This window comes from Halobacteriovorax sp. CON-3 (assembly GCF_043196995.1).
Lineage (GTDB): Bacteria > Bdellovibrionota > Bacteriovoracia > Bacteriovoracales > Bacteriovoracaceae > Halobacteriovorax_A.
The window spans coordinates 1606422-2067794 of the sequence record NZ_JBEBNA010000001.1; the positions used below are offsets into that span (position 1 = coordinate 1606422).

At 36.1% G+C, this 461373-nt stretch carries 456 protein-coding genes, 13 tRNA genes, 2 other RNA genes and 1 pseudogene (2 of these 472 running past the window's edge); 189 read left to right on the forward strand and 283 right to left on the reverse strand.

Annotated features, from left to right (window positions below):
* Positions 1–1078: the 3' portion of a pyridoxal-phosphate dependent enzyme gene (locus tag ABMA72_RS07530; RefSeq protein ID WP_021265745.1), read on the forward strand. The gene continues 305 nt to the left of window position 1, outside the view; only the last 1078 of its 1383 coding nucleotides appear in the window; the start codon falls outside the window, past its left edge; its stop codon occupies positions 1076–1078.
* Positions 1078–2244, forward strand: coding sequence for a trans-sulfuration enzyme family protein (locus tag ABMA72_RS07535; RefSeq protein ID WP_392857592.1), 1167 nt, complete (start codon positions 1078–1080; stop codon positions 2242–2244). Before ABMA72_RS07530 ends, ABMA72_RS07535 begins: the two co-directional genes overlap by 1 nt.
* On the opposite strand, the gene ABMA72_RS07540 is transcribed toward ABMA72_RS07535, so the two are convergent.
* Together ABMA72_RS07540 and ABMA72_RS07545 are read right to left on the reverse strand one after the other, a co-directional pair.
* Positions 2241–2903, reverse strand: coding sequence for a hypothetical protein (locus ABMA72_RS07540; protein WP_392857595.1), 663 nt, complete (start codon positions 2901–2903; stop codon positions 2241–2243). The genes ABMA72_RS07535 and ABMA72_RS07540 overlap by 4 nt on opposite strands.
* A complete protein-coding gene (locus ABMA72_RS07545; RefSeq protein ID WP_392857596.1) occupies positions 2884–3954 on the reverse strand; it encodes a hypothetical protein in 1071 nt (356 codons plus the stop codon). Before ABMA72_RS07545 ends, ABMA72_RS07540 begins: the two co-directional genes overlap by 20 nt.
* 186 nt (positions 3955–4140) lie before the next feature.
* Between ABMA72_RS07545 and ABMA72_RS07550 the strand changes: the two genes are divergently transcribed.
* Positions 4141–4953, forward strand: coding sequence for an HD-GYP domain-containing protein (locus tag ABMA72_RS07550; protein ID WP_392857599.1), 813 nt, complete (start codon positions 4141–4143; stop codon positions 4951–4953).
* On the opposite strand, the gene ABMA72_RS07555 is transcribed toward ABMA72_RS07550, so the two are convergent.
* From ABMA72_RS07555 to ABMA72_RS07570, 4 genes are all read right to left on the reverse strand, one after another.
* A complete protein-coding gene (locus tag ABMA72_RS07555; RefSeq protein ID WP_392857601.1) occupies positions 4950–6377 on the reverse strand; it encodes a hypothetical protein in 1428 nt (475 codons plus the stop codon). The genes ABMA72_RS07550 and ABMA72_RS07555 overlap by 4 nt on opposite strands.
* 93 nt (positions 6378–6470) lie before the next feature.
* Positions 6471–7361 (reverse strand): hypothetical protein, encoded by an 891-nt coding sequence (locus ABMA72_RS07560; protein WP_392857602.1) that lies wholly within the window; start codon positions 7359–7361, stop codon positions 6471–6473.
* Positions 7358–8185 carry a DUF455 family protein gene (locus ABMA72_RS07565; RefSeq protein WP_392857603.1) on the reverse strand — a complete coding sequence of 276 codons (828 nt, stop codon included), beginning with the start codon at positions 8183–8185 and terminating at the stop codon, positions 7358–7360. The genes ABMA72_RS07560 and ABMA72_RS07565 overlap by 4 nt, the downstream gene beginning before the upstream one ends.
* 5 nt (positions 8186–8190) lie before the next feature.
* Complete coding sequence (locus tag ABMA72_RS07570) at positions 8191–10854, reverse strand: helicase-related protein (RefSeq protein ID WP_392857605.1); 2664 nt, start codon at positions 10852–10854, stop codon at positions 8191–8193.
* A 106-nt stretch (positions 10855–10960) separates the two neighbouring features.
* Between ABMA72_RS07570 and ABMA72_RS07575 the strand changes: the two genes are divergently transcribed.
* From ABMA72_RS07575 to ABMA72_RS07585, 3 genes are read left to right on the forward strand one after another with little or no spacing between them, the layout of a single operon-like run.
* Positions 10961–11947 (forward strand): NAD(P)H-dependent flavin oxidoreductase, encoded by a 987-nt coding sequence (locus ABMA72_RS07575; protein ID WP_392857608.1) that lies wholly within the window; start codon positions 10961–10963, stop codon positions 11945–11947.
* Positions 11948–11949: 2 nt separating this feature from the next.
* The gene (locus ABMA72_RS07580; RefSeq protein ID WP_392857610.1) at positions 11950–13197 is read left to right on the forward strand and encodes an MFS transporter; all 1248 of its coding nucleotides are present in this window, start codon (positions 11950–11952) and stop codon (positions 13195–13197) included.
* Positions 13198–13218: 21 nt separating this feature from the next.
* Positions 13219–14280, forward strand: coding sequence for a saccharopine dehydrogenase (locus ABMA72_RS07585; RefSeq protein WP_393056679.1), 1062 nt, complete (start codon positions 13219–13221; stop codon positions 14278–14280).
* 555 nt (positions 14281–14835) lie between these two features.
* Here ABMA72_RS07585 and ABMA72_RS07590 read toward each other — a convergent pair.
* From ABMA72_RS07590 to ABMA72_RS07605, 4 genes are all read right to left on the reverse strand, one after another.
* Positions 14836–16869, reverse strand: a complete 2034-nt coding sequence (locus ABMA72_RS07590) for a M3 family metallopeptidase (protein ID WP_393056681.1) — start codon at positions 16867–16869, stop codon at positions 14836–14838.
* Between the two features lie 31 nt (positions 16870–16900).
* Positions 16901–18118 carry an Npt1/Npt2 family nucleotide transporter gene (locus tag ABMA72_RS07595; RefSeq protein ID WP_392857616.1) on the reverse strand — a complete coding sequence of 406 codons (1218 nt, stop codon included), beginning with the start codon at positions 18116–18118 and terminating at the stop codon, positions 16901–16903.
* Positions 18118–18573 carry a hypothetical protein gene (locus tag ABMA72_RS07600; RefSeq protein ID WP_393056683.1) on the reverse strand — a complete coding sequence of 152 codons (456 nt, stop codon included), beginning with the start codon at positions 18571–18573 and terminating at the stop codon, positions 18118–18120. The genes ABMA72_RS07595 and ABMA72_RS07600 overlap by 1 nt, the downstream gene beginning before the upstream one ends.
* Before the next feature lie 94 nt (positions 18574–18667).
* Positions 18668–19240, reverse strand: coding sequence for a metal-dependent transcriptional regulator (locus tag ABMA72_RS07605; protein WP_392857620.1), 573 nt, complete (start codon positions 19238–19240; stop codon positions 18668–18670).
* A 303-nt stretch (positions 19241–19543) separates the two neighbouring features.
* On the opposite strand from ABMA72_RS07605, the gene ABMA72_RS07610 reads away from it, so the two are divergent.
* Positions 19544–21223: a hypothetical protein gene (locus ABMA72_RS07610; RefSeq protein WP_393056685.1), complete on the forward strand. Its 1680-nt coding sequence runs from the start codon at positions 19544–19546 to the stop codon at positions 21221–21223.
* Between the two features lie 18 nt (positions 21224–21241).
* Positions 21242–21628, forward strand: coding sequence for a thiol-disulfide oxidoreductase DCC family protein (locus ABMA72_RS07615; RefSeq protein ID WP_392857624.1), 387 nt, complete (start codon positions 21242–21244; stop codon positions 21626–21628).
* Here the strand turns inward: ABMA72_RS07615 and ABMA72_RS07620 are convergent, their stop codons facing one another.
* Genes ABMA72_RS07620 through ahcY form a run of 3 tightly spaced genes read right to left on the reverse strand, consistent with a single transcriptional unit; the run spans position 21629 to position 24104 of the window.
* Entirely contained in the window at positions 21629–22309 is a 681-nt protein-coding gene (locus ABMA72_RS07620; protein ID WP_392857626.1) for a hypothetical protein, read from the reverse strand. It lies immediately after the preceding gene.
* 4 nt (positions 22310–22313) lie between these two features.
* Positions 22314–22754, reverse strand: a complete 441-nt coding sequence (gene rpiB / locus ABMA72_RS07625) for a ribose 5-phosphate isomerase B (protein ID WP_392857629.1) — start codon at positions 22752–22754, stop codon at positions 22314–22316.
* A gap of 54 nt (positions 22755–22808) precedes the next feature.
* Positions 22809–24104, reverse strand: coding sequence for an adenosylhomocysteinase (ahcY, locus tag ABMA72_RS07630; protein ID WP_392857631.1), 1296 nt, complete (start codon positions 24102–24104; stop codon positions 22809–22811).
* Positions 24105–24289: 185 nt separating this feature from the next.
* Here ahcY and ABMA72_RS07635 point away from each other — a divergent pair, with 185 nt between their 5' ends.
* Complete coding sequence (locus ABMA72_RS07635) at positions 24290–25525, forward strand: class I SAM-dependent RNA methyltransferase (protein ID WP_393056686.1); 1236 nt, start codon at positions 24290–24292, stop codon at positions 25523–25525.
* A 234-nt stretch (positions 25526–25759) separates the two neighbouring features.
* Here the strand turns inward: ABMA72_RS07635 and ABMA72_RS07640 are convergent, their stop codons facing one another.
* The 4 genes from ABMA72_RS07640 to ABMA72_RS07655 all read right to left on the reverse strand — a co-directional run bounded on the left by ABMA72_RS07640 (position 25760) and on the right by ABMA72_RS07655 (position 34658).
* Positions 25760–30976, reverse strand: coding sequence for a hypothetical protein (locus tag ABMA72_RS07640; protein ID WP_393056688.1), 5217 nt, complete (start codon positions 30974–30976; stop codon positions 25760–25762).
* A gap of 184 nt (positions 30977–31160) precedes the next feature.
* Complete coding sequence (locus ABMA72_RS07645) at positions 31161–31973, reverse strand: hypothetical protein (protein WP_392857635.1); 813 nt, start codon at positions 31971–31973, stop codon at positions 31161–31163.
* 30 nt (positions 31974–32003) lie between these two features.
* Complete coding sequence (locus tag ABMA72_RS07650; RefSeq protein ID WP_393056690.1) at positions 32004–33728, reverse strand: acyl-CoA dehydrogenase; 1725 nt, start codon at positions 33726–33728, stop codon at positions 32004–32006.
* A gap of 168 nt (positions 33729–33896) precedes the next feature.
* Complete coding sequence (locus ABMA72_RS07655; RefSeq protein WP_393056692.1) at positions 33897–34658, reverse strand: hypothetical protein; 762 nt, start codon at positions 34656–34658, stop codon at positions 33897–33899.
* Positions 34659–34860: 202 nt separating this feature from the next.
* Between ABMA72_RS07655 and gpmI the strand changes: the two genes are divergently transcribed.
* From gpmI to ABMA72_RS07670, 3 genes are read left to right on the forward strand one after another with little or no spacing between them, the layout of a single operon-like run.
* Complete coding sequence (gpmI, locus tag ABMA72_RS07660; protein ID WP_393056694.1) at positions 34861–36384, forward strand: 2,3-bisphosphoglycerate-independent phosphoglycerate mutase; 1524 nt, start codon at positions 34861–34863, stop codon at positions 36382–36384.
* Between the two features lie 38 nt (positions 36385–36422).
* On the forward strand, positions 36423–37400 hold the full coding sequence (gene pfkA / locus ABMA72_RS07665; RefSeq protein WP_392858016.1) for a 6-phosphofructokinase: 978 nt from the start codon (positions 36423–36425) through the stop codon (positions 37398–37400).
* Between the two features lie 16 nt (positions 37401–37416).
* Complete coding sequence (locus ABMA72_RS07670) at positions 37417–38988, forward strand: ArnT family glycosyltransferase (RefSeq protein ID WP_393056696.1); 1572 nt, start codon at positions 37417–37419, stop codon at positions 38986–38988.
* Here ABMA72_RS07670 and ABMA72_RS07675 read toward each other — a convergent pair.
* The 11 genes from ABMA72_RS07675 to ABMA72_RS07725 all read right to left on the reverse strand — a co-directional run bounded on the left by ABMA72_RS07675 (position 38970) and on the right by ABMA72_RS07725 (position 48401).
* Complete coding sequence (locus ABMA72_RS07675; RefSeq protein WP_393056698.1) at positions 38970–39722, reverse strand: alpha/beta fold hydrolase; 753 nt, start codon at positions 39720–39722, stop codon at positions 38970–38972. The two genes, ABMA72_RS07670 and ABMA72_RS07675, sit on opposite strands and share 19 nt — an antisense overlap.
* 3 nt (positions 39723–39725) lie before the next feature.
* The gene (locus ABMA72_RS07680; protein ID WP_393056700.1) at positions 39726–40682 is read right to left on the reverse strand and encodes a DUF2817 domain-containing protein; all 957 of its coding nucleotides are present in this window, start codon (positions 40680–40682) and stop codon (positions 39726–39728) included.
* Position 40683: 1 nt separating this feature from the next.
* On the reverse strand, positions 40684–41364 hold the full coding sequence (locus ABMA72_RS07685) for a hypothetical protein (protein WP_392857647.1): 681 nt from the start codon (positions 41362–41364) through the stop codon (positions 40684–40686).
* Between the two features lie 74 nt (positions 41365–41438).
* Entirely contained in the window at positions 41439–42710 is a 1272-nt protein-coding gene (locus ABMA72_RS07690) for a Y-family DNA polymerase (protein ID WP_392857649.1), read from the reverse strand.
* Between the two features lie 7 nt (positions 42711–42717).
* Positions 42718–43113, reverse strand: coding sequence for a LexA family protein (locus ABMA72_RS07695; protein WP_392857652.1), 396 nt, complete (start codon positions 43111–43113; stop codon positions 42718–42720).
* Between the two features lie 78 nt (positions 43114–43191).
* The gene (locus ABMA72_RS07700; protein ID WP_392857653.1) at positions 43192–43707 is read right to left on the reverse strand and encodes a hypothetical protein; all 516 of its coding nucleotides are present in this window, start codon (positions 43705–43707) and stop codon (positions 43192–43194) included.
* A gap of 47 nt (positions 43708–43754) precedes the next feature.
* A complete protein-coding gene (locus ABMA72_RS07705; protein ID WP_392857656.1) occupies positions 43755–44240 on the reverse strand; it encodes a hypothetical protein in 486 nt (161 codons plus the stop codon).
* 53 nt (positions 44241–44293) lie between these two features.
* On the reverse strand, positions 44294–45556 hold the full coding sequence (locus tag ABMA72_RS07710; RefSeq protein WP_392857658.1) for a Glu/Leu/Phe/Val dehydrogenase: 1263 nt from the start codon (positions 45554–45556) through the stop codon (positions 44294–44296).
* A 113-nt stretch (positions 45557–45669) separates the two neighbouring features.
* A complete protein-coding gene (locus tag ABMA72_RS07715; RefSeq protein ID WP_392857660.1) occupies positions 45670–46488 on the reverse strand; it encodes a hypothetical protein in 819 nt (272 codons plus the stop codon).
* Positions 46489–46638: 150 nt separating this feature from the next.
* The gene (locus tag ABMA72_RS07720; protein ID WP_392857661.1) at positions 46639–47520 is read right to left on the reverse strand and encodes a ParB/RepB/Spo0J family partition protein; all 882 of its coding nucleotides are present in this window, start codon (positions 47518–47520) and stop codon (positions 46639–46641) included.
* Positions 47521–47627: 107 nt separating this feature from the next.
* On the reverse strand, positions 47628–48401 hold the full coding sequence (locus tag ABMA72_RS07725) for a ParA family protein (RefSeq protein ID WP_392857663.1): 774 nt from the start codon (positions 48399–48401) through the stop codon (positions 47628–47630).
* A 209-nt stretch (positions 48402–48610) separates the two neighbouring features.
* Between ABMA72_RS07725 and ABMA72_RS07730 the strand changes: the two genes are divergently transcribed.
* The 4 genes from ABMA72_RS07730 to ABMA72_RS07745 are packed head-to-tail and all read left to right on the forward strand — an operon-like array spanning position 48611 to position 52329.
* Positions 48611–48928: a rhodanese-like domain-containing protein gene (locus ABMA72_RS07730; RefSeq protein ID WP_392857665.1), complete on the forward strand. Its 318-nt coding sequence runs from the start codon at positions 48611–48613 to the stop codon at positions 48926–48928.
* A gap of 28 nt (positions 48929–48956) precedes the next feature.
* Positions 48957–50063: a quinolinate synthase NadA gene (nadA, locus tag ABMA72_RS07735; protein WP_021265979.1), complete on the forward strand. Its 1107-nt coding sequence runs from the start codon at positions 48957–48959 to the stop codon at positions 50061–50063.
* Between the two features lie 37 nt (positions 50064–50100).
* Entirely contained in the window at positions 50101–51249 is a 1149-nt protein-coding gene (locus ABMA72_RS07740) for a cysteine desulfurase family protein (protein WP_392857668.1), read from the forward strand.
* A gap of 51 nt (positions 51250–51300) precedes the next feature.
* Positions 51301–52329: a hypothetical protein gene (locus ABMA72_RS07745; RefSeq protein ID WP_393056702.1), complete on the forward strand. Its 1029-nt coding sequence runs from the start codon at positions 51301–51303 to the stop codon at positions 52327–52329.
* Here the strand turns inward: ABMA72_RS07745 and ABMA72_RS07750 are convergent.
* Entirely contained in the window at positions 52324–53115 is a 792-nt protein-coding gene (locus ABMA72_RS07750) for a hypothetical protein (protein ID WP_392857673.1), read from the reverse strand. The genes ABMA72_RS07745 and ABMA72_RS07750 overlap by 6 nt on opposite strands.
* Positions 53115–54284 (reverse strand): hypothetical protein, encoded by a 1170-nt coding sequence (locus ABMA72_RS07755; protein WP_393056704.1) that lies wholly within the window; start codon positions 54282–54284, stop codon positions 53115–53117. Before ABMA72_RS07755 ends, ABMA72_RS07750 begins: the two co-directional genes overlap by 1 nt.
* Before the next feature lie 81 nt (positions 54285–54365).
* Here ABMA72_RS07755 and ABMA72_RS07760 point away from each other — a divergent pair, with 81 nt between their 5' ends.
* Both ABMA72_RS07760 and ABMA72_RS07765 read left to right on the forward strand, forming a co-directional pair.
* The gene (locus ABMA72_RS07760) at positions 54366–56564 is read left to right on the forward strand and encodes a hypothetical protein (RefSeq protein WP_392857676.1); all 2199 of its coding nucleotides are present in this window, start codon (positions 54366–54368) and stop codon (positions 56562–56564) included.
* 83 nt (positions 56565–56647) lie between these two features.
* Positions 56648–57733, forward strand: a complete 1086-nt coding sequence (locus ABMA72_RS07765; protein WP_392857679.1) for an RluA family pseudouridine synthase — start codon at positions 56648–56650, stop codon at positions 57731–57733.
* Here the strand turns inward: ABMA72_RS07765 and ABMA72_RS07770 are convergent.
* On the reverse strand, positions 57696–58424 hold the full coding sequence (locus tag ABMA72_RS07770) for an HAD family hydrolase (RefSeq protein WP_392857681.1): 729 nt from the start codon (positions 58422–58424) through the stop codon (positions 57696–57698). The two genes, ABMA72_RS07765 and ABMA72_RS07770, sit on opposite strands and share 38 nt — an antisense overlap.
* A gap of 70 nt (positions 58425–58494) precedes the next feature.
* A complete protein-coding gene (locus tag ABMA72_RS07775) occupies positions 58495–59097 on the reverse strand; it encodes a hypothetical protein (protein WP_021266294.1) in 603 nt (200 codons plus the stop codon).
* Positions 59098–59259: 162 nt separating this feature from the next.
* On the opposite strand from ABMA72_RS07775, the gene ABMA72_RS07780 reads away from it, so the two are divergent.
* Positions 59260–59335, forward strand: a tRNA-His gene (locus ABMA72_RS07780).
* 154 nt (positions 59336–59489) lie between these two features.
* Here the strand turns inward: ABMA72_RS07780 and ABMA72_RS07785 are convergent.
* Both ABMA72_RS07785 and ABMA72_RS07790 read right to left on the reverse strand, forming a co-directional pair.
* Positions 59490–61070, reverse strand: coding sequence for a hypothetical protein (locus ABMA72_RS07785; RefSeq protein WP_393056706.1), 1581 nt, complete (start codon positions 61068–61070; stop codon positions 59490–59492).
* Entirely contained in the window at positions 61063–61809 is a 747-nt protein-coding gene (locus ABMA72_RS07790) for a TIGR02147 family protein (protein ID WP_393056708.1), read from the reverse strand. The genes ABMA72_RS07785 and ABMA72_RS07790 overlap by 8 nt, the downstream gene beginning before the upstream one ends.
* A 333-nt stretch (positions 61810–62142) precedes the next feature.
* Here ABMA72_RS07790 and ABMA72_RS07795 point away from each other — a divergent pair, with 333 nt between their 5' ends.
* The gene (locus ABMA72_RS07795; RefSeq protein WP_393056710.1) at positions 62143–62673 is read left to right on the forward strand and encodes a hypothetical protein; all 531 of its coding nucleotides are present in this window, start codon (positions 62143–62145) and stop codon (positions 62671–62673) included.
* A 564-nt stretch (positions 62674–63237) separates the two neighbouring features.
* Positions 63238–63456, forward strand: a complete 219-nt coding sequence (locus ABMA72_RS07800) for a tyrosine-type recombinase/integrase (protein ID WP_393057080.1) — start codon at positions 63238–63240, stop codon at positions 63454–63456.
* A 21-nt stretch (positions 63457–63477) separates the two neighbouring features.
* On the opposite strand, the gene ABMA72_RS07805 is transcribed toward ABMA72_RS07800, so the two are convergent.
* Together ABMA72_RS07805 and ABMA72_RS07810 are read right to left on the reverse strand one after the other, a co-directional pair.
* A complete protein-coding gene (locus tag ABMA72_RS07805) occupies positions 63478–63990 on the reverse strand; it encodes an ImmA/IrrE family metallo-endopeptidase (protein ID WP_393056712.1) in 513 nt (170 codons plus the stop codon).
* On the reverse strand, positions 63980–64327 hold the full coding sequence (locus ABMA72_RS07810) for a helix-turn-helix domain-containing protein (protein WP_393056714.1): 348 nt from the start codon (positions 64325–64327) through the stop codon (positions 63980–63982). The genes ABMA72_RS07805 and ABMA72_RS07810 overlap by 11 nt, the downstream gene beginning before the upstream one ends.
* Before the next feature lie 641 nt (positions 64328–64968).
* Between ABMA72_RS07810 and ABMA72_RS07815 the strand changes: the two genes are divergently transcribed.
* The 3 genes from ABMA72_RS07815 to ABMA72_RS07825 all read left to right on the forward strand — a co-directional run bounded on the left by ABMA72_RS07815 (position 64969) and on the right by ABMA72_RS07825 (position 67533).
* Entirely contained in the window at positions 64969–65943 is a 975-nt protein-coding gene (locus ABMA72_RS07815) for a hypothetical protein (RefSeq protein ID WP_393056716.1), read from the forward strand.
* A gap of 277 nt (positions 65944–66220) precedes the next feature.
* Complete coding sequence (locus ABMA72_RS07820; protein WP_393056718.1) at positions 66221–66385, forward strand: hypothetical protein; 165 nt, start codon at positions 66221–66223, stop codon at positions 66383–66385.
* Between the two features lie 656 nt (positions 66386–67041).
* On the forward strand, positions 67042–67533 hold the full coding sequence (locus ABMA72_RS07825; protein ID WP_393056720.1) for a hypothetical protein: 492 nt from the start codon (positions 67042–67044) through the stop codon (positions 67531–67533).
* A 225-nt stretch (positions 67534–67758) separates the two neighbouring features.
* On the opposite strand, the gene ABMA72_RS07830 is transcribed toward ABMA72_RS07825, so the two are convergent.
* Positions 67759–68508 carry a hypothetical protein gene (locus ABMA72_RS07830; RefSeq protein WP_393056722.1) on the reverse strand — a complete coding sequence of 250 codons (750 nt, stop codon included), beginning with the start codon at positions 68506–68508 and terminating at the stop codon, positions 67759–67761.
* 324 nt (positions 68509–68832) lie between these two features.
* Here ABMA72_RS07830 and ABMA72_RS07835 point away from each other — a divergent pair, with 324 nt between their 5' ends.
* Positions 68833–69252 carry a hypothetical protein gene (locus ABMA72_RS07835; protein WP_393056724.1) on the forward strand — a complete coding sequence of 140 codons (420 nt, stop codon included), beginning with the start codon at positions 68833–68835 and terminating at the stop codon, positions 69250–69252.
* A gap of 68 nt (positions 69253–69320) precedes the next feature.
* Here ABMA72_RS07835 and ABMA72_RS07840 read toward each other — a convergent pair whose 3' ends face one another.
* Positions 69321–71303: a methyl-accepting chemotaxis protein gene (locus tag ABMA72_RS07840; protein ID WP_393056726.1), complete on the reverse strand. Its 1983-nt coding sequence runs from the start codon at positions 71301–71303 to the stop codon at positions 69321–69323.
* 275 nt (positions 71304–71578) lie between these two features.
* On the opposite strand from ABMA72_RS07840, the gene ABMA72_RS07845 reads away from it, so the two are divergent.
* Together ABMA72_RS07845 and ABMA72_RS07850 are read left to right on the forward strand one after the other, a co-directional pair.
* The gene (locus ABMA72_RS07845; RefSeq protein ID WP_392857697.1) at positions 71579–72139 is read left to right on the forward strand and encodes a hypothetical protein; all 561 of its coding nucleotides are present in this window, start codon (positions 71579–71581) and stop codon (positions 72137–72139) included.
* Between the two features lie 19 nt (positions 72140–72158).
* Positions 72159–73730 (forward strand): flotillin family protein, encoded by a 1572-nt coding sequence (locus tag ABMA72_RS07850; RefSeq protein ID WP_392857700.1) that lies wholly within the window; start codon positions 72159–72161, stop codon positions 73728–73730.
* Between the two features lie 58 nt (positions 73731–73788).
* On the opposite strand, the gene ABMA72_RS07855 is transcribed toward ABMA72_RS07850, so the two are convergent.
* The 3 genes from ABMA72_RS07855 to ABMA72_RS07865 all read right to left on the reverse strand — a co-directional run bounded on the left by ABMA72_RS07855 (position 73789) and on the right by ABMA72_RS07865 (position 77674).
* On the reverse strand, positions 73789–74721 hold the full coding sequence (locus tag ABMA72_RS07855) for a hypothetical protein (protein ID WP_393056728.1): 933 nt from the start codon (positions 74719–74721) through the stop codon (positions 73789–73791).
* A gap of 205 nt (positions 74722–74926) precedes the next feature.
* Entirely contained in the window at positions 74927–76276 is a 1350-nt protein-coding gene (locus ABMA72_RS07860) for a hypothetical protein (RefSeq protein ID WP_392857716.1), read from the reverse strand.
* Between the two features lie 3 nt (positions 76277–76279).
* A complete protein-coding gene (locus tag ABMA72_RS07865) occupies positions 76280–77674 on the reverse strand; it encodes a hypothetical protein (protein WP_393056730.1) in 1395 nt (464 codons plus the stop codon).
* Positions 77675–77806: 132 nt separating this feature from the next.
* On the opposite strand from ABMA72_RS07865, the gene ABMA72_RS07870 reads away from it, so the two are divergent.
* The 3 genes from ABMA72_RS07870 to ABMA72_RS07880 all read left to right on the forward strand — a co-directional run bounded on the left by ABMA72_RS07870 (position 77807) and on the right by ABMA72_RS07880 (position 79430).
* The gene (locus ABMA72_RS07870; RefSeq protein WP_103218809.1) at positions 77807–78181 is read left to right on the forward strand and encodes a VOC family protein; all 375 of its coding nucleotides are present in this window, start codon (positions 77807–77809) and stop codon (positions 78179–78181) included.
* A 243-nt stretch (positions 78182–78424) separates the two neighbouring features.
* Positions 78425–79177 carry a hypothetical protein gene (locus ABMA72_RS07875; protein WP_393056732.1) on the forward strand — a complete coding sequence of 251 codons (753 nt, stop codon included), beginning with the start codon at positions 78425–78427 and terminating at the stop codon, positions 79175–79177.
* A gap of 10 nt (positions 79178–79187) precedes the next feature.
* Positions 79188–79430 carry a DUF6868 family protein gene (locus ABMA72_RS07880; RefSeq protein ID WP_103218807.1) on the forward strand — a complete coding sequence of 81 codons (243 nt, stop codon included), beginning with the start codon at positions 79188–79190 and terminating at the stop codon, positions 79428–79430.
* A 5-nt stretch (positions 79431–79435) separates the two neighbouring features.
* Here the strand turns inward: ABMA72_RS07880 and ABMA72_RS07885 are convergent, their stop codons facing one another.
* From ABMA72_RS07885 to ABMA72_RS07915, 7 genes are all read right to left on the reverse strand, one after another.
* Entirely contained in the window at positions 79436–80179 is a 744-nt protein-coding gene (locus ABMA72_RS07885) for a hypothetical protein (protein ID WP_392857727.1), read from the reverse strand.
* A 44-nt stretch (positions 80180–80223) separates the two neighbouring features.
* Positions 80224–81141 (reverse strand): spore coat protein U domain-containing protein, encoded by a 918-nt coding sequence (locus ABMA72_RS07890; protein WP_103218805.1) that lies wholly within the window; start codon positions 81139–81141, stop codon positions 80224–80226.
* Position 81142: 1 nt separating this feature from the next.
* Positions 81143–83557 (reverse strand): fimbria/pilus outer membrane usher protein, encoded by a 2415-nt coding sequence (locus ABMA72_RS07895; protein ID WP_392857729.1) that lies wholly within the window; start codon positions 83555–83557, stop codon positions 81143–81145.
* Entirely contained in the window at positions 83547–84236 is a 690-nt protein-coding gene (locus ABMA72_RS07900) for a fimbria/pilus periplasmic chaperone (RefSeq protein WP_103218803.1), read from the reverse strand. Before ABMA72_RS07900 ends, ABMA72_RS07895 begins: the two co-directional genes overlap by 11 nt.
* A 59-nt stretch (positions 84237–84295) precedes the next feature.
* Entirely contained in the window at positions 84296–84535 is a 240-nt protein-coding gene (locus tag ABMA72_RS07905) for a hypothetical protein (RefSeq protein WP_392857733.1), read from the reverse strand.
* A gap of 39 nt (positions 84536–84574) precedes the next feature.
* Positions 84575–85045 carry a fimbrial protein gene (locus ABMA72_RS07910; protein ID WP_103218801.1) on the reverse strand — a complete coding sequence of 157 codons (471 nt, stop codon included), beginning with the start codon at positions 85043–85045 and terminating at the stop codon, positions 84575–84577.
* 241 nt (positions 85046–85286) lie between these two features.
* The gene (locus ABMA72_RS07915; protein WP_103218800.1) at positions 85287–85484 is read right to left on the reverse strand and encodes a DUF1232 domain-containing protein; all 198 of its coding nucleotides are present in this window, start codon (positions 85482–85484) and stop codon (positions 85287–85289) included.
* A gap of 176 nt (positions 85485–85660) precedes the next feature.
* Between ABMA72_RS07915 and ABMA72_RS07920 the strand changes: the two genes are divergently transcribed.
* The 3 genes from ABMA72_RS07920 (at position 85661) to ABMA72_RS07930 (ending at position 88584) form a co-directional block, all read left to right on the forward strand.
* Positions 85661–87250: a cache domain-containing protein gene (locus ABMA72_RS07920; protein ID WP_393056734.1), complete on the forward strand. Its 1590-nt coding sequence runs from the start codon at positions 85661–85663 to the stop codon at positions 87248–87250.
* A gap of 346 nt (positions 87251–87596) precedes the next feature.
* Positions 87597–87941: a hypothetical protein gene (locus ABMA72_RS07925; protein ID WP_103218798.1), complete on the forward strand. Its 345-nt coding sequence runs from the start codon at positions 87597–87599 to the stop codon at positions 87939–87941.
* Between the two features lie 73 nt (positions 87942–88014).
* Positions 88015–88584, forward strand: a complete 570-nt coding sequence (locus ABMA72_RS07930; protein WP_393056736.1) for a hypothetical protein — start codon at positions 88015–88017, stop codon at positions 88582–88584.
* Here ABMA72_RS07930 and ABMA72_RS07935 read toward each other — a convergent pair.
* Positions 88566–89171, reverse strand: coding sequence for a hypothetical protein (locus tag ABMA72_RS07935; protein ID WP_393056738.1), 606 nt, complete (start codon positions 89169–89171; stop codon positions 88566–88568). The genes ABMA72_RS07930 and ABMA72_RS07935 overlap by 19 nt on opposite strands.
* Entirely contained in the window at positions 89161–89955 is a 795-nt protein-coding gene (locus tag ABMA72_RS07940; protein WP_393056740.1) for a transglycosylase domain-containing protein, read from the reverse strand. Before ABMA72_RS07940 ends, ABMA72_RS07935 begins: the two co-directional genes overlap by 11 nt.
* Positions 89956–90160: 205 nt before the next feature.
* On the opposite strand from ABMA72_RS07940, the gene ABMA72_RS07945 reads away from it, so the two are divergent.
* The gene (locus ABMA72_RS07945; protein ID WP_393056742.1) at positions 90161–91003 is read left to right on the forward strand and encodes a hypothetical protein; all 843 of its coding nucleotides are present in this window, start codon (positions 90161–90163) and stop codon (positions 91001–91003) included.
* Between the two features lie 16 nt (positions 91004–91019).
* On the opposite strand, the gene ABMA72_RS07950 is transcribed toward ABMA72_RS07945, so the two are convergent.
* From ABMA72_RS07950 to dapF, 4 genes are read right to left on the reverse strand one after another with little or no spacing between them, the layout of a single operon-like run.
* Positions 91020–91550, reverse strand: coding sequence for a TIGR00730 family Rossman fold protein (locus tag ABMA72_RS07950; RefSeq protein ID WP_393056743.1), 531 nt, complete (start codon positions 91548–91550; stop codon positions 91020–91022).
* Between the two features lies 1 nt (position 91551).
* Positions 91552–92337, reverse strand: coding sequence for a TlyA family RNA methyltransferase (locus ABMA72_RS07955; RefSeq protein WP_393056745.1), 786 nt, complete (start codon positions 92335–92337; stop codon positions 91552–91554).
* Positions 92337–92726 carry a hypothetical protein gene (locus ABMA72_RS07960; protein ID WP_392857753.1) on the reverse strand — a complete coding sequence of 130 codons (390 nt, stop codon included), beginning with the start codon at positions 92724–92726 and terminating at the stop codon, positions 92337–92339. Before ABMA72_RS07960 ends, ABMA72_RS07955 begins: the two co-directional genes overlap by 1 nt.
* Complete coding sequence (dapF, locus tag ABMA72_RS07965) at positions 92719–93507, reverse strand: diaminopimelate epimerase (RefSeq protein ID WP_392857755.1); 789 nt, start codon at positions 93505–93507, stop codon at positions 92719–92721. Before dapF ends, ABMA72_RS07960 begins: the two co-directional genes overlap by 8 nt.
* 133 nt (positions 93508–93640) lie before the next feature.
* Here dapF and ABMA72_RS07970 point away from each other — a divergent pair.
* Positions 93641–93717, forward strand: a tRNA-Ile gene (locus ABMA72_RS07970).
* Positions 93718–94101: 384 nt separating this feature from the next.
* On the opposite strand, the gene ABMA72_RS07975 is transcribed toward ABMA72_RS07970, so the two are convergent.
* Entirely contained in the window at positions 94102–94701 is a 600-nt protein-coding gene (locus ABMA72_RS07975) for a GNAT family N-acetyltransferase (protein ID WP_392857757.1), read from the reverse strand.
* Positions 94702–95119: 418 nt separating this feature from the next.
* Between ABMA72_RS07975 and ABMA72_RS07980 the strand changes: the two genes are divergently transcribed.
* Complete coding sequence (locus ABMA72_RS07980) at positions 95120–95587, forward strand: GNAT family N-acetyltransferase (RefSeq protein ID WP_393056747.1); 468 nt, start codon at positions 95120–95122, stop codon at positions 95585–95587.
* 237 nt (positions 95588–95824) lie between these two features.
* Here the strand turns inward: ABMA72_RS07980 and ABMA72_RS07985 are convergent, their stop codons facing one another.
* Positions 95825–96484 (reverse strand): FMN-dependent NADH-azoreductase, encoded by a 660-nt coding sequence (locus ABMA72_RS07985; RefSeq protein WP_392857761.1) that lies wholly within the window; start codon positions 96482–96484, stop codon positions 95825–95827.
* A gap of 96 nt (positions 96485–96580) precedes the next feature.
* Between ABMA72_RS07985 and ABMA72_RS07990 the strand changes: the two genes are divergently transcribed.
* Complete coding sequence (locus ABMA72_RS07990) at positions 96581–97408, forward strand: LysR family transcriptional regulator (protein WP_393056748.1); 828 nt, start codon at positions 96581–96583, stop codon at positions 97406–97408.
* Positions 97409–97507: 99 nt separating this feature from the next.
* Here ABMA72_RS07990 and ABMA72_RS07995 read toward each other — a convergent pair whose 3' ends face one another.
* The 5 genes from ABMA72_RS07995 to ABMA72_RS08015 all read right to left on the reverse strand — a co-directional run bounded on the left by ABMA72_RS07995 (position 97508) and on the right by ABMA72_RS08015 (position 100321).
* Positions 97508–97783 carry a DUF4242 domain-containing protein gene (locus ABMA72_RS07995; protein ID WP_393056750.1) on the reverse strand — a complete coding sequence of 92 codons (276 nt, stop codon included), beginning with the start codon at positions 97781–97783 and terminating at the stop codon, positions 97508–97510.
* A 124-nt stretch (positions 97784–97907) separates the two neighbouring features.
* Positions 97908–98336: a hypothetical protein gene (locus ABMA72_RS08000; RefSeq protein ID WP_393056752.1), complete on the reverse strand. Its 429-nt coding sequence runs from the start codon at positions 98334–98336 to the stop codon at positions 97908–97910.
* Between the two features lie 34 nt (positions 98337–98370).
* Entirely contained in the window at positions 98371–99168 is a 798-nt protein-coding gene (locus tag ABMA72_RS08005; RefSeq protein ID WP_393056753.1) for a hypothetical protein, read from the reverse strand.
* 48 nt (positions 99169–99216) lie between these two features.
* Positions 99217–99582, reverse strand: coding sequence for a cupin domain-containing protein (locus ABMA72_RS08010; RefSeq protein WP_392857772.1), 366 nt, complete (start codon positions 99580–99582; stop codon positions 99217–99219).
* 40 nt (positions 99583–99622) lie between these two features.
* Complete coding sequence (locus tag ABMA72_RS08015; protein ID WP_393056755.1) at positions 99623–100321, reverse strand: type II CAAX prenyl endopeptidase Rce1 family protein; 699 nt, start codon at positions 100319–100321, stop codon at positions 99623–99625.
* A gap of 342 nt (positions 100322–100663) precedes the next feature.
* Between ABMA72_RS08015 and ABMA72_RS08020 the strand changes: the two genes are divergently transcribed.
* Positions 100664–101521: a trypsin-like peptidase domain-containing protein gene (locus ABMA72_RS08020; RefSeq protein ID WP_393056757.1), complete on the forward strand. Its 858-nt coding sequence runs from the start codon at positions 100664–100666 to the stop codon at positions 101519–101521.
* On the opposite strand, the gene ABMA72_RS08025 is transcribed toward ABMA72_RS08020, so the two are convergent.
* Positions 101518–101802: a hypothetical protein gene (locus ABMA72_RS08025; RefSeq protein ID WP_392857778.1), complete on the reverse strand. Its 285-nt coding sequence runs from the start codon at positions 101800–101802 to the stop codon at positions 101518–101520. The genes ABMA72_RS08020 and ABMA72_RS08025 overlap by 4 nt on opposite strands.
* A 175-nt stretch (positions 101803–101977) precedes the next feature.
* Between ABMA72_RS08025 and ABMA72_RS08030 the strand changes: the two genes are divergently transcribed.
* The gene (locus ABMA72_RS08030) at positions 101978–103570 is read left to right on the forward strand and encodes a GMC oxidoreductase (RefSeq protein WP_393056759.1); all 1593 of its coding nucleotides are present in this window, start codon (positions 101978–101980) and stop codon (positions 103568–103570) included.
* A 25-nt stretch (positions 103571–103595) separates the two neighbouring features.
* Here ABMA72_RS08030 and ABMA72_RS08035 read toward each other — a convergent pair whose 3' ends face one another.
* Positions 103596–105140, reverse strand: coding sequence for a GNAT family N-acetyltransferase (locus tag ABMA72_RS08035; RefSeq protein ID WP_392857782.1), 1545 nt, complete (start codon positions 105138–105140; stop codon positions 103596–103598).
* 124 nt (positions 105141–105264) lie between these two features.
* Here ABMA72_RS08035 and ABMA72_RS08040 point away from each other — a divergent pair, with 124 nt between their 5' ends.
* A complete protein-coding gene (locus ABMA72_RS08040) occupies positions 105265–105867 on the forward strand; it encodes a radical SAM protein (RefSeq protein WP_392857783.1) in 603 nt (200 codons plus the stop codon).
* Here the strand turns inward: ABMA72_RS08040 and ABMA72_RS08045 are convergent.
* Both ABMA72_RS08045 and ABMA72_RS08050 read right to left on the reverse strand, forming a co-directional pair.
* A complete protein-coding gene (locus tag ABMA72_RS08045) occupies positions 105864–107060 on the reverse strand; it encodes a nucleotide sugar dehydrogenase (RefSeq protein WP_393056761.1) in 1197 nt (398 codons plus the stop codon). The two genes, ABMA72_RS08040 and ABMA72_RS08045, sit on opposite strands and share 4 nt — an antisense overlap.
* 4 nt (positions 107061–107064) lie before the next feature.
* Complete coding sequence (locus tag ABMA72_RS08050) at positions 107065–108645, reverse strand: tail fiber domain-containing protein (RefSeq protein ID WP_392857785.1); 1581 nt, start codon at positions 108643–108645, stop codon at positions 107065–107067.
* 117 nt (positions 108646–108762) lie between these two features.
* Between ABMA72_RS08050 and ABMA72_RS08055 the strand changes: the two genes are divergently transcribed.
* The 4 genes from ABMA72_RS08055 to ABMA72_RS08070 are packed head-to-tail and all read left to right on the forward strand — an operon-like array spanning position 108763 to position 111841.
* Positions 108763–109719, forward strand: coding sequence for an NAD-dependent epimerase/dehydratase family protein (locus tag ABMA72_RS08055; RefSeq protein ID WP_392857786.1), 957 nt, complete (start codon positions 108763–108765; stop codon positions 109717–109719).
* Positions 109712–110281: a polysaccharide deacetylase family protein gene (locus tag ABMA72_RS08060; protein ID WP_392857788.1), complete on the forward strand. Its 570-nt coding sequence runs from the start codon at positions 109712–109714 to the stop codon at positions 110279–110281. The genes ABMA72_RS08055 and ABMA72_RS08060 overlap by 8 nt, the downstream gene beginning before the upstream one ends.
* Positions 110271–111182 carry a radical SAM protein gene (locus tag ABMA72_RS08065; protein WP_392857791.1) on the forward strand — a complete coding sequence of 304 codons (912 nt, stop codon included), beginning with the start codon at positions 110271–110273 and terminating at the stop codon, positions 111180–111182. Before ABMA72_RS08060 ends, ABMA72_RS08065 begins: the two co-directional genes overlap by 11 nt.
* Positions 111179–111841: a PIG-L deacetylase family protein gene (locus tag ABMA72_RS08070; protein WP_392857793.1), complete on the forward strand. Its 663-nt coding sequence runs from the start codon at positions 111179–111181 to the stop codon at positions 111839–111841. Before ABMA72_RS08065 ends, ABMA72_RS08070 begins: the two co-directional genes overlap by 4 nt.
* Here ABMA72_RS08070 and ABMA72_RS08075 read toward each other — a convergent pair.
* The 17 genes from ABMA72_RS08075 to ABMA72_RS08155 form a co-directional block, all read right to left on the reverse strand.
* Entirely contained in the window at positions 111834–112907 is a 1074-nt protein-coding gene (locus ABMA72_RS08075) for a DegT/DnrJ/EryC1/StrS family aminotransferase (RefSeq protein ID WP_392857794.1), read from the reverse strand. The genes ABMA72_RS08070 and ABMA72_RS08075 overlap by 8 nt on opposite strands.
* Positions 112907–113584, reverse strand: coding sequence for a hypothetical protein (locus tag ABMA72_RS08080; RefSeq protein WP_392857797.1), 678 nt, complete (start codon positions 113582–113584; stop codon positions 112907–112909). The genes ABMA72_RS08075 and ABMA72_RS08080 overlap by 1 nt, the downstream gene beginning before the upstream one ends.
* The gene (locus ABMA72_RS08085) at positions 113584–114423 is read right to left on the reverse strand and encodes a hypothetical protein (RefSeq protein ID WP_392857799.1); all 840 of its coding nucleotides are present in this window, start codon (positions 114421–114423) and stop codon (positions 113584–113586) included. The genes ABMA72_RS08080 and ABMA72_RS08085 overlap by 1 nt, the downstream gene beginning before the upstream one ends.
* Positions 114424–114428: 5 nt before the next feature.
* Entirely contained in the window at positions 114429–115523 is a 1095-nt protein-coding gene (locus tag ABMA72_RS08090; RefSeq protein ID WP_393056763.1) for a hypothetical protein, read from the reverse strand.
* On the reverse strand, positions 115520–116425 hold the full coding sequence (locus ABMA72_RS08095) for a radical SAM protein (protein ID WP_393056765.1): 906 nt from the start codon (positions 116423–116425) through the stop codon (positions 115520–115522). The genes ABMA72_RS08090 and ABMA72_RS08095 overlap by 4 nt, the downstream gene beginning before the upstream one ends.
* Positions 116425–117354 carry a radical SAM protein gene (locus ABMA72_RS08100; protein WP_392857806.1) on the reverse strand — a complete coding sequence of 310 codons (930 nt, stop codon included), beginning with the start codon at positions 117352–117354 and terminating at the stop codon, positions 116425–116427. Before ABMA72_RS08100 ends, ABMA72_RS08095 begins: the two co-directional genes overlap by 1 nt.
* Positions 117344–118282, reverse strand: a complete 939-nt coding sequence (locus ABMA72_RS08105; RefSeq protein WP_393056766.1) for a radical SAM protein — start codon at positions 118280–118282, stop codon at positions 117344–117346. The genes ABMA72_RS08100 and ABMA72_RS08105 overlap by 11 nt, the downstream gene beginning before the upstream one ends.
* On the reverse strand, positions 118282–119223 hold the full coding sequence (locus ABMA72_RS08110) for a radical SAM protein (protein ID WP_393056768.1): 942 nt from the start codon (positions 119221–119223) through the stop codon (positions 118282–118284). Before ABMA72_RS08110 ends, ABMA72_RS08105 begins: the two co-directional genes overlap by 1 nt.
* A 7-nt stretch (positions 119224–119230) precedes the next feature.
* Positions 119231–120262, reverse strand: a complete 1032-nt coding sequence (locus ABMA72_RS08115) for a radical SAM protein (protein WP_393056769.1) — start codon at positions 120260–120262, stop codon at positions 119231–119233.
* The gene (locus ABMA72_RS08120) at positions 120252–121172 is read right to left on the reverse strand and encodes a hypothetical protein (RefSeq protein ID WP_393056771.1); all 921 of its coding nucleotides are present in this window, start codon (positions 121170–121172) and stop codon (positions 120252–120254) included. Before ABMA72_RS08120 ends, ABMA72_RS08115 begins: the two co-directional genes overlap by 11 nt.
* A gap of 1 nt (position 121173) precedes the next feature.
* The gene (locus ABMA72_RS08125; RefSeq protein ID WP_393056772.1) at positions 121174–121863 is read right to left on the reverse strand and encodes a hypothetical protein; all 690 of its coding nucleotides are present in this window, start codon (positions 121861–121863) and stop codon (positions 121174–121176) included.
* A 97-nt stretch (positions 121864–121960) separates the two neighbouring features.
* Positions 121961–122569 carry a hypothetical protein gene (locus ABMA72_RS08130; protein WP_393056774.1) on the reverse strand — a complete coding sequence of 203 codons (609 nt, stop codon included), beginning with the start codon at positions 122567–122569 and terminating at the stop codon, positions 121961–121963.
* A 19-nt stretch (positions 122570–122588) separates the two neighbouring features.
* Positions 122589–123140 (reverse strand): hypothetical protein, encoded by a 552-nt coding sequence (locus ABMA72_RS08135; RefSeq protein WP_392857819.1) that lies wholly within the window; start codon positions 123138–123140, stop codon positions 122589–122591.
* Positions 123130–124353 carry a radical SAM protein gene (locus ABMA72_RS08140; protein ID WP_392857822.1) on the reverse strand — a complete coding sequence of 408 codons (1224 nt, stop codon included), beginning with the start codon at positions 124351–124353 and terminating at the stop codon, positions 123130–123132. The genes ABMA72_RS08135 and ABMA72_RS08140 overlap by 11 nt, the downstream gene beginning before the upstream one ends.
* On the reverse strand, positions 124353–124568 hold the full coding sequence (locus tag ABMA72_RS08145; RefSeq protein WP_392857824.1) for a hypothetical protein: 216 nt from the start codon (positions 124566–124568) through the stop codon (positions 124353–124355). The genes ABMA72_RS08140 and ABMA72_RS08145 overlap by 1 nt, the downstream gene beginning before the upstream one ends.
* Entirely contained in the window at positions 124558–125562 is a 1005-nt protein-coding gene (locus tag ABMA72_RS08150; RefSeq protein ID WP_392857826.1) for a radical SAM protein, read from the reverse strand. The genes ABMA72_RS08145 and ABMA72_RS08150 overlap by 11 nt, the downstream gene beginning before the upstream one ends.
* A gap of 13 nt (positions 125563–125575) precedes the next feature.
* Complete coding sequence (locus ABMA72_RS08155) at positions 125576–126100, reverse strand: hypothetical protein (RefSeq protein WP_392857827.1); 525 nt, start codon at positions 126098–126100, stop codon at positions 125576–125578.
* Between the two features lie 57 nt (positions 126101–126157).
* On the opposite strand from ABMA72_RS08155, the gene ABMA72_RS08160 reads away from it, so the two are divergent.
* Positions 126158–126532: a hypothetical protein gene (locus tag ABMA72_RS08160; RefSeq protein ID WP_392857829.1), complete on the forward strand. Its 375-nt coding sequence runs from the start codon at positions 126158–126160 to the stop codon at positions 126530–126532.
* Here ABMA72_RS08160 and ABMA72_RS08165 read toward each other — a convergent pair.
* The 3 genes from ABMA72_RS08165 to aroC all read right to left on the reverse strand — a co-directional run bounded on the left by ABMA72_RS08165 (position 126483) and on the right by aroC (position 130555).
* Positions 126483–127247 (reverse strand): hypothetical protein, encoded by a 765-nt coding sequence (locus ABMA72_RS08165; RefSeq protein WP_393056776.1) that lies wholly within the window; start codon positions 127245–127247, stop codon positions 126483–126485. The genes ABMA72_RS08160 and ABMA72_RS08165 overlap by 50 nt on opposite strands.
* A gap of 127 nt (positions 127248–127374) precedes the next feature.
* Positions 127375–129561 (reverse strand): hypothetical protein, encoded by a 2187-nt coding sequence (locus ABMA72_RS08170; RefSeq protein WP_393056778.1) that lies wholly within the window; start codon positions 129559–129561, stop codon positions 127375–127377.
* Position 129562: 1 nt separating this feature from the next.
* On the reverse strand, positions 129563–130555 hold the full coding sequence (aroC, locus tag ABMA72_RS08175; RefSeq protein WP_392857835.1) for a chorismate synthase: 993 nt from the start codon (positions 130553–130555) through the stop codon (positions 129563–129565).
* Between the two features lie 83 nt (positions 130556–130638).
* Between aroC and ABMA72_RS08180 the strand changes: the two genes are divergently transcribed.
* Positions 130639–131352 (forward strand): zinc ribbon domain-containing protein, encoded by a 714-nt coding sequence (locus ABMA72_RS08180; RefSeq protein WP_393056780.1) that lies wholly within the window; start codon positions 130639–130641, stop codon positions 131350–131352.
* A 4-nt stretch (positions 131353–131356) separates the two neighbouring features.
* Here the strand turns inward: ABMA72_RS08180 and ABMA72_RS08185 are convergent, their stop codons facing one another.
* On the reverse strand, positions 131357–132745 hold the full coding sequence (locus tag ABMA72_RS08185; protein ID WP_392857838.1) for a TolC family protein: 1389 nt from the start codon (positions 132743–132745) through the stop codon (positions 131357–131359).
* A gap of 134 nt (positions 132746–132879) precedes the next feature.
* Here ABMA72_RS08185 and rnpB point away from each other — a divergent pair.
* An RNA gene (gene rnpB / locus ABMA72_RS08190) (RNase P RNA component class A) lies at positions 132880–133242 on the forward strand.
* A gap of 59 nt (positions 133243–133301) precedes the next feature.
* Entirely contained in the window at positions 133302–135320 is a 2019-nt protein-coding gene (locus ABMA72_RS08195) for a S9 family peptidase (protein ID WP_392857839.1), read from the forward strand.
* Positions 135321–135323: 3 nt separating this feature from the next.
* On the opposite strand, the gene ABMA72_RS08200 is transcribed toward ABMA72_RS08195, so the two are convergent.
* From ABMA72_RS08200 to ABMA72_RS08215, 4 genes are read right to left on the reverse strand one after another with little or no spacing between them, the layout of a single operon-like run.
* On the reverse strand, positions 135324–135752 hold the full coding sequence (locus ABMA72_RS08200; protein WP_392857841.1) for a hypothetical protein: 429 nt from the start codon (positions 135750–135752) through the stop codon (positions 135324–135326).
* Complete coding sequence (locus ABMA72_RS08205; protein WP_393056782.1) at positions 135752–136777, reverse strand: hypothetical protein; 1026 nt, start codon at positions 136775–136777, stop codon at positions 135752–135754. Before ABMA72_RS08205 ends, ABMA72_RS08200 begins: the two co-directional genes overlap by 1 nt.
* A gap of 21 nt (positions 136778–136798) precedes the next feature.
* The gene (locus ABMA72_RS08210) at positions 136799–137569 is read right to left on the reverse strand and encodes a hypothetical protein (RefSeq protein ID WP_392857845.1); all 771 of its coding nucleotides are present in this window, start codon (positions 137567–137569) and stop codon (positions 136799–136801) included.
* Positions 137569–138195, reverse strand: coding sequence for a helix-turn-helix domain-containing protein (locus ABMA72_RS08215; RefSeq protein WP_392857848.1), 627 nt, complete (start codon positions 138193–138195; stop codon positions 137569–137571). The genes ABMA72_RS08210 and ABMA72_RS08215 overlap by 1 nt, the downstream gene beginning before the upstream one ends.
* Positions 138196–138416: 221 nt before the next feature.
* On the opposite strand from ABMA72_RS08215, the gene ABMA72_RS08220 reads away from it, so the two are divergent.
* Positions 138417–138944 carry a pentapeptide repeat-containing protein gene (locus tag ABMA72_RS08220; protein WP_392857850.1) on the forward strand — a complete coding sequence of 176 codons (528 nt, stop codon included), beginning with the start codon at positions 138417–138419 and terminating at the stop codon, positions 138942–138944.
* A 186-nt stretch (positions 138945–139130) separates the two neighbouring features.
* On the opposite strand, the gene nadB is transcribed toward ABMA72_RS08220, so the two are convergent.
* Positions 139131–140696 carry an L-aspartate oxidase gene (gene nadB / locus ABMA72_RS08225; protein WP_393056784.1) on the reverse strand — a complete coding sequence of 522 codons (1566 nt, stop codon included), beginning with the start codon at positions 140694–140696 and terminating at the stop codon, positions 139131–139133.
* Positions 140697–140700: 4 nt separating this feature from the next.
* On the reverse strand, positions 140701–141549 hold the full coding sequence (nadC, locus tag ABMA72_RS08230) for a carboxylating nicotinate-nucleotide diphosphorylase (RefSeq protein WP_393056786.1): 849 nt from the start codon (positions 141547–141549) through the stop codon (positions 140701–140703).
* 42 nt (positions 141550–141591) lie between these two features.
* On the opposite strand from nadC, the gene ABMA72_RS08235 reads away from it, so the two are divergent.
* Complete coding sequence (locus tag ABMA72_RS08235; RefSeq protein ID WP_393056788.1) at positions 141592–142620, forward strand: ComEC/Rec2 family competence protein; 1029 nt, start codon at positions 141592–141594, stop codon at positions 142618–142620.
* On the opposite strand, the gene ung is transcribed toward ABMA72_RS08235, so the two are convergent.
* From ung to ABMA72_RS08260, 5 genes are all read right to left on the reverse strand, one after another.
* Entirely contained in the window at positions 142555–143226 is a 672-nt protein-coding gene (gene ung, locus ABMA72_RS08240; protein WP_393056790.1) for a uracil-DNA glycosylase, read from the reverse strand. The genes ABMA72_RS08235 and ung overlap by 66 nt on opposite strands.
* Before the next feature lie 17 nt (positions 143227–143243).
* Positions 143244–145421, reverse strand: coding sequence for a thiamine pyrophosphate-dependent enzyme (locus ABMA72_RS08245; RefSeq protein WP_392857857.1), 2178 nt, complete (start codon positions 145419–145421; stop codon positions 143244–143246).
* A 116-nt stretch (positions 145422–145537) separates the two neighbouring features.
* On the reverse strand, positions 145538–146629 hold the full coding sequence (locus ABMA72_RS08250; protein WP_392857860.1) for a hypothetical protein: 1092 nt from the start codon (positions 146627–146629) through the stop codon (positions 145538–145540).
* A gap of 70 nt (positions 146630–146699) precedes the next feature.
* On the reverse strand, positions 146700–147950 hold the full coding sequence (locus ABMA72_RS08255) for an alkaline phosphatase (protein ID WP_393056791.1): 1251 nt from the start codon (positions 147948–147950) through the stop codon (positions 146700–146702).
* A 106-nt stretch (positions 147951–148056) separates the two neighbouring features.
* Complete coding sequence (locus ABMA72_RS08260; RefSeq protein ID WP_021265862.1) at positions 148057–149163, reverse strand: Glu/Leu/Phe/Val dehydrogenase dimerization domain-containing protein; 1107 nt, start codon at positions 149161–149163, stop codon at positions 148057–148059.
* 117 nt (positions 149164–149280) lie between these two features.
* Between ABMA72_RS08260 and ABMA72_RS08265 the strand changes: the two genes are divergently transcribed.
* Complete coding sequence (locus ABMA72_RS08265; RefSeq protein WP_393056793.1) at positions 149281–149589, forward strand: 2Fe-2S iron-sulfur cluster-binding protein; 309 nt, start codon at positions 149281–149283, stop codon at positions 149587–149589.
* Here ABMA72_RS08265 and ABMA72_RS08270 read toward each other — a convergent pair.
* From ABMA72_RS08270 to ABMA72_RS08295, 6 genes are all read right to left on the reverse strand, one after another.
* Positions 149567–150403: a hypothetical protein gene (locus tag ABMA72_RS08270; protein ID WP_392857865.1), complete on the reverse strand. Its 837-nt coding sequence runs from the start codon at positions 150401–150403 to the stop codon at positions 149567–149569. The two genes, ABMA72_RS08265 and ABMA72_RS08270, sit on opposite strands and share 23 nt — an antisense overlap.
* Before the next feature lie 86 nt (positions 150404–150489).
* Complete coding sequence (locus ABMA72_RS08275; RefSeq protein WP_393056795.1) at positions 150490–151491, reverse strand: NAD(P)/FAD-dependent oxidoreductase; 1002 nt, start codon at positions 151489–151491, stop codon at positions 150490–150492.
* Positions 151492–151592: 101 nt separating this feature from the next.
* Positions 151593–152939, reverse strand: coding sequence for a hemolysin family protein (locus ABMA72_RS08280; RefSeq protein WP_021266350.1), 1347 nt, complete (start codon positions 152937–152939; stop codon positions 151593–151595).
* A 208-nt stretch (positions 152940–153147) separates the two neighbouring features.
* Entirely contained in the window at positions 153148–153627 is a 480-nt protein-coding gene (locus ABMA72_RS08285; protein WP_392857871.1) for a hypothetical protein, read from the reverse strand.
* Entirely contained in the window at positions 153624–154400 is a 777-nt protein-coding gene (locus tag ABMA72_RS08290; protein WP_392857873.1) for a hypothetical protein, read from the reverse strand. The genes ABMA72_RS08285 and ABMA72_RS08290 overlap by 4 nt, the downstream gene beginning before the upstream one ends.
* Positions 154393–154806: an NUDIX domain-containing protein gene (locus ABMA72_RS08295; protein WP_392857876.1), complete on the reverse strand. Its 414-nt coding sequence runs from the start codon at positions 154804–154806 to the stop codon at positions 154393–154395. The genes ABMA72_RS08290 and ABMA72_RS08295 overlap by 8 nt, the downstream gene beginning before the upstream one ends.
* 81 nt (positions 154807–154887) lie before the next feature.
* Between ABMA72_RS08295 and ABMA72_RS08300 the strand changes: the two genes are divergently transcribed.
* Entirely contained in the window at positions 154888–155889 is a 1002-nt protein-coding gene (locus ABMA72_RS08300) for a tRNA dihydrouridine synthase (RefSeq protein ID WP_393056797.1), read from the forward strand.
* Here the strand turns inward: ABMA72_RS08300 and ABMA72_RS08305 are convergent.
* The 5 genes from ABMA72_RS08305 to ftsY form a co-directional block, all read right to left on the reverse strand.
* A complete protein-coding gene (locus ABMA72_RS08305; RefSeq protein WP_392857879.1) occupies positions 155807–156271 on the reverse strand; it encodes a hypothetical protein in 465 nt (154 codons plus the stop codon). The two genes, ABMA72_RS08300 and ABMA72_RS08305, sit on opposite strands and share 83 nt — an antisense overlap.
* A 72-nt stretch (positions 156272–156343) precedes the next feature.
* On the reverse strand, positions 156344–157897 hold the full coding sequence (gene rny, locus ABMA72_RS08310) for a ribonuclease Y (RefSeq protein WP_392858018.1): 1554 nt from the start codon (positions 157895–157897) through the stop codon (positions 156344–156346).
* 18 nt (positions 157898–157915) lie between these two features.
* Positions 157916–158518, reverse strand: coding sequence for a 5-formyltetrahydrofolate cyclo-ligase (locus ABMA72_RS08315; protein WP_393056799.1), 603 nt, complete (start codon positions 158516–158518; stop codon positions 157916–157918).
* Positions 158490–158795, reverse strand: coding sequence for a cell division protein ZapA (zapA, locus tag ABMA72_RS08320; protein WP_392857883.1), 306 nt, complete (start codon positions 158793–158795; stop codon positions 158490–158492). The genes ABMA72_RS08315 and zapA overlap by 29 nt, the downstream gene beginning before the upstream one ends.
* A 42-nt stretch (positions 158796–158837) precedes the next feature.
* A complete protein-coding gene (gene ftsY / locus ABMA72_RS08325) occupies positions 158838–160073 on the reverse strand; it encodes a signal recognition particle-docking protein FtsY (RefSeq protein WP_393056801.1) in 1236 nt (411 codons plus the stop codon).
* A gap of 82 nt (positions 160074–160155) precedes the next feature.
* On the opposite strand from ftsY, the gene epmA reads away from it, so the two are divergent.
* Complete coding sequence (epmA, locus tag ABMA72_RS08330) at positions 160156–161118, forward strand: EF-P lysine aminoacylase EpmA (protein WP_393056803.1); 963 nt, start codon at positions 160156–160158, stop codon at positions 161116–161118.
* Here epmA and ABMA72_RS08335 read toward each other — a convergent pair whose 3' ends face one another.
* Complete coding sequence (locus ABMA72_RS08335; protein WP_393056805.1) at positions 161119–161895, reverse strand: hypothetical protein; 777 nt, start codon at positions 161893–161895, stop codon at positions 161119–161121.
* Between the two features lie 206 nt (positions 161896–162101).
* Here ABMA72_RS08335 and ABMA72_RS08340 point away from each other — a divergent pair, with 206 nt between their 5' ends.
* Complete coding sequence (locus ABMA72_RS08340) at positions 162102–165893, forward strand: putative Ig domain-containing protein (protein WP_392857888.1); 3792 nt, start codon at positions 162102–162104, stop codon at positions 165891–165893.
* Between the two features lie 5 nt (positions 165894–165898).
* On the opposite strand, the gene rimO is transcribed toward ABMA72_RS08340, so the two are convergent.
* Positions 165899–167284, reverse strand: coding sequence for a 30S ribosomal protein S12 methylthiotransferase RimO (rimO, locus tag ABMA72_RS08345; RefSeq protein WP_392857890.1), 1386 nt, complete (start codon positions 167282–167284; stop codon positions 165899–165901).
* Positions 167285–167427: 143 nt separating this feature from the next.
* Between rimO and ABMA72_RS08350 the strand changes: the two genes are divergently transcribed.
* Entirely contained in the window at positions 167428–169386 is a 1959-nt protein-coding gene (locus ABMA72_RS08350; protein WP_393056807.1) for a transglycosylase SLT domain-containing protein, read from the forward strand.
* Here the strand turns inward: ABMA72_RS08350 and ABMA72_RS08355 are convergent.
* Both ABMA72_RS08355 and smc read right to left on the reverse strand, forming a co-directional pair.
* Positions 169367–169957, reverse strand: coding sequence for an outer membrane lipoprotein carrier protein LolA (locus ABMA72_RS08355; protein ID WP_393056809.1), 591 nt, complete (start codon positions 169955–169957; stop codon positions 169367–169369). The genes ABMA72_RS08350 and ABMA72_RS08355 overlap by 20 nt on opposite strands.
* Positions 169957–173640, reverse strand: coding sequence for a chromosome segregation protein SMC (smc, locus tag ABMA72_RS08360; protein ID WP_392857897.1), 3684 nt, complete (start codon positions 173638–173640; stop codon positions 169957–169959). Before smc ends, ABMA72_RS08355 begins: the two co-directional genes overlap by 1 nt.
* Positions 173641–173869: 229 nt before the next feature.
* Here smc and ABMA72_RS08365 point away from each other — a divergent pair, with 229 nt between their 5' ends.
* Positions 173870–175003, forward strand: a complete 1134-nt coding sequence (locus tag ABMA72_RS08365) for an HD-GYP domain-containing protein (protein ID WP_392857898.1) — start codon at positions 173870–173872, stop codon at positions 175001–175003.
* A gap of 26 nt (positions 175004–175029) precedes the next feature.
* Here the strand turns inward: ABMA72_RS08365 and ABMA72_RS08370 are convergent, their stop codons facing one another.
* Positions 175030–175623, reverse strand: a complete 594-nt coding sequence (locus ABMA72_RS08370) for a LysE family translocator (protein WP_392857899.1) — start codon at positions 175621–175623, stop codon at positions 175030–175032.
* Between the two features lie 74 nt (positions 175624–175697).
* Between ABMA72_RS08370 and ABMA72_RS08375 the strand changes: the two genes are divergently transcribed.
* The gene (locus tag ABMA72_RS08375) at positions 175698–176150 is read left to right on the forward strand and encodes an Lrp/AsnC family transcriptional regulator (protein ID WP_392857901.1); all 453 of its coding nucleotides are present in this window, start codon (positions 175698–175700) and stop codon (positions 176148–176150) included.
* A 16-nt stretch (positions 176151–176166) separates the two neighbouring features.
* On the opposite strand, the gene ABMA72_RS08380 is transcribed toward ABMA72_RS08375, so the two are convergent.
* From ABMA72_RS08380 to rph, 3 genes are all read right to left on the reverse strand, one after another.
* Positions 176167–176243, reverse strand: a tRNA-Pro gene (locus tag ABMA72_RS08380).
* 70 nt (positions 176244–176313) lie between these two features.
* On the reverse strand, positions 176314–176889 hold the full coding sequence (rdgB, locus tag ABMA72_RS08385; RefSeq protein WP_392857903.1) for an RdgB/HAM1 family non-canonical purine NTP pyrophosphatase: 576 nt from the start codon (positions 176887–176889) through the stop codon (positions 176314–176316).
* Entirely contained in the window at positions 176889–177596 is a 708-nt protein-coding gene (gene rph / locus ABMA72_RS08390; RefSeq protein ID WP_392857904.1) for a ribonuclease PH, read from the reverse strand. Before rph ends, rdgB begins: the two co-directional genes overlap by 1 nt.
* Positions 177597–177640: 44 nt before the next feature.
* On the opposite strand from rph, the gene ABMA72_RS08395 reads away from it, so the two are divergent.
* The gene (locus ABMA72_RS08395; protein ID WP_392857906.1) at positions 177641–178309 is read left to right on the forward strand and encodes a biotin--[acetyl-CoA-carboxylase] ligase; all 669 of its coding nucleotides are present in this window, start codon (positions 177641–177643) and stop codon (positions 178307–178309) included.
* Here the strand turns inward: ABMA72_RS08395 and ABMA72_RS08400 are convergent, their stop codons facing one another.
* From ABMA72_RS08400 to ABMA72_RS08490, 19 genes are all read right to left on the reverse strand, one after another.
* On the reverse strand, positions 178310–179623 hold the full coding sequence (locus tag ABMA72_RS08400) for a response regulator (protein WP_393056810.1): 1314 nt from the start codon (positions 179621–179623) through the stop codon (positions 178310–178312).
* Between the two features lie 73 nt (positions 179624–179696).
* Complete coding sequence (locus ABMA72_RS08405; protein WP_392857910.1) at positions 179697–180440, reverse strand: PP2C family protein-serine/threonine phosphatase; 744 nt, start codon at positions 180438–180440, stop codon at positions 179697–179699.
* Positions 180437–182692, reverse strand: coding sequence for an FHA domain-containing protein (locus ABMA72_RS08410; protein ID WP_392857913.1), 2256 nt, complete (start codon positions 182690–182692; stop codon positions 180437–180439). Before ABMA72_RS08410 ends, ABMA72_RS08405 begins: the two co-directional genes overlap by 4 nt.
* Positions 182673–183671 (reverse strand): FHA domain-containing protein, encoded by a 999-nt coding sequence (locus tag ABMA72_RS08415; RefSeq protein WP_392857916.1) that lies wholly within the window; start codon positions 183669–183671, stop codon positions 182673–182675. Before ABMA72_RS08415 ends, ABMA72_RS08410 begins: the two co-directional genes overlap by 20 nt.
* 6 nt (positions 183672–183677) lie before the next feature.
* The gene (locus ABMA72_RS08420) at positions 183678–185249 is read right to left on the reverse strand and encodes an FHA domain-containing protein (RefSeq protein ID WP_392857918.1); all 1572 of its coding nucleotides are present in this window, start codon (positions 185247–185249) and stop codon (positions 183678–183680) included.
* Positions 185237–185575 (reverse strand): DUF192 domain-containing protein, encoded by a 339-nt coding sequence (locus ABMA72_RS08425; RefSeq protein ID WP_392857920.1) that lies wholly within the window; start codon positions 185573–185575, stop codon positions 185237–185239. Before ABMA72_RS08425 ends, ABMA72_RS08420 begins: the two co-directional genes overlap by 13 nt.
* On the reverse strand, positions 185575–186759 hold the full coding sequence (locus ABMA72_RS08430) for a type II secretion system F family protein (RefSeq protein ID WP_392857922.1): 1185 nt from the start codon (positions 186757–186759) through the stop codon (positions 185575–185577). Before ABMA72_RS08430 ends, ABMA72_RS08425 begins: the two co-directional genes overlap by 1 nt.
* Before the next feature lie 97 nt (positions 186760–186856).
* Positions 186857–187918, reverse strand: a complete 1062-nt coding sequence (gene nagZ / locus ABMA72_RS08435; protein ID WP_392857923.1) for a beta-N-acetylhexosaminidase — start codon at positions 187916–187918, stop codon at positions 186857–186859.
* Positions 187919–188746, reverse strand: a complete 828-nt coding sequence (locus tag ABMA72_RS08440; protein ID WP_392857925.1) for an ABC transporter permease — start codon at positions 188744–188746, stop codon at positions 187919–187921.
* Complete coding sequence (locus ABMA72_RS08445; RefSeq protein ID WP_392857928.1) at positions 188746–189642, reverse strand: ABC transporter permease; 897 nt, start codon at positions 189640–189642, stop codon at positions 188746–188748. Before ABMA72_RS08445 ends, ABMA72_RS08440 begins: the two co-directional genes overlap by 1 nt.
* Complete coding sequence (locus ABMA72_RS08450; RefSeq protein ID WP_393056812.1) at positions 189639–190394, reverse strand: hypothetical protein; 756 nt, start codon at positions 190392–190394, stop codon at positions 189639–189641. Before ABMA72_RS08450 ends, ABMA72_RS08445 begins: the two co-directional genes overlap by 4 nt.
* Before the next feature lie 3 nt (positions 190395–190397).
* Positions 190398–191189 (reverse strand): hypothetical protein, encoded by a 792-nt coding sequence (locus tag ABMA72_RS08455; RefSeq protein ID WP_392857932.1) that lies wholly within the window; start codon positions 191187–191189, stop codon positions 190398–190400.
* Positions 191190–191208: 19 nt separating this feature from the next.
* Positions 191209–192249: a rod shape-determining protein gene (locus ABMA72_RS08460; RefSeq protein WP_392857934.1), complete on the reverse strand. Its 1041-nt coding sequence runs from the start codon at positions 192247–192249 to the stop codon at positions 191209–191211.
* Positions 192250–192270: 21 nt separating this feature from the next.
* Entirely contained in the window at positions 192271–193317 is a 1047-nt protein-coding gene (locus ABMA72_RS08465; RefSeq protein ID WP_393056814.1) for an AMP nucleosidase, read from the reverse strand.
* A 318-nt stretch (positions 193318–193635) separates the two neighbouring features.
* Positions 193636–195639 (reverse strand): ABC transporter substrate-binding protein, encoded by a 2004-nt coding sequence (locus ABMA72_RS08470; protein ID WP_393056815.1) that lies wholly within the window; start codon positions 195637–195639, stop codon positions 193636–193638.
* 126 nt (positions 195640–195765) lie between these two features.
* Positions 195766–196908: a molecular chaperone DnaJ gene (dnaJ, locus tag ABMA72_RS08475; RefSeq protein ID WP_392857939.1), complete on the reverse strand. Its 1143-nt coding sequence runs from the start codon at positions 196906–196908 to the stop codon at positions 195766–195768.
* Between the two features lie 63 nt (positions 196909–196971).
* Positions 196972–198888: a molecular chaperone DnaK gene (gene dnaK, locus ABMA72_RS08480; protein WP_392857940.1), complete on the reverse strand. Its 1917-nt coding sequence runs from the start codon at positions 198886–198888 to the stop codon at positions 196972–196974.
* Positions 198889–198907: 19 nt separating this feature from the next.
* Entirely contained in the window at positions 198908–199465 is a 558-nt protein-coding gene (gene grpE / locus ABMA72_RS08485; protein WP_392857942.1) for a nucleotide exchange factor GrpE, read from the reverse strand.
* Between the two features lie 107 nt (positions 199466–199572).
* Positions 199573–200673: a coproporphyrinogen-III oxidase family protein gene (locus ABMA72_RS08490; RefSeq protein WP_393056816.1), complete on the reverse strand. Its 1101-nt coding sequence runs from the start codon at positions 200671–200673 to the stop codon at positions 199573–199575.
* A 60-nt stretch (positions 200674–200733) separates the two neighbouring features.
* On the opposite strand from ABMA72_RS08490, the gene ABMA72_RS08495 reads away from it, so the two are divergent.
* Positions 200734–203319: a M16 family metallopeptidase gene (locus ABMA72_RS08495; RefSeq protein ID WP_392857946.1), complete on the forward strand. Its 2586-nt coding sequence runs from the start codon at positions 200734–200736 to the stop codon at positions 203317–203319.
* On the opposite strand, the gene ABMA72_RS08500 is transcribed toward ABMA72_RS08495, so the two are convergent.
* The gene (locus tag ABMA72_RS08500; protein ID WP_393056818.1) at positions 203303–203833 is read right to left on the reverse strand and encodes a hypothetical protein; all 531 of its coding nucleotides are present in this window, start codon (positions 203831–203833) and stop codon (positions 203303–203305) included. The genes ABMA72_RS08495 and ABMA72_RS08500 overlap by 17 nt on opposite strands.
* A 91-nt stretch (positions 203834–203924) precedes the next feature.
* Here ABMA72_RS08500 and ABMA72_RS08505 point away from each other — a divergent pair, with 91 nt between their 5' ends.
* The 3 genes from ABMA72_RS08505 to meaB are packed head-to-tail and all read left to right on the forward strand — an operon-like array spanning position 203925 to position 207655.
* Positions 203925–204572 carry an HAD family hydrolase gene (locus ABMA72_RS08505; RefSeq protein ID WP_392857949.1) on the forward strand — a complete coding sequence of 216 codons (648 nt, stop codon included), beginning with the start codon at positions 203925–203927 and terminating at the stop codon, positions 204570–204572.
* Positions 204573–206696, forward strand: coding sequence for a methylmalonyl-CoA mutase (gene scpA, locus ABMA72_RS08510; protein WP_392857952.1), 2124 nt, complete (start codon positions 204573–204575; stop codon positions 206694–206696). It abuts the gene before it with no gap.
* Entirely contained in the window at positions 206696–207655 is a 960-nt protein-coding gene (meaB, locus tag ABMA72_RS08515) for a methylmalonyl Co-A mutase-associated GTPase MeaB (RefSeq protein WP_393056820.1), read from the forward strand. The genes scpA and meaB overlap by 1 nt, the downstream gene beginning before the upstream one ends.
* On the opposite strand, the gene ABMA72_RS08520 is transcribed toward meaB, so the two are convergent.
* The 52 genes from ABMA72_RS08520 to ABMA72_RS08775 all read right to left on the reverse strand — a co-directional run bounded on the left by ABMA72_RS08520 (position 207641) and on the right by ABMA72_RS08775 (position 248738).
* Positions 207641–207943 (reverse strand): hypothetical protein, encoded by a 303-nt coding sequence (locus ABMA72_RS08520; protein ID WP_393056822.1) that lies wholly within the window; start codon positions 207941–207943, stop codon positions 207641–207643. The two genes, meaB and ABMA72_RS08520, sit on opposite strands and share 15 nt — an antisense overlap.
* Before the next feature lie 8 nt (positions 207944–207951).
* On the reverse strand, positions 207952–209391 hold the full coding sequence (locus ABMA72_RS08525) for a hypothetical protein (protein WP_393056824.1): 1440 nt from the start codon (positions 209389–209391) through the stop codon (positions 207952–207954).
* A 104-nt stretch (positions 209392–209495) separates the two neighbouring features.
* On the reverse strand, positions 209496–210122 hold the full coding sequence (locus ABMA72_RS08530; protein WP_392857959.1) for an L-threonylcarbamoyladenylate synthase: 627 nt from the start codon (positions 210120–210122) through the stop codon (positions 209496–209498).
* Between the two features lie 3 nt (positions 210123–210125).
* Entirely contained in the window at positions 210126–211067 is a 942-nt protein-coding gene (gene hflC / locus ABMA72_RS08535) for a protease modulator HflC (protein ID WP_392857962.1), read from the reverse strand.
* Positions 211064–212056 (reverse strand): FtsH protease activity modulator HflK, encoded by a 993-nt coding sequence (gene hflK / locus ABMA72_RS08540; RefSeq protein ID WP_393056826.1) that lies wholly within the window; start codon positions 212054–212056, stop codon positions 211064–211066. Before hflK ends, hflC begins: the two co-directional genes overlap by 4 nt.
* A 21-nt stretch (positions 212057–212077) precedes the next feature.
* Positions 212078–212584, reverse strand: a complete 507-nt coding sequence (locus ABMA72_RS08545) for an acetyl-CoA carboxylase biotin carboxyl carrier protein subunit (protein ID WP_392857963.1) — start codon at positions 212582–212584, stop codon at positions 212078–212080.
* Between the two features lies 1 nt (position 212585).
* On the reverse strand, positions 212586–214037 hold the full coding sequence (locus tag ABMA72_RS08550; RefSeq protein WP_392857966.1) for an acetyl/propionyl/methylcrotonyl-CoA carboxylase subunit alpha: 1452 nt from the start codon (positions 214035–214037) through the stop codon (positions 212586–212588).
* Positions 214034–215608: an acyl-CoA carboxylase subunit beta gene (locus ABMA72_RS08555; RefSeq protein WP_392857967.1), complete on the reverse strand. Its 1575-nt coding sequence runs from the start codon at positions 215606–215608 to the stop codon at positions 214034–214036. Before ABMA72_RS08555 ends, ABMA72_RS08550 begins: the two co-directional genes overlap by 4 nt.
* A gap of 197 nt (positions 215609–215805) precedes the next feature.
* The gene (locus ABMA72_RS08560; protein ID WP_392857968.1) at positions 215806–217377 is read right to left on the reverse strand and encodes a sigma-54 interaction domain-containing protein; all 1572 of its coding nucleotides are present in this window, start codon (positions 217375–217377) and stop codon (positions 215806–215808) included.
* A gap of 138 nt (positions 217378–217515) precedes the next feature.
* Complete coding sequence (locus tag ABMA72_RS08565; protein WP_392857969.1) at positions 217516–218073, reverse strand: TlpA family protein disulfide reductase; 558 nt, start codon at positions 218071–218073, stop codon at positions 217516–217518.
* A gap of 82 nt (positions 218074–218155) precedes the next feature.
* Positions 218156–218512, reverse strand: a complete 357-nt coding sequence (gene rplQ, locus ABMA72_RS08570; protein WP_021266273.1) for a 50S ribosomal protein L17 — start codon at positions 218510–218512, stop codon at positions 218156–218158.
* Positions 218513–218538: 26 nt separating this feature from the next.
* Complete coding sequence (locus ABMA72_RS08575; RefSeq protein WP_392857971.1) at positions 218539–219549, reverse strand: DNA-directed RNA polymerase subunit alpha; 1011 nt, start codon at positions 219547–219549, stop codon at positions 218539–218541.
* Positions 219550–219578: 29 nt separating this feature from the next.
* Positions 219579–219965, reverse strand: a complete 387-nt coding sequence (gene rpsK / locus ABMA72_RS08580) for a 30S ribosomal protein S11 (protein ID WP_021266246.1) — start codon at positions 219963–219965, stop codon at positions 219579–219581.
* A 16-nt stretch (positions 219966–219981) separates the two neighbouring features.
* A complete protein-coding gene (gene rpsM / locus ABMA72_RS08585; RefSeq protein ID WP_021265934.1) occupies positions 219982–220365 on the reverse strand; it encodes a 30S ribosomal protein S13 in 384 nt (127 codons plus the stop codon).
* A gap of 21 nt (positions 220366–220386) precedes the next feature.
* Complete coding sequence (gene rpmJ / locus ABMA72_RS08590; protein WP_021266475.1) at positions 220387–220500, reverse strand: 50S ribosomal protein L36; 114 nt, start codon at positions 220498–220500, stop codon at positions 220387–220389.
* A gap of 21 nt (positions 220501–220521) precedes the next feature.
* On the reverse strand, positions 220522–220746 hold the full coding sequence (gene infA, locus ABMA72_RS08595) for a translation initiation factor IF-1 (RefSeq protein WP_021266177.1): 225 nt from the start codon (positions 220744–220746) through the stop codon (positions 220522–220524).
* A 73-nt stretch (positions 220747–220819) separates the two neighbouring features.
* On the reverse strand, positions 220820–221455 hold the full coding sequence (locus ABMA72_RS08600; RefSeq protein WP_392857976.1) for an adenylate kinase: 636 nt from the start codon (positions 221453–221455) through the stop codon (positions 220820–220822).
* A 3-nt stretch (positions 221456–221458) separates the two neighbouring features.
* Positions 221459–222772, reverse strand: a complete 1314-nt coding sequence (gene secY, locus ABMA72_RS08605) for a preprotein translocase subunit SecY (protein WP_392857978.1) — start codon at positions 222770–222772, stop codon at positions 221459–221461.
* Positions 222773–222788: 16 nt separating this feature from the next.
* Positions 222789–223244 (reverse strand): 50S ribosomal protein L15, encoded by a 456-nt coding sequence (rplO, locus tag ABMA72_RS08610; RefSeq protein WP_392857980.1) that lies wholly within the window; start codon positions 223242–223244, stop codon positions 222789–222791.
* 27 nt (positions 223245–223271) lie between these two features.
* Complete coding sequence (rpmD, locus tag ABMA72_RS08615) at positions 223272–223454, reverse strand: 50S ribosomal protein L30 (protein WP_393056828.1); 183 nt, start codon at positions 223452–223454, stop codon at positions 223272–223274.
* An 11-nt stretch (positions 223455–223465) separates the two neighbouring features.
* The gene (gene rpsE / locus ABMA72_RS08620) at positions 223466–223954 is read right to left on the reverse strand and encodes a 30S ribosomal protein S5 (protein ID WP_040313879.1); all 489 of its coding nucleotides are present in this window, start codon (positions 223952–223954) and stop codon (positions 223466–223468) included.
* A 111-nt stretch (positions 223955–224065) separates the two neighbouring features.
* Positions 224066–224443: a 50S ribosomal protein L18 gene (gene rplR, locus ABMA72_RS08625; protein ID WP_392857982.1), complete on the reverse strand. Its 378-nt coding sequence runs from the start codon at positions 224441–224443 to the stop codon at positions 224066–224068.
* A gap of 54 nt (positions 224444–224497) precedes the next feature.
* Positions 224498–225034, reverse strand: coding sequence for a 50S ribosomal protein L6 (gene rplF / locus ABMA72_RS08630; RefSeq protein ID WP_392857984.1), 537 nt, complete (start codon positions 225032–225034; stop codon positions 224498–224500).
* Between the two features lie 13 nt (positions 225035–225047).
* Positions 225048–225428, reverse strand: a complete 381-nt coding sequence (gene rpsH / locus ABMA72_RS08635; protein WP_040313878.1) for a 30S ribosomal protein S8 — start codon at positions 225426–225428, stop codon at positions 225048–225050.
* A gap of 22 nt (positions 225429–225450) precedes the next feature.
* Positions 225451–225756: a 30S ribosomal protein S14 gene (gene rpsN, locus ABMA72_RS08640; protein WP_021266310.1), complete on the reverse strand. Its 306-nt coding sequence runs from the start codon at positions 225754–225756 to the stop codon at positions 225451–225453.
* A gap of 14 nt (positions 225757–225770) precedes the next feature.
* Entirely contained in the window at positions 225771–226310 is a 540-nt protein-coding gene (gene rplE, locus ABMA72_RS08645; protein ID WP_392857986.1) for a 50S ribosomal protein L5, read from the reverse strand.
* Between the two features lie 14 nt (positions 226311–226324).
* Positions 226325–226636 carry a 50S ribosomal protein L24 gene (rplX, locus tag ABMA72_RS08650; protein WP_021265798.1) on the reverse strand — a complete coding sequence of 104 codons (312 nt, stop codon included), beginning with the start codon at positions 226634–226636 and terminating at the stop codon, positions 226325–226327.
* Positions 226637–226658: 22 nt separating this feature from the next.
* Entirely contained in the window at positions 226659–227027 is a 369-nt protein-coding gene (gene rplN / locus ABMA72_RS08655; protein WP_021265914.1) for a 50S ribosomal protein L14, read from the reverse strand.
* A gap of 30 nt (positions 227028–227057) precedes the next feature.
* Positions 227058–227306: a 30S ribosomal protein S17 gene (gene rpsQ, locus ABMA72_RS08660; protein ID WP_021266428.1), complete on the reverse strand. Its 249-nt coding sequence runs from the start codon at positions 227304–227306 to the stop codon at positions 227058–227060.
* A 2-nt stretch (positions 227307–227308) separates the two neighbouring features.
* Positions 227309–227506 (reverse strand): 50S ribosomal protein L29, encoded by a 198-nt coding sequence (rpmC, locus tag ABMA72_RS08665; protein WP_021266478.1) that lies wholly within the window; start codon positions 227504–227506, stop codon positions 227309–227311.
* 17 nt (positions 227507–227523) lie between these two features.
* Positions 227524–227943, reverse strand: coding sequence for a 50S ribosomal protein L16 (gene rplP / locus ABMA72_RS08670; protein ID WP_021266311.1), 420 nt, complete (start codon positions 227941–227943; stop codon positions 227524–227526).
* Between the two features lie 39 nt (positions 227944–227982).
* Entirely contained in the window at positions 227983–228612 is a 630-nt protein-coding gene (rpsC, locus tag ABMA72_RS08675; RefSeq protein WP_021265986.1) for a 30S ribosomal protein S3, read from the reverse strand.
* A gap of 8 nt (positions 228613–228620) precedes the next feature.
* Positions 228621–228956: a 50S ribosomal protein L22 gene (gene rplV, locus ABMA72_RS08680; protein WP_021266204.1), complete on the reverse strand. Its 336-nt coding sequence runs from the start codon at positions 228954–228956 to the stop codon at positions 228621–228623.
* A gap of 31 nt (positions 228957–228987) precedes the next feature.
* On the reverse strand, positions 228988–229272 hold the full coding sequence (gene rpsS / locus ABMA72_RS08685) for a 30S ribosomal protein S19 (RefSeq protein WP_021266332.1): 285 nt from the start codon (positions 229270–229272) through the stop codon (positions 228988–228990).
* A 12-nt stretch (positions 229273–229284) separates the two neighbouring features.
* A complete protein-coding gene (gene rplB, locus ABMA72_RS08690; RefSeq protein ID WP_392857994.1) occupies positions 229285–230109 on the reverse strand; it encodes a 50S ribosomal protein L2 in 825 nt (274 codons plus the stop codon).
* A 19-nt stretch (positions 230110–230128) separates the two neighbouring features.
* Positions 230129–230419: a 50S ribosomal protein L23 gene (gene rplW / locus ABMA72_RS08695; RefSeq protein WP_392857995.1), complete on the reverse strand. Its 291-nt coding sequence runs from the start codon at positions 230417–230419 to the stop codon at positions 230129–230131.
* 3 nt (positions 230420–230422) lie between these two features.
* The gene (gene rplD / locus ABMA72_RS08700; RefSeq protein ID WP_392857997.1) at positions 230423–231040 is read right to left on the reverse strand and encodes a 50S ribosomal protein L4; all 618 of its coding nucleotides are present in this window, start codon (positions 231038–231040) and stop codon (positions 230423–230425) included.
* 22 nt (positions 231041–231062) lie between these two features.
* Entirely contained in the window at positions 231063–231737 is a 675-nt protein-coding gene (gene rplC, locus ABMA72_RS08705) for a 50S ribosomal protein L3 (protein WP_392858000.1), read from the reverse strand.
* A gap of 72 nt (positions 231738–231809) precedes the next feature.
* On the reverse strand, positions 231810–232118 hold the full coding sequence (rpsJ, locus tag ABMA72_RS08710; RefSeq protein ID WP_021265868.1) for a 30S ribosomal protein S10: 309 nt from the start codon (positions 232116–232118) through the stop codon (positions 231810–231812).
* 167 nt (positions 232119–232285) lie between these two features.
* Positions 232286–233476, reverse strand: coding sequence for an elongation factor Tu (gene tuf, locus ABMA72_RS08715; protein WP_392909660.1), 1191 nt, complete (start codon positions 233474–233476; stop codon positions 232286–232288).
* A 54-nt stretch (positions 233477–233530) separates the two neighbouring features.
* Positions 233531–235606 carry an elongation factor G gene (gene fusA, locus ABMA72_RS08720; RefSeq protein WP_392861565.1) on the reverse strand — a complete coding sequence of 692 codons (2076 nt, stop codon included), beginning with the start codon at positions 235604–235606 and terminating at the stop codon, positions 233531–233533.
* A gap of 162 nt (positions 235607–235768) precedes the next feature.
* Positions 235769–236239: a 30S ribosomal protein S7 gene (gene rpsG, locus ABMA72_RS08725; RefSeq protein ID WP_021266544.1), complete on the reverse strand. Its 471-nt coding sequence runs from the start codon at positions 236237–236239 to the stop codon at positions 235769–235771.
* 91 nt (positions 236240–236330) lie between these two features.
* Positions 236331–236705, reverse strand: a complete 375-nt coding sequence (gene rpsL / locus ABMA72_RS08730; RefSeq protein WP_021266546.1) for a 30S ribosomal protein S12 — start codon at positions 236703–236705, stop codon at positions 236331–236333.
* A gap of 108 nt (positions 236706–236813) precedes the next feature.
* The gene (gene rpoC, locus ABMA72_RS08735; RefSeq protein ID WP_392861563.1) at positions 236814–240932 is read right to left on the reverse strand and encodes a DNA-directed RNA polymerase subunit beta'; all 4119 of its coding nucleotides are present in this window, start codon (positions 240930–240932) and stop codon (positions 236814–236816) included.
* Between the two features lie 46 nt (positions 240933–240978).
* Positions 240979–245106 (reverse strand): DNA-directed RNA polymerase subunit beta, encoded by a 4128-nt coding sequence (gene rpoB / locus ABMA72_RS08740; protein WP_392861561.1) that lies wholly within the window; start codon positions 245104–245106, stop codon positions 240979–240981.
* Positions 245107–245268: 162 nt separating this feature from the next.
* Entirely contained in the window at positions 245269–245637 is a 369-nt protein-coding gene (rplL, locus tag ABMA72_RS08745) for a 50S ribosomal protein L7/L12 (protein WP_021266534.1), read from the reverse strand.
* A 50-nt stretch (positions 245638–245687) separates the two neighbouring features.
* Positions 245688–246218: a 50S ribosomal protein L10 gene (rplJ, locus tag ABMA72_RS08750; protein WP_021266540.1), complete on the reverse strand. Its 531-nt coding sequence runs from the start codon at positions 246216–246218 to the stop codon at positions 245688–245690.
* 95 nt (positions 246219–246313) lie between these two features.
* Positions 246314–247021, reverse strand: coding sequence for a 50S ribosomal protein L1 (gene rplA / locus ABMA72_RS08755; RefSeq protein ID WP_021266545.1), 708 nt, complete (start codon positions 247019–247021; stop codon positions 246314–246316).
* 11 nt (positions 247022–247032) lie between these two features.
* Positions 247033–247458, reverse strand: a complete 426-nt coding sequence (rplK, locus tag ABMA72_RS08760; protein ID WP_021266533.1) for a 50S ribosomal protein L11 — start codon at positions 247456–247458, stop codon at positions 247033–247035.
* A gap of 37 nt (positions 247459–247495) precedes the next feature.
* Positions 247496–248110, reverse strand: a complete 615-nt coding sequence (gene nusG / locus ABMA72_RS08765) for a transcription termination/antitermination protein NusG (RefSeq protein ID WP_393056830.1) — start codon at positions 248108–248110, stop codon at positions 247496–247498.
* A 33-nt stretch (positions 248111–248143) separates the two neighbouring features.
* Entirely contained in the window at positions 248144–248530 is a 387-nt protein-coding gene (secE, locus tag ABMA72_RS08770; protein ID WP_392861557.1) for a preprotein translocase subunit SecE, read from the reverse strand.
* Positions 248531–248661: 131 nt separating this feature from the next.
* Positions 248662–248738: transfer RNA gene (locus tag ABMA72_RS08775), tRNA-Trp, on the reverse strand.
* 150 nt (positions 248739–248888) lie between these two features.
* Between ABMA72_RS08775 and ABMA72_RS08780 the strand changes: the two genes are divergently transcribed.
* The gene (locus tag ABMA72_RS08780; protein WP_392861556.1) at positions 248889–249419 is read left to right on the forward strand and encodes a M35 family metallo-endopeptidase; all 531 of its coding nucleotides are present in this window, start codon (positions 248889–248891) and stop codon (positions 249417–249419) included.
* Positions 249420–249495: 76 nt separating this feature from the next.
* On the opposite strand, the gene tuf (ABMA72_RS08785) is transcribed toward ABMA72_RS08780, so the two are convergent.
* The 8 genes from tuf (ABMA72_RS08785) to lpxC all read right to left on the reverse strand — a co-directional run bounded on the left by tuf (ABMA72_RS08785) (position 249496) and on the right by lpxC (position 254957).
* A complete protein-coding gene (gene tuf / locus ABMA72_RS08785; protein ID WP_392909660.1) occupies positions 249496–250686 on the reverse strand; it encodes an elongation factor Tu in 1191 nt (396 codons plus the stop codon).
* Between the two features lie 248 nt (positions 250687–250934).
* Positions 250935–251009 (reverse strand) — tRNA-Thr (locus ABMA72_RS08790).
* 79 nt (positions 251010–251088) lie between these two features.
* Positions 251089–251164 (reverse strand) — tRNA-Gly (locus ABMA72_RS08795).
* A gap of 57 nt (positions 251165–251221) precedes the next feature.
* Positions 251222–251307, reverse strand: a tRNA-Tyr gene (locus tag ABMA72_RS08800).
* A gap of 17 nt (positions 251308–251324) precedes the next feature.
* Positions 251325–251401, reverse strand: a tRNA-Thr gene (locus tag ABMA72_RS08805).
* A 65-nt stretch (positions 251402–251466) separates the two neighbouring features.
* Positions 251467–252228, reverse strand: a complete 762-nt coding sequence (locus tag ABMA72_RS08810) for a TrmH family RNA methyltransferase (RefSeq protein WP_392861551.1) — start codon at positions 252226–252228, stop codon at positions 251467–251469.
* Positions 252228–253946 (reverse strand): proline--tRNA ligase, encoded by a 1719-nt coding sequence (locus ABMA72_RS08815; RefSeq protein ID WP_393056832.1) that lies wholly within the window; start codon positions 253944–253946, stop codon positions 252228–252230. The genes ABMA72_RS08810 and ABMA72_RS08815 overlap by 1 nt, the downstream gene beginning before the upstream one ends.
* A 93-nt stretch (positions 253947–254039) precedes the next feature.
* Complete coding sequence (lpxC, locus tag ABMA72_RS08820) at positions 254040–254957, reverse strand: UDP-3-O-acyl-N-acetylglucosamine deacetylase (protein WP_392861549.1); 918 nt, start codon at positions 254955–254957, stop codon at positions 254040–254042.
* Between the two features lie 225 nt (positions 254958–255182).
* Here lpxC and ABMA72_RS08825 point away from each other — a divergent pair, with 225 nt between their 5' ends.
* Positions 255183–255605: a hotdog fold thioesterase gene (locus ABMA72_RS08825; protein WP_392861548.1), complete on the forward strand. Its 423-nt coding sequence runs from the start codon at positions 255183–255185 to the stop codon at positions 255603–255605.
* A gap of 3 nt (positions 255606–255608) precedes the next feature.
* Here the strand turns inward: ABMA72_RS08825 and ABMA72_RS08830 are convergent, their stop codons facing one another.
* The 6 genes from ABMA72_RS08830 to ABMA72_RS08855 are packed head-to-tail and all read right to left on the reverse strand — an operon-like array spanning position 255609 to position 259970.
* Complete coding sequence (locus tag ABMA72_RS08830) at positions 255609–256832, reverse strand: amidohydrolase family protein (RefSeq protein ID WP_392861546.1); 1224 nt, start codon at positions 256830–256832, stop codon at positions 255609–255611.
* Positions 256832–257581, reverse strand: coding sequence for a hypothetical protein (locus ABMA72_RS08835; RefSeq protein ID WP_392861544.1), 750 nt, complete (start codon positions 257579–257581; stop codon positions 256832–256834). The genes ABMA72_RS08830 and ABMA72_RS08835 overlap by 1 nt, the downstream gene beginning before the upstream one ends.
* Positions 257571–258563 carry a Holliday junction branch migration DNA helicase RuvB gene (gene ruvB, locus ABMA72_RS08840; RefSeq protein WP_392861542.1) on the reverse strand — a complete coding sequence of 331 codons (993 nt, stop codon included), beginning with the start codon at positions 258561–258563 and terminating at the stop codon, positions 257571–257573. The genes ABMA72_RS08835 and ruvB overlap by 11 nt, the downstream gene beginning before the upstream one ends.
* Positions 258564–259217: a Holliday junction branch migration protein RuvA gene (ruvA, locus tag ABMA72_RS08845; RefSeq protein ID WP_392861541.1), complete on the reverse strand. Its 654-nt coding sequence runs from the start codon at positions 259215–259217 to the stop codon at positions 258564–258566.
* 5 nt (positions 259218–259222) lie between these two features.
* Complete coding sequence (ruvC, locus tag ABMA72_RS08850; protein ID WP_392861539.1) at positions 259223–259768, reverse strand: crossover junction endodeoxyribonuclease RuvC; 546 nt, start codon at positions 259766–259768, stop codon at positions 259223–259225.
* Between the two features lie 28 nt (positions 259769–259796).
* Positions 259797–259970, reverse strand: a complete 174-nt coding sequence (locus ABMA72_RS08855; RefSeq protein WP_021267658.1) for a hypothetical protein — start codon at positions 259968–259970, stop codon at positions 259797–259799.
* A 63-nt stretch (positions 259971–260033) separates the two neighbouring features.
* On the opposite strand from ABMA72_RS08855, the gene ABMA72_RS08860 reads away from it, so the two are divergent.
* The 4 genes from ABMA72_RS08860 (at position 260034) to ABMA72_RS08875 (ending at position 262844) form a co-directional block, all read left to right on the forward strand.
* Complete coding sequence (locus tag ABMA72_RS08860; protein WP_392861537.1) at positions 260034–260897, forward strand: bifunctional 5,10-methylenetetrahydrofolate dehydrogenase/5,10-methenyltetrahydrofolate cyclohydrolase; 864 nt, start codon at positions 260034–260036, stop codon at positions 260895–260897.
* A gap of 15 nt (positions 260898–260912) precedes the next feature.
* Positions 260913–261983, forward strand: a complete 1071-nt coding sequence (gene gcvT, locus ABMA72_RS08865; protein ID WP_392861535.1) for a glycine cleavage system aminomethyltransferase GcvT — start codon at positions 260913–260915, stop codon at positions 261981–261983.
* Positions 261983–262363 (forward strand): glycine cleavage system protein GcvH, encoded by a 381-nt coding sequence (gene gcvH, locus ABMA72_RS08870; RefSeq protein ID WP_392861533.1) that lies wholly within the window; start codon positions 261983–261985, stop codon positions 262361–262363. The genes gcvT and gcvH overlap by 1 nt, the downstream gene beginning before the upstream one ends.
* Positions 262364–262550: 187 nt before the next feature.
* Entirely contained in the window at positions 262551–262844 is a 294-nt protein-coding gene (locus ABMA72_RS08875; protein ID WP_021267699.1) for a hypothetical protein, read from the forward strand.
* A gap of 3 nt (positions 262845–262847) precedes the next feature.
* Here the strand turns inward: ABMA72_RS08875 and ABMA72_RS08880 are convergent, their stop codons facing one another.
* The 4 genes from ABMA72_RS08880 to xseB all read right to left on the reverse strand — a co-directional run bounded on the left by ABMA72_RS08880 (position 262848) and on the right by xseB (position 267530).
* Entirely contained in the window at positions 262848–263738 is an 891-nt protein-coding gene (locus ABMA72_RS08880) for an energy transducer TonB (RefSeq protein ID WP_392861531.1), read from the reverse strand.
* 72 nt (positions 263739–263810) lie between these two features.
* Positions 263811–266552, reverse strand: a complete 2742-nt coding sequence (locus ABMA72_RS08885) for a penicillin-binding protein 1A (protein WP_392861529.1) — start codon at positions 266550–266552, stop codon at positions 263811–263813.
* The gene (locus tag ABMA72_RS08890) at positions 266549–267283 is read right to left on the reverse strand and encodes a hypothetical protein (RefSeq protein WP_393056834.1); all 735 of its coding nucleotides are present in this window, start codon (positions 267281–267283) and stop codon (positions 266549–266551) included. Before ABMA72_RS08890 ends, ABMA72_RS08885 begins: the two co-directional genes overlap by 4 nt.
* Before the next feature lie 37 nt (positions 267284–267320).
* Complete coding sequence (xseB, locus tag ABMA72_RS08895) at positions 267321–267530, reverse strand: exodeoxyribonuclease VII small subunit (RefSeq protein WP_199177562.1); 210 nt, start codon at positions 267528–267530, stop codon at positions 267321–267323.
* A gap of 182 nt (positions 267531–267712) precedes the next feature.
* Here xseB and flgF point away from each other — a divergent pair, with 182 nt between their 5' ends.
* The 12 genes from flgF (at position 267713) to fliW (ending at position 276903) form a co-directional block, all read left to right on the forward strand.
* Positions 267713–268498 carry a flagellar basal-body rod protein FlgF gene (flgF, locus tag ABMA72_RS08900; RefSeq protein WP_392861526.1) on the forward strand — a complete coding sequence of 262 codons (786 nt, stop codon included), beginning with the start codon at positions 267713–267715 and terminating at the stop codon, positions 268496–268498.
* A gap of 6 nt (positions 268499–268504) precedes the next feature.
* Positions 268505–269350: a flagellar basal-body rod protein FlgG gene (flgG, locus tag ABMA72_RS08905; protein ID WP_392861524.1), complete on the forward strand. Its 846-nt coding sequence runs from the start codon at positions 268505–268507 to the stop codon at positions 269348–269350.
* 17 nt (positions 269351–269367) lie between these two features.
* Positions 269368–270210, forward strand: a complete 843-nt coding sequence (gene flgA, locus ABMA72_RS08910; protein ID WP_392861522.1) for a flagellar basal body P-ring formation chaperone FlgA — start codon at positions 269368–269370, stop codon at positions 270208–270210.
* The gene (locus ABMA72_RS08915; protein ID WP_392861520.1) at positions 270207–270980 is read left to right on the forward strand and encodes a flagellar basal body L-ring protein FlgH; all 774 of its coding nucleotides are present in this window, start codon (positions 270207–270209) and stop codon (positions 270978–270980) included. Before flgA ends, ABMA72_RS08915 begins: the two co-directional genes overlap by 4 nt.
* Before the next feature lie 3 nt (positions 270981–270983).
* Positions 270984–271988 (forward strand): flagellar basal body P-ring protein FlgI, encoded by a 1005-nt coding sequence (locus ABMA72_RS08920; protein ID WP_392861519.1) that lies wholly within the window; start codon positions 270984–270986, stop codon positions 271986–271988.
* A 129-nt stretch (positions 271989–272117) separates the two neighbouring features.
* Complete coding sequence (locus ABMA72_RS08925; RefSeq protein WP_392861517.1) at positions 272118–272561, forward strand: hypothetical protein; 444 nt, start codon at positions 272118–272120, stop codon at positions 272559–272561.
* Positions 272554–272886 (forward strand): flagellar biosynthesis anti-sigma factor FlgM, encoded by a 333-nt coding sequence (flgM, locus tag ABMA72_RS08930; protein WP_392861516.1) that lies wholly within the window; start codon positions 272554–272556, stop codon positions 272884–272886. Before ABMA72_RS08925 ends, flgM begins: the two co-directional genes overlap by 8 nt.
* The gene (locus ABMA72_RS08935) at positions 272886–273389 is read left to right on the forward strand and encodes a flagellar protein FlgN (protein WP_392861515.1); all 504 of its coding nucleotides are present in this window, start codon (positions 272886–272888) and stop codon (positions 273387–273389) included. Before flgM ends, ABMA72_RS08935 begins: the two co-directional genes overlap by 1 nt.
* A gap of 11 nt (positions 273390–273400) precedes the next feature.
* The gene (gene flgK, locus ABMA72_RS08940; protein WP_392861514.1) at positions 273401–274867 is read left to right on the forward strand and encodes a flagellar hook-associated protein FlgK; all 1467 of its coding nucleotides are present in this window, start codon (positions 273401–273403) and stop codon (positions 274865–274867) included.
* Positions 274868–274883: 16 nt separating this feature from the next.
* The gene (flgL, locus tag ABMA72_RS08945) at positions 274884–275921 is read left to right on the forward strand and encodes a flagellar hook-associated protein FlgL (RefSeq protein ID WP_392861512.1); all 1038 of its coding nucleotides are present in this window, start codon (positions 274884–274886) and stop codon (positions 275919–275921) included.
* A 116-nt stretch (positions 275922–276037) separates the two neighbouring features.
* Positions 276038–276271, forward strand: coding sequence for a carbon storage regulator CsrA (gene csrA, locus ABMA72_RS08950; RefSeq protein ID WP_021267493.1), 234 nt, complete (start codon positions 276038–276040; stop codon positions 276269–276271).
* A 77-nt stretch (positions 276272–276348) separates the two neighbouring features.
* Positions 276349–276903, forward strand: coding sequence for a flagellar assembly protein FliW (fliW, locus tag ABMA72_RS08955; protein WP_392861510.1), 555 nt, complete (start codon positions 276349–276351; stop codon positions 276901–276903).
* Between the two features lie 77 nt (positions 276904–276980).
* Here the strand turns inward: fliW and ABMA72_RS08960 are convergent, their stop codons facing one another.
* The 5 genes from ABMA72_RS08960 to ABMA72_RS08980 are packed head-to-tail and all read right to left on the reverse strand — an operon-like array spanning position 276981 to position 280794.
* The gene (locus tag ABMA72_RS08960) at positions 276981–277712 is read right to left on the reverse strand and encodes a lipopolysaccharide assembly protein LapB (RefSeq protein ID WP_103218681.1); all 732 of its coding nucleotides are present in this window, start codon (positions 277710–277712) and stop codon (positions 276981–276983) included.
* 12 nt (positions 277713–277724) lie between these two features.
* Positions 277725–278462 carry an outer membrane protein assembly factor BamD gene (gene bamD, locus ABMA72_RS08965; RefSeq protein ID WP_392861508.1) on the reverse strand — a complete coding sequence of 246 codons (738 nt, stop codon included), beginning with the start codon at positions 278460–278462 and terminating at the stop codon, positions 277725–277727.
* Positions 278463–278513: 51 nt separating this feature from the next.
* Positions 278514–279545, reverse strand: coding sequence for an AI-2E family transporter (locus ABMA72_RS08970; RefSeq protein ID WP_392861507.1), 1032 nt, complete (start codon positions 279543–279545; stop codon positions 278514–278516).
* A complete protein-coding gene (locus tag ABMA72_RS08975; RefSeq protein ID WP_392861505.1) occupies positions 279538–280137 on the reverse strand; it encodes a cyclic nucleotide-binding domain-containing protein in 600 nt (199 codons plus the stop codon). Before ABMA72_RS08975 ends, ABMA72_RS08970 begins: the two co-directional genes overlap by 8 nt.
* 9 nt (positions 280138–280146) lie before the next feature.
* Positions 280147–280794, reverse strand: coding sequence for a tetratricopeptide repeat protein (locus tag ABMA72_RS08980; RefSeq protein WP_392861504.1), 648 nt, complete (start codon positions 280792–280794; stop codon positions 280147–280149).
* A gap of 72 nt (positions 280795–280866) precedes the next feature.
* Between ABMA72_RS08980 and ABMA72_RS08985 the strand changes: the two genes are divergently transcribed.
* The 3 genes from ABMA72_RS08985 to ABMA72_RS08995 are packed head-to-tail and all read left to right on the forward strand — an operon-like array spanning position 280867 to position 284776.
* Positions 280867–282234, forward strand: coding sequence for an aminotransferase class III-fold pyridoxal phosphate-dependent enzyme (locus ABMA72_RS08985; RefSeq protein WP_393056836.1), 1368 nt, complete (start codon positions 280867–280869; stop codon positions 282232–282234).
* 19 nt (positions 282235–282253) lie between these two features.
* Entirely contained in the window at positions 282254–283255 is a 1002-nt protein-coding gene (locus ABMA72_RS08990; RefSeq protein WP_392861501.1) for an arginine N-succinyltransferase, read from the forward strand.
* 9 nt (positions 283256–283264) lie between these two features.
* Positions 283265–284776, forward strand: a complete 1512-nt coding sequence (locus ABMA72_RS08995) for an aldehyde dehydrogenase family protein (protein WP_392909620.1) — start codon at positions 283265–283267, stop codon at positions 284774–284776.
* Here the strand turns inward: ABMA72_RS08995 and ABMA72_RS09000 are convergent.
* The gene (locus ABMA72_RS09000; RefSeq protein ID WP_393056838.1) at positions 284773–285291 is read right to left on the reverse strand and encodes a hypothetical protein; all 519 of its coding nucleotides are present in this window, start codon (positions 285289–285291) and stop codon (positions 284773–284775) included. The genes ABMA72_RS08995 and ABMA72_RS09000 overlap by 4 nt on opposite strands.
* Positions 285292–285470: 179 nt before the next feature.
* Here ABMA72_RS09000 and ABMA72_RS09005 point away from each other — a divergent pair.
* Positions 285471–285545: transfer RNA gene (locus ABMA72_RS09005), tRNA-Asn, on the forward strand.
* A 120-nt stretch (positions 285546–285665) separates the two neighbouring features.
* Positions 285666–286970 carry an aKG-HExxH-type peptide beta-hydroxylase gene (locus tag ABMA72_RS09010; protein ID WP_393056840.1) on the forward strand — a complete coding sequence of 435 codons (1305 nt, stop codon included), beginning with the start codon at positions 285666–285668 and terminating at the stop codon, positions 286968–286970.
* Here ABMA72_RS09010 and ABMA72_RS09015 read toward each other — a convergent pair whose 3' ends face one another.
* Positions 286971–288494, reverse strand: coding sequence for a CDC27 family protein (locus tag ABMA72_RS09015; RefSeq protein ID WP_392861497.1), 1524 nt, complete (start codon positions 288492–288494; stop codon positions 286971–286973).
* A 153-nt stretch (positions 288495–288647) separates the two neighbouring features.
* On the opposite strand from ABMA72_RS09015, the gene ABMA72_RS09020 reads away from it, so the two are divergent.
* Entirely contained in the window at positions 288648–289097 is a 450-nt protein-coding gene (locus tag ABMA72_RS09020; RefSeq protein ID WP_393056842.1) for an FHA domain-containing protein, read from the forward strand.
* Here the strand turns inward: ABMA72_RS09020 and ABMA72_RS09025 are convergent.
* Positions 289094–289429 (reverse strand): iron-sulfur cluster assembly accessory protein, encoded by a 336-nt coding sequence (locus ABMA72_RS09025; RefSeq protein ID WP_021267694.1) that lies wholly within the window; start codon positions 289427–289429, stop codon positions 289094–289096. The genes ABMA72_RS09020 and ABMA72_RS09025 overlap by 4 nt on opposite strands.
* Before the next feature lie 87 nt (positions 289430–289516).
* Between ABMA72_RS09025 and ABMA72_RS09030 the strand changes: the two genes are divergently transcribed.
* On the forward strand, positions 289517–290071 hold the full coding sequence (locus tag ABMA72_RS09030) for an FHA domain-containing protein (RefSeq protein WP_392861493.1): 555 nt from the start codon (positions 289517–289519) through the stop codon (positions 290069–290071).
* A 7-nt stretch (positions 290072–290078) separates the two neighbouring features.
* On the opposite strand, the gene ABMA72_RS09035 is transcribed toward ABMA72_RS09030, so the two are convergent.
* A complete protein-coding gene (locus ABMA72_RS09035; protein ID WP_392861491.1) occupies positions 290079–290633 on the reverse strand; it encodes a cob(I)yrinic acid a,c-diamide adenosyltransferase in 555 nt (184 codons plus the stop codon).
* Complete coding sequence (icmF, locus tag ABMA72_RS09040; protein ID WP_393056844.1) at positions 290633–293782, reverse strand: fused isobutyryl-CoA mutase/GTPase IcmF; 3150 nt, start codon at positions 293780–293782, stop codon at positions 290633–290635. The genes ABMA72_RS09035 and icmF overlap by 1 nt, the downstream gene beginning before the upstream one ends.
* 171 nt (positions 293783–293953) lie before the next feature.
* On the opposite strand from icmF, the gene ABMA72_RS09045 reads away from it, so the two are divergent.
* Positions 293954–294394, forward strand: coding sequence for a 4Fe-4S dicluster domain-containing protein (locus ABMA72_RS09045; RefSeq protein ID WP_021267740.1), 441 nt, complete (start codon positions 293954–293956; stop codon positions 294392–294394).
* 2 nt (positions 294395–294396) lie between these two features.
* On the opposite strand, the gene lspA is transcribed toward ABMA72_RS09045, so the two are convergent.
* The 4 genes from lspA to ABMA72_RS09065 are packed head-to-tail and all read right to left on the reverse strand — an operon-like array spanning position 294397 to position 299040.
* Entirely contained in the window at positions 294397–294897 is a 501-nt protein-coding gene (lspA, locus tag ABMA72_RS09050; protein ID WP_392861487.1) for a signal peptidase II, read from the reverse strand.
* Complete coding sequence (locus ABMA72_RS09055) at positions 294894–296396, reverse strand: sigma-54-dependent transcriptional regulator (RefSeq protein WP_392861486.1); 1503 nt, start codon at positions 296394–296396, stop codon at positions 294894–294896. Before ABMA72_RS09055 ends, lspA begins: the two co-directional genes overlap by 4 nt.
* A gap of 11 nt (positions 296397–296407) precedes the next feature.
* Entirely contained in the window at positions 296408–298285 is a 1878-nt protein-coding gene (locus ABMA72_RS09060) for an ATP-binding protein (protein ID WP_392861484.1), read from the reverse strand.
* A complete protein-coding gene (locus ABMA72_RS09065) occupies positions 298282–299040 on the reverse strand; it encodes a hypothetical protein (protein WP_393056846.1) in 759 nt (252 codons plus the stop codon). The genes ABMA72_RS09060 and ABMA72_RS09065 overlap by 4 nt, the downstream gene beginning before the upstream one ends.
* Positions 299041–299248: 208 nt before the next feature.
* On the opposite strand from ABMA72_RS09065, the gene ABMA72_RS09070 reads away from it, so the two are divergent.
* On the forward strand, positions 299249–300082 hold the full coding sequence (locus ABMA72_RS09070) for a TIM barrel protein (protein ID WP_392861480.1): 834 nt from the start codon (positions 299249–299251) through the stop codon (positions 300080–300082).
* An 11-nt stretch (positions 300083–300093) separates the two neighbouring features.
* Here ABMA72_RS09070 and ABMA72_RS09075 read toward each other — a convergent pair whose 3' ends face one another.
* The 3 genes from ABMA72_RS09075 to ABMA72_RS09085 are packed head-to-tail and all read right to left on the reverse strand — an operon-like array spanning position 300094 to position 301582.
* Positions 300094–300438: a hypothetical protein gene (locus tag ABMA72_RS09075; RefSeq protein WP_393056848.1), complete on the reverse strand. Its 345-nt coding sequence runs from the start codon at positions 300436–300438 to the stop codon at positions 300094–300096.
* 31 nt (positions 300439–300469) lie between these two features.
* Positions 300470–300907 (reverse strand): hypothetical protein, encoded by a 438-nt coding sequence (locus ABMA72_RS09080; protein WP_392861477.1) that lies wholly within the window; start codon positions 300905–300907, stop codon positions 300470–300472.
* Between the two features lie 18 nt (positions 300908–300925).
* Complete coding sequence (locus ABMA72_RS09085) at positions 300926–301582, reverse strand: hypothetical protein (protein ID WP_392861476.1); 657 nt, start codon at positions 301580–301582, stop codon at positions 300926–300928.
* An 86-nt stretch (positions 301583–301668) separates the two neighbouring features.
* Here ABMA72_RS09085 and ABMA72_RS09090 point away from each other — a divergent pair, with 86 nt between their 5' ends.
* On the forward strand, positions 301669–301857 hold the full coding sequence (locus tag ABMA72_RS09090; protein WP_084710518.1) for a DUF362 domain-containing protein: 189 nt from the start codon (positions 301669–301671) through the stop codon (positions 301855–301857).
* On the opposite strand, the gene ABMA72_RS09095 is transcribed toward ABMA72_RS09090, so the two are convergent.
* The 4 genes from ABMA72_RS09095 to ABMA72_RS09110 form a co-directional block, all read right to left on the reverse strand.
* A complete protein-coding gene (locus tag ABMA72_RS09095) occupies positions 301845–302672 on the reverse strand; it encodes an NDP-sugar synthase (protein ID WP_393056850.1) in 828 nt (275 codons plus the stop codon). The genes ABMA72_RS09090 and ABMA72_RS09095 overlap by 13 nt on opposite strands.
* Complete coding sequence (locus ABMA72_RS09100) at positions 302665–303606, reverse strand: phosphotransferase (protein WP_393056852.1); 942 nt, start codon at positions 303604–303606, stop codon at positions 302665–302667. The genes ABMA72_RS09095 and ABMA72_RS09100 overlap by 8 nt, the downstream gene beginning before the upstream one ends.
* A 12-nt stretch (positions 303607–303618) precedes the next feature.
* Positions 303619–304374: a hypothetical protein gene (locus ABMA72_RS09105; RefSeq protein WP_393056854.1), complete on the reverse strand. Its 756-nt coding sequence runs from the start codon at positions 304372–304374 to the stop codon at positions 303619–303621.
* 67 nt (positions 304375–304441) lie between these two features.
* Entirely contained in the window at positions 304442–305104 is a 663-nt protein-coding gene (locus tag ABMA72_RS09110) for a LysM peptidoglycan-binding domain-containing protein (protein ID WP_393056856.1), read from the reverse strand.
* A gap of 120 nt (positions 305105–305224) precedes the next feature.
* On the opposite strand from ABMA72_RS09110, the gene ABMA72_RS09115 reads away from it, so the two are divergent.
* The 6 genes from ABMA72_RS09115 to ABMA72_RS09140 all read left to right on the forward strand — a co-directional run bounded on the left by ABMA72_RS09115 (position 305225) and on the right by ABMA72_RS09140 (position 309842).
* Positions 305225–306172: a hypothetical protein gene (locus ABMA72_RS09115; RefSeq protein ID WP_393056858.1), complete on the forward strand. Its 948-nt coding sequence runs from the start codon at positions 305225–305227 to the stop codon at positions 306170–306172.
* A complete protein-coding gene (locus ABMA72_RS09120) occupies positions 306162–306362 on the forward strand; it encodes a hypothetical protein (protein ID WP_393056859.1) in 201 nt (66 codons plus the stop codon). Before ABMA72_RS09115 ends, ABMA72_RS09120 begins: the two co-directional genes overlap by 11 nt.
* Positions 306362–306829, forward strand: coding sequence for a 2-amino-4-hydroxy-6-hydroxymethyldihydropteridine diphosphokinase (folK, locus tag ABMA72_RS09125; RefSeq protein WP_393056861.1), 468 nt, complete (start codon positions 306362–306364; stop codon positions 306827–306829). The genes ABMA72_RS09120 and folK overlap by 1 nt, the downstream gene beginning before the upstream one ends.
* A 111-nt stretch (positions 306830–306940) precedes the next feature.
* Positions 306941–308083 carry an acyl-CoA dehydrogenase family protein gene (locus ABMA72_RS09130; RefSeq protein ID WP_393057082.1) on the forward strand — a complete coding sequence of 381 codons (1143 nt, stop codon included), beginning with the start codon at positions 306941–306943 and terminating at the stop codon, positions 308081–308083.
* Between the two features lie 2 nt (positions 308084–308085).
* A complete protein-coding gene (locus ABMA72_RS09135; RefSeq protein ID WP_392861464.1) occupies positions 308086–308874 on the forward strand; it encodes an electron transfer flavoprotein subunit beta/FixA family protein in 789 nt (262 codons plus the stop codon).
* A 14-nt stretch (positions 308875–308888) separates the two neighbouring features.
* The gene (locus ABMA72_RS09140; RefSeq protein WP_392861463.1) at positions 308889–309842 is read left to right on the forward strand and encodes an electron transfer flavoprotein subunit alpha/FixB family protein; all 954 of its coding nucleotides are present in this window, start codon (positions 308889–308891) and stop codon (positions 309840–309842) included.
* Between the two features lie 75 nt (positions 309843–309917).
* On the opposite strand, the gene ABMA72_RS09145 is transcribed toward ABMA72_RS09140, so the two are convergent.
* The 4 genes from ABMA72_RS09145 to ABMA72_RS09160 all read right to left on the reverse strand — a co-directional run bounded on the left by ABMA72_RS09145 (position 309918) and on the right by ABMA72_RS09160 (position 313180).
* Positions 309918–311096: a hypothetical protein gene (locus ABMA72_RS09145; protein ID WP_392861462.1), complete on the reverse strand. Its 1179-nt coding sequence runs from the start codon at positions 311094–311096 to the stop codon at positions 309918–309920.
* Between the two features lie 203 nt (positions 311097–311299).
* A complete protein-coding gene (locus tag ABMA72_RS09150) occupies positions 311300–311491 on the reverse strand; it encodes a hypothetical protein (RefSeq protein ID WP_392861460.1) in 192 nt (63 codons plus the stop codon).
* Positions 311492–311500: 9 nt separating this feature from the next.
* The gene (locus tag ABMA72_RS09155) at positions 311501–312034 is read right to left on the reverse strand and encodes a hypothetical protein (RefSeq protein ID WP_021267528.1); all 534 of its coding nucleotides are present in this window, start codon (positions 312032–312034) and stop codon (positions 311501–311503) included.
* Positions 312035–312037: 3 nt separating this feature from the next.
* Entirely contained in the window at positions 312038–313180 is a 1143-nt protein-coding gene (locus ABMA72_RS09160) for an Mrp/NBP35 family ATP-binding protein (protein WP_393056863.1), read from the reverse strand.
* A 149-nt stretch (positions 313181–313329) separates the two neighbouring features.
* Here ABMA72_RS09160 and ABMA72_RS09165 point away from each other — a divergent pair, with 149 nt between their 5' ends.
* Together ABMA72_RS09165 and ABMA72_RS09170 are read left to right on the forward strand one after the other, a co-directional pair.
* Positions 313330–313893: a hypothetical protein gene (locus ABMA72_RS09165; RefSeq protein ID WP_392861456.1), complete on the forward strand. Its 564-nt coding sequence runs from the start codon at positions 313330–313332 to the stop codon at positions 313891–313893.
* Positions 313877–315928: a lytic transglycosylase domain-containing protein gene (locus ABMA72_RS09170; protein ID WP_393056865.1), complete on the forward strand. Its 2052-nt coding sequence runs from the start codon at positions 313877–313879 to the stop codon at positions 315926–315928. Before ABMA72_RS09165 ends, ABMA72_RS09170 begins: the two co-directional genes overlap by 17 nt.
* A gap of 40 nt (positions 315929–315968) precedes the next feature.
* On the opposite strand, the gene ychF is transcribed toward ABMA72_RS09170, so the two are convergent.
* The 5 genes from ychF to ABMA72_RS09195 all read right to left on the reverse strand — a co-directional run bounded on the left by ychF (position 315969) and on the right by ABMA72_RS09195 (position 320614).
* Positions 315969–317078: a redox-regulated ATPase YchF gene (ychF, locus tag ABMA72_RS09175; RefSeq protein WP_392861453.1), complete on the reverse strand. Its 1110-nt coding sequence runs from the start codon at positions 317076–317078 to the stop codon at positions 315969–315971.
* 16 nt (positions 317079–317094) lie between these two features.
* On the reverse strand, positions 317095–317676 hold the full coding sequence (gene pth, locus ABMA72_RS09180) for an aminoacyl-tRNA hydrolase (protein ID WP_392861451.1): 582 nt from the start codon (positions 317674–317676) through the stop codon (positions 317095–317097).
* A gap of 11 nt (positions 317677–317687) precedes the next feature.
* Complete coding sequence (locus ABMA72_RS09185) at positions 317688–318635, reverse strand: ribose-phosphate diphosphokinase (RefSeq protein ID WP_392861450.1); 948 nt, start codon at positions 318633–318635, stop codon at positions 317688–317690.
* Positions 318636–318664: 29 nt separating this feature from the next.
* Positions 318665–318740, reverse strand: a tRNA-Gln gene (locus ABMA72_RS09190).
* A gap of 71 nt (positions 318741–318811) precedes the next feature.
* Positions 318812–320614, reverse strand: a complete 1803-nt coding sequence (locus ABMA72_RS09195; RefSeq protein WP_393056867.1) for a transglycosylase domain-containing protein — start codon at positions 320612–320614, stop codon at positions 318812–318814.
* 127 nt (positions 320615–320741) lie between these two features.
* Between ABMA72_RS09195 and ABMA72_RS09200 the strand changes: the two genes are divergently transcribed.
* Positions 320742–322202: a hypothetical protein gene (locus ABMA72_RS09200; RefSeq protein WP_392861448.1), complete on the forward strand. Its 1461-nt coding sequence runs from the start codon at positions 320742–320744 to the stop codon at positions 322200–322202.
* Between the two features lie 34 nt (positions 322203–322236).
* Here ABMA72_RS09200 and ABMA72_RS09205 read toward each other — a convergent pair whose 3' ends face one another.
* Complete coding sequence (locus ABMA72_RS09205; RefSeq protein WP_392861446.1) at positions 322237–324204, reverse strand: hypothetical protein; 1968 nt, start codon at positions 324202–324204, stop codon at positions 322237–322239.
* 96 nt (positions 324205–324300) lie between these two features.
* Positions 324301–325326, reverse strand: a complete 1026-nt coding sequence (locus ABMA72_RS09210; RefSeq protein ID WP_393056869.1) for a hypothetical protein — start codon at positions 325324–325326, stop codon at positions 324301–324303.
* Positions 325327–325468: 142 nt separating this feature from the next.
* Between ABMA72_RS09210 and ABMA72_RS09215 the strand changes: the two genes are divergently transcribed.
* Genes ABMA72_RS09215 through hutI form a run of 8 tightly spaced genes read left to right on the forward strand, consistent with a single transcriptional unit; the run spans position 325469 to position 333225 of the window.
* Positions 325469–326347 carry a hypothetical protein gene (locus ABMA72_RS09215; RefSeq protein WP_392861443.1) on the forward strand — a complete coding sequence of 293 codons (879 nt, stop codon included), beginning with the start codon at positions 325469–325471 and terminating at the stop codon, positions 326345–326347.
* A gap of 11 nt (positions 326348–326358) precedes the next feature.
* Entirely contained in the window at positions 326359–327066 is a 708-nt protein-coding gene (locus ABMA72_RS09220; protein WP_392861442.1) for a hypothetical protein, read from the forward strand.
* Entirely contained in the window at positions 327063–328169 is a 1107-nt protein-coding gene (locus ABMA72_RS09225; RefSeq protein ID WP_392861440.1) for an LptF/LptG family permease, read from the forward strand. Before ABMA72_RS09220 ends, ABMA72_RS09225 begins: the two co-directional genes overlap by 4 nt.
* 55 nt (positions 328170–328224) lie before the next feature.
* Positions 328225–328815, forward strand: a complete 591-nt coding sequence (gene def, locus ABMA72_RS09230) for a peptide deformylase (RefSeq protein WP_392861439.1) — start codon at positions 328225–328227, stop codon at positions 328813–328815.
* Positions 328815–329759, forward strand: a complete 945-nt coding sequence (gene fmt, locus ABMA72_RS09235; RefSeq protein ID WP_393056871.1) for a methionyl-tRNA formyltransferase — start codon at positions 328815–328817, stop codon at positions 329757–329759. The genes def and fmt overlap by 1 nt, the downstream gene beginning before the upstream one ends.
* Positions 329760–329781: 22 nt before the next feature.
* Entirely contained in the window at positions 329782–330435 is a 654-nt protein-coding gene (rpe, locus tag ABMA72_RS09240; protein ID WP_393056873.1) for a ribulose-phosphate 3-epimerase, read from the forward strand.
* Positions 330436–330460: 25 nt separating this feature from the next.
* Entirely contained in the window at positions 330461–331999 is a 1539-nt protein-coding gene (hutH, locus tag ABMA72_RS09245) for a histidine ammonia-lyase (RefSeq protein WP_392861436.1), read from the forward strand.
* Positions 331999–333225 carry an imidazolonepropionase gene (gene hutI / locus ABMA72_RS09250; protein WP_393056875.1) on the forward strand — a complete coding sequence of 409 codons (1227 nt, stop codon included), beginning with the start codon at positions 331999–332001 and terminating at the stop codon, positions 333223–333225. The genes hutH and hutI overlap by 1 nt, the downstream gene beginning before the upstream one ends.
* On the opposite strand, the gene ABMA72_RS09255 is transcribed toward hutI, so the two are convergent.
* A complete protein-coding gene (locus tag ABMA72_RS09255) occupies positions 333218–333781 on the reverse strand; it encodes a TlpA family protein disulfide reductase (protein ID WP_393056877.1) in 564 nt (187 codons plus the stop codon). The genes hutI and ABMA72_RS09255 overlap by 8 nt on opposite strands.
* Before the next feature lie 53 nt (positions 333782–333834).
* On the opposite strand from ABMA72_RS09255, the gene ABMA72_RS09260 reads away from it, so the two are divergent.
* Together ABMA72_RS09260 and glpK are read left to right on the forward strand one after the other, a co-directional pair.
* The gene (locus ABMA72_RS09260) at positions 333835–334053 is read left to right on the forward strand and encodes a hypothetical protein (protein WP_392861433.1); all 219 of its coding nucleotides are present in this window, start codon (positions 333835–333837) and stop codon (positions 334051–334053) included.
* Positions 334054–334090: 37 nt separating this feature from the next.
* Entirely contained in the window at positions 334091–335569 is a 1479-nt protein-coding gene (glpK, locus tag ABMA72_RS09265) for a glycerol kinase GlpK (RefSeq protein WP_392861431.1), read from the forward strand.
* Between the two features lie 12 nt (positions 335570–335581).
* Here glpK and radA read toward each other — a convergent pair whose 3' ends face one another.
* From radA to ABMA72_RS09285, 4 genes are read right to left on the reverse strand one after another with little or no spacing between them, the layout of a single operon-like run.
* Complete coding sequence (gene radA / locus ABMA72_RS09270) at positions 335582–336952, reverse strand: DNA repair protein RadA (protein WP_392861429.1); 1371 nt, start codon at positions 336950–336952, stop codon at positions 335582–335584.
* Positions 336952–338829 (reverse strand): NAD-dependent DNA ligase LigA, encoded by a 1878-nt coding sequence (gene ligA, locus ABMA72_RS09275; protein ID WP_393056879.1) that lies wholly within the window; start codon positions 338827–338829, stop codon positions 336952–336954. Before ligA ends, radA begins: the two co-directional genes overlap by 1 nt.
* Before the next feature lie 30 nt (positions 338830–338859).
* Complete coding sequence (locus ABMA72_RS09280; protein WP_393056880.1) at positions 338860–340347, reverse strand: hypothetical protein; 1488 nt, start codon at positions 340345–340347, stop codon at positions 338860–338862.
* The gene (locus tag ABMA72_RS09285; protein WP_146037886.1) at positions 340319–340633 is read right to left on the reverse strand and encodes a hypothetical protein; all 315 of its coding nucleotides are present in this window, start codon (positions 340631–340633) and stop codon (positions 340319–340321) included. Before ABMA72_RS09285 ends, ABMA72_RS09280 begins: the two co-directional genes overlap by 29 nt.
* A gap of 78 nt (positions 340634–340711) precedes the next feature.
* Here ABMA72_RS09285 and ABMA72_RS09290 point away from each other — a divergent pair, with 78 nt between their 5' ends.
* Positions 340712–341890: a patatin-like phospholipase family protein gene (locus ABMA72_RS09290; protein ID WP_393056882.1), complete on the forward strand. Its 1179-nt coding sequence runs from the start codon at positions 340712–340714 to the stop codon at positions 341888–341890.
* A gap of 62 nt (positions 341891–341952) precedes the next feature.
* Here ABMA72_RS09290 and ABMA72_RS09295 read toward each other — a convergent pair whose 3' ends face one another.
* From ABMA72_RS09295 to rpmH, 18 genes are all read right to left on the reverse strand, one after another.
* Positions 341953–342456, reverse strand: a complete 504-nt coding sequence (locus tag ABMA72_RS09295; protein WP_392861422.1) for an outer membrane beta-barrel protein — start codon at positions 342454–342456, stop codon at positions 341953–341955.
* A 41-nt stretch (positions 342457–342497) separates the two neighbouring features.
* On the reverse strand, positions 342498–344057 hold the full coding sequence (locus ABMA72_RS09300) for a hypothetical protein (protein WP_393056884.1): 1560 nt from the start codon (positions 344055–344057) through the stop codon (positions 342498–342500).
* A 104-nt stretch (positions 344058–344161) separates the two neighbouring features.
* Positions 344162–344572: an ATP synthase F1 subunit epsilon gene (gene atpC / locus ABMA72_RS09305; protein WP_393056886.1), complete on the reverse strand. Its 411-nt coding sequence runs from the start codon at positions 344570–344572 to the stop codon at positions 344162–344164.
* Between the two features lie 52 nt (positions 344573–344624).
* The gene (atpD, locus tag ABMA72_RS09310; RefSeq protein ID WP_392861417.1) at positions 344625–346043 is read right to left on the reverse strand and encodes a F0F1 ATP synthase subunit beta; all 1419 of its coding nucleotides are present in this window, start codon (positions 346041–346043) and stop codon (positions 344625–344627) included.
* Positions 346044–346053: 10 nt separating this feature from the next.
* Positions 346054–346926 carry an ATP synthase F1 subunit gamma gene (atpG, locus tag ABMA72_RS09315; protein WP_392861416.1) on the reverse strand — a complete coding sequence of 291 codons (873 nt, stop codon included), beginning with the start codon at positions 346924–346926 and terminating at the stop codon, positions 346054–346056.
* Between the two features lie 17 nt (positions 346927–346943).
* Positions 346944–348452, reverse strand: a complete 1509-nt coding sequence (gene atpA, locus ABMA72_RS09320) for a F0F1 ATP synthase subunit alpha (RefSeq protein WP_103218615.1) — start codon at positions 348450–348452, stop codon at positions 346944–346946.
* A gap of 25 nt (positions 348453–348477) precedes the next feature.
* Positions 348478–349017, reverse strand: coding sequence for an ATP synthase F1 subunit delta (gene atpH / locus ABMA72_RS09325; protein WP_392861414.1), 540 nt, complete (start codon positions 349015–349017; stop codon positions 348478–348480).
* 16 nt (positions 349018–349033) lie between these two features.
* A complete protein-coding gene (locus tag ABMA72_RS09330; RefSeq protein WP_393056888.1) occupies positions 349034–349561 on the reverse strand; it encodes a hypothetical protein in 528 nt (175 codons plus the stop codon).
* Between the two features lie 24 nt (positions 349562–349585).
* On the reverse strand, positions 349586–350029 hold the full coding sequence (locus ABMA72_RS09335) for a hypothetical protein (RefSeq protein ID WP_392861411.1): 444 nt from the start codon (positions 350027–350029) through the stop codon (positions 349586–349588).
* 144 nt (positions 350030–350173) lie between these two features.
* Positions 350174–350506 (reverse strand): polymer-forming cytoskeletal protein, encoded by a 333-nt coding sequence (locus tag ABMA72_RS09340; RefSeq protein WP_103218611.1) that lies wholly within the window; start codon positions 350504–350506, stop codon positions 350174–350176.
* Positions 350507–350609: 103 nt separating this feature from the next.
* The gene (locus ABMA72_RS09345; protein ID WP_392861409.1) at positions 350610–351575 is read right to left on the reverse strand and encodes a ParB/RepB/Spo0J family partition protein; all 966 of its coding nucleotides are present in this window, start codon (positions 351573–351575) and stop codon (positions 350610–350612) included.
* Between the two features lie 16 nt (positions 351576–351591).
* On the reverse strand, positions 351592–352443 hold the full coding sequence (locus ABMA72_RS09350) for an AAA family ATPase (RefSeq protein ID WP_393056890.1): 852 nt from the start codon (positions 352441–352443) through the stop codon (positions 351592–351594).
* A gap of 36 nt (positions 352444–352479) precedes the next feature.
* Complete coding sequence (locus ABMA72_RS09355) at positions 352480–353145, reverse strand: 16S rRNA (guanine(527)-N(7))-methyltransferase RsmG (RefSeq protein ID WP_392861406.1); 666 nt, start codon at positions 353143–353145, stop codon at positions 352480–352482.
* Positions 353142–354983: a tRNA uridine-5-carboxymethylaminomethyl(34) synthesis enzyme MnmG gene (gene mnmG, locus ABMA72_RS09360; protein ID WP_393056892.1), complete on the reverse strand. Its 1842-nt coding sequence runs from the start codon at positions 354981–354983 to the stop codon at positions 353142–353144. Before mnmG ends, ABMA72_RS09355 begins: the two co-directional genes overlap by 4 nt.
* A 140-nt stretch (positions 354984–355123) precedes the next feature.
* The gene (locus ABMA72_RS09365) at positions 355124–356686 is read right to left on the reverse strand and encodes a tRNA modification GTPase (RefSeq protein WP_393056894.1); all 1563 of its coding nucleotides are present in this window, start codon (positions 356684–356686) and stop codon (positions 355124–355126) included.
* A gap of 6 nt (positions 356687–356692) precedes the next feature.
* The gene (gene yidC / locus ABMA72_RS09370; RefSeq protein ID WP_393056895.1) at positions 356693–358165 is read right to left on the reverse strand and encodes a membrane protein insertase YidC; all 1473 of its coding nucleotides are present in this window, start codon (positions 358163–358165) and stop codon (positions 356693–356695) included.
* Positions 358166–358246: 81 nt separating this feature from the next.
* Positions 358247–358606 carry a ribonuclease P protein component gene (gene rnpA / locus ABMA72_RS09375; protein ID WP_392861398.1) on the reverse strand — a complete coding sequence of 120 codons (360 nt, stop codon included), beginning with the start codon at positions 358604–358606 and terminating at the stop codon, positions 358247–358249.
* The gene (gene rpmH, locus ABMA72_RS09380; RefSeq protein WP_021267474.1) at positions 358606–358758 is read right to left on the reverse strand and encodes a 50S ribosomal protein L34; all 153 of its coding nucleotides are present in this window, start codon (positions 358756–358758) and stop codon (positions 358606–358608) included. Before rpmH ends, rnpA begins: the two co-directional genes overlap by 1 nt.
* A 242-nt stretch (positions 358759–359000) precedes the next feature.
* Here rpmH and dnaA point away from each other — a divergent pair, with 242 nt between their 5' ends.
* The 8 genes from dnaA to ABMA72_RS09420 all read left to right on the forward strand — a co-directional run bounded on the left by dnaA (position 359001) and on the right by ABMA72_RS09420 (position 370714).
* The gene (gene dnaA / locus ABMA72_RS09385; protein WP_393056897.1) at positions 359001–360632 is read left to right on the forward strand and encodes a chromosomal replication initiator protein DnaA; all 1632 of its coding nucleotides are present in this window, start codon (positions 359001–359003) and stop codon (positions 360630–360632) included.
* Between the two features lie 822 nt (positions 360633–361454).
* Positions 361455–362567, forward strand: a complete 1113-nt coding sequence (gene dnaN, locus ABMA72_RS09390; RefSeq protein ID WP_392861394.1) for a DNA polymerase III subunit beta — start codon at positions 361455–361457, stop codon at positions 362565–362567.
* 4 nt (positions 362568–362571) lie between these two features.
* Complete coding sequence (recF, locus tag ABMA72_RS09395; protein WP_392861392.1) at positions 362572–363654, forward strand: DNA replication/repair protein RecF; 1083 nt, start codon at positions 362572–362574, stop codon at positions 363652–363654.
* A gap of 65 nt (positions 363655–363719) precedes the next feature.
* The gene (gyrB, locus tag ABMA72_RS09400) at positions 363720–366182 is read left to right on the forward strand and encodes a DNA topoisomerase (ATP-hydrolyzing) subunit B (protein WP_393056899.1); all 2463 of its coding nucleotides are present in this window, start codon (positions 363720–363722) and stop codon (positions 366180–366182) included.
* A gap of 9 nt (positions 366183–366191) precedes the next feature.
* Positions 366192–368705, forward strand: coding sequence for a DNA gyrase subunit A (gene gyrA / locus ABMA72_RS09405; protein WP_392861388.1), 2514 nt, complete (start codon positions 366192–366194; stop codon positions 368703–368705).
* Entirely contained in the window at positions 368674–369489 is an 816-nt protein-coding gene (locus ABMA72_RS09410; protein WP_392861386.1) for a tetratricopeptide repeat protein, read from the forward strand. The genes gyrA and ABMA72_RS09410 overlap by 32 nt, the downstream gene beginning before the upstream one ends.
* A complete protein-coding gene (locus tag ABMA72_RS09415) occupies positions 369490–369696 on the forward strand; it encodes a hypothetical protein (RefSeq protein ID WP_393056901.1) in 207 nt (68 codons plus the stop codon).
* Between the two features lie 409 nt (positions 369697–370105).
* Positions 370106–370714 carry a transposase gene (locus ABMA72_RS09420; protein WP_393056902.1) on the forward strand — a complete coding sequence of 203 codons (609 nt, stop codon included), beginning with the start codon at positions 370106–370108 and terminating at the stop codon, positions 370712–370714.
* A gap of 34 nt (positions 370715–370748) precedes the next feature.
* Here ABMA72_RS09420 and ABMA72_RS09425 read toward each other — a convergent pair whose 3' ends face one another.
* The gene (locus ABMA72_RS09425; RefSeq protein WP_393056904.1) at positions 370749–371921 is read right to left on the reverse strand and encodes an O-antigen ligase family protein; all 1173 of its coding nucleotides are present in this window, start codon (positions 371919–371921) and stop codon (positions 370749–370751) included.
* A 56-nt stretch (positions 371922–371977) separates the two neighbouring features.
* Here ABMA72_RS09425 and ABMA72_RS09430 point away from each other — a divergent pair, with 56 nt between their 5' ends.
* From ABMA72_RS09430 to ABMA72_RS09445, 4 genes are all read left to right on the forward strand, one after another.
* Positions 371978–372346: a hypothetical protein gene (locus ABMA72_RS09430; RefSeq protein ID WP_393056906.1), complete on the forward strand. Its 369-nt coding sequence runs from the start codon at positions 371978–371980 to the stop codon at positions 372344–372346.
* A 2-nt stretch (positions 372347–372348) separates the two neighbouring features.
* Complete coding sequence (gene atpB / locus ABMA72_RS09435; RefSeq protein WP_392861376.1) at positions 372349–373152, forward strand: F0F1 ATP synthase subunit A; 804 nt, start codon at positions 372349–372351, stop codon at positions 373150–373152.
* Positions 373153–373218: 66 nt separating this feature from the next.
* On the forward strand, positions 373219–373443 hold the full coding sequence (locus ABMA72_RS09440) for an ATP synthase F0 subunit C (RefSeq protein WP_021267602.1): 225 nt from the start codon (positions 373219–373221) through the stop codon (positions 373441–373443).
* Positions 373444–373620: 177 nt separating this feature from the next.
* Positions 373621–374328: a hypothetical protein gene (locus ABMA72_RS09445; protein WP_393056908.1), complete on the forward strand. Its 708-nt coding sequence runs from the start codon at positions 373621–373623 to the stop codon at positions 374326–374328.
* Here the strand turns inward: ABMA72_RS09445 and ABMA72_RS09450 are convergent.
* Genes ABMA72_RS09450 through gmd form a run of 3 tightly spaced genes read right to left on the reverse strand, consistent with a single transcriptional unit; the run spans position 374312 to position 377461 of the window.
* Positions 374312–375373: an MraY family glycosyltransferase gene (locus ABMA72_RS09450; RefSeq protein ID WP_393056910.1), complete on the reverse strand. Its 1062-nt coding sequence runs from the start codon at positions 375371–375373 to the stop codon at positions 374312–374314. The genes ABMA72_RS09445 and ABMA72_RS09450 overlap by 17 nt on opposite strands.
* Positions 375374–375426: 53 nt before the next feature.
* A complete protein-coding gene (locus ABMA72_RS09455) occupies positions 375427–376356 on the reverse strand; it encodes a GDP-L-fucose synthase family protein (protein ID WP_393056912.1) in 930 nt (309 codons plus the stop codon).
* Positions 376349–377461, reverse strand: a complete 1113-nt coding sequence (gmd, locus tag ABMA72_RS09460) for a GDP-mannose 4,6-dehydratase (protein WP_393056914.1) — start codon at positions 377459–377461, stop codon at positions 376349–376351. The genes ABMA72_RS09455 and gmd overlap by 8 nt, the downstream gene beginning before the upstream one ends.
* Before the next feature lie 151 nt (positions 377462–377612).
* Between gmd and ABMA72_RS09465 the strand changes: the two genes are divergently transcribed.
* The 3 genes from ABMA72_RS09465 to ABMA72_RS09475 are packed head-to-tail and all read left to right on the forward strand — an operon-like array spanning position 377613 to position 380237.
* Positions 377613–377978, forward strand: coding sequence for an HAD-IIIC family phosphatase (locus tag ABMA72_RS09465; RefSeq protein ID WP_393056916.1), 366 nt, complete (start codon positions 377613–377615; stop codon positions 377976–377978).
* A 1-nt stretch (position 377979) separates the two neighbouring features.
* The gene (locus ABMA72_RS09470; RefSeq protein WP_393056918.1) at positions 377980–379536 is read left to right on the forward strand and encodes a hypothetical protein; all 1557 of its coding nucleotides are present in this window, start codon (positions 377980–377982) and stop codon (positions 379534–379536) included.
* Entirely contained in the window at positions 379533–380237 is a 705-nt protein-coding gene (locus ABMA72_RS09475) for a glycosyltransferase family 2 protein (RefSeq protein ID WP_393056920.1), read from the forward strand. The genes ABMA72_RS09470 and ABMA72_RS09475 overlap by 4 nt, the downstream gene beginning before the upstream one ends.
* Here the strand turns inward: ABMA72_RS09475 and ABMA72_RS09480 are convergent.
* Both ABMA72_RS09480 and ABMA72_RS09485 read right to left on the reverse strand, forming a co-directional pair.
* Positions 380227–381138 carry a hypothetical protein gene (locus ABMA72_RS09480; protein WP_393056921.1) on the reverse strand — a complete coding sequence of 304 codons (912 nt, stop codon included), beginning with the start codon at positions 381136–381138 and terminating at the stop codon, positions 380227–380229. The genes ABMA72_RS09475 and ABMA72_RS09480 overlap by 11 nt on opposite strands.
* Before the next feature lie 2 nt (positions 381139–381140).
* Entirely contained in the window at positions 381141–381947 is an 807-nt protein-coding gene (locus tag ABMA72_RS09485) for a hypothetical protein (protein WP_393056923.1), read from the reverse strand.
* A 230-nt stretch (positions 381948–382177) separates the two neighbouring features.
* Between ABMA72_RS09485 and ABMA72_RS09490 the strand changes: the two genes are divergently transcribed.
* The 6 genes from ABMA72_RS09490 to ABMA72_RS09515 are packed head-to-tail and all read left to right on the forward strand — an operon-like array spanning position 382178 to position 387691.
* Complete coding sequence (locus ABMA72_RS09490) at positions 382178–383197, forward strand: NAD-dependent epimerase (RefSeq protein WP_393056924.1); 1020 nt, start codon at positions 382178–382180, stop codon at positions 383195–383197.
* Between the two features lie 13 nt (positions 383198–383210).
* The gene (locus ABMA72_RS09495) at positions 383211–384077 is read left to right on the forward strand and encodes a hypothetical protein (protein WP_393056926.1); all 867 of its coding nucleotides are present in this window, start codon (positions 383211–383213) and stop codon (positions 384075–384077) included.
* Complete coding sequence (locus tag ABMA72_RS09500; protein ID WP_393056928.1) at positions 384070–384723, forward strand: hypothetical protein; 654 nt, start codon at positions 384070–384072, stop codon at positions 384721–384723. Before ABMA72_RS09495 ends, ABMA72_RS09500 begins: the two co-directional genes overlap by 8 nt.
* Positions 384724–385959, forward strand: a complete 1236-nt coding sequence (locus ABMA72_RS09505) for an oligosaccharide flippase family protein (RefSeq protein WP_393056930.1) — start codon at positions 384724–384726, stop codon at positions 385957–385959.
* 9 nt (positions 385960–385968) lie between these two features.
* Positions 385969–386883, forward strand: a complete 915-nt coding sequence (locus ABMA72_RS09510; RefSeq protein ID WP_393056932.1) for a WavE lipopolysaccharide synthesis family protein — start codon at positions 385969–385971, stop codon at positions 386881–386883.
* Complete coding sequence (locus ABMA72_RS09515) at positions 386876–387691, forward strand: alpha-1,2-fucosyltransferase (RefSeq protein ID WP_393056934.1); 816 nt, start codon at positions 386876–386878, stop codon at positions 387689–387691. The genes ABMA72_RS09510 and ABMA72_RS09515 overlap by 8 nt, the downstream gene beginning before the upstream one ends.
* Here the strand turns inward: ABMA72_RS09515 and ABMA72_RS09520 are convergent.
* Together ABMA72_RS09520 and ABMA72_RS09525 are read right to left on the reverse strand one after the other, a co-directional pair.
* A complete protein-coding gene (locus ABMA72_RS09520; protein ID WP_393056936.1) occupies positions 387681–388640 on the reverse strand; it encodes a glycosyltransferase family 2 protein in 960 nt (319 codons plus the stop codon). The two genes, ABMA72_RS09515 and ABMA72_RS09520, sit on opposite strands and share 11 nt — an antisense overlap.
* The gene (locus ABMA72_RS09525) at positions 388630–389559 is read right to left on the reverse strand and encodes a glycosyltransferase (protein WP_393056938.1); all 930 of its coding nucleotides are present in this window, start codon (positions 389557–389559) and stop codon (positions 388630–388632) included. The genes ABMA72_RS09520 and ABMA72_RS09525 overlap by 11 nt, the downstream gene beginning before the upstream one ends.
* A gap of 44 nt (positions 389560–389603) precedes the next feature.
* Between ABMA72_RS09525 and ABMA72_RS09530 the strand changes: the two genes are divergently transcribed.
* The 5 genes from ABMA72_RS09530 to ABMA72_RS09550 are packed head-to-tail and all read left to right on the forward strand — an operon-like array spanning position 389604 to position 394958.
* On the forward strand, positions 389604–390794 hold the full coding sequence (locus tag ABMA72_RS09530) for a glycosyltransferase family 4 protein (protein WP_393056940.1): 1191 nt from the start codon (positions 389604–389606) through the stop codon (positions 390792–390794).
* A gap of 31 nt (positions 390795–390825) precedes the next feature.
* Entirely contained in the window at positions 390826–391671 is an 846-nt protein-coding gene (locus tag ABMA72_RS09535) for a dTDP-4-dehydrorhamnose reductase family protein (RefSeq protein WP_393056942.1), read from the forward strand.
* A gap of 2 nt (positions 391672–391673) precedes the next feature.
* Positions 391674–392795: a non-hydrolyzing UDP-N-acetylglucosamine 2-epimerase gene (gene wecB / locus ABMA72_RS09540; protein ID WP_393056944.1), complete on the forward strand. Its 1122-nt coding sequence runs from the start codon at positions 391674–391676 to the stop codon at positions 392793–392795.
* 9 nt (positions 392796–392804) lie between these two features.
* A complete protein-coding gene (locus ABMA72_RS09545; RefSeq protein WP_393056946.1) occupies positions 392805–393806 on the forward strand; it encodes a polysaccharide biosynthesis protein in 1002 nt (333 codons plus the stop codon).
* 6 nt (positions 393807–393812) lie between these two features.
* Positions 393813–394958, forward strand: coding sequence for a hypothetical protein (locus tag ABMA72_RS09550; protein WP_393056948.1), 1146 nt, complete (start codon positions 393813–393815; stop codon positions 394956–394958).
* Here the strand turns inward: ABMA72_RS09550 and ABMA72_RS09555 are convergent.
* Both ABMA72_RS09555 and ABMA72_RS09560 read right to left on the reverse strand, forming a co-directional pair.
* Positions 394948–395931: a lysylphosphatidylglycerol synthase domain-containing protein gene (locus tag ABMA72_RS09555; protein WP_393056950.1), complete on the reverse strand. Its 984-nt coding sequence runs from the start codon at positions 395929–395931 to the stop codon at positions 394948–394950. The genes ABMA72_RS09550 and ABMA72_RS09555 overlap by 11 nt on opposite strands.
* The gene (locus ABMA72_RS09560) at positions 395924–397144 is read right to left on the reverse strand and encodes a UTP--glucose-1-phosphate uridylyltransferase (RefSeq protein ID WP_393056952.1); all 1221 of its coding nucleotides are present in this window, start codon (positions 397142–397144) and stop codon (positions 395924–395926) included. The genes ABMA72_RS09555 and ABMA72_RS09560 overlap by 8 nt, the downstream gene beginning before the upstream one ends.
* Positions 397145–397210: 66 nt before the next feature.
* Here ABMA72_RS09560 and ABMA72_RS09565 point away from each other — a divergent pair, with 66 nt between their 5' ends.
* The 7 genes from ABMA72_RS09565 to ABMA72_RS09595 all read left to right on the forward strand — a co-directional run bounded on the left by ABMA72_RS09565 (position 397211) and on the right by ABMA72_RS09595 (position 402676).
* Positions 397211–397975: a glycosyltransferase family 2 protein gene (locus ABMA72_RS09565; protein WP_393056953.1), complete on the forward strand. Its 765-nt coding sequence runs from the start codon at positions 397211–397213 to the stop codon at positions 397973–397975.
* 270 nt (positions 397976–398245) lie between these two features.
* On the forward strand, positions 398246–398515 hold the full coding sequence (locus ABMA72_RS09570) for a helix-turn-helix domain-containing protein (protein WP_393056955.1): 270 nt from the start codon (positions 398246–398248) through the stop codon (positions 398513–398515).
* A 100-nt stretch (positions 398516–398615) separates the two neighbouring features.
* Positions 398616–398735 carry a DUF4160 domain-containing protein gene (locus tag ABMA72_RS09575; protein ID WP_393057083.1) on the forward strand — a complete coding sequence of 40 codons (120 nt, stop codon included), beginning with the start codon at positions 398616–398618 and terminating at the stop codon, positions 398733–398735.
* A gap of 44 nt (positions 398736–398779) precedes the next feature.
* Positions 398780–399058: a hypothetical protein gene (locus tag ABMA72_RS09580; protein ID WP_392989051.1), complete on the forward strand. Its 279-nt coding sequence runs from the start codon at positions 398780–398782 to the stop codon at positions 399056–399058.
* Positions 399059–399133: 75 nt separating this feature from the next.
* Positions 399134–399865 carry a polyprenol monophosphomannose synthase gene (locus ABMA72_RS09585; protein WP_392861331.1) on the forward strand — a complete coding sequence of 244 codons (732 nt, stop codon included), beginning with the start codon at positions 399134–399136 and terminating at the stop codon, positions 399863–399865.
* 7 nt (positions 399866–399872) lie between these two features.
* Positions 399873–400817: a glycosyl transferase family 90 gene (locus ABMA72_RS09590; RefSeq protein WP_393056957.1), complete on the forward strand. Its 945-nt coding sequence runs from the start codon at positions 399873–399875 to the stop codon at positions 400815–400817.
* A 158-nt stretch (positions 400818–400975) separates the two neighbouring features.
* Complete coding sequence (locus ABMA72_RS09595; RefSeq protein WP_393056959.1) at positions 400976–402676, forward strand: LTA synthase family protein; 1701 nt, start codon at positions 400976–400978, stop codon at positions 402674–402676.
* On the opposite strand, the gene ABMA72_RS09600 is transcribed toward ABMA72_RS09595, so the two are convergent.
* Positions 402656–404029: a sulfatase-like hydrolase/transferase gene (locus ABMA72_RS09600; protein WP_393056961.1), complete on the reverse strand. Its 1374-nt coding sequence runs from the start codon at positions 404027–404029 to the stop codon at positions 402656–402658. The genes ABMA72_RS09595 and ABMA72_RS09600 overlap by 21 nt on opposite strands.
* Positions 404030–404372: 343 nt before the next feature.
* Here ABMA72_RS09600 and ABMA72_RS09605 point away from each other — a divergent pair, with 343 nt between their 5' ends.
* Positions 404373–405131, forward strand: coding sequence for a hypothetical protein (locus tag ABMA72_RS09605; RefSeq protein ID WP_392910837.1), 759 nt, complete (start codon positions 404373–404375; stop codon positions 405129–405131).
* A gap of 8 nt (positions 405132–405139) precedes the next feature.
* On the forward strand, positions 405140–405586 hold the full coding sequence (locus ABMA72_RS09610) for a hypothetical protein (protein ID WP_393056963.1): 447 nt from the start codon (positions 405140–405142) through the stop codon (positions 405584–405586).
* 27 nt (positions 405587–405613) lie between these two features.
* Here the strand turns inward: ABMA72_RS09610 and ABMA72_RS09615 are convergent, their stop codons facing one another.
* Positions 405614–406843 (reverse strand): hypothetical protein, encoded by a 1230-nt coding sequence (locus ABMA72_RS09615; RefSeq protein ID WP_393056965.1) that lies wholly within the window; start codon positions 406841–406843, stop codon positions 405614–405616.
* A 322-nt stretch (positions 406844–407165) separates the two neighbouring features.
* On the opposite strand from ABMA72_RS09615, the gene ABMA72_RS09620 reads away from it, so the two are divergent.
* The 5 genes and pseudogenes from ABMA72_RS09620 to ribE all read left to right on the forward strand — a co-directional run bounded on the left by ABMA72_RS09620 (position 407166) and on the right by ribE (position 411415).
* Positions 407166–408416 carry a Fic family protein gene (locus tag ABMA72_RS09620; RefSeq protein WP_393056967.1) on the forward strand — a complete coding sequence of 417 codons (1251 nt, stop codon included), beginning with the start codon at positions 407166–407168 and terminating at the stop codon, positions 408414–408416.
* 115 nt (positions 408417–408531) lie between these two features.
* Positions 408532–409665, forward strand: a complete 1134-nt coding sequence (gene ribD, locus ABMA72_RS09625) for a bifunctional diaminohydroxyphosphoribosylaminopyrimidine deaminase/5-amino-6-(5-phosphoribosylamino)uracil reductase RibD (protein WP_392861319.1) — start codon at positions 408532–408534, stop codon at positions 409663–409665.
* Positions 409665–410315 (forward strand): riboflavin synthase, encoded by a 651-nt coding sequence (locus ABMA72_RS09630; RefSeq protein ID WP_392861318.1) that lies wholly within the window; start codon positions 409665–409667, stop codon positions 410313–410315. The genes ribD and ABMA72_RS09630 overlap by 1 nt, the downstream gene beginning before the upstream one ends.
* Positions 410308–410907: pseudogene (gene ribB / locus ABMA72_RS09635) on the forward strand (3,4-dihydroxy-2-butanone-4-phosphate synthase); the annotation flags it as partial. The gene ABMA72_RS09630 and the pseudogene ribB, both read left to right, overlap by 8 nt.
* 40 nt (positions 410908–410947) lie before the next feature.
* Positions 410948–411415: a 6,7-dimethyl-8-ribityllumazine synthase gene (gene ribE, locus ABMA72_RS09640; protein ID WP_392861316.1), complete on the forward strand. Its 468-nt coding sequence runs from the start codon at positions 410948–410950 to the stop codon at positions 411413–411415.
* 169 nt (positions 411416–411584) lie between these two features.
* On the opposite strand, the gene ABMA72_RS09645 is transcribed toward ribE, so the two are convergent.
* The 6 genes from ABMA72_RS09645 to mfd form a co-directional block, all read right to left on the reverse strand.
* On the reverse strand, positions 411585–412328 hold the full coding sequence (locus ABMA72_RS09645) for a TrmH family RNA methyltransferase (protein WP_393056969.1): 744 nt from the start codon (positions 412326–412328) through the stop codon (positions 411585–411587).
* Positions 412325–415132 (reverse strand): excinuclease ABC subunit UvrA, encoded by a 2808-nt coding sequence (uvrA, locus tag ABMA72_RS09650; RefSeq protein ID WP_392861312.1) that lies wholly within the window; start codon positions 415130–415132, stop codon positions 412325–412327. The genes ABMA72_RS09645 and uvrA overlap by 4 nt, the downstream gene beginning before the upstream one ends.
* A complete protein-coding gene (locus ABMA72_RS09655; RefSeq protein ID WP_393056971.1) occupies positions 415122–415979 on the reverse strand; it encodes a PdxA family protein in 858 nt (285 codons plus the stop codon). Before ABMA72_RS09655 ends, uvrA begins: the two co-directional genes overlap by 11 nt.
* A gap of 5 nt (positions 415980–415984) precedes the next feature.
* A complete protein-coding gene (locus tag ABMA72_RS09660; protein ID WP_392861308.1) occupies positions 415985–416905 on the reverse strand; it encodes a hypothetical protein in 921 nt (306 codons plus the stop codon).
* 90 nt (positions 416906–416995) lie between these two features.
* Positions 416996–417802, reverse strand: coding sequence for a peptidylprolyl isomerase (locus ABMA72_RS09665; RefSeq protein WP_393056973.1), 807 nt, complete (start codon positions 417800–417802; stop codon positions 416996–416998).
* Between the two features lie 85 nt (positions 417803–417887).
* Complete coding sequence (gene mfd, locus ABMA72_RS09670) at positions 417888–421367, reverse strand: transcription-repair coupling factor (RefSeq protein WP_393056975.1); 3480 nt, start codon at positions 421365–421367, stop codon at positions 417888–417890.
* 167 nt (positions 421368–421534) lie between these two features.
* On the opposite strand from mfd, the gene ABMA72_RS09675 reads away from it, so the two are divergent.
* From ABMA72_RS09675 to ABMA72_RS09765, 19 genes are all read left to right on the forward strand, one after another.
* Entirely contained in the window at positions 421535–421951 is a 417-nt protein-coding gene (locus ABMA72_RS09675) for an NADH-quinone oxidoreductase subunit A (RefSeq protein WP_393056977.1), read from the forward strand.
* A complete protein-coding gene (gene nuoH / locus ABMA72_RS09680) occupies positions 421951–423159 on the forward strand; it encodes an NADH-quinone oxidoreductase subunit NuoH (protein WP_392993901.1) in 1209 nt (402 codons plus the stop codon). The genes ABMA72_RS09675 and nuoH overlap by 1 nt, the downstream gene beginning before the upstream one ends.
* Before the next feature lie 18 nt (positions 423160–423177).
* Positions 423178–423711, forward strand: a complete 534-nt coding sequence (locus tag ABMA72_RS09685; protein ID WP_393056979.1) for an NADH-quinone oxidoreductase subunit J — start codon at positions 423178–423180, stop codon at positions 423709–423711.
* A complete protein-coding gene (gene nuoK, locus ABMA72_RS09690; RefSeq protein ID WP_103218558.1) occupies positions 423708–424013 on the forward strand; it encodes an NADH-quinone oxidoreductase subunit NuoK in 306 nt (101 codons plus the stop codon). The genes ABMA72_RS09685 and nuoK overlap by 4 nt, the downstream gene beginning before the upstream one ends.
* A 21-nt stretch (positions 424014–424034) precedes the next feature.
* Positions 424035–426218: an NADH-quinone oxidoreductase subunit L gene (locus tag ABMA72_RS09695; protein WP_392861302.1), complete on the forward strand. Its 2184-nt coding sequence runs from the start codon at positions 424035–424037 to the stop codon at positions 426216–426218.
* Positions 426219–426236: 18 nt separating this feature from the next.
* A complete protein-coding gene (locus ABMA72_RS09700) occupies positions 426237–427769 on the forward strand; it encodes a NuoM family protein (protein WP_392861301.1) in 1533 nt (510 codons plus the stop codon).
* 18 nt (positions 427770–427787) lie between these two features.
* The gene (locus ABMA72_RS09705) at positions 427788–429263 is read left to right on the forward strand and encodes an NADH-quinone oxidoreductase subunit N (protein WP_021267433.1); all 1476 of its coding nucleotides are present in this window, start codon (positions 427788–427790) and stop codon (positions 429261–429263) included.
* A gap of 1 nt (position 429264) precedes the next feature.
* On the forward strand, positions 429265–429564 hold the full coding sequence (locus tag ABMA72_RS09710) for a hypothetical protein (RefSeq protein WP_392861299.1): 300 nt from the start codon (positions 429265–429267) through the stop codon (positions 429562–429564).
* 26 nt (positions 429565–429590) lie between these two features.
* Positions 429591–430415 (forward strand): hypothetical protein, encoded by an 825-nt coding sequence (locus ABMA72_RS09715; RefSeq protein WP_393056981.1) that lies wholly within the window; start codon positions 429591–429593, stop codon positions 430413–430415.
* Between the two features lie 25 nt (positions 430416–430440).
* Positions 430441–430851, forward strand: a complete 411-nt coding sequence (locus ABMA72_RS09720; protein ID WP_392990138.1) for a hypothetical protein — start codon at positions 430441–430443, stop codon at positions 430849–430851.
* Positions 430844–431104, forward strand: coding sequence for a hypothetical protein (locus ABMA72_RS09725; RefSeq protein WP_392861294.1), 261 nt, complete (start codon positions 430844–430846; stop codon positions 431102–431104). The genes ABMA72_RS09720 and ABMA72_RS09725 overlap by 8 nt, the downstream gene beginning before the upstream one ends.
* Complete coding sequence (locus tag ABMA72_RS09730; RefSeq protein ID WP_393056983.1) at positions 431101–432387, forward strand: hypothetical protein; 1287 nt, start codon at positions 431101–431103, stop codon at positions 432385–432387. Before ABMA72_RS09725 ends, ABMA72_RS09730 begins: the two co-directional genes overlap by 4 nt.
* Before the next feature lie 107 nt (positions 432388–432494).
* Entirely contained in the window at positions 432495–433223 is a 729-nt protein-coding gene (locus ABMA72_RS09735; RefSeq protein WP_392861291.1) for a hypothetical protein, read from the forward strand.
* Positions 433213–434196, forward strand: coding sequence for a hypothetical protein (locus ABMA72_RS09740; RefSeq protein WP_392861289.1), 984 nt, complete (start codon positions 433213–433215; stop codon positions 434194–434196). Before ABMA72_RS09735 ends, ABMA72_RS09740 begins: the two co-directional genes overlap by 11 nt.
* 37 nt (positions 434197–434233) lie before the next feature.
* Positions 434234–437401, forward strand: coding sequence for a hypothetical protein (locus ABMA72_RS09745; RefSeq protein WP_393056985.1), 3168 nt, complete (start codon positions 434234–434236; stop codon positions 437399–437401).
* Between the two features lie 59 nt (positions 437402–437460).
* Positions 437461–437546, forward strand: a tRNA-Ser gene (locus ABMA72_RS09750).
* Between the two features lie 14 nt (positions 437547–437560).
* Positions 437561–437648: transfer RNA gene (locus ABMA72_RS09755), tRNA-Ser, on the forward strand.
* Positions 437649–437913: 265 nt separating this feature from the next.
* Positions 437914–438477 (forward strand): outer membrane beta-barrel protein, encoded by a 564-nt coding sequence (locus tag ABMA72_RS09760; RefSeq protein WP_392861285.1) that lies wholly within the window; start codon positions 437914–437916, stop codon positions 438475–438477.
* A 99-nt stretch (positions 438478–438576) separates the two neighbouring features.
* Positions 438577–439557: an alpha/beta fold hydrolase gene (locus tag ABMA72_RS09765; protein ID WP_392861283.1), complete on the forward strand. Its 981-nt coding sequence runs from the start codon at positions 438577–438579 to the stop codon at positions 439555–439557.
* Between the two features lie 6 nt (positions 439558–439563).
* Here ABMA72_RS09765 and ABMA72_RS09770 read toward each other — a convergent pair whose 3' ends face one another.
* The 3 genes from ABMA72_RS09770 to ABMA72_RS09780 all read right to left on the reverse strand — a co-directional run bounded on the left by ABMA72_RS09770 (position 439564) and on the right by ABMA72_RS09780 (position 443356).
* Positions 439564–441060 carry a bacteriohemerythrin gene (locus ABMA72_RS09770; RefSeq protein ID WP_392861281.1) on the reverse strand — a complete coding sequence of 499 codons (1497 nt, stop codon included), beginning with the start codon at positions 441058–441060 and terminating at the stop codon, positions 439564–439566.
* A gap of 137 nt (positions 441061–441197) precedes the next feature.
* Positions 441198–442481: a MipA/OmpV family protein gene (locus tag ABMA72_RS09775; protein WP_392861279.1), complete on the reverse strand. Its 1284-nt coding sequence runs from the start codon at positions 442479–442481 to the stop codon at positions 441198–441200.
* Positions 442481–443356: a phospholipase A gene (locus ABMA72_RS09780; protein ID WP_392861277.1), complete on the reverse strand. Its 876-nt coding sequence runs from the start codon at positions 443354–443356 to the stop codon at positions 442481–442483. The genes ABMA72_RS09775 and ABMA72_RS09780 overlap by 1 nt, the downstream gene beginning before the upstream one ends.
* 134 nt (positions 443357–443490) lie before the next feature.
* Here ABMA72_RS09780 and ABMA72_RS09785 point away from each other — a divergent pair.
* From ABMA72_RS09785 to ABMA72_RS09855, 15 genes are all read left to right on the forward strand, one after another.
* Positions 443491–443567: transfer RNA gene (locus ABMA72_RS09785), tRNA-Arg, on the forward strand.
* Positions 443568–443597: 30 nt separating this feature from the next.
* Positions 443598–444353 (forward strand): ThiF family adenylyltransferase, encoded by a 756-nt coding sequence (locus ABMA72_RS09790; protein ID WP_392861275.1) that lies wholly within the window; start codon positions 443598–443600, stop codon positions 444351–444353.
* A gap of 82 nt (positions 444354–444435) precedes the next feature.
* Entirely contained in the window at positions 444436–445014 is a 579-nt protein-coding gene (locus ABMA72_RS09795; RefSeq protein WP_393056987.1) for a hypothetical protein, read from the forward strand.
* Positions 445004–445849 carry a hypothetical protein gene (locus tag ABMA72_RS09800; RefSeq protein WP_392861273.1) on the forward strand — a complete coding sequence of 282 codons (846 nt, stop codon included), beginning with the start codon at positions 445004–445006 and terminating at the stop codon, positions 445847–445849. Before ABMA72_RS09795 ends, ABMA72_RS09800 begins: the two co-directional genes overlap by 11 nt.
* A gap of 10 nt (positions 445850–445859) precedes the next feature.
* Positions 445860–446465 carry a CsgG/HfaB family protein gene (locus tag ABMA72_RS09805; RefSeq protein ID WP_392861271.1) on the forward strand — a complete coding sequence of 202 codons (606 nt, stop codon included), beginning with the start codon at positions 445860–445862 and terminating at the stop codon, positions 446463–446465.
* Positions 446466–446469: 4 nt separating this feature from the next.
* The gene (locus ABMA72_RS09810) at positions 446470–447933 is read left to right on the forward strand and encodes a hypothetical protein (RefSeq protein ID WP_392861269.1); all 1464 of its coding nucleotides are present in this window, start codon (positions 446470–446472) and stop codon (positions 447931–447933) included.
* A 23-nt stretch (positions 447934–447956) separates the two neighbouring features.
* Positions 447957–448685, forward strand: a complete 729-nt coding sequence (locus ABMA72_RS09815; RefSeq protein WP_392861267.1) for a PilZ domain-containing protein — start codon at positions 447957–447959, stop codon at positions 448683–448685.
* Entirely contained in the window at positions 448682–449164 is a 483-nt protein-coding gene (locus ABMA72_RS09820) for a nucleoside deaminase (protein ID WP_393056989.1), read from the forward strand. The genes ABMA72_RS09815 and ABMA72_RS09820 overlap by 4 nt, the downstream gene beginning before the upstream one ends.
* A gap of 45 nt (positions 449165–449209) precedes the next feature.
* Complete coding sequence (locus tag ABMA72_RS09825; RefSeq protein WP_393056991.1) at positions 449210–450478, forward strand: hypothetical protein; 1269 nt, start codon at positions 449210–449212, stop codon at positions 450476–450478.
* 43 nt (positions 450479–450521) lie between these two features.
* Positions 450522–450618: signal recognition particle sRNA small type (gene ffs / locus ABMA72_RS09830), an RNA gene on the forward strand.
* Between the two features lie 70 nt (positions 450619–450688).
* Positions 450689–452506, forward strand: coding sequence for a DNA polymerase III subunit gamma/tau (gene dnaX / locus ABMA72_RS09835; RefSeq protein ID WP_392861263.1), 1818 nt, complete (start codon positions 450689–450691; stop codon positions 452504–452506).
* 14 nt (positions 452507–452520) lie between these two features.
* Positions 452521–452835, forward strand: coding sequence for a YbaB/EbfC family nucleoid-associated protein (locus ABMA72_RS09840; RefSeq protein WP_392861262.1), 315 nt, complete (start codon positions 452521–452523; stop codon positions 452833–452835).
* A gap of 12 nt (positions 452836–452847) precedes the next feature.
* Positions 452848–453441 (forward strand): recombination mediator RecR, encoded by a 594-nt coding sequence (gene recR / locus ABMA72_RS09845; RefSeq protein WP_392861261.1) that lies wholly within the window; start codon positions 452848–452850, stop codon positions 453439–453441.
* Between the two features lie 9 nt (positions 453442–453450).
* Entirely contained in the window at positions 453451–453942 is a 492-nt protein-coding gene (locus ABMA72_RS09850) for a hypothetical protein (RefSeq protein WP_392861259.1), read from the forward strand.
* A gap of 10 nt (positions 453943–453952) precedes the next feature.
* Positions 453953–454546: an ATP/GTP-binding protein gene (locus ABMA72_RS09855; RefSeq protein ID WP_392861258.1), complete on the forward strand. Its 594-nt coding sequence runs from the start codon at positions 453953–453955 to the stop codon at positions 454544–454546.
* Here the strand turns inward: ABMA72_RS09855 and ABMA72_RS09860 are convergent.
* Entirely contained in the window at positions 454535–455761 is a 1227-nt protein-coding gene (locus ABMA72_RS09860) for an esterase/lipase family protein (RefSeq protein ID WP_392861256.1), read from the reverse strand. The two genes, ABMA72_RS09855 and ABMA72_RS09860, sit on opposite strands and share 12 nt — an antisense overlap.
* Positions 455762–455906: 145 nt before the next feature.
* Here ABMA72_RS09860 and rsmH point away from each other — a divergent pair, with 145 nt between their 5' ends.
* The 5 genes in view from rsmH to murF are tightly spaced (at most 25 nt apart) and all read left to right on the forward strand, a layout consistent with a single transcriptional unit that may run on beyond the window.
* Positions 455907–456911 carry a 16S rRNA (cytosine(1402)-N(4))-methyltransferase RsmH gene (gene rsmH, locus ABMA72_RS09865; protein WP_393056993.1) on the forward strand — a complete coding sequence of 335 codons (1005 nt, stop codon included), beginning with the start codon at positions 455907–455909 and terminating at the stop codon, positions 456909–456911.
* Positions 456912–456931: 20 nt separating this feature from the next.
* On the forward strand, positions 456932–457264 hold the full coding sequence (locus tag ABMA72_RS09870; RefSeq protein ID WP_392861253.1) for a hypothetical protein: 333 nt from the start codon (positions 456932–456934) through the stop codon (positions 457262–457264).
* Between the two features lie 5 nt (positions 457265–457269).
* Positions 457270–459192: a penicillin-binding transpeptidase domain-containing protein gene (locus tag ABMA72_RS09875; protein ID WP_393056995.1), complete on the forward strand. Its 1923-nt coding sequence runs from the start codon at positions 457270–457272 to the stop codon at positions 459190–459192.
* 25 nt (positions 459193–459217) lie between these two features.
* On the forward strand, positions 459218–460501 hold the full coding sequence (locus ABMA72_RS09880; protein WP_393056997.1) for a Mur ligase family protein: 1284 nt from the start codon (positions 459218–459220) through the stop codon (positions 460499–460501).
* On the forward strand, positions 460495–461373 hold the 5' portion of the coding sequence (gene murF, locus ABMA72_RS09885) for a UDP-N-acetylmuramoyl-tripeptide--D-alanyl-D-alanine ligase (protein ID WP_392861247.1). 432 nt of this gene lie beyond the right edge of the window; only the first 879 of its 1311 coding nucleotides appear in the window; it begins with the start codon at positions 460495–460497; its stop codon lies beyond the right edge, outside the window. The genes ABMA72_RS09880 and murF overlap by 7 nt, the downstream gene beginning before the upstream one ends.

The following is a 461373-nucleotide window of genomic DNA, read 5'->3' on the forward strand; positions in this document are numbered from 1 at the left end:
AGAGAAAATTGATAACCTAAGAGCATTCGGTGCAAAGGTTGTTGTCTGTCCAACAAATGTTGAACCTGAAGATCCACGCTCTTACTACTCTGTTTCTAAAAAACTTTCGGAAACAATTCCAAATTCATTTTATGTAAATCAATACGATAACCTACATAACAGAAATACTCACTACACTTGGACTGCTCCAGAAATGTATGAGCAAACGCAAGGTGACTTTGATGTTTTCATGGCAGCAGTTGGTACAGGTGGAACAATCAGTGGATGTGGCCGTTACTTCAAAGAAAAAATGGATAAGGTAGAAGTCGTTGGTGTTGACTGTGTTGGTTCAATCATCGCCGGTTACCACAAAACAGGAGAGATGGGTCAAGCTCACTCATATGTTCTAGAGGGTGTTGGTGAAGACTTTATTCCTGAAAACTACGACTTTGATCTAATTGACGACTTTGAAGTTGTTAATGATAAAGAATCATTTCTTATGACAAGAAAACTTCTTAAAGAAGAAGGTATTTATGCTGGTGGTTCTGCTGGTGCCGTAATTGAAGGTGCTTTAAAGTACGCAGCTAAACAAACTGAACCAAAGAAGATCCTAATTCTTCTTCACGATTCAGGAAACCGTTACGCTTCAAAAATCTATAATGATGATTGGATGAGTGATGGTGGTTACCTTGATTCATCATTTAATGTTCAAATCTCTGAAGTATTAAATACTCTAGGTAAGGACGGAAATATTATTACAGTACAAGACACGACAACAATTGGTGAGGCCATTACGCTAATGGAAGAGAAAAACATCTCTCAAGTTCCTGTTCTAAACAAGGACGGTGATGTACTTGGTCTATGTACTGAAAGAAGTCTTATTAAACCTGTTATCATGGGCGAGTTCCAAAAAGATGATAATATTTCACTAGCGATCACAAATAAATACCGTGTTGTTGATTGTAATGAACTACTTGAGACTGTAGCTGATGCTCTTCTTAAGAAGGAAGTTGCAGTGATCACGAAAGGTGGAAAAGTTTCAGATCTACTTTCTGAAATTGATGTTCTTCAATACATGTCTGAAAAAGGCTCAAACTAATGAAGAAGCGCACACTGAAGTCTGCAGGTAAGTCATCAGTGTGCGTACATGCTGGTGGTCATCCAGATAAAGAAACAGGGGCAGTTATGCCTCCAATTTATCAGACGACCACCTATGCTCAAACAAGTCCGGGAATTCATCAAGGCTATGAATACTCTCGTTGCCACAACCCTACTCGCAGCAGACTCGAAGAATCACTTGCAGCTCTTGAAAATGCAAAGTATGCACTAGCAACCTCAAGTGGTGTCTCAATTGAAATGCTTATTATGCACGCACTATCAGTAGGTTCAACCATCCTATGTGGTGATGATGTCTATGGTGGTACGTACCGACTTTTTACAACAGTCTTTAATAAAATTCATAATTACATTTTTGTCGATACGACAGATATTAAGAAAGTTGAAGCGGCCTTAAAAGAGCATAAGCCTAAACTTGTATGGGTTGAAACTCCAACTAACCCACTCTTAAAAATTTCAGATATTGAAAAGATATCAAAGCTAGCAAAAAAGCATAAGGCCATGACTGTTGTTGATAACACATTTATGAGTCCATACTTCCAAAACCCACTTAATTTAGGTGCCGATATTGTCATGCACTCAATGACAAAGTATATCAATGGCCACTCTGATGTTGTTGGAGGTGCTTGTATGTTAAATAACAAAAAATTCTATGAGAAGTTATGGACATTACAAAAGTCTCTTGGCCCAACACAATCACCATTTGATTCTTGGCTTGTTCTAAGAGGAATAAAAACTCTCGCGATACGAATGGAAGCTCATGCAAAGAATGCTATGAAAGTGGCAAAGTACCTAGAGTCCCATCCAAAAGTCGAAAAAGTCTCATATCCTGGCCTTAAGTCTCACCCACAACACAAACTTGCAAAAAAACAAATGTCAGGCTTTGGTGGAATGATCACTTTCTTCTTGAAAGGTGATATTAAGAAGTCTAAAAAGTTTTTACAAAAAGTAGAGATCTTCTCGCTTGCTGAGAGTCTTGGTGGAGTTGAAAGCTTAATCGAGCATCCGGCCATTATGACTCATGCTTCTGTTCCAAAAAATGTTCGTGAAAGTATTGGTCTGACAGATAACCTTATTCGATTATCTGTCGGTATTGAAGATGTCGATGATTTAATCGACGACCTTGAGTCGGCCTTTAAATCGATCTAGAAACTACCAGGTCCAGCATTCTCATCAATTTGAAAATCACCAGAAGATTCAGTTGTTGAATCTACCTGAGTACTCTCTTCTTTTGTTTCAGCTTTTTCTTTGGCCGCCTTAAATTCAGCTCTCTTTCTTTTGAGATCTTCTGGAATTCTTGCAATTGGCTTTTTTATCATTAGGTAATCATAATTACCGTTACGGCCAAAGACTGTATTAGCATTTAAATACTCTTCAACTAAAAGCTTTGCACAAAATACACGGCCATGATCATCATTAAGACTATTCTTTGCACCTGAAGCGAAGATTAGGCCATCATCCTCAATAATCTTTTTAATCGTTTTATACTCATCACAAAACTCATTTGAAGTCGCGTGACACTCACCTTGTTTGCGATAAACATCAACAGAATTAGAAGTCGATTTCACGTGGATTGGATCACGACAAATATCAATAAGCCAATTACGATTCATGTACTTATACTGGTTATGAGCTATCTCTATTTCACACTCTTTCTTGCTAATAGTAATTGTCTTATTCAAAAGACCAAATGGCGCCGATTTATGTTTTACAGAAACATCAAATGTCGATTGAAAACACTCTGTTCCAGTAAAGGCCATGGCCCCAGTTGTGACAAGAATAATGATACTAGATTTTAGAAATTGCATTTTTATCTACCTCTACCATTAAGATGGTTTGATCATTTGGTAAGAAATCATCTTCATTATATCCCTTTTTACTCTGAAATGTTAATTCACTAATTAGCTCGACCGGAGACGACCAATTTTTCTTAATAAAAGAAATATATTCTTCACCATTTACGATATGGTCATTATTTTTAAAATATCCAGGAGATAGTAAAAGAACTCCTTTTCCTTTTTCTAATTGTATACTTTCTTTTTTAATTTCATATGAGTTAGGGAAGCTAAATTCATTAGACTTAATAAGAATATCATTATGAGAGAGAATTTCATGGCCGCCAATATTAACACTCTCAAGTGTGAGATCGGCCAGAGTTAATTTCGCAACAAGAATAGAAGCTTCTCCAAATTCAGAAAAATCTTCTTGGCGACTTTCTAGATGATTGAGAATCTTATCCATAGAAAGAGTGCCTTCTGCCTTCCATCCTTCAATCATTGTTAAGAAATTTCCAATTAACATATATGAGGAAGCGTGAAGAGAGATAATCCACACATCTCCACCAACCTTAAAGAAGTCAAAGAATTCACCGCCATTAGATGTTCCAGCACAAAAACGAGAAGTGATTCCAACACCACGGATCTTTTCACTTCTAAACGGTGCCATATTCTTATGCATCTCTTTGATGCTTTCTACTTGCCCAACAAGTCCTTCCATAACACTATTCATTTTATAAAGAAGTTTCTTTTGTAATTCCATGGCCTTTAGCCCTTCAACAGCATTCTTCATGTTGAGCAGGTTCTCTTCTACTGTTTTATCAGCAAAAAATACTCCTAGGCACATTTCATTTTCTAAAATAGATTTGTCGATCTGATCTCCATCATTGAATACAATAATGAAATACTCGTCGTTTGATACATCGACTTGTGATTTGGTAAAGGCAACTTGACTTGCTGCTGACTCGTTATTTTCTTCTGAAATTTCTTTATTAAGATCTGAAAGCTCTAACAATTCTAGTAGATTATTGAGCTTACCTACGGCAATTTTATCGAGATTCGTCTCGACGATTCTAATACGCATAACTCTTCCTAAGTATTTAAAATTAAATAGCGATGACACGAATTTTTGGCATCTTGAAAATCCATTTTAGCATATTAAGCGACCAATATCATATAAATGAGCCGATTAAATTAAAGATTCCTTAAGAATGACCCGAAGAATTATTAGAATATGGGTATAACCCGACTGTAACACTAGGTCTTATAAATGAAGAAGAGTAAAATCGTAAATTTGGGAGAGAGACGCAAGAAAGCTAGTACGCGCAAAAGCACGTCAGCAAAGAAGACTCACTCCAAAACAATCTCTGGAAAAACCGTAGTTAACGCTAAGGGTGCAACTGATGATCCTACACAGAGATTAGAAGCTGAAAATAAAGCATTAAAGCTTGAGCAGAAAAAGATTTGCGAAATGGCCGCAAGAACAATTCTTCATGCGCTAGATTGTAAAGACCATTATACTTACGGACACAGTACACGTGTTGCCTATTTTAGTTTAACTCTTGGGAAAGAAATCGGACTGAACGAAGATGAATTATATGATCTAGAACTTTCGGCCCTATTCCATGATATTGGTAAAATTGGTGTACCAGACGAGGTATTAAATAAGCCTTCAAGACTTACAGAAGATGAATTTCTTCAAATGAAAAGTCATCCAGAAAAATCATTTGAAATCCTTCAAGGATTTACTCACTTTGAAAAAGTTGCAACATTTGCAAAATATCACCATGAAAGATGGGATGGGCGTGGATACCCAGACGGACTTAAGGGTGAAGATATTCCATTATTTTCTCGAATTATTCTAATTGCCGATACTTTCGATGCTATGACATCAACTCGAGTTTATCGTAAGGGACTTGATTATGAAGTTGCTTATGCTGAGCTAGAAGAGTTCTCTGGATCACAATTTGACCCAGAGTTAGCAAAGGCATTTGTAAGAGCGATGAAAAAAGAAGAAGTGAAACAAGAAAAGACTTTCACTCTTACAATCATCGACGGCCTATTTAAGAAAGACGCCGCTTAATTACAATTTGGCGTTTCAGCAACAGTATTAATATAGTACATCTGTAGAGTTCGACAGTCGTATTCTGATGCTAAAATCTTAGAAGTTGCGCACTCATTAGGCTTTCCTTCTTGCTTGGCCCAGTTCATATTACCTTCACATTTAATATAGGCTTCGCGATCAACACATGCCCAGTGCTTTCCTTTACAGTTATAAACTAAACCTTGGCCAAACTCCGTATACTTTGGAGGAGCTACATAATCTAATTTCTTAACAACTTCTTCTTTCTCTTCCTCTAATTTATCAACAATTTTATCTAATTGATTATCGAGGGTATCGGCCTTTTCTTCGTCTTTATCATCTTGTTCTCCAAAACTGATATTAGAATCAACTGGAGTTGATGGGATAATGACTGGCTCAGGAGCAGGCTCAGTATTCTTTTCACCAAGATTCAAACTAGGTTCAGGTTGTTTTTCTTCTACCTGAGGTTCACTAGGAACCACTGCTGGTTCTTGCACTTGAACTTCAGGTTCTTGTACTGGTTGAACTTCAGGAGCAGGCTCAGGTTGAACTTCTTTAGTCGGCTCAGGCTGAACTTCAACTTGTTGTTGTGCTGGTTGCTCGACTTGAGGTTCAGCTTGTTCCACGGCCTTTGGTGACTCTTTTGTTTCAGTGACCTTCTTTGGTTTCTTCTTACGAGGTTTTTTCTGTCTTTTGACAGGTGGGACTTCCGGTACCTCATTATCACTTTCATCAGTTAAAACAAATTGATCGATCGCTAAAAGAACAACTGCAACGATAAGAACGATTTTAATTAGCTTACTTTTATCTTTGGCCTTTTTATCATCATCCTCATCTTCGTCATCGTCTTCATCATCATATTCGTCACTATCTTCGTCTTCTTCATCTTCATCGTCTTTTTCTTTAGACGCTTTTTTCTTTAAAAGCTTAGCAAGGAATGGAAGCTGTTTTTCAAGGAAGGACTTATCTTCGTCATCATCCTCGTCTTCATCATCTTCATCATCCTCTTCACTTTCAAGATCCTCATCGTCCTCATCTTCATTATCAGATGATTTTTTCTTAAAAAGCTTTGCTAGAGATGGGAAGTACTTTTCAACGAAAGATTCATCTTCTTCGTCTTCATCATCATCGTCTTCCTCGTCATACTCTTCGTCTTCCTCTTCATCATCTTCATCCAAGACTTCCTCTTGAGATTGTGGAGGAATAACATCAGCTGCATCGAAGTCATCTTCAAGTTCAGTATCTTCTAATTCTTGGGCACTAGGAATTTTAACATCTGTTGATGTTGCATCATCAAAATCAGAATCAGAATCATCCTCATCAGATTCAAATTCATCTTCTTCAAATTCTTCGAGTAGCTCTTCATCTTCTTCAGACTTCTTTAGCTTCCCTTTCATCTTGTCAAAAAAACCTTTCTTGGCCACAAATACTCCTAATCTAAACCAAAGAACTCTTCCATTTTACTGTATAATTGAGAATCCTCGAAGGAATATTATCTATTTAGCATTCTTGTCCAACTACTTAACTCGGTTATAGTAGCAAATATTTTTTACGAAAGGTGGTGATAGAATGACAGAATCTTTATTAAGATACTGTTTATCACCAAAGTGAAGTGTTCCCTCACCTAGAGTTTTTGTTACATTGAAAATAACTTCACCCATGGTGCGACGATAATTTAACTCAACAAGTGGGCAAAGTTTTAACTCTCCACTCTCATCTTCATAAATCATATTATCGAATTGAATTTTTTGTATTGATTTATTTGGTAAGTTCTCTTTGATTAAATTGATAGTAGAGTTGAGGTCGAATTCCAATCCAAGCTCATCTAAATCGATCAAACATCCACCCTTAAACTGTCCATTTGGACCAGTTAAATTTTCTACAACAAAGAAGTCATCAGTTTTTAAATCGTAAGTAACCCCAAATGTTTTTATAACCTTAACATATTTAGACAGAACACCAGGTAAGTTCACACGCTCTAAATCCGCATGATTCTTAATAATCTTATTACCAATTCCGGAAAAGCTTTGATCAGGACGGTAGAAACGCCTACCATGAATTTCAACACTATCACCTTTATTGATAATTAGATCTTCTAAAGGCTTATACCAACTGGCCAGCCAACACTTGGAGTTTAAAAGCTGGGCATTGTTAAAGTCTCTAAGATCACCCCACCAATTAAAATAATTACTCAAGTCTGTTGTTACTGTCCCTGTTATAAAACCAAAATGACCTAAGCTATCCAAGTACTCTTGTGAATAACTTAATTTTGTACAAAGAGTATTTTCACTAGAGTCATTAACTAAGAAGAAGATATACTCCAGCTCTGTTAAGTACTTATCAATTTTAATTTTTGGATTATTAGCAGCAAGTGCAGCATCAAAGTCGAGATTAACACGATACTTCACTTCCACTCCTTGCGATTTGTGACGATAAATTCATCTTTAAAATTCTCAATACGAGAAATAAAGTCGTCATCCATACCTGTTCTTACTCGCCCCTCACGATCAAAGATCATTCCCTTTGCACGTGCAGGAGAAAGTAAATCTGGTAGAGACTGCACATAGAATTCCCATAAATTGCTTTGATTACGCCACTTATTTAACCAGTGCACACCAAAGCCAACATGAGAAATCTCATCTTCGTAAACAACATTTAAAATTGCTGCTGACTTTTTGTCATCAACACCTTGAAAAATATCACGATAGAATTTTGCAAAATCTAAGTTGGCCGCTTCAAAAGTTAAGGCCATCACAGCAAAGTACTCTTCAAAGCTTGTGATTTTTTGCATCTGTCGCCAAAAGAAATCGTTAACAGGTAGATCTCCAAAATCAATCCCAAAGTCATTCATTCTTTTGCGATAAAGATTAAAATGTTTAATCTCATCATCAATAGTTTGTAGCAAGCCTGAGGCGATCCTCTTGTATTGCGACTTATCTTCTATTGGAATATACATCAAAGCAGTGGCCATCATTTCGATTGCCAAAAGCTCATGATTTGCAAAGAAGTGAAGGGCCATGGCCTTCTTTTCATCTAAATGAAAACTACCTCTTTTTGGAAATTTTAGTTGTTCGCAAGAGAATATGATTTTCCCCTCTCTCGCTGGACGAAGATCTTTTATTCCATCTTGTGTTTTATGGTAATTTAGATCCGTAACAACATCAGATGTTGTCAGCTTATCTTCAAGAAATGGAGATTCTAGCAATAGCCTTGCGTACTCGAAAGTATTCATTATCTCTAAGGTTTAGAAGTAGTATTTTTTCTCTTACGACTTACATTTCTTTTTCGACTCTGTCCAGGACGCCCTTTACCTTTGAAGTTTCTTCCTGTTGATCCTTTAGAGGCTCCACCCTTCCCAGGTTTACCTTTAAATCGTCCTCCACCAGGTTTACGACGATTGGCCTTACGCTTCTCAAAACACTCTTCACAGATAGGAAAACGAGAGTCTTCTGGCAGCTTAACACTACATGAAGAACATCTAGCAATAATCTTTTGTGAAAGAAGTTCATTTAGTTGATCGATAGCAAGCTGCTTATTATTTAAGAGCTCAACTTCAGAATAGACAAAGTTTTTATTATTAAAGTGTCTTGAAAGCCATTGATATAGCTCAACACATTTAATCGAAGTTTCAAGATAATCAATATCATTTGAACCGTGTTCAATCGGTTCACAAGGAATCCCTTCCATATTAACGTATTTATGAAGGATCCAATTATAGAATTGAACATGATCCATTAGGCCCAGGTTTACTGGAGCACAAGCAAATCCGAAGATTTCAGCATCAGTAAGAATACCATTTGAATCAGCATCCTCTACCATCTCTGCTAACTCAATCATCTCCTTCATATCAACACAATAGAAAGGAGCTTGGAAAGTCATCGTGTTAAATAGACGTAGAAATTCTGAAAGCTTTAGCTTTGGTAAATTATTATCAATTAGTGCTTTGTTAACTTGGTTGAAGATATCAAGGTCAGGACCAACCATACACTGATCACTTTGTTCAAGTGTCGCACTCAATGCTTCATTGATTGACTCAATTCCGTCTTCGACCTTTCTTAGACAAGTTACTGTTCCGCGAGGAAATCTCTGGAAACGTCCAGCACGGCCACCGATCTGCTTTATCTCACTTACAGAAATATCATGTTGATGGCCATCAAAGAACTTAGAAAGAGTTGAGAAAACGACTCTTTTAATTGGTAAGTTCATACCCATCGCAATAGCATCAGTTGAAACGATAACGTCAGTTTCACCCTGATCAAATTTACGGGCCTGCTCTCGACGTACTTCAGGAGAAAGTCTTCCATAAACAATCGAAACTTTATAACCTAAACGCTCTAAGTCTCTTTTATGTCTTAGGGCATTCTTTCTTGAAAATACAATAAGGGCGTCGTTCTTTTGCATATCAGCTAGAACAATTGGATGCCTCTCAACTGATAGCTCAGTCATACGAGTGTATTCATTAATAATTAGTTCATCGCCACAAAGATCAACAATCACTTTAACAAGATCAAGAGCAGAAGCATCACCACAAAGGTGAACCTCATCGGCCATAATATTAACAAGTGCTCTCGTCCATGCCCAACCACGTGAAGGATCAGTAATCATTTGAATCTCATCAATTACACAACAGTCAAAGACTTCTTGTAATCGCGCCATTTCAATAGTTGACGAGTAGTGTGTTGAACCTTCTCTCTCAATAACTTCTTCACCAGTAAGCAGAGTTGTGACAGCACCTTTTGAATTTAGTGTATCGTAAAGCTCTGCGGCCAGAAGTCTTAGAGGGGCCAAGTAGCAACCTTTAGGGACACTCGATAACTTTTCAATTGCGTGATAAGTTTTTCCAGAGTTAGTAGGTCCCATATGGTAGACGATCTTTCTCTTCATTTGCCTGGCATTTGAATGTGTCCAGAACTCTCCAAGATACTCTTGAAGAATTGTCGACGAGACGTCTTTCTTCTTTAGAATGATAATTGATTTTACGAATTTCTTAAATTCACGCTCTAGGTATCTTTCATTTCTCCAGTAATGAGTTGAAAGAGAGCGGTAGAATTTGTCATACTCCGCATCCGTAATTAGATCAGTACTTAGCTCATTTGCTTCTAAGTATTGATCAAATAACATACTTACATTTCTTCGGTGAAGAGAAGCAAGTTCTGATGGATAAGCAAACTCTGATTTAAAATATTGCTTAACCTGATTCTCTAACCTATTTAGAGAAGATCTTTTAATAGTATTTCTTAATTTGTAGAAATTCTTATCGAGAGTTTTTTGAAGATTGAATACGATATCTGAAACAACATGAATTCCATTATCAATCTCTTCTCTAATTTGCTCTTTCGTTGATTCAATGATTTCAACACAACTTTCATAGACTGAGTCTCTAAGAAGTGCTCTAAAGTCATTTACACACTTAATACACTGACACTTCAGCTCACTGATTTTATGTTTTGTTAAATCAACATCTGAACGAATAAAGGTTTGAGTCTCATTATGCTGATTTACAACCTTTTGTCCCCACTCATAGAATGTTTTCTCGTGAAGAGAGAGGATATTTTGAGACAGCCCACCATCTTGACCAAAGAAGATTGCTTCCTTTTCTGGAATCATACAATCATCAATAAAAATCAAATCAAGGATATTATCTTGTTTAATTAATAAATTAAAATTGGTGAAGTCTTTGTTAAAGAAATAAACTAAAGATGGATTCTCATCAAAAACTGTCCATAACTTAGTTAGCGTTGACTCAAGAAAGCCAAGAACGACAAGAGCATCTTCACTTGCTCTAACATAACTATCATCATCGGAAAAATTATTGACCTTAATAATCGTTTTACGTTCTGTTTCTATATTTTCTCGAATTGCGGAGAAGTCAGGTAGCTTATTTATTTCTTGTGAGCTCATTCTTTAAGAGTACGTTGAGGGAAGAAATTGTGCAAGTAATCTTAGGTGTTAAATACAAAAAAATACATTATAATTAAGCAATAAACATATAGAGAATGGATTGCATATGATGAAAACATGGCTAACTGAAACTTTTAATATTAAATACCCTATTATTATGGCACCGATGTTTCTTGTGACTAGTATTGATATGCTAGTAGAAGCTTCTAAAGCAGGTATTATGGGTTGTATACCGGCACTTAACTGGCGAACTCCAGAAGAATTTGAAGAAGGCCTAAAGGAATTAAAAGAAAGATGTGAAGGTCCATTTGGAATCAATATCATTGTAAACCAGTCAAACATTCACATGCACAAACAAATTGATCTTTGTGCTAAGTATGCACCAGACTTCATCATCACTTCACTTGGAAACCCGAAAGAAGTTATCGAAAAATGTCGTCCACAAGGAACTAAGATCATCTGTGACGTTGTTGATTTAAAATATGCTCAAAAGGTACAAGATCAGGGAGCCGATGCGGTTATCGCTGTAAACTCAGGAGCTGGCGGGCACGCAGGTCCAACACCTGCAAGCATCCTTGTTCCCCTACTTAAGAAGAACTTAGATATTCCAGTTATCTCGGCAGGTGGGATTGCAACAGGATCAGGCCTATTTAGTATCATGGCGCTAGGATGTGAAGGAGTCTCTATTGGGTCACCTTTTATTGCCACTAAAGAATCAATTGTATCTGATGCATATAAAGAAGCCGTTGTTCAATACGGAGCTAAAGATATTGTGATGTCGAATAAGATTTCAGGTACACCTTGTACAGTTATCAATACTCCTTATGTTCAAAAAATCGGAACTGAACAAAATATTGTTGAAAAGGCCATGAGCAAGAATAAGAAGCTAAAAAAATATGCAAAGATGCTTACTGGTTACAAGGGAATGAAGGCCGTTGAAAATGCAGCTTTCGGAGCCACATATAAAACAGTATGGGTTGCCGGTCCTTCTATTGAGTTCATTGAAAAGATTGAAACAGTAAAAGAGATTGTCGATAGAATTGTTTCAGAATTCGATACTTCCGTTGATGAATTCTTAGCTAAAAGATCCTAATTATGTTCAAGCTTCCTAAGGTTTTACGTTATCAAAATTTTAGAAGGCTCTATATTGCAGGTCTGACATCTGAGCTTGGCTCATTTGTTTCAGAAACAGCGCTAATGCTCTTAGTATTTGAGTTATCAAATCATAATAAGAGCTATCTTGGTGCCGCACGTGCAGTATTCCTCTTCTTTCTAACAATCGGAAACTTAATTGGTGGGGTCATCGGCGAGAAATATAATCGCAAGAATGTCCTTCTGTTTACGAACTATATTCGTATCCCAATTATTTTCACAATTATCTTTGCTAAAACTCCTGAAGTGGTCATTCTATGTGACGGCCTAATCGCCCTTTTTACAGGGATGTACAACCCCACTAGACAGGCAATGGTAAATGACATTGTTCCCCAAAAAGATATGAATCGTGCCAATGCACTATTTGGCTCGGCATTTGCTGTTCTACACATGATTGGGCCATTTCTTGGTGCAACAATGTTTACGGCGTTTGGTGGTATTAAGGAAGTCGTCGCCCTCGATTTTCTAACTTACATTGTTGGAATCTACTTTATTATGAGCTTAACCTATAACCCGCCAAAACAAGAGGGGAACAGTGAGAGCTTCTTATCTGAAATAAAGAACGGTATTAAATATGCCCGAACACAAAAAGAGCTCTTTGCCGTCATTTCAAATGTCATCATTGAAGGTTTAGTACTTGGGTTTATGTTTCCCCTGATTCTTCCATATCTTACTGAGACCCTCGGGGCCACAAAGCAAGATTACGGGATAGCCTTAGCGCTCTTTGGCCTTGGTGGCCTATTTGGTGGTTGGGCCAGTTCTACAATTTTCAAAGATAAACCTGTTGGAAAATTAATTATTACGACACTCTATTTAGAACCTGTTCTCATGGCAATATGGCTATACACGGCTTCTTATACTGCAACATTAATGATTTTCTTTGTTTGGGGATTTGTTGTATTCGTTCGTATTACAAATCAACTAAATTATGTTTCCCTTAAAGTCGAAACAAAGTACCTAGCGAGGATATTTGCCCTACTAGATCTTGGCTTCGTTGTCCCAAATATATTAGGTGGGATTATCCTTACATTTATTGGAAATCAATATGCTACAGAAGAGATCCTTATTGTCGTCTGTATTGCATTCTGTGCACTTATTTTCCCGAGAATGTTATTTTCAGATATGAAAGCATTATTTAACTTAAACAATGAAACCGTCGATAGGGATACATCAATACAGGATAAAATCTAATTAAAGACAAGGTTATTAAATATGACAACAGTATGGTTAAGAGATGAAGATAAGGCATTTGAAAAAAGAACTCCTCTAACACCAGAAAATGCAAAAAAGTTAATCGATGCAGGCTATAAAGTAGTCGTCGAAAAATCAAATGATCGAATTTTTCCAATCGAAGAATATGAAAATATTGGCTGTGAAATAAAAGAAAGCCATGCTTGGGTTACTGAAGCACCAGTTGGTGACGATATTTTTATTCTAGGCTTAAAAGAACTAAAAGAAACGGATGAATTTCCACTAAAACACAATCATATTTACTTTGCCCATATTTACAAGGGCCAAAACGGATCTCAAAAAGTCTTTGATCGCTATCGAAAAGGTGAAGGAACCCTATTCGATCTCGAATTTCTACTAAACGAAGATAAAAGACGTGTTGCCGCTTTTGGTTACTGGGCAGGCTATGTTGGGGCTGCACTTAGTATCGAGAACTTCTTCTCAAATTCCCCAGCTACCCTGAGGCATTACTCTTCTAAAGATGAGTGGCTTAAGATTATCAATGAGAAAAGAAACGGAAAACAAAACCCTTCGACTTTTATTATTGGTGCCCTTGGACGTTGTGGAAGTGGGGCACGAGAACTTCTTACAGACCTAGAGCTTGAATCAATTAACTGGGACGTTCAAGAAACGAAAGTTGGTGGCCCATTTAATGAAATTCTTAAGGCCGACATTTTTATTAATACAGTTCTCATGACAACGAAGATTCCTCCATTTCTAGATAAATCACTTATGGAGAAGAATCAAAAACTATCATATATCTGTGATGTTAGTTGTGATCCTAATAGTGACCTCAACCCTATCCCGGTTTACGATGTTCATACAACTTGGGATAAACCTCTTCATAAAGTAGAAAGCTCGATTGATCATGAATGTAATATTATTGCGATTGATAATCTTCCTTCAGCGCTGCCGAAAGAGAGCTCGATTGATTACTCGAATCAGTTGATTCCTCATCTACTTGAGCTTAAGAATGCGAAGGATTACTTTACATGGTCACATGCTAAAGAAATCTTTGAGACGAAAAAATCTGCTAATAAGTAAGCTCTATTGCTAACTTTAGCAAAGCTAAAGTATCGCTTCTTCTTTGCGATGGCTTTCCCATTGCTCCAGAGGAAACAAAATCGACATAAACGTCGATTTGTTTAAATAATTATAATTTTTAAGCTAAAGAATGGGGAGCTAACACTGCATCATATCTTAGCTTCGCTAAGATGCTGCAGCTGTTTTTACATGGTCACATGCTAAAGAAATCTTTGAGACGAAGAAGTCTGCTAATAAGTAAGCTCTATTGCTAACTTTAGCAAAGCTAAAGTGTCGCTTCTTCTTTGCGATGGCTTTCCCATCCTTGGCTCCAGAGAGACATCCTGCGGCAAAAGTGCCCAGCGGGCAGTTTTGAAGCTGAGATGAATGTGATTTAAGGAAGCTAGCCGTAAGCGCGGCTTTCGGTTATTTGCCACAATCGAAAACTTTCCCATTGCTCCTGAGACAACAAAGCCGACATAAACGTCGGCTTGTTGAAATAATTTTTTAGCTAAAGACTGGGGAGCTAGCACCGCGAACAATAGACTGGCTTTGGCCAGTCAATTTCGCGGTTGCTTAAATAAGACCACCACGTCTAAGTAGTGCATCAACCTCTGGCTCACGTCCACGGAACTTCTTGTAAAGATCCATTGGATGTTCTGAACCACCTTTTTCAAGGATATTTTCTCTGAAACGATCTGCAATTGTTGTATTAAAGATCCCTTCTTCTAGAAATAACTCAAATGCATCTGCATCTAGAACTTCGGCCCATTTGTACGAGTAGTAACCAGCAGAATATCCACCTGCGAAGATGTGACCAAATGAAGTTGAAACCATTGTTCCAGCAACTTTAGGAAGTAGTTGAACATCTTGAGTTGCAAGATTTTCAAATTCTTCTACATTTGTAATATTTGATGGATCACCTGAGTGCCATGCCATATCAAGTAGACCTAGGCTTAGTTGACGAATAGTGTGACGACCCTCTCCAAAGTTTGAACTATCTTTTAGCTTTTGTACTAATTCAGCTGGAATTAACTCTCCAGTTTCATAGTGCTTAGCAAATAAGTCTAAGCATTCTTTTTCAAATGCCCAGTTTTCCATAATTTGTGATGGAAGCTCAACAAAGTCCCAGAATACATTTGGACCAGACAGCATACGGTACTGACACTTAGTTAGGATACCGTGAAGCGCGTGACCAAATTCGTGGAATAACGTTGTCACTTCATTGAAAGTAAGAAGTGATGGCTTCGTTGTTGTTGGCTTTGTAAAGTTACAAACATTTGCAATGTGAGGACGGATATCTTCACCGTTAAGAACATATTGTTCTCTAAATGCTGTCATCCATGCTCCACCACGCTTAGATGCACGTGGGAAGTAATCACCGTAGAATAGTGAAATGAAATTTCCATCACGATCAGTAATTTCATAAGTCATTACATCTTGGTGATACTTTGGAACATTAGATACTTCTTTAAAGTTTAGTCCATAAAGCTTAGTTGCAACTTCAAAAACACCATTAAGAACATTTTCTAACTTAAAGTATGGTTTTAGCATTTCATCATCAATGCTATATCTTTCTTTCTTTAACTTCTCATAGTAGTACATATAGTCCCATGAAGAGAAGTCTTCCACTCCGTCTTGCTCTTTAGCATAGGCTTTAACTTCATCCATATGCTCAATTGCTGCAGGCATTGCTTTTTCTTTTAAGTTATTTAGAAGATCAAAAACATTTTGTGCACTCATGGCCATACGTTCTTCTAAGATATAATCAGCGTGGCTCTTGTATCCAAGAATACCAGCTCTTTCAAAACGAAGCTGAGCAATTCTTTTTACGTTTTCTTGATTATCAAGTTCATCACCTTTAGCACACTTAGTCCCAGAAGCGATTGTCATCTTCTTACGTAATTCACGATTTTGAGCATAAGTAATGAATGGCCCAAAGCTTGGGTAATCTAGAGTGAAAACCCACTTACCTTCGTGACCCTTTTCAGTTGCTGTCATTGCAGCAGCTTCAATAAGTCCTTCTGGAAGTCCTGCAAGATCTTCTTTGTTATCTAGAACCATTTCAAATTTATTAGTCTCTTTTAAAAGGTTGTCAGAAAACTCTAGACCTAGTTTTGAAAGTTCTTCATCAATCTTTCTTACTTTGTTCTTATCTTCTTCACTTAGAAGAGCACCATTTCTTACGAATCCTTTATAGATCTTTGTAAGAAGAGTCATCTGCTCAGCATTTAAGTCTTCATTTTCTTTGTTATCGAAAACAACTTTAACTTTTGCAAAAAGATCAGCATCAAGGTTAACGTCGTTACCATGAGCAGTTAATAATGGAGAGAATTCTTTTGCGATTTCATTCATCTCATCATTTGTGTTTGCTGACTTTAGGTTAAAGAAGATCATTGAAATATCTTCAATTGCACTTCCTGAGTTTGCATATGGCTCAATGATATTTGCAAATGTAAGTTCACCATCAAAGTTTTTAATTGCTTCGATTTCTTCTTTGTGCATCTTAATTGCTTCGCGAATTGCTGGCATGTAATGCTCGTTTTTGATTGTATCAAATGGTCTTGCACCATGTGGATTTGTGAATTTTTCTAATAATGGATTAGACATATAAACTCCTAAATGAATCTTATTAAAGACATTACTCCGAGCGAAATTTAATGGCCATAAAGGCCGCTAGAACTAGCCAGAGTAACACTGATATTATTAGCATATTTTGAGTAAAAGCCAAACTTGTAAACACTAATAGTAGAGCTGAAATACCCATTTTTGACGCACGGTAGACAACCATATCCACGATATACTTGGCCCCGTACTTTTGTTCTTTGCTCAAAGGGAAATATAGCATCTCCTTAGCTGCCGAAAAGATCGAATAATCTAAACCTTTAAAGCCTACAAATAAAATTGCTGTTCCGAGTAATCCCAAGTATTCCATGCGATCCAAAATAATCAGGATAAAGAAAACAAATGGAATAAAGATATGGACTGATGAAACTTTAAAATATTTAAATGCAATTGGAATAATAACAATTTGAACAATTAGTGAAATGGCATTAATCGATGAATAAATATTGCCAAGATAGGCACCCTTCTCATTAGCATCTTTAAATACTTCAAGTCCTAGATTAAATTTATAATTTGCCAAGTTAATTACCACTTGGGAAAGAATAATTAGTCCACAAATAAAGAAGACATAAAGCTTCTTATCTGCGAGTGAAGAGATTGGAGACTTTTCTTTGAGTGCTAAGAATTGCTTTTGGGTAAAACTAAAAATAATAATAACTAGAGCTAGAATGAGTAGGCCACAAGAAGCAGCATAGAATACTCCCATCCCCTTCATTAGCTTTGTCGTAAGGAGTCCTCCAAAGATTCCTCCAAGAGAACCCAAGGCCCCTAGTGGACCATAGACGAGTTTTGCGACTCTAAAGTCAATCACAGAGTTAAGATACCCCAATGATAAATGGACGACTAAAATAATATAAACTTCCTTCCAAACGGCAAAGACAGCGCTTCCGTAAGCAACTCCATTTCCAAGTGCAATTAGAGCGCCTCCCATAAGGGCCAGCGATATTGCCACAATCCCATTAAAGATTATCGCAATGGAGAAGTACTTTTGTAGTTCATTGATGATACTAACGCTGAGACCAAGAAACATTACCGAAGATAACCAAATCCACGGTGTACTCTTAGCGCCAAAATTCTGAATAAAGAGAGCAGTTGAGCTCGAACGAATCATTGGGTATGAGAAGAATGCTAGAAAGAGTGTAAATGTAACTAAGAGAATATTTCTTCTCTCATTTTGAGATAGCCCAAAAAGACCAGCATTGATCTCCTTAACGGCCGTAATAATATTTTTCATTATTCAATCACCATAAGAGAGTATTCTTTATTTTCAAGCTTAGTCAGTGAAGTTAAGTCGACCCATTTTCCTAAACTAAAAGTTAAAGTCGTTAATTGGTCCTTATTCTTCTTACTTCTTAAATCGAGAAGATAAATACTCCCCTTCTTCTTACAAATTGCATGATAGACTTCACCGCCGAAGTCCATTTCAAAACTATTGCCTTGAGAACTAATAATGTCCGAGAGCTGCTCGTTGACCTTATCATTAAGCTTTGTCACTTCTTTCATTTTGAATTTACACATCTCTTGAGTGAAATGAGACACAGAGCCTTTCTCTAACTCATTTGGAAAGTATTTATTTACTAATTTTCGAAATAATTCTTGGCGATATGATTTAACTTCTAAGTTTAAGCAATTCTTATGAGAATCAATTTTGATTTTTTCACCATCAATAACGTATTTCAACAGATCCATACGAATGGTATGAATTGGCCGTTTACGATTAAAACAATACTCAGTTGCTGATGCAGTTGATAGTGATATGCCCAGAATTAAAAGAAATAAGAATTTAAGCGTCTTTCTCTTCCTGTAAGTACGTATCACCCTTTTGACCTTCCATAAATTCTTCAGCGGACTTGTAGTCACAAAGACTTAAAGTTGTCTGAAAATTAAAACCTTTAGGAAGTTTACCACTTTTTGCAAGATCGTCACATGAGCAAGAAAGTGTCTTCATGAATTCAAAGAATTTCGTACTAGTTTCCTCACTTAAAAGGTGCTCAATCATACAAGAGTCTTTTTCAGCGACTGTTTCTGAAACACCAACAAAGTCTTTTAGGAAGTAATAAAGAAGAGTACGAGAAGTTAAAGTCTTGTGAACTTCATCGTGACCGTCATCAGTTAAGAGAAGAAATTTTGTATCATCTTCCTCTTTAACTAGATTACGTTTTTTAAGATTATTAAGGGCCGTTGAAACTGATCCCTTAGTTAAACCTAAGTCTTTGGCAATATCTGTAACTCGAGCATAACCCTTGTCTTCTTTTAGCTTATGAATTGCTAAAAGATAGTGAACCATTGAGTGAGATAACTCAGCTTCACGCGGTTTTTTGTCATTAGTATTAGCTTTTGTTGATGTATTTGCCATGATATTTCTCACAAATTAGGTTATGCCTTTAATCTAGCAATTTCAGGTATTTTTGGCAACTAATGGCCCCTAGAAGATGCCCCAAATTATGTGCATCGTTTTTTCAGATTTCTAAAGCAACCACTCGCATAACCCACTGAATTTACATGGTTTTTAATGAGGCATATATTACAGACCTCCCGAGTAGCACCACAGCGTGTTAAAATCAAAGAGAATCTAAATAATTGGGGTTAGCTAATGTTGAGGCCAAAATCAAAAATATTCACCACTCTCTTGACGTTATTTTTAGTAACGAGTTCAATATTGTCTTATGGACAAAATAGCAACTACGAAGCTCCTTCGGAAGCCGATGTTGAGTCTGGAAATATTACGGACAGAGATAAGCATACAATGGAGAATTATACGCACGCCGGTTATCAGCAAAGAGAAGCTGATGAAAAGTGGGCCGAGGAATGTGGGACTTCTCAAGAGTGTGAAAGTATAAGAAAGGGTGGCGATGCAACTGACGGTGAGAAATTCATGGGAATGTCACCTTCAATGTTTAAGGCCGTAGGACAAGCCTACTCTATTATTATGCCGGCCATGTCTCAAGCTGGAGGCGGTGGTAAATTCAATCAAATCGATGTTGTGACTAAGAAAGATGTTGCTGCCAAGTACAGTGATAAGGGGATTAGTTTTAACCAAGAAGGTAAGGCCGAGGCCATGGCCGACTCTAGTGCTACACCTGAAGATCTAAAGGAAGCGCAATCAGAACATGACAAAGCAAGCGAGAAAGAAGGTACTGATTATTGCCAGTATATTCCGATGGGGGCCGAGGTTATTGCACGTGTGACTCAGCAAAAGAGTGATGAGTTTGCGCTTGCTACTGAACCAGATGTTGAAAATGCTCAAAGCCAGGCGCTTTATAAGCAAGCACGTTCACATCGTGATCGTCAAAAGTCTGTTGATATCCAGAGGAAAGGATGGGGAGCGACGACTGTTTGTTATATTGCCTCGATGGCCACACAAGGTGGATTCACAAGTGGCTGGAGTAACTGGGTAAAGCTAGGTGCTTCAACTCTTATGACGAGCTACTATATGTGGGAACACAAGATGCATGGTGATGCTGCTGACAAGTTAAATAACGTTGCCAATAAATTAAGTGGTAAAGGTAAATGTAATCCTGTTTCAGATCGTGATTGCTATTGTAGCCAGCCTGAAACAATGAATGATGTTAAGTATTGTTATCCGCAAATTAGACAAAGAACTGCTCAGAATAATAACTGGCAAGTTACTTGTGTCGACAATAATGTGAAAGAAGACCTTAACTGTACTTGTCGCCAAACAAATTCATGTCTCGATTCAAGAATCTCATCAAAGATTGGAGGAATGTATATTCCGGGTGGACTTGGAACAAGTCTAGATGACTTCTATAAAATGACAAACGGTATATCGACTCCAGGAGATAGCTCAAATAGCTTCAAATCGACGTCAGGAAAGATTTTTGCGATGGCCAACGATAAACTAAAAGAAGGGCTTAACAAAATCAATCTACCAGATAGTTATAAGAAGAAAGATGCAAAAATCGCAGAAGGCTTAAGACAACTTGGATTTGACGGTGCCGTTGCAAATGCGATTTCTGCAACTCCTGAGACGAATGAAAGTAAGTCAGCTGAAGCAAAACTTAAATCTCGTGCTTCAGGCCTTAGAGGGAAGTCTGCTAAGTACACTGCTTCTTATAAACCAAAAAATAATGGACTCTACTTTAGAGGTGGTAGCGGTTTAGACAATAAAAAGAAGAAAAAGAAAAAGGCCGTAAATCCATACGCTCACCTACTAAAGAAGAAAAAGAAAGATAATGCAAATGCTAGTGCAGAAATTTTAGACTTCTCACAAAGAGCACAAAGAAATGCAGGAATTACAAAAGATAAATCTAGTAATATTTTTGAGATCATATCAAGAAGATATCGTTACTCAGCGACTAAGAAATTAGGAGCACAATAAAAATAAAAGGTTGTTTTCATGGAAGAAAATTACAAATTACCAATTCTCATTTTCGATGATGAATGTCCACTATGTGTCAGATTCAAGGATTCTCTAGCACGCTTAGAAGAGGCCAAGTCTGTTAACTTTGTAAGTGTTAACGATGAAAAGCTCTATCAAGCTTATCCCGAACTAAATAAAGAAGAATGCCAAGAAGTTGTTCACTACATCACAAGTGATAAGAAAGTTTTAAAGGGTGACGAAGTGATCACTCACCTTGCTAAGCTATACCCACTTGTAAATAAGTTTAGCTGGCTAATTGAAAGTAATATGGGCCAAAAGGCCACAAGCTACTTTCACAAGACAACTAGTGCTTACAGAAGAATGCTAAAAAGAAAATGTCCAAGCTGTATAAAGCACGCTTAACTAGCGAACAAGACTTCGACGAGAAAACATACTGCGGTTAAATGGCTCTAGTGTTAGGGCCGTTAAAACCCAAGTCAAACAAAACTCAGCAAATTGCACTTTATTATCACTAGGAATAAAAAGTGTAATCACAAGAAGAATCATGAAACTTATAATATGAGTTGCCTTTGGAACAGGCAGTGCAAATTTATCAATGAATTGCTTTGCCTTTTCAACTTTAAGATATGAAATAGGAACAGCAAAAAGATAAATAAATAGAATAACTCTTAGAAAGAGGTTCCAAGACTCATGAGAAACTCCACGAGCAATTAACCAATTTTGAAAATTTGTTTCGAGAAGAACACTATTGATATCCCTAAACATTTCAGGGGAATTCCAATCAAAGATACGTTGTCCCCAACTCACCTCTTCCAAGGCACAGATAACATAGAACACACCTTGAATAACGAGCATAAGAAGAAATTTTGAATCTCTAAATTTTGCGAGAACTCTGCGTCTGTAAAAATAACCAAATGAAATGAGACATAGGCCAACAAAAGTAAACCATTCGAGTAGTCCATTTTGTGCGCTAAGTACTTTATCAAAATAAGCTAAATCAGTTCTTGATATATATAGGCTATAGATACCAATAACTAAGATAACAAAGAATGAGATATATTCAGTCCATTTAACTTTAAACATAAGATTAATTTTCACCGAGGTCAGTGAACATGTCAATGCGAGTCTGATGTCTGCCGCCTTCAAACTCAGTCGATAGCCATACCTTAGTCATGGCCAAAACTTCTTCACTAGTTGAAATACGGCCACCAAAGCAAATTACATTTGCGTTGTTGTGCTCACGAGAAAGCCTTGCTAGATCGACGCTATGACAAAGAGCTGCTCTAATTCCTTTAAACTTATTGGCAACCATGCATACTCCAATTCCCGACCCACAAAGAAGGATACCTTTCCCCTCTTTTTGCACGGCCTTTGCTAAAGCGATTGCATACTCAGGGTAGTGACATGAATCTGTCGAATGCGTCCCAAGATCCTCTACTTCATAACCTTCTTCAATTAAGAATTTCTTAACTGCTTCTTTTTGTTCGAAAGCACCGTGATCTGTTGCTAGGAAAATTTTCTTACTCATTATTTGGACCTAAAAGTAAAAAGCCTCCCGAAGGAGGCTTGAGTATTTGTTAAATTAATAACGGTAGTGTTCTGGCTTGAATGGACCTTCAACTGGTACGCTGATGTATTCAGCTTGTTGAGGAGAAAGAGTATCGATTTCAACATTGATTCTCTCAAGGTGAAGACGAGCAACTTTTTCATCAAGGTGCTTAGGTAGCATATAAACTTTGTTCTCATACTTACCAGCATTATCCCAAAGTTCCATTTGAGCAATTACTTGGTTACAGAATGAGTTCGACATAACAAATGAAGGGTGCCCAGTTGCACAACCAAGGTTTACTAGACGACCTTGAGCAAGAAGGATGATTCTCTTACCATCTTTTCCTGTGTATAGATCAACTTGTGGCTTGATATTATCTTCTTCAAAGTTATTGTGAAGGTGCTTAATATCGATTTCATTATCAAAGTGACCAATGTTACAAACGATTGCACCATCTCTCATATTATCAAGGTGAGATGCATTGATTACGTGGTAGTTACCAGTTGTTGTAACGAAGATATCACCTTCAAGAGCTGCTTTATCCATTTTCATTACTTCGAAACCTTCCATTGCTGCTTGAAGAGCACAAATTGGATCGATTTCAGTAACGATAACTCTAGCTCCAAGACCTTTGAAAGATTGAGCTGAACCTTTACCAACATCACCGTAACCAACAACAACACAAGTCTTACCTGCGATCATAACGTCAGTTGCACGCTTGATACCGTCAACAAGAGACTCTCTACATCCGTAAAGGTTATCAAATTTAGACTTTGTTACAGAGTCATTGATATTGATTGCTGGCATCTTAAGAGTTCCGGCCTTAACTCTTTCATATAGTCTGTGAACACCTGTAGTTGTTTCTTCAGAAAGACCTTTGATTCCTTCGATTAACTCAGGATACTTGTCGTGAACCATATTTGTAAGGTCACCACCATCATCAAGGATCATATTAAGTGCTGATCCATCTGCCCACTTAAGAGTTTGCTCGATACACCAGTCAAATTCCTCTTCGTTCATACCTTTCCAAGCAAAAACAGGAATTCCAGCAGCAGCGATAGCCGCAGCAGCTTGATCTTGAGTTGAATAAATATTACATGAAGACCATCTTACTTCAGCACCTAGCTCAACAAGAGTTTCGATAAGTACAGCTGTTTGAATAGTCATGTGAAGACAACCAGCGATCTTTGCACCTTTAAGTGGCTTTGACGCTCCAAACTCTTTTCTTAGAGACATTAGTCCCGGCATTTCAGTTTCAGCGATTTTAATTTCTTTTCTTCCCCAGTCAGCTAGAGAGATGTCTGCTACTTTGTAATCTGTAAAGCTCATGTTTCCTCACTTTATGTATGAATAAATCTTAATATATTTTATGTCCGAAACTATAACAGTATATCCGTCAAGTTTGAAGCCTATACAGAGGAATTTAGCCTATTTTATTGAGGAAAATGAACGAATTTTTACCAACTTAAGGCTTTTTCTTTGACACATACCTAAATAAAGCATAAATCTCGCCTATGGAAAATTATAAGAAGTCGAACAAAGTCATTAATGACAAAAGTTTTTATTTTGCCTCATGCCCGAGAGGTTGTGAACAATACCTAGTAAATGAGCTACGTGCCAACGGAATCGAGGCCAAGGCCGGCCGTGGTGGAGCTGCATTTAAGGCCCGCAACAAGGCAACTATTGAATATATTTTCAATGCTAGAATTGCTTCTCGTGTTTTTAAGGAAGTTGGCTTCTTCTATATCCGCAACGAAAAACAAATCTACAAGAGAGCAAGTGAGCTTCCTTGGGAAGATTATATTACTCCAGAGCAAACTTTTAAAATCAATACTCTTTTAGATGGAGAAAGTAAGGAGCTTTTCAGAAGTTCAATTTTCTTATCTCAAACTCTAAAAGACTCTCTTGTTGATTATATGAGAGAGAAATTTAATAAGCGTCCAAATGTTGAGACTAATGAACCAAATGTGAGCTTTCTTCAACGTGTTGAAAAAGTTAAAGAAGGTTGCAAAGTTATCATCTATGCTGACATGGTTGGAACTTCTCTTGATAAACGTGGGTACCGTGAAAGTGGTCACCGCGCACCTCTAAGAGAAAACTTAGCCGCTTCCCTTGTCGCTGAAACAAAATGGGATTGCCAAGGGCCTTTCTACGACCCAATGGCGGGTTCTGGAACGATTCTTATTGAAGCAATCTTCTACTACTTAAAATTATCGCCGGCCTTCTTAAGGCTTAAGCAAAATACAACGCCATATTCATTTACTGGGCAACCATGGTTTCACGATTCAAACCTAGTTGATTGGTACTTTGATAAAGTTCACGAAATTATGAAGGACTCTCAGGAAAGAATTGATTCAATTCCAAGTGATAAGTTCTATTGTAATGATGCCGATGTTGAAAACTTCAAGCTAATGAGAACTCACCTTCTCAACTGCTTTGGCCGTGTTGACTTCGTAAACTTTGGTTGTGAAAACTTCATTGGCTCTCAAGCGCCAGCAGGCTTTGAAAGAGGTATGATGCTATTTAACCCTCCATACGGAGAACGTATTCAGGCCATTGGTGGACTAGAGATTAATGACTTCTACTTTGAGATGGGTGAAACTCTTAAGAATAACTTCAAGGGTTCAACTGCATTCATTCTTACGGCTCATGGGCCACTTAGAAAGAATATTCGTTTGAAAACAAGTAAGAAAACTGAGTTTCTAAATGGTGATATCGAGTGTCGCTTACTTAAGTATGAGTTAATTTAAGTTAATACTTTAGAATATTGATATCCAACATATAGAAGGAAGAGTATTAAAACTCCTCCAATAAGAGTTTTCCTACTTAAAACAGCTCTATTGTTTTTTCTGAAGAGGTAAGTAGAAAATACTGTCGATATCAATACACTTATCGAATAGAGAATAATTATATGTTTCGAACTAAAGAGGCTAAAAAGCAAATTCGTAACGATTACAGTCGTTAGAATAAAAATAATTACTGTATTAATGACTTTTAACATTTTCTCTATCCACAGCTTGATCTACTAATTCCCTTCTTACACCAATGCAATTTTGGAAACCAGTCTCCGAAAAAGCACCAAGAACATGATACATTCGATCAAAGTTATCAAAGTTGCCTTGAAGCTCGCTTGCTTTATCAAGTATCGCTTTATCAAATGCCTTATTACCAACATGAGTTTTATCAATAGAGTAACCCTTTAATGAATTTCTGGATACTTCTTTTATACGTATTTCACCTCTCACAGGAGCACCAATAGCAGATAAAAGAACTTCCCCTGTAGTTTTCGGAACTAAGTCAATCTTAGTTAATGTATCACTGCCTGGTTGACCAACAAATAAAACACGATGAGCAGTAAGATTTCCAATAATAGGTATATCAACGGGTCTTGATGCTTCTATAGCATTAAAGCCTGTTGGATCAATGAAGTTAACAGGATCACCATTCGAGTATCGAACCCCATTTCCGTCGTCTAGATTAATCCCAGAAAACGTCTTAGGGGAAAGGATGCTCATATAATCCAAGTTGGCCCACTCACCTAATTCACTTAAATAAATTCTAGAGTCAGATACATAATAATTTTTTGCTCCTCTTGGCATAACCATACCAGCAAAGCGATAGCGAATATATTGAGCATTTTCTGACTTTTTAACAACTGTTTCTGTTAAGTCCCCATAGGCTGAGTAATCAAAATAAGACAGCATCTCACCTCTGTCATTCATAATTGCTCTTACACTATGTCTCCAGTCAGTTAGGATATGAAAATACTCTTCTTTGTAAGGTCTTCGACGATGACCTGTTTCTTTAACAACAAATGCACCAATTAATCTACCATCATTGTAGATATAGCGAACTAGAGCATCGCCAATAAGATGTGTATCCTTTTCGTAATAATACTCATTCCCAACACCTAAAATATCGCCATAACGGCTATAAGAAATACTCTTTTCATCTATAGAAACAGGTGAGTTTTTATTAAATTTAATTTTTAAGTTGTTATATTCTTTAATACGTCCTAACTCATCTCTTTGAATTGAAGGCTTTAGGGAAGTAATTAGCTTGTTAGCACCATCATAATTATACTTTTCTGATTTACTTGATCCGTCAGAAAACTTTGTTATACGAGAAACGATAAGATTGTCCTCATTATAAGAGTAAGTCTCATAAAAGAAATTATTTTCGATTTTTTCAATTCTAAATTCTGGACCATAGCTCCACTTCAATAAAGTTTTACGATCATCAATCATTAATTCAGTCATCTTTGCACGACCGTCATACTTAATTCCATCGACAAAGGTTAAATAAGTGTCTTTCTTTGCATACTGATCCTTACAAATACTATATTCTTGATTACTCCATGAAATAGGTGAAACGATACGTGACAGCCGTCTCTCAGAGAAACAAGACTGATAAGATTTACTATTATCCATAACAAAGAAACGGTTATTTCCGAGAGCATCATACTTAAAAGACATTTTGAAATTTTGTTCATTATTTGAAATTTCACTTCTTAGTTTAAAATTATGCTTAAACTGAGATTTTACTGAGAATTCAGCTCCCGCTTGGAATGAAGTGAGATTTCCGACAGCATCATATGTATATTCAACATTATTATTAGCACCATTAAACTCGTAAATTCTCATTTCATGGTCTATTTTTTCAATGAAGTTATTATGTTTTGTTTCATACTTAGTTCTATTTGCTTCATAGATTAAAGCACCATCATAGTAAGCGAGAGATGGTTTATCGAATATATCATAACCATATGTAAATTTATCATAAGAGGAAACAAGGCCATTTATTAAATATGATCTCTGAAAAGTACCGTTGTCGTGCTTTAATTTATATTCTTCATTCTTTAAACCTGTCGATACTTCAAATTCTTTTGCAGAAGGAAGTTTTTTTATCGACCTATTTTCAACATAGTTGAAAACTTCATTCTCATTACGTTCAACATTCTCAATATTTAAAACTCTGCCAAGAGAGTCATTTGTGTACTCCCTTAAAGGAAAGACTTGTCTCTTTTTCGTTTCTAAATTGTAGCCATCAAAATAGAACTTCTTCTTCTCTCCGAATTCATCAAATTCGAAAATCCCATTTAACACTAAGTTTTCATGATAAAAGTCGTAGCTTTGAGTCTCATTGCCATATAGGTCAGTTACGACTTTAGACTTCTTAGTTATCAGACTATCAAGATAGTTTTTTTGACGATTGGTACCAATAAATAAATGAGAACTTTCTTGTGCATCATCACTGTAGATAAGTGTTTGCTGTCTAGAGAATAATTGTCCATGTTGCTTTTGGTAGTAGTAAGTAGTTTTATCATCAGTCATAGAGTCAGCTAACTCACTAAAGTCATTATACGAGAATCTCTCCATTTCATATAAACAATCTAAACCACACCCAAGGTCATATGAACGAGTAATATAGCGATCACCGTAGTTATTATATAGATCCTCAATTTTATCTACAGGCTGCTTATTTCGATCCGTTGTAATAGTCGTATATTTTAATAACCCACTTTCAACTGATTTTTTCGTTTCAACTTTAATAGTACCATCAAATACCGACTCAACTTCCCCTAGAGAGTTCCTCTTAGTTACTTCATTCAGTAATACTTTGTCATCACAAAGACTAACCTTCTTAGTGATCATCTCTAAGTTATTTCTTCTAATTGAGTAATTCGTACAAATTTGTGGTGTTGCTAGCCTTAAAGGATCGGCTTCAATCGACTCTACTAAATATACTTTTCCATTTATAGAATTAAATAATTGAGATAACGTAAATTCTTTTATGTCTTCGTTTCTTATTTGTTTTATAACTTTCTTATACTTACGAATACCCCAATCTTTTAATTCTAAATTTTCAAGCTTAGTCTCAACCTTCTCGTAAGTTTTACCTTCCTTACTTGAGCGACCTAAAATGGATAATTCATTGTAGAAGTAAGGCTTATTATTAAATGAAATCGACACTTTATTTACTGTATTATAACTTCCTTCAAAACTGGAAATACCATCACAAGGCTGTTTTAGGCACTGAGAAGAGTAAGCATTATAAGTTTCAAATTTTGGGCCAATATCGATTTGAGCAAACTCTTTAAAAAAGAATTTACTCTTATTTCCATTTGAAACTTTTGTTTTCACAGAACGAAATGATTCAAATCTCTTTCTAAACTTACTCGAAAGTTGACCTTCATATGAGAATAAAAATTCTAGTTTTGAATCAACATTCTTCATCTTTGAAAGTGTAAATCTACCATTTTTACTAGTATAGTCTAAGCTCCAATTAGCCTTATTTCGTAACTTGTAATTTTTTAACAGCTTTAAAGTTGGAACATAATTACATTTCTTATATCCACCATGACCATTATAGATTTCAAAAACCCCATCTCCGTCAATGTCGTAAGCTACAGTTGCTCCATGTCCGGCAGCATAAGGAATCCCATGTTCTCCAAATCTAATATTATTATTTCTAAACTCTTTTTTGAATTTATTTAAATCATTTTGGAGTCTTCTCAATACCTCTTGACGACGAAAGCCTACCTCTCCAGAGATTTGACTATAATTAACAGATACAAACTCATTAATATTATCAAGTTGATTCTTTTCTCTTAACTTGAAATAATCTTCAAGTTTTAACTTATAGTTTAGATCTGAATAGCTATAAAAAGATTCAGCATTTCCGCCATTCCCAACATAGAATTTATTATCTGTAACAAGATCACTAACGCCATCACGATTTACATCGGTAACAATTGTTCCTCTTGAGCATATAAAACCGATCTCTCTTCTTGTGTACTGAACTTCACTATTGCTAAAGTATGATAAGAAAACTTCACCTTTCCTTTGTGAATTACAAAGCAAGTAATCAGTATAACCGTCACTGTTAATATTAACAGGAATAAGACTTGCATCTTCAACTAAACGTCTATCTCCTGGGTACTGATACTTCACTTGTCCAATATCAAAGTAGTCATAATCCTCAAATAATAACTTCTTATCTCCTACCTCATAACCATTCTTTCCAAATATCCCTAAGCTAACATATATACTAGTACGCCAAGCATCCTTTGTTTCAATAGTTATAAAGTCTGTGATTCCATCGTCATTATGTTGCACAGGAAGAATAATTCCGTGATTTATTTCACCTTTAGTGTACTCATCAATAGACTTTACATTAAGAAGCCTAAACAGCTCTTTTCGTGTATAAACCTTTGCCTTTCGTCCTGGAACAATCGCTAGGATATCATTTCCTGTTACTCTTTTGTATTCATACTTCCCATCAAGAAGCTCTGATTCGTCATACACCTGTTTATCTGTGACACAAGAATATCTATTATACACATCATCACTAGAAAATGATTCGTATGTTCCTGTGAAAAAAACATTATCGTAAAAATGCTTATTAACAACGAATCGATCCCAGCCAGCACTTATCAAATAACCTTGGTCATAACGAAAATTAATAGCTTTTTTTATGTCTTGGCGACCACTAATAAAATTTCTCTGACTTTCATCCACATCGTAAGCAACCGTCTTAAGACACTTGCGACTTTGACTTAAGACACCAGCATATACAAATGGAATGCTTCGATATTTTTGGCTGCTAAATAGTTCGCAATCCTCGTAGTTAAAATTTATTTTGACAGTATTGTATGTAATTTCAAGTAAAAGTGATTGATCCCATTTATAGTATATTTCGTGTCCTACATAGAATGATCTTTCATAAATGAGCTTTCCTGTATTCACATCAAATAACTTAATATCACCATTTGGATATGTAAGTTTGTTCCCCTTTAAATTTCTATAATTTAAAACACCTGAATGAGATTCAAGCTTTGCAAAAGTATTGTGAAATAATTCACTTCCATCACTACTATTAAAATATGACGTTTGTCCTTTATCATGAAGAATGTGTGTGTATCCTTCTCTACCCTGCTTCTTTTCTAAATATGGCAAATCAATCGTAAACCCAACTCCATAACCAAGGTTATTTTGAAACCTTGAATTATAATTAAATCCAATATTTTGTCTTATGTACTCAGTTCTTTTTTGAATTGGAATTTGAAAACCAACAATGGCATCACCCGTTGATGAAGCCTGGTCAAAGAGTTGCATTTGATTTTCATTAGAGTTTTCAGTAGATACAAATCCGTAACTATTAAAAGTAATCATTAATATTAAAGTCAGGATCTTAAACATTGGCCTTAATTCCGTTGTATTATTAGCTATTTATCTCTTAGATAAATAATAACTCAATAAAAAACGACCATGGCCAAAGTTGAACATCTTACAATGATGTCAAAAACATAAACAGATGTAATTTCAATAGGTTAAAGTAGAAAAGTGGGCCTATAATAGGCCCATTTCACTTATTAATTAGATCTTAGCTTTCTAAAAATTCAGTTAGATTCATCGCAAGCTTAGGAAGGGCGTATTTAAGAAGAGCATTCTTATTTACGACTTTATCCTTATGCTTTGTCGACTTAGAAAAGAAGTATGTTCCAATATCAGAATCTTTTAAGAATAAGGTATGTCCTTTTCCTGCAAACTTTCTAAGAACGTAATCTGAGTCCAAGAGACAAATATCTCTAATCATAAAATTACGTGCAAGATAAATGATAATTACACTTGCAGAGAGATCACAAAGTGACTTTCTAACCTTCACACCTTTTGGTGAAGTTTGATCACCCCAGTGAACGACAACCTCAATTCTTTTTTCACCAACGTAGAAATCAAAGCCACGTTGAGAAGTCGACTTCTTCTGCATTAGTCCGAAGATACACTTTGCGTACCACTCACCTAACTGCACAGGGAGCTTCTTACCATTGAAGATAATACGTTCATCACGAAGGATGTCATAAACCTTATTAACTGTTTCAATGGCATCAAAAATTCTTTTATTATCTGGTAAGTGAATAATTAGAACTTGCTTAGCATGAGTTCTCTTCATCTTGCGAGAGAATTGCTTTTCATACCATTCTAAAAATTCTTTATCACCTACAAGCTCTAAGGAGTCATAGATAAAACCACGGCTCAGTAAGCCTTCCTCATCAAAGCCTTCAACTTTCTTCTTCATGAAGCTTAAAGGAGCATACTCTCCTTTTTTCTTCATAATATAAACATTGTCTTTGTAGTAGTCTGTACTACCACGAGTCGCCTCATTAAATAGGTCGACACCTTTTTCCATTATTTCCATCTCTCACATACCCTTGTGCTTAATCTTTAATTAAACATTAATCGAAGTTAAATCTTCCTCGAAGTTTAAAACACTATGTGCGAGTCCAATATTTCTAGTTAATTGGTACTGACAGAAAACTTTAAAATCATCGATTTTAGACTGATAATATTTCTTCTCTTCTTCACTTGTTGCTGTCTTTAACTCGTTTTGAGCAATACAAGCGTGTTCAAGAAGTAACCATGAAACAACAAGGTTTCCACAATAGCTTAAGAAATCAGTTGCATGTGCAAGTACCGCACTCTGATTTTTTGCTGCCATGAAAGAACCAAATTTCTTCACAACTTCTTCACTCATTTCCATTGATTTTCCAATCATTGAAACTTCGTGTGGATAAGCCTTCGCTTCTTCTCTATTCATTGTTGCGTGAATCTTCTTACCAACATTAAAGAATGTTTCACCCTTATCCATTAGGATTTTCCTCATGACAAAGTCGATGGCCTGAATTCCATTTGTTCCTTCATAGATTGTCGCAATTTTTGTATCGCGCATAAACTGTTCAATTCCATACTCTGTACAATAACCATAACCACCGTGAACCTGAACACCATCGCTGGCGATATTCACACCCTCATCTGTACAGAACCCTTTACAGATTGGAGTGAATAGAGCGATTTCTTTATCCGCTTCTTCATCACCCTTTTCGGCCTTATCAAATAGATTTGCCGTATAAAGAGACAATGCCCTAAGCCCGCGTCCAGTTGATCTCATTTTAAGAAGCATTCTCTTAACATCTGGCATATTAATAATCTCAGTACCAAATTGAGAGCGCTCTTTTGCATATTGCTCAGTTAATTCAAAACAAAGATTTGACTGTGCTTCACCTTGAAGTCCGCAAAGAAGTCTTGCTTCATTCATCATGATGAACATATTCTTCATTCCATCAAACTCTTTCCCAATGAGTTCACCAACACACTCACCATCTTGCCCAAATGTAAGCTCACAAGTTGCTTGTGCATGGATTCCCATTTTGTGCTCAAGCTTCGTACACTTAACATTATTTGACTCACCAGTTTCAACGTTAAAGCGTGGGACGATAAATAGAGAAAGTCCCTTTGTTCCTTCTGGTGCACCTGGAGTTCTAGCAAGAACGAGGTGAATATTATTTTCGTAAAGATCACTCTCCCCAGAAGAGATGAAGATCTTCACACCATTAATTGCATATTTTCCGTTATCAAGAGGCTTTGCCGTCGTGTTTGCATTTCCAACATCAGATCCCGCACCAGGCTCAGTAAGACACATCGTGCCTCCCCATTCTCCAGTCATCATTTTGGTAACGAAAAGATCTTTTTGCTCTTGAGAGCCAACCTTAAGAATTACATTCATGGCACCTTGAGACAGTCCGTAGTACATCGACCACGCAACATTTGAACCAATTGCCATTGAAGTACATGCAACTTTCATTGCGTGAGGAGCTGGCATTCCACCAACCTCTTCAGGATAACCAAGTGCATACCAACCATTCTCATAGAAGGCCTTATTTGCTTGGTGAAAAACTTCTGGAACAATAACTTTTCCATCAACGTGCTTTACGCCAATCTCATCACTGATCTGACGAGTTGGATAAATTTCATTTTCAACGAATTTATCAAATTGAGTTAGGATATCTTTTAAATCAGCTTCACCATACCCAAGCTCGCTTGCTTCGTCTTGAATTTTGCACGCTTTAAATAGATTGAAATTCACATCCATTAAATCTGTACGATACTTTGCCATATAATAGTCCTTTTTTAATACTAAAACACTTCTATTATAATGGATGTTCAGATTTCATGCACGTGTAGACACAAAATAGCCGGAGTAAATTAGGTTAAATTTAATAAAAAAGCGCAGACATTGCCGCGCTTTTTAGTCAGGTATAAACTTAAATACGTTTTTTATTTATTAGTAAGCAGAAACTCCAACGCTTGTAGCTCTTAGAACAGGTTGTTGCGCAAGTGGTGCATTCATATTGATAAGCATTCTTTTTCCATTAATTGTCACAATCCACTCTACTGAATAAGTTTGAGCAACTTGCTGACAAAACTGAATATATCCACCATAGTAGTTTCTAACCCAATTATAGTCGTTACACATTCCATCTTTATATGGTGCATATCCATTTCCGTAACGTTTAAAAAGTGTACCATTTGCATCTGACTCTTGTACTTTATTAGCTAAGAAGCTTGCCAACTCAGAAATAGTTGATCCAAATGCTCCATCTAAAGAATCATTACTACGTGCAAGTCTTCCATCTCTATATAATCCGCGATAACCACCTATAGTATAATTCAACGAAGAAGAAGATGATGATGAAGTACAGATAGTTCCTAAACTCATTCCAAATATTTCAAAGTCGTCACAATCTCCAGAATTGTTTGATCCAGATAAGTTATCAAAACTAGAGATTGTATAAATTGGATACTCAGTATCGCCAGTGCTTCTATTTGCAAAATTATTATTCACAATTGCTTGAGATAGTTCATCAGCACTACTAAGGCTACTTGGTAGACCTCTTGCTGTATCAACATATTCACTTGCTGAGCCTGCAGGGAAATTTCCATAGTTGAGGTTACCTCCAGCGCCACCTCCACTATCAGATCCACAGCTGACAAGCGAAGCTAGAACAATAACTGAAAGTATTGTGTTCTTAAGGTTAAGTTTCATAGTAATCTCCAATATTCTCTGTGTTTGTGTGTGTTTAAAGTATTTGCCTATATATATACAAGTTGTGTGCCAAGTTTTAAGATGAGATTACAGTCCTTTAGAAAGTCGTGGTGTTTAAAAAGTGAACACGATAGAGTATTTTGTCTAATCTTTGGGTAGTATTAGAATAAGGACTGAACAAGCTTTTAACGGGAAAATATTTATGTCGATCAAAAATATTAGTGAAAAGGCCCTTCTAATCATCTTAGATGGCTTTGGAATCAGTGAAAACACAGAAAAGAACGCGATTCGAGATGCAAAAACTCCAGTTTTGGACGGACTGTTTAAAGATTATCCATATACAACAATCCAAGCAGGTGGGGTTTTAGTTGGCCTACCAAAGGGAGTTGTTGGTAACTCCGAAGTTGGCCATATGAATCTTGGAGCTGGTCGAGCAATTCGCCAGGACCTTGTCCGTATTAATGAGTCAATTAAGAATCATACTTTTGGTGAACTACCTAAACTAAAGGAACTCATCGAAGTTGCAAAGAAGAATAACAATCGCATCCACCTAATGGGACTTTTATCTGATGGTGGGATTCACTCACATATTGAACATACAAAAGAAATCATTAAGTGCCTTAGGAAAGAAGGCATTGAAGTTTTCTTACATGCTTTTATGGATGGACGAGATACACCACCGGCATGTGGAGAGATGTATCTAAAAGAGATCGTAGATTTTGAAGGATCACACTTTGCTTCAATGCAAGGGCGCTCAATTGGAATGGACCGCGATCGTCGTTGGGAAAAAATCAAGAAAGCATACGACATGTTCCTAGGCCATGGTGATGTAACAGACTTATCACCTCTTGATTACCTTAATAGTGAATATGAAGCTGGCCGCACAGATGAGTTCGTGGCACCAGCTCTCTTTAGTAAGAACTATGCTATTAAAGAAGGAGACTGCGTCTTCTTTACTAATTATAGACCAGATCGTGCCATTCAGTTAACAATGGCATTTAACTATCCAGAGTTTACTGAATTTGAAAGGCCATTCTTTCCGGCCATGTTTCTTTGTATGACACCATTCATTCCTGATGAAATGGAGCTTCCAATTTTATTTGATAAAGAGAAACTTCAGGGAACAATGACTGAATACTTAAGTAGCATAGGAAAGAAGCAATTAAAGATTGCTGAAACAGAGAAGTATGCACACGTCACATTCTTCTTTAATGGTGGAGAAAAGAAACCATTTCCAAACGAGGAGCATTTTCTTATTCCTTCTCCTAAAGAAGTTTCGACTTATGATGAAAAGCCACAAATGAGTGCGCCAGAAGTAACAGAGCAATTAATTGCAAAATTAAGTGACTTTGACTTTAGTGTTGTAAACTTTGCGAACTCAGATATGGTTGGTCACACAGGAAAGTATGAAGCGGCAGTTAAGGCCATTGAAACATTGGATGAATGTGTTGGGAAATTAGTCGAGAAGTGCCTTGCGGAAAATATCACAATTGTTATCACAGCCGATCACGGTAATAGTGATCAAATGACACATAAAGATGGAACGCCACATACTGCACACACAGGAGCACCTGTACCATTTTGTGTTGTTAATAGCGCATTAAAAGATAAAGCTTTTACAATTGCACCAGGAGACCATTCACTAATGGATGTTTCTCCAACGTGTCTTTATATTATGGGGATTGATCGTCCAGCGAGTTTTACTGGCCATCATATTTTTGAATAGGAATATTTATGAGCGAAGTTGAAAAAGATGTAAAGTCGATTAAAACAATTGCTGTCCTTTGCAGCGGGGGCGACAGCCCAGGAATGAACTGTGCGATTAGGGCAGTTGTTCGTACTTGTATTGCAAATGATATTGAAATTTACGGAATTCGTCGTGGATTTGCAGGTCTTCTTGAAGGCTCACAACACAAGATGGATGCTGCAAGTGTGGGAAATATTCTGCAAAAAGGTGGAACAATTCTACAAACTTCTCGTTGCCCTGAATTTATGCAACCAGAAATTAGAAGAGAAGCTGCCCACATTCTTAAAAGAAAGAATATTGATGCACTAGTTGTTATCGGTGGAAATGGATCATTTAATGGAGCTTGGGAGCTTCACAAGGAACATGGTGTTCCAGTCGTTGGAATCCCAGGAACAATTGATAATGATATCGAAGGAACAGACTATTCCATCGGTTTTGATACAGCTGTACAAACGGCAATCGAAGCAGTGGATAAGATTCGTGATACGGCCCACTCTCATGATCGTACTTTTATTGTCGAAGTAATGGGACGTAAGTCACCGGCCATTGCTCTACACGTCGGTCTTTGTACTGGTGCTGAAAATATCATCTTCCCTATTCAAGATGAGAGTAATGTTGATGTTGATACAATTGCTGCAGATATTAAACGTGGACTTAAACGTGGAAAAGGATCTTCAATCATTATCGCTGCCGAAGGTGAGACTGAAGGTCTTTCACACTATGTTCACAACAAACTGTTAGAAGATCATAAAATTGATTCTCGTGTTTGTATCCTTGGGCACATCCAGCGTGGAGGTAACCCAACGGGGCGTGACCGCTTTATTGCAACTCAAATGGGACACCTTGCAGTTAAATCGCTACTTGAAGGAAAGACTGCAATTGTAACTGCTGAACAAAATGGTCAAGTTGTTATCGAGGACTTAGAGAAGTGTCTTGGTAAGAAATTTGAAGTGGAAGAAAAATACGTAGACATGGTAAGAACCCTGTCAAAATAAAACGAAGTTTAAAAGTATGACAAATATTTCAAATAAAAAATTATTTATTATTTTCACATTCCTTTTTTCAATTCTCTACTTCTGGGATATTGGAAATATCAGTGCTCCAAGACAAGGAACTGAATCATTATATGTTCAGATCTCACAAGAGATGTATGACACAAATAATATAATGACTCCTCACTACCGCGGAGAAAGACATTGGTCGAAACCACCAGTTCACTTCTGGCTTCCGTTTCCGATTTATGTACTAATGGGAGAATCGTCTCTAACAGGCGCTCGTGCTTCTATGGCATTTTTAACAATCGCCCTGGGAATTTTAGCGGCAGTTTGGTTAAAGAGAAGATTTAGTGTTGAACCACTCTTGTCACTTGCCTTCTTCTTAGGAAGTTATGGTGCAATCAAGTTTGGCCGAACATTTATGATGGAGACATCACTATCGCTTCTTCCATTTATTAGTTCACTCTTTCTTTTTGACTACTTAAAAACAAAAGCAAAGAAATACTTTATCTGGGCAGTTCTCTTTGGAGCAGCAGCTGCGCTAATAAAAGGGCCTGTTACAATTGTCATGAGCTTTCTTGCCATGTCACTTTATCAAGTCTTCTTATTCAAGAAAGAAAAGCGCTTTATCATTAAAGAGTGCTTTTTCTACTTTCTTTCAATTACAGTCCTAAGTTGTCTTTGGTACTACATTAGTTATTTAAACTATGGAGAAGAGTTCTTTAATTACTTCTTTGTAAGAGAAAATGTTGGGAAATTTGATCAAAAGCCAATGCCAATGATTAAGGTATTCCAGGGCCTTATTCTATATGCACTACCATGGCTACTTGTTCTTCCATTTGCTTGGAAAAAAGTTAGAGAGAATTTCAAAGTCCTAAATGATGAAACATATTTCTTCTTTGTCCATTTTCTATGTTTCTTTATCACTTGGTTAATTCCATCACAAAGATCGCATCACTATGCAATCCCATCGATTCCCTTTTTAATGGCGTTTATGCTATTACAAATTGACCTAGAGACCATTAGAGAGAAGGCAAAAGGTATTCTTTTAATCTTCTTACCAATCAACCTACTCTTCTTGGCCGTTGGTTTTCTCCTACTGTATTTTTCGGATGGAGTAACAATCGTTGCTAACTTACTATTTGTTTCTCTTATTATTGTGACAAATATTTTTATTTTCAAAAAGAAAATGCTTATTGCTTTCAATACAATGGGACTTTGTTTAATTTTTCTTTGGTCAGTTGTTGCTTCACAATTCTATATTTTACCAGTTCCACAAGCCGCTCATGGCCTTTTTAAAGATAAGACAGTGGCACTAGTTGATCGTCGTTCTTATTTTCATGAACAAACATTAGAGATGAATGTCGAGCCGATTAAATATAGTCAAATTGCAACTTTCTTAGAAAAGAAGAATGCTGTTGTGATTACTGCTGAATCAAAAACTCCACTTGAATATCGCAAGGATCTTAGAACTCTTGCAAAGTGGCAAAAATGGAAAAGAAGAGTAAAGTGGCCTCATATTAAGGCGGCCCTTAAAGCACGCTCTTATGAACCATTAAAAGAAGAAGTTTACTTACTATCAAAGTAATGTTCTTCAATCTTCTTTATGATCCACTCTGGATCATCAATAGGTAAATCGTGTCCCGCTTGTTCGTGAAGTTCAAGCGTGGCACCAAGCCTTTTTGAAATTTCAACACTACATTTATAATTTGCCAGCTTGTCTTGCTTTCCTGCAAGTAATAAAATATCGGCCTTTATTTTCTTTGGAAGACGATAGTGAGACGCCGCAATTAATTGTCTAACAAAGTTAACTCGATTAAGTGGCCTCTCTTCAAAGTAAGCTGCATAAGCATCAAGTAAGTCATCAGATAACTCTTTCATTTTAACTGTTAATGAAAGGGCCTTTCGTTCACGCTCGCGGTGATCTTTATTAAAAACAAGTTTTGAAAACGTTCTCATGGCCTCAATAGACATACGGTGATAGATCTTTCCAGAATCACTCGTTGAAGTATTTAAAAGAACCGCATGCTCAAAGTCATCGGCGTGGCGCTCACACCAATCGAGGGCCATCATTCCCCCCATTGAAATACCAATAACACTCCATGGGCCCTCATTTTCTTCTTTAAGCTTGAGCCATTCATCTCTCATATCTTCCACATAATCAGAAATTTTTAAAGGAGACTTCTCTTCGTTCTTGCTACCAACACCTAAGTAATCAATGGCAAAGACCTTTTGTGTGCCCTTCATTTTTTCCACATATTCTGGAAATTCATACCAGTGACGACTATCTCTTGCTAAGCCCCTAAGAAGTAACCAATTCATAACTTACCTTTTCACCCATGCCTTTGAACTTCCAACAGCTCGAAAGAGAAATTTGATTAACATAATATGCCTTCTCATCGTTCGATCATAACGATGAGATTTGAGAGGATTAAATAAACCTCCTCTTCTAAAAATCTGTAATGGATTCTTTTTAACCCAAATCCAACTTCCCATCTCAAGGGTTAACGGAAGATAAACTCCGTCTGGATTCTTCGCTATATACTCATCATATAGGTAATCCCAAGCATCACCCTGAATCGTATAGCTCTCAGAAGTCGGCTCAACTCGGTAAATATGATGAGGATGAGTTTCATTTAATAGGTACTCTAGATTCTCCATTTCCGTTATATGCTTAAATGGCGTAAGCGTTCGAGCATACGGATACCAAAGACGGTCTCTAAGACCAAAGCCTGAGTGAAAGTCCACGGAGATAGCACGTTGAGAAGAGAAGATATGCTCTCTTACATAGTCCACAAGGGTTTGAAGTTCATGCTCCATTTGCTCGCTATTTCCCTGATACCAAGGAAGCTTCTCTGAGAGTTTATGACCAGAAAGTAGAAATTTAGTCTTCTCATGAGTTCGTGATGGTGAGTTTCTCATGAGATCAACATTATTGGGATTAGAGCGACGGTGGTGATACATCCCCCATGGATTGATTAGAGGAATGGATACAATTCTAAATTTCTCTAGACTTCGTCTTAATTCCTCATCCCAAGAAAGCTGCTTAAATAGTGAAGAAAGATATGTCACGACAACTTGAGTACCGACTTTTTCAAGTCCGTGAATACCACCAAATAAACCTAGAACAGGAGCACTAGTATCAGTGCTGCCAATTTCAAAGCTATGAATTGGGTAGCTATCACCTTCGTGATTGATTCGGGTAATTTCTCGACAACGAATTAGAGGATCTTCGATATTAGTTAACTCGCTTATGGCATTTAACTCATCGAAGTCCTTCATCTTACGACCTCTGGAAAGTCTTGTCGTTATAAGGGAATAAGAAGATAACGAAGAACATTGCACATCCTACAAGCTCTCCAACTTCACCTTTTTTACCATGATCAATTAGACTTACTAAGATAAACATTAGTAGGTAAAAGAATGAGTGCATTAACTTTGGAACAGGAACGGCAAAGTCATCAACGAGGTATTGAATAAATCCAATTGCTCTATATAAGAACGGAAGAATTAATACATAAACCCCAACGATAATTCCAATGATAAGACCAAAGATAATTTTATTAACTTTAAAGTCACCAAACTTTAAGTTGTGAAGTGTAATATCATTTTGCGTATTGTACTGCTGAAAGAACTCAGGTGCTGCAACATTGAAAATTCTCTGTCCCCAAGCAATCTCTTCTCCAAACCCAAAGAAGAAAAGGGCAGCAAATCCAAGAAGTGCAAAAGAGAATAACTTTGGCTTCGTACCTTTTAACTTAAAGTAGCGCCATAGACAGACAAATGAAACAAGTAATAAATAGATGGCCTGCTGTACTTCTAAGAATCCATCCTCAACGGTATAGACACCCGAAAACCACTCAGGGTTTGCACTTGCAAAATACATCCCAAAAATTACCATATGGGCGATTGATGTTAACACTACTGCTTCAAATATATTAATCTTGTCTTTAAATATGCTCATTTCGCCATTATAGTCACCTCTTCGACCAAAGGCAATAATAGTCACAATTAACGCCATGCACTCTTTTAAAACAACTATGAGCACTTTGGTAGTTGGGCCCAACCCGTCACATATCTTTGCGAAACCATCTCTCGTCTCATCTTCCAAGCTTGATTGTCGACTCCACATGCCATGGACCTAACCATGCCGCTGCCTTCTCGTCGGTTTATCTTATCAATAACTTCCATTAGTTTCACACTTCGTGGATCATCCAATTCCTCAAAGAGACTTTGTTGAACAATCTCTGAATCAGAAAACTCTCCTAACTTAACCCCGGCCTTCTTAAAGCAGACTCCCATACGAAAGAGATCATCAAGGGCCGCCCATGCGTATTTAATAATTTTTCTTGTGTCACTTGTTGGGCCAAGAAGCTTTACCTTATCTCTTCCATAGTAAGGAGTTTGATCAACCTTATGTGGATCGCTTAAGCAAAACACTTCAATTGTTGAGCATAGGCTTTGCTGGTTACGCATCTTCTCACTAGCATTTGTGACATAATTTGCTACTGACTCTCGTAAACTTTTTAAGTCCACAACACTTGAGCTAAAACTTCGAGAACAAAGAATTTCCTTCTTCTTAGGCTGGGCCTCTTCTAGCTCAAAGCAAGTAATTCCTCGCAGTTCATCTTGGGTCATACGCCCTAATTTTGTTAGAAGCTTTTGGATAACATGAGTATTTTTAAATTTCTTAAAATCATATGCTGTTTTCACACCAATACTTTTAAGCTTAATACTATTCTTTCTTCCGACTCCCCAAACGTCTTCAATCGGTGTGCGCTGAAGAGCAATATCCTGCAACTTCTCATCTAAAATACAAACGACACCTTGGGCCTTCTGTGACTTTTTGCCAATATGATTGGCCACCTTCGCAAGAGTCTTAGTTGGTGCAACACCAATACTAACGGGAATCCCAGTCCACTGAAAAACTGTTTGGCGAATACGCTGACAGTATTCGTTTAAATCTCCGCTTACACCAGTTAAATCAATAAAGGCTTCATCAACAGAGTAGATCTCAATCGATGGAGCGAAGGTTGCGAGAACGTGCATTACCCGATCACTGATATTTGTATACAGAGAAAAATTAGAAGAAAAAACATGAACATTGTGTGACTCACAAAGCCTCCTTACTTTAAAGTATGGGTCCCCCATTTTTACTCCCAAGGCCTTAAGCTCAGGAGTGCGAGAGACAAAGCACCCATCATTATTTGATAAGACACCAACAGGTTTATTTCTTAATCCAGGTCGAAATAATCTTTCACAAGAGCAGAAGAAGGAATTACAGTCCACCAGCGCATACACTTTTTCCATAAAGGCCTCACAACTCTTTCATGTCACGGGCCACGGCCACAATTGGCCCCCACACCAAGAAGTCCATCTCTTCAGAGATGATAATGTCTCGATGCAGAGGATTGTGTGAGCGCAAAATGGTTTCCCCATCTTGTCTAATGAATCTCTTGCACAAGAACTCTCCGTCCAGATAAACCACGGCAACTCGACCACTCCTTACTTCTAAAGAACGATCGATAACCAGGACGTCACCGGGCATAATCAGTGGTTCCATCGAGTCACCTTGTGCTTCAAAGAAAAATGTCGCAGAACGATTCTGTACAAAACGATCATCTAAAGATTGATAATTTTGTATGTGATCCTCACTGATTCCAAAGAGTCCACAATTTGCAATCGGTAGTTTTGCTCTAATTTTCTTTTCCATGAAAGTTAGTATAACTTACGCACAACTTACGCACAAGAAAAAGAATTACTTTCCGACATGGCAAATAATTACGATAGCTTACGAAGCATCTGGAAACTTTATGATCTCATCAAGAGGAATAAAGTACGTAAGTCCTCGAAGATCCTGAGTGTAGCTTGCAATTACTTTTAAGCTCATAGCATCTAATCTTTCTAAGAAGGCCTGTGATGTTTCATCAAATCGAAATGGCTCGATCTTTCCCCGTGTTGAGATTCTTCCTGCACAAAGACAGTCATTTAAGTTTTGTATAGGAAGGACCCCGGCCATCGACCAGTAAAGAATTAAAAGTGGCAATTCAAGCCAGCGATAGAGTTCTTCTTTAGAACTTAAAGAGGCCAAAACCATATTATCATCAATGCAAAGAACATAGCGCTTCGGTGAGATCTTTAAGTTGTACTTCTTAGAGAGAAAAATAAATTTTTCTTTAATAGACTTCCCCTTTGGCCCAAGACCTACGATTTCAAGACCAGGTACTCCCTTTGAAGCATAACCATAAAGTTCTGTTAAATGTCCCTTACCTCCAAGAGGTAGAAGACCTAGCATTTGCTTGTGCATAATCCCTCCTACCACTAGAAGTGCAAGAGGTGTGAAAGAATTAGAAATTATAAATTACTAGAATTAGGGATCTTAGCTTTTGACTGGTAAAAACATTTTAAATGAGGTGGGTAAATTTCTAGAATCATCGCTGAAGAAACTTCTAGAGAGTGAGCGAAGTCTTTCTTTAGGTTCTCACATGAACCTTTAGCATCCTTACAAAACTTCTCATACTTGTCCTTGCAAACCAACTCGAGGATAACAGTATCAGAAAAGTGACAAGATACTTTCCCATCAACAAGATCAAAGCGTGCTTTTGTATAGTTTAATTTTTTTGAAAACTTGGACTCGCAGAATTTTACAATTTCAAATTCTTTGCCCATGCAATCAATCTTAGTTGAGGAAGATTTACTCATTAACATTGCATCTTTTACACCAAAGAATTCGCACACCTTTGCGTAGCTGAAAACTTTACGATCAGCGCCCGTAACAAGCTCACTAGTGACACTAGCAAGACAACAGAATGTAAAAAGAAGTGTTGCAATATATTTCATAATAAAAAAAAAGCGCGCCCTACAAGGACGCGCCTATAATTGTCATATAAATATTAACCTGGGAAAAGACCTCTAAGTCTCATTGCTCTCTCTAGTCTTCTTAGAGCGGCAACGAAAGCGGCCTTCTTCATATCGATTTCATATTTCTGGTGAGCTTCGTAAACATTCTCGAAAGCATCTTTTAGGATGTCGTGAAGTTTCTTATTGATCTCTGAAAGATCCCAGAAGAAGTTCTGTAGACCTTGTACCCACTCAAAGTAAGAAACGATAACACCACCAGCGTTACAAAGAATATCTGGAACTAGGAATGAACCATTCTTAGTAACAATATCAATTGCTGCTTTATTAAGTGGACCGTTTGCACCTTCTGCAATGATCTTAGCTTTTACATTGTGAGCATTCTTTTCAGTGATAACACCATCGATTGCAGCTGGAATTAGAATATCAACATCAAGAGCAAAAAGTTCTTCGTTAGAAATCTTTTCAACACCTTCCATATCAGCAAGAAGGCCACCATTTTTGGCCCAATTAACTGCTTTTTCAATATCTAAACCATTTGGATCATAGATTGCACCTGAAACATCAGATACAGAAACGATCTTTGCACCTTGAGCGCTTAGGTCTTGTGCTGCAGGAACAGCAACTTTACCCCAACCGTGAATTGCAACAGTTGTATTCGTATCGATATTCATTCCAAGTTTCTTTGCAGCAAAGTTTACACAGAATGCAACACCTTTACCTGTAGCTTCACTACGACCAAGAGAACCACCAACAGTAATTGGCTTACCTGTAACAACACCTGGTACAGTATAACCTTTTAGCTGTGAGTATGTATCAAGCATCCACGCCATTGTTTGTCCGTCAGTTCCAATATCTGGAGCAGGGATATCAATCGTTGGACCGATAATCATATTAATTTCAGTTGTGTATCTTCTCGTTAAACCTTGAAGTTCTTGACGAGAAAGTTTTGTTGGATCAACACAGATCCCACCTTTTGCTCCACCAAGTGGTAGACCAACAAGGGCACATTTAAAAGTCATAAGCATCGCAAGAGCTGCTGTTTCTGCTAGGTCTACACCTGGGTGAAAACGTACCCCACCTTTTCCAGGTCCAAGAGTCATGTTGTGCTGAACTCTGAATCCTTGAAAAGTCTTAACAGTACCGTCATCTAGACGAATAGGAACTGCAACTTGAAGTGCTCTTTTTGGGTGTTTAAGTCTGTCAGCAACGTTTGGGTCTAGTCCCATAATCGCTGAAGATTCTTCTAATTGCGCAATGGCATCCTGGTATAGTGGATTATCTAGAAGATTGCTCATTTTTTAATAACTCCGTTAAGCGTGTAAAATAATGACTAATTTACTTCAAATATAACGGATGAGCCAGCTTTTGGTTGAGGCAAAAGCTGACTTTTTTTGGCTAATTCGGTTAATTAGAAATTGAATGGTGCATGATAATTGACGCGAAACACATGATCAGCGTTACTTCCCCCAACCATATCGATTGAAGACGCTCTGGCCCTTAAGTTATTTGTAATGGCCTGTTCAACATATAATTCTACCGTCGTCCCAGCAGGGTTATAATCAATCGAAGCAATCGTGCGATTATCATTGAACTTTTTCTGTAATTGCATTGTCACGCCATCAGATAGAGAAAGGTGTGTGTTTGCATCGAGATATGGATTTACAAATTTAATCGTTGCAAGGCCTTTTAAAACCTTTGCTCTAAACTTAACTTTAAAATTTGGAAGTAGCTCAGCTTCTGAACTTGGAGAAAGTGTATCTTTCATATTTCCAACAGCGGCCATTGTTGAGCCTTTCTTTGCGGCCTTAATCGAACCTGAAATTCTCTTGTCGATATACTTTAAAAATTGCTTATTAAAGTAGCGCTTTCTCTCATCCATTGTTGAAAGACGATACATAGTTGTCGTAGAAAGATCCCAATTCTTTACATATTCATCACGCTCTTGCAGCTGTTGATAGTGATTAGACATTCGCTGAAGAACACCAGCTCTATCGTAAACAAAGACGTAATCGAGAAAAGTCTTATATTCTTCAGGCTTTGGCGTATAATCCACATCTGCATAAAAGCTCTGCGGTGTACGGGCCTTGGCCTGGGCGACCTTAACTCTTGGGTTGAATGACTTAAAAAGTGAAATATCACTTGCGGATGCCTGAATTGTGAACACTAACAAGCCAAATTGGATAAATTTTGAACAGTGTGTGTAGATTTTAGCCTTGTTTACCATCATAAGTCCCTTAAATTACGTTGAGTAATGTCTCTTCTGTATTATAACTTGCAATGGTGATGCCAAGAGTCAAACTTAGGCTAAGAAAATATAAAAGAAGAGCGAGGACTATGCCTCGCTCTCTTACTTTTTATTAAATTTAAAATCTATTAACTACATATCGACGATATTTTGAGTTTCTTTTAGAAGTTGGTTTAGAAGTGCTTGTGTTTCTTTATCAAGCTTTTTCGTTTTTGCCTGTGACTTAAGTGTTTTGATGAAAGCATTTGCCGTTAGTCCCTTAGGAACTTTAGGTGCCTTTTTAACTTTACCAGCTTTTAGAACACCACCATCTTTAATGGCCTTCTTAAGCTCAGCTCTCTTAGTTAGTTCGCCTTTATAAAGCATCTTAGTCAGCTTAGTTTTTAGAGCACCTTTTTCAAGAGCATCAAGCTCAAGAAGAACGTACTTTTCAATATTAAATGCTTTTGCCGCTTCCTTAATTTTCTTGCCCATTTTAGCAATCATTAGAGAACGGTGTACTTCTGATTTTGAAATACCAAGTGCAGCTTGGATCTTTCTTTCACTTGCTTTCGTTGCCTTTTGGTAATTTAAAATACCGTCGGCTTTATCAATATAGTGAAGCGCTTCTCTTGAAGAGTTTTCAGAGAATTGAATTGCCATTAACTCTTGTTCAGACTTCTTATCAAGAATGAAACAAGGACACTTCTCTTTATTAATAAGTGTCATGGCACGATAACGTCTCTCACCACAGATTAGAACAAGTCTACCAAGTTTATCCTTGTGAAGAACAAGCGGTTGAATTAGACCGTTTTGTTTAATATTTTCCGAAAGCTCTTTTAAAGAACTATCATTAAACTTTGTTCTTACCTGTTCTTTAACAACGATTTCTTTTAGAAAAACCTCATCAAGTTTTGCGCCCTGAAGAAGGCGGTCACCTGATAGTCTTTCAACTACTTTACTATCGAGACCTTCAGTTAGATCGATTGTCTTTCTTTTTCTTTTAGAAACTCTTGGAGCAAAGTCTTTTGCCATAAATTCCTCTTCCCTATGTTGAGACTGTTTTCCTTTAAAGAGGGCCAGTCACACACACATGGCCCCTTTAAAAGCGAAACACATCCATGTGTCTCAAAAATTATAGATTATAGATTTAATGATTCCCAAAGTGCCGTGTAGTCACCATGACCACGAGACTTTTTCCCCATCTTACAGATAGGTTTTCTTAACGAAATTGATTCTTGCATTTGAACAAGATTTCTAATTGGTGGCGTAATATTGAAAGACTGAGCAAGTTCTTCAAGTCTTTGTCTTTCAATTTTTCTTCTAGTATTAACCATTGATGGAATAATTGAAAATTCCAGTGATGGATTTTCAGTTTCTTTAATAATTTCAAAAGTATCCATTAACTCTTCTAGGCCATCAATTGAGTAGTCCTGTGCTTGCGTTGGGATAAGAATTCTATTAGAAGCAACTAGTGCCATAATAAGTTCATCACCAAGCATTGGAGGAGTATCAATTACAACGTAATCAAACATTCCTTGAGCTTGCTCAAGTCTAAGTCTCATAAGCCTTTCCTTACGACCAGCTTCCTTTCTAATCTCACCTTCTGAAAGGATTAGTAGTTTAGAAAGATTGGCCATATGACGGCTTGATGGAATAACAGTGATATTCTTATGAAATTTTCCCTTACCTTCTGATGGAACCATAACGTCTTCAATTGTAACGTCACCGATTAACCACTCAGGAATAAGAGTTCTGTGAATTTGTAGATTAAAAGTTGAACTTAGATTGGCCTGTGAATCTAGGTCAATAACAAGTACTTTGTTCCCTTTATTAGCTAAGTGTGTCGCTAATTGGTAGCACTGCATTGTTTTTCCAACACCACCCTTGTTATTTGCAACCGTAATAACTTCCATGTAAGCTCCCTCGGTCATCCCTTTGACCGTAATAAAAGACTATCTATATAAAATGTTAAGAAAACTATCACGCAACGTCAAATACCTGATAAAACATTTTTTTTAACTTAGCGCAACACGAACTGGAATCAATTTTAAGGATGTTCAGGTGACAGGTTGGCCAGAATGTTTTAAATTCCAAAACGTCAATTATATAAGGAGATGACACAATGATTAACTTTATGGAAGTTGGTGAATTAAAAGATTTAATGGACAAGAATACAGACCTAATCTTAGTAGATTGTCGCGAACAAGATGAGTGGGATGCTGGCCATATTGATGGCGCAATCTTTATTCCTCTATCTGATTTCGCAAATCAATTTGGAAGTCACCTATCTGATAAGTCAAAAAAGATCGTTGTTCAATGCCGTAGTGGAAAGAGAAGCTTAACAGCATGTCAATTTCTACTAGAGGAAGGTTTTGAAGACCTATACAACCTTGAAGGCGGAATCCTTGCTTGGGGCGAAAGCGGTTACCCAATCAAATAACTTATTTAAAAATCGAGAAGGAAGAAAAATGTTAGATCTATTCGGAAAAGAAGAAGTTCACCGTCCGATAATTTCTCAAGAGGAGTTATCAGATGAAGAAGTACTAGTTGAGTTAAGAAAGATCAAAGAAGAACTTAAGGATCAAGTTGTGGTTCTTGGTCACCACTATCAACAAGATGATGTTATTGAGTTTGCAGACTATAAAGGTGACTCGCTTAAGCTTGCCCAAGATGCTGCTAAACTTGATAAAGACTATATCATTTTTTGTGGCGTCCACTTTATGGCCGAAACAGCTGATATGCTAACTTCTGAAGATCAACATGTAATCCTTCCTGATATGCAAGCGGGATGCTCGATGGCCGACATGGCAAATCGTGAAGAGATCGATAAAGCATGGGCCTTCATGCAACGATCAACTAACGATAAGATCATCCCAATCACTTATATCAACTGTGCGGCAACGTTAAAGTCATTTGTTGGTGAAAATGATGGAACAATTTGTACTTCATCAAATGCACATAACATTATTAAGTGGTCATTTGATCAAGGACAAAAGCTTCTTTTCTTCCCTGATCAACACCTAGGTCGCAACACTTGTTTTGATCTTGGAATTCCACTAGAAGATATGGTTGTTTACAACCCAAATATGCTTAATGGTGGATTGACTGCTGAGCAAATCGATAATGCAAAAGTCATTCTATGGTACGGATTCTGTTCTGTTCACCAAGGCTTTACTGCAACTCAAGTTGAACAAATTAAAAAAGATAAGCCTGATACAACTGTTATCGTTCACCCTGAATGTAACTTTGATGTTGTACAAGCAGCACACGATAACGGATCGACTGCTTACATCATTAATAAGATTAAGGATGCGCCGGCCGGTTCTAAGTTTGCCGTTGGTACTGAAATCAACCTTGTAAACAGATTAGCGAACGATTTCCCTGATAAAGAAATTACTTCACTGTCACCTTACCAGTGTTTGTGTACAACAATGTATCGAGTTAGACCTCGTTGGCTACTTGCCAGCTTTAGAGCAATTAAGGAAAATAAACCTATAAACATAATTAAAGTAGATGAAAAAACAAAAGAGTACTCATTAAAAGCACTTAATAAGATGCTTGAACTGAGTAAGTAATAGGTTTAATACACAAGAAAAGAAGAAGAGGGACAACATGCAAGAGATTTACGCTGATTACAATGGAAGTGCTCCAATTTGTAATGAAGTTAAAGAGTATATTATCAACCGACTTAATAAGGGGCCATTTGCTAACCCAAATGCCACTCACCACGTCGGCACTCGCGTAAAAGTTGCTATGGAGAATGCTCGTTCAGTTTGTGCCAAGCTTTTAGGTGCGCACATGAGTCAGCTAGTTTTTAACTCTGGTTCAACTGAAGGGATCTCTACTGTTTTTCAGTCTATTCTTTTAAATAATACAAAAAAGAAAATTATCATCTCAGGAATTGAGCACTCAGCGGTAAGCAACAATGCTCAATTCTATGCTGAGAATTTTGGTTGTGAAGTTTACACACTTCAAACAAAGCCAAATGGTATCGTTGATATTGAAGACCTTATCAATCATATCGACGACAATACTGCACTTGTTGCAGTTATGGCCGCCAATAATGAAACTGGTGTTATCCAGCCTTATAATGACATTGCAAAAATCTGCCAAGAACAAGGTGTAGCTTACCTTTGTGACACGACTCAATTTATAGGAAAAACTTGTTTTAACTTTGAAGAGTCAGGTATTGATTATGCAGTCGTAGCTGGTCACAAAATTGGTGGAATGACTGGTTCAGGTATTCTAATTGCAAAAGACCCAACAACTTTAAAGCCACTTATCATTGGTGGCGGTCAAGAGAAAGGTCTACGTGGTGGAACGCAGAACTACCTAGGTAATGAAACTCTTGCAGTAGCACTTACTTATTCGATGAATAACCTACAAAAGCACGATGCTATTAATAGCAAACGTGAAGAGTTTGAAAAAAATATAAAAGCTAAATTTCCACAAGTTGTTATCATTGGAGAAGAAGCGCCAAGACTTTCTTCAACAACATATCTTTCATATCCAGGAATCCACGGTCAAGCTGTTCAGATGGAGCTTGAGTCAGAAGGAATTTATGTAACAACTTCATCAGCATGTTCTGACAATAATCCTCAGACATCTAAAGTTCTTAAGGCCATGGGAGTAACTGACGATATTGGTCGTGGCGTGGTGAGAATTTCTTTAGGGCTATGTAACGAACCGGCCCTCTATGATAGAATTGAAAATGCACTTACAATTGCATATGAAAAACTATCAAAAATTAAAAGCTACTAAGGCTTGAGAAGTTACTAGAACTTGAAAAAAAACAAACTACTAATATCTATATTGATACTTATCGGAGTTATCACTTCTTGTAGTGATAGCTCTCGAAAGTATAGCTATATGAAAGCTGAAAAGAGCTTTCTGTCTAAACAAGACTCAGACACTATCTACTTTGCTTATACTTCTAACTTAAATTCAAAAGTTGAGTCTCATAATGATGAATTGATTGTTTCTTCAAAGATTCAATTCGGTGGAGATGCACTTCTTTATAAATTTATTTCGGCCCTTAGAGAGAAGCTTAGTAATCTTGTTTTAATTGATGGTGGTCAAATTCTAGAAAAAGAATATGACCTGGCCGGTGAGTTAATCCTCAACCAAATGGCCAACTTTAATTACGATGCAATTTTATTATCTGATCATGAGTTAATTAATTTAAAAAGTAGTCTACTTCCAAGAGAGCTTCCATTTGTGAACTCTAATCTTATCTCCCTCGATACGAACTCGGCTTTTACTCAATACGGGAACCAAGAATATATCATTAAGGAAGTTGGTGGAATTAAAGTAGGAATCATTGGGCTTACACCTTATAAGCCAAAACTAAAGAAAGAGGATGGCCTAGAAGGTATCCTTTTTGACGATATTGTCGCTAGAGTTATTGAAATTAAAAAACAACTTCGAGGAAAAACCGATCTTAATATTGCTCTCCTACACTCTCACACAGAGTGCAGCGATAAGATTGATTACAAGTTTAAGAATTGCTCTCTAGATAAGGAAACAACCGAGAAGATACTTAAGCGACTCCCTCCAGATACATTTGATTTAATTTTTACAGGAAATAGTTTTGAGCCTCATATGCAAGTGTCGGGCTATCCTATTATCTCAAACCTTGGGCAAGGTGAATTTATCACTCTCGTTAGGTTTAATAAGAAGACTAAAGAAGTAAAAGCAGAACAAATTAGAGTTTGCTCTCATTTCTACCAGGCCGTTGATAGCTGCTATATTGATCCAGAAGATATTGATGCTATTAAGAATGTTAGAAAGTCTCGTCTAAAGCTTAAGCCTGCTACTGTCTTTGGCAAAGAAATCTTATAGGCAAATTAGAATTCCCTCATCATTACAAAATGTACTTAGTCCCGGTGAGCAAAATCCCGCTGGAGAACCATTGAAGCATAAAGACGGCAGCTTCGTATCAAGAACCTTATAGCCTCGAGGACATGCCGGTTGGTTCTTCGTTCCACACTTATCCTTTCCACAATACTTACTTCCACCTTGCGCACAATTGAAGTCGACAACTTCGTAACTACCTTCCTCACAAAGATCGCACTTATACTTCACCACATCCTTACATTCGATATTTACACCATGGCAAAGGGTTCCACTTTTTAGTGTTTTAGTTTTTAAGTAATCCAAACCACCATTAACGTAGACATTACCAAAGAATGATTTCTTTAGCTGGTTATTAAAAGGGGCAAATTTTTTTGAGACAGAATGATTAAGTAGAGGATAATTAAAACTTTCTCCATCAATGATAAGACTAAGCTTTATCTTTTCTTGGACATGAAGATTCATTTTAAAGTCTTTAATTCCCTCTTTCGAATAAATTGCATCATCGCTAAAGCTACACTTCCCTGCTTGTCTTTTTGTGATTCGAGACTCTCCAAGAGATTTGTTAAAAGGGGTTTTATAGAAGTAGCAATACTTATTAAAGGTAAAAAGAAGAAGCCACGTATTCTTTGGTTCATAAACTCCCTTACTACCTTGATAGAGTTCATTCATTTCAAAATTTGTTGTAAAGGCCAGCTCATTTGCAAAGTCAAACTTCTCTTGCTGACACGACAAAAGGCCAAAAAGAAGAAATATACTTAGAATAATCTTCATTACAATGTCCTCATACAACGAAAAGCAATCTTATACTCAGGGCCAATCTCTCTAGAGGTAAAGGGATCAAATGCAATATTATTAAGGCCAAAACCTTCTCCATCCCAATAGCCTCGCATCCCCGTTTGATGAGCTTTTTGATGCCAGCTAAAGTAGAATGAGGCCAATTTGATATTTTCACTAGGATGAATAATATTTCTTAAATACTCCAGTGGGCCACCAAAGACTTCATAAACACCGGCCCAAGAAACATTTCTGCTATCTTTTTGAATATAGTTTTGATCAAGGCATTCACTTGAATAATCTTTTTCACAAAGCTTAAGCCTTTCTTCTTTTGTGATCTCATCGATATGAAACTCTTTCATGCGTTGAATTTCATTTAGAAGAGTTTTGGTGTTCTTTCTCTCCCATGGATAGAAAGGAGCTCTTAAGTATTTTGTTGTCGTATCATTAAGATCTTCAGGATGAATTGAAACAGCATCAAAGACACGGGCACTTAAAATTGATTTTCCTTGAAAAGAACAATAGGCTTCCATTTCATCAATTGATAGGCCGTAGGCATAAGAGTACTTATTTCTCTCTTTTATTTTCTCGGCCGCTTGCTGGGCCAGTTTATGCTTAGAAGCTTTCGCCCAATTTAGAACTTCCCAATTTTGAACATGGTACTTATCAACAAAAATATTGCGATTGAAGTTATCCCATGAAATTGTCACATCCCTCTTATTGGCCAAGAATGGATAATATCTTTGTGGTACGTAAACTTCCTGACAGCTATCCACGAAGCTAAGCTTAAGATCTTCACTAAAGCCTTCGGCCTTGACTGTATAGTCGTAGTAGCGATAACTAGGCATCTGATGGTAGCGGTAACTCCCTTTCATCGTAATTGGTACTAATTTCTTATTAATATGGACATTAACGAGCTTCTTTTCGAGTAAGCAGGCCATATACTCAGGAAAGCATTGATAGTACTGGTCATCGACATAGCTAAGTTTCTTACACATCCCCTCTTTATCAAGGTGTGCATTCTCCCATTCAAACTTCAATGTTTTAACAATTTCGATAATTTCTTCGTTTGAAAGCTTAGGTCCTAAGTTTTTCTTCGTAAAAAACCAATACCCGAGTCCAACACTCAGAATAAAAATGGAAGTAAAGATTATTTTTTTAAACATTTCTCACTTATATGTAACACCCAATCAATGGTAAAATTATAACTAGAAATCCCTTATGTTAAAAGGATTCAAAGGAAGATTATGGATTGGTTAGATAGTTTAAATGATTTAGAAGTTAACGGAAATGAAACAATGTCATTTTTTGACTACTACGAACTCTTTAAAAAATTTCCAGACAGAGAATTAAGACCAACTTCGGCCTATCTTCAGGACATGGTGGATTACTTTGGGCGTGATGATCAGGGACATCTTAATGTTTTTCAAAAAGATGACCAAGATGCCCCAGCAGTTTTTGGCCAATACAAAATCGAAGAAAAAATAATTGAGCAATTAAGAAACTTCGCGGAAGAAGGATTCAATAACAAATTCCTTCTACTCGTTGGCCCAAATGGATCTTCAAAAAGCTCACTTGTTAAGCGTCTAATGAAAGGTGCTGAAGACTATTCGAAAACTGATGAAGGCGCCCTTTACACTTTTAGCTGGATCTTCCCAATCAACACTGTCGTAAAAGGAAACCTTGGGCTAAACCAATCTCACGCTTCAGTTAACTTAAATTCATATGCTTTATTAGAAGACAAAGATATCTCGGCCATCTTGGCCTCTGAGCTTAAGGATCACCCACTTCTTCTTATTCCAAAAGAAGTGAGAAAGGATCTTATTCACTCAGCGTTTAATGATCAGCCAGAGAAATTAGAAGAGATTGAAAAGTCGTATCTAGTACGTGGCGATCTCTCAAAAAGAAATCGTATGATCTATGATGCTCTTTTAAAAAATTATAAAGGAAAGCACGAAGAAGTTCTAAAGCATATTCGCGTTGAGCGTTATACAGTTTCTCGTCGCTACTCTCGTAGTGCCGTGACAATTGAGCCACAACTACATGTTGATGCAAAGATGCAGCAGATTACAATGGATCAAAGGCTGGCATCTTTACCTCCATCACTACAGTCATTAAACCTCTTTCAAATGTCAGGTGAAACGATTCATGCAAACCGCGGAATTCTAGAATACTCTGATCTACTAAAGAGACCACTTGATACTTTCAAGTACCTTCTTATGACAATGGAGTCCGGTTCAATCAATCTTGGTGGGATTCTAACAGAGCTTGATATCTTCTTTATTGGAACATCAAATGAAGTTCACTTAACAGCTTTTAAACAACACCCTGACTTTAATTCATTTAAAGGACGTTTTACATTTATTCGCGTCCCTTATCTACTCGACTATAAGTGCGAAATGGATATCTATAAGAAACAAATTGATAGTATCAAAGACCGTACCCGCTTTGAGCCAGGATCACTTTCGGCCATCGCAAAATTTTCAGTCATGACAAGGATTCGCTCATGTATGAGTAAGCACTATGAGGACAATAAGAAATTATCTGCGATTGTGACGACTCTTAATCCTCTTGAGAAATGTGCACTTTACTCAAGTGATCGCCAGCTTCCTGCGCACCTTAATGTTGAAGAGGCCCAACTTCTAAAACACAATATTTCGAAGGTTGAATCTGAATTTGAATTCGATAATCTGTATGAAGGTAAATTTGGTATCTCACCTCGCGATATTAAAAATATGATCTATCGCCTGGCCGATTTAAATAAAGATATTACATTTATTGAAGTTCTTGATTACTTTAAAAGAATTATTAATAAGAAGTCTGAATATGATTTCTTAAATATGTCTGCTCATGGTGACTATCACAACCCTCAGAAATTTATTGAATTAATTAATGAAGACTGCCTTGATCAATTTGATCGTCAGTTAAGAGGATGTCTAGGTCTTGTTGATGATCGTTCATACGAAGATTATTTAAAGAAATATATCCAAAATATCAATGCGCTTATTAAGGGCGAAAAGATCAAGAATGAAGTAACTGGTAAATATGAAGAAGGTGACACTTACCAAATTAAAGAATTTGAAAACAATATTTCTTTAAAAGAAGACCCTGCAACATTCCGTTCACATCTTATCTCTAAACTGGGAGCTTGGTACTTGGACAACCCAGGACAGCAAGTTGATTATCTAAAGATCTTTCCTGATGTTGTGGATCGTCTCAAAGAATCATTTAGACAAGAGCAAGAGAAGGTTATTAAGAATATTTCTAAGAACTTAGTCTTCTTTGAAGCTGAAAAGAGTGGCAAAGACGTACAAGGTCATATTCCACTAAAAGAAGATATCAAGAAAGAGATTCAACAAATCCTAGATAATCTTCAAACAACTTATGGTTATTCACAGAATGGATCATTTGCGCTAATAAAGTATCTAATTAAAGAACGTTACTAGAAGGTTCCAGCAGACTTTTACGTAAGCAATGCGTTAATCTTAATGCTATGCTTACGTAAAAGTCTGCTGGAACCTAAGAAATTATGGCCATTCTCAATAAGAAATTTACAACGCAAGTATATGAAGTCACATACTATGTTGAGGAAACTCAGCATGGTATGAGACTGGATCAATATTTGCAGATCTATCTTGAGACTTGGTCACGCCAAGAAGTAAAGAAACGTATCAAGGCCGGCGATGTGAAAATCATTGGCCGTCCAGGAAAACATCGACCTTCAACAACTCTCCACTACAAAGAAAGAATCTTCTTCAAGATCGAAAGAACGACACAAGAGGATGAGTACTGGCGTGGTGAACTAATTGAACTCGATGAGAGGCCAGAGATTATCTTTGAAGACAAAGAGCTCATTGTGATGAATAAGCCTCCTTATATGGCCTGCCACCCTACTGGCCGCCACCTCTTCTACTGTGCAACAGTTATGTTTGAAGAGAAGTATGAAAAGACCATTCACTCGATTCACAGACTTGATCGCGAAACGTCAGGGGTTATGATGCTTGGAAAGGAGCCTCAGATTGCAAATCTTATGGGCGAGGAATTCATCCATGATCGTGTAAAGAAATGCTACTTCTTTATTGCCAAGGCAAATGAAGATTACAAAGGTGAGATCGAATTCTTTTCAGACGAGCGTCTTGGAGCTTCAGAGGAAGGACTTAAAAGAGTTTATATCGACTCTTACCCTGAAGATTCCCATGAAGGTAAACACGCCTACACAGACTTTAAGGTTTTATTTAAAGAAGGCGACTATGTCATTGGTCTGGCCTTTCCTCAAACAGGACGCCAGCACCAAATTCGTGTTCACGCCATGCTTAGAGGCCTACCACTTGTTGGTGATAAACTTTATCTTGGTTCATTTGAAATGTTCCAACGCTTTAAAGACAATCTTGCGAGTCCTGAAGAATATGATCAGATGGAGCATAACCGCCACTGCCTTCACGCGATTGGACTTAAGCTTCATTACAAGGGTGAAGATCGCATGTATATCTCCTCTCTACCAAAAGACTTCATCCCTTTAATTAAAGAGAGATTTTCAACTCCTGTTGAAGAAATTGAATCGACGATAAAAGACGCTGCTAAAGATTATTTTTCAGGTAGCTTAAAACCCCGCTAGGCCCTGCATTCTCACTTCCTTCAAGAATTACATGCGGCTTAACTGCAAGCTTATCGAGTACTGATTTAATATTTGAAACACCGATTGATGTCTTCACTTTATCAAACATTGATTGGTCATTAAGACTATCGCCAAAGTAGATTGCATCTTCGGCCATATTTAAATTTGGGTAGAATTTGTTGAAGAGAACCTTTGTTGCATTTGCCTTTGAAAGATTTCCACACCAAAAGTTTAAGTGCACATTTGATGTTGAGTAGTTAATTCCCTCTTCATCCATAAGATGGCAAATTTCATTTTTAAATTTATCATCTTCAAGATCACATAACTCTATAGCACGATCAGCAACTCTTCCAAGTGAATCACTTGTTAAATAAAGGTTAGGATATTTTTCTTTAAGCTTTATACAAAAGGCTTCAAGTTTTGCTAATTCACTTTCAGGTACAAGAAATTCATTTTGAATAAGCCCTGCTTTATCACGCCAACTAATTGCTCCCCCACCTTCTGAGATAACAATAGGAAGTGAAGTAAAGTGAGTGATAAGAAAGTGTGCCCAAGAAATTGAGCGGCCAGTAACAATGACAAAAGGAACTTTCTTCTCATCTGCTAATTTTAAAATATCGAAAAGCTCACTACTCATCTCAGTATGGTGAGTAAGTGTTCCATCAAAATCAGAGAGAATAATTTTTGTCATTGGATAGTCCTGTTAATTAAAAAGGCGACTCTAGGCCGCCTTCTTAGTTATATATAATTTCTGAAAGATATTATAGTGGAAACGATACACCAGCAAGGAATGCTGTGAATGAATCCTTAAGTCCAACTTGAACTTCCATTGTTCCGTTTAGGTGCTTGAAACCTTCGATTGGAAGTTGACCGTTGATACCAGTGTTAAGACTGATTGTTGTATCATAAGTTTTAGTGTCACCATTTAGTGAAAGTCCAACTGGTAGAGAAGCATATGGATAAGCTTCTTTACCCCAGAAAGAGAATCCCTTAGTAACAGTTGGTGCCATTGAGATTTTTGTGATCCCTTGGTCAAACTCAGTTGAACGCTCAAGAATCCCTTTCACAGAAACTCTTGGTTGTTGCATATAATCTGGATAGATTTCATAGTCAGCACCAACAAATAGTCTTTGTGAACGCTCACCACCTGAGATACCAATCCCACCGTCTACGATTAATTTTTCATCTAGTTTTTGAGTGTAACGAACTTGCATACCCATTCCGCCTTTATCAGACGTAATTCCAGTAAGTTCCGTTGCGATTTGCTTGCTTCCGCTAAGCATTGGCATTGTTGATTGACCAATCCCGTAAGCAAAAATTGAAGCTTGTGAAAGCATCATTAGTGATAGAAATACCTTTTTCATATATCCTTCCTAGTTTTTTGGTAACTTCACTAATCATTTTAATGCCTTGGGGCATTTATATGCAAGATATTCCTAGGACGCTTCGCACAAACCTTACACATTATGCAATTAAGTGTTGACTCATAAGGCCCAAGCATTTATAAATAATTCCACATTCTTATGGTGACCGTAGTTCAGTTGGTAGAGCGCCAGATTGTGATTCTGGTTGTCGTGGGTTCGAGCCCCATCGGTCACCCCATTAAAAAAAAGCCCCTTCGAAAGAAGGGGCTTTTTTTTTATATGTGGAGAATGATTGGGTTTTGTAGCAACGACAAAGTCGTGGGTGGCCCTCACGATGAGGGTCCCCCGCGAGGCCACGATGGCCGCAAAGCGGGGTCACCAGCTCTGCATACCTAGTAACAACCTTCAATAAAATTCTCATTCTCATTAAGACAAAACCTGTAATATGGTTTCCAATTGATTGTTCGGCCATCCACCATCTTGAAGTTAAATGAACCAAAGTTTTCATGGATAGCTGACGCTATTTTACCGTTATCATGAAACTTAATTTCACCATCCAAAACAATTTCCTTCCCTTGTAGAACAGTTTCCATGCTATCAATGCGTCCACTTATTAAATCACCTAGATCATTGAACTCTATTTGCCCGGTAAACTCAAACGATCTGTCTGCTAAGCCTACATTTATAGCAGACTCCGTTATCACTAACTTTGCAATCTCATCCTCGTGAAAAATAACTTCGCTTAAGGTTTCAAATGAAATGCCATTAAACTCAAGATCTCTAGCTTCTCCAAAATTTATTTTTTTTAAACCAAGGTTTGTCTTTAAGCTAAATGAGTTAACGGGGTTCCATTTGTTTTGATAAAATAAGAGCCCGCCGGCCCAGTCAGAAGAAGATGAGCAAGTGAATTCAACGACGTTCCCCATAGAGACTTCTAGCTTTATTTTTCTTTTTCCAGAACATATTAGATTCGTTGAGGATAAATTTAAATTTACTTCACCATCTGTATCAATATTTTTTAAGTTACCATTTTCATTAAATACAACTCTCAAAATGTCTCCATTCAGTATTACCAAACCAAGATCATTTAACTTAAACTTCAATGGGTTATTTACAGAAAAGTATCCCACTTCCTTTATCTGCGAATTCTTATAAAATGAGATCGTCTGTGCAGGAAAGTCTATCTCATTACTCCCAATCTTTATTTTTTGATTTTCTTTGTAAGACTCTGCATACCCACTTTTTAACTTGGAATCATTATAAAATGTTAAACCATTTTCTCTTCTAGTTCCGTTCCTCCATGAAAAGAGCGAGAAAGTTACCCCATGTGCATCGAAGTGACGAAAGTCAATTGACTTAATTAACTCAACGTAATCTCGCAGTGATTGGGATGAGAAACTATTCGTACTCAAACGAGCGTTTAAATACCTCGCAGAAATAGAGTTTGTGTGACCAGAAATGTTTACAGCTTCTCGAAGAATTAGCTCGTGCAAGATTGCTGAAGCCTTAGAGGTATTATCCATTAAGTCCCATAATTTTTTATCTATGGTATACCTTTTTTGACCTGGAAACCTTGGAGTCCTCTGAACAATAACTTGCTCCAAAGAACAAGAGGGAGGTATTCGGCCATCAATAGTATCTGGAACATCAATTAAGTTATCTAAAGTAAATTCGGTTTCAGAGTAAAATGAGTTAAACCAATTTCTGTACAATTTTTTTCGGCTCGGGTTTATATCTTCAAGTCGATTTATTGCTAGCTCAACTTTATTTTCAACACTTAATGTCTCAGCACCAAGATCAATATTTAATCCATAAACAGCTTTAGCCTCATATAGGTCATAGAATTGCACATAGGTCTTTCCATCTGTCTTAGTGCACAGTATTCCATCTCCACCATTTCCTGTCTCATGCCCTGCATACACCGCTCTTGATGTGATAATAGACAAAAATAATAATAAAATCTTTCTATTCATTTTCGATCTCCTTACGCTTCCTACTTAAAGGGAATAATTGAACTGACAATTTATAAACTTCTTTTTTGCTTCCAGTTTCGAGTTTCTTAGACAATCGCTTTCTAAACGACTTAATCATCTTTTTTGCTTCATCGATTTTAGAGGGGTCGATGGCCATTGTAACAGTTGAAAAATCCCTCTCTTCAATTGGATCATTGAGAACGGAATTCATAGCGAGTTCTAGAGTTTGAACTGTATGATTCTTTAATGAAACATTTAAGATATCTGTAGGTGTTTTATATTGGATGCCTGATGCTTCAAAGCTTCCATCTTTGTTTTCCACTAACATTTCAAGTTTTATAAGCCTATCTAGAGCGAACTTTGCTTCTCTCCGTGAAATATTTAATCTCTTGGATATCCATTCAGGCCGTGCTTTAAAATTTGGAATTTCGGCCAAAGATAGAATCGCAAAGTAATACCAATCAGAAATGGCCTTAAAATAGTCCAATGATAAATTAGATTCTTCTTTAGCTTTCGAACCTGATAATATTTTCTCCGACTCGATAGGATTAACTCCAAGACCAGACAAAATGTTTTGTCCCATCTTTTTTGTAATGGCTCTTTTTCCATTCAATATCTCAGATAAAGCTGAAACTTGAATGCCTAACCTATTAGCATAAGCCCTCAGCGAATAAGATGGATTCTTTGCCCTTGCATTTGCAAATTCATTTGAAAGTCTTTCTATTATCTCGTTTTGCATAAGAAGATTTTTGCAGATAAAAACTAGAACAACAACAAATTTTAGAACAAAGTGTTCTGTTTTATTTTTAGAACACAGAAATATTGTTCAACCATTTTCCATTACACATTATTCCTTGCCACAGCCGGATGTGACGCTTGGAAAAATTTTGGCCGTAAACGACAAATTGGTGGGAGGTCTTCACGATGAGGTTCACCCGCGAAGCCACGATGGCAGCAAAGCGGGGTCACCAGCTCTGCACCCCTATCTCTTTTTTAATATATCTAAAATCCATTTCACATAGAATATTATTCATTCATTGAAGTAAAACCAGAACTATTACATAATTTATACATGAATGAGAAAACTATCATATTCAATAGAAAGACTATCTATTTTGGAACATTTGTATTTTTTCTAAACATCATCACATTCAGTTTGGTATTAACTGAAGATGGGATAGATCAATCTGTTATTGTATTACCAGTTCTCACACTTTTATTTTTATACATGCTTAAGAAAGCAATAAATGAAAAACTAATTATGACAGAAGAGAAGGTCTACTATACAGACGGAAGCAATGAACAAGAAGTTTTTATCAAGAGGATTAAAAAGATAGAAGTGTCACAGGAGCTTCGTTATAGAAGATTGGATATTATTTTAAAGGGAAGTGAAGAACCATTTAACTTCAAAATACATGCACTAGAAGATCATTTTTTTGAAATACCAAGATGGATTCATAAAGTATCAAATGGCCAAGTTAATATAGATCATCGTCTACTAGATAATACGTCCTTTCTATACTTTACTCGAGTTCGTTATAATTTTTTCTCAATATTATTTTTAATAATTGCGCTGATAATTCTTTATCAAAGATATCTTTAGAAATTTTCAAAATAATATTTTATTATACGCAGTCAATGAAAAAGAAACTGGAGCCGAATTTGAAAGTGCTAAAAAGAATGGAAAGTCTTCAAAGTTTCAAAGAACGATTAAGCAAAACATAAATTGTATTTACAAATGGTTAATTGCAGAAGGCTTGATTTGTAATACCTTTCATATTCCAACAAGCAATATTCATATCGTTAATAAATCAGAGAAAGTTTCTTATGTCTTAAATAAAAGTGAAATAACACATCATTCATCAAAGGCAATTGAAGTAAATCATCCATGGTATCCACACTGGTTACTAGCGATTCATACAGGATGTAGAAATGGTGAATTATATGCATTAACCTGGGATAATATTGACTTCGATAGTAATCTAATAACAATAAGTAAAAGCTATAATAAGAGACTCAATGAAATTAAAACTACTAAAGCAGGTTACTGGAGGTATGTTCCAATCAACTCAGAACTAAAAGATTTTTTTTAAAATTAAAATCTACATCTAAAAGTAAGGAAGTACTCCCAAAACTGAGAGACTGGAGACATGGAGTTCAAGTATTTATACTAAGAGAATTTTGTGAACAAATTGGCATTAGACCAATTACTTTTCACTCTTTAAGAGCATGCTTTGCAACCCAACTACTCAATAATGGTGTGTCACTTCCTAAGATTATGAAAATTTGTGGATGTAAAGGATTAGATACCGCAAACAGGTATATTAGACTATCAGGGGTTCAAGAGCAGTCTGCTACAGAATCTCTACAGTTTTTAGCATCGTAAAGAGAGGGAAAAGCCCTCTCTCTATACAAAACCTAGGCTAGATAGCCTAATGGCCATAGCCATTTGTGAAACATTGAAAATTGTAGCAAGCTGAGAAATTCGATTGTCATCAATAGCTTCATCGTGATGAATTTCTTCCAGTATCGCATCTTCAGGCATCAACAGACAGGCTGCGAAGAAATTAGCTTCAATTTCTTTTTCATATTCACCTGTAGAAGATTTAGTATTTCTATAATATTCTTTAGCTGTACTTGATACTGAAACAGAGAAGCCATCATGTAGGGCTTCATGACCTAACTCATGAGCAATCGTAAATCTTTGTCTCTGAGGGCCATCACTTCTGCTTACAGTGATAATTTTCAAATCACCATCTACTAATAATGCGCCAGAAACACCATCCTCGAGATTTTCTGCTCTAAAGATAATGTCCTTTCTCTCTAAAAGATCATGGATATCAAATCCTGGCGTTAAGTTATTTTCTCGCCATAAATTATCTGCAATTCTTTTTATCTGCCTTTTTCTGCTACTCAGCATCCAAACCTCCTTGCTTAGCTTTATCTTTCTTCTCTCTTTCAAGTTTTAATATTTTCATCATTAAATCTTGCGTCTCAGAACTTTTAAACTTATCTTCAATTTCTTTCTCTGGAGAGATACTCATCAGCTTTTCGATAACATCCACTAAATCTAAATCAAGTGCCTTTATAAGCTTAAGAGTTGTATCTAGGAAGATTTTTTGCTCACCATTTTCAATTCTTGCAATAGTTACCCTATTAATTGATGATTTTTTAGCGAGTTCGGACTGATTCATTTTGAGACTCTTTCTTCTATCTCTAATTAAACTACCGAAATTATTATATATATTCCCTTCCATACTTAAATTCTAGCACGGCCAGACACGGCCAGTCAAACAAAACCGAAAAAATGTTAATACTACACTACAAAAGCTTGACATGTAACACAATTTAGATTATATTAATAGTAGCTTAGAATAACATTGATGTTTTACGTCTAAGTAGCGTTTCCGCGACAGTAAGTTGTTCAAGCGGATTCAAGGATGATGTCTGAAAATGCTTTCAGTCTGGATTAAATTTTAACTAACTCTTGAGTGAGGTGATTCATGTTTGGTTGATGTGATGATTAGTGATTATGAGTTGAACCCTTGGGGGCTAAATTAGCCCGGCCAAAGTTCAAAAACCCCACCTTGTTTGGCAAGCAAATTTGGTAGATATAATGATTGTGAGAATTTCAATATATCCCAGATTTAAATTTAAGGCAAGTGGGTAACCCTAAACTAATTCGATTTTTCTAAATCGAAAGGAGTTCCTATGGCTAACAAAAAAGCGCCACAGGGTTACAAATGGGTCTACTGCAAGTTTATTCGTAAGAATGGCAGAATCGTTTACCCAAAAAATGCCCGCTTTTTCAAATTTCTAGTGAAAGAGAAAAGGTAATTACAAAGGGGAGTAATCCTCCCCTTTCATTATTAACTTAAATTTAAATGGAGGTATATAAATGCCTAAAAACTACAGAAAAATCCCAAAGCATATCAATAAAAAAATAGAAACATTTAACTCTAATTACTTAGAAGTTGGGGCAATCTTGAGAGTAACAGAGACAGAGATACTTAATGGAAAGCTCGATCAATTGGGATTAACTCTTAACCAAATAAAGTCTCTGGGTGATATAAACTTAACTCCACCAATAGACAATGGTCTAGCATCAAAGAAAAACCTAAATGGCCATGTAAAAGTGAGAAAAGACCTTCCAAAGTATCTTAAAGCTTTTGATTTTGAAGTACCAATCTGGGGAGACTATTCAAAAGGTACTAATACTATCACTCAATATAGAGAAGTATACCCTAGGGATGTCTATGCTCCTACTAACTATTCTATTAAAATAAGATTACTTAATGTAGAAGATGGCGACCAAAAATCCTATATATTGAAATTCAAAATAGATGCTAACTTCATGATTGGGGAGCTTGATTTTGAGAAATATTTATTAAGTGCAATCAATGTATTACAAGAAAATGTTGGGGTAAGTGACGTATTTGAATTAAATGCATCGGATGATGAATACCTAAAAGAAGAATACCTTAACTGGGAAATCTTCCCTGCAGGAACAAAAGAAGAAATCTTCAAGTCACTTCTTACAGGGAATAAGAAAACAAAAAGCTATATGGGTGACAGAGTCAATGACAGATATGAAACCTTAGCTGCTCTTAAACCTGACTCATATATCAGAGGTACAAATGGATTTGGCAGCTACTTCGGAGCATTATTTGATGACGACCTTGTTGTTTTTGAGAATGTAACTTATGGGAATGCACTCTATATTATTAAGGACGACTGGAAAAAACTCTCTAAACTTAGCCGTACAGAACTAATGAAAAAGTACAAAGGTAAATTCGAAAGGATTGTTCACTCTAAAAGCTGGAAAAAGGACCTAAAAGAAACAATTTCCAGACTTAAAGACTCAAGCATCTAAATTATTTTAGTGGCGTAGGAGGAAACACCTTCCTACGCTTCTTAACTTGTTAAAAAGCTGCCAACACCTGTGAGAAATGTATTATCAACACCCTACAGTTAACCATGCCTCATTTAAGACGCAACTCTCTCCTGAAAATACTAAAGTAAAAGTTATTAGTTACCGATAACTTCTTAGGTAAACACCTGTATTTATGTTATAAGTTAGTCGATCAACTTGCCGCAGCGTTACCAACAAGGGTATTAGCGGTTATAATTAATGTTGATAGGAGAATATGATGACAAGTCTAACATCTCTATTTAGAAAAAAAGTAAAACCATCTTTTCACAATGGTCTTAAATTTAGTCCTTCAGGAAGCATTTTGATAGCAGACAAGTGGGAAACTAAAGAAGATAAAAAAGAGAAGGTGAAATCTTCCGATAAAAAAACCGATAAAAAGTAGTCCTATAAAATAGTATGGGATTAATTCTATTTTTTATTGTACCTGGTTTTATTACATTCCTAACAATAAAGAAATTATACAACTATTGTCTTCCTACTCTTAGCGGATGGCTAATGATTCTATCTCTTATGATAGCGTCTTCATTACTACTCACAGTCAGTTGGATTACCTATTTAGCTTGTGGATCTCATATAATTCAACTATTTCCTACCCAATATAGTTTAATTGCTAATAATTTTGTTGACCTAACCTTTAAGCCAAATATCCCATATATTGAACAGTATAATTTTATGAGAAGCTTGATTGATATAGGTTTTTTTTCGATCTTATTGAGCTTAGTATATAGTCTGGTCATTAGAATATTACACTCAAAACAATTAGACTTTGTATTTAAGATTATAGACAGCTTCCTAAACTCAATAGATAGGCTATTTAGAAAATACAGAAGATACTCATTTCGTGTTACCAAAAACAAAAAGTCCAACATTTTTAAGAAGATAGGATTTAGGCTTCTAAGTGTTATCCTACAAATTCTTGATCTTGTTCTGGTTTTTTTTAATGTATTATTTGTTATCAGTACAAAAATAAAAGAAATAGTCTCAAGCCCCTTTCTCTATATCTTTCAAAGGGACGATAGAGAAGACGTCGCTTTTCTAATGAAACTAATCAGAAACCAAAATCGCTTTAGATACTTATCTTTAATAACACTTAAGAATGATAAAATATATATTGGAGAAATTAGACAATGTGACCTTAGACCAGACTCTGATGACGATGATGGGATGAAAGTTTTGTTGCATTATTCTGGATATAGATGTCCATTTAAAAAAGTTCACGTTACTACTGACTACACAAAAAGCTCCTCTAAATCGAATTTTCCAAAGTTTATTTTCCAAAGAGAAATAACTGATATTTCACAATTTTCAATAAATGATGTTCAAAAATTTATTGAACAGAAATCTTTTCTTGATGAAACAAGCGATAAAAGCTTAACTGAAGATGAAGAGCATGAAGATGAAAATGAAAAAATAAACATAGATCAACTCGAAACACTTCTAAAAGATGCTAAATCTATAAAAGAATCTACTCATCAACTGGTTGAATGTCTCAACACAATTATCGAAGGGCCTAATGAAAAAGACAGTTAAATCTATAATTTTCTACCTTTAAGGTACAAATGGATTTTATTAATAAGCTATAAAGATTACGCCGGTCACCCCATTAAAAGAAAGCCCCCGTATTCATGCGGGGGCTTTCTTTTATATGTGGAGAATGATTGGCTTTTGTAACAACGACAAAGTCGTGAGAGTCACATACGAGGCCACAATGGCTGCAAAGCGGGGTCACCAACTCTGCACTTCAATTATTCAACTTTATTGATAGATACTTTTAATATCAGTGACCGGAATTGAGACGACATCCTCTGGATTATCTATGTCAAAAATATCAACACGACTCCCATCAGGAGATAGAGCAATTTCACCATCAAAGTTTTCACCAGTCTTTAGCTCTACTGTGACAAATTCCCCCTCAAATAATTTTACGTCTTGTCGTATTTTTTTGGTTTCCTTAGCAGGGTTAATGATCGAGACATCGTAGATTTTCTCATAAGCAAAAGTCATTCTTCTGCCATCTTTAACTGATGTAAAGTTTAGCGTCTTCTCACCTATTTCAAAATCAGAACCAACGATATTAGAAAAGTCATAACCGTTATGATAGTGGATATTAGCTTGTTGCCCTTGTATTTTACTAATATCATCTTCGAGAAGCTTCTTATAGATTCCTATTTCACTCAGTACATCGTTATTTATTTTTTCGACCTCAGAATAGCTAATAAGGTAGTTCCCTTCTTTTGAATTAACTTGAAATCCACCACGAGAGTAAGTAGCTATTTTACCTTCTATATTACGGCCATCTGTCATTAGAATACTGACATCACGTCCTACTTTGACATCATAATTTTTCAATAGCCCCTTTAAAACATGAAAGCAATTACCGATAGGATTAAATGATGCCGTTGAACGTGATACATTAGAACTTTCATTAGAGGCATACCAAACAGCACTAAAAGAAATTGCAATAGCAATAAAACTTCGAATAAGTTTAGCGTTTTCTGATTTCATACAAAACTTATCGGATACTTGGGCTTAGAACTTTAAAGTATAAGAGACTGATATTATGAAAAGAATTCTCGTCATCGGAACATCAGGAAGTGGAAAAACCACTCTTTCAACTTGAGCGAGAAGATGAAAGATAAAGAATATAAGCATCTAAGCTTTCATCATTTAAAGAGTAGAAAAGAGATAAGAAAATTCTTTTTAAAATTTTAATAAACTCAGCCACAAAACCAACGCGCAACACAAAAAAGACATCCAATAAAAATTACACTACCATTCACCGACCTACTCCAGAGTGCTAGAAACCGAAAAAACAAAAAGGGAGAAGGTATGAAAAATTTATTTTTAGCACTGGCGATTTTATTATCGTCATCATCAGTCTTTGCAATGAAATGCTCTAACGGAGACTATGGAATTAAAATCAACTATGGTTTTTTTAAGCTAGGTCAACGAATCAAATTTTACGAGAATGGAGACAAAGTTCTTAGTGAAAGATTTAAAGAACGTTATGGTGAAAGAAATGGTTCACTTGCTGAAGATGTGGCCTATGAGAAATTTCCATATTCAAGTCGTGACTATATGACCGTCTTAGAAACTAAGAATAGTGTTCTTGTTTATAGTGTTGTTGGAAACGATGATGCTAACCAAGCTGGTGAGCGAGATACAATTATCTTTCAATTTAAAGATAGCAATGAAGTTGTTATGTTTGATATGAACGATGACTGCGAGCTTGCAAAGCCAATTTTCTAGTAAATCCAAAAACACACAACTTGCTAATTTTAAAAGCAAGTTGTGTGAATATATCTTTTAATTAATTCCTACGCTGCTTCTGACTTAGAAAATACCTCTGAAACTCTTTCACTTTCTGCAAGGATATCTTCATCAATAACTTGCTTAATCTTTCCAGGAATAATTTTACCTTCACCTTCAATTAGCTTTACTGTTAATTGTGAAAGTTCATGTAATCTAGAGGCCAATGAGTTTACTTCTTGGGCCTTATTATATGCTTCCTGAGTGACAATACTATTTTCATTTGCTGATTGACTCAGTTGAGTTACAGCTGAAGTAATCTCATTCACTCCTTGAGACTGCTCAGTAGAAGAACTTGAGATTTGTTTTACTGACTGATTTACATTATCAAAGCTATTTAAAATATCATTTAGAATAACTTCGCATTCCTGTGCAGCCTTAACTCCTTCATCAACAGAAATCTTTCCTTTTTCTACAGATCTTAAAATCATCTCTTTAGATTTATCTACTGTACTTCGAACTTGAGTGATACTTCCAGAAAGAAGCTGAGAGATCTCTTCTGCAGCTTCACCACTCATGGCCGCTAGCTGACCGACTTCGTGTGCAACGACAGCAAATCCATCCCCATGCTCTCCAGCTCTTGCCGCTTCAACAGAAGCATTAAAAGAAAGAAGTTTCGTTTGAAAAACGATATCATTAATGACAGTTGTTTTTTCTGCAATTCTATTAATGACGTCGATTAGCCCTTCAATTTCGCGGTTACTGTTTTCAATATTCTTAACAAGTTCTTCATTATTTGATTGGATATCATCCATTCTATTTCTAACAGTATTTACCGAGTCCTTTCCTTCGTTTGCAAAGTTCTTACTTTCTTCAGAAAGAGATGCCGTTTCCTGAGCATTTTGCGTATTGTTGGCAACCATACAAGAGATTTCGTGAATCGAAGAAGATGTTTCTTGTAGAGCAGCCGATTGCTGTTGATTAGCACTCGATAATTTATTTGCAGAATCATTTAATGAATTTGAAACACTATTTAAGTCTTTAGAACTATTTTGGATTCCTTCATTAATTATAGCGATTGTTTTTGATAGATATGAAACAAAGAACACAGCTAAGGCAATCCCTGTAATCAGAGCAATAATAGAAATAATAACAATGACAGTCTTTGCTTCAGTAAGATGATCTTTAAGCCTCGGTCCAAATTTATCCTGAACTGATTTAATATCAAGCTTTACCTCTTCTATATTACTCGCAATTCTAGGACCTAATACATCTAGCTTCTCTGTAATAATATTGTTTCTCTTATTAATAATCGTAACTAGTTTTTGAAAATCAGATGAATAAGACTTCTCTATTGTTAAAATCTGGCGTAGTAATTTACGGCGTTCAGAATTCTGTAAGTTTTTCTCTAGTACACTGATATCTTTTTCAAACTCTCTTAGTTCGTGAACAACTTTATTTACAGAGTCTCTATCATTTGTATCAAAAAACCTTGTAACATATAGTCTTGCAAGAAGTAAGTTTCTCATGGCAATACCAGCGTTATATGCGGCCACCATGTCTCTGTCCCTTCTAGCTGTAAAAAGGATTCGAGAAAGCTTTTCTTCCATTAATTTACCATTAATATTAAGTTTTTCTGTAACAAGCCTATTTCGTTCTTTCATAAGGCCTACAACTTCATTAAAATGATTTTGGTACTCTTTTAAATTTTGACTTGTAGCTTGAAGAATCGTAGCACGATTTGTTTTTTGAATATCAACCAATGCTTGATCCATCTTCTTAGTTGTCACATCAAAGTATTCGTTAAATTGTTTAATATCTTTTTCTGATGATGAAATGATAAAGTCTTTCACATTCATTCTAACCATTAACATATTGGACTGAACTTCACTTGATAAGTTTGAATCCATGGCCATCTCTCGATATGTGAAAAACTCTGAAGCCAAAGTAGAAAAGTTATAAGTAGCATAAATTGATATTAGCGCTATCAAGCTGATCATCGTAATAAAACTACTATATACCTTAAACTTTAAACTAAACCTGTTTAACATTACACTCTCCCTAAATCTATTTGATATGCAGACATCTCGGTAAACAATTGATTATTATTAAGTTTTTTTATTGTTTGTCAGTCGTATTTACTTCAAGCAGCTCTTAAGTACAGAAAAATAATTTCAATGACTTAGGCTTATAACCTATATTTAAAATAAAGAACAAAAACACTCAAAAAGCCCTACTAGAGCCACTCTAGACATTTTTACCCACTAACCACTTGAATTTTTATCCATATACTAAAAACTGAACATTATTTATTTTCGGAGATTAGATGAAAGAGATATTTTCTCAAAACCCTGTTTACGCGGTTATGGCCTTTGCAGGAACACTTTTATTTGTATTAAAGATGCTTCTTCTTTTTGTAACGGGTGATGGAGACACAGACTTCGATGGTGATATGGATATCGAACATGCTGATGGTGGTGATGCTTTTACCCTTGTCTCGATACAGTCGATACTAGCTTTCTTTATGGGCGCTGGCTGGATTGGCCTAGCAGCAAAACAAGAGTGGGAATTATCTGATGTTAATGGTGTTATAGCGGCCGGTGTCTTTGGTTTTGTCATGATGCTCTTTAGTTCATTCATCACGTTTCAAATTAAGAAATTTAACAATATTCCAAAAGTAAATATCAAAGAAGCAATTGGAAGAACAGGCCGTGCATATACAAATATTCCTGCTAAGGGTGAAGGTATTGGCCAAGTTGAAATCACAATTGGAAATAAGCAACAGATTCTACAAGCAAGTAGCAAGGGTGAAGCGATCAAAGCATTTGAGAGCATCAAAGTTCACTATGTTGATGACTCAGGAAATTTAATCGTTAAGAAAGCATAATACTTAAGGGAGATTACTCATGCTATTTAGTACTTTTGGAATTATGGGAATTATTGTTGTTCCTGTTTTAATTCTACTTTTTGCGGCCATCTTTTTATCAAAACAATATAAGAGATGTCCTTCAAACCAGATTCTTGTTATCTACGGAAGTGTTGGTAGTGGCCAGTCTGCCAAGTGTATTCACGGTGGTGGTTCATTTGTCATTCCACTACTTCAAGATTACACATATCTTTCACTAGAGCCACTGACAATTGAAATTGATTTGAGAAGTGCACTTTCTAAAAAGAATATTCGAGTAAATGTTCCTTCCACATTTACGGTTGGTATTTCGACAACTGCAAATATTATGACGAATGCAGCTGAGCGTCTTCTTGGCCTATCGACAGCGGAAGTATCAAACCAGGCCCAGGATATTATTCTAGGTCAAATGCGTCTTGTAATTGCAACTCTAGCAATTGAAGAGATTAACCAGGATAGAGAAAAGTTCTTAGACCTAGTTAATAAGAACGTAAACCTTGAGCTTAATAAAATTGGTCTTGATGTGATTAACGTTAACATTCGAGATATTACAGATGAGTCAGGATATATTGAAGCAATTGGTAAAAAAGCTGCAGCAGAAGCGATTAACAAAGCAAAGGTTGAAGTAGCAGAACAAGACAAAGATGGTGCCATTGGTGAAGCAAATGCTAACAAAGAAAAAGAAGTTCAAGTTGCTAATCAAGTTGCTGAATCAGAAGCTGGTCAAAAAGAAGCCGAAAGAAATAAAAGAATTCGTATTGCAAAATACGAAGCAGAAGGTATTACAGGAGAGGCCGCTGCTTTAAGAGAGCAGGAAGTGGCCCAAGCAAAACAAAGGGCCATTACAGAACAAGGAAAGAAAGAAGCCTTAAAAGAGCAGAGAGTCTTCGTTGCCATTCAAGAGGCAGAGTCTGTAAAAGGTGAAAATGAGTCGAAGGCAAGTATTGCTGAATACGATGCTACTCTAAAAGAGAAGCAAGCAGATGCGGCCAAGCGAGGGGAAGTTGCCCTGGCACAAGCGCAAAAGGCAGTTCTTGAAGCACAGAAGCTAGAAGAGATTGCGAGGCTTGAGAAAACAGAACTAGCACAAGAAGAGATTAATAAGAGAAAAGTTGAAATTACTGCAGAGGCAGAAGCAGAAAGACAAAGAAGAATTGCAAAAGGTGAAGCAGATGCAATTCTAGCGAAATATGAAGCTGAAGCACAAGGTATTCAAAAAGTACTCGAGGCCAAGGCCCAAGGTTACAACAAGCTTGTTGAAATTGTTGGGGATGATAAGAGACTTGTCCCTACACTACTTATGGTTGAACAATTACCAGAAATTATTGCTCAGCAAGTTAAGGCCGTACAAGACCTTAAAATTGATAAGGTTACTGTATGGGACGGTGGCGGAAATAGTCACAATGGAAAGAGTGCAACGTCAAACTTTCTTAGTGGGCTAATCAATTCCCTACCTGCTGTGCACGATCTTGCAAAACAGGCCGGTGTTGAACTTCCTGAATTTCTTGGACAGCTAACACCACCAGAAAATAATGCCATTGATAGTGTCCCTCCAACAAGTCACAATCAATAAAATATGGGCCCTCTTAAATAAACGAAGAGGGCCATCTTTCAGATATTGATTCTTAAAATTAATTTATACAGACAAAATTCTCATAGCGCACAGGTTTGCGGCCATTAGATAAAGCAGTTTTATAAGAGCTTAGATTTGAGTGATCAATTGTTCCCCAAACAAAATCTGTCTCATTAGTATTTTCAGCAACAAATTTTCTCTGAATTGCTTTAGCTAGTCCCTTACCTTTCCAATTCTTATCGATGAAAATCTCATGAAAATAGATACCATCATGGCCTAGAAACGCAGAACGTTCAGCAGCGATTAGACCAATTTGTTGTCCACCTAAGAAAACAAGTTGTAAAAGTCCTTGCTCCATTGAGCCTTCCATCGATTCATGAGAATTTGCCACTACTCTTTTAGAGAGCTCGGGAACCTCACGATTAAAATCCTCATACCCCTTCTTATACCAAGCGTGATAAGAGTCATCTCTAATGATCTTAAAGCTTAACTTTTCTTCATAAGGCCAAGCGTTAAGTTTTTTAATCTCTCGAGAAGAAGTGACCATGTGAGTTGCAGCAATCATATCAACATCTTCTAATTTCACCGATGAGTGGAAACAGATATAAAGAGGGTTAAACTTATTAAACTGAGGTTTTACACTTTCGTATAATTCTAATGCCTCCTTAGTCGTTAAGCTAAAGTTGGCAAGAAGTTGAATAAACGGAATATCGATATTTCCACCCATGTGGCGAATCCCGTAGACTAGTTTCTTATCACTTTCTAGTTCTATGATTCTTTCAGCGTAATCTTCAACAAGAACTCCCGATACACAAAAGTGAGAATGCCTTGCTTGCATTACCTCGATAGAATTCAGCTCTTCAAATTCCTCTTCGATTTCAACACTAATACTTCTAAGTGCTAATTCCTTAGCTATTTTTAATTCACTAAGATTAAAAGTATTTAATTGTGCCTGTGCAAATGAACACACGTCATTTTTATTTAAATTCATTTATTTACCCTTTGTAGAATTTGATCATTTAAAGGGCATAATTGAAATCTATTTTTGTCTGACTCGCAGAGATAGATTCAAGGTCGCCCAACAGTTTTTCAATGAATTATTTTTCATACTGGCCTCCTTGATATTTAGATATTGATGGTGATGCGGCAAAATAGAACGTTGTAGAATTAATGTCAATATTAATCTTTTTATAGAGTTACTTTGGTGTCAGTGGACAAAGAGCATCTAAAATTAAAGATGGCGACTTAGTAAACTCATCAAACCATTTACACTCAACTAACTCGCGGTAATGATTCAAAAGAAAAGTTTGTCCATTCAATCTTTTGTTACAAAGTAAAACAGAGTTCTCTTCTCCACTTTGTAAGTTGGCCAACTTGTCTTGTAAGCTCTTTAGTGCTTCTTCAGTTAAAACTTGATAGATCGTGGCCAGAGCAATTCCTGCACCATCTGTATCAAGATGATTAACGAATAACTTTTTCTCATTTCCACGTAGTGGCCAGTCCCTTAACATTTGATTACGACAGACTTCAAATCGCCCAACGATATCTGATTCATAAGCAATAGCGTCACTCATTAGTCTTGCTATTTCCATGTTTTGATAAAAGTTAAACCACTGAGCTCTATTTGGTTCAGAAGGAATCGGTTCCTTACTATTTCGAACAAGAAAGTCATAAAAAGATTTTTGAAAAACATCATTATAACCCCAAGGAGTATATTCCAAGGCCATATAAAGGCCAGCATCTGACGCTAGCATGGCAGACTTAATTCTTGTAATTAAGGATCTAAATTCCGCTATATCTCTAAGATTTTGAATAGGTATAGTTAAAGGATTCACTCCTCTAAATTCGGCATAAAGAACCGCTGCACGATTAGCAAGTTCTCTATTTAATTGTGCCCTTATCTTTGGTTCTGCAGTTGAATCAAATAAACGAATATAAGCTTCAAGGAGATTTGTGAAAACAGAATCATCACTATCTGCACTTCGATTAAATACAATAGTAAACCATGCTCCTGCGTATTTATTAAAAGAGTTCACATAACCACTTCCACATAATTCACTAAATTTAAAAAAATCACCATTTGTTATCAGTTGATTATAACGTGAATTAATATCAACATACTCAGTATCTCGCTCTCGTGCATATGTTGTTTTATGTATTGCAATCTGTATTGTATTTGTAATCTTTTGATCTTGGGCCCTAAGAATTTTATCAACATGACTACTGTAGACATTATTATAGTACTTACTAAAGAAAGGGTTATAGAGATTTGTACCAATAACCTTCTGATGAAAATCTAACTGAATATTAGATTGTTGTGTCCCTTTGAAGTCCTGTAGATCGAAACACGTATTTGATTGTTTAAACAATTTCCTTGAGAAACCATCTAATAATTTCAGATGTCCATTTAGCTGTGTAACGCGTGGGTCATCAATATACAAAGAAGAATGAAAATTCTCTTCATTAATTGTGTTTTGTAGAGGCAGGGCCACTGCTTTGGCCCCACCTAGGAAAATTATTAAAAGTATATAAGCTATATTTTTCATAAATTATGCATCATCAGGAATAATGACTCTTGCCAACTCTGGCATACAATAGTTATCTAAAAGAGGAGACACTGGCACCCCCGTTAATCTGGCATCGACACACGCAGGAATATTTCTAAAATGTACCTGATCAATACCTTGTTCATGAATCGATTTAATACAAGCTAGCGCACCTGTTTCGGGTTCAGGAGTTGGTTCAGGCTGTCCATAATTAAATATATAATTTGCGATCAGATATTCTTCGACCTTTTCAGTAGAAAGAACAGCATCGAATGCTTCCAATGAAATCTCAGAGCTCTGACTATTTGGTTGAGATAAGTTAGAGAAGAATGTATTTTCGGGTTCATATCCTCCACCAAAGTCATCATCAATATTAAGATATTCATCTTCAAGAATTCGGCGACAATTACTTGCCTTAAAATATTGATCCACTTGTGCTCTATCAATTCGATCAAGCTCGCTTATAATTTCAGCATTGGCCTCTAGATTCTTTTTCTTTTCAAATAGTAATTTTTCTTCTTCATCTTCTAACTCTAAAAGATCTTGGAATTGAGTATTTTCAATCCAAGGAGCGACTTCCATTGTTGTAATACGGCCAGCATTTGGATCTTGCATCGTTTTTACAACATCACGTACTGAGTCTTTAAAGCTATCAATGTCTGTTGGAATAATATCTGCAAGTTCACCTTTACCAAGTCCGTATGCCCAGATATTAATCTCTAGTCTCTTGGTCTGTGTTTCCGTTCTAAACTCTGTTGAAATTGTTGTATCAGTTGAACCACCTGAGAAGAAACCACGCATCTTCGACTTAAGTTCGAGTTCAAAATTCACATCTCTTTCAACTGATGTTGTTCGATAACGTAGTAAACCTAGGAAGCTCGAGTGACGACCGATTGAGCGTACATAATAGGGACCACAAGAATCAAAGAAACCAACAACGTCCCCTTTAGTTAAAAGACTTGCGGCACTCTCACTTAAATCACTATTTCCTTCTGAAAGTGAATGATAGTAACTATCAACGTCAATATCGGCAAAGATATAGTGATAGTGATATGTTGTATTACCCTCTACTTCTGAAAAAACATTTACATTATTTTTTAAGAATAGAAATTTAAATGTATTCTTTGTTTCAAAAGAACGTCTATACTGAGTCTCCCAATCTTGTTCAATTTCAATATATCGATATTTTAAATCATAAGATGGCTGAGTCGTTTCAATTTTACCCAAACATGTACTTTGATAAGTATTGGTCGCTATCGAGTAGCCTCGTCCTAAGACAGGTGAAATTCCTAAATCTTTTAAACGGTTGTCACGAATTACTCTCGATGAAGCAGAAACAGACGTTGCAACCGTAGAAAGTACGGCCAGAGCAACTGCCATTTTTGTTAACTTTTTCACATATCCTCCTATGATATTGTTCAGTCCCGATAAAAAATGTATCTTTAATAAAAGCCACAGGGCAAATCATGTCAATTTAAGCTGTGGTTAAAACAAGACAACAAAAACTAAATCTAAGAATAAGGAGTCACTATGAGTGTAAGCGCGATTGGGATTGCTTGTAAGAATATTGAAAAAACTATTCAATTTTACAACTTATTAAACTTTGATTTTGAAGAATATGGAAAGGGCCATTATGAGGCCACGCAAGAAAATGGACTACGAATCATGCTCGATTCATTCGATTTGCTTAAAGAGATTAATAACGATTGGAAAGAGCCTATAAATTCTGGAATCACTCTATGTTTTCAACAAACAACTCCTAGTGAAGTAGATAAGCTATTCCAACGTATCGTCGACGCTGGTTTTGAAATCGAAAAATCACCATGGGATGCTTTTTGGGGACAAAGATACGCTTCAGTTAGAGACCCAAATGGAAATCAAGTTGACCTCTTTGCTCAGATTTAAGACCTTACAAAAAAAGGCCCTCGCCAAATGCGAGGACCTCTTTTCTTGCCCACAGACAGAAGCTGCGAGCTGAGCAGTCCTCCCGAAGGATTCCTACCATCTTCATAATAGCATCAAAACAGGTTCATACATTTAATTTCATCTTAATTTTTCATAATGATAACTACGTAAAATCTAACCTATTGTTAAGTGGGTCCTGCTCTAATAAAATGGTTTTAGCTTAACTAGAGACTGGAGAAATAGATGTTAAAGTTTATCGTGCTTTTAAGCACCCTACTAATTACTTCATGTGCAACAAAAGTACATGGCCTAAGAAAGACGGCCGATTTCACATATACAAATGTTCAAGCAGAACGATTAACAATTGCAGGGATAGTCCATACTGGAGAGAACTGGGATTATAAGAAGCAAATAAGTACAGCAAATCAATTTCGTGTCGAATTACAAGAAAAAAGAAGAGACTTACTCGTTGATAATGCATCACCACTGATCAAAAAAATTGGTCGAGGACTCTATCGTGAGATACTACGTGAAATTGAAGAAGATGGAATTCTCAGTGAGAAATCCCTTACGATATTAGGACAAAATATAACGAAACGTCGCTACCTTGTCTTTGCCAGAATTGAAAGTGACATAATTGAAAATGATAGAACAGAATCGGCTATAACAAACGCAGAAGGAAAAGAAACCGGCGATCGTAATTTAACAACGACGACAAGAAGAAGTATGGATATTAACTTCTCTGTCTATGATATTAGAAATAAATACCTTGCCTGGAATGGTATAATAAAGAAATCAGATCGTAATGACTTAGAATACACAATTAGAAAAAGAGACGGTGTAGACAAGATCATTGATCTAGTCTCGGCCTTTTCATCTAAGAAGAACACTGAAAGTATGAATAAGAAATACCCATTCCCTAAAACACCAGTTGATCGTGATATCTTAGCCTATGCGTTTAGAGGCTTTGCCGAAAACTTACCAAGTAAGGACTAATGGAGATTAAATGAAGACAGAATTGATGACATCTTTCTTAGGTTATTGTGCAGTTATAAATATGGGTTTTTTATTACTTTCAACAGTAATGATTCTCATATTCAAAAAACAAGTAATTGAGATTCACGCTAGTATGTTTGGAATTAAAGAAAAGAAGTTCCCTAAGATGTATTTTAAATACCTAGCGAACTTCAAGTTACTTGTGATTGTGTTTAATATAACACCTTATCTCGTTTTTAAATTTATTCTATAGAGTCATTACTGTATGACTAATTCAATCTCATCAAGAGGGATTTGCACGACTTCAGTTTCGTCATGAACGCTTGTAAGTTCTGCAAATTTCCTATCAGCAGATAGAACAATTACACCATCTTCAACGTCACCATTAGTCAAACGAACCGATACAAACTCACCTTCAAATGTTTGTACTTCTTTTCTTGCAACATCAACTGGATCGATAGCAGAGAAGTGATAAATCTCATCAAGTGGAATCTTATATTTTACACCTTGCTGATCTTGAAAACTAATTGTTACCCCATCTGTTTTGAAGTTATGACCTTTTATATCTTCAAACTCAATATTATTCAGGACACGCACCTGGATTTGATCAGAATTTGTTTTTCCAATTTCAGCAGCTAGAAGTAAACGATAAATTTCAACCGAGCTTAGTTCTTTGCCATTAATTGTTGAGATCTCATTATAAGAAACTAACTGATGGTTACCGTAACCTCTAATTTCAAAACCACTTCGAGTATAGCCTACAATCTTACCATTAACCTTGCGTGCATTTTCTTTTAGCACAAGATTAACCTTTGCAAATGGCTCAATTTTCTTAGGTCCTAAGAATGATCCAACAGCATCAAGACAGTTGTTGGCAACAGCTTCACTAGCGATGGTTCGTTTAGCTTGCCTAGAGTCTGCAATATAGTTTTCAGTAAAGTAAAAAGTAGTCGCACCAATTGCGAGTACGGCAACACCGTACTTTAGGTCTTTTATATTCATGGAGTTCTTATCGACAACTTGAGCAATTTACTTAAGTAATATTTTTACCAAGCTTTAACTGTGACTGTAATGACATCCTCATAATCACCAGTCGATGCATTTGTTGGAACATTCCCTAATTTCACATAGATAGGATAGCTCTCAGCATTGATTGAAGTGGCATTATTACGCTGAAACATGAAGGTCTCTTGTCCAGCATTTGAAAGAGATGCGTAATTGTTTGGTCCCACCTTAACTTGATAAGGAACACTACTTGCTGCATTCTTTAACAAAGAGCCATTCTGTGAAGTCATATAAACACCGAAGCCTACATTACCCTTCACATTCAGAGTTGCACTCTTTACATCCTGACTCGTTAAATTTCCAAAATTCATTATATATTGAGTAGAGTTAGGGTCATGAGGAGAACCCAAAGGAACTAAGCTTAGCTCAGCATATCTTGGAACAACTAACTGCAGATAAAAATACGCAGTCGTTTCATACTCAAGCTGGCCGTTGTTTTTAATACTATAGAAACTAATTTGAATATTATCGCCAAAGTAACCAGAGCCACTTGAAAAGACAGTATCGAGATCAACCTGCTTAATATAAAAATTCGACTGATAAGAGTTGTATCTCACTGGTAAATTAATCACACTATACTCACCAGCTTGAGTTGCATCCGACACATCTTTAAGAACTGTAGCCATATTACTGTCACTATATAAGTTATAAGGAATCGAATTATTAGAAGTCGATGCCATACGATTATAGTTCCCAGCTCCACCAGTACTATAGAAGGCCCTAATGACTTCACATTGAGCTGCGTTTCTAGAACGTGAAATTGTAATAGGGTGGGAAACAGCTTGAACGCTTGAAGATATTGTCCCAACAAAATTATTTACGCTAACATTTAAGTCGCATTTTGCCGCTAAAACAGATGAGACACAGAATGTAGCTACTAAAGCTTTAAACAATGTCATATTAATTCCCCTCTATCTCAATCGTACCAATATCAATGATCCCACGGGATTCTTGATTTATCGAAATATTTTTAACTTCCTTACCACTTATTTTAAGTAAACTTGTTTCATTATCAACACCATCCACAAAGAAGTAACCTTCTCGATCAGTGAAGAAGACCTTCTCCCCTAACTGACAGATCTCCAGTGAAACCGGTCTTCCATTACGTGTAATTTTCCCCTTAAGACTTAGAAGGCCATTGTCACTAATATTGATAAGATGTCCTGATTGATAAGTCGGATAGAGAACAAACTTTTCTTTCTCCAGTGTTGTTCCATAATCGAGAGCAGTTGGGTCTAGTTGTACTTCACGGTATTGATATGGAACCATATCAGTTATTGCAAGCTCCCCAAAGAGCGGAGTTTGAGTGTCTGCATGAACTGATGTTGATTTAATAATAAGCTTTTGATCTTTTAAAGATTCTTTAGTTTTAAAGAGGGCAAAACTATTAGTATTAGAACGAGATTGAGCGTAAGCAAGGCCATTATCATACGCGAATAATGAAGTCGTCGATATCCCGAATCCTATCTGATTATAATCTTCACCATTCTTTTCATGAGCATAAGATGCCTTGAAAAAGTAATCGGCCATAGGCGTTGGCATACTAGCACTTAAATTTAAGCGACTATTAACTTCATCGTCATCTGCGGAAACTGTATATCTCGGCTTATATAGCTCATTACTATTATCTTTTGTGTAAGACATTCGACTTGATTTATTTTCAAAATCTCTAAACATTGAAACATAGCTATTATGAGAAGGAAAAGACCATGTTAAAAAAGCAGAAACAGAGTGATCAGTCGGATTATTTAAATCTTTTGTGCTAGCAGCATAAAGATTTATATTTAGGTTATTAATTGGATTAATATTCAACGAGGTACGGATGAAATTTCGAGAACCATTTCCAGAGTCACGATATTCTTCATGGCCGGCCCCTAGATTTATCGAGCTATGAGAGAAAATAGGAAATGATAAATTAAGTTGATAATTATTTTTAATCGAAGGCCCATTATAGTCGGCCGTAGCCCTAAAGTCTCCACCGAAAACTTCATAGCGCGCTGTAAATGATAGGTTTTCAAGCAAGTATCCTGCGATATCCTGAAATTGCCAAGTCAAAGAAGTTGCATAGCCACTTATATTAAAATTCTTATAATCAGAATAAGCATTCCCCAGAAAGAAGTTTCCAAACTCTGTAGCAATACCATTATAAAGACCAGTTAATTGAAATTTGTCATCTTTTTGATAATAGGCACCTGTTGAAAATAGGTCAGTAAAACCATATTGAACAAGGCCACTATAAAACTCATTATTATCGACATAACTGCGGGTTTTTCCAGAATCATCAGACTTTCTTCCCACACTTAACGAATAATCAAACTCACCTCTTTTTAAAATCGATAGTGATGTTGGGATATTAAATTCTAATAACTGCTTAACACCACTTCCATCATCAATTTCTACACGTACATTATTAATGCCATTAACAAGTGGAAGATTTGATAAACGATAATTACCAGCAGGTAGGATTTCTTTTTTTACAAGAGTCCCGTTAACATAAGTACTAACATTAGATCGTCTAACAATTTGAAACTCTTTCTCACCTTGCGTATAAGGTGTCTCATAAGGATTAATTGAAAACTGTTTCCTTAAATTAAAACCACCTATTGCTTTTGATTGCATAAAGCCTAAGCGGCCCGTTGTAGTATCCCCTAACCTCGTTCGAAGGCGTGAGGATTCAAAATCCTTTGTTAAACTAAAGTCTCTTCGCGTCCAATAAGGATCGCTACTATCTTCATCATCAACATAGAATCCATTCAACTGCAAAACATAGGTTTTTATATTTAAGAAGGAGTTAATATTCAAAGTTAGAGAATCACCACCAAGATACGAATCACCGAAGTTCTTATCAAGAAGATAATTAATCGAACCAGCAAATGGGGCAGCCTCAATAGTTTGACCAGCGTATTTAATTTTTGGGTTTTCTTCTAACGAATAGAAAACAGATTTTAGACTCTCTACAGGTATATCTAATACCACCTGTAATGCCTTAGAATCATAACTTAGAGTATAAGGAATTGTTGAAGTAGCAACCCACTTCTTAGAAGTGTCGACTAATTTATATTTTTCATCCTTAACGATGCCTCTAATCTTTTCATTTAGTATGACACTATCAATATACTTTAACTGGCTTCCTTGAAGTTTTACTGGAATATCCCCAAGAGATTTCCCATGAAGAATAAGTTCTAATTGTGCTTCATAATTAACTTCACCAAAGACACTACGAAATAGCTCAGTTTCAGACTGAGCATAAGCAGTTAAAGGACTCAATTGAGACAGGAATGCAACAAATAGAATTGGTCTATAATTACTTATCAAAAGACGCTCTTAACTCATATCCATTTTTTAGGTTAATTGTATTATTAAATTCAAAGTATCGTGTCGTATTGGCCAAAATATTTTGTCCATTAAGCTTTGAGAGCTCTTTAGCTGGGATCGATAACTTCTGATCACCTTTTACAAATTCAAACCTTACGTTCTTTAGGTATTGATGAGAATTTCCCTTATTAGCAATATAAACTCGAATCTTTTTTCCAACATTATAATGACTCGCTTCAAGTTTAGGTTTAAATTCCTTCTTCGTTACATATAGAACATTCATATACTTGAGCAGCATCTTAATACCACCACGATTCTTATTATTAGTACTTCCACGCTTTAAAGGGACTTGCTCAGCAACAATTCGATAAACTTTTTCAGAAGAGATATTCGTATCTCCCTTCCAATCCACACGAATAGTTTTTCGATCCCCTGGCGAGATTATAAGTTGAGGAGGGAAAACACTCACATCATTTGTCTTAGGAAGGGACTCGCTTCCGTCTTCTTTTTGTATTCGTTCAAAGACATTTACCGTTACAGGAATCATTTCAGATGACGTATTTTCGATTTGAAATTGAGTAGCCTTTTGCCCATTGCTTAGATCAATTGTTTGACTAGTAGGCCTGAAAGTAAAAGACATTAAAAGTGGGAAAAGTGCTAATAAAATAAGTAACTTCAAGCTTCCTCCATGACAGCTTAGACCCTATTTATTATACACAAATTTTAATTGAAGATGAATTAATGAAAGGAAATTTCAATCATTGGATGGCCATTCTTCTCAGACTTTTTAACATCATAAGAATTCTTATCAAGATTAGACTTAATAGCATCATTTGGCTCTTTAGTACCGACCTCATCAACGACTACAACAGACGCTGGAACTCTTCCTCTCAAGTGTAATTCTTTGGCCTCACTCCCGTAAACACTGAGTGAAAGAAGGGAGGTGACAAATAAAAAAGGCAGAGTACAGTATTTCATCACTCTGCCTATCGGATATCTGACTAAAAAACTTAAGTATTAATTAGCTGCAATCGTTAAAGTAACCGTATCAGCGTATTCACCTTGAATAAGGTTTTGGTGATCGACACCAGTATAAGAAATTGCTAAATCCTTATCGACATTCACACTTGCCGCAGATGAGAATGTGAATACATCAGTAGTTGATAAATCAACAGCATTTCCGTCATAGCTTAATGCATAGTCGATTGACGATGAAGTAACTGAATTGTGAACTAGCTTTCCTTGGTTTGCTGAACTAAAAGAAACAGTATAACCACTATTTGAGTTTGAAACCTCATTTACAGTAGCAACTTTAGAGTCCACTTGAGTAGTGTCTAGAGGAAGAGCAGATGCAACGGCCTCTGGTGTAACACTAATTGACAATAGTGCAGGAACTTGCCCTTTTAAAACAAGAGTTCCAGTTGTTGCCGCGTAAGCAGTTGAAACCATAACGAGTGAAGAGATGAATAAACCTTTAACAATTTTCATAATTTGCTCCTATATATTAATTAGAGATTAACTCTTAAACATACTGAAATTACTGCAACAATCATGCCACCAGTAGTCACAAGATTTCGATTAGATACATCTCCATTATCTGCCTATAAATTAATCAAGTGTCATTTTTTGATCAATTTTAGGTACAAAAGTGTAAAGATCTTTGTCTAATTACAAAGATGTTCACATTATAATTTTACCTTTGATTTTGCTGATTAGGAAACTAAGAAAATTACTCTCTTTCTTTTTTGGCGCGAAGTATCTTTAAACAAGATAGAAACAGAATCACGGCACCCGCTTCATCGAGGTTACCAATATAGGGAATATTATCTGGAATTAATTCGATAATTCCAGCGGTCGGATTTAGAAGATAGATCCCAGAGACAACAAGGCCTATGAGAGGAAATATTTTAGTTGAAAGTAACTTCATTTATTTTCTCATCAAGATTAGTTTTGCTTAGATAAATTGTAACAAATTTCGTTTCAAACTTACAAAATTGTTAGCGAAACGAGCCTAAAAACTGATTAACATCACTAACAAATACATTTCTTTTACCGAAGTTATAGCAAGAATCTTTAGAAATTGTATAGAAACTCAGGAGAATTATGAAAGCGTTAGTGAAAAGTCTAAGTTTAAACACGAAGATAATTCTGATGGCCCTCATACCATTTGTTATCTTCACTTCAATCTTTATTGCCTACTCTTATAGCTCAACAAAGTCTGCGCTATTACAGGAAAAGAAAAATCAAATTGAGGATGTGACTAAAACCGCTTATCACTTCCTTGAGTCGATGAACGAAAAAGTGGAAGCTGGTGAGTATACATTAAAGGAAGCTAAAGAGATCACAAAACATTACATTGCAAGTATTCGCTATGGACGTGATATGGATGACTATGTTTGGATCAATGACCTTGAGCCAAGAATGATCGTTCACCCAAGTGATGGCCTTAGAGGAAAAAGTGTTAAGACATTTGTCGACAAGGCAGGAAAACCTCTCTTTAATGACGTTGTTGCTCTTGTAAAAAAACAGGACAAAGGTTTTGTTAACTACATCTGGAATAGTAAAGCTGATAGTAATGTATTTGTTGAGAAGTACTCTTACGTTGAGTTATTCAAGCCATGGGGATGGGTACTTGGTACAGGTATCTATGTTGACGACGTTAATGATTATATTTTCAGCGTCTTTCTAAACCAAGCAATGTTCGGTTTTATCGGTCTTATTGTTATTGGTGCATTATTTGCTTTCGTTTTAAAAACAAGTGTATCAAATCCTCTCCTAACAATGGCAAATCAACTTAAAGAAACTTCACTACAAGTCGCTAACGGTTCCAAAGTAACATATAACACATCAACTCAATTATCTGCTGCAACTAATGAACAGGCTGCGTCTCTTCAAGAAACAGTTGCTTCAGTTGATGAAATATCTTCAATGATACGAAGAAATACTGAATTCGCTGAGGACTCTAAAAAGTCAGGTGAGCAGTCTGAGTACGAAGTACAAAACGGTAAACGCACTATCGATGAAATGCTTTACGCTATAGAGAATATTTCAAATAGCAACACAGATGCAATGAAGAAAATGGAAAGTAGTAATAACCAAGTTCAAGAGATCTTAAATATCATTAAAGAAATTGAAGATAAGACTAAAGTTATTAATGACATTGTTTTTCAAACGAAACTTCTTTCTTTCAATGCTTCTGTTGAAGCTGCTAGATCAGGTGAAAGTGGAAAAGGTTTTGCTGTTGTTGCAGAAGAGATCGGATCTCTTGCATCAATGTCTGGAGCTGCATCTGATGAAATCAAAGTATTAATTGATGAATCAATCAAGAATGTCGAAGCAATTGTTTCAGGCACAACTGCAATGGTAAATGAAGTTATTCAAAGCAGTTCAAAAACTGTTGATGCTGGAAGACAGAAGGCCGGCCAGTGTAAAGAAGTTCTCGATAAAATCGTTTTCAATGTACAGAACGTAAATGGAAAAATTACTGAGATCGCAAGTGCATGTAACGAACAAACACAAGGTGTAAATGAAATTACAAATGCAATCAGACTCATCGATGAAACAACAATTCAAAATAATAACTCTGCACAAGAAGCATCTCGCTCGGCCGCAAATCTAAAAGGCCAAGCAGATAATCTCGATGATATCGTCAAATTAGTTATCGACCTCGTCGGTGGTGATAAAGCTGCCTAACCATAAATAACCTTAGTGAGTAGGGCCAACGCCCTGCTCACCTCCCTTATTTCAATAATTTAAATTAAATCAAGCCTTAAAAGTTTTATTAGTCAAACTTTTATTTGACATCATCTACATTGCTGATATTATAGTTACAGATTTAGGATTTATATCGGTTAGATGATGTGTTTCAGTATACTTTTATTCACTTCTTCTTTCTTTTTTATAGCAATTCATTCTTATATTTCTTTTTGAACATTCCCAAAGACTTCATCTGACCGTATAAATTTCCTAATCTGATTCTTAACCAAATATCCCTGCCAATTTCTTTACTCTTCGTCTTTTAGCAAAGTAAAATATTTTTATGGAAAAAAAATTTGAAACATTATTTTATTTTATGAATGAAAATGTATCTGTTATTGAAGTAAAAAAGTTGGGATTAGCTGACGATGCTCCAAAGGCAGAAATCTATCACTGGTTCTTTATCTTGAATGAAGAGTTGTCTTTAGAGAAACTTAAGTTTGAATCTTCATTCGTAGATCACGTCAATGGTAATGAAATCAATGTGCGTACATTTGAGAATGCAGAGTTTCGTTTTGATGATAGCTTTGGTAAATTTCAAAACAAAGAAGGCGGCCACATTATCATGAAAGTTCCTAACAATATTCTTCCAAAACCGCTATCAGAGCTTATCTTAAACAACATATAAAGAACTTTTTTCTCTCTTAAATAAATTTTAATAATACTTAACAATGAATTTATTATTTATTTAAGGGAGAGGTATGAAGGTTTTATTTCCGATTTTAATTTTATTTTTTCTAACTTCATGTGCTGCAAAGTATGGAATTGTTGCTGGTGCGCAAATGCCGACTTATGAAGAAAAGACAACTATCGATAACCTATTTTCTCCTAATGTCAGTCTTGGTCCGTATAAAACAGATGGTACGGGCTTTCATATTGGAATTTCAGAAGAAACGAATTGGCTGTTAACAAAAATTTCTTACTATCAAAACACTTATGACGAAGCGACATATGAATTAGAATCAAGCACAATCAAAACAGACTTGAAAGAAAGCGGTTTAATGGCAACTACGGCCTTTAAGCTCTGGTGGTTTCAGCCTCTATTTGGATTCAAGTACGTTAATCGCGAATATAGTAATAGTGATGTTTTAGAAGATGACTCTTACTTACTTTGGACTTTAGGAATGGATATTGAAATTCCAATGAGCAAACGCTTTTATATATATGGTGGTTATCACTATAGCTCAGGTTCTAATGTAAACTTTATCTACGATACCGACTTTACTGTTACAACAATGGTAATGGGATTACGTTATAATTTTTCGGAATAAACCTTCTTCCAAATTTCGAGTAGTTTAATTGGGATCGGTTCTTTTAATAGAGAAACTTTATATTGATCATATAAATATTTGTCTGCGAGATCTTCTATTTTTTCAAATTGAAGATTTCGCTTTTCTTGAATATCTAAATCACTTTGACAATTTCCACCATCTTCTTGATTCGCCTCACATGGATTAAAGGCAATACAACCATAAGGTTTATGATCGACACCAAGTCCACAGCCAAAATTTGGATAGAAATAAAAAGGACACGTGTAGGACTTTCTAAAGTATTCACCTGGACCGATTTGAATATACTTATCAAGACGAAATTCAGAAATACAATCTTCTAACCTTTTCTTAGTTTCATCGTTTAAGAGATCCTTTTCTTCAAGAATTGCTATTGCTTCAAGCGCTTCTATCGAAGTCATTTGCATTGAATTTGCTTCATATGTACAGCAGCGTCCTGTGCATTTAAGACAATCAAGACCAGAAGCTTCATTAGCAAACATTTGTTCAACAAGAAGTTCTCTGCGCTCTTTTGCTGGAGACAATTTTGTATTTGAATATACTTGTTCTAAGACATTTTTAAAGTTCAAAGAATTCCTCTTCTAGTATTAGCTTACTTCCACCTTCACTTCTTTTTACTTCTTCAAAAGAAAGGTGCTCTTTTTGAAAGGACAACATTTCTTCTTCCGTTATGGCCTTAGTTACCTTCATCTTTTTTAAAATAGAATTAACAGTTGTGGATGCATATTCTGTTAATTTTTTATCTCGAAATGATTGTGAGTAAACCTTTGGATTAGGCAGTAACATAGCTAGGAAAGCAGATTCTTTTGGATTTAGGTCAGCTGGACGCTTCTTAAAATAATACCAACTAGCATTCTTAATACCATAGAGTCCTTTCCCAAATTCAATGATATTTAAGTAAGTTTCAAGGATTCTGTCCTTTGTTAACTTCTCTTCTAAGTACATCGTCGTAAAAAGTTCGAAGACTTTACGCTCAAGGCTTCTTTCACTTTTTGTATAAAGATTCTTAGCTAGTTGTTGCGAGATAGTACTGGCACCCCTTAACTTTTCTCCATTTAAGTGATCTTTCACGGCGTGATAAATTTGTCTAAAGTCCACTCCTTGATGATCGTAGAATGACCAGTCCTCACTAACGATGAAGGCGTAGTAAACATGCTTAGGCATAGCATTTAGATAGGCCCAATTTCGAGGTCTCTTAGTTGTTACCAAATACGAAGCAATTTCATCTTTTACAGAGGTCTTCACATAGCCTTGGGCCAGCTTATTAATATTAAGGACAGGCACACGCGATAGCACATAACCTGCTACGACAAATAGTGAGATGATAAATAGTAACGCAATTTTCTTGAACATTTAGCGCACTTTAGCACAAAAAGCCGACTCTTGAATAGTCTATCAAACCCAACAGCTATTACGTTCACCAACCTAAATTTAGACACTTACACCCCGCTAAAGCGGCATTATTTACCCTTTTTTATCAGATCAGCACAAAACCTACGTAAAGGATGACTTTAACCCGATTTTGTTTGTAACCACACACAATCAAACGGAGTTGTTTATGTTGAAGAAGTCATGTCAAATGATTGCGGCATCGTATTGCCTAATGTTCACAAATATTTCCACGGCCCACGCCAATGAGCTTAACGAAAAACCAGCTTTTCCAATTGGAAAGATCAATCAATTAAATGCAAACTACACAAGCCCTAAAGGAACGGGAACAAGTAAGGAGATTGCAATTGAAGGTTTTGGAGAATTTATCAATCCAACACTCGAAGTAGAAAATTACGGTGGAACGCTTATCTTTTCAGTAGATAATGAGTCATTTGAACTCGATCTTTCAACTCTCCAAATTAATGATGCTGATAGAATTGGAATTTCAAATCTCAATTATAATAATGGCGACACTAATATTGGACTTAATCTAAATCAAGTTCAAGCAAGTGGTGAAGGTTTCTCAACACGTCTTTCTGGAACGCGCCTAGAGTGCCAAAAGCAAAGTCGTGAAGGTAATGAATATGAGCAGCTTCTTCAAAATTGTTTTAATTTTCTAAGCCTAAATGTTGGAAGTGCCTATTTTAAAAGTAACGAAAGAAGTTTCTATAACTTAACAAATGAATATGAAACGCTTGGTAGCGCAGTTGAAATTGATGATCTAAAGCTTAATATCCGCGGTGGTAAATTTAGTGGTCACCTTAAAGGAAATGTTTCAAAAGGTGTTAAGGTTAAGTTTGAAGGACGCTCTTCTTATGACCTTGCTAACAAGATTATCAATATTAGAATTGATAAGGCAAAGGCGGGGCTATTTAATGTTCGTCGTACCATTTTCAAAGAGCTTGAAAGATTTGAAAATGATAAAATTGAAATCGACGAACCAAATATTTATATAATTCTACAAGATTAATAAAACCGAGAGGATCTTAATTGATCCTCTCCATTAACTCTTCATTTGAATTTAAAATCGTAATTAATTCAAAGTGCTCTTTCGAGATAAATCCCTCAGCAACTGAATTTTCAATATGCTTAATTAAGTGATCAAAGTAACCATTTACATTAACTAAGTAGATTGGCTTCTTATGATATTGAAGTTGTGCCCAAGTTGTAATTTCAAATAACTCATCAAGAGTTCCAAATCCACCTGGATAAGTAACGAAGACATCTGAAAGCTCATACATTCTCTCTTTACGAGTATGCATTGTATCGACTTCAATAAACTCAGTTAGACCTTGATGTCCAACTTCCCAGTCAATAAGTGATTTTGGCATAACACCAATAACATGGCCGTCTTTAGCAAGCATCGTATCTGCGATCTTTCCCATCACACCAATTGAGGCTCCACCATACACGAGATAGTGTCCATTACTAACAAGCTTCTCACCTAGGTCTTTGGCATAATTTAAATAAGTTTCACCTTTTCCACTTGATGACCCACAAAATACACATACTCTCATTTTATTCTCCAACTTCTTTATTCAATTCTTCTAGCGAAAGAAGAGATTTAGCGTTCTTCTTTAAATATAAAAAGTACTCTTGGTTTCCACTCTTGCGTCCTTTTATTACACAAGGTTTAAATCCAAGAATCCCAAGTCCCATGGCCTCACATTGAATCTTCATTTCTTCAACTGCCCTTAGGACATAACTATTATCTTTTACAATTCCCTTCTTACCAATACCATCTCTTCCAACTTCAAACTGAGGTTTAAAAAGAACGATCATTTCAGCATCGTCTTTACTGATATCAACTAAATTTTTCCAAATTAAGTTCAGGGAAATAAATGAAAGGTCTACAACACAGAGATCTACGGCCTCGTCTAATTTATAAAGCTCTCTAACATTTGTTCCTTCAAGGTTTATCACTCTTCTATCACTGACTAGGCTTGGTGCAAGTTGCCCATGACCAACATCAATGGCAAAGACTTTAGAGGCTTTGTGGTTTAGGCAAAATTGAGTAAAACCACCTGTACTGGCGCCAACATCTGCAACGAGTCTATTTTCAATGACAACATCAAATGCTTCGAGTGCGCCGGCAATTTTATGAAAGCCACGGCCAACTTCTTCACTACTCTCATTTAGTTGAATGTCATCACTACTTGTAACTTTATATGATGTTTTGGTAATTACTTTTCCAGCAACACTAACTTTACCATCACCTATTACCTGTTGGGCACGACTGCGAGTCGCAACAAGGCCAAGCTCAACGAGTTTTTTATCTAATCTTTCAAAATTTTCTTCTGACATTAATGAACTACTGGTTTGATTTTAATTTTTGTTTTCTGTCCAAGCTCAGGCTCACTGAAAACAACATCTCCTTCAGTCCCCAATTTTAGATTTAGCTCAAAGCTTTTTGAGAGAGTTTTTGATAGGACTCTCCCCTCAATTTTCACCATGGCACCCGGGCCATAGATCTCTTCGCTATCAACAAATTGACCACTTAAGAGAAGATCAATTTTACTCTTCATTACAAATCGACTCATCTTTTCTGGCTGAATATTTTCAATGAAGTGAAGTTCACTCATAAGAATGGTTTGACCCTCAAAGTCCTTTTCGTGAGTCATCACAACTTCCACAAAAATTGTGGCATATGTGTTTAGACATAGAAGGAGAAGTACTAAAAACTTTTTAATCATTAAATTCACCAGTATAGACAAGTTTTGTCTGGCCACCAAGGTAGATGAAGCCATCGACTCTTTTGACGAATAGTATACCACCATTTGTTAGAAATTCTATTTCGTCTCTATGTTCATATTCCTTATCCCACAGCATACAGGCTGCGGCGACATTTCCAGTCCCGCAAGCGAAGGTCTCAGCCTCGACCCCGCGCTCATATGTTCGTATACGCCACTCTCCTTCATCAACTTGATTAATGAAGTTAGCGTTCGAGCCACGAGGAAAGTCCTCATCAAAGCGAACACGTCTTCCAACGGCATCGACATCTACTTCCTGAGCGTCATAGACCATAAATACACTGTGTTCAACACCAGTATTAATATAGTACGAATCTTGAGCGTCTTCATATTTGTTCGAGAGGTCATATAGATCAGCGTCTTTAATGACGGCCATGTGAACCCAGATGACATCACCTTCTATACCTGAAGAGTAGAGCCCACTTCCCGTGGTAAATTTAAAGTCAGTATTCTTTGTTTGCGTCGTACGGCGATAGAAGTCAGTGATAGCACGAGTTGCGTTTCCACACATACTCTCTTCATTGCCATCAGCATTTAGGTAGCGCATATGAAAGTCATACTTGTCACTACTTTCCAGAAAAACCACTCCATCGGCACCGATACCAAAGCAGCGCTGACATAGTTGTTGCCACTTTTGTGTATTGCTGACTTCTTGGGCCCCATCGCGATTATCGATGAGAATGAAGTCATTTCCATTAGAGCTATACTTACTAAAGTTTGTCATGAGAGTATCATTTCATTGTTTTGCGTATTTGACTACTCTCGCCAATTACACATCGCGCCACTGCCACATAGCAAAATTTTGTAGCCAGATTACCAAATCTTAGCTAAATTTATATTTCAAATTACCAACTTATGGGACATTAGCTCAGTTGGTTAGAGCCCCCGGCTCATAACCGGGTGGTCACAAGTTCAAGTCTTGTATGTCCCACCAAATATAAAAACCACCCTTGCGGTGGTTTTTTTATTTGTGCGATATTCAAGATTTTCAAGTTTTGATCATGGAACAAGTTGTTGAGGCGGCAAATGCCACGATGGCATTTGAAGCCGAGCATCGCTGACGAGCGAACACGAAGTGAGCGAGAGAGTGCCCCTCGCATAGCATGATATATTCTTGAACACAGGGACCCCCCGAAGGGGGGTTACACTGGAGCGAAAAAATATGCCCAAAGGCATATTTTTATATCGTATATACTAAGTAAAAAAAGATTTTGGTCTAAGTGAGTTCGCGACAGCAAGTCTTGTATGCCGGAAAGCCGCACTTCGCTAGCTCTTCTTCAATCACATCCATCTATGCATCAAAAAAGTGAATCTAAAGCTATTTCAACTCTATTAAATAATGCTCAGATCCCCACCACTTTCCATCGACAAAAGTAAGATTCTCTCTTCTTCCAATAAGTTTAAACCCCATTTTTATAAGGTTTGCTCTTATGGCCTCGTTGAAATCAAAGATACCAGCCTCAACATGAGTGCACCCTTCACGAATTGCTAGTTTTCTGATTTCAGAAAATATATGCTTCGATAACCCCTTTCCACGATGAGATGATTTCCCAATGGCTAAACTTGGCCAACAAACACGTCCCTCTTTATGCATTCCAACAGGATGATTTATGAAAAATGATCCGTATCCAAAATAGTCATAATCATCTTTAATTATAAAAGCGATTTTATCCTCTTTAGAAAATGCTTTCTTAAACTCATCTACAGAAAAGGAAACGGTGAAGTCTTCATCATCATTTTGAAGGAACCAATTATTTACGACTAATTCATCTGCAAGCCATGAGCAATAAGCTTCTGCCTGTAGTTCATTATTTGGATCAATTTTTTCAATCGTAATATTCATAATTTCTTTCTCTACTCTATTTAGACTAATCAATTCAGGCACATAGATACGACTAAGAATATCTTCCATTTGCATACAAAAAAGCCCCTGTTAAACAGAGGCTGATTTCTACTGCTAATAGAGCCCTTACTCGGGAAGGGGTAGAAGAATTATAACATGAATAAAGTTTCAATAAAAAGTCCTTTCTCCTGCTCAATGACGAGCATCCATAGGGAGAAATCATGGAGGATTTTTTATTGCTAATAGAGTAAGTAATCTGCTTACTTAATCTATTGATTATACTGAGCAAGTTCTAACTCGGGAAGGGCGAGGAATCGCCCTTCTTTTTTATGGACGCTATAAATCTATATTCCAACTTATTTGAAATTTGAATTTATTTAATAACTTAGGGATTATGGACACATAGTTCATAAAGTGACATCAATGTCCCACCACAGATTTTTTGGACGAACATTTCCCACTAAGTTATGAAAAACTCTGATAATCTTCCTGTATGAAATTAAGAGAAGCTACTATATCTGAAATGAATGAAGTTTATATGATGGGATTTGATGCATGGTCAGATAATATGAATAAAGAGTCCTATCTTGAATCTTGTGCTAATTCACCTAAATATAAAAAAGGGACTTGGTGGATACTAGAAAACAATCAATCCGAACTACTTTGCTCACTTATTGTATACCAATTTGAAAGTTTCAACTTTGGAATCGGCTCTATAGCAACTCCAGTGAGTTTACGAGGTAATGGATATGCCTCTGACTTAGTTAGTAAAATTTGTACTCACCTAGAACAAATAAATAAGGCAAAGGCGATATATTTATATTCAGACATAAAACCTGAGTTTTACGAAAATCTAGGCTTTGTCAAAGTGAAAAAAAAATTACAACTTTATAGCTCATCTACTTGTATGATCCGTAGCTCTATTTCATCTGATAAATTTAAAGTTCCAAAATATTTTTAAAATCGAGTGGAGGTACGCGATACCCTATAATAATTAGAATAACTTACAAGGCTGTCGTTTCGTATTATTGTAAATTTCCGTTGAATTTCAAAAAACATATTAAGTGTACTTAATAAAGCCTTATTAATATTTTAGCATAAACATATAATACAGCTAAAATTCACAAAACAAGCCGTCTAAAAGACTGTAAACGCCTGTAATAACCACAGGGTATCGCGTACCCCATATACCCCATATTTATATAGTCTTACCTAATTGAGTAGCATACTCTAAGGCAGACTCAAGAGATTTTTTATGGCGTTTATCGCCAAATTCTTGATACTCAGACTTGATTTCAAAGAAGTAATCAACACCTAAATACTTACTCATTGTTTTCACGTGAGGCCCCAAATGGTTCATCATTTCTCTCATTCCGCCTGGCTCAAATCCAAATTCTCCACTAGAAGTACAAAGAATTAGCTTCTTTCCAGAAAGAATAGGTTCTAAAGGAAAGTCTCCTCTAGAGAGGTCAAAAGTGAAAGTCTCGTTAATTCTAATAATCTGATCAAACCATGCTTTTAGTATAGCCGGTAGCCCATAATTGTACATTGGTGAAGACAGAACAATAATATCGGCATCTCGAACTTCTTTAATATACAAATCAGATTCAGCAAGTAAGTCAATTTGAGATTGAGAGCGTTTATCATTTGGTGTAAACACCGCTGCTATCCAATCATTAGTAATAAAACTCGGTGGGCAATCTGCCAAGTTCCTATAAATGAATATAAACTCATCATCAACTCGTTCTTTAATACTGTCGACAATATTTCTTGCGAGTCTTCTTGAGATAGAGTTCCAACCTGAATTTTCATTATCTAACCGTCTCGGGCTAGAGTCTACATGTAATACTGTTTTCATAAACACTCCTTTATTTGTATTATGAAGTGTAAGACTATTTTTACAAATGAAAGCTTATAAGCTATGAATGAATCTAATTCATCCATAAGGTGTAAAATGATTAATAATTTAAACAGTATAAAAGTTTTCTACCACGTTGCTAAAAACTTAAGTTTCAAGGATGCAGCTAACGAGCTAGCACTAACACCAACGGCGGTATCTCACCAAATCAAAAACCTAGAAAATGACCTTGGAATAAAACTATTTATTAGAAAAACAAGAATGATAGAACTTACAAAAGAAGGAGAAATTCTTTTTAAAGGAGCAGAAAAATCTCTCCAAGCAATCGATCAATCTCTAGGAGAAATAAATAAGAGAAAAAATGTCATTTCAATTTCAACAACAATGGCATTCGCAAGTCACTGCTTAATCCCCTATCTCGACAGTTTCGAAATAGAGAATCCTCAATATGAGATCGAAATTTACTCATCAAATAAATTAGAAAGCTCAAATATGAGAGGTGATATTGATCTCTTTATTCGCTTTGGTCCAATTCCAAACAAAGACGTCATTATTTTAAAAAAAGAGAAATTAAGATTTTTTATTTCAAATCACGCATATGAAAAAGCTTTAAAAAGTAAATGCATCTTGCAAGTGGAGTGGGAAAATAAAAGTTTAGAAGTACAACAGACACCATCACTAAAAGGCTTTAATAAAGTTAAGAAGTTTCGCAGCGAGGAACATGCACTCAAGGCAGCGATTAATGGCCAGGGTGTTTTATTTTGTAGTGAAACAATTTGTCAAAATGACTTAGAAAATAACATTTTAAAGTATTTCAATACAAAGAAACATCTTGAAACCGATTATTATTACTACCTCACCACTAAGAAAAAGGGTAGAAAAATTGAAGACTTTAAAAGGTGGATCTCAGGTATATTGAACTAAAATTAAGTTAAGGTACGCGATACTAATCACAAAGAGACATCCATTTCCCACCATAAAAAAAGCCTTCTACAGAGAAGGCCTTTATTTTTTAAAATAAATTTAAGACTCAGCTGTGGTGGGATCAATAATAGTTCCAACCTTAGCAATACTAGTAATAGGAAAATCACCCTTATGAGCGTGTTCCCTAATAAGATCTTCATTAGGAGCAATGTACTCACAATAGATCTTATCATTTGTTACATAGCTTTGTACCCACTGAATACTTGGTCCCATTTCCTCTAAAACATCACAAGATTTCTGAGAGAGACCTTGTAGATCCTGTTGCGATAATTTACCAGCACCAGCAAGCTCCCTTTCAATGATGTATTTTGGCATGATAACTCCTTAGTTTAGATTATGTACGATGACTCTACACCTAAAGTGTTAACCAACTATCAAAATTAATATTAGAAAGTATAATAGTGTTTAAACCATTTAGATCAACAACACTGAGGAAAAGTTATTTTGAAAAAATACTAATTATTCTCAACTCTGATTTTTTATTGAAATTATTCACCCAAATTTCCCCTCTTCCATACATAAGCCCCGTTGACTTACAGAAAAAGGAATCTTGATCTTGTTTTAGAATTATTCTTTTAATTTTTTTATTAATAATAGAATCGTAATTTTGTATAAATTCACTTTTGCTTTTTACAACTTTTTTCTCAGAAAGCCTCAGAGGATAGTTAATCATACTGGCAAGTTCTGTTTTTTTATCTTCTTTAATATGGCCAACTAACTTGCTGTGAAATTTCAAAAAGTCTTTTTTATCTTCAAGTCCGAGAGAATGCTTAACATTACAACCAGAGCTTTCTTTTGTAGCTGGAGTCAAAATTGGATCATTTGCAAAAGCACTCAAGCTTATTAAAGTTATAATTAAATTTTTCATACATTTATCATCTCTTATTTTAAACAATATTCCCTTACTTAATTTCAGATATTTTCTTATATGAGTTCTCAAAAGAAGAAAATAACTCCTCGCATCTATCAATAGCGTCATTTGCAGAAATAGTTGTCACTGAACACTCTTTTCGAACAACATTATAAGAGTCTAAACTTCGAGCAGCAGATCGTCGTAGTTCTTTAAACTCATCACTTGTCGTTCTTTCAAAGAAAGACTTTAGAGAGAGCATCTCTTTTTGAATCTTAAGTGAAGCAGAAATATTATCAAGTATGCCTCTCTCATGGTCATGAGCAACATCGATAAAAATACCCATAAGCCTAGGTGGCAACATATTTGAAAAGAGAGCTAAACCTAGCACCTTCTCGATTCCAATGGAGTCATTTAAGACACTGCTTGGATTAGTATTAAGATATTGTGCAAATAATGTTGGTGAAATTTTCTTATAATTACTTTGAGAGCAAATATTAGAACAGAAAGACTTTATCGAGTTAGCTTTTAAAAGATCATCGACAATAATTCGTGCGCTAGTAGCGGCATTTGTCATCTCTCGCATTTTCTCTACTCGCGAGACCTCTTTATTATCCTTCTCATTATTTTTATCGTTTGATTCTTCAATAGCAGCATTAGGGATCACATTCTCTTCATCAGAATTATGTAATTCTTTATTATCATGCTTATTAGATTTCTTATTATTAACTTCAATTACTTGGGGGTCTGCGACTTTAATGCCCTTAACAACATAGACTGTCGTTCCTAAGAAAATCATATAGCTTACGATGACAATAGCTATGATTGCGACAATAAAAACCTTTATCAATTTTTTAAATAATTTTATAACTCTCTCCACGAATTAATCTGTCTTTAGCTAATGGTGTGAATCTTCAGGTACCCAATAGGGTGCTGTAATAATCAAATAAATAAATTCGTCATTACCATCATTTATAAAGGCATGCTTTTCATTCGGTTTCGTATAGACCAAACTTCCGGCCTTAATATGATTCTCGACTCCATTAATAATTGCCCTTCCTGTACCGCTAATTACAAAGTATGACTCTTCTCTTTCTTTATGATAATGCTCGTCTGATTTTGTACCTGCAGGTAGTTTTACAATTGCAACAGTATGGTGCTCGCTTGCACCTGTTGAGTCATGCCTTCCAACAAGTACGCTGAACATATCTCCACCTGGAAAAGTTCTAAAATTAACATCTTTTACTGAGTCGATTATTTTCATCAAATCTCCAATAATTTATAAGGTGGCGCGTACCTTTTTCTTAAACTTTTAGAATCGTATCTAAGACCATATCTGATACTTGATGTGATGACCAAGATGAAACTAAATTAGATGTTCTGATATAAACATAGCTAAAAAAACAAGACCCTAAGAACACAAGACATTTAAACTCAAATGGATATTGAGTATGTGTACTAACCATAATCAATGATGGAATAACTATCGCAATCCATTTATTGCGAAATAGTGCTAGAGTAACACCAACAAGTAGGGCCCTATAACTTATTTCTTCATAATAATTAGAGAAAATATTCCCAAGAACACTTTGAGAGTTAATTAGAAATTGAAAATCATATCCGCGGATTAACCAATAAATAATAAAAAGCACAGATAAAGCAAGAGCACTTACGATACCATATAAGAGGGCTCCCTTTATATTAACTAAATATTTTGGGAGTCCTATTACGCCTAATTTGTAAGCAATAAAAATCATAATATATGAGCAAATCGCGCTAAATATTGATCCATAAATAAGTAAGTGACTAAAAAAAAGCTTTGGTTTTAAATCTCCGTTTTTAATATAACCATAGAAAAGATTCATTAAGATATCTTTCCCATAGTACCAACTTACATAATAAATAGTTATGGCCATGATAAACACGGCCACTCTTTTTAAAAGTTCGCAATCTTCATAATATAATTTTTCATTTAAATTAGAATTCATAACCTCTACTATCATTTATTCTCATCATTGGTGCAAAAATCATTTTCTCTATAATATCTATACGGTACGCACCACCTTTTCGAGATTTTGGGTATTTAAACGCCCTAAGATACTTATACATATGAAAAAGAATTGAAATTCAAACACAATATAAATAAAGCTAATAAATTAATACATGCTAAATTAGGAGTAACTAATACGAAGTCTATTATTTTCAAACCAGAAAAGAATTAGCTCTGTAACTTGCTTAATTCACGAAAAGGTGGCGCGTACCCCATAACTAAATTCTTTTTAACAAATTACGATAAGTGCTTAAGAAGTTAAGGCTTTGTTGTCTTTGAGGATATTTGGGAAAATATGAAAAGCTTACTAAGGATTCTAGTAATCCTTTCCTTAACATTTATGACTTACGCTGAAGAATGTGACTACAATAATAGTGTCTCACCAGACTTAGAAAAGGTCCTTAAGCTAGCAGGCCAAGTTGAAGATATTGTCAGATATATCCACGATACTCCTCATGAAGGAGATGACCGCAAGGAAAGAACAGCAAGCTCACCTAAATGGCTAGCGGCCGTTGGAAAACTAAATAATCACTGCTCGGCAAATCTCATTGGAAATGATCTCGACGAAAATTCAAGAGTAGTCTCGACGGCCTTTCATTGTATTGATGAATATATTGAAAGTGGAAAATCGATTTATATTACCTTCACAACCAATGATGGCAGAAAAATCAAAAGAGAAGCAAAGATTCATAAGAGTGGCGATCTCTACGAAGATAGAGCAATCCTTATTCTAGATGAGCTTATTTCTTACAAAGATATCCCTCCACTAGTAATTGGTGACGGTAGCATGATAAACGAAGATGATACTAAGTTAACAATTGCTGGTTACAGTGCAGACACAGGACTTGGTGCGAAAGGTAAAAAGCTTACTTATGATGCAGATTGTGTACTTGGAGGAAAGGGTTCAGATAAAACAGAAAATCACATCTACTTCGATGATTGTTCTGCTTACGGCGGAGCCTCAGGAGGAGCCGCTGTTTTAGAGATTGATGAAGACGGAGAGAAAGTTCCCTATCTTATCGGACATATTGACGAGAGTACAAAGAAAGGTGTCGCCGTAGCATATGGTTATTATGACACCTATTATTCTGAAGATAATTTTTTAAATGAATTATACGATGCAGTTGATGAGTTTAATACCTACGACGACTAGCTACATGTAGGATCAATATCCACATCACAAATTCCACACATCTCTTTCTTATCAGCATACTGTGTGTTTTCACAGTAGCCCGCGTAGTCTCCGTGATCTAAGTGATCTTGGACAGAATTCTTATTGATTGTAATTTCCTTGGCCTTATCTGGATTTCCTGGAGGCACGTGACAGATAATAACTTTATTACCTTGCTTAGGGCATCTAAGAAGCGGTCTTCCCTTGGCAAAGACAGAAGACGTCGTCATGGCCAGTACTAAGAATGTGATTGTTGCTTTCATAATTCCTCCAAAATCTTCTCTATTATACCACCTTACTAGGCCCACACGACATTTACTAAGCTATTAATAAAACAAGAATTTTCAAGATAACTCTAATCAATAATTAATATTCAATAACTCAACATATTGAAATCCTTATGTATAATTGTGAGTATTCAAAAGATTTGAGGGATATATGCCAAATACAAAAATCAAGGAAAGTTACGATTATATTATTATTGGATCAGGTTTCGGCGGTTCGGTTTCAGCACTTAGACTTGCAGAAAAAGGCTACAGCGTTTTAGTCGTTGAAAAAGGGAAAGACTTCTCTGATACAACGAAGTTTCCAAAAACGAATTGGAATCTTCCAAGGTGGATGTGGCTACCTCAATTGAAGTTTTTTGGAATCCAGCAGCTGACTTTCTTTAAGCATATCTCTGTTTTAAGTGGCGTTGGTGTCGGCGGAGGATCACTTGTCTACGCAAATACGCTTCCAAAACCTAAGTCGCAATTCTTTAATCATGGGCCATGGAAAAACTTAAATAATTGGGAAGAAGAATTATCTCCTTATTACGATCTTGCCTGGAAAATGCTTGGAGCGCAAAAGACAAGACATCACGGCGATGCAGATCACACAATGCTTGAACTTGCAAAAAATATTGGACGAGAAGATTACTTTGATTCAACAAAAGTCTCTGTCTACTTTGGAGAGGAAGGTAAAGAAGGTATAGAGGTAGCTGATCCGTATTTTAATGGAAAGGGACCGACTCGATCTGGTTGCATTTCATGTGGAGCGTGTATGACAGGTTGCCGCTACAATGCAAAGAATACTCTCGATAAGAATTACCTTTATCTTGCACGACAACTTGGTGTTGATATCCTGGCCGAAAATAAAGTAATAAATGTTTCTCCATTAGATCATACTAACGGAAAAACTGGTTACGAAGTCACTTTAAAAGAATCGACAAGGTACTTTGGAAAAACAAGAATATTAAAGGCCAATGGTATTATTTTTAGTGCCGGAGTTTTGGGCACGATTAACTTACTTCTTGATCTTAAGAAGACAACGCTTCCTAATTTATCACCAGCTCTTGGTGATACCATCAGAACGAATAATGAAGCGCTTATTTTAAATACAACTTATAAGAAAGATATTGATATGACTAAGGGAGTTGCCATCGGTTCGATTATTGATATTGATGAGCACTCACATCTTGAGCCAACTCGTTACGGTAAGGGATCGGGTTTCTGGCGTGTACTTATGGTTCCAATGATCTCAGAACCTAATTTCTTTTTAAGAATGATTAAACTGGCGATAGAGCCATTAAGAGATCCAATTAAGTGGTTTAAAGTTTTAACGGTAAAAGACTTTGCAAAGCAGACAAATATTCATCTCTTTATGCAACATCTTGATAGCACTCTAAAGTTTAAGAAGGGCATCTTTGGCATGAGGTCAGTTCTTTCAAAAGGTGCTGCACCGACGGCCTTTATTAAGACGGCCCATCAAATGGCAAAAGAATATTGTAAAATCATTGATGGTAAGCCAATGGTTATGTTTACAGAAACCCTAACAGGAATTCCTTCCACTGCACATATTCTAGGTGGTGCCTGTATGGGAAAAAGTGAGAAAGAGGGTGTCATCAACAAAGACAATAAAGTTTTTAATTACGAAAATATGTATGTCTTTGATGGTTCAATGATCTCAGCAAATCCGGGAGTAAATCCTTCATTATCAATTACTGCAATTACTGAATATGGAATGAGTAAAATCCCAGCTAAGAGTAATTAAGATATTGGTGGCCACTTAAGGCCACCTACTTCCCATGCCATACAACTGAGTAAAGGTCATGTCTGCGATCTTTTAAATTTTTCACGGCCCCATTTTGTCTTGCTTCTAAAAGCGTATCAATTCTTAAATCGGCAATTGCAACCATTTCAACATTTGGTGTTGTGTCCGCCGCTATTCCATCTTTTGCAAAAGGAAAGTCACAAGGAGTTAGGATACAACTTTGGGCATATTGAATATCGACATTATTGACACGTGGTAGGTTTCCAACATTTCCGGCCATGGCGACATAGATTTGATTTTCAATGGCACGGGCCTGGCAACAAAACTTCACTCGACAATAAGCTTGTCGATTATCAGTTAAGAATGGAACAAAGAGAATGTTGATCCCTTGATTAGCAAGGTGTCTTGTGAGCTCTGGAAACTCACTATCGTAACAGATTAAAACACCAATCGGGCCACAGTCAGTATCGATAACTTTAACCTCATCTCCGCCTTCAATATTCCACCAATACTGTTCGTCTGGAGTTGGGTGAATTTTTGCTTGTTCGTGAATTTGTCCATCACGTAGACAAATATAGCTAATATTGTGGACGCGATCCCCTACTTTCGTTGGATGTGAGCCAGCAATAATATTGACGTTATACTTTACCGCCAGACGCTGAAAGAGTGCTTTTACATCTTCGGTGTAAGCGGTCATATGTTCAATTGCAACATTGGCCTCAACTTCTTCGTTTTTAATTGATAATAGCTGCATCGTAAATAATTCAGGAAAGAGGACGAAATCAGCACGATAGTCTGCTGTTACATCAACATAGTACTCCACGAGATCTTCAAACTCTTTGAAGCTAGAGATACCTCGTTGTTGATATTGGACACTAACAACACGGACAGAGTTCTGTTGAACAGGGCGATCCTTCTTGCTCTCTTGTGCTTGGTATTCAGGGTTATTCCAAATTAAATGGACTCCATAACCCATAGACTCTTTATCACCAGGTAAGTATTTTTCAAGTACACCTAAGACTTCAAATCCATTACGCAGCTGAAAGCCAAGAGTGGTATCTCTAATTTTCTTTTCTTTTACTTTTTCAATATAGTCTTCAACACTTTCAACTTGCTTGATTCGACGACGTAAACTCGGAATACGCCCAACAAAGACAATACCTTTTAAGCGCTCGTATTTAACAAGCCTTTTCCTAGCATTATATAAGCGCTGGCCAATACGATGACCACGAATAGATGGGTCAACACAAGTTTCATATCCATAGAGGTAGTCACCATCTTCATCATGAGTGGAACCATAACCTCGTCCAGTGATACTGGCCCATGTATGTTTTTTAAAAACTTTCTTTTCAGACAGAAGAATACTTGCAGAGTAGCCGACAATTTCTCCGTTTAATGTAGCGACAAAATTACCTTCAGGATAATTTGTAATCTGCCCACGAATCATTCCCTTTGTGTAATCATCGGGAAAACCAGTATAGGAGCGAGCAACTAACTCATGAATACCATCAATATCTTTTAAGTTTGAAAGCCTTACTTCAAGCTTCACATCTTTTGTTTTATTCGTCATTTGATCATCCTTGATATAACTATTTTAGCAGTAAAATTGTCCCTTACAAGACTCACTTAAGTGTCTAAAATCGTTAGGAAAAATAAAGCTTTTTTACAATTTTGGACCATGTTACAATTAACAAATGACGGCAAAACGTGATGAATTCACAATCATTACTACATTCAACTGCAACTGGGACTGCACTTACTGCATCATCGATACGCATGAGCGCAATAAGAAGAATCCTATCAGCAAAGAAATGCTTCTTGATAAAGTCTATTCTGTGACAGAAGGGGCACAAGTAAGCTTAAGTGGTGGTGAGCCTGGCCTAATTGATCCTAAGACAATGGAAAAAGTCTTTGATCATCTCGTAAAATTAAATTGTACAATTGATGTTTTCACCAATGGACTCTTTATCAAAAGGTATGGTGAAAAATACCTTAAGCATATCGATGAAGTTCTCTATCACTGTGTGGAATACTTAGATCACGATATTGAATTTCCAGACTTAGATGAAGAGCAAGTCACTTACGTCATTATCGTAACAAATGATAATCACCATCAGGTAGACGACTTCCTTGATCGCTACCCGCATATCTCATTCAAATTAGCTTGTAACTCGAAACACGGTCAAACTCTAAACCGTGGTGACGCCTTTAAGCTCTTTATGAGAAATAAGCACAGAATCAGTGAAGATAGCTTTGAAACGCTCTTCCGCTACCACTGTGATTGTAACTTGATCTAATAATAAACCTTGAATTGATTTTCGAGACCCTTGGGAGTGACTTGAGCAAAGTCTAAAATCACGGCCTTTGGTTTAAGAATTTCAGTCCACTCTTCTTTTCGTAGCTGCGCAAACTCATCATGTGCAACTAAACTAACAATCAAGTCGTATTCTCTGTAGTCTGTTAACTTCTTGGCCTTATCTGTGTATGGATCAAAAGATTCAACAATTCGATCAGTATGATTCTTTAGCTCTTCGTACAAAAGGAGAGCTCTAGAATTTCGAGTGTCATTACAATTTCTTTTGTAAGTTTTCCCAAGAAGTAAAATCTTATCACCACTTTTACTGATCTCTAAAATTCTCTCCTTCAAAGAACTAACCATCAAATCATTCACTCGACGAGCTTTCAGAATTATTGAATCTTCCTTAGATTCTAAGAAGGCCGACAAGTAATGTGGATCGATACTAATACAATGTCCACCGACTAGACCTTTATCAACATTAGGAAAATTCCACTTACTCCTAGCGAGCCTAAGGGCTTCTTTAAAATCAATCCCCTTCTTCAATGCGCCCTGATAAAACTCATTCATCATAGCAATACTGATATCTCGAGATGTGTTTTCTAGAAGTTTAGAAAACTCACTTGCCTCAATGTCTTGACTCAATTCAACTCTTCTAAATATTTTATTATAAATAAATTCTAAATCTCTTAGTTTATCTTTTGAGTCACAAGAAACAACCTTCACAATATCTTCAAATTTAATAAAATTGTCATTAGGGCTTACACGCTCAGGCGAAAAGGCGAAATATATGTCATCTCTACCAATAAGTTCTCTAATAGATTTTGTTGTTCCAGGCATGACAGTAGATTCAACAACAATAGTGTCCCCTGGAGACAGGTAGTCTCTAAGGCCTTCAACGGCTTCAAGAACACGACTTTGATCTGGCTTATGATAACTGTCTAACGGCGTAGGGACGGTTATAAGATAGTAATTTGCATCCGCTAAAATCTCGATATTCGAGGTGAATATACACCCGCTGTTAGAGATCTCTTCAGTTGAGAATTGTTCAGATAAGTCGATTCCCTTCTTCAAGGAATCAATCTTTTCGTTATCAATGTCAAAGGCAAAAGTTTTAAAGAATTGTGGGAACCTAACGGCCAAGTTGATTCCCACATATCCGACGCCAATGATGGCGAGAGTTGTATTTTTCATTTCATTATTCTAAAGGCGCTACCGGAATTGAGCAAACCTCTTCATACTTATGTGCATCTTCACCGTTGCAAAGAGCATTCATAAGTAGATTTACTCTAAACTTAAGCTCATCATTCTCACGCTTAAGTTCCTTAATTGCAGCAGTGTTTACAGCTGGCATCTTTGTATATTGTACGCTCTTCATTCCCTTCTCATCTGTTGAGACAACCTCTGGGAAAACCTTTTCAATCTCTTGAGCGATATAACCAATATCTCGTCTATTATTAGCATTCCAAACAAATTCGACACCTCTAATTTCATCGAACTTTTCTAATACACTTTCAAGCTCCACGATATCATGCTTATATCTTCTATCTGAAGCAAAGTTCATATATGAAGTTCCTTGGAAATTGATATAAGAGCTTCCATCCATTCTTATATTCGCTCCTGTTTGAACAGTAAAAGTCCTACTCGCACTCAGGGTCATTCCCTGTCTAAAGAAGGTATTCACGTGATCAAAATAAACCGTATTATTAAAATCTGCTAATTGATTGAAGTTTGCAACTCCATTGTGATTAGTAACATTATTAAAATTTGTAACACCGGTATGGTTTGTTGTCCCAGAGATATTAGTCGTTCCAGAAATATTATTCGTCCCAGTGATATTATTTGTACCCGTTCTTAAGTTAGTTGTTGCCCCAGAGTTACCTAGTTCTAAATTTTGTCCAAATTGGTTTAAATAAAGAGGATTTCCTCTCGTTTGAATAGCATCACTATCTAATGACATATACTGACTTGCTAAATCTAATTTAATCCTTAAAGGAGCATTTCTTCCTTCATCATTAGTAATATTTGCAGAGAATGCGTCACCTATAGTTGCAGCATTTGTATCGGCAGTTGCAGTTGCGGTCTTAAGAGTTCTAAGTTGTACGTCCTTACATTCTCCATCTGTTCCATCGATTGTACCACCTAAGTTTCGACAAGCACTATCTAAGAACTCATCAGCAGTACTGTAACAAGATTGAATCTGTCCAGCCGCATTAATAACAACCATCATTCCAATTCGTTTAGTAATATCAACACCACCAACAGAACTCTTTTTAATCATATCATCCGTGGTACCAACTGAACCTTTACGAAAAGTAACCATTAACTGTGCTTCCATTTTTGTGAATGGAACACCACCTACAGTATAATTTTCGATTGTTCCATATGCTCCAGTCTTAGGATAGAAAAGACGCCTAACCTGCATTCTATTAACATTAACAGTATCAGCACCTGACCCAAGTTCTTTACCAATAGTATAAACATCATTATCATCAGCATCCTTGATAATAGGAACATTAGCCGTAACGGTATACCCAGGAGCGTTACCGATATCTATCCCTTGGAGGGTATTTTTACAAGCATCACCATTCGATAGAATACTTGTTATTCGCTGAGTTTCTTGTTGTACGTTAAAAACTTGAGATGCTCGTTTAGAAGTTCTATTAATATTACTCATCATATTTACAACCGCGAGCGATAGTACGCCGATAAGTCCTGCCGCGACCATTACCTCGGCAAGAGTAAAACCAAATTGATTTGAATTATTTTTCTTCTTCATTGAGACACCTCATAAACATGCAATATGTTATAATTATAAGTGTAATTAAAATTTGATGCATTATTATTAACTAAATAATTTTACCAATAGATAAAATTACTGCAAGTGGCTGAATTTATGACCAGACAAAAAATGTTAGTGAGTGGTGGACTTGGCTTCCTAGGAAGTGAAATCGCCAAGAATTTCTTTCAGGAATTCGACATCACTATAATCGATAATTTATCAACAAACGTCGTCTCAATAGACGATTTGCAAGCTAATTGTGGTGAAATATCATACAGAAAAATGGACTTGGCCAAGATGAGCAACGAAGATATCGACTGGCTTAATACTGAACTAAAAGACACCACAATTTTCTGTCACTTTGCCGCAGCTGTTGGCGTAAAAAAAATTGATCAATCACCAAGAGAGGCCATTATTAATGAGAATAGGATCAATCATGATCTACTCCCTCTTCTTGCGAAATATAAAACAAAAACAATATTTGCTTCGAGCTCTGAGGTTTATGGTAATCAAGAAAATTGTCGAGAAGATCAGGGCCTACAAATTGGTTCTCCAGATATTTTAAGATGGGGTTATGCCTGTAATAAACTGATGACTGAATTTCTCCTCAAGAGTTATCAAATACCACATATCATTCTTAGGCTATTTAATGTAACTGGCCCAGAGCAATCCCCTAAATACGGTATGGTTATGCCGAAGATGATTCGTGATGCAAAGAAAATAGGTAAGATAACAATCTATGGAGATGGTTCTCAAACAAGGTCATTTTGCCATATTAGTGATTTAATCAATTCGTTGAGGTATTTGATAGAAAGAGATAGCTTTCTCAATCAAACTATCAACATAGGAAATGACAAGAACCGAGTCACGATAGAAGAGCTTGCACATCTAATCAAAGACACATTGGCCCTTAATATTAAAATTGAAAAAATCGCTTTCAATGATGAATATAGTAGTCACTCAAAAGATATTTTAAAAAGATCACCAAATATCGAAAAGCTGAAACAATTTTATCGCCCAAAAATAGCGCTAAGAACAATTATTGAGGATATCGCAAAGAAATATGAATGATTTTAATAAGCCTATATTGATGATTCATGAAGTATACGAATGGATGCTAGAGCTTGATCTATCAGATTATACTATCACCTTTGACGATGGCCTATACTCACAATATAAACACCTAAATCATTTTTTAAAATTTGATACACCAAAAATATTCTTTGTTTCGACGAATATAATTTCACCAGAAGCAGAAAAACAAAATGAGATAACAATTCCGTGTGCTAAGGCCCATGAATCTTATTTCAAAACAGGCAATACAACTAATTATATGAAATGGAGCCAAATCAAAGAAATAGCTTCCACTAAGGATTGCTATATTGGCGGTCATTCACATCAACATAGAGACTTAAGGAGTGGCCTGAACCTAAAAGAGCTACATGATCACCTTAAAGATGATACTGATAAGATGTTAAATGAGTTTGCAAAACAAGGACTAGACATTAAAGACTTTTGCTTTCCATATAATTACGAAGCACCTTTATATAAAGAGATTTTAAAACAGCGTGGAATTGAAAATATATTTGGTCAGGAACGAGTTGCAATAGAGGACCTTAGAAATGCAATATGAAAACGAAAATATTATTGCTATCGGTGAAGGCTCCCCACTTAATATAAATTGGGAGATGGTTTCTCATTGTCAATTTGATTGTAGCTATTGTTATTATAGGCCATTTAATAGTAATACCGAATACACAACTCTAAGTAAGATTATCATAAAGAAACTTAAGGCCATTGAAGAAAACTTTATCATTAACTTAATTGGTGGGGAACCGAGCCTCCATCCAAATTTCATAACAATTATTGAAGAACTTGAAAGTATTCAAAACTTAAAAGAAATAAGAATCGTCACAAATTTTGTTAAACCTGAAAGCTTCTGGCATAAGCTTCCAGAAAGTAACAAAATTAAAATTACCGCAAGCTTTCATCCAGAGTACCCAAATAAAGGCTTTGTCGAAAAGATTGATCTCTTATCTAAGAGATATCGAATGGATGTAGCTTTTCTCTTTACGAATAAATTAGAGGAATTTGAAAGATATAAGAATATATTTGAAAGCCTCTATAATTTAGCACAAGAAAAAAAGCTTACCTTAAATTGTATCAGACTACATAACGATACAAATGACTCCGTTTCGTACGAAAATTATCAAGACGAAATAGAAGAGTTTATAAAGAATTGTGAGCTAAGGGTTACACAACTTGAAAACAAAGAAACGACATTAATTAAAACGGCCAAAGAACAAAAATATATTTCCAAATCTGATTTTTTAAATAATGGCTATAATCAACTAAAGGGTTGGAAATGTGACATTAGAGCCTTTATTATACACTATGATGCTCAAGTTTCTTATGCTTGCAAGAATACAAAAAAACACATTCTAACTTGTGACTTTAAAACAACATCAATCGTCTGCCCATTTAAGTTATGTGAATGCGATGATTATTGGAGTTTTGAAAAGGTGGCACCATGAACAACAAAGTTTTAGTAATCGTTGCACATGCTGATGATGAAGTATTAGGTTGTGGAGCAACAATACATAAGCATATTCTAGAAGATGATGATGTCTATATTTTGGTCCTTACTGATAGTACTTCGGCCCAGGGCAAAGATATCCAAAACCGTCACCAAGAATACTTAAAAGCGCTTAAAATACTTGGGGTAGAAAACCACAAGAAATTATCTTTAAGAGATAATAGACTCGATAGTTATAACCTTATCGACATCATTCAAGAAATTGAAGAAGTAAAAGCTGAATTTGAGCCTAATATTATCTATACTCATTCTTACAATGATTTAAATATTGACCATCAAATTACAAACAAAGCAGTCCTTACAGCTTTTAGATCAACTCCTAGTAACACTACGACAGAAATCTACACCTTTGATATACCTTCAAGTATTGAATATCAGTCTTCACAATTTATACAAGCAAGAAAGAATTATTTTAGTACAATTTCTAAGCAGAACTTGAAGGCCAAAATTCAGGCCATGTGTGCCTACGAAAGTGAATTACATCCATTCCCACATCCTCGATCAATTGAGAATCTCGAAATCCTTGCAAAATCAGAAGGAACAAAATGTGGAAAGGAATTAGCAGAGTCTTTTTATGTTGAAAGAATTATTAGATAGAGTAAAACTTTTTTATAAGAGATATAACACAGTTCAATTCGTCTTCTTTTAACATTTCAAAAAAAGGAAGAGAAAGTGTAGAAGAGTAGTATTCCTCAGCACCTGGGAATTCTAACTCTTCCTGATTCCAATACGAATGTAAATGAAGTGGCCTAAAGTGGATCGATGTTTGAACACCATTATCCTCTAAAAAAGACTTCAACTCATTGCGCTTTCTAGCATGAATGACAAAAAGCGAAGGTATTATATTATTTTCAAGTGCTAGGACTTTAACGTCAGAAATCTCTTCGAGCAATTGAGCATACGATTGGTAAATGGCCAAGCGTTTTGAGATTTTATCTGATAAAGAAGATATTTGATCCTTTAAGAACACAGCATCAATATTTGTCATATTCGCTTTACGTCCAAGAAATTCAATATCATATTCACATCTTGTTTTCCGACAAATACCATGCAATCGACGCTTCTTTGCCTGATTCACTAAAGAAAACTCGGATACGATTAAACCACCACCATCAGGAGAGGAAAGAATTTTATTTGGGTAGAAACTAAAGAATGCGGCATCCACTTCCAAGTCGAAGCATTCAGGGTAAATAAGTTGGGCCAGATCTTCGACAACTCTGAAACCATATTCATTCTTTAACTTCTTCATCGCATCTCTGTCGTAAAGGTGTCCTCCAATGGAAACAGGAACGACACAATCAACTTTTTGAGATTTAAGGATTTGTTCTAACGATGTAATATCAATCATTCCAGAAACTGAGTCAACGTCACAAAAAACTATCTTATGACCTAATCTCTTTGGAACTTCCGCCGTTGTCGCAAAAGTATTTATTGGAACGACAATTGTTGCCTTAACATCTGAAAAGTACATATCTAAAATAATTTCAAATGCTGACGTGGCACTACTAGTACATATAAAATTTGGAAATTTGAATTTTTTAACTAAAAGGCTTTCAACCTCTGCGACCTCTATTCCACCAGTCCACTCACCACTACTTATAACACGCTTAAGCTGTGCTTCTAAATCAGGACTTGAATATGGTCGAAATAAAGGTATCTGCATTACTTATATAAAATTTTCTCTTGGGCCTCTAATACCGGATACTCACGGGCCAAGATATCCTTTACCTTAAAGAATGGATTATAATTTTTTTCAAAATAAAAAATTGTATTAATATTATAATCGCAGATATACATGAATATTGGTCTACGTTTTTGAATCTCAACATATTTTAAGTCGACAATCTTAATTTCACCGGTATTAATATTTTTATAAACTTTAGAATAGAGTTGATTATAAAAAGGAAAAAGAACATCTTTATCATTCCCCCAAAGATTCTTGGTTAATGTAACGACTGTCTCACAATCACCTTTTTTAAGATCATCCATCTTAAACCAGCCATCTTCTTCGTTATAATATTCAAAAACCAAAAAACTCTCAGACTCTTCCAGTAACGTAGGGAGAATTGTTTCTTTATTCATAACCTTACGATATTTTTTTAATAAATCTTCAAATGTAAAATTAAGTTTACGATCGATATCCGGAGAATCAGTAACAAGAAATTTCAAAGCTGGTTTAAAGACATATTTACGTTTACCAACAGGAATAAAGTAAAAGCTCTTACTTTTTCCAAATCCTGAACCGACAGGGACATCAATATCAAACTCTTCTTTTAATTTCTCTTGAGCAGCGTAGAGAAACTCAATCTTTTTTTCTCTAAATATATGTTCAATATCCATCACAGCTCCTTCATTCTCTTAAAGTACGCGATTCTCTCTCTTACTTTATCATATTTAGAGTTTGGATATAGGTGTTCATGCCAAAAGTAAATTCCTCCTAGCTTATCTTTTGGAAAAGTTGTCACAGAAGCATATCCCTCTCCTACCTGATAATACTGTACAGGATGCACGTTAAGACGACCTTCATTGAAAGCTTTTTCAATGACATACTCTTCAAGAAAGTATTTCTCTACATTTTGACAGTACTTCTGCCATCTTTCATCACCATTTGTCTTATATAGGGCCATGAGTTCTTCAAAGAAGAATTTGTAAAAACCACTGTCTCGGCGAGAAATAATAAAACCAGTATCAAGCGGATTACCCCAATCCTCTCCAATAAAGCGTTGATCCTTTTTTGAAATATCATCATATTGGCCAACGACTATCTTGCCTTCGTTATATGCAATCTCTAATAATTTGGGATCCAAAGGTTTAATAAGATTCATATCAAGGTCGATATGAATAAAGAGATCTTCAGTTAACTCTTCTTCAAGAAGCATTCCACAAAATGGAACATTCACAAAACCAGACTCAAATTCCTCTGTTTCATTGTGATATCTTTCAATATATGTAACACCTAATTCTTTAAATTTTACTTTCGTTTTTTCGCTAACGATATGCTTTGAAGGACAATAGGTATAAATGGGAATATCTTTCAAATCCCCTGCATTCTTACGCCAATTCTCAAAACAGAGAATGGCCTCATCTTCATAATGTCTTTGATTTTCAAATGTAATGCCCTTGTCATCATTAGTGCTTCGGCCATTACTTTCAATCATTGTAATAAGTGCAATCTTCATACGTACTACTTTGTATAATCGATATATTCATCATCTCTATTTGTATCTAGCGTTGAGCAGTGTATCCCTCCGCCAAAAATTTCACAATTTTCTAATCTTACAGGGTGAGGAGTAAAGCCATGCTTATCGAGTAATTCAATAACATTGGCCGCACTTTCACTAACTAGAATATTTTTTTCATCAACGCTAACAATATTAATATCCATTCCTCTTGTACTTGCAAGTTGAATATCGATATCAGTTTTCCCTGATTCAATCACAGGTTCTGCTTTATAATCGTCTGGAAATAAACAATCCCAGTTTTTAAACTTTTGCGGTAAAAAATCCTTTATATTACGATACTTAGGATTCACAAGAAAGGTTCCAGGCTTGAGACAGACTAAAACACCATCGATATGATTATCAGCAACATTAACAATATGAAAATCACTTTCGGGAAAGAATGACTTAACCCACTCAAGACCAAGGTAGTGGTTATATGAGTTTACGTTTACAATAACATCTTTACCGATCCTCAAAAATTGAGCACCATCTATGGCCATCGTATATTTTGAACGATCAAAATTCTTATAGTCACGCTCTGAATTCCATGGACTTAAGTCCATTGTTTCTTCTACTAATTTATTGTGTGGAGATCTAACCCATTTTCCACCTCGGCCACCATCAAATAGCTGATTATAAACATTATAAAGCAGGGTGTTTTCAAAGAAGCGATTTCGAACATAAGTAGGTGTTTCAATAATATAATCTCGATAAACGAGAGAAACGTCACGAACATTACTTGCACTTGAAAGCTCTGTTTTGTAATCAGGAGTCTTGATTGTGACAACTTGCCCAAGTCGATCTGGGCGAAAAACCTCGACACCAAGGTTTTCAAATGTCGCAGCTAAATTATCTAATTGTTCATTACGCTTTAAAAGCAGTTCGTGATTAACATAGTACTCTTGGCCACCATGTTCGAGTCGATCATAAACAGCATGAGTTAAATTCTCACCATAAAAGTGCTGAAAAGTGAAGTCAGCAATTCTCTTACTAATCTCTAGCTCTCGTCCAACGATAATAGAATTGAGTTTACCAAAAGAGGTATTACTTTTAATCACGATATATCCTTAATACTTTCTAAATTATCATATTCAAAATCATTCATATAGAAATCACAATTGAGCTTACATTGAGTTGTATTTCCAAGAGCTTGATAACATCGACAAAATTCTCTTGAGAACTTCACAAAATTAGTAAAGAACTCAAAAGTACTTTCATATGAATAAATACTAATTGGTTTACTAGAAACTCTTGCATAAATAAAAGATACACAAGGGTAGCAATTCCCATCAGAATTTATATATATTCTTTTAAACCATGGTGTTACTGGCAAGGAATATTCTTTCTTATACAAGAAATCCATATTTCCCCTGCTACTTCTATTCTTAGGTGGTTTGATTTTACTTGTGACAAGAGTTGTGTCACGAAATAGTAATTCTAAATCAAACTTCTCTTTAACGAGCTCCGCTGTCGCAATTGCAAATTCTTCATTTAATTCATGACGAGAGAAAATAGGCTCAACTTTTAGAATCCCTCTTACTTTTTCAATATTAGAAAAGACAGTATCGAGACTACTACCACCACGAGTTAGCTCATGAACCTCTTGACTTGGTCCATCGATGGCCACCTGAAAGACCATATTCTTATATTTTTTTAATTTTTCCACATCAAGGTTCATTAAGTTTTCCCCATTCGTTGCAATCAGAATATCTTGAGAAAAATTTTCACCTAAAGCGACAAGAATATTATTAATATCACTATGCTCCAATGGTTCACCATCATTACCACAGATAAAGACTTCTTTTGGGTTGAATTCTTTAATAATAGGAAGAACTCTTGAGAAATCTAATTCTCTTTTATTATTGTGATCTGGATTTAGGCTTGGACAACCCTGGCACTGTAATTGACAGCTATTATTTAAACTAAGTTCTATAAATTCAACAAATTTATTATATTGCATTATAGAATCTCAAGCTCCCACATATCCATCAATCGCTTACAGTTCTTTTCACAAATTTGACAACATTCGTAGTCGAAATTTTGAATCTTCTTATAATCCAAATCCCACTTCTCTAAACGACTCTCTTCAAGCCAGACATAGCATGGGAATACAGTACCGTGCTGATCGATATGAATACTTTTATTATGGTAAGAACGACAATCGATATCATAATCCTTACTACCACTAACCTTTTCACCCCACTTCTTTTTAGCAGAGTTAATAATAACGTCATATTTTCTCTTAAGCTCTGGAGTAACTAACATTTTATCTAAGTTAAAGGGATTCTTATAAACCTCAGTATCACGACGATAGAGAGTTTGCGTTAGGTTGATATTACTGAACTCTTTTAAAAGCTCATCCATACTACCATCTTCTAAATCCTCGGCATTATAATCAAAGAGAATATGCTGAATATAATCGATACCATAAGGATTGGATTCACGAAATGCTTTCGCATTGGCCCTAATATTAGCGAGACTTGTGTTAACACGATAAATTTCATGAAGCTCTTGTGTGGAACCACATACTGTGAAATAAACACTATCATCAGGTCCTAATATTGTTCCTAGCTCGGCCCACCAATCAGGGTCATGAGTATCGCCATTTGTACAAATTTCAATTGCGATATCTCTTTTGCGAAGATAGCGACAGAGGTCAAAAATAGATCGATAAAGTGTTGGCTCTGAAAAAGCTCCAACTAGGTGAACAAATTTCGCATTAGGAAATTGATCTAGTTGTTCTGTGATTTCATTTAAATGTCTTTCATTATATTTAACTTCTATATGCTTATAGTTTCGTGCACACAAAGGGCACTTTGCATTACAAGTTCCAGTGAGATCTAATTCTATTCTCTCACTACGAATAAGGGCATCATTACTAGCAGACAAAATCTAACTCCATGACATCAATTAACTTTTGAATACGTCTTTCACATTTAAAACAATCTTTAAATTTAAAACTAAGTACTTCACCATAATCGAATACTTCACCAGAGAAGTGTCCTGGTCCTTCATACTCTGCATGACCGTAACAAGGAGATATTTGGCCGAACTGATCGATATAAATTTTTCGATCTCTAAGGCTCATACATTTGATTTCAATATCTGTGCTCTCACCTGGTGTTGGCTTAATATTAAAAAGTGCATCAATGGCCCTTTTTCTCTCATCTTCTGGACGAATTAATTCCTTATCAAATGACTTCACATATTCATTAAAAGTACGTTGGCCTTCTGTATCGACATTAAATGTTTTACTAAAACGTGCAATAATATTTTGCATTGCCTCGCTTTCATAGTCTTCACGATTATATTTGAACATAATATGTTGGATATGATCGATTCCTTCTTTATTCGTCGAGATAAACCCTTGATGGTTATCTAAAATATCTTGAAGCTTACTTCCAACACGGTATTTCTCATGGAGCTCTTGAGTTGAGCCGCAAATCGTAAAGTAGATACGATCATTAGAAGATAAAATCTCACCAAGTTCTGCCCACCACTTTGGATTGTGGGTACTACCATTTGTAAATAACTCAATGGCAACACCACGTTCCACTAGATAGCGACAAATATCCTTAACTTCAGGATGAAGAGTTGGCTCAGAAATATTCCCTGCCATATAAAAAACTTCAAGATTAGTGAAGCTATCTAACTGTTTTTTGATTTCTTCGAAGCTTCGCACATTACGTTTTAAGAGGTGCCCAGCATGAGCATAATTTCTAGTGCACAAAGGACAACGCAGGTTACACGTGCCAGTAAGATCCATCTCTAATTCTAAGATCTCACTACGATGTAATGTTGTTTGCTTACAACCCATTACCCCATCCTCTCAAGGCCAATATCATCAAGCATCTTAGTGGTCATGGCCTCGCACTCATAGCAGAAGTCATACTTAAATTGATTTATCTTTGAGTAGTCGAGGTTAAACTTTTCACCGACATTATAGATTCGATAAAGAAAGCATGGAAAGATCTCTCCCCACTGATCAATAGCAACGAATTTCTCTTCAAGACTCTTGCAACGCATCTGACATTTTATTTCACCAGACTTATTGCGTTCATAACGTCTCTTGGCATGACGAGAGATAAGATTATAACTCTTGGCCAAATCTGCCGTTAAGGCAATGTCATTATCCTCATCTTTAATAAAACCAAATCTTTCATTATATGGAAGAGTATTAATATTATACTCGCGACTAAATCGAGATCGAATCTGCTTCATTGCCTCACTTTCAAAGTCTTTAGCATTATATTCAAATTTAATATGTTGGAGATAATCGATATCATATTCACACCCTTCTTTGAATGCAGCGTGATTATCTAAGACTTGTTGAAGGTTAGAACGAACACGATACTTCTCATGTAACTCTTGTGTTGATCCACAGATCGTAAAGAAGACATGATCTCGAGGACTCATCATTGTGCCTAGCTTTCGCCACCAATCAGTCGAATGGAGAGAAGCATTTGAGTAAAGTTCAACTTCAATTTCACGGCCTATCAGATATTCCATGATCGTAAAAAATTCTTTATGAAGGGTTGGCTCAGAAATCATACCGGCCATACAACACATTTTTATATTAGGATACTCGTCTAGTTGAGCAATAATCTCACTAGCAGGTCTTTCGTTATACTTAACCAAGTGCTTGGCGTTTGAATAACTTCGTGAGCAAAGAGGACAATCGAGATTACACGTTCCTGTTAACTCGAGTTCAATTTCGAGAATATCTTCTTTAGCTAATGAATTTGGTAATTTTTCCATAACTTACCTACTTATAATCACACTCAGGATAGTGACCTCGACGATAATATAGAACATCATCAATCTTTTCCCCTTCAACCGGGTAGACATCCTGAACATTTGATATTTTCTTCTCTACACCATCACAAACGAAGAAGTACTTACAGTTAAAACACTCCTTACCTTTGGTGTAAGTATGCTTTCTCTTTTGAGCAGCAACTTCAAAGTACTCTTTTGTATCAAGAACTTTTTCTTCAATTTTTTCAACATCGTAAGCATAGATATTCCAATCATTACGATCGTAAATATGCTGATAAACCCCAACAACATATTTTTCATATCCTTGCATAAAACAAAAAGGGATATAGCGAACATTAATTTGAATTTCTTGATTAAGATTATCAATAGCAAGCTTTATATGCTTACTTAAATGCTCATAGCTTTGAGACTCAAGTCGATCTGCATCCTCCCAATAATTAAGTGGGAGAAAATTTAGTTGATAAGGTTTTATCTTATTAATCAACTTAACATACTCGCCAAGCAGTTCAGCATTCTTATCCGTTACCGTACAATTAATACGAACCTTAATACCGATTTCTTGGCAATTAGAAATGGCCTTTAACATTTTACGAAAGGCACCTTTTCTTCCAACAATCGAGTCATGATTTTCTTCATTAACTCCATGAAGGCTAAAGAGTAATTCAGTAAGGCCGTGTTCTTGAGACTTTTTGCAAAATTCTAGATTTGCAAATTTAGCACCATTAGTAAGTGCAGAAATATTTGTAAAACCAACTTCACGGCAGTAGTCGAGAATTGCAAACCAGTCACGATGAACAGAACTCTCGCCACCACTTAGATCAATTTCTCGCATTCCACAATTATAGATTTTCTTTGCTCTATTCTTTATTGTCTCCAGAGGTGTGACCTTATCGAGGTCTTCAAGATAATAGCAGAAGTAACATTCATAATTACAGAATGTTCCAGTATCGAGCTTTGCTCTCTTATTGAATTTGTCATTTAATAACCTCAAACCAGAGTGGCTAAAAATATTATAATCCAATATGTTCTCCCAAGATTTCTAGTATGGGATCTCCCTCTTTTAAGAATATTGAATCAAAATCATTATCAATATCCCACTTTCTCCAGTAGAGGCCTTTATCTTCATCCCAGTAGTCTATATTATAATACACAACCTCTTTTTCAAAAAACTTGCATTCTGCGATCATACGGGGACTACAGTCAAATTTGCGTGGAACCGGTGTATAGATATATCTATCAAATTTTTCAAAAAGGTCTGCAACAGGCATCTCTGGGAAATCAAAGCGATCTGAGAGCCCATCTAAGCGTCCAGCTGGTCTATTTTCCTTATTCGTTAGGCACATAAACTTCCCATCATACTTATCGAGGAGGTCTAGGTACATTTGGTCAGGGATATTTCGACAATTTTTTGTGCCATAGAGCAGATTACAACGAGTTGATTTTGTCGGCTTCTTTAAACGTTCAAAATTAATTCGTTTTTTATAGTCAATTGCATTTTTACAGTCACGATATATACGTGCATCTTGGAGAATAAAGACATTATCTTTATCAATGTCCTGCAGTTCTTTATCACCGCAAGCGAAGTGAAAAATCTTTTTGGCCAAAATATGTTTACCCATTAATGACTTCGCACCACCGTCAGTAAAAAGAATATTATTCGCATGTACTAAATTAGGACGATTTACAAAGAGAGTATCTTTTTCAAGTTGCACCAACTCTTCATCAGAAATAATATATTTTCCAACAACAGAGTCACGAAATGTAGGCCAATCAATATCTTCGCACAGAAGAATACCAACTCGCATATGCTCTTTTAGAAACAGATAGTAATCAATAACCTCATATGTGTGTCCACATAGGCCATGATTATTAGCGCTCCAGCTATAAGTAAGCCAGAGATCATAATTTTCTTTATCGAGTCTTAGAATCATATTAATCCAAAAATTCTTGAATTAACTTATCTTCATCCGTTAAGTGATAAGCTTCAAATCCGTTTAATAAGATATCATTATAACGTATATTTACGGAGTCTTGAATAACACTCTTAAAGATTTCAACCTTCTTCTTATAATAGAGACTTTCGGGAACTAGACGATTATTAGTATCAACTTTTCCCGATTGATAATACAGCATCGTATCAAACTTTTCGTGTAAGTTTTCGTGGTGCTTATTTGCTATTTTATAAATAAGCTTTCTCTGTTTGTAGTGCTCGGGAATTACAACATTTGTATAGTCGAGTGATGGAGTATTCACGAAGACATAGTCATCCACGGCCTTAAGCTCTTTATAATTTCCAAATGAGAATTTTAAAAGCTCCTGCTCATCAAAGTTTTGATATTCGTAGAAGCCAAAATACTTGACCTTTTTCATCCCGTAGCGACGCATTTCATGGCCTTCATTTGAGAAAACGACGAGGTCACATGGAATTGTTTCTCCAAGAAGTTTAAGCGTATGAATATCAAGAATCATACAGCGTTTAGGCTTTAATTTAAAAATTTCATAAACACTATTAGTAACGAGAAAGTCAGAAATATATTCATCCGGAAAATGATATCTTTCTTTGAAAACACTAATCCAATTGATTCTTTCTTCTTGGGTGCAATTATAGAGGACAAATTTCACATCACTGCTTCGAGCTCTCGAAAAGAGAAAATACTCGAAGCAGTAAAATAATGTTCCATTTACTTTACGATGATCTTTTTGTGAATAGAGAATAATTCTAGAAGAATGTTGAATAATAATCCTCTAAGAACTTATTCGTAAGCTCGTCGATCTTATCAGTACACTCTTCTTCATTAACGATTTTTCTAAAGTGATCAAATTTCTTATTAAGAGCACTGATTCTTTCGATCTGATCGCGCATATTCAGGTAATCTTCTAGTTTTTGAATAAGGTCTTCATTACCTGTTTCTAAGATTTCTAAATATTTTGACTCACGATTTTCGGCCGTAATGAAATAACCCTTATCGCAAAGTTCATTATTTAAACACATATAGCTATAGAACGTATAACCACTAACCGAAGCAAGGTCTTGCGTAACAACCATACGGGCCTTTTTAATGGCCGATTCTCTTGCAAAATTATAATCACTTGAATCACCACTAATAAGCTTAATTTCGTGTGGCATGACTTCGTTATATTCAATTGGTTTAACAATTCTAACTTCGATACCTTCTGTTAAGGCATGCTTAATAATTGACGCAGACACAGCGGAAAGATTTAAAAGCTTTTCCTGTCTTTCAATTGGATCTAGTGTATGAGGAAAAACATTTGTCACATACCAGTGTGACCCACGATCCTCAACTGAAGCAACATCATATAATAACATAATTAAATCCTTTTAATATTTAATAGTGACAACCACAATTGTTATGGCAAGAGCAAACGGCATTACAGTTACAGTCAGAGTTACAAATACAGTCAGCTCTAATTGTATTATAATAATTTAAAACTTCTTGTAAGTGAGTTCTTGTTAAATACTGTCCTCGCTTACTCCAGCTTCTAGCTCCTGACGAACCTCCAGCTGTTCCATCATCAGCTCCCTTTGGCCTATTGTCAGCAGGAGAAGGGTTTGCGCCACTCCAAGCAGTATCATTTGCAGGAGAAAGCTGATTTATTCGAGCAGTCATATTACTGACAACACCATTTGATATTGTCGCACCCCTAGCGTAAGAGTCCGTTGGATTTGCAGGGTTGTACATTGAGTGACTACGGTAACGTGTTAATTCAGCGGCAATAACATTTCTCAAAGCCCTAACATGGCTACCGTAAACAATACCACCACTAACAATACCAGAGCTTAATCCATAGGTTCTATTTGCAGAACAAACACCACGGTGTCCAGAACAAGTCGCTTGTCCCGTATTATGATAAGAGCAGTGTCCACCACTACACGCCATTTGTTACCTCCTTGTCCATATACTCTTCTCTAGTCATCGCATTTGCAGAGAATATATGTTTTTGAACGGCCCTGTCGATTTCACCAAATGTTTTAAAGAAACCACAAAGCTCGTTAACCCAATTATCTGTCCACTTCTCAAAGAAGTCTGTCTTTTCACTTTTCTCATGACTTGCTACAGGACAAATCATACAAGTTGTAGCGACACAGTCCTGGCAGTCTTTGTGAATTTTCTTAAGTGGTTCTTCAAATTTTTGAGTATATGCACTAATTTTTTCAACGAACGCATCATCATTGATATCACTATAAGCCAACTCTTCCTTATGTTTCGAATAAATGGCCCCGTGACAAGCGTAGAGATTTCCACGTTGATCAATTGCCGCCATATTATATCCAGCAGAACAGTGTTTACGGTTATCTTCTCCACCAAACCATGAACAAAGGTAGCGTCCATTTTCATTATAGAATTCAATTTCTCTCTTAGCGATTTTTAAAAATTCAGCTCTAAAGATCTTTATCGCATCCTTTTTCTCATCAAGTGAAAACTTTGTAATATAATCAATCGTTGGTGAGTAACTAATATTAATATCTTTTGAAACTTTCCAAAGAAGTTTTTGAATATCGTAATAATCTTCCCAACAAGAATAAAGGCTTTCCATACTATCAATAGGAAGAGTCGCCTTCATACTTACATTGATCCCAAGACCAGCAAGTTCATAAAGATTGTTAATGACATGATTACTTGAAGGTTTTTTATTCTTCATTAAACGATAACTGTCGTTAACAGCACGGCCATCATATGACACCTGAACATGTAGCTTACTTGTATCAACATTCTCAATAATTTTTCTCATATTATGAATATTGAAAGCGTTAGTGTATAAGTGGAAATCAACATTTTCGTGATCACGATACTTATTCATTAACTCGATAATAAAGTTTGGATTGAGAGTAGGCTCTCCTCCCCAAAGTGAAATATTCAAACCATCATACTTACTTTGAAACCAATTCTTATCTGCAAGAATACTATCGATTCTTTTGAAGATAACTGGTAGCTCATTATCGAGACGGGCCTTATCAACCTTCTCTCCTTCGAAGCAGTAAGTACAATTTAAATCACATAACGCTGAGGTTGTGATTTCTAGAGTAAAGTATTTCTTTGCGACGCGTTTTTGAGACGCTTTCGCAGGATTTTCAAAATTATAGGCGACCATTAATCTATCTCCACGTTGAGAATCTCATCTAAAATATCATCTAACTTTTCATCCGAAACTTTTTCTTCTTCTGGCTTAATCATTGATAATATTTCATCAGCTTCGAGCATAAGCTTTTCTCCATACTCAGGAGCAATTGGCAACATATGCTTTCCAGCTTCAAATAAATGTTCAGCTGCTAAGTACATGCTTCGATTTAATGCTTTAAGATTCATAAACTTCTCTTTTCAAGATTCTAGTAAAATATTTATTTGACCTTATTTCAGAAATCATGCGTTGTACTTCCTTATAAAAATGGCGATACATTATGCATATATTCTCAATAGGTCCTTCGTTCTTAATGTTCTCATATAAACAACCTTTTCTACAGAATTTTTTTACACTGCAGCTCTCACAAGCGGCCATATTCTTATATTCTGGAATTTGTAGATAAAGGTCGTCATCTTTAAAGCGATTACAGGCAATTAGCTTATCTTCTGAAAAAGATAAATGCGTATCTCCTGCTCCGCAATAATCAATTGTTATATCTTTTGCTGTGTAACGTAGAATATGTCTTAGGTAAGTGAGAATTATTTGTGGCATCTCTACTTCATCGACATTTTCAATATACCAGTCTACTAATTCACTAAAGCCTTCATTAACAGCAATTGCACTTTCCTCACTCCAGACATCCACATCTCTGATAAGAGTAAGGTCAGGATTCAGATTAAGTACCTTTTTAATATAGAGGTGATTTTCAAGAAGATTGCTATTGCCAGCATAAATCATCGAGTGGCAAGTAAGGTCATTAAGTTGTTTTATAATTGGAAGTTTCTTTTCGTATAAGTAATTTGTTCCACGGCTATCGTGCTGCTTGCGATTCATATCCTGCCAAAGGCCATCGTAGGACAAAGAGACTCGAATATTATTTTCGTTTAGAAAATTAACCTTTTCCTGATCAAGCAGTAAACCATTTGTCGGCATATAGAATTGAACATTTTCTTCGTCTTTTAATTCATTTGTGACAAAGACAATCTTATCCCAGTGAAGAAGAGGCTCTCCACCATAGAAATCCACTTGAATTAGCTCATCAGGTTTCTGTGCACGAACCTTTTTATATGATTCAAGAAATAGATCTGTATTTATTGATTTCTTCGAAAGCTTATCAACATTGCAATAACTACAATCTAGGTTACAAGCTTCCGAGAAAGCTATTGATAAGACTATCATAATAGACCTTTTATTACTTTACTTTCACCCAGTGACGGCCATCGACAACAATTTGATGATTCTTATCGCCAAATGAATCCTTAAGCTCAGGCTTCTTATAAATAGCAACAAGCCTTTCAGGGTAGTCACGTTTTTCTTCTAATGTCATCTCAGTCAAGTTTCCGTGCTCATCATTTGTTAGAGGAGTACCCGGATCATAGTCTTTGTCGACATAGGCAAGTACCCAACCACCAATTGCAATTGGCACTTCAAGGCCTGCATTTCCTTGTCCAACACCAAATCCAAAAGTATCTGAAGCAATACCAATGACGCTTTTCTGGCATCTTTCACTACAGATTCTAGCACCTTCGATTGTGTCGAAATAACATTTTCCAGGCTTTAATTCATCATTTAGAAGCTGGAAGTCTGCAATATCATTCCAGACAGAATTCCATACTTTAGAAGCCTTGAATTGATTTGAGAAATATAAATCAGCACCTGTATTTACAGAGTGCGCTCCAGTACTTGAGTTTATTGATGCTCTTCTTAGAGTTGACATAGATATTCCTCCATTTTTTATTTCTTCAAATATATGGATATAGTATATAATAAGTTTATGAAACGAAGAAATTTTATTTTCACAACCATATTCTCTTTATTTACGTATAAAGCGTTTGCTCACAGCTTTTTTAGAGTGAAAAGAAAATCTGGCAATAACTTTCTTATTTCAAGTGCTGATAATACTTGCGTAACGCTTAAAAGCGGGATGACATACAAACTTCCAGAAAATCCTACTGATATTGATTCGATTATCAATTTTCGAGTTCAAAAATCAAAGTGGAGTCAGTCTCCAGTAATTGATCCTACTAATCGTCGAATTGCCTCAAAAAATGGTCTTTTTGACGTTGAAAAGAACGTAAACCTAGATGAATCTCGTAACTTCACTCTTCAGTACATTTGCGAAGATATGGGCTGGATTGTTCTTTCTTAGTATTTAGTAAATCAGCAAATACCAAACTAATAAGCACAACATTTCCGACAAATTCAATTTTCATGAAGACAACAGTCATCATATGAAAAACAATCATCACTTGAGCCCAGTACTTTAGATAGTACTTATTTTTAAAATAAAGAACTAAACCAGATAACTCAATTAAGAGAACAAATAGGCCAACAATAAAAAAGCAAATTGTAGGAATGTCGACAACCCACTCTGCTGGATTACTTTTTATGACAATACTCTTTAGGCCAGAAAAGTTTAGATAAGAATTAAGGCCATCAGAAAATAGCCCAATTACTCCATAGTACAACTTCCAAAAACCAGACATAAAATATGCAAGAGTAATTAATAGCTTTGAAGTATTCAAAATATTTTTATCTGGAATAAATGCAATAACAACGGATACATAGAGCCAAAGAAATAGATCATGATCAAAGTCTGCTCCATTCATTAATGCGATTAAGACCAAGAGAACAAGACTATATGCAATTCTAAAATACTTTGTTTTAAAATCGTTTATACAACCTATGGTTACCGGTATTAAGACAAGAGATGGAATCAAAATCGTTTTAAAAGGATAGAACCAAAGAATTAGAAATTTGAGCCAATTTTCATTTGAACTAACTGGTGTTAAGTCATAGAGAAAATAACTAATAAACGAAAAAGTTAGTAAGTAGAATACTTTAATAATTAATTGCTGACTCACTTAACTCTCTCATAGCTAAAAAGTTGCCAACTGAAGAATGGATATATATTTCCACGATAACCAAAGATTTCGCAGAAGATTGAAATCGTAATAAATACTGAAACTATTATGACTTCAACCTTCTTCACTAGGCGATAACCTCAAAAAAGTCAGGAAATGATTTTTCAACACAATCTCTATTCTCTAAATTCCCACCACCATTAACTAATTGATAAAGGTAAGAAACCATTACCATACGGTGATCTCGGGGTGGAACGATGTCAACCGATCTTCCATCAGGCTTTCTTCCGATAATTTCGAGATAGTCTTCTTCCTCGTGATAGTGATGTTCAATATCATAGAGCTTCATTAAGTCCATAACAGCATTCAAGCGATCAGACTCTTTGTGAATTAGGACTTCAACACTTCTAATTATTGTTGCACCAGATGCATATGAAGCCAAAAAGCATAGTGTTGGAATTAGATCCGGACAATCACGACAATCAATCTCAAAGCCGTTTAAGTTATCCATACCATTGAATAGTAAACCGTTGGCAGTAAAGTCAAACTGTCCACCTAATTCTTCAAGCAGCCCAATGAACTTACTATCAGCTTGAAAACGATCGATTCCCTTACAATTCTCGACTAACACAGGACCCGTCAAACAAGCATAGGCCAGCGGATATCCAAGAGAACTAAAGTCAACAGGAACCTCAAAAACTTGTTCCCCATTTTTAAAACGTTCAATTAGGTTTAATGTCATATCCCAATATGGACGACTCGTTGTTAAATTAACAGGCTCGACATCAATATCACGTGGCGACAGGGCCATTGCAAGACCAGTTGCAAATTGTGTTGAGCGGCTACAATCAACCTCGTACACACCTCTAGAGATACTCACTGGTCCTTGAACTTGAAACCATGTATTTTCATCTCTTGTTACAACAGCATCAAGGTCATCAAGTACATTAGCGAGTTCATCCATTGGTCTTTCGAACATCTTTTCACTAGGAATCAAATTATACTTATTTTTACCTAGAGCAAGTAGCGGAATGATAAATCGATTTGTCGTTCCACCATCACCTGTATAAAGTTCGATAACATCATCTGTTTCAATCTCACATTCAGGGAATGAGCCACGAATAATAATTCCATCATCGGCTTTTTCAATTGTAAGACCAATACTGTCAAGGCAACTAAGCATATTAACAACATCAGTTGATTCAGGCATATTCATAAGCTGCACGTCTTGTGGGTAGATTGCAGCGAGGATTAGTGCACGATTGGCAAACGACTTAGATGAAGGAACTTTTATTTTCTTAATAAAGTCCTTTGTTGCTCCCTTACCGTTAGCGTAATCAAGTAAGTGCTGTCTAATATCATCAAGCGAAACTGTCTGAATCGTCGGTGCTCCAATTCCATTTGGCAGAATCACTTCGATTGCATTACGACTAATGATCTTCTTATCTTTTGCAATATAATCCATCATCTCTTCAACAGGTAGAGAATCTTCCCAAGGACACATTAGAGCGTCTAGGCCAAAGATACCTGAGAATTGATTTAAGAATTCACTTTCTTCATCTCGATGAAAAATATTAAAGATTAATTTGAGTCCCCAGTAGACTGCAACACCGTGTGGAAGCTCGTATACTTTTTCAATTGCGTGACCAAGAGTATGACCAAGGTTAAGTACCTTTCGAATGCCACCTTCTTTAAAGTCTTGCTCAACAACTTCTTGCTTATACTTAGCACAACGAAGAGTGATTTCATCAAAGCTTGCTTCGTTATTTATTAAATTGAATACCTGCTCATCAAGGAAGTAATACTTCGCCAACTCACCTAGACCAGAGATAAAGTCTTCTTCTGCTAGCGTTTCTAAAAACTTTGCACAAATATAAATTTTTTCTGGAAGGTGGAATGCTCCAATTAAGTTCTTACCGAATTTTGAATTAACAGCAACCTTACCACCAATACTTGCATCGATCATTGAAAGAAGTGTTGTTGGAATAACACTCCACTTAATTCCTCTGAGTAGGAGCGAGGCCACAAGACCTGCAAAGTCTGAACATGCTCCTCCACCGATAGCGACCAGATGTGCTCCACGGTGTACTCCTTTTTCTATAAAGAATTCACATGCTCTTTCAACTTCAGAGATATTTTTACAATCTTCACCAGCTGGGGCGATATAGATCTCAAGACCTTCCCTTACATCGATAAGATCGAGATAGAGACTGTTGATATTAGAGTCTAAAATAACGAGGATTCGATCGGAGTCGATCTCGTTTAATATTTTGTTTACGTCATTAATTTCTTCAAATAGCTTAATTTCAGACAAATTATACCTCGTATGCTTTCTGTCTTAGAAAGTGATCCGCCAATACTACCCTAACCATTGACTCTACGACAACAACGGCCCTTGGTAGGATACATGGGTCATGACGGCCTTCTTTTGCGTTTGCTCCAACTGTTGAAGTTGGTTTGAAAGTTAGATCAAGATTAATTGTCTCGCCATTACTAATTCCACCTTCAATTCCACCAAAATTAGCACTATCTGCACTTACCTCTTGCCCACTCATATCGGCCATCTTTGATCCTGCACCAAAAGAAAAAGCAACACATGCTCCAATTGATAGAACGGCCTTTGCAAGATCGGCCTTTAATTTATCAAAGGCAGGCTCTCCTAACCCAACTGGACAATTTTCGATATTGACAGAAATGCGACCACCAATCGAATCACCTTTGGCCTTAAGATCGATAAGATACTTTTCAATTTCATCATCTTTAGTTGGATCACCAAAGTTATATGTTCCAAGATTTTGTGGAAAACTCTTAATTATATTTTCACATTCAAACGGCCCAAGCTTAGAAATAAAAGTATTAACTTTTACTTTAGGAAGAACCAAACTCGCGAAGTAGCCGGCCACAACACGCGAAACCGTTTCTCTTCCACTACTGCGTCCACCACCACGATGATCTCGAATACCGTACTTTAGATCATAAGTTCGATCAGCGTGTCCAGGACGATAATTATCCTTTAATTTATCGTAGTCTTTACTTCTTTGATTAGTATTACGAATAATAACTGCGATTGGAGTTCCCAATGTTTTCCCTTCAAAAACTCCAGAAAGGACTTCGGCTTGATCAGGCTCTTTTCTTGCTGTTACACCCTTAGAACGCCCAGGGGCCCTCTTATCTAACATTGCCTGTAGATCTTCTAAATTAAAATCAAGTCCACTAGGGACACCATCTAAAACAACACCCAAGGCAGGGCCATGTGACTCACCAAAGGTAGTCATTGAAAACATTTTTCCGAATATACTTCCGCGCATTATAACTCCTATCTCCCTATTATCACCTTAAATAAACAAATATTCCAATCGCGACTGCTAGGTAAATATGTTATTAATTACAAATGGAAAACTTAAAATATCTAAAAGATGTCATGGATTTAGAAAAGGTCATCGACGGCCTAGAGAACGCAACAGACGAAGAGTTGAAGCGAATCGATTTTTTAAACAAACAATTAAGCAACAAGACTGAGTCAATCGATCAACTTAATCTACAACTCACTGAAACTAAAGCGAGTTTAAATTCTCTTGAGAAGGAACTCTTTGATACAGATAAGAAGCTCGAACAAGCGAGACAAAATTTGAATTCTGTAACGAGTGGCCAACAAGAAGAGGCCATACAAAAAACGATCAATTTATTAGAAGAAGATTCAAATCTAAAACAAGATACGATATTAGAGCTACTTGAAAAGGTAGAGGAAATTGAAGCGACAGTTTCTGAAGCGCAAGAATTTGTGAAGGGAATCAATGAGACAATCTCTGAAATCAATGAAGAGGTAGCACAAATTAAATCAAATAATGATACTAAAATCGATAATCTCAATACTCAAATTGATGGCCTGCTCGATGAAGTGGGTGCACATGTAAAAGCACTATATTTAAAGGCTAAAGTCAAAAACCATCACACTGCAGCTACATTTCTCCAAGGGAATAGCTGTGGCAGCTGTCGTCTAACATATTCTGCTGGTGAATGTGCTGAGTTTAATAATGGGAAGGATTTAATTCTATGCCGAGGGTGTGGAAGATTAATTCTCCCAAGCACCCTACGAAAACTTTAAATTTTTATTGAAAGTGGTTACCAAGCTTTCCGTAGATATCAAGTAAGCTGAAGTATAGTTTTTGGCGTCGGCTGATATATTCAACGAATTTATTTTCAGTACTAATAAGCCTTTCTTCTGCTGAAATTACATTATCAAAGTCTGCACGACCACGAGAGTATAGCTTGTTATATTCTGCAACTGAAAGAGTTGCTAACTTATGTCTTTTAAGAACAAGATCGATCGTCTTATCAATTAGACGAATTGTATTCTTAAGTGCATCTAATTGATTCTTAGTTCTAATCTTGGCAAGACGATGCTGATACTCAGTATTAAGCTTATTAATTTTTGCTTCTTTTAAGTTATTCTTCTCAACTGTCATACCAAGAGGGATAACAATTTGTAGACCGACTTCAGTCGCATCATTATCAGATCCAAATGTACCATCACTAAAAACATTCCCGCTTCCCGCAACTGTATAACTATTGGTCTTATATGCACCACTTAATTCAATAGTTGGGAATACAGAATTGTCATATTTCTCGATTGCTGTATTTAATGATTCAAGCTTCTTATTTAATGCTTGAATAGTAAGATTGGAATCGATTTCACCATCTGTGATTGTTTCCATTTTAATTTTTTCAATTTTATATAAATCAATATCATTAAATGAGTGGGATCTTTCTAACTTACTCTCTAGTGATTTCTTATAAGTTTCAAGCTGAGACTCTAATTCTGCATGCTCCTCACCTACAGAATTAACAGACGCTTGAGCAGAGTAGAGATCAACTCTTTCCTTTAGGCCATCTCTAACTTGCTTTTGAACAAATTTAAGTCTTTTTTCAGCACGCTTCATCGCTTCATCTTTAAGCTGAATAAGTGTCTTTGTTTTTTTGTAGTTATAATATGTTTCGATAAATTCGAGGACATTTTGAGAAACTTCAGCATCAAAAGCATACTTAGATGAGTAGACATTCTTTTCTGCAATTTTGATGTCAGCATCGTCATTACGACCAAAGAAGTTCTTTCCTAGGTCCTGAGTGTATGAGACCTCTTGGTTATAACCTTCGTACTCAGTTCCACCACTAAAATCAATATAAGATCCTGTGATCGAAAACTTTCCACCCCAAACATTTTCTTTAGATAATTCAACACCTGAGTTGAATGCCTTGTATGTATTTACTAAGTTTGGATTATTTGGATTTGAAATAAGGCCAACATCATCATGTTGAGCAAGAACACCTAACGTCCAAGGTCTTTTGTCCCCAGACTCAAGTTCAAGAGTAAGTTTTGAAAGCTCAAAATTGTAACTCGCTTCTTTTACTTCTGTTGAATCTTTTAAATATTCACGAACATAATTCTTAAGATTTGCACTTGCTGAAAATGACACAAGAGCCAATAAAATATATTTCATCAATTCTCCATGGCGAATGGCTTTAAAACTTATACGAATATAATTAAAAAAAGTTTTACCATACTCAAATAAAGCATGACTAGTTAGTGTGTAAACCTTTGACATTCAATGTGACATAGGGCATAAATTCGCAAAGAGTTAAGGAGACTATCGCTGGTTTATTATGCTTCGGTGTAATAGACGGGAGGAAAGTCCGGGCACCATATGGCAGCTTAGCGGGTAACGCCCGTCGGTCGTGAGACTAGGACAAGTGCAACAGAAAGGAAGTACAGGGGTTTGAACTCGATTGGGGTAGCTTTGGCCGGCCAATCAGTGAGAGATTCGTCTCACCTGCTGTAGTGAAAACAGGTAAACTCTAGGCGGTGCAAGCTTGAATAGGTCGACTCATGGGGTAGCCAGCCCTTGTTGACGGGTTAAGCGCTCGAGCCAGTGGGTAACTGCTGGCCTAGACGAATGATAGTCCAATACAGGACCCGGCTTATACCTTAACTCTTTATGGGAGTGTATTGCTAACGCAATTCACTCCCTTCCTTACATTTCAAACACGGAGGACAAGATGAAATACCCTCAACCCAAAAAAATCCCACACGAAACAAAGATTCACGATCAGATTTTAACTGACGACTATTTCTGGATGAGAAATCGCGAAGAAGATAGTGATGTTATGAAATTTCTTAATGAAGAAAATGAACTCTTCAAAAACTATCTTAGTGACTCTGAAGAACTTAAGAATACAATTTTTGAAGAATTAAAATCTCGTGAACTTCAAACATATGAAACATGCCCATACCCACATGATGAGTATGAGTACTTTGAAAGATATGAAGAAGGGAAAGATTACCCTATTCATTTTCGTCGTCACATTGGCACAGATGAGAGACAAGTCTGTCTCGATGAAAATGAATTAGCAAAAGGACGAGACTTTCTTGATGTTGGAACATTTGAAATCTCACCTTGTCATCGTTATCTAATCTATACAATTGATGACAATGGCGATGAGCTTTACGATCTTTATATTAAAGACTTATCAACAAATGAGATCATTCTTGAAGGCCCTAAGAAAATCAATGGCGGCCCTGTTTGGTTTAATGATTCAAAACACTATGCCTATATTGAAATGGATGAAAATATGCGTCCATTTAAAGTTCACGTCACAGATATGACAAATTCTTTTGATAAAGTTATTTATACAGAAGAGTCTGGCGAGTATTTTCTAACAATCGAAGAAACAATGGATCACAGGTACTTGCTTATCAATGCTGGTGGTTCTGCAAATAATTCAATTTCATACCTTAAAGCTGATGCTAGCGATTTAAATCCAATTGAAATCTTCCCTAAAGAAGATAAAATTGAGTATACGGTAGAAACAGATGGTAATGACTTCTTAGTTCTAACAAATAAGTTTAGCGAGAACTTCTCTATCTTAAGAACACCGATTGCAAGGCCAGATTATGCTTCAGCAACGGTTGAGGTAGAAGGTAGCAGTGAAAGATACCTTACAAACTTGAATGTTTTTAAAGACTTTAAAGTTGTAAGCTTCCGTGAAAAAGGACTTAATCACTTTCTTGTAATCAAAAGCGATGAAAGAAAAGAAATTACTTTTCCTGAAGATGCCTATCATGTAGGTGGTGGTAATAACGCAAACTTTGATACTAAAGTTTATCGTTATAACTATAGCTCTCCAACAACTCCGAGTACAACATATGACTATAATGTAGAAACAGGAGAATCAACACGTATCCATCAAGTTGAAGTTCCAGGCTTTGATCAGCATAAGTATGTCGTTGAAAGAAAATTTATTCCATCACATGATGGTGTTATGGTTCCAATGACAATCATTAGAGCAAAGACAACAAAGATCGGAGATCCTAACAAGTGTCTTCTTTATGGTTATGGTTCTTATTCGATTTCAATTCATCCATGGTTTAATCGAAATAATATCTCACTTCTTGATCGTGGCTTTGTTTATGCTATCGGACATATTCGTGGAAGTTCTACAATGGGACGCTCATGGTATGAGAATGGAAAATTTTTAAAGAAACAAAATACTTTCAAAGATTTCTACGCCTGTGCCAAGTACCTAATCAATGAAGGTTATACTGCCAAAGGTAAAATCGGGATCATGGGCGGAAGTGCCGGTGGTATGCTTGTTGGAGCAACAATCAATCTAGACACTGAAAATCTGATTGGTGCCGCTTGCGCAGATGTTCCGTTTGTCGACGTTCTAAACACAATGCTTGATGATAGTCTTCCCCTAACTCAGCTTGAGTATGAAGAGTGGGGAAATCCAAATGATAAGGAATACTTTGATTATATCAAATCATATTGTCCGTATTCAAATGTACAAAAGAGAGATTATCCAGCAGTTCTTGCCATTGCAGGTTTAAACGATCCTCGTGTTACTTATTGGGAACCAATGAAGTGGACTTATAAACTTCGCGATAATGCAACAGACTCTCGAGTTAAACTTCTATGGACAAATATGGATGCCGGACACGCTGGTGCTTCAGGACGCTTTGAAACATTCAAAGAAGTTGCCGATATCTACACTTTCTTTATTAAAGAATTAGAATAAAACTTAAAGTATTTTAGGTAAGTCTTGGGGAGAAATCCCCAGGACTTTTGTCATCTTGGTCTTCTTAACTTCCTTAGACCAAATAAATCCAAGAATTTCATCACCATCTAGAATTAACTTCATCTCCCCTTCACCAAGTCCAGGTCGAGAACATATTTCATTTGAATGGGGTTGCTTTGAGTAATCGTAAACCTTGATCCAACCATCAGTTAGAATTTCACGAATAATTGCGATATGACCAGTGTCACCACTACTAGGAATGACCTTTTTACGCCAAAGAATAAGATCCCCAACGGCTAACTCACTTAGACGATGCTTAATAAAGGCTTCATTTTCAATAGAGTCGAAGAATTCATAAACACGCCCATGGGGAATATTAATACCTTCTTTATTGAGTAAATCTTTAATGGCCGTGAAACAATTTACTTTCATTAGATTTTATCAAGGGCCTTAGTTGTTGCCGTTGAGATATTCAATTTTTCGTTGAGCTTATACTTTCTAAAAGCACCAGTGTAACTCTTTTTAAATTCAGCATGTGAAATTTCAAGAATATAATTTGTGATTTTATACTTTGTGATAGCTGTCTTATATTTCTTTAACTTCTTATAAGAAAGCTTTGAGTCTAACTCAGGGTATTGTTTAAGCTTCTTGTCTTCACTCTTTAAAATAAATGTTGGGCATTCAATTTGACCTGAAAGCCATTGATCATCGGCCTTGCGATATCCTAGAATTGAATCTTTTTCTTTTACAATAACTCTAAGAAGATCAAGTTCATAGGTTTTAGCAATCTTCTTAACAGGAATTTCTGGGTACTCAAGGGCATCTTTAGAATTACCTGCAACACAGTCTTTATAAACAGGGCAACCCACACAATTTGCACTTCGGGCCTGACAATAGATACGCCCAAGATCCATTAAGGCCTCGTTAATATCACGTCCCTTGCACTTTGTAATTTCAGGAAATTCTCCATCTTCAAATTTTTTCTTAATCAACTTTTGAAGCTTTGGCCCTTTGGCCCCTTGAATACCATAAATACGACTGACAACTCTTTCAATATTGGCATCAATTGAAAGTGCGCTCTTATTTTGTCCAATACTTAAAATAGCATTGGCCGTGTACTCTCCAATTCCAGTAATAGAGATCAGGTCTTCGTACTTTGTTGGAATTTTACCATTGAAGTTTTCAACGATATCAATTGCGGCCTTTCTAAGGTTTCGTGCACGTCGATAGTAACCAAGACCCTTCCAAGCAACGCAAATTTCTTCTTCAGTTGAAGAGGCCAAAGTTTCAATATCGGGATAGATTAAAAGAAATCTTTCAAAGTGGTTTTGAACTGTACCGACAGTTGTTTGTTGCAACATAATTTCTGAAACAAGTGTCTTGTAAACAGTTCTATTTCTTCGCCAAGGAAGCTCTGTATAAGTATCTTTCGACCATTTTAGAAGTTTTTTAAACATGATTATTTGTAGCGATTTCTACTATTTTTGACAAGATGCTTTTAGCGTATCTGCTAATTTCAATAGATCTTCTGGATAAAAGCCCTTACTTCCGACACCATGAATCGTTGCACCAATATTACTTAGGAAGTCCATAAGCTCTCCCTTTGCTTCATCAATGTCTGTGAGGACAAATAGATGCTTTGCATCTGAATTCTTCACCCAACGAATAATCTTTTGCGTATTATTTCCGCCTTTTGTTTGGCAGAGGTAGAGGTCATTTTTAATTTCTCTAATTGAAGAATCAAAAGCCTTGATTGTCACAGGACAGCCATAGGTTAGGCGGCTAACGAAACTTCTACGATAACAAGTGTCTCCACTCTTAGACCAGTCAGAGTTTCTTAGCGATGCGCTTGTATCGATCCAGATTTCATACTTAGGTGCTTTTTTCTTTTCAACCTTCTTGGCCTTGCCACAGAAAATATCAAAGTATGCTCCAGTACAGCGAATCATATCTGAATCAATTGTATTTTCGACAGCAACATCCTTATCAGGAGTTCCATATTCTTGATCGACATAGTCTTTTCCAGACTTTCCAACCATATAACCTGTTTGTGGATCAAAGCAACCATCGCCCATCTCGACACAATGATCATCATTTTGAGCAATTTTACGAGAGATATTTTTATAAAGAATTTGTTCTAAAAGAGTTTGCTTAGGAGCTGCAGATAAAAAGACAAATTCCACCGTTTGCGGAAGTGCTACTACCGCAGATGAAATTAAGAATGCAAGGAGTGCCTTTTTAATATGCATTAAGCAATCATTCCCCTTTGTCTAAAGTATCTAAATAAGTCATTTCCAAGATCAACAATCAAATCTCTAGCGTCGATATCAAGACTTAAAAAGTCAGCAACGTAAGCCTTTTGCCTTGGTGTTAATTGGGCCATACGCTCTTTTAAAACATCTTCGTTACTCGTATCAGTAACAAATGGCATTGTTCTCGTTTTTCCACCAATCTTCATCGTTGGATTAGCGTTAACTTGAGCATTTCCAGCTGTGCCACTTTTAATCGTGTCGACAAGTGCATCTTCAAAGCCACCACCTGCCGCCGCATTCTGTTGTGGCGCTGCCTGTTGAGTCGGCTGCTCTTTCTTTTCATCACCTTTATAGAATTTAACAAGTCTTATAAAGTGATCCGCAAAGTGCTCTTCGACAAAATCGATCATTTCATGAAGTGGAATATCTAATTCAGCTGTAATTTTAGCGACTACCTGAGGATTAATCTCTGTTGTCTTCATTGATAGGAAGCGAGAAACAGTAGAAACCCCAAGCCCAGTTGACTCAGCAAGATCTTTTTGAGTCATTGGCCCTCTCACCTGCATGTACTTTCTAATAATTCCTAAATAATCGTCTAATTTCTCTTTGTTAAATTCAGACATATTCTTCTCCTTGCAAATTGAAATACCTGCAACTTACTGATATTTCGTTGTGGTGCAATTGCGGCCTGAAATTTTATGCCTCAAAAGTCCCTAATATCATTATCGGTTTTAATTTTTATTTCTTGATGCAATTTTATTGCTTGACGCAACTGGTCAAGAATGGTTATGATTCAAGTGTGGATGAACTAATCCACAAATTAAGCAAGGCTTGGAGGGATCACATGGCCACTTTAACAAACTTCATTATGACTGAGACATTATCTGACTTCACAAATGGACAGTATGAAGTAATTGAAAAAGAGCTAGTAAAATCAAGTGATTTAAGTAACTTAACCATATCTGGTTCTCTCTTCTCTCAAACCACTTTTATCGCTGTTAACTTCAAGTCTTGCATTTTCTTTGGTTCAAAAATGAGAGAGTGTAAATTTATCAACTGTACGTTTGAAAATTGCAGCTTCGAATTTTCACATATTGAAGATTGCAATTTTGATGGATGTAAGATCGTAGGGAATGCATGGAAGCATTCCACTTTAAAGAATTCAATCATTGAAGATTGTGAACTGGATCTTGAAGTCTATAAGGTTATCAAAGATGGTGACCAGAATAAATTCGATCTTTATGAGGAAACTCAAGATATCGAAGAAATTAAAGAAGAAGTTGAAGAAGTTCTTAGTTTTGAAGCAGCTCTTATAGCTTCACCAAACCAATGGGGAACGAGCTTACTCAACTTCATTAAATCTGCAGCTTAAATTTGAAACGCCTGGCAATCGTGTTTACGTCACTAGTCTCAAGGATAATACGGCCAGATACAAATCTTTTTTAGAGACGATATATCATACCTAGTCTTCTTCTACTGGATGTAGATAAGCAGGAAATCTCGCAACTCATACTTGCTCTCGGGCCAGCTCTCTCAAGGGTGTTGGCCTTCTTTTTTTTTACATCTTACGAAAAAAACAACCAATCGATTCTTTATTTCTCATCGAAGACTTAACGATCATCGTTGATACCTCGATGGCATTTCTTAATCCGATCAAGCTATCATCAAGTTTACAACTACGATAGAAGCGAGAGACTTCGTCATTGATTTCGTTAAACATTGCAAGCGCTCGCTTAAGACGATTTGTCGTTCTTGAAAGGCCAACATAATTCCACATCGTAAGCTTTAAAGTCATCCAGTCTTGTTGAACAAGGGCCTTATCAATTGAAGCGTACTCTTCTTGCCAATTCTTAATTTGCAGATGAGAGTAAAGAGTTTCCTCGTCCACAGTCTCTGAAATATCAATGGCCGCAAGGTAGCCCCATGTTAAACCTTCAAGCAGAGAGGTTGAAGCCAAGCGATTAGCACCATGTAGTCCAGAGCAAGATACTTCACCTACAGCGTAGAGATTCTTAATTGAAGTTTGTCCCTTCATATCAATCTTCACTCCACCGCATGTATAGTGTGCAGCAGGTACAACAGGAATAGGCTCCTTAGTCATATCAATGCCGTGCTCTAGGCAGTGTTTATAAATTGTAGGAAAGCGCTCTTTAATCCACTCTCCGTCTTTATGTGAAATATCGAGATAAACACACTCATGTCTAGTCTCAATTGTTTCTTCCATTATTGAGCGAGCAACAACATCACGAGGAGCAAGCTCCATCTCTGGATGGTATTTGCCCATGAATCTCTCACCATTACAGTTAACGAGAACACCACCTTCACCGCGCACCGCTTCTGAAACTAAGAAGCGACCATGAGAAGATGAATCATAGAATGTCGTTGGGTGGAATTGAATGAATTCCATATCGATAATATCTGCACCTGCTCTTTTTGCCATGGCAATACCATCACCACGACTTGCACCAGAGTTTGAGTGGTGAAGATAAAGCGCACCGACTCCACCAGTGGCAAGAACAGTCTTCTTTGCCATGGCCTTTACAACATTGCCCTTTTCTTGATTTAAAAGATAGGCACCAAGAATCTTTCTTTCTTCATAACGTTGAGAGATTGAAATCCCATGGTGAGAAGCCGTAATTAAATCAATGGCCGTATGTGCTTCTAAGAAGTGTACTGTTGGATAGCTCTTTTGATCTTTAAGTAAATTTAAAAGACTAATTTGAATTTCCTTACCAGTGTAATCACCACGGTAGAGAATTCGCTCAATTGAGTGAGCCGCTTCCTTTGTATATTTTAATGAGTTATTCTCATCCCTTTCAAAATTTGCATTCGCTTTTTCTAGTAAGAGCTCATCGATCGCTAATTTTCCAAAATTCTTTAGTGTTTCAATCGCTTGCGGATTTGAAGTATTTGACGAGGCAACTTGAATATCCTTTCCTAGAGCATCATCACTTGCATTTGGATAAATAATTCCTCCCTGGGCCCAAAACGTATTTGAAACCTGAGGATCTTTTGCACGCGTAACAATCCCTACTTTTAAATTACTTTCAGCAAGCTTTGCTGCAGTAGCAAGACCAGCAATTCCACAACCTAAAATCAGAACATCAAAGTCGTAACTATTCAACTCTTTACCCTCTTGCGTACTTTAGTGATAAGTCCACTGCTGGAGCATCATAAGTAAGGGCACCAATACTAATGGCATCAACACCTTCAATTAAGTAGCTCTCTAATGTATTTAAACGAACTCCACCAGAAACTTCAAAAGTAACACCTTCTGGCTTTTGTTTTACTGCTTCTTTAATCTCTTCAGGAGAGAAGTTATCAAGCATGATATGTCTCACTCCTTCACCAAGTGCAATATGTAATTCATTAAGATCGTGAATCTCAACTTCAATTGGTGTGTAGAAAGAGTTCTTTGACTTAAAGAAGTCGATTGCTTCTTTTACACCACCAAAGAATGACTTATGATTATCTTTAACCATCCACATATCACTTTGACCAAAGCGGTGGTTATTTCCTCCACCTGTGACAACAGCGTATTTTTCAAGAGCACGATAACCAGGAAGAGTCTTTCTTGTATCAAGAATCTTGACTCCACTATCGAGAGCAAGAGTTGCAAATTTATTTGTATATGTTGCAATTGATGATGCTCTTTGAATTAAGTTAAGAGCAATACGCTCACCAGTTAACGCAATTGAAAAAGGAAGCTTAAATTCAATTTCGGCCATTTCATCTTTAGTGAATTTTTGACCTTCAAACTTTTTGAAGTCTTCGTAATTTAAGTTAGCACCTAGATAGTTAAAGGACTCCACAAAGTAAGGTAGGCCACATAAGACCATGTCATCTTTAATCTTTAACTTACAGTGAACTTCGTCATTAGGAAGAGACTGAATATAGTTCAGGTTACGACTTAGATCATCTTCTTTAAAATAAGTTTCAATCGAATCCTGTAGTGCTTTATTTACCAATAAATTCATTTTGTCATTACTCCGTTTAGATGTTTTTTCTACCATTTTCAAATGAGAAAAAAAACTCCCGAAACCTTCAAAAATCCTGTTAATTGCTCAATTTTGACTTATAAAGCTGCAATGCGTTTCAATATTATCTTTCTTCTAGCATTTTTACTCATTAACCCCCTATTTCAGGGAAATGACAACAGGCAGTATGCACGCCCACCAAAGCTAAAGCTACCTGTAAAAACCAAGGCCAGCTTTGATAATAGGCCCGAATTCTATTTCTATCGTTCAGTTTTGACTGGACAAAAGTGGGGGCTCGATAAAGAACTTAAAAGAAAACTTGCTCACTTAAACCTACTTCACCTGATGACTCCATCTGGGCTACATCTAAGCTCACTCTTTCTTATCTTCTATTTCCTAAGAAGAAGATATCCAAGATTTTCAAACCTAGTGGAGCTCACTCTATGCTTAGGATTTTACTTCTATCTTCCTGGCTATTATTCATTTAGACGGGTGGCCCTCATTCGAAGCTTTTTTATTTTAAACAAAGTAAGAGAGACTAATTATTCTAAGATGCAGATATTTCTCTTCTTTTTAACAACAGACTTTTTCTTTGGTACCTATCGCTACTCACCCCTATCGTTTTATTTGAGTACTCTATTTCTTGGTTTAATTTTTTCAATAAAAGAATATCGAATCTATAAGATGTACCTTCTATTCTTTGTTGCTCAGCTTTTTATTGCACATAAATTTACGGGGGTTATTTATCCAGCAACAATCATTCTCTCGCCACTGTTGACGAGTATCTTCACTCTCATCTATCCCATTCTATTCTTTAATCTCTTCTTTATTGAATATTTTAATTACGCTCAATGGTTCATTACAGCTTACACGGCATTGATAGAGATAAGTTATGATTTAGCGCAAGCACTCGGCTTTATACATGTAAATTTTCTTATTTTAATTGGTGTGATTATTTACTCACAAAGAACAAGGAAGCATGCTTTAGCACTAATAACAATTGGCCTAGTTAGTGATCTGCCAAGAGATAGCTTCACGATTATGCTCAATGAGATAGGCATTCGCTTGTGAAAAAGGTTTTGAACCAAAGAAGCCACGATACGATGAAAGTGGAGAAGGATGCGGGGACTTAATCACCAAGTGCTTTGTCTCATCGATATTCTTACCTTTCTTTTGAGCAGGACCACCCCAAAGAATAAAGACAACATTTTCACAATGCTCATTGATGATATCAATAATCTTTGCCGTAAACTTCTCCCATCCTTTTTTGTGATGAGAACCGGCCTGTGCCTTACGAACTGTCAGACAATTATTTAAGAGAAGAACACCCTGCTTGGCCCATTCTTCTAAATATCCATGTTCAGGAATATCTAGGCCAAGATCTCCATTTAGCTCTTTATAGATATTTCTAAGAGAAGGTGGGATCTTCACACCTTTCTTCACAGAAAAGCTTAGGCCATGAGCTTGTCCTTCACCGTGATAAGGGTCCTGTCCAAGAATAACAACCTTTACATTCTCTAGTGGCGTAAGATTCAAAGCCGCAAAGAACTCTTCAGGCCTTGGATAAATGACTTCCTCTTCTGAATCAAGAAATTCAGATAGAGAAATCATATACTCTTTTTGGAATTCGGCTTTAAGAAAATTAAGCCAGCCCTTATCATTTAAGTATTCAATCATAAGAGCTGGCCTTGGTATTAGTAATTTAGAAGTTTGTTAAGTTGTTCGTACACGTCTGAAACTTGTGGAAGAATATAATCTTCTGAAGTTGGACAGTAAGCAACGTGTGAGTCTTTTGCAGCAACACGAAGGATTGGAGCATCAAGGGCCTCAAAACATTCTTCGTTAACACAGGCAGCGATCTCACCAGCAAAACCAGAAGTCTTCGTTTCTTCGTGACAAATTAGAAGACGATTTGTTTTCTCAAGTGACTTCTTAATTGAGTCCATATCAAATGGTGCAAGAGTTCTAAGGTCGATAACTTCAACAGTCTTACCTGTTTCCGCTTCGATTTTCTTAGCAGCATCAATTGATTTTTGAACAAGTGCTCCCCAAGCAACTACAGTTGCATCAGCACCTTGTTTTGCAATACGAGCTTTACCAAATGGAATCATATATTCTTCACCTGGATCTGCTGTACGGTTATAACCTTGGTAGTAAAGGTGCTTGTGCTCTAGGAACATAACTGGATCATCTGATCTAATTGCAGTTCTTAGAAGGCCAGCAGCGTCTGCCGCATTTGATGGGAAGACAACTCTAATACCTGGAACGTGAGTAAATAGCGACTCTCCACATTGAGAGTGGTAAATCGATCCACCTCTTAGGTATCCACCGATTGGAACACGAACAACCATTGGACACTTAAAGTCTCCACCTGAACGGTAGCGAGTCGTCGCCATCTCGTTCTTAAGTTGCATATATGCAGTCCAGATATAGTCAAAGAATTGAATCTCAACAACTGGCTTAAGCCCTCTCATCGCCATACCAATTGCACGACCGATGATATTTGCTTCCGCTAGTGGTGAGTTAAATACTTGTCCTTCTAAAGATGCTCTTTGAACACCTGAAGAAACTTTAAATACACCACCCTTACCTTTTAGGTCAGGGTTATTAAGTCTTTCAAGGTCTGAGAAATCTGCAACGTCTTCACCAAACATTCTTAGTAATGGGTTCTTAGAGAACTCAGAACGAAGAACAGCGTTGATTGCTGATGCCATTGGAACATCATCTTTTCCTTCGAAAGTACCTTGAGTTTCAAAGTCTGAAGAAGTTGGATCAATATCGTGAGAGTATAAGTGATCAAGTGCTGATTCAGGAGCTGGCCATTCAGTATCAACCGCTTCCTTCATTGCACGTCTTACTTCAAGAGAAACTTCTTCAAGTAGATCATTAACTTCCTTTTCGCTCATTACACCAAGTGCGATAAGAGTTTTTGGATATGAGTTAAATACATCAATTTGCTTTTCTTGCGCTAGCTCGTCTTTCGTACGATACATTGATTGATCATCAGAAAGAGAGTGAGAGTATGGACGAGTTACATGAGAGTGAAGAAGAACAGGTCCTTTTCCTTCTCTAATATGCTTAGCTGCTTTTTCAGCTGCTTTATATGATTCAATTGGACAGTTACCATCACATTCAATGATTTTTAATCCTGGGAATTCATCAAGAGCTTTTGAAATCGATCCACCAGGAGTTTGCATTGAAGTAATTGTTGAAATGGCATAACCATTATCTTCAACGTGGAAAAGAACTGGAAGCTTATTTGCACAAGCAGTTGTAAGTCCTTCCCAGAACTCACCTTGAGCAATTGTTCCATCACCACATGAAGTATAAACTACTTCAGCATCTTCAACTAAGAATTTTGAAGTATCAAATTTATGCTTTTCTTTTAATTCTTTAAGAGAAAGTCCAGCTTCAGCAACACCACATGCTTGAAGGAATTGAGTTCCTGTACATGATGATTTTTGAACGATATTTAATTTTACGTTACCCCAGTGAGCTGGCATCTGACGGCCGTGAGTTGCAGTGTCTCCAATATTTCCATTTGCTTGGCAAAGCATTTCATATGGAGTTACACCAAGACCAGTACATAGTGCTCTGTCACGGTAGTATGGAATAAACCAATCGTGAGCAGGCTTAAGAACTTTTGCAAGAGCAGATAAAACACCTTCGTGTCCTGCACCAGAAATTTGGAAGAACGCAGTTGATTGCTTCTTCATTGTGATCTCAGCATCATCAAGCTTTCTTGAAACGAAAACGTTACGAAGCATCCAAATAAGATCTTCTTTTGAAAGATTATATTTTTTAATGATCTCTTTTTTCTTATCTAAGTTGGTAGAACCCACATTTGATCCTTTTGCAGTTTTATCAAGCATTTAACGCCCCTTTTTAAGTGGAGCTAGCTTACCAATTTTAGTGCAAAAGGTGCACATGCTGTGCATTAAATTTTAAAATAATATTTGACGGATTTCAGGTATTTAGAAGGGTTTGGCTAGAAGCCACTCGAAATTCCTAAGACATAGCGACGATCTTCCTCACCTCTGAAGTCAGAATCAGTTGTGTCAACAGCGTAAGTTGAGAGATCGAACTCCATTTTTCGAGTGCGAATCCCAATTCCCCCAGAACCAAAGCCATCTCCGTAACCTAGACGAAAAAAGAAAATACGACGCAGATCAAACTCAAGTCCAAGTCCAAGCTTCCTTTTAAAATCTACATCCTCATGGGCATTTAAGAAATCTTTATAATCCAACTCGAGGTGAACGCGAATAGTTCTACCCAGTTGAGGTGTAATTGAAAGTCCTAGATCATAGCTTTGCTTAATTTTTTCAGGAGCACCTGCTCCGGCCAATTTCTTAAAACTACCTCCAGTTGTATTATGACTAACAATTGCAAGAGTTGGAATGAAGGCATAAGGAAGAGTTATCCTCATCCCAGATGTTAAATATAACATCCTTCCGCGATTATAATCTTCGTCCGCAAGCGCTAAGGCCGTACTAGGGTCAGCTTCACCGATCGCTTCTTTGCGAAATAGATAAGTTGCAGAAACACCGAATTTAAAAATTCCCCCAAAGAGTGAGAAGTTAAAAGCAGCGTATGGACCAGTGTCTGTTCTTTGCGCGTATTCAAATTGATCCCCTACCTGATCACCAATGAAAGCTCGTTGTTGAACAGAGTACATATAACCGATTGTGAAATATCTCGTGGCGAAATTTGGCATCATTTGAAAACGACTATGGGCAACTGTTCCCTTATTTTGATCAAGTAATTTTCTAGCGCCTTCAAGAGAGAGTGCTTCAAATAAGTCACCTGCATTCCCCGTGACGTCACCTCCAAAGAGAGTCTCCATCCAGCCTTTGTTAGTTTCGAAATGAAAGTTTGAAAGATGAAAGTGGCGACCGCGATATGTACCAAGTCCGGCAGGATTATAGAATGCTGCCGAGGCATCATCCACTTTACCAATGAAGGCATTTCCCATGGCCAAGGCACGCGAAGACGTGATGAGTTCCGGAAAAACTGCATCCTCAAATTGTATTGCAAAAATACTTGAGTGAATTAATAGGCAAAATAAAATCAACTTCTTCACAAGCTAATTTTACAATACTTAAGTCGTCTTTTTAACACGAGGCACTATATTCCCGTCAATAACGTCGATATCAGCGCTTTTTGATAAGATCAATTATGATTCTGCCAATCTCGTTATTTTGGCGTTTACCAATAAATAGCTCTTTGGCCGGCCCATCAGCAAAAACTTCGACATCAACACCGTTATGACTCCAAGTTGTCCAACCCGTATAACTTTTGGCAGACACTCTTCTCGCAAAGGACTTGTAAAATTCTTTCTCACCTTTAGCTTGGGCCTTTTCTAGATACTTAATATCATCACTGTCAAAGTCTATTGAATATGACTTGAATAATTTACGAGTTAGCTTCTTCTTAAAAACATCCTCAGCAATATCTTTTAAAAGCGTATCAATTTTTCTGAAGTTCTCAGGTAGCCACTTCTTAGACTTACCGTGGCCAATTGAAAGCCCACCAGTTGAGTGATCTGCTGTTACTACCATTAGCGTGTTCTTTGATTTTTTTACAAATTCATGAACAAGTTTTAAAGAGCCTTCAAAGTCTTCCATCTCTCGCATGGCACAGGCAATATCATTTAAATGCCCACACTTATCAATATGACTTGCTTCAATCATTAGAATAAAGCCATCCTTGGCATTCTGATTCATCAGCTGCAGAGACTTCCTTGTCATTTTTGTTAGTCTTTTATCATCAGTATTAATTTCAAAATCCATTTGTCCTTCATCAAAAAGAGCAATAACTGGAAGTTTATTATTTTTTTCAAAATCCGCTAATGTTTCGAGATAGCGATAACCTTTTAGCTTATTGATATACTTCTTAGTAATTACCTCACGTCCCCCACCTGCGATAAGATCGACAATAGGACGCTTAAAGCTTTGGTTGAAGACGAGATCTTTAACAATATCTTCGTGATCGTTGCGATTTAAAGCTGTTGCATAAAAGCATGCAGGAGTTGCGTGATAAACTTCAGAGGTTACCACAACACCAGTCTGCATGCCCTTGTCTTTAGCATACTCAAAGAGGACCTTGAGATTCTTTTTATTTATATCGACAGAGATTGCACCATTATAAGATTTTTCACCTGTTGAATATGCGGTAGCACCTGCAGCGCTATCAGTGATAAAGCTATCACTGGCCTTCGTAATAGATGAGCCCACAATTAATTTATCAAAGAGAGTTTCTCGATCAACATAGTTACGATAGGCCGTTGTATAAGCCGGCCCCATACCATCACCAATCATGATTATGATATTCTTCGGCGTTTGTGCAAAAGATGAAAAAGTAACTAATGATACAAGTGAAAATTTCTTAAATATTTTTTTCATGCCAAAAGAATAGCACTTATTTAAGCTTTGAAAATAGGAAGAGGAAATCTTAATTAAAACCAAAAAAAAAGCCTCTCAAAGAGAGGCTTTATATTTTAAAAATTGCTTAGCGCTTTTTTCTACCAGGGAATCTGTGTCCAACGTGACCTAGGAATTTCCCTTGGATATTCTTGATTGACTCAATTCTAGATTCAGCAAGGATATCTGTCGCTTGGTAAACTGGAATATCTTGTTCTTCAGAAATATTAAAAACTTCAAGAGTTGTATCATAGATAGAATCAACCATTCTGATTGCCTTATCTTCTGACCAACCTTCAAATTCGATCGAAACGTTCATAACACCACCAGCATTGATTAGGTAATCTGGAGCGTATAGAACACCTCTTTCTTTAAGAATTTTACCGTGACGGTTTTCTGCAAGTTGGTTATTTGCAGCACCTGCTACGATTTTACACTGTAGACGATCGATTGTGTCATCATTGATTGTTGCACCAAGTGCACATGGAGCATAGATATCCATTTTAACGTCGTAGATTTCATCAATCCCAACAACTTTTGCATTTGGTACTTTTTCCTTGAATAGCTCAAGGTTCTTTTCATTGATATCACATACGTAAACTTCCGCACCTTCATTGTATAGGTACTCACCTAGGTAGCGTCCTACTGAACCAGCACCTTGAAGTGCTACTACTTTACCTTTTGGTGAACGGTTTCCATAAACCTTCATACATGCTGCTTCAATACCTCTGAAAACACCACGTGCTGTCCATGGAGATGGGTTACCTGAACCACCGTGGATCTCAGCAACACCTGCTACGTTATTTGTTTCAGTAAATACGTGCTCAATATCATCAACACTGATATTTACGTCTTCTGCAGTAATGTAACGACCATTTAGAGACTCCATGAAACGTCCGTATGAACGGAATAGAGCTTCTGACTTATCTTTTTCTGGATCACCGATGATAACAGCTTTACCACCACCAAGGTTAAGTCCAGCAACAGCATTCTTATATGTCATACCTCTCGAAAGTCTAAGTACATCGTTAAGTGCTTCTTCTTCTGATTCATATGGCCACATTCTTGTCCCACCTAAAGCTGGACCAAGTACTGTGTTGTGAATCGCTACGATTGCCTTAAGGTTACAACTTGGATCACTAAAAAAGATAACTTCTTCGTGTCCGTCTTTGTATAATCTCTCAAAACTAGGCATTGTTTTTTCTCCTTAGAAAGTTTGCAATAATTACCTGAATTTACGCAGGAATTAATGATGCTAAAATAGTGCTATTAGAGCTGAAAAGAACAATAAACTTTCAAGGATGAAAACTGTATGCACAGAGTGTCACTAATTGGAATTGATGAGCAAGTAACTGAATTTACAATCGAAGAAGGTCAGACAATTTTTGACGCAATCCAGGATCAAGGACTAACTCTCCCCCATGGTTGCCTAAGTGGCTCGTGCGGTTCATGTCGTATACAAATAATTGAAGGCGCCGAGAACTTACAAAAGCCAGGAATTATCGAAGAAAATACCATTGAGGCCATTGCTCCAGAGCACACAGAAGTCGCTGAAGGAAATATCCGCCTGGCCTGCCGTGCAAAAGTCACAGGTGATATTAAATTTTCGATTCTAAAATAAGTTGAATAATTGCACGAAAGTGTTGCTTGCGGTCAAAATTCCAAGACTCATTTTCACCTTTTAGAAAATCCATATTCTTCTGATCAAGAACAGTTGTCAGGTGATCCACATCGTTGATGACAACATGGCGATATGGTTTAAGTAGTGAAGACTGAAGATCTACCATTCCATCATTTCTTCCTACTCTCTTGTAAATATAGTTTCGACTAATCTCTAGAGATGTTTCTCGGCCCTGTTGCTCATTGATGAATGTAATAAATTGAAGAAGGTTAATATTTTCTAGTGCCTTTTCAATCTTAGTAGCATTGGCCTGCATATAATCAGAACGCATTTTTGTTCCTACAGATTCCATACCAGTCACATCACCACCAAGTACGGCAAAAATCCATCCCATAACTGTTTTCTTGATTGAACCTTGGATAAAGTAATCGGCCAAAACAGAACCGTGATAAGGAGACTGCATTGAAACCCAGCCCACAACTCTCTTCGACACCTGCGGATTATTAATCAGTACATCTAAGAACTCGAGGCCACCCTTTGAATGACTTATAATGAGCAAAGGTCCCTTGATTTTATCAAGTTCACTTTTAATATATTTTGAATTTTTACTAACTGGATCTTCTGATTCGACGATAATTCTTTCAAATTTTACATTATGATCTTCTAGTAGCTCCATATAGTCACGAAAGTAATCCCCTGTAAAATACGAAAGGTTCACAATTTGACCAGATCCTTCAATTGCCGACTGAGACAAAATTCCTGGTAGAAAAACAACTGTTAAACTTGAAAGGCTTTTTACTTCGGTTTGAGTCAAACCTTGCTTTGATTGATAAAGACTACGGTATTGAGTTGTCTTATTTTGTGCCCTGGCTACAACAGTGGCCAGGACAAGTAAAAATATTAAGCTAAACCTTGTGAAGTTAATAATGCCGCCCTTTTCTTTCTTCTGATCTTAGCATTGATATCATCAAGTGAATCAACTGCCATATCCCAGGCCGTATAAATCTGCTTCTTCTTATTGGCCCTTAAGTCACCTGCTACATAAAAGTTTTCAATATTCGTTTCACCTTTTTCATTAGCAAGAACATAGCCTCTACCATCAATTTCAGCACCAATGGCCTTGGCAAGTTCATTATAAACGATAGTTCCAAGCGAAACAAAAGAAAATGCTGACTCTAGTGTTCTACCACTAGCAAACTTGTAACCCTTGATAATCCCATCCTTACGCTCTCCAAGAACATCGACAATGGCCTCAGTGAACACTTCTATCTTATAGGCTTTAATTAATTTTTGAGTTTCTTCATCAAATTGTGGAGTTTCACCATTTGTGAGGATTGACATCGAAGGCGTGTTGTAGCGTTCTTTAAGCATGACAGCAACCCAAACGGCACCAGATGTATGGCCAATAATTGAAGTGTGCTTGTCGTAAACATGGTGCCCATCACATCTTAAACAGTAATCAACTGTTTGAGCGTTAGCGAAAGGAAGAATTGGTTTAATACTATCGTTGAAGTGTGGCTGAACATCCATAATACCTGTACAGAGAACAACATATTCCGCTTGGTACTTTTCACCATCACTATCAATTAATTCAAAGCTTCCATCACTTAGCTTCGTTACCTCTGTAACACCTTTGCCCTTAACGAAAGTTAGATTATCCTTGAATTCCGACTCTTGAATCCACTCGAGAGTTTCCTTATTTGGTTCTTCAATTCCTTTCTTGTACTTATGAGTCCCAGGCATATTTTCAACTTTATAAACCCACTTCTCACGAGAGCGCTTCTTGTCTCTTGGCGTACCAGGAAAAAGAACAACTGTATCATTATTTAAAACACCACGTAGTGTGGCCATCATACCGGCCGCGCCACCACCGATTACTGCAATTTGAAATTTGTTAGACATAACTACTCCATGACTAGTTCATATTTAGTATAGTCTATCAGAAAGAGGGAATCTAATAGATTCCCTCTATGTAAGCTTTAGCAAAATTTATTTAAATTTGATTATTTAACAGGAACTTCTAATAGATCATCAGAAGTTTCAGTGGCCTCTTTGGCCTCTTTCTTTGAGAAGAAGTGCTTTTCCCCATCAACATCTTTAATCTTAACTTGCTTGATTTCGTAGTCAAAGACTTCAGTAAGCTCAAAGCTATAGCCTTCCCAAATAATGATCTGTCCGGCTTCAGGAAAGTTATTTCCAAGCATATCAAGTAAGAAGCCAGCAAGAGTTGAGTAATTATCATTAAGAGGAATCTTAATATCATAATCGTGATCAAGATCTCTTAAATTTGTCGCACCATCAATATCCGCACCTTCAATAAGGTCACTTTCCTGATAGTCTTTAGTAATCTCATCAATATCATCATCGTGCTCATCTTGAATTTCACCAAGAATTTCTTCAATAATATCTTCAAGAGTAATGATACCAACGATTAAACCATTCTCATCTTTAACAAGCGCCATGTGAACTTTCTTGCGATTCATATGATCGAAAACCGCTTGTATCTTCATATGTTCATAAACAAAGAACGGGTCTCTTAAATGATTTACCATTGTGAAATTATCACGTTCGGCCCTTTTTAAGAATGCGAGTTCCTTAACGTGAAGAAAGCCCTCGATATTATCAATTTCACCATCAACAACTGGGTAACGAGAGTGAATTGACTCTTCAATCTCACTGATAACTTCTTTATATGTACTGCTAACTTGAATAGACTTGATCTCTTTACGTGGGATCATAATGTCTTTAACTTTAATCTTAGGAAATTCTAGAATCGAGTTAAAGAGATCGATTTGCTTGTGATCAATTGTATTTTCTTTCTCTGCTTTTTGAATCATAAACTCAAGGTCATCCTTCGTTACAATTCTTCCCGTCAGTTGTGCATTCTCACCAAGAACTGTGTGAATAAGCCAAACCATAATTTTAATAACAGGGTAAAGTAGATAGTAGAAGATTTGTAGAACACGAATAACAAAAAGGGATAAACTTTCTGCGTGCGTTCTTGCAAAAGTCTTAGGGATAATCTCACCAAAAATTAGAATAACAAACGTTGTCGCCCCAACAGCAATTCCAATTGCATCATCCGCAAACAAGCGGGTTGCAAGTACTGTCGTTAAAGATGAAGCAAAGATATTGACGACGTTATTTCCAACGAGAATAGTTGTTAGGATCTCACTTGGGCGATCAATCATGAAAGCAATTGCTCTTCCCTTTGCACCACCTTCTTGAATTAGTTGGCTAGCACGATCGTGAGGAATCGAAAGTAGGACAGCTTCTGAACCAGAGAAAAATCCCGAGCCGATAAAGCAGATTAACAATAGGACAATCTCAAGGCTGCTTACATCAGTCATTGCCTTGTCCTTGTTTACTAAATTTTGTTGAGAGTTTTTTTAAGAAGTAACAACAATAAAGCGGAGGTTCTATAAGGAGTTTCCTTGTTACGGGTAAGACTCTCTATTGAGCTACCCCTTCGTTTAGATATAAATATTTTATCAGTATTTCTGATATGATTCAATACATCATAAACCAACAAATTTCAAGGATTTGAAGCACAAACCCCTAGTGATGATCGAGTTGTTCGCCTTTAAAGTCATGATCTGAGTAAACAATACGATCATTCATTTCATGGTTGAAATCATATATCTCACTGATATTACTAACCTTTCTGAAGATTGTATGACACTTGTAGCAAATAACAACAGGTGGAAGCCTCTTGAATAACGCAAAATCAAATACATACAAAATAATAAAAGGAGCAACTGAATATGGAGCGTATTGAGTTGTTGCCATATAAAGAGTTGCCAAAGCAGCAACAACAAAAAGCATGACACCAATCTTACGATTAAAGTCTTTTTGCTTATAAAAGTCCTTTCTTTCACAACAAGGACAATCTCTAAGGATTCCCTGCTCGTGTTCTTCATTCATTTTCACAGGAGCTTTTGTATGGCAAATTTGACACTCAACTTCACTCACCTCTTTATTAGGGTGAAAAGAAACAGCTGAACCACATTCTTCACAAGTTAAAGTAATTTCCATCATAGTAGTAACCCATATGTATAAAATAAGTAAATCGCAATCATTTCACCAATAAAGACAAAGATTGTCATGGCATAGAAGATCCCAGTTGCACTTTGAATACTTCTCATACTAACAAGCTTCCATCCAAAGATACTCATTCCAAGAATAACAAGGTATCCCCAAACATCTCTCATAATAACCATTAGCCAGTTAAAAGCATAACCGCCACCAAGTTCAGTTCCTGCAGCGAGGTATGGCCCAAGTTTTGTATGCTCAAACCCAGACCAAATAAGCTTAACAAAAAGCAATGCCCACGTAACAAGTGTTGCCTTCTTAAGAGGAACTTCCGAAAGCTTTGGTGTGACAAGATACCAGTGACCAAGGATCATAGCGTATGTAATGGCCCCAAGATAATAAACTGATGAGCCAATGTATAAGTAGTTAACTAAGTTCTTATCTTGAAAAAGATAAAGAGCATAAAAGCCAATTAGAGTTGGAATCGCATAAAGAATCCAAAGGGCCACATTCTTTTCATCGTAGTGATTGTGAAGTTGATGATGAAAAAGAATGCAAATCGTACTGATATAAAGAAGAATCGCTTCAAGATCAGTTGCACTATTTCCAGTTACAATATGAGCAATAGCGGCCATGAATAAACTCACAAGACAAGTTGTCGATAGAAGCTTTTGAAAACCTCCCCCTGTCATTTTAGAATTTGCCACTGGTGCAAAAGTAAAAACTCCAAAGCCCAGGGCCAGGAAGAAGTACTTTGCCATTTCAAATGTATTACTCATTCAAATTACTCTCTCGTAAAAAATGCTCAACTAAGCGCATGATGATGATTTTATTTGCTGCTGGAATATTAAGGTTTTCTACATCATTTTGAGCGTTTTCAAAAGGTATCTTTTGACTGATCAGACTCATTTCTTTTGTATATTCAACAACATAGACATATAAAAAGACGCTTCGATCTGAATAATCGTGCTTAAGCTGAGTGAAGAGACTAATTTTATTTAATTCGTGGCCCACTTCTTCTTTAAACTCACGACGTGCTGCCTGCTCAATGCCTTCACCTGGTTCAATCTTGCCACCAGGGAACTCGATCATACCATCAAGAGGGCCATCTTCTTTTCTCACTTGTCCCCAAAGAACAAGTCCATCACTTTCAAGTGAATACGGGATTACGATTGCGATTTCCATAAATAAACTTTTACCCTAAAAATTTTGAAATGTTAAAAAAGCAGCGTAGCTTTTTGCGCCTTTATTGTTTATAAACCAAGTGTGAGTACATTACCTTTTAAACAAAATTCAATCATATTTGCACCGATGGAAGGTGTGACGGAAGGCCCATATCGCGAGGTCATTCAAAGAATTTTTGGAGACTGGGATTATTACTACACAGACTTTTACCGAATCCCATCAGTTGGTAATGTAAATGCAAAGACATTGATCAAACACTTTGGTGAAACATACCTACAAAAAAAGGCCCATACAGAACAAACGGCCTACCAGTTTCTAACTTCAGAAATTGCTCAAACCGAACAGGCCATCTCACTTATTAGTGAAATGAATTACCATCATATCGATCTAAATCTTGGTTGCCCTTCAAAGAAGGTTAATTCAAATAAAGGTGGCGCGTACCTTTTATCAGATTTAAAAGCACTCGAAAAAATTATTAAACAAATTCGAGAAGGTTTTAAAAATACTTTTACTGTAAAGATTAGAATTGGTTATAGCGATGATAGTCTTTATCTTGATCTCTTAAAACTCTTTGAGGATTGTGGTGTCGATGGGATTACGATTCATGCACGAACTCGTGACCAACTCTATAAAGGTGTCGCAGATTGGAGCTACATCGAAAAGGCCGTCAAAGTTTCAAATCTCCCAATCATTGCCAATGGAGATATCTGGACAATAGAGGATATCAATAGAATCTTTGATCAGTGTAACCCGTATGCAGTTATGTGTGGCCGAAGTGCACTTAAGACTCCATGGCTGGCCTCAATTTATAAAGAGTATCAAGAAAACTTGGATTTTATCAGTGATGAATTTCTTCTGAAAGTTCGTGCTGAAAACTTAGATCTTTACTTCTATGAGCTTGATAAAGAGTATCGAAAGAATGGCCTTGTTGACTCAACAATACTTAAAAGATTTAAAGCATTTTGCCGTTATCTATTTGATGACTATGAAAACTTTGAAACTATTCGTGGCCGTTTTCTTCGTGCCCAGAACATTCATGAGTTTCGTGCTCATCTAGATCAATTTGTGGCGAATTATTCTTAATAAAGAAATAAAAAGTAATTTCAAAAAGAAGTACACCAACAATATAGACGATTCGCGCCTGAGTTGAAATTCCAACAAGTCCTACTAATAAGAAAAAGAGAAAACCTGGAAGGTGTCTTAAAACCACATTCCCCCAAGTATTATCAGGTATACGGTCCTCTAAAATTGTATAGAAATTCATCACCGCATTGGCAAAATTAAAACGGCTTGTTCGCCCCTCGAAGTACTCATCACGATTAGGGTGACAGTAGAGACCGGCAAATGAAATCGCTGTAAAGAAGCAAATATACTCTTCAGTTGAAAAGTGAAGAAGTGCCGAAGCAATGAAGAAAATCACTAACGAGGGTAGAAAATATAAGTAGTAGCGAATTCCAATTTTCATGCTGCCTCCAGAAAGCCCAAAAAAGAAAGGCACCCAAAAGGTGCCTTTCTCATATTATAAATGGAAGTTATTTTACTTAGCAACTCCAACTGCTTTTGTCTCACGAACAACTGTAATTTTAATTGTTCCAGGGTAAGACATTTGCTCCTCGATTTGCTTAGCAATATTACGAGATAGCATAACAGTTTCTTCATCTCCAACCTTATCGTTTTCAACAAAGACACGAACTTCACGTCCACCTGAGATCGCGTAAGACTTGCTAACACCTTCAAATGAGTTAACAATTTCTTCAATATCAGTAAGACGAGAAACATAAGACTCAGTAAGTGCCTTACGAGCACCTGGTCTTGCACCTGAGATCGCATCCGCTGCTGCAACAATGTGAGCAAGGATAGACTCTGGTTTTTCATCATCGTGGTGAGCACGGATTGCGTGAACAACGTCCGCAGACTCTCCATATTTTCTAGCAAAGTCAGCACCGATAACAGCGTGTGAACCTTCAGCAGATGCATCAAGAACTTTACCGATATCATGTAGTAGACCTGCACGACGAGCTTGCTTAATATTCAGCCCCATCTCAGCGGCCATTGATCCAGCAATAAATGCTGCTTCAATTGCGTGCTGGTATTGGTTTTGAGTGTAAGAAGTTCTAAAGTTTAGAGCACCAACAAGTTTTAGGATCTCAGGGTGAATACCGTGAACACCAATTTCCATTTGTGCCTTCTCACCTAGAGCAAGAAGCTTCTTCTCAAATTCAGCTTTTGACTTATCGTGGAATTCTTCAATTTTTGCTGGGTGAATACGACCGTCAGCAATTAGCTTTTCAATTGTATCTTTAGCAATCTCACGTCTTACAACGTTGAATGAAGAAATAACAACAATCTCAGGAGTATCATCGATAATTAGGTCAACACCACAAATCTGCTCGAAAGCTCGAATATTACGACCTTCACGACCGATTAGACGACCTTTAACATCATCAGATGGTAGATCTACAGTTGAGATCGTCTTTTCACCAACGTGCTCTCCTGCGTATCTTTGAATTGCTATTCCAACAATTCTCTTCGCACGGTTTTCAGCTTCTTCTTTAGCTTCCTCTTCCATACGAGTAATCATCTTAGAAAAATCAACTTGAGCTTCTTCTTTCATCGTATCAAGTAGCTCATCTTTTGCTTGTTCTTTTGTCATAGCAGCAACTTCAGATAACTTCGATGCATACTCTTCTTGGCGAACAACAAATTTTTCTTTTTCTTTTAGAGCATCTAACTCTTTTTCTTTTACGTCTTCTTCGCGCTTTTCGACTTTCTTAGTCTTCTCATCAAGTTCATCCATTTTCGATTCAAGCTTTGCTTGTCTCTTATTAAGATCTTTTTCCTGATCGTTTAGTTCGCGCTTCACACGTTCGGCATACTTGTCAGCTTCCTTCTTTTCTTCTTGAGCTGCCTCTTTCGCCTCTTTTCTCGCTTTATAGCTAATGTCTTTTGCCTGTGTTTTGGCCTTTTCAATAATTTCGTCACCTTTAGCTTCTCTTTCAAGCACTTCTTTCTTTGCTTGAAGATTGCGTATAACAAAACCTACTGCTAGTCCAACAACAAGGAAAAGAAGTGAAGCTAAGATTAAATCCATACTCATTTCTCTCTCCTATTAATTAACTTTAATCACTTCCCTATCAGTTACGATATAATTCATTGCTTGATCATGATCTTCAAAGGCAACTTCACTAACCAACTGTTGATTAAAGCAAACTCCAATTTTTATAACTTTCTTCTTATCAATATTAATCAATTTATCGAGGTAAATATCGTAATAACCCTTACCTCTTCCCAAGCGATGCCCCTTCTTATCAAAGGCAACTCCAGGAACTAAAATAACTTCAGGAAAAACTATTGGGTCACCATTCTTAGGAACCTTAAACTCTTTTCCAAAAGCCTGAACTTTTTCAAGTTCATTTATCGGCGTACTTCGAAAGCACATCTGCAACGAGTCTTCGCCAAACGAAGGAAAACTAAAATTAGTTTTCGTCTTCAAAATTAAACAATTAACTTCACCTGGAATTGGAAAGAAAACCCCTAGGTGCTTAGGATTTAAGTTTTCGGATTTTAAAAGAGAATCGATATTTGAACAGACTTTCTCAGACAGATGTCTTTGATCATCTAAGCTTAAACTAGCTAATTCTTCTAATATCTTTTTTCGAAGCTCTTTCTTTTCAAGACTCATTTTAGTGAGTTTTTGGAAGTGCTTCTTCAATCAATTTTAGTGCATTATCAGAAAGAGACTTAACTTCATTAATCTCACTTCTGTATTCCCTTTCTAAAGATAGCTTTTCTTTTGCTAACTCAAGTGCAACGAGAGCTGCTAACTGAGAGTCAGAAATTGAAGGCGCCTTTTGGCGAATATTGCTTGCGATTGATTCAACATACTCAACAATTTCAGTTGCTGAAACAACCTCATCTTCATTAGACTCTTTGAGTCTAAAGTTATGACCTAAAATTTGATATTCTTTTACTTCCGTACTTATATCCATAGTTATTTAATTGTAGTCCTACAAAGGATTTCAGTCAATCAATCAATTACCGACCAGTGCGTCAAGATATTCATCTAAATTAAACACACTCAGGTCTTCGACATTTTCTCCAACACCAATATAGGTAATTGGAATTTGCAGACTATCAACAATGGAAATTGCACTTCCCGCTTTTGAAGAACCGTCACATTTTGTAAATACAAGACCAGTTAGATCAAGTGCCTTGTGAAACTCTTCAGCTTGGCGGATTGCGTTTTGACCAGTAATTGCATCAATTACTAATAATGTATGATGAGGTGCATCCTCCATCAGTTTCTTTAATACAGTCTTACTCTTCGATAACTCTTCCATTAGGTTACCAGCAGTGTGAAGGCGACCGGCCGTATCAAGAATACAGTAATCGGCCTTTTCATTAATTGCAGTTTGCAGAGCGTCGTAGCCTACACCACTTGGGTTGGCCCCTTCTTTTGCGCGAATCATTGTTGCGCCTGCTCTCTCACACCATACTTGAAGCTGATCTACGGCCGCGGCCCTAAAAGTATCACAAGCTCCAACAACTACTTTTGCACCTTGTTGTGTCAGTTTCGTTGCTAGCTTTCCAATTGTCGTCGTTTTTCCTGCGCCATTTACACCAACAACCATAATGACTTTTGGCATACCAGTGCTATTGCCAGAGAATTCAAATAAGTCACCTTCGTTTCTTGATTGAACATCGGCCATTTTATTTTTTAAGAACTCTTTAATATACGCTTTAAATTGTGCCTCATCGAAGTCAGAGCTTTTTGCTTTTTCTTCAAGTGATTCAATTAGCTCACCTGTTGCCTTAGGCCCAAGATCTGCTCCGTAGAGAAGCTCTTCTACTTCTTCCAGGGCATCATCATCAAGTCCACCGCCAGAAAAAAGACTTCCAATCTTACCCCAAACACCATCACGAGAACGGCTTAGACCTTTTGTAAGACGATCCTTCCATGACTTTTCTGGAACTGGCGCTGGTGCAGGCTCAACCTTTGGAGCTTCTTGCACAACTTCAGCTTCAATTTCTTTAGCTTCTGCCTCAGGAGTTTCAACAACTTCAGTAGTAACCTCTTCCTTAGTTTCAGTAACTTCAGGAAGTTTCGGCTGGGCCTTAGGTTTTAGAAGATAGAAAACACCAGTGAATCCACTGATACCAAGTGCAGAGCATAGTGCGATAAATGCATATGCCATTTCGACAGTGATTGTCATATTTAGCTGGGCCTGATCCGCCCAAGACTGTAAAAGAGCAACGAGTTGCAACATAATATATTCTCCATTTTGTGTGTTTAAGAGATATGATATGTAGGCATAAAAATCAATATTTAAGGCGAAAATTGGCGTGAAAATGACAAATAAGATCGAACTATTTCATCTACAACAAGCAATTCGAAATTTTTTCAATAAAGATGGCTTTATGGATGTGCTGACACCGCCAATTGTGGAAAATCCGGGCATGGAAGTTCACATTCATCCCTTTGCAATCCACTCAGTGCATCAAAACAAGAATCACGAGTTCTACCTTCATACATCACCAGAATTTCATATGAAGGAATTGCTTCAAGAAGGCCTCGAAAAAATATTTACCATGAGTTACTGTTTTCGCGACGAGCCAAACAGCTCCACTCACAGAAAGCAATTCATCATGCTTGAATGGTACCGAGCTAGAGAGAACTATGAAAAGATCATGGAGGACACAATCAACCTCTATCAATTTTGTCATGCCTACTTAAGGTCAAAAGGAATCAGAGTTATTGATCTCGATGACAAGATAAAGAAAGTGACTGTTCAGGAGATATTTTTCGAAGTTCTTAATATCGATATTCTTGAACTCATGGATCGCGATAAGCTCTATAATTTAATTGATCAAAAATTTTCAAGAATTAATCTTTCAGGAAATAGAGATGATTATGCATGGGACGATCTCTTCTTTCTACTGATGTATAATTATATTGAACCAGAAATGGAGAAGCACCCTTTTCTTCTTCTCTATGAATTTCCTGCGCCTCTACGCGCACTTTCAACAATTAAAGAAAATGATCCTAGAGTATGTGAACGATTTGAGGTCTATTGCCGTGGAATCGAAATTTGTAATTGTTTCAATGAACTTACTGACTCAAGCGAACAAAGTTCTCGTTTTGAAAAAGATGCAAAATTAAAAAAAGAGCTTTATGGCTACAGTCTGCCTTGGCCTAAGAGATTTTTAAATCAGCTGGAGAAAGGATTGCCAAAGAGTGCGGGGATCGCACTAGGAGTAGAGCGCCTTCTTATGTCCTTAACGGGCATGGAAGAAGACGCCTTCTATGATTAATTATTGTTTCTTTTGAAGTCGATTAAATAATAAGTGAGTCTTCAAGATAAATTCAGATTTTACAACATCAGGAGTCATCTTCATCGCCCAACGATAGTGCACTCCGCTCTCTTTTGCAGAACGTAGTTTACTATTCCAAATAGGAAATGCATTTGCTAATTCTGCTGAATAAACCGCATACCAACGAGCAAACTCATCTTGAGATTTTGCTAGTAGAGTATCTTGAACATCAATTGAGTTCTCCACTAAAATTCTTTTCACTGAATAGATATTTAATTGATCAAGTTTTTTAATATCGAGATCTTTATTAAGATACTTTTTAAAAATTGTAACTGTAACTTCTTTGGCGGCCTTCGAAGTTTGCTGGTTATAATTTTCTAGACGCTGGTAGTATTGAGAAAGGACTAGTGAACGATAAACACCTTCACGTGTTCCCCCTTGCTCAAGAGTTGCGTACCATTTTGATAACTCATCTCTGTTAGCGTCAAGCTCGCGCGTGGCCTTAATAAGCTCATTGATAAATGATAGATTGTACTGAGACATCTGCTCTTTAGTAAAAGGTGACTTATATTCTTTCTTTGAATAAACACTTAAGTCTTTTGCATCTTTCTTAACGATAGGAATTGCAGGAAGCTCCACTTCATCTTTTTCTCCCCAAATCTTATCGGCCAACGATGTCGAAATATTCTTTTCCACAAAAGGTCTTAGCTCTTGTAGAAATGTTATCTGTGCAAATGCAGAAGTTGAAATCAAACAAATTAAGACGAATCTCTTCACAACTCTCTCCCGAATAATCAAGTATTTATCAATATAAACACTATTATAATGGTGCTTCGAATTTTTAGGAAGTTAGCAATTTTTAGCCAACAAAATTTGTCAATTTTGTGTCTAGGTTCTAGGCAATTAATACCTCTAACTGCTGACAAATACTGGCCTAATGAATTTAGGTAAAGATTGTTTAAGAATCATTCGATAATGAAACTATGAAAACGTTAAAAGGTAAACCGTCTCTACATTTAATATTAATCCTTCTGCTCATCGCAACTTCATGTGTGCCAGATAGCTTAACGAAGTTTAAAGAAGATGGCGCAAGCAGTGATGATGCATCAAGCTCTGTTGGAGAAGTGGTTAATCCACCGAGTGACTTTATCGATGAAAATGGTAATGAGATTGATGGAGATAAAATTACAGACCCAACTTCTGTTTTTTACGACAATGCGAGCAATTATATTTTTATCACTGGTGACTCTAGCTTAGCCAATTCAACAGGGGGTAAAAACGTTGTTGAATTCATAACACCAGATGGTGAGTTTGGTGATTACAATATCAAAGAAAATGAAGGTGTATTTACTCTATCTAATGCATCTAAAAATAATTTTTTAGATCCAATTTCAAACCCTGGTTTTAACTTTGGTTCTGATATCATGACAACTTATGCTGCTCATTTTACGGCCAGTAATCAAACTGGTCTTATTAAAATAACAAATAGTGCAGTTTCACCTCTTAGAAGCTTCACACTTGCACCAATTAATTTCAATTTTTACAGCCCTTCAACGGAAACGGCCCTAACATTAACAACAACTTCACAACCAAGAGTTACAATTCAAGCTCCTATTCCTGAAAGACTTACTTTTGAGACGCAACAGTCTTTCAACTGTACTGGTACAGGTATTGGAACGACTCCTCCAGCGACTCCAACTATTGGAGACGTTTATCTAAATGCTGGAACATGCTATTATAATTACGATGGAACAAATACAAATACTGTTGCATTTCCTTTTATAGGTCCTGTTTTTGTCGGGTTTAAGCTAGATGATAATAGCGGATTTCTCACAAACGGATTAACAAGTGAAACATTTACAACTGAAAACGGTGCAACAGGAACAATCACATACAAAGATGCTAGTAACAATATTTACGGTACTCTTACTTCTGGCTCTCTATACCCTGGAGATCTAATTGATAATGCTTTCCCATTTTCAAATAGCGAAGGGGTAATCAGTAAGGTAAAATACTTTTTCCAACCCGATTCAAATATCAATTTAAGATTGATTAACGATACAACTGAAGCTGCAGCTGAACATATTGGTTATATAAACAGTACTGATATTTCAATTACACCAGACTTGCCTTCGACATTAAGACTTGTAAAAAATGTAGATAGCCCGTTATTTGGATATATTATTGATACTTCTGGTGGGACAGATCATAGTTACCAATCACCAATTGAATACACTGTTACAGTTAAAAATGATATTTCGACAAGAACGTTTAAAATTGATATTGGCATAATCAATCCCCCAGAAGATTTATCTTACTCTCAACTTGTTGCGTTTAAAGTAAAAAATCTTGTTCAAACAACTTCGAATTTTACTGAAGGACAAGAAATTTCTGCAGCAACACTTCCGCCACTTAGCAACGGCGCAAAAGGTATTATCAAAAGAATTTTGAATATTGATGGAAATGAGAAATACCTAATTGTTCAAGTTATCAGTGGTGAGTTTGTAAAAGATATCTCAGTTGATAATTATAAGAACTTTTTAGATGAAGAAGCTGTTATACAAACAACTCCAGTATCTCTTACTCACATTATGTCTTTAAACTCCACTGCTGCCTTTACTCCGACTTACCTAGAAACAAGACCAGCTCTGTGTATGAGATTTCCAGCTGCACCAACAGATAAATTTGCTCGCGCAGTTGTTACTGGAAATCCAACAGATGCAGGACTTGCTAATATCATCTTTGTTAACCAAACGAAGAACATTAACGACACTAACTCTAGTGAAGACTTTATTGCATCTAATAATGCACTTGAAGATTGTAGTAACGCAACGGCATACATACTTAATGAGGTTTGGACTCCAGTAATGAGAGCAACATTTACTGACGTATCTTCACTTGTTAGTGGAATGGATATTCTCACGAATACGGGTCGAGCAAATCTCGTTGCATCGCAAATCAATAGTAGTGACAATACAGCTCTTTTACAAAGTACAAACGGTGTACCGATCACGATGACACTTCCAGGAGAAGCTTTCTCATCTGTAAGACCATACAGTGCAAATGGAGCGACAATCAGTGATTTTCAAACACTAACGACATTTGAACTACATCGTGGCATTGATTCAGTAATTAAATCCACACTTCCAAAGGGAGAAGATATTGCATATAGCGTAAGCCCAGAACTTCCTCCAGGTTTATCTTTAGATGAAGAGACAGGTGATATTATCGGTACTCCTGAAATTGCAGCTTCGTCTAAGACATATACTGTAACTGCACAAAATATCCTTGGTAGTTTCTCAGCATCATTCGATCTGTTAATCGAAGATTATTTTGAAGTTGCTGTTGAAGTAGAAAACACACCAAAATTTTTCACTCATAAGGATGGTGAAGATAACTTCTTTAATAAGTGTCGCATTAAGAAAAGAGATATTATCAGTAACCCAAGGGCCCTAGCATCAGATGTTGAAGATGTTATTGATATTGATTGTTTTGTCGATATTGGTGAGAACAATATTTACTTTAGAGAACTTAAACTACAAGCAAATGTAGGCCCAGGTATTTGTCATAGTATTCGCTATAAGCCGTTTTACTTTTACAAAAAAAGACCAATGATGACTCGTAGTTCAACTTCAGACATTGCTTACAGTGCAGCTGCTCGCTATATTGTACAAGTAGTAACAGGAACCTCTACAGATGCAGCGGGTGTAGCTCCAGCCGACAATACAGCTACTGATGGACTAGGAGGAGCAACACCTGCAAGTACTTACTATGCAGATGGAATCTATATCAATGGTGTTCCGTTCGGAGGAGAACTTGATGACCTATGTTCAGGTAAGTATCATGATTTAAATTGTGACAATGGTTCTTTCGAATATGCAGAGCTTGTTTATACTTACACAGAAGCAAACGCTGACACAGGCGATCCAGCATATTATAGAAATACTGTCGAAGTTTTAGAACATCAGTGTGAAGGGAATGCATTCTTATGTAGAAAAGGTGCTATTGAGGATGTATTTAACACTGAAGAACTCGCAGACGGTTTTAGTTCAACTGTTATCCAGGCATTTAGTGGAGCAAATTATGAAAGTGTTTTAAAAACTCCTCAAAAACGAGGTGCTAGATCAAACCGATCAATTGCTTCATTTGCACATGAAAACTCTTGTTATAACTCAGTAAATAACACCGAATACTATTCAGAGGGTATAAAGCGTCACGCGGAAAGTGCAAGCCTTTCAAGTGATCCGAACCAAATTCTTGATCCATTTATGGGGGCACAGCCTTACTATACTTTCTCTTGTCTCGATGAATTCTCAGTTACTCAGGCTAGAATCAACTTACACATTAGAGATTGGGATAATAACTATGAGATGAATAATCTTGATAAAGTTACTATTGCGAGCATGGATGAAGGAACAAACATGGATGTCTTTGATGAACCACTAAATGAGTTTAGTGACTGGGATGATTACACTAACTCAACAAACTACTCTGCTTGTACAGATGCTTCTGCACCAACCTTAGGAAACTCATATACTGCTATTACGACAGGAAATGGCTCAGTTGGTTCACTCTACTTCTATACAGTATCATCAAGTCAACTCTACTCTGGTATGAATGTTATTATTGGTGGACAAACTTATATCGTAAAAAGAGTTTACTCAAATGCTGTTCAGCTCACACGTCCGCTTCACGCAACCTTTGGAGCAGGAACGGCAATTACTGGACGTCAGCTAATACCATTTCCTTACAACGACTGGGAAGAAGAGCCTTAGTAAGGCTAAATCACACGTCCAACTAAATCAAAATCTAATACGTCGGTGATCTCAACTTTAACGAGGTCACCGATTTTTAAATCTCTCTCATTTAAGTCATTGATAATTACCTTACCGTCGATATCAGGAGCCTGACCAAAGTGGCGACCTACGATCAGTAGATCTGTATCTTCGTGTGTACCTTCAACGAGAACTTCTACCGTTTGTCCTAAGAATTCTTGATTAAGCTCTCTTGCAATTTCTTTTTGAACTTCATAAAGACGATCAAAACGCTCATCGATAACTTCTTGTGAATTCTTATCTTTTAGACGGTAAGCTGGTGTTCCTTCTTCATCTGAGTATCTAAAGATACCAAGGTGATTGAAGCGAGCTTGCTTAATACCTTCAAGCAGTTTTTCAAAATCCTCTTCAGACTCACCAGGGAATCCAACGATGATTGAAGTTCTAAGAACGATTCCAGGGATTCTTTCACGAAGCTTTGTGATACGCTCCATAATTTTTTCACCAGTAATCTTTCTGTTCATACGCTTTAGAACGTAGTCCGAGAAGTGTTGAACTGGCATGTCAAGATACTTACAAACTTTTGAAGATGTTGCCATTTTTTCAATAACTTCATCAGTAAGTTCGTCTGGGTAGAAATAAAATAGACGTACCCAATCAACCCCATCAACAGTCTCAAGACCTGATAGGAGTTCGAATAGGTTATTTTCATCACTAAGATCAACACCGTAATCAGATAGATCTTGTGAAATTAGATTTAACTCTCTAACACCTGTAGAAGAAAGGTGTTTTGCTTCTTCAACAAGAGACTCAACGGTACGTGATCTAAGACGTCCACGAAGAGTTGGAATAATACAGAAAGTACAATTTCTATTACAGCCTTCAGAGATCTTTAGCCATGCTGTATAGAATGGAGAAGTGTTTAGCCTTGGATCAAATTCCGTGTGAATGAACCTTGGAACTTCAACAAATGACTTCTTCTCTAGCTTATTATTTTCAAGTGCAGTTAAAAGAGGAACAATCTTATTGTACTCACCTGTACCAATAAACATATCAACTTCTGGTAGACTCTTTTCAAGTTCATCTGAATATCTCTGGGCCATACAACCAGAAACAACCAGTGCCTTACAATTACCAACTTCCTCATCTTTATAGTCTGCAAGATCAAGAATCATCTCAATAGATTCTTGCTTAGCAGCTTCAATAAATGAGCAAGTATTAACAACAATAACCTCAGAATCTTGAGGCTCTGTTACAACTTTAAAACCATTAAGTCCCATATGCCCGAGCATAACCTGTGCATCAACGAGGTTCTTTGAACACCCTAGTGAAGTAAAATAAACCGTGCGGTCATTAAATTTTTGGTTAACTTGAGATGAAATCTCAGACATATAATTCTCCATGTATAGCTAAAGTAGCTACTTATAGTGTTAAACCGACGTTTTTTCAATGCCTTATGTAATTTTTTTAGGAACAGAAATGCCTATTTTCAGACACTTGAAGGAAGTTACTTAAAGGCCTATCCTAGTAGTTAATGAGATTTACCTTACTAACTACATTTATTTTGGCCTTGTCTTGTACAAATTTAACAAGACCTCCTAAAACCAAACCACAAGATGGTGCTCTAACGAATTTACTTTCTAAAATTAGTAAGAATAATTCCGTTAGTTGTGATGAGTACCAAAGGTTTCTTCATACGAAATTCCCTCTCGCTCCATGGTTACGTTCCAATTATCACAAGAATTGTACAAAGAGCATTCAGGAGTTAAGTGAAGAGTATAAAAATACTGAAGCCTATCCCTACTGGGCAAGAGAAGAGCTAATTGATGCAATTATTTCAAAAACTTACTACACAGATGTCTATGCTAGTGCTGTCTTAAATAAAGTCGACTATCTAAATACAAAGGGTGAAGTTGAGAGGCTCTTACTTGATGCCATGAAAAAATTTGAAGATGGTAGTCAGCAGCAAGAACGCATCTATCAAAAACTCATTGATGTTTCACCTCGCTATATGAAAGAGCCACAGCGTGAAAACTACTTAGATGTGGCCAAAAGCTTTGAACAAGATCGCCAATTCGTTAAGGCCCGTGAATTCTACCGAAAAATTATTCGCGATAAAGACACTCTTAAAGAGGATAAGGTCGAGGCGTGGTTTAGATTGGCAAACTCTTACAAAAGAGAAAGAAAGAACGACAGCTTTAGAGATAATATCAGAGGCCTTGTTCTCTACTTACAAAAGAATCGAGAAAGCCAAGAGCTAAAAGAAAGACATGCCGAGTACACAATTAGACTTGCGCGAATTTATTGGACGGAAGACAAGCTTCAAAGAGCAGTACGTGTTTTAAGAAATCTCTTATTATTTAAAGAGGTTCCAAAAGAGTATGTCGTTACGACTTATTATACGATAGGTGGAATTTTTGAAGATCTTAGAAAATATGATCGTTCGATTAAGTTCTACAAGAAAGCCTATGCTGCAGTAGAAGGGAAGCATGAGCACCTTGAAAGTATTGTCTGGAACGTTGCTTGGACAAATTACAAGGCCGGTAATTATGAAGAGATGATAAAGTGGTTTGATCGCTTTGAAGAAAAAAATAGCGATGAACCGAACTATCGTTTTCTCTACTGGAAGTTTGTTGGCCTAAAAAAGTTAAATCGTTTTGATGAAGCACAAAAACTACTTCTCAGAATTCAAAAAGAAGATCAGTTTGGTTACTATGGGCAGATAGCACATATGAATCATACTAAGCTTAAGCATATTGATTATCGAGAAAAGTTCGATATCTCAATTGATGAACTCGCTTGGGCAGTTTATCTAGGAAACACGGACCTCGCTAAAAAGATTATTGATAGTAATGACAAAGTCAGCTTTAGTGATCTTTATGCTGCTAAATACTACAATATTATGATCTTTAAATTCTTTAGAGAGGACTCGAAGATACAAGAGAAGATCTTAAAAGAGGATCCACAATTTGCCTTTCCTTTGGCATTTAAAAAAGAATTTTTAGAAAATAATCGCTCTAAAACGGTAACAACTCCACTACTTATGAGTATTGCACGTCAAGAATCAGCATTTAACCAATATGCACGCTCTCCAGCTGATGCATTTGGACTGCTTCAACTAATTCCAGAGCAAGGAAAGAGACTTTCTCGTCGCTATAAAATTCCATACGAAGGATATGAAGATTTATATAATCCTAATATCAACATTACCTTCTCTAGCCTTTTATTAAATGAGCTTATGAAGAGAAGAAATAATAATTTTATCGATTTTGTCGCAAGCTACAATGCAGGCGGAACACCAATTCGTCGTTGGCGAAGTCGTATTATCCTTCCGGACTTAGAGTTTATTGAAGAGATTCCTTATAAAGAAACGAGAAAGTATGTAAAACTAGTCGCTAGAAACTACCTTATTTACTCTCGTCTTCTAAGTAATGAGCCGTTAACGTTGAAAGAAAACTTCTTCCGTGGCGGTTTTATTGATATGACACATTAGCATTCTTTGGAACGTTAAGGATGAAGTGCTTTGTCTTAAAGCTTTCATTCTTAACGTTGCTAAGCTCAAGCTTAACAACCTTCCCATCAGCGTAATTAATATCAATTGAAGCTATATTAGAGAATTCTTTCTTTCCCTTAAAAATTAGCTTTGTTTCAACAACACCAGTTGATTTTACAGAAGTCTCAGTAAAGATAAGAACACTATAACTTGCTCCATCTTTAACTTTATAATTCTTATTTGATTTTAGGCCACTCTTTAAAAGGTCAAAGAAATTAGATAGGCCTTTATCGCTACCCTTATGAATAATTACTTCTGCTGGATCTCCTGGCATGAAGCCATCTCTTTTGATCCAAGTTGTTTTCTCATTTGTGACATAAACAAGTGCATCTGATCCCTTTTGTTCAAGCCTAAGCTTACCAGGGTACTCATAATCAAATTTTCCAGTCGACTCTTTTGGAGTTCCTGTCAGTTGATTTTTTACAATTTGCTTATACTCAGTCGAAAAAGACCTTGGGACAAAACCCAAGGCCATATTAGAAATCATTAAAAGTGGTAGTAGTTTTTTCATTACTGTAATTGTACCGAAACTGCCTTCGAAACACCAGGCTCCTGCATTGTTACACCATATAGTGTATCATTTAGCTCCATTGTTTTCTTATTATGTGTAATAAGAATAAACTGTGATTCAGCACTCATTTCACGAAGAAGTTCATTAAAACGTCCAACGTTGGCATCATCAAGAGGAGCATCAACCTCATCCAGTAGACAGAATGGTGATGGCTTAACTAGGAAGATCGAGAAGATTAGAGAAACCGCAGTCATGGCCTTTTCACCACCAGACATTAGGTTAATATTCTGCATTTTCTTCCCTGGCGGCTTAGCGATAATATCAACTCCACATTCAGCATCATCAATATCACCAACGATTTCAAGACGAGCTTCCCCTCCACCAAAGATAATTGGGAAAACTTTTCTAAATCTCGTATCAACTTCTTCAAAAGCAACTTTAAATCTTTCTTTTGATTTCTCATCGATGTGATTGATTGCATTCTGAAGATCCTCAAGAGACTTTCTTAATTCAACTTCTTGAACTTTTAGGAAGTCATAACGAAGCTTTTGTCTATCGTAGTCTTCAATCGCTTGCCAGTTGATTTCACCTAGGCGACCAAATTCAGACTTATAGTTCTTAAGCTTAAAGCCTTGATCCTTAAGGTCTTGGCCGTACTTGCGAACAAATTCATATGATTCTTTTTCAATTTCTTTTGGACCATTCTCTGTTTCCATAAAGTACATTGTTGAAACATCATTAAGCTTTTCAAAATCTGTTTCAGCGTACTCAAGGTAGCGTCCAATTGATTCGCGAAGATCAACACGATACTTCTCAAAGATATTACGAACATTTTCTTCTTCTTCGTTCAGGCATCTTTCAAGACGTACTTCTTTTTCAGCAACTTCTTTATCTGCCTTATTGATATTCTTAGATAGTTCCTTAACTTGGTCTTCTCTTTCTTGCATTGCAAGTAGAAGCTCAGAGAACTCATCCTTCATTATGCTTAGAACTTCATCTTTACTTGCAAGGATATCTGCTTTTTCATTATTTGAAATTTCAAGCTCTTCAATCTCAACTTGCATATTCTCAAGCTCACCTTCTAACTTAGTGATAAGCTCTGTATTTGATTCTTTACGAAGGTTTTGTTTTTCGATTTGCTTTTCAATATCTTCAGATTGAGAGCGTAGTGAAGTCACTCGCTGTTCAAAAGTTTTTGCTTCAACTTGTTTTGAAACATATACTTCACGATCAGCTTCATAAACTTCATTCATTTCATTATAGCTATCGCGTAGGTCTTGAACTCTTTCACTAATATCAGCAATGGCCTCTTCAACTTCCGACTTGTCCTTATTGAATGACTCTTCTTTTTCAAGAATTGCTAGTCTAAGCTTAGATGTCTCATCTTTACGGTTCTTTAAGATATCAAGTCTTGTATTTCCCGACTCCATTGAAGCAAGTTTAGACTCAAGTGCAGAGTTCTTAGCTGCATAATCAGCACGAGCTTCACTTAGAGAAAGGCGTGAATCTTCAAGTTCAGCAACTTTATTTCTTAGTAACTCATTTGAAGCTGTAACCTCTTCTTCAAGATTAGCAACTTTTTCATTAAGGCTTACTAATTCATTTTCAAGTGCTTCAATTGTATTATTTCTCTCAATTGCACTCTGTCCCTGCTCACCAGATCCTTTAACATGAAGGACTGTTGCATTTTGACGATTACGTACTTGAATATTTCCACTAATATCCGAGATTCCACCAAATGAGATTGAGCTCTCAAGTGAAACAACTTTATCAACATCAAGAGTCTCAACAATAAATAGACTCGATAAATATGGAGTTAGTTTAGCTTTATACTCTTCAGGAAGTTCAATAATATCACTTAGAGTAATTAGCTCTGAACCAAGTTTAACTTGAATTCTTTCACGTGCTTCAGCAGAGATAATATCTGCAGACTTATCAGCAAGTAAGATTTCAAGAGCATTTTCATCATTCTCAGTTACCCAATTTTTAAGAAGTGATAAATCACTCTCTGAAGTAACAAGAGATTCGAGGAACTCTCCTAATAGAGCTGTTACAGCTTTTGTATACTTGTCATCACACTTAATAATATTACCAAGAACAGTGTACTTATCAGAATCTACTTCACTTAGAAACTTAGAAACACCTTCCTTCGCACCCTCAAGAGAAGAGCGAATTTCTTTTAGTGAAGAAAGTCTTGATTGCTTAGTAATTTGTTCTTTTGTTAAGTTCTTAAGTTCAGATTCAAGGTCACGATCTTTTTGTGTAAGTTCGTTAACTGTCTCCTTAAGAGTTAATTCAGACTCCGTTAATTCCTCCACTAAATTCTTAGCGGCCATAACATCATCTCTTTCCTTTGCAAGTTCACTTGAAACACCTGAGTATTGCTTCTCGATTGCTTCAATTTCTGTTGCAAGGTCTTGAAGAGTTGCAGCGTATTCTTCAAGTTTAGAATTATTTTGGAAAGCTTGTTGATCCATTTTCACAAGCTCTTCTTTCTTAATTGATAGTTCTTCTTCAAGCTCACTAATTTGAGCTTGTCTATCTTCTAGCTCAGACTTAAGCGTTTCAAGCTTCTCACTTGCTGCTTCATAGTCATAATCTTCTTTTGAAGAAGTGATGACATCGTTGATCTCAGTTTCAATTTCTTCTTTCTTAAGAAGTCTCTCTTCGATCTCTTGGGCCAATTCATCAATTTCTTTCTGTCTTTGCTCTAGTTGCTCTTCTTTATCAGTTAAAGACTTACAAAGTGCATTCAGCCTTTCTTCAGCAGCAGCTAATTTATTTGATACTTCATTTCTTTCTTTTTGAGACTCATCGATTCTTGCAGTTTTCTCTTCTCTTTCAAAACGCTCTTCTTCAAGAGAGATTTCAAGAGAGTCTTTCTTCATACTCCACTCTTCAAGATTGGACTTCTTTTCAAGAAGCTCAGTGCTTCCATCGCGAAGTTCGCGAAGATCTTCAAATACTTTATGTGCAACAACAGAGATTTCAGTGCGTTTGATTCTATCCTTAAGCGTACGAGCTCTTTCGGCCTTCTCAGCTTGTTTTTGTAGAGATTTTAAATTCTTTTCAATTTCAATCGTAAGATCATTCAGACGATTAAGGTTTTGCTCAGTAGCATCAATTTTTCTCATTGATTCTTTCTTACGAACTTTAAATTTCGTAATACCAGCAACCTCTTCAATCATAGTACGGCGCTCAACTGGCTTTGCTTGAACAAGCCTGTTGATCTCACCCTGTGCGATAATTGAATATGATTTTGCACCAGCACCTGTATCCATAAATACTTCTTGAATATCTTTCAGACGAGCTGGTTCTCCGTTGATACGATATTCTGTATCACCGTTTCTATATAGCTTTCTTGTTAGTTGAATCTCAGAAGGGTTAGCAACTTTCCCACCAATATGAATATGCTTTCCATTTGTGTTTTCAAGAACGAGTGTTGCTTCTGCCCATGCAGCAGGATTATATTTTGAAGAACCAGCAAAGATAAGGTCCTTCATTGAATTCCCTCTTAGGTGTTTAGCTGATTGCTCGCCCATAATCCAAAATAAGGCATCAACAATATTCGATTTACCACATCCGTTTGGCCCAACGATCCCCGTAATACCATCGTCAAAGTTAATAATTGTACGATCTTTAAAGGATTTAAAGCCCTGGATAATTAGTCTTTTCAGTTGCACTTTGATTCACTCCGTCAATTTATCTCTATAATGTGTGTTGTGTAGGCCTTAATGTACCATTTTAAGCACCTAATCGTACACTTTTAAAATTTCAGTTCCGCTAAATAAGAAATGTGAAATCAACAACTTACCTTGTGTAAATCCTAACAAGAACTAACACAATATATTTACTTGTACGTATTTCGTACCAGCACTTTACCTGAACACCAATTATGCCGATAAATGTGCAATGGATAGCAACTCAAAAACAGTTTATTTTACGATCGACTTTCACCTCGTTGTGCGAGAAAAGCCGCTTCTATACAATATCTACATCAACTCTTCCACGGTCAAAGGAAAGGATCACTACGTCAAAATAGTACGCCCCGGTGAAGTGCTTAACGATGAAGATATTGAAGGTTTTAAAAAGTATCAGAGGATCCATGTTCTCGAATCAGAACGAGGACTTTATCTAAAGTCACTGGCCGAAGATGAAAGCATAGAATCTATTGATAAGGTATCTGTTATCAAAGATTCTGCGGTCAAACATCTAGATGATATTTTTAACCCTGGGAAAGAATTCAATACAGAAATTCTTGGCGAAGCACTCGATGGTTGCCATGACTCAATGAAGGCCATGGTCGATGTAATTAAGGATTATGATATCAATAGTCTAAAAAAACTTATTGGGGATTTATCTTTTCACGACTTCTATACGTATGACCACTCTATTAATGTGAGTATGTACAGTGTTCTTATTTATAAACAACTAAAACCTAAGGCCAGTGAAGCGGACCTTGTTGCGATTGGACTTGGCGGACTTCTTCACGATCTTGGTAAGACAAAAATTTCCACAGAAATTTTAAATAAGACAGGTAATCTTACAGATGAAGAATTTGCTGAAATTAAAAAACATCCAGAACTCGGTGTTGAATTATTTCGAGAAGCAAACCCAGAGTTCCCAGGCCTTAAGAAAGAGACGATAGAAAAAGTTATCGTGGAACATCATGAAAATATTGATGGCTCAGGTTATCCAAAAGGAATCAAAGGCGAAGATCATCATATCTTTTCAAAAGTTGTTTCTATCGCAGATTTCTTCGACGCTATCACAACGAAACGATCTTATTCACAGGCACTTCCAATTGAAGATGCCCTAGAGATAATGAAAAGAACCGTTGGAAAAAAGATTGATTCAGAAATTTTTGACTTCTTTGTAAAGAAAGTTTCAAAGGTTCTACTCACAGGTAAGACAATGATTGAACTTCCAGAAGACTTCAACACTGAGATTGCTCATGCTGAACTTCCAGTTCAAAAAGTTCAACCTAAAAAGCTTGGTGAAAACTTTACTAAGGCTTCTGATAATCCAAATAAAATTTCAAAATAAGAAGTAGAGGAATTTATTCCTCTACCTTATTTCAAAACTAAGACTGGAAAAAGAGAACCAAATAAAAGTAAGGCCAAGATAATATTAAAGATGGCCAAACGATATCCTTTTTCAAGAAACGACTTAAGCCTTAATCCAGCAAATACCCAAACAGAGATCGCAGGAATATCAACAAGGCTATAAGCAAGAATGACGGCAACAACACCTAATGTATTGCCATTTGTATAAATGGCCACTGCTGAAAGTGCCATCGTCCACGCCTTTGGATTAATCCATTGAAACATTGCCGCTTCAATAAAAGACATGGGTTTTTTAATTTGGGCCTCTTCTTTAGCAAATGAACTAAATGCAATTTTAAAAGCTAATAATGCTAAGTAAGTCCCGCATGCCATTTGCATAATTTTTTGAATTCCTGGGTAGGTTTCAAAAATATCAGCGACTCCAAAACCGATGACAGCGATCATAAAGATAAAACCAAAATAAACCCCAAGCATATGAGGGATGGTTTTTCTAAAACCGTGATTGGCCCCAGAAGACATTAAGAGAATATTATTTGGTCCCGGTGTAATAGCGGAAACAAAGGCAAAGGCTAATAGAGGATATAGATTTGTCGTGCTCATGGAGCACAGTTTACTCTATTTTCAGAATAAATTTATTGCAAAGAACCATACAATTAAGCGATAATTTGCAATATATGAAGAAAATAGACACGATTGACGAAAGAATATTGCAAGAATTAGAAAATGACGGAAGAATCAGTAATTCTGATTTAGCTGAAATTGTAGGCCTTTCACCTTCGGCCTGCCTTAGACGAGTTCAAGAACTTGAGAAGTCAAAGGTCATCACGGGTTATCGCGCAAGAATTAACCGCGCCAAACTTGGGACAAGTTTTACGGCCTATATAACTGTTGGCCTCTCCGTTCACACAAAGAAGTCACAAAAAGATTTTGAGATGGCCATTGCTGAGTCACCAGAAGTCATCGAATGCCACAACGTTACAGGAAGCTTTGAATATATTTTAAGAATTGAGACAACTGACCTTGTTTCTTATAAGACCTTTCACACAGAAGTTCTTGGAACACTTCCACAAGTAAATTCAATATCAACATACGTTGTTCTTGAGTCACCGAAAGATAAAAGAAAATAGAAAGGGATTTTAAAAATGGTCGGAGTAGCAGGATTTGAACCTGCGACCCCTTGCTCCCAAAGCAAGTGCGCTACCAAACTGCGCTATACTCCGACATTGAAATTTTGGGTAGGCTATTTATAAGTGATCTTAACCTTTTTGGCAACCCAGAAATTAAACCTTTTTAAAGTTCTTGAAAAAACTTTATAGCAGCTGAGACGGCCTTGGCCCTGTGAGAATTTTCATTCTTCCACTCTTCTAATTGCGCTACAGTCTGATCAGGAAAGGCTTTTGGGCAAAACACAGGGTCATAACCAAAGCCACCTTCGCCAATGTAACTATCTGAAATCTCGCCTTCCATGCGCCCCTCAAAAAAATATATTTCCTCTGGGGATAAATAAAAACACAGGACACAAGTAAAGTAAGCATTTCGGTTTTGTTCACCTTTTAGCTTCTCCAATAGCAACTCGGCCCTTTGACGATCAGCTAGGCCTTCCCCGCCAAAACGTGCAGAATAGATTCCTAGTTCCTGAGGAAGCGCTTCAACAGTGATCCCTGAATCATCTGCGACGACAGGAATTTTAAACTCATCGTAGTAAGCTTGTGCTTTTTTAAGAGCATTCTCTTGAAAAGTATTTCCATCTTCCACAACATCTAATTTTGCAGCTGCTGCATTAATTGTAAGATTGGTTTCTTTGAATAAAACAGCAAACTCTTGCGCCTTATGGGCGTTTCCAGTTGCTAAGATAAATTCTTTCATTATTGTCCTAACGCTTCTTTTTGTTTTTCAAAAACAACTTTTAAAGACTCGGCCGCACAATCCATTAGTGCATCCATTTGGTCTCTTGAGAAAGCTTGTCCTTCTGCCGTTCCTTGAACTTCAATAAACTTTCCAGACTCAGTCATTACAATATTCATATCTGTATGACAGCTTGAATCTTCTTCGTAGTTTAAATCAGCAATGATTTTTCCTTCATCATTAATTCCACAGCTTATTGCCGCCAGAGGCTCTATAATTGGACTTTCAGTAAGCTCACCACTTGCAATTAAGCTTTGAACAGCAAGCTCTAAAGCGATAAAACTTCCAGAGATTGAAGTTGTTCTCGTTCCACCGTCAGCAACCATAACATCACAATCAAGAGTGATCATACGCTCACCTAATTTTTCAAGATCAACGATTGCTCTTAAGCTACGTCCAATTAAGCGTTGAATTTCTTGTGTACGGCCACCAATTTTAGAACGTTCTCTTCTTGATCTTGTATGAGTTGAACTTGGTAGCATTGAGTATTCGGCCGTTACCCATCCTTTCCCACTTCCTTTCATCCATCTTGGAACACTTTCTTCAATTGAAGCTGTGATATGAACCTTAGTATTACCAAATTCAGCTAGAACAGAGCCTGCTGCATATGGATTGATATTAATAGAAAATTTAACTTCTCTTGGAGTAGAACGTTCGATAAGTGACATATTGAATACCTCTGAATTTATTAGTATTGTTCGATAATAACATAATGAGAAAATCTATGAAACACCTACATTTTGAAGAAATTCCATCGACCCAAACAATTGCCATTGAAGAAGCACACCATTATGACCAATTACTTGTCAGTGCTAAACGACAAACTTCCGCAAGAGGTCGTCGACATAATAAATGGGAAGATCTTCAACATAGTCTTTGTTTCTCTTGTAAATTAGAAGCACAGGAGAAGCCAACTCTATTGGCGCTTGAGGTTGCTGTAATGCTTAGTAACTATTTTAATGAGCACAAGCTACTTCTCAAATGGCCAAATGATATCTTCAATGAAGAGAGTCAAAAAATTATGGGGATCTTAGTTAATAAAGATGATGACAACTATATAGTCGGTATTGGAATTAACTATGGAGGACTTCCTCATGAAACATATGGAGTGTTAAAACCCGAAAAAGAGTTAAGTGATATCGATTTTAAAGAGTTACCACTTGAAATCTATCATTACTTTTTAAATAACCGACTTACGGAAGAAGAGATTATCAATCAATGGAATGAAAGATGTTACCACCTCAACAAAGAAGTTAAGATTATTGACGAAGACTCAGTAATAGAGGGTATTTTTAAAGGTATTGGGAGTTTTGGAGAAGCATTGATTGAAGTGCAGGGAAAAATAGAGAAAGCCTATACAGGCTCTCTCATTATTAAATAACTATTCTGAAATTGAAGTTAAAACTTGCTTACTAATATTTTTAAGCTCTTTCTTAATAAGATTTTCAGCAAGATCAGGAACGATTTCCCAAATAATTTTTTCAATATTTTGCTCACAATATTCACGAGCATATTTTTCAATAATTGGAGCAACTTCATTTCTAAGTTCAGCTTTTAGCTCTTCAACATCTACGGCCGGTGATGCTGTCGCTGGAGCTGCTGAAGTTGAAGTATTGATTGATGCAGTCGTCGAAGTACCAAACGAGAAGTCATCATTCATTTGTGTGACTGATGAAAGATTAATTTCATGCTCATCTTCTTCTGGTGATGAAAATATCTCAGTAGACTCTTCATCTGCATCCCATAGGTTCTCATCAGAAATTTCTTCAAAGTCTTGGTCGTCGTCATTAGTCGAAGCTTCAAAGAAGTTATCTTCTTCAGCTTCTTCTTCGATTTCACCTTCGATCTCGTCTTCGATATCGTCTTCGATATCATTTGAGACTTCAGGTGCGTCAAAAGAAACCTCTTCAGACTCCTCTTCATCTACTCCTGGAAGATCAAAATCATCTCCCAATTCATCGTCTAAGTTTCCAAAATAATTACTTACGTCCAACACAGAAGAAGATGCTTCTTCTTGCTTGGCTTCTGGAAGCCCCTCAATGACAGGTGGAAGTGTATCAAATTCTTTCGTTACATCACTTCCCTTTAGATTTGTTGGATCAAAGCCCCAGCCATCTAATTCAGACTGTAAGTTATTATCTAAGTCTTCAGAGTCACCATCAAATGTATTATTAGCAGTAAGATCAAACTCTTGTGTTTTATCTTCTTCAGATTGAGCAATTGAGCTATCAACGTCCCAGCCAGAAAAATTATCTTCTTCTAGGTCATTGCTCTCAAAACTATCTTGAATTTCTTCTTGGTCATCTTCAAAAGTTTCATTTGATGTTTCCGATTCAGAGACACCACTTTCTATTAGCTCATTACAAAGAGAAATAAATTTCTCCGTCTCAAATGGCTTAACAACTTTATCTGAATAACCACTAGAGCGTAATTTGTTCTCGTCAACGATATCAAATGTACCTAGCATTGCTAACACAGGCGTTGTTGGAAATTTCTTACGAGTCTCTTCTCCTAATTTATAGCCATCATCAGAGAGACCAAAGTCGAGAAGGATAAGATCGAAATCATCACTTTTTGAAAATAATTCTGACTCATCAAGAGCTGAAACAATTTCAAAATCTTGATTTGCGAATGTAATATTTATTACTTTTTGGATTGTCTGACTGTCGTCAGCAACTAATACCTTTTTACTCATATAAAACCTCAATATATTGTTACGCAAAAAATCCAGCTAAGCAAGAGACAGTTTTAATGATTACGGTATGTTTCTAGATGATTGAATAGATAATAGCTGACTGATTATCTAGATTACCTCGACGATTGGCCCCATCAAAAAGATTATCAATCTGAATAACTTCATCTTGAGAAGACTCTTGAATGATTCTCTTAATATCGTGAAGACTCAGGCTCCCGTAGACACCATCGCTCAAGACTATAATACGATCATTTGGTTCGACATTTAGCTCCCAAATCTTTGGAGCGATATCCTCATATAAACCCAATGCAACTAGTGGGAAGGTACTCTTTTGATGTGAATTATCTGAGATTGAAATTTGTGTAACACAATCTGGAGTATTAACAAGCGACAGGTCTCCATCACGATACATGAGAACTAAACAATTACCACATGAAACGATTGATAGAATATTTTCAGACAACATTGTTAATGCAGCTGAAACTCCCCCCTTATCATTGAGAGGCTTAGTCTTATTGATATCGAGAAGATTCTTATGTGCAATAAACATTGCGTTCACTAAGGCATTAGTCTCTAACACATACTGCGGTGAATAGAAATACGGCATGGTCGCATTCGGATCACCTGATAATTTTGAAAAGTATGAGTCAATTGACCTCTTGGCACTTTCTAAGTTTCGGTCTGATATACCCGAACCGCCAAAGCCATCAAAAACTCCAAAAATCTTTTGTTTAAGATTAATGAAAGTATTGTCCTCATTCAGATTTAAATAAGGGCCCTGATGTGTTCTTGCAAAGAAGCTTTGAATTTCTCTCATAGATTTTTCAGCCTTTCACTGGCCTTAAGGTAGTATTCGTTATCAATTGGTGAAATTTGTTGCACCTCTTGAAACTTCTCACGAGCATCTTCAAAAGAGCCAAGAGACTCTGAAATTAGACCCTGTCGATACACCTTTCTCGCCCTTCTCGTTAATGTATCATTAATATCATCTAGTTCACTTTGGGCATCCAGTTCATTAGGATTATAGCGCAAGACTTCTTTAAAAACTTCATAAGAAGCCTTAAGATCTTCGGCCTCTTTTAGTGAACGGGCCTTACCGAGTAATGGCCCAGTAATATTCTTTAGATTATGACGAGACTTCTTAAGCATATCCACTGCTTTCTTCATGAGGTCTTCATCCATCGACTTTTCACTTATGAATAACTCTAAAGCGCCAATGGCCTTAAACCACTCTTCTTGAAGAAAGAGTGTTTCTCCTGGTTTGAGTGCATCAACCATGCGCTGTCTTTCTGCTTTCTTTTGAGCTTCTTCAAGTTCTTTTCGATTCTTTTCTTTGATATAAGAATCTAACTCTAATTCAAGATTAGCAACATCATAATTATTTGGATCAAGTTCCTTAATTTGTTGAAATAACCCACGTGATAAAGTGACATTACGCTCTTTAACTGCCTCTGTTGCTTTATCGAGTAGATTCTTTACCTTAGCTTGAATGAGCTTTCTCTTTTCTTCAGCACGTCTTTCAAGCTCAGCCTTTTCAAGCTCTGCATACTTATCCTTGGCAAGCTGATAAAACGTTTGAGCCTGTTTATAATCTTTAGTTATCAAGAATAATCTTTCAAACTCAGTGATTGCTTCTGCAACATTTCCCTCATTGGCATAACGAGTTGCTAACTGATAGAGGGCCTCTGCTTTTTCCTGCTGTTCTTTGGTTAGCTTCTTATCGACAGAAGTTACAACCTGTTTCTTCTTTTGCTCTTTTGCCTGTTTATCTTTAGCTGTTGCTTTTGGCTTCTCTCCACTATCTGGAAATAAGAACATATAGACGCCAAGTAATACGACAGTATAAATTAATACTTTCTTGCGTTTTTCTGGGTCATTAAGAATTCTCTTTATGATAGATTTTTCTTCACTGGCCGTTGGAATATCAGATATTTCGAGATCATCGAAATCTTCATCATCTTCTGATACTTCAACCACTTCTTCGACTTCAATAACTTGGTTATCTTCAACAGGCATCAGCATATCTTGCTGACTTTTTATAAAGTCACTTGCAATTTTAACTGTAAAAGTTGTCGAACCTATAATGAACTCATCACCATTTGTGATTTCTTTTTGATTAATTCTCTTACCGTTAAGAATAGTCCCATTGGCAGATTGTAAATCTTCTAAAACACATGTGATCTTATTTTTTCTGAGGACAGCATGAACAGAAGATACCTCAGGGTCGGATAAAACAATCTGACACTTACTTGGATCACGTCCAATATAAGTCTCCGGCAACTCAAGGTTAAAATGATCATAAGGAACATCTTCACCAAAGAGCTCAAGAACAAAATTAGCAAAGCCCGAGAAGACTTGTGTCTTATCGCCTACATCATCATCTAATGTATCAATATCGTATGATTCATCACCATAGTTGTCGTCATAGCCACCATCGTAATTCTCATCATAGTTTTCGTCGTAATTTTCATCGAAACCTTCAGAAAAAGCATCTTCTTGCTGACCGAATTCATCCAGGCCACCTTCTTGGGTTTCTATATTTTCAGATGCACCGAATTCATCTTGTGCTTCATCACTAGAGTCTTGCGCCGGAGCATCAAAGGCCTGAGTCTCTTCTTCAAAATCAGATGAGTTCTCGACAGGGCCATCAATAATAGCAGTCTCTTCCTCTACTAGTGAATCTTCTGGTTCCACACTTTCAAAATTATCTTCCGGTAATTCTGGTTCAAGACTATCTTGAGCGACCTGCTCTTCGACTTCAAGGCTTTCAAATAAAACCTTATAGTCATTACAAACAAGATAGTAGCCGCTTGAGACAGGAATCTCTTCAAGAAACATGGGAGCATTATTAACTAAGACAGTATCGTAAGTTGATAATTTGTTGAGTGTCCAACTTACACCGTTAAAATTTAGACTAGCGAGTCTTCGTGAAATCTGAGGATCATCTAAATGAACGTGGGCCTCATCAGATCGACCAATTAGGAAACTAGAGCTCTGCCCCATGATCACTTGATCATTAATCTCAATACGATTAAGAATCGTTCCATGTTTAGAAACAGTAATTATCACTCTTTTTCATCCCTAATTTATCGGCCATATCTTCAACGTTTTTCTTAGCTTCGATAAAGCGTTCATCTGTCTTATATTCAATTAAAAGCTTATAGATCGCACAGTACGTTCCCAACGCTCTATTATACTTCAAAGAATCTTTATTCTTAGTAGCTTGATCAAACATATCTTTAATTTTTTCATCAAGTCGTTGTTTTGCAATATTTAAGTGATAGGCAGCATTCCCATCATTTGGATCGAGCGTTAATGCTAAGTTAAACTCTTGCATAGCTCTAAAGTAATTACCTTCTCGCGCCTCACGTCTACCACGGTGAATATAGGCTTCTACTTTCTCTCGTGTTTCGAAGTCCTCTACATACTTACGACCGGTATTACTATTTGAAGAATCGATAATTGTACTACCTTCTTTTTTTACACTGGCCTTCTTGGTCTTAGTTTCGTCCCCGTCCATAAAAAAGAGTAATCCCATGACAGCAACTGCTATATAGATCAACTTCTTTCGTTTCTCTTCAGGAGTAGCAGGGCCTTTCTTTTTCTTAGGCTTTGCTTTCTTCTTTACTTCCTCTTCTTCTTCCTCGTCTTCTTCATCCTCTTCAGGGTCTTCATATTCAACGAGGGCCTTCTCTTCTTTCACTTCGATAAAAGAATATTTGAAAACAGTCGAGCCAACGATAATTTTATCTCCAGACTTAAGCTTGTGTTGAGTAACCTTCAGGTCATTCACCATCACACCATTTTGTGACTTAAGATCTGTTAGCGTGTATTCATTATTTACACGTGTTAATTCAATATGCTCACGAGAAGCTTGAGTATCAAGAATTTGAATATCGTTTGAGCTTAAGCGACCAAGAACGATTCGATTACCATTTAAGTAATAACAAATACCTTTATTCTTACCAGTCATACAAATAATACGATGGTATTGCCCAGAAGACTCTGGGGAAGATAAATTCTTTGTCATTCTAATTGCGGCAACCATTTATATTTAGTCCTCTTTAATTAGTGTAACATAGAACGCTTTAGCAAAATTATCTCGCCCTATTAAACTCGTAACAAAAATATTATAAAAATGCCCAGAGAGTTCATATTCACCCTTCTGAGACGTTCCTCCGTTATCTGCAGAGGCATCACATAATTCAATAATAGTAGCTGCAAATCCTTTTTCACGTGCCACATCTAAGAGGCTCATTCCCTCAGAAGAACTCCCTCTGATTGCCGTGATATCCTCTGCAAGCGTATTGATATGAGATAGATTCTTTTGTGAATCTAAAACAAGGACTGCCCCTTGGGCCCCTTGCATGAACTCGTATAAGCTGGAAACGTAAGATTCATCACTTTCCATTTCATCAAAGCTCATTTCATCATCAGTCTTTTGTAACTCTCTAATTCGTTGAATCATGGAGTTTATCGATGACCTTAAAGGATCAATTTCAGACCAAAGGTATTCACTATCAACATTCTTTCGATTTCCTCTTAGGGCCTCTTCAATTTGAAATTTCATTTCATCAAGGTGTCTAATCGTCATATAATAGACAATGGCAAAGAAGACGATAGAAGCAATGAATGAAGTAATAAGTGCTTCGAGATAGGCCACTCTACTCTTCGAGGCTTCATCAGCAATTGATGAAGGCTTAAACCTAATTGCAATTACACCGACAACATCAAGCTGTCCTGTTTTAACATTAGTTGCTTTAATCTTTTGTCCAATCCCAATTTCACCATTTGATAAACGACTTACCATTGGACGATCATCAGAATTTTTCATGGTCCTTTCCGCCCACTCTCTTACTTGGACAGAAAAAGGATCATCAATATACATATTTAGTTTTGTGAGAGGCCTTACAATTCGACCATCGATATCAAATAGGTCATAAGAAACAACGCCGTTGTTTCCTTGTTCCATAAACTTCGTATCGACACGATCAAGATCTTTCCTCGCCAGTGCGCCTCTATTTTGTCTTTTAATTTCATCAGCATAGTGAGCTCCACGCTTAGCAACTTCTAAAAGAAGTAAACTTTGAGAGGTCTTCATAACTGGGAAAATTGTAAGTGTTACGGTAACGACAACGAAGATTGCCAGTAAAATACCAGTTAACACACGCCACTCATATTCTTCATTTATCCCATGAACAAGTGGCATTAAACGATATTTGAAAAGCCAGATGATCTTACCAAAGATATTCTCTGGCATTTCACCACCAGTGATATATGTTGGTTCATCATCTTCTTCTACGGCCTCGATCCTTTTCTTAATAATCTTCTTTTTCTCTTTAACGAAGACCACTTGAAGAATTGAATCTGGAAGCGCTATTTTATCACCATTTTTAACAGTGGCCCTCTTAACAGCTTTACCATTAACAAAAGTTCCATTTGAACTGCCAAGATCTTTAACAAAGGCAACATCTTGAGTAACTGTCACTGATAAGTGTTTTTTTGAAACACCATTTACAGGAAAGTGAACACTACATTCTTCTGAGCGTCCTAGGGTATTTTCCCCTTCCTCTAATATATACTCTTGTCCACGTAGCTTACCAGCTACAACAACTAATTTATACATAACTCTAGAGTATCCCCTTCCTTAATCTCTTGAGGCAACTGTCCTTCGGCCAACTCTAGTACACGACTAGCACTGAAAACAATTTGCGTATGTCTCCATGGTTTTAATCCACGGTATATTTTCTTTATTTCGTTCTTGCTATTAAAGAACACAACATCGATTTTATAATTCATAAAGCATGTATGAATTGCATTTGTTCCATAGAAAATCATGCCATCAAATCCGTCCATGCTTTCCGAAAACATTAGTCCTTTTAACTTTTTATAAAAAGAGTCTGCGACAATCGCTTGTTTACAGATATCAATTCCATTACAAGTTATTTTCATTATTTCCCGCCTACAAGCTCAACAACAAGAGGAGCAAAAATCATCAATAGAACAGATGGAACAATAAAGGCCATCATCGGAAATAAAATCTTCGTGGCAGCAGTGGCACCTTCTTTTTCAATTTGAGCTGATTTCTTTTGTCTGATCTCAATCGATAATGCTTTTAGAATTGGTCCAATCGAAGCACCAACAGAGTCAGCAGCAATTAAAGTCGCACAAAATGAAGATATTTGAATTAAGTCCACTCGCCAGGCCATATTTCTTAATGCCTCAGCACGACTTGCACCGATTTTAATTTCTTTAAGAAGAATTTCGAACTCTTGAGTTAACGGACCTGGCTTCGCCTTATCCACAACTTTAGTCATGGCAGCAATAAAATCCAGTCCAGCTTCAACAGAAAGGGCCAACATATCAACAGAGAATGGCATCCCATTAATAATATCTTTTTGTCGTTGTTCAATTTTCCCTTTAATCCAAATATCAGGATATAAGAATCCAACCAGGGCCATGACAGGAATTAACGAAAGCTTCCAATCAGCTTCAGTAAATTCTCTTACTGCTAAGAACATAATTGGAAAACCAATGATGAGAAATAACTTAAAGGCAAAGAAGTCTTCAGGTGTCATGTCCTCTGTTAGTCCAGCACTTGCTAACTTTCTTTTATACTTCTCTTTAATCTTCTTCTTGCTCTTCATCGAAGAAACAATTGGTGAGATATAGCGTTTAAAGAAAGGTCTAGAATATTGGAGAACAAAACCATGCTTCTTAACGTTATCGGCTTTCTTAGAGCCACCTTCTTCTAGTTTTTGTGCCGCTTGAAATGATTCGTTATCTTGAAACATCATTTGCGTCACAATGTAGACGGCAATCCCTATAAGAATAATTCCGGCCCACATTAGAAGCTGTGAACTCTCAAATAACTCAGCACCCTTTCTATAATCACAAGCATTCTGCTCACCATTATCACAGGCACTAGTAATTAACTTCTTCCCTTCGGCAGCGTAGTTTATACCATCTTGTTTAAAGCTCTTATCAGTAAACGTTTGGTAAAGAAGACCTTGCTCAAAACAACTTGATTGGTTTCCTTTTTTACAAGATTCATCAAGTAAGTTTGCATGGTCACGTTTTGAATAATTGGCATAGCTCTGCGCATTTGCATCGAATGCCACGAGCAACGTAAACATGTAAAACAATAAAGAAGTTATGAGACCTTTAGTCATAACATAAGAATATCAAAAATAATTGATTTCAAGCAGTTAGAGGCAATATTGGCCCTATGTGCTAACCTTGATTAACCTGCTCAACAATAGATAAGTTCTCTTTGGTTCCCACCTTACCTGCGACGTCAGGAATATAAGTAGGCGAGTAATTTGATAGGTATTTTTTCTTAAGCTCTAAAACTCGTTCATATTTTTGTGAGATATCCACTTTATCAATATCTCCGGCCTCAAGGGCCTGCTTCACATAATTATATGCTTCTCGACAAGCATCAAATGAACGATATTCAATAACATCGGCACCGGCACTAAGAGCTTTCAGTGCTGCTTCCCCAATTGTAATTTCGTCAGAGATGGCCTTCATTTCCATATCATCAGAAATAATTACTTTCTTAAAGCGCAACTCCTCACGAATTAATTCATAGGCCTTTTTAGAGAATGTACAAATATTATCTGGATCAATTGCATCCACTTTCAAATGGGCCATCATAACAAAATCAACCCTTGCTTTAACAGCTTTTACAAACGGAATAAATTCATTTTCCCTAAGTTCTTCAAGAGACTTATTAACGACTGGAAGTTTAAAGTGTGAATCTTCTAACGTGTCTCCATGTCCAGGAAAGTGTTTCGCACATGACATAATCCCACTAGTTTGTTGGCCACGAATAATCGCAGAAACAAATTTCGTTACATCATCAGCATTATCTCCGAATGCACGATCACCGATAACTGTATTTTTTGGGTTTGTGAAAATATCACAAACAGGCCCTAGGTTTATATTCACTCCACAACTTAAAAGCTCATTAGACATCAATTGCGAAATTTCAAAGCATAGCTTTGGTGAATCAGTTTTAGCAACGTCTAACATCGGAGGAATTACAGTAAAGCCTTCACGAAATCTTTGTACTCGTCCACCCTCATGATCTGTTGCGATGAAAAGTGGATAGTTATCACGAAGCGATTGAATATTATTAATCAACTCTGCTAGTTGAGCAGGAGATTCATAGTTTTGTTTAAAAAGAATAACTCCACCAATATTTTCTTTTTGAATAAAGTTTTCTTCTTCTGTCGTTAATTGCGTACCACTGATACCAGTAATAAATAATTGACCTAATATATTATTCATTTATTTGCCTTTACCTTTAAGTTTTGGGTCTAAGTAATCTCTAAGGCCATCACCAAAGAGATTTAAAGAGATAATTAAACCTGTCATGAGTAAGCTTGTCACGATTACAACATGAGGTGCTTCTAAAAGCACTAGTTTTGCCATTGCAAGGATTGCTCCCCATGAGTATTCACTTGCTCCCAATCCAAGGAATCCTAAACTAGCTTCACTAATTATAACTCCACTTATTCCAAGAACAAAGTGAATGGAAATAACTGGCACAATACTTGGTAAAATTGACTTATAGAATAAACGAAATTCACTTACACCAATTGCTCTTGCACTTTCAACATATCCTAAATTTAGGACACGCATTGTCTCTCCTCGAGCAATACGAGCGTAGCCAGGCCATGATGTAAAAATAAGACATAGTACTAATCCCGTAAAAGATTGTCCTGAAAAGGACATAACTAAAATGGCGAGCAAAATACTAGGAAAAATAAAGATTAAGTTAGTAAACATATCCATTACTTCAGAAACAAACTTAATTTTTATTGCAGATAGATAACCTATAACGATCCCAATGACACATGCACTACTACTAATTAAAAGAGAAATCCCGACTGTATAAATAAGCCCAACGCTAAGAACCTTAAATAAGCTCCTTCCATTGATGTCTGTACCTAAAAAATAATCTTGTGAGAAAGGGGCAAACAATTCATGAGAGATAATACTTGAAGGTGTGTAATTAAAACCATTCATAAATAACCAAAGCAAGGCCCATACAATATAAATTGAAAGGATGACGCCACCGAAGATCATTTCATTATTTATTTTCTTCTTTCTCACTAACCTATCCTTGGATCAATTTTTTCATTTAAGTAATCAACTAATACATAAACAAGCATATAAATAACTGTTGAATAAGCGATTATCCCTTGAACGAGCGGGTAGTCACGATTGTTAATGGCCTCAAATAAAAGAGAGCCTAGTCCTGGAATATCAAAAATAGTTTCAGTAATAACAGTACCGGCCAGGACAACAGAGAGTTGAATTGCGACGACATTTAAAATCGTCGGCATACAAATCTTTACCAAGCGATAAACAATGGCCGAGTTTGAAAGTCCTTTTGCATTTAACACTAAAACCCATAGCTGTGATTCTTCTTCAAGATACTTATTTCTCATTACTCTTACGATTACAGATGATAAAGGAAGAACTAATGTCGTCACCGGAATTACCATATGCATGAAAGATTCCCACTGAGAAACAGGAAAAATTCCAAGCTTAATTGAGAAAACTAAAACAAGCAGCGGTGCCAAAGAGAAAATTGGAAATGACAACAGAGTCAATGTAATTACACGTATGGCAGTATCTGGTAATTGCGACTTCTTAATTGCAGAAATAACACCGATACCAATTCCAATTGGTGTTGATATTAAAATTGAAATTAAGGCCAACACAAGCGTTGGTGGTAAGTTTTGTTTAATAAGAGTAACGACAGATTCTTTTTTAAAAAATGACTTTCCTAGATCAAGAGTGATGATTCCTTTTGCAAAGTCTACATATTGCTCAACCAGTCCTTTATCAAGTCCAAGCTCAGCACGATACTTTTGAATCTCTTCTACCTTGGCCTCAGGCCCAAGTAATCTTTCGACAGGATCGCCAGGAGTTAATCTCAAGGCAAAAAATATCGTTGTGATTGCAAAAAACAATGTAAAAAAAGATTTTAAGAATAGCTTCATTTAACCAACTCTTTTGATAGGCCCTGGGATGCCCAGTAGTGACCAACAACATCTAAGTTTTTATTTAATATATACACTTGCTCCTGGCCGCCAGCAGCTAAAAGAAAGCGATAATTTCCTTTTTTATCAAATTCATCAAAACTCAATCTTGCTTCAGAAAGGATTTCTTTAGGAATATTTAAGTATTGTTCTTGGAAATATGGAAAACTCTCCCAAAGAATATGAAAATTCATGTCACCATTTTTTTTCTCTATGGCCTTCTTAATAAATCCTGATACCTTTGCACATTCAATAATCGATGAATAAAAACAAATTGCTTTTACTCCTTGAGGTACAGCGTACTCACGTTGTCCCAACCATTTATACTCAGGCGAATTTAGATTATAGAGAATCTTTCTTCTTTTTAAGTCAACCTGTCCACTTACAGTGTAGACATCATTATTTAAGTAAAATGTTGATTCGTACTTAATTGGTACTAAGAAGAAAAGATCATTAGAGATCTTCTTTCTTTTAGATATGACAATAGTCTTTTCATGGACCTTGCTTCTATTAACTGGAGAGATGATTTGTGTCTTTCTAACATATTCATGATTTTTATTAAAACCAGACATTGTATCAACAAGATACTCGCCACTTACTTCTAATTGCTTATATTGATTAGTTGATGCCGTTAGCTGATCGTTTAAATCCTCGTTTAGCACACTACATGAAGCAATTAAGAATAGAAAAAGCACACCAAGAGGTCGCAACATAAACTACTCCTCTATTTTTTGATTAATATACTTATTAAATTCCTCATCAAGTGAAGTTAAAATTATTGATTTATCATCAAGCTCTTGTAGATATGACTCTAGCTCGCCATTACTCTCAAACTTAATACCAATTTTCTTCATTGGAATATTATCGAGTCTAAAGTTTACATAATCGATATCGTAAACTTTTTGGATATTAGAGATATCATACGAATTCTTTTCTAAAACTAAAGTCCCCATTGAGAACTTCTTATTTGAAAAGTTTTTGAAATCTTGAAGAGACATAACAAAGGAAGCACCATTACTTGAAATATCAATTAACTTAGCACCTCTTAATTCAGGAAAGTCACTCATCGATGTAGAGAAATCTTTAATGAATGAATCTTCTTTATTTTTTGATTTATTGAAGTGAAGAACGTTATCTGCAGAAGGCAGATCTTCTTCAACGGCATCAAAGTAGAGATATGAAGATGTCATATACGAAACATTGAATCTCATATCTGCTCTTCTTTCACTTCGATATACTTTACCATCGATTTTTAATTTACCACCATCAACGATACCCTTAAAAAAGTAGCTCATATAGCGAAGACTAAAGTTCGCCATCACAACACCATCAAGAGAGTGATTATCATCAATAATTAGAGTATCTTCTTCAATTGCATAAATCTCAACAGAAGCAACTTGCTGTGAGTTAGTCCAAATTTTTAATTTACTCTTAGTGGCAATGAGCTCCCTGATTTTTAATTTTATATCAGAGAGCTCTAATTCGATAAAAAGATTTTTAGAATTCAATTGTAAACCTATCTTCGACTTATGATAGAGTCGCTACTTGTTTTAAAAGATCGATTGACTCTAGTGCCTTACCACATCCACGAACAACACAAGTAAGTGGATCTTCAGCAAGAGCTACAGGAAGACCAGTTCTTTCTTTAATTAAAACATCTAGGTTCGCTAGAAGTGAACCACCACCAGCTAGAATAATTCCGTTATCAACGATATCGGCAGCTAGCTCAGGAGGTGTCTTTTCTAATGAAGTTTTAATTGCTTCGACAACTTCTGCAATTGGATCAGAAAGAGCATCTCTGATTTCGTCAGAAGTAACTTCGATAATCTTAGGTGCACCTGCTACAAGGTCACGTCCCTTAACTTCATATGTTCTTACTTCATCATCAAATGGATATGCATTACCAATCGACATTTTGATTTGCTCTGCAGTTCTTTCACCAATTAATAATGAGTATTTTTTCTTAATGTATGAAGCAATTGCTTCATCAAATTTATCACCGGCCACTCTTTCAGATTGAGAGTAAACGATACCACCAAGTGAAATGACTGCAACTTCAGTCGTTCCACCACCAATATCAACGATCATATTTCCAGAAGGCTCAGTAATTGGAAGTCCAGCACCGATTGCTGCGGCCATTGGCTCTTCAATTAAATATACTTCACGCGCACCTGCTTGCTCAGCAGATTCTTTAACTGCACGTTTTTCAACCTGAGTAATTCCAAAAGGAATACAAATAATGATTCTTGGCTTAACAAGCTTCGAACCTGATAGTGATTTTTGGATGAAGTACTTAAGCATCGCACCTGTCACTTCAAAGTCAGCGATTACTCCATCTCTCATAGGACGAATAGCTTGAATAGATCCAGGTGTACGACCAAGCATTTGCTTTGCTTCAGAACCAACAGCAAGAACTTTTGATCCAGTTCCTTTATACCCTTGGTGAACAGCAACAACAGAAGGTTCATTAACAATGATCCCTCTATCTTTAGCGTAAACAAGAATATTTGCCGTACCTAAATCGATCGCAAGATCGTTTGAGAAGAAATTAAAAAATTGCTTTAACATTTCATATTCCTTTATAAAATTTTACCAATGATAGTGTCTGATATTCTCACCACGGTCAGCAATGTCTGCCATTGCCTCAATTCCTAGCTCGATGTGAATATCTGTATATTTCTTGAAGACCGACTTAGCAGACTTCTTCGTTTTAATACCATCCTTAGTCATTGGACAATCAGAGATTAATAGTAATGCTCCAATATTTACCTTACTTACAAAACACGAAACAAATAGAGCGGCCGTTTCCATTTCAACAGCTAAAACTCTTTGCTCAATTAAGCGTTCTTTAAAACGATCATCAAACTCCCAGAATCGATAATCTGTAGAGTGGATCGTTCCAGTACGGTAATCGTGCCCATGTTCTAATAATATTTGAGAAACGAATTTTTGTACTTTAAATGTTGGAAGGGCAGGAACTTCCCTAGGAAGAAAGTGCTCAGTAACACCTTCAGCTCTAATCGAAGCGATAGGAAGTACGAAGTCACCAACTTTCAGAGAAGGGTGAACAGCACCTGCAAGACCTAAGAATAGAACGGCCTTCGGGTGGATAACTGAAATAAGCTCTCCAATAAGAGCGGCCATTGCAGCACCTACACCAAATTCAATAATCGTTACTTTTGCTTTCTTAGAACTTGAAGCCTTAAAAGCTGAACCTTGTGTATAAACATGGTCATCAAGAAGAGCATTGAATCTTTCAACGTAGTAGTGAAAATTTGTTAAGATAATTTGTTGTTGGAAGTCTCTAAAGTCGTGACCTGTGTAGCGCTCAAGCATATCAATTGCGATCTTGCGCTTATCTTCGTTCCAGTGAATACGACGTGCTCTAAGAGCAGCCTTCTTCATTTCTAGGTTAGCACCTAGTTCTGGAGACTTCGCCTTTGTATTAAGAGAAAGTTCATCAACAAATGCAGTTGATAAGCTAGCTTGTGTAGGAGAACTTGCTTTACGTGAAGAAGTTTTCTTTACAGTTTTTTTCTTTGTAGCTTTCTTTTTAGCAACTTTTTTAGTCGTTTTTTTCGTCGTTTTGCTCGCAGCTTTTTTCTTAGCTGCTACTTTTTTCTTTGCAGCGCACATTCCGTTATACCTTTTGATTAGCAATCCGTTTGCTTATATATGTAAAATGTACCATTTAGGTCATTTTATTGACAACCATTAATAACAAGTTTAGCACCGCGCATTCCTATAAAAATGACTTGGCCCTTGTCAAAATCGATATTTTTTTTTAGTATAACCAGACTATTTTCTAACACTACGCAAAAGGAAAGATTATGGGTGCAGGTAGAAAGAAAACTATTGCTAAAATGAGCAAGAAAAAAGCTCAACTTAAGAAAAAAGCAAGAATTTTACGCAGAATCAACGCTGCTAAGAAGTAATATAACTGGCGCATTAGCGTCAGTTACTTACTTCCTCTTCAATTGATTTTTCAACCGATTTTTCAATAGCCAAATTCACTTTATTTAAACGACCACGGTATAGGCTCATGAGACTCATGTCCTTCATCCACACGTCATCTTCAAGCCTCCAAGAACCTGTTATTCCAGCAACCTTCTTCGCATTAACCAGCGTTCTTTCAAGTTCATCACGGCTTGTAAAGTCACCTAACGATAGTACATTAGCAGCAAGTGCCATCCCCTCAAAGCCTAGGATTTCAACAACACCAGGACGTTGTCCATAGCGCGATTGATAACTAGAAACGAAGCCAGAGTCTCCCTGAGGCACTTCAGAATCCACAAAGAATAGCTTACCTAGCTTAGAAGTCTCCCTTGAGATTCTTCTTGATCTCCAGTTTGGACCTCCTACTAAATTTACATTAAATGCATCGTAGTAGTTAAAAGATGGAATTAGTTGAAGGGCATCATTTGGAGCTGCAGGCAGTAGAACCCAATCAAAGTCCACAATTGGGCCAAGTGTCTGGACACGTCTAATTGATGTATTACCTTCTAGTTTATGAACAGACTTTAGAAGTTCAAATTCTTCTTGTCTTTCGCGTGTAAAGTATAGACCTAGGATCTTAGCAACAGTTGATCTGTGGTCTGTCTGATTAGTATCAAATGATTGAATACTAACAATTTCAGCACCGGCCTTCTCGGCCATCTTCCATGCTGAATCAACATATGAATAACCAGTATCTGTATTTGGATAAATAATTGATACCTTATTTCCAAATTTTGAAAGATATTTCTCAGAGAATAATAATGATACTTGAGACTCAACTGAACCTGGTACTTCAATTAGCAAGTGTCCTTTATCATCTTTGCTTGTATAAATTTGAGATAGCGAAATAAAGAATGCTCCATACTTTCTAGCGGCTTCATATTGCGCCTTTGCTTCATCTTTCAAGAGTCCACCGATAATAATTGAAGAGTTCTCTCTTTCAATCATTTCACGAACTTTCTCTTTTCCGACAATCGCACTTCCCATACTATCAAAGATTTTAATCTGGATTGGTTGAAAGTTTGGCTTCGTTGAATTCTGTTCATTATATTTGCGGACAGCGTGATCAATACCAGCAAGCGCTCTCTTTCCAAACTTACTCTTGTCACCCGTAAGTGGAAGAACAACTCCAATTGATCGAAGATTAATTTTGCTATACTTCTTCAAATTTTCAAAACGAGCCGTAACTAGGGCAATGACCTCAGGATACATACTATATTGAGACTTAACCCAATCCCCTACTTCTTGTGCCTTACCTTTATTTCCTTGATTAATTAACTGCTCAATTTCTAAGTACGAAAGATAGGCACAAACAAAGTCCTTCCCCTCTTTAAAATCTTGCACTAATCGTACACGTTCCGCTTGATCAACAATGAAGTACTGAGTAACAAGTTGCCCATAGAACTTCTTCTCTTTTAATTCATCAACAGTATTGGCACCAGAGTTTAACCAAAGTAGTGAATCCAGCGCAACCGCTTGAAAATCAAGTTCTTTTGAAACACGGTAGCGTAATTTATGAAAATTTTCTAAGTCTCGGTTTAGAAGCCATCTTGAGTCCGTTCCATCAAGTGTTTTGAAAGTATTCTCTAGATCACCAAGCTTATAATAACTGCTCGCAAGATTAAGTTTAATCTGAGCATTAAGTTGACCATCTTCACCTGAACTATTTAAAGCTAGGTTAAATTGAAAGATTGCTTGTTCATAGTTTTGGTTTGAGTAATTGATAACACCAATTAAATTTGTCTTAGTAGCAAGTTCAGCTGGTCTTAACTTAGCATCCTGAATTGCATTAAGTTGACCTAGTGCTAATTCCTTATTTCCATCAACGAAACTCTTCTTAGCTACATCAAAATCTTTTAAAAACTTTTTAGTATAAAGATGTGAAGTGTCTCGGTTGATCATTTGGATACCACCGCAACTCACAAGAAGTGTGATTAAAATTAGAGAAATATACTTAAACATAGTCGACCTTTTTTAATTTTGTATGGTCTATTTTATTTGAAATATAGATAGATGAAAACAGGAGAAATATTAGGATTTTATAAACATGGGAGACTAATTCACTCAGTCTCCCGTGCATATATTGAATTAACTAAATAATTCTTTAACTTTATCGATGAAACCAGTGCTCATTGGATGACACTGCTTTCCTTCTAGCTTAGCAAGTTGCTCAAGTAATTCCTTGTGCTCCTTAGATAGCTTAGTCGGTGTCTCAACATGAACAGTTAGAATTGCATCACCTGTTCCATATCCACCAAGCTTTTGGATCCCCTTCCCCTTAAGTCTCATTTTCTTTCCAGACTGAGTACCAGGAGGAAGATCAACAACAACCTTACCATCTAGAGTTGGGACTTCTACCTCTGCACCAAGGGCCGCTTGTGAGAAGCTAATTGGTACAGTATAGAGAACATTGAAACCTTCACGCTTAAAGATTTCGTGCTCTTTAACATCCACAACAATATAAAGATCTCCGTTTGGTCCACCTTGAGCACCTGCATCACCTTCACCAGAAAGTTTTAGACGCTGCCCATGATCAATACCTGCAGGAATTGTTACTTCAAGTTCAACTTTTTTCTTCTTACGGCCTTGGCCATGGCAAGTTCCACAAGGATCTTTGATCATTGTTCCTGAACCCTGACACTTAGGACAAGTTGAAGCAACAGTGAAGAAACCTTGTTGGCGACGAACCTCACCAGCTCCGTGACACATATCACATGTTGTTGGTTCTGAGCCTGCTTTAGCACCAGACCCCGAACAAGTTTCACAAGTTGTTTCTTTGTTGATTGAAACTTTCTTTTTAGCGCCAAATGCTGCTTCTTCAAATGAAACACTAACAGTCATTTGAAGGTCATTACCAGGAACGCCTGTGCGACGTCTTCCACGACGGCCACGGCCACCACCGCCCATCATGTCACCAAAGATATCTCCAAAGATATCACCTAGATCACCGAAATCACCAAATCCACCTTGGAAGCCACCGCCACCGAAGCCACCAGCTTGGCCATTTACACCAGCGTGTCCAAATTGGTCATAGCGCTGACGTTTTCCATCATCTAGTAAAACCTCTGCTGCTTCAGAAGCTTCTTTAAATTTAGCTTCAGCTTCTTTGTTATCAGGGTTACGGTCAGGGTGATACTTCATGGCCATCTTGCGATAGGCCTTCTTAATCTCAGCTTTATCAGCGCCTTTTGCGACACCTAGAATATCGTAATAATCTCTTTTATCACTCATATTTTTAATTCTCTATTAACGAACAAAGGGAGCACAGGGCTCCCTTCAATTCTATATTTCTAATTAAACTTCTTTAAAGTCAGCATCAACAACATCGTCGTCTTGCTTATTTGATCCTGCATTTGCACCTGCATCTGCTTCTGGACCAGCTTGCTGAGCACCAGCTTCAGCACCTGGTTGTTGGTACATTTGCTGAGCGATTGCATGTGAAGCGTTCGTTAGAGCTTCTTGAGCTGCTTTTAACTCATCAAGATTCTCAGACTGAAGCTTACCTTTAGCTTCATTGATTGCTGCTTCTAACTTAGACTTATCGTCTTCAGAGATTTTATCAGCACTGTCTTTGATCATTTTTTCACAGCTTAGGATAAGTGCATCTAGATTGTTTCTAGTATCAACAATCTCACGTGCCTTCTTATCTGCTTCTTTGTTAGCTTCTGCTTCTTGTACCATTCTTTCGATTTCTTCATCTGAAAGACCTGAACCAGCAGTAATCTTAATCTCTTGAGATTTACCAGTTGCTTTGTCTACAGCAGAAACGTGTACGATACCGTTAGCATCAATATCAAAAGTAACTTCGATCTGTGGAACACCTCTTGGAGCCGGTGCAATACCACTTAGGTCGAAACGTCCTAGTGACTTATTATCTTTAGCAAACTCACGCTCACCTTGGCATACGTGAATTGTAACAGCTGGTTGGTTATCAACAGCAGTTGAGAAAGTTTGTGACTTCTTCGATGGAATAGTCGTGTTCTTCTCAATTAGTGGAGTCATAACACCACCTAGAGTTTCGATCCCTAGAGTTAGTGGAGTTACGTCTAGTAGTAGAACGTCTTTTACGTCACCAGCTAGTACACCACCTTGGATTGCAGCACCTGCAGCTACAACTTCATCAGGGTTAACACCTTTAGAAGCTTCTTTACCAAAGATTTCTTTAACTCTCTCTTGAACAGCTGGGATACGAGTTGAACCACCAACAAGAATTACCTCATCGATTTCGCTCTTCTCAAGACCAGAGTCTTCAAGACAAGTTAGACATGGCTTAGCAAGAGCAGTTAAATGATCACCGATTAGAGATTCAAACTTAGCTCTTGAAAGGTTTACGTTTAAGTGTTTTGGACCTGAAGCATCTGCAGTGATGAATGGAAGGTTAACATCTGTCGAGTTAACATTCGATAGCTCATGCTTAGCTTTTTCAGCAGCTTCTTTTAGTCTTTGAAGTGCCATTTGGTCTTTTCTTAAATCGATTCCGTCAGACTTTAGGAACTCTTCAGCAAGGAAGTTAATGATTTTTTCATCAAAGTTCTCACCACCAAGGAATGTATCACCATTAGTTGCTTTTACTTCGAATACACCGTCTGAAGTGATCTCAAGAATTGAGATATCAAAAGTACCACCACCAAGGTCAAATACTGCAATGTTTTTATCTTGCTTAGACTCTAGTCCATAAGCAAGTGCCGCAGCAGTTGGCTCGTTGATAATTCTTTTTACTTCAAGACCTGCAATCTTACCTGCATCTTTAGTTGCTTGTCTTTGAGAGTCATTAAAATATGCTGGAACTGTAATTACAGCTTCAGTAACTGTTTCACCTAAGTAATCTTCTGCCGCTTTCTTAAGCTTTTGAAGAACTTTTGCAGAGATTTCTTGAGGAGACATTGCTTTCCCATCAACTTTTACCCATGCATCACCATTGTCATTTGCAAAAATTTCAAATGGAGCAACGTCAGCAAATGACTTTGCTTCTGGTGTATTAAATTTACGACCAATAAGTCTCTTAATCCCATAAAGAGTTTTTGAAGGGTTCGTTACAGCTTGTCTTTTTGCAACTTGACCTACAAGAGTTTCACCATTGTTTGCGAAACCAATAACAGATGGAGTTGTATTGTGTCCCTCTGCGTTTGCTACGATTTTGTATTTTCCATTCTCAAGAACAGAAACACATGAATTAGTTGTACCTAAGTCGATTCCAATAATTTTTCCCATTATAATCTCCTTTATATAATTAGTTTTTTGCTACTACTACTTTTGCTGCTCTAATCACTCTACCGTTTAGTGAGTAACCGTTTTGATATGTTTGTACGATCTCTTGATCTTCTTTTCCTTCTGCTGGCATTTGTGCCATTGCTTCGTGAAAATGTGGATCAAAAATCTTACCTTCTGTTTCAATTTTTTCTAAACCATTCGACTTAAGTGTTTCAAGAAACTGGTTTTTAACCATATCTACACCAGTGTAAATATTTTTAACCTTATCATCTTCATCACTTTCAATCGCCTGAAGAGTTCTTTCTAAGTTATCAACAACATCTAAAAGACCCATCATCACTTTTTCAGTACCAAACTTAATCTGATCCTGTAGTTGCTTTTCATGGCGTCTTTTAAGATTTTCCATCTCAGCTGCTACATAATAGAACTTGTCTTTAAATTCCATTAACTCTTTCATTTCTTCTGAAACTTCATTTTCAGTTTCTGTATCTTCTACTTGAGAAGTTTCCTGAGTTTCTTCATTAGTTTCAGGCCCTAGTTCTTTTTCATTTTCTTCATTAACTTGAGTTTCAGACATTTCAACTACCTCTTTAAATTTATCTCTATCCTAAAGATGGTATTCTTTGGCCCAGTGTCAACGTTGTGCAATGATTTTTTTTCGATATACTTTACAACTAACTGAAATCACTTAGAAATTTTAAATATTTCATCAATAATTGAGTCGAGGATAAGAAAGCCGCGGGACGTCAAATAAAAATGATCGCGTCCGGCCATGGCCAATCCACGAGATTTAAGTGACTGAACGAGCTCACTAAGGTCACCCCAGTAAGAATCTTTAACAGGAAAACCAACACTCGAGCGTAAATTCATATAAAGTCGCTCAATCTGAAACTCGTCTTCATTAAGATTTTCTTCGACTACATCGGCCCCTTTAGTTTTCCACTTATAGCGATAGCGATTATTTTTGATATAACCAGTAGCAGAAGGGCCAATCGCTGCAACAGATTCCATCTTCCAGTAATTTAAATTATGAATTGATGCTTTATCCGCTTTAGCAAAATTTGAAACTTCGTAGTGCTTGAAACCATTGATAGCGAGGAAGTTAGAGACTTTAATATATTCATCACTTATCCACTCTTCGTCAGGCAATTCATCGTAGTGCTTATAATGTTTTGGTACAGTCAGAATATAAAGACTTATATGACTTGGGTTATATGTAAGAATTTCAGTTAGCTCAGCAATAATATCGCGGTTGTACTTTTTAGAAAATGGCAGGCCAATCATAAAGTCTACAGAGAAATTATAATTTCCTTTATTAAAATATTTTAATGTTTCATGAACATCATCAATATTGTGGACCCGATCGATAATTTTTAAGAAGTTCGGGTTTAGAGATTGGACCCCTAAAGAATAGCGATTCGCTCCAATACTTCGCCAACTACTCAAAGTCTCTTCCGTCCATGCCCCAGGATTTACCTCAAGAGTAAATTCACAATCCTCTTTCAAAGAAATCTTATTGTCAGACAACCAATCTCTTAAGAAGTAGGCTCCACGACTTCCCCATAAACTCGGTGTTCCTCCACCAATATAGAGAGACTCTAACTCTTTAAGAGTAGCGCCATGACTATCTAGAATCGACTTATGCTTTGTAGACATATCTGCAAAGAGTCTTTCGAAATCATCGAGTTGCCCATCGTTCTCTTTAATTGACTTAAAAAAGTCACAATAATTACAAAGGTGACGACAGAACGGGAAATGGATATATAACGACTTTATTTCTTCCATATTATTTTTTTGTAACCCAGACTATAATTAACAAATACCTAAAATTAAAAGGCAATGTAAATGAAATATGAAATAGAAAAGTTAAATAATGGTTTGGAAGTCATTTTTGTTGATGTTCCAGGAAATACAAGTGCATCTGTACAAATTTGGTTTCGAGCAGGCTCAACTCTAGAAGATGAATCAAATTTTGGTATCGCTCACTTCCTAGAGCATATGTTTTTTAAGGGAACACAGAAAAGACCAGGAGCTAAAATAGCCCATGATGTAGAATCATTTGGTGGTGAAGTAAATGCCTTCACTTCTTTTGACTACACTTGCTACTATATTAACTCACCTATTGCTTACTTTAATACATCAATTGATATCATCATGGATATGGTTTCTAATCCAATGTTCAATCAAGAAGATCTGATTCCAGAAAGAGAAGTCGTTTTCGAAGAGTATCGACGTAGCCAAGATAACCCTGGCCAATTTTCTTTCCAAAGAATTCAAGAAATGTCTTTTAACGGTGGCTATGCACACCCAATTCTTGGAAATGAACAAACAATCAAAAATTTCACACAAAAGCAGTTAATTGATTTCAGAAATAACCACTACAATAATGCTAACGCATTCTTAGTAGTCGCAGGGGATTTAAAGAATAAAAAGAAATATATTAAAACAATAGAGGGTTACGAACTTCCAAAAGGGAAGCGTTCAGAGAGACCTTCTTTTTCACTCCATAAGAAGTCTACAATTGAAATACATAAAAAAGACGTTCGTATGTGCCAACTGACAATGGCCATTGAATGTCCTCCAATGAAGTCAGATGGTGCAGCAGGAGAAGATCTCGCATATAATGCCCTTGGATACGGAGAGACATCGCCACTATATAAGAATCTTGTCTTAAATAATACGATTGCCAATAACTGTACTTCTTCTTCGATGTTCTTCGCAGATGGTGGGATACATTTTTTAAGAATCAATTTCCCAAAAGAAAATTACCAAAAAGTTATGCATGAACTAGAGAAGACAATCTCAGAAGCAACAACTGTTGGCCTTAAAGAAAATGATATTAAAAAAATTAAAAATCAATATGTAGCAGCTAAGATTTATGAGAAAGAATCCTTAGAGTCCTACGCCTTCTCTTTAGGAAGTAGTTATGCAGGAGCCAAGGACCTTGAAATCGAGCAAGAGTTTATTAGCAAGATCAAAAAAACTAGCCTAAAAGAAGTTAATAAAAAATACTCAGATATTTTTGGACGCTCACTTCACTTAAGTTTACAAATCCCAAATGAATTAAGGCCACAAGACTTTAAACCAAAGCTAGTGGAGTTTAAGAATAAAATTGCAAAGCTTAAGAAGAATAAAAAAGAACAAGCGATTAAGGCCACAAAATCTAAGAATGACCCGGCAACTCAAATTGTTGAAATCAAACCAGGAATCAAACTACTTTATCGCTATAATGCTATTACACCTACATTTGTAATGCACGCGTACTTAAAAGGTGGGCTTGTTGATGAGTCGACTAAAACAAATGGTATCTATAGTCTTATGAGCTCTCAGCTAACAAAGGGTTACAAAGGCCTTAGCTATGAAAAGCTGAAACTAGACCTCGACAATAAATCGACAATGTTTAATAGCTTTTCAGGAAAGAACGCTTACGGAATGACAATGCACGGTCAAAGTGAATACTTCTCTGACCTTTCAAAACATTTTTTCAAATCACTGATTCATCCAACATTTCAAGCAAAATTCATTGCTCATGAAAAGAAATTGATTTTTAGAACTATTGAGGCAAATAAGTCAGACCCGACAAGACACTGCTTTAACGAAGCAACGAACCTACTTTTTAAAGGTCACCCTTATGCTCTTTCAACTATTGGAACCGAAAAATCAGTTAAGGCCATAAAGAAAGAAGACCTTGCAAAGCTTCATGAAAGAAACTTAAAAACAAAAGAGATGCTTATCACTTTCTGTGGAGATCTCTCTCTCGATGAAGTAAAGGAAAAAGTAGAGTTCTACTTTGAAGGGCTAAAACCAAGAAAAGGAAAGAAGAAAGAAGCGAAGAAAGTTGTTCCAATTAAAACGGTTGAAAAACATATTGATTTTGATCGTGAACAAACTCAAATCCTAATTGCAACGCAAACAAAAAAACTTACGGCGAAGGAAAATGTTGTTTTTAAGATGTTAACAACACATCTATCTGGCCAGTCATCAGAACTCTTTGTTGATGTTAGAGATCGTAAAGGACTTTGCTATGTTGCCCAGCCAATTCATATGAATGCTCTTGAAGCTGGGTACTGGGGGATCTACATGGCCAGCGGTCATGATAAAACAGTTGAAGCAATCAATGCTATCAACACCATCTTATCTAAACTTCAAAAGGAAGGTCTTTCTAAATCAAACTTTGATCGCATTAAGATGATGATTGATGGACAAAATCAACTTAACCTACAAGTTAATGATGATTATGCAAATGTCTACTCTGTTCCGGCCCTTCACGGCCTTGGTGTTGATTACTTCTATAAATCAAACGAAGAAATTAGAAACTTTAAATATGAAGACTTTCAAAAAATCATCAAAAAGGTTCTAAAACAAAATTGGATAACAATTACAGTTGGAAAAACTATCGATAATAGTATTCCAACTACGATACATCCTTAGTAAAGAGCAAGTACTGCTCTTCATTTAAGTTGCAATCGCTTTGCAGTAAGCTCATCAAATTAGTGATGTCATAAAACTGCGAAGCGAGCTCCTTAAAGAAGCCATTAAAATCGTAAAATGTGTTTTGATAACAGTCGAGTTTTTGATATGCAGTTTTACCAATCTCACAGTAGTATCCTAAATCAATAATCTTCTCATTAACTGAATTAGAAAAGTATCCACATAGAAATAATGCTGTATCTGCAATATCACGCAATTCTCTTTTCTTTTCTCGTTCACTTAAGTGCTCGGTTTGTAAGAGTTTTAACCCAAGTGTCTTCTCTTTTAATCTTCCATCTTTTTGCTCTTCGAAATAATGTTGAGAAAGTCCAAACTTATCCATGACTAAGGAAGAGTAAAATATAGATAACTGAGGTAAAGGATTTTGCCTTTTAAGATTTATACGATGCAGTTCATCATAGAAATATGCCTGCAGTGAAGGTTCAAGAGAAATGTTGGTCGTATGCTTTTTCACAATCTCCTCCGTGTCTATAAATTATAACTTAATCTCATGACGCAAAACAACAACGAAACAAATTCCTAGGTTTTTATGGTATAAAGTTGGAATGAATTCGATCGGAAAAAAGCTTAATAATTTCAGTGTTTTAGATAGTACTGTTATTGATGAAATTTTGGTCATTGCAAAAACAAGACCTTATATCTTCTTTGATATGGATGGAACAATCTTAGATAGTGAGCCACTTCATTATGAAGTTGTTAAAAATCTATGCAATGGAAAGAAAATTCCAACAATGGAAGAAACCTATGGCATGTCTGATGGCGAGGTTTTTCCAATGATTAAAGAAGCACTAGGCCTTAATAGCTTAGAAGAATATCTCGTAAGGAAAAATGAAGCATTAGTCGAACTCATTGGCCAGTCCGACGCAAGTAATATAAGACATAGAAATATTCACGAACTACTAAATCGCCTAAGAGATAGTGGTACTCGACTTGCACTTGTGACAGCAAGTCAATATGAAGTGACACATCCAATCTTAAAGCATTGTGAATTAGATAGTTACTTTGAAAAAATTATTACAGAAAGAGAAGTAGATTATACAAAGCCTAATCCTGCTCCATATTTATTGGCCCAGGATTTTTTTAAAGCTCAAACACATGAATGTCTAATTTTTGAAGACTCACCTACTGGAATCGAAGCTGCCCAAAGAGCTGGCATTGATCACGTCGTAGTAAAATGGTTTGAAGGAGAATAAATGAGTAAGTTAGATACTTGGAAAGAACTAGCAGAAAAAGAATCAAGAGGAAAAGGGATTAAAGTAACTCAAACTCCAGAAGGAATTGAGATGAAGGCCCTTTATACGAAAGCAGATATTGAAAATAATGACCTTACAGACACTATGCCTGGAATGGACCCATTTATCAGAGGTCCAAGAGCAACGATGTATACAGGTCGTCCGTGGACGATTCGTCAATACGCTGGATTTTCAACAGCTAAAGAATCAAATGACTTTTACAAGAAAGCACTGGCCGCTGGTGGACAAGGTGTTTCTGTTGCCTTCGATCTTGCAACTCACAGAGGTTACGATTCAGATCACCCTCGAGTAAAAGGCGATGTTGGGAAAGCTGGTGTGGCCATTGATACTGTTGAAGATATGAAAGTTCTCTTCGATGGAATCCCACTAGATAAAGTATCGGTATCGATGACAATGAACGGTGCCGTTCTTCCTGTACTCGCTGGATATATCGTTGCTGCAAAAGAGCAAGGTGTGTCACTTGATCAACTTTCAGGAACTATCCAAAACGATATTCTAAAAGAGTTTATGGTAAGAAATACTTATATCTTCCCTCCGGCTCCTTCGATGAAAGTTATCGCAGATATTTTCGAATATACTTCGAACAATATGCCAAAATTTAACTCAATCTCAATTTCTGGTTACCACATTCAAGAAGCTGGTGCTGACGCTGCCCTAGAGCTTGCCTATACACTTGCAGATGGGAAAGAGTATATCGATACAGCAATTAAAGCAGGGATGCAGATTGATCAATTTGCTCCAAGACTTTCATTCTTCTTTGGTATTGGGATGAACTTCTACATGGAAATTGCAAAGCTTCGTGCCGCAAGACTTCTATGGTCTGAAATCGTTGAAGAGTATGAACCAAAGAATATTAAATCAAAGATGTTACGTACTCACTGTCAGACTTCTGGTTGGTCTCTAACGGAACAAGATCCATATAATAATATTATTCGTACAACTATTGAAGCAATGGCCGCAGTATTCGGTGGAACTCAATCTCTTCACACAAACTCATTTGATGAAGCAATTGCCCTTCCGACAGAATTCTCAGCTCGTATTGCAAGAAATACTCAAATCATCCTTCAAGAAGAAACTGGTATTACTAATACAGTTGATCCATGGGGTGGCTCATACATGATGGAAACTCTAACAAAAGAGATTGCAGATAAAGCACGTGGTCTTATCAAGGAAATTCAAGAAGCTGGTGGCATGGCCAAGGCAATCGAAACAGGACTTCCTAAACTTAAGATTGAAGAATCTGCGGCGCTAAAGCAAGCACGTATTGATCGCGGCGAAGATGTAATTGTAGGTGTTAACAAATATAAGCCAACAAAAGAAGACCATGTTGAAGTTCTTGAAATCGATAATGTTCAAGTACTTAATGAACAAATCAAAAGACTTGAAGAAATTCGTGAGTCACGAGATGAAGCAAAAGTTAGTGAGTGCATGGCCAAGCTTGAATACTATGCCAAGACTGGAAATGGAAACGGCCTAGAGCTTGCGGTTGAAGCAATGGAAGCTCGTTGTAGTGTTGGTGAAATCACTTACGCACTCGAGAAAGAGTGGGGACGCTACAATGCAAATACTAAAACTGTTTCAGGTGTTTACGGTAAATCTTTTGAAAGTGATGAGGAATGGATGAGCATTAAGAATGAAATTGATCAATTCGAAAAAGATTTTGGACGTCGTCCAAGAATCTTAGTTGCTAAAATGGGACAAGATGGACATGACCGAGGAGCAAAAGTTGTAGCAACGGCCTATGCTGATGTAGGTTTCGATGTCGACCTTTCTCCACTATTCTCAACTCCTGAAGAAGTCGCAAAGCAAGCAGTGGAAAATGATGTACACGTTGTTGGAGCATCTTCACTTGCGGCCGGACATAAGACTCTTATCCCAGAACTAATTGCAGAACTTAAAAAACTTGATGCTGAAGATATCATCGTTGTTGCTGGAGGAGTAATCCCTAGAAAAGACTATGACTTCTTATATGAAGCAGGTGTTAAAGGTATCTACGGGCCAGGAACAACAATTGCAGAAGCCGCAAAAGATGTAATTACAAAAATCAAAGAGGCTCAAAAGTAATGCAAATAGATATCCAGAAATTAAAAAGTGGAAATATTAGATCACTTTCTAAATTCATCACTTTAATCGAAAGTAAGAAGGCCGAGCACCAAAAAGAAGCTCAGTCACTCTTAAACGAAATTCTTCCCTTAACAGGAAAATCAATTCGTATCGGTATTTCTGGAACACCAGGGGTTGGTAAATCGACATTTATCGAATCCCTGGGACTTCACTTAATTAATAAGGGCCTAAAGGTTGCAGTCCTAGCAATTGATCCTAGCTCCCCTTTAAGTGGAGGAAGCCTTCTTGGCGACAAGACTCGAATGGAGAAGCTGGCCCAAGAAAAAAATGCTTTTATTCGCCCTACTCCTTCATCTGGAAACCTAGGTGGAGTTGCTCTGAAGACAAGAGAAGTTATGCTGGCCTGTGAAGCTGCAGGCTATGATGTTGTTCTTATTGAGACAGTTGGTGTCGGTCAGTCTGAATATGACGTTGCAAATATTGTGGACTTATTCACTGTACTTCTACTTCCAGGTGGAGGTGATGAACTTCAAGGGATAAAAAAGGGAATCATTGAACTCTGTGACAATATCGTTATCAATAAAGCAGATGGTGATAATAAACAAAAAGCACATGATACAATGGTTCAATACAAGTCAGCTCTTGGCGTGATTAAAACAGAACAAAAAATCGGTGCAAATGTAATGATGGCCTCCGCCTTAGAGAATAAAGGCGTAACTGAATATTGGGAATTAATTGAAAAAATCTACCAAGAAAACCAAGAAAAAATTCAGCTAAAGCGAAAAAGACAAAATCAAGACTGGCTTAAGAAACTATTTAATGAATTGCTTGAAAATAAGGTTAGGGCCAATCCTTCTCTTCAATCAGAATGGACAAAGCTTAACGATAATATTTTAAATGAAGTTGAAACGCCTCTAAGTGCTGCAAATAAATTAATTCATATATTATTTAACAACTAAGCATTTCATTTTCTTCGTTATACTTTTAGGGCCAACAAGCTTTAACTCTCCTTCATTTCCTTTCAAAATAAAACGGAAACCGAGGAATCCCTCTGCCTTAAGAACTCCTGTATAATTAGACCCCGATTGCTTTACGGAAACATCATAAGTGGATTCTAGATTTTTAATGATGGCCTTATTTTCGTTAACATTAAAAGAGTACCCACCACCTTGGCAGTTAATATTTGTCGAATTTGCAAAAGCAAATGATGTAACAAAAGAAATAACAAATAATTTAATTAACTTCATTCAATCTCCTAGATCGAAATATAGAATTTGCCATCATCATAGGTAACATTACTCCCTACGATAGCATTCTTAATAATTTTCTCAATTAACCAAATCCACTTAACTTTGATAAAACCAAATGGAACAACAACATCTGTAACATCCAAAATAATTTGAGAATCTTTTTCATTAAAAGAAACACTTGCCGTCAGATCAACATCAAAATTCTTCTTCAAAAGAACGTTCTTATATGCATGTGCCTTAACTTTAGCGACACCATTAGTAATCTTAATTGAAATATCTGAAAGGTTAGATTTATCCAAGCTTAGATTTGCTAATGGCCTATAAGTATCTATTTCTAAATTCTTATAACGATTCGAAATTATCTGCCTAGATACGACACGTCCACGTGGGTCCGTTACTATCTTAACATCCTCACTCGTTTTCAACTTATCAATTTCAATAGAGCCATCAATTAAACATTCTTTAATCATTGAAGGTATATCTAATAAGTCTGACTGAATTAATTTTTGGCACTTAACATCAAGGTCTTTTACTGTGACAGACTTCTTAGTATCTATAAATTGAAAGATATCTGAATGAAAATTTAATCTTTCACTTTTCACATTTAATGTATCGATATCAAAATAAAATTTTGTCTTTTCTTTTGAGTTAGAAACTAAAATCTTTGGAACATTTAAGGCCGCAGTATTTTCACAACCACTCATAAGAGAATCTGAATCGATTTCGACGAGATCCTCATCTTTTTCACATTTAAGATCAACAGACTTTGCCTGTACATCATATTGCTTATAATCCATAACAAGTAGTGGTGAAGCAACTTGTAAAAACCTGGCCGCTTGTAATTGCATCGTACCGATATCACCACTTGCCGTAAACGTGGCCCCATCTTCCAACTTCTTCTTAAAGATAAAGTTCACAGGCTTTTTATATGACTTAGGCGTAATATTAAGTTCAGTCATACATCCTTTAACAATCCCATCTCCAGTTGCCATATCATATTCTGGGTCATTAGTTGTACAGAAAACAAAGAAGTTATTTGCGTTTAACTCTAGACCCTCTCTATCCATATAGAAACTAGAACCATTTATATTAAAATAAGTAGCATTTATAGCTGTTTCAGCATTACTTATTTTTAATTTATCTAATGTATTTAAAAATGTATTACCACTCATATCAAATTGAGCAGTCATCATTCCATTATCAAGTTTTAACTGATTATTTTTAAAATAAACCTCAGCACTTGATTTACTTTTATTTCGATCAGAGATATTAAACGAAAGAGTGTCACGAGAAATAATAGCACTCTCGTATTCCATGTAGCCTAATCTTCCAAAGATATCATCTTGCTTCGAAACATTGAGATCATGAACCTTAACTTCGATAAAGTTATTGGCCATGGCCAAATAAGGCAGGAAAGATAGGAGGAGTATTTTCTTCTTTAACATAGATTGTAATATAGAAGAAAAAGGTACCAAGATACTGAAAATTGAAAAATTTCAGTACCTTGTCTATTTAATTAACATTAGAAAAATACGATAAAGGCTTGAAATTACTTAAGAATTCCAGCACCTTGTCTTATGACATCAGCTTCACCATTAGTGAAGTCAACAATAGTTGATGAGCCTACAAACTCATGCTCTCCTGGATCAACAATAAGAGACACAACTCCCGCTAATGATTCCTCAATCATATAAGAATATAATTCATCATAAGAAGAGAGAGCAGGTGTAAACTTATCCAAATCTACATTACTCGATAAAACCGGTTCTCCATGTATATCCAGTAAGCGAGTAATTAGTGTCGATGGAACAAAACGAATCCCTACTTCATGATCAGTTTTATTTGCTGCCACGGCCTTCGTGATTTTCTTATTTGCATTGAAAATAAACGTATAATGACCTGGAATGATTCGCTTAATATAGCGAAAAACACCATCATCAATATTGGCAACATCTGAGGCCATCGAAATCGAGTCACACAGAAGTGAAAAAGCCTTTAGCTTTGGAGCATTCTTATATTTATAGATTCTTTCAATCCCTTTCTTATTAAAAGGGGAAGCGATAACGACCCAACTCGTATCAGTTGGTAAGCACACAAGCTCTCCATTATTAAGAGCTTGTGAGACTTTTTGTAATACGCGATCATCTGGATTTTCTGCAATTACATATTCAATCAATGCTTACCTCAAGTATTTTAAAAATTCGTTATCATTAGAGATTATAAACTTAGTTTTACCTTTAATTGACGTTTTATATGCTTCTAGAGATCTTACAAACTCGAAAAAGCTTGGGTCTTGAGAAAATGCCTTCGCATAAACTGCTGATGCCTTAGCTTCAGCACGACCTTTAATCAATTGTGACTTCTTGTAACCTTCTGATTGAATTGTTTGTAAATCTTTTACCAAACGACCTTCAATCTTGGCCTTTTCACCTTCACCAATTGATCTAATCTTTTGCGCAATTCTTTGACGTTCTGAAATCATTCTCTCGTAAACTTTACGCTCTACTGACTTCTCATATGAAATACGTCTTAATTGTACATCAATTAATTGAATACCAAATTGTTCTAACTCTCCATCGGCTTTGCTTACGATTAGTTGAGATAATTTTTCTCTACCAACGCTTACATCTTCGATATCACCAGTTATTTCTTCTTCAATTTCGTTAACATCTACTTTAGTTGCATTTAACTTTTCAATAATAGCATTAGAGTTACGTACGGCCTCTACAAGATCATGAGATGAAATTACATTTCTTGTTGCTGAGTCTAAAATTGTATCAATTCTCTTTTTCGCACCTTCTGTATTACGTACAGTTTGGATAAATTTAAGAGCATCGATAATTTTAAATCTTGCCGTAGTATCTACTTTAATGAATTTCTTATCTTTTGTAGGGATCTGATTTGGAAAACCATCCCAGCTAAGAATACGTTTATCAACAAAACGAACATCTTGAACAAAAGGTTTCTTGAAGTGTAAACCTGCATTTGTAATTGGCTTTCCAACAGGCTTACCAAATTCAGTGATAATTGCTTGTCTTCCTTCACTAACGATAAATAGTGACTGCTTTCCTAGAATTAAACCAATAAATACAACAACAATAAGAGTTACTACTTTATTCATTTCTTAGCTCCTTGGTTGTAAATCGGCAGAAGCCCCTTAACTTTAGGGTCAATAATCGTAAGATTATCGTACTTCTTATAAAGCCCTTCCATTGCTTCAATATAAAGGCGTTTCTTTGTAATTTTTGGAGCACGACGATATTCTTTAAGAATTTCCTTAAATTTCGCAACATCCCCTTCTGCACGGTTCACAAGAGCAGCAGCATAACCTTCAGCTTCAGAAACCATTTTCTCTGCCTTACCACGTGCTTCAGGAATAACCTTGTTATAAGCACCCTCAGCTTCGTTGATGGCCTTTTCTTGTTCTTGTTTCGCTTCGTTAACTTCATTAAATGAAGCCTTAACAACCTGAGGAGGATTAACATCTTGAAGTTTTACCGAAATAATTGAAACTCCCATGTCGTACTTATCAATCACTTCTTGCATTAAAATTTTTGCATCAGCTTCAATCTCAACCTTTCCAACAGTTAGTACATCAGTAACCGATCTATCCCCAACGACTCTTCTCATAATCGATTCAGAGATGTCTCGAATATTTCTTACTGGTTCACTTGTTTGAAAAATAAACTTAAACGGATCTCTTACTTGATACTGAACCGCCCACTCAACAGAAGCGACATTTAAGTCACCTGTTAGCATGAGGGACTCATTATCAAAATTGTCACCTGAATAAGATGAACGACGAGATCTTGTACTCTTTGTTCTAAATCCAAATTCTTCTTGAAGAACTGTTTTAACCTTAACCTTGATAACTTCATCAATTCCAAATGGAATTTTAAAATGAAGACCTGGAGTATTCGTATTAATATACTTCCCCAGACGGATTACCACGGCCTCTTCATCAGGCTCAACAGTGTAAAAAGATGTGTACCCGAAAATAACTAAAACAATAAATACAAAAAAGGGGCCAAGTAACTTGAGCCCCTTATCTAAATCTTGTTTCATTTTTTCGAAGTCATTCCTTGGTGCTTGTCCATTATTAAAAGACATTTGCTCTCCTTGACTTGCGTCCTATGCTTCTACTTCTAACATGAGGACGTTTTCTTCTAAGGCGTCCCCTTCCTTAACGTGAATTGCTTTAACAGTTCCGTCGATTCCACTCTTAATCTCGTTCTCCATTTTCATGGCCTCAAGAATAATTAGAGTTTCACCGGCCTTAACTGCTTGACCAACTTCAACATTGATCTTAACAACCTTACCTGGCATTTTAGTAAGAAGCTCACCAGCGTCAGCTCCACCTAAACCAGATGGCTTGTACCCTCTAAATAGAGAGTAAACCTTATCAACGTTCACAACTCTTGATGGAAGATCTTGTCTTGGGATCTTCTTCCAAGTTTTATTATCTCTAGAGATAAAATATTGGCCACAAAGCTTTCTTAACCACATTGTTTCGTGAAGGCTTCTTTCACCTTCTTTTAATGTAGAAAAATCAAACTCAACTAAGCTGTGATCGTGAACTTTAGTTCTTGTTAAATCAACAATTACTTCTTCATTATCATTAATTAAATATGTTCTCATCTTAGATACCCATCCTACGTGCTTCAGAACCAGCAATGATCGTATAAAGCTTAATATGATCTAGGTCTGTCTTCACGTTGTTCTGAGGTGCTACTTCACCAATGTAAGCTGTTGAGTAGTGACCTTCAACAAAGTTCTTCTCTGTCATAATTTCTTTTAGAAGAGGAAGATTTGTTTTTAGTCCTTCAATGAATAGTCCATCAAGAGCTGCATTCATTTTTCTAACTGCAACGTCACGAACGATTCCCTTACAAACTAACTTACCAACCATAGGGTCAAAGTCAGGAGTTACTTCAAGTCCTTTGTATAGACAGTGATCAAAACGAGTTCCTTGTGGGAAGTTTGTTTCAAAACCTGTTACAAGACCTGGTGCTGGAAGCATTGTAATTGGATCTTCAGCACAAATACGACACTCAATCGCATGTCCTGATCTTCTGATGAATTCTTGAGAAGGAATTCCTAGCTCATCACCAAATGCAGCTTGAATCATACAAACGATTAGATCCATACCAGTGATTTCTTCAGTGATTGGGTGCTCAACCTGAATACGAGTATTCATCTCAAGGAAGTAAAATTGCTTATCTTCACCCATGATGAATTCAACAGTTCCTGCTGAGTCATAGTCTACAGCTTTTGCAAGCTTAACAGCCGTCTCACAAACGTTTTGACGAAGCTCTTCATCTGTTCCAATAAATGGAGATGGTGCTTCTTCAATAATTTTCTGATGTCTTCTTTGTACAGAACATTCTCTTTCATAGAAGTGAAAAGTATTACCTTTCTTATCTGCAAGAATTTGAACTTCAATGTGACGTGGATTAACAATTAGTTTCTCAACTAAAAGGTCCCCGTTATTAAAAGCTGCCATCGACTCACGTCCAACAGCTTCAAATTGAGCACGAACTTCTGCTTCGTCCTTACATGCACGCATACCACGTCCACCACCACCGGCAACAGCTTTTAGAAGAACTGGATAACCAATTCTACCTGCAATTTCAACTGCTTCATCAACAGTTGGAACAGCGTGATCTGTACCAGGAACAGTAGGAACACCAGCATCGTTTGCTAGTTTCTTAGATGTTGCCTTATCACCCATAACTCTAATGGCCTCAACGTGTGGACCAATAAAAGTAATCCCTGCATCAGATAGAGCATTTGCGAAATCTCTATTCTCAGAAAGGAAACCGTAACCTGGGTGTACACCATCGGCCTTAACTTCCTTAGCAAGAGCAACAAGCTTTTCAACATTTAGATATGTTTCAGCGTTTGTATTTCCCGGAAGGTATACCCACTCATCACAAAATTGTAAGTGAGTTCCTTGTGGTTCATTATCTGTGTAAATACCAATTGCAGTATGCCCAAGCTCACGACAAGCTTTTGCAACACGTGAAGCAATCTCACCACGGTTAGCAATTAGTACTCTTCTTTCCATGTTCTTTGGCTGTCTGATCATCATAATTGAATATTCCCGTGTTTACGTTTTGGACGGTCAACGTTCTTATCTTTTAGAACTACTAGGTATTCATATAGACGCTTTCTAGTTTCTTCTGGAAGAATAACAGCATCAATATATCCTCTTTCAGCTGCAACATATGGATTAGCGAAGTTATTCTCATAGTTTGCAACTAGCTCAGCTTTCTTCTTATCAAAAGCTTCACCTTCAAGGCCTTGAAGTTCTTTTCTAAATACAATATTTACTGCACCTTCTGCACCCATAACTGCAATTTCACCAGTTGGGTAAGCAAGGTTTACGTCTGAACGAATATGCTTAGATGCCATAACGTCATAAGCTCCACCGTAAGACTTTCTTGTAATAAGAGTAATTAATGGAACAGTCGCTTCTGCGTATGCGTATAGAAGTTTTGATCCGTGCTTAATGATCCCACCGTACTCTTGAACTGTACCTGGTAAGAAACCTGGAACGTCTACAAGTGAAACAATAGGAATATCGAAAGCATCACAGAATCTAATAAAACGAGCTGCTTTACAAGATGAATCGATATCAAGAACACCAGCAAGAACTTCTGGTTGGTTTGCTACGATACCAATTTTAATTCCACCAATTGATGCGAAACCAACGATGATATTTCTTGCGTAATCTTTATGAACTTCTAAGAAGTGACCATCATCAACGATATCAAGAATTACTTCTTTCATATCATATGGCTTCTTAGGATTACCTGGAACAACTTCTTTTAATTTAGAGTTATCTCTATATACCGGATCTGAAGTATATTTAGGCGCTTGTTTCTTGAAGTTAGAAGCTGGGATATAGCTCATTAACTCTCTTACTCTCTCAAATGTTTCGTCTTCGTCTTTACACTTAAACTGACATACACCTGATTTTTCTGAGTGAGCTGTTGCACCACCAAGATCTTCTTTTGTTACTTCTTCGTGAGTTACAGTCTTGATAACATCTGGACCAGTAACAAACATGTAAGAAGACTTATCAACCATGAAGATAAAGTCAGTTACAGCTGGAGAATAAACAGCTCCACCTGCTGAAGGTCCCATGATTAATGAAATCTGAGGAATAACACCAGAGGCCTTAACGTTTCTGTAGAAAATTTCTGCATATCCACCAAGTGCATCAACACCTTCTTGGATACGTGCTCCACCTGAATCCTGAATACCAATTACTGGAATTCTGTTATCAAGAGCAAAGTCCATAATCTTACAGATCTTTCTTGCATGAGCTTCACCAAGTGCTCCACCCCAACAAGTAAAGTCTTGAGAATAAACTGCAATCTTTTGTCCGTTAATCTCTGCGATACCTGTAACAACACCATCTCCGTAAAACTTCTTATTTTCCATTCCGAAGTTTACACAACGATGTGTAACAAATTTATCAAACTCAATGAAAGTACCTGGATCAACAAGTCTTTCAATTCTTTCTCTTGCAGTATACTTACCTTGCTCATGTTGCTTAGCGATTCTTGCTTCACCACCACCAAGCTCGGCCTGCATTCTTCTGTCTACTAAAAGAGCTCTTTTTTGCTCTAATATATTTTCACTGGTTGTTGACATACATCCCCTCCACCAATTTCTCTTTCGAGATTCTATGTAATTAATTATCCGAGCATATTACACCCTTAAAAGGTAATTTGCCCAATCACATTGCGTTATTTTCGAGGGGTTAAGTATCTGAAATTATGGAAATATAAATAAAAAGGCCCTCGCAGAGGGCCTAAAAGTGTCTATCTTTTTATTTTAAAGCAATTATTCTATTCGTTACCTGCTTTCGCGCGCTTATCTAGTCCGTACTTATCTACTTTCATAATAAGACTGGCCCTAGACATCCCTAGCTCTTTGGCAAGCTTTGACTTGTTGAAGTTACATCTCTTAAGACCTTCACGAATCATAATGATCTCTAGCTCCATTAGTGCATCCTTAAGCTTACCTGATGTATTAACTCCTCTAGTTGACTCAACAGGAGCTGCACCATGATCAAGAATCTGTGGACTTAAGTTATCTGGCGTAATTGATTTATCATCACCAGCAAGTACAACAAGCCTCTCAACTTCGTTTTCTAGCTGACGTACGTTACCAGGCCATGGGTAATCTAACATTTTCTCCATACACTTCTTAGAGTATGACTTCATTGGCATCCCCGACTCATCACATTTCTTCTTCAGAAAGTGCTCCATTAGTACAGGTATATCTTCTTTTCTATCTCTTAGTGGAGGAAGGTTTACGTTTAGAACGTTAATTCTATAATAAAGGTCTTCTCTAAACTCACCTTTTGCCATCATTGTTTTCAGGTCTTTATTTGTTGCCGCGATAATACGAACATCTGTTCTTCTAGGTGAATCTGCACCTACTGGAAGATAAGTACCTTCTTGAAGAACACGAAGTAGTTTTACCTGCATTGAAAGTGAAGTATCACCAATTTCATCAAGAAATAGTGTTCCACCATTTGCAAGTTCAAATAAACCAGATTTCTCTTTATGTGCTCCTGTAAATGATCCTTTAACGTGACCAAATAATTCAGAGTCTAATAAGTTTTCGTTGAATGCTGAACAGTTTACAGCTAGGAACTGAGCATCTTTACGTGGAGAAGCAAAGTGTACGGCCTTAGCAACAAGTTCCTTACCAGTCCCGTTTTCACCTTGAATAAGAACTGATGATTCACTCGTAGAAATACGCTCTAGTAGTGAATAAATCTTTTGCATTTGCTTAGATTTACCAATCATATTGTGATAGCGAAACTTTTCACCCAGCTCAGAATTAAGCATATGAATTCTTTCTTCACGCTTAGAGATTTCATGGTGAAATGTTGAGATTTCACCGGCCACTAGCTCTACTAACTCTTTTAAATATTCAATTTCTCTCGGGAATAATCTTCTTGTTTCATTAACACATTCTTGTGCTGCTTCTGGAGATGCACCATGCTCAATTAGTGCCGTCACAAGTTCTTTTTCTTCTGTTTCAGTAAAAGTACTTTTTAAGAAAGGAAAAGCAAATACAGTTCCGTGATACTCACCTTCAATTTCAATCTTAGTACCCATCATCTTAACACCTGGGAAGTAAGAATCGAAGATCATAACAACTTCACCAGACTGGCTAAGCTCATCACTAAATCTTTCAACATCGGCCGTTACAAAATCATAACCATGTGGAAGTGACATTTGTGTCTCAAAGAAAAGGTTCTTAAAATTATAGTCCTTATCTGTGTGTGAACTTCTAATCTTAAAATGGTTATCTGCATAGAAAACCTCTACACCAAACCACTTATGAATTACTTCTTCGAGCTTAGAAATAACATGAAGTCCTTTTAGTTCATTCCAGTTGATCATTTTTATTCTCCGATGTTTAATTCTTTGGCACAAAAAACGATAGGCCAAAGCAAAGTCTGTAAAACTTTTCGGCAGAATTTAATAAAACTTAACTATGAATGATAAAAAAATAGACGAATTTAAAGAAATATTATTAATTTACTTCACGCCTAAGTAGCTAAGAACACGTACAAAATATGAATCCATTTTCCAATCCTGAGGACCTTTAAACATAATTCTGTGCTCTAGTTTAGAATTGAAGACAAAAGTCTCCGGAACCTTTACAACACCTAATTTACTCATAGAGATACCAGCTTGATCATGAATCACAAGAGAATTAGATGGTAAGTTATTGAATCTTTTTAGAAATTTCTTAATCTTCATGTCATCATCTTTAACGGCCATGAAAACAACTTTTACATTTTTCTCTTCCAATTTGCGTGCAAATTCAACAAATTCAGGAAATTCGGCTTCACAAGGAGCACACCAAGTTCCCCAAAAATGCACAACTAATCCATTAGAGTTTCTAGCCAAATCCTGAAGTTCAACTTCAGCATTATCAGCAAAATTATCAAGCTTAACACTTGGAAGTGACTTAAGAATATAATCACGACTTTCGTCCACGTAAGAATCTATTTTACCTTTATGATAAATAGAATAACCAAGTGTAATAGCAACAATAATGAAAATAATAGAAACTTTAGATGATGTGCTCATAGATATATTGGAAAAGTTTTAAATAAAAAAACCCATCATACGCAAATATGATGGGTTTATTCTATCTCATTCGAATTAAAAATTAATCAACAAATGCGATGTATGCCATTTTAGAGTTATCACCAACTCTATTCTCAGAAAGTCTCATGATTCTAGTGTAACCACCGTTTCTTTCTTTGAATTTTGGCCCAAGCTCAGTAAAAAGCTTGTTTACAGCATTCTTATCATTAAGTTTTTTGAATGCAAGTCTTCTGTTAGCAACTGTATCATTTTTAGAAAGAGTTACTAATTTTTCAACTACTGGTTTGATTGCTTTAGCTCTTGTAAGAGTAGTTTTAATCATACCGTGATCGATAACTTCAGAAGCAAGGTTTTTAACCATTGCAACTCTGTGTGAAGGACTTACACCTAGTTTATACTTATGTTTTTGATGTCTCATATCTCTACCTCAACTTATAACAACTTTTATTCTTCTTTTAGATCTTGCATGATGCTATCAACTTTCATACCTAGACCAAGTCCCATTTGAGAAAGTACTTCTTTAATCTCATTTAGTGACTTACGTCCAAAGTTTTTAGTTCTTAGCATCTCACCTTCAGTCTTAGAAACTAGCTCATAGATATACTTAATATCTGCGTTCTGCAAGCAGTTTGCAGATCTTACAGACAGCTCAAGCTCAGAAACTGGCTTTAATAGAGCTGCATTAGCAGTATTTTGTTGTTTCTTAGGCTTAGTTTCCATTCTTGTGATTTCTTCTTCATCTTCGAAGCTAAGGAATACAGCAAGTTGGTCTCTTAGGATCTTCGCTGAGTAAGCTACTGCATCCGAAGGCTCAACACCTGCGTTAGTCCAAACTTCAAGAGTAAGCTTATCAAAATCTGTTCTCTTACCAACACGTGAGTTTGTAACTGTATAGTTAACACGTGCAACAGGTGAGAAAAGAGAATCAAGACAAATCCAACCGATTGGAAGATCAAAAGACTCTTTATTATCAAGAGCTGTTACGTATCCTTTTCCTCTAGCAACAAGCAGTTCCATTTTAATAGATCCACCAGTTGATAGGTTACAGATAGCGTGCTCTGGATTTAAAACTTCAACATTTGCAGACTCAGAAATGTCACCAGCAGTAACAACACCCTCTACAGATTTCTCAAGAGTAAGAGTTACCTGCTCTTTATCTTTAATCTTAAAGTGAACTTCTTTAAGGTTAAGAATAATCTCAGAAACTTCTTCTTTTACGTTGTTGATTGTACCAAACTCATGCTCAACTCCATCAATTCTGATTGCAACGATAGCTGCACCCTGAAGTGAAGATAGAAGTACACGACGTAAAGAGTTTCCAAGAGTTTGTCCATAACCTCTTTCTAGTGGCTTAGCAACGAACTTACCATAAGTGTTAGTTAGCTTATCGTTATCCATTTCCAAAGCTACTGGTCTTATCATTCCTGTCCAATTTTTTGCTGTAAATGTGTCCACAGACAACTCCTTAATATAAATCTATATAATTATACTCTTCTTCTTTTCGGTGCACGACATCCATTGTGTGGAATTGGTGACCTATCAGCAACAGAAGTGATTTTAAGGCCCGCAGCGATGAATGCTCTAACAGCATTTTCTCTACCTGCACCCGGACCTTTAACTCTTACTTCAACAGTAGATAGTCCGTGCTCCATAGCCTTTTTAGCTGCTTCCATAGAAGCCATCTGTGCCGCGAATGGAGTCGATTTCTTAGACCCTCTGAATCCTAATTGACCAGCAGATGCCCATGAAATAGCGTTACCGTTCATATCAGTGAACGTAACGATTGTATTATTGAAAGAGCATTGAATATGAGCAATACCTCTCGAAATATTCTTTTTTACTTTTTTCTTTGAAGCTGTTTTCTTAACCATCATTAACTCCTAACAATTACTTCATTGACTTAATAGACTTCTTACCTGCGATTGCAACAGCTGGCCCCTTACGAGTACGAGCATTTGTAGAAGTTCTTTGACCTCTTACAGGAAGACCTTTTCTATGTCTGATCCCTCTGTAACAACCTAAGTCTTTTAGTCGTTTAATGTTAAGACCAACTTCTCTACGTAAGTCACCTTCTACAGTGTACTCACTTTCTAGAAGAAGTCTGATTTCATTTGCTTCTTCTTCAGTTAGTTCGTTTGAATTTTTGTTTAAATCGATGTTTGTTTTTTCTAATACTTCCTTAGCAACTTTCGGTCCTACACCGTAAATTGATTGAAGGGCAATTTTCATTACCTTATTTCTAGGAATATCAACACCAAGAATTCTCGCCATAGCTACACTCCTTTCCTATGATTAACCTTGTCTTTGTTTGTGCTTAGGTTGCTTACATACAACTCTAAGTACGCCTCTTCTTTTAATAACTTTACAATCTTTGCACATCGGCTTTACAGATGCTCTAACTTTCATAACAACCTCGTAAATTCTACACTAGCGTTTTTTACTTCTATATGTAATTCGGCCCTTCGTTAAGTCATACTTGCTAATCTCAACAAGTACCTTATCTCCAGGTAAAATTTTAATAAAGTGCATTCTCATTTTTCCACTAATGTGGGCAATAACAGAATGTCCATTAGGTAATTTAACCTTAAATTTTGTGTTTGGAAGAAGTTCAGTAACTTCCCCTTCAACTTCAATCGTTTCCTGATTACTCATATATTAAAACCTAAAGTAATTGCTTATATATGACTCAGGGCCATATTGCAAGACGAATTACTTATATAATAAATTAATTAACTACTTTTTTTATTTCTTCAAAAATCTCATCAAGCCCGTTAGTAGCGTCAACTCTAACTAATCGACCTTGAGACTCATAGTACTCAAGAACTGGCTCGATATTGTCTGTAAAAACCTTCATTCTTGTTCTTACAGTATCCTCATTATCATCCTTACGATGCACAAGGTCTTCACCTGAAACGTCGCACTTACCTTCAATCTTAGGTGGCTTTGTCTTTAAATTGTAGATCTCACCGCTTCCAGGAGCCACACGTCTATTAACAATTCGCTCAACCAAAGTATCAAGTGCAATATCAAAGTAAATTGCTTTAGAGTCAACTCCACCAAGTAGAGCGCTATCTAAATCCTTTGCTTGAACTAGGTTTCTAGGATAACCATCAAAAATATATGTCGACTTCTCAACAGCGCAATTCGCCTTGAGAAGGTCCAATACTAACTCGTCACTTACTAGTTCACCAGAGTCCATAACAGCTTTAATCTTGCGACCAAGCTCAGAACCTTTAGCTACTTCTGCTCTAAGTAAGTCCCCAGTAGAAACATGCTTGTACCCAAGCTCAGAAACAATATTCTTAGCTTGAGTACCTTTTCCTGATCCAGGAGCTCCAATTAAAATAAGTTGTGGTGCCATGGACTAGAACCTTCTATTGTTTCCGTTATATTTACCTTTCGACTTGTAAGACATTTCATACTTGTCAGCAAACATAAACGATTGAACATTCATCATAACTCTAACTGATACAGAAACTAAGATAAGCATTGATGTACCACCAAATCTAGTTTGTGCACCTGTAATTAATGAAGGAACAATACAAACCACGATTAAGAAAAGAGCACCAAAGAATGATAAACGATTTAATAATGTATCCAAATATTCTTTAGTTTTATCACCTGGTCTAATGCCTGGGATAAAAGCATTATTCTTTTGTAGCATCTCTGAGATCTTCTTCGTTTTGAATTGGATCGGTGCATAGAAGTAAGTCATATACACAATAAGAGTTGCAAAAAGAATATTAAATAAAAGTTGTCCTGGAGCTAAACTTTGTTGAATCGTATCAAAGTAAGGCTTAAAAGCACTGTCTGCAGGTACAAATGTAGCAAAAGTTGCAGGAGCTGCTAATAGAGAAGAAGCTAAGATTGGAGGCATAACTCCACCTGTATCAACTCTCATTGGAAGAGTTTGGTTGCCACCATAAACTCTATTATTAACAACACGTTTTGCATATTGTACCGGAACAGCTCTAAAGGCTCTTTCGATAAATGCAACTACAAAGAATGCAACAATAATAACGGCCACAAAAGTAAGAAGCTCAAGTCCTCCCATTTCACCGTTTCTAAAAAGTGTAATTTTTTGAATAACTTCTGATGGTAGCTCTACAGCAATACCAGCAAAGATAATCAGAGAAACACCATTCTCTAAACCAAATTCCGTAATACGCTCACCAAGCCAAAGTAAGAACATTGTTCCCGCAGCTAGAGTGATCATAGTTACAATTCTAAAAAGCATACCTGGTTCAGGGATAACTCTAGCACCACCTGGTGAAACAAATGTTTCGAATACAGCGGCCATTGAGTAACCTTGTATGCAACAGAGAATTACTGTTGCATACCTAGTCCACTTTTGAATTTTTTTGTTACCTTCTGAGTCTTCTTGTAGCTCTTGGATTTGAGGGATAACCTCTCCTAAAAGAGAAAAGATGATTGAAGTAGTAATGTACGGCATAATCCCCAGTGCTAAAACTGAGAAACGCTTGAAGGCACCACCACTAAAAGTGTTGATTAGGTCAAAAAGACTTCCTCCACCAGCTTCCGCAAAATAAGAAGAGATTGCCTGCGCATCAACTCCTGGTACAGGAATTTGCGCAACCAATCTATATACTACTAATAATAAAAAAGTAAAAAAGACTTTTTTCTTAAGCTCTTCAAGTTTTCCTTGAGCGTTTGACATCAGACGATCCTTTTATCTATTTTGTTGCTATTTTTCCACCAGCTTTCTCGATTGCTTCTTGAGCACCCTTAGAAAACTTTTCAATATTAACAAAATTTAACGATTTTGAAAGCTCTCCGTTAGCAAGAATTTTCACTGGACGTCTTTTGTCTGCACCCTTAAGGATACCTTTCTCAATTAGTGCTTCTTTTGTAACGTCTCCGCCATCAAATTTAGCTTCTAATGTAGATAGAGAAACCTCAGCATACACAGTTTTAAATGGTGCGTTAGAGAACCCTCTTTTTGGAAGACGCATGTAAAGTGGCATTGCTCCACCTTCGAAACCAGTTCTTACACCGCCACCAGCACGAGCCTTTTGACCCTTGTGCCCTTTACCAGCTTGAGTACCTTGACCTGAACCTTGTCCACGACCAATTCTCTTAATGTTTTTATGTGCACCTTTTGGACTTTTTAAGTTATTTAAAGTTAACATATTTACCTCTTAATCAACTAATACTGCTTATTCTTGAATGTCTAAAAGGTGAATTACCTTTTTGATCATTCCTCTAACAGCAGAAGTGTTTTCTAAAGTTTTTGAAGTTCCAGTTTTTCTTAGACCAAGTCCTCTTACTGTAGCTTTCTGCTTGTCAGTACATTTAATAGTACTTTTCTTTAATGTTACTGTAATTGTTTTCGCTGTCATATCAACCTCAATTAACCTTTAATTCTTAAGCCTTTAGCTTCTTTTCCACGTACTTTAGCTACTTCTTCTACAGATCTTAGTTGTTTAAGAGCGTCAAAAGTTGCCTTAACGATGTTATGTGGGTTGTTACCTCTAAGAGACTTAGTAAGTACGTCTTTAACACCTGCAAGTTCTAGGATTGAACGACATGCACCAGCAGCCTTAACCCCTGTACCTTCCGCAGCAGGCTTAAATAGAATCTTACCAGCATCAAATTCACCAAGTACTGTATGAGGAATAGTTCCTGCATCAACTGGTACTGAAATCATGCTTTTTTGAGCAGCTTGTGTAGCTTTTCTGATTGCTTCAGGTACTTCCTTAGCTTTACCAAGACCGTAACCTACACGACCATTCTTATCACCAACGATCATTAGAGCACTGAAAGAAAATCTTCTACCACCCTTCATAACCTTAGCAACTCTATTTACAGCAACAACTCTTTCTTCTAATTCAACATCCATAGAGTTAGCTTGACGCTTTTTCGCTGGAGCTCTCTTAGAAGTTTGTCTTTTCTTCGGTTCTGCTTTTACTGTTTTTTCAACGCTTTTATTTTCTTCAGTCATCACTTACTCCTAAATTTGAATTCCATTTTCTCTAGCAGCTTCAACAACAGCCTTGATCACACCGTGGTATCTAAGTCCGTTTCTGTCGAATACAGCAGTTGAAATATTGTTAGACTTTAGGTTTTCAGCAAGTTTTGTACCAACTAGCGTTGCACCAGCAACATTGCTTTTTCCTTCAACAGCATTTTTACCATAAGTTTGAACACTGAAAAGTGTCTTGTTAGCAACATCATCAATTACTTGAACTGTAATGTGCTTGTTTGTACGGTTAACTGATAGACGTGGTCTTTCAGCAGTTCCGTTAACTTTCTTACGGATAGCAAGTTTTCTTCTAATTTTTCTAGCTGCACTTGCTTTACCAGCTTTACCATAAGGCTTTCTAATCATTTTTAACTCCTCACCCTAGGCCCTCACTGCGGGCCATTCTCAGGCTACTATTTATTACTTACCGCCAGATTTACCAGCTTTTCTTACGATTGTCTCTTCAGCGTATTTAACACCTTTACCTTTGTATGGCTCTGGTGGTCTGAATGAACGGATCTTTGCAGCAGCAAATCCAACTAGTTCTTTGTTCGATCCAGTAAGTTCGATTTCTTTACCAGCAACTTTTGCTGCTACACCTTCTGGAAGAACATAGTCAATCGGGTGAGAGTAACCAAGGTTAAGAGTTAGTGTATTTCCACTAACAGCAGCCTTATAACCAACACCGTTGAACTCTAGCTTTCTAACAAATCCATCAGTAACACCAGTTACCATGTTGAAAACGATTTGTCTTGCTGTACCCCACATTGCACGAGACTTTTTAGACTCATCAACTGGATTAACTTTAATTTCATTACCTTCTTGTGCAAAAGTCACTCTATCATTGAAAGTGTACTCTAGCTCACCTTTAGGTCCTTTAACTGATACAGAAGTACCATTTATTGTAACCTGAACTTTCTCAGGAACTACTACCGGGTTTTTTCCTACACGTGACATTACTCGCTCCCTACTACCAAATATTACAGATTACTTCACCACCAACTTTAGTCGCTCTCGCTTCTCTATCAGAAATAATTCCTTTAGAAGTTGATAGGATTGAAGTACCTAGACCACTAATAACTCTAGAGATATCTTTGTAACCACGGTACTGTCTAAGACCTGGTTTAGAAACTCTCTCAAGACCTACGATAGCGTCGTCTTTAAGTAATACTTTGATTCTAATATCTGATTGGCTCTTTGCAATAATTTTGAATGAACGAATATAACCCTCGTCTTTCATAACTTTACAAACACCTGCTTTCATTTTCGAAGCTGGAAATTCCACTCTATCGTGTCCAGCATTAATTGCATTTCTAATTCTTGTTAACATATCTGCAATAGGATCAGTCATCATAATTTCGTCTCCTCAACCATTACCAGCTTGACTTAGTTACACCAGGGATCATTCCTCTAAGTGCTAACTCTCTAAATTGAATTCTTGATAGTCTGAACTTTCTATAGAAAGCACGTGGACGCCCAGTTAATTCACATCTATTTCTAACTCTAATTGCAGCTGAATTTCTTGGTAGTTTCTGTAGCTTGATCATCGCTTCGAATCTTTCTTCGTCAGAAAGATTTTCATTGATAATAGCAGCTTTAAGTTCTTTTCTTAAAGTACCGTATTTTTCAGCAAGCTTAGCTCTTTTCTTGTTACTTTCAATTTTCGCTTTTCTAGCCATTACATTATCCTCAATTACTTGTTAAAAGGCATACCAAAAAGGTTTAGAAGCTCTCTACCTTCTTCGTTGTTTCCAGCAGTAGTTACGATTGAGATCCCTAGACCTCTTACTTTATCAATTTGATCGTAAGAAATTTCTGGGAAAATAATCTGCTCTTTTAAACCTAAAGTGTAGTTACCTTTTCCATCAAAACCTTTAGAAGAAACACCTCTAAAGTCACGAACTCTTGGAAGAGTGATGTTAACAAGTCTATCTAGGAATTCGTACATTCTATCACCACGAAGAGTAACGTTTGCACCTAAAGGCATACCTTCTCTTACTTTGAATCCAGCAACAGATTTTCTAGCTTTAGCTACAACTGGCTTTTGACCAGTAATAGTACCAAGATCGTTAACAATCGACTGAACAACTTTAGAGTTAGTTACTGCGTCTCTTGTACAACAGTTAACTACTATCTTTTCTAGCTTAGGAATTTGGTTAACATTCTTATAACCAAACTTCTCAGTCATTTTATTTTTAATTTCGTCATTATATAGTTTTCTGAATCTGCTCATTTTTGCCTCTATCCTTAACTCAGTACTGATCCACAAGACACAGCGACTCTAACCTTCTTACCATCTTTTTCTTCAATTCTTACTCTTGTAGCCTTTTTAGTTTTTGGGCTAACAACAGCAACATTTGAGATGTTAAGAGGTGCTTCGATGTCTACGATACCACCAGCTGGGTTCTCTTGAGTTGGTTTAATTGCTTTTTTTACTAGATTAACACCACCAACATAAACAACTTTGGTCTTGAAGTTGATTTTCTTAACTTCACCAGTTTTGCCTCTGTCTTTACCTGTTAAAACTACAACATTATCATTAACTTTTAGCTTTTGCATAACTTCCTCACTGAACCTTTGATTAAAGAACTTCTGGCGCTAAAGAACAGATCTTCGTAAAGCTCTTGTTTCTTAACTCTCTCGCAACAGGACCAAAAATACGTGTCCCTACTGGTTCATTGTTATTATTTAGTATTACAACGCTGTTCTTATCAAATCTGATGTATGAACCATCGTCTCTTCTAATAGGGTACTTCGTTCTAACGATAACCGCTTTCTTAACGTCACCCTTTTTAATTTTTCCACCTGGTAGTGCTTGCTGAACTGCTACAACAATAATGTCACCAAGATTTGCGTTCATTCTTTTTGAACCACCAAGAACCTTGATACACTTTACTTCTTTAGCTCCAGAGTTATCAGCAACTTCTAACTTAGTTTGCATTTGGATCATTACTAACTCCTAAAATAGGCTTATTAAGCCCTACTTATTTACCTTTAACAGTTCCCACTTTTTGAGTTTTGAATAAGGTTTACTTTCAATAATTGTTACATTGTCACCTAGATTCGCTTCTAAACTTACGTTATGAGCGTGGTACTTTTTAGTTTTTGTAACGAATTTGCTGTAAACAGGGTGCTTGAAACGTCTAGCAACATTCACAACAACTGTGTTTTCATTCTTTACAGAAACAACTACACCATCTAGCTTTCTCTTAAACGTATTTGTACTCATGGTTACTCACCTTTAGCATTTTTTGCTGTTAATAATTTAGCAATATTCTTTTTTGCAAGTTTTAGCTCATGAGGCTTCTCGATTCCACTTGTCGTTTTAGACATGTTGATATCAAAGATAGCTCTTCTCATCTCAACTACTTTTGCATCAATTTCTTTACCGCTTAAACCGCTTATATCTTTGTACTCTAACTTTTGCATAACTTCCTCTTAACGATTTAAAGTTCCTGCTGCTCTCTAGAAATAATTCTAGTCTTTACAGGTAGTTTATACATTGCAAGCTTAAGTGCTTGTTTACTTAGCTCAGGATCGATGTGCTTGATTTCAAACATTACTCTTCCTGGTTTTACTACTGCAACCCAAGAATCTGGAGAACCTTTACCTTTCCCCATACGAACTTCAGCTGGTTTCTTAGTAAGGACCTTATCTGGGAAGATCTTGATCCAAACGTTACCACCTCTTTTGATCTTTCTTGTCATTGCAATACGGGCAGCTTCAATTTGACGGTTAGTTATATACCCACATGATAGGGCTTGTATAGCAAATTCACCGAACGTGATAGTATTTCCACGGTTCGCCTTACCCTTCATTCTTCCTTTCTGCTGCTTACGCCACTTTACTTTCTTTGGACTTAACATATTTACCTCAATAAAATAAATTCACTAACGAATTTCCGACTACTTATAGATCTCACCTTTGTAAACCCAAACTTTTACACCGATAACACCGTATGTAGTGTGAGCTTCAGCAGTATTGTAATCAATGTCTGCTCTAAGAGTATGTAGTGGAACTTTTCTTTCTGTATAACCTTCAGCTCTTGCCATCTCAGCTCCGCCAAGACGTCCTGCTGTTCTAACACGGATACCTTTTACACCAGCTCTGAATGCTGACTGCATAACTTTCTTCATTGCTCTTCTGAAAGCTACACGTTTTTCAAGCTGACCTGCAATGTTTTCCGCGATTAACTTAGCTTCTGCATCTGGTCTCTTAACTTCTGCGATATTGAAGATTAGTGTACCTTTAGTAAGTTTCTTAAGGTCGTTTCTAATTTTCTCAATTCCTGCACCTTTTTTACCAATAGCAACACCTGGCTTAGCTGTATAAACAGTAACCTTAACCTGGTTTGAAGTTCTTGATAATTCGATATTAGCTACAGAAGCATTTTTCATGTTCTTTTCAATGTAGTTTCTAATCGCTAGATCTTCGTGAAGAGTCTCACCGTATTCTCTATCGTTAGCAAACCAGTTTGAATGCCATGACTTAATATAACCTAATCTAAAACCGTATGGATGTACTTTTTGTCCCATAATTTATCCTATGCTTCTTTTAGTTCTACTGTTATGTGACTAGTTCTTTTTCTAATTCTGAACGCACGACCTTGAGCTCTTGGCTGAATACGCTTTAAAGTTGGACCTTCGTCAGCTTTAATCGTACCGATAACTAGGTTATCTAAGTCATACTTTTCAGAATCAGCTGCGATAGCTAATCCACTATTAATTAATTTTGTTAAAACAAGTGCAATTTCTTTCTTCTCTTGGAAGCGTAAGATTCTAAGCGCCTCAGAAGCTTTCTTCTTTCTGATTAGATCGCAAACCTGTCTTACTTTTCTTGGTGCGATACCAACTCTACTGTTTCTAACTGTAATGGCCATCTGACCTTCTCCTTATTCAACTCTAACTTAACTATCTTTTCTTAGCTTTCTTATCTGCACCGTGACCAAAGTATGTTCTAGTTAGTGCAAATTCACCTAATTTATGTCCAATCATGTTATCTGTAACATAAACCGGTATGAATTTCTTACCGTTGTGTACGGCAAAAGTAAGTCCGATAAACTCAGGAACAATAGTTGATCTTCTAGACCAAGTCTTGATCACTTTGTTACCTTTGTTACCTTCTTCTTGCATTTGTAGAGCTTTTTTCATTAAGCTAATATCAACAAATGGACCTTTTTTTAATGAACGGGCCATATTAATCTCCTACTACTTTCTTCTCTTAACGATGAACTTATCAGTTCTCTTATTAGTTCTTGTCTTGTAACCCTTAGCAGGTGTTCCCCATGGTGACACTGGATGACGTCCACCTGAAGTTCTACCTTCACCACCACCGTGTGGGTGATCAACTGGGTTCATAGCAACACCACGTACAGTTGGTCTAAATCCAAGCTTTCTCTTACGCCCAGCTTTACCAATGTTACGTTTTTCGTGATCAAGATTACCAACTTGACCGATTGTCGCTACACAATCAACTTCAACTTTTCTAAGCTCACCTGATGGCATTCTAAGAAGAGCAAATTTACCTTCTTTCGCCATAATTTGAACGTAAGAACCAGCAGAACGTGCTAGCTGACCACCAGCTCCTGGATACATTTCAACATTGTGTACAAGTGTACCAACTGGAATGTCCTTAAGCTTCTTAGCATTTCCTACTTTAATATCTGCATCTGCAGAAGCGATAATCTTATCACCAACTTTTAGACCAAGTGGAGCTAGGATGTAGCTCTTCTCACCGTCTAAGTATGCGATAAGTGCAATATTACATGTTCTGTTCGGATCGTAAGAGATCGCTTGAACAGTTGCAGGGATATCTGTTTTATTTCTTTTGAAATCAATAATTCTGTATCTTCTCTTAACACCGCCACCTCTGTGTCTAACAGTGATGCGACCAGCGTTGTTTCTACCTGCAAAATTTTTCTTAACAGCTGTAAGGCCTTTAACTGGCTTTACACCTTTTGTTAACTCATCACTATTTACGACTTGCATCTTTCTTAGTGAAGGAGTTGTTGGTTTAAATCTTTTAATACCCATAATTTCCTCAGCTAACTAGTTAAACACCTTTAAAAAATTCAATCTTTTGACCTTCCGCTAATTGAACGAAAGCTTTCTTGAATTTACTAGTCTTTTTAACACCTTTACCAGCTCTTTTAACTTTACCTGGAGTGATGTTTGTCTTTACATTTAAAACTTTCACATCGTATAGAGCTTCAACAGCATTCTTGATTTGATGCTTGTTTGCCTTTAGATCAACTACAAAACCAAAACGGTTTTCGCTATCTGTAGCAACTGAAGTCTTTTCAGTGATAAGTGGTTTCTTTAATACATTTTCTAACGTCGCCATAATCTACACCAACTTATTTAATAGGGTTTCTAATGCACTCTTTTCGATAACTAGGTTTTCAAATTTTACTGCTTCGTATACAGAGAAACCTTCAACGGCCATCCCTTTACCCCACTGTAAGTTCTTCACTGCTCTAAGAGCTGGTGAGTTTTTATCAGCAGTTACTACTAAAGCAGGAAGTAAACCCTTACCATTTAATAGAGCGTACATTTCTTTAGTTTTTCCAGTTGATTCAATTGTATCTACTACTGTCAACTTTCCAGCTTGGAGTTTGTCAGCAAGTACAGATTGAATTGCAACCTTTGCCATTTTCTTATTTACTTTTTGTACGTAGCTTCTTGGGCTTGGACCGTGAACAGTTCCACCGCCTACCATAAGAGACGATCTTGTTGAACCTTGTCTAGCTCTACCTGTACCTTTTTGCTTGAATGGTTTTGCACCACCACCGCTAACATCTGAACGACCTTTAACACAAGCATTACCTTGTCTTCTTCCCGCTAGAGTAGCTTTAACAACTTGGTGAACAGCCGCTACATTAATATCTTCAGCAGTTAAGCTTACTGGAGCAGTAAGTGTTCCTGCATTTTCTAATTTCGAATTTAATACTGTTACATCACTCATAACTTATTACCTCAGCCTACAATTACTTCTTAAGTGCTTTTGCAATTCTTACAAAACCGTTTTTAGAACCAGGTACTGATCCCTTAAGTAGCATGTATCCTTTATCTTGATTAACTTCAACAACCTTGATGTTTTGAATTGTTTTTGTTTCACAACCCATGTGACCAGGCATTCTTTTGTTCTTCCAAACCTTACCAGGAGTCGCTCTGTTACCGATCGAACCACCACGTCTGTGGAATTTCGAACCGTGAGTAGCAGGTCCACCTTTGAAGTTGTGACGCTTCATTTGACCTTGGAACCCTTTACCTTTTGATGTACCAGTTACATCAACGTATGTAGAAGCTTCAAATGACTCTAGAGATAGATCTTTACCTAAGTTAGCAGCATCAACGCTCTCTGTTCTAACTTCTGCAAATTTTACAAAGTTATTTTCAACGTTAGCAGCTTTAAGGTGACCTTGAGTTGGCTTATTAACAAGCTTTTCTCTTTTTTCGTAGTAACCTACTTGGTAAGCTTCGTAACCGTCTTTGTCTAAAGTTTTAACTTGTGTAACTTTGTTAGGGATTAGTTTGATAACTGTTACTGGAACGTGGTTTCCAGCTTCATCAAAGATTCTTGTCATACCAGCTTTCACACCATAGATAGTGTTAAGCGATACAGTAGCAGTAGTCTCAACTGCTTGAGTTTCTTCTGTCATTTTGCCTCCACAGCATCACTCTTCTCCAAGAGATGCATGCATGGTTAATAATAAAAATTTTTTTCGTTTATACTAGTACTTGATCTCTACGTCAACACCAGCTGATAGATCTAACTTCATTAGGCTATCAACAGTTTGTTGAGTTGGATCAACAATATCAATTAATCTCTTATGTGTTCTCATTTCGAACTGCTCACGAGATTTTTTATCTTTGTGAGGTCCTCTAAGAACTGTAAACTTGTTAATTTCAGTTGGTAATGGGATTGGACCCGCTACTCTTGCGCCTGTCTCTTTAGCTGTTTGTACGATCTCATCAACTGAGCTATCTAGAAGCTTGTGATCATATGCGCGTAATTTAATTCTTAACTTAGAAGCTTTCATACTCATCCTATTATCAATTTTAAAAGTTGAACCTGACTTTTACTGTTTTTTTGGGCCTGTTGTCAAATTATTTTTACGCTAGGCCATATATTTTTTACGCGTCAACTTAAAGTATTGAGCGTAAAAAAGGGGTGATCAAAAAATCACCCCAAAATTTAAGCAAAAATTTAGTCTAAAATTTCAGATACTGTACCAGCACCGATTGTTCTACCACCCTCACGGATTGCGAACTTAAGACCTTTTTCCATCGCGATTGGAGTAATTAGCTCTACTGCGAAAGAAGTGTTGTCACCTGGCATTACCATTTCAACACCGTCTGCAAGTGTAATATCACCTGTTACGTCTGTTGTTCTGAAGTAGAACTGTGGTCTATAACCTTTGAAGATTGGAGTGTGACGTCCACCTTCATCTTTTGAAAGGATATATACTTCACAGTTGAATTTCGCGTGTGGCTTAACTGAACCTGGCTTAATTAGACATTGACCACGCTCAACTTCTTCACGCTTAACACCACGTAGAAGAAGACCAACGTTATCACCTGCTCTACCTTCGTCAAGAAGCTTTCTGAACATCTCAACACCTGTTACAGTTGTCTTAGTTGTTTCTTTAATACCAACGATTTCGATTTCTTCGTTAACCTTGATAATCCCTCTTTCAACACGTCCTGTACAAACTGTACCACGTCCTGAAATTGAGAATACGTCTTCTACTGGCATTAGGAAATCAAGATCTGTTGCTCTAGCTGGAGTTGGGATATAAGCATCAACCTGTGCCATAAGCTCTAGAACTTTATCTTTACCAATTGCATCGTCTCTCATTTCAAGAGCTGCAAGTGCCGAACCAGCTACGATAGGAATATCGTCACCTGGGAAGTCGTAAGAAGAAAGAAGTTCTCTTACTTCCATCTCTACTAGCTCAAGTAGTTCTTCATCATCTACTTGGTCTACTTTATTTAAGAATACTACGATCGCTGGTACACCTACCTGACGTGCAAGAAGGATGTGCTCACGAGTTTGTGGCATTGGCCCATCAGCCGCTGAACAAACTAGGATCGCTCCGTCCATTTGTGCTGCACCTGTAATCATGTTCTTTACATAGTCAGCGTGACCTGGACAGTCTACGTGCGCGTAGTGGCGAGTTTCTGTTTCATATTCAATGTGTGAAGTATTGATTGTAATACCTCTAGCTTTCTCTTCTGGTGCTGAATCGATTTCGTCGAATTTTCTTACGTCACCACCAAGTGCGTTAGCTAATGTGATTGAAATTGCCGCTGTAAGAGTTGTCTTACCGTGGTCAACGTGCCCGATCGTACCAATGTTTACGTGGGGCTTACTTCTGTCAAAAGATTCTTTTGCCATTTCTTACTCCTGTTTTATTACTTAGTTTAGTAGTTTAAAAAAATCTAAAACGTTTTAGATGTATATTCCTCGTTTTTCAAGTATTTCTTTGGCCATATTCATTGGTATCTCTTCATAACGGTCAAAATTCATCGTAAAGCTTGCACGACCTTGTGATTTTGAGCGTATATCTGTTGAGTATCCGAACATTTCCGATAGTGGAACTTCAGCATCAATAACTTCTTTATCTTGCTTAACACCCATTGAATGGATTTTTCCACGCTTCATATTAATGTCTGAAATAATGTCACCTGTATAATCAGATGGTGTTACAATTTCCAGACTCATTTTTGGCTCTAGTAATGATAAGCCTGCTTTTCGGCATGCAGCCCTAAAAGCATTAGAGGCAGCAATTGCATAAGCAACTTCTGAACCTTCATCTTCATTAAGCTCTGCGGCCACTAACTTGGCCTTAATATTTATAAATGGGTAACCGGCCAGGGCACCACCCATTGACGTATCTTTAATACTCTTCTCAATAGCATCAATAAATTCTTGTGGTAAATCTCTTTTAGTTAAATCCGTCTCAAATAAAACACCAGCTTGTGAGTCTGCTTGCTCAACTTCAATAACAGCGTTACCAAATACCATCTTGCCAGCTTGTTCACGATGGAATGTATCTGACTCTTTAGCAGTGCTAGTGATACTTTCACGGTATGAAACTTGTGGATCACCTACACGAATACCAACTTTAAACTCACGCTCAAGACGGTCACAAATAATTTCTAGGTGAAGCTCACCCATACCAAAGATTAAAAGTTGCCCAGTTTCTTTATTGTGCTGATATGAAAAAGATGGATCTTCTAACTTAAGTTGATTTAAAGAATTCATTAGTTTCTTTTCATCATTTGTTGTTTTTGGCTCAATCGCAACAGAAATAACAGATTCAGGAAAATCCATTAAATCAAAAATGACTGTACGATTTTCAGCACAAAGAGTTTCACCTGTTACAGTTTCCTTTAAACCAGAAATTGCAATAATATCCCCTGCCTTAGCTTCTTGCAGCTCAGTTCTCTTATCTGCGTGCATTTGTAGAATTTTATTAACTCTTTCACGCTTACCTTTGTGAGGATTATAAACCTGAGCTCCAGATTTTATTGATCCAGAATAAATTCTAAAAAATGTTAGTGAACCTACAAATGGATCAGTAGCAATCTTGAAAGCAATACCTGAAAATGCATCCTCAGTATCAGGCTTTCTAACTTCTTCTTTATCGTGATTTTTGCCATTAACACCTTTAACTTCACCACGATCAACAGGTGAAGGAAGGTAGTCACAAACCGCGTCCAGTAATGGCTGTACACCTTTATTTTTAAATGCCGATCCACAAAGAACTGCTACAAACTCATGATTGATAACAGCATCTCTAATAGCAGCTATTAATCTCTCATTAGTAATCTCTTCACCAGACAGGTAGTCTTCAGCTAACTGATCATCATAGTCAGCTAAAGTCTCGATAAGCTCTTCTCTTGCCATCTGAGCTTCATCTTGAAGATCTTCTGGGATATCTTCAACAACTACAGTTGAACCAAGATCCTCATCTTTAAAAAGCAGGGCCTTCATTCTTACGACATCAACCATGCCTTTAAACACATCTTCAGCGCCAATTGGAAGCTGAATTGCTGCCGCAGTCTTGCCAAGCTTCTCTCTTATTTCATCAAGACACATTTGAAAATTTGCCCCAACTCTATCCATTTTATTCACAAATGCAATTCTTGGTACTTTGTACTTATCTGCTTGGCCCCATACAGTCTCAGATTGAGGCTCTACACCGGCCACGGCATCAAATACACCTACTGCACCATCTAAAACTCTAAGAGCTCTCTCAACCTCAATTGTGAAGTCAACGTGACCTGGAGTATCGATGATATTAATATTCGTTTTGTTCCAAGTACAAGTTGTCGCAGCTGAAGTAATTGTAATCCCACGTTCTTGCTCCTGAACCATCCAGTCCATAGTTGCAGCACCATCGTGAACCTCACCAATTTTATGGCTTTTTCCCGTGTAGTAGAGAATACGTTCAGTTGTCGTCGTTTTACCCGCATCGATATGCGCCATAATTCCGATATTACGAATATTTTCTAAACTCATACAAAGTCCTTAAAAATTTAATTTTTGCAGACATATAATTAACATAAATATGGAATTTTAGATAGGAATAAAACCTGAATGAATAAAAGGCTTTATAAAAAGAAAGGCTCCCGTAGGGAGCCTTCTATTAGTTTATTATGGACTTTATTGCTTATTTTCGAACTACCACTTAAGGTGTGCAAAAGCTTTGTTAGCTTCTGCCATTTTGTAAGTGTCTTCACGCTTCTTAACAGCGCCACCTCTACCTTGAGAAGCATCGATGATTTCATCAGATAGTTTCTCAACCATAGTTCTACCACCACGATTTCTAGCATAGTCTCTCAACCATCTTAGAGCTAGTGATTGTCTTCTGTTATTTCTAACTTCAACTGGAATTTGGTAAGTTGCACCACCAATACGACGAGACTTAACCTCTACCGCTGGCTTAATGTTAGAAAGGGCCTTCTTAAATACCTTTAATGGCTCTTCACCAGTCTTAGATTCAACTCTTTGAAGTGCACCATAAAAGATTTTTTCAGCAACAGATTTCTTACCGTCTTTCATAAGTGCGTTTACGCACTTAGCAACAACAACGTCTTGAAAGATCGGATCTGGAAGTACTTCTCTCGTCTGTGCTCTATGTTTTCTACTCATATTTTTTCTCCTTCACCGGAAACAGTTAAAACTGATCGATTACTCACCTCATGCCATGTTGCAATTGGTGTCACAATTAGTTAACTAAAAGTTATTTCTTTGGTCTCTTACAACCGTACTTAGATCTTCTCTGTCCTCTTTTATCAACACCTTGGCAATCTAGTGTACCTCTAATAGTGTGATAACGAACCCCTGGAAGGTCTTTTACTCTACCACCACGAATCATAACGATCGAGTGTTCTTGTAGATTGTGTCCTTCACCACCAATGTATGAAGTAACTTCAAATCCACTTGTTAGTTTTACCCTACAAACCTTTCTCATCGCTGAGTTTGGTTTCTTAGGAGTAGTTGTATATACTCTTGTACATACACCGCGTCTTTGAGGACACGCTTTTAAGGCAGGTGACTTAGTTTTTTCAACTTTATCAGTTCTACCTTTTCTAATTAATTGGTTAATCGTAGGCATTTCCGCTCCTTAACTACAACAATATTTCCACAATAAAAATAGGCTTTTGAGCCCATAATAAACTATAGAGGGATGGTGTAACACACCACCCCTCAATTAAGCAAGTTTTTATAGCATTAGTGTAGAAGTTTCTTCTAGAGAATCATCTTCTTCAACGAATGCTTCGTAATCACGATACTTAGAGATACCTGAACCAGCTGGAATCAGACGACCCATAAGTACGTTTTCCTTAAGACCACGTAATAAATCTTTTTTACCTTCAAGCGATGCCTGAGTTAAGATCTTAGTTGTCTCTTGGAAAGATGCAGCTGATAAGAATGAATCAGTTGAAAGAGCTGCTTTAGTAATACCAAGTAGAACTGGTCTTGCTTGAGCTGGCTCATATCCATCAGCAACTAATTGTTCATTAGTCGTAAGTAATTCTGCTTTAGTTACAGAGTCACCAACAACAAATGTCGAGTCACCTGGATCAGTTACTTCAACTTTCTTCAGCATTTGAGATACGATTACCTCAATGTGCTTATCATCGATATCTACACCTTGTAGACGGTATACAGCTTGAATCTCATCAACGATGTAACCTGCAAGTTCTTTAATACCAAGTACTCTTAGGATATCGTGTGGGTTAGCTGGCCCATCCATAATAGCTTCACCTGAACGGATATAGTCACCTTCGTTTACAGTTACATAACGTCCCTTAGGAATTGTGTAAACAACTGGATCAGAACCATCTTCAGGTCTAATTAGAATTCTTCTAGAACCTCTAACTTCAGCACCAAATTCGATTGTACCAGTTACATCGGCAATCTGAGATGCTTGAGCTGGCTTTCTTGCTTCGAAAAGCTCAGCAACTCTTGGAAGACCCCCTGTAATATCTTTTGTTTTCGTAGTTTCACGAGAAACTTTAGATAGTACGCTACCAACTTCAACAGTATCACCTTCAGTAACAGTTAGTGTTGCACCAACTTGAAGTCTGTATGAAGCCTGACGGTTTGTACCAGGAACAACAATAGGGTTTCCATCAGCATCAAGAATCGTCATTCTTGGTTGAAGTGAAGGATCTTTAGTTTCAGTTACAGTTCTTTGAGTAAGACCTGTTACCGAGTCAGTTTGCTCTGCAAGAGTTGCACCAACGACAAGGTCTTCAAACTTAACTGTACCAGCAACTTCTGTAAGAAGTGGAATCGCAAACGGGTCCCATTCAATCAGAGTATCCCCTACGTTTACTTCGCTACCTTCAGTGAAGTGTAGTTTCGAACCGTAGATTGCTGGATATTTTTCTTTTTCAACACCACGAGCATCTTTAATGATAAGCTCACCAGTCTTATTCATAACAAGAAGACCAGTTGGAGTTTCAACAGTTACAACATTGTTGTATACAACTTTACCAGATGTACGAACAGTTGTTTTATTTACTTGTGCACCAGCAGTTGCTGTACCACCAACGTGGAATGTACGCATTGTCAGCTGTGTACCAGGTTCACCAATTGACTGAGCAGCGATAACACCAACTGCCTCACCAACAGATACCATTGTTCCACGAGCAAGGTCACGTCCGAAACAAGCCGCACAGAAACCGTGTCTTTCATTACAAGTAAGAACAGATCTAACCTTAATTTGGTCAACTTCTTTCTCTTCTAGTAATACAAGGTCCTTTTCAGTTAGTAAGTGACCTGTTGGAAGAACTTCATTACCTTCTGCAGAGATAACTGGAGCTGCTGTTACACGGCCCATTGCTCTAGAAGCAACGTGCTCAACAACTTCACCAGACTCAATACGAGAAGTTAGTGTAATACCATCAGTAGTTCCACAATCTTCATTTCTGATAATACCGTCTTGAGCAACGTCTACAAGACGTCTTGTTAGGTAACCAGAGTTAGCTGTCTTCAGGGCAGTATCGGCTAGACCTTTACGTGCACCGTGTGTAGACGTGAAATATTGTAGTGCCGATAGACCTTCACGGAAGTTTGAAGTAATTGGCGTTTCAATAATTTCACCAGATGGCTTGGCCATTAGACCCCTCATGGCAGCAAGCTGTCTCATCTGCTGAGCAGAACCCCTTGCACCTGAGTTTGCCATCATATAAAGAGCGTTGAATGAAGGAGCGTAAATTGGCTCTTCACCATCTTTATCTGAAGTAAATTCATCAGTTGAAATCTTCTCAAGCATAACCTTAACAAGCTTTTCAGTTGTTTGTGACCAAACATCAACAACCTTGTTATATCTCTCACCGTTAGTGATCGAACCTTCGTTATACTCTTCAGTAATCCCATGAACTTCATCATGAGCTTCTTTAAGGATTCCTTCTTTCTCAGAAGGGATTTCCATATCAACAACGTTAATAGAAATACCAGCTTTCGTAGCATTGCTATAACCAAGTTGCATAAGACCATCAGCAAGAAGAACAGTATCTTTTTCAGATCCTCTTCTGTAAGCAAGGTCAAGAAGCTTAACTAGTTCTTTCTTACCAAGAATGATGTTTACGTCTTCAAAGTTTAGACAAGTTGGAACGATATCAAATACGAATGTACGTCCAACAGTTGTTTCGTAAACTTCTCCACCAATACGTACTTTGATTGGTGCTTGTAGGTGTAGGTTACCTGAGTGGTAAGCAAACTGAGCTTCTTCTTTAGAAGAGAAAGTTTTCCCGTATCCACGAGCATATGGTCTAACACGAGTCATGTAGTAAAGACCAAGTACGATATCCTGAGATGGAGTAATAATTGGTGAACCATCTTTTGGAGAAAGAATATTATTTGTCGACATTGCAAGAACACGACACTCAATTTGAGCTTCTAGTGAAAGAGGCACGTGAACGGCCATCTGGTCACCGTCGAAGTCGGCGTTGAATGCAGTACAAACTAGAGGGTGAAGACGGATTGCCTTACCTTCGATAAGTACAGGTTCGAAACCTTGGATACCAAGTCTGTGAAGAGTTGGTGCACGGTTAAGAAGTACTGGGTGTTCTTGTACAACTTCTTCAAGGATATTCCATACTTCTTCTTTTTGTTGCTCAACCATACGCTTAGCAACTTTAATAGTAGTACAGTGTCCTTTTTCAATTAGCTTGTTGTAGATAAATGGCTTGAAAAGCTCAAGTGCCATTAGCTTTGGAAGACCACACTGGTGAAGTCTTAAGCTTGGACCAACAACGATTACAGAACGTCCTGAGTAGTCAACACGCTTACCAAGAAGGTTTTGACGGAAACGTCCTTGCTTACCTTTAAGCATATCTGAAAGTGATCTAAGTGGACGCTTGTTAGCACCAGTAAATACCTTACCACGACGACCATTATCGAATAGAGCATCTACTGCTTCTTGAAGCATTCTCTTTTCGTTTCTGATGATGATTTCAGGAGCATTAAGTTCTTTAAGTCTTCTTAGACGGTTGTTTCTGTTAATAACACGTCTATATAGATCGTTAAGATCTGAAGTTGCAAAACGTCCAGCTTCTAGAGGAACTAGAGGTCTTAAGTCTGGTGGAAGAATAGGAATAACATCCATCATAAACCACTCAGGCTTGTTTTCAGATTTCATAAGAGATTCAACAACTCTTAGTCTCTTAACAAACTTAGTTCTTGCCATTTCAGTAGTTGCGTTAGCAAGACCACGTCTTAGGTTTTTATTTTCAAGATCAATATCAAGCTTAGAAAGTAGCTCTTGAACGATTTCTCCACCCATTCCAGCTTCGAAATCAATTCCTTGATCCTTTAGTTCCCAATATTGTTGCTCAGAAATTACGCGACCTACATCAAGACCACCTTCAACACCATCAGTTGCTGAAGCAGTTACGATATATGCTTCGTAGTAAAGAACTTTTTCTAGTTCTTTAAGAGAAAGGTTAAGAAGAGCTGCCATTCTTGATGGAAGTGAACGTAGGAACCAAATGTGAGCAACTGGAGTTGCTAATTCGATATGTCCACATCTCTCACGACGTACTTTAGAAAGTGTAACTTCAACACCACACTTCTCACATACAACACCTCTGTGCTTCATTCTCTTATACTTACCACAGATACATTCGTAATCTTTTACTGGTCCGAAGATCTTTGCACAGAATAAACCGTCTCTTTCTGGCTTATAAGTTCTATAGTTAATAGTTTCTGGTTTTTTTACTTCACCAAATGACCACTCTCTGATTGTATCAGGAGAAGCAAGCTTGATAGATACACCTTCAACGCTTACTGGATCTTTTGGCTTATCAAAAAAGTTTAAAAGGTCTTTCATTTTTTTATGCCCTCTTAATATACGGCAGGACTAAGCCTGCCATAAATTAACGAATAGATTCTTCAATTCTGTCTTCTTCAAGTTTAACGTCTAGACAAAGTGCTTGTAGCTCTCTGATTAGAACGTTGAACGATTCAGGAAGACCTGGTTCTAGTACTTGCTCACCCTTAACGATTGACTCATACATTCTTGTTCTACCGATAACGTCATCCGACTTAACAGTTAAGAACTCTTGAAGAGTATAAGCTGCACCGTATGCTTCAAGTGCCCAAACTTCCATTTCCCCAAGTCTCTGACCACCGAACTGAGCCTTACCACCAAGTGGTTGCTGAGTTACAAGTGAGTAAGGACCTGTCGAACGTGCGTGAAGTTTTTCGTCTACAAGGTGGTGTAGCTTAAGCATGTACATAACACCAACAGTAACGTCCTCTGCAAAAGCATCACCAGTCTTTCCGTCAAATAGAGTTGTTTTACCATTTGTCTCAAGATCTGCTAGCTCAAGCATTTCTCTGATGTCTGCTTCTGAAGCACCATCAAATACTTTAGTAGAGAAACGAACACCGCTAGTAAGTTTCTTAGCAAGGGCCATAACAACATCGTCTGCTGCAGACTTTAACCAAGCTTCAACCTCTGGTGTCTTATAGATTTTGTAAATGAAATCCTTAATCTCGTGAACTTTCATTTGCTCTTCAAGCATAACCTTGATTTTTTCACCAAGACCACGTCCGGCCCATCCAAGGTGAAGCTCAAGAAGCTGTCCGATGTTCATACGAGAAGGTACCCCAAGAGGGTTTAGTACGATTTCAACAGGTGTACCATCAGCAAGATAAGGCATATCTTCACGTGGAACTACGTTTGAGATAACCCCTTTGTTACCGTGACGACCGGCCATCTTATCACCTGGCTGAAGCTTACGCTTAATCGCTACGTATACAGTAATCTTTTTGATTACACCTGGAGGAAGTTCATCACCTCTATGAAGTTTTGCAATCTCATCAGTTGTCTTAGCTCTAACTCTGTTGATCTTGTTTCTAACATCTGCGAAATACTCAGATAGTTTTTCTTCAAGTTCAGCTTGTAGAGGTAGGTAACCAATTAGCTCAAATGGAATTGATGCTAGTACCTCACCTGTAATCTCAGTTCCTTTAGAAAGTAGTTCTGCTGAACCATCTTCAGAAACAAGTACATCAGTAACTTTTGCACCTTTAAGCATATCTGCAATCTTAAGAATTGCTGAAGTTTGGATTGCTTTAATCTCAATTCTTTCATCTCTTCTAAGAAGAGTTGTTTCTTGCTCGATAATGTCCTTAGATCTTGCACAAAGTTCAACACCTTCACGAGTGTAAACTCTAGCATCAATTACTGTACCGTAAACAGATGAAGGAACTCTTAGTGAAGTATCTTTTACGTCACCAGCTTTATCACCGAAGATAGCTTTAAGAAGTTTTTCTTCAGGAGAAAGTTGAGTTTCACCTTTAGGTGTAATCTTACCAACAAGGATATCACCTGGCTTAATGATAGCACCAACTCTTACGATACCTGCTTCATCAAGGTCTTTTAGAGACTCTTCTGAAACGTTTGGAATATCGCGAGTGATTTCTTCTTTACCAAGTTTAGTATCACGAGCTTCAACTTCGAATGCTTCGATGTGAACTGAAGTGAAAACATCTTTTGCAAGAAGGTCTTCAGAGATCAGGATCGAGTCTTCGTAGTTATAACCACCCCATGGCATGAATGCGACAAGTGGGTTTTGCCCAAGTGCTAAGTCACCATTGTCAGTACCTGGTCCGTCAGCAAGTACGTCACCTTTCTTAACAATGTCACCTTCAGTAACAAGAGCTTTTTGGTTATTACAAGTGTTCTGGTTAGTTCTTTGATATTTAACAAGCTTGTAAATATCAACACCAGACTCACCATCTTTAAAATTATCTCTTTGGATAACGATTCTGTTTGAATCAACAAAGATAACGCGTCCATTGTCGTTAGCTACAAGTACCGCACCAGAGTCTCTAGCAACGATTCTTTCTGTACCTGTACCAACAATTGGAGCTTCAGTTTTAACAACAGGCACGGCCTGTCTCATCATGTTCGATCCCATTAGGGCACGGTTGGCATCATCGTGCTCAAGGAAAGGAATAAGAGATGTTGCAACTGAGATCATCTGAGTTGGAGAAACGTCCATTAGGTTAACTTCTGAAGCATCAACAAGTGTGAATTCACCAGAAGCACGAGCAGCTACCTGCTCACCTACAAGTTGTCCATCTTTGATATTATTTGCATCGATCTGAGCGATTACTTTACCTTCCTCTTGGAAAGCTGTGAAATACTCAACATCACCAATTTTCTGATCTTCACCAATAGTTAGGTAAGGAGTTTCAATGAAACCGTATTCAGAAACTTTTGCAAATGTTGCAAGAGATGTAATTAGACCAATGTTTGGTCCTTCAGGAGTCTCAACCGGACACATTCTTCCGTAGTGAGTAACGTGAACGTCACGAACTTCGAATGATGCTCTTTCTCTCGTTAGACCACCTGGCCCAAGAGCTGAAAGACGACGCTTGTGAGTAACTTCTGAAAGTGGGTTCGTTTGATCCATAAACTGTGAAAGTTGTGATGAACCAAAGAATTCCTTAACGGCAGCAGCAACTGGTTTTTGGTTTACAAGATCGTATGGCATCATTGTATCAATTTCTTGAATTGCCATTCTTTCTTTAACCGCTCTTTCCATACGTACTAGACCAACTCTAAATTGGTTTTCAAGTAGTTCACCTACAGGTCTAACACGTCTGTTACCTAAGTGGTCAATATCATCAACACGACCTTTACCGTTATTAAGTTCAACAAGGTATTGGATAGTTGTATTGATATCTTCTTTAGTAAGTACAGTGTTCTCAACTGGAACATCTGTCTTAAACTTATAATTGATTTTCATACGACCAACACGAGATAGGTCATATCTTTCTTCGTCAAAGAAAAGTCCTTGGAAAAGAACTTCAGCAGCTTCAACTGCCGGTGGCTCACCTGGTCTTAATCTTTCGAAGATTTTAAGAAGTGCATCTTCTTTAGTATCAGTTTTATCTAGTAGAAGAGTATTTCTAATCTGATCACCAAAGTTAATCATATCAATATATAGACATTCAACTTCAGTTACACCAGCAGCAACAAGCTCTTGAATCTTTGCTTCAGAAAGTGCTTCGTTAGCTAGACAGATTACTTCACCAGTTGACTCATTAAAGATATCTTTAGCAGCAACTTTACCAACTACTTCTTCAAGCATAGCTGGGATTTCAGTTACACCTGCTTCAGTTAATCTCTTTATTGAAGCTTTAGAGAATTTCTTCCCTTTTCTAACGATAGCCTTACCAGTCTTTGGATCAAGTACGTCATTAGTTGCACGAGTTCCAGTCATTAAAGATAGGTCTAGAGATCTTACGAACTCACCGTCTTTAGAAAACTTGATTGTTTCCATGTGGTAGAACATATCAAGAATTTCTTCTGTACTGTAACCTAGAGCTTTAAGAACAACTGTTGCGTGTAGTTTTCTCTTTCTATCAATTCTAGCAAATAGAATATTCTTGTGATCGAATTCGAAATCTAGCCAAGAACCTCTATGAGGAATAATTCTTGCAGAATAAAGAAGCTTACCACTTGAGTGCTTCTTTCCACCATCGTGTTCGAATACGATACCAGGAGATCTGTGAAGCTGAGAAACAATAACTCTCTCAGTTCCGTTATATACAAAAGAACCAGTCTCTGCCATCAGAGGAATGTTTCCTAAGTAAACTTCCTGTTCTTTGATTGAAGAAACAGTTCTTTGTTCATTACCATCTTTGTCGACAGCTACATCATAGAATACTAGACGAACAACTACCTTAAGTGGCGCTTCATATGATAGGCCTCTTTGACGACACTCTTTTACAGTGTACTTAGGTTGTTCTAGTGAGTAGCTTACAAACTCTAACGATACAGTTTTGTTAAAGTCGTGGATTGGAAATACAGAATTGAAAACAGCCTGTAATCCCATTTCTTCTCTTTGAGAAGGAGGTACGTCCTTTTGAAGGAAATCATCATAGGACTTCTTTTGTAGAAGCATGAGTGGAGGCGTCTCTAACACAGATGGTGTAGAGGCAAAGTTCTTACGAAACCACTCGTTTGGTCTAAAAACCTCAGTCATTATGGTTCTCCCGGGTTTTAATTGTTTTAACGTGCACGTATATTTTTTAGTTACTTAATAACTTTTTTTTTCGGTTTTTACAAACGCAAAAAAGGTGTGAAGATCGCTAAATCTCCACACCTGTATTTTTTAATTTTTTATGCGATGAGCAAGGGGCTTAAATTACTTAAGCTCAACCTTTGCACCAGCAGCTTCAAGTTTTTTCTTGATTTCTTCTGCTTCGTCTTTAGAAACTGCTTCTTTAACAGTCTTAGGAGCACCTTCAACCATTTCTTTTGCTTCCTTAAGACCTAGACCAGTGATTCCTCTAACTTCTTTAATAACGTTGATTTTCTTAGCACCTGCTTCAGCAAGAACAACGTCAAATTCAGTTTTTTCTTCAGCAGCACCACCAGCAGCAGCTCCACCAGCAACAGCTACAGGAGCAGCTGATACACCAAATTTTTCTTCAAGTTCTTTAACTAGCTCAGCTACTTCAAGAACAGTCATGTTTGAGATTTTTTCAATTAATTGATCATTTGTAATAGACATATATAACTCCTAAAAATTTAAAATAACTTTAACTCTAACTTTGTTAATTACTATTCTGCAGATTCTTCAGCTGCAACTGGCGCAGCTTCAACGCCTGCTTCTTTTTGCTCTTTAATTGCATTAAGAACTCTAGCAAATGCTGAGATCGGTGCATTAAATGTCGCAAGAAGAGTACCAAGCATCTCATCACGAGATGGTAGGTCTGCAATTGCTTTTACTTCTGCTGCTGTTAGTGCTTTACCATCAAGTAAACCACCTCTAAGTTCTACTAGTTCAAACGTTTTTCCACATTCTTTTAGTGCCTTAGCAACGGCTGGTGCTTCGTCAAATGCGAAAGCAACAGCTTGCGTACCTTTAAGACCAGAAAGTAATTCTTCTGCATCTGTTCCGGCCGCTGCCTTAGAAAAAAGTGTGTTACGAGTAACAACTAGTGCTCCACCCGCTTCGCGGACAGATTTTCTTAGAGCTGTGGCGTCATTAGATGGTAGTCCAATAACGTTTGTTAGAAAGATAGCGTTGGCATCAGTGATCTTCTTTTTAAGACCATCGATGATAACGTCTTTCTCTGCTCTAGTTAACATCGTTTACCTCCTAAACTATTGGAGGGAGATTTCATGCAGGCTTTATGTAGCTTCAAACTTGTTCAGCAGCTACACCGACAATCATCAACCCCTTATTATTTTGCTGCGATAGATGCAGCTTCTAAAGTATCAATTTTAAGTCCTGGCCCCATAGTCGTACTTAAAGTAAGTGACTTAAGGTATGTACCTTTTGCAGAAACAGGCTTAGCTTTAATGATTGCTGTAACCATTGTGTCGATATTCTTTCTTAAATCTTCATTTGAGAAAGATGACTTACCAACTGGAACGTGGATGATACCATTCTTCTCAGTTCTGTACTCAACCTTACCAGCTTTTTGCTCTTTAACTGCGTTTTCAACATTAGGAGTAACTGTTCCTAATTTTGGGTTAGGCATTAGACCTCTAGGTCCTAGGATTCTTGCAACACGACCAAGTTTACCCATCATGTCTGGAGATGCGATAACTCTATCAAAGTCAAGCCATCCACCTGCGATCTTAGCAACGATATCGTCACCACCAACGTAATCTGCACCAGCTGCTTCAGCTTTAGCTACGTTGTCACCAGATGTAATAACACAAACTTTTACTGATTTACCTGTACCAGCTGGAAGTGCTAGTGCACCTCTGATCATCTGGTCAGCGTGTCTTGGATCTACACCAAGTCTGAACGCTAGATCTACAGTTTCATCAAATGATGCGAACTTTACTTCTTTTGCAAGATTGATCGCTTCATCAATTGTGTAATTCTTAGTTGTATCTACTTTTGCAAGTGCTTCTGTATATTTTTTTGATTTCTTAGCCATTGTAACACCTCTTAGTAATCTAGTTTGATACCAGCTGAACGACATGAACCTTCGATGATTCTTTCCGCTGCTTCTTGAGTAGCTGCTGTTAAGTCTGGTCTTTTCGCTTCAACAATTTCTTCAATGATTTTCTTAGATACTGTTGTTACAACTTCTGTTCCTGGCTTCTGTGCCCCTCTCTTAAGCTTAAGCTTATCTTTAAGTAGGTATGAAGCTGGAGGTGTCTTAGTTACAAATGTAAAAGAACGGTCAGAGTATACTGTAATGATTGTTGGAAGCATTACACCTGCGTCTTTTTGTGTCTTTGCATTGAAAGCTTTACAGAATTCCATGATGTTTACACCTTTTTGACCTAGTGCCGGCCCTACTGGTGGTGATGGGTTTGCTTTCCCACCTGGAATTTGTAGCTTAATGAAACCTGTGATTTTCTTAGCCATAAATTTCTCCTGCGAACTTTAGTTCTACCAACGGTTATTAATTTTTTTCTACCTGAGAAGCATCTAATTCTACTGGTGTTGGTCGACCAAATATAGAAACGTTTACTTTCAGTTTTCCATTTTCATTTACAGATTCAATCGTACCGATAAATGAAGCGAAAGGTCCTTCGATAACCTTAACTTCTTCACCTTCAGAGAAGTCCACAGTTGTACGTGTCTTCTTGAAACCACCAGTTGATTGACCTGTCATATATGCTGCCTCTTCATCTGATAAAGGGGCCGGTTTGTCAACAGTTCCGCCAACAAATCCTGTAATTTTGTCAGTATCTTTTACTAAGTGCCAAGTGTTCTCATTCATAAGCATATGAATTAAAACGTAACCTGGAAAAAGCTTCTTAGTAATAGTTCTTTTTCTTCCACCTGCATGAGATGTTACTTTTTCTTCTGGAACAACAATTTCACCAAAAGAGTCAGTTAGCTTATAGTTAACAATTCTTTCACGAAGAGTTTTTTGAACTTTGTTTTCTTGACCTGTAAGAGTCTTTGCAATGTACCAACGAAAGTTAGGATTAACAGTAGCTTCACCTTCTGATGATTCTACGGCCATTTCTTCATTAGTTAGTTCTTTTTCTGTTTCGTTGTTATCAACCATTTTTATCTCACTTAAATTAATTAAAGGTATAAATTAAAGAATAATGCTTAGTAGTTGTCTGAATGAATAATCTACTAAAACGAAAATTCCACTAACAATGCTTAGTGCGATTACTAAACCAATTGTCGTCTTTAAAACGTCATCTTTGTTAGGCCATACAACTTTTACGAGTTCAGCGTAAACATCCTCTAGTAAAGTTGATGCATTTTTGTTCTTAGCAATTACTAAGAAAACAATTAGACCAACAACAATTCCAACTACTTGTACTGTGATTGGGAAGTTTGGAACCTTTGCTTCAAGATCAAACCACTCACTTAATTGTTCGAGGAATCTAATAGTAATAAAACCACAAATTGCACTTACGGCAGCAACAAAAGCGTTAATCCATTTCTTGCTGTCTTCACTCTTAATGAGGGACATCTCAAATCCTTTTTTACCTAAATTAAACGTATAAGTATCAGATTATATCCCTTAATTAACATGGTTTGGCAAGAGCTAACGCAAAAATAGGACATTTTTGCAGTCAAAATAAAATATATTGGAGTAAAAAGTGGCGGGCGCATAAGGATTCGAACCTTAAACCTACTGATTTGGAATCAGCCGCTCTACCAATTGGAGCTATACACCCGTTCGACTTGGAAACATAAATTACCGAAAAAGGCCTCCGCCGTCAATCTCTATTACTATAAATATTTCCATTATATTGAACAGAGTCCAAACAAAGGGTAGTGTGGCGAATCGCAACAGCGACATTTAATTTTATTGGAGAGAAAACAACATGAAGTATTTAGTACTATTGATGCTTACACTTAATATCAACGCAGCAATTTTCGTTTCTAAAACGTGTTCTGAGGATCAGAAAGATATGCTGATCAAAGACACGCAAAAATCTCGTGCGGACATGAAAGGTATCATTAAAGACCTTAGACAGTACAAAAAACAAAACCCATACATGGACAAGAGTGTTGAGAAGAAAATCAACAAGGCCATAGTTGTAATGAAGTGCTCTCTTGCTAGAACATATTGGACTAAACATAAATGTGTTGAACCATATGGTGGTGCAATTGCTTACACATATGCTGTCATTGGAAAAACAGTTTATATTACACCAAGCTACTGGGATTATGATATCGATGGCCGTCAAGGGATCGTTCTTCACGAACTAACACACAAGTGTGGGACTGGTGATGCTGACTACTTCTGGACACGTAAACCAAAAGACACAAACGGTACACCTTGGTCAGATATCGCTGATACATATCGTTACTGGCAACAAAATGGGACATGTATCCCAGAAATCGATTGTTAAAAAGATAAATTCAAATTTAGGCATAAAAAAAGGGGAGCAAAAGCTCCCCTTCCTTATATCTTGAATATTTAAAATATTAGTCAAGAATTTCAGATACTGTACCAGCACCGATTGTTCTACCACCCTCACGGATTGCGAACTTAAGACCTTTTTCCATCGCGATTGGAGTAATTAGCTCTACTGCGAAAGAAGTGTTGTCACCTGGCATTACCATTTCAACACCGTCTGCAAGTGTAATATCACCTGTTACGTCTGTTGTTCTGAAGTAGAACTGTGGTCTATAACCTTTGAAGATTGGAGTGTGACGTCCACCTTCATCTTTTGAAAGGATATATACTTCACAGTTGAATTTCGCGTGTGGCTTAACTGAACCTGGCTTAATTAGACATTGACCACGCTCAACTTCTTCACGCTTAACACCACGTAGAAGAAGACCAACGTTATCACCTGCTCTACCTTCGTCAAGAAGCTTTCTGAACATCTCAACACCTGTTACAGTTGTCTTAGTTGTTTCTTTAATACCAACGATTTCGATTTCTTCGTTAACCTTGATAATCCCTCTTTCAACACGTCCTGTACAAACTGTACCACGTCCTGAAATTGAGAATACGTCTTCTACTGGCATTAGGAAATCAAGATCTGTTGCTCTAGCTGGAGTTGGGATATAAGCATCAACCTGTGCCATAAGCTCTAGAACTTTATCTTTACCAATTGCATCGTCTCTCATTTCAAGAGCTGCAAGTGCCGAACCAGCTACGATAGGAATATCGTCACCTGGGAAGTCGTAAGAAGAAAGAAGTTCTCTTACTTCCATCTCTACTAGCTCAAGTAGTTCTTCATCATCTACTTGGTCTACTTTATTTAAGAATACTACGATCGCTGGTACACCTACCTGACGTGCAAGAAGGATGTGCTCACGAGTTTGTGGCATTGGCCCATCAGCCGCTGAACAAACTAGGATCGCTCCGTCCATTTGTGCTGCACCTGTAATCATGTTCTTTACATAGTCAGCGTGACCTGGACAGTCTACGTGCGCGTAGTGGCGAGTTTCTGTTTCATATTCAATGTGTGAAGTATTGATTGTAATACCTCTAGCTTTCTCTTCTGGTGCTGAATCGATTTCGTCGAATTTTCTTACGTCACCACCAAGTGCGTTAGCTAATGTGATTGAAATTGCCGCTGTAAGAGTTGTCTTACCGTGGTCAACGTGCCCGATCGTACCAATGTTTACGTGGGGCTTACTTCTGTCAAAAGATTCTTTTGCCATGACTTAAGTCTCCTTAAAAAAGTTAAACATAACATTATGTTTGTCTTAATAATTACTATAACTAAAAGCTAAATTTGAGTTGTAAGTATCGACTATATTCGACTTAGATTCAACATAAAAAAAATGCCATCCAAGTTAAAATCTAACCCACAAATTTCATATTGCCATTTTGATAACATAAAAAACTTGAATTGCCAGTAAAATCTATACTTAAAGGCCACAAAAAAGTTTATTACGAGGAAAAAAAATGGAGCTCACGACGGGATTTGAACCCGTGACCTCTTCCTTACCAAGGAAGTACTCTACCCCTGAGCCACGCGAGCACAAAATAAGATTCATATAATTTAATAATGAGTTTTGATTTTTGGCAAAAAAAAAGATCCTCTAGGAGGATCTTTTTAATGGAGCGGGCGACAAGGTTCGAACTTGCGACATTCAGCTTGGAAGGCTGACACTCTACCAACTGAGTTACGCCCGCATAAGATTTAAATTTTATAACCTTTTAAAAACATTCTGTAAAGAATTATTTTCAAAATGGTGGCGAGAGATGGATTCGAACCATCGAAGGGATACCCCGACAGATTTACAGTCTGTTGCCTTTGGCCACTCGGCAACCTCGCCACAACCGCTGTAAAGAATGGAGCTGGCAATAGGACTCGAACCTACGACCTGCGGTTTACAAAACCGCTGCTCTAGCCAACTGAGCTATGCCAGCAAACATTACTTGCGATGGAAATAAGTTATAAAGTAGAATTAAAAACCTGGCAAGCTTTTTTTAACTTATTTTTTAGAAAAAACTTTTTCCATTGCAATTGCCGCAGCAACAGATACATTTAGCGACTCAATTTTTCCCATTGGCTCTAAACGTATTTTCTTTTCCAGTAGACGAACTGTAGCGTGTGACAGTCCTCTATCCTCTGCCCCAAGTACGAGGCATTTAATCCCATTGATTTCACCTAAATCATTATCATCAGTATGCTCTGTAAGCCCTATTGGAGTTACGTTACGCTTAATAAGTGCTGATAGAAACTTAGGTAAAGAATTGCATTTAACAATCTCAATATATTCTAGAGCGCCAGATGCAATACGGGCCATCGAAGGCCCAATATTGAAATTATTTTTTACTGCAAAAACAATATGAGAAACATTGTAAAATGCTGCTGTACGCATGATTGCACCAGCATTGTGGACATCTGTCACACCATCAAGACATAAGATTTTTACTTCTTCACCATTATCGATTGCATCAAATAATGGTTTTGTTTCCGATACTTCTTTCTGACTTGTTAACAAGAAAACACCTGATGGAACTCTTGTGTATTGAAAGTCTTCTTGGGCGTAAAGCTCTTTAGCTAGTTCTTGAACTTTATGAGAAGAAACTAGTTTAACCTTCACTCCATCAAGTTCTTGTTTTTTAATTCCGCCCATTTTGTAAAGCTTATCGATCCCTTCTTCACAGGCTACTAATTCGATAATCTGACGTTTAGGATTGCGAATTGCGTGTACAATAGAATGTACTCCAACAATGATATCTTGTTCCATTAAAGGTCCTTTAAAAGCTCGTTAACTTTTACGAGAAGCTCGTCTTCTGAAATTTTAATTTTTTCACCAGTACGTCTTACTCTAATCTCAAGTAGGCCATCTTCTTTGTGATCTCTTTCTCCAAGAACAACTTGAAGTGGTAATCCTAAAAGATCAGCATCTTTAAATTTAAACCCTGGTCCAGCCTTTCTATCATCATAGACAACTTCTAAACCAGACTCTACAAGCTTCTTATGAAGTTCATTTGCTTTTTCTTTGTATTCATCAGACTTAGTGATGGCAACAAAAGATAAGTTGTATGGTGCGATTGCTGCTGGCCAAATGATCCCATTTTCATCATGGTTTTGCTCAATTGCTGCTGCAACTAAACGAGTTACACCAATACCGTAACAACCCATTAAAGGCGTTGCTGCCTTTCCATTTTGATCGAGAATAGTTACACCCATTCCCTTCGTATACTTGTCACCAAGTTGGAAGATATGCCCTACTTCAATACCTCTTTTAAGCTCTACTTGATGCTTTCCATCGAGAGTAAAGTCACCAGAGCATGCAAGTCTAAGATCAGCAGTTTTAATATCTTTAAGCTGTTCATTTGCGACAAAGTTCTCTAAGTGCATATCAACTTTATTTGCACCAACAACGTAAGCCCCGTCTAGATCAACTTGTGCATCAAATACGATTTCTAAATTATTAATTCCAACTGGTCCAATAAAACCTTTTTCAAGGCCAAGAGTTTTTAATTCATTATCAGTCGCTGCAATTAAGTCACGTCCTGGATATACTTTTTCAAGTTTCAATTCATTTAGTTCATCGTCACCTAAAAGAAGTGCTAAAACAAAAATTTCATCTTCTTCATTCTTTGCTTTATAAACTAGAGACTTGATTGAGTGATATTCACTCTTTCCTAAGAAGTCGCAAACATCTTTGATTGTTGCTTTACCAGGTGTTGCAACTTCGGCCATATCACCTGTTTTAGATGCACTTTCAACCTTTCTTAATGTCTTAGCTGTTTCTATATTGGCCGCATAACCTGCTTCATTTGAATAGATAATTGCATCTTCACCAGCATCAGCGATTACTTGAAATTCATGAGTTTTAGCTTCACCGTCGGCCATTGCTCCACCGTCAGCAACAACTGCTGAAAACTCAAGCCCTAGGCGATTAAAAACATTTTCATAAGCTTCATACATTCTATCGTAAACTTCATCTAAACATTCTTTTGAAGCATGGAAAGTATAAGCATCTTTCATGATGAATTCACGCCCACGCATTAAACCAAAACGTGGTCTAATTTCATCGCGAAATTTTGTATTAATTTGATAAAGAGAAAGAGGTAAATCCTTATATGACTTTATTGTTTTTCTAAAAACATCAGTAATGGCCTCTTCGTTTGTTGGCGAAATACAAAGATCGCGATCTGCTTTGTCTTTAAACTTAAGCATCTCACCACCCATTTTATCCCAACGGCCAGTTTCTCGCCAAAGCTCACCTGGAGTAACAACAGACATTAGCATTTCGTAACATCCGGCCTTATCCATTTCTTCGCGAACAATTTGCTCTACTTTGCGAATTGAACGGTAGCCCATTGGTAGATAATTATATAATCCAGCTGCTGACTTATGAATTAAGCCCGCTCTCATCATTAGCTGGTGTGATGCAATTGTTGCATCTGCTGGCACTTCCTTATAAGTTTGCCAAAAACCCTTTGATAGAATCATAGTATTTTCTCTCTTTTATAACGCGTGAAAATCCATACCATTGTACACGCTGTTATTCACACAATAAATGTTAAATATTTTTATATCGACTGATTAAAATGACGGCGCAAGGGCCATGGGCAGATCAAACGCCTGAACTGCTTCTTTCTCAAGAGAAGTCGCTGATACAATTTCGTATGCATCTGGCGTCTCAAGAAGCTTGCGACAAAGAACGTTGTGAACGTGGTGACCAGACATGTAAGTAGTGATTTTTCCAGCGATCTCATAACCAAGAAGGCTAATATCACCTACAGTATCAAGAATTTTATGTCTTACGAATTCATCATCAAAACGTAATCCATCTGGGTTCATTACTTTAAAATCATCTAGAACAATTGCATTATCAAGAGATCCGCCCTTAATTAGACCTTTTCTCTTTAGCATATCAACATCTCTTAAAAGACCAAATGTACGAGCACGGCCAATTTCTGCGATGTAATTCTCACACGTAAATTCAAATATCTTACGTTGAGTTTTGATAATTGGGTGTTTAAAAACGATAGTTGAATCAATCACTAGCTTTTCACAAGGTTCGATTCTCGCCCATTTTTCGCCAACTTTAACTTCCACCGGCTTAGTAACCACTAGGAACTTCTTAGTTTTATGAAGTTGTTGAATTCCCGTCTCTTTAATAACGTATAGGAAAGATGCACCTGAACCGTCCATAATTGGAACTTCTGGCCCATCGATCTCGATGTAGCAATTATTGATACCAAATCCATAAAGAACAGAAAGAAGGTGTTCAACAGTGTGAACAGCACCTGGACCTGAACCAATAGCAGTATTATTCTCAGTCGCCCCAACAGTGTCTGCAGTTGCCTTAAGAATTTGTGAATCTTTAATGTCAGTTCTTTTGAACTGAATACCAGAATCTGCTTCAGAAGGATGTAGAGTCATTGTCACCTTCTTTCCAGAATGGATCCCAATTCCTGTAATCATCACTTTTTTCGCTATAGTTCTTTGGTTTAACATTAAAAATCACCTAATTTTAAGTACTTTGTGTAATTTTAAACTGAGCAGCAATATATAGCAAGTATCGTCATAGATGAGCAAAATATTACTGAATTTCCTGTCCTAGAGGCTTTTGTAACAAAAATTAACCAACCCTTCCACTCTTTTAACAATAACCGTAAAATAAATGCAGATGTTAAAACAACGTTAATTTAATTACATGAATGGGTTAAAGAAGGTTTACTGATGGAAAATTTATTTAATAATCTTGATTTAAAAGAAGTGAATAGATTCAATGCTGGATGCTGTGTTGAACACTTGGCAATTACAATTACTGAAGCTGGAAGTGATTACTTAGTGGCCACGATGCCTGTCGATGAGAGAACGAGGCAGCCATACGGCGTCCTTCACGGTGGAGCAAGTTGTGTCCTAGCAGAATCTGTAGGCTCTATAGCTTCTAATATTATTTTGGATTCTTCAAAATACTATGCAGCAGGTTTAGAGATTAATGCTAATCACGTTCGCCCAGTGCAATCTGGCATTGTAACAGCAAAGGCAACGGCCGTTCACCTTGGGAAATCGACCCATATTTGGGATATCCGCATCACAGACGAGAAAGACAAATTAGTTTGTATCTCTCGCCTGACGATGGCAGTTATTAAAAAGTAGTTTTTATTTTTTCAAAAGACGAGTTGGCATCTCAAAGGCTTCGTTAGTGAGCTTCTCACCAGTCTTTGGATGCTTTACTGTTCTAAGTGCTACGAAGTGAAACAGAAGTGGGTTGATTGAGTAGATCTCATTTAAGATCTCTCTTTCTTCTTCTGTAATAAATCCCTTCTCCACTAGATCAGTCGTGCGATAGATCCAATTGATTGCAGGTAGTGGATAGTCTGATCCATACATTACACGATGGTGAAATTGTTTATTTTCAATCATCTCAATTAGAGGCTCACTTAGTCTTTCATAAATAATGAGGGCCGAAAGATCTGTGAAGAGATTCTTCTCATATTTCTTTTCCTTGAATAGTCTCCAAAAAAGATCAGAACACTCTGCCTGTACTCCACCGTTATCTAAGTCTTCACACTTACCACGAGATGCCGCGTGAGAGATGATAACATCAACACCGAGATCAAGTGCATGACGAAGTCGAAGTGGGTTTCCCAACTCTTGAAACTTATCCCCTTCAACGGCCTTCTCCTCACCTGCGTGAGTAATGAGTGTCATATTATATTTTTTAAGAGTTTTGTAAAAAGGAATAACCTTTTCATTTGCAGGATCAATCCCCATCGCATTTGGAAGCCACTTAACAAATTTTACACCACGTGCAGCCCACTTCTCTAGTTCTTGAATTGCATCTTTACGATAAGGGTGAACAGAGGCAACCATCTTAAAGTTTACTGGATGTTTTTGTGACAACTTCCACACGTATTCATTTGGAACGTGAAACTCTGAATGCTTTAAATCTTTGCTTCCATCTAATTTATAGTGGTAATCAAAAGCTAGTGCATAAGCAGGAATAAAGTGTGGCTGGTAAGTCATTAAATCAACAAGACGAGAAACATATTGCTCATCGGCCTGAGATTCATCATCAACACCTGAAGCTGTAATATAAACATTGAAGCGATTATACTTTGATAAGTGATTATACCAATCTTGCATTTCAGGATTTACCCAAATACCACTTCCGCTATTTCCAAGCCCTACAATATGAAGGTGAGTATCTCTCAATTTTTTAAGATCAATTCCATCATAAGACTTTTCAACAAAGTCTTTCACGTGTTTTGGTAATTTATCGTATTCGTTTGGTTCGTAATCGAAGTCACCACCAAGTTTCCCATATAGAAGAGAGCATGATGACAATAGCATTGCTAGTGTAATTAATAATAAATTTTTCATTAAAATAACCTTAGACCTTTTTTATAGTCGTATTTAACTTGTAGAAGTACGCTGAAGTGATCATGATCATCACGATCGTGATTGATTCCTAAAATAGTATCGTATGTCCACTTATCTCTTTTAAATTGATTTAGGAATCCAACAAAAGCTGTATCTTGCTTACTTTTTTCTGCCCACGAACGAAAATGTAAAACACCAAATGTATAAGTATCACTATATTGATAAGCGATAATATTTCTCATGACATTAACAATATCGTCTGTGTAAATTTCCATTGAGTGAAGAGCATTAACGACAAGTCCTGAATAGCCACTGTACTTGAAAAACTCTCTTTGAAAGTCATTGATCGTAACTAATTTCTTATAGGCTAAGACATTTTCAATCCTTAGATATGAGCGTGTCCCATCTGCATCACAAACTTGTGTTTCACAATCAAAAGTCGAAAGCTCTTTTGATGAGCGCCAAACTTGCTCTGTTCCTGCAGTGAACCCTAGAATTGAAATTGGGAAAAAATCGATTCGTCCACCGACTGAATTGATTGTTCCACTCGTGTTGAAATAAGCCGATTCACGAATAAATCCATAAATCTGGTCATTGTAGCGCCACATTTCTTGGCTTATCCCGGCGTCTACTCGAGCAGCTGCTCCAAGAATATAAGAACGATAACCAGCAGTTGCTGATAAATCGTAAGTGGCCTGAATGTTAAACGTAATTAGACATAAACACAGAAGTAAAAACTTATTTTTCATCAATCAACTCTTTTGCAATTTGTGAGATCTCGCGACCTCTTGGCGTACGTATTAAAAAACCTTCTTTTAAAAGAAATGGCTCATAAACATCTTCAATCGTGGAGCGATCTTCAGCAAGAGTTGCACAAAGCGCTTCAATACCAACAGGTCCCCCACCATAATACTCTTGAATAACAGAAAGAATGCGTCTATCCATGCGATCAAGACCATGTTCATCAATTTCCATCATTTCTAGTGATTTTTTCACATCATTTATATTTACGTGAGAAGAATCACGAACAATGGCGAAGTCGCGAACACGGCGAAGGACACGATTGGCAATTCTTGGTGTCCCACGAGAACATCTTGCCATTAACAATTCCGCATCTGCATCGATTTGAATTCCAAGTTTCTTTGCATTATTTGAAATAATTACTGCAAGCTCGTCGGCCTTATAAAAGTCGAAATGGAAATGGGCCATAAAACGATCACGTAATGGATTTGATAAAAGTCCTGAGCGTGTTGTAGCACCAATTAGAGTAAAGGGCGCAATTTCAATTTGCATTGTTCTTGCGGCAGCACCATCACCAATGACAATATCTAAACGGTAATCCTCCATCGCCGAGTAGAGAATCTCTTCAACAGAAATATGCATACGGTGAATTTCATCAATAAAGAGAACATCACGAGGCTCTAGGTTTGTTAAAATAGCAGCAAGGTCTCCCTTTTTCTCAATGGCCGGTCCAGAAATGACGTGAAGCTGACTTCCCAGTGCATTCGCTATAATCATGGCAAGAGATGTCTTTCCAAGCCCTGGAGGCCCAGATAAAAGAGCATGGTCCATTGACTGCTTACGCTTTACTGCTGATGTCACCATGACATCAATATTTTGGACGATTTTTTTCTGGCCAATATATTCAGAAAAATCCTTTGGCCTTAGAATAACTTCTTTTCTTGTTTCTTCTTCATCAAGAGTAGGATCAAAAAAGCGACCTTCAGACATTTACACCTCTTTTAAAACGAGGTGAACAAGTTGTTCAGCTCTTGTTATTTGATTTTCATCTAAAATTCTCTTAGCAAGTGGCATAACTTTATCTTCTGTAAAGCCAAGCTCCTTACATGCCATGATTGCATCATTCATAAGAGCAGAGTCATGACTTACCACCTCTGTTATAGTTTCTTCGAATAACTCAAGATTAAGTGGTGCTTGTACCGAAGTCTCACTAGACTGAGTTGCTGTAGCAGAAGCTTTCGAATACATTTTTATTTTTTGTGCTTTTCCACTTAAATCAAGAATGATCTGAGAAGCGGCCTTGGCACCAACACCAGGTGCCTTCTGTAGTGTTTTCTTATTGTCGAAAGTAATAGCATCGATAATATTATCGACACCAATACTTGTTACAAGAGCAAATGCCCCTTTAGGACCAACACCCTTAACACTTAGTAATAGTTCAAATGTTTTCTTCTCACGAAGTGAGCGAAAACCAAAAAGCTCTTCACTTGCCTCTTTCACAATATGTGAAATGAAAATCGCCGCAACTGAGCCCTCAGGTAAAACATGTTGAAAATAAATTTGGTGTCCTACTCCTGAAGGAGTAAATAGAATTAACTCGTTTCCATCACTGAAAACAACTTCGCCTTGTAATAGACCGATCATAAAACCTACTTAGAAAATACTTCTTTTAATGTACGTGCTTTTGTACGAGTATGAGACGATTTTCCCTTTATTTTTGCTCTTTGTCCACGATTCAACGCGTGACAAAGCGCTATAGCAAGGGCATCCGACTCGTCATGTGATTTAAAATCTAGCTTACCAAAGATCATACTCAGAGCGCGATCAACACTTTCTTTTGAAGCAAGTCCATGTCCTGTAACACTAGATTTTATTAAGTTTGGTGAATACTCTGTGATCTTCCCCTGATACTTTTCAGATAGACCTGCGATAAGAGCACCTCTTGCTTGAGCAAGCTTAGATAGTGCTGGAATACTCTTTACATAGATGAGTGCCTCGACAGATATTTCATCTGGCCTATACATTGAGACAATATCTTTAATTGAAGAAGAAATCGTAGCTAAACGATCGAGAAACTCTGGTATCTTATCAAATTTTAAAACACCTGAGTCGACATACTTAAATTTACGACCTTCCACTTCGATAACGGCCCAACCAGTAGTACGAGATCCGGGGTCAATTCCTAGAATATACATAGATTTAGTATAAACGAAAAATTCGAATTTACGAGCGATCTACGCCTTTTATCATGTGGCCAATATAAAAAACTGCTGATCCACCAATAAATTGATAGAGCTCAAGCATTTCATAGTCACCTTTTTGTAAACCAACAAAAAGACAAAGCCCAACTGATGCGAAACCGATTAATTGTAGTGCTAATCCTAACCAAAAAAACATATCACTTGAATACGACTTAATTCTGAAATTGCCAATACCAAGCTATAAAGATAATATGTGTTAATGCAAAATGAGACAAAATTACTATATGCGCAACCAGTCATAGAAAGGCAAGTTGAACTCCTTAAACAAGAGTGTATCACCCTGAAAGAACAAGGTGTGGTTCCTTGTTTGAAAGTAATTCTTGTTGGTGATAATCCAGCAAGTGTTATTTATACAAATAGTAAGAAGAAATTTGCAGAAAAAATTGGTGCTAGTTGTGAAATTGTTAATTTAGAGAAAACAATTAGTGAGGAAGAGTTCCTGAAAATTGTTAATCAATTTAACGAAGATCCTCTTGTCCATGGAATTCTTATTCAACTACCACTTCCAAAATCACTTTCACAAATTGATACAACAGACCTTGTTGTTCCTCACAAAGATGTCGATGGTTTTCACTACGAAAATGTTGCTAAACTTTATCGAGGCCAACTTGGCGAAACATCAATGATTCCTTGTACACCAAAAGGCATTGTGACAATGGCCAAGTACTACGGAGTAGATTTTTCAGGAAAGAATGTTGTTATCGTTGGTAGAAGTCTTATTGTTGGTAAACCACTTTCATTATTACTAACAAACTTGAATGCAACAGTTACACTTGCGCATTCGAAAACACAAAATTTAAAAGAGCTAACTAAGTCTGCAGATATTATTATCACGGCCATTGGCTCACCTAAACTCTTTACTAAAGAGTACTTTAGAAATGATCAATCACAAGTTGTCTTTGATGTTGGTATCAATCGAAGCAGCGAAGGAAAGCTTTGCGGTGATTGTGATTTTGAAAATATTAAAGATCAATTAGCGGCCATTACTCCAGTTCCTAAAGGAATTGGTCCAATGACTATTTTCAGTGTCTCTCAGAATTTAATTAGCGCCGCTAAGAAATAAAACCTAAGGAAATTTATGAAACAAACATCACTTACACAGGCGCATCGCGACCTTAAGGCAAAAATGGCAGACTTTGCAGGTTATGAAATGCCGATTCAATATGCTGGCGTAAAAGCTGAAGTTGAAGCCGTAAGAAGTAACATCGGTGTTTTCGATGTTTCTCACATGGGTGAATTCTTTGTAACGGGGCCAGATGCAGTAGCATTCGTTGACTATATTATTACTAATGATTTTACAAATGCTGAAACTGGCAAAGCTGTTTACTCACCACTTTGTCGTGAAAACGGAACAGTTATTGATGATCTGATTGCTTACAAATTAGAAGCTCAAAAAGTTTTAATTTGTGTAAATGCTGCAAATATCAATAAAGATTGGGATTGGATTTCATCAAAAACTGAAGGTTTTAATATTGAACTAACAAACCAGTCAGAAGACTATTCTTTACTTGCTATTCAAGGTCCTAAAACGGAAGAAGTTCTGTCTAAACTAGGCTTTGACTCAGTAACAAGCGCTGCTTATTACTCAGCATACGAAAGTGCTTGGAATGATGCTCCGGTTATCATGGCAAGAACTGGCTATACAGGTGAAGATGGATTTGAAGTTTTTGGTTCACATGAAACAATTCAAAAACTTTGGTCAGAACTTCTTGGAGCAGGAGTTACTCCTTGTGGACTTGCTTCACGTGATGTTCTAAGACTGGAAGTTTGCTATCCACTGTACGGTCACGAGTTAAATGATGAGTTAACTCCTCTGGATTCGGCCCTTAAGTGGACAGTAAAGCTAAACAAAGAAAATTTCATCGGTAAGAACGCACTACAAGAAACGACGCCAACTCATCGACTTGTTAAACTTTCTATCGATAAAGGTATTCCAAGAGAAGGCTACGAGATCTTAAATGACCAAGATCAAGTCATTGGAGTTGTAACTAGTGGAACGATGTCTGTGACTAACTCTCAAGGGATTTGCCTTGGTCTAGTAAAGCGTGATTTATTTCCTGAAAATAAGAAATTTAGAATACAAATTCGAAAGAATGTAATAGATTCAAACTATCATACAAAACCATTTGTTACCGGAGGGCACAAATAATGACTAATATTCCAACTGATCTTAAATATACAAAAGAACATGAGTGGGCAAAGATTGAAGGTGATATCTTAACAGTAGGTATTACAGATTTCGCACAAAACTCTCTAGGAGATATCGTATTTGTTGAGCTACCTGAAGTAGGTCAAGAATTCTCTAAAGATGACACTTTTGGAGTTGTAGAATCGATTAAGTCAGCAAGTGATCTTTATATTCCAGTTTCTGGAACAATTACAGAAATCAATGAAGAACTTCCAGATTCACCAGACAATCTTAACTCTGAGCCGTATGAGTCTTGGATGATTAAGGTGAAAATGTCTAATCAAGATGAACTTTCAGATCTTCTTTCAAACGAAGAATACGAAAGCCTTTGTCAAGAATAAACAAAATAAAATCTGTTTTAATTTCTTACATATGCCCTCGAAATGAGGGCATTTTTTTATTTCAGTAACTTACAAATTTCTCACCTAAAAATATTTTCAATTGACCAACTTTTTCCTTTACGAAGTCCTACTAAGGCTTCATACTCGCATTCTCCAATGTTCATCAATAAATAGAGACAGGTATTAAATGCATAATCAAGAATCTATTCAGCTAATCAATACGGCAATCATCAAGGGTAAAGAGAAGAAGATCGATACTACTTATGAGGATAGATTAAACCAAGCATGTAACTCGTCTGCTATTGCAGCTATTTCAAATGCCATTCAACAATTAGCAGAAACTGATCGTATCTCTTACGATCAAGCCGCTATTAAAATCGTTGAAACGATAAAAGAATTAGATCAGGTTTGGACTGACTACGTTCTGATGGAAGGTATTAACAATATTAAAAAGATGCTTAAAGGAAATACAAAGCACTAAGCCTTAGTTCTTTGTAACAGCAAAGCCCCAATCGATATTTGCATGACCATTCTTAACTAGGCCAGATGGTGGGTTAGGAAATGGGCCAGCTTTATTAAAGGCTTCAACTGCAGCGTCATCTAACTCTTTTACTCCAGAAGTACCATTAACGATTACATTAATGATTTTCCCGTCATTATCAAGCACAACGCGTACATTTGTTAGAAACTTTTCTCCCGCAGGTCCACGACGATTCTGACGATATAGGGACTCCATTTTTTGTCGTAGAGTTGATCCCCAATGCTGCTCTAATTGCTGCTTAATTCTAAAGTAGAAACCATAATACTTATATTCAACGGTATTAAGTTTAGTGAAGTCACCTAATTTCACATCTTCAAGATGATCATTTGAACTGGCAATACCTCTATGATTCTTGCTACCAGTTTTTGTCCCCTTAACTAGGTTTTGATCTTTTTCGAGTGGAGAATTTTGTGCTACAGCAAAGTCCTCAAAGCTAATTCGTCCAGTCTTAGACTTTGTTACTTTACGCTGCTCTTTCTTCTTAGTTTTTGAGCCTTGTTTTTTTTGATCGATTTTAGAATTACCAACACCACCTATATTGAAAGCGGCAACTTCTTTGGCCTTCGTTTCACGATCAACCTTATTATTAGTTTCACTCAAGTATTTGGCATCATCTGCTACTTCTTGATTTGTCTTAGCAGCTGTAACAATTTGGCGTGGCTTTTCTCTATTGAGTCTCAGACGAATTCGCTCAGGCTTTTCTTCCTCTTGAGACTTTGTCAGAGATAATGAAAAAGATGTTAGTTTTGAAGGCATCAAAGAAATATGTACTACTAGCGATAATGCTATTGCTAAGTAGATATAAGTCTTATGGTTTTTGTGAACTAATTCCAAAGTGTCTCCGAGAAACTAACTATTCTTTAGCCTTCTCGGAGAAAATATCGAAAAATTTACTACATATTTTGATTAATTGTTAAAGAAATCATCATCTTCAAGAATTGCACCTGTTTCTTGACTATTTTCCTCTTTCTTAAAGAAGTTATTCTTAGAATTAGATCCAGGTTCAGTTCCTTCAACAAAACTTTCCAAAAACTTTGATCCTGAGCCATTTGCTAGCTCGCCAGTTTTCTTATTAATTGAAACGTTAACAATACCAGCTGGCATCTGGAAATCTCTTTCCCCATAGATCTGAATTGAACGTTGCATATATGATTTCCAAATAGGCATCGAGGCCTTAGTTCCTGTTTCAGGCCAACCCATTGTCTGGTTGTCATCCATCCCTGTCCAAACACCAGTAACAATATTTTGTGAAAAGCCTAAGAACCAAGCATCAACATAACTACTCGTTGTACCTGTCTTACCACCTAAGAATTGACTTACACTAAGAGCACGTCTTCCAGTCCCATTATGAACAACACCCTTAAGAAGATTTGTCATAATATAGGCCAGTCTTGGATCATAAACTTGTTCTTCATCTAAATTTAATAAGTATGGATTAACTGCTTCTTTTTCAAACTCATTATGAGAATCACTTTCCTTTTCACGAACATTATCAGTTTGATTTAAGTTTTTAGATTCTTTAGCAAGCTTCTCTAACTCAAGTTTGGACTGTGTCGCAAAGTCATCCTGAAAGAAATACTCTTTTCCATTACGATCTGTAATTGAGATGATTGATTTAGGAAGAACCTTCTTCCCACCGTTTGGAAAAATTGAATACGCACGAATCATTTCGAGAAGCGTAACACCAAAAGAGCCTAGAGAGATCGACATATCATTTGGCATATCGGCATGAAAATTAATACGATCGAGGTAGTTGAAAATTTTATTCATTCCTAAATCAAGAGCTATCTTAATTGTTGGAATATTTCTACTAAACTCAAGAGACTCTCTAAATGTCATTGGCCCCTTAAACTTTCCATCATAGTTACGAGGCTTCCAATTTAGCGCTTGATTAGCACCACCGAGGGCCTCAGGAGTATCTAAAATGATAGTATTGGGTTGATAACCATTTTCCAGTGCTGCCGCAAATAAGAGTGGTTTAAAGGCCGAGCCAGGCTGACGTTTTGATTGAAGAGCACGGTTAAACTCACTCTTTTCAAAATCAACACCACCAACCATTGAGATAACTTCCCCAGTAAATGGATTAAGACTTAAAAGTGCTGCTTGAACTTTTGGCTCTTGTTCAAGTGAACATTCAAGATACATTTGTTCTTCTAATGTCTTATAGTCTTTAAGCTTTTTATAAGTATTAGCATATTGAGAATATACGTGTTCAGAAAATTTTGAGCTGAAGTCCTTAATTTTCACATGAATAATATCACCCTTCTTTAAGATATCATTTGGGTTTTTCACGTATGCGAAGTACTTTCTCGCATCTGTATATTTTCTCTCATGGGCCCAGCGATAAGACTTATAAGGAATCACACCTGTAATACCACCAACAGAAATAATGATATTTCTCATGCGTCTATCTAAGCGCAGAACAACGGCCTTATATAATTTATCTTTTTCTAACTGACCAAGTAATTGATCTTCTGAACTATATCCAGGATAAAACCTTGAAGAATAAAGTTTCGATAGTTGCTCTTGAGTAAAGTCTTTCAATACAGCAAGCTCATCTTCTTTTAGTTGAAGCTCATACTCTCTTTCATTATTTTCAGTAAGAGTGAAGTAATTTGACTTATCTTTATATAACTCAACTCGAAACTCTTCGATATATTTGTCTAGCTCTTCTAATTCAATGTGACCTATTGGCCCTTGGAACCCTTGACGCTTATCAATTTCGTCAGCACCTATCTTAATATTTTCTTCGGCCGTTTTTTGAAGGTCATAATTTAGAGTTGTTTGAACAGTAAATCCCTCAGTAAGAAACTTTTCCTCACCGACAATATCAATTGCCTGTCTTCTAACCCAGTCCGTAAAGTAGCCCGCAAGGAAAGGACTATTTCTTCTAAGCTGATACTTTATTTTTTCTTGAAGTGCTTCTTGATACTCTTCTTTAGTTATTTTTTTGTTCGCAAACATACGGCCAAGAACGTAGGCTTGTCTCGTTTTAGCATGTTGTGGATTACGGTAAGGAGAATACTTTCCTGGAGCAACAAGAAGTCCTGCAATAAGTGCAGACTCTGCCACAGTTGCTTCATTTAACTCTTTATTAAAATAGCCGCGAAATGCCGACTTAACACCGTAGTATCCACCACCAAGATATACTTGATTTAAATAGAGAAAAAGAATTTCTTCTTTATTAAATCTTTTTTCAATTTTTTGAGCGAGAAGGAAATCTTTAATCTTTCTAGTGATTGAACGCTCTGATGAAAGTAGTAAAGATTTTGCAACCTGTTGAGTAATTGTTGAACCACCTTGTACAACACGTCCTGCCTTAAGGTTTGCAATAAGAGCTCTCATAACTCCAAAATAATCAACACCATCGTGGTTATAAAAATTTGAATCCTCTGCTGATAAGAACGCATCAACAATACGTGGAGGGATTTCATTAAATTCCACGACCTCTCTATTTTCTTTACCAATATTATAGAGAACGACCCCATCCTTAGATAAGATCTTTGATTTAATTGGTGGGTTGTAATCTGCAAGACTACTAATTTTAGGTAATGTAAAAGAAAAATATACTAGTATCGAGAAGACAAATAATCCTCCAAATAAAACCAAGAAGGACGTTAATACTAATAATCTTTTTAAATGTTTCATAAATTCTCTTTTATAATTTCACACTTCTTCATTAAGCTATAATTCTGCTTAGGCATATTGATTTGAATCATTTTACCATTTATCTGATTTTTAGAAACCGATAAGTTTTTATCATATGCAAAGACGAACACTCTCTGGGCAATTAGACGAGAGATGTCTTCTGAAGTAATTTCAATTTGAGCGGCGAGCACTTTCTTATTATTTTCAATATTATTTTTTACACCATCAATAATATTACCTTTCGTATTGAAGGTAATATTTCCATTTGCTGCAACATTTGTAAGATAATAGGCAATGCTAGATTTCTTGATTGCCCTAGCGTTGATCTTTAGATTTTCAATTACTTCATTCGCATCATTTCGTTCTTTTAATCTAAAAAATTTCCACTTAACAAGTTCAGGCTTTTTTGTTTGTGAAAGCATGGCCGCAATCGCAGAAGAACTTCCAATACCCGCAACAAAATTAATTTTCACATCATTCTTCATAAGACATGAAACATAATCCATTACATCAGTATTAAAATTTTCACTGGCACCAATAATAATACCCACTGTATTAATACGTTCACTTTTTAAGCTTTGATGTGTACCACCACTAACTTGTCCAGGTCCATACTCAGTATATGACGATTTTTCATCGACTGAAGGTATGACATTTGTCTCTTCAGCATCAACTGAGATTGTCACCACTCTTTGCTCTTCTTCTGGTTGAGTCTGACAAGTGTTGCTCAAAAAAACGAAAACTAAAAATATAAGAATGAAGTTTAACTTATTCAATTTCTTTTTCTTCTAATTTATCTGTAAGTTCTAAAACTTTCTTTTCCACTTTTTCAAGGTAGCCCTTGCTATCAGTATATAGCTTCACACCTTCTTCGAAGTTTTTTAGACTGTCATCAAGAGTAAGTTCACCTGATTCAAGTCCATGAACTAGTTCTTCTAATCTTTTTAAGTTCTGTTCAATATCAATTTTCTTGGCCATATTTCACCGTGTCATTTTCTTAACGTTATTAAATCCTATATGGACTAATATTCCCATACTTTGCATGTTCTTTAAATAAAAAGGTGTGATAATCACTACTTACATCGTGGGTCATTTTTACCTATGTAGGTAATTTGGCACCCTGGTTGGTATAGTTAAAGAAGAATTTGCCAGGAGGGCAGATGAAAGAACTATGGGTACCGCTATCCGGTGCAATCGCACAACAACAGAAAGTTGATACAATTGCCAATAATGTTGCAAATGCCAACACGCCTGGATTTAAGAAAGATCAACTCGCATTTAAAGAGTATTTAACAGCACTAGATAAAGGTGTTGAAGATATTGATTTACCAAATAAAGAATGGGCACCAGAAGACTTCTATCGTAGCTATGGAGCTGAACACGCGATGGTAAAGGTCGATGGATCATTCACAAATTTTACTCAAGGAACACTCTCTCCAACGAGTAACCCACTTGATATTGGTCTGCGCGGAAATGGATTCTTGGCAGTAGAAACACCAAAGGGTGTGCGCTACACAAGACGTGGAACGCTTTCTCTTCGTCAAGATGGTGTAATTACAACACAACAGGGATATCCAGTTCTTAATAGAGAAGATAACCAACCAATTTCAGTTCCACCAGGTACGAGAAATATCACCTTCGCTCTTGATGGTGCAGTCTATGCAAATAACAACCAAGTTGGAGCTCTAAATATTACTGAATTTAACGATATGCACGCCTTAAGAAAAGAGGGCAACTCACTGTATATCAATAATAATGAAGGCAACCTTAAAGAACAGATTAATACTTCCGTTCACCAAGGTTTCATCGAGCAATCTAATGTTAACGCCGTTTCAGAAATGTCAGAGTTAATCAAAGCTCACCGTCATTTTGAATCAATACAAAAAGCAATTAAAACTTATGATCAAATTAGCTCTAAGTCAGTTAATGAAATGATCAAATTTTGAGGTAGTATGAAAAATATTATTCTATTTATTACATTCCTACTCATGGCCCGCTATTCATTTGGAATGATGAAGGCCCTAAATATTGCAGCAACAGGGATGGCGACACAAGAGATGCACGTTAACACGATCTCAAATAACGTCGCTAACTTAAATACCATCGGATATAAAAAGCAAAGAGCTGAATCAGAAGATCTTATGTATGAAACAATCACTGAAGCTGGCTCACGCTCAGATGCAAACTCAAATTACACTGTTGGTGTACAAGTTGGTTCAGGGTCGAAAATCAGTGGTGTAAGAAAAGTCTTTTCAGCAGGTGCACCTAAAGTAACAAATAACCCATTTGATCTAATGATTAATGGTGACGGTTTCTTTGGAATCATTAAACCAAATGGACAAATCGTTTATACAAGAGATGGTGCATTTAATGTAAATGCTCAAGGTCAACTTGTTTCAAAGCAAGGCTACCAAATCTTTCCAGGGATAACATTCCCACCAGGTGTTGCAACGGTTAGCATTGGTAATGATGGAACAGTTGAAGCATACTTTAATGGACAAGTAGAGCCGCAAGTCGTTGGACAAATCCCAGTATTCACATTTGTTAATAACCCAGGTCTTCATAACGATGGAGGTAACTTCTATCGTCAAACAACTGCGAGTGGCCAACCAATTCAAGGTATTGCGGGAACGAATAATACAGGTTCGATGCAACAAGGAGCTCTTGAAATGGCCAATGTAAGTCTTATGAATGAAATGACGGATCTTATTAAGGCGCAAAGGGCCTATGAGATGAACTCTAAGGTAATGGGAGTAGCGGATCAAATGCTACAAACTGTTAACAATATTACAAGATAATAGGAAGAAGAGAGAGAGTGTTTAAACTAATTCTTTTAACATTTATTACAGGCCTTTCTTTTGCAAGTAATTGTGAAGTATCGATGGCGCAAAAAAACTATCGTATCGAGAATTCTGAAATTACTTACAAGTCTGAAAATTGTAATCGTTCTCAACTTGAAATTCTTAATGAAATTCTTATTTCAGCACGTGGTAATTTCTATTTAAATCACAGCCGAGACTTAAAAGAGAATGATATTAATTTTCTAACTAAAGATGCAGTAATCATCAATTTAGATGAGACAATCAAAACACAATTTACAATTCAAGATGATTGGAAAATTTCATTCAAATCGAGAACACCAATTAAATCAATAACAACTGATAATTTAACAACACTCGAGTTGATGTGTAATGACTGTAATAAGCTTGGTCACAACAAACTAAAGATTTCATTAGATGGTATGACGAAGTGGTTTGATATCGTTGTTCAAAAGCCAGTTAAGGCGGTTGTTGCCAAGAATGAAATTGGCCTTAGCTTTAAGTCGATCAACACAAATAATGTCGAAGAAAAGACAATTTATACAACAGATGAGAAGGCCGTTTTTAAGAATCTAGATGAAATTGCTTTCTACAAATCAAATAAAGTTATCTCGCCAGGTGAGACGATTAATAAAAGAGACATCTCCCCTATTAATCTAGTGACATTTGGTGTTCCGGTAAAAGTAATCCTTAATAGCAATGGAATTAAACTAACTGGCCAAGCGCTACCAATGTCGACAGGCAAGTTACAAGATTTCATAAAAGTGAAGAATGTAAAAACTAACAAGGTATTCACAGCGAAAGTAATTGGACTCAATGAAGTGAAGGTAGATTTATGAGAAAAATTTTATTTTTAACACTAGCACTACTAACGACATCTTGTGCTAACTACATTAACAAAATGTATAATGAACTGGATGGTGTTAACCAAAGAGAGCTCGAACAAAAAAGAGCAAACGTTGATAATACATTCGATCAATATCGTAACTCTTATGGGGATAGAAGACAGACTTCGGCAAATACTCCAAACATGGCACCACAGGTGCAAAGAAGATATAACAATAATCAATTATCTCAACGTCAACAACAGCAACAACAACCAAAAAGAGTAACTGCAAATAATTTCCATGATCATGGAAACACAGGCAGCCTTTGGGCCGGTAATGGGAATGAGAACTACCTATTTACAAAAAATAAATGGAAGAGAAACGGCGATATTATTCTAGTAAACGTTCAGACTCGACTTAAGAATGATATTACAATGGAGCTCAAAAGGGCCTTCCCACCGATGCCAACACTTGCCGGGCAAAATCCTGAAAGCACGACAGCAGCGACTACACCAGGTCAGGCACAAGCACCTGCAGGAGCCGGAGCTGAAGAGGGTGAAGACACAAGTGCATCAAATAAAGTTCATGACAAAATATCGGGTGTTATTGTTGAAGAGATCAGTCGTGATCACCTACTTGTACGAGGACAAAAAAATGTTCTCTTTAAAAATCGTAAACACCTAGTTGAATTACAAGCATTAATCTCACGCAAAGATATTAATGAAGACGATACAATTGATTCGACAAAATTTTTAGAAAGCTCTGTAACGGTATTGAGGTAATTAATGTTTAAAAAGTTAATTTTCGGTCTTATCCTTTTATCTTTTGGAACTCATATTGAGGCAAAGATGAGTCGTTTGAAAGACCTAGTTGATGTTAAGGGCGTTCGTAAAAACCCTATCGTTGGTTATGGTTTAGTTGTTGGACTAAATGGAACTGGTGATGGTGGTGGAGAAGTAACAAATACTTCACTTAAACGTATGTTTCAAAAGCTTGGACTTAATCCACAAAATGAAATTAGTTCAAAGAACGTTGCGGCCGTAATTGTGACAGCAGAACTTCCATCTTTTAGCCGAGTTGGGCAAAAAATGGATGTAAAAGTTTCATCGATTGGTGATGCTTCATCACTTGCTGGAGGTACTCTTCTTATCACTCCACTTAAAGGTGGTGACGGAAATGTATATGCCGTAGCAAATGGTTCAATTTCAATTGGTGGCCTAGAAAATGGTAAGAAATTTGCGACAACAGGACTTATCCCACAGGGAGCAATTGTTGAAAGAGAATTACAATTAGACTTTGATAAGAAAAAATCATTGAGACTAGCACTTAAGAGTCCTGACTTCACAACAGCTGCCAGAATTGAGAAAACAATCAATCAAGAGCTAGGTGGAAAGTATGCCATAGCAAAAGACTCAAACACTGTTGATATTATTGTACCAATACAGTACCAAAGAAAAATCGTCCAACTTTTAGCGATCATCGAAAATTTCAAAGTTCACACAGATCGCATTGCTAAAATTATCATCAATGAACGAACGGGTACTATTGTTGCTGGTGGAGACATTACAGTTAAAGCGGTAGCGATCTCACATGGTGGACTTAATATCCAAGTGAATGACAAGAAGAAAGATGGTGGCGAAGGAAATGTTCGCTTAGTTGACAAGACAACTACACTAAATGATCTGGTTAAAAGCCTTAATGCACTAGGTGCGACACCGGAAGATTTAATTTCGATTTTTCAAGCACTTAAGAGAAACGGTGCTTTAGTTGGAGAAATTGAGCTAATTTAACTTTCAATGTCAAATAGCATTTTTTACCATTTTTTAGAGCTAGGTATAAAAAAACTAAAAAAAATGTTAAAATATTAATGATAATGGGCTTTTCAAGGATTGAACGGCCAGAAACTCAGGATGAGTATTATGAATGAAATCAAAATTCATAGACCACAAATTCAAAACAGAAACGCACAAAATTCTGTTCGTCCTGCAAATTCTGACAAATATATTCCTGAAGAGATCAAAGGTGCAGCCCAAGGGCTAGAAGCACAATTTAACGAGTTAATGGTTAAAGAAATGACTAAGTCGCTAAACAGTGGCGTGCAAAGTACAGCTGGTAATTTCTATAACGGTCTTATGACAAGTGAGCGTGCTAAAGCACTTGTCAAAGAAGATAGCCAAATACAGAAGATGATTTTGAATGAGATTTATCCAAAGCATATGAGGAATGAACAAAATTATCAAAACTATTTGGACAATAAAAATAAATATGCACAGAACCAAATTCGAATTGAAGAAGGACCAACTCAACCTTCTCAATCAATAGCAATGAAGCAGGCAAAACAAATTGGAGTAAAGTATGAGTAGTGTAACAAATACGAGATCAAGTTTCTTTCCAAATGCTAAAACTACGGCCGATAGATCACAAGAGATCCAGAAGCAAGCTCCAATTAAGAGAAACACGATTGCTCAGAAAGCTTATATTGATAGTCAAACAAGAAATGATGCCAGAGTTTCAATACCAGAAGCAGTAAAAGATTTTGCACATATCAAAAAAGCAGTTGATGCTGCACCAGAAGTTGATAACTCTGCAAAGATTGCTGCACTTAAAGCACAAATCCAAGGTGGAACATACAAAATGGATTATGACAAAATGGCAGATAAAATTCTTGGGGAAGAGTTCGGAGTATAATGAAAACACAACTAGCAACATATTACTTTCAAATCACAGATATCTGGAAGTCACAGTGTGAGCTTCACTATAAGTTATTTGACTTAACTTGTGATGAGTACGCTCTCCTACTTGACAGTAAAATTGATGAGCTAGAAGAAAAGGTTTCTGAAAAGTCAGAAATCATTTCGAAAATAGAAGTAAATGAAAAAGCAAGAAACCAAATTCTTGCAAATATCCAAAAGGATTACAAAGAATTAAAGATTAATTCAATCAATGACCTTGTTGATTTTTTCTCTAAGTTTGAAGCAGAAAAAGAAGGAAAACACTTATTTAGATTTAATAGTCTTTTGGTAGATATTATTGAAAAGATTCAAACACAGAATAAGAAGAACCAACTATTTATTAACAAAGCGCTAAACTCTCTTCGTGAGATCAGAGAAAGTGCAATGGGTACTAAGACAGTATCTACATATAACGCCAAAGGTATCACTCAGCAACGATCGCTTGAGCGAAATCCTTAATTGGAGATTATTTGTCTACACGTCTGTTAAACATTGCGAATACAGGACTCAACGCCTCTAAGAAATCACTAGAGGTGACGTCACATAATATTTCCAATGCGAATACAGAAGGGTATTCTCGTCAGCGTGTTCACCAGCAATCAAATATGCCACTTATCAAAGATGGTTTAATAACTGGTAGTGGTACAAGAATTAAAAGTATCAATCGTGTTCACGATAAATTTGTAGAAAGAAAATTACGTGACAGTCAAAGTAGTGAATCCTACTACAATAATAGAGCAGAACAAATGAGTCGTGTTGAAGATATCTTTAATGAAATCGACAACGAAGGACTCAATCAAATTCTCAATAATTTCTTTAACTCGTTTCGTGATCTTGCAAATCAACCAGAGAACGAAACAGTACGTTCAGTTGTGCGTGATAAAGCACAATTAATTGTAAAAGACTTTAGAAGAATCGCAGAGACTCTAGACGAGATCTCAAAAAGCATTGATGACAAGATTATGATCTCTGTTAAAGATGCCAATCAGCATATCGACTCTATTGCGACTTTAAACAGAAAAATTCGCGAGCTTGAAGCAACTGGTGATGAAACCGGAGATCTTCGAGATCAACGAGATCTATCAGTAAAAGAATTATCAAAAATTATAAAAATTCACACATATCAAGATGAGCGTGGAAACTATAACGTTCAATCCCCTGGGGTTGGTACACTTGTTACAGCAGCTCAAGCACAAAAGCTTGGAACATATGTATTTGGAAAAGATGAATCGACGAATGGCCAAGATGGTTCAATGGAGATTTTCTGGGCAAGCCGCTCAGGTCAGCAAATTACAGAAAAATTCCAAGGTGGCTCACTAGGTGCTGTAATTAAAGTTAGAAATAACGACATTAAACAACTGAAAGAAAAATTAGACCAAACAGCATTTGAATTTATGAATTACGTAAACGCTATCCACAGAAGAGGATATGTTAACCGTGAGATTCAAACAGATGCTAACGGTAATCCTGTTGCAATGGATAATAAAGGCCCAACAACAGGAAATAACTTCTTCTCTACCCCAATGCAAGTAGAGGGAGCAGCACTTAATATTGACCTAAGTGATGCAATCAAATCAGATATTTCGAATATTGCTACTGCACTATCTCCAAATAGTCCCGGGGATAACCGAGTTGCTATTGCAATCTCTAAGCTACAGCATGAAAGGCTAATGTCAGGTGGTACAGCAACACTAGAAGAGGACTACCTTAAAACAGTAGGTAATGTTGGACTTGAAACAGGTAAGGCCAAGCTAGACGCTGAACAATCAGAAGGTCTTCTAGCACAAGCAAACTCAATTCGAGAAAGAATTAGTGGTGTTTCGATCGATGAGGAAGCGGCAAATATGATTAAGTACCAGCACGCATATGAAGCTGCTGCTAAAGTAATGAAAACTGCAAACGAGATGTTTGATACTGTCTTATCAATTAAGCAGTAAATAGGATTATTGAAAAATGACTAGAGTGTCAGAAAATTCAACGACTCTTTCAATTAGGCATACGCTTAACAAGCACAAGTCTAAGATGGAAGACCTGCAAATGAAGGGTACGACTCTTAAGAGTATGCGTAAACCTTCAGATAATCCTGCAGCAAATATTGAAGCACTACAGATCTCTAGTGTAACCAAAGATAATTCTCAATTTAAAAGAAATGCAGACTTCGCACTTCTTCAATTAAATATCACAGAAAAAGCTCTTGAAAATCTAACGGATATTATGGGTAAGGCCAAAGAGATTGCTATTGCGCAGTCTTCAGATATCTACAATGAAGATGTTAGAAATAACGTTGCAAACGAAGTACATCAACTAAAGAATCTGGCCCTTTCAATTGCAAATAAACGTGTTGGACAACGCTATATTTTCTCAGGTTTTAAAACGCTTGATACTCCGTTTAATGAAAATGGTGAGTACCAGGGTGACAATGGCCATATAACTCTTGAAGTTGGAAAAGACTTCTTTGTTCAGGTTAACCTGCACGGTAAAGAAGTATTCATGGCCGAATCTGAAACAGATTCACAAGTTAACCACCCCCTAGAAAAATTTCCAGAAATGGCGGATTCGCGAGAAAAAAGTAAAAATCGCGAGATTATGTCCGAAGAAAACAATCGAGAGATCGCATCAACTCAAATTGGGGAAGATGCCGGCAAGTATAAAGAGTCAGCTAACCTTTTTGGTCTTCTTGATTCACTTGCAATCTCTTTAGAAAATAATGACGCTGATCAAATTCAAAATCTTTTAGAAAAATTTGATACAGCAGTAACACGTCTCGTTACATTACGAACACGTGTAGGATCAGTCGCAAGTTCAGTTATGACAAATGTGAACACGATTGATGCAAATAATATCGACAATATGGAGAGAAAGAGCAAGCTCGTCGATGCAGATGTTACTGAATTATTCTCAGACATCACGCGTCAGCAAGAGATCTTGAAAACTGCGTACAAAACTTCTGAAGGCCTTTTAAACAAGAACCTATTGGACTTTCTACGCTAACACGCTGCTGCTACTTTTTTTTTATTTAGTTGATTTTTTACTTGATTTTTAAAGTTATGGATAATATATGAACCATTACCTGATGAATCAGGACGGTTCAAAATTGAGGATGTGAAATGCTGGTTTTAACAAGGAAGCTAGGGGAAAGTATAGCGATCGACGATCATATTAAGATTGTCGTTGTGCAAATTAAAGGCAAACAAGTTCGTCTTGGTATTAAGGCCCCAAAAGAAACAAAAATTCACCGCGAAGAAGTCTATAAAGCTATCCAGGAACAAAATTACGAAGCTTCCCAAGCTGGCCCAGAAAGTCTATCTGACTTAACGGATGCGTTGCGCAATAAGAAATAAATTCCGCTTGCTCTTTTGCCCCTACGGCTGTTAAAATCTGTTATCAAGTTCTTAAACTTGAATTCGGAGGAACGACAGTGAAAGTAAGCACAACACGATTTGGGGAATTAGAAGTTAACAATAAAGATATCATCAGGTTCGAAGAAGGTATTCTTGGTTTTGAGAACCTTAAGGACTTCTTTGTTGTTGATCCAGGTGATCAGACTCTAATCCTATGGCTACAATCAACAGATGACGGTGCAACAGCATTCCCAATCATTGAGCCAAAAATTTTTAAAGAAGATTATTCAATCAGCCTACTACCGGCTGAACTTAATAGCCTGAAACTAGAAAATCTTTCTAATGCAAGCGTTTATACAATCCTAACTATTCCAACGGATGTAACTCAAATGTCTGCAAACCTAAAGGCACCAATCATTATTAACAATGATTCACACAAAGCTCGTCAAATTGTTCTTCAAGACAATAAGCTAGAAGTAAAATTTGAAATGTATAATGCACTTAAAAAGTCGATCATGAATTTCCACTCTGATGATTCAGTTCGTACGAATGTAAGTGTTGTTACAGAGCCAACTGTTGTTGAGCAATCATCTTCAACAGAAACTTCAGTTGATCATTCAGCAGAAGCTTAATTCAATTTCCCAAAAGAAATCATATAAAAGAAAAGCACCAGTAATGGTGCTTTTTTATTTTCAAATTTTAGATATTTTTAAAGAGTTGTTTCAGTCGCATTCTTTGCAAAATTCAAATACATCTGAGCTTCACTATTAAGTGGATCAACAGAGATAACTTTTTCCCACTCGCTAGTCGCACTTAAGATATCACCTTTACCATAGTGTAGAACACCTAGAGCAATTCTTCCCGGGAGGTAATCGGGCCTTTCATTTTTTAAATTAGATAGTTCTTCAAAAGACTTATTCACAAAACCTTTCTTTGCATAAACCTTGGCCATCTTTACTCTTGCTTCTAGATTAGACGGATCAAGCTTTAAAACTTTTCCATATTCAAATAAGGCTTCATCATAACGATTATATGTTAGGTATAGATCAGCTAATTCATAGTGCTTGATCGCAAATTTTCTATCGATGTGATTATCATTAAGTTCAGCGCTCTTTGAGTTCACTTTAACTTTTTGAGACGCGATTTGAAAAATCTTACTCGCTTCTTCGTATTGACCAATATCATTATAAAGAACTGATAGACTAACTGCTGCATCCGTATGATCTGGTCTTACTTCTAATACTTTTTTAAATGCCTTAATTGCTTTTGAGATCTCTCCTGTTAAATGAAAGATATTAGCAATATTAAAAAGAGCATCAGCATCTTTAGCATCAATCTCTAAAAGCTCATTATAGATTGAGATCGCTTTATTATACTCACGATTTTCAAAAGCAACTTTGGCCTTCTTTGATAATTTTTCTTGTTCAAAAGATTTCATCATAGTCAAAGTCCCCTATTCCATACACTTTTTAACGTCTTTCTTTAAGTTAGAAAGATCTTTATCTTTGTATAAGTAGCGATAGTTTTTAAAAACCAATTCACATAATTCAGGTCTAGCACTTTTTAAACCAATGTGAACAAGGCGATCACTTGCTAACTTTTTAACAGTATCATCACTAAATTGAGCTAGAAGCTGTTCATAACGAAATGAAGCCGATTGCCAATCCTTTGTTCTAAAGTAGAAGTTAGCAATATATAACTCCTTATCTTTAATCATCTTATAGCACTCATCAATTTTCTCTCTGGCATCTTTTAGATATTCAGACTGAGGATATAGACTTCTAAGTTCATTGAAGTACTTGATGGCCTGCTTGGCAGGTGTTAGATCACGATCAAATGTCGAAGGCTTTTGCTTGTAGTAAGCTTCAGCGATCTTGAAAGTAACATAATCCATTTTAGGATGCTTTGGGTGAAAGTCCTTAAATAGTAAGTATGCAGCAGCGGCCTCTTCATAGTTTTCTTGCTTATAAAGAATATCGGCCTGCATAAGTTCAGCAGATGTTGCGTAGTAACTATATGGATATTGAGATTTAATTTTATTAAGTTTTTCAAGCGCCATAATATAGCGTTCAGATTTAACTAGTCTTTCAGCTTCTTTAAATAGTACCTCAGCTTCAGTACTTCCTTGCGGACGATTAACTGCGCATGACGTCATTAGTAGAATGAAAATGATAGATATAAGTTTGTGCACATTGCCCCCTATAGAGGCAATTCTAGCACTTTCTAGCAAGGCCCGTCAAAGCTAATAACGCTCTTCGTATACGTCCTTAAGCATCTGGTTTATAAGAAGTTTAGCGGCTGCTGCAAGTGGAATTGAAATGATCATTCCAGTGATTCCTAGAAGCTGTGATCCAAGGATAACACTCACCACAACAAGCACAGGGTGAAGGTCAACAATCTTAGAAACAAGCAGTGGAAAGACGATTGCGATATCAATTACGTTTGCAACTAAGTAGAGAATTAGGGCCCCACCAAAGTGAGTTCCCATACCATATTCTGCCGCAATAAAAATAAATGCAGGAATTGCACCAAATACTGGACCCAGGTAAGGAATAATATTTGTCACTGCTGCAAGGAGGCCAAAAAGAAGAGAGAATCTAATATCGAGAAAAAATAGTCCTGTAAAAATAATGATTCCTAAAATACTGGCCTCAATTACTTTCGCTAGAATATAGTCACCAATCTGGCGATTAAATTGAAATGAGAGATGGTAAAGTTTTTCAAAATACTTATTTGGAAGAAGTCTTGTGACACGCTCTCTGAAATTTCGCATATCTTTTAAAGTAAAGAATAAGAAAAGTGGCACAATAAAGAAAAGCTCAAGTGCAGAACCTAGATACTTTGGAACTAAAAGAACAAATGCACTAAATTCATCTTTAATAAAATTCATTGACTGTAGGAGGTAGCCACTACTTAAGTGGTAACCAGTACGTTCAGCTACAAAGGCCTGCAATTGTGCATATACAGACTTAAGAAAGCTTTCAACTTTTGGAATATAGACTTCGAGGTTATTAACTTCACTAACCATTAAAGGTGTTACCTTTACGATAGGATAGATCGTTAAAAAGAGTAGAAGTGTTACAACTAGTGCTGATGAAGCGGTACGGTTAATTCCAAACCTCTCAAAAAATAAGAGAAGTGGATTTAGAATAAGTGTTAGTACATAACAAATTAGTAACGGTGTTGCGACTCGTGGAAAAACGAAAAATAACAACATCGAAGAGACGATAAATAATCCGAAGATAATGGCCCTGAGGCGATCATTACTAGTCATTCTTAGCAATCTCTTCTTTTAAGTTAACAACTTCATCTTTCAAGTGAGAGTTTTCAACCTTAAGCTTTCTAATTTCACGAGCTAGAATATGAAGTTTCTTTACAACAAGTTCACTCATGGCCTGTAAAAATTTTGAAGAAAGGGCCGGCCTTTCTGAGATCATTAATTGTACATCTGGTTTGAAGATCCCAAGAAGCTCCAGTGGTTCAGCAGCAGTTGCTGTCACTGATCTCTTGTGACCGTCTTCTAAAAGACCAATTTCTCCCATGTAGTCCTTGCGATCAAGATTTGTTACATGAAATTTCTTTCCGTTTCTCTCCGTTGAAAGCTCAACTCGACCAGAAACAATAATATAGAAACCAATACCAAAATCACCTTCTTTAAAAATGACTTCACCTTTTTCATAGGTTCTTTTATGAAAGTATTTTGATAACTGAAAAAGCTCAAACTCCCCTAAGCTTCTTAGAATTACGGTATCCCTCAATAAGTACGGAATTGTTACCTTATTACTTTTAACGAGAGGATTGATAGACCACAAAAATTTTATCAAATTAATGTCAATGCGATCTTCTTTTGAATACTTTTCAGTCATACTTGGCCTTTAATAGAATTCAATATTTTCAGCTTTTACCCATCCCTTAGCTTCGCTAGGCCAATAGATAAAGAACCAATTATCGTTTTTCTTAGAAGTGATAACTCTTAGGCCTTCTTTAGCAATTTGATTGTGTTCGAAAATTGATGAAGGTCCTTCAAAGATATCAGCATTCTTCATAACAATGGCATTTTTGTAACTACCTTTCAAATAGACATTGCTAAAAATGAGCGGCGTCAAAGAGATCAGAAAGAAAGTGAAAATAATGGCCTTGTGCAGCTTTGTCTTCAAATTCAAAATTAATGTAATGATTAAAAGAATCAGTGAAAAGCTAGTAAAGTAAACAGCTGGAATATCCATTGCTTTAGCAACGAAGTTCACATCCTGACTCACAAGGTCATAGTGCGATTTAATATAGTTGATATTATTAGTAACAAGCTTGTCTTGTTGCCCTAACTGATAAGACTTCTCTAAGTTTAATCGGGCAGCACCAATGTCCTCTAACTTGAGATACGCAGTGCCCAAATTATAGAAATACTGCGCGTCGACGAACAAATCTTTATTCTTAATCAAGAGATTCTTATAGCCCTCATAATCTTTATTTTTATAAAGGTCTTCTAATTCTTTTAGTGGATTTCCTGTGTTAGTATCTGACATAAATTTATTATCTATTTGGCTTGTAGCGTTTGCAAGTGAGTGATAATTCTACCACATAAAAAGAGGTTGGATATGGAATACGGTGTAAGAAATAACGAAATAAATGATCAGTTTGATAAACTATTTTCTTCGATTCTTAAGGAGCAAAAGAATTTCATGGAAGTTCGTGGCCCTCTGGAAGAAAAGAAGCACTTAGTTGAAGACACTTTAAAGAAATATAACCAAGAAAGAGGAAAGGGAATTTACTTCAATTACGTTTCTTCAGGACGTGGTCATGGGCCTTTTACTGAACTTATTGATGGATCAGTGAAATACGATCTAATTGGTGGTATTGGACCTAACCTACTTGGTCACTCTCACCCTATATATATTAAGTCACACCTTGAAGCAGCTCTAGGTGATACGGTAATGTGTGGAAACCTACAACCGTACCCACAGGCCATTGAACTAACAAGTAATCTACTTAAGGCCGTTGAAACAAGTAACCTGAAGCACTTTTGGTTTACGGGATCAGGAAGTTTCGCAAATGACTTGGCACTTAAGCTTGTTTGGCAAAAGAAAGATCCTGCTTACCGTGTAATCGCTTTTCAAAAGGCTTTCGCAGGTCGCTCAGTAGCAACTCAAGACATTACACATAATGCAAACTACCGCCAAGGTATGCCAAAGTCTCTGGATGTTGATCACGTTCCGCACTTTGATCAAAACAACCCAGAAGAATCGTTAAAGAATACACTAGCAGCACTAGAAGAAGTAACTTCAAAGTACCCGAATCAACATTGCGCACTTATGCTTGAAATTATTCAAGGAGAAGGTGGCTTTATTTTTGGTCCAAAAGAGTACTATGAAGAAATCTTTAAGTGGGCAAAGAAGAAAGGTATCTATATTTGGGTTGATGAAGTTCAAACTTTTGGACGCACAAGAGAACTATTTGCATTCCAAACAATGGGTCTCGATAAGTACGTCGATATCGTTTCAGTTGGAAAGGCGCTACAAGTATGTGGTGTTCTATTTAGCGAAGAACTAAACCCTAAACCAGGACTTATTGCTGGAACATTCAATGGTTCAGTTTCTGCACTATCAACAGGTAGCAAGCTTGTTAAATACCTTACGGAAGGAAACTTCTATGGTGAAAATGGAAGAATTAAAGAGCTAGAAGATAAGTTTATTTCAAGGCTTACACATCTTATGAAGAATTCTTGCCAAGATAAGATTACTTATGTTGGAGGAGTCGGAACAATGATTGCATTTGAAGTTGGAGATTCTACAACTGAAACTGTATCGAGTTTTGTGAAGAGCCTATTCGACAATGGAATTATTGCCTTTATGGCGGGGAAAGAGCCGACGAGAGTTCGTCTCCTATTGCCTCTAGCAATGACTGATGAACATATTGATGACATTATCTCAATTATCGAAAAAACCGTACTTGAACAAATTAAATAGAATTAAATAGGAAGACTAGATGTTTAAGATAAGACCCGTAAGAGCAGATGACTTAGAAGACTTGTATGACCTTTCAGGTCTCTATACATTTATTAACCTTCCCCCAGACAAAGAGCTAATTAGCTCAAAAATAGAAAGCTCTCTAAGATCTTTCAAACAAAAAAGTGATAATCTTTCAAATGATCATTACATTTTTGTTCTGGAAGATCTTGAATCTTCTCGAGTCATTGGCTGCTCAATGATTCACGCTAGACATGGCGATGAAGAAGAACCTCACTTTTATTTAAAGGTAGGACAAGAAAATAAATTTTCAGAATCAATTAATACTGGCTTCATCCACGGCACGCTAAAGCTTGGCTATGATACAGACGGCCCAACCGAAATCGGTGGCCTTATCCTCGACCCTACATATCGAGGTAATCCATTTAAGCTTGGAAAAGTCTTATCATTTTCACGTTTTCTCTATATGGGACTAAATAGAGATCGATTTAAAGAAACAATTCACTCAGAGCTTATGCCTCCATTTGATGCCGACGGGAAATCCCCTCTTTGGGAAGCTATCGGTCGTCGATTCTTAAATATGGAATATCATGATGCCGATGTCCTGAGTCGTAAGAATAAGGAATTCATTCTTAGCCTCTTTCCTTCAGGAACAATTTACGAAACTCTACTTCCAATAGAAGCTAGAGATGCAGTTGGAAAAGTTGGTGCCGATACTGAACCTGTTAAGAGAATGCTTGAGTCTATTGGATTCAAATATACTCACGAAGTTGACCCTTTTGATGGTGGCCCTCACTATCGTTGTCAACTCGATGATATTAAGCCTGTTAAGACAATTCAACAAGCACAGATAAAGAAAGGTAAAACAAGTTCACCTAAATTCTATCTAGTCGTTACTGACAATGAAGAATTTGAAATTGTTTGTCTAAAAGGTAATTTAAACAATGATATACTAACTGTAGATGAGCCATCATCATTTGGATTAGATGATGGTGCAGTTAAAATAATAATGGCGATCTAAGGAGAAGATATGTTTCAACTAAAAGGATCATTTTATAATAATGAATTTATCGCATTTGATGATTCAGCAAATCTAAGAAATGACAGAACTATTACTCGCGAGTGTCCAAGTGATACGACAAAGACACTTTGGAATCTAAATGTAAATTACGCGCATATAGAAGAACTAATCGATTCTGCCCACAAGGGTTTTCAAACATGGCGAAATACTTCAATCGAAGAAAGGATTGAGGCCTTAAGAAGATATCAAGAAGTACTTAAGACAAAGCAAGATCAGATTGCAACAGCGATTGCTCTTGAAGTAGGTAAGCCTCTCTGGGAAGCTCGCACAGAAGCGGCAGCATTAATTGCAAAAGTAGATGTAACGATTGCGGCATCTCTACCAAGAATTGAAACGAAGAATATGGAAGGTATCGCTCCAGGTACCAATGCTCATATTTACTATAAACCAGTTGGGCCAAGTTTTATCATTGGGCCATTTAACTTTCCTTGCCACTTAGCAAATGGACAAATTACAGCAAACTTAATCTCTGGTAACTCAATCATTTTCAAACCAAGTGAAAAGACATGTTACTCGGCACAGTTAATGTTTGAATGTCTTGCTGAAGCAAAATTTCCAATGGGTGTTGTTAACCTTGTTCAAGGAGATGGAGAAGTAGCAAGAAGAATTATTAAAGATAAGAGAATCAAAGGTATCTTCTTTACTGGATCAAAAGAAGTAGGACAAAAGATTCTAGAAACAACGCATACAGATCTTTCAAAACTAGTTTCGTTAGAGCTAGGAGGAAAAAACACATCAATCATCGATGAGACAGCTGATCTTGATTATGCAATTGAAGAACTTTTAACAGGTTCATACCTAACAGCTGGTCAGCGTTGTACTTCAACTGGTCTAGTTGCTATTCATGATTCTATTAAAGATGAATTCATTTCTCGTTTTCACGATCTAGCGAAGAGAATTATTGTGGATCATCCAATTGATCACAAAGTGGAGCCTTTTATGGGGCCATTAATTGATCAAGCTTCCCTTGACCAGTACCTTCTATTCATGGGCATGGCCAAAAGAGAAGGACTACAAGAAGTTATGCGTGGAAAGCAATTAGAGAGAGAAACTCCAGGTTACTATGTTTCTCCTTCGATTCACTATGCCGATAAGTTAATTCCAAAGAGTCACTTCCTTGCAAATGAAATCTTTGGCCCTAACGTTACATTTGTTGGCTATAGCGACTTTGATGAAGCAATTAATATTGCAAACTCAACTGAATACGGCCTAGCTGCTTCTGTCTTCACAAAAGATCACGCACGCTTTAAGCACGCTGTGAATAATATTGATGCTGGTTTAGTAAACTTGAACCGCGCAACAGTTGGAGCACATTCTAAATTACCATTTGGTGGTGTTAAGAATTCTGGAAACTATCGTCCAGCAGCTGTTGCTACTGTTGATCACTGTGTTTATCAACTTGCAACACTTGAGATTGATTCTCCAAGTGCAAGTGGAAATATAAAAGGATTAGCAGATTAATAATGTTTCTTATTAACGAGGACGCCTGTCGAAGAATTCTTTGACAGGTCTCTTCGGTTCTTTCTTTCTTGTTCAAGATCGACAACCGAATTCTTTGCATACAAATCTAAAACTTCACGACTCTTTAAACGAGTGTAAACCGCTTTAAATTTCTCTTTTTCATTTAAAATGAAAGTACTTGTTTCAACAGGCTTTGCACCTGGATGAACTTTACCTGATTCAAATTTAACTTTTGTGACAAATTGATTAATGAATTGATCGACCCTAGGCCCAGTCACAATCTCCTCATCAGGGTTTAATACAGGCGCCTGTGAAGCTTCAAAACGATCTGGAAATGGTATGACCTTAGCAAGGCCATGTGGTGAATAAGAAATCTTATCACCGCGATTTTGAGCAAGTAATAAATCCGTAAGTGCATCTTTTGCAGAAGCATCACCAAGAGTTGTTAAATCAGAGACTTCCTCTGGTGTTAACACCCTTAATAAATTACGAATTAGGTTACTTTGAGTCATCATAGTCGTTATTTTACCTCAGTATCTGAGTATATTTATCGGTTTTTGAAAAAAAAAATTTAGTAATTTTAATTGAGCTTCAATAAATTCAACTAGTTATATAAAACTAAATATTTTTCCCATAAAAGAAAATATTTACAATTTGAAAAAACGAGTTTATAAAATTAACTACTTAAGATTGCTGGGATGTGGCGCAGCGGTAGCGCAGTAGACTGTTAATCTATTGGTCGCGAGTTCGAATCTCGCCATCCCAGCCATTCTTTTGTATCCGCTTTTAAATCCCCCAAACATTCATATTAACTAATAAGCATCATAAGAATTTATCTTATCTTGTTATAGTGTTATATCTGTAATGAATTTTTACTTATGGATATCTTATGAATAACTTTAATCACTTCATTCAAAACAATCACGCATTTAAAGAATCATACCTTGAAGGCTTGGCCCTTTATCGTGAAGATGCGCAGGCAAATGAAGATGAGAACGAACTTCTCTCTCAAAAGTTTCAGGGCTTTTATAAAGAAGCTATCTTCTCTAAAAAACTTGATACTTATTCCAACCTTAACTTCTATTGGTTCAATCTTATTGAGGCCCTTATAGAGATCATTTCGTATCATAGTGAATTTGAAGTTGGTGAAGACTTTGAGATGAGTGAATCAGAAGATGCCATCTTTAACTTCTGGCATGACAGTAATTTAGCAAAGGTGTTCTTAAACTCGCTTAATGAATCAAAAGATCTTTTAGCTGAATCAAAAAAACTTGTTACTGTTTTAGAAGACAATATTATCGCGTTTTTCAATATTCACATTAAAGAAGAAGTCACTAGCGATCTTACGTATTTGAATGTTCCAGAACTTGGAGATGATAATTTATCTGCTTATCAAAATGGCCAACGAATTATCTTTAATAATCTAGAAGACAAAGTTTTAGCTAAGCTTAGTGAAAAATCACAAAAGAGAGCGGCCGTTGTTTCAAATATTGATGAGCTTAAAATTATCTTCTACTCTGAACTCGAAAACACGTCAAAAGAGATGACAGCAAAGATTGAAAAGGCCTATCGCCGACTTGAAAGATATACTCCTGAACTTTTCATGATTTTTAAGGAATTTACACAAAATATCATTCCAATTAATGAAAAAGGGATCGTTAGCTACTCAATGCAAACTCTTCCAGGGTACTCATCTATTAATACATACGATAGAGATGATATGGACTTAATGGATGATCTGCTTCATGAAAATGGTCACCATGTTCTAAATAGCTACTTGAATCAAGAAGAGCTCTTAGAGGAGCTTGAAGAAAAAATATACTACAGTCCATGGAGGCGAGCTCTAAGGCCAATAAGAGGTATTTACCACGCTTATATGACGTTTTACTGGGCTCTTGAACTATTCTCTTCACTTTCTCGACTAGAGGAACACGATTTCACGGATTCTGAATTTAGAAAGATTCAAGAACGTGCTATCGAAGAGTATTATATGTTGCAATTCTGTGAACTAGATTTAGAAAAGGCATATAAAGAAGAAATCGTTTCTGCTGAAGGATATGAAGTATATCTACAATTCAAGGCCATGGTGGACTCACATAGAGAGCATATTTTTGCACTTGAAAAGCATTTAAATTCTAATGCCGTAGAAGAACTGAAAAATGAACTTCTAGCGGCACGTAACGAATATTATTAATTATAATTTTGAGATTTTAGATTTTAATGCCTGCATTTCATTTGCGGGCATTAACTCACCTTGGGAAGTGGCAATCGGCATTCCCTCTTCAATAATGCTTAGGCAATCGTCATACTTTTTTTGCTTAAATAAGATCTTCGACTTAAGAAGGTAAGCAACTGAGTACTTAGGGTTTTCTTTAAGAACGATTTCAATATGGCCCATGGCCTTATCAAATTTATCATTACTAAAGTGAATATCAGCTAGGCCATAATTGGCAACAACATCATTTTCATCAATGGCCAATACTTTATTAAACATATCAAAACGACGAGCACGGTCTTCTTTTTCGGCACGCTCTCGTTCTTCTTGTTCTTTTTTGAACTTAGCTTCATCTCCAAAGCGCTTAAATGAAGCAACAGTCGCTAGCGACTTCTCCTCTTCAGCTTCTTCGATTTTACCCAATTTCATAAGGTAGAGAGACTTATTCGTATGGGCCATCACAGAGTTTTCATCAACTTTTAAGAGCTCATCCATAACATCAATGGCCTTTTGATGATCACCATTATTTCCTAGGATAACACCTTTTGACTCGTAAGCATCTGCATAATGAGGGTTAAAAGAAATCACTTGATCTAAGAGCATGATGGCCTCATTTACTTCACCCTGATGAAATCGCTTAACGGCTTTATTAAAATAGTGCTCACTTATTTCCAATTTATCTTCTTTAATAATTGGATATGTAAGTACACGAACTGTGCCTCCGTCATATTCTATTTCTAAACCATTAATCAATAAATCTCGAGGGACTCTTACCACAGATAAGTAAAAATCATCAGTCTTAACAGAATTAAGGACCTTTACCTTCTTATCCTTTAAAATAGTTTCCTCTTCTATTTGATTCTTGGAGATTAATAGGACTGGATAACGAGCAGCTCCTCTGCGACTTTCAATTTTAGAAGCTGTTTCTTGCCCTAGAAAACACCCTTTATTATAACTGATAGCAAATTCATTTAATCTTGTTTCATTGATTAAGTTAGTGCGCTCAACTGTAACATCTAGCTGCGGCCATCCAGTTAAGACGCATAGCTGATTATGAAAATCTGTTATTGGCAACTGTTCACTTATAAATCCAATATAACCTTCATTATCAAAAATACTAATTGGAACAAAACCTTCACTAGAACGTGACGATAGTGCAGCAATTAATTGAGTATGTTTAATCGTGATATCTTCCATAATGATGAACTTCTCTAACTCATTAACTGTTTCATCTGCAATTTTCGAATCGACGATAATATAGAAAGCCTGATCAATATTCACAAGATAGAAAAAAGAAAACACCCGACCATTTCGATCCAAACGACATGCAAGAGTCCCACCATTCTCTAACTTGTCGACATCTGCAGTAATCTGCCTTTGTAAATAGTCTCTTGTTTCATCACCGATGAATTTATAAACACTATGTCCATTTAATGAGAAAGTATTCTCACTGAAGAAGAATTCATAAACCTGTTCTTTTACATATGTATCATCAATCATCATATCAATAATTTACTTCACAGCTTTTCTAATTACTAGACCCTTGCCAACATTTTTTACCGCTCCACAACACAAGTCATTAATCATAGGGGGGTAAATAATGTTAAATATAATTTAATTACATTAAGTGATATAATTTCAAAAAAGGGATATAAAATGGCCGTTAAACTGAAAATACAATCAAAGCAAGAATCATATATTGTAATTTTAAAACCAAATTTAACATTTGGCCGAAGCAAAGAAGATGCTGATATTTTCTTAAATGACTCAAAAGTATCTTCAGTCCATTTTCAAATATTATTCGATGGTGATGAAATTCTAGTCAAAGACCTAGGCTCAAAGAATGGCACCCATATTAATGGAAGACGCATCGAGAAAGAAATCACTTTATATACATACGATGTAATTACAGCTGGGAATTTTAGTATCAGACTAGATCAAAAATCTTTAAATAACTTAGAGCTTTCTAAATTTTCTCGACAGGACGAACCTAATGCTTGGGGAGAGAATATTTCCAATATTCATAAGACCCTTCGCTTCACCCTTGAAGAGGAAAAAAGAAAAGTACAATTAAAGAAAAGAACCAAAGTTAAAAGTAAGGCCTAAACACTAAAGCTTTCGCCACAACCACAAGTATTTTTTGCATTTGGGTTTTCAAAAACAAAACCTTTTCCATTAAGGCCGTCTTTAAAGTCTAAAGTAATACCACTTAAGTAAATTGATGATTTTGGATCCACAAGAATCTTAATACCCTCTAATTCGATAATATTATCTGAATCTTTTGGAGCATCAAAATCGATATTGTAAGAAAGACCTGAACAACCACCACCAATTACACCTAGGCGTAGACCGAAGTCCTCAGTTGAGCGATCTTCACTCGTGAAAATATTTTTTATTTGCGCAACTGCTTTTGGCGTCACATTTAATAACTCGTTCATATAAACCTCTAATATTACGTAGGTAATAATGACCAATACCTAAATTATATCATATTGATGATATACTTTATATAGGAGCAAGAAACAATGTCTATCTCATTGATTATTAAGAGCGGTGAAAATAAAGCTAAGGTTCTTATTAAACCTAAATTAAGCTTTGGACGCTCTAAGTCGTCAGTTGATATTTCAATCGATGACTCAAAAATTTCATCTAAACATCTCGAAATTACTTATAAAGATAAGGAAATTGTTGTTAAGGACCTAGGTTCAACTAACGGTACTTATATTAACAATAAGAAAGTCACAAGTGATCAACGTCTTTATATTTATGAAACTATTCGTATTGGTAATTGTATTATTTGTATCGATTTAAATGATCTCACAGATATTGAGTATAAATTTTTAACTCGACCAATCGATCCAAATGTAGATGCTCAAGAAAACACACAAACTTCAACGGCCCTTGCTGACCAAACAGGCTTTTTGGCCTTAAATAATCTTTCGCTAGAAAGACAAAAAGTAAAAGCCGAAATAAGTAAAAAAAGACCAATACAAAGAACAAAAAAGAAAGTCGCCAAAAAGAAGAAAGTTGAACCAGAAGATAAAACTGTCATGACGAAAATCTTAAAATTCTTTAAGTAAACTTAATCTAATCCTTCTTCGGAACCCATGGAATATCCTGAATATTCTCATGCTTATTCAAGAATCGCGCTACGATAAAGAAATAATCTGAAAGTCGATTTAAATACTCTAAATCAATTGGATCAACATCCCCTAGCTCCACAGCTTCCCTTTCAACTTGTCTTGTTTTAGTTCGACAAATATGAACATTAGCGGCCGCAACACTTCCACCAGGAAGGATAAAGTATTTAAGGGGATCAACAACTGAGTCAAAGTAATCAATCTCACCTTCGAGATGAAGGATGTCTTCAATGTTTAATTTAGGTAATTTGAAATTGTCTCGGTCCTCTCTAAGAGTTGCGAAGTTAGAACCGAGAACAAAAAGATTTTCTTGAATTGATTTAAAAGTATTTTTAACTCTTGAAACATCAATATGACAAAGTGAAAGACCTACAAAACTATTAAGTTCATCTAAGTTTCCATAAAGATTAATACGAGCGCTGGCCTTTGAGACACGTTGTCCACCAACAAGGCTTGTTTCACCTTTATCACCTGTACGAGTGTAGATCTTTGACTTCTTCATTACATATTCCTTCTGTACTTCCCACCAATCTCATAAAGAAGATTAGTAATCTGTCCAAGAGAACAATAGTTAACTGTTTCAATAAGCTCTGCAAAAATATTTCCACCAGAAAGGGCCACAGCTCTAAGCTTATCTAAGGCTTCATCTGATTTATTAGCATTTCTGTCTTTGAAATCATTTAAGCGAGAAATTTGTCCTTTCTTTTCTTCGTCACTACAACGAGAAAGTTCAATTTCTTGATTTAGCTGTTCATCAATATTGTCTGCAATATAAGTATTAACACCAATGATAGGAAGCTCTCCTGAATCTTTTAGTGTCTCATAGTAGAGAGACTCTTCTTGGATTTTTGATCTCTGGTACATACTTTCCATTGCACCAAGAACTCCACCCTTATCAGAAATTCTTTCAAACTCAGCTAGGATTGCTTCTTCAACAAGGTCAGCTAATTCTTCAATTACATATGCACCTTGCATTGGATTATCAGATTTATTTAAACCGAACTCGCGATTAATAATCATCTGAATTGCCATAGCACGCCTTACAGACTCTTCAGTTGGTGTTGTAATCGCTTCATCATAAGCATTTGTATGAAGAGAGTTACAATTATCTGAAAGTGCTAAGTAAGCCTGAAGTGTTGTTCTAATATCGTTGAAGTCAATTTCTTGAGCGTGTAGAGAACGTCCAGATGTTTGAATATGATACTTAAATTTTTGAGACTTCTCATCTGCACCATACTTATTGCGCATAGTGATTGCCCAAATCTTTCTAGCAACACGTCCAATTACTGAGTACTCAGGATCAAGTCCGTTTGAGAAGAAGAAAGATAAGTTCTGTGAGAATTCATCAATATTTAATCCACGGGCAAGATAGTATTCAACAAATGTGAAACCGTTTGCAAGTGTGAAAGCAACTTGAGTAATCGGGTTCGCCCCAGCTTCAGCAATATGGTAACCAGAGATTGAAACTGTATAGTAATTCTTGATCTTTTGCTGACAGAAGTATTCTTGTACATCTCCCATCATCTTAAGTGCAAACTCAAGAGAGAAGATACAAGTATTTTGAGCTTGATCTTCTTTTAAGATATCGGCCTGAACTGTCCCACGAATTTGTTGAAGAATAGCTAGGCGCTTTTCAGTATCGTAGTAGTCATCACCTTTAAGCTTTTGTCTTAAAGCAGTGTTTAGGTAAAAAGCTAACATGATCGGAGCCGGCCCATTGATCGTCATCGAAACTGACGTGTATGGATCAGAAAGATCGAAACCATCAAATAATAACTCCATATCTTCAACTGTTGCGATCGAAACTCCAGCTTCTCCAATTTTTCCAAAAATATCTGGACGAAGATCTGGATCCTCTCCATAAAGAGTTACTGAGTCAAAAGCAGTTGATAAACGTTTTGCTTTGTCATCTTTTGATAAGTAGTGGAAGCGCTTATTAGTTCTTGCTGGACCACCTTCTCCAGCAAACATTCTCTTTGGATCTTCATCTGTACGTTTGAATGGGAAAATCCCTGCACCAAATGGAAAGAACCCTGGCATATTAACAGTTCTAATAAAACGGTACTGATCCACCTTAGAAGAAAATCTTGGTGTTCCTACCTTTTGAACATCTAGTCCAGAAAGAGAAGTGTATTTTGTCGCTACTTTAAACTCACGATCACGTACGTGGTATGTGAAAGTTCCATCTTGGTATTGTTTAACGACTGATTGGAATTGTTCGATTTCTTTTTCAACATCTTCGCCAAGTTCTGATTTTAGTTGAGCAAGTTTTGCATCAACTTCATTACTTGGAACAATCTTACTTGTGATCTCAAGGGCCTCGATATCGCGAAGCTTTTCCATTCTCATTTCAGTTTCATGATTATAGTCACGCGAAGCTTTTGCAATCTCTCTTAAGTAAAGTGATCTTTCAGCAGGAATGATTCTTGTCTTATCATTACTTGCACGATTTGCAATAATTCCCTCAAGTGGAGCCTGATCAAAATCAAAAGTCTGTGCAATAGCTTGGAATAAAGCGTTTACACCGACATCATTAAACTTCGATGCCATTGTTCCAAAAATTGGAAGTTCTTCATCTGTTGGAGAACCTGGGTGTCCAGCAAATAGATTATGATTTCTTCTATATTGCTTTCTAATATCTCGCATTGAATCTTCAGAGCGAGGCTTTTCAAATTTATTAAGAACAACAAAGTCCGCCTGCTCAAGCATTTCAATTTTTTCAAGTTGTGTTGCAGCTCCATATTCAGGAGTCATAACATAAACACACTTATCAGAAATTTTTGTAATTTCATCTGAAGCCTGACCAATACCAGAAGTCTCAACAATAATTAAATCGAAGTCTTGCTCCTTTAAGAAGTTAACTGTCTTTTTTATTTGTGGAGAAAGCTCTGTTCCAGAATCACGAGTTGCAAGTGATCTGATATAAAAGTTTTCAAAGTTTGCAGAACCTAATCTAATACGGTCACCTAAAAGCGCACCTTGTGTTTTCTTCTTTGTTGGATCAACTGAAATTAGTGCAACTTTCTTTTCAGGATAGAAACGGTGAAATCTTAAAAGAGTTTCATCAATTAAAGATGACTTACCTGCACCACCAGTTCCTGTGATACCAAGTACTGGAATATTTTTTTCCGAAGAAGGGATCTCAATTTCAGCACCATCTTCAATGGCCGTAATAACTTTTGCAAGTTGAGTCTTTGGAAGATCTTTTGCCTTAGCATCTAATTTGAATCCATCAAGAGTTGAATGAGTTGCTCTCTCAATCATGTCATCAATGATTCCCTCAAGACCTAATTTCATTCCATCTTCTGGAGAATAAATTCTAGTAATGCCTTTATCGTGAAGTGCCTTAATCTCCTTAGGAGTGATTACACCACCTCCACCACCGAAGATACGAACATTTGTCGCTCCGGCCTGATCAAGTAGCTCACGAACATAAGCAAAGTATTCATTGTGTCCACCCTGATAAGAACTCATGGCAACTGCATTTGCATCTTCATGTAAAACAGCATCGACTACCTCTTGGGCAGAACGATTGTGTCCTAGGTGAATAACTTCAACACCCTTAGACTGAAGAAGTCTTCTCATAATATTTATTGATACATCATGGCCGTCAAATAAACTGGCCGCTGTGACAAATCTTAATTTTCTCACTGTAAACCTCTGATATCACGTTAAGTAAAAACAATTATTTACCCAAGCTTTTTATCTTTCAATATTGCTAAAGGACTATACCTAATGTATTTTAATCAGGCAAAAATCCCTTTTATGATGCGTTGATATACGCTAAAATACTGCTAATTAACTTAGTATTAGGAATTGCTAATGAGCGAAGATGTTAAATTTTTAGTGGAGAATCCTTACCACTCGGCACGTTTTAAGCCAGCACGTAAGGGTAAGAAAGGTCCAAAGCTACTAGCTGTTGTTCACCAGTCAGGTTGTACAGGTTGTGAGATCTGTATTCAAGGTTGTCCGGTTGACTCAATTGAACTAGTTCCAGGCCCTAATCCAACGAACCCACAATTTAATCAAACAGTTGAAATCGATCTTGCTAGATGTATCGGTTGTCAAAACTGTTCTCAAGACTGTCCTTGGGAAACGATTACAATGTATGAGCACAATGATGCTTTTGCTATTTGGGGACGTGAAACTCTTAAGTCAGAACTTTATGTCTCAGAAGAGTCACTTAATGAGTTACACAACGAATTTGGAATCACAAAAGAAAAACCAAGCGAAGAATCAAATACAGAAGAAGAGAGCGCTTAAGCCTAGGCTTGAGCACTCTTCTTATTTCCACGAACTTCAGTTAGAAAATAATCAATAATATAAATACCTGCCGCAACAGATATTGATGCATCCGCTACATTGAATGCAGCAAAGTGCCATCCTTTATAGTAGAAATCGAACATATCAACCACGTAATCTAGAGAGATGCGATCAATAAGATTTCCCACTGCTCCTGCAAAGATCATAGAGTAAGCAAGACAGAGCATATAACTCTTTCTTCTTGAATCCCAAATTAGATAAACAAACCAGAAACATGCGATTACAGGCAGGATTTTAAAAAGAATCATTCTGATGACATCTGGAAATTCACTTCCCATTCCAAATGCGACACCAGGATTTTTCACATATGTTAGGTTAAAAAAACCAGGGATAACAGTAAGTGTCTCCCCTAATTTAAAACTAGATTGAATGGCCCCCTTAGAGAATTGATCCAAGAAAAGAATTCCAACAATCAGTAATGTCATTTGCCAAATTCGATTCATTTATAAAATTCCTTAGGGTTAATTTCGTACTTTTCAATTTTTCTAAGAAGAGTCTTCTTTGGAATATTTGCCTTTAATGCTGTTTGATTAATTTTTCCATGATTAATCTTTAAGGCCTGAATGATAAATTCTTTTTCAAAGATATCCTTAGCTTGAGAAAAATTTAATCTCAGCTCACCGTCAACTTCACTAGTTGCAAAAACAAATTGATAGCCCTGAGCACTTGCAATAAGTTGTTCATCTTGTCCGGCATCTGTTAATACAGAGTCTTTGATTTCATCATAATCAATAATTGCCTGAGATTCTTCGACAACATTTTCTACCGTAACTGACTTTCTTATTTTATCCGGAAGAGATGTTGCTTTGATGATATCACCACTTTCAATGATGAAAGCGTGTTCGATAACATTTCTAAGCTCACGAATATTTCCTGGCCAATCATGACCTTGCATAATTTTCATCGCCTCATCGTCAAGGCCACTAATTTCTAGGTTATGAACATTGTTAAAATACTTAACATAGTAATCAACAAGGTGTGGGATATCAGAATTTCTTTCTCTTAAAGGAGGAAGATAAACAGGAAGTACATTTAAGCGGTAGAATAAATCTTCTCTAAATGTTCCTTCTTCAATCATTTTTTCAAATGGTTTGTGAGAAGCTGCAATAACACGAACATCTGCTTTGATTTCTCTATTCGATCCTACTGGAGTAAATGTTCCTTCTTGAAGAACTCTAAGTAGCTTTACCTGCATTGTTGGAGAGACATCACCAATTTCATCTAAGAATAGTGTTCCACCATCTGCAAATTGAAACTTACCGATCTTTCTTTCATTAGCGCCAGTAAAAGCACCTTTTTCGTGACCAAATAATTCAGACTCAATTAAGTTTTCAGGAATGGCCGCTAAGTTAATCGTTACAAATTTCTCATCTTTTCTTGGCCCATTATAGTGAATTGCACGAGCAACTAGCTCTTTACCAGTACCAGACTCACCACGAATTAAGACAGGTGTATTAACTTGCGCTAGCTTTCCAATAACATTGAAAACCTTTTGCATAACATCTGATTCACCAACAAATTTATTCTTTGTATCACCAAGTGAAAGAACTGGTGCAGAGAAACCAACCGTTTCAACTAATGAGCGGGCCTTAAGGGCACGCTTGATTAAAGAGACTAAGTTATCAGAACTAATAGGCTTTTCTAAATAGTTATAAGCACCTTCCTTTACGACCTTAACAGCATCCGTAACATTTGAATAAGCTGTTAAAATAATAACGATAACAGAAGGGTCATGTTTTTTGATTTCTGTTAATGCTTCAATACCATCCATTTCAGGCATGTTCACGTCCATAACAACTAAGTCATACTTAGTCTTATAAACAGCACTTAACGCCTCTTTTCCGTTGTCAGCAACATCTACTGCAAAGTGATGAAATTCAAGGGCCTCTCTTACTGAGGTTTGTAAAACTTTATCATCATCGACAACTAAAACCTTATGCATATGCACTCCATTTATTTATTCAAAAATTTAATTAGAAAACTAGTTCCCTCTCCAGGTGATGATGTTACAGAAATCTCACCCCCATGAAGTTCTACGAAGTATTTTACCAGATAAAGACCTAGACCGCTTCCCTTAATAATATGGGACGCATCATTTTTAACCCGATAAAACTTCTCAAATATATTATCGACATCGTCTTGGCCCATACCAACACCATTATCAGATATCTCAATATAGACCCAAGTATCATCATCCCAAGTCTTAATATTAATTGCCTTTCCTTCACCAGCATATTTAATCGAGTTTTCCACAATATTGGAAACAATTCGATTAACCAAGCTAACATCGATTTCGATGGGAAATAACGGACCTAGCTCAGTCTCAATAGTCATCTCTTTAGAACGAGCGAGATAAGTTAAACTATTCACGCAGTCTTCGATGATCTTATTGACGTCTTTACTTTGTAAATTAAGAGAAATATTTCGCGACTCTACCTTAGTTAAATCTAAGATCGAAGTAATGAAATTATTAAGTTCCTTTGTCGAATCAATAATAGTCTTTAGGCCATCGTGCATATAGGTTTCCCCTCCACGATTACGTTGCAACATATTGTCTGCAACTCCAGCTATTTTTGCGACGGGTGTTTTTAAGTCGTGACTCATTAAAGAGATAAAGTTTTGCTTTAGGTTTTCAACTCTTTTTAAAAGTTTTGTCTCTTCTTGAATTTTATAGCGTCTTTGATACTCACCGATGGCCCTGAAAGGAACCCAAATATAATAAACCACAAAGACTGTTAACAAGATGTGGGTGATATAAAGCCAGAGACCAAAGAGCAGAAAGATTAAATATGAAAATAGAACTGTTCCTACAATGATCCCAAAAGTAATGAGTAGACCCTTTGCAGGTTGAATCCTAGAAATAACGATTGATAAGACCACACCAATTAGCATTGAAAGCAATTTCGTTACCCAAAGAGGTATTGAGTAGATTAACTGATTCTCCATTAATGCCTTTGTCATATTGGCATGAATTTCTAATTTTGATGTTCTTTTTTGATCTTTATCAAATGGTGTTTTTGCGTAATGTCTTAGGTTCGAAATATAGGCAGGTCCAATAAGAACAACCTTGCCATTAAAATACCCACTAGGAATATTACCTACGACAACACGGTGGACGGGTAATTTTTCAAGATGTTCAAGTGACCTAAGAGGATAGCGAAATAAGCTAAAGCTCGCATCGGCTTCGGGCATATAATAAGCACTCTTTAGCTTATTAAGAACTAATGGTTCTTCATTATTAATAATTCGCCATTCATTGGCCGTCCAAAAGTCGAGAGTCTCTTCTCCCGAAATATTTAGAACCATTCTTCTGACAACATCATCTTTGGCAAATAACTTACTATCAATATTCACCACGGCCGGTGAATAACCGAGATCTCTCAATTCTTGTGGTGGAAGACGCTCGCCCCAAGAGTCTAGTTCTGTTCCATAGCGATAGAGCCCACCTTGTTTCATATAGGCCTTAATTTCATCGTGGAGTAATTGTAAGGAAGCCGCCTCTCTCTCATTTAAAGGAGCAGACAAATCACCAAAGAAATTAATAATTGCCGGCTTATCTTTTAAGACTTTTCTAAATAGTTTTAAATAAGTTGTATAAGTATATGGATAACTCTCACCTAAGAACTCATCACTTTCTTCATCAATTTTAATGAGAACAATATTGTCATCATGAACAAGAGTCATGTCTAACTTAAGTCTTAAGTCATAGAAGATCGCTTCAATGGACTGAAACTTGTACTGAAAAAGCACAGATAAGAAGACGACTGTAAAAAGCGCTGGGTAGTATTTGGTAAAATCTAAATCTCTGAAGTACTTAAAAAAGTTCTTCATAGCAACTCACTTTGATGAAATCTTTCATCCATTGCATCTGGAGAACGAAGAATTGACCACATTGTTGTCGAGGCCACATTAAAATGAACATCATTAATCTTTGCATTTTCTAAGTAGATAACTTTTTGAGCAACACCTCTCATATCCACACTCTCATGTTTCTTGAAATGGTAACTTTTGAAGCTATTTGAGAGTCGGTTAAATAATCGCCTAGGAACTGCAAACATATAGCGAAAAACGGCTTCCGCTCTAGCAAGCTTAAAGACACAATTAAAAATGCCACGCCAAAATAGCAGGACGATTAGAATATGAGTTAACACTTTTGCATTTATCGTTTCGTTAAAGCTAAGTTCTGCCTCTAAGTATTTATCCATCTCAGAGGGGCTCAGACTCTCTATAACAGCAGAGTTGATGATGACATAACCCGAACCCAGGAGACTTCCCATAACGAAAAATGGAGCATTCTTACTCTCAAAGAATTTCAGCCTTCCCTTATTTCCTCTAAAGTGAAGTCCATTTATTTTATTAAAAATGGCCACGTGTTCTTTCTTGTCTAATCGAATTGGATTTAGCCTAGATAAAACAATAGAAGGAATAATGTAAGTAAATGAAATTACATAAATTAATGTAGCAAGCGTCACCGAACTCGAAATATGCAGGTTCGTGCTAAATACAATGAAGCCTCCGGCCAGGAAAAATACCTGAATAAAGACGATGAAAAGACTTAATAAATATGAAATTAATACACTAAACAAATTTTTGTCCCTATTTTTTTTACAAGATATTCTCTAATTATAGACCCAAATCCAAAATCCGGCTATAAGTCATCTGAATCACAGATAGACAAAAGCGCATATATATGAAGCGCTCGACGCGAGATTTCGCAGCGCGACTATTGTGGATTCCGTAATTGTGATACACAAGGCATTAACGTTTTAAATATAAGCAGAAGGGGTATTTTGAATGCATACTAAGCTACTTTTTGGTACAGCAGGTGTTCCTAATTCTACAGTTAAAAAGAACAATCCAGTAGAAGGTGTTAAAAGAATTCACGAACTTGGACTTGATTGTATGCAACTTGAGTTTGCACACGGCGTAAGAATGAAGGAAGAAGTTTCTTCAAATCTAAGAAAAGTATCATATGAGCTAGGCGTTCCATTAACTTCACACGGCCCATACTATATCAACCTAAATGCTAGAGAGCAGGATAAAATTGATTCTTCTGTTGAGAGAATTATCCAAACTGCTAAGATTTCTGATCTTTGTGGTGCAGAATCAATGACTTTCCACGCAGCTTTCTACATGAAAGATTCTCCATATGATGTATTCGACCTAGTTGAAAAATCAATGAATGTAATCGAAGAAAGACTAAGCAGACTTGATATTGAAATTGAGCTTCGTCCAGAGCTAACAGGGAAGACTTCACAGTTTGGTTCACTAGAAGAGCTAATCAGCTTAACTAAGAATGTAGACTCTTGTCGCCCATGTATGGACTTCTCTCACCTATATGCACGTACTAATCAGTACAACTCTGAAGAAGAGTTTGATGAAGTAATTGCTAAGCTTAAAGAAGAACTAGGTGAAGAATCAGTTAAGAATATGCACATCCATATTTCAGGAATCAGCACTAACTCTAAAGGTGATCTAAAGCACCTTAACCTTGAGAAGTCTGACTTCAACTGGAAAGATCTTCTTAAGTCACTTAAGAAAAATGGTTGTGGTGGATACATGATTTGTAACTCACCAAACCTAGAAGATGACGCATTAATGCTAAAAAATTACTACAATACACTATAAAAAAAGCGGCTTTAAGCCGCTTTTTTTATTTCTTCATATTCTTTAGTTTCAATAAAAATATCCTCATCCATTATATATACAACTAAGTCCTCGTGAGTACTAAGAACTTCTTTTAGGCCATCGTTAAGGGCCTTGTCATAAAGCTTTAACTCGATAAAGCTCGTTTTTTTGAGGTCATCGATAAAGGAGAGACCTTGAGGGAAGTCGATAAACGTACCACCTATCCAAAGTCGATATGACTTAATTTCTGAAATATAATTTAGTTGATGAGCATTAGAGTTGGCACTTTCTGTTAAATTGAAAGTCTCACCAACTAATTTCTCAAATGAAAGATCTAAAATTTTACCGCTTTTCACCCCTTACTTATCGGTAAGGAATGAAGATATCTTAACGGACGTCAGTCTCTTTAAATTCGTAAAATGACTTCACATCACTAATATCTGATATTAACCACTTATCATCTTTCTTGATGATAAGAGCTATTTTCTTAACTGAAATTGAAACATCTTGTTTTGTTTTACCATCAGTGGCCTCGTCATCATAAGAAACAGAATAAGTGATTGAACACTCATCTCCTGAACAATTCTTATATACGATAGATAAGCGAGACTTCTCGTATTTTGACATCTCATTAAGCTTCTTTGGATCATCAGTTAATGCTTGAGTATATTCCTCAAGTAGACTTCCTGTTAAGTAGTCCTCTAAATCATCGACCTTAATTTCATCATTTAGCCTTTTTTCAATGAAGCCTCTTAGAACACCTTCTGGAGACTTGTTAGAGTTACATGAAATAAAAACTAATAAGATGATTAAATACTTAAACATTAAATGATCCTTCCTAGACTATAATGAAACAATTCCTCGACGTTTCAAAATATTATAAAGTGTAATCCAGTTATAACTATTATCTTCAACACTTGATAATAACTTTAACCCATATCCATTTGGGTAAACTAATTCGACACAAAAATTATCAATAAATTTCTTACCTTCATATTCTAACTCAAATTCAACTTTTTCACCCTTAGATATTTTTTCACTCGTGTAGATAACTATACCCTTATCATCACAGTTAGAAACTTTAACGGGTAAACAAGAACCAGAAGATAAGTAGACATTCCCTTCAAGAGAGCAGAAGCCATCAAAGTTGAAATTCTCTTTCGTAAAGATTGGTTTAAAGATAGCTTGAGCTAATTCTTCTTTTAATAACAGGATCATATTATATGAAACTAATAAGAAGATAACGGCCATAAGGAGAATAATTTTGTCGTACTCAACTAGGAATAAGGAAAAAACCTTATAAAAGATATTAAGTACAAAAACCGACAAGATCACTATGGTAAGTTCTCCCATAAATAGAATCTTAAAGAGTAAAAAAACTGCTAGTGCCGTTGTTATTTTATATGTTGTAAGAATTCCAATGAAACGATTTAAGTCAATTGCTGAAACATCTGCATCAAGTGAGTAACATGTGTGCAGAAAGAACAGTGAAAATACCACAAACAGAATATTTAGCAATTTGAATGTTAGAGTGTCAGTATTGTGCAATTGTTACCTTAAATTTCAAAGTTTGTTATAATTAATATATGGATTATTATCTCGAAATTTCTTCACGTTGTATAGAGTGTGATAACTGCAGGCTCATTTGCCCAGAAAAGGCCATTTTTATGGACAAGGGTAAATATACAATTGAACCATGGGCATGTACTTTGTGTAATGCGTGCACTCTCGTCTGTCCGGTAGACTGTATTAAAGAAGTTACTCAAAAAGAATAGTCTTTACCCTCATAAGAAATAGTACGTGTGTCAAAGTTAAATGTAACCCCTGCCCACTCCATAGTAGCAGTTGACTTGAAATCCACGCCGTCTAATTCTTCGATTGCCGCAACAAACTTTTTAATAACAGCAGGAAGCTTTTCAAGCTCAGAGATAACCTCAATATACTTATCGAGAGTTCCTAGATCTAAGAAGATTGGCTCCTTAGGTAAACTCATGTGAACATTTTTATTTTTGAAATCGGCCACTGTTTTGAAAAAGGAAGACTCACCTTCGACTTGAGGAATCTTAGCTAAGTCTAAAATCCCAACCCCTGAATAAGTTAAATAACTACTAGTACCCTCATGAGGAGCAATACTTGATAAACTCCCATCAATAACTTTTGTCTCATTGTAAGTAGCATCACGATCGACTTCAATTGCATACAAGTGTGCAATAGCATCATCTTCAACCATTCGTTTTATATCTTCACTAATTTGAGAAAAATCGAAAAAATAAAACTGATCAGAATTAATAATGAAAATGATCTCATCATCAACATAATTCTTTAAATTATGGATACATCCCCCGCTTCCAAGAATCGACGGTTCATGAAGCAAAACAACATCTTTGCCTTGTGCCCAGTTCTGCATTTCATCATGGCAGTGATGCGAGTTAATATAAATTTTTTCACAACCCAACATTTTGGCATATGCAACTTGTAGATCTAATAACCTAAGGTTGAAGAAGGGCCATAGAGGCTTAGGGATAATCTTTCCTAAGTTCCCCATTCTAGTACCAAAGCCAGCACTCGCGATGAAACAAGTCTTAATCATCTAAACCTCTTTTTAAAATATCAGAAAAAGATCTAAACACCTCAATTGAACTCTTCTCACAAATACTAATTAGCTTATGCAAATTTATTGGAATGAACTGAAGATAACCTTCTTTGTTCTTATCTATTTTTAAGTATGCAAAACTACCAAGGGCCTTAAATGTTCGCTGAACTTGGACGATATGATAATCATCGCCATACTTTTCATAAAACTTCTCATCATAAGTAAGAAGTAATTTCTTTTTTTCTTCATCAGAAAAATCAATATAACAGTCGTCAACAAGTGAGACCAAGTCATACATTTTTGGGCCAACTCTCATATCCTGATAATCGATGTGAAACAAAGTATTATCTTTCACGTATAAATTATTCGAATGATAATCGCGGTGACAGACAACATCCCTATGAGCATCATAGTAATCAATAATGAATTCTCGAACTTCTTTAACAATGCCAGCCTCTTGTGTATTGAAACTAACACCTAGGTACTGATTCAAGAAAAAATTACAAGCTAGATCAAACTCAAATCCAATTTTTTCTCTGTCAAAGATTCGATTCATACAAAACTCTAAAGGCATCTTTTGATATTTTTTAATATCTTCTACTGCTTGGATATGCTTGCTTATCCCTGAGGCTTCATAAAAATCTTTCAGTGAAACACTGCCAATATCTTCTAAAACAAGAATTGAGAACTGCGGATCATAATAAAAAATTTCAGGAGTTTTGATATTATCTAAAATATTATTGGTGACCTTATGAAAGTCACAGTTTTGCTGACCATTAGATGACTCAACACATACGACAAAAGACTGCGAGTCATTTGTTAGTCGATAATACTCTCGACTAGAGGCATCTCCAGAGAGTTTCTCCAGTGTACTCTTATCATTATAGAAACCAGCTTCTTCCAGCTTTTGTGTGATTGATTCTTTATTCATCCTAAATACTCATTAGATACTTTCTTTAAAATAGTAAAATTGTCGTGATGAATTTTTTTCGAAAATTAAATTTTCATCTTCACCACTATTCACCATATAGTTTTTCAGTAAGAATTCTTCTTTTGATAATTCGTGAGAGTGAACTCCCTGCACGCTAAAGCTGATTGATTGTCGGTTTAGAGTTTGCAACCATAGAAGACGTGCTTCAGGATCATATCCTGACTTTATTAAAACTTCGTACACTAAATTATTTAAGTCACGTTTAGCATTTAAATTTAGATTATTGATACGAATCATGTCGTCAATTGTGTATGAGTTAAGAGGAATAAGCTTCTTCTTTTCGTAAATTCCTATTTTACTTCTAATCAGTTCACCAAGCAAAACAGCAACAAAGATATTTTCACTATTCATGTAATTTCTTAGAAGGCCCCTAGACATAAAGACATTATTTTTAGGAAGGGAGAAATAAAAATTTCGACTATCTTCAACGATATAGAAATTGATTCCGAAGTCATCTTTTTGAAAAAGACCTTGGTTATTAAGGTAGAGTTCTTTTGCAATTTTATTTAAATATCGACGAGATCTTTGATTCGGTTTTTTTACTTTATTATTTTCGATGAATAAGTTAGCGATACCTTCAAGATGATTCAAGTAGTCCTGCGACGTGAATGTATCTTGGTAGTTATAAGGATAATCGTTATCGTTCTTATAAAGATAAGTACATGACGTTAAAGTAAATATTGTTAAAAAGGTTAAAATTCTCATCATCTATAAAGTAAAAAATAAAAAAGCTCTCATAATGAGAGCTTTATATAACTAATCTATTATACATGAATTACATAGACTCGGAAGCAACATCTCTTTCCTCTGGAACATAATAAAGTGTAAAACCAGCAAAAATTAAGTTAGGGTCTTTAATCATATCTCTATTATTATCCCAAATAGATCTCCACTTCGCAGGAGTTCCGTATTTGTCTTGTGAAATAACACCTAGTGTTTCACCTCTTCTAATTAGGTGAGGTAGTCCAACTGGATTCCAATTAAACTGTCCACTTTGATATTTAATTTTATCACCAGCTTGTAGGCCATCAGCTAGAGCTTCTTGGTTCATCGCTTGAATATCTCTCCACTTTCTATAGTCACCATATAGTTTAAAAGCAATCCACATAAGTGTTTCACCTTTTTGAACTTCATAATAATCTGAAGCTGTAACGACTACATCTTTCTCTAAAGCAACACTTTCCTCTAATAGGATTTCATCTGTTGGAGAAACAGGCTCGCTTCCAAGAACGGCAACTGATTCATCAGATGACGACATTGCTGAAGTTTCTTCTAATTGATCTAAGTCTTCATTTGCATCAACAACAAAGTCAGAATCATCAATAGAGATCTCCTCAGTTTGCTCAGCAACAGATACATCCCCTTCTTTATTCTTGAAGAACGAACATGAAGTGAACGTTAAGGATGAGACTAAAAACAATAAAGATATCTTTTTCATGGTATATTACCCCTTTTTAATAGTAACAATTATATGTAATTCCCTTCGGTTACTTTTAAATAGATATTTAAATATTAACCGCCTAGACTAATTTCTTCATGCAATGTACAATTTTTCCGTATGAAGAATATATTGATCCTATTCTTACTATTTTTATCAACTACTGCTTTTTCTCAAAGTGCAGTAAATGATTTCTCCAACTCCGCTAACTATGACTTAGCTAATGAAAAGCTATTAAGAATTTCAGGAACAAGAAGAATTATTCTTGTTAGTAATAGTCAGGATAGCTTCGCTAAAGGTGACTATATTACTATCCTTATTAATAAGGTTCCCGTTGCACGTGGAGTTGTTCCAAAACAAGAAGAAAACCAAGCGGCCGTAAAAATCACAAAAATTTACGATGAAGATTTATTCAAGAACTTCTTTGTTAATCAAGACGTTCAAATCTTACGTGGTGATGACTCTGCTTATGGTAAGCCTTCTGAAAATACGGAAGATCAATTTAAAATTACAGATAGTGAATCACTATACGACGATACCACTTTGTTGGAAGAAGACCTGTATGGGGAAGACAACCAACAAACAGGTGTTATCAAAAATGATAATATTGCATCCGTGGGTATTGGACTTGTTGATGGCTTTAATACAGCAGGGAAACAAGATACAAATACTCAATATAATGCCTCTTGGTCATTTCAAGTTGAAAAGAATATTTGGGTAGAAGGCTTTATTGGAAGACACTTAATACGTGCCTTTCCTGCCGAAGATATCGATACGGCCGTAAACCAATATATCTTCAGAGCAAAGTACGCTTTTGAAGGTCCTTTATACACTATCTTTATGCCATATGTAGGCTATAAATTTGCAACAGCTGACAGCCCTGGTGCAGGAGACGTATCTAAGGTTGGTAGTGATCAAGCTCAAAGAGAACTTGACCTTGTAGCAAGTGTTGAACAAGATGAGTTTGTCTTTGGAGCGACAGGTTTCAAAAGACTTGTTCCTGGTTGGTTTTTACGTGTAGATATTGGAACAGATGTAATGGGAGTCGGACTTGCACTTGAGTTCTAAAATATTTTTCACTTTCATTTCTTTTATCGTTGTCTCATGTGGAGTTAAGGCTCCGCCAAAACCTAAGAACGACAACTTTCCTTCATTTATTGAACAAAATAAAAAAGTACTAAGACCTAAGTCACAAACTAAGATTGATGACAAAAAAGAAGAAACTAAGAAGTCTTCTAAACAATCAAACTCTAATTAATGAATATCATCTTTAGCCTCGGTTCAAATTTAGACAACAAAGCAGAGATGCTTCTTAGCGCAACTAAAGAAATCGAATTGGCCCTAGATGCCAAGGCATACACAAGTCGTATTTTTGAAACGCCACCCTATGGGCCACAAGATCAACCAAATTTTTATAATATCGCTCTAGAGATTGAGACGGCTCAAGTAATTGGGCCGGAAGAAATTTTGCACATTGCAAAAGAAATTGAAGAGAAACTAGGACGCAAACACCGCTACCACTGGGGCCCAAGAGAAATTGATATCGACATTATTTTTATTGATAAATTAAATTATCACTCAGAGAACTTAACTATTCCCCATAAAGAATTTAGAAAAAGAAGTTTTGTTCTCGAGCCATTAAAAGATCTTCCAAGCTACAATGACTATAAATCATATTATAAAATTGTTGATCTAGACCATAATGATGCAACACCACTCAAATAGTACCATCGTGTTTTATTACGGTATCTTAAGCCTTTATTACCTATTTACTAAATACTGAAAACATATCTATAATAATGTCACATTATCTTTCGAACAATAGGTTCCATCATGATCAACTTTGAATTAACTTCCGAGCAAAAAGAAATTCGAGACCTTGCAATGAAATTTGCAAAGAATGAGATGATGCCAAAAGCTGGCGAATATGATGAGAAGGCACAAATGCCTCTTGAGATTCTTCGCAAAGCATGGGAGCTAGGACTAGTTAACACATGTATTCCTGCAGAATACGGCGGTGCAGGCTTTTCAACTATTGATTCAATGATTATAACAGAAGCACTAGCTTACGGTTGTCTAGGAATGAATACAGCGATCATGGCAAATGATCTGGCCCTCCTTCCAATAGTTATCGGTGGTAATGACGAGCAAAAGAAAAAATTCTTAACTCCTTTTACAGAAGATTACAAAATTGCGGCCTTCTGTTTAACAGAACCAGGTTACGGATCTGATGCAGCAGGTATCAAAACAACAATCAAAGATAATGGTGATCACTACTTATTGAATGGAAATAAGATGTGGATTACAAATGCAGGCTATGCAGATCTTTTTGTCGTTTATGCAACAACAGACACGGCACTAAAGCACAAAGGTATCACGGCACTTGTTATTGATGGCAAAGCCGAGGGCATAGAACTTGGTGAAAAAGAAAATAAAATGGGACATCGTTGTTCTGATACAAGAGCAGTGACATTTACAAATGTAAAAGTTCCCAAAGAAAATATCTTGGGTGGGCCAGGTCAAGGTTGGCCAATTGCAATGGCCACTTTAAATCACTCAAGACCAATGGTAGCTAGCTCAGCAGTAGGTGGAGCTCAATGCGCCATGGACCATGCAGTTAAGTATGCAGGTGAAAGAGTACAATTTGGAGTACCCCTTTCTCGTCATCAAGCGATTCAAATGATGATTGCCGATATGGCAATCGAGATTGAAGCTGCACGCCTACTTGTTCAAAAAGCAGCATGGTCAATTGATAATGGAAAACCAAATCCAGAACTTTCTTCATATTCAAAAGCTAAGGCCGCTGATATGTTCATGAAGGTAGCGACAGATGCGGTACAAGTATTCGGAGGCTATGGTTATAGCAAAGAGTACCCAGTTGAAAAAATAATGAGAGACGCCAAACTCATTCAAATATATGAAGGCACTTCACAAATACAAAGATTAGTTATTGCTAAAGAAATTTTTACAAGGAGCTAAAATTGAACATTTTTGTATGTATTAAACAAGTTCCAGACACGGAAACTAAAATTACTCCAAATGGTGATGGATCTTATATCGAAACTTCTTCGATTAAGTGGATCATGAATCCATATGATGAATTTGCGGTAGAGCAAGCTCTACTTACTAAAGCTGCTAATAGTGGTTCAACTGTTACAGTTGTTAGAGTTGGTGGTGTTAAGGACACTGAAGCACTAAGAACTGCTCTTGCTATGGGTGCAGATGATGCAATCCTAGTTGAAGCAGATGACAACTTAGACTCTTACATGACTGCTAAGGCACTTAAGGGTGCAATCGAGAAGTCAGGTAAAAATCCAGATGTAATTTTCACTGGAAAACAAGCTATTGATGACGATTGTCTTCAAGTTCCACAACTTCTAGCACAAATGCTAGGAATGCCTTCTGTAACTGTTGTTGATGGTTGCGAAGAAGCAGGTGGGAAATACACTCTAAAAAGAGAAATCGAAGGTGGAGCACTAGAAGTTTACGAAGTTACTTCTCCAGCTGTTATCGCTGCTAACAAAGGTCTAAACAGCCCACGTTACGCTTCTCTTCCAGGTATTATGAAAGCTAAGAGAAAGCCTCTTGCTCAACACTCACTATCAGATGTAGGTGTATCTGCTGATGATCGTCGTGTTAAGTATTCAGGTTTCCAACTTCCACCAGAGAAACCAGCTGGTAAAAAATTTGAAGCAATGGATGAAGCTGCTCAAGCAGGTGTTGTTGCTGAAGTTGTTAAGCTTTTAAGAGAAGAAGCTAAGGTTATCTAAGGGAGATTATTAAAATGGCAAAAGTATTAGTATTTTCAGAAACAAGTGGTGAAACAGTTAAGTCTGTTACATTTGAAATCCTAGGAAAGCTTGCTGGTCACACTGTTGACGTTGCAGTTGTTGGTGACATGGGCGCAAACGCTGCTGCTGACCTAGCAAAATATGGTGCTGCAAACGTACACAACCTAAAAGGTGCAAACTTAGATCAGTATTCACCAGAAGGTTACGCTAACGCACTTAAAGAGTTCATCGGTTCAAACTACGATTACGTATTTGCTGGTGCAACTTCTCTTGCAAAAGACCTTATGCCAAGACTAGCAGGTATGTTCGACGCAGGGATGGCCTCAGAAGTTACAAATTTTGTAATGGATGGTGACAACTTCGCAGGAACAAGACCACTATTTGCAGGTAAAGTTCTAGCAAAAGTTGAACTTGATGGACCTAAGCCAGGTTTCATTACAGTAAGACCAAACGCTCTTGGTATGCCAGACGCTCCAACGGCCGGTGCTGGTGCAACTAATGAAGTTGCTGCTAACGCAGGTGATATCAAAGCTGTTATCAAAGAAATCGTTAAAGGTGCTTCTGAGAAGCTTGACCTAACTGAAGCGAATATCATCGTTTCTGGTGGTCGTGCGATGAAGTCTGCTGAGAACTTCAAGATTCTTGAAGACCTAGCAGAAGTTCTTGGTGCAACTGTTGGTGCTTCACGTGCAGCTGTTGACTCAGGATATGCTCCACATGCAATGCAAGTTGGTCAGACAGGTAAAACTGTTGCTCCATCACTTTATATCGCTTGTGGTATCTCAGGTGCAATTCAGCACTTAGCAGGGATGAGAACATCTAAGGTTATCGTTGCAATCAACACTGACCCAGATGCGCCAATCTTTACTAAAGCTGACTACGGTATTGTTGGAGATCTTTTCCAAATCGTACCTCTTCTTCAAGAAGAACTTAAGAAGGTTTTGTAGCCTTTAAAAAATAAAAAGAGGCCCTCAATTTTGAGGGCCTTTGTTTTTCTTCTCTTCTCTCTTTATATTTTAGGATTAGAATCCGTAACCTTGTCTGTCTAATTCTTCTTGTCTTTCATACTCAAGCTCTTGTTGCTCTTCAAATCTAGCTGCTGGATCATCAATTAAAGCTTCTTCCTCATATTGCTCGTCTTCGTATCTTTCCTCGAATCTTTCTTCTTCAGCTTGCTCTTCGTTTTGTTTCTCAAAAGATACTGGGTTTGCATTACCTTGAGCTAAGTTGATATCATTTTCAAAAGATCCTTCTTCAGTTAGAGATCTTTCAAAACGTGACTCTTCTTTTGCTCTTTCCATATTTTCAAATTCAGCATTTACTCTTTCTAGTTCATCATAAGTTACATAGTTAATAAGACCACCAGCATATGGACCAGTAGTAAATCTTAGACGGTAACCATTTTCACCATTTCTAGCAAATACACCGTGAGATAGTTGTCCCTGAAGTTCAACTTCAAAAGAGTTTCCATCTTTAAGCTTGATGTCACCAAGAACTTCGTTGATATCTTTATCAAATACATTGAAGTATAGACCTTGAACACCATTTGGACCAACAGTTACACTTCCTTCAATTTTATCTTCACCACGAATTAGCTTGTTATTAAGTTGTGGAAGAACAACTCTTTCAATAACTAGTTCTTTTCTATCGTTCTCGTTAATAACTGCAACTTCTTCAAGAGCTTTATCAACATTAACTTCTAAAGACTCTTCTTTCTTCTCTTCAATAACTTTTCTAGCTTCAATTAATTCAAATCCATCCTCGTAAGCTCTAAAGATAGAGATATTCTTATTATTTTCATGAAGGAAAGAAACATCAAATGTATACTCATCACTTTCATTAAGCTGAACAAGACCTGTACCAATTAACTTCATATCTACTAGTCTTTTAGAGTTAGCATTTCTTTCATTAAAGATTTCATTTCCTTCGTGATTTTCAACTCTAACAATTTCCCACTGGCCATCAATAATTTGTGCATATTCTGCAACCGGTAGGTATTGAACTGAAATCTTCTCACGATCAGAAGAAGCAACGATACGATCAACACTCTCATCTACTCTCTTCTCAAAAGAGATATCTTTCTGTTGCATAAATGAGTTATCAGTTACTGAAATTCCTTGGTAGATTCCACCGAATACAAGGAATGACCCTGATAGTACTGATGCGATAATGAATTTCTTGTAAATAGCTGTTGCTTTCATACAGTGCTCCTAAAACCTATATGCGTATATAGAAGCAACACTCGTGCCAAATTGAACAAATACGTATATCTGCTAACTATACGAAAACACGTTCGAATTTAATAAATTTTATTTGATTGTTTAGGAATAAGACTGTTAAATTTTTAACACTGTAGAAAAAGTAAACACACCAGAAGGTGTGTCTACTCTAATATGAATAATAATTAATCAACTTGGAAAGTCTTCTTCTCATAGTCACTATGAGAAGCTCTAAAGCGCTTTAGAGCGACAACAATAAGCTCTTCAAGCTCAATGCCTGTATTCTCAGACATCTGCTCAAAAGATGTAACAACGTTTTCTTCGATCATAACTTTTAGCTCTTTAAGATTGCCTGTGTTATGTAATTGATCTTTCATTTAAAACTCCTACTTTACGACCTTCAAGGCACCCATTTTTCTTAGATTTACCAATGCTTGGGTAACTTCAAAATCAAATAATTCGCAATTGCTGTAAATATCTTTAACCTTGCTGTATTCAGCTATAGTTTTTAATAGTAAAAATTCATTTGCACCAGTCTTTTTTCCATTTTTTATAAACGCGGAATTGATCAAAATGTGAATATTTTCTGGTGGACGAAGCGACTTCGCCTTTAAGTGCTGTGAGTAGGCGTTTTCAATATTGCTTTTCAACTCACTAAATTTTAGTTTGAATTCATAATCACTTTCAGAAACAACTTCCGGCTCGGCCACAAGAGTGAATTCTTCAATATGATCCATTTCAAAAATAACAAGAGAGTAAAGGGCCTTAAGTCCTGTCTTCTTAGAGAATTGAGCCGCAACAACAATCCCCTCGCTAATATAAATAACGCCTAAGAACTGTCGATCGGCTCTTTTTAAAATATTAATTCTGCCAGTGAAATTAAAAGAGCACTGCTCTTCAATTTTCTGTATGATGGACATTTACTACCTTTTGAAAATTTTTGAGAAAAAACCTTTTCCCTCACCATCATTATTTTCTATTTCAATGATCTTTTTTGCAATACCGGAATATGCTTTCCATACTGGTCTATTTTCGTATGAATTATTAGACATATAAGGAATTCCCTTATCACAAGATTCACGAAGTGCGATTTCGATCGGAACCTCACCTAGAAATGGATAGCCTAGTTCATTAGCAATGTCCGCCCCACCTTTCTCACCAAAGATATAGTACTTCTTCTCTGGCATATCATCTGGAGCAAAGTAGCTCATATTTTCAATAAGCCCTAGAACAGGGATATTAACTTGTTCAAACATATTGAAGCCCTTTCTTGAATCAAGAAGAGCAACATCTTGTGGAGTTGATACACCTACGATTCCACTTAAGTTTAATGTCTGGGCAATTGATAACTGTACATCTCCCGTTCCTGGAGGAAGGTCCAGAACAAGATAATCAAGCTCTCCCCAATCAACATCAAAAAGGAATTGATTTAGAACACCGCCAAGCATTGGGCCACGCCAAATTACGGCGTCTTTTTCTTCGATAAATAGTCCAAAGCTAATGAACTTAAGTCCATGTGCTTCTATAGGGGCAATTTTCTTATCATCTGTTGCAAGAGGCTTTGCATTTCTTTGTCCAAGTAGCATTGGAATCGAAGGCCCATAAATATCGGCATCTAAAAGACCAACCTTCTTACCTTGATTCTTAAGGGCCAAGGCCAGGTTTACAGATACTGTACTTTTCCCTACTCCACCTTTACCAGACGAAACAGCAATAATCTTCTTAACGCCCGGAATATCACGTTTTTGAGGTGCTGCCTTAGCGTGGCCAACTTCAAGCTTTGCGCCTTGCTGAGGCTTTTGCTGTTGTTGAGCTGGAGCTTCCTGAGTTGAAATAGTTTTAATGAAAAGATCATCTTCACTAACCACTGTTGATAATGAATTAACAATAGCATCTTCAATCTCACGTTTTTGTGCAGGAGTGATACCATCGCGATTATAGACAATTGTTACTTTCTTATCATCAATTGCAATATCTTTATAACGATTCTCATCTAATAAAGACTTTCCAGTGTTTGGGTTACTAACCTCAACTAATTTACTTTTAACTACTTCAATATTTAGCATACTAATTCTCTCAGTTTTTTAACGTTTTATGCGAGGATTCTATTAAATATTGGGCACTTATTCAACGAGTAAAGCAAATTTTTGCCCTACAACAAAATTCATAAGATGTTATAATTATTAAAGAAACTAAATTAAAGTTTGGAGAAATTGTGTCTAAGCCATATAAGCGTTCAATAATCATAGTCGACTCTAAATTTCAGCTGAGGTTCAGTGCATTAATTTGTATCGTAATCTTAGTTCTTAGTGCGTTCTACCCACTTGTGATTTATCAGGTATTAACCAATATTTCAGAAAAATTTCCACAATCTGCTGAGCATATTGCAACAATGAAGAGTGATCTTTTAAACTTCCTCATTTTATGCCAAGCATTTTTTGGGATCCTCATCTTTGTAGTATGTGTTTTCTTTACTCACAAAGTTGCAGGCCCGCTTTATAAGTTAAAACAATATCTTGCTGGACTAAGACACACAGGGTTTGAAAGAAAGCTTTCATTTAGAGAAGGCGATTATTTTCAAGATGTCGCAGATGAAGTTAATTTAACAGTAGAGTACTTCCAAACTCATTTTAAGGAAGACACTGTCTATATTGATGAAATCTGTAACTACTTAAAGAACCTACAACAAGTTGTACCTGACGATAAGAAATTAATCTTAAGTGATGTAGTCACTAAGTTAAAAAGTATGGAAGGTCGTTTCAATGAGTTTATTGGGTAAAAAGTTTTTTCTTTTTTCAATTACCGCTAGCTTGTCTTTTACAAGTATTGCGAAAGAATCTCTCAAGGATAGAGAGCTTAAAGCTGCTCGCCATATTTCTGAGATTGAACGCATTCTCAAAAGAAAGAAGCTACCCAATCATAAAATATCCAGTGCCATTAGGTCTATCAAAGACGGTGGAATTTTCGAGAACTATCTAACTCACCTAGAGTTTTTAAGTGAATTAAAAACATCACTCAAGAAAGATCGATACTTTTCTTGCAATATCAAAAGTAATAAAACGAATCGTGTTGAAGACGATTTTGTTCGCAATATTAAAAACTACTGTTTCCATACCGTAAACTATCTTATTAACGATAAATACTTTAATGATATCGCCAAAGATGAAGAGAACTTTGCTAAGGCCATTCAGTATCTAGCAACTTCACGAAACACTCTTTTTATTAAGAAGCTAGAAGAAGTTGATAAAGATTCAAAGATTTATCAACACATTAAGAAACAATTAATTGAAATCACACTAATCAATGGCCTAAAGATCGATGCTAGACTTTATTCACATATCGATTTTGACAAAGATATTACTCTTCTCTTTCAGAATAACCTCCATCGAATAAAGAAGAATAAGCTTACGATTACAAATGAATTTATTAAGCAATATAGAGGCATCAAAAAACTTGTTAAAGACAATGCTACTAAAAAAGCAGATATCAATTCACAGTTAACAAAGTTTTTAACTTTCGAAAAAGCAAACGAAGATTATATTTATAAGAAGTCATCGTGGAAGCGTGTTCGCTATATTGGAAAATTATTATTAAATAATAATGATATCAAAAATGCTAATCGTTACTTTGCCCGCTCTTACGAAATTAGCTACAATGACGAATCAAAAAACGAGTCTTTATTCCTTCTTCTTTGGAATTCAATTAAGCATGAAAACTACAAAGAGAGTATTGTAACAGTACAAAATTATAAACTAATTGATGATTTTTCTAATCTCTATACTAAGACAAAATTTTGGATAGCGTATAGCTATATGAAAGATGGCAATGAGTCCCTTGCTAAACACTTATTCAAGCTGATGATAAATAGTAATCCTCTGAGTTTCTACTCGATTATTGCTCAGGACTACCTTCCTGAGTTTGATAAGAATTACGTAAAATCATTATACTTTCATAAGAATACTGTTAACCTTCCTAAGCTTGAATTAGCAGACTTTACTAAGGCAAAACAAAGAAATATTCGTGAATCTAATATATGGCACGAATTAAAATTCGTCGGAAAAGTCGATAAACTAATTTATGAGTTTATTCGCTTTAATCCAGAAACTGATATTAAAAATAGAAATAAGATTGATACTCTTCCAATCGAAGAACAACGAGTAGCAATCTTTAATTACTTTTTACATCACTTTAAAGAAAGCGGAGATTTCTTATCGAGTTTCAAACTGGTCTCGAGAACTATTGATCTAAATTTTATTAGGCCCTCAAAGATTGATATCACAACTCTCTTTCCTGTTCTTCACTTAGATAAGATCGAAGGTGTTAATGCTGATATTGATCCTCTTCTAGTCTTATCTATCATTAGACAAGAAAGTGCATTCAATCCAAATGCAAAATCAGCAGTTGGAGCGCTAGGGTTAATGCAGCTAATGCCTGCAACAGCAAGGCAGATGACAACATTCAGAAAGACTGATGAATTACTTAAGCCACACAAGAATATCGATGCTGGAGTGAGATACTTTAAACAGCTCTTAAATAAATTCGATGGCAATATCATTTATGCACTTTCATCTTATAATGCTGGGCCAACCAAAGTTACAAGATGGGCACAAGACCTAATGGATGTAGAAGATCCTATCTTTCAAATTGAACAAATTCCATATAAGGAAACAAGGCTATACGTAAAACTCATCTATCGTAATTTCTTCTTCTATAATCTTATGAAGGATAATTACATCTTAGAAAAGAGTGTGGCATCGACCTTTAATGCCTTTCCTAAGAAGGAAGCCAAACGCGCAATTTCATCTCAGTTATAGAAATAAAAAAGGCTTCCAGTTGGAAGCCTTTTTTTATATTCTACACGTTGAAACGGAAGTGGATAATATCACCATCTTTTACGACGTACTCTTTACCTTCCATACGAAGCTTTCCGGCTTCCTTAACTTTGGCTTCAGATCCATTAGCAATTAGATCATCGTAGTGATAGATCTCTGCTTTAATGAAACCTCTTTCAAAGTCAGAGTGAATAACACCTGCTGCTTCTGGGGCCTTAGCACCATCTTTGAAAGTCCATGCACGAACTTCTTTAACACCTGCAGTGAAGTATGTACGAAGACCTAGCATATTATAAGCTTCGTGAGTTAGAGTCTCTAAACCAGAGATCTCAATTCCAGCAGCTTCCATAAAGTCTTTCTTATCTGCCTCATCTTCAAGAGCAGCAATTTCAGACTCTAGCTTTCCACAAATTTTGATTGCACGAGAACCTTCTTTCTCAGCAAATTCTTTTACGGCCTTAACATAGTCGTTATCCTCACCAACACTATCTTCATCTACGTTACATAGATAAAGAGTTGGTTTAAGAGTGATTAGGTTTAGATCACGAATAAGTTCAAGATCTTCCTTATCTAGCTCAAGAATACGAGCTGCTAAACCTTGCTCTAAGTGAGCAACTAATTTTTCAAGAACAGGAACTAACATCTTTGCTTTTGAAGAGATTTCTTTATTTTGATTCTTCATCAGCTTTGGAAGGTTTGTTTGCTTTCTTTGCGCAACTTCAAGGTCCGCAAGAGCAAGTTCCATATTAATTGTTTCAATATCATCAACAGGGTTTACTTCACCGTGAACGTGAACAACATTTGGATCATCAAAACAACGAACAACATGAACGATTGCATTTACCTGACGAATATTGCCAAGGAATTGGTTTCCAAGTCCTTCACCTTTTGATGCACCCTTAACAAGACCTGCGATATCAACAAATTCTACAATTGTTGGAATTACTTTTTGTGGCCCAATGATTTCTGCAATTCTTTGCATGCGGATATCACCAACATTTACAATTCCAATATTTGGTTCAATTGTACAAAATGGAAAGTTAGCAGCTTCAGCTGGAGCCGAAGTTAGAGCTTGAAAAATCGTTGATTTACCAACGTTTGGAAGTCCTACAATCCCACAATTTAGGGCCATTATTTTCTCCTGATATTTATTTACTTAAATCTAATAATTGTTTCTTTTTATATCTTTGAATAGCTGTTTTAAAGCCATTTTTTACATAACATTCAACGGCTTTTGAAGCTTTTTCTAAGTAATCGTCAATAAAGTCGGCCTCAGCACCAAAATAACGGCCAAGTACCCAGTCAGAAACACTTCCGTGTTGAGGACGTCCAATCCCCATACGTAAACGTTTAAAATTATTGTGCCCTAATTGCCCGGCAATAGACTTTAGGCCGTTGTGTCCCGCAAGACCACCACCATCTTTAAATGCAATTGTTCCCCACGCTAAATCTAATTCATCGTGGATAACTAAAATATTTTCTGGATCAATCTTAAAGTATTGAGCAAATGGAATAACACTTTCACCACTTAGGTTCATATATGTTTGAGGCATGAGAACATAGAATTTATCTTCATCAGTTTCAAATGAAGACCAAATACCTTTAAACTTCTCTTTAAATGGTAAGTCTTTAATAGGCTTAATGAAATTCATAACATCCCAGCCAATATTATGTCTGGTACCTTTATACTCTGAACCCGGATTGCCGAGTCCAACAATTAAATAATTCATAGGTTATCCGTTTATAAAAATAATGAACTAACAGAGTCGTTATTAAACGTGCGATGAATCGATTTGGCCAATATTTCAGCGGCCGAAACAGATATAATCTTACCGCTCTCACGTGCCTCTTTGCTCAGAGGAATCGTATTTGTCACAAGAACCTTATTTAAAGATTCTGCGTTATTAATTCTTTCAATTGCAGGTCCAGAAAAGATTGGATGAGTAGCACAGGCAACAACACTTCTAGCGCCATTATCTTTAAGTGCATTACAGGCCTCAATCAAAGTTCCCGCCGTATCGATCATATCATCCAGAATAATGCAGTCCTTACCATTTACATCACCAACGATATTCATGGCCTTTGCAACATTCTTACCTGTTCGACGCTTATCGATCATGGCAATGTCACACTTACACTTCTTAGCATAATGACGAGCACGCTCAACTCCACCAGCATCTGGCGAAACAAAGATTGTATTCTCAGTAACTAATTCTCTTTTGATATGGCTTAGAAGTACCGGCGAAGCAAAAATATTGTCGAAAGGAATATTAAAGAATCCCTGAACTTGTCCTGAGTGAAGATCCATTGTAATCACACGATTTGCACCTGCTACCGTGATTAGATCGGCTACAAGCTTTGCCGAGATTGGAGTTCTAGGCGATGCCTTTCTATCTTGGCGGCAATATCCATAGTGTGGAATAACTGCTGTTATCGAAGCTGCCGACGCTCTCTTAAGAGCATCAATCATAATTAGTAGCTCCATTAAGTTATCATTTACTGGCGCACACGTTGACTGAATAATGAAAACATCAGCACCACGAACATTTTGTTCGATTTCACAAAAAGTTTCACCATTGGCAAATTTAATAACTTGGGGGTCTACTAAGGGTACATCTAAGATTTTGGAGATATCGGAAGAAAGTTTTGGATTTGACGTGCCTGATACGAGTACGATCCTTTTCATCACCTTATTCCTTTCTCTTATCCGTGAGAAAATGGCTGGGGTAGAAGGACTCGAACCTTCGAATGGCAGAATCAAAATCTGCTGACTTAGCCACTTGTCGATACCCCAGCAATGTAGATTTGTATGTAATATATAAGCTAGTTTCTTATTTTTGACAAGAAATTTTTAATTTTGCCTAGTTATTCACAGGCCAAAGACGCGATTCGTTGGCCAGAATATAGAATTATCTCCTGATATAGCTTAAAAGCGGTCGTACTTCCGTAAAGTCTTAAACCTTTCTTATTTGTTCGAACACCTTCATACCCGACCCAGATCGTAAAAAGGTCATGGCCGTCATAGCCCACAAAGAGGTTATCAAAACCATTATTTGAAGTTCCCGTTTTACCAAAGAAGTGCTGCTGTCTCAGAGCTGGCTTAACCATTCGTCGAATTGTTGTTTGACTTGGGTCTGCAAGTGATTCATAGACGCCAGATCCGACACTGCACTGAGCGGCCATAAAGTCTTCATATAACTTGAATAATTCGGCCACTGACAATTCAATTGCACCTAAAAGCTGTGCTGGATATTCTGCTAACGGAGTCTTTAAATGAGAAATTTTCTTCTTTAGAATCGCCTCTACTTTATCAAAGCCAATATCGTGAGCAAGTCTTACTACAGGATTATTTAAGGATTCCTGTAAAGCTTGAGAAATTGGATATTCATTCGCAGAAGGCGTATGTGACTCAGAAGGAGTCCACTTACCACTGATAAGATCTAAAGTGATTGGTTTGGTTGAAACCAAGTCGTCGATCTTATAACCTTGCTCTAGATAAATCTGAAAGAGTACTGGCTTAAGTGTTGAACCAACACTGTGGCGTTCATCATTAAAGGCTTTTTCAACATTTCGTTCAAATTTTGAATAGTAGAAACTCTTATGCTTTGCTCCACCAAAGGCTATCTTTACAGCAAGGTTCTCTTCAATTCCCTTTAAATCACGTAAGAGATTCTTTGATGCCATTACCGTTTTAAAAAAACGATATTCACTCAATTTTGGGTCTTTGTTAATTCGAGTTGTTGTTAAATAGATCGCCTCGTAGAATGAATCATTTTGAAAAGCAACTAATTGCTTCTGCCAACTTTGCCACTTCACATCTGACCATTGATAATCAGTGTTCTTATCAAAGAGATCTAGGCTTTGTAATTTATTGAAGATAAAGTCTGCGCGACCTCTCAGTCTATCTGTACGATAGATTGGATGATAATAGCTAGGTCCTTTTAGCATCGAAACTAAGATAGCAGACTCATACGGGTCAAGTTCAGAAATTGGTTTGTTAAAGTAGAGAACGGCCGCAGTGTTTACACCCTTAATCCTGATACCTCCAAGACTTCCCCAAAATACTTCATTGAAGTAGGCTTCAAGAATCGAAGACTTATCAAATTTAAAATCAATATAAACTGCTAGAATAGCTTCTTTAATTTTTCTGCTAAATGACTTTTCATTAGTAAAATAGATATTCTTAACTAATTGTTGAGTTAGAGTTGAACCACCTTGAACGAGGGCCCCGGCCTTAATATCTGCAATAATTGCACGAATAATCGATATATAATCAATTCCTATATGCTCAAGAAAGCGGAAATCTTCAATCCCAATAAGCCCTTTAGAAAGAATGATTGGGATATTGTAGAAATTAATTTTGTACTGAAGGCAACGGTTGTAATTACAATCATTATTACGAACTGAATTTAATTCAAAACTTTCTTTTACACTTAATATTGATTTCTTAGGATCATCAAACTTCTCAAGAAAGACAGAATTAAAACGCTCGTCTCTAGAATTTGCTTTAAAAAAGAGAAAATCACGCTTTTTTACAAAGCTTCCTTCCTCAAAGAGAACAGTCTTAGTATTTGCATCAGGTGCCTTAGGTGAAATAATACGTGTTAAGTCTGCGTCATTTATAGTCTTGATCGAATACATGACACACAGGCCAATTAATCCTATCATCAAGAATAATAATATCTTTAATCGTTTTTTAAACACCTTTGAATACACCTATTTTTTTGACGTTATATAAAGTCATCTTATATTATTTCAGTACAATTTTGTTAAATTATAAAAGGAATAACAACTTATGTTAAAGAACTTAAATAAGGCCGCAATTCTTGCCACGTTAGCAACTTCGACACTGGCACTTCCAATTGATTGGCATGGTGAACTACAAACAGACCTACACTCACTAGGTGATTATAATCGTTCAGTTCAACAAGGTGCTGGACCACTTGATAATGGTGACCAAGCATTTGATATGTCAGATGCAGATCCAGATTCATCTAATTTCCAAACATATATCTTTAAGCTACAGCCAACAATTATCGTTAATGATTCAACAACGATTAATGCTGAGCTAACTTCGGGCTACGGTTACGGTGGAAATTTTGGTGACTCTTCAAATGATGGAAGAACTAAAACTCAAAATCCATTAAACTCTTATGCAAATGCTCGCTACTCTTTCAATACAGTAACAAGTAATCCTGTGAACCTAACTCAGGCCAATGCAGTATTTTATTCTGATACAGCAACATATACAGTTGGACGTCAAAAGTTTAACTGGGGTATGGGTGCAATCTATAATGATGGAAATGCTCCAGGTTCAAGATTTGCTTCAATGAGAGATGGGATCACAATTGATTTCAAAATTGGAAACTTCAAATTCTCACCTTACTACTCAAAGATTAAGGCAAATAACCTGACAAAAACTGGTCGTGTAAAAGAGATGGGAATTTCTCTTCTATATGAAAACCTAGATAAGGAATTCACATTTGGTGCTCTTTACAATAAGAACACTTCTGGATCAGCAACAGGAATTCAAACAGATGTTGATGGTGACACAAACCCAACGGATCTTGGTTCAACTAGTGTGACAATGATTGACCTTTACTTAAAGAAGACTTTTGGTAAGTACACAGTTGAAGCAGAAGTTCCTCTCATGACTGGTGATATGGGTGAAATCTATCCAGGTGTGACAGATACAGAAGTTGATGCAAAGGCATTCCTACTTAATAACACTTACAAATTAAATACAAATCACTCATTCCACTTTGACTTTGGTATGGTTTCTGGTTCAGATGCTGACAACCAAACTTACGGGGCGATGTATTTAAATCCAAACTTTCAAGTTGCAAATATCATGTTCCGTTACAACCTTGCGGCCATTGCTAATACAGACTTAAATGTATTTAATTCTGGAATTGCAAACGCAACTTATGCAAAATTTGCGCATCGTTATGATTCAGGAACTTGGTCTTGGACTAACTCTGTTGTTTGGGCAAAAGCTGATCAAGTTGCAAAAGCTGGTTCAGATGCTATTAACCACGAAAAGAATAAGAGATTCACTGCAAATGCAGATCAAGCAGATGATCTTGGTTTTGAAATTGACTCAAACTTTTCTTATAAGTGGAATACTTCAGTAACTCTAAATGCAAATCTAGGTTACTTCTTTGTTGGAGACTACTACGCATTCTCAAATGCAGCGACTCCTAACGAAACAAATGATACTTACCTAATTTATCTTGGTGCAGACATTAAGTTTTAAGAAATAAAAAAGGCTTCCATTTGGAAGCCTTTTTTTATCGATATGGATTACTCCATGTTGAACTACTTGGTGTTCTTTGCTGCGGTTGCATTAAGTTAAAATTATTATTAAAGTTAGCATTTCCAGCACCTGAAAGATCAAAATTTAACCCTGGTATACCAGAAGAATAAGAAGTATCCGCACCAGTCCAAAGATCAAATGGACTACTAGCTGTTGCTCCAGCTAACTGACTTTGCATAGCATTTAACTTGTAATTACTATAAAGGCCATTAAAGCGACTTAAGATACTCTTTTGTTCATTATAAGCAGCACCATATTTTGCATTATATGATTGATTATAATCCTGATAAGAGTTTTGTTTCCAAGAGCTATACTGGTTATAGATATATGGAAGATAAGTACTTCTAACAGTCATACAATCTTCATAACTACCACCTGATGTACAGTAACTACTTGCAAGGTCTTGAGCATATTGTTGAATATAGTCATCATAAGCATTAAGCTTCGTCATATAGTTTTTACGATCTTTAGAAGCTCTTTGCTGAATACCTTTTAGAATTTGCTGACGTCTCTTAATTGGAGAATTATCACCTGCTCTAATTAGGGCCTCATCACCCCAGTCAGCAAGTGTTCCCTGCTTAAGACGTGTGATACTTCTTTCACTATTATTTTCTGCTTCTTCTACATTTCTCTTATTAGTTCCTTCAAGTTTTACGTGTGAAAATTCTTGAGCAAGAATAATTCCTGATAGAATTTTTCTACCTGAAGTTTGCATATTACCTTCGCGAAGTGCTTCAACAACTTTCTTATATTCAGCACCATTTTCATTTTGACGATTAAATTTAGCAATTACATCATTAATTTTCTCAATCGATTCATTGATTTGATCTTTACGTCTCTCATCTGCTTCGCTATCACCTAGATCTGCATACTCTTTCATTAAGTGCTCTAGCTCGGCCTTCATCGCAGGAAGTAATTCCTTAGAAAATTTATTCATGTGACTTGCGTATTCTTGAAGTAGTTTTTTTCTAGCTTCTTTACTAACACCAAACTTATCACCTTCTTTTACATCTTCAACTGATGGAGAAATATCACTTTCAATCTGCTCCATTCTTGCAACCATTTGATTTACTTCCTCATCAATTAGTTGATGTTGAATTCCAGAAAGAATTCTCGTTAGGTCATCATAATTTCCACCTGAATCACTTCTTAGATTTTTAAGACTTTCAGCTATATCTGTAAGGTTCTTTCCATTACAGGCAGCAATGGCCTCTTCTCGAAGTTCGTATTCATTCGTTTTATTTGCCATAACTTTATGATCTGCTGGCTTTGCATAATCCATACAATTAAACGAAGAATCGCTGAATGAAGTATGTTGAGCAACGTTAGCTAAACCAAATGGCATATCGTTTTTATAGTCAAAGTCCTTATTTGTAGAAGCGATAACTAACTCAGAGTTTCTATTTCCATCAATATCTGGAAGATCAGTATCTAAAGTTACAGGAGGAGCAAGGTGCCCCTTTTCTCTTAATTTTTCAACTGTATAAAAAGATGAATCACCACCAGAGAGATGGGCCATACATTTTTCATATTCTTTTTCAATTGATTGAGTTCCAGCTGGATATTGGCTAGAGTCAATTTTTACATTGAATTTCAAGTAAACATTATTATCAATAGGATTCGTAATTGCTTCGGCGCTTATATCTTTAATACAAGCAGAAACCCTTGTTGGTAGATTTACTAAGATTTTTCCATTAGCAATTGTATAGCTTGGAGTATCTCCTAAAAGAAGTGTCTTCATAAACCCATATGAAACTGCATCACCTCTTCGACATTCAATCGTAGTTGATTGACTCGATGATGAAACTGTTACTGTTCCGGCCGTTGATTGATTTGTACTTCGAGTCCCGCTCGATCCCATACCAGAGAAGACAACCTTTGCCTGTGTAGACGCCAGTGCCAGTGTACAAATTAAAAACTTTAATTGATTTGCCTTTTTCATATATTACCCTACTTAAAGTATCGCTTAAGTCATATCGGATAATTTTTTAAATACTTAAAGGCTAATAACAACTAAGCTGTAATAACAGACACTTAGCTATAACAATAAATTAATATTAGCTTCAATTTCTTGGCCTTCAACGTTAACTTGAGTCCCTTGCCTTTGTTGATTTCGCTCAAGATACTTTAAGTATTCACGATTTCGATCGGCAATTGATTTATTTGTTGAGTTAAGAAGATAGTAAGTTGGTATTTCAATTTCATAACGGTAATCAGAAGTCGTTACTTCAATATACTTTGGTAATGTATATTGCCCGTTATAAGTAACAAAGCTCTTTGGAACGATCGTATAATTTCCATTATCAGTGTTTAGGTCTAAATAGATTAATTGATGATTTTCATTTTTAAATTCACCCTTAATATTATCTAATTGAATCGACCAAACAAATTCACGATTACGTTTTACTAATTTTAAGTTATTACTTCCCTTATATAGAGATGAGTTCATAATATTCTTAAGCTCAGCTTGTTTCTGATCATTATCTGATTTTAGTGGTGACACAGGAGCCTCGCCAACAGACTCCTCATACTCCTTGGCCTTCTTTTCATATTCTTTCTTCTTAACGAGAAAGTTTTTATAGTCCTCAATTAAAGAGGCTTTTTCTTTATTAATAAGATCAGAATTAGATTTGTAATTTGGCTCAATCGCCTTAAAGACTTTATTAAAACCAAGAGAACTATTAAATGTGTAGCTTAGAATAGCGCTCTGTAAAATGTCTTTTGTCATATCTCTACCTAAGAGCTTTTCCACATTATCAAAGGCCGTAACATTTGAGACACCAGACACATTGTATGAAGGGTCATCATAACGAATCACAAGTGACTTTTTGTAGTCCTTCTCATTTTCTGCCGTTATGAACATATATTTAAAATAATTTGTCACAAGATTTTCACTTGTAGCAAACTCTTCATTGGCGCCAACTCTCTTAACAACGACGTGTGCAACGACAAGTTGTTTATCAAGTTCTTTATTAGATGAGTTTCTCATTAGTCCCTCAAGTGAAGGGATCGCTGCGAATACATTTACAGTTAATATAGTTGCCAACAAAGTTATTACTTTCATATATCTCCTAAATTATTCCCCTATATTACCAAAAAAGTATTCTCGTCGTAACAACTAAAACACTGAGTATTTTGGTCAGTCACTATTAAGTGACGAAATTTAAAATTGTGATTATAATTGTTATATACATTAAGGATAATACATGACTAAAACACTTTCATTAATTGCTACTATATTAGTTTTTCAATTCAACACATCTGCAAAGATCATGGACTATAAGACAACACGCCTTAAGTCGACAGGTGGTGCTGGTGTTGCCTCACTCCTTATGGATGAAGCAACTGTTCTAAATCCTGCACCAATTGCATTCTTTAATATGTCGTCAGTCTATTTAGAACAAACTAAAGCTGATAATACAGACCTTAATGATTCACCAATTGGTGATTCAACAAATTATGCCGTTATTGCCTCTGATAGTTCGAAGGCCCTAAAAGGTTCGGTATCTTATGTAAAAGCAAAGAGTGGTGAAGAGAGTTATAAACAACTATCAACTTCATTTGCTTCAACAATTGGTCGTAAATCATCTCTAGGTTTCACATATCAAGATATGAAGCGCGAAGATGTCTATCTTGGAGTGAAAGAGAAGTCAGATTATCAACAAGTAAATATTGGTGTATTTCACGCTATCACTCCTAATTTTTCATTAGGCCTTGTTGCAATGGATCCATTTGAAAAATCACCTAATAATACAAAAGCTGTTTTAGGGATGCAGTATCAATTTCAACAATATATTTCTCTCATGCTTGATGCTGGTGCAAATTATAATGAAGAAATTTCGGAAAATTCATTATGGCGTGCGGCCATTCAGTTTAGAGTCTTAAGTGATTTTTACTTAAGAGCTGGTGTGTATGATGATCAAATTGCTCTTGAATCGGGTTCTGGTTTTGGACTTAGTTGGATTCAACCAAAGCTTACACTAAACTTTGCTATCAGAAATATAAGTCTTGAGGAGTCTGTTGATTTAAAACAAGTTGCACAAGATATCAAAGAAACATCTTTTTCTGTTTCTTATCGTTTCTAAAAGCTGATCATATGGCAACAAAGAAGCCCCAAAACAAATCTAAAGATGGTGAAGAAGAGCTTAACGAAGGTGTAAAGAACGCTTATACTGATCGTTTGAAAACCTTAAAGCTTGCACTCGATTTTGTCGCAAAGAACGACATTCCTCATAGTGTTGAGAAATTCAATCACTACTTAGGAATTTTAGCAGCATATAATCGTACAACTGAAAAACATCTAACGCCAAAGATGTTTGATCCACAAAAAGATATTTCAGAGCTCTTATTGATTAGTCAGGCATATTGGAACCTTGCAAAATCTTATGACAAGAGTCCAAAGCTTCGTAGTGAGTCAATGCGTTGCCTACAACAATTTATTGCCTTTTCAATTGGCTATAAATATCAGCACGCTAATGCCCAAATTGTAAAAAAGTTTTTAAGATCAGGCCAGGCCCATAATAAAAAAGCTTTTCAGCAAGCTTACGATAAAATTAATGTGCGCTCTAAAAATTGCTATTTAGCAACACATGCCTATCCAAATAATGAAGATCTTCTTGATACATTAAGAGGTATCAAACCAACCCTAGCAAAATACAAATTAGGACAAGGATTCATCAATCGCTATTATGAGGTATCACCTCATATTGTTAAGATATTTAAAGAGAATAAATCTTTAGATTTCACTTTTAATAAGTTATTAATTAAACCATTAATTTATTTAATCTATAAAATATTAAGATGAGTGTAGTTAGAAACCTAATCACAAGAGAATGGCTAAAATTTTTCGCTGCTTCGGCAGTGGTTCTACTCTTATTGCTCTCTCTAGGAAATCTCATCTCAGGCTTTTTAAGAGAAAATGTAACGGCAAAAGAAGTTCTTCTGAGTTACTTTATCCAGCTACCAAGCTTCTTAATAAAGGTTATTCCAATCTCGTGTCTGATTGGAAGCTTATTTTCTATTAATAAACTTAAAAGTCGAAATGAGCTGGTTGCCATCTTCGCCGGTGGTTACTCTCGACAAAGCTATCTTAGAGATATCCTGCTAACATCTATTTATATCGCAATTTTTCAATTCATCCTAAGTGCTTATATCAGCCCGTATATTAACTCGAGAAGATTTAGCATCCTTGATAGTCCAGATGAAAAGTTTAGAGTCTTCAAAAAGAAAGGACTCTCTTCTTCCACGATTAAGTCTGGTAAGATCTGGTATAAGTCACCTAAGTATTACTTTGCCTTTTCAAGCTTCGATAAGAAAACCAATACCCTAAATGAAGTAACGATTTATCACTATAATACGGGACGAGAGTTAACGAAGATTGATACTTTCAAAATGTTAAGCTATGACTCTCGCACCGAGAGATGGTGGCCAACAAACGGAACAGGTTATGATGAACTTGATTCACCATCTTTTCCAAAAATAGATATTGTGGAACTGCCTCTTACACTCAATGAAAGTATTGAAGAATTTACTAAAATTGAAGCAGATATCTCAACGTTAACTTTTCTACGACTTTACGACTATATAACCCAGCTAAACAATAATGGCATTAATGTTAATGAGTACCTAGTTATGTTCTATATGCATATTTCCGAAGGACTTATTTGTATTATCTTCGCACTCATTGCAGCAACTAGTATCTTTAATCCAAATCGTCGAAATAGTTCATTTGGGCGCAGTGTTGCCTTTATTTTTATTTTCACAATTCTATACTGGCTAGTGCAATCATATTTTATTGAGCTAGGTAAAAACTTGAAAATTAGTCCGTTCTTAGCGACATTTTCAGTCCCCTTCCTGTTCACCATTGTAATCGTTCTTATCTTCTTTAAAAACAGACGTTTAACGTAAACGATTTACAGCTGAAAGCTGGACTTGTGCGTCGCACACATGCTATAAGAATTCCATGAATAAATCAGAAGAATTTTTAAAAGATTACACTCTAGAAGGTGAAAAGCTAGAGATTTTTACTTACCCAGCACCTGTTCTAAAAAAGGTGGCAGCACCAGTTGAAAAGTTTGACGACGAGCTTAAAAAGCTTTGTAAGGATATGCTTTTTACAATGTACCATGCCCCGGGAATTGGTTTAGCGGCACCACAAATTGGTGTTTCTGATCGCATTTTTGTTATGGATATCGATTTTCATAGCAAAGAAATTACTCGTGCTGACGGGACAAAAGATCAAGAGCTTTCAAATTTTAACCCAAGAATTTTCATCAATCCTAAGATTGAAAAACTTCAAGGTGAAATTCTTTATGAAGAAGGGTGTCTTTCAGTTCCAGGAATTTATGAAGAAGTAAAACGCTCAGAACAAATTCGTGTTACTTATCAAGACATTGAAGGAAACGAACAAGTCTTAGAAGTTGATGGACTTCTATCTGTTTGTATTCAACACGAAAATGATCACCTAGATGGGATCGTTTTTCTTGAAAGACTTTCAACTCTTAAAAGAAACTTCTTAACTAAGAGATATATGAAAAGGGTTAAGGGTAGATAGTGAAAAAACTTAAGGCAGTATTCTTTGGTACACCAGATTTTTCATGCCCAAGTTTAGAACTTCTGGCCAATCACCCACAAATTGAACTTAAACTTGTTATTAGTATGCCAGATAGGCCAGCAGGAAGAGGACAAAAACTTCAATCACCTCCTGTTATTACTTATTGTAAAGACAATAAGATTAAATTCTATCAAACAGAAAATATCAATAAGGATGAAGAGCTTCTAAAGCTATTAGATGAAGTCGATGCAGACTTTTATCTTGTTCTTGCTTTTGCTCAATTCCTTGGCTCAAAAGTATTAAATAAACCAAAATTAGGATGTTTCAATATTCACACTTCTCTACTTCCTAAGTATCGAGGAGCAGCTCCAATTCAATACGCTCTATTAAATGGTGACACGGAAACTGGTGTCTCAATTCAAAAGATGGTTAAGAAAATGGATGCTGGCGATATTGTAAAAGAATCAAAGCTTAATATTGCTTTTGAAGAAACTGGTGGACAGCTTTACACAAGACTTAAGCTTGCAGCATCTTTAACACTTAATGATTTTGTCACTGACATGCTTAATGACGAAGTTACTTCGTATGAGCAAGATGAATCGAAAGTAAGCTTTGCTCCTACTCTTAAGAAAGAAGACGGTCATATCAAGTTTTTAGAAAATGACTTTAATACAATTCATAACCAAGTTAGGGCCCTAAAGCCTTGGCCAGGAACTTATTGTTTCTTAAATGACAAACGCTTAAAAGTTATTGAGATATCTAAGTATGACAATGCTGGACTTAAGCCTGGTGAAGTAAAAGTAGCGGATAATAAAATCTTAGTTGGATGTACTGATTCGACAATAAGACTAAATATGATCCAACTTGAAGGTAAAAAAGCTTGCCGTGATACAGACGCAGTCAATGGCCTTACTAATAAATTCGATAGTTTTAAAATTTCATAACAATATTGCTAAGGGGATTTAGATGCAAACAATTATCTCACCAAGCATTTTAGCTGCTGATTTTACAAACCTAATATCTGATATTTCAGTAATTGAGGATGTAAAAGACCTTTGGCTTCATCTTGATGTTATGGATGGCCACTTCGTACCAAACCTAACATTTGGTATTCCTGTAATTAAACAGATTAAAAAAATCACTAATATTCCACTCGATGTTCATCTAATGGTGACAAATCCAGAGTTCCACTTTGAAGCACTAAAAGATTCTGAAATCGAGAATATTACATATCATTTTGAAATCAATTGTGATCATCACGCATTGATTAAGAAGTATCGCAACAACTATAAAAGCATTGGCCTGTCGGTAAAACCAGCAACAGATATCGAAAGTATCCCACTTGATCTTTTAAAAGAGATCGATCTACTTCTCGTTATGTCTGTCGAGCCAGGTTTTGGTGGACAAAGTTTTATGCCAAATGCTTTGGACAAAATTGCATACCTTAAAAAGATGAAAGAAGAACATAACCTAAAATTACAAATACAAGTTGATGGTGGGATCAATCAAGACACTGCAAAACAATGTCTTGATAAAGGTGCTCACAACCTTGTTGCTGGGTCGTATATTTTCGGCAAGGCCAAGGATCAATATAAAACACAAATAGAGACATTAAGATAAGATTAGACAAAATAGGACGACAAAGATGAAAGAAATAATTATCGATGGCCACAGCCTAAGTGTTGATGACATTTATGAAGTATCATTTGCAAAAAAGGATACAGTTAAAGTTAAACTAAGCGACATCGCTCGTGAAAATATTTTAAAATCAAAAGAGTACGTACAAAATATCGTCGATAAAGGTGAGCCAGTTTATGGTATCAACACTGGCTTCGGTGCTTTATCTGATAAATTTATTGAAAGAGAAGACCTTGCTCAACTACAAGTTAACTTAATCCGTTCACACTGTACTGGAGTTGGAAAACCTTTCTCTAAAGAAGTAACAAAAGCAATCATGCTTCTTAGAGCAAATTGTCTTGCATCAGGATTCTCTGGTGTAACAATTGACGCTATCGAATTATTAATTGAGTTTATCAACAATGATATTATACCAGTGGTACCTGAAAAAGGTTCTGTTGGTGCCTCAGGTGACCTTGCTCCCCTTTCACATATTGCACTAGCACTTATTGGTGAAGGTGAAGTTATTTATGGTGGAAAGGAAGTTCGTTCTGATTTCGCCATTAGAGATATTGGTAGAGAGCCTGTAGTCCTAGGGCCAAAAGATGGGCTTGCACTTATTAACGGTACGGCCGTTATGGCAGCACTTGGTGCAATTGCAATTAAACAATCAGAAAACTTAGTTCGTGTTGCCGATATTTGTGCAGCAACAACTCTTGACGGAGTTCGTGGAACACTTAGAGCATATGATCATAAAATTCACGGACTAAAGCCACATCCAGGACAAATGGCAAGTGCTATTAACGTGAACAATATCATCGCAGGTAGTGAAATCTTAGACTCGCATGTTGACTGTGGAAAGGTACAAGACCCTTACTCACTAAGATGTGTTCCTCAGGTTCACGGTGCTTCAAGACAAACTCTTGCTCACGCAAAAGAAGTTTTAGGAATTGAACTTAACGCTGTTACAGACAATCCTCTTATCTTCTTAGGTGAAGACGAAGTTATCTCAGGTGGAAACTTTCACGGTGAAGCTATTGCAATGGCAATGGATTACTTAGCAATTGGTATAGCTGAACTTTGTAATATCAGTGAAAGACGTGTTGAGAAAATGATGAACCCAACATTCTCTGATCTACCAGCATTCTTAACTCCTGAATCAGGACTAAATAGTGGTCTAATGATCGCACACGTTACTGCAGCAGCTCTAACTTCAGAAAATAAATACCTATGTCATCCAGCAAGTGTGGATTCGGTTCCTACTTCAACAGATAAAGAAGATCATGTTTCAATGGGTGTAACTTCAGGGCGTAAGCTTCACGAAGTAATTGAGAACGCGACAAAATGTTTAGCGATTGAGCTACTATGTAACTCACAAGCTATTGAATTTCATCGCCCTCTTAAATCTTCACCAGCAATTGAAGAGTTAATTTCACACATTAGAAAATCTGTTGATAAAATTGTGGAAGATAGAGTTTTCTATCGTGACATCAATAATATCGAAGCTCTAATTGCTAATGGTGAGTTACTGAGAGCAGTTGAAAAGCATACAGGAAAATTACAGTAATGATCATCTACAAGAATATTAACGAAGTCTTAACTCTTGAAGCGGCCCAAAAAAAAGATGGCCGCAATCTTCTTCCTGAAGATATTTCAATTCTTCACCACGGTGCAATCGTATTTGAAGAAGATGAAATCGTATGGGTTGGTGACAGCGATAGTATTCCTGTAGAGTATCTAAAAAAAGCGAAGCTTGTTAAAGACCTTGAAGGTTATGTAATCACTCCAGAACTTGTCGATTCTCACACACACCTTATCTTTGGTGGTAATCGTGCAAACGAATACCAAATGAGATTAAATGGTGCAGACTATGAAGAAATTGCAAAAGCTGGTGGTGGAATTGTTGCAACTTCAAAAGGAACTAATAATACAAGTGACGAAGAACTACTAAATAGCTGTCGAGACAGAATTAAGAGAATTGCTAGTTACGGTGTAGGAACAATTGAAGTAAAATCTGGTTATTCACTTTCATTTGAAGGTGAAATGCGAATGACAAAGTTAATCGCGCAACTTAAAAAAGAGTTTGCTCCAGATATTCAAATCTTCAATACATTCATGCCCGCCCATGCTATTCCAAAGAATTATGATTCAACACAGAAGTATATGGATGAAATTGTCATCCCTCTTCTTCATGAAGTCGCTCCACTTAATATCATTGATTGTGTGGATATCTTCCATGAACAAGGCTACTTTGATTCAGAAGACGTTAAGAAGCTAGCTCAAGCAGCTCAGGAATATGGCATACCATTAAAAACCCATGCTGATGAATTTAATGACAATAAAGGTGCTATTCTTGCCTGCGAGTTAGGAGCGCTTAGTACTGATCACCTTCTGTGTACAACTGAAGATGGAATAAAGAAATTAGCTGAATCAAAAACAGTAGCAACCGTTCTTCCTGGAACTGGAATCTACTTAGGAAAGCCTAAAGCAGATGCTAAGCAATTAGCTGACGGTGGCTGCAAGCTGGCCATTGCATCAGATTATAATCCAGGATCTTGTCACTGTGACAACTTACTTCTCTTAGCTTCAATCTGTGCCCCAATGTATAAGATCAACATGACTCAGATGTGGGCAGGGATTACTTTAAATGCAGCTGCTGCTGTTGGAAAGTATGACCAAGGCGCAATCATCGAAAGATTTAAGCCTCGTTTTAGTATCTTTAAAACGAATACTATTTCTGAAATTACTTATAATTGGGGAAGAAACCTAGCAGTTGATAAGAACTCTATTTAAGCCACTCGCGAATTTTTTCTTTAAATTCTTCAGAGTTGAAATCTTTCGAGCCTTTTGTAACTTCAACGACGCGGCCATCTTTGTAAACAATTGATACAGGGATGGCAGAAACCATAAAGGCATCTGTTAGCTTACCTTGAGAATCTTTAACAACATCAAAATTTACATTGTATTTTTTTACAACGTCTTTAATCTTCTTTAGTTGCTTTTGACCTTCATCAGAGTTAACTGCAATAATCTTAAGTTTTGGATCTTTAATTTCAGAGCGAAGACTTACTAGACTTGGAAATTCTTCAAGACATGGTGTACACCAACTGGCCCAGAAATTTAAAATAACAACACCCTTAGAAAGCTCTTCTTTTTTATAAGTTTTCCCTTCTGTAGATTTTAAATCCGGACGAACGAGCATTGATTCATAATGTTGAATCTTTTTAACATCCACACCAGCGACCTTGGCAGTTGTAAAACTGTCATCAGTCACAAATAGTGATCCAAGAACTAGTACGCATGCAACTAGTAGGATCTTATATGGAAATTTTTTTCTTTCTGTACTCAACTCTTAACCCCAGTTAGAATGGTATTATACACTTAATTAGGTAAGATTGCACTATGCAAAAAACGCAAGACAAAGAGCTAGAGAAAAAAATTCTTAATCAAGCTGGGCAAACCTTTGTCGAGTTCATCTTTTTACTTGTTATCTTAATCGGTCTATCCGTCACACTTCTAAAGGGAAGTAACTTCTTTTTAGCTAAACAATGGGAAATTGCAATCAACAGCATTGCGCGTAATTACCCAGGCCATAATCCCGGTGTAAAATTAACTGAATAGCTTTTTACTATAAATTAACTCTTATACTGGAGTAAAAATGTATATTTTATCTTTAGACCAAGGTACTACAGGTACTACTGCTACTATTATCGACGCTAAAACTTTTAAGTTTGTTGATAAAGAAAATCAAGAATTCAAACAGTACTTCCCAGACACAGGTTGGGTTGAACACGATCTCGATGAAATTTGGAAGAGCGTAAAGAGCACCGTTCAAAGTGTTCTTAAAAGAAATAATATTGATGCCAAAGATATTGCCTCGATTGGAATTACTAACCAAAGAGAGACAACTTGTGCCTTTAACCGCAAAGGTGATGCCTTGGCCAAGGCAATCGTTTGGCAAGATCGTAGAACAGCAGATTTCTGTGAAAGCATGAAGGCCCAAGAGGACAATTTCAAAAAAGTTACTGGTCTTCCACTTGATCCATATTTTTCAGGAACGAAAATGCATTGGTTATTAAATAATAACCAATACGTTAAAGAAGCCTACAAGAATCATGACCTACGATTTGGAACAATCGATACTTTCCTACTTTATCGTCTAACAAATGGTGAAGCATATAGAACAGATGTATCCAATGCATCAAGAACATTACTTATGTCACTTGATACATGTAATTGGGACGCAAATCTCTGTGAAGCTCTAGGAATAGATCAGACATGCTTACCAGAAGTATGTGAATCTATCTGTGACTTTGGAAAAACAAAAGGCCTAGACTTTCTTCCAGACGGAATTCCTATTAATGGAATACTAGGAGATCAACAAGCTGCACTCTTTGGCCAAGCTTGTTTCACAAAGGGAACAGGAAAGTGTACCTATGGTACTGGTGCATTTATGCTGGTTAACACTGGTGAAGAAAAAAAATATTCTGAACACGGCCTTCTAACAACAGTTGCTTATAAGTATCAGGGTAAGACTTATTATGCTCTTGAAGGCTCTTGCTATATTGCAGGGGCATGTGTTCAATGGCTTAGAGATAATCTTCAAATCATTGATAATGCAGCTCAAACAGAAGATAAAGCGAATGCTATTAAAGATCTAAATCAAATTAAAGATCTTATATTACTTCCATTCTTTACAGGGATTGGCTCACCATATTGGAAACCGCATGCAAAAGCGGCATTAATTGGAATGACACGCGCAACGGATACGAATGATATTTGTCGTGCTGCTCTTGAGGGAATTGCTTTAAGTATTAATGATCTAATTAAGGCCATGAAGAGCGACATGGGAAGCGATCTTGAAGAATTCAAAGTGGATGGTGGTGCTGTTGCAAATAATCTCTTAATGCAAATTCAGGCCGATATCTCGGGGATCAATGTTACGAGACCAAAGGTTATTGAAACGACTTCTTATGGTGCAGCTTTAGCTGCTGCTATTGGCGCAGGTCTAATGTCTATTGATGATGTAAGTAAGCAATGGGAAAAAGAATCATTCTTTGAATCTTCAACAGCTAATTCTGAATACTTCGATTATAAAAAGAATCTTTGGAATAGATATATTCAAGTAAATTTTTAAATATACTAGGGGCTAGTCCCCTAGTACTTTAAATATATCTGTAACTTTTCTAACTGGAATAATTTTTAATTTTGATTTCTTAGAGTAATCTTTTGCAACCTTTGGAGAAGCCACAAGGGTCTTATAATTGAGTTGTTCCATTTCCTTAATTCGCATCTCCATATGAGGAACTGTCCTAACTTCCCCAGTAAGTCCCACTTCTCCTAAGAAAACTGTATCCTTAGGAATTGGTTTAGACTTATATGAACTTAAAAGAGCTGCAATGATACTTAAGTCTGACTCTCGAGTCGTAAGCTTCATACTTCCAACAACATTGACATAAATATCATTCATGCCCATCGGAATATTTGCATACTTTTCAATTATTGCAACCATCATAGCAACTCGATTATTATCAAGTCCTTGAGTTGTACGACGTCCATTACCAAATTTATTTTCAGCAACGAGAGCTTGAACCTCAACAAATAAAGGTCGCGTCCCCTCCTTAATACAAGTTAAGCTTTTTCCAAAGCTATCTTCTAAATCGTCATCCAAGAAGAATTGTGATGGATTCTTAACTTCATTCAGTCCATCTTCTTGCATTTCAAAAATACCTACTTCATTTGTATTTCCAAAACGGTTTTTAATAGCTCTTAGCATCCTATAGTGACCAAACTGATCACCTTCAAAGTAAATAACCGTATCTACCATGTGCTCAAGAATTTTAGGACCAGCAATCGCACCATCTTTTGTGATATGGCCAACAACAAAACAAGTAATTCCTGTTGCTTTAACATGATTCATTAACTCGTAAGTAACCTCACGAATTTGAGAAACTGTTCCCGGAGGAGATTGTAACTCACTTGAAGTTGTCGTTTGAATCGAATCTAAAACCATAAAACGTGGTTTAATTTTTTTGATTTGATTTAGAATATTTTGCCAATTTGTTTCGTTATAAATATAGAATGAATCATTTTTAAGGCCCATACGTTTTGCACGTCCAGCAACCTGTCCCTCACTTTCTTCACCACTAACATAAAGAAAGCTTTGATCATTTTGCTGACCTGAAAGTTTTGAAAGCATTTCTGTAAGTAGTGTCGATTTACCAATACCGGGTTCACCACCAATTAAGATAAGAGAGCCTGGAACTAAGCCTCCACCTACGACTCGGTCAAATTCACCGATGCCAGTACTTACACGGTTGTATGTTTCAACTTCGATTTCCTTTAGCTTTTTTGGTGCTGTTTCACCAACGGCCTTAACTTTTATACTTTCTTGGACAGGTGAAAAAGTTTCTTCGACAAAACTATTCCACTCGCCACAGTCAGTACAACGTCCCATCCACTTTGCAGTTTGAAATCCACAATTTGAACATTCAAAAACTTTTTTACTTTTCTTGGCCATTAATCAATCATTCCCATTACTTCATCTTCTGACTTTATCGTAATTCCTAAATCTAGTGCCTTCTTATATTTAGAAGACCTAGCTTCAGTTTCATTTGTAAGAAGAATATCAGTGTTCTTGCTAACAGAACCAACAGGTGTTCCACCTGCGGCCTTAATATCTTTTTCGATATCACTTCTTTTTCGTGATAGAGAACCAGTAATACAAATTTTTAATCCAGCCAATCCAGAGCCAACTTCTTCTTCTAATACTTCAAAAGTGAAACCAAGAGCTTGTAGATTTTTAATTAAATCTTTCTTTTCTTGTAATGAGTTTACAAAAGTTGTGGCAGACTTTTCTGCAAATCCTTCAAGAGTTGCAAGCTCATCTGCATTCATATTTAATAGTTTTTCTATTGAATCAAAACCACCATGAACTACTTTTTCACATTTATTATAGGCACCACCTGTAATTCCTAGAGCTGAAATAAATGTAATTAGATCTGCCTTCTTTGATCCTTCAATACTTGTAAGAAGTTTTGTGGCCAATTTATCTTTCACTTTATCAAGTGTTAGTAACTGATCCATTTCTAGCTTATAAAGATCTTCAATTGTTGTTACTAACTTCTTACGAATCATCTCTTCAAGACGTTTAGAGCTTAGATCATCAATACCAATTTTTTGAATAAAGTTTAATATCGCTTCTTTAACTTGAGCTGGACAAGCAGGGTTCTTACAAAAGAGACGAATGTCTTCGATGACGACTTTAGACTCGCAACTTGGACAACATTCTGGAATTAAAAATTCATTTTGAGACTCTTCAATTGTCTGAAGAAATTTAGGAATAACTTCTCCACTTCTAATTATTTCAATCTTATCCCCTGCTTTTAAATTATGCTGTTTAACCATTCCATAATTATGCAGAGTCACGCGAGAAATGACAGCGCCACTAATAGAAACAGGCTCAACTTCACCTACAGGAGTTAAGATACCATTTCGAGATACTTGCCATGTAATTGAATTAAGAGTTGTTTGTACCGTCTCTCCTTCAAATTTAAAGGCCATCTTATAACGTGGATGATGAGCTGTTTCTCCAAGTTCTTCATGTAGCTTTATTTCATTGTAGACAAAAACAAGCCCATCAATCAGATAATCTCCATTGGCCATAAAGTCTTTGGCATCATCAATCGCAACTTCATAATCTTTCTTTGTATGCATGAGAGTATATTCAAGAATATCGAAATCTTCTTTCTTGAGTGTTTCATACTTCTGACTTTCTTTTTCGAAATCTAGGCCAATTAGATCAAAGGCCTTAAAATTGATATAAGAACATAGACTGATATTTTCTTTTCTACCCACTAGACCTGCGACAATATTTCTTTGAGATGAAGGTCTCTCTAATCCTTGAGCAACCATTGTTTCTGAAAGGTGAAAAAAAGATTGTTCATCACAATACATCTCACCTCGAATTTCTATTCTATCCTTAATAGAAATCGATCCTGGAACACCTTTCATCCATTGAACTTTTTGCGTGATATTTTCACCGTAAGTTCCATCGCCTCTAGTCTTAGCTAACACTAGGTGTCCGTCTTCATAGATAAGAGAACAAGAGACACCATCAACTTTATAAATTCCTAAGACTTCGTATTTCTTGGCCCAAGAAATTAGCTCATCGACTTTATAGGTTTTACCAAGTGATAACATTTTCTTGTCGTGCTTTACTTTATCAAGTGAAGTGATTGTTGAACCAACAAGATTGAGAACTGAGTTTTCTGGATCTAATTTTCTTAACTCATCTTCTAATTTGTCATATTCAATATCTGTAATTTCTGGTTTTCCAGCATAGTACAATGCCTTATGGATCTTGATTTGATCGGCCAATTCTTTTATACGTTTCATGTTCTTTCTCTACTAATTTAGATTGTCATTTTAGAAAGCAAATTTCACACCACCCTTTAGGGCCGTGTTCTTAACAGTTACTTTAGTACCGTCGCTTGCAAATTCAGCTTTATCGCTTAAGTAATCGATTCCACCGTATAGATTGATATTTGGTCCATACTTATATTCAGCACCAGCAGCAACGTGGAAGTTACTTGTATCTTTTGCACTACCAAAAATCGAAACATCTTCTTCATAACCAGGATCAAGCATAAAATCGAATTGGAAATAAATTCTAATTCCTCTAACCAGTGGCATACTTGCTCTGGCACCGACTAAGATTCCACTAAAGTTTATTTCAGTAAATCCATCTGCTACTTGATTATCAAAACCATGTGTATATGATCCGTAACCAAAGAAGACATCAACTTGTGGGCCATAGAAGAAGCCCATTGGAAGATATTTATAACCTGCTAGTAATCTAAAACGAGATGAGTCCATCGAGTTACTATCAGAGACTAAATTACCTGCATCTTTTGAATACTTTCCAAAACCTTTTTCTAATTCTAGGCCAACCCAATAATTTCTTGTAAGCCACAGCTCACTATCAAAGGCGATTGCAAAATCAACTCCGTTAATTGATTTTGTTCCATTTGAAATTGATGAATTATTATTTGATCCTGTCCCAATCTTAAGGGCCAGTCCAAATTCACCTAATCGACCAAATGAAGATGTACGATCATTACCTTCAACTGGATCATATTTTAAATCTCTCTTTTCGGATTCTTTTGTATTCTTAGAAATTAATACCCAGTCTTCAGCTTGAATAAGACTCTTGTCTTCATAGCGAAGTACTTTTACTTGAGATAGTGATTCACCAACATGAATAATCCTACCTGTAGCAATTGTTTTTGTTTCCCAGTCAACGACTTCCTGAAGAAGTGGGTGCTTTCGACGTCGCATCGGACGTACAACCTTTACTTCATAATCAGTAAAGATACCGGCATCTTTTCCAAGATCAATTGAGAACTGTTGTCCTAGAACACCAAGTACACGAGCATCGTATGGAATTTGTTTTTCATATTGATCGAGCCAATTATTGGCCGTCTGAGCAATTAATCCAGGATCGTCACTATTAAGCTCAATTTTTTCATTGAAGTAGATATCTCTACCATTAGCTCCAAAGATTTGCATATTAACAGCAACACCTTTTGGAAGGCTTTCAATTTTAACTTTAATTAATGAGCCAGCATTTGTTTTTTCAGAAACCAATTTTAAAACTTTTGGATTCTCTAAGGCCGCATCTAGATTCTTCTTATAATTTGATAAAATATTGATAATTTCAGAATTATATTGGTAATAGCACCAACGTGATGATTTTAGGTAACCTTCAATTTTAGCAAAGACCTCATAACCTAGTGCTCCACCGACAGAGTCTCTTACAGGTAGAACCATACAACGACGTGCGCTTGGTGCAGCAAAAGTATCAAGTGCTAGTAAAAGTAAAAAACTAGTTATAAGTAATTTGATTGTTTTCATTGAGACGACCTTCGTAGAGATCTACGAGCATTTTATATTCATTATTTTCTTGCTTGGTTTTAATTAATTCTTTTTTAAGAAGTTCATGCTCTTCTTGTAAACGCTTTAGGTATACGATGGCGTTCGATGCACTTAGTGAATCGTTATATTCCCACTCGTTCATTTGAATCAGATATTTTCCCTGATCAAATTTCCAAATTAATTTATCTCTTTTTATATAGCGACGAATTGTTGATATTGAGATTCCCTTCAACAATGAATAGTCATTTATGTCCATCCAAATCATTTCTTAATTTTAACCAACTTGACGTGCTTTGCCAAAAATTATCAATACATAAATTCGTATTTCGAGTATAATTTTTTTATGAACAGAGTTGATATAGAAAACTTCAGGAATAAAAAGACTGCCCTGGTTCTTTCGGGCGGTGTCGTTAAAGCTGCCGCATGGCACCTTGGAGTAAGTTGGGCACTTCACGACCTTGGATTTACATTCAAGCATAATCATTCTGATGTAAATCCTGATTATGAAATCTCAACTTATGTTGGTTCGAGTGCAGGGGCCCTAATCAGTCTCTTTTTGGCCTCTGGCCATTCACCACTTGAAGTCATTGAAGCTTTTATTCATAAAAACAAATCTGGTTTGAAGCCAATTACATACAAGGATATGCTTTCACTTAAAAGGCCAAATTTAAAGCCCCACCATCCAAATCTCTACGATCCATTAGATGGTTTCCCTCTTGTTATCAAAAGCCTTTTAAAGCCAATCATGACAGTTTCGGGACTTTTCTCTACACAAGGGTTACACGATTACATTATAGAAAATATCATTAAGTCAAATAACTTCGATGATTACGATGCAGATCTCTTTATCATTGCTACACAATTAGATAATTCAAGAAAGACTATCTTTTCTCGCTATAATTATCCAAATCCTGGCCATGACCCAACAGCTCATTACTATACAGATATACCAATAGCTGAAGCTGCAACTGCTTCTATGAGTGTGCCGCCTTTTTATAGTCCGTACCCAATTCATAATACGGTAACAGATACTACTGACTTTTATATTGATGGTGAAATTCGTGAAACTCTTTCAACTCACGTTGCTGTTGATAATAATTGTGAGTATATCATTTCAAGTTGGACTCATACACCTTATCATTACCATGATGAGATTGGATCCCTTGCAAACTATGGCCTTCCAGCAATTTGTACTCAAGCTATTTATCTGATGATTCAAAAGAAAATCGTTGATTCAAGAGCAAGGAGAATTGCGGCCCAAGATATTATTGATACTGTAAATCAGTATATGCTCAATGAAAAATTTAGCAACGAACAACGCAGGCATATTACTTCAATCATCGAACGAAAGCTCAATTTTAACCCAAATGTAAAGCTTATCGATATTTTCCCAAAACATGATGATTACAATCTTTTCTTCGCTGATATCTTCAGCTTAAACCCTAAAAAGATGACTAAGATGCTTGAAGCTGGCTACAAGCGAACAATGGAAATATTTAATAATAAAGAATACGAATCTTAGAAATTTAAAGAAATAAAAAAGGCCCACATAAGTGGGCCTTCATATTTAAAATCTTTTATTGATTAAAGATCAAGTGGAACTGAAATTCCAACTAGGATTTCTTTTCCATCAAAGTCCGGGAAACCACCTGCACCATCGTAGCTCATTGCACGGTACTCTAAGTTAAGTGATACAAATGGAAGCATTGTGAAACCAACACCAACAGCAACTCCTGAACCATCAAAACTTGCTCCTGATGCTTCAATATCAGAAGAGAAGTAATAACTTGCATATCCTCTTAAAAGAATTGGAAGATCAACTGCTACGAATACACCTAGATTAGTAGTATCAGCATCAACATCACCTGTTGCATCATCAATAGTATATGAACCCATATTGTAATCAAGTCCAAAACTTACAAGCATTGGAAGTGAATAACCTAAACGACCACCGATATTTGTACCAGTAGTATCATCACCATCAGTATCACCTAGAATATTATAAGCTAGGTATGGCTCAACATAAATTCCAGCTTGTGCTTGGAAACCAGCAATCATAATCATCATTGCAACTAAAATCTTTTTCATACAATCTCCTCATAAGATAAATCTAGTAATATTCTCTCAAACTAGATATTTTCAATAATATATAATCCTTCAGTACAGAAACTTTGGGTGTATTGAATATTGCCTTCCCCAGAGTCAATTTTCGTATTCATAATCCCGTAATCATGGGAGATCACAAATACCTTCTCCGTAAGTCCTGTTATTTCGGCACTAACTGTTCCATCCTTGTCCATATAGTAAAAATCATAGGAACCGGATGGCCGCTGTGACGACATATAAGCTTCAAAACCAACTAATGGATTATTCAAATTAATTTGAATAACACATGCACCATTATCGGCCCGATTTTGAAAGAGCTCTTTTAAGTAATCAATATACTCAATAGATGGAATCACGACTTTCTTAATATCGTTGAATCCCACAAAGACCGAGGTCTCTTTACCAACTTCAATATAGTGTTTAAAACTGGCATCCCGCAATGGGGTAAGAATTTTATAGCGATTAAGCCCAACTTTAGAAGCCGAAATTTCACGGTTAAAGTAGCGAATATCATTATCGTTCAAGTTCAAAGACTGCAGTGTCTTAGCTGCAAGATTTTCTTCATAAACAGAAAAATTAATGGCCTTCGCATCTAAGAGTAAAGGTGCCTCATATGTAATTTCATCTTGAACAAGATGGATAATTTTTTGTGCAACCTTGCCCTTAAAGTCCATATACTTAATTAAATGATTTCCTAATTCAACATCGAGGTAGAGCTCGTAAACAAAGGCATCTCCAGGATCGACTTCTTTAAAGTTTCGATTAAGAAAGACCTTCTTTTTGAAGCTACCCATGAAAGTAGACGTATCAATCTTATCACCAAGATCCACTAAAATATGGGCCCCTGTTTCTTCTTTCACTTTATTCTTTTCTAATATCTTGAAAAGGTAATCACCATTAATAACAGGAATATCAAAGGTCGTATCACTTCGTGCACTTAACTCAAAATTTGTTCTAATAATTCCTTGGGCAGCAACTGAACCCCGAAAAGTTGAAAAGCTATCATCGCTAGAAATTGGAATAGTAATTTCACCCATCCCTGCATCAGTAAATAGCTCATTCAAGTTATACGTAGGAACTAAATCAAAATCCGTTAAATTATTCTTTGAAATACCCTTAGGCCCGAACTCACGTAACTTTACTTTGAAATTTGAAACTGATTTTTTCTTACGTGCAGCTGACTGAATAAAGCTTGAAAAATCGATGACTGGTTTATAATTCTTAGGTTTTCCTAATGCTGTTGGCTTAACTTTAACAATTGGTGCCTTCGTTAAAGCAGAAGGGTTCTTAAGAGCTTCTTTTTTGCCTTTAGTATCGCCGTAAGAAAAGAAAACGAGTTCTTCCTCATCTTTAATATTACCACTTACCTTAGCACCTTTTTGAACCCCAGAACTTGCCATAACAATTTCATCAGATTCAACATGCCCTTGATAAGCGATCGGTGGGACAAAACGTTTATGTAATTCAAATGTTTCTTTAACATCGAAACTCTTAGGCTTAAGAGTAACTATATCTCCGCCACTTAATGCATACGCATTTGCTAAAAATAAAGAAATGAAGAGATAAATAAACCTAATAATCATTAGCTCTATTTTCTCACTATTGGGATATTTAAGACTAAAGGGGCAGAAATTGCCGGTGAGTTCTAATTGGCAAAAGAAAGGCCCTGTTTCCAGGGCCTAATCTATTATTTCGAAATTTGCTTAACTAGTTGTAATCTAAGTTCCGCTCTTTCAAGCTTACGACGGTACTTAACTAATTCTTCATCAGTTAGTGTTCCTTTCAGCTTTTCACGAGCGTAAATTAGTGCATTTGTAGCTCTTTCCTCATCAATCTGACAGTTTTCTTCTGAAGTCAGAGATAGGATAGTAATTTGGTCGTTTAAAACCTTTACGATACCGTTAGTAACAGTGAAAAATCTTTCAGAATCATCACCATGTACAGCAACGCTACCAGTAGCTAGCTTCTCAACAATGTGAGTGTGACCATCAAGAACTTCAATCTCACCCTTTAAAGTAGGGATGAAAACTGAGTCTGCTGGTACGTTCTTCGCAACAACTGAGCTAGGCGTTAGAATATTTACAACAAAGTTACTCATTTATTAATCCTTTGCGTAGTTCCATGAGTTGCCCCATGGAACTTGCTACTTATTAAGCATCCTTCTTAAGTTGTTCCCACTTTTCATATACCATGTTTAGGTTACCAACAAGGTAGAAAGCTTGCTCAGGAACTTCATCACATTCACCAGCTAAGATAGCTTTGAATGCTTTGATCGTATCGTTGATATCAACAAATTGACCTGGGATACCTGTAAACTGCTCAGCAACGAAGAATGGTTGAGAAAGGAATTTCTCAATCTTTCTTGCACGACCAACAAGTACTTTATCTTCTTCAGAAAGTTCATCCATACCAAGAATCGCGATGATATCTTGAAGTTCCTTATATCTTTGAAGGATCTGTTGAACTGAACGAGCAGTATCATAGTGATCATCACCAAGGATAGCTGGAGAAAGAATTGTTGAAGATGACGAAAGTGGGTCTACCGCTGGGTAGATACCTTTTTCAGCAATTGAACGTGAAAGTTCAGTAGTCGCATCAAGGTGAGCGAATGTAGTTGCTGGAGCCGGGTCAGTATAGTCATCGGCAGGTACGTATACAGCTTGGATAGAAGTAATCGAACCATCTTTAGTTGAAGTAATACGCTCCTGCATAGCACCCATCTCAGTACCAAGAGTTGGTTGGTAACCTACGGCAGATGGAATACGTCCAAGTAGTGCAGATACCTCTGAACCAGCTTGTGTAAAACGGAAGATATTATCAACGAAGAATAGTACGTCTTGTTTTTCTTCATCACGGAAGTATTCCGCTAGAGAAAGACCAGTAAGAGCAACACGTGCACGTGCACCTGGTGGCTCATTCATCTGTCCATATACTAGAGCTGTCTTATCGATAACTCCTGATTCTTTCATTTCTTCGTAAAGGTCGTTTCCTTCACGAGTTCTTTCACCAACACCTGCGAATACTGAGAAACCACCGTGTTGAGTAGCAATGTTGTTGATAAGTTCCATAATAAGAACTGTTTTACCAACACCAGCACCACCAAATAGACCAATCTTTCCACCTTTTAGGTATGGAGCAAGAAGGTCAATAACTTTAATACCAGTAAAGAATGGCTCAAGTTTTGTTGATTGATTTTCAAATGATGGAGCTTCTCTGTGGATTGAATAAGATTTCTTATTACCTAATTCACCAGCTTCATCAATAGCCTCACCAACTACGTTGATGATACGACCAAGACACTCACGTCCTACAGGCGCTTGAATTGGAGCACCAGAGTCAGTAACAACTAAACCTCTTGAAAGACCTTCTGTTTGGTCCATAGCGATCGTTCTAACAACGTTATCACCTAGGTGAGTTGCAACTTCAAGAACAAGGTTATTTTCTTTGTCGTTGATTGTTGAGTTTGTAACTAAAAGGGCGTTATAGATTTCCGGTAAATTTCCATCAGCAAATTCAACGTCTACAACAGGACCCATAACTTGACGAATAACACCTTTTGCTTGTGACATTCTACGCTCCTTAACCATTGAGGGACTCAGCACCAGATACAACTTCAATAAGTTCAGTTGTAATCGCTGCTTGTCTCAATTTATTCATTTTAATAGTTAGTGTTCTAATTGCATCTTTACAGTTTCCAACGGCACTATCCATTGCTGACATACGTGATCCATGCTCTGCTGCTGTAGCATCTAATACTGCAGTCCACATTGCACTTGTGTATGCTTCTGGGATAAGGCCATCTAAAATATTTTCAGCACCAGGGTTGTATCTGAAATCAAACGGATACTTTTCCTTTAGCTCATCTCTTTCAGATGAATCAAGAGTCATTGGAAGTACTTGTTTAACAGTTGGTTCAACCTGGATAGCAGAATGGAAGATATTGTAAGCAATACTTACCTTTCCTACTTCACCAGTTGCGAAAAGCTCAGAAAGCTTAGTCGCAATAGTTTGAACTTCGTGAAATTGTGGTTCTGTTCTTTCAAAACCATAAGTTTCACCTTCATTAACAAGTTTCACAACAAGTTCTTTTACTTTAGTACCGATAAAGTGAACTTCAAGGTTGTTCGTATCTTCATGGTTTGCAAGATAAGCTTTAACAGCTTTTGCAAGACCTGAGTTATAACCACCACAAAGACCTTTATTTGAAGAAATTACAAGAAGTACTTCTTTCTTAGATTCGTTATTATTTAAGAAAGAGTGATTGTAACCTTCAACTAAAGCAGAAATTGTCTTAATTGAATCTTCTAATTCATTTGCATAAGGACGCGCATTCAGAATAGCATTCTGAGCCTTGTTTAGCTTTGCAGCTGAAACAAGTTTCATAGCTTCCGTAATCTTTAAAGTACCCTTAGTACTTTTGATTTTCTTTTTAAGATCCTTAATATTTGCCATTATGGCTCCTCAATTAATTAGTAGTTCTTACTTGCAATAAATTCTTTAATTGCAGTTGCTAATTTACCATCATTCTCACCAGAGATTTGTTTCTCTGATCTTAGTGAACTCATAAGATCTGAGTGAGAAGTATTTAGGTGATCTAGAAGATCTTTTTCAGCATCTCTTACTCTATCAACAGGTACTGAGTCGAACATACCTTTTGTACCAGCGTATACAGATACAGTTTGGTCGATAACATCAAATGGAGAATATTGTGCTTGTTTAAGTAGCTCAACAAGTCTCTCACCTTTTGAAAGTTGTTTTTGAGTCGCTTCATCTAGATCTGAACCGAAAGCCGCGAAAGCTTGAAGTTCACGGTACTGAGCAAGATCAAGTCTTAGAGTACCAGCAACTTTTTTCATTGCTTTAATCTGAGCAGAACCACCAACACGTGATACCGAGATACCAACGTTAACGGCCGGACGGATACCAGAGTTGAAAAGGTCACCTTCTAGGAAGATCTGACCATCTGTAATCGAAATTACGTTTGTTGGAATATATGCAGAAACGTCACCTTCTTGAGTTTCAATAACTGGAAGTGCAGTTAGTGAACCAGCTCCTAGGTCATCAGATAGTTTCGCCGCACGCTCAAGTAGTCTTGAGTGACAGTAGAAAACGTCCCCTGGGAATGCTTCACGTCCTGGTGGACGTCTAAGAAGTAGTGAAAGTTGACGATAAGCTTGTGCTTGTTTTGTTAAATCATCATAAACGATTAGTGCGTGCTTACCGCTATCTCTGTAGTACTCACCCATAGTACAACCAGTATATGGTGCTAGGTACTGAAGTGGTGCAGAGTTAGAAGCAGTTGCAGATACGATGATTGTATAATCAAGAGCACCAGCTTCTTTTAGTTTTTGTTGTACTTGACGTACTGTTGAGTTCTTTTGACCAATAGCTACGTAGATACAAACAACATCTTTACCTTTTTGGTTGATGATTGTATCGATTGCAACAGCAGTTTTACCTGTCTTTCTGTCACCAATGATAAGCTCACGTTGACCACGTCCGATTGGGATCATAGCGTCGATCGCTTTAATACCTGTTTGAAGTGGCTCATGTACAGATTTTCTACCTAGAATACCTGGAGCTTTAATTTCAACACGTCTTGAGTGTTCAGAAACGATTTCACCTTGTCCATCAATTGGATTACCAATAGCATCAACAACACGACCTAAAAGAGCGTCACCTACTGGTACTTCAACGATCTTTTGAGTTCTTTTTACTGTTGAACCTTCTGTGATTTTTGGATCATCACCAAGAATTGCAACACCAACGTTGTTAGTTTCTAGGTTTAGAACCATACCTTTTGTACCTGTAGCAAATTCTACAAGCTCTCCGGCCATTACGTTTTTAAGACCGAAAACTCTAGCAACACCATCACCAACAGTAAGAACTGTACCTACTTCGTCTACTTGAAGTTTAGTTTCGAAGTTAGCAATTCTGTCTTTGATAATGCTCGTAATTTCTTCTGGATTCATTGACATCATTTACCTCTACAATAATTGGCCATTAGCCATTTATAATTGATTCTTTTAAAGTATTAAGTTGTTTATCTACAGATGCATCGATTTGATAGTCTTCAACTGTCACACGAACACCTGCTGTAATTTTTTCGTTTTTTGTATAAGTTAACTCAGGTTCTGATCCAAGTTGTGACTTAATAAAAGACTTAATCTTATTAAGTGACTCAGTATCAATTGAATCTGCATTACCTTCAATTGTTCCTCTCATGAAACCTTTTTCATGATCATCCATAACGATAACTTCTTTAAAGATTAGAGGTAGAATACCAATTCTCTTTTCTTGAAGTAGGAAATTAATAAATGATTTTACAACTTGAGAAAGCCCTAACTTTGCTAATACATCATTTAGAACAGAAGCTTTTTCCTCAACAGTAAATACATCTAGAAACATTACGTTTTCTAAATCATTACTTGCATTGATTACTTCTGTAAGAGCAGTAAGCTCTTGTGCTGTATTAATATTAGACTCTTTACCTAGGCTGAAAATCGCTTTTGCATACGCTTTGGCTACATTCTTTTCTTTCATCTTACTAACCCTAGAACTATAGTCTTGAAATTAAATTGCTTGTTGCTTTATTTGATAATGAACTATCTGAGTGAATTTTATTCTTTGTTTTAGAAATTACTTCATCTAATAGCGATTCATTAAGTTGCTTAAGCATCATCTTCTTTTCAGATTCTAATTTGTGTGAAGAATCTACTTCCATTTTTTCCATTGATGCTTTGATTTCTTGAACGTAAGTTTCTTCGAACTTATCACCATCTTTTTTTGCGTTTGTGATAATTTGTTCTTTCTCACCTTCGATATTATCTAGCTTAGCTTTTGAAGCTGATAATACTTTTTCTGCTTTTGCATCTTTCTCAGCTGCATACTCTACAAGATCCTTAATTGAATCTGCTTTTTCTACAAATGAGTTTTTCATGAAAGGGATAATTTTCCATGCCATGAATCCAAAAACAATTGTGAAGTTAATTGCAGGAACTAGTAGGTCTGATAAATGACCACCGTGGTACTCACCACCAGCTGCAAATACGATATTACTAAAAACTAGAGCTAATAATAATTTCATTTAGTATCCTTATAATTTTAATGACTACTGTACAATTTTATCAACTAGAAGTGATGAAAGCTCATCAGCATCTTTCATGATAGCAACTTTCTTCTCTTCTAATTCTTGAGAGTATTTTGCCTTTTCTGAGTTAGCTTCTGTTTCAAGCTTATTAGCAAGTTCTTTTACCTTAACTGCTTCACGCTTAGTAACTTCTTCTTTCTTATTTTGAATTAAGTTGAAAGCTTCAGATTGAGCGCCTTCAATTTTTGACTTATATTCATTTTCTAGCTCAGTCGCAAGACGTGTCTTTTCGTCAGCACCAGATTCCATTTTAGTAGTTTTTGCTTCACGGTTCTCAAGAACTTCTTGAAGCTTAGACCAGATTAGGTTTCTTGTTACAAAGTAAAGAACTGTAACGATGGCCAATTGAATGAAAAAAGTAGAGTTGATACCTAGAGAGTTTAATACTGTATTGATAGTATCCATTAGTGACTACCCCAAATTGTGTAATAAGATTGGTTAAAAGTTCACTAATAATTAAACTTTATCTGGCCTATCGTCAAGATAAACCGCTTTTTTCTGAATGATTGTTAATATTTATTTAAGTTGTAAATAATCAAATTTATTTAATTATTTCTCGTCGTGCATCTTCGTTGTACCGTGGAAAATAACGCCGTCTTCCACGATAAGCGAAGGCGTAGTGATAGTCCCCTCGAAGCGAGCTGGCTTGATAATTTCAACGCGAGAAGTCGCCTTGATGTCACCTTTTACAATTCCACTAATCATAATTACGTCAGCAATAATGTCTGCATTAATTACAGCGGCCTCGGAAATAATTACCGTATCATTTGAAAAGATAGTTCCGTTCACAATTCCCGCAATGCGCCCTACACCGTTTAGTGTGATATTACCCTCGAGCTTACACCCGTCTTCGATAATCGCTGCCATTGTTCCTTGTGTCATAAATCTACCCTTTCCGTGGCTGGTTCTATAGGACCATATTTGATTTAAATTTTGGTTCTATAGGACCGGCCATCAAGACTGGTCCCATAGGACCAATAAAACATTATCTATTTAAAAGTAAGTATTCAAAAATATCATTAAATTCGGCTTCATTAGAGAATTTAAGTACAACTTCTCCTCCACCGTTTTTATTTGTTTTAATACCGAAATGATAACCAGTTTTTTGTTCTAGTTTTTCACGGTACTGTGACATTTTTCCATTAAAAAAGTCGAAGTTCTCTTCTTCTTTGCCAACTTTTGTTGGTCTCTTTGCCGACTTGATTAATTTTTCAGTTTCACGAACTGATAGATTATCAAGAGCTGCTTTATTTGCAATACGGATACAATCTTCTCTTTCTTTCACACCAGCTAAAATCTTAGCGTGTCCAAATGAAAGTTGATCCTTTTGAATTAACTCAACAACATCGCGTGGTAACTTAAGAATTCGTAGGAAGTTAGCTACTGTAGATCTTTCCTTTCCTACTTTCTTTGCAACTTCTTCTTGAGTTAAGTTGAAGTCTTCCATTAGTGCAAAGTAAGCTAGAGCTTCTTCTACACAATTAAGATCAGATCTTTGAACGTTTTCAATGATCGACATAACCATCTTTTCACGATCAGTTGCTCTTTTAATAACAACAGGAACTTGTGTAAGACCGGCAAGTTTAGAAGCACGAAGTCTTCTCTCACCAGCAACAAGTTCATATCCATTATCGGCCTTAACAACGATTAGTGGTTGAATAACACCGTTTTCTTTAATTGAATTAGAAAGCTCATGAAGCTCTTCTTCTTTAAAGATCTTTCTTGGTTGGTTTGGGTTTGCATGAATAACTGTAATATCAAGCATTGAAGGATTAGTTTCTACTTGTACAGCTGGAGTTGTATTAAGTACTGGTTTTGTAGGAGCTGGATTATCTGCTGCTACTTTTTGAAGATCAGAAAAAGCTGCTTGAGCCTTTGATGCTTTGGAAGCACCTTGAGTGCCACCAAGTAATGATCCCATTCCTTTTCCTAACGCCATTTTCTTAGCCATTGTCTCTTCCCCTTACCTATTGAATATTACCAGCTAGTGAACCATCGATTTCATTAGTCGAAGGAACCTGAGGTAATTCATTTTGAATTTCTACTGATTGTGCACGATCTTTAATAATAAGTTCTTTAGCTAGTGATAAGTAAGCTTCAGAACCTTTTGATTCAATATCGTAAAGGATAATTGGTTTACCAAAAGATGGACACTCGGCGAGTTTTACATTTCTAGGTATTACCGATTGAAATACTTTTTCGCCGAAGTGCCTTCTAATCTCTTCTGCAACTTGCTTGTGAAGAGATGCTCTCCCATCAAACATAGTAAGGACGATTCCGTCCATTTCTAATGTAGGATTTAAATTTGCTTTAATAAGTTTAACTGTGTTTACAAGTTGTGCCAGACCTTCCATTGCAAGATATTCAGTTTGCATTGGTACAATAAAGCTCTGAGCAGCGTTTAACGCGTTCACAGTTAAAAGACCAAGTGAAGGAGGACAATCAATTAGGATATAGTCGTAAGAATCCATTACTGGCATAAAAGCTGTCTTAAGCTTTGATTCTCTAGCGAATTCACTTACTAACTCAATCTCTGCTCCAGATAAGTTATTATCAGATGGACAGATATGAAGATTAGGTAATTCAGTTTCGTAGATACATTCACGAATATCTGTTTTACCAATCATTGCATGATAGATATTGCTTCCATTATGCTGCGCTGAATCAAGCCCTAAGCTAACACTACCGTTACCCTGAGGGTCTAGGTCAATTACCAGAGTTTTTTTCTCGGCTACTGCAAGGCAGGCAGCAAGGTTAATTGTAGTTGTTGTCTTACCAACACCACCCTTCTGATTCATGAGTGCAATAATTTTAGCCATTTATGTCTCCCAAAAGATATAGTTGTTACTATATTTTTAAAGAAATGAAGACAAAGTGACAAGTTGTTTATTTTTATTTTTTCTAAAACTTGTGATTTCTGTTCCACGTAGAACATTCTTATTACGTAAGGCAATCATCATACGGCCTTCAGTATTTGGAATGTCGACAAGCGTCTCTTCAACTATCTCCCACTTATTTCCAAGCCAATCCAGATCTTCTAATTCATAGAAGTTAGGCCCTTTGTAGAAGATCACGTTTACAGTCTTATCAGTGATAATTAATGGGAGAAGATTTTGTATCGTTGATACGGCCTTGAATGTAATAGTACAGTCGCGATCAAAATATACGTTCTCAAATCTTTGATGATAAGTCTTAACATTATCAAGACCGATGGCCTCAGCAATCTGGTTAACTACCTTCGACTTCTTCCCTCTTGCTTCAAAACCAATATACTTCTTATCTGGATTTAAACTAGCAAGTGGTAGTAATGGAAAGCCTCCGCCAAAACCAATATCGACATGGATCTTCGTCTTGTCATAGATCTTCTTAAGTGAAGCTACGTTTTCGATAGGTTTAACACTATCTACATATTGCTTATCAAAAAACTCTTCTGGTGTATTAATTCTTGTTAAGTTAATTCCTGCAAAAGGACCATTGATTTGTTCTAAGTACTTTTGGCAAAACTCTGTATCTTTCATCATAAAATATTACCTGCTACATAGGCTAAGGTTGCAGGACGAATCCCTACTATTCTTTGTAATTGGCCAAAACTTTCTGGCTTTATTTCTGTTATACGTTGGCGGCATTCAAATGAGATATTCTCACTTGCTACTAATACCTTCCAATCAACTGGTTTCTTACTCAAACGATTAATCTTTGCATTCTCTACTAGCGCACGATCAATATAACCTTCGTATTTAAGAGAGATAGCTACCGTACGAATAACATTCGGATCGAAGGCCATATTATTCTCATTTAACTCCGCTGCTAATACATCAACAGGATTTAAATGTGCCCTCTTTGATAACTCAGCAAGAGTTATATTTGAATTAAGAGGTCCATAGCCTTTTTCAGTGAAATAGTCTTTATTATTTGGGTTGGCCTTATATGTATAATTCTTAGCTACATTCCATATGATATTAAAGCTTCTTTCAAAGGATTCTTGGTATTGGTCAACATCTGCATATAATCCTAGTTGTTGACGATACTTTTTCATACGTAGAATTGTATTATCTTCTCTTACATAGAGACGGTTTTCATTACGTGCAGTAAATAGTCTATAAGGTTCATCTCTCTTATTTGAAACAAGGTCCTCTACCATAACTCCAATATATGAATCCTCGCGATCTAAAATAAACTTTTCTGCACCAATAGCTGATCTTGCAGCATTAACTCCTGCAATCAAGCCTTGTCCAGCGGCCTCTTCATAACCTGAAGTACCATTTACTTGTCCTGCGAAATAGAGTCCTGGTATTTCTTTAGACTGAAGTGTTCTATCCAGACATGTTGTATCGACTACATCGTATTCAACAGCGTATCCATAGATAGCAATCTCTGCTTTCTCCAGGCCTTCGATTGTGCGAATAAAGTCTAGCTGTATCTCACGAGGAAGAGATGTAGAGATACCATTTGGATAAAACGTATCTAATTCTAGTGATTCTGGTTCAACAAAGACGTGGTGAACATCCTTATCTTCATAACGATAGGCCTTATCCTCAATAGAAGGGCAATATCTAGGTCCAACACCTTTAATCTGACCATTAAAGATAGGACTTCTTTCTTTATTATCGCGTATAATCCCCAGGGTCTTTTCATTCGTTTTAGTAAGGTGGCAAGACACCTGTTCAACAAATCTTTCGTTTAAATCATGCCCAAAATGGAAGTTTACTGCAGTGGGATCACTTTCCTGCTCCACCATCTTAGAAAAATCGATCGAATCTCTCTTGAGACGTGCAGGAGTTCCTGTTTTAAACCTAGTCTTAAGTGCTGATACACCTACAAAGATATTCTCAAGAGAGTCGGCTTTTAGACAGTCGACACGACCACCATCTGATTGCTCTTCTCCTGTATGCATCTTCCCAGCTAAGAATGTACCTGTCGTAACAACGATCTTCTTTGAAAGATACTCACCTTCAGCTGTTTTAATAAGAAAAGAGTCTTGATCCTTGCTTACCCTCTCTACCATCTCACGAATAACAGTTATATTATCATTCGCAGCAACTTCAGCTTCTGCGTTCCTAGCGTATACTTCCTTATCAATCTGTACTCGAGTTGACTGTACAGCATAGCCCTTCGATTCATTAAGGGTACGATATTGGATAGCACTTCTATCCGCAAGTTTACCCATGATACCGCCAAGGGCATCTATCTCTCTTACAACCTGACCTTTACCTACTCCACCCACTGCTGGATTACATGGAGCCGATGCTATGCTCACACCAGGCATTGTTACGATTGCAACTTTTAAATCAAATTGAGCGGCAGCCCACGCAGCTTCAAGACCTGCATGTCCTCCACCAATGATGGCAACATCAAACATATTAATTCCAATTCTACACGTGTTCCACGTGGAACTTTTGCCATAATTTGTTCTACGTGGAACAAAAGGCGCAGTTCTAATAATAAAGTTCTACGTGGAACATTTAAGCTATATTTTAAGAAAAATCAATGGTTTATATATTATTTACCTATGCAGAAGTTGGTAAAGATATGTGTAAGAGTGTCGTCTGGACTAATAATTCCAATGAGTTCTGCGGTTTTCTTTTCAAGAATCGAAACTTCAGATGAAATAATAGCAATATCATCTAAGTGCTTAATATTATTAGAAAACTCTGTGAATTTTCCATAAATATCATTGATAACAACACGATGTCTTTCGATTGAAATAGGATCGCTATTACGTAATTTCAAATACTTAGATAATATATCCTGAGTGATTAACTCTGTTATATGAGCTGGTTCTATAGGACCAGTATTCTGATTCATTTCAGATTTTGCCCCTGTAGGACCAGAAATATCTTTTGGTTCTATAGGACCATTCTTGTGGTCTGCCCCCATAGGACCAAGATCTTTTTCAACTGGTTCTATAGAACCGCTTTGTGTATCTGGTCCGATAGGACCACATATTTCTACAAGACTTCCCTCGCCTTTTGAAGTGTCGGCACTATAGTATTTAATAGCCTTTGGAAGATTTGATTTAAATTTTTCTAAACTGATATCACCTTTGAATTCATCAAAATGTGTAAAGATTAGAGCATCAAAAAGAGTCTCTTTAATATCGTGATACTGATATTTTTCGACTTCATTAATATTCACGAGAAGTATTTTATAGAAAGCATTTTCAATTAAATTACGACTTCTTTTAATCCCCTCTTCTTCAATAACGTCAGTGGTATTGCGAAGTCCGGCCGTATCAACTAATTTAAAAGTTTCATTTCCAAGGCTGATATATTCAGAAATATAATCACGTGTGGTTCCAGCAATATCAGATACAATTGAGCGAGACTCATTTAAGAATAAATTGAATAGTGAGCTCTTACCTGCATTTGGTTCACCACAGAGAACAATGTCCGGTGACATTAAACTCTTAGCATTCACACTAGCACTTCGATGAAGTGAAGTAATATGACCACTAATATCAGCAACAGCATCATCTAATAATTTTTGAGACTGTTCCTCCCCTACATCTTCAGCAAAGTCGATATTAATTTCGACGGCCGCTTTCAGTTTTAAAAACTTATCGTAGAGATCTGTATATTTTTGATAAAGGCTTCCATTAAGAAGTTTAAGACCTTCATCAAGCATTAGAGAGGAAGAAGCATTTAAGAGAGCATCAAGTCCTTCGACTTGAGCAAGTGAGAGCTTCTTATTCTTTAGTGCTCGATAAGTGAATTCACCATTCTTTGCTAAACGAAAGTTACCAGAGTTAATGAATGCATTCATAATACGCTTTAAATTGAGTGTATTACCGTGTGCAGCTATCTCTAATATATTTTCACCATTGTAACTATTTGGGCCCTTAAAATACGTAATAACGACTTCGTCTAGGAAGTTTCCTTCCTGGTCATATAACTTAGTAAAAGTGGCCTTGCGAATTTCTAGATTTGATAAATCTTTTTTAAAGAATGGTCCTATAGAACCAATGCTGGAAAAACCAGATAAACGGATAACCCCTATGGCCGTATTTTCATTTAGGCCAGTCGAGCATGCGACAATAGGTAGGTCATCCGTTTCATATATCATGGTTAATTATGCTTCTGCAGTTTTGTAAACGTATAGTTGTTGTGCAATTCCCAGAATGTTTGAAACTGTGAAATACAGATTTAAACCAGCTGGAAGATCTTTCATAATGAAAATGAAAACGATCGGCATAATGTACATAATCTTCTGTTGATTTGGATCTGCAGAAGTTGAAGGATTAAGCTTAGTTTGCACAAGCATTGTAATCCCCATAATAGCAGGAAGAATATAGTACGGATCTTTTGCACTAAGGTCAGTTAACCAAAAGTAGAATGGTGAACCAACTAGTTCAACAGAGTTTGAAATTGCTTGATAGAAGGCAATGAAAATTGGAATTTGAAGAACCATTGGAAGACATCCACCAAGTGGTGAAGCACCAGATCTCTTAAATAATTCCATTGTTTCTTTTTGCTGCTTCATTGGATCGTCAGCATATTTTTCTTTAAGCTTTGCAATCTCTGGTTGAAGAACTTGCATCTTCTTCATTGATCTAAAAGACTTAGCTTGAAGAGGATAAGTAGCAAGACGAATAACAATTGTTAAAAGGATAATTGCAACACCGTAGTTTCCTACATAAGTGTAAAGCATTTGCATTGCTTTAAGAATTGGAACAGCAAAGATTCCAAAGATACCAAAATCGATTGATAGATCTAATTGATTATCAAATCCTAAAAGGTAGTCATAATTTTTTAAAGCATAAAGAACATAACCGTTGTAGTTCTTCTTACCATTTACAGTTTGGAAGAAGATCTCACCACTTTCAGTGGCCATGTAATTGATAGTTTGCTTTTCATTAAATACGTTAAAGAAAACATGGTGATTAAAATCTAGAGCAACCCACTTTAAGCTCCCCTCACCTTTCTCATCTGATTCTAAGTTATAACGATCAGTATCTATTCCCTGAACAACATACTGACGATAAGTTCTATTATCAGATTGTTTTTCAGTCGCTGACATATTGTATGAAAGTTTAAAGTCTTGGTTACCATTTAGTTGGTAAGAAAGACGGCCATCATTTTCTAATTTTAAACGAATTGAAATTTGCTTATTAAGGTCATTACCTACAACTTCATTTTCTTGTGTTTGTTCATCAAATACAAAGTTGAAATTTTGTAGATTGTTATTCGTATCAATTAACTTAAAGTTAAAAAAGTTATCTTTGTCAGAAAGCTCTTTTAAAGTCATTGAAGTTTTATTTCCAACAGCTTCACTAAAAGAAAGATCGCTATTTACTGTATAGAAAAAAGAACCTGCTTTAAGAGTTACTGAAGTTAGATTAGTAGCTTTATTTGTTTGCGTAGCAATTGGCTTCGTTTCAGATGAAGAAGTCGTTGCTGTGCCTTGTGTGTTTTGAGTTTGTACTTGTTCTTGCTTAACTGGTTGTTGAACTGGTTGGTTTGAACTGAAAAGTGCTTGCCATGTGAAAACAATTACACCAGTAAGAACAAACGCTAAGACAGTGCGTTTTTGATCATTATTCATTCTTTAATACTCCTAGAGTGTATTTTCTTAAGTGCTTAAGTATGGAGATTTTTAACACGCTATAAAGGAGTTGTTAATCTTTTATTGAATTTTTGCAAAGGCGTTCACAAGGGAATTTCGAAGATCTTCTTTGGGATTTTGTGAATTTTTAAAAAGACGATTAGAAACAACAATCATAAAGTCCTTACCGTTGTTACGGTAGGAACTCGTACGAAAGAATTCTCTAATTATTCTCTTACAAAGATTACGCTTATTAGCTTTACCGACTTTTTTGGTAACAGAAAAACCGACTCTGGAAGTTTCAGAGTTAAGACGTGATGGCTTGTAATAAATACGAAGCCAACGATCAGTGACTACATGAGAATTTTTTCTTAAATAAGAAAAATCTTCAGTTGATAGCAGTCTTGAACTTTTATCAAAAGTGCTATCAACTGATGTCATTATTTCTTACCGTGAGAAACTGTAAGTTGCTTACGTCCCTTAGCTCTACGAGCTTTGATAACGTTACGCCCACCTGCTGATTCCATTCTCTTAAGGAATCCGTGTACTCTCATTCTTTTCTTTCTTTTTGGCTGCCAAGTTCTTTTAGACATCTTCAACCTACCTAACTATAACTGTTTAACTAAAAATTAATATTGTAAGGGCTAGTATTATACCATTTCGCATCACTGGTCAATGGCCCTGTACATAGTGCAGGCCAAAATAATTGATTTATTTGGCCATGCGTAAAAAACCCATTTTTTTATTGGCCTAGGATTTTGGGCCATGATACAAATTCTCCCCACAACACGTAATTAAAGAAAAATTGACGAGTAGATGCTCAAGGGAATCCAACATGCAGGGAAATTTTCCTTTTAATGAATTTTTAAAGAATTCTAACCCATCAAGTAATAAAATCAACAACATAGAAGATCTTGCCAATAAGAATATTATTGAGGATCCCTTCAATATTAAGCAAAATTTAAATCAACCATCATATAATAGCTCTAGCCTATCGGACGATTTCTTCAGTGCTGAAGAACTAGATATGATGAATACTGAGATTCATAACTCATTGAGATCACTAGTAAATGCGCAAAAATACGCATCTTTCTTTCAAGGTGACTTCTTCAGATTAATGAATATTGATGGTGAAAGAGCAATCTTTTCAACAACGACTAACTTTATTAAGTCATTTATTGAGAAGAATTTGGACCAAATCAGCCAAAGTATTGTAAATACGTTAGGAAAATCATATCAGATTGAGATTATTGCTAACAATAACAATAACTTAGCTCAACCTAGCCTATCACAACACTTAAATAATGGTCCTATAGAACCAACTCAAAATAAGCCTAAATCGGCCAATGAAATCTCATTTTCATTAGATCTTGAGCCAGTACAAGAAGACCTACTTTCTCAAGTAGAATCTAAGTATATCGATCACGTAAGTGACGACTACAATAATATCGTTATTGATCGAAGCAAAACATTTAAAAACTTTGTTATCGGTCCATCAAATAATATGGCCTATGCTGCTTCTGTAGCTATTGCTAAAAGTCCTGGTAAAGCTGGTAAATATCCATCGCTTTATATTCATTCAAATTCAGGACTTGGTAAGACTCACCTCTTACATGCCATGGCCAACGGTATTCACAATCAATATCCTCACTATGTTATTTGCTTAATTACAGCACGTGATTTCATGAAGGAAATGATTGAATCGATTCGCAATAAACAACTACCAGAATTCCGTTCAAAGTATTCTGATAAAGTTGATGTTCTTATGATTGATGATGTCCATGAACTTAAAGGTAAAGAAGGAACACAACGTGAGTTCTTCCACATCTTTAATGAGCTATATCAAAAAGGAAAACAACTAATCTTCACGTCTGATAAAACTCCACAAGAGATTAACGGACTAGAAGAAAGAATTAAGACTCGCCTACAATGGGGCCTAGTTGTTGATATTCAAAAACCAGATATCGAAACACGTGTTGCAATCATTAATGCTAAGGCCGATGATCTTGACCTATTCTTATCTGAAGATATTGTGAACCTAATTGCATGTAATGTTAAAAACTCGATTAGAGAGCTTGAGGGTGCTCTAATTAAGCTTTCAGCCTACTCTGACATCATGAAGGTCGATATCGAATTAGAGATGGTTAAAGAGGTTCTAGGACTTAGAGATTACGAAGACGAAAAGAAAATAACAATTGAAGGAATTGCTAAGCAGACTTCACAGTATTTTAAAATTCCAGTTGCTGATCTTAAGTCTAAGTCACGTGTAAAAGACATTGCTAATGCACGTTTTGTGGCCATGTACTTATGTCGTAAGCTTGCAAGTGCAACACATGAAGAGATTGGTCAATTCTTTGGTGGACGTGATCACAGCTCTGTTGTTCACGCTGAACAAAAGATTTCAAAACAACTGTCTCAAGATCCGATGCTTTCTAAGACAATTATGACGATTGAAAATTCGTTATAATCCCCTACTAAATTACTGACTAGTCAACTGACTAACCAAGATATAGGCCGTGTTATTCACGGCCTTTTTTTATATTCAGGATGAATAGTATGTCAGCGAGAGGCAGGAGCCGAAGCTGACGCAGTACCTTATGAATTGGCCGGCTATTTGGCCAGTCGGCCGTGGATTATTGAGTGGCCAATCCCCGACTCTATCCACGAAAAATTTGTGGAATGTTGATATTGTGACTAGTCATTAGGCCGACAAATTCACACCAGTATTTGACTAATCAGTTTTGGTCCTACGAAATGTGAGTTATTCACGGCCCTAGACGGCCAATCCACGGCCAAGAAAATTAATTGTGAATTAATAAATCCTATTATTTCATATAGTTATACAATAAATCTAAACTTATTCACGGCCGTTAATAATATTATCGACACAAATTAAGGCCGTGGATAAAAAAGTTATCAACATGTTTGTAATTTGTGAGTAAATGACTGGCCAAAATAGGTTATTTTAAAGAAATTTTCTTGGCCAAAAAATTATTCACAATAGGCCGTGAGCAAAAATCTAATAACATTATAGTTTTGTTACAATTTTGATAATATACGAATGAATGCAAAGCACAAAAAAAAGTAGTCAACGTTTGCCAACAATGGCCAAATTGAGAAGACAAGCTAATAAAAGGGGAGTCGCCAGTTATGAACTTATCCACAGGATTATATATAATATATATATAAATATATATAAAAAGAAGAAGAGTTAAATGCTCTAGACACGCTTGCTAACTAGTGTTTTCCATTATACAACATTACAAATAATTTTCTGATAGGATTAAAAATGAAGCTTAGGGTTGATACAGATAACTTAAGAGATGCATTAAACAAAATTTTAACTGTTATTGATAAGAAGAATTCAAGACCGATATTAACATATACGTTACTGACTGTTAGCAATGATAAAATATATCTTTCAGCAACAGATCTTGAAGTATCAGCAAAGTATTCAATTAATGCATCAACTGAAGGAACAGCTTCATTCTGTATAAACGCTAAGAATCTATTTGATATATTAAAAGAACTTCCTAACACAGATATCAACATTGAGTTGGAAGATGGTGAAAATCTTCTAAAAATAAATTGTGAAGAAATTCATTATTCACTTTTAATTTACGAAGCAGATGAATTTCCTAAGTTACACTTTGGAAGCGAAAATACTTTCACTCTAAATTCAGATGATCTATTAAACTTAATCACTAAAACTTCATACGCTATCTCAAACGATGAAACGAGACTTCACTTTAACGGAATTTATTTTCAAGAAGTAGAAGGGAAGTTAAGAGCTGTATCAACTGATGGACATCGTCTGTCTCTAATTGAAAATGATATCTCTGAACAAAATAACGAAGCTCTTATCAATGGAATTATTATTCCTAAGAAGGGTGTAGCAGAACTTAGAAAAATCGCAGAAACTTATCCAGGTGCTAATCTGTTTATTTCTGTTGATGACTCATATTTATATGTAACAGCTAATGAACAATATCAACTTGGTATTCGTTTAATTGCTAGAGAGTATCCAAAGTATCAAGCAGTAATTCCTGCTAAGACAACTTACTCACTAACAGCTGATAAAGAAATCATTCAAAACGCTATTAGACGTATCAAGATTATGTCTAACGAGAAGTCTAATGCTGTAAAGCTTAAGCTTACTGAAAACCACATGACGATCTCTGCAAACCATCCTTCACTTGGTGATGCTAAAGAGACAATTCCAGTTGATTACGAAGGTAAAGAAATTGAAATTGGTTTTAATGCTCGTTTTCTATTAGATTCAATTGCAATTCTAAATACAGAAAATGTAACTTTTGAATTTAATAACGAATTTTCAGCGGTAATCGTAAGATCAAATGATATCCAAAATTATCTTGGAATCATTATGCCACTTAGAATCTAGTACTTTGAAACTTGTAAAACTTCAGGTAACAAATTTTCGAAACCTAGAACCAGATATTATTTCTTTTAATGGAAATATCAATTGTATCTTAGGTGAAAACGGAAATGGAAAGACAAATATATTAGAAGCTTTACATGTCTTAGTAACGAGAAAATCGTTTCGTAAAAACACAACTTTTCCACAGCTATTAAGTATTGATGGGGATAACCCCGAGATATTATTTTCATCGCTCTTTGCTAACGATGGAGACAATATTACTTTCAGTGGAAAGATGAATCCACAGGGTTCGACTTGGGCCTTAAACGGTAAGAATACGAAAAAGAAGCTCGATGCAAAGTTAGTCTTTATCAATCCATTTGATTCATACTCTTTTTCTAATATTCCAAGCTTTAGAAGAAAGTGGTTTGATGATCATCTGTCGATGCTTAGTCGCGACTACAAGAAGGTATTAAATCAGTACAATTCTGCTCTTAGGTTTAGAAATGTTCTCTTATCTAAAAAGCCTTCACAATTTCGTGATCAGTTAAATATTATTGATCGTCAAATGGCAGACTATGCGTATGAGCTAGTGGCCATGAGAAACCAATTCGTCACTGAACTTATTCCATTTTGTGAAAATACATATCGCGATATCTTTTCAGAAGATCATTCCCTAAAAATTGAAGTTGATTCTCGTTTTCATGGTTATTCACCAGAGATGATCTTTGATTATATGCAACAAAGGCTAGAAAAAGACTTAGTAGTAGGGCATACGACCTATCAAGTTCATAAAGATGACTATGTGCTTCTTTTTGATGGGATGAATGCATACGAATTTTGTTCTTTAGGCCAACAAAAAATGTCTTATTTGAGCCTCTTATTTGCCTATATAGAGCTATTTAGGTATAACTTTAACACCTATCCAATTGTACTTATCGACGACGTCTCAGGGGAACTAGACAAGGCGAGATGGGGTAGGCTGGTTAAATTTTTGGAACAACGAGAGTTCCAAGTTTTAATCACGACAGCTAATGAAAAATTTAAGGAAGAATTAGAAAAAATTAATGGCGCAAATAAGATCTATATTTCGAACGGTTCCGTTAACTAGTCTTCCAAAAATTTATATTTTTTAAAACAACACACTGACACAAGAAATTGGAAGAGAGGTTCCTTTTGGAAAATCAAGAAAATCAAGCAGGAAGTATTGGTAAGGTCGGACAAGAATATGGTGCAAGCCAGATTAGTGTTCTTGAAGGACTAGAGGCCGTAAGAAAAAGACCAGGGATGTATATTGGTGATACGGCCAATCGTGGTCTACATCACTGTGTATATGAAATTGTTGATAACGCAGTCGATGAAGCTCTTGCGGGTTATTGTAGCGAAATTAAAGTTATTATTCACGTTGATAACTCTGTAACTGTTATCGATGATGGGCGAGGGATCCCAGTTGATATTCACCCGAAAGAAGGTGTATCTGCGGCAGAACTTGTATATACAAAGCTTCACGCTGGTGGAAAATTTAACGAAGACGGTGGAGCTTATAAAGTTTCAGGTGGTCTACACGGTGTAGGTGCTTCAGTTGTAAACGCACTATCTAAGTGGGTTAAAGTTGAAATTAAAAAGCATGGAAAAATTCACCAAGTAGAATTCAACCATGGTGTAACTAAAGAGCCACTTAAAGTTGTTGGTGAATTAGAAGATAAAACTCAAACTGGAACGTCTGTAACATTCAAACCAGATAATGAAATTTTTGAAGTACACGAATTCAATTACGATACATTAACAAATCGTTTTAGAGAGATGGCATTTCTTAACAGAGGTCTTAAGATTGTTGTTAAGGATGAGAGAACAGATAAGAATGAAACTTTTCATTATGAAGGTGGTCTTATTCAATTCGTTGAGTACTTAAACAGAGCAAAGACTGTTGTTCACAAAGAGCCAATCTATATTGCAGAATCAAGAGAAGATTACGAAGTTGAAATTTCAATGCAATGGACGGATTCATACTCAGAAGTTCTTTCTGGTTATGCCAACGCAATTACAACTCCTGGTGGTGGAACTCACATCTCTGGATTTAAAACTGCACTTACTCGTGTTCTAAATGCATATGCAAAAGATAATAACCTGCTTAAAGGAATTAAAACGAATTTAACAGGTGATGATATGAGAGAGGGGTTAACAGCAATTATTTCTGTTAAGCTTCCAGAGCTTCAATTCGAAGGTCAAACAAAAGATAAACTAGGTAACTCTGAAGTTGAAGGTATCGTTAACTCTCTAGTTGGTGATGCACTTAAGAGATACTTAGAAGAAAATCCATCGACAGCAAAAACGATTATTAGAAAATCAGTTGATGCTGCAGCTGCAAGAGAAGCTGCTCGTCGTGCTCGTGAATTAACTAGAAGAAAGTCAGTTCTAGATATGGGTGGCCTTCCAGGTAAGATGGCAGACTGTCAGGAAAAAGATCCAGCTCTTTCAGAAATTTACATCGTAGAGGGTGACTCTGCCGGTGGTTCTGCTAAGCAGGGTAGAGATAGAAAGTATCAAGCAGTACTTCCACTAAAAGGGAAAATTCTTAACGTTGAAAAAGCACGTTATGACAAAATGCTTGGTAACGCCGAAATTAAAATGATCGTTCAAGCAATGGGTACAGGGATTGGAAAAGGTAACTTTGATATCTCAAAACTTCGTTACCACAAGCTTGTTATCATGACAGATGCCGACGTCGATGGTTCTCACATTAGAACTCTTATTTTAACTCTTCTATACCGTCAGTTCCCTGAACTGATTGAACAAGGTTATGTTTATATCGCACAACCGCCATTATATAAGTACAAGAAAGGTAAGAAAGAGATTTATCTAAAAGATGAAAAAGCTCTTGAGACTTTCCTAGTTGCAAACGCAATTGAAGGTACTGCTATTAATTTCGACGGTGAAATGATTGATGAAGAAGTTGCTAAAGGCTTAATCAATAAGTTTACTCAATATGATAAAACTCTTAAGTCATATGATATTCACTTCGATACATTCTTACTAAGACACCTAATCGAAGAAATTGGTATCACAGCTGCAGATCTTAAGGATCGTTCAAAGCTTGATGGTATCGTTAATAAACTTGATGAACACTTCAAAACTCAAGAGTCTGAAACATTAAGAAATTACACTTTCTCAATTGAAGAAGACAAAGAGCATGAATCAAATCTTATTCGTATCAATGTTAAGACAACTGCTAGAACTAAGAAATTTAAATTAAGCTCATACTTCCTAGAGTCGTCTGAGTATGCAGATTTAATGAACCTATACGATGGAATCCAAAAATTTAAAGTTGGAAAATTTATCGTTAAGGGTGAAAAAGGTGATGCAAAGGAATTTGAATCACTAAGAGCATTTGCTTCTTATATTATCGATGATGCAAAACAAGGTGCTTACATCCAACGTTATAAGGGTCTTGGAGAAATGAACCCTGAACAACTTTGGGAAACAACAATGAATCCTGAAAACCGTACACTTCTACAAGTAAAGATTGAAGATACGATTGAAGCTGATTCAGTATTCTCTGTTCTAATGGGTGACCAGGTAGAACCAAGAAGACAATTCGTTGAAGAGAATGCACTTAATGTAAGAAATCTGGACGTATAGGACTAAGTTATGACTGATGAAACAAATATCACAAATGAAAATGATAATGGTGATGGTGGAAATCACAATCACGGAAATATTCAACAAATCGGTATTCGCGATGAGATGAAAAATTGTTACCTCGATTACGCAATGTCTGTAATCGTTGGTCGTGCACTTCCAGATGTACGTGACGGAATGAAGCCAGTTCACCGTCGTTGTCTGTATGCGATGCACTCACTAGGTAACTACCACAATAAACCATTCCTAAAGTCTGCCCGTGTTGTTGGTGACGTTATTGGTAAGTATCACCCACACGGTGACTCTGCGGTTTATAATACAATCGTACGTATGGCCCAAGATTTCTCAATGAGATATCCAATGGTTCAAGGTCAGGGGAACTTCGGTTCAATTGACGGTGATAACGCTGCGGCCATGAGGTATACAGAGATCAGAATGCAGAAGCTTTCTGAAGAGATGCTAAAAGACTTAGATAAAGAAACAGTTGATTGGCAACCTAACTACGATGACTCTCTTAAAGAGCCAACAGTTCTTCCAACTAAGATTCCTAATCTTTTAGTTAACGGATCTGCAGGTATTGCCGTAGGTATGGCAACAAATATTCCTCCACATAACTTAACAGAAGTTATGACGGCACTAACAGAACTTGTTGATAATCGTGAAATGTCGATTGAAGACATTATGAAGATTATTCCAGGTCCAGACTTTCCAACTGCTGGAACAATTCACGGTACTGAAGGTATTCGCTCTGCTTACAAAACAGGTAAGGGTGTTGTTCAGATGCGTGCAAAAATGGATGTGGAAATCCACGGTAAGAAACAAGATCGTGAAAGAATTGTTATTACTGAACTTCCATACCAAGTTAACAAAGCTAAGCTAATTGAAAAGATTGCAGACCTTGTAAACTCTAAGTCACTAGTTGGTATTTCAGATCTACGTGATGAATCTTCTCGTGAGGGGATTCGTGTTGTTATCGATCTTAAAAAAGGTGAGATCGCAACTGTAGTTATGAATAAGCTTTATAAGCAAACTGCACTACAATCTTCTTTTGGTATTATCTTCTTATCAATTGTTAACTCTTCTCCAAAAGTTCTTAATATCAAAGAACAACTAGAGTGTTTCATTGATCACAGAAGAGAGATCATTATTCGTCGTACAGTATACGAACTTAAGAAAGCACGTGAGCGCGCGCATATCTTAGAAGGTTTAAAAGTTGCTGTTGAGAATATCGATGAAGTCGTTGAGATGATCAAAAAATCTGACGGGCCTCAAGATGCTCGTGAGAAATTAATGAGTACATTCTCATTAAGTGAGATTCAAGCTCAAGCAATTCTAGATATGAGACTTCAACGTCTAACAGGTCTAGAAAGAGATAAGATCATTGCTGACTATGAAGCAATTATGAAAGAGATTGCACGCTTAGAAGGAATCCTTGGTTCTGAAGATAAGATTAAAGCAATCATCAAAGAAGAATTCACTGAAGTAATCGAAAAATACGGTGACGAGAGAAGAACTGAAATCGTTGCAAAAGCTGACGAAATTCAAATTGAAGATCTTGTTGCAAGTGAAGAGATGATTGTAACAATCACTCACAAAGGTTACGTAAAGCGTATGCCACTTGATACTTACAAAGCGCAAAAGCGTGGTGGTAAAGGTGTTAAGGGTGCTGCAAACGAAGACGATTTCTTCACAAATATCTTTACGGCAAATACTCACGATAAGCTTCTATTCTTTACAAGCCGTGGACAAGTATTCTCGAAGAAGGTTTACGAAATTCCTGAGGGAACGAGAACTTCTAAGGGACGTAATATTGCAAACCTTATCCAAATCCCAAGTGGTGATCGCGTAACAGAAATTATCTGTGTACCACACGATATGGATATGAATGAGAAGTACCTAATCTTCGCAACTAACAAAGGTCTAGTTAAGAAGACAGCTCTTGAAGAGTACTCGAATGTTAAGCAGTCGGGTCTAATTGCAATTAAACTTCAAGATGGTGACCATATTGTAAATGTTAGAATCAATGATGGATCTAAAGATATCCTACTTTGTTCATCAGCTGGTAAGATCATCCGTTTCGACACAAATGATGCAAGACCAATGGGACGTGTTTCACAAGGTGTTAAAGGGATCAATATCAATACTGATGAAGAGAAAATCATTGGTATGGAATTAATTGACGATAATATGGAAATCCTATCTGTAACTGAGCATGGGTACGGTAAACGTACTGAATCTTCTCAATACCGTAAGCAGACTCGTGGTGGGAAAGGTATCCTCGCAATGAGATTAACTGATAAGAACGGTGAGATTGTTCAAATTAAACCAGTTACTGATAAAGATGATCTCATGATTATTACTGACCGCGGGCAAGTTGTTCGTACAAAGGTAAGTGGTGTTTCTCTAATGGGACGCGCGACTCAAGGTGTACGTCTAATTAAGCCTAAAGAAGGTGAGAAGGTTGTTTCAATTGCAAAGATAATTGAATCAGATGATGAAGATGGATCAACAACTGAAGAATAAATTCATAAGGGCCAGTTTTTTACTGGCCCTCGTTTTACTTACGTCTTGTGATTTCACACCAAGAATTCACAAAGATATCCTTATTGCGCAAAATCACATCTCAAATCAAGAGTACGCCCAAGCAGTGAAGCAGTACCACAAGATCTTAGAGATGGCGCCAAATGATGAAATCAAAATTAAGATCAATTATCAGATCGCAGAACTCTATGCCGTCTCTCTTGGCCAGTATAAGCGCGGAATTCACTTCTATGAGAAAATTCCAAAACTTACAACAGACCCAGTCTGGCTGGTAAAAACACAAGAACGTATCGGTGAGATTGCTTTTCTTTATATCAACGATTACGCCAAGGCCGCTGAGGTTTATAATAAGCTATCTGCATTTAGGCCTAAGCTTTCTAATCACGACCTCTATGAATTTCGTCTGGCCCGTTCATATATCAAATTAAAGCAATACGATAAGGCCACCGAACATTTAGTTTCCATGCACAATAATGGAAATCACAAATACTTCGTTGATAGCTTCTTCCAATCTGGCATCATGTATTTTGAATCCCAAGATTGGAATCGCGCCGTTCAGTACTTTCGCGAGTACATCAAGCGTGAAGATCGCCGCGACCTAAAAGTTCGTGCAATCTTTCTCATGGCCAACTGCTATGAAACTCTTGAACGCCTTCAAACTGCATACGACCTCTACTATTCAATCCTAGGGGAATACCCAAATAACAAAGTTATTCAAGATCGCCTTAACTCCGTTTACGAGCGTCGTGTTGCGAGGAAACGTTAGATGGCCCTTTATGACCCGAAATGGATTAAGCCAATGGCACTTGCCATGTCTCTGCCTTCAACGGCCCTCGTCGTTGCCTGGGGACTTTGGGAACTCGTTAAAAAAGATGTCATCACTCAAGGCTGGGCCGTAGGAATTTTTCTGGCGGTAATTGGGAATATTTTAATTTCGATGGTTGTGTATGCTCTCAAAAAAAATAAGAACTGATCTTGAAAACTTAGCAAGGTACGTCGTTACTTTTGGAACATCTTGCGGCAAAAGTGCCCCAAAGGGCAGTTTTGAAGCATAGATGCATGTGACTCAAGAATCAAAGAGCGCAAGCTCGCGTGATTCGGTTCGGTACGACGTTACTTTTGGAAATACCAACAACTTAACTTTCAAAATAAAAAATAATCCCCCTCATTTGATTCAAATTCTCATTTTTTCCATGAAGATCTTAGTATTTAATGCGTAATTCACGCTTTTAATGTGAATTCTGCTCTTAATTCCAACATAAATTTTTATAACTAATTGAAATTGTCAAAAGTATCGACGTACCAGTCATTGAAAATGAAATATTTTTAAAAATATGAAGCTAGTTATTTTAAGCTGAATAGTATTGATGCATAAAGCTCGCATGCCTAGACAAAAAAGAATCTTTCAAAATAACTTTCCGTATCATGTAACAAGGCGAACAAACAATCGTGACTGGTTTAATATACCCATTAATGAAGTATGGGACATAGTTAAAGATTCTATGAAGTATGCACAAGATAATGCACCTACGAAAGTACATGCATTTGTTCTAATGTCTAATCACTACCATTTATTAATTTCTACTCCGAAATGTAATCTTCATCATTTTATGATGTATTTTAATCGCAGATTATCTCGAGAAATAAATAGACGGGCAAAACGTGAAAACCATTGTTTTGCTAATGAGTACAAGGCTACGATTGTAAATGATCAAAGATATTTAGAAACAGTCTATCGTTATATTTATCAAAACCCTATGCGTGCAGGACTTACTGAAAATATTCATAGTTACCCTTATAGCTCTTTACACTTTAGTTCCTATGAAGCTAAGCAATTTAATTTTGAACCACATTTTCATTTTGAAAGAGAGAAAGCTTTTGAAGAAAAACGCTACTGTGCTGAAATGGAAAAAATTATCAGGAGTGGTCTTAGGAGAGGCGAGTTTAAATTATCTGAAAAAAATAAGAGGTTAGTACATCGATACCTATAAAAGTATCGACGTACCTTTCAAACCTTTCAAAGTTTTAGTTGGATTCTCTTTTTACGTAAAGCATTCCGTAAAGTACAAATAAGATCGAGATGACTGTACTCATATAAAATGGCGTGTCTGTCATACAGATTGCTAGGAACGTTACTAGCCCAGGTAGAGAGAATAAATAAATATCTCGATAACCTATTAGGTAAGTAAGAAGCCAACTTCCAAAAAATAATAAGAACGCAACTCCACCGAACGTACCTGCTAGAGCAAATGCATCTAGATATTGGTTATGTGAGTGGAAATGACACCATCTTGGCTTTAAGTCATATTTGTCTTGAATGACTTTACATGGCTCTTGGTAATTTTGGAAACCATAGCCCAGGATAGGTTTTTTTGTATACATAATGGCGGCAGTTTTGAACATAACGATTCGAGCATTGTCGCTTATGAAGTTCGGCTGAAAGCGATAGAAAGAAAGACCAGAATTACCAAAGATTATGTATAGAACTGCAGAAGCTAGTAATAATCCTGCAAGAAAAAGTGAAACGAAAGTTTTTCTATTTGTGTAATAGAATATGAATGGAAATCCCGCAATAAAAGCAAGGATAGCACCACGAGTATATGTAAAGTAAAGACCGATAAGATTTAAGATTAAAGAGATAATTACTAATTTAAGATTTACATATTTTTTAAATTTCTTGTAATGAACAAGAAGAGCCGCTGACATTACGCATATGATTGCATTCGTATATGAGTAATACATGATTCCAAGAAATGCACCTCTATTTCTCGGAGTACTAACAAATTTAAATTTTAAAATATGATAATCAAAGTTAACTGCTATAAATCCTACAACAGAGCTTATTGCACTAAGAGTTAATACCCAGAAAACAATTCTTCTAATCCACTGATCAGAAATCTTTGGGCCATATTGATAAAATGCAGCTGTGAATAATATAGGTGGTATGTAGTATTTAATTTTATTAAATTCACCTTCACCATTAACTACTAGAGACAGAACAAAAGTAAGGACTAAACTTATAAGAAAGATATGTTTCTTATCTTTAAAAACTGCAATGAATGATTCTTTCGAAGTGTAAAATGCTAATACTAGAATTAAAAGCATTCCAACTGCGACAAAAACCTTGTGAAAAATTGTCATTACTAAATAAAAGAAAATGGCCCAAGCAAACAAATTGAGCTTTCTTGATTCTGTCATAGATATTCCTGTCAAAAGTATTTGAAATCAACGCAAATTATAGTAACAATGCAGCCATGTTTAAAGAACTTCTTAATAAAATCGATTTCATTCGCTACTTTATGTTGTCACTTCCTATGGCACTTGTGTGTCTATATTTATTGACTCCAGGAAAGGAATGGATAGCGTTCGCTGTTTGCTATACGGCTACTGTAATATATTTAGTGATGTTTTGGATGGCCGTGGATGAGCTAATAAGGCCACATCGCGTTGATGGATACAAGGCCAATGGAAAGTATCTAGCGTTTTTATTTATAGGGAAGCTTGTTATTTTAATCGGGGCCCTATTATTTGGTGTACAAATACTTCAAAGTAAGATAATTATACCGGTAATAAATTATTTCTTAAATATATTTGTGCTGGGTGTCAGCATCAAAAAGGACTAATAATGAAAAAAATAGCCCTTCTTTTAACTACTTTATTAGCAACAAATGCACATGCAGCAGGTGGTTTCCTTTGGTTAGGTGAGCTTTCACATGCTCTTCACTTAGGTTATGTAGATCACATCTTCACTAAGTCATTCGTTGCAATCATCATTTTACTTGTAGCGCTTCTTTATAGAATGCGTGTTTCTAAAATGACTCTAGATGAGACAGTAGTTCCAGATAGAGGAATTTCTTTAAGAAACATCGTTGAGATGTATGGATCATTTATCTACACTCAATGTCGTGCAGTTCTTGGTGAAGATGATGCACCAAAATACTTCAAGTTCATTTCGTTCCTATTTATTACAATTTTCTTAGCGAACGTTATCGGTCTTGTTCCTGGTTTCTTACCTCCAACAGAATACATCAACACAACTCTTGCTCTTGGTGTACTTTCATTTGTTTATTACAACATCAAAGGTTGTAAAGAACTTGGTACAATGAATTACCTTGCACACTTTGCAGGTCCACTTTGGTACATGGCAATATTAATTTTCCCAATTGAGATTCTTTCAAACTTTATTCGTCCACTATCTCTAGCGCTACGTCTTAGAGGTAACATGATGGGTGACCACCACGTACTTACAACATTCCTCAACCTTGAAATTCTTGGTGTGAACGTTGGTATGTTTGGTGCTGCAATTCCATTCTACTTACTTGGACTTCTAGTTTGTTTTATCCAAGCTTACGTATTTACAATGTTATCAATGGTTTATATTAGTCTTGCAACTGCTCACCACGATCATGATGAGCACCACGCACACTAATTAAAACTTAAACTTAATAATTTAACTGTTACTTGATCAAAGTAACTAACGTTTTAGGAGACTATTATGGAAAACACTCAAGCAATTAAGTACATCGCGTATTTCTTAGCAATGGCTATCGCTGCATACGGTGGTACTGCTGCACAATCAAGAGCTGCATCTGTTGCTCTAGAAGGTATCGCAAGAAACCCATCTGCTGCTGACAAGATTCAAACTCCAATGATCCTTGGTCTAGCACTTATGGAATCACTTGTAATTTTCGTACTTATCTCAGTATTCCTTGCTGGTTAATTCGAAAATCTAAAATTGATTTTTAAAGGAAGGCAGTCGTAAGACTGCCTTTTTTGTATGCGGCATTTAGCAGTATGCTAAATGAAGCTGTGCAACCCTGTACGACCGAGCACGATGCGAGGGAGAGAGGGTTCCTTGCAAATAGTATTTCTATATTACATAAGATAATATTCTCTCATGTACACTCTAGAAAACGATCAAATCAAAATCCAAGTCGCCTCTATGGGGGCAGAATTAAAAAGCATTTATTCAAAAACAAAACAGAAAGAATATTTATGGCAGGCTGATCCAAGATGGTGGGGAAGATCTGCTCCGCATCTATTTCCTCGTATTGGTTATGAGACGAATGATTATATAGAAAAGCATAATATTGTTAAGCATGGTTATGCACGTGATACAGAATTCTTACTTATTAATAAATCTACGACATCACTTTCTTTTAAAATGAAAGACGAGCTAATTGTTACATACCGCTTAATAGAATCCTCTTTAGAAGTTGAGTATGAAGTATTAGCTGACTTTCCATATATGATTGGAGGACATCCTGCTTTCAATATAGATTCCCTACCAGTCACTTTACGATTTTCTACTAAGTGTGAATACTTTCATTTACTTGATGGTGTTATTGATAAGGCCAATACCTATAATATCGATTCTAATATTTTAGTTATCGATGAAAGTACATTTAATAATGATGCCATTGTTTTCAATAATTCATTTAATAATAATCAGGTGAGTTTAGGCAGTGACCTTTCAATGACATTCGATAGTGAGTTATTTGGCTTGTGGTCACCACCTAGTGCGCCTTTTGTTTGTTTGGAGCCTTGGTGGATTAGTCCCATAGAAAACAGAAATTTTAAATATACTATCAAATTGTTATATTAAAATATTTTTTATGCATTCTATTGAACGCTATTAAGTTAAAAAAACTAAATAGAACGATAAACATAGATGTAATGACAATCTTTCCAGTAACCTTATGTAATATCATTGCAATGATTATACATGCTGAATTTAGCATAAATAGAACTAATGCGGCTTGTATGTGACTTAGACCTTTTCTCAGTAAGATATGATGTAGATGGTTTTGATCAGGAGTAAAAGGGCTTTTTTTCTGAAGCAGTCTAATAAACATTACTCTTAATGTATCTAAAAGTGGGATAAATACAACTGCAACTGCTATAGATGGAGCAGATCTAAATTCAAAAACTAGATTAGTGCTATTGTGATTTAGATTTATAAATCTAATTAATAAATATGAAATTGTAAGACCTATTAGAAGAGATCCTGTGTCACCCATAAAAATTTTCGCTGGCGTTTTATTAAATTTCAAAAAGGCTAGCAGCGAACCTATTAGAGAGAGGCTGATTCCCAACTCTACTTGGAAGTTGTTTACTCCAAACCATGTGGCCAAGAATAAACAAGCAGAAATAGAAATAAGTCCTGCGAGCCAGTTGATACCATCAATTAAGTTGAATGCATTAATAAGGCCTACGAAAGCAAGTGTAGTAATTAGGTTTGACTCTACTTCGTTAAGGGCACCAATACCTAAAACACTGTAGAAATTATCGATTCTAACACCTGAGTAAAAAAAGATTATCTGTGCGCAAATTAATTGTACTAATAACTTTTTTCTAGCCGATAGAACAAATATGTCATCCTTGAGCCCAAGGAAAAAAATTATGAACTGTGTCGCTAGTAGATATTGAATACTATTGAATTGATCATTTGGTGTTAATAATAACGATGAAAAACAAATTCCCATAAAAAGTGCTATTCCACCCAAGGAAGGTACTTTATGTTTGTGGGCCGTTCTATGATTCGAATCTGTATATAAACTTGTGAATTCAGCAAATTTAATGAGAATTGGGATTGTTATATATGTAATAACAAAAGAGCTTATAATAATTAATATGCTAGTAATAATCATTGTTTGATTCTAGCAATCTTTTAAAAATGAAACAATATCTAGCATGCTAATATTTAGACGTTATTTCTATAAAAATTGATTGCTCTGTCTAGTCCATGATTCAGATCAATTTTGTGATGCCACCCCATTGAGTGTAAGAGAGAGACATCTAAAAGTTTTCTCATTGTTCCATCAGGCTTTGTTGAATCAAATGTTATCGTTCCTTTATATCCCATCTTATCAGCAATAATTCTCGCTAATTCTCCAATTTCTATGTCTTGTCCTGTACCAATATTAATTAGAGATGGTAGTTCCTCACTTCTTTGCATGAGGTAAATGCAGGCATTGGCCATGTCGTCTACATGAAGGAACTCACGTTTTGGTTTTCCAGTTCCCCATACCTTAAATTCAGAATCATTGTCCTTAATTGCTTGTTCCATTCTTGCAATTAGGCCAGGGATGACATGTGAATTTACTTTGTGAAAGTTATCATTTTCACCATAAAGATTTGTTGGCATAACTGAAGAATAATTCAAACCATATTGATCTTTAAAAGCTTCTGCAGTCTTAAGACCAGCTATTTTTGCTATGGCATATGGTTCATTGGTAGGCTCTAGTGGACCAGTTAATAGAAATTCCTCTTTGATAGGTTGAGGACAATTTTTTGGATAAATACAAGAGCTTCCAAGAAATAATAGTTTTTCGACTTTAGTTTTAAAAGCAGCATTGAAAACATTTTGTTGAATTGTAAGATTATCAAAAATAAAATCGGCTCTATATGTATTATTTGCGTGTATACCGCCAACTTTGGCAGCTGCTAGGAATACATATTTAGGCTTATTAGTTTGAAAATAATCGAGTGTGTCTGCCTGTAATAAAAGGTCTAATTCTTCTCTAACTGGTTTTAATATATTTGTATAACCTTGCTTCTCAAGTTCTCGAACAATTGCAGAACCCACGAGTCCACGAGAACCTAATACTAAAATTGCTTCATTTTTATTCATGGTAATTTAAGACCTTATGTCCACCTTCTTTGAGGTATTTATCTTTTTCAAAGATTTGTAGATCTGAACTCATCATATCTTCAATTAGTGATTCAAGATTATGTTTAGGTTTCCAATTTAATTTTGTTTGAGCTTTGGTTGGATCTCCTAAAAGTAGATCAACTTCAGTTGGCCTGAAGTATCTTTGATCAATACCAATAACTTCTTGTCCAATTTCAACTTGATAGTTAGGATTGTTACACTTTATAACTGTAGCTACTTCAGTTACACCTGAACCTGAAAATGCCAACTCAATTCCAACGTAATTAAAAGCTCTGATAATAAAATCTCTAATAGATGTAGTTACACCTGTAGCGATAACAAAGTCTTCTGGCTGTTCTTGTTGAAGCATAAGCCACATAGCTTCTACGTAGTCTTTAGCGTGTCCCCAGTCTCTTTGAGAATCTAAGTTACCCATATAAACTTTATCCTGAAGACCAAGAGCGATTCTAGAAACTGCACGTGTAATTTTTCTTGTTACAAATGTTTCACCTCTTAGAGGAGATTCATGGTTGAACAGGATTCCATTACATGCATATAGGCCATAAGCCTCTCTGTAATTAACCGTAATCCAGTATGCATACATTTTCGCACAGGCATAAGGTGAGCGTGGGTAGAATGGAGTAGTTTCTTTTTGAGGAGTTTCTTGAACTAGTCCGTAAAGCTCACTTGTAGAAGCCTGGTATATTTTAGTCTTCTTTTCTAAACCTAGAATTCTAATAGCTTCAAGTAACCTTAGTGTACCAATACCATCTACATTCGCTGTGTATTCTGGAGTATCAAAAGAAACACGAACGTGACTCATAGCTCCAAGGTTGTAAATTTCATCTGGTTGTACTTCTTGAATAATTCTAATTAGGTTTGATGTATCTGAAAGATCACCATAATGAAGTGTTAAGTTAACATTGCTTTCATGTGGATCTTGATAGAGGTGGTCAATTCTATCAGTATTAAATAATGATGAACGACGCTTAACGCCATGTACTTCATAGCCCTTATCAAGAAGAAGCTCTGCTAAGTACGCACCATCTTGTCCTGTAATTCCTGTAATTAGTGCTTTTTTCATTATGTACTCAAGGTAGTAATTAAGTATTAGTTATGATTCTATATAATTACTTTTTATAAGTCTATGTAAACTCGAATTATAAAAGTGTGTATAGAGTTTTTCACATATGAGTATTATTTTGATATTTTAAGTGTGATTCGTTGGAGGAAATTTGAAAAGATTAATTTTTGATTTGGATAATACAATTTGTTTTACTGAAAATGGTGATTATAAAAACTCTAAACCTAATATTCCATTAATTGAGAAAATGAAGGTGTATAAGAATAATGGATTTGAGATAGTTATATCAACGAGTCGCAATATGAGAACTTATGAAGGGTGTCTGGGTAAAATTAATAAAAATACATTACCTATTATTATATCTTGGTTGGATAAAAACGAAGTTCCATATGATGAGATTTATATGGCGAAACCATGGTGTGGACATGACGGATTTTATATAGACGATAGAGCTTTAAGACCAAATGAGTTTGTAGAAAATAGTTATGAAGAAGTTCTAGAAAAAATAAGTAGATAATATGATTATTATAACATCGGCTGCATATGTTGATACTGAATTAGAAAATGAGTTTGGAAAGTTGCCCCCAGCGTTTTTACCTGTAGGAAATAAAAAATTATTAGAATTACAGTTAAAAGAAATAAGAAACTACTTTAAAGATGAAGAAGTGCTCTTAAGTTTACCTCAATCATTTTCAAACTTTAATTCATTTATAGATTCTTTAAAGGACAGCGGGGTAATTTTATCTTATCTTGATGAAAATTTATCTCTTAAGGATTCGGTTTTACAAATCTTAGATAACGTTGAAGAAAGTCCTAGTTCATTAAGAATTCTTCATGGTGATACTTTTATTAATTTTTCTAAAAATTCTTTATTAGAGGTTGATGTTATAGGTGTATCTAAAACATATGAACAGTATAGATGGGAGTTTGATAAAGGTGAGTATGTTTGGAATGGCTTCTTTTCATACTCTAATTGTGATTTTTTAAAGGTATGTTTAAGATCTTCTAAGAACTTTGTAGAAGCAGTAAAAAAATATAATGAGAACATCTCATTAAGTAGAGTGAAATGTGATAATTGGTATGACTTTGGTCATATTAATACATATTTCAAGTCTAGATGTAAGTTTACAACACAACGTCACTTTAATGATCTTAATATTAATAATGGTATAGTTTATAAAAGTTCAAAGAATATAAACAAAATAAAAAGTGAAACGCTTTGGTTTTTAAACATTCCAAATGAATTAAAGGTATACACTCCTCAATTAATCGATTTCTCACTTAATGAAAACGATACTTTTTATAAAATCGAATATTTAACACTGGCACCTCTTAATGAAATGTATGTTCACGGTTTGAAGGGAGAAGTTTTTTGGAGGTCTGTTTTTTACAAGTTTAGGGAATGGTTTAAGCTATCTCAAAGTCAAGTTAAAGATAAGTATAATAAGGGTATAGAGAGTCATTTTCGTGATTTAGTGCAGAAAAAAACACAACAACGTATTTCTTGTTATGATGAATGTCTTGTAGAAGAATTCTTTAAACCTTTTTATTATGATGGAATACTTGTACCTAGTCTTGATACCGTTATTTCAGATTGTATTAAAGAGTCTGTGCGGGGCGGCACTTATCCAGGTGTGTTACATGGTGATTTATGTTTTAGTAATGTTTTGATTAATTCTAGGGCAGATCAATTGAAGTTTATAGACCCTCGAGGGGATTCTTTAGAGGGGGCTGTTGGTGTATTTGGTGATATTAGATATGATTTAGCTAAGTTATCTCACTCTGTAATTGGCTATTATGATCACATTCTTTCTAAAAACTTTAAAATTAATAAAATAAAGTTAGGTAATGATTATAGTTATAATATTGATTTTGACTTAATTGAGAATAGTAATATTGTTAATAGTTTTATTAATTTCGATTTTATCGAAGATTATGAAACAGTTGATATTTTACCTCTTACAGCGTTATTGTTTATTTCAATGGTGCCATTACATAATGACTCTATTGCAAAACAAAGAGCATTTATATTAAATGCTGTTAGAATTTGGATATTATACAAGAGGTTAAAATGATCGTTATTCCAATGGCTGGGCAAAGTTCTCGTTTCTATAATTCAGGGTATACAAAACCAAAATATGAGTTACAGATTCGTGGAAAGAGTGTGTTTAGTCATGTTGTTGAATCATTTAAGGATTATTTTGATGATGAAAAATTTCTTTTTATAATCAATAAAAAATTTGATTCTAGATCATTTGTAGAGGAAAACTTAAAAAAGATGAATCTATCTAGTTATGAAATAGTTGAATTAGATAGAGATACATTAGGACAAGCCGAAACTGTTTATAAGGGTATTGAGTATATAGATGATGCTGAGGAATTATATATATTTAATATAGATACATTCTTAACATCTTTTTCTAAATTTAATGTTGATTGTGATGGATACTTAGAAGTTTTTCATGATGAGTTAGGGGATAACTGGTCATTTGCAAAAGTTGACTTAGATAACAATGTTCTGGAAGTTGCAGAGAAAAGTAGAATATCTAATTTATGTAGTAATGGTCTTTATTATTTTAAAACGATGAGTCTGTATAGAGAAGTATTTGAGTATTACCAAAGTAATAATATTAAAAGTGTAAATGAGTATTACATAGCGCCAATGTATAATTATTTAATTAATAATAAACTTAATATTAAAGTTAGAATTGTCTCTAGGGATAACGTTATTATGTGTGGAACTCCTGAGGAGTATGAAAGCTTATCTAGTAATTAACATTTTCTAGATATTTTGGTGTTTCTAAACCTAATATTTTTTTAAAATCTCTTTTAAGTAAAATCTTTAATTTTGAGCTAAGAATGTTTTTATTTGTAACATTCTTATTATTAATAATTGCTTCATCCGCGTCACTGAAATCATCTTTATTTTTAGAGTCTTTTGAATAAGAATATAGGACTTTTGAATTACGGCCCTTTAATTGGTAATTTCGATTATTTTTATTTGCATAAGTGTTTATAAATATTGCGCCTAGTGGGTTAGGCCATGATACATCAAATCCATTTTTATCAAAGTCATAACCATTATTGTTAGATTTAACATTTACAAAAATATTCAATTTGCTAGATGAAATTGGCCTAGGGCTTCCTAAGTGAACACCAGATCCACCGTTTAGTTCTGTCGTAATATTTGAAATAGAGTTAAATTCCGAAGCATCAATATCTAAGCCATCACCATTTGCATTTACAATTTTTCCTGTACCTGTGATGGTTGAATTTCGTACATATGCCCAGTCTATTCCTTCTAATCCACCTTTTTTATAGGTATGTATTTCCTTATTTCCATCAATGATGCCATTTAGAATAATAGTAATATTTTCTAAGTATTTTTCAGGAGTGCCTTTTGAGCTGATGACAGAGTTTGCAACTCCACCATAAGCCTTTGGGTTTAATTTGGCATCTTTAGGCACTTTAATTATTGTATCTTTTGGAATTATAAAAATGGTATCACTTGGAATAGGTAAGTTATATGTATAATGTATCCCTTTTGTAAGTAAGATAATATTGTTTCTTCTGTTTTTTACACATTCTTTAAGGCTTTGCGTTGTTTTACATATTGTGATGCCATCATGTCCTAGTACACAATAGATATTCATAAAAAGTAGTATTAGTTTTTTCATGATTATCTCCAGTAGTAACTTTTTAAATCTTTTACAAAGATCTCTAGTCCAACATAGTTTAGTTCATTTATATTTCTGATTGGATGGTCTAGGCAGTGAAGTGCATATAGTTTTGTATTTCTATCTTTAAGTTCTATGTGTCTAATTTCATTATTTTGATTGAATTCATTAATAGCAAGCTCTTCGCCAGTTTTACTAGAATAACACCAATTATTCAAAACATCATCAAAGTATACGGGTATAGCTGGAAGTAAATAATTTACATCTAAATATTTAAACCATTCTAAAATGGGTGTAGTTGAAGAGTAATAATCCACATCAATACTACAGAAAGCTATAGTTGTAGGTTCCCCTTTTTTATTTTTAGGACAATAATTTTTCAGAGTATTTGCTATGTCTCCAATTATAAGTTCACCGTTACGATTTTTAGCTTCATTATCTAGTTCTTCGTATCTAATAGCACCCATCGCAAATTGATTTTTAGTCCATATCTCAGGGTGGTCTCTGAAATCTTTTGGTTCAGGTAATCCGTCTCTATTGTCAAATCCAATTACACGTACATTCATTTTTAAATACTTATTTATTAGTTCAGCTATATCTAGCAGTACTCTATATCCTCCTCCGCTAGCTACACCGAATTCAAAAAGTGCTATATCGTTTTTTCCTATATTTTTGGCTTGAAGTGCACCTATAACTGAACCAATAAGATAATGCTTTCTTATGTTTCTTTTGGCACAGCCAAATATTATTGTACTTATAGCCGCTTTGTAATGGGGTCCAAATTTAATATGATTTTTTGGTAAGCACATGAATCTTGTAAATGTAGGTATAAATCTTACTAGTTGGTATACAATATTTAGAAATGTAATAAATTTAGATAATAATTTAAAAAAAAAATGAATCACGAAAGCCCTTTATTGTTTATAGAATTAATTGCAGATGACGTTTATCTTTAATATGATAGTCAAAAGAAATTATAGTTTTTTGGATGTAGTTTGAAAACATAAATAACTCAAATTGCGTTTAAATGGAGTTGCATATGCGAATATTGGTTACAGGTGTAGCAGGATTTATAGGTTTTCATACAGCTAAAATGGCGCTCGAACTAGGACACACTGTTATAGGTATTGATAGTATCAATTCTTATTATGATGTGAAGTTAAAGAACGGTCGATTAAAAGAGCTTGGAATTGAAAATTTTTTGACTCAATCTGATAAATATAAAAAATTCAAATTTTTTAAAATTGATATTAGCAACTGGGAAAATGTAAAAAGAGTTTTTGAGATGGAGAAAATTGACCAAGTAATTCATTTGGCAGCGCAAGCGGGTGTTAGATATTCAATTGAAAACCCACATTCATATATTAAGTCTAATGCCGAAGGTTTTCTCAATATTCTTGAGGGATGCAGACATTATAAAATTAAGCATTTGATTTATGCATCATCTTCTTCTGTTTATGGTGAAAACTCTAAGGTCCCATTTAGTGTAAAAGACCCAGTTGATCATCCTGTAAGTCTTTATGCTGCAACTAAAAGGGCGAATGAACTTATGGCTCATACCTATTCTCATTTATATGATTTGCCAACGACAGGTTTGCGTTTTTTTACAGTTTATGGGCCCTGGGGGAGACCTGACATGGCTCCGTTTATATTTACGGATGCAATATTAAATAATAAAAAAATTAATGTATACAATTATGGAGATATGGAAAGAGATTTTACATATGTAGATGATGTAGTTCAAGCACAACTTAAATTACTAGATTTTATACCGTGTTCTTCAAAGTCTTGTGACCATCCAAACGAATCAACATCACCTTTTAAAATATATAATATTGGAAATTCAAGTCCTGTTAAATTAGGTAACTTTATAAATATTTTAGAAACAAGTTTGGGGGTAGAGGCTGATAAAAATATGATGCCACTACAACCTGGAGATGTACTGAGAACTTATGCGGACGTAAAAGAGTTGTATGAAGTTCTTGATTTTAAACCTGAGACAGCTATAGATACTGGTGTTAAAAAGTTTGTCGATTGGTATAGAGAATATTATTTATGAAATTGAGAACGGTATGACTGGTGTTAATATTAGCTATAATAATCAGTTACATTTTTTTTTAATATGGAATCACGGTCTAACTTATGAAAATCAAATATTAGATATATTAGAACAAGAATTTGAAATAATTAAAATAGTGAAACATAGAGATACAAAATTAGATAGACTTATTAAGAATGTCTACAATTTTGACTATGCTCCGAAGTATCATTTAAAACTCAAAACAAAATATCTGAAACGTCTCGATGATAACTTAGTATGTTTTATTTTCATAAGGTGTAAAAAGGGAGTTAATACTTACTATGGTAATGGTGAATTTCGGCATCTTGAAAATAGTTTTATCAAATTAATAAAATCAAGAATAAGAAACGAGTTTAATCCACGAGATAGTAGAGGAGGGTTATTGGAGGAACATGTTATACATGCATCTGATAACTCTGACCAAACAGATACAGTGCTAAAATATCTAGGTTATAAAAAGGGTATCGAAGCTTTTGAAAGAACATTATTTTCTGTACCAGATCATATTTTACTGTCAAATAAATTACAATTAAAATGTGAATATATTAAAGATCTCTGGTGCTTTAATATTGTTGGAGAAAAAGTGGTACATATGAAGATCTCTGAATCAGTACAGTATAGATCAATCACTAATTTAGAACTATATAGAAAGTATCTTATGCAAAATAGAGGTTGGACTTTGAAGGACCACTATTCAGTTAATAAATATCTTAATTTAATTAATAAATTTAGACTAAATGAATACAACCCAGTTATTGTCAAAGTTATTAATGGCTATGTTACAGTTGTCGATGGCTTACATCGTTGTTCGGTATTGCATTTTAAAAAGATAGAAAAGGTAAGAGTATTATATGTTTGAATTGAAGTCCCTTTTTATAGGAATTCCGAATGATTTGTATGTAATTGTTAAATATGATGAAGAGGTATACAAAAGAAGGGTTTTTGACATAGACATATTTACCTATGACTTAAATTGTCTGGTTGAAATGGCGAGTAAAAATTTTTTATCGGTAGTAAGTGATGGCCGTATAGAAGTATTACAAAAATCTAATGATCATATTCAACTAGATCTCTTCTATAGTAATACGGAGTTCGTAAGATTGGATATATATTCAGAATTACCGACTTATAATTTTTTATCATTGAAATCTTCTTTATTTACTTTCTTTCTTGAGTCAAGACAAGTTTTTATTTCGAAAATTTTTGGTGAAATAAGTATACTTAATGATGAAGCAAATTCATTTTTCAGATATATAGAATATTTAGAATATATTGAGTCACGTTCAGACAAATCTAAGCACTTAGATTTCGTTAATGAATATGTAAAGAATAATGACTCGGAAAGAATTTTTAGTTTATTTCACTATTTTGTAAAATTAAATAGTAAAGTTATAGTCAAAAAAAAGAAAGGTTATATTAGTTTCATTATTTTTAAATATAAAGAGTTGGGATTACGTAAGTTTGTTAAAAGATCTTTGATGAAACTATTTAAAAAAGATATTTAAATGAGCAATTTGATCATTTTGAAAAGTATTATTCATAATTCTTTAGGGAAGATTTTTTCATTTGTTTCCACATTTCTATTTGGTGTTCTATTAGCAAGACTTTTAAGTCCAAGTGAGTTTGGTGTTGTGGCTATTGTTTTAGCTGTCATTAACTTTCTTTCAGTGTTGGGTGAATTTGGTATTGGTGCGGCTCTTATATCAAAAAGAAATTGGGGAAAGGAAGAGTTAGAAAAAGTCTTGTCATTGACTTTGATTATTGGATCTATATTACTGTTAATTTTAAATATATTATCTCCAATTTTTGTTTCAATATTTGACAATAGAATTTACTTTGAAATTATTCCTGTTTTATCCTTAGGTTTGTTTTTTAGAGTTATATCTGTGTCATTTACTTCAATGATAAGAAAAAGACTTGAGTTTGGTAGCTATAACACAATTTTAATAATTTCTGATATTGTCTCATCTTTAATAGCTGTTTTATTGTCTTATAATGGTTTCGGGGTATGGTCACTTGTTTTAAAATATTTGATTTTTGAGTTATTACACTTTTATTTAAGTTATAAGAAATCTGAACTTGATATTTATATTCTTAAATTTAATTCTGTAGTTACGATTTATAATTCACTAATTGATTTTTCATTTTTTCAATTGTTAACAAATATACTTAATTCAGTATCAGCTAATATTGATACTATTATTGTTGGTGCAAATTTAAATTCTAGTATTTTAGGGGAGTACGATCGTGCTTATAGGTTGTTAAGATATCCTTCTGTGAACATTTCGACAGTTATAAATCCAGTACTTCAAACGGCTTTAGTGAAATCTGATTCTTGTCGATTAAAAAGAGCATTTAAATTGGTAATATTGCTAAGCTTTATCGGTGGGAGTGGAGTATTTTCAATTTTGGAAATGTTTAAAAGTGATATTATTTTAGGGCTTTATGGAGAGAAATGGAATTCTGTAATACCTATCTTTTCAGTTCTTTTACTTGGTTTGATTCCTCAGATAATTAGCTCTTTAATGCCAGTATTTTTTCAACTAACAAGAACCGTAAAGAATCTACTAAAATGGAATATAGTATGTGTAATTTCGAATATTATATTTGTCATAATTGGTTCAAGGTATGGTGTTACAGGTGTTGCTTATGGAGTGGTATTTGGGGCTTATGTTAGTTTATTCGTTTTGAGTTTAGGTGCTTATTCTGTTGTTTGGAATTATAGTATATATGAAAGTTGAGTTTGTAGTATGTATAGAGTAGTTATTTATAAAATTATAGAGATATTTGAGTGTTTTTTTAACTTGTTTTTCTCATTTAAACTTCATGACTTAGATCTTGCAGTTAATGATTATGACTTCAATAATGATGATAGTGATGTTGCTATAGTTGTACAGGGTCCATTATTGCTAAAGCGTAATTTTACATATCGTTCTTGTTCTAATTTGGTTAAAGCTTTCCCGAAATCGTTACTTATATTGTCTACTTGGGAAGGTGAAGATGAAGAAACTATAGGCAAGGTAAGGGGTTTGGGTTTTATTGTTTTATTAAACAAACTACCAAAAGATTCGGGGCTGGGTAATGTTAATTATCAAATTTCATCAACGTATGCTGGGGCTGAGTATGCCAAAACGAAGGGAGCAAAATATCTTCTAAAGATTCGAACAGATCATATTATTTTAAAAAATAATGTTTTAAATTTTTTTAAAAATATGCTCAATACGTTTGATTTGAAACTGTTGACACTTTCTGAAAACTCTTACGAGATGGATCCGTATCGATTAGGTGATAGAGTTATGTTTGGATCCGTTGATTCTATGATGGTGTATTGGCAACCTTGTGACAGTTTTAATTTTAATAACATTGACCGTAATATATTTAAAAAATGGGAATTGAATAAAAGTGTGCATAGTCTACTTTTTTTAAGGTTTTTATCTTTTTTAAACGAAGATCTTGATTGGTCGTTGTTAACTTATCACAGACTAATGATTAAACATTTTGTTTTAATTGATTCTAGTTCAATTGGTTTGTATTGGTATAAGTACTTTGATCGTATTTTTGTTGATAGAAATTTTTATGGAGTTAATTCTGAATTAAATCCATGCATGAGAAAAATGAGTTTTTTGAGATGGCTATATTATTATAGGAAGTATAACAATGCTTAAACAAACAGTATTCATAAAGGGAGGCATGGGAAATCAGTTGTTTCAACTATCTTATTACTTGTTCCTCTTGAAAAAAAATAAAAGAGTAAATCTGAATATAGAATATTATAATCGTGGTGACAGAAGGGCTCTGTTAGATATCTTTGATAATAAGAAGCACAGTTGTTTAGTGTTTTGTACACAAGATGAATCCCGTATTAAGTATTTTTTTAGCAGAGTATTAAATAAACTTTTTAAAAATAAAAATATTTCTTTTTTTAGAAAGGTGACAGGTTTAGATTTAAATTATTTCTTATTACATGATGGTTATTGGCATGAATACGAATTAGCTTATGAGAACAGGTCTCAGATTAGCAGTTTATTGTTTAGTGATTTGTTAGAAAGTAAGGATTTTGAATATGATTTTGAAAATGTAGCAGCATTACATATTCGAAGAGGGGATTATTTAAATGTTGAAAATTATAAATACCAAACAATTAGTTCTGATTATTATTATAATGCAATTTTAAGATTAAAAGAAAAAAACGATTTGAAAAGATGTATTGTTTTTTCAGATGACCGTGAGTGGTGTCTAAGTAATTTAAAACTTCCGTTAAATTTTGAAGTGTTCGATGAGTCTCTTGTGTTGAGAGAGGAATTTTATTGCTTATCCAAGTTTAAAAATATAGTAATCTCGAATAGTACATTCAGTTGGTGGGCAGCAGTACTAGGTCAAGATAATAAAAATGTTGTTTGTCCACTTTATTGGGAAAGAGGTTTGTTGTCTTCTGATTATATAGGTAGTGATAATTGGGATTTTATTTTGTAAATTTATGTATAATCTCCAAATTTTCTCTGTATTTAATCGCTGATTTATATATTGATTTATTGAGTTTTTTTATCTTTAAGTAGCCTACCAGTGCATTAGTTATATTAGCGAGTCCTAAATTTATAATCCAAGCCAGTTTTTTTGTTTTTAATTTTCTTTTAATTTTTAGTGCGAGTAAAAAGTTGTTGTAATGTTTATTGAAGTTAAATTCCTTCAATCCTTTATAAATGATAGAGTACTTTTTATTTAGGTCTATCGTTTTGTTATAGAAATTGAATAAGGCCGTTGTTGCATAGATGAATTGAGTGTTCTCGTTGTCGTGTGATATGGTTTGGGATGAGATATGTAGAATAGTTAATGGATCTTTTATTATTGAAATATTAGTAATATTTAATGCTCGAAGAAGAAAATCGTAATCTTGTGCCTTTTTGAAAAATTCATTGTAACCGTTTAGTGTCTCAAAAACACTTCGTTTCATACACCAAGAAGAATGGCAAAAGAAGGCTTTTCTTTTGCTGAGTAGGTTAAGTACATCTTTATTATCTTTGAAGGTGCAGTTCGTTTGGGCATATATTTTCCCATTAGATTCTAATTTTGCATTAGTTCCGAGGAGTCCTACCTCTGGATTTTCTTTCATGAACCTTAATTGCTTCTCTAGTTTTATAGACTCGTATTGATCATCTGCATCGAGTCTGCATATTAGTTCTCCGCTGGAAAATTTATAAGCTGTATTTAGTGACTTGGTTAAACCTTGGTTTTCATTATCTACAACTATGAATCTGCTGTCTTTTTGTGTATATTTATTAATGATCTCGAGACTCCCATCTGTTGAGCCATCGTTAATAATTATTACTTCGAAATTAGTATAAGTTTGATTTAATATAGAGTTTAAGGCCTTATCAATTGTTCTTTCTCCATTGTATACAGACATTAAAATACTAATTTTCATATGACTTACCTTCATCTTTCATGAATTTTTTTATTATTGTAATTATATCTTGCTCTGTTATTGAGGGGAAAAGATAGTCTATCTTTAAATTCTTTGTGTAGCCTGCTATAGGTGCAATTGTTTTAAGTTTAAAGTGTTGTGCTTCGTAAAGAGGAAGGCAGAAAGATTCAAATGAAGATGTTAAGAGTATTGCAGATGATGACCAGTATAATTTAAAAATGTCATTTCTGTTCAAATTGTTATAATAATGGACTGTTATTAATCTATTGTTAATATTGGGAGGTGTATCACTTATTAAGCATATTTTTAAATTAATATCTAATTTATTTAACGCTGATTTTATAATTTTATAGTTCTTATGTTCTTCGTTGTTTGTTAAAATGATGATATCGTAAGTACCGGTAAATTCGTTACTTGAGGACTGTGGTAATACTGGTAGTATCTTTTTTACTTGGATATCTTTATTAACGTAATTTTTTAAATTTTCTTTCATCCATTCAATTTGTACAATGATTTGATCTACATTTTTAATAAAAAAATAAAAAATAAACTTTTCATATGCAATTCTTAGTTTGTTTTTTATTTTTCTTGGAAGTTTTATAGTTCTTAATAAGTAAGCATTTTGAAGAAAAACCTTTGTATTATTTTTATGTTTGAATAAAGGAGGTAGGTTACCAAAGCAAACGATTTCTTTCTCTTTATTTTGAAAAGCTAATTTTTTTAATTTATATTCTGCATATATACGTGAGATTAAACTAGGATTAACTTTCTCTATGATTATATCATCTTGTGAAAATTGTAGAGGACATCTCTTATCTATAAAAAGGTGTGTGACTTTGCCAAAGACTTCGTCTTCAATTACTGTATTTAGTAATACTAATCCACCACCAGAATTAATGTTTGGAGCATATAAAATCATAGTTAAAATCCTAAATTAATTAACTATGGTTGTCACTTTTAATCATGAATATTTCAATATTTACATATGTTTACAAACCCGAATCATTCTTAATTAATGAACTTGCTGAAAAATTAGCAAAGAAATATTGCGTTGAGGTCTTAACAGGTTTACCTAATTACTCTAAAGCAACGTTCTATGATGGATATAGTGTTAATGGTCCTTATAGAGAAATTATTAATGGAGTATCGATTGTTAGATATCCAGTTATTCCTAGAAAATCAGGTTTATTCCGACTTCTTTTCAATTATTTAACTTCATTATTGGGTGCTTTGTTTTCAATCTTTAGGTTGAAAAAAGCGAATGTTGTTCTAGTTTTTGCAACTTCACCAATATTTACAGCAATACCAGCAATTGTTTACTCAAAATTAAGAGGCGGAAAAGTAGTGATTTGGCTACAGGATCTCTGGCCAGAAAGCTTTTTTGCGATCACAAATAAGAATCCTAATGGTGTTATTGGTTTAATCTTAGGCATCATTGTAAAATGGATTTATAAAAATACTGACTTAATGCTTGTTCAATCAAATGAGTTTCGTTCAAATCTGAATAAGTATGGATATGACAGTAGAGTCGAGTGGATTCCTAATTGGGCCAAAGAAGAAAAAGCTGAACAATCTCCCGAGTGGTTGACTGAACTTCCTGATAATAAATTTGTCATTACATTTGCAGGCAATATTGGAGTTGCTCAGAACTTAGAGACTTTAATTGGAGCAGTTATAAAGGTTTCTGATGATCGAATCCACCTGGCCATTGTGGGTGATGGGAGAGAAAAGTCACGATTAGAAAATCTTTATGCCAATAATAAACATATAAAGTTTTATGGAAGAAAGCCTGCTGGTGATATGCCATATCTATTTGCTAAATCAAGTGCATTAGCAGTAGTACTTAAAGATGAACCAGCTTTCTCTCTTGTAGTTCCATCAAAAGTGCAATCATATTTAATGGCTGGAAAACCTATACTTGCCTCACTAAATGGAGCTGGAGCAAAATTGATAAATGAATTATCAGTGGGCGAAGTCTCTGATGCTGAAGATGTTGACGCGCTGACTAGTAAAATTATAAAACTTATAAATCTAACCAATGAAGAGCGTGAGACTATCGGCAAAAATGCTCTAAATGCATATCATAATTATTTTAAAGAAGAGAAGGTAATCGCTAGAATAGATAAACTTCTTAATGAACTTGTAAATAGTTGAATTAGCGATATATAGTTTGTAATATTTGTTTATGAAAATTTTAATTATCGGTGCCAATGGAATGTTGGGCCAGTCCCTATTTCGTTATTTTTCAAAGAAATTTGAAGTCCTTGGAATTTCTAGAGGCAAAGCTTGGCATCAAGACATTAAATCTGGTTATGATGTTGAAAATACACAATTGATAGAAAATCTCTTCAATGACTTTAATCCAGACCTTGTTTTTAATTGCGTAGGAATAATTAAGCAATTGAAAGAGTCTAAAGATAATGAAGTCTCAATCTTTACAAATGCCTTATGGCCTCATCGCTTAGCCTCAATATGCTCTAAATATAACTCGAAAATGATTCATTTCAGTACCGATTGTGTATTCACTGGCCGTGAGGGAAATTATACTGAAGATTCAGTTGCTGATAGTAGAGATTTATATGGATTGTCTAAATATTTAGGTGAAGTAGCCTATGATCATACTCTTACAATTAGAACATCTATTATTGGCCATGAGATAAAGTCAAATGTATCTCTAATTGATTGGTTCTTATCTCAGGAAAATGAATGTAAAGGATTCTCGAAAGCTATATACTCAGGGTTTCCAACAAATTCATTGGCTAGGGTAATAGATATAGTAATTTTGCCTAGATTTATGAAGGGAGATGTTTCAGGTCTCTATCATGTATCTTCAGATCCAATTAATAAATATGACTTATTAAAAATTGTTGCTGAAGTTTATAAGAAAGAAATCAATATAATACCTTATGATGACTTCGTATTAGATAGGAGTCTTAATTCAGATAGATTTAGAAAAGAATTTAACTATCAACCTGAAAGTTGGAAAGATTTAATAAAAGAAATGCACACTCTGTATTTAGAGATGGAATAATAATGAAAAAAATAAAAGTAATGACAATTGTTGGCACTAGGCCAGAAATTATAAAATTGAGTAGAGTAATTCCACTATGTGATGAACATTTTGAACATATCTTAGTTCATACTGGACAGAATTATGATTATGAACTTAATGAAGTTTTTTTTAATGATCTAAGAATTAGAAAACCAGACTACTTTCTCGAATCAGCAAAAGATAGTGCAACGAAAACAATTGCAGAAGTATTAATTAAAACAGATGAACTTCTGGAAGAGGTTAAGCCTGATGCGGTCCTCTTATATGGAGATACAAATAGCTGTTTATCTGTAATTTCAATTAAAAAGAAACAGATTCCTATCTTTCACATGGAAGCAGGAAATAGATGCTTTGATCAACGTGTTCCAGAGGAATTAAATCGAAAAATTGTTGATCACTTGTCAGATATTAATATGGTTCACTCAGAGCATTCGAGACGATATTTAATTGATGAAGGAGTAAGGCCAGAGTTGATCATTAAAACTGGCAGTCCGATGAAAGAAGTCTTGAACTTCTTCGGTAATGATATCGATAATTCCAACATTCTAAATGATTTATCATTAGATAAAGGTGAGTACTTCTTAGTTAGTATTCATAGAGAAGAAAATGTTGATTATGAAGTAAATTTTAACTCTCTTCTTGATTCATTAAATGGTATTACTGAACATTTTGGAAAACGAATTATTGTCTCAACACATCCAAGAACAAGAAAGAAATTAGAGAAATTATCTAAATCTGACTTCAATGAGTTGATCGAATTCATGAAACCTCTTGGATACTTAGATTACAATCTTCTTCAGAAAAATGCTAAGTGTGTAATCTCAGATAGTGGTACTATTACTGAAGAATCATGTTTAATGGATTTCCCAGCAATTACGATAAGACAAGCTCATGAAAGGCCAGAAGGAATGGATGCTGGAACACTCATTATGTCTGACTTGGATCGTGATTCTGTAATTAACTCGATTAATATAACAATCAATAACCCCGATCGATATTATAGTGATATCGAAGATTATAGAAATGAATTTGTTAGCTATCAAGTGGTTAAAATAATTCAAAGCTATACGGGTTATGTGAATAGAAATGTTTGGAAAAAATAAGAGGATTATATGTTTGATAATAAAAAATTATTAATAACAGGTGGTACAGGTTCATTTGGAAATGCTGTTTTAGATAGATTTCTTGATTCTGGGTTAAGTGAAATTCGTATTTTTTCTCGTGATGAAAAAAAACAAGATGACATGAGAAAGAAATATAACAATCCTAAAATCAAATTCTATATAGGTGATGTGAGAGATTACAACAGTGTCCTTACAGCTATGCATGGTGTGGATTATGTTTTTCATGCTGCTGCTTTAAAGCAGGTACCATCATGTGAGTTTTATCCTCTTCAAGCTGTTAAAACAAATATTTTTGGAACTGAGAATGTTCTAGATGCAGCTATTAATTGTGGTGTAAAGAAAGTTATATGCTTAAGTACAGACAAAGCCGTTTATCCTATTAATGCAATGGGGATGAGTAAGGCCTTAATGGAAAAAGTTTTTGTTGCTAAGGCTCGTAGTATTGCAGAAACACATAATACTGTTATTTGTGGCACACGTTACGGTAATGTTATGGCTTCACGTGGTTCTGTTATTCCACTTTTTATTGAACAAATTGAGAATGGTAAACCAATTACAATTACAGATCCAAATATGACTAGATTTATGATGTCTCTTGAAGATGCTGTCGAGTTAGTAATTTTTGCATTTGAAAATGGTGAGAACGGAGATATTTTTGTACAGAAGTCGCCAGCTTCAACTATTGAAAATTTAGCAAATGCTATTAAAAGATTTAAAAATTCACCAAATACTGAAGTTAAGATTATTGGTACTCGTCATGGTGAAAAATTATATGAGACTCTTCTTACAAGAGAGGAGATGGTTAAAGCACGAGACCTTGGTGGTTACTATCAAATCATTAGTGATAATCGTGATCTTAACTACGATCGTTTCTTTGAGGACGGTGAAGAAGTTATAACACAAGCTGGTGAGTATAATTCACACAATACTCATAGGTTAAGTGAAGACGAAATGCTTAAGTTGTTACAGACATTAAAAGAAATTAATTAGTCTCTAGTGAAAATAGAAAAATCTAATATATTTCCACATTTACAAAGTCTCTTGCTGATAGCAATTTGTTTGTTTAGAAGTGTAAAGGTGTCAGGTTTTCCAATATTTCCAATTTTTGTGGTTGGGTTTTCATTGATTGTTTTTCAACAATCAAATAATTTAAAGGAATTAGTAGGGAGAAATAAAGGATTAATTCTTTTTCTTCTAATAAATTTAATTTTGCTAGTTATCTTTTCTACTGAGGCTACTTATGTTGGGCACGCAATTATATTACCACTGTTCTTGGTAGCATTACGTGAATTTTTTCGAGAGATTTCATTATGTTCAATATTTCGAAAGTATCTCTACTATTCGATAAGAATGGTAGCTTTGGCTATACTTATTCCTTTAGCAGTTTATCTTATACAAAATTTTGATGTAATCATTAATTATATTAATGATTATAGTGATTTTTCTACTTGGGAGAATAGAGGAAGAATAATAGTTAATGCAAGACCATTTTTTATTAATTCAAACGCAGCCACTATAGAGATCGTATTTTTTATCGTAGCAGGTTCCCTTGTAGAGCTATTCTATGGAAATAAAAAGAGTGCATCTTTAGTCTCACTTATATTGATGATTATCTTAAGAGTGAGAAGCTTGTTTATTTCTATGATTTCAGTAGTTGTGTTAAATGTTCTATCTAAGAATAAATCAAGAAATTTAGATGTACTTATTGCTTCTTCGTTATTGGTGTTTCCTGTAATTATATTCTTCTTACCGATTCAGTTATTGAGCGGTAGGCATTTAGGAAGGGAAGTATTTTTAAATGAGTTAAACTTACTACCTAATGGAATTGGATTTTCTGCAAGAGCTTTAGAGGTTTACACTTCAAATTCAGTTAATAATAATCTGGGCTACCCCGTAATGCGAGTATTTGATAATATCCACTACGAGTTAATAACAGATTATGGAATAATTTTATATGCTATTTTTTTAGGCTTCTTTGTACTGAAGTTTTTGAAAGATAGGATTTCTATATACAATCCCTCTCTTGTTTTTTTCTTTGTAACTCTATCTTGTAGCTTTGGTAGTAATTTCTACCCTATTTATATTTTTATTTTATTATTTTTGAATTTTAATAGTGTGAAAGAGAAAGAGTTTATCTCTTAACTTTCATTCTAAGTAAGAACGGTATTAAGCCGATAAAGTTAAAAATATATGACATAGCAAAATAAATCGTGAATATGTCAGAGCCATTGTCTATTCCAATCCCTTTTAAGAGTTCTGAAAAAGCAAAGTTTCCTGTCCCTAGTCCTTGTATTGAGATTGGAAGCAGTGAAATAAATATACCTGTAGGAATAACTGTAGAAGCTTCTAATACACTATTAATAGGTAATTCTAAAGAATAATAAATAATGAGTAAAAATGTTATTATGTTTAGAGATTGTATGATTAAACTAAGTATCACTAGCTTTGTTGATTTGATAGGATTACGAAATAATCTTATATAGTAGTTTTTGAAATTAAAAGCTCTATTAAAGATGAACTGGTTTTTAATATTTAATACATCAATTATATAGCGATAAACTACTTGTAATAAATTTAATATTTTGAATCTAAAAAGAAATGCAGTAAAAAATAATATCGTAATTATAGAGAGAAATATAAGTAATTGATTACTATCAAAACTAAGTGAAAATAGTATATATGATACAAGTGTAAGAATTACTAAGGATACTAATGTTAAAACCTTAGTAAATATACTCATGTAAATAATGTCATCTTTAGATTGATATTTTTTTTCTTTTATTAATTCACTGATTTTATAGACTTCACTTGCAATGCTTACGGGTAATATACAACTTACAAAGGAAGCAGACCAAGTGATTTGATTAATATCCCATGCTGAAAGGTTATTTTTATTTTCTAGGCCAAGTAGGATTTTTGCTCGTATTGCACCAATATATTGTTGAATAAAAGTTAAAATAAGAAATAAAGCAATCAGAGTTTTATTTGAAATTCCAGATTTAATTAAGTCTATATTTATATTTCCATTGTTATAAACTAGATACAAAAAAGTGATAAGAATAATTAACTTAATAATAATAAAATTTTTTTTAATAAGTTTTAGTAGTTTACTCATGTCTGCTTCTAAAATGAAAAATAAAATTATCAAGTTGTAGATAATTCAAAATATAACTAAAATCGGCCATTTTCTTTATCGGATTAAAAAACTTAGATCGATTCTCTTTGTTCACATTAAGTATATGAACAAACTGTTGACCATTTTTCCTAGCCAACCGATCCGAGTTCAAGAGCACCGAACCCATCGCACCTTCAAGTTGTAAAAACTCACCTTTTTGATTTTTGATCAAATCAGGAAGTGCTATTTTATAATCTTTAACCGCATTAAAATTAACGAGTACTAAATTCGTATTAAAAAAAGCATCATCGTCTTCTTCGCGTAATCCAAGCTTTTCAAAATACTCTAATTGCCCAGCTTGTTCAGCTTGGGCTTTTTCAATAATTGTAAGATAGGTTTTATCGCCCTCTGTCTTAAGAGCGATTTGACCACCTTTCATATCTCTTTCTGTTTTAGTCGTTGTAACCATAACAACTGGTATATTCTCTGTGAGCATCCAATTAACGATGGCACGATCTGGAGTTGAGCTTAAGTCTTCACCATTTCCAATACAGGCAATGACATTTTCACCTTCAGGCCTTGGTCCTTTAAAAACTTCATAACCAAAGACACCGTGTCCAGCAGGGGCAAGTCGTTCTAGTGAAAGCTCACCATTCTTAATAGTTGGAAGCTTTTGTTGAATGACAGAGTCGAGACGAGAGAAGTTATCATTTAGAAGATGTTCATACTTTTTCCACATTTCATCGAGGATTGGTTTCACATCATTATTAACTAGGTCCTGTAGGACCACTTTCTTAAATGAGCTTGTTTTCTTTGATGCTTGAATAATTTGAGCTTCCGCTAAGCTAATTGCACCGAATTCCTCTGTCTCAATATAGAGGTCAGTGGATTTTGAACCAGGTGTTGAACGGCCATATTTTTTTAAGTAGTCCGAACGATCAAGGCTTGAGCCAAGCCCTCCATGCATCTTTCTTAGCCAAAGGGTGCAGTCAACGACTTCCTTTGTAGAATAGCGTTGTTTGATGTCTTCATATGAATGAAAAGGAAGTTCATCGCGAAGGAGTTTTCTTGGAGCTATCGCAGTAGGGTAGACTCCTGTGTCATTTTCTGGGGTCGCAATTGTTAAGTGTTCAGTTTTTTCATTTAACTGAGAAAGCAAACCCTCAAAATATTCGAGCTCGATCGGATTAGTAATAAAATCTTTTAAATTCATAGGGCTAGAGTATGGCATAGAATTAAAGAAATTTTAATATTAAAAACTACGTGTTAAATTTATATAATGATGATTTCAGCAACAGTGATCACATTCAACGAAGAAAGAAATATCGAGCGATGCCTGAAATCACTTGGTGGACTGGTTGATGAAATTGTCGTGGTCGATTCATTTTCGACTGACCGCACACAAGAGATTTGTGAGTCATTTGAAGGTGTTCGATTTATCAAGAATACATTTGAAGGTCATATCCAGCAAAAGAACTTCGCCATTTCTCAAGCAAGTCACGATTACATCCTTTCTCTCGATGCTGATGAGGCCATCTCAAGCGAGCTTCGTGATTCTATTTTGGCAATTAAAGATACGCTTGGTGATTATGACGGCTATAATTTTAATCGTCGAAATTGGTATATCGATCGCTGGATCTATCACTGTGGTTGGTATCCAGATCGTAAGCTTAGAATTTTTCATAAAGACAAAGCCAAGTGGGGAGGAGTGAACCCACACGACATTATTGAGATGTCTCCAAACTCCAGGACTAAATTTCTTGATGGAGATCTTCTGCACTATACTTACTTTTCAATTGAAGAACATATTGTGCAGCAAGACAGATTTTCGACAATAGCTGCGAAAGCCTATTTTGACATGGGTAAGAAATCGACAATGTTTCAAGTTGTAACGCGCCCCGCTCTTGTTTTTCTTAGAGATTTCATTCTTAGGGCCGGATTCTTAGATGGTGCCCGTGGCTTTATGGTTTGTTATATCAACGGACTTTATGCTTTTCTAAAATATGCCAAGCTTCGCGAACTTTGGCTTAAAAAAAGAAATTAAATATTCATTAGAGTGCATATTTTTTATGCTCTAGACTGCATATTTCCAGCGTGAAATTCAGACTTATGCACACAAGTGAATATTTTGTGAATAAACTGATGTTATATGCACTTAAGTGCATAGTTTCATAGATCCGGTTTCTGATATTCACTCAAGGGAATACCTGACCACTTCATTATGCTCTTGAAGGAATAGTCGCACAAAAATTGATTCATGTTATAATTTAAATAAATCAATATCTGTTTTACGGATGAAACAGGGAGAAACTTAATGAGTTATGACAACTTAGACCTCGAGTTTTTTGAGTATGCCAAGACGGCAATCAAACAAAACGACTACTATGACATTGACCTAAAGGCCTTAAGAAAATCACTTGGCTTGAAGCAAACGGATCTTGTTGGAATTGACCAACCAGATGTATCTAAAATTGAGAATCGTCTTGATCTGAAGCTATCCACTTTGAATAGGTATGCGAAGGCTTGCGGGCTAGAAATGGAGATAGTGTTTCACCCTAAAAGTAACAAAAAAATTCTTATGTGATTTGTTGTAGCTAATAATTTCATGAAGTTATTCAATCTTTAATAAATGAGAGGTTTGCATATTAGTTCCTTTTAAAGGAGCTAATATGCCTACAATTTCAATGTTTTATGGAATTAAAATTTTCATGCCACCGATGGATCATAATCCACCGCACTTTCATGTAAAATACAATAAATATAATGCTATAATTGCAATACATACTGGTGAAGTATTGGATTAGTTTTGCTTAGCTGAGAAAGTAAGCAAAATACCAGGATTAGAATAATGGAATTAGCACCGAAGTTATTAGAAGCTAACAAAATTTCAAATACTAAAGTCGAACTTAGATATGAGAGCGGTGAAAAAGGTGTTATCGATTTAGCATTATACTTTAATGATGTTGACCTAACAGATCTACAACTTAATAGTGAATTCAATATTATTGAGTATTCTGATACTGAAATTGATTCCAATATCCTTTATTCAATACTAACGATGAAACCTATTACCCACAAAGATAAAGTAGTATTTGATCCTTCTCTTGGCCGCAAGGCGTGGAGTTAGTCTGACTGCGAAAAACTCTGGAAAATTGGTGCAATAGACGCTATCTTGAATCCCTAAGAAATTATGGAGAAATCAGTGAATCAACTTCCTTGGAACAAGTCGTTAATTATCATTCCAACATACAATGAGATCATGAATATCGAACGCATGATCGATACAATTTTTGAGAAATACCCAGAAGTATCTCTCTTAATTATTGAAGATGGATCTCCTGATGGAACGGCAGATGTTGTGAAAAAGAAAATGGAAACAAATTCAAATCTTCACATCATCGAGAGAAAAGGAAAGCTTGGTTTAGGGACGGCCTATATCACAGGATTTAAATGGGCCCTAGAAAGAGAATTTGATTTTGTCTTTGAAATGGATTGTGATTTTTCTCACGATCCTGATTCTGTAAAAGATTTATTGGCGGCAGCTCAAGAAAATGATCTTGTTATCGGTTCTCGCTACATTGATGGGATCAGAATTATCAATTGGCCATTTAGAAGATTACTTCTTTCTTACTGCGCTTCAATTTATACGCGTTTTATGACAGGAATTCCTGTTCAAGACACAACTGGTGGATTCAAATGTTTTTCTAGAAAAGCACTTCAAGCTTTAAACCTAGATGGAATCATCTCTAATGGTTATATTTTTCAACTAGAGCTTAATTATAAAGTGTGGGCCAAAGGCCTATCTGTTAAAGAAGTTCCAATTATCTTTTATGAGCGTCGTGATGGGCAATCAAAAATGGGTGGTGGAATTATTTTTGAAGCCTTCTTTAACGTTATTAATTTAAGGCTTAGAAAAATCTTCGGAATGCTATAGAGATCATATGAAGCAAGTATATTATATAAAGAATGCTTTAAAGTTTTTAGTGCCAAATTGTTGGTACAGAAATAAGGCCAGTAATATACTTAAGGCTTACGAAAGTTCAAAAGACACTTATATTGAAGATCGCGTAAATTATTATAATAAATTATCGAGCTCGTTTACGCTTCCCGAATCAGAAAACGAATTTAAAAAAGAAAAAAATATTCCTCGTACTTTAAAGATTAAGAATTTTAAGAAGTATGAAGGAACAACTTACTTCTTTGATATCTTGGATATAATTAGACATTTTCCACAAGAGTTAAGGTTTCGTTATGAAGCAGGAGATGTGACTTATGTTCCAGAACTTCCAACTTTTATTAAAAGTAGACCTGTATCAAATAACGATAATTCTATCGTTTTAAAACTGAACAGAGTTAGGCATTTTAATTTTATTAATGACACTCTTTCATTTGATGAAAAGAAAGACATTGCCGTCTGGAGAGGTGCAGCTCTAGTTCCTCAAAGAAAGCAGGTCGTGGAAAAATTCTATAACCATCCTCTTTGTAATATCGGACAAGTCTCTCCAATTGAGGGGAAGCCTTGGGAGAAAGAGTTTTTATCGATTGAAGATCAACTTAAATATAAGTTCATTATTTGCTTAGAAGGTAATGATGTTGCCACTAACTTAAAATGGGCTATGTCATCAAACTCTCTTTGTATTCTTTCTAAACCAAAATATGAGACTTGGTTCATGGAAGGAAGGCTCGTTGCGGGCAAACACTACGTTGAAGTAAAAGACGACTATTCAGATCTTGCTGAGAAAATTCAATATTATATTGAAAATCCAGAAGAAGCGAAGGCCATTATCAAGAATGCACACGAGTGGGTTGAACAATTTAAAGATGAACGCAGAGAGTTATTAATTTCTCTTCTCGTTGTAGATAAGTATTTTAACTATTCGCAATAAAAAACGTTAAACTTTTGATTTTATTGCACTCTTTTTTCTATGTTAAGAAAGTGTTAAGATAGTTAACTATGTTCTTCACTACAAAAGCACTTTGGTTTCTATATTTTTACTTTAATACATGGCTAATTTTAAAGTGGCGCTTATATAATTCGCTGCATATGTCAGACTATTTAGTTATAGCTGTAGGTTTTGGTTTAATATACCTCTACAGTGAAGCAATCAATAAGCTTGTGAAGCCAGCATTTCTTCGTATTCTACTAAGTATTTTTCTTATTTGTTTATACTATATTGCAGGTAAGTATCATTTTCGAGTAAAGACAAGCTTTGACTTAGTGGTTTTCATTTCAAATTTCAGAGAAACATTTAATGCTGCCAGTGGAGATGTAATTCTAAACACAATGAAGCTTAAAGATTTTTACGAGACTTTAGCACTTGTTCCATTACTTCTTTTTGCACAATTTAAATTCAAGGTTTTTAATCTTAAAAATCAAATAAGGCCTTTGAAAGGACTAGGGCTACTTACTTCATATCTTGCGTTGATTTTTGCACTACCATATCCATTTGGAGAAATTTCATATTCAGTAAAGTCTGTCGTGGAATCATTTAGGCCACTAGAAGCAAAACATACTTATAAGGTAGAAAGAGAGATATCATCTCATTTTCAAGAAGTGAGAAAACCAAATATTATTTTAGTTTCAATGGAATCCTTTAATGGCCTCTATATCAATAAGAAAACGAATAGCGGAAAAGAGATTACTCCAGTCTTTAATTCATTGTTAAAAGAAGGTCTATCAATTGATGATTTTTATGGAAACTCAGTACAAACAGTGAAAGGACAATTTGCAACATATTGTTCTCAAGTACCTCTTATTAGAGGTAAAGCTTCATATCAACTCGATAATACTTTGATAAAATGCCTACCAAAAGTATTTTCTGAAATTGGTTATCAATCGTACTTTCACAAATGTTTTCAAGATTTAAGTTTTGATAATACTCATAACTTCATGGTTGATATTGGCTTTGATCACGTCCTTAAAACAGATATGTCACAAATGACGGAATATGAAAAAACGCACAATGTTTGGGGTTGGGGTGTGCAAGATGATATTTCTTATAAGCAATTTGTAAAAAACATTAAGAATATTACATCAAAGAGTAATAAACCGATTTTTGCTACAATTCATACGGTATCTCATCATATGAAATTTGGTAATGTTCCAAAAGAACAGCGTGAACTATTCCCTGAACAAAGATCGAAAGAAGAAGCATTTCTTAATTCTTTAAATGTATCAGATAAGTATCTAGGGACTTTAATTAAGGAATTAAAAGCAAATGGTTTATATGATAACTCGCTAATCATAATTACGGCCGATCATAGTTATCCTAATGGTGAACATGGATTCTATGATGCACAAACATCTTACTTTCAAGAGTTCTTTAAGATTCCTTTTCTAGCTATATGGAAAGGAGAAATTGCTCCTCAAGTTATTAAAGAAAAAACCTTTTCACAAGTTGATATCCTACCAACAGTTCTAGACTTAATGGGGATTTCAGAAAAAATCGAAACGGCCGGTGTATCAATGCTTAATGAGCAGGGATCGACTGCTTTACTCGTTCAACCATATAATGGTGTTACACTTGCAGCTGTTGAGTGGCCTTACAAGTTAGTATGGCAGAAGAAGTCTGATAGAAAGTTACTTTTTAATCTAATGATGGACCCAAGAGAAGAGAATCCTATTTCTGATAAGCCAGAAATTACAGCGAAGCTTTGGGACAAAATGGATTACATTATCTTTAGTGAAAATCGTTTTTTGAATTTAAATTCAACAAAGAGAAAATTACTTTCTGCTAGTGAGTGATGCTTCCTCTATTTTAGGAGTAAGACTTCTTAGAAAGTTATTTGTCTTTCTTTCGTAGCGTTCCAGTAATGTTTTTTCATTTGAAAAAAGATTCACTCCAACACCTAATTGATATTTGATTCCAAGAGCATGTAAAAGAGTTGTTCCTATATCGAGGGTAGAAGCAGGCTTGAGATTATTCACATTCTGTTTTTCTAAATTATAGAAACGTAACAAATTTCTGCGTGGGATACTTTTAAGTAGATGACTCGCAGTTGTTTTTAGGGCCAAGTGGTCAGAAGCTAATATGATTAGTGTTTCACCATTATCTTCTTCAAGTACCTGTTTGATGAAACTAGCAATATTGCTATCAGAACACTTAATTGCATTTAAGTATGGGTTCTTACCATCTTCATATTTTAAATCACATAAAGGTGATTTGTGTCCCTTTGGATAATGCGTATCAAGTGTAACTAAGAATAGGCCAAATGGTTTGTTTTCACTTTTTAGTTTTCGATATCTTTGAAAGCTTTCTTTAAGTAAGTACTCATCATAAACACCCCACTGACTAAAGTACTTATCTTCTTTATATTTTTCTTTAAAAAAGCTAATACCAGTAAGATTTTTGAAGCCATGATTAGTATAGAACTCTCTTGTACCTGCAAAGTCTAAGGCTCCACCTTGTATATAGTGAAGATCATATCCTGCGTCTTGTAACTTATTTCCAAGGCAGCTAATACCTCCCATGAATTCGCCAGTAATTGATGGAACGGAAAAGACACCACATTGTGAGGCAACCATTCCCATCATTGTTGAGCCTGTACCGTAGACTTGTTCTACATTTGTGAAGTCGAGATAAGTAGAGTCTTTCTTTTTTAGTTCTGTTACTAGGCCAGGAAAGATCTCTTCATTAAAAAATGTTCTTTCAAAACTTTCTGCGTAAATATAGATGAAGCTCTTTGGTTTTTCAGAGAGCACGACTTTTGAATTATTCTTTAACTTTGAAATACTGATTGAATCGATTTCAGCAAAATGAGTATATGGCCTAAACCACTCATAGAAGTCACTTGTTGTTGGGTTGATCAAAATAGCGATAAGTCCAACTATTGTTACAAAATAATTATTCTTAGTTGTCGCCTTCTTACTTGCAATAAATACGAGAACCATTGTTATAAGGATATAGAGTAGTCCAAGTAGTAATTGCGGTATGAATTCTCCGTAACCTGTACCTTCCCAACTTGTTAGTAGTTGAAACTTTACGACTTCATTTACACCTGCACCAGTTAAACTATTTGCTACATAGTAGCCAGCGATAAAGAATGTGTTGATTAAGATAATTGGTAGAGAGATCTCGAATCTTTGGCCCTTTTTCATGGCCAAAATATAGTAATTAACGAAGAAAATAGTGGCCAATGCAAGCATAAGGTACGCGGGTCCTTTTCGTGATTTCAGTAATTTATTAAAATCTATGTATTTATTTTATAGTGAGTGCTTCGTATTTACAAAGATTTAGCGCTTTCTTATTCCACATTGAAATGATTCATTTCATTTTTGAAAAAATCGAGAAATTTCACTTATGAAATTTTATTTATGTCTCATCAAATACTTAACAATAAGTTTTATTAATAGTTTTTACAGTGTTCATAAATTCTATTGGATTCTGGTGTATGAAGAACTACTAAACAACTTTGGGAAAATATAGAGAGAGGAGAGCAAAATGGATAAGGTTTTTCTAGAAAGACCTTCGGTAAACGAAGTTTTGCGGGACAAGATCAGAAAGTACAAAAAAGAGCATTCCCGCTTAAGTAGCAATCAAATTGCTAGAAGGCTTGGACTTCCACCTTCAACATTTCACCGCCTTGAAATGGGCGATGTTAAAAACCCTGGCCTCGATATTTGTGTCACAGTCCTCAATGGCCTGTGCTCAAAAAAAGAGACTGCGGAATTCGTGAGGGAATACTTCCCTGAGGTGCATGAGAGTTTGTATGGGCATTTTCAGGAAACGGCGAGTTTAAAAGAACAACTGCCAACGACTGATAAGTATTTTCAGGAAATTGCAACTTACAAGATGATGTTGAGAGCTAATTCGAAAGCAGGATTAAGTGAAAACTTTATTCTTCAAGAGTATGGAAGAGAAGGCCATAAAGTGTTTATGAAGCTAGCTGCAGATGGTGTATTTATCAATAAAGATGGACGTTTTTATCTAAATTTAGAGGATACAACATATAGCCTTTATACATCTGCGAAAATACAGTCGAATATATATAAAGAAATGGCTGATGAAGCGCTCGTTACAAATAGAAATAAGCAATGCACTAATTGCTTATGGGTGGAGTCTATAAATAAAGAGAAGGTCGTTCCTCTTTTAAATGAATTAACAGCTGAGTATAACTACAACATGAAAAAGATTATGATGGATCCGAATAATGTCGGAGAAGATCTAATTGCTTACTCTGCATTAGTTAAACTACTTTAGGAGCTCGTATGAGAAAAATTATATTATTTGTATTACTATTTAACCTAAATACATTGGGACAAAATTTTACAGCACGTGGTGGCGGGACTAGTACGACGGATTGGGACCTAAGAACAGGGTCGGGAACATCTACAGGTGATTGGAAGCTTTCTAATGTCATTGAATTGAATAGTGGAGTTATTAGCGGAGATGATACTTTAAAGCTTTCAAGTCCAGGTGACTTCAATTTTGATTCTGTAAATGATCGATGGATCTTAAAAACAAGAGGCCGTATTTTAAGTGTAAAGACTATTGAACTAGTAGATAAGTATAGTATTAAGCAAGATGAAGTTACAATTACAAAAGACAATATTTTGAATAATTATAAAAGAAGTATTCCTAAGAAAATGTTAGAAAGACAGCTTAAGAGGAATGTTAAGTTTAAGAACTATATAATAGGCGATTTTGAATATTAAGAAGGGGGGAGCTTTTGCTCCCCTTTTTTAATTACAACTTATATTATCAATTGCTGAAAATTCTTTCGTATCACCAATATATAAATATTTAATCTCAGTTTTTAGATTGTTTGATAAATTAGTGATATTTCTTCTTGTATCAATTATTTGTTCAATAGTTGTTAGTTTATTAATATCAACAGAACTGAGGTAATATTCAGTTTCTAAGAAGTTTATATTCTTATTTGTATCAATTTTTAGTAAGTGAACTTTTTCTTTTGGTATGAATGTTTGGTAGTTAGTGACTTTCAGTGTGCTCTGTTCATTGAGTTCTTGTATTTTATTGTTAAAACTTAATTCAGAAATTGAATCTGGTAATATCTTATTAATCCCCTTTTTAATACAAGTTGTTTCTAGTTTAAACTTCAAAGGGTTATTACTATCAAAGTGAATTTTTTGGATTGTTTCATCTGTTTCAAATTTTGGATATTCAAATAAGATCATCGCGTAAATTGATACATCAGAATCAAGAGGTAGAGTTAATGAAATTTGATCAATCTTAGATATTACATCAATTTCAACTTTATCACCCTCAAGACTAACACCCTCATACAACGCAATCTCTTCATGCTTCTTAGTTAGAAAGCCAATAACGTTTCCGTCTTGAGAAATAAGTGAGCCGTCTTTTACACCATCACAGTTTTTGATGTTAAGAAGTTGGGACTCGTTGTCGAATGAGTTGGCGTAGGCAAGTGAAGCGTATGTAAGTTCACAACTTTGTATTGTAAGGACTCCAAATTTATCAAAGCTTAGTAGTTCTACAGTTTGATTTTCAGCATCTGGAATTGAGATTGATGCTTGAGTTTCAATTTCTTTAGAAGTTGTGAGCTTTAGTACTTTGTCATCAAATTCGTTGGATAGAGTCTCTTCAACAGACTCGACCTTGATGATCTCACCGGCCGTTGTTTGGACGTGAAATGTATTGTTAGGTTCGGCGCAGTTTTGTGAGATCAGAACTTCTGTTGCTGATTGAACAATTCCGGCACAAGTTACTGATTTGTCGTTTGTTTTAACCGCAACAATCCCATCTGGGCAGTCATGGCCTTCGCAGAAATTTCCAACCTTGGCATTAAGAATGACCTTGTCTGAATGACCATCTGTTGGTTCGAACTGAGTCGTACTTGGCGTGTTGGTGCTTAAGAGCTTCTGGGCATCCTTTGAGCATGAAGTCACTGAGAAGGCTAAGATTAAAATAAGTGGTGCGATTAACTTGTTCATGAATTTAATTTAGCGAAATATTCAATACAAGTGTTGTTTAGTGAATTTTATTTAGAGGGTGTTAAAAGTATCGACGTACTTTTATTGCTATTACTAGTTTGGTTGTATTTGTAAGTTCTTGAAATTAAATAGGTTGGTGTTGTTTTGTAATTTTTCTACAATTATGAACACTTAAAGTTGTAGTAAATGTAAGGATTTTTTGGCCAAGTACAACAGTTGTTGTAGCTGTAACTGTTTGATATCTCGTAATTATTACCGGTAATCCTTTCTTTCTACAACTTTTGCACTAGAAAATTGTAGAAAAAGAGATACAATACAGCTAATGGACAATTCAAAAGACTACGAATTTTTAAATACACCACTTTGGCTAAAATACACTCATGAGAGGTACACTCCTCTCGATGATATTAAGTATAGGCTTGATAGTTTGGGTGTGTCTCTAAGAGATTGGCCAGAGGTCAAGGGGACAATTCAGCGCTTGCGAAGAGCGAGTTCAATACCACTATATGTGGAAGAAATTGATAAGAAATTTTGGTTTTATCCAGCAGATTGCATCAATAAAAAACTCCATCAAATTGAAAGCTTGGGTGGATCTTTATTTGATTTAATCCAGCGTCATCAAAATTTTAAGCAAGAGTTTTTAATAAATGCTGCAGTTGAAGAGGCCATTACATCTGCCATCTATGAAGGTGCAAATAGTACACGTTCAAAGGCTAAAGCACTCATCTCGTCTGGAGAAAAACCAAAGGACAAAGATGAGTATATGCTGATTAATAACTACTTAGCGATGAAGTGGATTAAGGAGAACGTTTCAAAACAGGTTTCAAAAGATCTCATTTTAAAAGTACATGAAATTGTTTCACAAAATACATTAGAGGGCGACGATGCGAACTTTAGTGGAAAGTTTAGAAACAACAAAGTATATGTCGGAACACACGAAGGTATCGATTATACAAAAATTGAAGATACTATTGATGAAGTGATTGAGCTCACAACAAATAATCCACGTTATCTTCATGGGTTGATTAAAGGAATTCTCCTTCATTACTTTACTGCATATATTCACCCTTTCTTTGATGGAAATGGGCGTACAGCAAGAACACTATTCTACTTTAAGGCCATGAAGAATAATTTAAAATTTGTTGAGCTGCTCTCAATTTCTGCAAATTTAAAGCAACATAGTAAACGTTATGAAAAGTCATTTGACCTCGTTAAAGAACACCAATTAGACCTGACTTACTTCATTGATTTCTGTCTTGATTCACTACTTTTGTCACTTAAAAAAGTTCAAGAAAAAGTGAACTTCCTAATCACTATTTCTGAACTCATAACAAGAGATGGCCTTAGTGAAACTCAAGTTTCTCTCTTACAGAAAATGGCGTTAAATAAATACAAGGCTATATCAATTGAAGAATATGCTTTAGATATAAATAAATCTCGTGAGATTTCCCGTAGAGAGTTGAAAGATCTTAAGGTCAAGGGTTATGTTTTTGAACATAAACAGGGAAAAAAGTTTGTCTATAAAGTTAATAGTAAATACTTAAAAGAGGCTATTTCGTTAATTAAGAATTAAGCCTTTAAGTTATTGATTGTTCGAAAAGTATCGCCGTACCCTACAAAAAATTCTCGATGCAGCGCTTACGTAAAAGTCTGCTGGAACCATATGATTAGATATGTTATGAAAAGGCATGGAAAATCAGGCTTCTAGAGATATTGCTTATATGCAAATGGCGCTTAATCTAGCGAAATTGGGTGAGGGAACAACTTCTCCCAATCCGATGGTTGGTGCTGTTATTGTAAAGGATGGAATTGTACTTGGAAAAGGTTGGCATAAAAAGGCCGGGCTTCCACATGCAGAACCTGAAGCAATTACTGATGTTGCCAAAGAACAAAAGGGCGAACTTAAGGGTGCAACTATTTATGTAACGCTTGAGCCTTGTTGTCACACGAATAAAAGAACTCCTCCATGTGCGCACGAACTTTTAAAGCACGGTTTTGCTCGTGTTGTTGTTGCTTGTCTTGATCCAAATCCACAAGTTGCTGGAAATGGAATTAAGATTTTAGAAGCGGCGGGGATAGAGTGCAAAGTTGGCGTCCTTGAAGAAGAATCGAAAGAGCTTAACCGCATCTTTTTTAAATCGATGCAAAGCAATCTTCCGTTTGTTCATCTTAAACTTGCGCAAACTCTTGATGGTAAGCTTTCGACGATGACAGGTGACTCAAAGTGGATTACAGACGAAAGCGCTCGTAAGATGGTTCACGCTTTTAGAAAGAGATATGACGGTGTCATGGTTGGTCGCAAGACTCTTAATAATGACGATCCAAGTTTAAATATTCGTTTTGGCCTTGATGATAGTGGCAAAATTCCATATCGAATTGTAATGGGTTCGATTTCAAAGATGGACCCACTTTCAAAAGTCTTTAATGACCAGCACACGAAGAAAACGATTATCGTGACAACGGGAGTAGACTATCAATCTGCGCCAGATGATGTCGTGAAGTTTTTTACTGAAAAGCAGATTCGCATTGTATTTGCTAAGTGTGAGAATAATGAAATTGTTATCGAAGATGCCATGGCACAACTAAAGGCCATTGGTGTTCAATCAATTCTGGTTGAAGGTGGCGGTATGCTTGCCTCGACAATATTGAAAAAGCAACTTGCTGATAAGATGACAATCTTTGTGGCCCCGAAAATTTTAGGGAATGGTATTGGTTACTATGATGAACAACTTGATTCCATGGCCGATGCTTTAAATTTTAAAAATGTAGAAGTTAAAAATATAGGATCTCAAGCAATGTTTGAGATTGATACGAGGTCATAGTGTTTACTGGACTAGTTAAAGAAATTGGAAAAGTTGTGAGTGTACGCTCTAATGCTGAGGGGAAACTTATTGAAGTAAGCTGTAAAGAGCTTCTCCCTGAAATTGCCATTGATGATTCAGTTGCTATCAATGGTGCATGCCAGACGGCCGTGAAAATTACGGACTCTACTTTTGTTGTGCAAACAGTACATACGAGTTTGGAGAAGACGACTCTTGGAAGTCTTAGGTCTGGTGAAGAGGTGAATCTAGAGCTTGCTCTTCGTGCAAGTGATCGACTAGGTGGTCACATCGTTCAAGGTCACGTCAATGATGTTGGACAAATTGTTCAAATTCAAAGTCGCGGGAACAACTACCTTGTGACGATTAAAGTTAATTCAAAGCAAATGAAATATATTGTGAAAGAAGGATCAATAACAATTGATGGGATTTCACTAACTGTGGCGGACGTCTTTAAGGCCGATTCGTCATTCCAGCTATCTATTATTCCACATACTTGGGAGAACACAGTTTTAAGAAATCGCAGTGTTCAGAGTTTGGTGAATATTGAAGTGGATATCCTGGGAAAATATATAGAAAACTTGCTTTTTAACGGTGCTAGACGTAGTAATGGAGCAAGCACACAAAATTTGGAGTCATTTCTAAATGATTAAATTTGATAAAATTGAAGAGGCCATTGAAGATATTCGTCTTGGGAAGATGGTCATTGTAATTGATGATGAAGATCGTGAAAACGAAGGTGACTTTGTTATGGCGGCAGACCGTATCACACCTGAAGCAATCAACTTTATGGCCACGATTGGACGCGGGTTAATTTGCGCACCAATCACGAAAGAGCGTGCCAATGAATTAGATCTTCCACTTATGGTGAAAGAAAACGATTCAGTACATCACACAGCATTCACTGTTTCTATTGATGCTGCAAATGGTGGAACAGGAATCTCGTGCCAAGATCGCGCCCTTACGATTTCACTTCTTGCTAATAAGAATTCAACGGCCGATAGCTTTATGAGGCCAGGTCATATTTTTCCACTGATTGCAAAAGACGGTGGAGTTCTTGAAAGAGATGGCCACACTGAAGCCGCTGTTGATATGGCCCGCATTGCTGGTTGTTATCCGGCAGGTGTTATCTGTGAAATCATGAGTGCAGATGGAACAATGGCCAAAGCTCCTGAGCTTGCTAAGATTGCCCAAGAGCACGGTTTAAAATTTGTAACGATTAAAGACTTAATTAAATATAGAAAAGAAGCACTTGGTGAAAGTGCTGAAAATTTAGGAGAAACACATGCCTAGAAATCTAGAAGGTAACTTAAATGCATCTGGAAAGAAATTTGCTGTTGTAGCTGGACGTTTTAACGAACTAATTACAAGCAAACTATTAGGTGGTGCAATTGATTGCATTAAAAGACACGACGGAAACGTTGATGAAATGGATATTGCTTGGGTACCAGGTGCCTTCGAAATTCCTCTAATTGCTCAAAGACTTGCAGCTTCTAAAAAATATGATGCTGTCATTACTCTTGGTGCTGTTATTCGTGGATCAACTCCACACTTTGACTTTGTTTCAAATGAAGTTGCTAAAGGGATTTCAAAAGTATCACTTGAGACAGGAGTTCCTGTAACTTTTGGTGTTCTTACAGTTGATACAATTGAGCAAGCGATTGAAAGAGCAGGAACAAAAGCTGGAAACAAAGGTTGGGAAGCTGCGATGTCTGCAATTGAAATGGCGACGCTTCTTAAATCAATCGACTAATTAATTTTGAAAATATAGTAAAAGAAAAGGCCACTACGACAATGGCCTTTTTTATTGGAAAAAAACGAAAAAGATACAAACTCTATCGGTGTGTGGTGATGAGCTTATGGGCCTAAGTTATAGACTATCATCACCAATGTCAGGTTAATAAAGATAAATAAAAATCTAATTAAAAGATCGAATGATAAAGAAAAATTGAAGCTGCACTCGCAGCATTTAAGTGCGCCACATAATTTGTAATAGGAATAAAGAGCTTCTTATCACAGGCGTCAATAACTTCACGATCCATACCATTACCCTCATTTCCAATAATTAAGGCAACTTTTTGCGGATACCTAAAGTCTGTAATCGGTAAGGCACCCTCTTCGTTGGCCGTAGCACAAACTGAATAACCAAGTTGTTGAAGTAAAGAAATGTCTTCAATAATGTTAAGTGACTTACATATATTCGCTTCAAATGCATTTCCCATTGATACTCTAATACAACGTCTTAGATAGGGAGAAGCACTCTTCGCATCATAAATAATATTATCAAATCCAAAGGCCATTGCTGCTCTCGTCATCGTTCCAACATTTTCAGGTGACGTAACACCGTTAAAGATAAGAATCTTATCGCCAAGCTCATCAATCTTTTTAAGGCCATTAGTTCTAACCTTAGCAAGTATTCCATGATGGAGTTTAAAGCCAGTGATTTCTTCTAGCTCTTTCTTATCTTTTATTAAAACATGCTTACAGTTTTGATCGATTAATTCTTTGTTGGCATCGTAGAACTCTTGAGTCGCAATGATCTTTTCAACTTCGTGATTAGAACGAAGTGCTTTGCAAACAACCTTTTCTGTTTCAGCGATACAGTAATCATCTTTAATAAGATTCTTATCCTTTAAATTATAAAATTCTTCAAAACCATTTATCACTTCAGAATTTCCTTTAAAAATTTACCAGTATGTGACGTCTTAATTTTCGCAATCTCTTCCGGTGTTCCTGTACCCACAATTGTTCCACCTCGGTGTCCACCTTCAGGGCCGAGATCAATTATTTGGTCAGCGACTTTAAGTACATCTAGATTGTGTTCAATAATAAGAACAGAGTTATCGCTTTCAACAAGTTCATTGATTGCTTTCATAAGAACCTTAATATCTTCAAAATGAAGACCTGTTGTAGGCTCATCAAGAACATAGAGAGTATGACCTTTCGTTGACTTTGCAAGCTCTCTTGCCAGCTTTAGTCTTTGCGCCTCTCCACCAGAAAGTGTTGTAGCTGGTTGACCAAGAGTCATATATCCAAGACCGACATCATTCATGGTCTTTAGAATTTTACCAAGTCTTCGGTGGTTCTTGAAGAATTCGTATCCTTCTTCAATTGTCATCTCAAGAATGTCAGCGACTGACTTTCCTTTGTAGAGAACAGAAAGAGTTTCATTATTATAACGACGTCCATTACACTCATTACAAGTTACATAAACATCTGGTAGAAAGTGCATCTCAATTTTTTGAGTTCCATTTCCTTCACACTCTTCACAGCGCCCACCTTTAACATTGAAGCTAAAGCGTCCTGGCTTATAGCCGCGAATTTGTGATTCACTTGTTGCGGCAAATAGCTTTCTTACATCATCAAATAGACCCGAGTAAGTTGCAGGGTTTGAATGAGGTGTACGGCCAATAGGTGATTGGTCTAATTCAATAACAGTTTTGATTTTTTCTAGGCCAGTAATTGATTTGTAATTGGCCTTTTCATATATTGAGCGGTTAATGCGAGTTAATTTACTCTTTACTGCAGGAATGAGAACTTCGTGTACTAGAGTTGATTTTCCCGAACCAGATACACCACTGATACAAACGAGTCCTCCAAGCGGAAAGTCCACGTCGACTTTCTTTAGATTATTATGTTGAGCGCCTCTAAGTTTGATGAACTCATTAAGCTTGCGCCTCTCACTAGGAACTTCGATTTTAACTTTGTGGTTTAGGTAGTCGGCAGTAAGAGATTTCTTCTTTAAGAAATTTTTAGTTGTCGCATGCGCAACAATCTCTCCACCGTGAACACCGGCCCCTGGTCCCATATCAATGATATAGTCACTGGCCTTCATTGTATCTTCATCGTGTTCAACAACGAGGACAGTATTTCCAAGATCACGCAGCTCTTTTAATGTATGAATCAGTCTTACGTTATCTCTTTGATGAAGTCCGATACTAGGCTCATCTAAGACATAGAGAACACCTGAAAGAGCAGAACCAATTTGAGTGGCAAGGCGAATACGTTGTGACTCACCACCACTTAAAGTTCCAGCTGAACGGTTAAGTGTTAAATAATCAAGGCCTACATCATTTAAAAATTTAAGACGTGAAGTAATTTCAATCAGTAGCTTGGCACCGATCTTTTCTTTGATACCTTCTAACTTTAAATCCTTAAAGTATTCATAAGTTTCACTAAGTGGTACTTCACAAAGTTCAATGATATTTTTCTCACCAACTTTCGTGCTTAAAGCAATTGTATTAAGACGACGGCCATTACACTCAGAACATTTTTGAACACGCATACTCTTTTCAAGTTCAGAGCGCACTCTTTCAGAAGTCGATTCTTGATACTTCTTATCGAGCCAGTTGATTAGGCCAGGGAATGGTTTTGAGAATTCAAAGACAGAATTTTCTGATTTGAACTTATAGGTATAAACCTTATCAGTACCTTCCGTTAGGATTTTAAATATTTTCTTTGGCATTTTTGAAAGAGGAAGTTTTAAATCAAAACCCTCTTCTTTAAGCATGCACTCAACCATCTTGTGAAGGAAGTTATTCTTCTTAGTTAAAAGTGGAATTGCTCCCTTAAGAACAGGTAGAGAGTCATCAAAGATAATCTCGCTAAGTACAAACTCTTTTGATTCACCAAGTCCGTTACACTTTCCACAAGCACCAACAGGTGAGTTGAAAGAGAAGAGTCTTGGTTCAAGATCAGGGAAAACTTCTCCTGTTACATGAGACATATTGATCTCTGAATATGTATGGTATTCATCATCAATCATGACGTGAATAATTCCATTTCCAAGTTTAAGTCCTAGTTCAACTGAGTCAGTTAAGCGCTTTTCAATATCGGCCTTAACAAGGATACGATCGATAACGACTAGGATTTCATCAGATGCTTTAAGAGATTTTATCTCGCTACTATCAAGAAGCATGATTTCATCATTTACGATAAAACGAGAAAAGCCCATCGATAGGTATTTTGCCATCTGCTGTTCAAGTGCCTTCTTCGTTTCATCAGTTATTTCTACTGTAATATGAAGTTTTGTTTTCTCCGGTAGATCCATAAGATCACGTGTGATCTGTCCTGGTGTGTAGCTAATAACTTTTTCACCATTGTTTGGATCATAGAGATCACCGACTCTAGCAAAGAGTACTCTCATATAATCATAGACCTCAGTAATAGTACCTACTGTTGATCTCGGGTTCTTGCTTGTTGTCTTCTGGTCAATGGCAATGGCCGGTGAAAGGCCAGTTATTGATTCAACATCTGGTGCTTGCTGCTGGCCAAGAAATTGCCTAGCATAAGATGAAAGAGATTCAATATAGCGTCTTTGTCCTTCGGCATAGATTGTATCAAAGGCGAGGGAGCTCTTTCCCGAACCAGAAGGACCGGTAATAACAGTCAATTGATTCTTGGGAATATCAATCGTGACGTCTTTTAAATTGTGAACACGTGCTTTTACGACTTTAATTTCATTGTTCATTTTTTATAACCTTTAAAGCTAACTTTAAAACATAGTAGCAGCCCATATAATTGGCACAATCTTTTCCATAGAGATCAAAGGCCGTACCGTGATCAACACTTAGACGAAGATAGGGCATACCTAAGGTGATATTAGCACCCTTAGATTTAAACATCGTCTTAAATGGTGCAAGACCTTGATCGTGGTACATATAGACGTAGAGCTTATCACTTGCAAAACTATCATTTAGAAAGAGACCGTCTGCTGGTAGAGGGCCAATAATTCTCTCATCGATATCGAGTTCTTTAATTGCTCTTATAATCTCTTTTTCTTCGCTACCAAGAATACCACCTTCTCCGGCATGTGGATTAATACCAGAAATAATGACATCATTTAAATGGCCAAAATATTTTTTGTAATTATCAACACAAATTTTAATCTTGTTGTGAATAAGATCATGATTTATTTTTGTGGCCACATCCTTAAGAGGAATGTGATCGGTAATTAAAAGTACATTGGCATCATACGACTTAAAGAACATCACAAGATTTTCATTTTGATATCTCTTGCGAAAGTATTCAGTGTGTCCTGACACAGGCTTGCCTTCAAAGAATAATTCATTCTTTGTCGTAGGCATGGTTACTAAAATGTCATTAGGCCCACAAAGATCACAAGCTTGCTCAAGGGCATTATGTGAATAGGGGCTTTGAACTAGTGTATGATTTAATTCGGCAGGTAATTGATTTTTAAATTCTTCACCAACAAAGAGGTGGAATTTAGACTGCTGACTTGATGATAGAAGGCTCCAAGCTTTTAAAAAAACTTCAAGTCCTATTCCTCTTTCATGGCCAGCAGTAACATAGATCATTTCTTCTATAATGTTTTTACATAGTGATTTGCTTTTTCGCGTTCAAACCACATTCTTGTAACTTCTTTTGCTTTTGCTTCATATAGTTGAGCTCTAATTCGATTCTTAGCATTTTGAAATAGAGAAGATTCAACAACATCACGAGTTTTTACATAGAAGATATGTGTTTCACCCATCATATTAATTGGTTGAGTGAATTGTCCTTCTTGTGTTTTATTGAGAAGCTTTTGTAACTCTGCAGTTAGGCCATCGGCCGTGATATCACCAAGAGTTGAAGTTTCAATTGAGCCGTACTTACTTGGTAGGGGTCCACCTTTTTGGAAAGACTCCATAGTCTTTTTAAATTTAGAGTAGTCTTTCTTTGTGACAATTGATTCATCGATTGAGAAGTCCACAAGAGTATAGCGATAAGAAACAGTCTTATTATTTACGTTTTCCTTGAAGAACTCGTTCTTAATTTCTTGTTCACTGACAGAGATAAGAGGGATGATTACAACTGAGTTGAAGTGGTTAAACTCAATGGCCTCTTTATTTAGTTCAAAGAACTCTTCAAAGTTTGTATTTGATTTCTTTAAGAAGGCGATAAGGTCATTTCGGCTAAGCCCAAGTCTTTGCTCTTTTCTCTTAATCTCTTTTTCTACAGTTGAGTCTGAAATCACATATCCCTGCTCAGCAAGAGTTGAACGAATGATATATTTTCTAATAATAAGATCAGCGACTGCCTTATCCGTATATTTCATATCTTTCTTGTAGATAAATGGTGAAATATTTTGGCGAATAGGAAGTGATTTCTTCACACGCTCGATCATTGATTTTGTGATGACGTGTTCATCAACTACTGCCGTAATCTTATCTAATAGTTTTGTATTCTTTGCTTGTAAGTTTAATGTTGAAAAAAGTAGGGCCAAAAAAAGAAAAAGCCTCATGAACACCTCTTATTACTGTTCTTTCATCGATGAAGTATAGAACAATAATTTATCGTGCCCATGAGGCTTGTGCAAATTATTTAATCTGAATTACTTTAGATTTTTGTCTAAAATTTTAATATTGGCTTTTTTACGTAAGTCTGCGAAATAATCTTCAATAATTCTATCGCGCTTCCTGTCATAAACAAACTTCTTGTAAGCGCCCATATTGATCTCTTCGTACTTTTTCACACCAAGAACCTTAATTACATGGTAACCAAGTTGAGTACGAACCGGACGTGTAATAAATCCATCTTTCTTTCCCTTAATGGCCGCAAAATACTCTGGTGCCATAAAGAAAGCTGGTTGATATCCTACGTCACCACCAGTATGAGCGTTTGGTGATTGTGAATACTTATTAGCTAATTCAGCAAATTTAGCTGGCTCTTGAGTTACTTGCTGATGAATTTCGAAAATCTTCTTTTGAGCAGCATTAATTTCATTTTCTGATGGAGCAACTCTTACTCTTAGTAAGATATGTGCTGTACGATACTCTGGATATTCACTATAGAATTTCTTTACATCTGCATCTGTTACTTTAATCTTTTGGAATTCACCTTCTAGATCTTTTGAAACTTGAGCATTGAAGATGACTTCTTCTAGCTTTCTAACAACGATAGGGTCTTTATCAAGCTTTGCTTTCTTGGCCTTTTCAACACCTAGCTTTTTGTTGATTAGGTCTGTAAGAACTCTCTTCATCGTTACAGGATCATCAGAAACAACATACTTATTTAGTAGGTATGCTTGGTCTAATTCTTCCTTCGTGATTTTTTGACCATTAACTTCAGCTACAACTTTCTTTGGTGCAGCTTCAAGTCCTAGTGCAAGTAGTAAAACTAAGATGATTTTACCGTACATATAGATATCCTTTTCAAATTATAGAAATCAAATTCTTAAACTATATCTAATTGTACCAAAAATTCTTAAAAACTTATAAATTTCACTAAGATGGAACTATTTTTTCCGCAATTTCCTGACAGAACTCGACTAATCCACTCGGAGATATTGTCATTTTATTGGTAAAAATCAGTTTGAAATCTGGTGTGAAACGATATTTTCTAGGCATGCCTAGGAAGTTATTTAAAATATTATTTCGAAGCTGTTCATTTGCCTCAACTACATTTTGATCAAATTGAAAAACGATCGTGTTATCAATTAGCTGCGCTGATTTTACACCACAAGGCATTAGGTGAGAGCGAGCTTCAAGAATAGCTATCAACTGATTAAACTCCTCTGGGCCAGGCCCGTAGATATCAAAGATAGTTTCTTTTAAAGCAGTTATTTCATCAATCGATCTGGAGTTAGAAAGTTGCTTATAATATTTTAGGCGCTCACTTGATTCACTAATAAAGTGGGCAGGAATAAAGGCCGCAAATGGCGTGTTAATTTCAATATCTTTTGTGATGACTTTCTTTTCACCACGAAGTTCTTGAATCGCTTCTGTTAGAAGCTCCATATAAAGTTCAAGACCAATGGCCTCAATATGTCCTGATTGGTGTGCACCGAGAATATCTCCAGCACCACGAATCTCGAGGTCACAATTTGCAATTTGGAAACCACTTCCCATGTCTGCATATGTCTGTAGGGCCTTAAGCCTCTTGGCCGCTATTTCGGTGATATTGCGATTATTTGGAACGACAAAGTAGCAGTATGCTTTCTTGTCAGATCGCCCAATTCGTCCACGCAGCTGGTGAAGTTGTGCTAATCCATAGCGATCAGCGCGATCAACAATCATTGTATTGGCATTTGGAATATCAATTCCTGATTCAATAATAGTAGTCGAAATAAGAATCTGGTAAGCACCGTTGTAGAAAGCGGAAATGCGAGACTCAAGTTCTTTTTCTGCCATCTGTCCGTGAGCAAAAACAATCTTTGCTTCAGGAACGAGTTCTCTAATATAGGCCGTGTAATTTTCAATATCTTGTACGCGATTGTGGACAATAAAGACCTGGCCACCACGCTTTAGTTCACGATTAATTGCCGATTGGATTGTGTGATCATCTTCTTTAATCACATATGTCTTAATGGACTGTCTTCTAGGAGGAGCCGTCTTAATAAGAGCAAGATCTTTAAGTCCTAAGAAAGATAGTTGTAGTGTCCTAGGAATTGGCGTTGCCGTTAATGTTAAGAAGTCAACTGATGACTTTAGAAGTTTAAGTTGGTTTTTATGGCCAACACCAAAGCGTTGTTCTTCATCAACAATGACAAGTCCTAGGTCTTTATAACGAATGGTTTTACCTAGAAGTTTATGAGTACCAACGATAATATCAATTTCGCCTTTTTCTAATTTTTCTTTCGTTTCTTTTTCATCCTTTCCTGTTTTAAAACGAGAAAGGTAATCGATACGAACTGGGAACTTTTCAAAGCGTTTAACAAATGAATTATAATGTTGAAGCGCAAGAACTGTTGTCGGAACTAAGACCGCAACCTGTTTACCATCAAGAACAGCTTTAAAAGCTGCACGCATGGCGACTTCTGTTTTTCCAAAACCAACATCTCCACAAACTAGAAAGTCCATCGCTGTACTTGCTTGCATCTTATCAATAACAGAATCAATAGCGTTCTTTTGGTCTGGTGTTTCATTAAAAGGAAATGAAAGCTCAAACTCTTTAAAGTCATGATCTGGTGGAGAAAATTGAAAGGCCTTGGCCGATGCTCTTTCGGCCTGAAGCTTTAAGAGGTCAAAAGCTAGCTTCTTAATAGATTCACGAGCTCTAGAAGTTAGCGCCGAGAATTTATTTGTTCTTAAGCTGTCGACATTAACATTTAGTTCTCCGCCGGCATGCTTTTGAATAAGATTCATCTTATAAATTGGTACGAATACTTTATCATTACCTTTATAAAGAAGAACGAGGTAGTCAGTTTTAGAGCCACCAATATCCATTGCCTCTAAGCCTAAGTACTTTCCGATACCGTGTTTAGAGTGAATTACGAAGTCACCTTCTTTAAGAGAGGCCAGCTGTTCTGCAAAGAGATCATAGTCGTGAATCTTTGAAACCTTGGCCTTGTCTCTTCTAATTGAAAATAAATCACTATCTGAAATTGTAAGTAATTTATCACTAGGGTAGAAGAATCCTTCACTTAATTTGAAAGGAACAAATTCGATACGTTTCTTGATTTCACCATCTACTTCAAATGTTTCAATTAAGTGTTCAATTTCTTTTCGAGAATTTTCATTTTGAATTGTGAAAATAATTTTCCCGGAGTATTTGAATTCACTTTTAATATGCTTAAAGAGTCCTGTTAAAAACTCTTTTTTAACTAAGTAGTTAATGTCGTGATAAGAGATATAAGACTTGAAAGGCCTAAACCCAAGATCAACGATATTACTGTCATTATCAAGGTTAACAGTAATATTTAAATGATTGAGATTTAAACAAGCGATATCTTTTAAACGATCAATTGTTGATAAGTCGTAAAAATATTTTGGTTCTGGAAGTAACTCTTCACAGTCTTCAAAATCTCTAGCGAGGTCATCACAGTAATTTGAAAAATAGTCTTCAACATTGTCACGATCAAAGATTGAAATAATCCAATTTTCGTTAATGTAGTCGAGAAGTGTTGCTGTTTCATTTTCATTAAAAAATAAAGGCGTATAGATTGGATGATTTTCAAATAGCATTCCACTGGAAAGCTTGCTAAAAATATCATTACGTTTTTCTAATAAGTCTCTTTGATTGGCCCTTGGACGAGGAATATTATTTCGTAAGTTATTTGAGTATTGTGACTCACAAAAAATAGTTGGCCCAGGTGCAATGATAATTGATTCAAGTTTCTTATCTTTAATAGTCTTTAAAGTTTCTTTATCAATTTCATAAATTTCTTCAATCATTTCATCAAAATAATGAATACGAATTGGATGATGACCAACAGGGTAGATGTCAAAAATCTCACCTTTCTTAGAAAATGTTCCTTGTTCTTCCACTGTAAATGAAGAGCTGTATCCAAGCTGAACTAATTTTCCAGCTAACTCATCTGGAGAAATAATATCTGATTCATTAATTTCAATTTTAGTTTCATTGAAAAAGTTGGCCGGTGGAACTTTTAATCCAAGAGATTCTATTGAAGTGATAACTATTAATTCTTTATTTTCAGCACGAATAATTTTTTCTAATGCTGAGTGTCGGGCAAGTTGTGCACTTTCTGAGGCAAACATTCCCGAATAAGGTGACGCATCTAGTCCTGGGTAGAAAACAAGTTTTGTTTTAGAAAAGCTCGTTTTTACAAGCTCGTAGAACTGTTCTGCGTCATCATAATTTTCAAAAATAAATAAATTCGATGGATTAATTTTACCATTTTTTTCTTGTAATAAGAACTTAGCAAATGCCCAGTGCTCCCTATTAATACCGTCGATGGTAAGGTCGTGTTGCCTAGTGTCTAACCATGTTTCTAGTTTTGTGCGTAGTGGTGAAAATAAATCCATGTCGTTTTTTAACATAAAATATAGTGAGAACAAAGAATTTATGCATTGGCCCATGCGTTACTAAATAGAAGATATTACTCAAAAAAAGAGGGGCCAATTTATTTCCAAAGTGCTAGTAATCGTGTAATATTTGGGAACTTACTTTACTTATACATGGAGATAAATCGATGTCGCAAAACTTTGACGTCTATATGCCGGTGTTAATTTTAGCCGCTGTAGCAGTAGTCGCTTTCTTTGGAACATTACTTGTCGGTCGTCTTGTAAGGCCAAATAATCCAACAGAATTGAAACTTACGCCATATGAATGTGGTGAGGAACCAACTGGTACTGCGTGGTCTAACTTTAACGTACGTTTCTATGTTATCGCTCTAATATTCTTAATCTTTGATGTTGAAGGAGCTTTAATGTTTCCTGTTGCAGCAGTTTATAAAAACTTTGTCGACATCGGACAGGGTGGTGCAGTTCTTGGATCACTTCTTCTATTCATTGTTATTTTAAGTTTAGGTTTAGTTTATTGCTGGAAGAAAGGTGACCTTGATTGGGTAAAATCTTTCCAAGCAAATATTAATGGAAAGGATAAATAATGAATTCAACGATTGTATCGTATTTATCACAAGCACCAGGCTACTCAATGGCCGTGGATGCACTGTCAAAACTTTTAGGAACTGATGCAACTGGAATCGTAACGTTTTTACTTTTCTTAGTTTTCTCATTAATCATCGTTGGTGCTCTTGCAACAGTGGGTGGTCTTGGTACTTATGCTGAAAGAAAGATTTCTGCTGACCTTCAAATGAGACAGGGTCCTAACCGTGTTGGTCCTTTTGGTATTCTTCAGTTTTTAGCTGATGGTGTGAAGATGATTCTTAAAGAGGACGTTGTTCCACGTGATGCGGACAAGTTCTTATTTAACATTGCACCTCTACTAGCGTTAGTAGGTGTTTTCATGTCACTTGCTGTTGTACCATTCTCAAGTGGATTTACTCTAACTCACCTTAATGTTGGTGTTTTCTACTTACTAGGTGTTTCATCATTAGTAGGTGTTGGTATTTTCCTTGGTGGTTATGCATCGAACTCTAAGTGGTCAATGCTTGGTGGTATGAGGGGTGCTTCACAAATCATCTCTTACGAAGTTCCAGTAACTCTTTCAATTCTAGCAATTGTCATCATGACTGGTTCACTATCATTTAAAACAATTACAGAAGCTCAGGGTGGATTACCACACCAATGGTTTGTTCTTCATAACCCATTTACTTTTATTGGGTTCTTCGTACTTTTTATTGGTGCACTTGCTGAAACAAACAGAGCTCCTTTTGATCTTCCTGAAGCGGAATCAGAACTAGTTTCTGGTTACCACACTGAATTTACAGGTATGAAGTTTGCATTCTTTGCACTTGCAGAATACATCGAAGTTTTCGTTGTTTGTGGTGTTTGTGCTGCTTTATTCCTAGGTGGTTATCAAGTTCCTTTTGGCCTTGGTTCAGGTGAATTCGTAAATAAATTAATTCCTTCAGCTCACCCAATGATCGGTAAGCAAATTGGAAACTTTTTACAACTTGGATCTTTCGTAACTAAGACACTTGCTCTTTATTACGTTGTAATTTGGATCAGATGGACACTACCAAGAATGAGAGTTGACTCTCTAATGGTACTTTGTTGGAAATATCTAACTCCAATTGCACTATTTAATATGATTGGTTGTGCTGTATGGCTTTACCTATTTAATGGTAAGTCTATGTGGGCAATTCTTGGAAAAGTAATCGCATCTGCATCTGCTGGTGCGGGCGGACACTAATATTTAAGGATATTTGAAATGTTTATTAACACAATGTTTTTAATTTCAGCAGCGGCTACAGTTATAGGAGCATTCCTTGTCGCCGTTTCAAAAAATTTAATGCATGCATGTATCTACCTTCTACTTACTCTTTTTGGAGTAGCTGGTCTTTATGCAACTCTAGGCGCTGACTTCTTAGCTGCTACTCAGTTAGTTGTATATGCTGGTGGTGTTGTTATTCTCATGCTATTTGCCATCATGTTAACTGGTGGGATTGAACAAGCTTACAATAAGCTAGGGATCAAGAAAGTAGCAGCAATGGGGACGACTAAAACGTACACTATTGCAGCAATCATGATGCTTGTAATCAGTTTTGTATTAATGAAAATCCTAGCACCTGTTTTAAAGATTCAAAAACATGTGCAACTGGAAGATATGCAATCAACAGTTGAAGAGATCGGAACTAAGCTAATTACGGATCACGTACTAGCTTTCGAAATTTCTTCAATCCTGCTTCTTGGAGCTCTTGTTGGTGCAGCAGTAATTTCTAGACCAAGGAGATTAAAAAAATGATGACTTTATCTTCTTACTTACTAATTTCTTTCTTCTTATTCCTTGCAGGTATTGCAGTAATGGTAGCGAGAAAGAATATTATCGCGATCCTTCTTGGTGTTGAGTTAATTTTAAATGCGGCTGCTCTTAACTTTGCAGCTTACACAAGATACGCAAACCAGAATATTGACGGAAATATTATGTCACTATTCATTATTATTGTTGCTGCTGCTGAAGCGGCCGTTGGTTTAGCAATCGTGATTCGTTTCTTCCAAGTTAAAGATTCGATTCATATTGATGATGCAACTGAACTAAAAAGTTAATTAGAGATATAAGGGAAAAAAATGGATTATACGATTTCAAGTATTGCTCCAATTGTTCTACTACCGTTCTTTGCTTTCGTGATTAATGCATTTATTGCATCACGCTTTACGAGAACTGCTGTAGCGATCAGTTGTGCAGCAATCGCAGGTTCGACAATTTATGCGTGGAGAATTTTTAGCGACTTCGTTTTCGGAACGTACTCTGCTGATTATCATATCCACAAAGTATTCACTTGGTTTGACCTAACTGGTGGTGGGCAAGAGTTCGTAGTAAACATGGGTATCTATATTGATAACATGACTGCTGTTCTTCTTATGATGGTTACGGCCGTTGCTACACTTATCCACGTTTTCTCAACTTGGTATATGAAAGATGACATGAACTACGGTAGAAACGGTCGTTTCTTCACTTATATGTCACTCTTCACTTCTGCAATGCTTGGTCTTGCACTTTCAGATAACTTATTTTCAGTATTTATCTTTTGGGAGCTTATGGGATTCTGTTCATACTCTCTAATCGGTCACTACTACGAGAAAGAGGTTGCTGGAGCTGCTAACGTTAAGGCCTTCATGACAACAAGAGTAGGGGATGTTTTCTTTCTACTAGGTATTGTTGCTCTTTGGACTGTTGTTGGTTCAGTAAGTTTTGTAGACCTATATAAAGCAATCGATGCTGGTGGATTAGCTGGTCAGGCGGTACTTGGTATCCCTTTAGCAACATTTGCTGGTTTCTGTATCTTTATGGGAACAATTGGTAAGTCAGCGCAATTCCCTTTAAACGTTTGGCTACCAGATGCGATGAACGGTCCAACTCCATGTTCAGCGCTAATCCACGCTGCGACAATGGTTGCTGCTGGTGTTTATCTATCACTAAGAATTTACCCGCTACTTGATGCTGGTGGACTTTTAACTTTTGTTGCTTATATCGGTGGTATTACTGCTTTCGGTGCTGCAACAATTGCTCTTGTTCAAACAGACTTCAAAGCGGTACTAGCTTTCTCAACAATCTCTCAACTAGGATACATGGTTCTAGGTATTGGTGTTGGGTCATATAATGCTGCATTCATGCACCTGATTACACACGCTGTTTTCAAGGCATGTCTATTCCTAGCTGCTGGTTCTGTTATTCACTCTCTTCACGATCACCACACGCATGCTCACGTACAAGAGATGCCAAGAATGGGTGGTCTAAGACATAAAATGAAATTTACTTGGTTTGCAATGTGGTGTTGTACTCTTGCAATCGCAGGTATTCCATTTTTCTCTGGTTTCGTATCGAAAGATAGAATCCTAGGGGATGCTTTAATTGAAGCACTTCACTCACCAGTAATGGTTGCTCCGGCAGTTCTTGGTTTCATGGGTGCTCTACTAACAGCTTTCTATATGTGTCGTATGATGTTCCTAGCTTTCCACGGTAAGCCAAGAGACAAAGAAGTATACGATCACTGTCATGAAGAAAAGCTTACTTGGAACAGAAACGTACCTCTACTTATCCTAGCTGTATTTACTCTAGGTGTTTGGTTCTCTGGTTCATTAACAGGACAAGGTTTTGTTAAAGTTGCAGATAAAGCAAACGGTAAGTATGAGTGGTTCCAAACTTTAATTCAAAAGCCTAAGAAAGGTCAGTTCGAAAACTATAAGCGTGAGCAACTTGGATCAATTGATGTACGTGAAAAAGGTACATTTACAACTTCTAAGTATGATTCAACTTACGGACTATCTGAAGAAGAAGCACACCACATCCACCAGGTTCACTATATTGGTGCTGGTATGTCGATTGTGATTGCTTTCTCTGGTGTATTCATCGCGATGATGATGTACCTATGGGGTAAATGGAATCCAGGTTTCTGGGTTAACTCTTTTAACCGTTATTACAGAACACTACAAAACAAATATTTTATGGATGATCTTTATATTGGTGGCTTCATCAAGAAGGGACTTCTTCCGTTTAACAACCTATTAGCTAAGTTTGACATGGGGGTCTATGACAGATACGCAGTTGACGGTTGGGCAACGGTTACACGTTTTGTAATGAGAGTTTCAGCGTGGTTCGATAACTTATTTGTCGACACAATGATGGTAGATGGTACTGGGGCAAGTGTACGTTTATTCAACGTTATCTTAAGAACGATCCAAAACGGAAAGATCCAGTTCTACATCGCAATGATTATTTTAGTACTATTTGGTTATATTTTAGCTTTATAAGAGAATTAAGGAGTTACAGTGAACGCACATTCTAATCTATTAAGTTGGATTCTGTGGATGCCTATGATCGGTGTTCTTGGGGTACTTTTATTACCTAAGACGAAAGAGACGGCAATTAGAGTATGGTCTTTGATTAATACTGTGATCACACTTGTTTTATCAGGTTGTCTATACATGAAATTCGACAATACTGTGCCAGGTATGCAAGAGATGTTTACAATTAAACATTCTTGGATTTCGCAGTTTAACATTTTTTATCACCTAGGAATTGATGGTATTTCATTACCAATGGTTCTTTTAACTTCGCTTCTTTTTGCGATCTGTATCCTTTCTTCATGGACAGTTAAAAAGCAAGTTAAAGGTTACTTTGCATTACTACTAATGCTTCAATCAACTGTTTACGGTGTATTCTTATCAATGGATTTCTTCCTATTTTATGTTTACTGGGAAGTAATGCTAATCCCAATGTTCTTCCTAATCGGAATTTGGGGTGGTGAGAATAGAGAGTACGCAGCTGTTAAATTCTTCTTATATACATTCTTTGGTTCAATCCTAATGCTTGTTGGTATGGTTGCTCTATACTTCGTAACAGGACAAGGTGTTGATTCATTCAATATTCTAGCGCTTTCAGGCGGTAAATTTGTAAACGAAACTGTAAATATCTTTGGTATGGCACTTCCATTTGCAAAAGTATTCTTTGTAGCACTTTTCATTGGTTTCGCGATCAAAGTTCCAGTTTTCCCATTCCACACGTGGCTACCACACGCACACGTTCAGGCACCAACAGCGATCTCAGTTATCCTTGCCGGTGTACTACTTAAGATGGGTACTTATGGTTTCCTAAGAATTGCATTCCCAATCTTCCCATCAGCTTCTGTTTACTTTGCAGACGCAATTGCATGGCTAGGTTTAATTAACGTTATTTACGGTGCATTCTGTGCCATGGCACAAACAGATGTTAAGAAACTTGTTGCATACTCTTCAGTTTCTCACATGGGATTCGTAATGCTAGGTCTTGCTGCTATGACAGTTCAAGGTATGAACGGTGCTGTTCTTCAGATGTTCAACCACGGTACTTCAACAGCTATGATGTTCCTTCTTATCGGTATTCTTTATGAAAGATCACACCACAGATGGATCGTTAGACCAGATGGAACAAAAGGTTTTGGTGGTCTTTATACACAACTTCCAAAGTTCTCAATTGTTTTCATCATCGCGATGTTCGCATCAATGGGTCTTCCAGGACTTTCAGGTTTCATCTCTGAAGCTCTAATTTTCCTAGGGATCTACAATAGATTTACAACAATCACTGTTCTTGCAGTTGTTGGTCTTCTTCTTGGTGCTGCTTACCTACTATGGATGTTCAAGAGAATGTTCTTTGGTGAGGTTATTGAAGAAAACAAATCTTATACAGATATGAATGCTAGAGAAATCTTCTACATGGTTCCACTATGTATTGCAGTAATCCTATTTGGTATTTGGCCATCTCCATTACTAGATATGATGAAGGCTTCTGTAGGTAAACTAGTTTCATTATTAGCGACTTTTTAATAGTCAATAGGTGAAGTGATGGCTTTAAATTATTTAGCGAGTATCTCACATTATATTCCGGAGCTTTTAGTATGCTTCACGATGGGGGCCTTAATCCTCATCGAAGCTACTTACGGAAATGATGAAAAAGGTAGCTCAAAAAACATGTTTTACTGGGGTTCAATGCTTGGACTACTATGTGCGCTTATCTATCAAGTTAAAGGTCTTGGTATTGAGCCGACACATATCTTTACTAAGTCTTTAGTTATTGATCACTTCTCAGGTTTTGCAAAGATCGTAATGATCCTAAGTACAGCTGGTGTTATTTACCTTTCTAAGATCTCTAAGGATCTTTACGAAGGAACAAAAGCTGAATACACAATTTTAGCAATGGGTGTTTTAGTTGGTGGGATGCTTCTAGCTTCTGCAAACAATATGCTTCTATTCTATTTAGGGATCGAAACACTTTCACTACTATCATATGCAATGGCCGCGCTTAAGAAGAACGATGAACGTTCAACTGAAGCTGGTCTTAAGTATGTTCTATACGGTGGTGTAACTGCTGGTATGATGTTATTTGGTATGAGTCACATCTTTGGTGTTCTAGGGACAATTAACTTCTCTGAACTTATGCCAATGCTATCAACTCTATCAACTGAGCAAACAGCAATTCTTATTCCTTCATTCCTACTTTTCTTTGTAGGTATTGGTTATAAGATTTCTTGTGTGCCTTTCCACATGTGGTCTCCAGATGTTTACGAAGGTTCACCTCTGCCAGTTACAGCATTCTTCTCATTAGTTCCTAAGTTTGCAGGGATCGTAGCATTTGCTCGTCTAACTCAGGTATTCTTTGGTGGAGATGTTGGTGTTCTTAAGGACTCTTGGCTAGTTCTTCTAAGTATCGTAGCTGCTCTTACAATGACAGTTGGTAACGTTTCAGCTATCGGTCAGCGCTCAATTAAGAGAATGCTTGCTTTCTCTTCAATTTCACACGCTGGTGTAATGATGCTTGGTGCGATTGTACTTGGTAAATCAGGATGGACAGCAATTCTTTTCTATTCTGTAACTTACTTATTTATGACTCTTGTAGCATTCTATGTTGCTTCATTCATTCAAGATCACTACGGTAATGATCATATCGATCGTTTCTCAGGTCTTATTAAGAAGCATCCAGTTATGGCAATTGCTATGGCGATTACAATGTTCTCTTTAGCTGGTCTTCCTCCATTATCGGGATTCGTAGCTAAGTTCAACATTCTTGCTGCAATTATTGATAAGAAATTCTATGTACTAGCGGTTATTACTGCTCTTAACTCTGTAATCTCTCTTTATTACTACATGAAAGTTGTTCGTGTAATGATTCTTAAAGATGCAGAGTCTGATGAGCAAATCGGTGGTTTCGGATTTATCAACCAACTAGTAATTGGTGCTTATACGCTTCCAGTTGTACTTCTTGGTATTTTCTGGCAAAAGCTTATCGCTCTTGCTAACGGAGCCTTGCTCCTAATTAAGTAGTATGGAATTAGTACTACTAACATCTTTAATTTTCTTTATTATTCTTGGGGTAGTCTTAGGCTACCCCTTATTTTTCAAACCTAAAATGGCCCAGGCTCCTTTCAAGAAACTTAATCGTGAGTCTCATCTGGCCAAATCAAACTTAACTTCATTTAAGACGACATTTAAGCTTCTTATTGTATTTCAGGTTATTGCCATGATTACTGTTGTCATTCTTGGTGCCCAAACGCTAGATTTTTACAAAGAAGCGTATTCAATATTGATTGGTCTTGCTACAATTTTAATACTACTTATTTTGTAATTATCTAAAATTAAAGAGGATAGTTCTTGGAACTAATTATTGCTTTGCCGCTTTGGCTAATCGTTATTCAATTAATGGGTTCTCTTCTTAACTCAAAAGAAATCTTACCAACTTTGAGCCTGAAGAAATATTTAGCAGCTTCTCACAGTGTTGAAAGTGTTGATGCTTTAAGTTTTAACTCTTTTATCGTGATCTTGTTTTTGGCCATCTTTGGACAGACATTATCTGCGTTTTTCTTACTCACAAATGAGATTAGATATATCTTACCATTCTATGCTCTAATGGTTGCGGTCACTGTATTCGTTGGTATTTTTAGATTTAGACTCTCTCTTATTCGTTCTGAGATTATTGAAAAGACTCAAATTGTTATATGCCAGCTTATTGTCCTGAGTACTCTTTTAATTATTTACTCATTGATTCAGTCTAATAGCTTCCTAATAAAATTATTTTTCGCTTTTCCGATCTTAGCTCTTTTTTATACGACTGAGATTGAAGTTATAAAGGCTGGTTCTATTTACTCTGATAAGAAATATATTAGTATACAGTGCTCATATGTAAGGCTTTTATACCAAAGTTTTATTGCTCTCTTCTTTATTAATTTAACTTTTACTAATACTGATTGGTCACTGCTGTTTAAAAGTAAGTTTGAATCGGTAGCTTTATACTATTTTGTCATAACGCTTTTTGTTTTAATTTATCAAACAATTTTAATTATCTTGAGTAACACTTACTTAAAGTTTCAACCACTCAAAGACTATTCGACTATACTTAGTAGCGCTCGCAGTAGGGCCGTCTTTAGTTTAGTCGTTATTATGATTTTATGTATTACAAAGGTATTCAATGTATTTTAATATCTTAATCATTATATTTTTCTTGTTGGCAGCATTTTCTAAGAAGAGATATACGATGATTCTATATCCAGTATCACTAACAATGCTTCTCTTAAATTTTCTAGGTGTATCATCAACTGTGCTACTGTACTTCTTATTTATTTTCTTATCTCTGCTTATTCTAATTCTAAGTGTTGTTGAATATTGTTTTCCAACTTCTGAAGTAAGGTTTAAGCGTTTTGAGTATCTGCCTTACTTCCTATTTACGACAATCGTACTGGGTGTATTCTCAGTTAATATCTATCACCTTAAGAGTAGCGGTGGATTAATTGGTTCAATTAACAACTTTAATGTTGATACACATGTTGATTGGACAATATTATTAAAATTTAGTGTACTGCTAGTATTTATAGCATTTTTATCAATTGTGAATTTAGATGGAGATAAGAATGCATAATATCGATCCATTTACACTATTATCAACTCTATTTGTTATTAATATTGGTGTTTATCTCTTCACTAAGAGATTTACAAAAAAACTTTTCTCTCTTTTTACAATCATAGCAATTTTTCTTCTGTTAATTGATCTAAGGGTACAAGAGTCTATTAGTTTAGGTGATGGAGTCATGATTTTCATTTATTCAGCTCCTATCTTTCTTATTATCAATGCTATCTTCAAAGAGTTTAAAGTAAGGCAGGGTTTAAAATGATTTATATTAATATCTCATTATTCATCCTAGCATTAATTGGCCTTCATTTTAGTAGTCGATTAAATAATTATGCTAAGGCCTTTATTAGCATTTTTCCTATACTTTTAAATTTTACTTATTACTTTGCTGGTGTTGAATTTGATTTCTTTAATACCATTATACCTTTTGTTTTTTCTTACTTAGTAATTGATCAGTCTAAGCGTAAGGTTTTTGAAGTTTTACCATTTGGTATCTTACTTCTACCAATTGATATTAATTTAAAGATTATAGGTTTTAGTACATGTAGCTTGTTTAATTTCTCAAGGGTGGACTTTAAGTTTCGATCTTTAGCAATCTTAAAAATAGCTATAATTTGTTTTCTTACACTTGTTGATAAGTCTGCTTCATTCAAGTACCTATTTTCTGCATATTTATTTTTAAGCTTTTTACATTCAAATGATGATGACTTTGCTATTACGGACGGCGTGATTATGTCATTTTTGTTATTATCAAATATCCAGCATATTTCACCGACTCTTAATATATTCCTTATCTCTTTATCGATTCTACTTTTCTTAGCTGTCATTAGTAAGGCCAGTATCTTTAAGGCAGTATTCTTACTAACTTCAATTATTGCAGTCTTATTGAATTTAGAGTCGCTATTGATGTCGATTCTAGTTTTCTTTTATGTAGGGAAGTCCTTGATCGCTACAAAGAATATTTTAGCGCAAGAGATACAAGTACTAAAAAAGTACTTTTCATATGAATTATTTGATCAGGTTTGGTTATTGGGCCTATTTACTTTGGCCTTTACAATTGAAAATACGGGGATTCTCGTCTTAACCTTCTTTGTTGCGACGATAGTATTTCTACTAAATACTGAATCTACACTAAAGAATCGCCAAGAGCTTCAGTGGTTCGAATTTCTCTATTGTTTAATCACAATTAGCTTAATTTCTTTTGGGCTAATTTATTTCCAAGGCTTTATTGGTGATATCAACAGAGGCCCTATTTACTATGCAGTAGGTTCTTATTTTACTTTAAATCTTTTAGTTTTTGGGCTTGCTATCAAGTTAACCGAACTTACAACAATGATTGGGACTAAAGTTAACTTAGGAAATATGAAACGATTTGCATTTCTTGATGAAATTTTTGCATCTAAAGATACAGCAAGTTCTCAGATAAGTATGAGTCGATCACATATTGGCGTATTTGCTCTATCTTATCGAAGTGTACGAGCATTAAGTATGATTCTTATGGCATCGTATTTTCTCGTACTAATTATCCAGGTGGTAATGAAATGAGTTATAATAAAGAGCATCTTATTCTTATAGCTTCTATACTTATTTCGGCTATTTTATGCTTTGTATTTAGTGGCACTATGTATGCAACAGGATTCTCAGGATTAACTTTGGGAATAGAATTTGGCTTCTTACCAGCAGTTGGTGCCTTATTTACCTTATATCTTTTAAGAAAGTCTGATTCACTAAGCTTGTCATTAATGGCACCTCTTGCTTTTGCTATCTTTGGTGCTACAAACTTAGCAACTTTTGTCCTTGCAGCGATGTCACTACTTTCGATTGCAAAATTACATAATTTTAAATTTCTAGCTTATTTATTTGTGAATTTAATAGGACTATTAATCTTCAAAGATCAATTCTACTATCTTTTCTATTCACTAGTCGTTTCATCTTTATTATTCATTTTCTTTTCTAAAGAAGATAGTGTCTTACTATCTCTTATCATTTTGAAATATCTAACACTTATCAATTACGCAGAATATGTTTCAAGTTCCGCAATTATCATAGTTCCTTTTATTGTTCTTCTTTTAATAGGACTTCATTTTAGATCAAGAGTTACTAATTCGATTAATATTCTTGCTCTATCTCTATTGCTACTTACTCAAGTTCATACATTACCACTATTACTTACGTCCCTTAGTTTACTTGGATTATCTGAGTTCATTAAAGGTTCTAAGGAGCGTATGCAATTTATTATGACAGCTAATATTTCAATGCTGACGATAATCTTATCGATTTCATTTGTTTCAGGTCTAGCAAAGCTGATACCTTTGATGGTTCTACTTACAATATTTGTCGATTTCTGTAACAAGAGTATGGAGTTAAACCATGCAAGCTAGTTTTTATTCACTATTATTATTCTATCCTGTTACATATTTTTTAAACTCTATTTTAGAGAAATATTCTGGGATTAATGAAAAGCAACGCACATCGATTCTTTCAGTTATTTTCTTAGGTGTGTTTTATTTTCTATTTAAAGATTTTGTTTTCTCTTCAACAGAGAGAAGTTATTTTGCTGTAACAGCAGTTACTTTTTCATTTTTCTTTTTTAATAGTAAGGGTGACTTAAGATCTTTATTTAAAGGTTTTACACTTTTATGGTTTTCACTTTTTAATATTTGGAATTTTACTGGTGTTACGGATATTGTACTGCTTTTAGGGGCACTATGTTTTTTTGATACGGACAAAAAGAGTGAGCATAGCCTATTTTATATCCTCGCTTGGATTGTCATCGCAGTAGTTTATTTCTTTGTGAAAGAGTTCCAAGGTGTTGAGTTAGGGAATTTCTTTTATGAGATCTTAATTGTTGTTACGACAGCATTATTAATGCCTAAGGAAAAGAAGCGCCCATATCTATCAATCCTACAATATATTTTCTGCTTATCTGTCTTAGAAAGATTTATCAGTTTGAATATAGAGTTAAGTCCTTATTTCTACCTTCTATTCCTATGTGTGCAGGTGATATTCTCGTTTATAAAAGTGGATACTCGTTATCAGGCCATTCAACTTATGTCGATATGTTTGACTAGTGCAGTTATCTATCTTCCAACATTTGGTATTGATAGTTTTTATCAATTATTCTTAGTCATCTACTTATTAATATTTGCTATTAAGGTTGATTATTCTCCGCTTGTTTCAAAACTAATGGGGATTGTACATGTGGCCTACTTATTTTTAATAGGACATATTGTTTATTTACACATGGATTATCTAACGAATTTACAATTACTTTCGACGATATTCTTGATTATTTCACTAGCATACAGACAGAATATATTTGGTATTGTGAAAAATAATCCACGCACAGCCTAGATTTGATTTAAATTCAAATACTTAGGATAATGAAGACATGATAAAGTTTCGTGTCAAAACCAAATCGAATAAGGTTTTGGGCCCCTTTGTATTTTCAGAATTAATCGAGTTGGGTCATAAAGATGCAATCGATGACTCATGTCTATTTCAAAAGTTTCCAACTGGGGATTGGGCCCCTGTAAATGCAATTCCAGAACTAAGTGAGCTCTTTTCTAAAATAGAAGAACCAGCGCCTGTTAAAGAAAAAACAGAAAAAGAAGTAAAATATGCTCAAACAGATAGTGAGCAAAAGCATCACACGCTAATTGGTGAAGATAAGACGGCCTTTAATGAATTTAAGTTCTCTAAGGACAAAGATATCGATATTGACTATCAGGAGATCGAAGAGAAGTTTAAGGCCAAGAAAGAATTAGAAGATGAAGCAAAGGATGAGGTCGAAGAAGAAGGCCCTCCTCCAATTGATAAAACAGTTCTCGTTAATGTTTCTAGTTTGAAAAAGCAAAGTCCTAATCAAGAAGATGACGAGGATGTAGCTAAAACTGTCGTTGTAAATAATTTTAGAGAAGAGTTTGATCTTGATAGCGATGACGAAGATTCTGAAGGTGAAGAAGGTGAGGGGAAAGATAAAGAGCCAGAACCGGAACCTGAGGAAGTTGTGGATGCTGATGCTGCAACTCAGATGTTTAATCTTGCAGAATTAAAGAAAGAAGAGCTTCCAACAAAGACTGAAGATTATAGTGATATTGAACTTCAGATTATGCAGGAAGAGCGTAGACTTAAAAAGAAGCCGAAGAAAAAAGTTGTTCAAAAGAAAGTCGAAAAGAAAGAAGTTACTAGTAATAAGAAAAGAAACCTCGTTGTTGTATTATTTCTTGTGGTGACAATCATCTTCCTATTGCCAGAAGAGAAGAAAGATATTGAAACAGTCGTTGTTCCAAAGATCTCATTTCCTGTTGCAACTGAAGTTGCTCAACCTCAAAAAGCACAATTAGCCTATAAAGAAGGTATGGCCTTGTTTAAACAAGAAGGCTTTGTAAATCGTATTAGTGCGGCCAACAAATTTAATCTCTCGCTTCGCTATAAGTTTTCAGGAAACCCTGCAATTAGCAAATTAATCCACGCTTATAGTGATTTACTAATTGATACACAAAATAAATTTGAAGCAGGTCAGGTTCTGTCTAAGCTTATTAGAATTGAAGAGTCTAAGCTTCTCTCAGATATTGATGTCGTTATTGGTGCCGCTCAATTCTATGCCTATTTTCAAAAGTATGAAACGGCGATTTTTGCTATCGAGAGATATAATTATTTAAAATCGAATAAGCCTTCCATTAAGATGTTTTCAATTTACTTGAATTATCTTTTAAAAGCAGGTGAGCTCGATAAGGCCAAGATTGTTTATGACAAGCTATTTAAAGCAAAGCTAAGAACAGTTGAATCGATTGATGCAATGGTTAACTACTTACTCTTAAATGAGAATAGTACAGAGGCCCTTAAGCTTATAACTGAGAATAAGACAAAATTTCAAAGTGATTACCGATTCTTAATTATATATGGAGACCTCCTCTTAGAATTAGAAAAAATGGGCGAACTAAATAAGATTGCCTCGATCTTAATTGCAAAATACGGTGGTGGATCACCATACAACTTTGCCCAAGGTTTAAAATTTATGGGTTTTGTTAAAGCCTATAATAAGGACATTCAAGGTGCGACAAAGTTATTCCAACAATCACTTAAGATCTATGATGATGAATCTCTAAGAGATACTCTTGCAACTTTAGATGTAGCGGGAAGTGATCTCACTCAAAAAGTTATTTCAACAAGTAAGATTAAAGTTCTTATTAGGCAATCAAAAGACGAAGTTGCGCTTTTAAATTGGGATAGGGCCTTTGAATTGGCCTTAAGAGCTGTTTCGTTGGATGAGACGAGTATTGATGCAAAACTTTACTTAGCAGAGCTACAAGTCAAAAGAGGGTATTTTGATTTTGCGATAACAACACTAACTAAGCTTCGTGCACTTCACCCAGTTAATCCACGAATTAATTATGCTCTTATTAAAGCTAATATTATGTCTTACAAGAAAGATGAGGCCAAGCGTTTACTATCGGCTTTATCGACAAGTGAGAAGTTTAGAGAGACTTTTGAATTTCATATGCTCTTAGGGCTTTATTATAATTTAATTGCAAATGATAAGATGGCCTTCGATAAATTTAAGGCCGCTGCAAGAGTAAATCCTCTTAGTGATATTGCTCAATTTGAAATGGCCAAGATTGCTTTTAAAAATAAAAAGTTTAAACAAACAAAGATTTTTCTAAATGAGGCGATGGGGTTAAACCCTTCCAATATTGATTATAAAATCTTAAACAGTAAGGTCCTTTACGAAACAGATGGTGTGACAACTGCTATTGGTTACCTTCGACAAGAACTCCTAGAGCACAGAGATAACCCTAAGCTTTATGGGCAAATTGCAGTCTTCTACTATCGTGATCAGAACTACGAAGCCTATCGTGAGATGAAAGAGGTTCTGGATCGTCTGAATAAAAAAGACGGTGCACTATACTCTTACTTAGTTGAAGTTTCTGAGATTGAAAGAAATTATAAAGAGTTAATAGAGAACGCGATTAAACTTCTTGTATACGAGCCAGGAAATCTTCTCGTAAGAGAAAAGCTAATCATCACTTATATTCATATGAATAACTTCGGCCTTGCTAATCAGCATATAGACATCTTAGAAAAGAGATTACCTACTTACCCTAGGATTAATTACTATCGTTCTAAGATTCTTTTTAGCCAAAGAAAATTCAGAGATGCTGAAAAAGCGGCCCTCGTTGAAATTGAAAAGCATCCAAATTCAGAGTTTGGATACTATATGCTAGGGGAAATTTATTTAATAGGCAAAAAAGTCCAAGAGGCCAAAAAGAATTTATCTAAGGCAATACAGATTAATAAAAACTATTTTGATGCTATTTTCTCAATGGGAAAACTAACGTTTCAAACAAGAGAGTTTGTACCATCACTACAGTTCTTTCAGCGCGCTAACAGGCTTAATCCGAACGATCCAGACTTAAATAAGATGATGGGATTTCTGTATAAAGAGCTTGGTCAACCTAACCTTGCCATTGATAAATTTCAAAGATATTTGACGCTCAGCCCAGCCGCAAGAGACCGTCAAAATATTCTTGCATTAATAAATGCATTAAAGCGTTGACAAATGTGTGTAAGAATCTTAATAATATATCTCACGAATGCAAAATATTTGTATTTTGCGGAGGATTGGCTGAGTGGTCGAAAGCGGCGGTTTTGAAAACCGTTGAGCGCGAGCTCCGCAGGTTCGAATCCTGTGTCCTCCGCCACTTTTTTTCTTAGTGGAGAAGTGGGAGAGTGGCCGAATCCAGCACCTTGCTAAGGTGTCGTACCTCCGGGTACCGCGAGTTCAAATCTCGCCTTCTCCGCCATTTTGAATCAAATAATTCTTTTATTAAATCCAACATCAAATTGATCACAAAAAAACTGGCGCTAACGCTTGTTTTTTTCTTATGCATATTAAGCAGACTCAACGTCACTGTGCTCACGCACGTGCCGCAGGTCAGTCTCCGCCATTTTAAAATTCCCAATTAAATGTCAGATCGCAAATGCGGTCTTTTTTTGTACCTAAATTTCACCTTAGGCCATATTTACCCCTCAAATACATTGCCCCTATAGACATGCGATAATAGTTTTATGAAAACTCAACTACTACTAGCTGCACTTACAATTATTATTTCTCTTTCAACTTTTGCTCAAGGCCGAAGTTTTGGTGGCTTTAAGAGCGGTAATTTAGAAATTGAGCCTGTCGTAGGGTATGAGCGTGTACAAAAGATACTTCCAACTCCACATACGTCTAGTCGTCTCTTTTACGGCCTAAGAGCAAACTATGGCCCAAAGTACTTATCACTTGAGGCAGAGGTGACACAGGCAAAGGAAGACGAGTCATTTGATACTGGTGTTGATATTAGCGATGATTCAACAAATTATATGCTTGGGCTTAGAAGTTCATTTAACCTTGGCCGAGCTCTAAATTGGTATTTAAGGGCCGGAGCACATGCACGTGATAGTAAGTATGAAAGAACTGAAGCAGGGGTAACAACTACAGTTGAGCCCGCTACATACGTCAATCCATATGCGGGAACAGGTCTTGCAATTAATCTTATGAATGTATTCACGTTAAATGCTGGAATGAATGTTATCTTCACTGATGATGAACATGAGTATCAGTCATCTTTAGGCTTTGGAATTCGCATCTAAGTATCCGACTTAAACATTTGATTTGTTAACTCTTTGTTAGATGGGTTTACATCCGCACTAGTCATTTTTAAAATTTTACATGCTAACAAAGGATGTAAAATGAAAATTATCACAACGCTACTTCTAGCGCTCTTTCTCGTTTCATGTGCAACAAGTACTGAAAGTAAATTAAGCTTTGATGCTGAATTATCCCAATTTAAATATCCCTTTCCTGTAAAAACATATGAGCTTTCTTCACAAAGACAGAAGTTAAAAATGCGTTATATGGATATTGGTCAATCAAAACATAAGGTAGCTGTTCTTCTTCACGGTAAAAACTTTGCAGGGTTTTATTGGGAACGAGTGGCCAATGATCTTGTGAAAAAAGGTTACCGAGTTATTATTCCTGACCAAATTGGCTTTGGTAAAAGTTCTAAGCCAAAAAATTATAGTTATAGTTTTCCTCAGCTAGCTAAGAATACCCACGATCTCTTGAAGTCAATTGGCGTTAAAAAGTATACTGTTGTCGGTCACTCAATGGGGGGAATGCTTGCTGTTAATATGGGGGCCATGTACCGAGACATTAAAAAAGTCGTACTTGTTAATCCAATTGGCCTAGAAGCGTACTTGGACTATGCTGAATATAAAGATCCGGAGTTTTTCTATAATATTGAAAAAAACAAAACGGTTGATGGTGCCAGAAATTATCAAAGAAAGAATTACTATGATGGCGCATGGGCCGATTCATATGAGGAGCTTCTGACGCCTTTTAAAGGCTGGTTAAATGGCCCAGATTACGAAGATGTTGCTTGGAATGCGGCCTTAACTTATGGCCCAATTTTTAACGATAATATTGTCGTTAAGATCCCAAAGATTAAGGCCAAGACAGTTTTAATTTTAGGGACTCGGGATCGAACAGGACCAGGACGTGGCTGGAAGAAAAAGGGTGTAAAAAGAAAGTTAGGTCAATATCAGAATTTAGGTAAGGACTTAAAAAAGAAAAACCCTAAACTTAAGCTAATTGAATTAGATGGTTTAGGGCATATGCCTCAATTTGAAAATTACTCAAGATTTGCAAAAGTATTTTATCCTGAGTTTTAACTCCAATTAGGCAGCGAACTTAGTTGTTCGCTGCTTCTTTGCATGATCTGCATACTTAGTGTCAATTCCCATAATATGCGTAAATAACCAGTTCTTTAAAAAGCTCGCTAGCTTATCTTTTTCAAGTGTTCCGTTATGAAGTTGTTGTTCAAAGCGTGCAACTGCAGATAAAAGCTTTTCGTGAACTCTCTTATGTGACTCATAAGAAGGATAGTTAATGCTTAACATATACTCTTCTTCTTCATCAAAATGAAACACTGTATATTCTTTTAGTGCTTGGAAAGACTCTTTCATTCCTTTTCCAACATTCATTGCATTGATAAGAGCATTAATTTTACGAAGTAGTTCTTGGTGTTCACCATCTACTTTTGAAATACCAATATTGTACTTATCTTCCCATGGGATTAATTCAATATTTTCGTTAATTCTAATATTCTGAGATTCTTTTGTATGATTGATTGATCCAGAAAGCTCACTTAGGTACTGACTAATTGTATTTGCTAGATTAAGCGTTTGAGAAACAACTAGGGTACTTCTTTGCGTGGAATTGTTAATAGCATGAATTGCATCACGTAGCTCAATGACACCATTTTCTTGTTCCTTGGCAGCAACTGTTACTTCTTGAATCTGCTCGTTCATCTTAACTGTTTCATCATTAGTCTGATTAAAGCTATGTCTAAATTCTTGAAGAGTACTATCACAAGACTCAGCAGTGTGGTCTAGTCTCTCGTTTAGATTCTTACTATTTTCTTGAATATTCGATATAAGAGTATTTAGTTTTAATTGTGCTTCATGAAGTGTGGCATTGATGGCCTCTGCACTCTCTCCACTTGTTGATGCTAGTTTCCCAATTTCTTCAGCGACAACTGAGAATCCCTTTCCATGCTCTCCGGCACGAGCTGCTTCAACTGAAGCGTTGAAAGAAAGAAGCTTCGTTTGGAAAACAATGTCGTTAATAAGCATTGCTTTGGATTCAACATCAGTAAATGTCGATAAGAAACCATTAAGGTTAACAACAATATCACTTAGTGATTCAGTGATATCACGACTTGTTGTTAAGCTCGATTGGATATTCTTTTCAAGTTTTGCTAATGAGTGGTCACTTCTACTAATAAGCCCGTTGATCTCTTTAATATTTGCTTCAAATGAGTCAATCGATCCAGTAGTCTTAGTAATCATGGCACTAATTTCATCACTCGTGGCACTTGTTTGAATAACAGCACTTGCTTGCTCTTCGGTGCTTTCATCGAGTTGTTCACAAGATTCAAAAAACTGAGCGTTTGTTCCAACAATATTTCGTTGAAGGTAATCTAGTTTTTGTACAAAAGATTGAAGATTAACTCGATGGCTTCTTCTCTCCTTTACAGCAAAAAATGTAACAGGAATTAGTGCGCTAAAGAAAGCAAGTCCTTGAGTAAGACTTATCTGACTGTAGTAGATGCAAAGCCCTGTGATAGTGGTCGATAAAAATAATGGAGTGAATATATAGCTTAAATTTTTCATGCACCCATTATCGGATGAATATCATGTTTCTAGAGCGGAATTTTCATGACAAAGGTCAGGAAAGAAGATTTTTCCACTATAGAGATTATTGAAATCATTGAGTTTTTCAATTTTTTTAATTGAAACCTTCGGGGATTCTATAGATCCTGTTGAATATAGGCTCCTATATAATTACTTCCACCTTTGATTCGACCAAACATTGAAGACGATTCAAAAATAGCTGAGCGGTGGTGGATCATAAGTCCCAGCCACGTGTGCTTAAGTCCTGCCTTTTCTAAGCTAAAATCGATAGAAAAGTCTAAGTAATTCATGAACTTACTACTGCGATATCCTTTTCCAGAAATATCAAATTCTTCGATATAAGTGATTTGGTCGGCATAAGAAATGCCTTCAGCAAGACCAAGTCTCCACTGAATAGGCCAGTGAAATGGAATAAAGATCTTAACGGCCAGTGCAAACTCATTACTTCTTTCTTGGACGTCACTTTTAAGATGTCCAACATATTGAGGCAGTAGATAGACTGGAATATCAGCTCCTAGGAATTGATCGGCCATTGGAATACCATAAGCAAAAGAAACCATGTCATTCTTATACTTATCAGTTGCTGTGTGAAAAGAGAGGATATCACTCAAGTTTGATGGTGTGGCCATCGCATAGGCTGCCCTAATAAAAGTTTTCGACTTAAGTTTTGTACGCTTTGTAATCTCGTGTCCATTCATATGGATTAGGTGTGGATCCATGAAGCCAATACCTAAGAACGTCTCTGTATTTACCTGGTTGCGAATTGTAGGAGCGTCTGCCGTTTCATTATCCAAGGCACTTACTTTTACATGAGTCAGGATATTAAAATCTTTATGTACTCTTATGGCAGCCTTGACTCCGGCACCAACTTCATAGCCTGGGCCAGGTGTTGATACATCTAGGCCATAATACTTGTTATTAAACTCTGCACTTCTAAAAGTTGCATAGGCATAAGGGCGAAAGAAAACCTTTTTCCACACAAGGTCAGCTTCAGTCCTTAGTGTGAAATAGCTTCTTGTTGAATGATCAGCAAGAATTTGCGCACTCGTTCTCCACATTTTCGAGTGGATGTATTGTGCTTCAAAACCATAGTCGAAGCCAGCTCCACGAACTGTGTTTTGCGTATCTTTAGGAATATCAAAGAAGCGATACTTTGACATAAGGTTGATATTTAATTTTTTGATTGGTCTATAAAAAGTGAAGTGTGCCGATAGGCCATCGAGCTGGAAGTCTCCACGCTTATAAAAGAAGAGAGGAATAATATCAGAAACTTTCTTATCTTTTACTTTGAATGGAATATCTGCATTACGATAACCAAATCCAATACCCCAGTATTCTGGTTTATAGTTACTGGCAAAAGTAAGTGTAGAGAGTAAAATTGTCGCTAATATTTTTTTCATTATAACCAATCTGTAAATGCGACACCGAGTCCTACTCGAGTCATATTATAATCGTAATCAATCATCGTTTCACCATAGCCAGTGAAAACTTGAAGATAACCTTTTAAACGTGTTTCCGGCAAAGGAAAAGACCAATTAACTTCAAGAGCACCCTTGTTATCTTTCTTTAAATTATTTCTTAGCATCCAAGAAAGTGTATGCCCGTTGATTTTATGGATACCTGTTAGTTCAAAATAGCCAAGATAGTCAGTAATGTCGGGATTGTCATCTCCCGTATAATCAGTCGGGCCATCCTTAGCTTCTTCACTTATACGATACCAAACCTTGAGCATGAATAATGTTTTTTGCCACTCGAAGAATGTCGTTGCAAAGACTCTATTCCAGCTACGTGACAAGGGTAAGTCACGACCATTTGACTGGTGAACAAATCCAAAATGGTAATAGTTTTTAAAAATACGCCAGTCTTCATTAAACGGCTCAAAAGAGATAAATAACTCCGGCTCGTAATTGGTATCTCTAAATGCCGCCGAGTTTTTCTTATTGTAAAGTTGCCATAATGACTTTTGAGTATAGGCAAAATTCAAGTCAGTCTTAGACCCAAAGATATGAGACAAAACTGTGAACTTGAAACTAAGCTGAAATTTAGTTTCGATATTCTTAAGCTCATCGTCTGAAGGGTAGGGTGCTTCATTAGGATCGTGCATATAGGTAATTGGCAAAATATAATTAGGCCTATGTGCAGTAACCAGGGAAGAGGTACTGTTTGAATGATTATCCTCTTTGATTCTTTGATCGAGGGATTTTTGTAGCTCACTACTTTCACTGGCAAGAGTTAGCAGGGGAAGAGTCAGTAATATAAGTAAAAATTTGTTCATGTATTAAACTGGTAAATAATTAATAAATTGAGCCTATTGTCCAATTTTTTAGGGCCCTCTGACAAATATTTCCTTGAATGCAAGAACGCATTGACAATATGAGCAGTTAGGGGCTATAAATAACTCCTACATGCGCACTCGTAGCTCAGCTGGATAGAGTGTCTGACTACGGATCAGAAGGTCGCAGGTTCGACTCCTGCCGAGTGCGCCATGTTTCTTAAGCACCTGTTTTTACAAGCCTATGTCAAATCACGAACAAAGATTTAATGGAATAGCGGCCCTTCTTGGAGCTGAGGCTTTCACTGTAATTAAAGATTCACATTTTATGATTATTGGCCTTGGTGGTGTTGGAACTTGGTGTGTTGAATCGATTGCTCGTCTCGGAGTTAATAAAATCACTTTAGTTGATCTCGATGATATTTGTGTTTCAAATACTAATCGCCAACTACATGCTCACGATGGAAATTATGGAAAGATGAAGGCCGATGCTCTTAAAGAGAGGATCGCGACAATTAATCCTGACTGTGAAGTTGTCTGTCATTATTGTTTTTTTAATGAAAAGAATATGGATAAGATATTTGCTGAGCAGCCTTCGATTATCATCGATACTATTGATGCGCCCCGTGAGAAGGCGATATTAATTAATGAGTGTTATAAGCGTGAAGTTAAAATTGTAAGTTCTGGAGCAATTGGTGGAAAAGTTGATCCTACAATGATCACTGTTGCAGAATTATCTAAGACGAAACAAGATATGCTTTATCGTAAGGTGAGACAAGAGCTTAAAAAGAAGCACCTTTACCCTCTTGGCCGTTCAAAGGCCAAGGTTCAATGTGTCTATTCCCCTGAGCCATCAAAGAAGATTAAAAAGTGCGAAATTGATAATACTTCGAAAGCACTTAAGCTAGATTGTGATGGTGGGCTAGGTACTGCTACATACATGACAGGAACAGTAGGCTTCTTGCTAAGTCATGTTGCTGTTAAGGAATTATTAAAATAATTTTTCATTGATTATATCTCAACGTAAAGTAAAATTAGTTGACTTGGAAAAGTCCGCTAAGATTATTTTTTTAGGAGATATCATGACAAAGTTTTTCTCATTTTTTCTAATATCAATTGCGTTGATTTCTTGTGCTTCTGGAAAGAAGGCAAGAGAGTTTGAAATTGATTATAAAATCTTAAATGCTTCAAATAAAATTGAGCCTGATTGGTTAGAAAGCGTTGATAACTACAAGGGTGATAAAGACTATCACTACTTCCTATCACAATCTGAAAACAGAAATAGAAGACTTTGTGTTAAGTCTGCTACGGCCAGATCAACTGCAGTTATTGCTTCTGAAATCTCTCAGGAGATTGCAAATGATTACACTGAAGTAACGAATCTTGATGAGGACTCACAAGAAATTAAAACATTTTCAGAAACTCTAACTCAATCAATTAGAACAAAAGTTTCTGGGGTTCGTGTAAAAGAACAGTACTGGGAAAAAAGACAAAAAATGAAAGATGAAAAGCTTATTGGTGATCCATACTACACTTGCTATTCGTTAGTAGGTATTAAAGAAGACACTCTACAAAGAGCAATTCGATATGCACAAGAAAAAGCAATTGCTGTTGCTAAAGATTCACACAAAGAAGAGCTGAGACAAAAATTTGAAGATTAAGATCCTACTTATTTCACTTTTGAGTCTTTATTCGTTTGGACAAATAAAATCATGTCCTAAGGATTTTCTATGTGCAAAGACTTGTAGCCTAAGTGAGAAAGAGGCGACTGAGGATGCACGAGTAGAAATAGCCAAGAACTTTCAGGTTAAAGTAAAAGCAAAATTTATTTCGATTGAAAGCTCTAATGGTAAATTAGATGAAGGCGAGTATTCTGATTTTGTCAGCGAAGAAGTTTCTGAAAACTTATTTGGCGTTGAAATGATTGAGTCATTTGTTGATGAGGAATCATACTACTGTGTCTTAATGGGGCTTAATACCAAAAAGTTCATGACTAAATTGAAAAGTGATATTTCTGGATTAAAGAAAGAAAATGAAGACTTATATAAGACTGGTTATAATTTAGTTCTTTCTAAAATTAGGGCCAATAATAGTGTTATTAAAAAGTTAGAGCTATATATGATGACTTTGGCAGATAATTATAAGTCTAAAGTTAAAAAGTATGAAGCACGTTCTAAAAAGGAAATTACATTACACGTTTATTCACAACCTAAGTTTGAAATCGTTGATAAGCTGTTAATAAGTGAGCTTAATAAGAATAATGTATTTTCAGGAAAGAGTGAGGAACGCTTAAATATTGCAATTGCATTAATCGACGAGTTTTTAAACGTTGATGGTTTTGTAAAAAAGACGTTGGAGATTAATTTTAATAAGAAGAAATTGAATATTACAAAAAGGTATACACAAACAGGTCGTTCAGAAAAGGCCATCATTGAAGAAGTTGTTGATGAGTTGATGGATGATTTACCTGATATTTTTGTTGATTTAAAAATTTAATGGAGGATATATGAAAAAGATTTTAGCTCTTACTGTGCTTTTTACATTAGTTTCATGTGGGGGATTTCAAGCTGAGCGTGTTTCGGGTGACACATCAGATGAGAAGTCATTAGAAATTACTGATGCATGGGTTACGCGTGATACTGAAAATTCAGTTGAAACAGTGATTCAAAAAATGAAACAACATAAAGGATTTAAAAATTATCTACTTAAGTTAGGTAGACGCCCAAAAGTATTTGTTGCTGAATTTAGTAATCAAACGGCCGAGCCATATTTTCCGTCAGATGATATTTCTGATGAATTCTTAACTCAATTAAGTGAGTCTGGAGAATATATTTTAATCGATGCTTCTGCTCGTGAGGCCCTGTTAAAAGAAATTCAATATCAAAACGATGGGATGGTTAGTCCTGCTGAAGCAAAGAAAATTGGAAATGCTGCAGGTGCAGATATAATGATCTTTGGTAATGTAAGAATGCAGCCACGTTCAAGAAGTGGAAAAACATTAAAAGAATACACAATGAATATTCGCATGACGGACATTTCTAGAGGTGTCGAAGTTATGAGAACAAGAACACGTGTAAATAAGTATTCTGAAAAATCGAAAGTAGGTTGGTAATTAGTTGAATATTACTAATTTAAAAAAGATTTTAACACATTCATTCCTTATCATTCTTGTCTCATGTGCAGCCAGGAAAGTAAGGGATGAAGGTGACCTCATTTCATCTTTATATAAAAGTAACGACTACAAAAGTGTTGTTGAAAAAATTAATAAAGGTGAAGTCTATAAGCGAGAGGAAGATCGCTTCCTAAAGCAAGCTGAACTCGGTATTGCTTATTTTAATTTAAAAGACTATGACAATGCTCTTTTGTATCTTAACAATGCTAAAGAGATCGCAAATGAATTGTATAAGATTAGTATCTCCAATAAAGTAGAGTCCCTTTTTATTGGAGAGGCAACTGACATCTATTATCCAAATCAATTTGAACAGGCCAATATACGATTTTATGAAATTCTTGCTCACTATATGAAGAGCAAAGAAGTTACTTCGGATAAGCAAAAGAGATTTCATCAACAGGCAATGGTATCAACTCTAAGAGATTGGAGTGCTTATATCGAAAACTTTAAGGCCCAAAATAGAGGACGTGCAATCTATAAGGGATCAACCTTTATTGATCTGATGGGAATTGTCGTTCATGATACTTATGGTAGGGCCAAGGATCGTTCGATTGTTAATAATTTTAAAAAAATAGGAAAAAGAGATCTTATTCAGCAAATGGGACTATATCCTAGTTACAATTCATCACATAAAAAATATCAAGAAGATTATAAAAAACTCCACTTAATGAGTCAGGGTGAGCTTTCAAAGTATATAACAGAAACTGAGACTTATAAGAGCACATACGATTTCTTTAATAATAGAAAATCATTCAATACATATATCATTATTTTAAATGGCCACGTCATTAAGAAAACGGCCAAAGTCTACGACTTTCCACTGGGCCTTCCTGTGGGAGTTTATATTTCAAATGACGAGGGGATGGATGATTTTGTAACATTCTCTTTGAAAATGCTCGCTCTTACCAGAGGTGCTGAACCAAAGATTTACTTTGAGTTACCAAAAATTGATTCAACGACAGTATCGACTCCTAAAAAGATCATAATTAAAAATGCTAAAGGAGAGGAGCAAGAAAGCGGTTCCTCTGTACTTATGACCAATACTTCTGAAGTCTTAAGTAGTTCTTTAAAAAATGATGTCTCACTTTTAGAAGCAAAAGTAGGGGCAAGGCTTGCGGCTAAGCATATTGCTCTTTTAACTTCTGCCTATCAGACTTATCGTAGTCTCTACAATAATGGCAGCCTGATTGCTTATCTCTCTGCAAGTGCTGCTTACGCTGCTGGAAACCGAGCAATTCAAGAATCAGAATTAGCTGACCTACGATCTTGGTATGGTATTTATGACCATATCCATCTTTATCCGGTTAACCTTAAGCCTGGTGAGTATGAGTTAACAATAGATGATAAAAAATATAAATTTACTCGTGAAGAGGGCGCTAAGCAAATAGTTCCACTAATTATCAAATAATCCTATTTTGATAAAATAGAATAATGTTAATCAGTATCAGTAAACTATCAATTAAGAGTGACTTCAATAAAGTTCAAGCATTGTTTTCGCTACATATGTTCTTGTTCTTCTTGGCCAAGGGTTATGAGTTCTTTAAGTTTCAATTTAACTTTATCGCACTTTTTGGAATTATCTTTTCCGTAATCCTTTATCGACTCTATTATCGAATGCAAAAAAATGTTCACTATTCTTTTTGGACTTTAAGTGTCGTCGTTGCACTCTTTGTTATTTTTTATATCTTGAGGTCCTTGTATTACTATAATGACTTCTCATTATTTTTTCTCTACACAATGTCTCTCATGTTACTTGGTGTCCTTTGTTTCTCTTTGTATACACCTGTTTTCTATCCTGTCATAAGTTGGTGGGAATATGACTTTAGGTACCGCAACGACTTAAAGACGTGTGTTTACTCGGAAGGTCTTGATGGAGTGGAGGGAAGATTAGTTGATCTACGTCGTAAGGCTGGTGGCCTTACTTTGTTCGATGATTTGAAGATTGGTCAAAAGCTAGAAATTGAGCCTCTAACTGCAAGCATTGATGGACGCCTGAGTGTTGAAGTGGTATCTAAAAGACAGCATTCGATAGGACGACCTTTTACATACGGTGTAAGATTTCACAACACTGATGAAACTTCTCGTCGTCGTTATGGTGAATTAGAAAAGTATTGGAATTTTGAGCGTAAGGCCAAAAAAGATAAAAAATTTAAATCATGAGTATTAAATCACACATTTGGAATATGAACCTGGCCCTTAAAGAAGCGGAGCTTGCTTTTAAGGCGGGAGAGGTTCCTGTTGGAGCAATCATTGTTGACGAAAATGATAACGTGATAGCTCGTGCTCATAATTTAAAAGAACATCAAAAAGATACGACGGCCCATGCCGAAATTCTCGCTATCAGAGAAGCGAGTGAAAAACTTGGGGATTGGCGACTTCTTAATTGCACAATCTATATTACGCTTGAGCCTTGTCCAATGTGCTTATATGCAATTTTGCAGGCACGTTTTAAAAATGTTGTCTTTGGTGCCTATGATCAGAAGGCGGGATCAGTTTCACTTGGTTATAGTTTTCAAAAAGATAAGCGCTTCAATCATAAATTTTCTATCATTGGTGGCGTTGAGCACTTTAAGTGCTCGAAAGTATTATCAGATTTCTTCAAATTGCGTCGAAAAACTTATCGAAAGCGTCAAAGTTAAATCTCTAGTGTTTACATTCTGACGATATTTATCGAACATAAATACATGTTTAAATTTATCTTATCGGCAACATTCGCATTATCTTGTATGGCCAATTCTATGTTTTTTGAAGTTGATTCCATCAGCTTAAATAGAGAATTAGGAAGTGACTTTCTTGGTGGCGTTGCCCATGCCAGAGATGTGTATATAAAATACGATGCCGTTGAGTTTGATTTAACTGAGAATGGTGAATTATTTCTTGTTAATACTTTCTTATTTAATAATCGTATTAATTTTCAAAAAGATAATTTAAATCTTACAACTCATCTTCCACAGTTCACTGAAATTGATCTACTTAATATGATTTATGCAAAAGAAGCTAAAATCGAATTTGCAGAGACTGGTTTTTTTGCAAATGGGCCACAACTTAGTATTGGCGCAGAACAATTTCTTTTTGATATCAAAGATGTTGATATTAAATGTCAAAGTGATGAGTTTACATTTAACTTAGATGAAATTTGTTTGAAGGATATGCACATTAAGCCACTTGAGGGCAAAGAATTCGCAATTGTAGAAATTAAACAAAGTGGTGCGAGTCAATCTAATGTAAATATTCGTGGAAAGGAAGTTGCCTTTAAAGAAGATTCAATAATCATCGATGCTCAAAGCGCTTCTGGTAACCTTCTCAATAGTTCGATTAACTTTAAGAATATTAATATTGATTGTTATAAAGACCCAAATTTAAGTGCTTTTAATCTTGATCTAATCTTCGCTGGTTGTTTAGAAGAGTCTCGAATTGCAGGAAAAGAGATTAAGTTACTTAGAGAAGGGATGCCATTTAATGTTTTTGACGGACAAGTTTATTTTGAAAAACAGCACCTTGGTCTGATTGCTAATCAACTAGAGGCCCAAACTAAAAAAGGTGAATTTACTTTCACTAAGATTGAGGCACGTTGTGTAAAAATAGATCCGTCTGATAAGGAAGTGGATGCTGTTTCAATTTATGAAGGATGCCTTAGAAGATCTGATTTTAGTATTCAAAAGATTAGTGAAGATAAGAAAGAGTCAGATAAGAATCGTATTCGTGATCTAAAAATTACTGTTGCTGATGGCCACTTTAATATGACGGCCAAGCTAAAGTCTCTATTCACTTTCAAATTTAAGGCCGCTGGAAAACTCGATGTTCATCCAGAGCAGCGTGAAGTGAGAATTAAAGTTAACCGAGCACGAGTTGCAGGTATGACAGCAACAAAATTCGTTTTGAAATTTGTGATGAAGTTCATCAATTCCGACTCGGTGTGTCTCAAAGGTGAGACGATTATCATTAAATACTAGCTTTCATTGACATCATACTAAGATAAATATTATATTCATGTTCGGTAGCCGGTCAGACAAATGTAGCGGAGCTAACTCCGCCAGGTCGGGAACGAAGCAACGGTAACTTTTGTTGCATTGTGTTTGTATCGGCTGCCCCTTTCCAATACCTATAATTTTTCCTATAGTTAACAAGTAAAATTTTAAAATCATATAAAGTGATGGTGCTTAATGTCATATCAGGTCTTGGCCAGAAAATATCGTCCTGCAAAATTTCAAGATTTTGTTGGGCAAGAACATATCGTTAAAACTTTAGTTAACTCACTGAGAGAAGACCGACTAGGTCATGCCTATATCTTTTCTGGCACACGTGGGATTGGTAAGACAACGATAGCTAGAATTTTTGCAAAAGCACTAAGATGTGAAACTCGTGATGAGAATCAAAACCCATGTGGTGAATGTAGTGCATGTCAGGACTTTGATTCTGCGGCTTCAATGAATGTCGTTGAAATCGATGGTGCATCTAATAATAGTGTTGATGATGTAAGAGAGCTAATTAGTAATATTTCTTATCTACCATCTAGTGGTAAGTATAAAGTTTATATTATTGATGAAGTTCACATGCTTTCTAATAGTGCTTTCAATGCCCTTTTAAAAACATTAGAAGAACCTCCAGAGCATGCCGTATTTTTAATGGCGACAACTGAGCCGGAAAAACTACTTGGAACAGTTCTTTCGAGATGTCAGCGTTTCGACTTTGTTAATGCAACAGTTGAAGAGCTTAAGTCTCATATTATTCACATTGCACAGCTTGAAGATATTACTTTTGCTAACTCAGAGTTAATTGAAACTCTAGCTAAGCTTGGTAATGGATCTTTTAGAGATACGCTTTCTTTATTTGATCAGGTTTTAAGTTTTTCTTTTGGACAAGAAATTACAGAGGATATCTTTGCTCAGGCCCTTGGGATCGCAAAGCTTAGCTCAATTAAAACATTAATTGATTCAACTCTTTCTGAAAATATTGAAGAGCTGACTAATACTTTTAGTGCTCTCATTTCACAAAATATCTCTCTACAAAATATTGTAAAGTCTTTACTTGAAAATCTATTTTCAATTGTTATTGCAAAAGATTTCAACGATAAGTCGAGAGTTCTTTCAAAAGTGGACGGTGATATATTTGATCGTACAACACGTGCAGAACTTTACTGGGTATATGAAACACTCGCTAAGGATTTTACGTGGACGCTTGAGTCAATTATTCCGACGGATGCAACACTCTTAGCAATGAGAAAGGTAGCATTAAGACATCAGATAATTGCAGACACTCAGGTGGAGGATAGTGCGGGAAAGCCTGAGGCCCAAGTTGTGGCCAAGACTGAAGAAGTAACGACTGAAGAAGTTCAACCGCAACCTCAAATACAAGCACAACCAGAATTAGAAGTTACTCCTAGTCCTGTTGCTGAAGAGCCAATACAAGAAGAGGCCGTAAAGCCTCATAAAATTATTTTTGATGATCCTATAGAACCACCAAAAGAATCTAGTGAAGATTCTGATGGAGAAACACAAGATGTTGAGTCAATTAAAGCGGAATCCACTGAGGAAGAAGTTGTTATTGAGGGCCCTAAGTCTTGGGATGGTTTTCTTCAGTTCTTAGCAAAGACTTCACCTGTTATGGGTGCAAATATGGAGCAAGGGAATTTAATTGGTGATCTAGTTGTTCAACTAGACAAGGTATCCCTTCTTATCGGTTATCCTACTGGTGCAAAAGTTTTCTTTGATCATATGAATAATCAGGAAACACTTGAGAAGGTAAGAGAGCATCTTAGAAAATATTTTCAAGTGCAAGAGATTGATCTATCAATCGAGCTAGTCGAAAAAAAGAAAGCAGAAGAAACAGATTTTAAATCGAAATTTGAAATTAATATAGAGAATGAAAATATTGAAAAACAAAATCAAAGAAAGGAAATTGAAGGTGATGAAATGCTTCAATTGGCCAGTTCAATATTTAACTCTAAGGTTGATAAAATTATCTTAAATGAAGATGAATAAAATTGGAGAATAAAATGGCAAAGGGAATGCAAGGCCTAATGAAACAGGCACAACAAATGCAGCAAAAAATTAGCACACTTCAAAAAGAACTTGAAAAGCGTGAGCTAGAGGTTTCTTCAGGTGGTGGTGCTATTAAAATCACAATTACTGGTAAGCAAGAAATTCAAGCTATCAAGATTGATCCTGAAGCAGTAGATCCAACTGATGTTGAAACTCTTGAAGATCTTGTTTTAACTGCAGTAAATCAGGCAATTAAAGAATCTCAAGATATGGTTTCAAATGCGATGAGCAAAGTTACTGGTGGACTAAATATTCCAGGACTTTTCTAAGGCTAAAACTTAATGAAACTACCTGAAAGAATTAATAATCTTGTTGATTCATTTTCTAAAGTGCCTGGCATTGGAGAAAAGAGTGCGCTAAGACATGTTCTTAGCTTAGCAAAGTGGACTAAGGAAGAATTAGGAGACTTTGCTGTTGCTCTAAATGAATTAGCAGAATTAAAAAAATGTAATCAATGCGGTGTCTTTGCTGATGAAGATATCTGTGCTGTTTGTAGTGATATTCATCGTAAAGAATCAACTGAGATTTGTATTGTTGAATCAATTACTGATTACATGGCCATTGAAAGAAGTGGCCAATACAGAGGACTGTACCATGTACTAGGTGGAGTACTAAATCCACTTCTGGGTGTTGGTCCAGCGGAGTTGAATATTGATAAGCTTAAAAAGCGTGTTGATGAACTCGGTATTAAATCTGTAATCTTAGCTATTGGTCCATCTGTTGAGGGTGATGCGACTTGTAGTTATATTAAATCAGTTCTTTCAGATGAAGTTAACGTCGATCGAATTGGCTTTGGGATTCCTATGGGTGGGAATCTCGACTACTTAGATACAATGACAATATCTAAGGCATTAGAAAATAAAACCAAAATGTAAGGAAGGTTTATGGATAACATCGAAGTCGTTATTCAAGAGTTTTTTAGAGAGTATAGTGGATTAGATTCTCTAGTTAATAGTGGTTTAATTGTTTGTCGTCAGGACGGAATTCCACTGTATTCATTTAAAAGTGTTGAAACTGATTTCGATAGTGATACTGCTGGTGCCCTTATTGCAGGTGTATGGCAGGCAAGTTCAGTTCTTTCTCAATTTATCCCAGAAGAAACGCAAGATGAGTTTAGATTCAATTATGCAACTTCTTCAAAAGGGATTTATATTACAAAGCTCTCAGGATTCTTTGATGATATCTATCTAAGTCTTATCTATTTTGATGTGGATAATCCGGCAAAACTAAAGGCAAGAATTAGAAGTATTGAATCAAAGCTTCCAGAATTTATTGAAGCACATTTATCAGGGGATAGTGATCCAAACGAGGTCTTTCTATTCGATGATATAAGTGATAACGAAGTCGATGACCTCTTTGCAGGCGTTTTAGGATAACGGGGGCCACATGTCTTTTGTAAATTACAATACGAAGGAAATTAATTGTAAGATCGTTTATTACGGGCCAGGTCTTGGTGGTAAGACAACGAATATCCAATATATTTATCAGAAAACTGCTGGTGGAAATAAGGGAGAGATGGTTTCTCTCGACTCAGAAAATGAAAGAACAATCTTCTTTGATTTCTTACCACTTGATCTAGGTGAGATTAGAGGTTTTAAAACTCGCTTTCACTTATATACAGTTCCTGGACAAGTCTTTTACGAATCTTCTCGCAAGTTAATCTTACGCGGAGTTGATGGCGTGATCTTTGTTGCCGATTCTCAACTTGAGAGAATGGAGGCCAATATCGAATCACTTAAAAGCCTTGAAGCAAATCTTACTGAACAAGGTTACGATATTGATCAGATTCCAATTGTATTCCAATGGAATAAGAGAGATCTTCCAAATGTCACACCTGTTGAGGATATGAATCAAACACTTAATGCCGATGAAAGGCCTGCCTTTGATGCAGTAGCTGTTAAGGGTATTGGTGTATTTGAAACTCTTAAAACAATGTCAAAATTAGTACTGATGAATTTAAAGGGCGGCTTAAAAGAGTAGCCCTTTATACTTTAGATAGTGAATATGGGCCTCAATCAAAGCTTCTTGGCAGTAGAAAGAAGATCTTCTTCCAATAAGGTGATGGCCATCTAAAATACCAAGCTTGATGCCCCTTTCAAAATAGTATGGGAATAATGAACTTTCAGTATCAACAACTCCATCATTATCCTTCTTGCTTCTAATAAACATCTTCATAAGAATCATCCAGAGATGACTCTCATACCACTTTGATGAAAATCCTATCGAAGTATAGAAAAGATTTTGGTTAAGTTTGTCGTGGTTATTTCTCATCCAAGGCCTGCGAAAAGTCGAAGAAAGTGACTTCTGCATTTCTTTTGCCAAGATGTCTTTCTTGCCATCAATTAATTGATAAAGCTTTGAGTCCGAAAAATTATGAATAAGATTTAGGGTTTTAATAAATTTCTTATTGAATGAATTAGAGCCTAGAATTGGGGAAGCAATTGTTGAAAGGCCAACAATGGCGTCTTGTTCTTCACTATAATCAGCTAGGTAGTGGAGTGAGTCCAGACCGCCTTTAGAAAAGGCAATCAGCCACAGCTTTTCATTAGGGTGATCGCTTACATATTTCGAAATTTGTTCACGTAGTGACTTTGCATTCTTTAAGCAATTATCAAAGCCATTAACTTCTGGTGTGTAATACTTAATATTATAGTTTGATTTAAGATGTTGGCAGGCGCGCTCAAACGAAGGTGTTGAAAATAACTCATTGAAAACACCTGGAATTAAAACAATTGTAATATCTGTTTTAGGCTCTTCTAAATTAGAAATATAATTTGGATGGTACTTTGCGTACTCTACTTCGTTATAGATGATCTTAAAGATTTCATCATCTGGGAGGTCAATAGGTCTGCGGGCCTTGAGGTCATTAAAGAATCGATAGTTGACCTTATCAAAGTCGAATTTATTGTCGAAGCTTTTAAAATTTGTAAGAGAGTGTATATAGCGAGCTGAAGAAAAGCTGATCCAAGCACTCGATGTGACAAGGTTTCGCATCAGTTTAATGGCATCATTTGGTGAGAGGTTATTCTTAACTAAATTGAATCTTTCAACTAAGTCAGACTTGGTTAATTCTTTAGCAGAGTTTAAAAAAGATTTAGAATAATTCTTTCTCGCGCTATAAGCATTAACACGATTCTTAAAATCTAAAACTTTTGATTCAATATATTTATTTAAAATTAAATCAGTATCTCTCATAGTACTTTTAAATTCCTTGCGCTAGATGTAAAATTTTGGCATTGGTAGTGTATACAAGTCAAATGAATGAAAGATTTTAAAAGTTTGTTCACTTTTTTTTCGTTAAATTTGTAACTGCTAACTACTTATAAAATAAGGTTATTTAATGGTTGAAGAATATAAAGAGCACTATTCCGTCTTAAAGAAAGAATGTCTCGACTATCTTTATTTAGATAGCGAAGAACATGATCAGTTGCTTTTTGCTGACTGTACATTTGGGGCCGGCGGCCATTCTTTGGCAATTGTTAAAAGAGATGAAAAGGCCAAGCTAATTTCATTTGACCAAGATCCTGATGCTTTAAAGAACGGTCGTGTACTAATTAAGAAAAATGGTGTTGAAGATAGACTCTTTTTACACGACTCTAACTTTTGTCACTTCAAAGATATCGTCATGGGAAATCATGCTGATCTTGTGGAAGCAAACGGAGGGCTAAATGGAGTTCTTCTTGATCTAGGAGTTTCTTCTCATCACTTCGATGAAGGCTCACGTGGATTTTCATTTCGTGTTGATGCGCCGCTTGATATGCGTATGGACTACGATAATGACAATATTCAAACGGCCAAGGATATTATTAATCGCTATTCTGCACAGGATCTGGCCAACCTCTTTAGAGATTACGGCGAAGAAAAATATGCATGGAGAATTGCTGAGCGAATTGTTCTTGAGCGTGATAAGAACGGGCCAATTAATACTACTTTCCAATTGGCCGACTTAATTAAAGATTGTTATCCAAAAAAATTACAATTTGGCCGCATTCATCCGGCGACAAAATGCTTCCAAGCACTTCGTATAGAAGTTAATCGCGAGTTGGATGTAATAACTGACGTAATTAATCAGGTGCTACCATTATTAAAGATTGGTGGTAGAATATTAATTATAAGTTTTCATTCTTTAGAAGACAGAATTGTGAAGAAGCTTTTTAAAGATTATGAAAAAAATGGACTTGGTGAGATGCTTTTTGAAAATGAAGTTAAAAAGCCAATTATTCCGAGTGATGAAGAGATTGCTGAAAACTCTCGCTCAAGAAGTGCAAAACTTAGAGTACTTAAGCGTGTTGTAAGTAAGAAGTCGAAAAATAAATACGAGAAATTTTCAAAGATTGAAAATTAATAACAATAGGAGATTGTTAAATGGCCTCAAGGATGAGTCGAACAAAATCTAAGAAGGAAAGTATTGGGAATAAGATCAGGGGAGTAGTTCTTAGTTCACAAGGTTTACCAATTGTTCTTAGTTTAGTTGTGATTACAGTTTTATTCGTACTTTTTAGAATGAAAGGGATTGAGCTGAATTATGAGATCGCAACAGTTAAAAAAGAAGTAGAGAGAATTAAAGTTGAGGGAAAAGAGTTAAAAGCTAAAAAAGCTAGACTTCTATCTGTATCTAATTTGAGAAAGATGGCCCGCAATTATAACTTAGCACAGCCGAAGCAACATCAAATCATTGTTGTTCCAGCTAAGAAGTAAGTGTAGTGAGTGATAATAATTTAAAAAACAGATTAAAAGTTATATACGCAATTTTTACAATTGCTTTTGTTGCAATTCTTGTAAAAGCATTTCGTATTCAAGTTGTTGATCGTGGACATTTATTATCACAATCAAAAAAACAATTCTTTAGAGAAAGAAAGGTCTTTCCCAGACGTGGCCATATTTATGATCGCAATGGAAACCCTCTTGCTATTAATATTAGAACCTACTCAATCTTTACTATTCCAAAGAATATCTCAGATAAGAAAGTTTATGAAAAACTTAAGGCAATCCTTCCTGAGATGGAACTTGATGGAATCGCAAAGAAGGCGCTTGATCGAAATCGTTTTACTTGGATTACTAGAAAGTCGAAACTGACAGAAGAGCAAGTTGCACAGATTAAAAAGCTTAAGGGTATTTATATTGAAGAAATTCCGAAACGTATTTATCCAAATCACGAGCTTGCTGCGCAAACTTTAGGTTTTGTTGGATTGGATAATAATGGACTGGCCGGTATCGAGCATCGTTTCGATAAGGAACTTCGAGGTGAGCCTCAAATTATTAAGTACTTTAAGGATAATAAAGGTCGTCCTGTAAGATACGTTAGCCAAAATATTCCTACAGAAAGAGCAAACGATGTTTATCTTTCAATTGATAAGGAAGTACAAGCTGTTGCTGAAAAGGCCATTAAAGAAGCCGTTGAAAGAGTTGATGCAAAACGTGGCGGTGTTGGTGTTATGGATGCTGAGACCGGTGAAATTATTGCAATGGCTAATTATCCTACATTCGATCCTAATGATGTGGGAGATTCAAAAGGGAGTGATCGTAAGCTTGCCTTTATTAGTGACCCTTTCGAGCCAGGTTCAACTCTTAAAGTCCTAACTCTTGCTTCGGCGCTAGAGAATAAAGTTGTACGACCTGATACTAATTACTACTGTGAGCAAGGCCGTCTAAAAGTTGAAGACCATATTATTAAAGAAGCTGAATCGAGAAAGAAATTTGAGTGGCTTTCTGTTGAAGAGATCCTTATGTACTCTTCAAATATTGGGACAACAAAGATTGCTTTCGATTTAACTTTTCCAAAACTTAAAAAGACACTAAATGATTTCAAGATCGGTGAGAAAACAGGAATTGAGTTACCAGCCGAATCTCGTGGAATCTTTACTGACGATAAGAATGTATCACCACTTTCTTTAAGTAATATTAGCTTTGGGCAAGGTGTTGCAACAACTGGAATTCAGATGCTAGCGGCCTTTGCAGCAATCTCGAATGATGGTGTTTATGTGCAACCTACTATCTTAAAAGTAAATGATCCAAAGAAAGTAAAAGCAAAAAGAGTTATTCCTACAGATGTTGCTAAATCAATTACTGAGATGATGGTCAATACAGTTGAGAGAGGTACAGCAAGGAAAGCAAGAATTCCTTACTTTAAGATTGCTGCTAAAACTTCAACTGCTCAAAGAGCTGATAGTAATGGACGTTATACGGGTTATATTCCAGGATTCCTAGGTTTCCCTGTTGGGGTTAAGAAGAAATTTGTCGTTTACTCTTATGTTGATAAGCCTGCAAGAGGTAAGTCATACTATGGAAATTCAGTTGCAGGGCCTGTTTTTAGAAAAGTGACAGAATACCTTCTCTATAAGAACAAAGAGTTTGAAGGTCTTGCTGAAAACGAGACTTATAAGAATGATATGGCCTTTGACTCTGTAAAAAGAGTTCAGTCTGCAAAACGCTACACTGGTAGAGGTTCTGTTCCAAATTTTGTTGGCCTTGATAAGAAGTCAGCAATGGCCCTTGCTCAAAAGCTAGATATTGATCTAAGCCATATTGGCGTGGGTGTCGTTCTGGAACAAACTCCTGAAGCCGGTAGTAATCGCGATGGCGATGTCGTTGTAAAACTAAAATACGCCCCTCCTACATATGAATAACTTAATCAAAAAATATAAAATTCTTTTGGAAGGTCTTACTGACCTTACGGCAAATCTAGATCAAGCTAAACCGTGTGATATCGCTTTTTATCGTATACATGATAACGAGAAAGCTATTGAGCTATTTCACCAACGTTATCAAAAAGGTCGTGCCGGGCTAGTCATTACGAATCGTGAGGTTGCAGACCTTGATACATTGGTTGTAGACGAGAGTGATTTTTATAAATTACAAGAAGAGTTGGTTGAGGAGCTGTATCCAATTAATCGTGAAGTAAAGTTAATTGGAATAACAGGTACTAACGGAAAGTCGTCTGTTGCTCATCTTTGTCAGCTTATTCTTAATGCTAACAATCTAAGTGCATGTAGTATTGGTACGGTTGGTGTCATTAAAGGTGAGAGTGAAGTGATGGAAAGTCTATCTGCCACAACTCCATCGTTCATTGATTTAAGAAGAATCATATTTAAGTTGAAAGATGTTAATTACTTTTGTTTGGAAGTAAGCTCTCATGCCCTTGAGCAGGAGAGAGTAAAGAAAATGAAATTTGACTCAATTGGGTGGACAAATTTTACTCAAGATCATCTCGACTATCATGGAACGATGGATTCTTACTTTAATGCAAAAGCAAAACTTGCAAATTATAGTGATTCAAACTTTATTATTCCACGTTCTCAAGAAGATGAATTCAAGTCTAAGTTAAGTTGTGACTTGGCCTCTAGTGTAGAAAACATTTATGGTGAGGAGTTTAATCTAAGCTACAATGTCGATAATTTAGAATTAGCATTCGCTCTTTGTGATAGGGCCTCTAGTTTAAAATTAAGTAGAAAAATAAAGCTATCTTTACCTAAAGGAAGATTTAATCTTTTTAGAAAGGGCGATAGTGTATTCATTGTGGATTATGCTCATACTCCAGATGCTATTGTAAATATTTGTCGTGAAACTAAAAAACATTTTGATTCATATGACATTATTACAATCTTTGGTTGTGGTGGTGATCGCGATCGTACAAAGCGTCCAAAGATGCTTTCAGCTGCCCTGGAATTTAGCGATAAGGTTGTTGTAACAAGTGATAATCCAAGAACGGAAGATCCGAATGAGATTATTAAAGATATTCTTGAAGGTAATAAAGAGGCCGTTGATATTATCGTTGATCGCAAGGAAGCTATTCATACTTATGTGAAAGAATATGAACGTCCTACTGCTGTCATTATTGCAGGTAAAGGACACGAAGAATATCAAGATATCAAAGGTGTTAAATACCACTTTAGTGATATTGAAGAAGTAAAGAGTGCATTAGGGGAATTATGTTAATTTCTGATTTAAATAAAGTTTCAGGTCTAGTTAAAAAGGTTGGTAAGGATCTTGATGTTGATATTTTACTATCAACAGATTCTCGTATGCCTGAAGATAAGAATACATTTCTTGCTCTGAAGGGTGAACGATTTGATGCTTATAACTTTATTGAAGATGCGATTAAAAATGGTGCAAAAGCAATTGTCTTAACTCATACAAAAGAAAGAGAAGAGGAGATCCGAACTCTAGCTGAGAAGGATGCAGAGCTTTGTTTCTTTTTAGTTGAAGATAGCCTTACTTTCTTACAAGAAGCAGCTAAGTTTCGAATTGTTGAGTGGAAGAATCGCGGCGGTTTTGTTTTTGGACTTACTGGTTCAAATGGGAAGACAACAACAAAAGAACTACTTTACTCGTTGGCAAAATCCTTTCTTCATGATGCAGTTATTTGTACACATGGTAATTTAAATAATCATATTGGTGTTCCACTAACAATCTTCTCTATTAAGGATGAGCATAAGTTCGCTATTATTGAGATGGGAACTAATCATTTTGGCGAGATTGAAGTACTTTGTGAAATTGCACAACCTGACTACGGCTATATTACAAATATTGGCCATGCCCATACTGAATTTCTAATTGATCTTAATGGTGTTCTAAAAGAAAAGTCTGCACTTTACCGTTGGATCAAAGACCATGGAAAGAAGTTCTTTTTAAATATGGAAGACGAGAAGCTAGCAACTTTAGAAGTTACAGAAAAGATTGTTCCTGTAAGCAAGAATAATGTTTACGAATTTGAAAGTGACTTTATTAAAGAGTCATATAATCGCTGGAATGTTCAAGCTTCATGTTTTGTCTTAGAAAATATTTTCTCATTAAGCTTATTTCACGAG

What these genes read in the sequence shown, in the direction of transcription:
- dapF (WP_392857755.1), bottom strand. Translation starts at nt 93,507, where the DNA reads ATGACAAACTTTAGTAAGTATAGCTCTAATGGAAATGACTTCATTCTC.
- xseB (WP_199177562.1), bottom strand. Translation starts at nt 267,530, where the DNA reads ATGGCCAAGAAAATTGATATTGAACAGAACTTAAAAAGATTAGAAGAA.
- ABMA72_RS08450 (WP_393056812.1), bottom strand. Translation starts at nt 190,394, where the DNA reads ATGTTGCGACCTCTTGGTGTGCTTTTTCTATTCTTAATTGCTTCATGT.
- rplF (WP_392857984.1), bottom strand. Translation starts at nt 225,034, where the DNA reads ATGTCACGTGTAGGAAAAAACCCGGTAGTAGTTCCTGAGAAAGTTCAG.
- ABMA72_RS08420 (WP_392857918.1), bottom strand. Translation starts at nt 185,249, where the DNA reads ATGTATAAATTAGTTGTTGTAGCTGGTAAGCTACGTGGACAAGAGTAT.
- ABMA72_RS08015 (WP_393056755.1), bottom strand. Translation starts at nt 100,321, where the DNA reads ATGATAGTAGAGGTTATGAATTCTAATTTAAATGAAAAATTATATTAT.
- dnaJ (WP_392857939.1), bottom strand. Translation starts at nt 196,908, where the DNA reads ATGAGTGATAAAAGAGATTATTACGATATTCTAGGTGTCGCAAAAGGC.
- ABMA72_RS09535 (WP_393056942.1), top strand. Translation starts at nt 390,826, where the DNA reads ATGAAAATTTTAATTATCGGTGCCAATGGAATGTTGGGCCAGTCCCTA.
- ABMA72_RS09205 (WP_392861446.1), bottom strand. Translation starts at nt 324,204, where the DNA reads ATGAAAAAGGCAAATCAATTAAAGTTTTTAATTTGTACACTGGCACTG.
- atpB (WP_392861376.1), top strand. Translation starts at nt 372,349, where the DNA reads ATGAAAAAAATAGCCCTTCTTTTAACTACTTTATTAGCAACAAATGCA.
- ahcY (WP_392857631.1), bottom strand. Translation starts at nt 24,104, where the DNA reads ATGAGCTTTACAGATTACAAAGTAGCAGACATCTCTCTAGCTGACTGG.
- ABMA72_RS09595 (WP_393056959.1), top strand. Translation starts at nt 400,976, where the DNA reads ATGTCAGACTATTTAGTTATAGCTGTAGGTTTTGGTTTAATATACCTC.
- ychF (WP_392861453.1), bottom strand. Translation starts at nt 317,078, where the DNA reads ATGGCCCTAAATTGTGGGATTGTAGGACTTCCAAACGTTGGTAAATCA.
- ABMA72_RS08995 (WP_392909620.1), top strand. Translation starts at nt 283,265, where the DNA reads ATGTTTCAACTAAAAGGATCATTTTATAATAATGAATTTATCGCATTT.
- ABMA72_RS07650 (WP_393056690.1), bottom strand. Translation starts at nt 33,728, where the DNA reads ATGGCAAAGTATCGTACAGATTTAATGGATGTGAATTTCAATCTATTT.
- ABMA72_RS08460 (WP_392857934.1), bottom strand. Translation starts at nt 192,249, where the DNA reads ATGTTAAAGCAATTTTTTAATTTCTTCTCAAACGATCTTGCGATCGAT.
- ABMA72_RS07990 (WP_393056748.1), top strand. Translation starts at nt 96,581, where the DNA reads ATGATTAATAATTTAAACAGTATAAAAGTTTTCTACCACGTTGCTAAA.
- ABMA72_RS07740 (WP_392857668.1), top strand. Translation starts at nt 50,101, where the DNA reads ATGCAAGAGATTTACGCTGATTACAATGGAAGTGCTCCAATTTGTAAT.
- ABMA72_RS09765 (WP_392861283.1), top strand. Translation starts at nt 438,577, where the DNA reads ATGAAAATTATCACAACGCTACTTCTAGCGCTCTTTCTCGTTTCATGT.
- ABMA72_RS07680 (WP_393056700.1), bottom strand. Translation starts at nt 40,682, where the DNA reads ATGAAGGACTTCGATGAGTTAAATGCCATAAGCGAGTTAACTAATATC.
- rpmC (WP_021266478.1), bottom strand. Translation starts at nt 227,506, where the DNA reads ATGCAAAAGTTAGAGTACAAAGATATAAGCGGTTTAAGCGGTAAAGAA.
- ABMA72_RS07720 (WP_392857661.1), bottom strand. Translation starts at nt 47,520, where the DNA reads ATGGCAAAAGACTTTGCTCCAAGAGTTTCTAAAAGAAAAAGAAAGACA.
- ABMA72_RS09795 (WP_393056987.1), top strand. Translation starts at nt 444,436, where the DNA reads ATGACAAAGTTTTTCTCATTTTTTCTAATATCAATTGCGTTGATTTCT.
- tuf (WP_392909660.1), bottom strand. Translation starts at nt 250,686, where the DNA reads ATGGCAAAAGAATCTTTTGACAGAAGTAAGCCCCACGTAAACATTGGT.
- ABMA72_RS08860 (WP_392861537.1), top strand. Translation starts at nt 260,034, where the DNA reads ATGCAAAATGAGACAAAATTACTATATGCGCAACCAGTCATAGAAAGG.
- ABMA72_RS07640 (WP_393056688.1), bottom strand. Translation starts at nt 30,976, where the DNA reads ATGTTTAAGATCCTGACTTTAATATTAATGATTACTTTTAATAGTTAC.
- ABMA72_RS07835 (WP_393056724.1), top strand. Translation starts at nt 68,833, where the DNA reads ATGAAAAATTTATTTTTAGCACTGGCGATTTTATTATCGTCATCATCA.
- ftsY (WP_393056801.1), bottom strand. Translation starts at nt 160,073, where the DNA reads ATGTTGCAACTCGTTGCTCTTTTACAGTCTTGGGCGGATCAGGCCCAG.
- ABMA72_RS07790 (WP_393056708.1), bottom strand. Translation starts at nt 61,809, where the DNA reads ATGCAAAACGAGATAATAGAAAGACTTTCAAATGAATTTGCAAATGCA.
- ABMA72_RS08185 (WP_392857838.1), bottom strand. Translation starts at nt 132,745, where the DNA reads ATGAAATATATTTTATTGGCTCTTGTGTCATTTTCAGCAAGTGCAAAT.
- ABMA72_RS09705 (WP_021267433.1), top strand. Translation starts at nt 427,788, where the DNA reads ATGGCTTTAAATTATTTAGCGAGTATCTCACATTATATTCCGGAGCTT.
- ABMA72_RS07675 (WP_393056698.1), bottom strand. Translation starts at nt 39,722, where the DNA reads ATGAATTGGTTACTTCTTAGGGGCTTAGCAAGAGATAGTCGTCACTGG.
- ABMA72_RS07825 (WP_393056720.1), top strand. Translation starts at nt 67,042, where the DNA reads ATGAAACTAATCAGAAACCAAAATCGCTTTAGATACTTATCTTTAATA.
- ABMA72_RS09560 (WP_393056952.1), bottom strand. Translation starts at nt 397,144, where the DNA reads ATGAATTTAAAAGATTTTATTACTAATCCGATCGAGCTCGAATATTTT.
- ABMA72_RS09425 (WP_393056904.1), bottom strand. Translation starts at nt 371,921, where the DNA reads ATGACAGAATCAAGAAAGCTCAATTTGTTTGCTTGGGCCATTTTCTTT.
- ABMA72_RS07690 (WP_392857649.1), bottom strand. Translation starts at nt 42,710, where the DNA reads ATGGAAAAAGTGTATGCGCTGGTGGACTGTAATTCCTTCTTCTGCTCT.
- ABMA72_RS07575 (WP_392857608.1), top strand. Translation starts at nt 10,961, where the DNA reads ATGATGAAAACATGGCTAACTGAAACTTTTAATATTAAATACCCTATT.
- ABMA72_RS07920 (WP_393056734.1), top strand. Translation starts at nt 85,661, where the DNA reads ATGAAAGCGTTAGTGAAAAGTCTAAGTTTAAACACGAAGATAATTCTG.
- ABMA72_RS09870 (WP_392861253.1), top strand. Translation starts at nt 456,932, where the DNA reads ATGGCCTCAAGGATGAGTCGAACAAAATCTAAGAAGGAAAGTATTGGG.
- atpC (WP_393056886.1), bottom strand. Translation starts at nt 344,572, where the DNA reads ATGAGTAACTTTGTTGTAAATATTCTAACGCCTAGCTCAGTTGTTGCG.
- rpsG (WP_021266544.1), bottom strand. Translation starts at nt 236,239, where the DNA reads ATGAGTAGAAAACATAGAGCACAGACGAGAGAAGTACTTCCAGATCCG.
- ABMA72_RS09820 (WP_393056989.1), top strand. Translation starts at nt 448,682, where the DNA reads ATGAGTATTAAATCACACATTTGGAATATGAACCTGGCCCTTAAAGAA.
- wecB (WP_393056944.1), top strand. Translation starts at nt 391,674, where the DNA reads ATGAAAAAAATAAAAGTAATGACAATTGTTGGCACTAGGCCAGAAATT.
- ABMA72_RS07795 (WP_393056710.1), top strand. Translation starts at nt 62,143, where the DNA reads ATGAATGAGAAAACTATCATATTCAATAGAAAGACTATCTATTTTGGA.
- ABMA72_RS07750 (WP_392857673.1), bottom strand. Translation starts at nt 53,115, where the DNA reads ATGAAGATTATTCTAAGTATATTTCTTCTTTTTGGCCTTTTGTCGTGT.
- ABMA72_RS07615 (WP_392857624.1), top strand. Translation starts at nt 21,242, where the DNA reads ATGGAAGAAAATTACAAATTACCAATTCTCATTTTCGATGATGAATGT.
- ABMA72_RS07840 (WP_393056726.1), bottom strand. Translation starts at nt 71,303, where the DNA reads ATGTTAAACAGGTTTAGTTTAAAGTTTAAGGTATATAGTAGTTTTATT.
- ABMA72_RS08835 (WP_392861544.1), bottom strand. Translation starts at nt 257,581, where the DNA reads ATGAAAAATAAGTTTTTACTTCTGTGTTTATGTCTAATTACGTTTAAC.
- ABMA72_RS09170 (WP_393056865.1), top strand. Translation starts at nt 313,877, where the DNA reads ATGAGTTTATTGGGTAAAAAGTTTTTTCTTTTTTCAATTACCGCTAGC.
- ABMA72_RS08070 (WP_392857793.1), top strand. Translation starts at nt 111,179, where the DNA reads ATGAACAACAAAGTTTTAGTAATCGTTGCACATGCTGATGATGAAGTA.
- mfd (WP_393056975.1), bottom strand. Translation starts at nt 421,367, where the DNA reads ATGGATTTATTTTCACCACTACGCACAAAACTAGAAACATGGTTAGAC.
- ABMA72_RS09780 (WP_392861277.1), bottom strand. Translation starts at nt 443,356, where the DNA reads ATGAACAAATTTTTACTTATATTACTGACTCTTCCCCTGCTAACTCTT.
- ABMA72_RS07670 (WP_393056696.1), top strand. Translation starts at nt 37,417, where the DNA reads ATGACAAATATTTCAAATAAAAAATTATTTATTATTTTCACATTCCTT.
- ABMA72_RS08505 (WP_392857949.1), top strand. Translation starts at nt 203,925, where the DNA reads ATGAATTCGATCGGAAAAAAGCTTAATAATTTCAGTGTTTTAGATAGT.
- ligA (WP_393056879.1), bottom strand. Translation starts at nt 338,829, where the DNA reads ATGAAACGTATAAAAGAATTGGCCGATCAAATCAAGATCCATAAGGCA.
- rpsN (WP_021266310.1), bottom strand. Translation starts at nt 225,756, where the DNA reads ATGGCTAGAAAAGCGAAAATTGAAAGTAACAAGAAAAGAGCTAAGCTT.
- ABMA72_RS08245 (WP_392857857.1), bottom strand. Translation starts at nt 145,421, where the DNA reads ATGCTTGATAAAACTGCAAAAGGATCAAATGTGGGTTCTACCAACTTA.
- ABMA72_RS08810 (WP_392861551.1), bottom strand. Translation starts at nt 252,228, where the DNA reads ATGGAACAAGATATCATTGTTGGAGTACATTCTATTGTACACGCAATT.
- ABMA72_RS07910 (WP_103218801.1), bottom strand. Translation starts at nt 85,045, where the DNA reads ATGAAAATTGTTAAAGGTTTATTCATCTCTTCACTCGTTATGGTTTCA.
- ABMA72_RS09740 (WP_392861289.1), top strand. Translation starts at nt 433,213, where the DNA reads ATGCAAGCTAGTTTTTATTCACTATTATTATTCTATCCTGTTACATAT.
- ABMA72_RS07595 (WP_392857616.1), bottom strand. Translation starts at nt 18,118, where the DNA reads ATGAAAAATATTATTACGGCCGTTAAGGAGATCAATGCTGGTCTTTTT.
- ABMA72_RS08000 (WP_393056752.1), bottom strand. Translation starts at nt 98,336, where the DNA reads ATGAAAAATTTAATTATAACTTTAATAAGCTTGAGTGCTTTTGCAAAT.
- ABMA72_RS09440 (WP_021267602.1), top strand. Translation starts at nt 373,219, where the DNA reads ATGGAAAACACTCAAGCAATTAAGTACATCGCGTATTTCTTAGCAATG.
- csrA (WP_021267493.1), top strand. Translation starts at nt 276,038, where the DNA reads ATGCTGGTTTTAACAAGGAAGCTAGGGGAAAGTATAGCGATCGACGAT.
- dnaK (WP_392857940.1), bottom strand. Translation starts at nt 198,888, where the DNA reads ATGGGAAAAATTATTGGAATCGACTTAGGTACAACTAATTCATGTGTT.
- ABMA72_RS08990 (WP_392861501.1), top strand. Translation starts at nt 282,254, where the DNA reads ATGTTTAAGATAAGACCCGTAAGAGCAGATGACTTAGAAGACTTGTAT.
- gcvT (WP_392861535.1), top strand. Translation starts at nt 260,913, where the DNA reads ATGAAACAAACATCACTTACACAGGCGCATCGCGACCTTAAGGCAAAA.
- rplR (WP_392857982.1), bottom strand. Translation starts at nt 224,443, where the DNA reads ATGATTAGAAAGCCTTATGGTAAAGCTGGTAAAGCAAGTGCAGCTAGA.
- ABMA72_RS07550 (WP_392857599.1), top strand. Translation starts at nt 4,141, where the DNA reads ATGAAGAAGAGTAAAATCGTAAATTTGGGAGAGAGACGCAAGAAAGCT.
- ABMA72_RS08220 (WP_392857850.1), top strand. Translation starts at nt 138,417, where the DNA reads ATGGCCACTTTAACAAACTTCATTATGACTGAGACATTATCTGACTTC.
- ABMA72_RS09445 (WP_393056908.1), top strand. Translation starts at nt 373,621, where the DNA reads ATGTACACTCTAGAAAACGATCAAATCAAAATCCAAGTCGCCTCTATG.
- pth (WP_392861451.1), bottom strand. Translation starts at nt 317,676, where the DNA reads ATGAATTATTTAATTGTTGGACTCGGCAATCCGGGTTCAGAGTATAAA.
- ABMA72_RS09280 (WP_393056880.1), bottom strand. Translation starts at nt 340,347, where the DNA reads ATGAAAACAATCAAATTACTTATAACTAGTTTTTTACTTTTACTAGCA.
- ABMA72_RS08195 (WP_392857839.1), top strand. Translation starts at nt 133,302, where the DNA reads ATGAAATACCCTCAACCCAAAAAAATCCCACACGAAACAAAGATTCAC.
- ABMA72_RS08200 (WP_392857841.1), bottom strand. Translation starts at nt 135,752, where the DNA reads ATGAAAGTAAATTGTTTCACGGCCATTAAAGATTTACTCAATAAAGAA.
- gcvH (WP_392861533.1), top strand. Translation starts at nt 261,983, where the DNA reads ATGACTAATATTCCAACTGATCTTAAATATACAAAAGAACATGAGTGG.
- rpmH (WP_021267474.1), bottom strand. Translation starts at nt 358,758, where the DNA reads ATGTCTAAAAGAACTTGGCAGCCAAAAAGAAAGAAAAGAATGAGAGTA.
- ABMA72_RS09430 (WP_393056906.1), top strand. Translation starts at nt 371,978, where the DNA reads ATGTTTAAAGAACTTCTTAATAAAATCGATTTCATTCGCTACTTTATG.
- ABMA72_RS08280 (WP_021266350.1), bottom strand. Translation starts at nt 152,939, where the DNA reads ATGACTGATGTAAGCAGCCTTGAGATTGTCCTATTGTTAATCTGCTTT.
- ABMA72_RS07925 (WP_103218798.1), top strand. Translation starts at nt 87,597, where the DNA reads ATGGAAAAAAAATTTGAAACATTATTTTATTTTATGAATGAAAATGTA.
- ABMA72_RS09355 (WP_392861406.1), bottom strand. Translation starts at nt 353,145, where the DNA reads ATGATGAAAGATACAGAGTTTTGCCAAAAGTACTTAGAACAAATCAAT.
- ABMA72_RS07980 (WP_393056747.1), top strand. Translation starts at nt 95,120, where the DNA reads ATGAAATTAAGAGAAGCTACTATATCTGAAATGAATGAAGTTTATATG.
- ABMA72_RS09530 (WP_393056940.1), top strand. Translation starts at nt 389,604, where the DNA reads ATGAATATTTCAATATTTACATATGTTTACAAACCCGAATCATTCTTA.
- lpxC (WP_392861549.1), bottom strand. Translation starts at nt 254,957, where the DNA reads ATGTTAAACCAAAGAACTATAGCGAAAAAAGTGATGATTACAGGAATT.
- ABMA72_RS09675 (WP_393056977.1), top strand. Translation starts at nt 421,535, where the DNA reads ATGTCGCAAAACTTTGACGTCTATATGCCGGTGTTAATTTTAGCCGCT.
- ABMA72_RS09420 (WP_393056902.1), top strand. Translation starts at nt 370,106, where the DNA reads ATGCCTAGACAAAAAAGAATCTTTCAAAATAACTTTCCGTATCATGTA.
- dnaN (WP_392861394.1), top strand. Translation starts at nt 361,455, where the DNA reads ATGAAGCTTAGGGTTGATACAGATAACTTAAGAGATGCATTAAACAAA.
- ABMA72_RS09115 (WP_393056858.1), top strand. Translation starts at nt 305,225, where the DNA reads ATGAAGAATATATTGATCCTATTCTTACTATTTTTATCAACTACTGCT.
- meaB (WP_393056820.1), top strand. Translation starts at nt 206,696, where the DNA reads ATGCAAATAGATATCCAGAAATTAAAAAGTGGAAATATTAGATCACTT.
- ABMA72_RS07730 (WP_392857665.1), top strand. Translation starts at nt 48,611, where the DNA reads ATGATTAACTTTATGGAAGTTGGTGAATTAAAAGATTTAATGGACAAG.
- ABMA72_RS08555 (WP_392857967.1), bottom strand. Translation starts at nt 215,608, where the DNA reads ATGTCAACAACCAGTGAAAATATATTAGAGCAAAAAAGAGCTCTTTTA.
- ABMA72_RS09790 (WP_392861275.1), top strand. Translation starts at nt 443,598, where the DNA reads ATGTCAAATCACGAACAAAGATTTAATGGAATAGCGGCCCTTCTTGGA.
- ABMA72_RS08095 (WP_393056765.1), bottom strand. Translation starts at nt 116,425, where the DNA reads ATGCAATATAATAAATTTGTTGAATTTATAGAACTTAGTTTAAATAAT.
- ABMA72_RS08155 (WP_392857827.1), bottom strand. Translation starts at nt 126,100, where the DNA reads ATGTCAACTCTAAGAAGAGCATCAATAAACTCAAGTACTGGAGCGCAC.
- ABMA72_RS09515 (WP_393056934.1), top strand. Translation starts at nt 386,876, where the DNA reads ATGCTTAAACAAACAGTATTCATAAAGGGAGGCATGGGAAATCAGTTG.
- atpH (WP_392861414.1), bottom strand. Translation starts at nt 349,017, where the DNA reads ATGAAAGAAAAGAATGTAGCCAAAGCGTATGCAAAAGCGATTTTCAGC.
- nadA (WP_021265979.1), top strand. Translation starts at nt 48,957, where the DNA reads ATGTTAGATCTATTCGGAAAAGAAGAAGTTCACCGTCCGATAATTTCT.
- ABMA72_RS08430 (WP_392857922.1), bottom strand. Translation starts at nt 186,759, where the DNA reads ATGTTTACGTTGCTCGTGGCATTCGATGCAAATGCGCAGAGCTATGCC.
- rplP (WP_021266311.1), bottom strand. Translation starts at nt 227,943, where the DNA reads ATGTTAAGTCCAAAGAAAGTAAAGTGGCGTAAGCAGCAGAAAGGAAGA.
- ABMA72_RS09450 (WP_393056910.1), bottom strand. Translation starts at nt 375,373, where the DNA reads ATGATTATTACTAGCATATTAATTATTATAAGCTCTTTTGTTATTACA.
- ABMA72_RS09035 (WP_392861491.1), bottom strand. Translation starts at nt 290,633, where the DNA reads ATGAAGAAGTCAAAGATCTACACTCGTACAGGTGATAAAGGTGAAACA.
- ABMA72_RS08980 (WP_392861504.1), bottom strand. Translation starts at nt 280,794, where the DNA reads ATGTCAGATACTAACACAGGAAATCCACTAAAAGAATTAGAAGACCTT.
- ABMA72_RS09285 (WP_146037886.1), bottom strand. Translation starts at nt 340,633, where the DNA reads ATGATTTGGATGGACATAAATGACTATTCATTGTTGAAGGGAATCTCA.
- ABMA72_RS08565 (WP_392857969.1), bottom strand. Translation starts at nt 218,073, where the DNA reads ATGAGCACATCATCTAAAGTTTCTATTATTTTCATTATTGTTGCTATT.
- ABMA72_RS07715 (WP_392857660.1), bottom strand. Translation starts at nt 46,488, where the DNA reads ATGATGGTAAACAAGGCTAAAATCTACACACACTGTTCAAAATTTATC.
- hflC (WP_392857962.1), bottom strand. Translation starts at nt 211,067, where the DNA reads ATGAATAAAGTAGTAACTCTTATTGTTGTTGTATTTATTGGTTTAATT.
- ABMA72_RS08365 (WP_392857898.1), top strand. Translation starts at nt 173,870, where the DNA reads ATGGATAGCAACTCAAAAACAGTTTATTTTACGATCGACTTTCACCTC.
- ABMA72_RS08145 (WP_392857824.1), bottom strand. Translation starts at nt 124,568, where the DNA reads ATGAATCTTAAAGCATTAAATCGAAGCATGTACTTAGCAGCTGAACAT.
- ruvB (WP_392861542.1), bottom strand. Translation starts at nt 258,563, where the DNA reads ATGTCTGAAGGTCGCTTTTTTGATCCTACTCTTGATGAAGAAGAAACA.
- ABMA72_RS09475 (WP_393056920.1), top strand. Translation starts at nt 379,533, where the DNA reads ATGATCGTTATTCCAATGGCTGGGCAAAGTTCTCGTTTCTATAATTCA.
- ABMA72_RS08355 (WP_393056809.1), bottom strand. Translation starts at nt 169,957, where the DNA reads ATGAAAAAACTACTACCACTTTTAATGATTTCTAATATGGCCTTGGGT.
- ABMA72_RS09030 (WP_392861493.1), top strand. Translation starts at nt 289,517, where the DNA reads ATGTCTATCTCATTGATTATTAAGAGCGGTGAAAATAAAGCTAAGGTT.
- ABMA72_RS09655 (WP_393056971.1), bottom strand. Translation starts at nt 415,979, where the DNA reads ATGATCTATGTTACTGCTGGCCATGAAAGAGGAATAGGACTTGAAGTT.
- ABMA72_RS07590 (WP_393056681.1), bottom strand. Translation starts at nt 16,869, where the DNA reads ATGTCTAATCCATTATTAGAAAAATTCACAAATCCACATGGTGCAAGA.
- ABMA72_RS09860 (WP_392861256.1), bottom strand. Translation starts at nt 455,761, where the DNA reads ATGAGAGATACTGATTTAATTTTAAATAAATATATTGAATCAAAAGTT.
- rplL (WP_021266534.1), bottom strand. Translation starts at nt 245,637, where the DNA reads ATGTCTATTACAAATGATCAATTAATTGAAAAAATCTCAAACATGACT.
- ABMA72_RS08600 (WP_392857976.1), bottom strand. Translation starts at nt 221,455, where the DNA reads ATGGCACCACAACTTATTTTAATTGGAGCTCCTGGATCAGGAAAAGGT.
- ABMA72_RS08375 (WP_392857901.1), top strand. Translation starts at nt 175,698, where the DNA reads ATGAAGAAAATAGACACGATTGACGAAAGAATATTGCAAGAATTAGAA.
- rplK (WP_021266533.1), bottom strand. Translation starts at nt 247,458, where the DNA reads ATGGCTAAGAAAATCACAGGTTTCATTAAGCTACAAATTCCAGGTGGG.
- rpsQ (WP_021266428.1), bottom strand. Translation starts at nt 227,306, where the DNA reads ATGAGTACAAATACGTTTAAGAGAAAGCTAGATGGTGTAGTTGTTTCT.
- ABMA72_RS07955 (WP_393056745.1), bottom strand. Translation starts at nt 92,337, where the DNA reads ATGTCAGAAGAAAATTTTGAAAGATTAGATAAAAAACTCGTTGAGCTT.
- rplE (WP_392857986.1), bottom strand. Translation starts at nt 226,310, where the DNA reads ATGAGCAGATTCAGAAAACTATATAATGACGAAATTAAAAATAAAATG.
- ABMA72_RS07930 (WP_393056736.1), top strand. Translation starts at nt 88,015, where the DNA reads ATGAAGGTTTTATTTCCGATTTTAATTTTATTTTTTCTAACTTCATGT.
- ABMA72_RS07815 (WP_393056716.1), top strand. Translation starts at nt 64,969, where the DNA reads ATGCCTAAAAACTACAGAAAAATCCCAAAGCATATCAATAAAAAAATA.
- rplJ (WP_021266540.1), bottom strand. Translation starts at nt 246,218, where the DNA reads ATGTTAACTAGAGCAGAGAAAGACGTTATCATCGATGGTCTTAAAAAG.
- rpsL (WP_021266546.1), bottom strand. Translation starts at nt 236,705, where the DNA reads ATGCCTACGATTAACCAATTAATTAGAAAAGGTAGAACTGATAAAGTT.
- ABMA72_RS07995 (WP_393056750.1), bottom strand. Translation starts at nt 97,783, where the DNA reads ATGCCAAAATACATCATTGAAAGGGAGCTTGCTGGTGCTGGTAAATTA.
- ABMA72_RS07905 (WP_392857733.1), bottom strand. Translation starts at nt 84,535, where the DNA reads ATGAAATACTGTACTCTGCCTTTTTTATTTGTCACCTCCCTTCTTTCA.
- ABMA72_RS09485 (WP_393056923.1), bottom strand. Translation starts at nt 381,947, where the DNA reads ATGTGCTTACCAAAAAATCATATTAAATTTGGACCCCATTACAAAGCG.
- ABMA72_RS09480 (WP_393056921.1), bottom strand. Translation starts at nt 381,138, where the DNA reads ATGAAAAAACTAATACTACTTTTTATGAATATCTATTGTGTACTAGGA.
- atpA (WP_103218615.1), bottom strand. Translation starts at nt 348,452, where the DNA reads ATGTCAATGAATCCAGAAGAAATTACGAGCATTATCAAAGACAGAATT.
- ABMA72_RS07875 (WP_393056732.1), top strand. Translation starts at nt 78,425, where the DNA reads ATGTTAAAGTTTATCGTGCTTTTAAGCACCCTACTAATTACTTCATGT.
- flgM (WP_392861516.1), top strand. Translation starts at nt 272,554, where the DNA reads ATGAGTAGTGTAACAAATACGAGATCAAGTTTCTTTCCAAATGCTAAA.
- ABMA72_RS08010 (WP_392857772.1), bottom strand. Translation starts at nt 99,582, where the DNA reads ATGAAAATAATCGACTCAGTAAAAGATGTTAATTTTAGAACTTTTCCA.
- ABMA72_RS09745 (WP_393056985.1), top strand. Translation starts at nt 434,234, where the DNA reads ATGATAAAGTTTCGTGTCAAAACCAAATCGAATAAGGTTTTGGGCCCC.
- ABMA72_RS08920 (WP_392861519.1), top strand. Translation starts at nt 270,984, where the DNA reads ATGTTTAAAAAGTTAATTTTCGGTCTTATCCTTTTATCTTTTGGAACT.
- ABMA72_RS09580 (WP_392989051.1), top strand. Translation starts at nt 398,780, where the DNA reads ATGGAATTAGCACCGAAGTTATTAGAAGCTAACAAAATTTCAAATACT.
- rsmH (WP_393056993.1), top strand. Translation starts at nt 455,907, where the DNA reads ATGGTTGAAGAATATAAAGAGCACTATTCCGTCTTAAAGAAAGAATGT.
- ABMA72_RS07685 (WP_392857647.1), bottom strand. Translation starts at nt 41,364, where the DNA reads ATGAGCATATTTAAAGACAAGATTAATATATTTGAAGCAGTAGTGTTA.
- ABMA72_RS09805 (WP_392861271.1), top strand. Translation starts at nt 445,860, where the DNA reads ATGAAAAAGATTTTAGCTCTTACTGTGCTTTTTACATTAGTTTCATGT.
- ABMA72_RS08370 (WP_392857899.1), bottom strand. Translation starts at nt 175,623, where the DNA reads ATGAGCACGACAAATCTATATCCTCTATTAGCCTTTGCCTTTGTTTCC.
- ABMA72_RS09010 (WP_393056840.1), top strand. Translation starts at nt 285,666, where the DNA reads ATGAATAACTTTAATCACTTCATTCAAAACAATCACGCATTTAAAGAA.
- ABMA72_RS08290 (WP_392857873.1), bottom strand. Translation starts at nt 154,400, where the DNA reads ATGAGTAATACATTTGAAATGGCAAAGTACTTCTTCCTGGCCCTGGGC.
- ABMA72_RS09555 (WP_393056950.1), bottom strand. Translation starts at nt 395,931, where the DNA reads ATGAGTAAACTACTAAAACTTATTAAAAAAAATTTTATTATTATTAAG.
- ABMA72_RS08295 (WP_392857876.1), bottom strand. Translation starts at nt 154,806, where the DNA reads ATGGAAATCGCAATCGTAATCCCGTATTCACTTGAAAGTGATGGACTT.
- ABMA72_RS07540 (WP_392857595.1), bottom strand. Translation starts at nt 2,903, where the DNA reads ATGCAATTTCTAAAATCTAGTATCATTATTCTTGTCACAACTGGGGCC.
- ABMA72_RS08075 (WP_392857794.1), bottom strand. Translation starts at nt 112,907, where the DNA reads ATGCAGATACCTTTATTTCGACCATATTCAAGTCCTGATTTAGAAGCA.
- ABMA72_RS08975 (WP_392861505.1), bottom strand. Translation starts at nt 280,137, where the DNA reads ATGACTGAAAAGTATTCAAAAGAAGATCGCATTGACATTAATTTGATA.
- rdgB (WP_392857903.1), bottom strand. Translation starts at nt 176,889, where the DNA reads ATGAAAGAATTTATCTTAGCAACTGGAAACGCCCATAAGGCGCAAGAG.
- rpsJ (WP_021265868.1), bottom strand. Translation starts at nt 232,118, where the DNA reads ATGAAAGCTTCTAAGTTAAGAATTAAATTACGCGCATATGATCACAAG.
- ABMA72_RS09495 (WP_393056926.1), top strand. Translation starts at nt 383,211, where the DNA reads ATGACTGGTGTTAATATTAGCTATAATAATCAGTTACATTTTTTTTTA.
- ABMA72_RS08935 (WP_392861515.1), top strand. Translation starts at nt 272,886, where the DNA reads ATGAAAACACAACTAGCAACATATTACTTTCAAATCACAGATATCTGG.
- ABMA72_RS07565 (WP_392857603.1), bottom strand. Translation starts at nt 8,185, where the DNA reads ATGAATACTTTCGAGTACGCAAGGCTATTGCTAGAATCTCCATTTCTT.
- ABMA72_RS08120 (WP_393056771.1), bottom strand. Translation starts at nt 121,172, where the DNA reads ATGATTCTAAGACTCGATAAAGAAAATTATGATCTCTGGCTTACTTAT.
- ABMA72_RS09145 (WP_392861462.1), bottom strand. Translation starts at nt 311,096, where the DNA reads ATGAAAGCAACAGCTATTTACAAGAAATTCATTATCGCATCAGTACTA.
- hutI (WP_393056875.1), top strand. Translation starts at nt 331,999, where the DNA reads ATGATCATCTACAAGAATATTAACGAAGTCTTAACTCTTGAAGCGGCC.
- ABMA72_RS09000 (WP_393056838.1), bottom strand. Translation starts at nt 285,291, where the DNA reads ATGATGACTCAAAGTAACCTAATTCGTAATTTATTAAGGGTGTTAACA.
- ABMA72_RS09545 (WP_393056946.1), top strand. Translation starts at nt 392,805, where the DNA reads ATGTTTGATAATAAAAAATTATTAATAACAGGTGGTACAGGTTCATTT.
- ABMA72_RS08560 (WP_392857968.1), bottom strand. Translation starts at nt 217,377, where the DNA reads ATGATCAACTGGAATGAACTAAAAGGACTTCATGTTATTTCTAAGCTC.
- rplX (WP_021265798.1), bottom strand. Translation starts at nt 226,636, where the DNA reads ATGCAAAAGCTAAAAGTTAATGATAATGTTGTAGTTTTAACAGGTAAA.
- ABMA72_RS09695 (WP_392861302.1), top strand. Translation starts at nt 424,035, where the DNA reads ATGGATTATACGATTTCAAGTATTGCTCCAATTGTTCTACTACCGTTC.
- ABMA72_RS09150 (WP_392861460.1), bottom strand. Translation starts at nt 311,491, where the DNA reads ATGAAAGATCAATTACATAACACAGGCAATCTTAAAGAGCTAAAAGTT.
- ABMA72_RS09470 (WP_393056918.1), top strand. Translation starts at nt 377,980, where the DNA reads ATGATTATTATAACATCGGCTGCATATGTTGATACTGAATTAGAAAAT.
- gpmI (WP_393056694.1), top strand. Translation starts at nt 34,861, where the DNA reads ATGTCGATCAAAAATATTAGTGAAAAGGCCCTTCTAATCATCTTAGAT.
- ABMA72_RS09525 (WP_393056938.1), bottom strand. Translation starts at nt 389,559, where the DNA reads ATGATTTTATATGCTCCAAACATTAATTCTGGTGGTGGATTAGTATTA.
- ung (WP_393056790.1), bottom strand. Translation starts at nt 143,226, where the DNA reads ATGATTGAATACTTAAATGATAAGGGCTGGCTTAATTTTCTTAAAGCC.
- radA (WP_392861429.1), bottom strand. Translation starts at nt 336,952, where the DNA reads ATGGCCAAGAAAAGTAAAAAAGTTTTTGAATGTTCAAATTGTGGATTT.
- ABMA72_RS07545 (WP_392857596.1), bottom strand. Translation starts at nt 3,954, where the DNA reads ATGCGTATTAGAATCGTCGAGACGAATCTCGATAAAATTGCCGTAGGT.
- ABMA72_RS09725 (WP_392861294.1), top strand. Translation starts at nt 430,844, where the DNA reads ATGCATAATATCGATCCATTTACACTATTATCAACTCTATTTGTTATT.
- rplN (WP_021265914.1), bottom strand. Translation starts at nt 227,027, where the DNA reads ATGATCCAAATGCAAACTAAGTTAGAAGTTGCTGATAACTCTGGAGCT.
- ABMA72_RS09665 (WP_393056973.1), bottom strand. Translation starts at nt 417,802, where the DNA reads ATGTACGGTAAAATCATCTTAGTTTTACTACTTGCACTAGGACTTGAA.
- ABMA72_RS09140 (WP_392861463.1), top strand. Translation starts at nt 308,889, where the DNA reads ATGGCAAAAGTATTAGTATTTTCAGAAACAAGTGGTGAAACAGTTAAG.
- ABMA72_RS08235 (WP_393056788.1), top strand. Translation starts at nt 141,592, where the DNA reads ATGAGAAAAAAAACTCCCGAAACCTTCAAAAATCCTGTTAATTGCTCA.
- ABMA72_RS07705 (WP_392857656.1), bottom strand. Translation starts at nt 44,240, where the DNA reads ATGAAATATATTGCAACACTTCTTTTTACATTCTGTTGTCTTGCTAGT.
- ABMA72_RS09160 (WP_393056863.1), bottom strand. Translation starts at nt 313,180, where the DNA reads ATGCTAAATATTGAAGTAGTTAAAAGTAAATTAGTTGAGGTTAGTAAC.
- ABMA72_RS07605 (WP_392857620.1), bottom strand. Translation starts at nt 19,240, where the DNA reads ATGGCAAATACATCAACAAAAGCTAATACTAATGACAAAAAACCGCGT.
- ABMA72_RS09295 (WP_392861422.1), bottom strand. Translation starts at nt 342,456, where the DNA reads ATGAAAAAGATTTTAGTTGCAATGATGATTATGATTGCTGGTTTCCAA.
- ABMA72_RS08020 (WP_393056757.1), top strand. Translation starts at nt 100,664, where the DNA reads ATGAAAAGCTTACTAAGGATTCTAGTAATCCTTTCCTTAACATTTATG.
- epmA (WP_393056803.1), top strand. Translation starts at nt 160,156, where the DNA reads ATGACAAATAAGATCGAACTATTTCATCTACAACAAGCAATTCGAAAT.
- ABMA72_RS07985 (WP_392857761.1), bottom strand. Translation starts at nt 96,484, where the DNA reads ATGAAAACAGTATTACATGTAGACTCTAGCCCGAGACGGTTAGATAAT.
- ABMA72_RS08465 (WP_393056814.1), bottom strand. Translation starts at nt 193,317, where the DNA reads ATGTGCGCTGCAAAGAAAAAAGTAGCAGCTAAGAAAAAAGCTGCGAGC.
- ABMA72_RS08035 (WP_392857782.1), bottom strand. Translation starts at nt 105,140, where the DNA reads ATGACGAATAAAACAAAAGATGTGAAGCTTGAAGTAAGGCTTTCAAAC.
- hutH (WP_392861436.1), top strand. Translation starts at nt 330,461, where the DNA reads ATGAAAGAAATAATTATCGATGGCCACAGCCTAAGTGTTGATGACATT.
- ABMA72_RS08550 (WP_392857966.1), bottom strand. Translation starts at nt 214,037, where the DNA reads ATGATGATCAGACAGCCAAAGAACATGGAAAGAAGAGTACTAATTGCT.
- infA (WP_021266177.1), bottom strand. Translation starts at nt 220,746, where the DNA reads ATGAGTAATCAGGAAACGATTGAAGTTGAAGGGGAAGTTACTGAACTT.
- ABMA72_RS08400 (WP_393056810.1), bottom strand. Translation starts at nt 179,623, where the DNA reads ATGAGTAAAAAGGTATTAGTTGCTGACGACAGTCAGACAATCCAAAAA.
- ABMA72_RS09570 (WP_393056955.1), top strand. Translation starts at nt 398,246, where the DNA reads ATGAGTTATGACAACTTAGACCTCGAGTTTTTTGAGTATGCCAAGACG.
- ABMA72_RS09770 (WP_392861281.1), bottom strand. Translation starts at nt 441,060, where the DNA reads ATGAAAAATTTAAGCTATATATTCACTCCATTATTTTTATCGACCACT.
- ABMA72_RS08130 (WP_393056774.1), bottom strand. Translation starts at nt 122,569, where the DNA reads ATGTTATTATATGATGTTGCTTCAGTTGAGGATCGTGGGTCACACTGG.
- ABMA72_RS08415 (WP_392857916.1), bottom strand. Translation starts at nt 183,671, where the DNA reads ATGGTTGCCGCAATTAGAATGACAAAGAATTTATCTTCCCCAGAGTCT.
- scpA (WP_392857952.1), top strand. Translation starts at nt 204,573, where the DNA reads ATGAGTAAGTTAGATACTTGGAAAGAACTAGCAGAAAAAGAATCAAGA.
- ABMA72_RS07695 (WP_392857652.1), bottom strand. Translation starts at nt 43,113, where the DNA reads ATGGAAAAGAAAATTAGAGCAAAACTACCGATTGCAAATTGTGGACTC.
- hflK (WP_393056826.1), bottom strand. Translation starts at nt 212,056, where the DNA reads ATGTCTTTTAATAATGGACAAGCACCAAGGAATGACTTCGAAAAAATG.
- ABMA72_RS07700 (WP_392857653.1), bottom strand. Translation starts at nt 43,707, where the DNA reads ATGCACAAGCAAATGCTAGGTCTTCTACCTCTTGGAGGTAAGGGACAT.
- lspA (WP_392861487.1), bottom strand. Translation starts at nt 294,897, where the DNA reads ATGAATCGAATTTGGCAAATGACATTACTGATTGTTGGAATTCTTTTC.
- ABMA72_RS07810 (WP_393056714.1), bottom strand. Translation starts at nt 64,327, where the DNA reads ATGGAAGGGAATATATATAATAATTTCGGTAGTTTAATTAGAGATAGA.
- nuoH (WP_392993901.1), top strand. Translation starts at nt 421,951, where the DNA reads ATGAATTCAACGATTGTATCGTATTTATCACAAGCACCAGGCTACTCA.
- ABMA72_RS09610 (WP_393056963.1), top strand. Translation starts at nt 405,140, where the DNA reads ATGAGAAAAATTATATTATTTGTATTACTATTTAACCTAAATACATTG.
- ABMA72_RS09615 (WP_393056965.1), bottom strand. Translation starts at nt 406,843, where the DNA reads ATGAACAAGTTAATCGCACCACTTATTTTAATCTTAGCCTTCTCAGTG.
- ABMA72_RS09200 (WP_392861448.1), top strand. Translation starts at nt 320,742, where the DNA reads ATGTTAAAGAACTTAAATAAGGCCGCAATTCTTGCCACGTTAGCAACT.
- ABMA72_RS08140 (WP_392857822.1), bottom strand. Translation starts at nt 124,353, where the DNA reads ATGGTCGCCTATAATTTTGAAAATCCTGCGAAAGCGTCTCAAAAACGC.
- ABMA72_RS08855 (WP_021267658.1), bottom strand. Translation starts at nt 259,970, where the DNA reads ATGTTTTTTTGGTTAGGATTAGCACTACAATTAATCGGTTTCGCATCA.
- ABMA72_RS07585 (WP_393056679.1), top strand. Translation starts at nt 13,219, where the DNA reads ATGACAACAGTATGGTTAAGAGATGAAGATAAGGCATTTGAAAAAAGA.
- ABMA72_RS09815 (WP_392861267.1), top strand. Translation starts at nt 447,957, where the DNA reads ATGTTAATCAGTATCAGTAAACTATCAATTAAGAGTGACTTCAATAAA.
- ABMA72_RS07600 (WP_393056683.1), bottom strand. Translation starts at nt 18,573, where the DNA reads ATGGATCTGTTGAAATACGTTATTGATGGTGAAAAAATCAAAATTGAT.
- ABMA72_RS08960 (WP_103218681.1), bottom strand. Translation starts at nt 277,712, where the DNA reads ATGATGAAATCTTTTGAACAAGAAAAATTATCAAAGAAGGCCAAAGTT.
- ABMA72_RS07860 (WP_392857716.1), bottom strand. Translation starts at nt 76,276, where the DNA reads ATGAAAAATATAGCTTATATACTTTTAATAATTTTCCTAGGTGGGGCC.
- ABMA72_RS09605 (WP_392910837.1), top strand. Translation starts at nt 404,373, where the DNA reads ATGGATAAGGTTTTTCTAGAAAGACCTTCGGTAAACGAAGTTTTGCGG.
- ABMA72_RS09685 (WP_393056979.1), top strand. Translation starts at nt 423,178, where the DNA reads ATGTTTATTAACACAATGTTTTTAATTTCAGCAGCGGCTACAGTTATA.
- ABMA72_RS09260 (WP_392861433.1), top strand. Translation starts at nt 333,835, where the DNA reads ATGCAAAAAACGCAAGACAAAGAGCTAGAGAAAAAAATTCTTAATCAA.
- ABMA72_RS09215 (WP_392861443.1), top strand. Translation starts at nt 325,469, where the DNA reads ATGACTAAAACACTTTCATTAATTGCTACTATATTAGTTTTTCAATTC.
- rplD (WP_392857997.1), bottom strand. Translation starts at nt 231,040, where the DNA reads ATGAGTGATGTAACAGTATTAAATTCGAAATTAGAAAATGCAGGAACA.
- ABMA72_RS08255 (WP_393056791.1), bottom strand. Translation starts at nt 147,950, where the DNA reads ATGAAAAAAATATTTAAGAAATTTTCACTTGTATCATTAGTTACTTTT.
- ABMA72_RS07535 (WP_392857592.1), top strand. Translation starts at nt 1,078, where the DNA reads ATGAAGAAGCGCACACTGAAGTCTGCAGGTAAGTCATCAGTGTGCGTA.
- ABMA72_RS07635 (WP_393056686.1), top strand. Translation starts at nt 24,290, where the DNA reads ATGGAAAATTATAAGAAGTCGAACAAAGTCATTAATGACAAAAGTTTT.
- yidC (WP_393056895.1), bottom strand. Translation starts at nt 358,165, where the DNA reads ATGAATAATGATCAAAAACGCACTGTCTTAGCGTTTGTTCTTACTGGT.
- ABMA72_RS08425 (WP_392857920.1), bottom strand. Translation starts at nt 185,575, where the DNA reads ATGAAAATAACTTGTAATGGAATTGATATCTGTAAACAAGCGATTGTC.
- nuoK (WP_103218558.1), top strand. Translation starts at nt 423,708, where the DNA reads ATGATGACTTTATCTTCTTACTTACTAATTTCTTTCTTCTTATTCCTT.
- ABMA72_RS09505 (WP_393056930.1), top strand. Translation starts at nt 384,724, where the DNA reads ATGAGCAATTTGATCATTTTGAAAAGTATTATTCATAATTCTTTAGGG.
- gyrA (WP_392861388.1), top strand. Translation starts at nt 366,192, where the DNA reads ATGACTGATGAAACAAATATCACAAATGAAAATGATAATGGTGATGGT.
- dnaX (WP_392861263.1), top strand. Translation starts at nt 450,689, where the DNA reads ATGTCATATCAGGTCTTGGCCAGAAAATATCGTCCTGCAAAATTTCAA.
- atpD (WP_392861417.1), bottom strand. Translation starts at nt 346,043, where the DNA reads ATGTCACAAGCAAAAGGTGTTATTCGTCAAGTTATGGGTCCTGTTGTA.
- mnmG (WP_393056892.1), bottom strand. Translation starts at nt 354,983, where the DNA reads ATGTTTGATGTTGCCATCATTGGTGGAGGACATGCAGGTCTTGAAGCT.
- ABMA72_RS08915 (WP_392861520.1), top strand. Translation starts at nt 270,207, where the DNA reads ATGAGAAAAATTTTATTTTTAACACTAGCACTACTAACGACATCTTGT.
- flgL (WP_392861512.1), top strand. Translation starts at nt 274,884, where the DNA reads ATGACTAGAGTGTCAGAAAATTCAACGACTCTTTCAATTAGGCATACG.
- ABMA72_RS07855 (WP_393056728.1), bottom strand. Translation starts at nt 74,721, where the DNA reads ATGAATTTAAATAAAAATGACGTGTGTTCATTTGCACAGGCACAATTA.
- secY (WP_392857978.1), bottom strand. Translation starts at nt 222,772, where the DNA reads ATGTCAAACGCTCAAGGAAAACTTGAAGAGCTTAAGAAAAAAGTCTTT.
- rplC (WP_392858000.1), bottom strand. Translation starts at nt 231,737, where the DNA reads ATGACAGAAGAAACTCAAGCAGTTGAGACTACTGCTACTGTATCGCTT.
- ABMA72_RS08085 (WP_392857799.1), bottom strand. Translation starts at nt 114,423, where the DNA reads ATGAAGATTGCACTTATTACAATGATTGAAAGTAATGGCCGAAGCACT.
- recR (WP_392861261.1), top strand. Translation starts at nt 452,848, where the DNA reads ATGAAACTACCTGAAAGAATTAATAATCTTGTTGATTCATTTTCTAAA.
- rpiB (WP_392857629.1), bottom strand. Translation starts at nt 22,754, where the DNA reads ATGAGTAAGAAAATTTTCCTAGCAACAGATCACGGTGCTTTCGAACAA.
- flgF (WP_392861526.1), top strand. Translation starts at nt 267,713, where the DNA reads ATGAAAGAACTATGGGTACCGCTATCCGGTGCAATCGCACAACAACAG.
- ABMA72_RS08830 (WP_392861546.1), bottom strand. Translation starts at nt 256,832, where the DNA reads ATGAAAAATTTATTATTAATTACACTAGCAATGCTATTGTCATCATGC.
- ABMA72_RS09345 (WP_392861409.1), bottom strand. Translation starts at nt 351,575, where the DNA reads ATGGCTAAGAAAATGGCGTTAGGAAAAGGAATGGGATCATTACTTGGT.
- ABMA72_RS08825 (WP_392861548.1), top strand. Translation starts at nt 255,183, where the DNA reads ATGGAAAATTTATTTAATAATCTTGATTTAAAAGAAGTGAATAGATTC.
- ABMA72_RS09290 (WP_393056882.1), top strand. Translation starts at nt 340,712, where the DNA reads ATGAACAGAGTTGATATAGAAAACTTCAGGAATAAAAAGACTGCCCTG.
- ABMA72_RS09575 (WP_393057083.1), top strand. Translation starts at nt 398,616, where the DNA reads ATGTTTTATGGAATTAAAATTTTCATGCCACCGATGGATCATAATCCA.
- rnpA (WP_392861398.1), bottom strand. Translation starts at nt 358,606, where the DNA reads ATGACATCAGTTGATAGCACTTTTGATAAAAGTTCAAGACTGCTATCA.
- ribD (WP_392861319.1), top strand. Translation starts at nt 408,532, where the DNA reads ATGGAAAATCAGGCTTCTAGAGATATTGCTTATATGCAAATGGCGCTT.
- ABMA72_RS09600 (WP_393056961.1), bottom strand. Translation starts at nt 404,029, where the DNA reads ATGAAAAAGGGCCAAAGATTCGAGATCTCTCTACCAATTATCTTAATC.
- ABMA72_RS08520 (WP_393056822.1), bottom strand. Translation starts at nt 207,943, where the DNA reads ATGAAGTTAATTAAATTATTTGTTATTTCTTTTGTTACATCATTTGCT.
- ABMA72_RS08350 (WP_393056807.1), top strand. Translation starts at nt 167,428, where the DNA reads ATGAGATTTACCTTACTAACTACATTTATTTTGGCCTTGTCTTGTACA.
- rpsS (WP_021266332.1), bottom strand. Translation starts at nt 229,272, where the DNA reads ATGGCCCGTTCATTAAAAAAAGGTCCATTTGTTGATATTAGCTTAATG.
- ruvA (WP_392861541.1), bottom strand. Translation starts at nt 259,217, where the DNA reads ATGATCGGTCTATTACAAGGCGAAGTTGTTTTCAGTGATGGAAACGAG.
- ABMA72_RS07580 (WP_392857610.1), top strand. Translation starts at nt 11,950, where the DNA reads ATGTTCAAGCTTCCTAAGGTTTTACGTTATCAAAATTTTAGAAGGCTC.
- rplW (WP_392857995.1), bottom strand. Translation starts at nt 230,419, where the DNA reads ATGGCGACGTTAGAAAATGTATTAAAGAAACCACTTATCACTGAAAAG.
- ABMA72_RS09025 (WP_021267694.1), bottom strand. Translation starts at nt 289,429, where the DNA reads ATGAACGAGTTATTAAATGTGACGCCAAAAGCAGTTGCGCAAATAAAA.
- uvrA (WP_392861312.1), bottom strand. Translation starts at nt 415,132, where the DNA reads ATGAACAATGAAATTAAAGTCGTAAAAGCACGTGTTCACAATTTAAAA.
- ABMA72_RS09080 (WP_392861477.1), bottom strand. Translation starts at nt 300,907, where the DNA reads ATGTTTAAGTATTTAATCATCTTATTAGTTTTTATTTCATGTAACTCT.
- ABMA72_RS08050 (WP_392857785.1), bottom strand. Translation starts at nt 108,645, where the DNA reads ATGAAGAAGAAAAATAATTCAAATCAATTTGGTTTTACTCTTGCCGAG.
- ABMA72_RS07710 (WP_392857658.1), bottom strand. Translation starts at nt 45,556, where the DNA reads ATGAGCAATCTTCTAGATAATCCACTATACCAGGATGCCATTGCGCAA.
- atpG (WP_392861416.1), bottom strand. Translation starts at nt 346,926, where the DNA reads ATGGCAAATATTAAGGATCTTAAAAAGAAAATCAAAAGTACTAAGGGT.
- ABMA72_RS09710 (WP_392861299.1), top strand. Translation starts at nt 429,265, where the DNA reads ATGGAATTAGTACTACTAACATCTTTAATTTTCTTTATTATTCTTGGG.
- rpoB (WP_392861561.1), bottom strand. Translation starts at nt 245,106, where the DNA reads ATGACTGAGGTTTTTAGACCAAACGAGTGGTTTCGTAAGAACTTTGCC.
- ABMA72_RS09060 (WP_392861484.1), bottom strand. Translation starts at nt 298,285, where the DNA reads ATGAAGAACTTTTTTAAGTACTTCAGAGATTTAGATTTTACCAAATAC.
- ABMA72_RS09760 (WP_392861285.1), top strand. Translation starts at nt 437,914, where the DNA reads ATGAAAACTCAACTACTACTAGCTGCACTTACAATTATTATTTCTCTT.
- ABMA72_RS08105 (WP_393056766.1), bottom strand. Translation starts at nt 118,282, where the DNA reads ATGGGTTGTAAGCAAACAACATTACATCGTAGTGAGATCTTAGAATTA.
- ABMA72_RS08040 (WP_392857783.1), top strand. Translation starts at nt 105,265, where the DNA reads ATGACGGCAAAACGTGATGAATTCACAATCATTACTACATTCAACTGC.
- rplA (WP_021266545.1), bottom strand. Translation starts at nt 247,021, where the DNA reads ATGGCTAAGAAATCAAAAAAATATACAGAAGCACTTGCAAAAGTAGAT.
- ABMA72_RS09090 (WP_084710518.1), top strand. Translation starts at nt 301,669, where the DNA reads ATGGATTATTATCTCGAAATTTCTTCACGTTGTATAGAGTGTGATAAC.
- ABMA72_RS09100 (WP_393056852.1), bottom strand. Translation starts at nt 303,606, where the DNA reads ATGAATAAAGAATCAATCACACAAAAGCTGGAAGAAGCTGGTTTCTAT.
- ABMA72_RS08025 (WP_392857778.1), bottom strand. Translation starts at nt 101,802, where the DNA reads ATGAAAGCAACAATCACATTCTTAGTACTGGCCATGACGACGTCTTCT.
- ABMA72_RS09510 (WP_393056932.1), top strand. Translation starts at nt 385,969, where the DNA reads ATGTATAGAGTAGTTATTTATAAAATTATAGAGATATTTGAGTGTTTT.
- ABMA72_RS07785 (WP_393056706.1), bottom strand. Translation starts at nt 61,070, where the DNA reads ATGAATAGAAAGATTTTATTATTATTTTTGTCTATTATCACATCAAGA.
- ABMA72_RS09300 (WP_393056884.1), bottom strand. Translation starts at nt 344,057, where the DNA reads ATGATTATTAGGTTTATTTATCTCTTCATTTCTTTATTTTTAGCAAAT.
- ABMA72_RS09855 (WP_392861258.1), top strand. Translation starts at nt 453,953, where the DNA reads ATGTCTTTTGTAAATTACAATACGAAGGAAATTAATTGTAAGATCGTT.
- rplB (WP_392857994.1), bottom strand. Translation starts at nt 230,109, where the DNA reads ATGGGTATTAAAAGATTTAAACCAACAACTCCTTCACTAAGAAAGATG.
- ABMA72_RS09500 (WP_393056928.1), top strand. Translation starts at nt 384,070, where the DNA reads ATGTTTGAATTGAAGTCCCTTTTTATAGGAATTCCGAATGATTTGTAT.
- fusA (WP_392861565.1), bottom strand. Translation starts at nt 235,606, where the DNA reads ATGAGTTTAGAAAATATTCGTAATATCGGAATTATGGCGCATATCGAT.
- ABMA72_RS09340 (WP_103218611.1), bottom strand. Translation starts at nt 350,506, where the DNA reads ATGACACAAGGAACAATGGCAGCGATTATCGAAGACGGGTGTAAGCTC.
- ABMA72_RS09095 (WP_393056850.1), bottom strand. Translation starts at nt 302,672, where the DNA reads ATGATTAAGACTTGTTTCATCGCGAGTGCTGGCTTTGGTACTAGAATG.
- ABMA72_RS09225 (WP_392861440.1), top strand. Translation starts at nt 327,063, where the DNA reads ATGAGTGTAGTTAGAAACCTAATCACAAGAGAATGGCTAAAATTTTTC.
- ABMA72_RS09730 (WP_393056983.1), top strand. Translation starts at nt 431,101, where the DNA reads ATGATTTATATTAATATCTCATTATTCATCCTAGCATTAATTGGCCTT.
- rpsC (WP_021265986.1), bottom strand. Translation starts at nt 228,612, where the DNA reads ATGGGACAAAAAGTACATCCATACGGTTTTAGATTAGGTTATATTAAG.
- ABMA72_RS07945 (WP_393056742.1), top strand. Translation starts at nt 90,161, where the DNA reads ATGTTGAAGAAGTCATGTCAAATGATTGCGGCATCGTATTGCCTAATG.
- rpe (WP_393056873.1), top strand. Translation starts at nt 329,782, where the DNA reads ATGCAAACAATTATCTCACCAAGCATTTTAGCTGCTGATTTTACAAAC.
- ABMA72_RS07765 (WP_392857679.1), top strand. Translation starts at nt 56,648, where the DNA reads ATGGCCATTCTCAATAAGAAATTTACAACGCAAGTATATGAAGTCACA.
- ABMA72_RS08815 (WP_393056832.1), bottom strand. Translation starts at nt 253,946, where the DNA reads ATGATTCTATCAAAGGGTTTTTGGCAAACTTATAAGGAAGTGCCAGCA.
- aroC (WP_392857835.1), bottom strand. Translation starts at nt 130,555, where the DNA reads ATGCGCGGAAGTATATTCGGAAAAATGTTTTCAATGACTACCTTTGGT.
- ABMA72_RS09155 (WP_021267528.1), bottom strand. Translation starts at nt 312,034, where the DNA reads ATGTCCATCATACAGAAAATTGAAGAGCAGTGCTCTTTTAATTTCACT.
- ABMA72_RS09660 (WP_392861308.1), bottom strand. Translation starts at nt 416,905, where the DNA reads ATGAGGCTTTTTCTTTTTTTGGCCCTACTTTTTTCAACATTAAACTTA.
- rpsK (WP_021266246.1), bottom strand. Translation starts at nt 219,965, where the DNA reads ATGGTTAAGAAAACAGCTTCAAAGAAAAAAGTAAAAAAGAATATTTCG.
- nadC (WP_393056786.1), bottom strand. Translation starts at nt 141,549, where the DNA reads ATGAATTTATTGGTAAATAAAGCACTACAGGATTCGATTGAAACTTAT.
- ABMA72_RS08215 (WP_392857848.1), bottom strand. Translation starts at nt 138,195, where the DNA reads ATGTCTGAATTTAACAAAGAGAAATTAGACGATTATTTAGGAATTATT.
- ABMA72_RS09520 (WP_393056936.1), bottom strand. Translation starts at nt 388,640, where the DNA reads ATGAAAATTAGTATTTTAATGTCTGTATACAATGGAGAAAGAACAATT.
- ABMA72_RS09055 (WP_392861486.1), bottom strand. Translation starts at nt 296,396, where the DNA reads ATGCATAAGGTTTTAGTTGTCGATGATGATAAAGTTTTACAAACCTCA.
- ABMA72_RS09020 (WP_393056842.1), top strand. Translation starts at nt 288,648, where the DNA reads ATGGCCGTTAAACTGAAAATACAATCAAAGCAAGAATCATATATTGTA.
- ABMA72_RS07830 (WP_393056722.1), bottom strand. Translation starts at nt 68,508, where the DNA reads ATGAAATCAGAAAACGCTAAACTTATTCGAAGTTTTATTGCTATTGCA.
- ABMA72_RS07880 (WP_103218807.1), top strand. Translation starts at nt 79,188, where the DNA reads ATGAAGACAGAATTGATGACATCTTTCTTAGGTTATTGTGCAGTTATA.
- ABMA72_RS08985 (WP_393056836.1), top strand. Translation starts at nt 280,867, where the DNA reads ATGGAATACGGTGTAAGAAATAACGAAATAAATGATCAGTTTGATAAA.
- ABMA72_RS08205 (WP_393056782.1), bottom strand. Translation starts at nt 136,777, where the DNA reads ATGTTTAAAAAACTTCTAAAATGGTCGAAAGATACTTATACAGAGCTT.
- rpsM (WP_021265934.1), bottom strand. Translation starts at nt 220,365, where the DNA reads ATGGCGAGAATTCTTGGTGTTGATATTCCTAGAAATAAGGTAATGAAA.
- ABMA72_RS07870 (WP_103218809.1), top strand. Translation starts at nt 77,807, where the DNA reads ATGAGTGTAAGCGCGATTGGGATTGCTTGTAAGAATATTGAAAAAACT.
- ABMA72_RS08490 (WP_393056816.1), bottom strand. Translation starts at nt 200,673, where the DNA reads ATGGAAGAAATAAAGTCGTTATATATCCATTTCCCGTTCTGTCGTCAC.
- ABMA72_RS08545 (WP_392857963.1), bottom strand. Translation starts at nt 212,584, where the DNA reads ATGAGAACATATTTAATTAATGATAATGAAGAAGTAATTGTTGATTTA.
- ABMA72_RS09840 (WP_392861262.1), top strand. Translation starts at nt 452,521, where the DNA reads ATGGCAAAGGGAATGCAAGGCCTAATGAAACAGGCACAACAAATGCAG.
- grpE (WP_392857942.1), bottom strand. Translation starts at nt 199,465, where the DNA reads ATGTCTGAAACTCAAGTTAATGAAGAAAATGAAAAAGAACTAGGGCCT.
- ABMA72_RS08340 (WP_392857888.1), top strand. Translation starts at nt 162,102, where the DNA reads ATGAAAACGTTAAAAGGTAAACCGTCTCTACATTTAATATTAATCCTT.
- ABMA72_RS08395 (WP_392857906.1), top strand. Translation starts at nt 177,641, where the DNA reads ATGAGAAAATCTATGAAACACCTACATTTTGAAGAAATTCCATCGACC.
- ABMA72_RS08150 (WP_392857826.1), bottom strand. Translation starts at nt 125,562, where the DNA reads ATGATAGTCTTATCAATAGCTTTCTCGGAAGCTTGTAACCTAGATTGT.
- ABMA72_RS08285 (WP_392857871.1), bottom strand. Translation starts at nt 153,627, where the DNA reads ATGATGGAAATTACTTTAACTTGTGAAGAATGTGGTTCAGCTGTTTCT.
- secE (WP_392861557.1), bottom strand. Translation starts at nt 248,530, where the DNA reads ATGTCCCTCATTAAGAGTGAAGACAGCAAGAAATGGATTAACGCTTTT.
- ABMA72_RS09410 (WP_392861386.1), top strand. Translation starts at nt 368,674, where the DNA reads ATGATGAAGATGGATCAACAACTGAAGAATAAATTCATAAGGGCCAGT.
- ABMA72_RS08495 (WP_392857946.1), top strand. Translation starts at nt 200,734, where the DNA reads ATGAAATATGAAATAGAAAAGTTAAATAATGGTTTGGAAGTCATTTTT.
- gmd (WP_393056914.1), bottom strand. Translation starts at nt 377,461, where the DNA reads ATGAAAAAAGCACTAATTACAGGAATTACAGGACAAGATGGTGCGTAC.
- ABMA72_RS09045 (WP_021267740.1), top strand. Translation starts at nt 293,954, where the DNA reads ATGAGCGAAGATGTTAAATTTTTAGTGGAGAATCCTTACCACTCGGCA.
- ABMA72_RS07805 (WP_393056712.1), bottom strand. Translation starts at nt 63,990, where the DNA reads ATGCTGAGTAGCAGAAAAAGGCAGATAAAAAGAATTGCAGATAATTTA.
- def (WP_392861439.1), top strand. Translation starts at nt 328,225, where the DNA reads ATGAATAAATCAGAAGAATTTTTAAAAGATTACACTCTAGAAGGTGAA.
- rph (WP_392857904.1), bottom strand. Translation starts at nt 177,596, where the DNA reads ATGTCACTTATCGAACGTTCTACTCCAAGAGAAGTTAAATTTTCTATT.
- ABMA72_RS09105 (WP_393056854.1), bottom strand. Translation starts at nt 304,374, where the DNA reads ATGATGAGAATTTTAACCTTTTTAACAATATTTACTTTAACGTCATGT.
- ABMA72_RS08525 (WP_393056824.1), bottom strand. Translation starts at nt 209,391, where the DNA reads ATGTTAAAGAAGAAAATACTCCTCCTATCTTTCCTGCCTTATTTGGCC.
- ABMA72_RS09620 (WP_393056967.1), top strand. Translation starts at nt 407,166, where the DNA reads ATGGACAATTCAAAAGACTACGAATTTTTAAATACACCACTTTGGCTA.
- ABMA72_RS08080 (WP_392857797.1), bottom strand. Translation starts at nt 113,584, where the DNA reads ATGGATATTGAACATATATTTAGAGAAAAAAAGATTGAGTTTCTCTAC.
- ABMA72_RS07850 (WP_392857700.1), top strand. Translation starts at nt 72,159, where the DNA reads ATGCTATTTAGTACTTTTGGAATTATGGGAATTATTGTTGTTCCTGTT.
- ABMA72_RS08180 (WP_393056780.1), top strand. Translation starts at nt 130,639, where the DNA reads ATGGAAAACTTAAAATATCTAAAAGATGTCATGGATTTAGAAAAGGTC.
- ABMA72_RS07820 (WP_393056718.1), top strand. Translation starts at nt 66,221, where the DNA reads ATGACAAGTCTAACATCTCTATTTAGAAAAAAAGTAAAACCATCTTTT.
- ABMA72_RS09220 (WP_392861442.1), top strand. Translation starts at nt 326,359, where the DNA reads ATGGCAACAAAGAAGCCCCAAAACAAATCTAAAGATGGTGAAGAAGAG.
- ABMA72_RS07845 (WP_392857697.1), top strand. Translation starts at nt 71,579, where the DNA reads ATGAAAGAGATATTTTCTCAAAACCCTGTTTACGCGGTTATGGCCTTT.
- flgG (WP_392861524.1), top strand. Translation starts at nt 268,505, where the DNA reads ATGAAAAATATTATTCTATTTATTACATTCCTACTCATGGCCCGCTAT.
- ABMA72_RS07755 (WP_393056704.1), bottom strand. Translation starts at nt 54,284, where the DNA reads ATGTTTAAAAAAATAATCTTTACTTCCATTTTTATTCTGAGTGTTGGA.
- rplV (WP_021266204.1), bottom strand. Translation starts at nt 228,956, where the DNA reads ATGGCCATTACAGTTAGAAACAGTAGAGTTGGTATCGCACCAAGAAAA.
- ABMA72_RS07915 (WP_103218800.1), bottom strand. Translation starts at nt 85,484, where the DNA reads ATGAAGTTACTTTCAACTAAAATATTTCCTCTCATAGGCCTTGTTGTC.
- ABMA72_RS08135 (WP_392857819.1), bottom strand. Translation starts at nt 123,140, where the DNA reads ATGGCGTGTAGTGGTGGACACTGCTCTTATCATAATACGGGACAAGCG.
- ABMA72_RS07760 (WP_392857676.1), top strand. Translation starts at nt 54,366, where the DNA reads ATGGATTGGTTAGATAGTTTAAATGATTTAGAAGTTAACGGAAATGAA.
- ABMA72_RS07725 (WP_392857663.1), bottom strand. Translation starts at nt 48,401, where the DNA reads ATGGAAGTTATTACGGTTGCAAATAACAAGGGTGGTGTTGGAAAAACA.
- ABMA72_RS07885 (WP_392857727.1), bottom strand. Translation starts at nt 80,179, where the DNA reads ATGAATATAAAAGACCTAAAGTACGGTGTTGCCGTACTCGCAATTGGT.
- rimO (WP_392857890.1), bottom strand. Translation starts at nt 167,284, where the DNA reads ATGTCTGAGATTTCATCTCAAGTTAACCAAAAATTTAATGACCGCACG.
- ABMA72_RS09415 (WP_393056901.1), top strand. Translation starts at nt 369,490, where the DNA reads ATGGCCCTTTATGACCCGAAATGGATTAAGCCAATGGCACTTGCCATG.
- ABMA72_RS08780 (WP_392861556.1), top strand. Translation starts at nt 248,889, where the DNA reads ATGAAGTATTTAGTACTATTGATGCTTACACTTAATATCAACGCAGCA.
- ABMA72_RS09850 (WP_392861259.1), top strand. Translation starts at nt 453,451, where the DNA reads ATGGATAACATCGAAGTCGTTATTCAAGAGTTTTTTAGAGAGTATAGT.
- ruvC (WP_392861539.1), bottom strand. Translation starts at nt 259,768, where the DNA reads ATGTATATTCTAGGAATTGACCCCGGATCTCGTACTACTGGTTGGGCC.
- ABMA72_RS07770 (WP_392857681.1), bottom strand. Translation starts at nt 58,424, where the DNA reads ATGACAAAAATTATTCTCTCTGATTTTGATGGAACACTTACTCACCAT.
- nusG (WP_393056830.1), bottom strand. Translation starts at nt 248,110, where the DNA reads ATGGTTGATAACAACGAAACAGAAAAAGAACTAACTAATGAAGAAATG.
- rpsE (WP_040313879.1), bottom strand. Translation starts at nt 223,954, where the DNA reads ATGGATGTTGAATTAGAAGAAAGAGTTGTTGCTGTAAATAGAGTTGCT.
- ABMA72_RS09350 (WP_393056890.1), bottom strand. Translation starts at nt 352,443, where the DNA reads ATGGCTAAAATTATTGCACTCATGAATCAGAAGGGTGGTGTTGGTAAG.
- ABMA72_RS08885 (WP_392861529.1), bottom strand. Translation starts at nt 266,552, where the DNA reads ATGAAACATTTAAAAAGATTATTAGTATTAACGTCCTTCTTGGTTTTA.
- rpoC (WP_392861563.1), bottom strand. Translation starts at nt 240,932, where the DNA reads ATGAAAGACCTTTTAAACTTTTTTGATAAGCCAAAAGATCCAGTAAGC.
- ABMA72_RS07655 (WP_393056692.1), bottom strand. Translation starts at nt 34,658, where the DNA reads ATGAAACTTAACCTTAAGAACACAATACTTTCAGTTATTGTTCTAGCT.
- dnaA (WP_393056897.1), top strand. Translation starts at nt 359,001, where the DNA reads ATGCAGGGAAATTTTCCTTTTAATGAATTTTTAAAGAATTCTAACCCA.
- ABMA72_RS09195 (WP_393056867.1), bottom strand. Translation starts at nt 320,614, where the DNA reads ATGATAGGATTAATTGGCCTGTGTGTCATGTATTCGATCAAGACTATA.
- ABMA72_RS08065 (WP_392857791.1), top strand. Translation starts at nt 110,271, where the DNA reads ATGCAATATGAAAACGAAAATATTATTGCTATCGGTGAAGGCTCCCCA.
- ABMA72_RS09825 (WP_393056991.1), top strand. Translation starts at nt 449,210, where the DNA reads ATGTTTAAATTTATCTTATCGGCAACATTCGCATTATCTTGTATGGCC.
- ABMA72_RS08305 (WP_392857879.1), bottom strand. Translation starts at nt 156,271, where the DNA reads ATGAAAATTGGAATTCGCTACTACTTATATTTTCTACCCTCGTTAGTG.
- ABMA72_RS08210 (WP_392857845.1), bottom strand. Translation starts at nt 137,569, where the DNA reads ATGCATATTAAAAAGGCACTCCTTGCATTCTTAATTTCATCTGCGGTA.
- ABMA72_RS08030 (WP_393056759.1), top strand. Translation starts at nt 101,978, where the DNA reads ATGCCAAATACAAAAATCAAGGAAAGTTACGATTATATTATTATTGGA.
- ABMA72_RS08160 (WP_392857829.1), top strand. Translation starts at nt 126,158, where the DNA reads ATGAAACGAAGAAATTTTATTTTCACAACCATATTCTCTTTATTTACG.
- ABMA72_RS08445 (WP_392857928.1), bottom strand. Translation starts at nt 189,642, where the DNA reads ATGAAGCTATTCTTAAAATCTTTTTTTACATTGTTTTTTGCAATCACA.
- ABMA72_RS08260 (WP_021265862.1), bottom strand. Translation starts at nt 149,163, where the DNA reads ATGCCTAGTTTTGAGAGATTATACAAAGACGGACACGAAGAAGTTATC.
- ABMA72_RS08875 (WP_021267699.1), top strand. Translation starts at nt 262,551, where the DNA reads ATGCATAATCAAGAATCTATTCAGCTAATCAATACGGCAATCATCAAG.
- ABMA72_RS08110 (WP_393056768.1), bottom strand. Translation starts at nt 119,223, where the DNA reads ATGGAAAAATTACCAAATTCATTAGCTAAAGAAGATATTCTCGAAATT.
- ABMA72_RS09455 (WP_393056912.1), bottom strand. Translation starts at nt 376,356, where the DNA reads ATGAATAAAAATGAAGCAATTTTAGTATTAGGTTCTCGTGGACTCGTG.
- ABMA72_RS07620 (WP_392857626.1), bottom strand. Translation starts at nt 22,309, where the DNA reads ATGTTTAAAGTTAAATGGACTGAATATATCTCATTCTTTGTTATCTTA.
- rny (WP_392858018.1), bottom strand. Translation starts at nt 157,897, where the DNA reads ATGGATTTAATCTTAGCTTCACTTCTTTTCCTTGTTGTTGGACTAGCA.
- ABMA72_RS07960 (WP_392857753.1), bottom strand. Translation starts at nt 92,726, where the DNA reads ATGATTAAAAAGTTTTTAGTACTTCTCCTTCTATGTCTAAACACATAT.
- ABMA72_RS08405 (WP_392857910.1), bottom strand. Translation starts at nt 180,440, where the DNA reads ATGAGAGAAATTCAAAGCTTCTTTGCAAGAACACATCAGGGCCCTTAT.
- rplQ (WP_021266273.1), bottom strand. Translation starts at nt 218,512, where the DNA reads ATGAGACATCAAAAACATAAGTATAAACTAGGTGTAAGTCCTTCACAC.
- ABMA72_RS07940 (WP_393056740.1), bottom strand. Translation starts at nt 89,955, where the DNA reads ATGTTCAAGAAAATTGCGTTACTATTTATCATCTCACTATTTGTCGTA.
- ABMA72_RS08470 (WP_393056815.1), bottom strand. Translation starts at nt 195,639, where the DNA reads ATGTTTAAGTATATTTCTCTAATTTTAATCACACTTCTTGTGAGTTGC.
- ABMA72_RS09565 (WP_393056953.1), top strand. Translation starts at nt 397,211, where the DNA reads ATGATGATTTCAGCAACAGTGATCACATTCAACGAAGAAAGAAATATC.
- ABMA72_RS07950 (WP_393056743.1), bottom strand. Translation starts at nt 91,550, where the DNA reads ATGAGAGTATGTGTATTTTGTGGGTCATCAAGTGGAAAAGGTGAAACT.
- ribE (WP_392861316.1), top strand. Translation starts at nt 410,948, where the DNA reads ATGCCTAGAAATCTAGAAGGTAACTTAAATGCATCTGGAAAGAAATTT.
- ABMA72_RS08045 (WP_393056761.1), bottom strand. Translation starts at nt 107,060, where the DNA reads ATGAAAAATACAACTCTCGCCATCATTGGCGTCGGATATGTGGGAATC.
- ABMA72_RS09775 (WP_392861279.1), bottom strand. Translation starts at nt 442,481, where the DNA reads ATGAAAAAAATATTAGCGACAATTTTACTCTCTACACTTACTTTTGCC.
- rplO (WP_392857980.1), bottom strand. Translation starts at nt 223,244, where the DNA reads ATGTTAACTTTAAATAACTTAAAAAGTCCAAAAGGTGCACATAAAAAC.
- ABMA72_RS09335 (WP_392861411.1), bottom strand. Translation starts at nt 350,029, where the DNA reads ATGGATACTATCAATACAGTATTAAACTCTCTAGGTATCAACTCTACT.
- ABMA72_RS08925 (WP_392861517.1), top strand. Translation starts at nt 272,118, where the DNA reads ATGAATGAAATCAAAATTCATAGACCACAAATTCAAAACAGAAACGCA.
- rpmD (WP_393056828.1), bottom strand. Translation starts at nt 223,454, where the DNA reads ATGACAGCGAAAACAATTACAGTAACATTAAAGAAAAGTACTATTAAA.
- rpsH (WP_040313878.1), bottom strand. Translation starts at nt 225,428, where the DNA reads ATGACTGATCCTATTGCAGATATGTTAACAAGAATTAGAAATGCAATT.
- nagZ (WP_392857923.1), bottom strand. Translation starts at nt 187,918, where the DNA reads ATGAATAATATATTAGGTCAATTATTTATTACTGGTATCAGTGGTACG.
- ABMA72_RS09365 (WP_393056894.1), bottom strand. Translation starts at nt 356,686, where the DNA reads ATGATATATGAAACGGATGACCTACCTATTGTCGCATGCTCGACTGGC.
- glpK (WP_392861431.1), top strand. Translation starts at nt 334,091, where the DNA reads ATGTATATTTTATCTTTAGACCAAGGTACTACAGGTACTACTGCTACT.
- ABMA72_RS07775 (WP_021266294.1), bottom strand. Translation starts at nt 59,097, where the DNA reads ATGAAAAAGGTATTTCTATCACTAATGATGCTTTCACAAGCTTCAATT.
- ABMA72_RS08265 (WP_393056793.1), top strand. Translation starts at nt 149,281, where the DNA reads ATGCACAGAGTGTCACTAATTGGAATTGATGAGCAAGTAACTGAATTT.
- ABMA72_RS07890 (WP_103218805.1), bottom strand. Translation starts at nt 81,141, where the DNA reads ATGACATTGTTTAAAGCTTTAGTAGCTACATTCTGTGTCTCATCTGTT.
- ABMA72_RS08970 (WP_392861507.1), bottom strand. Translation starts at nt 279,545, where the DNA reads ATGACTAGTAATGATCGCCTCAGGGCCATTATCTTCGGATTATTTATC.
- tuf (WP_392909660.1), bottom strand. Translation starts at nt 233,476, where the DNA reads ATGGCAAAAGAATCTTTTGACAGAAGTAAGCCCCACGTAAACATTGGT.
- rpmJ (WP_021266475.1), bottom strand. Translation starts at nt 220,500, where the DNA reads ATGAAAGTTAGAGCATCTGTAAAGCCGATGTGCAAAGATTGTAAAGTT.
- ABMA72_RS09015 (WP_392861497.1), bottom strand. Translation starts at nt 288,494, where the DNA reads ATGATGATTGATGATACATATGTAAAAGAACAGGTTTATGAATTCTTC.
- ABMA72_RS09330 (WP_393056888.1), bottom strand. Translation starts at nt 349,561, where the DNA reads ATGAAATTATTATTAGCTCTAGTTTTTAGTAATATCGTATTTGCAGCT.
- ABMA72_RS09210 (WP_393056869.1), bottom strand. Translation starts at nt 325,326, where the DNA reads ATGAAAGTAATAACTTTGTTGGCAACTATATTAACTGTAAATGTATTC.
- zapA (WP_392857883.1), bottom strand. Translation starts at nt 158,795, where the DNA reads ATGGATATAAGTACGGAAGTAAAAGAATATCAAATTTTAGGTCATAAC.
- folK (WP_393056861.1), top strand. Translation starts at nt 306,362, where the DNA reads ATGAATATCATCTTTAGCCTCGGTTCAAATTTAGACAACAAAGCAGAG.
- ABMA72_RS09590 (WP_393056957.1), top strand. Translation starts at nt 399,873, where the DNA reads ATGAAGCAAGTATATTATATAAAGAATGCTTTAAAGTTTTTAGTGCCA.
- ABMA72_RS08060 (WP_392857788.1), top strand. Translation starts at nt 109,712, where the DNA reads ATGAATGATTTTAATAAGCCTATATTGATGATTCATGAAGTATACGAA.
- ABMA72_RS07975 (WP_392857757.1), bottom strand. Translation starts at nt 94,701, where the DNA reads ATGCAAATGGAAGATATTCTTAGTCGTATCTATGTGCCTGAATTGATT.
- ABMA72_RS08055 (WP_392857786.1), top strand. Translation starts at nt 108,763, where the DNA reads ATGACCAGACAAAAAATGTTAGTGAGTGGTGGACTTGGCTTCCTAGGA.
- ABMA72_RS09490 (WP_393056924.1), top strand. Translation starts at nt 382,178, where the DNA reads ATGCGAATATTGGTTACAGGTGTAGCAGGATTTATAGGTTTTCATACA.
- ABMA72_RS07570 (WP_392857605.1), bottom strand. Translation starts at nt 10,854, where the DNA reads ATGAGCTCACAAGAAATAAATAAGCTACCTGACTTCTCCGCAATTCGA.
- ABMA72_RS08275 (WP_393056795.1), bottom strand. Translation starts at nt 151,491, where the DNA reads ATGTCTAACAAATTTCAAATTGCAGTAATCGGTGGTGGCGCGGCCGGT.
- ABMA72_RS09110 (WP_393056856.1), bottom strand. Translation starts at nt 305,104, where the DNA reads ATGAAAAAGATATCTTTATTGTTTTTAGTCTCATCCTTAACGTTCACT.
- ABMA72_RS09070 (WP_392861480.1), top strand. Translation starts at nt 299,249, where the DNA reads ATGCATACTAAGCTACTTTTTGGTACAGCAGGTGTTCCTAATTCTACA.
- ABMA72_RS07645 (WP_392857635.1), bottom strand. Translation starts at nt 31,973, where the DNA reads ATGGAAATAATGGAAAAAGGTGTCGACCTATTTAATGAGGCGACTCGT.